Source organism: Nocardia sp. alder85J (genome assembly GCF_020176955.2).
Lineage (GTDB): Bacteria > Actinomycetota > Actinomycetes > Mycobacteriales > Mycobacteriaceae > Nocardia.
The window spans coordinates 633,345-1,094,717 of sequence record NZ_JAIUCZ020000002.1 but is presented as its reverse complement, the minus strand read 5'-3'; the positions used below and the strand labels follow the sequence as shown (position 1 = coordinate 1,094,717).

Genomic DNA, 461,373 nt, shown 5'->3' with positions numbered 1-461,373 from the left:
CCCACCGACGGCAGCCGCGCCGCGCTGATCGTCGCCACCGCAGCGCTGCTGCTCGGCCTGCTGCTGTCCGTGGGATTCATCGGACGGACCGCACGATCGGCGTAGGTCGGGCGGTTGCGCACGATCAGAGCGTCTCGACGCCGCCGAACGAACCGCTGCGGCCGGCCCTCGACCAGGCAGCCGTGGGCCACGAGCCGGGGCGCGCACCACTGTGAGACCGGCGTCGAGATTCGCTCCGGCACTGTATGTTCGGGCTGACAATCGGACCGGTGACGAGGAGGGGCGGGGCGAATGCCCGTGAAAGCACTGGTGCGGAAAGCGGTTTGCTATATCGTCCGCGACGATCGGCTGCTGGTTCATCGGCACCCTGGTCACTCGTGGGAGCAGGTCGGGGTTCAGGTTCCCGCCGGCACGGTCCGCGACGGCGAGTCTGCGGCGGACGCGGCGATCCGGGAAGCGGGCGAGGAGACCGGACTCACGGGCTGCACGACCGAGGCGGTGGAGCCGGTGCGGCGCAACCTCAGGCACCGGCCGCCTCGACAGAGGGGCCGAAACGAGTCAATATCGTCGACTTACATGACGTGCTAGAAACCTCCTCAGCGCGGTAGTGATATCCGCATCGATGGTGGCGCGGTTGTCGGGCTCGTCCTCCCACCGAGTGCACCACACGTGCATCGGTGTGCAGATGCCGAAGGGATCGTCGGGTTCGTACAGGCGGAACGCTCTGATCGCGGATGCAGCGAGGTAGGGCCTCTGCAAATCTTCGAGCACCGACATCGCCTGCTGCTCACAAACCAAGCCGAGACCTGCGTGTTCGTTGTCCGGCGCCCACCCGAACTCTGTCATGACCTGCGTCATCACCCGAAGGGTCGCGGCATGTTCTGCGTCGAAGTCGGTCTGCGGATCGCTGACGTAACCGGTGACATACTCACGAGCGCACCGCAGGCACAGTTCCTCGTAAGCCGAACCAGTCCGCAGTTGGCTCGCATCATCGAGCAGTGTGACCGCCTCACGCGCCAGTGAAGTCACCTTCGAGGCAGGGACTTCCAGGACGGTGTAAAACCCGCAGGCTGTGTAGAGATCGGTCAGTGATCGACGGAGCGCCCATCGCGGCTCGGCATTCCGGCGGGCCTGTTCCGTGCTCTGCGCCTGCCGAACACGTGACAGGACACCTGCCGGCCGCTCACCGCCCATTGGCACACCCCGCCCAATCGTTGTCCGGATCAGTGTAAATCGTCACGCTATCCGATGTGGCGGGGTGGTAGATCACGTAGCCCCTGCGCGAGGTTCCGTTGTACTGGTAGATCAGCGCCATGTACGGCGGTTTGGTGGCGGGGTGGGGTGGGCCGCAAGAGATGATCCTGTCCGTACAGCGAACGAACGCATCCACGTTGACGAATGGGTCATGCAGGTTCGTCTGCTCGACGTACATGTGGCGCAGAGAGTCGCACCTCCACTGGAGCGTTTGGCCTGTGGTCGGGTTCACCCACCCAGCAAGCACCTGCGCCGGAGGCATCGCATAGGCCACACATTCTTCCATGTCCCGTTCCAGCTTCGGAACGTCGAATTGAGTTCCGGGCGGCGGCGTCGCACCGGCGATACTCGACAGCCCCGCGAGCAGCGCACCGACGGCGCAGACGCCGGCCAGCGTCAGGCCGGCCCATCGTTCGGCCATGACATATCCCCCAGTTCAGCTGTGGCAGAGTTCGTCCCCGGCCCCCGTCGTACCTGTGCTTGTCTCGTATCAATCCTGGGGCACTGCTAGCGACTGGACGGTCCGCATCAGTGGAGTGCTGGGGGACTGCTGGCCGGTGTAGCGGCCGATGTCCTCGTTGGCGATGTGCCGGCCTTCGCCGGGGGTCGACCAGAGGTTCAACAGAGTGTCCATACGGATACTTGCCCGGCGGCCCGGCGGCTGCTTCATCCGGGTCAGGTGTGTCCGGACACGGATGGCTGGGGTCCTCCGCTGTCAGGCATTCCGAGATGACCGAGTGAGGTGGGCCAGCGCGGGAGCAGTCTTGGCCGGAACGAACTCGACCACTTCGTACGTTGCCGCTCCGGCCACGCCGAACGGATCTTGTTTCAGGACCGCATCGAGCGGTGCTGTCGGCGAACCGGCGTAGTGCGGCGAGGTGGTTGCGGGCGGGGCTGACGATGGTCACGCGTGCGCCGCGGCCGTCGGCGAGGACACCGGCGAAGACCTGATGGAGGGTGGTCGGGAATTCGGGCTGGTCCTCGCGGTGGAACACCCGGTCGCGGTCACCGCGGACATGTTCGGCGATCCGGCCGGACAATCGGGCCCGGTTGAGGTCGAGGTCGGGCAGCAGCAGGGTCGGCGGCCGGGCGGGCAGGTGATCGATGATCTGCCGCCCCCACCTACGAGGTGCGCACCGAGACCGGTGCGCGGCGGGTGTTCCGGCATCCGTCCCGATCCCGCGCCGGGCGGGGTGCCCGGTGCGGGATCGGCGGTGGGTCAGGCTCCGGCGGTGACCTCGGTGCCGGTGGCGGGGGTTTCCCCGACCGCGACGATGCCGTCGCCGACTCCGGCGGCCGCGTCGGCGATCAGGCCGTCGCCGGCGGCGCCGCCGGTGGTGGGGGTGCGGCCGTGGCGCATGAACAACGCGATGATCAGGCCGATGATCGTGGTGACCAGGACGAACACGAAGCTGAGGTGGTAGCCGTGGTCGGCGAAGACCTGGGGGATCACCTGGTCGCTGCGGTGGCCGGCGACGTTGAGGTGTGCCTTGACCGGGTTGGCGTTGAGCATCGCGGTCATGACCGCGACGGCGGCGGAGGTGCCGATGTTCTGGACCACGCCGAGCATGCCGGTGCTGATGCCCTGTTGTTCGGCGGGGACCGCCTCCACGATCAGGTTGGGCACCGCGGCGTAGATGAAGCCGAAGGCGATGCCGCCGAGGGCGGAGATCAGCAGGTAGACCGGCCAGCTGTAGGAGGCCACGGTGTAGCCGAGCGCGGCGACGGCCAGTAGGGCCAGGCCGATGATGGCGGGGGTGCGGGCGCCGATGCGGCGGGTCAGGGCGCCGGCCAGCGGGCCGACGATCATGCCCATGACGCCGGCCCAGATGCCGAGGTGGACGGCGTACTGCACCATCGAGAACCCGTTGCCGTAGGTGTAGCCGGGGTCGAAGGCGACCTCGACCAGGGAGGCGGGCAGATTCTGGCCGGTCATCTGGTGGGTCTGGGCGACCACGCCGTCGACGACACCCTCGCGCAGGTGGTCCTGGTCGGGGGTCTGGCTCATGTAGCCCAGGGCGACCGGTTGCACCGCGGTGAGCCCGATGCCGAAGAACGTCATCAGCAGCACGACGCTGACCTTGGGGTTCAGCAGCAGTTTCATGTCCATGATGGGCTGGGCGACCCGCAGTTCGACCACGAAGAAGCCGACCAGCAGTGCCACGCCGCCGATCACGTAGGCCAGCGCCGAGGGCCGCAGCCAGCCCCAGGTCTGCCCGTTGTCCAGGTACAGCAGGATCAGCAGGGCGCCGCCGGAGAGCATGACCGCGCCGAAGGGGTCGATGCGCTGTTTGACCCGCAGCGGGCTCTCTGGCACCACCAGGATCACCAGCGGGGTCAGGACCAGGGTGAACGCGGCCAGGAACCAGAACATGGCGGGCCAGTCGTAGTGGTCGATGAGCACGCCGCTGATGAACGGCGCGATCACGCCGGAGAAGCCGAGGCCGGCGCCGACGATGCCGAGGCTCAGCGGAATGTACTTGCGCGGCAACAGGTCCCGGATCAGACCGTAGGAGATGAACTGGCTGGCGATGGCCAGCGCCTGCAGGCCGCGGCCGACCAGGAACAGGGTCCAGTTCGTGGTCGTGGCGTCGAGGACGCAGCCGGCCAGGAACAGCACCCCGCACAGCAGGAACAGCTTCTTCTTGCCCCAGATGTCGCTGGCCTTGCCCAGCAGCGGGGTGGCCGAGGCGCCGATGAGGCCGAGGATGATGACGGCCCAGTTGATGTTGGCGCCGACGGTGGGGAACGACTTCGCCATCTTCTGCAGCGCGGCGCCGACCATCGTGAACTGCAGCGGTGCGATCTCGGTGTAGAGGACGATCACGGCGAGGACGGTGAAGACGCGCACCCGCGAGGCGCCGTCGAGGCGGCCGGTGTCGACGTCGACACCGGCCGGGCCCGAAAGTGAAGCAGACATGGTTAGAGCTCCCGGATCGAGACATATGTGTCGAAAGAGAACCGTCACCGTCGGTGATCAAGATCTCATTCTCGCGAAATGGTAACGGCATTCTCCCCAAATGTGACCCATCATCTTGACCGGTCGGTCCATGACAATCCCACATGCCGCCACACGGCTGCGACATAGTCCGCCTTCCGCGCACGATGCGGCCAACCCTTTCGCCGCGGCGCGCGGATGGTAGGAACAAGGGCGTGTCCGTCTCCGGCGAAGAACTCCGACCCCAGTCCCCGTCGCGCGCGGTGTCGGAGGTGGTGGAACTGGTCAGCACGCTGATCCGGTTCGACACCTCCAACACCGGCGAACTGTCCACCACCAAGGGCGAGCGGGAATGCGCGCAGTGGGTGGCCGCGCAGTTGCACGATGCCGGCTACACCACCGAGTACGTGGAGTCCGGCGCGCCGGGCCGCGGGAATGTGTTCGCGCGGCTGCCCGGCGCCGACTCCTCGCGGGGCGCGCTGATGATCCACGGTCATCTGGACGTGGTGCCCGCGGAGGCCGCGGACTGGAGTGTGCACCCGTTCTCCGGTGCGGTGCAGGATGGTTACGTGTGGGGCCGCGGCGCCATCGACATGAAGGACATGGTCGGGATGATGCTGGCGGTGGCCCGCCAGTTCAAGCTCGAGGGCACGGTGCCGCCGCGGGATCTGGTGTTCGCGTTCCTCGCCGACGAGGAGAACGGCGGCCGCTGGGGTTCGCAGTGGCTGGCCGACAATCGCCCGGACCTGTTCGAGGGCATCACCGAGGCCGTCGGCGAGGTCGGTGGTTTCTCGCTGACGGTGCCGCGCCCGGACGGCAGCCAGCGGCGGCTGTATCTGGTGGAGACCGCGGAGAAGGGCCTGGGCTGGATGCGGTTGCGCGCCAAGGCCCGCGCCGGTCACGGGTCGTTCCTGCACGACGACAACGCGGTGACGATCCTGGCGAAGGCGGTGGCGCGGCTGGGCAGCCACACCTTCCCGCTGGTGCTGTCGGATTCGGTGGCCGAATTCCTGGCGGCGGTCAGCGAGGAGACCGGGCTGGCGTTCGATCCGGCCGGTCCCGATATCGAGGGGCAGCTGGCGAAGCTGGGCACCCTCTCCCGCATCATCGGCGCCACGCTGCGCGACACCGCGAATCCGACGATGCTGCAGGCCGGATACAAGGCCAACGTGATCCCGCAGACCGCGGAGGCGGTGGTGGACTGCCGGGTGGTGCCTGGCCGGCAGGCGGCGTTCGAACGGGAGGTGGACGAGCTGATCGGGCCCGATGTGGAGCGGGAGTGGATCACCAAACTCGATTCGTACGAGACCACCTTCGACGGGCATCTGGTCGACGCGATGAACGACGCGATCCTGGCCCACGATCCGCAGGGCCGCACGGTGCCGTACATGCTCTCCGGGGGCACCGACGCGAAGGCGTTCGCCCGCTTGGGGATCCGCTGTTTCGGTTTCGCGCCGTTGCAGTTGCCCCCGGAGCTGGACTTCTCCGCGCTGTTCCACGGTGTCGACGAACGAGTGCCGGTGCCGGCCTTGGAATTCGGTACCCGCGTGCTCGAACATTTCCTCCTGCACAGCTGATTCCACGAAAGGACGGTGCCCTCGTGCCCGACTACTCCTACAACCCCTACGCGGCCCTGCCGCAGGTGCCGGTGTTCACCGTCACCTCCACCGACGCCGCCGACGGGCAGCCGTTCGCGATCGAGCAGGCCAGCAAGGCGTTCGGAGTGCCCGGCGGCCAGGATGTCTCGCCGCAGCTGTCCTGGTCCGGATTCCCCGCGGAGACCAAGAGTTTCGTGGTCACCGTCTACGATCCGGACGCCCCGACGGCGTCGGGGTTCTGGCACTGGGCGGTGCTGGACATCCCCGGCGAGGTCACCGCGCTGGACACCGGCGCCGGTAGTGCGGGCGGCACGCTGCCGGCGGCGGCGGTCACTCTGCGCAACGACGCCGGATTCCCCGGTTACGTCGGCGCCGCCCCGCCGGCCGGGCACGGGTATCACCGGTATTTCGTGACCGTGCACGCCGTCGACGTGCAGACCCTGGAGCTGGGCGCGGACACCAGCGCGGCGGTGCTCGGGTTCAACCTGTTCTTCCACACCCTCGCGCGGGCGCAGTTCGTGGCGACGTTCGAGGTGAAGGAGTAGGACCGGCCCGGCACGGCGCGCCCGCGTCGTGCCGGACACCCGGATCCCAAGCAGCACAGGCAGACTCGACGTCGCGGCGCACCGATTGTGCGGAACCGGTGGCATCGCAGGCGATTCGGGTGCGGTTACACCGAATGCACTTCCGCCGGTTGCGGATCGGTGTAGAGTGCGTCGATCTCGGTGGCGTATTCCGCGGCGATGGGGGTGCGTCTGAGTTTCAGGGTGGGGGTCAGTTCGATGCCTCCGGGTTCCCAGATCCGCGGCAGGATGGTGAACCGTTTGATCTGTTCGACGCGGGCCAGGCGGGTGTTGCCGGAGCGGATCGCGGCGCGCACCTCCTCGACGATCCGCGGGTGTTCGGCGAGGAGGGCGACGTCGGCGCCGGGCATGCCGAGGGCTTTGGCGCGCAGCACCGCCACGTCCGCGTCGAGCACGATCAAGGCGGTGAGGTAGGCGCGGCCGTCCCCGACCGCGACGACGACCCCGGGCAGCGACGACGCGGCCTTCACCGCGTTCTCGACATTGGCCGGTGAGATGTTCTTGCCCGCGGCGGTGATCAGCAGTTCCTTCTTGCGGTCGACGATGGTGACGTAACCGTCGTCGGCGAGGGTGGCGACGTCGCCGGTGTGCAGCCAGCCGTCGGCGTCGATGGCCTCGGCGGTCTGCTCGGGCATGCCGCGGTAGCCGTGGGTGACCGAGGCGCCGCGCACCAGCAGTTCGCCGTCATCGCCGAGACGTAATTGCAGGTCGCCGAGGGCGCGGCCGACCGATCCCGGCCGCGGTGCGCTCAGGTCGGTGAAGGTGCCCACGCCGGTGGTTTCCGACATGCCCCACACCTCGGTGACGGTGAAGCCGAGGCCGAGCAGGAATTCCAGGGTTTCCGGCGGGATGGCGGCCGCGCCGGAGGCTGCGACCCTCAGTTCGTCCAGACCCAGTGCGGCGCGCAGCTTTCCGAGGACCAGGGCGTCGGCGAGGCGGCGTTGCGCGGCCGGCAGCGGTCCCGGCCGGGCGCCGGCGGCGCTGATCTTCGCCGCGGTGGTCCCGGCCCCGATCGCCCATTGCGCCAGCGCCTGCTGCACCGGGCCGGCCTCGGCCAGGCGCGCCTCGATCCCGGCCTTGATCTTCTGCCACACCCGTGGCACCCCGAAGAAGGTGGTGGGCCGGGCGTCGGGCAGGGCGGCGGCGATCTCGCGGGCGTCGGGCACACAGGTGATGGTCATGCCGGTGAGCAGGTTGGTGCAGTGCCCGGAGATCCGGTCGGCGACGTGCGCGGCGGGCAGGTAAGACACGCCGCGGTCGTCGAATCCGGCGCGCATGATGTCGCGTTGCTGCGCGGCGACCTGGGCGATGATGTTGGCGTGGGTGATCTCCACCCCCTTCGACGGCCCGGTGGTGCCGGAGGTGTAGATGAGGGTGGCCAGGTCCTCCGGCCGCACCGCCTGCCAGGCGGCGTCGAAGTCGAAACCGTCGGCGGGATCCTCCTCCAGGTCGTGCAGCGACACCACCTCGGCGGTGGCGGGCCCGTCGACGAGCACGAGGTGCTCGAGCGGCACCCCCGATCCCCGCACGGCCGTCAGGAACGCCTGCTCGGTGACGACGACCCGGTTGCCGGCGTTGCCGAACACGTGCGCGATCTGCTCGGGGGAACTGGTGTTGTACACCGAGAACGGGGTGCCGCCCAGGTGCAGGACGGCGGTGTCGACGAGGTTGAACTCCGGCCGGTTGGTGAGCATCAGCCCGACGGTGTCCCCGTGGCGCACACCGAGTTTCGCCAGTCCCGCCGCGATCGCCCGGACCCGCTGGGCGTATTCGCGCCAGGTGATCTGCTGGGTGCCGCCGACGGTCCGCAGCGCCACCTGATGCGGCCGCAGCACCGCGGTCTGCTGGAAGGCCGCGGGCACGGTGTGCACCGTGGCGCCGGACCGATGGGTGAAACCGATGTGTGTGCTCATACGTCCCTGGTTCCTGTGCCGTGCCGCGCCTCGGGCACTCGGAACGCTGCGCCGGCCCGCTCACCCGCGAGGGGCCGCACCGCCGGCGTCGCGCCACCGAGTGACGCGGTGCACCCATCCTATCGGCGGCGCGCCGGATGTGATGCGTCTTACACCGGGTGGATCACCGCGATCGTCCCGGCTCGGCGCGAACGTCCTGGGTTTGTGGTGCGGCAACGATCGCGGCCATTTCCGGCGTTTCCTGGGGACCTGTCCATGTTGCGATTGTGGGTGGGGCCAGCGGTGTCGCGCCTCGGCAGGCCGCTGTTTCAGCGAGTCGCGGCGCGCCGTCTGGCCAGCGGGGCAGCGCCGGGGATCCCGGCGAGGATCTCCCGCATCGGCAGTGCGTGGGTCGAGTCGCGCAGGCGCATCACCGTTGCCGCGGCTGCCACGGCGGCGGCGGCCATCGATGCCGGCCCGTGGCCGGTCGCTGTCAGGGCGACGGTCACGATCATCGCCACCAGGGAGACGATGTCGACCGCCGAACGCAGCCGCGGGATCATGTGCCGCCGGCGCAGCCGCTTGGCCTGGAGGTAGTTGCGGGCGTTGCGGCTGAGGCCGGGAATGTGCAGATACTCGACGGCGACGGCGATGCCGCCGTCACGGACGGCGGCGACCTTCTGCGGATTGTTGGTCAGCAACCGCACTTTCGAGAATCCCAGCGCGCGCAGGCTGTCGACGGCATGGTCGTAGGTGCGGGCGTCGGCGGGATACCCGAGTTCCTCGTAGGCGGTGAAGGTGTCGACGCCGTGCTGCTGGCAGTAGCGATAGCCGCGAGCCTTCGCCGACAGACCCAGGCCGCGGCCTTCCTGCTCCAGATAGATGAGCACACCCGCGCCGGCTTCGCTGATCAGGTCCAGCGACAGGTCCAGTTCCGGACCGCAGTCGCAGTCGTCGGAACGCAGCATCTCGCCGTACAGGCACCGGGAATGGATACGCACGAGGCAGTCACCGTCGAGTTCCGGGTCCCCGAACACCAGGATGTGTCCCGGTCCGGCCTCGCCGCTGATCTCCGCCACCCGTAACGACAACGTTGCTCCGTTGCGGCTGAGCTCGTGACGAGTGTCGTCGGACAGCAGCGAGGCCGGGTGGCCGTCCATTCGGTGTTCCCTTTCCATGTCCGAGAACTGTGCGGCGGCCAGTCGGCAATGCCCGCACGGAGCCTACTGGTGCGGATCGTTGTTTCAAGTCGGTGACCGCGCGTCGTGCGACACGATCATCTTCCGCCGCGGGCGCGGGAATCCCGCGGCTGTTGCTCAGAGTTCGCCAACTGGGCCGAATCGGACCACCTGATCGACCTGGTCGACGGTCGGCAACGGGTCGGGGACCGCGGACAGCGACAGTGGGGCGATGTCCATCGCGGCTGTGGCCCAGGCGAAGTCGGCCTTGTCGGCGTGGCCGCCGGAGTGCAGCACGCGGTAGGCCAGCGCGGCCGAGAACACGGCGTTGGCACCGGGTTTGCTGCGGAAGACCGCGGGATACGGTGCGACGTCGTAGCTTTCGTCGCGGGTGCGGACCGCGCAGCCGAATTCCCGGATGGTGCAGACGGTTCGGGCGCCCATGACCTGGAGCCACTGGGCGGGGTCCATGGTGGTCGAGCCGGAACCCAGCAGCAGACTGCCGAGTTCGGCGGCGGTGCCGATGAGGTAATCGACGGTGTGCAGGAACGGATACAGCGTCTGGGGGTCCTTGAGCCTCGGGGAGGCGTGCACGATCACCGTCGGCCGGCTCGGCAGGGTGTGCACGTGGGCCAGGACCCAGGCGAGGACCGGTTCGGGCTGTTCGAAGGTGAGCAGCAGCACCTTGGCGCGGCCGATCGCGTTCTGCACGGCGGGGCCGGCGAGATCGTCGGTGTCGAGCGCCATCTGGTCGTTCTTGTCGACGAAGGTCACCGGCTCGCCGGGGCCGGCGATCACCACGACGATCGGGGTCGATGCTCCGACAACGGTTTTCACCAGCGAGGTGTCGACTCCGTGGTCGCCGAGGTAGCTCAGCAGCAGCCGACCGGCCTCGTCGCCGCCGACGGCGCCGACCAGCCCGGCCGACGCACCGAAGCCGGCGACGACGACCGCGCGGCCGAGTCCCTTGCCACCGGGGTGGGCGCTACGGTGGCCGTCGACGGATCTGCCCGCCGCCGGGATGTGGTCGACGTGGTACACGTGGTCGTGCACCGCATCTCCGACCACCAGGATCTGGACGGGGTCGGCGATCGACGGTTCCACCAGCCGCCGGGCCAGGGCGTGGAAGGCGCGGTCTTCGTGGGCTCCGCGCAGGGAGCGGACGGTCGGGGCGGGTGGGATGCGGTCGGCGGACAGGGCGTGGTGCAAGGCTTCCCACTGCTCGCAGAGATAGGTGCGGCGGGGGCCGAGGTCGTCGCCGTACAGCCGGGCCAGGTCGACGTCGGGGACCGAAAGATCTTGTAGCAGTTCCAGATTGAGTTCGGAGTCGACGATCAGCCGATCGGTGGGTGACAGCCCGCGGGCGAGTTCCCGGACGACCGGCAGCACCGCCTGCTGCGGGGTCCGCCCGAAGCGGTCGGCGTAGCGCTGGATCACCGGGAGGTCCAGGAGGATGCCGGCGTCGATCTCGGTGCGGTGCAGGCGGTCCGGTTGCAGGCCGGCGCGTTTGCGCAGGCTGGTGAGTACGCTGCGGACCGCGGCGATCGCGGCTTCGTCTCCGGTCATGGAGCCCGTCACCTCCGTGTCACTATCGTTGCAGACGATAGACGGAATCGCGGCATAGTACCGTTCATCTTCGGGTTTATCCTGGTCTCACTCGGGGAAATTTTATCAGTAAGGCGGCATTTGCCGGACACCTGACGGGAAATGCCGCACTGTGGAACGGCATTCGTACGCCGAGTGCCTCGGGAGGTCCTGATGTCGGGAGCAACCCTGTCGCGACGGCGTAGTCACCGGTGGGCTCGCCGCGAGACCACCGACGGTGAGACCGACGCGGCCGCGATCGTGGCCGCCTGACCTGCGCCCTGCTCCGTGCCGCCCCTGCGCGGCCACCCCGCCCGGCCCTCGGTAGCGCCGCGCGGGGCCTTCGTCATCCCCGCACGACCATGTCGCGCCGCGACCCGCCCCAGTTGGAGGCAGCCGTGACCCTCTACGAGACCAGCCGCACGATCATCGGCGCCCGCAGTGGCGAATGGGCCACGCGGGCCACCCGTGGCGGCTCGACCTGGCGGCTCAGTTGGCTGCCCGAGACGAATCTGACCGTGGAGCAGGCCCGTGCGGGGGTCCTGCTCGCCGAAATCCTGGCCACGCCACGGACATTGACCGATCCGGCGGTGTGGGACGAGCTGGGGCGGCTGGCGCGGCAGGTGAACACCACCGTGCCGCAGGCGTTCTCGGCGCTGTTGCAGCGCGCGCAGGTGCGGCGGTCGTCGTGATCGCCGGGCCCGCGAACCGGTCCGCCGTGACCGGCCACCCGGTTTGCGACTTTTCGGCAACCCACAGCGATGTAGCGGGTGCCCGTCCGGCGAATGCAGCGCCGCGCTGCACCGGGTGCGCCCGCGAGAGGAGGCAGTCGTGACCATCCACACGACAGACGCGACGATGACCAGCGACCGTTCTCCGGAGTACGCCTACCGCGCCGCGGGGGTCTGGCGGCTGAGCTGGCTGCCGCAGCAGCTGACCCACGACCAGGCCCTGGCCGGGATGCGGCTGGACGAACTGCTCAGCGATCCGGACATGGTCCACGACGCCACCGCCGCGGACCGCATCGCCGCGCACGCCGCAGACCTCGGGGTCCGCTACGAGCACGCGGTGATCCTGTTGTCGCGGCGGATGGCCGCCCGCACGCATCGGCCGCCGCGACCGGCGCCACCGGAGCGGGGGGAACCGGCGCCCGGCGCGGGGCGTTCGGCACCGCGGTCGCTGCATCTGCTCGGCTGAGCGTCACGCCGCACGGCCCCCACCGCGCGGCGGCTGCGGCGGGGCTGCGGTGACGCCTCGCCGCCGACCGGGCGGGGCCCCTGGTGTCTGCCCGCGCAGGGCCGGGCCGGACCGCGGCGCGTAGGTGCGGCGCGGTGCGTGGCTCGGTGATCTCAGGCGCGGCTGGCGCCGTGGGCGGCGCCGACGGCGTCGGCGAGGCTGTGGTAGCCACCGTCACGCAACCGCTGTGCCAGCCCGCGATGGATGTGCCGGGCCCAGCCGGGTCCGCCGTAGATGAAGCCGGTGAAGCCCTGGAGCAGGGTGGCGCCGGCGAGGATACGTTCGAAGGCCTGGTCGGCGGTCTCGATGCCGCCGACGGAGATCAGCACCAGCCGGTCCCCGGCGCGGGCGTACAGCCGCCGCAGCACCTCCAGCGACCGGTCCGCGACCGGCGGGCCGGACAGGCCGCCGGAGCCCATCGCGTCGACCTCGGCGGCGGGGGTGGCCAGGCCGTCGCGGCGGATGGTGGTGTTGGTGGCGACGATGCCGGCCAGGCCGAGTTCGACGGCGAGGTCGGCGACGGCGTCGACATCCTCGTCGGACAGGTCGGGGGCGATCTTCACCAGCACCGGCTTGTCGGTTTCGGCGAGGACCGCGGCCAGGATCGGGCGCAGCGACTGGACCGCTTGCAGATCCCGCAGGCCGGGGGTGTTCGGGGAGGACACGTTGACGACGACGAAATCGGCCTGCGGGCCCAGCAGGCGGGCGCAGTGGGCGTAGTCGGCGGCCGCGTGTTCCGGTGCGGTGACCTTGTTCTTGCCGATGTTGGCGCCCAGCGGCGGCCCGCCGGGCAGCCGCCGGCGCATCCGGTCCGCGGCCGCGTCGGCGCCGTGGTTGTTGAAGCCCATCCGGTTGATCAGCGCGCGGTCGGCGGGCAGCCGGAACAGCCGCGGCGCGGGGTTGCCGGGCTGGGCCGCGGCGGTGACGGTGCCGATCTCGGCGAAACCGAAGCCCAGCGGGCCCCAGGTGTCGACGCCCTCGGCGTTCTTGTCGAATCCGGCGGCCATGCCCAGCGGGGCGGGGAACCGCACCCCGAACGCGTCGACGGCCAGGATCGGGTCGTCGACGGCGAACAGGGCCGCGGTCAGCCGCCGGCCGGCGCCGAAGCGGGTGGCCCACCGCATCGCGACGAACGCGAGGTGGTGGATGCGTTCCGGGGGCAGCAGGAACATCAGGCGCAGCAGTAGGGAGTACATGCTCCGCCTCACATTCCCGGTTCCGGGACCGGGTGGCTGGTCTTGCGGCGGCGCAGCAGCACCCGCCGGCTGCCGTCGGTGTACGCGCGCACCCGCGACAGCTCCCATCCGCCGTACTCGGCCTGGATCGCCAGGCGCATCGACGCGGTCACCCGGTTGACATCCGGTGGCAGTCGTAACGGCACGTACTCGTATTCTCCCTCGTCACTGGTGGTTTCCCAGCCTGCTGGAACCGTGTTTCGGCGCTGCGAACGGTGCGGCTGGTGCGAACCGGTTGCCGGGGACGGAGCCATCACTGCCCTCTCTTCCTCTCGTCCGCGCCGATCCGCTGCAGACCGTCGCCGGTCGCGGACCCTACGAACATGTCCCCGGTGCGATCGTCGATCGTCACCGAGTCCGGTTGACGCACCGTCGCGAAGCGTCCCACTTCCTCCGGTATACCCGTCGACAGATCGAATCCGACGACTTCGTTACTGCCGGTCATGGTGACCCAGACGGTCTCGGACCGCTGATCGTAGGCGAGTGCGTAGGGCGAAGAGCCTACCGGGAAACGCTGCCGCAGCACGAGTGGATCGGCAGTGTACACCAGCAACGTGCCCCCAGCGGTGTCGGTGACCAGCAGCCGCTGGTAGTGGTCGGCGATCAGGCCGGTGGCGCCGGTACCGGCGCGCAGGGCCAGGGCGGGCTTGCCGTGGGCGAGGTCGAGTTCGGTGAGGCTGGTCTGCGCGAGGTCGAGCACCGCGACGGTGTCCCCGGCGGCGGCGACGGTGTCGGCGCCGGTGAGGCCGGTGACGGTGTGCACGACGTGCCCGTCGTCGCCGACGATCAGCACCCGGTGGTCGGCCAGCGCGACGGCGAGGGTGCCGTCGTCGCGGCGGGCCACCGCGCGGGTGTCGGCGCCGACGGGGGTGGTGCGGGTCGCGCCGGTGGCGGTGTCGATGTGCACGATCTGCGCTCCGGCGGCGGCGAGCACCTCGCCGGGACCGCCGGGGGCCAGGGTCGCGGCGCGGGCGGGCAGGGTGACCGCGCGCGGGGACGGGCCGGATCCGGCCGCCGGGCCGTTCGCGGCGGGGGATGCACTCGGTGCGGCGGGTGCGGGATTGCCCGCGGTGCCGGGTCCGGTGAGGTCGGTGAGGGTGACGGTGACGCCGTCGGCGGCCAGTTCGGCCAGTCGCCCGCCGCCGGGCGCGGCCACCAGCGCGGCGATCGCGGGGGCGGTGGTGACGCTACCGGCGGGGGCGGTGGTGACCGGCGGGGACACCGCGGCCGAGGCGGGGGCGGCGGCGGGGGTCTTGCCGCCGGACTGCTGCGAGGAGCATCCGGTCAGCACACCCACGGCGGCGACGGCGGCGAGCACGCCGCCGGTCCAGCGGGACCGGGTCGCGGTGCCACCGGATCGGGGCCGCGGCGAGGTGGCCGCTGCGCTGTGGCGGGGGCCGAGGGCGGCACCGGGCCGATCCGCCGGGGTGGCGCTGCCGGGGCCGGGACGTGCCGGGGTCGGGCGGTCTGCTGCGCCGAGCGGAGCGAGGCCGTTGACACCACGCATGCACCGAACTCCTTCGCCACCGTCACGCCTGCTCACCGGGCCGCCCCGGCGATCGCCTTCCCTATCATCTGACCACGGTGCCGGTGCGGGCCGACGCGCCGGGGTCGCAGCGCCCGCCTGGCGTGTCGCGGCCGGTGGCCGGGGCGGGGTGCAGGCGCGGTGAACCAGTGGCGGGAAATCGGCAGGTGGATACCGGCGTTCGTGCCAGACTGTAGGAGACTTACCGGTAACTTCTCGAAACGGGCACAGGGACGGCAGATGGTGGTGCGACGATCGGTGCGGAATGTGCCGATGTGGGGGCTGTGCGCGGCGGGCCTGGTGGCGGTGACCGGGTGTTCGACCGGCCCGGACGAGGCGGCGGTGGCCGCGGCCCGGTCCTCGGCGTACGCGGCGCTGTCGTCCTCGGCGCAGGCGGCCCCGGTGTCCGGCGCCGCCGGGGTGGCGCAGCCGCCGATTCCGACCGCCGCGCAGCTGGACGCGCAGATCAAACAAGCGCTGGATCCGTCGCTGCCCGACAGCGACCGGACCGCGCTGATCGAGGACGGTGACGCGTTCACCGGGGCGATCCCGGACATGTACCAGGCGATGCGGGACAATCCGCACGCGATCTACGGGGTCACCGATCCGGTGTTCGACAATCACGACGGCACGCTGACGGCGACGCTGCGGCTGGACAAGGACGGCACCGGCAGCAATATCCGCACCACGATCGTGCATTTCGTCGCCGCGGGCGGGCGGTGGAGGTTGTCGCGCACGGATCTGTGCGGGATTCTGCGCACCGCCGACTACAAGACCCCGGCCTGCGGCTAGCGGCATGATCGATCGGCAGTTGTCGCGGTGGGGCCGGTTCGTCCACCGCCATCGGTACCTGGTGTGTGGGGTGTTCCTGCTCGCGGTGGCGGTATCGGGTCTGTACGGCCGTGATCTGGGGTCGCGGCTGACCCAGGGCGGCTGGTTCGACGACGACAGTCAGTCGGTGGCGGCGTCGAAGCTGGCCGACGACACCTTCGGGCGCGACACCGACGCGGACGTGATCGTGGTCTACACCGCCGCGGCCGGCGGCACCGTCGACGATCCGCCGGTGCGGGACGCGGTGACCGCGTCGCTGGCCGGGTTACGGGCCCGCTACCCGGATCGGATCCAGAAGATCGACTCGTATTTCGACGGTTCGATGATGGGCCGGTTCGCCGACGCCACCCGTACCCACGCGTTCGCGAGTATCGGGTTGCGCGGCGCGGACACCGCGTCGGTGAACAACTATCTGGCCATCGAGACCGCGTTGCGCAGCGGGTGCGCGCCGACCCCGGCGCCCGGTTGCGGTCCCGGTGGGGTGACGGTGCAGCTGGCGGGCCTGCAACCGGTGGTGGAGGGCATCAACACCGGGATGCAGCGGGATATCCATCGCGCCGAGGTGATCGCGTTGCCGCTGGTGGCGATTCTGTTGTATTTCGTGTTCGGCGGGCTGGTGGCCGCGGCGTTGCCGGTGGTCGTGGGCGGGATGACGATTCTGGGCAGTCAGGGCATCATGCGGGCGCTGACCACGGTCATCGATGTCAACGTGTTCGCGTCGGCGGTGGTGACGCTGGTGAGCCTGGGGCTGGCGATCGACTACGGACTGTTCGCGGTGACCCGGTTCCGGGAGGAGCTGGCCGCGGGGCGCAGCGTGGAGGAGGCGACCGCGGCGACGGTGGCCACGGCGGGGCGGACGGTGCTGTTCTCGGCGGCGATCATCGCGGTGAGCCTGGGGGCGTTGTTCATCTACCCGAACGGGGTGCTGCGGTCGGTGCCGTGCGGCGGGATCAGTTCGGTGCTGCTGGCGGCGGTGCTGTCGGTGACGGCGTTGCCGGCGATGCTGAGCATCGCCGGGCACCGGATCGACCTGCTGAACTGGCGGACGCTGCGGGCGCGCCGCCGGGAACCGGTGGCCGCGCACTCCCATTCGGTGCCACCGGCTGCGGTGCGATCGGCTGCGGTGCGATCGGATGCGGACAGCCGGGAGCAGCGGTTCTTCGCGGGGCTGGCGGAGTTCGCGATGCGGCGGCCGGCGCTGGTGATCGCGCCGGTGGTGCTGGGGCTGCTGCTGTTGCTGATCCCGTTCCGGCACATCGAATTCGGTGGCCTGTCCGAACGGTATCTGGCCGCCGGCAATCCGGCCCGGGTGGCGCAGGAGCAGTTCGACGCGCTGTTCCCCGGTTTCCGCACCGAACCGCTGAAACTGGTGGTGGTGGGCGCGAATTCGCAGCAACTGTCCGATATCCGGTTCCAGGCCGATTTCACCCCCGGTCTCACCGGCCGGTTCGAAGCGGCGGCGGCCACCAAGGACGGGGTGAACGTGCTGTCGGCGGGGCTGGTCGACGACCGGGCCGCCGACACCGCGATCGCGACGCTGCGCGCGATCCCGTCCCCGCCGGGGGTGTCGATCATGGTGGCCGGGGTGCCGGCGCTGGAACGCGACAGTATCCATCGGCTGATCGCGGGCCTGCCGGAGCTGGGCGCGATCCTGGTGGCCGCGGCGATCGCGCTGATGTACGCGGCGTTCCGGTCGCTGGTGCTGGCGATCAAGGCGGTGCTGCTGAGCGCGTTGTCGCTGGCGGCGACGCTGGGCGTCCTGACCTGGATCTTCGTGGAGGGGCACGGGGCGGGCCTGCTGAACTTCACGCCGGGGCCGCTGATGTTCGCGGTGCTGGTGCTGATCGTGACGGTGTTGTTCGGGTTGTCGACCGATTACGAGGTGTTCCTGCAATCGCGGATGGCCGAGGCGCGGGCGGCCGGCGCCGAGCCGGCGGCGGCGATCCGGTTCGGGGTCGCGCACACCGGTCGGGTGATCACCTCGGCGGCGGCGATCCTGATCGTGGTGACCGGCGCGTTCGGGTTCTCGGATCTGGTGCTGATGAAGTACATCGCCTACGGCATGATCGCGGCGCTGGTGCTGGACGCCACGGTGATCCGGTTGTTGCTGACCCCGGCGATCCTGAAACTGGTGTGGCGGTGACCGGTCAGGGCCGCGGGTGGTGCGGGTCGATCCACGGCACCGGTTGCGGGTCGGCCTCCACCTCGGGGATGTCGAGGTTGACCACGATCGGTTCCTGATCGCTGCGCACGACCACGCAGCGCAGGGTGTGGTCGTCCTCGGCGTTGATCTCCTGGTGCGGTACGAACGGCGGCACGTAGATGAAGTCGCCGGGCCCGGCCTCGGCGACGTATTCCAGCCGTTCGCCCCACCGCATCCGGGCCCGGCCCGCGACGACGAAGATCACGCTCTCGAGGCTGCCGTGGTGGTGGGCACCGGTTCTGGCACCGGGATCGATGGCGACGGTGCCCGCCCAGATCTGCCGCGCCCCGACCATGGCCGCGCTGATCGCAGCCTCCCGGTGCATGCCGGGTGTCTGTGCCGTATTGGGGTCGAGCCGGTCACCGGGCACCACCTGCACCCCGTGCCGCCGCCAGTCCGCACCGGAATCTGCCACGCCTCGAGACCCTACGCGCCGGGCCGGACACCCGCCTCCGCGCACACCCGGCATCGGCGCACCCACCGGCGGGAACCAGGAATCCCTGGTGCCGTGGTGGTTTCAGTGCCGGACGGGGAGGACGAGCTGGGTGCCGGTGACGGGGTGGTCGAGGACTTCGACGGGGTGGCGGTAGACGTCGGTGAGCAGGCCGGTGGTGAGGACCGCCCGGGGTGGCCCGGCGGCGAGGAGGCGGCCCTCGGCGAGGACGGCGACGCGGTCGGCGTAGGCGGCGGCGACGCCGAGGTCGTGCAGGACCACCACGACCGCGGCGCCGGCGTGGGCGCGGCGGCGGGCCAGGTGCAGGACCTGCTCCTGGTGGCCGAGATCCAGTGCGGCGGTGGGTTCGTCGAGCATCATCGTGGCGGTGTCCTGGGCCAGGACACGGGCCAGTGCGACGCGGGCGCGTTCACCGCCGGACAGGGCGGGGAACGGGCGGTCGGCCAGGTGGGTGACGTCGGTGGCGGCCATGGCGGCGGTGATCGCGGTGTCGTCGGCGTCCTGGCGGGGGGTGCGGGCCCAGGGCGCGCGGCCCATGGTGACGACTTCGCGGGCGGTGAACGGGAAGCCGACGCTGTGGCTCTGCGGCAGGACCGCGCGCCGGCGGGCCATGTCGGTGTGGGTCCAGTGGGTCAGCCGGTGGCCGTCGAGTTCGACGGTGCCCGAGGCCGGGTGCAGTTCCCCGGCCAGGGCCGCGAGCAGGGTGGATTTCCCGGCGCCGTTGGGGCCGACCAGGGCGAGGATCTGCCCGGCGACCACGTCGAGGTCGACGCCGTCGAGGACCGGGCGGCCGCCGCGGCTGATCGTGACACCGCGGGCGCGCAGCGTGACCGCTCCGGGTGCCGGTGCCGGCGGGATGTCGTGTGTCCGGCGCACGAGGCGCTGCCACACCCGCGTGACCCGCCCGCCGCCGGGCCGCGTGCCGATGCCGTGGCGGCTCATGTGCTGCTGACGGCCGGAGGCGGCCGGCGTCGTCGGTGCGGCGGCCGCGCCCGGCGGTGGGGTGGGGTCGGTCATGCCCAGCCTCCGGAGCGGGCGCGGGTGCGGCGCAGCAGCCAGAAGAAGAACGGGCCGCCGACCAGGGAGGTGAGCATGCCCAGGGGGAGGTCGGCGTTGGCGACGAGGGTGCGGGCGCCGACGTCGGCGGCGAGCAGCACGATCGCGCCGGCCAGCGCCGACAGCGGGATCAGGACCCGATGCGCGGGTCCGAGGAGCATCCGGACCAGGTGCGGGACGATCAGGCCGACGAACAGGATCACGCCGGTGAACGCGACGCCGGCGGTCGCCAGGATCGCGACCACGACGATCACGTTGCGCCGCAGCCGTTCCACGTCGACGCCGAGGTGGCCGGCGGCGGATTCGCCGAGGGCCAGCAGGTCCAGCCGGGGTGCGAGCAGGATCGCGGCGGCCAGTCCGGCGGCGGTCAGGGGTGCGACGACGGCCACCGATTGCCAGGTGGCGCCGTTGAGGCTGCCCAGTTGCCAGAACACGATCTGGTCGCGGGCGGCCGGGGAGGCGGTGAACATGAGAAACGCCATCAGCCCCCCGGCGAACGCGTTGACGGCGACACCGGTCAGCACCAGTGTCACCGTTTCGGTGCGGCCCCCGGAGCGCGACAGCAGATACACCAGCAGCGTGGTGCCCAGCCCGGCGACGAACGCACCCGCGGCGACCGACCAGGCGGCGGCGAACGCGCCGCCGGTGACGATGACGACGCTCGCGCCGACCGCCGCTCCCGACGACACCCCGATCACGCCGGGCTCGGCGAGCGGGTTGGCGAACACGCCCTGCAACAAGGCACCCGCTGTCGCCAGCGCGGCCCCGACCAGCATGGCCAGCACCACGCGCGGGAACCGCACCTGCCACAGCGTGACCTCCCCGGCGGGGTGGTGCGGCATCGGCCCCCAGTCCAGCCCGATTCTGTGCGCGACACTGCCCGCGACCTCGAGTGGCGTGGTGGGCACCTGCCCGACCGCCGCGGAGAACAGTGCCAGTGCCACCAGCGCGACGACGGCCACCGCGAACGCGATCGCCACCTTCGACCATCGCCTGCTCCTGCCGGGGGTCGCAGCGACACCGCCCGGCGGGTCGCTATCGGCTGCGCCACTCGCTGCACGCTGTGCCTGGTCGTCCGCCGGGCCGGTTCGCGGCGACCCGGGTGCGATGCCATCCGGCGGTGCCGGCACGCTCCGGCCGCCGGTCGGCGTCCTGGCATCCGGGTCGGCGGCGGCCACCGCGCCGGGTGGTGTGTCGGTTACTGCGGCGGGTTCGGTGGCGCGGGCGGATCCGTGCACGAGATGCACGACAGCATCCGCTGCATCCGCGATGTCGCCGATGCCGGAGCCGCCGGCCGATGTGCCGGTGATTCCGGTCACGGCCACATTCTCAGCGGTGTGGCCGGGGCCGCTCGGTCTTGCGGTCCCGGCGGCGTTCGGCCGGCCGGGATGGGATATCGAGCCGGCCGAAGGGCCGGCGTCCGGTGCGCCGCCGCGGGCCGATGCCGCCGGGCCGGGCCGTTCGGGGGCGGTGGAGGTCGAGCCGTTACCGGTGCGGGCCGGGTGGGGGCCGGTGGGGGCCGGGCCGGGGGTGGTCATGCGGGGGTGGTGCCGTAGAGGGCTTCGGCGAGGGCGGTGACGACGCGGCCGGTGTTGGGGCCGAAGCTGAGGATGACCGAGTCGGACATGTCGACGACGCGTTTGCCGCGGCCGGCGGGGGTCTGGGCGATGCCGGGGACTTTCAGCAGGCCGTCGATGCCGCCGACGGACGCCAGGCCGTCGGACATGACCAGCAGGATGTCGGGGGCGGCGGCGATCATCGCTTCGCTGGTGAGGGGGGTGAACGGTTCCTTCAGGCCCGAGGCGGTGCCGGCGTCGGTGCCGCCGAGGGCGGTGATCAGGGCGTCGGCGCCGGAATTGGGGCCGGCGAGCATGGTGATGGCGGTGCTGCGCAGGTAGACGAAGGCGATCTTGGGGGGCGGGTTCTGTTTCGGGACCGCGGCGGTGGCGGCGGCGATCTCGTCGTGGGTGCGCGCGGCGAGGGTGTGGCCGGCGGCGGGGACGCCGAGGGCGGCGGCGACGGCTTCGATCTGCGGGGCGACGGTGTCCATCGCGCGGTTCGGGTCGAAGTAGACGACGGTGATGCCCAGGGCGCGCAGCTGGTCGCGGATGGCGGGGGTGGCGCTGGTGGTGTCGGTGAGGAACACCGTCGGGCGTTGCGCGGCGACGGCCTCGACGTTGATGCTGCCGCTGCCGCCGGCGACGTCGGGGACGTCGTGCACCGCGGGGAACGCCGCGGAGGTGGAGCGGCCGACCAGGTGGGAGCCCAGGCCCAGTGCGTACACCGTCTGGGTGAGGGTGCCGTAGCGGTCGACGGCGATGATGCGGGAGGAGTCGGTGACGGTGACGGTGGCGCCGTCGAAGGAGTGCACTGTGGCCGGCAGGACGGGGACCGGGGCGGGGGTGATCGGGGTGGGGTCGAGGTCGGTGAGGGTGGCCGTGGCCGGTCCGTGCGCGGCGGCGGGGCCGGTGGCGCCGGTGGTCGGCCCGCAGGCGGTGGCGGCGGCGAGCAGGGCGGCGCCGAGGACTGCGAGCAGCAACCGCGGCGGGCGGGGACGGGTCGGACACCTCATGTAGGGAAGCCTAAGTCGTGGCCTGCGGCGGGTTCAGACCCGGGTGACGGTGAGGCGGCTGACGTCGTCGAGGGCGGCGGCGATCGCGCGGGGCAGTTCCAGGGTTTCCGCGGCGAGGATGCCGGTGAGCTGGGCGATGTCGCGGGCGCCGACGATCATGGAGGCCACCGCGGGCCGGTCGCGGATCCAGGCCAGCGCGACGGCCAGCGGGGAGGTGGCCAGGCCGTCGGCGGCGGTGACCAGCGCGTCGACGACGCGGGTGGCGTTCTCGTCGAGGCGGTCGGTGATCTCGGCGGCGGTGGCCTCGTCGGCGCCGCGGGAGTCGGCGGGGACACCGTCGCGGTATTTGCCGGTGAGGATGCCCCCGGCCAGCGGGCTGGCGGCGATCAGGCCGACGCCGTGGTGGCTGGCGGCGGGCACGATGTCGCGTTCGGCGGCGCGTGACAGCAGCGAGTAGGGGGTCTGGGCGGCGGTGATCGGGGCGACGGCGGCGAGGGTGGCCAGTTGCCAGGCGGTGAAGCCGCGGACCCCGGCGTAGCGGACGCGCCCGGAGCGGACGGCGAATTCGACGGTCGCGGCGATCTCCTCGAGGGGGGTGTAGGGGTCCCAGGCGGCGACGCTCCAGATGTCGAGGTAGTCGGTGCCCAGGGCGGTGAGGGTGTGGTCGAGTTGCCGCATGAGGGTGCGGCGGGAGGCGTCGACGGTCCACGGGGTCCAGGCGGCGTCGTGGACGGGCACGCCGTCGGGGTCGGTGGCGGTGGGGACGGGGACCAGGCCCGCGCTGCCGCTGAGGACCAGTTCGTCGCGGGCGACGACCTCCCCCATCAGGTTGCCGAGGATGTGCTGGGCGGCGCCGCCGTGGTAGGCCGGTGAGGTGTCGACGAGGGTGCCGCCGGCGTCGACGAAGGCCACCAGCTGGACTGCGGCGGCGTCGGCGGCGGTCTCCTTGCCCCACGTGTGCGTGGCCAGACCGATCCGGGACACGCGCAGCCCGCTGCGTCCCACCGCCCGCTGCTCCATCACAACGCTCGCACTTCCGTCACGTACCGAAGCGTAAAGCGTGGGCGGCGTGAGACCGCTCGGCGACACCGCGGCCGGGCGTGTGGCGATACCGCGATTCAGCGTTCAGCGATATCGCGGTCCCGGCACATCCCGGGCACACTCGCGGCGTGGCGGCGGTGACCCGCTGCGGCACAACCGTTCCCGCCGCCGTGGCGTCAGTGCCGTTGGCCTGGTACGGGATTGCCGTTCACCGGGGCGTCGGGCGACGACGGTGGTGAACTTCCCGTGATCGCCTAGGCTGGGCGGCATGACAGTGATCCTGCTGCGGCACGGGGTGTCGACGTCCAACGTCGCCGGCACGCTGGCCGGCCGCAGCCCCGGCGTCGACCTGACCGATCGCGGCCGGGAGCAGGCGCAGGCGGTGGCCGATCGGCTGGCGGCGCTGCCGATCGAGCATGTGGTGCATTCGCCGCTGCAACGGTGTGCGCAGACGGTGGCGCCGCTGGCGGGCAAACTCGGCCTGGAGCCGGAGCCCGACGAGGCGTTGCTGGAGGTCGACTACGGGCAGTGGACCGGGCGCCCGATCCGGGAGCTGGTCGGTGAGCCGTTGTGGCGGGTGGTGCAGCAGCACGCCTCGGGGGCGGTGTTCCCCGAGGGGGAGGGCCTGGCGCAGGTGCAGTTCCGGGCGGTGGCGGCGGTGCGGGCCCACGATCGGCGGTTCGCCGCGGCCGCGGGGCGGGATGTGCTGTGGGTGGCGTGCACCCACGGTGACGTGATCAAGTCGATCCTGGCGGACGCGTTCGGTATCCACCTGGACGGTTTCCAGCGCCTGGCGGTGGAGCCGGCGTCGCTGAGTGTGGTCCGTTACGCCCCGACCGCCCCGTCCGTGTGGCGGGTAAACGACACCGGCACCGATCTGTCGGCCTTGATGGCTAAACCGGAGCAACATTCGGGTCAGGCGGCTGCACCGATCCCCGGTGGCGAAGTGACCCCCGGTGACGACGCGACCGGATCCGGTCCTGATACGGATAATGGGGATGCGGATCGCCCCGATTCTCCTCGCCCCGATTCACCGTCGTGAGGACGTGTCGACCAATGGATGCAGTGCAGTCGGTTTCAGGAGGTGCAGATGGCCCGAGCAATCCATGTGTTTCGCACCCCCGATCGTTTCGTCGCCGGAACCGTCGGTGAGCCTGGCGATCGTTCGTTCTATCTACAGGCCGTGCAGGAGCCGCGGGTGGTGAGCGTGCTGCTGGAGAAGCAACAGGTGAAGGTGCTCGCGGACCGGATGGGCCTGCTGCTGGACGAGGTCGCGCGCCGGTTCGGCGCGGAGGTGCCGCCGCAGGCCGACGATGTCAGCGACACCGCGCCGTTGCAGACGCCGATCGACGCGGAGTTCCGGGTCGGCACGATGGGCCTGGGCTGGGACGCCGACGCGGGAGCGGTGGTGGTGGAGTTGCTGGCGATCACCGAGACCGAGGTGGACGAGTCGGTGGTGCTCGACGACACCGAGGAGGGCCCGGACGCGGTGCGGGTGTTCCTGACGCCGATCCAGGCGCGGGAGTTCGCGTTGCGGTCGACGCGGGTGATCGCGGCGGGCCGCCCGCCGTGCCCGTTGTGCGGGGAGCCGCTGTCGACGAAGGGCCACATGTGTGTGCGCACCAACGGGTACAAGCGCGGCGACATCTTCGGCGCCACCGATCTCGAGGACTGACCGGCGATCATGAACGCAGTCACGGTCCTGGGCGGTGACGGTGCCGCGGACCCCTTCTACACCGGAGATCTGTCGGTGCTGGGGCAGGTGTCCACGGCCAGCAATCTGACCCTGGTGTGCGAGATCACCGCCGACGGGACCGTTCGTGACGCCGGGCGGCGGGCGCGGGCGGATCGGGCGCGGGCGGGCCGGGTGTACCGGGCCGCGGCGGGTGAGTCGATGGTGCGGGTGGTGTACAAGCCGGTGCGGGGGGAGCGGCCGTTGTGGGATTTCCCCGACGGCACCCTCGCCGGCCGGGAGGTGGCGTCGTATCTGGTGTCGCAGGCGCTGGGGTGGCCGGTGATCCCGGAGACGATCCTGCGCGACGGCCCGTACGGGGTCGGCATGGTGCAGCGGTGGATCCAGTCCCCGGAGGTCGCCGGGGATCCGGACGACGCGCAGGTCACGCAGCCGCGGCCGGATCTGGTGGATCTGGTGCCGGCGGGTGCGGTGCCCGAGGGGTTCCTGGAGGTGCTGCGCGCCGTCGACGGCACCGGTGCCGAGGTGTCGCTGGTGCATGCCGACGATCCGCGGCTGTATCGGATGGCGGTGCTGGATGTGCTGATCAACAATGCCGACCGCAAGGGCGGGCATGCGCTGGCCGGTGTCGACGGCGGCGTGTACGGCGTCGATCACGGGATCTGCCTGCACGCGGAGCCGAAGTTGCGGACGGTGTTGTGGGGCTGGGCGGGGTCGCCGGTGGACGCGGACCTGCTCGACGACATTGCCGGGTTGTTGCCGAAACTGTCCGGTGGGGTGGGTGACGCGCTGGCCGAGCACATCACCGACGAGGAGATCCAGGCGCTGGCCGCGCGGACCCGGCGGCTGCTGGCCGATCCGGTGATGCCGTTGCCACGGTCGTCACGGCCGATCCCCTGGCCCGCGTTCTGAGTCGCGCGCGGCCGGGTCTCCGAGTCGCCCGCGGCTGAGTCCTGGCCGCCTGTGGCCGGGCCGGCGAACCGGTGGCGATCGCACCGACCGGATTGCAACGGTTGACTTTTCCAGCCGGCGGCGTCGGCGCAGGTGGGATGTGGTGGTTGCGCCGGGGCGGGGCACGGTTGTGGCGGGGGTGGCGGTGACCGGCGGCGATCACACCTTTACCCTCGATTCATGCAGTCCTGGTCCGAAATCGCTGTCCCGACCGTCCCCGGATCAGGACCGCCGTTGCGGTTGTTCGACACCGCCGACCGGCAGGTGCGCCCGGTGACCCCGGGGGCGACCGCCGGCATGTACGTGTGCGGCATCACTCCCTACGACGCCACCCATCTCGGGCACGCCGCCACCTATCTGGCATTCGATCTGGTCAACCGGGTGTTGCGCGACGGCGGGCATCGGGTGCACTACGTGCAGAACGTCACCGATGTCGACGATCCGTTGTTCGAGCGCGCCGCCCGCGACGGGGTGGACTGGCGGGATCTGGGCGCCGGGGAGGTGGAGCTGTTCCGGGAGGACATGTCGGCGTTGCGGGTGCTGCCGCCGGCGGATTACATCGGCGCGGTGGAGTCCGTCGGTGAGGTGGTGGAGCTGGTCGACAAGCTGCTGGCGTCGGGGGCGGCGTATGTGGTCGACGACGCGCAGTTCCCGGATGTGTATTTCCGTCACGACGCGACCGAGCAGTTCGGGTACGAGTCGGGCTACGACCGGGCGACGATGGACCGGTTGTTCGCCGAGCGGGGCGGTGATCCGCAGCGGCCGGGCAAACGTGATCCGCTGGATGCCTTGTTGTGGCGGGCCGCGCGTGCGGGTGAGCCGTCGTGGCCGGCGCCGTTCGGGGCGGGGCGGCCGGGCTGGCACATCGAGTGTGCGGCGATCGCGCTGAACCGGATCGGGCCGGGGTTCGACATCCAGGGCGGCGGGTCGGATCTGATCTTCCCGCATCACGAGTTCTCCGCCGCGCATGCCGAGGCGCTGGTGGCGCATCGGCGGTTCGCGCGGCATTACGTGCATGCCGGGCTGATCGGTTTGGCGGGGGAGAAGATGTCGAAGTCGCGCGGCAATCTGGTGTTCGTGTCGCGGTTGCGCCGCGGCGGCACCGATCCCGCGGCGATCCGGCTGGGTTTGTTCGCCGGGCACTACCGGCAGGACCGGGAGTGGACCGACGCGACGCTGACCGAGGCGCTGACGCGGCTGGCGCGGTGGCGGCAGGCGGCGGCGCTGCCGTCGGCGCCGGCCGGTGAGCAGACGGTGGCGCGGTTGCGGCAGCATCTGGCCGACGATCTGGACACCCCGAAAGCGCTTGCGGCCGTGGATGCCTGGGTGCATCAGGCGCTGACCTACGGTGGCCCGGACGCGTCCGCGCCGGGGCTGGTCGCGGACGCGGTGGACGCGCTGCTGGGTATCGGCTTGTAGGTCAGGCCGCCGCGGCGGCGGCGCGGGCGTAGTCGTCGTGGATCATGGGCCAGCCGCCGGGGGAGGCGACGGAGTCGCGCATGGTTTCCCAGCCGTCGCCGTGCTGGTCCAGTCCGGAGTGCACGAGGGTGACGGTGGTGTGGGTGTCGTCGACGGGTGTGAAGGTGACGTCGACGCGGCTGGTCAGTGCGTGGTCGGGCTGGTGCTGCCAGTTCAGGGAGATGTCCCAGCTGAACGCGAAGTGCGCGGGCCGGTCCCAGGCCAGGACCCGGCCCCAGGGGCATGGGGTGCCGTCGTCCTCGCGGCCGTAGAGCCGGCCGCCGACACGGGGTTCGACGACGACTTCGGCCAGGGGGCCCGCGCCGAGGTGGTGGCTGCGCGGCCACCAGGTGTCCATGCCGGTGGTGAAGACGTCGAAGGCGGTGCCGGCGGGGGCGTCGACGGTGAGTTCGATCCGGACGACGGAGCCCTCCGGTGCGCCGGTCTCGGTGCTCGCGCGGGTGCCGTCGAGCCCGGCGGTGCCGTCGCTACCGGCGAGCCCGGCGGTGCCCGCGCCGGCGGTGTCGCCGGTGGGTTCTGTTGTGCCGGTGGGGTCTTCGGTGGTGCCGGTGTGTGAGGTCATGGTTGCTCCTGTTCGGGGGGTGGATCGGTGGCGGCCTGCCGGTTGACCTGGTCGCGGTAGGCCGTCATGGCCGTGGACCAGAAGTGGGTGAAGTACGCGCGGAGGGCGTCGATGCCGCGGGGGTCGAGGCGGTAGACACGGCGGGTGCCGTGCGCGGTGTGAGTCACCAGCCCGGCGTGTTCGAGCACTTTGAGGTGCTGGGACACCGCGGGCCTGCTGACCGGTAGTTCCGCGGCGAGTTCCCCGACCGCGCACGGTCCGCGGCCCAGGCGTTCGAAGATCGCGCGCCGGGTCGCGTCGCCGAGCGCGTCGAGCGCCTGCGCTTGGTAAGCCACCACGAACCGTAAGTGTAGACTTACGCAGCAGGGTAGGCGTGCGGAAACCGAATTCCCTGGACACCGAATTCCGGACACCGAATCCCGTATCGATGTCCCGGCGGCGCGCCGGTGGTGCCCGCGCGCGGGCCGATCACCGGCAGCCGGGTACGACGACGGGTGCGAGCGGGGAGCACGGCCGCCCGGCGGACCCGGGCGGCCGGGGGTCAGCTGTCGACGTGGATGTGCGGCCGGTCGGCGAGGGCGGGGACGGCGCGGCGGAGGATCTCGCGGGTCACCGGCGCGACCTCGCCTTCGCCGACGAACAGGAATTTCAGCAGATTCGCCAGCGGATTGCCTTCGGTCCATTCGAAGTACACGTGCGGGATCAGGCCGGTGCGGTCGCGGATGGCGAGCAGGATCGCGGCGATCGAGTTGGGGATGGCGGCGGCCTCGACCGACAGGATCTTGTAGCAGTCCAGTTCGACGGCGGTCACGTGCAGGTCGGTGGAGAATTCGGAGGCGTCCTTGACCACCACTTCCAGGAACAGGATCGGTTCCTTGGCGGGGATGTGGGATTCCAGCCGCTGCGCGGCCTCCTTGTCGGCGTACTCCTCCGGGCGCCGCAGTTCCTCGAGGTCGTGGGTGACGATGCGGATGGTGCCGTGCGCGGCGATCTTGTCGATCAGGAAGGCGGCCTTGTCGTCGAAGGTGACCTCGATCGCGCGCAGTTCGAACGCCCGCCGCGCCCGCGACACCAGCGACACCACGATGATCGCCAGGATGAAGAGCGACGCCAGCTGCACGCCCTCGGGCCGTTCGAAGATGTTGAGGATGGTGGTGTACACGAACACCGCCGACACCAGCCCGAAGCCGATCACCTTGGCGCGCTGCCGTTTCCGCGCCGCCGACAGGGTGACCGCGACCGCGGCGGAGGTGATCAGCACCAGCACGCCGGTGGCGTAGGCGCCGCCCTGGGCGTCGACGTCGGCCTTGAAGTACCAGGTGATGCCGAAGGAGATGACCGCGAACACCAGCACCAGCGGCCGGGTGGTGCGCGCCCATTCCGGCGCCATCCCGTAGCGGGGCAGATACCGCGGCACCAGGTTCAGCAGCCCGGCCATCGCCGAGGCCCCGGCGAACCACAGGATCGCGATGGTCGACACGTCGTACACGGTGCCGAAACCGTCGCCGAGGTAGCGGTGGGCGAGGTAGGCCAGGGCGCGCCCGTTGGCCTGCCCGCCGGTGTCGAATTCCTTCTCCGGGATCAGCACGACGGTGATGAAGCTGGTGATCAGCAGGAATACGCTCATGATGACCGCGGCGGTGGTGAGCAGCATGCGGGTGCCGGCGATGCGGGTGACCGGGTCGGCCTCGGATTCGCCGGGGGCGCTGCGGATCTGCGGCATCACCGCCACCCCGGTCTCGAATCCGGACAGGCCCAGCGCCAGTTTCGGGAACACCAGCAGCGACACCCCGATCATCGCGAACACGCTGCCGTGCTGGGCGGTCATGGCGTGGGTCCAGTCCACCACCAGGTGCCCGGCGGTGAACACCTGCCACAGCCCGACGATCGCGACCACGACGTTCAACGCCAGGTACAGGCCGACCAGCACGACCGCGACACCGATGGCCTCGGCGAAGCCCTTGAGGAAGATCGCCGCCAGCAACGCCAGCAGCACCAGGGTGATCAGGATCGCGTGGTCGGTCAGAACGTGGGGCACGTACGGGTTCTCGACGATGTGCGCGGCGCCGTCGGCGGCGGACAGGGTCATGGTGATGACGAAGTCGGTGGCGGCGAAGCCGAGCAGCACCAGGATGAACAGTTTCCCGGTCCAGTGGCCGAGGATGTCGGTGAACATGGCCAGCGACCCGCCGCCGTGCGGGCTCTCCCCGGCGACGCGCCGGTACACCGGCAGCGCGCCGAGCAGGGTCAATGCCACCAGCACCAGCGTCGCCAGCGGCGACAGCACCCCGGCGGCCAGCGCGGCGATACCGGGCTGGTAGCCGAGGGTGGAGAAGTAGTCGACACCGGTCAGGCACATCACCTGCCACCAGGACCGCTGGTGCGGGGAGTGACCGGTTTTCACCATCGGCCCCGGATGCGGTGAGTAGCGATCGTCCTCGGCGCCCTGCAACAGCCATTCGGAGAAACGGGAGCGGCGACGCCTGTCGGCGGTCGTGGTCACGTGCTCAATCCCCCTCGGGGCCCAGTGGTTCCGGCACGGCCGGCAGTCGGTGGTACCGGGCCAATGTAGCGCCCGGGACCGCACCCGATTTCACGGGACGTTGACGCCCAACCCCCTGATCCTGACGGTTTCCGCACGTCCACGGGCGCGGCGGCCCCAGTTTCCTGACGGTTTCTTTACACCCCGGTAGCAACCCCCGATTCCGGTGAACACGGCATTCCTGCACAATCAGCGCGTGCGGTTGGCGGTGGTCGAGGATGACGACGGGGTGGGCGATGCTCTGGTGGAGGCGCTGTCGGTGCGTGGTCACCATGCCGATCGGATGCGCCGCGGCGCGGATCTCTTGACCTCCCATCGCGGGTACGACGCGGTGATCCTGGATCTGGGGCTGCCCGACGCCGACGGTCAGCAGGTGCTGCGGCGGCTGCGGGAGGTCAGCGACATTCCGGTGATCGTGCTGACCGCCCGCAGCGACGAGCGATCCATCGTGCGCGGATTGCGCGGCGGCGCCGACGACTATCTGATCAAGCCGCCGCGCATCGCCGAACTGCTGGCCCGGCTGGACACGGTGACCCGCCGCGCGGCCGCCGCCGCCGATCCGCCGCCGCAACTGGTGTGCACCGGGGATGTGCGGGTGGATCTGGCGGCCCGGCGGGTGGAGGTGGCCGGGACCGCGATCGCGCTGACCGCCAAGGAGTTCGACATCGTCGCCGCGCTGGTGGAGCGGCCGGGGGCGGCGGTGTCGCGGCAGCAGTTGATGGACCGGATCTGGGGTGACGCGTTCGTGGCGGTGTCGCGCAGCCTGGATGTGCACATGACCGGGCTGCGGCACAAACTGGACCGGCCGGGGCTGATCACCACCATCCGCGGCTACGGCTACCGGTGGGGTCAGTGACCGGATGCGGCGACGCCTGCTGGCGGCTCTGTCCGTCTTCGCCACCATCGCGGTACTGGCCTTCGCGGTGCCGTTGTGCCTGATCGCGGCGACCAGCCGCACCCAGCAGCTGGTCCTGGGCCGCTCCGGTGACGCGGACTGGTTCGCCACCCTCGCCGGGGCGGCGACCACCACCGGCGACAATCGCGCGCTGGCGATGGAGATCGACCGCTACCACCAGCTCTACGGGGAGGATGTGCTGGTCGTCGACGCCCGCGGCGCCCCGATCGCCGATGCCGGGGTCGATCCCGACGCCGACGCGGTGCAGGCGGTGCTGGCGGCGGTGCGCCGCAACCAGCCGCCGGCGCCGGTGGCGCAGTTGATGCCGTGGAGTCCGGCGACAGTGGTGATCGCGCGCCCGATGGGCAGCGGGGTGCAGGTCGACGGGGCGGTGGTGATCGAGGCGTCCACCGCCGACGCCCGCGGTGACATCGTCCGCACCTGGGGGATCGTGACGGCGGGGGCGCTGGCGGCGATGGTGTTGTTCACGACGCTGGCGCTGGGCCTGTCGCGGTGGGTGCTGCGGCCGCTGGCCGAGTTGTCGACCGCGGTGGCGGCGCTGACGGCGACGCTGCCCAGTCCGCGGGGCAGTGCCCGCACCGCGATCACCCGCCGCCACGGCGGCCCGGCGGAGATCCGGGCGGTGGCGGTGGCGTTCGACGCGATGGCCGTCGCGGTCGCCGACGCCACCGCCGCACAACGCCAGCTGGTCGCCGACACCGCACATGCGATGCGTAATCCACTGGCCGCGTTGATCATTCGCCTGGATTCGCTGGAACCGGCGGTGCCGGCGGGGTCGGCGGCGACCTTCCGGGGCGCCACCGCCGAAGCCGAACGGCTCACCGGCCTGCTCGACGGGCTGCTCACTCTCGCCGTCGCCGAGGGCGACACCGATTTCGATCCCGCCGCACCGGTGACCGCCAGCGCCTGCGACGCGGCCGCGGTGGCCGCGGACCGTATCGACGCCTGGCACACCGCCTTCGAGCACGCCGGTCTCACCCTCACCGCCGAGATCGGGGCCACGCCGATGGAGACCGCGGTCCCCGCCGACATCCTCGCCCAGATCCTCGATGTCGCCCTCAGCAACGCCTGCCGGTACGCCGGTGCGGGCGCGGCGGCCGTGCTGCGGGTGCGCCGCGACGGTGACCGGGTGGCGCTGGCGGTCACCGACACCGGCGCCGGGGTGCCCGCCGGGGAACTGCACCGGCTGACCACCCGCTTCTATCGGGGTTCCGCGGCCGGCACCGGCGGATCCGGGCTGGGCCTGCCGATCGCGGCGGCCCTGGTCAACGCCCGCCGCGGGACACTGCGGGTGGAACATGTCGTACCACACGGTTTGTCGATGGTCGTCGAATTCCCCGCCGCGCCCGGACCCGCGCTGTGATCGGCCGCCGGGTCTTCCTCGGGCTGGCCGCCGCGGCCGCCGCCAGCGCCGCCGGATGCGGCGGGACCGGTCCGCCGGTGGTGCGGGTGGCCGCCGGGGAGGTCGGGGGCTTCTATCACGCGTTCAGCCTGCTACTGGCCGCCGCGGCCGCCGAGGCGGGCACCCTGCACGTGCAGCCGGTCACCACGACCGGATCGATGGCCAACCTGGATCTGCTGGCCCGCGGTGAGGTGGAGGCCGCGCTGACCCTCACCGACGCCGTCGCCGACGACCCCGCGCGACTGCTGGCGATCGGCCGGGTCTACGAGAACTATCTGCAACTGGCGGTGGGCTCGAGGTCGGGCCTGCACACCGTGGAAGACCTGCGCGGCACGCGGATCAGTCTCGGCGCGCCCGGGTCCGGGGCCGCGTTCACCGGCGAACGGATCCTGCGCCTGGCCGGACTGGAACCGGGCACCGACCTGACCGTCACCCACCTGCCGTTGCAGGACGCGGTCACCGCGATCGCCACCGGCGCCGCCGACGCGCTGCTGTGGGCCGGCGGCGTCCCCACCACGGTCCTGGACGTGCCCCGCACGCTGCGGCTACTGGATCTCGGTGAATTCGCCGGCGCCCTGCATGACCGCTACGGCTACTTCTACGACCTGGTGGTGATCCCCGGCGACACCTATCCCGGCGCCCCCTCGGTCCGCACGATCGGCGTCGCGAACCTGCTGGTCACCACCGCGGCCCTGCCCTGGGCGACCGCCGCGGCGCTGACCGAGCTACTGCTGACCCACGCCGCCCACCTGGTCCCCGCCGAGGCCACCGGCACCCAGTTCCTCGACATCCGCACCCTGATCGGCACCGGCGACCTGGCCCTGCACCCCGGCTCCGCCGACGTCTACCGCCGCCACCACGGCTGACCCCCGATCACCACCGCGGCGCCTCCCGCGCCGGGAACCCCGGTTGCGGCGGCACGGGCAGCAGCGAGGTCACCGCGGGCAACGGCACCATCGGCTGCTCCCCGGGCGCCGGTCGCGCCGCATGCGGCACCCGCACGACCAGCAGCGCCGTCGTCACGACCAGGGCGCGCGGTTCCGGCATGCGGGGGTCAGTGGGTGGCGGGCTGAGCGGGGGTGGGGTGCAGCAGGCGGCGGCGGGCGGGGTTGCCGAAGCTCCAGGTGAAGGTGCCGGGGTCGCGGGCTTCGTCGGCCAGTTCGCGGACCACGCCGCGGCAGGCGCGTTCCTTGATGCCCGCGGCGAGGCGGCCGCCGAGGGAGAACCGGGTGGCGGTGTCGGCGCGGGTGGCCAGCTGGACGGTGGCCGCGTGGCGGCCCAGGCCGATGCATTGACCGAAGTAGCCGATGTCGAGGGTGGGGGCGGGGGTGCCGGCGAGATGAGCCAGCACGGTGTCGGCGGCGTGGGCGCCCAGGGGGCGGGCGGTCTGGCAGCTCATCCGCAGCGGCTGCCCGGAGGGGGCCGCGGCGTCACCGGCGGCGACGATGTGCGGGTCGTCGACGCTGGTGAGGGTTTCGTCGGTGCACAACCGGCCCGCGGCGTCGGTGGTCAGGCCACTGCGGGCGGCCAGGTCGGGGACACCGAAGCCGGCGGTCCACACGGTGAGGGTGTTGCGGAGGGTGTGGCCGCCGGACAGGTGCACGGTGTCGCCGGTCACCGCGGTCACGACGGCGTCGGGGCCGTCGAGGACGATGACGCCGAGGGCGGTCAGGCGGGCGGTGATCGAGCGGCGCACACGCGGGTGCAGGGCGGGGCCGAGGACCCGGCCGCAGACCAGGGTGACCCGGTGGCCGCGTTCGGCGAGTTCGGCGGCGATCTCGATCCCGGTGGCGCCGGCGCCGACCACGACGACCGGAGCGCCGGGACCGGCCGCGTCCAGGGCCGCGTGCAGGCGCTGGGCCTGTTCGTAGGTGGCCAGCGGGTGGGTGTGGTCGGCGGCGCCGGGCACGGTGACGGTGGCGCTGGTACTGCCGACGGCGTAGACGAGGTGGTCGTAGCCGACGGTGGCGCCGGCGCCGAGGGTGACGTGGCGGGCGGCGGCGTCGATGCCGGTGGCGGTACCGACGACCAGCCGGACCCGGTCGGCGAGGATGTCGTGGTAACCGGTGACCGCGTCGTGGGTGCCGCCGGCGAGCTGGTGCAACCGGACCCGTTGCACGAACATCGGGCGGGGGTTGATCAGGGTCACCGTCACGTCGGCGCGGGCGGTGAGGCGGTTGGCGGCCAGTACTCCGGCGTATCCGCCGCCGAGGACTGCCACGTCGATGGTTGTGCTCATGATCGTCTCCTTCGCTGGGGTGTCGGGCATGGGACACCGGCCGGCGCCGGGATGTGACAGGGGTGTGGCGTGGATCACCACCAGGGGCCGGTGTTGCATTCCGTGCGGACCGCCCGATGTTCCCGGTGCCGGGTCCGCACCGAAACGGAAGTCGTGGCAGCGGTTTTCACCGGGTTGCGCAGTGCGGGGCGACTCGTGTGGGATCACTGGCAGGCGGTGACGCCGATCGTGTGACATCGGAAGGACCAACACCTATGCGGCCGCTGGAATCCGACGATCCGGCCGTTATCGGCGCGTACCGGCTGCTGGGGGTGCTCGGGGTCGGCGGGATGGGCCGGGTGTATCTCGGGCGCACCGCCGGGGGCCGGACGGTGGCGGTGAAGGTGGTGCGGCCGGATCTGTCCGGCGACGGCGAGTTCCGCACGCGGTTCCGGCGGGAGGTGGCCGCGGCGCGGCGGGTGCAGGGCCGCTACACGGTCCCGGTGCTGGATGCCGACGTGGACGCGGCCCGCCCGTGGCTGGCGACGGGGTTCGTGGCGGGATTGTCGCTGCGGGAGGCGGTGGACAATTACGGGCCGCTGCCGGAATCGTCGCTGCTGCCGCTGGCGGCGGGGCTGGCGCGGGCGCTGGTCGACATCCATGCCACGGGGCTGGTGCATCGGGACCTGAAACCGTCGAACGTGCTGCTGGCCGTCGACGGTCCGAAGGTGATCGATTTCGGGATCGCCCGCGCCGCCGACGACAGTGCGCTGACCACCACGGGGAAGGTGATCGGTTCCCCGGGATACATGTCGCCGGAGCAGATCACCGGCACCACGCCGGTGGGGCCGGCGGCGGACGTGTTCGCCCTCGGGGGTGCGCTGGTGTACGCCGCGGGCGGGACCGGGCCCTTCGGGGACGGTGATTCGATCTCGATGCTGTGGCGGGTGGTGCAGGAGCAGCCGCAGCTGGATGCGTTGCCGGACAGTCTGCGGCCGCTGGTCCAGGCGTGCCTGGACAAGGATCCCGCCCGGCGCCCGGACGCGGCGGCGCTCGCGGCGCGGTTCACCGTGCCCGAGGGTGGGGGCAGTTCGGGCTGGCTGCCGTCACCGGTGCTGGAGGACATCAGCCGGCGGGTGGTGGCGCTGCTGGATCTGGAGGCGGTGCAACTGCCGGTGGACGCGACGGTGACCGGGCCGCAGCAGGCCGGATCCCGGTCCGGTTCCGTGCCGTCGGGCCCGCATTCGGGCATCGGGTATCCCGGGACCGCAGCGGGGTATCCCGGGGGCGGTTTCGCCGGGGGCGCGCAGTATCCGCCGATGCCGTATCCGGATCCGTCGCGGGTCGCGCAGACGATGCGTCACGACCGGCCGGTGACGCCGCCGCGGCGGCGGCTGCTGGTGCCGATCGCGGTCGCGGCGGGTCTGCTGGCGGTCGCGGTGGCCGCGGCTGCGGTGACGGTGGCGCTGCGCGGCGGCGGCACCCCCGCACCGGCGACGACCACCATCGCGGCCACGGCCACCGGGAGTACCGGCGCGGCACGGACCTCGAGCGCCGCCACGGGTTCGCAGGTGGCGCTGCCCGCGGCGTATGTGGGGACCTGGACCGGTAACGCCAGCGACGGACTGGCCACGTTCGCGATCCGCCTGGAACTGAAGCCCGGTCGCGTCGGGGACGAGCTGGGCAGCTCCACCAACACCGGCCAGGTCAGCAGGTCCAGTTGCGCGCGGGCGGAAACACTGACCGCCGTCGCCGACACCGGCATCACCTTGCGTGCGCGGCTGACGGCGGGGGCCGGATGCGACGACGACGGCACACCGTCCACGGTCCGGGTCAACGCCGACGGCACCGCCTCCTACACGATGGACGGCATGCTCGGCGACATCACCGGCACCCTGCGCCGCGGCTGATTCCCGGTACCGAGCCCGGCCCCCGGATAGTCATGACCCTCCGTGCCGCTGCGCGGGCATCGAGGTGCCCGGCACCAGCGAACCCGGTGGCGGTCCACTGGCCACCGGTTGCGAGAACCTGTCTGACATGTTTGGCTGAACCTGTCAGCAGCTTCGTCTCTCGCCCGGGAGGACACCGTGGACCCCACCCTCGACATCGCCGAAATACCCTGCGCCACACTGACACCGGAAGCCTTCGCACCGTTCGGGGTGGTCGTCGCCACCACTCCCGACGGCACCCCGTTCACCCCCGCCGACGACGCACTCGACCTCACCGCCGGCACGCCACGGTTCTACATCATGCAACTGGCCGACCGGCCGGCCACCTTCACCGGCATCACCCGCCACCGCCGCAGCACCCAGACCCTGATGAGCGCCGACGCCCACGACTGGTACCTCGCCGTCGCACCCGCCGACCGCGACATCCCCGCCGTCACCGACATCCGGGCCTTCCGGATCCCCGCCGCGGTCGCGGTCACCCTCGCCAAGGGCACCTGGCACGCCGGACCGTTCTTCACCACCGCCACCATGGCCTTCGCCAACCTGGAACTGGCCGACACCAACATCACCGACCACGACACCTACCGCTTCGACCGCACCCACAGGCTCCGCTGTGTCCTCGACCTCCGCGACCTCCGCTGAACCCCGGCCACACCCCGACGCCGTCCGCCGACTGGCCGACCTGACCGCCACCGTCCACGCCCACACCCCGCCACCGCGCCCGTGGGCACACCACCGGCCCGGCACCGCCGGCCCGAACTGGCCCACCTCGCCGCCGACATCGCCCTGTGGCGGCACCGCTTCACCCCACCGGAACCGGTCACCCACCCCGACCTGCTCGACTACCCCTACCTCGACGACCACTTCGGACTGCGACCCCACCACGACGACCCCGGCCACCCCCTGCACCGCATCCACCTGTTCAACCACGGCGCCCGCCTGAGCCTGGGCATCCTCGGCCACCAGATCTCCGGCCTCGCCGGCGGCGTCGAACGACTCGTCGGCGGCCTGGTCGCCGCCCTGGTCGCCGCCCTGGTCGCCGACCGCTCCGCCGACCTGCTGCACCAGTTCCGCCACTACCGCGAACCCGCCGCCATCCACCTCGGCGCCATACCCGACCCCACCGCAGCGGAGACCCTGCCATGACCGACCCCGCACCCCGACCGGCCACCCGCGACGAAACCCTCGAAGCGATCTGGCTCCAGGCCGCCACCGCCGGCCGCCCGATGCCCGGCGAATCCACCCTCGCCGCCGACCTGTCGATGAGCCGCGCCGCCGTCCGCGAAGCCCTGGTCCGCCTCGAGGAACGCGGCTACCTGCGCCGCCGCAAAGGCGCCGGCACCGTCGTCAACCCCTCCCTGCTCGACATCCCCGCCCGCTTCGACCTCCAGGTCGACAAGTCCGACCTCATCGCCGCCACCGGCCGCACTCCCGCGGTGGAGATCCTCGGCAGCGAACTGTCACCGATCACCGTCGACGAAGCCGTCCAGTTCCGCATCGCCCCCGGCACCCCCGTTTTCCGCATCCGCAAACTCTGGCGCGCCGACGGCGACCCGGTGATGCTCGCCCGCGACGCCGTCCCCGTCCGCCGCCGCCCCCCGATCCCACCCGCGGCCGACCACACCATCTTCACCCTCGCCACCGAACTCGCCGACGAACACCCCGAATGGGAAATCGCCTGGCCCGCCGCCGAAGCCCTCGACGAACCCGACGCCCGCCTACTCGGCCGCCACCCCGGCGACCCGATGCTGTCGGTGGAACTCACCGGCATCGGCCGCTCCGGCCAGGTCGCCTACTGGTCCTCCGAACTCCACATCCCCGGCGCCCTCCGCTACGCCCTGGTCCGCAGCATCCGCCACCCCTGACACCGGCGGCCCGATCAATCCCCGCACCCCGACCGGGAGCCCAACCCCATGACCCACTCGCCTGCGGTGACCATCAACGTCATGCCGCACGACGCCCGGCACGTCGTCGCCCGCGCCACCGACGCCGACCGGCGTGGCCTGGGCCGGCTCGTCCTTCCCGACGCCGGGGCCGCCACCCGTGACCCGTGGACCGTCCTGGGCGCCGCCGCGGTCGGCACCACCGCGATCCGGCTCGGCATGATCACCAATCCGCTGACCCGCCGTCCCGAGGTCACCGCCGGCGCGCTGGGCACCCTCGACGAACTCAGCGGCGGCCGCGGCTTCGCCGTGCTGTCCGTCGGCGGTGCGTTCCAACTGGCCGGGCTGGGCGTACCACACCCGGCACGCATCGCCGACCTCACCACCGCCCTGCGCACCGTCCGCGACCGTCACCGCAGCGCCGAACTCTGGGTCGCCACCAAAGGACCCGCCACCCTGCGCGCCGTCGCGGGGCTCGCCGACACCGTGCTGCTGTCCGGCGTGCCGTTCCCGCTGCTGCCCGATCTGGCCCGCCGCGTCCGCAGCACCACCGGCGCACGGGTCGCGCTGACCCTGCATCACTGGTTCGATCCCGAGTCCCGGCTGCATTCCGGTGAACGGCTGGTCTACGAGATCACCAACATGCGACCGGAATACGCCGACGCCGGCGGGGTCCACGATTCCCTGCGCACCGACGTCCTCAGCGCCCTCGCCCGTTCGGGCCCGGTGGAGGCGGGGCGGCTGATCCCCGACACCGTGCTGCGCCGCTTCTACCTCGACGCTCCCGCCACCGGCATCACCGACAGCGCCGTCACTCTCGCCACCGGCCTCGGCGTCGACGAGATCGTGCTGCCCGAATACACCTTCTACCCGAACGGCTGATCTCCGTGCCGCTGTCCGCCGCCTGGTTGCACGCCAACAGCATCGACGCGTGGTGGGCCCGCGCCCACGACCTCGCCCGCGCCGCCGCGCAACGCCACTTCGGCGCCGCCGTCACCACCACGACCACCGCCGACCTCGGCGAAGGCGAGGACTGGCTCGCTCGCGCCCGCACCCTCGCCGCCGACGGTACCGACGTGATCTTCGTCTGCGACACCGCCGTCGCACCCCTGACCCGGACCGTCGCGGCCGAATTCCCGGCCACCCGTTTCGTCCACTGCCAGGGCGAGTCCACCGGCCCCAACCTCACCGTCTACCGCGCCGCCCGCGATCAGCACGCCTACCTGTCGGGCATGCTCGCCGCGGCCGCCACCGCCACCGGCGTCCTCGGCGCCGTCGAGGGCATCCGCTCACCCCACGACCTGCTGTACACCAACGCCTGGGCTCTCGGCGCCCGCACCGTCCGCCCCGATGTCCGGATCCTGCTGCACTGGGCCGGTTCCTACCGCGACCCCCGCCAGGCCGACAAGGAACACGCCGCCGTCACCACCCTCATCGGGCACGGCGCCGACGTCATCGGCGGCAATCTCACCGAGAACCCGGCCACCGTCCATGCCGCCCTCGCCGCCGGGCCCGCGTCAGCGCCCACGACGATCGCCACGCCGCCCTCGACGGCGTCCTCGACGCGGCCTACCTCGATTGGACCCCGTTCTACCTCGACACCCTCACCCGCCTGCTCACCGGCCGCACGCTCCCGTCCCGCCGCTACCTGCGCACCAGCGACGGCGTCGTCCGCAACACCGCACCGGCCCCCTGGCTGCCGCCGGCCGTCCTCGCCGCCACCGACACCGTCCGTATCGCCTTCGCCGCCGGGCACAGCTCCGTGTGGACGGGCCCACTGCACGACAATCAGGGCCGCGAACGCATCCCGGCGGGTTCCGTCCTCGCCGGTGGCTATGCCGAACCGGCAGCAGGCCTCGCACCGCAGGAGACCTACCTGAACAGCCCGCGATTCGACTGGCTGGTCGACGGCATCACCGAAATCTGAACCCCTCCAACATCTCCCACCTTTTCCGTCACCGTGACGATTCGCCGCATCGAAAGGGAAGTGGCGCAGGGGAGAGACGACCGACGACTTACTATCCTGCACGAAAGCCAGCTCGGGCCAACGCATTCCGTTCGGAGCACAAGCGCCTACAAGTCCATTCGGAGTACATGCGAGACATGCGCACCCTGCCGCGCGCACACGCAGTCGCGGCCGATCCGCACGGCCGGGGAGACCGGGCCGGACCGGCGGCGCCGAACCACCATGCCGCACAACACAGTTCACCCCTTCCCCGCCACCCACCCCAACTACCGATAATTGACATTATGTCAACTCGCGCCGGTGGAGACCCTCCCCGCCACCGGACGACAACCGCCTCCTCGGCACCCACAACACCCGCCTCATCGGCCTGCAACTCGGCGCCGACGGCTCGGAGGTGTCCCGGGACCGCGTCTCGACTCAGCGGCCGCCGTCAGGACTGGCCGGGCGCCGGAACGACACGCTGCGGGTCACGCTCAGCGCCCGAACGCCTGCGCCTCCGCCCGCTCCAGCAAACCGGCCAACTCCGCACCGTCCTCGCCCAGCACCGCGAACGCCGGCGCGATCAACGCATCGGTCACCGCCTCCGCCGACTCCCACCGCGCCCGCGTCGCCGCGGTGATCTCCTCGAACGGCTCCGCCCAGCCGAACGCCCGCGCCTGAATCGGCCCCGGACTCAACGGCGAACCCGAGATCAACACCGCCTGCAACGGGGTCAGCCCGGCCGCGAGCACCGCCATCAGATGCAACCCGCCCCGCAACTCCCGCAGCACATGCGCATACTGCAACACCCGCGCCGGCGCATCCGCCGCCGCCGGCAACACCCGCCACCCCGCGAACAACGGCACCCCCGGCACCTCCGCCGCCGCGGCCACCGCCTGCAACAACTCCGCCAGCCGCTCGGACTCCGCGAACCCGGCCAGCTTGCGCCGCCCGAAATCCTGGCACACCCCCAGATACGCCTCCGCCGCCTCCGCCGACGGCACCGTCACCGAATCCCACGCCGCCCGCAACGTTTCCGGCTCCAGGAAACCGAACGCCGCGACCACCACGCCCGCATCCACATCACCGAGCACCCCACCGCGCCCCCGCGCGTACGGGCCGATGAACCCGGGCACCCCCGTCGACTCCCCGTACTTCCGCGCCTCACGGGAGAACATGAACGCGCCCCCGATACGCTGAATCGAGTCCTTCACCGCGGCCGCCACCGACACGACAGGCTCCCTTCCACGCCTCGCCAACGGCCGAAGCATAGCTCGCTATCTCCAGGTAATGCCAGCCAGTGACCGGCACGAGATCGGCCAACACCCGATACCCGGCACCCCGAGCGCCTATCCTCGGACCGGGCCCGGGAAACTTCCGTACCGAATCATGTCGAGGCACCGACCATGGACGACGACCACGCCGCGGCCGCACCCCACGGCGCCGACCGGGCCACAGCCACCCGCACCATGCTCACGGCCCTCGTCGCCGACTTCGCCGCCCGCTGGCACTCCCACGACACCCCACCGGACCTGTCCGCGCACCTGCCCGCCGAACCAGCCCTGCGCCGCTCCGCCCTCATCGAACTCATCAAGATCGACCTGCACGAACGCTGGCAGCGCAGCGACGACGCCCCCCGCCTCGCCGACTACCGCAACCGCTTCCCCGAACTCGCCACCGCACCCCTGCCCCCGGACCTGATCTACGAGGAGATCACCGCCCGCAGCCGCCACACCCAGGTCGACCTGCACGAATACCACGCCGACTATCCCACCCAGATGGCCCGCATCCACCACGCCATCACCCCCGGCGACCACCCGCCCAGCACCCTCGCACCCGGCCCACGCACCACCGCACTGGCCGACCCCACCGCACTCGACGCCCTCGACACCATCAACCCCGGCGCCACCATCGACGACTTCGACCTGCTGCTACCCCTGGGCCAAGGCGCCTTCGCCCGCGTCTTCCTCGCCCGCCAGCGCACCATGAGCCGCCTGGTCGCCGTCAAGATCTCCCACGACCGCGGCATCGAACCGGAAACCCTCGCCCAACTCGACCACGACCACATCGTCCGCGTCTTCGACCAGCGCCACCTCACCGACCGGCACCTCAAACTCATGTACATGCAATACATTCCGGGCGGCACCCTGCTCGGCGTACTGCGACTGCTGCGCCACGTCCCCCCGGCCCACCGCGGCGGCGGCACCCTCCTCGAAGCCGTCGACGCCGCCACCGCCACCGGCGGCGTCCTCGAACCCCACCCCTCGGCCACCCGCACCGAACTCGGCACCCTCAGCTGGCCGGAAACCGTTGCGTGGCTGGGCAGCCGACTCGCCGCCGCCCTGGACTACGCCGGCCGCCACGGCGTCCTGCACCGCGACATCAAACCCGCCAACGTCCTGCTCACCGCCGACGGCCACCCCAAACTCGCCGACTTCAACATCAGCTTCAACCGCCACCTGCCCGGCGCCAACCCGGTCGCCTACTTCGGCGGCTCGCTGCCCTACATGTCACCGGAACAACTGCTCGCCTGCCACCCCGCCCGCGTCGCCTCCGCCGCCGACCTCGACACCCGCAGCGACCTCTACGCCCTCGCCGTCGTCCTCTGGGAATTGCTCACCGGCAGAGTCCCGTTCGACGACGACATCGGCGACGGCGAAACCGAGCACACCCTCCAGGCCATGATCGAACGCCGCAGCCGGCCCGTCGACCCGCGCTTCCACGCCGAACTCCCCACCGACACCCCCGCCCTGCTCCGCCACGCCCTGCTCACCTGCCTCGCCCCCGACCCCGCCGACCGCTACGCCAGCGGCGCCGACCTCGCCCAGCAACTCGAACTCAGCCAGGACCGCGCCGCCCGCGACCTCGTCGACCCACCCGCCCACAGCCTGCGCGCCCGGCTGCGCATGCGGCCCATGCCCGTCGTCACCGTCTCCAGCATGTTCGGGCAATTGCTGGCCGGGCTCTACCTCGGCGCCCACAACACCCGCCTCATCGGCCTGCAACTCGGCGCCGCGGCCGCCGCCCACATCACCCACCTCGGCCTGCTCCTCGCCGCCGTCGGCGTCCCGGTCGCCATCACCGGACTGCTGTACCGATGCCGGCACGTCTTCCTGGTACCCGACGGACTGCGCCGCGGCCGCGTCTTCGACGCCGCCACCCTCGCCCGCGCCCGCGCCGACACCCTCGCCTGCGGCGACCGCATCGCCGCCGTCGCCTTCGCCTGCTGGATCGCCACCCTGCCGATCCTGCTCGCCCGGCTGCTCACCCTCGGCTCCCTGCCACCGGGACTGCTCGTCGACATCATCGCCTCCAACCTCGTCGCCGCCGCGGTCGCGGTGGCCTACACCTACTTCCCGGTCACCTTCTTCGTGATGCGCTGGTACTACCCGCCATTGATCGCCGCAGGCCCCACCACCGACGCCGACCGCATCGGCCTGCAACGGCTGCTGCGCCGCGGCCGCCGCTATCTCGGTGTGGCAGCGTCGGTTCCGCTGATCGGTGTCCCCGCCGGTCTGATGTACCTCACCGCCGACCAGCAGCAGGCCGTCATCGGCGCCATCATCGCGCTGTGCGTCGGCGGGCTGTTCGGCTTCGCGATCGCCCTGCGCGCCTTCTACTCCCTGGACTCGGATCTGCGTGCGCTGGAACGTATCCTGGTTCCACGCCCACATCCCTGACCAACTCCCACGGCCGACCGACCAAGATCGGCTAGGCTCGTCGGCGATGTTAGGACATTCGCACGCAACGAGTGGCGCGCTGGCCTGGTCCGGAGCCGCTGCCGCACTGCCACTTTCGTTTCTCACCTACCCCGTCGTCTCGGGTGGTCACCTCGGCACCGTCGATCTGGTGATGGGCACGTTCCTCACCGCCGGCGCCGCCCTGTTACCCGACGCCGATCACCCCAGCGGCACCATTTCCCATGTGCTGGGACCGGTTTCGCACTACGCCTGCAAGGCGATCAGCTGGGCCTCCGGCGGCCATCGGCATGCCACCCACTCCTTCGCCTTCGTCGCCCTCGTCACGTACGGCACCTGGGCCGGGGTGCACTGGCTCGGCCGCTGGTTCACCCTCGCCCTGGTCTTCTTCCTGCTGGCGCTGGCGGTCCGGGCCCTTAACCTGTGCCCGCCCGGCGAAGGGTTCCGCTCCTATGCGACGGTGGCGATCATCGCGGCCGCCGGAACCTTCGTGATGGACCACTGGATCGCCGACAAACCGACCTGGTTACCGTTCTCCGTCGGTCTCGGCTCGTTCATCCACCTGTTCGGCGACTGCCTCACCGATCACGGCTGCCGCCTGTTCTGGCCGCTGAAGATCCGGACCGCCGTCCCGATCATCAGCCGCACCGGCAACAAGCTCGAAACCTGGGTGCTGTCACCGCTGTTCGTGGCCGGTACGCTCGCGGTGCTCTGGTACTCGATCACCGTCCATCCCTGAGCCCGCGACCACAAGGGAGCCCGCATGGCCGACCGTGAAGAACTGACCTGGGACCTGTTCGGCACGGCCAGCCGGGAATTGGCCGAGCAGGTCGCCGCGGACGACTTCGAGCCGGACCTGATCCTCTCGATCGCCCGCGGCGGCCTGTTCGTCGCGGGCGCGCTCGGCTACGCCCTCGACGTGAAGAACCTGCACGTCATGAACGTCGAGTTCTACACCGGCGTCGACCAGCGGCTGGACATGCCGGTCGTGCTGCCGCCGGTGCCCAGCGCCGTCGACCTGGCCGGCGCCCGCGTCCTGGTCGCCGACGACGTCGCCGACACCGGCGCCACCCTGAAACTGGTGCGCGACTTCTGTAGTGACAAGGTCGCCGAGGTCCGCTGCGCGGTGGTCTACCAGAAGCCGCGCTCGGAGGTCGACTGCGAATACGTCTGGAAGCACACCGACCGCTGGATCAACTTCCCCTGGTCGGTGCTGCCGCCCGTGGTGAACCGCGAACCCCGCGTCCTCGACGCCTGAAACGCCGTTCGGCGCCCGGCCTGTGGCCGGGCGCCGAACCGATCAACGGATACCGAACCGGATCAGATCACCTGTGCCGCAACGATGGTGATCGGCTCCTTCGGCACATCCTGATGACCGGCCTTCGAACCGGTCGCCACACCCTCGATCGAATCCACCACGGCTACGCCGTCGGCGACCCGGCCGAACACCGCATAGCCCCAGCCGTCCTGACCCGGGTAGTTCAGGAAGTCGTTGGCCGAGGTGTTGATGAAGAACTGGGCACTGGCCGAATGCGGATCCGACGTCCGGGCCATGGCCACGGTGTACTTGTCGTTGCGCAGCCCGTTGCTCGCCTCGTTCTCCACCCGGTTCGGCGCCGGCTTCTGCTGCATGTCGGCGGTCAGGCCGCCGCCCTGGATCATGAAGTTCGGGATCACCCGGTGGAAGACGGTCCCGGCGTAGTGGCCGGAACGCACGTAGTCGAGGAAGTTGGCGACGGTCTTCGGCGCCTTCTCCTCATCGAGCTCCAGGGTGATGTCCCCGGCGGAAGTATTCAGCAGCACTTTGGTCATTCGGCCATCGTATGGGACCGGGAACCGGCTCCGGACAACCGTTCTTGGCCTGCGGCGATGAGAATCCGGCCCCCGACCGGGCCCTCCCCTCCCCCTCGATGCTCTCTTTCGAATCGGTGCGTTGTGTCCGCATCGACACACTTCATGTCGAGACATGCGTTGATGCGCATATCTACATCTCCCAATTGCCAATATCTAGGCTCACGCCTCGTACAGCTCCAGTGGCAGCCCGTCGGGGTCGGCGAAGAAAGCGAACCGCTTGCCCGTGTACTCGTCGACGCGGACGTCCTCGGTCGCGATTCCCCGCGCCCGCAGTTCGGCCAGGGCCGCGGCCACATCCGGCACCACGAAGGCCAGGTGCCGCAGCCCCTGCGCCTCCGGCCGCGAGGGCCGCGCCGGCGGGTCCGGGAACGAGAACAGCTCCAGCTGGGCGCCGTCGGGCAATGCCAGATCCAGCTTGTACGAATCACGTTCGGCCCGATAGTTCTCGGCGAGCACCCGCAGGCCCAGCACCTCGGTATAGAACGCCTTCGACCGCCCGTAGTCCGAGGCGATGATCGCCACGTGATGGATGCGCCGCAACTGCATGCCCCGACCGTAGTCGGCGACGCACCCACCACCGGGCGACACTCTCCCCCCCTCCCTGCTTTTCTTCGATCTTCCGCATTCCGTGCGCCGATTCCGACATGGACAGCTTCTAATGCGTAGATGCGCATATCTAGATAGTATTATTTTTTAGTCAGGTCCGCTCCGATGGCCCGGTCCGGGGCAGGTCTGCCACGACGACGATCCGAGGTTGCCGCGCACGGCGTTTCGATGCGACCGGCACCGGGGCGCTACTCCCCCAGGACCGCCTCGGCCGCGGCGACGGTCCGGGCGGCGTACGAACCGCCGAACAGCACCACGTGCACCAGCAGCGGATACAGCTGGTGCAGCGGCACGCGCCGCTGCCAGCCGTCCGCGAGCGGAGCGACCTCCCGATAGGCGGCGAGGATCCGGTCCAGCCGAGGCGCGCCGAACAGGGCCAGCATGGCCAGATCGGTTTCGCGATGGCCGCCGTGCGCGGCCGGATCGACCAGCCGCACACCGGATTCGGTCCAGAGCACATTGCCCGACCACAGATCGCCGTGGATACGACCGGGCGGCTCCGGCGGTCCGGCCAACCGGTCGATCTCGGCCACGACCCGATCGAGCAGCGCGACTCCGCGCGCACCCAGCCGCGGCGCTGCGGCCGGCAGCAGCGGCGCCAGCCGCCGCCGGGCGTACCAGTCGCCCCACTCCCCCGGGTCGATCGTATTGTCCTGCGGCACAGTCGCGATCCAGCCCGGCCAGCCGCCGCCGAAGCGGCCCGGCGACGCGGTGTGCAGGGCCGCCAGCTCCCGGCCGAAACGGTCTGCGGCCGCGGCGGTGGGGGCCGTCTCGGTGAGCCAGGGCAGCACCAGCAGGCCGTGACCGTCGGACCACACCTCCGGGATCAGACCCGCGGGCGCCACCTGCCCGAGCCAGCGCAGGCCGGCCACCTCCGCGGTCAGCGCACCGCCGGAATCCCGATGTGCAGTGGCCGCTTTCACGAAATACTCGGCGCCGGTGGCCGAGCGGGCGCGGGACAGCGTCCCGGTGGGCCCGCGGCCCACTTCCCCAACGGCGACGATCGGGACGCCCAGCAGCGCTTCCAGACGTGCGGTCGGGGCGGTCACCGGCGGCTGTGCAGGTACTCGGCGGTCGCGGCGTCGGCGGGGAAGAACGACTCGATGGCCAGTTCGGCGACGGTGATGTTCATCGGGGTGCCGAAGACCGAGGTCACGCTGAGGAAGGACAGGTCCCGGCCGTCGTGGCGCAGGCGCAGCGGGACGACCGCCTGATCCGGCTCGGGCAGGCCGGTGTGGTCGGTGCCGCCCGGATAGGCGCTCAGTTCGGCGTGCAGCGCCGCGGCGTCGGCGGAGCCGGTGACATCGACCTGCCGCTGCAAGCGGTCGAGCACGTGCCCGCGCCATTCGGCCAGGTTGGTGAGGCGGGGAGCGAGGCCGCGCGGGTGCAGGCTCAGGCGCAGCGCGTTGACCGGCGGGGTCAGCAGTTCGTCGGGGATGCCGTCGAGGAACAGGCCGGCCCCGGCGTTGGCGTCGACCATCGTCCAGTGCATGTCCACGGCGAGCGCGGGATACGGCTCGTGTCCGGTGAGGATCTGCCGGACGGCGGTGCGCACCGGTGCCATGGCGGTGGTGTCGAGCGCGGGTTCGGCGTACACGGGGGCGTAGCCGGCGGCCAGCAGCAGTCGATTGCGTTCGCGCAGTGGGATGTCCAGGTTGTCGGACAGATGCAGGATCATCTGCCGGCTGGGGGTGGCGCGACCGGTTTCGATGAAACTCAGATGCCGCGACGAAGTGTCGGCGCGGCCGGCGAGTTCCAGTTGGCTGAGGCGGCGGGTGGTACGCCAGTGGCGGAGCAGGTCTCCCGCGGTCGGGCTGTGCATTCCGTCGATGGTAGGAACCACCCGGACCCGGAACAATGACCTGGGAGGTAATGCCGCCGACAGGGTGCCGGGTCGGCCGGTGACGGCTAGGGTGGGGGCGTGTCGCTGGTACAGCCTGTGCTCGATCGACTTCCCGCCGGTTATCGCGCCGCCCTGGTCCGGCATCAGGAGCTGATGAAGTTCGCGGTCGTGGGGGCCGTCACCTGGTTCGTCGATACCGGGATGGTCTACACCCTGAAATTCACGGTCTTGCAGGACAAGCCGTTGACGGCTCGCGCACTCGGCGTGCTGTTCGCGACGATCGTGTCGTATGTGCTGAACCGGGAGTGGTCGTTCAGCAGCCGGGGCGGGCGGCAGCGGCATCACGAGGCGGCGCTGTTCTTCGCGGTGAGTGCGCTGGCGATCGTGGTGACGCTGATTCCGCAGGCGATCGCGCTGTACCTGTTCCACATCCGCGTGCCGCACGTGACCGCCACGACGCAGGCGGTGTCGAACTTCGTGAGCGGACAGATCCTGGGTGTGCTGCTGGCGATGGCGTTCCGGTTCTGGGCGCTGCGGCGGTTCGTGTTCCCGGAGCAGTTGCGCGTGGAGGATATCGACGTGCTCTGAGCACGCCGCGGCACCCACTCGAGGCGACCCGTCCGGTACCGTCCGCTCGGTGCTGTCGCCGATCTCGCGCTCGGCACCGCAGGCGCCCTGTCCTCCGCGCTCAGAGCGGCGGCCCGTGCAGGGCAGCAAGCCCCGCGGGCGTGGCGCTGTGGTGATGCGTGGTCGTGGTGGTGTCGGGCCGGATCGGGAACAGTCCGGTGGCCCGGTAGCGCTCGGGGTCGGCGGCGATCGCGCAGGCGGCGGCGGTGACGGCGGCGAGCATCCAGCCGTGCAGAGCGGAGGCGAGCGGGACTCCGGTGGCGGCGGTTTCGACGAGGTCGGCGCGAGTGCGTTCGAGATGACGCAGGGCGGTGTGCAGCCGGAACCGGGCTGCGGGGCGCGTTCCGGCGGCCGGTGCGGGAAGTTGGCCGAGCAGATCGGCGAGCAGGGGGTGCAGACGCCGGTCGACAGCGGGGGCCGGCAGCCGGGCGGCAAGTGCCGCGGCGGCGCGCAGCGGCGTGGGGACCGTCCGGGCACCGGTCGCCGCGAGCAGGGCCGCCATCGGATCACCGGAGGTCACCGACGGCCGGAGGTCACCTGGGCACACCGACGGCCGAGGGTCGCCGGAGCTCACCGACGGCGGGAGGTCACGGGAGTCCGCCACTGGTCGACCGTCACCGGGATCCACCGAGGGGCCGAGGTCGCGCGGTTTCGTCAGGGGCCGGAGATGGGGCGGGGCGGGCGGTGGGACGGACAGCAGGGCTTGGGCCGAGAGACCGATGCGGAGGGTGTGGATGAGGTCGGTGTGGCCGAGCCGGTGCCGTTGACGTTCGTCGAGCCGCCACCACAGCCAGGTGGCCAGGAGCCAGATGCGTTGTCCGGGGCGGGTGTCGAGGTCGAGAAAGGCCGGGTCGGCGGCGAGGCCGCCGGTGGCGGGGAGGGGGTGCGAGGGTGGTGCGAATGGCCGGGCATGGGGGTGGGCCGGTGAGCCCGAACCGCCGGGGGCCGAGGGCAGGTCATTGTCACCGCCGGACATCGTTGTCCCCCATCAGCTTTCGCCGATATGCCGGTCCGGTCGGCCGGGATGGGCGGCGTCCCCGGATCCTGTGACGAGTGTGCGGCACATCGCTTCCGATGTCAATGCGCTATGAATGCTGCACGCCCGCACGGGTTCTCGGGGACGCCGCCGGCGGGAGCGGGGGCTCAGTGCCAGAGCACGGCGACGAAGACGTTGGTGATGGCGAGCAGGCCGGCGGCGTGGGTCATCCACGGCAGGGACTTGTCGCGCTTGGCGTCGGCGTGGCCGATTTCGGCGAATGCGGCGACGGCGACCGCGATCACGAGCTTGGTGATGATCTTCGCCATGTCGAGATGTTTGTCCAGGGAGTGGACGGAGTCGGCGAGGCCGACGAGGACGAGGCCGGTGACGATCTGCGCCCGGGCGCCCCACACCATGACGGCGGAGACCTTGGGCTGTCCGGCCGCGTAGCCGCCGATGACGGCGGCGAGACCGAGGAGGTGGGTCACGACCACCAGGTTGTAGACGACTGTCATGGGTGCACAGCGTAGTGGATCGCGTGGCGAAAACTACGCCGAGTAGTAGAAAAGCCGCCGCCGTATCGGCGGCGGCTCGACGATCCGCGAGCGGACCGTGTTACTCCACGATCAGCAGGCTGCCGTTCGGCACCATGGTGATACCGGCCGGATCGACCGTACCCACGACCGGACCGGTGCAGTGCCGGCCGGCGTGGACCTCGACGACCTTGTCGGTGGTGTTGCCGACGATGGTCTGGAACGAATTGCCGGTGTCGATGCAGCCGGTCGGGTTGTCGTAGACCTTGCCGTTGATGCTGACCGTGCCGTCGGCGGCCTGCGCCGGTCCGGCGACGAGCACGCCCATGGCGCCGGCCGCGACGACCGCCGCGGCGAACCCAGCGGTACGAAACATCTGTGCCTCCAATTTCTTTGGATCCCGACCCGTGCACACCAGGCTAGCGAACCGGCGGGGCGGGGGCGGCAGGAAGGCCGTTCCCCGCGGATTGCGGTCGGATATCACAAACGTGATATCACAGATGAAATATCACGGATCGGTTCGCGTTTCGGCCGCGTGCCCGTCGGGTAGTCATGTCCAAGTGGCTTCCGGCGGCCGGGCCGTCCGGCGGGAGTCGAGACGTTGTCACTGTTGTGGATGGCTAGGAGAGCTGCGGTGGCGGTTGTACTCGTGCTGCGTGCGCGCGGGCTCGGTGATCTCCTCACCGCGGTGCCCGCGCTGCGGGCGTTGCGCAGGGCCCGGCCGCACGATCACCTCGTCCTGGCCGCGCCACAACGACTCAAGCCGATCGTCGACCTGATCACGTCGGTGGACGAGCTGACGCCGACCGCCGATGCCAGGAGTCTGCGCTGGGAGGGCGAACCACCCGAGCTGGCGGTGAATCTGCACAGCGGTGGCGCCGAGGGCATCGTCGAACTGGCCCGGACCTCGCCGGGGCGCATCCTCACCTATCGTCACCCGGGCGTGCCCGAGGTCGGCGGGCCGGAGTGGCAGCCGGAGATGCACGAGGTCGATCGCTGGTGCCATCTGCTGGAGACCGACGGCATGAACGCCGATCGGCGCAATCTCGGCCTGGTGCCGCCGGTTTCGACGACCAGCCATCGGGATTGCGTGGTGGTGCACGCCGGTGCGGGCGCCGCGGCCCGGCAGTGGCCGGCGGATCGGTTCGCCGCGGTGGTCGCCCATCTACTGGTGACCGGTCGCGAGGTGGTGCTCACCGGCGACGAGTTCGACCGGCCCGCGGCGCTGGAGATCGCCGCGCGCGCGGGCCTGCCGCAGCGGCAGGTGCTGGCGGGTAAGCAGAATCTGATCGAACTCGCCGCGACGGTCGCGGAGGCCGGGCTGATGGTGTGCGGCGATACCGGAGTGGCGCATCTGGCGACCGCGTTCGGGACCAGGACGGTGGTGCTGTTCGGGCCGACCTCGCCGAGCCGGGGCGGCCCGCCGCCGCATCTGCTGGGGCGGCACGCGGTGCTGTGGTCGGGCCGGATCGGCGAACCCGACGGCGATCTGCCCGATCCGGGGTTGCTGGAGATCACCACCGGACAGGTGATCGAGGCGGTCGACGGGCAGTTGCACCGGCGGGCGCTGGCGAGTGCGGCGACCGAGCGCCGACGGGCCGGATTCCGCCGGGTCGGTTGATACCCGCAATCGATCGGCGAATTTCATCACCGCGCCGAGTGTCACGACAGAACCAGTTCTGATCTGCGTGTCGTTATCTCGCCGTGACGGCGTGGCTGGTACTTTGCCGCGCTGTGATGTTCACACGAAGTTTGCGGAACTCGCCGCCGGGTGTGCGCGGAACCCGATGCCGGTGCTGAGATCGGCGCGGCCGCGGCGCAGCCGGCGCGCGGCCGCCCAGGCGGTGGCGATCACGGCGGTGGTCGGCGCGTCGGCGGTGACCGCGCTGGTGGCGGCGGACCGCCACGGGGCCGGGCATGCCGGCGGCCCAGGCACGCTCGGGCACACCCTGGCCGCGGCGACCCGGCCGCTGGACCCGCACGCCGTATCGGCCCCGCCGGACCCGATTCTCGAAGTGGCCCAGGACTTCCGGCCGCGCACGGTGCGACCGGTGGCCGGCGAGCTGACCTCCGGATTCGGGATGCGGTGGGGAATGCTGCACGCGGGCATCGACTTCGGCGAGGCGCTGGGCACACCGATCGCGGCGGTCACCGACGGCGTGGTGGTCGAGGCCGGTCCGGTGTCCGGATTCGGGCTGTGGGTGCGGATGCGGCAGGACGACGGGACCATCGGTGTCTACGGGCACGTCGACCGGATCCTGGTATCCGTGGGCGAGGCGGTGCGGGCCGGGGACCTCATCGCGACCGTCGGCAATCGTGGCTTCTCCACCGGCCCGCATCTGCACTACGAGGTGTGGACCGGTGAGTCCGGCGCCAAGATCGACCCGGTGCCGTGGCTGGCCGCCCGGGGTGTCGACGTCGACGACCCGGTACCGACGACACCATGGGATCGCCTGCGCGACAAGGACCTGCATCGCGGTATGACCGGTCCACGCTGACCGGACCGACCATGGCGGCCCGCCGGGCACGGACACGCTTCGGCACTCGCCGCCGCAGGGCACCCGGCGCCACCGGCCCACGGCATCGACAGCGTGTGTCTCCGGCGCGGAGCGGACCTCGCCCGGGGAAGCACGGAATTCACAGTGGGATGGTGTCGAGCACCTCGCGGACCACGGCGAGGACCTCCGGTAGCTCCGCCGGACCCGGGGAGCCGACGGCCAGCCGCAGGCCGTGCGGGACGTGCGCGGTGGTGGCGAAGAGGTGGGCGGTGCAGACGCGGATGCCGCGGCGGGACAGTTCGGCGGCGATGCGGTCCATCCGCTGGCCGGGATCCACCGGGAGCCAGGCGAAATAGGAGCGCGGGTGGGCGCGGATCGGCAGGCCCGCGAGCTCCCGGGCCAGGATGCGCTGGTGTTGTTCGGCGGCGGTGCGGGCGGCGGCCTCCAGGGCGGTGACGGTGCCGTCGCGCAGCCAGCGGGTGGCCAGGGCGGTGATCAGGCCCGGTGGTCCGGCCATGGTGATGCGGGCGGCTCGGGTCACGGCCGGGATCGCCGGTGCGGGGGCGACGATCAGCCCGAAACGCAGGCCCGCCGCGACGCTTTTGGACAGGCTCGACACCCGGTAGGTGCGTTCGGGGGCGAGGGTGACCAGCGCGGGTGGGGCGGGGTCGGCGAGGAAGGCGTAGGCGGCGTCCTCGATCAGCAGCAGATCGTGTTCGCGGGCCAGCGCGACCAGGCGGCTGCGGGTGCCGGCGTCGAGCACCCAGCCCAGCGGGTTGTGCAGGGTTGGCATGGTGTAGACCGCGCGGATCCGGTGCAGGCGGCAGGCGGCGGCCAGGGCGGTGAGGTCGGTGCCCGTCTCCCCCGCCGGGATCGGCAGCAGGCGCAGGCGATGCGCGGCGGCGAGGGTCTTGAATCCGGGATAGGTCAGTTCGTCCACGGCGACGGCGTCGCCGGGTGCCAGCGCGGCGTGCAGCACCAGATCCAGGCCGTGCTGGACACCGGCGGTGAGGACGACGCGGTCCGGGTCGGCGCTGATCGCGTGCCCGGCCAGGTGGTCCGCCGCGGCCTGCCGGTCGGTGTGGCGGCCGCCGGGCGGCTGCTGGCGCAGCAGCGCGTCCACGTCGCCGGTGGCGGCCAGCTCGCGTAACGCGGTGCGGAGCAGGTGCGCGCGGTGCGGCGAGAACGGCTGGGTCAGCGACAGATCCGCCCACACGGCGTCGGGGCCGTTACCCGGGGCGGTCAGCCGGACCGGGCGGTCGCGCACGAAGGTGCCCCGGCCGGGTTCGCCGACGACCAGCCCGGCGCGTTCGAGTTCGGCGTAGGCGCGGGTGGCGGTGGCGACCGCGATTCCCCAGTCGGCGGCCAGTTCCCGATGGGTGGGCAGCCGGGAGCCGGGCGGGCGGCTGCCGTCGCCGATCTGCGCCGCCAGGGCCCGCGCCACCGTCCGATAGGTCGACACGCCGCCACTGTACGCAGGACAATTGATTGATCGTCCTACCCGGCGCTGCCTACCGTCACGGCCGTGACCTCGATATCGCGTACCACCTCGACCGAACTACCCCCGCTGGACTATCTGCGGCGCCTGCTGGACGGCACCCTCGGTGCCGGTGACAGCTGCCGGTTCGCCGCGCCCACCGCGATCGCGCGCACGCTCGGGTTCCGGCTGGTCGAGGTCGGGCCCGGGACGGCGGCGATGGAGGTGGACGCCGACGCGGACCGGCACGGCAACCAGCAGGGCACCGTGCACGGCGGGCTGATCACGGAGCTGGCCGATGCCGCGATCGGCACCGCGCATTCCACGCTGGTGGCCGCGGGCGAGAGTTTCACCAGTGTGGAGTTGCGGGTGGTGTTCCTGCGGCCGGTGTGGCGGGAGACGTTGCGCGCCACCGCGCGTGCGGTCGAGCACGGCCGCACGCTGACCCATTGGGAGTGCGTGGTGACCCGTGCGGACGGTAAGGCGGTGGCGCGGGTCAGCAGTGTGGTGACCACCCTGCGCGGGCAGCGGTCGGCGGGGCGCTGACGGTCAGCGCAATCGCTCCGCATCCTTGGTCAGCGACACCAGGGTGGTGGTGAGCCGGCCCAGCTCCCGGGCATCGGCGCCCTCGGCGACAGCGATGGCGACGTCCTCGGCGGCACAGCGGGCGGCGAACCAGCGGTCGGCCAGATCGGCGGCCTCCTGGGCGCTGAGGACCACGGCATCGTCGGGAATTCCGGTGCCCTCCAGCCCTTTCCGATGCTCGTAGGCACGTTGCCGGCAGGACTGACGGCAGTATCGGCGGCGACGACCGACGTCGGATTCGGCGATCTCCCGCCCACACCACAGGCAGGACAGCAGCAGACGGCGCGGCATGGTCCGACACCTTAACCGGAACGCAACCGTTACGCTGGCGGCACGCCGACCCGATCCGGGAATGGGGTCGCCGCAATCGCACGGTGACACCACCACTAAAATGTCGGGGTTGACCATCGCCGGGAACTGTTTTATAGCAGGGCTCGTTCATACTTGTGTAGAGCGTTGCCGAACAGGCTAGAGAGGACCGCACACCATGGCAGATCGCGTACTCCGAGGCAGCCGGCTCGGAGCGGTGAGCTACGAGACCGACCGCGACCACGACCTGGCGCCGCGTCGGATGGCGCGGTACCGGACCGACAACGGCGAAGAGTTCGATGTGCCCTTCGCCGACGACGCCGAGATCCCCGCGACCTGGCTGTGCCGTAACGGCCAGGAGGGCGTGCTGCTCGAGGGTTCCAGCCAGGAGCCCAAGAAGGTCAAGCCGCCGCGCACGCACTGGGACATGCTGCTCGAGCGTCGCTCCAAGGAGGAGCTCGAGGAGCTGCTCCAGGAGCGTCTGGAACTGCTCAAGACCCGCCGCGGGCGGATCTAGACCGACATGACGAAGCCGCGCTCACCCTCTCCGGGTGAGCGCGGCTTCGTCGTTACCGCGGTCCGTCGTCACAGTGCGGCCCGGTCGGCACAGCGCCGCTCGTCGCGGCGGGGCCCGGTGGTTACCGCGCGACGCGGCGATACTGCAACAGCGACAACGGGATCGCGACGGCGAGGATCGCCAGCGAGCAGCCGACCGAGTACGCCACACAGTGCTCGGCCGCCCAGCCCCGCGGCGGCGTGAACGACGGCGGCGCGCCGTTGCCGAACAACGTCCGGCCCGACGCCGCGACCGCGGTGATCGGATTCCATTCCGCCACCGCGCGCAGCGGGCCCGGCAACGTCTCGGCGGAGATGAACGCCGACGACACGAACGTCACCGGGAACAACCAGATCAGGCCCGCACTCTGGGCCACCTCCACGCTCGGCGACAGCAGCCCGGTGAGCGCGCCCACCCAGGACATCGCGAACGCGAACAGCAGGATCACCCCGAAAGCCAGTGCGGCATCACCGAATCCGTCGTTGATCCGCCAGCCGACCACGTAGCCGCAGCCGGCCATGACCGCCAGCGCCAGCATGTTCACCAGCAGATCCGACAGGGTGCGCCCGGCCAGCACCGCCAGCCGCGACATCGGCAGCGTCCGCATCCGGTCGATGATGCCCTGTTGCAGGTCGTTGGCCAGGCCGACGGTGGTGAAGGCCGCGTTGAACGCCACGGTCTGGGTGAAGATGCCGGCCAGCAGGAACTCCCGGTACTGGCTGCCGCCCAGCGAGGCGCCGAAGATGTACGCGAACAGGAACACGAACATCAGCGGCTGGATGGTGGCCGTCACCAGCAGCGTCGGCACCCGCAGGATGGTCAGCAGATTGCGGTGGGCGACGATCGCACTGTCGCGGAACAGCCGCATCGACGGGGCCGGTGGATGCCGATACACCGGCGCGGCAGCCCCGGGAACCTCGGTGGTCTCCGGGGCGGCGGGGGCGTCCACCGTCGCTTCAGCGGACTTCACGACATGATCTCCTCTGCAAGGTCGTCGATCTCGGATTCGTCGGCGGTGTGGTCGCCGGTGTCGCCGGTGTCCGCGGCGGGGGCACCGGTCAGCGACAGGAAGACATCGTCGAGGCTGGGCCGGTGCACGGTGGCGTCGACCACCACCACATCGGCGTCGTCCAGCCGGCGCAGCGCCTCGACCATGGTGCGGGTGCCGTCGCCGACGACGATCGACACCTCGTCGGTCTCGCCGTCGTGGCCGGCCTCGCCGATGCCGACCTGGGCCAGCACCTGCATCGCCCGCGCCGGATCCTGGCCGGCGGCCAGGGTCACGGTGAGCCGGTCGCCGCCGATGGAGGTCTTCAGCTCGTCGGCCGAACCGCGCGCGATCACCCGGCCGCGGTCGATCACCGTGATCCGGTCGGCCAGCAGATCGGCCTCCTCCAGGTACTGCGTGGTCAGCAGCACGGTCGTGCCGTCGTCGACCAGTTCGCCGATCACCCGCCACATGTCCAGTCGGCCACGGGGATCCAGGCCGGTGGTCGGCTCGTCCAGCACCACCACCGGCGGCCGGGCCACCAGCGCCCCGGCCAGATCGAGCCGGCGGGCCATACCGCCGGAGTAGGTTCCGGCCCGCCGCCCGGCCGCGTGGTCCAGGCCCAGCGCGGACAGCAGTTCGGTCGCCCGGTCCGTCGCCTGCCGCGGGCCCATCCCGTACAGCCGGGCCACCATGCGCAGATTCTCGAAACCGGTCAGGTTCGCGTCGACCGCGGCGTATTGCCCCGACAGTCCGATCCGGGTGCGGGCCCGCGACGGATCGCGCAGCACGTCCACCCCCGCGACTCTGACCGCGCCGGCTGTGGGTTTGAGCAGGGTGGTGACGATGCGCACGGTGGTCGTCTTACCGGCGCCGTTGGGCCCGAGCAGGCCCATCACCGTTCCCGACGGGATCTCCAGATCGATCCCGTTCAGGACCCGTACCCGGCCGTAGGCCTTCACCAGGCCCGCGACCTCCACGGCCAAACTCACTGTTCGAGCTCCTTCGCGTCGACGTTGTCGTGCAGGTGGTCTCGCAGAACCGGGCCGATCACCGCCAGCGCCTCGGGCGTTGTCATGCCGGAGTGGCGGCAGCGCACCAGCTGGTCGTGGATGGTCCCGGTCACGTAGGGCGCCCAGGCCTGCGCGCAGCGCTCCGGGTCGGCCCGGTTGATCTCGTCGTCGGCGGCGGTGAAGAACAGCAGGTCGCCGTCGAAGACGTGGGGCCGGAAGCGGTGCGCGAGCGCCGCTCCGTTGGTGTAGCCGGTGTAGAGCCGCTGCAGGTGGTCGACCGTCAGCGCGGTGAACGGGCCGGGCCGGTTGTGCAGCAGTTCCGCGGCGTCCTGCAGGGTCAGCCGCGGGTCCAGATCGGTGTCGCCGCCGAGCAGATCGCTGCCGAATTCGCCGATGATGTCGGCGATGCCGGGCACGGCATGGTCGAGCCAGCGGTCGGTGAGCTCGAAGCTGTCCATCATGGCCAGCAGCGCCACCCGCTCGCCGGCCCGCTGCAACTGCACCGCCATCTCGTGCGCGATGAGACCGCCCAGCGACCAGCCCAGCAGATGGTACGGGCCGTGCGGCTGGACGGACCGGATCTGCGCCACGTACTCGCGCGCGGCGTCGGCCATCGTGGCGGGTTCCGCGGCGCCGGTCACGTGCGGGGCCTGCAGGCCGTACACGGGCCGGTCGGCGGGCAGGTGCGCCAGCAGGCCGGAGTAGCACCACGACAGCCCGATCGCGGGATGGACGCAGAACAGCGGCGGGGTCGCCGAGCCGGCGGCCGTCCGGATCGCCAGCAGCGGCTGCAACGCCACGGCCAGCGCGTCACCAGCGGCGGCGTCGAGGCGGGCCGCGATCGCCGCCGGGGTGGAGTCGCCGAACATCGCCTGCACCGGCAGGTCGATCCCCGCCGACCGCAGCTGCGACACCACCTTGGTGGCCAGCAGCGAGTTACCGCCCAGATCGAAGAAGCCGTCGTCGACACCGACCTTGTCCACGCCCAGCACCTGCTCGAACGCGGTGCACAGCGCCTTCTCCACCGGTGTGCCCGGGGCCCGGTAGTCGTGACCGCCGCCGAACGACGGCGCCGGCAGCGCCGCCCGGTCCAGCTTGCCGACCGGGTTCAGCGGCACCCGGTCCAGCAGCACGATCGCCTGCGGGACCATGTAGTTCGGCGCCCGGTCGGCGACGTGCGCGGTCAGTGCCGCGGTGGTGACCGCGGCACCCGGACGCGGTTTGACGTACGCGACCAGGGCGGTGGCGCCCGCGGGGGTGCGGTGGCCGACGGTGAGGACGAACTCCACCGCCGGATGTGCGGCCAGCACCGCGTCGATCTCGCCGAGTTCGATGCGGAAGCCGCGGATCTTCACCTGGTGGTCGGTGCGGCCCACGTACTCCAGATCGTGGCGGCCGGTGTGGCCGGACCAGCGGACCAGGTCGCCGGTGCGGTACATCCGGTCCCCCGGCTTGCCGAACGGGTTGGCCACGAAGCGGGTCGCGGTCAGCCCCGGCCGGTGCAGATAGCCGCGGGCCAGCGCCGGACCGGACAGGTGCAGTTCACCGGTGACGCCCACCGGGGTCGGATGCAGGCGCGGATCCAGCACCACCGACTGCACCCCGCGGATCGGGCCGCCGATGGTGATCGGCCCGCCCGGCCGCATCGGCGGCGACATCACCGTGACGATCGTGGTCTCCGTCGGGCCGTACACGTTGTAGAGGGTGCGGCCCGGGGTGGCCCAGCGGGTCACCAGATCCGGCGGCAGCGCCTCGCCGCCGACGAGGATGTGCCGCATGTCGGTCACCTCGGCGGCGTCGACGGTGCCCAGCGCCGAGGTGGTGATGAAGGCGTGGGTGATGCGTTCCTCCACCAGCACCCGCGACAGATCCGCGCCGCCGTACACCCCGGCCGGGGCGATCACCAGCGTGGCGCCGCCGCCGAGCGCGTACAGCAGATCCAGCAGCGCCGCATCGAAACTCGGGGTGGCGAAGTGCAGCACCCGGTCGCCGGGCCGGACCTCGAAGCGCTGCGCGGTCTCGGCCGCGAAGTTCGACAGGCCGCCGTGGGTGACCGCCACGCCCTTGGGCACCCCGGTCGAGCCGGAGGTGTAGATGACGTACGCCAGATCCGCGGTGCGCACCACGCCGCGCAGTTCGGAAGGGGCGATCGGCGCGTCGGAGGTGCGCAGCACCCGCCGCCGGAACGACGGCGCGTCCAGGACCGTCCAGCTCGCGCCCGCGGGCATCCGCTCGCGGTAGGCCGACAGCGTGATGCCCAGCGCCGCACCGGAATCGGTGAGCATGTGGGCGATGCGATGCTCCGGGTAGTTCGGGTCCACCGGCACGAACGCGCCACCGGCCTTGGCCACCGCCAGCGTCACCGCCACCGATTCGGCCGAACGCGGAATGCCCAGTGCCACCATGGTTTCCGGGCCGACGCCGAGTGAGATCAGTACCCGGGCCAGCCGGTTGGTCCAGCGGTCCAGCGCGTCGTAGGTGACCTGGGTGCCGTCGCAGCGCAGCGCGACCGACTCCGGTCCGGTCGCCACCGCCTTCGCGAACACCTCGGCGAGGGTGACCGGGCGGTCCGCGGTGGCGCCGCGCACCGGCGCCAGGCTCGACCATTCGGCGGAGTCCAGCAGTTCCAGATCACCCACCGGCAGCATCGGATTCGCCGCCGCCGCGGTGAGCAGCCGGACCAGCCGGTGGCCCAGCCCGGCCGCGGTGGACTCCTCGAACAGGTCGCGGGCGTAATCCACCGACACCGTGATGCCGGCGGGCTCCCGCTCGCTGCCGCCGCCGGTCCACTCCTCGGTGAGGGTGAACTGGAGGTCGAATTTCGCGATCCCCGGATCGGCGTCGGCGGCCTCGATGCGCAACCCGTCCAGCTCCAGCGCCCGCGCCGGCTGATTGCGCACCGACAGCATCACCTGGAACAGCGGGTGATGGGCCTGGGAACGCGCCGGATTGAGCACCTCCACCAGCCGCTCGAACGGCACGTCCGCGTGGGCGAACGCCTCCAGGTCGGTCTCCCACACCGCGCGCAGCAACTCGGCGAACGAGGCGCTGGCGTCGAGGCGGGTCCGCAGCACCAGGGTGCCGACGAACATCCCGACCAGCGGATCCAGCGCCGGCTGCCCGCGCCCGGCGATCGGCGTGCCGACGGCGATGTCGTCGACGGCGGTGAGCCGGTGCAGCAGGGTGGTCAGCGCCGCGTGCAGCACCATGAACATGGTGACGCCGTGCTGCTTCGCCACCGCCTGCAACTCGCGGTGGGTGTGCGCGTCCAGCCGGCACGCCACGGTGCCGCCCCGATAGCTCGGGGCCGGCGGGCGCGGCCGGTCGGCGGGCACCGTGAGCAGTTCCGGCAGCCCGGCCAGCGATTCCTTCCAGTAGTCGAGCTGGCGGCTGATCGTCGAGTCGGGATCGTCCTCGCCGCCGAGCAGTTCCTCCTGCCACATCGTGTAGTCCGCGTACTGCACCGGCAGCTCCGCCCACTGCGGTGCGGCGCCGGACAACTGGGCGCGGTAGGCGACGGCCAGGTCCGCGGCCAGCGGATCCAGCGACCAGCCGTCCATCGCGATGTGGTGCAGCACCAGCACCAGCACGTGTTCCTCCGGCGCCAGCCGCAGCAGCCGCGCCCGGATCGGGGCCGTGGTCGCCAGGTCGAAACCGGGACTCGCGAACCGCCGCACCTCCGCGTCGACCTCGCTCTCGTCCACCTCCGCGACCTCGAGGCCGATCGCGGCCGCGGCCGGATCCAGCACCCGCTGATACGGGCTGCCCTCCAGCTCCGGGAACACCGTGCGCAGCGTCTCGTGCCGGGTCTGCACCGCCCGCAGCGCCGCCTCCAGCGCCGCGTGGTCGAGCGGGCCGCGCAGTCGCAGCGCCGCCGGGACGTTGTAGATGCCGGCGATCTCCGCCGCCGACCCGGAGGCGTTGAACCGCTCCAGGAACCACAACCGGCGCTGCGCCGCCGACAGCGGCACCCGCTGCGGGCGGGTGCGGCGGCGCAGCTGCGGCCCGGTGTCGGCGGGACCGGAGCCGTTGTCCAGCAGTTTCGCCAGCCCGGCGACGGTCGGGGTGGCGAACACCGTCCGCACCTCCAGCCGGGTGCCGGTGGCGGCGGTCAGGCGGGCCACCAGCTGGGTGGCCAGCAGCGAGTTGCCGCCGACGTCGAAGAAGCTGTCGTCGGCGCCCAGCGCCTCGGCGCCGACCAGTTCGGCGATCACCTGGGCCACCAGCCGCTCGGCCTCGGTCTCCGGTTCCCGGGCCACCGCGACGGTCAGCTGCGGCTGCGGCAGCGCGGCGAGGTCCAGTTTGCCGACCGGGGTCAGCGGGATCCGGTCCAGCACCGTGACGCTGCTCGGAACCATATGTGCCGGAAGGTGTTTCGCGACGTGACCGCGGACCTGCTCGAGGTCCAGCGCGGCCGCCTCGATCGGCTGCACGAACGACACGATGCGCGCGGCGCCGGCGATGCTGCGCACCTCCGTGTGCGCGAACCGGATCTCCGGATGCCCGGTCAGCACGCCGGAGATCTCCCCGAGTTCGATGCGGAAACCGCGCACCTTCACCTGATGGTCGCTGCGGCCCAGATACACCAGCTCACCGTCGGCGTTCCAGCGCGCCACGTCCCCGGTGCGGTACAGCCGCCCGCCCGCGGGACCGTACGGATCGGCCACGAACCGGGTCGCGCTGAGCGCGAGCCGATCCAGATAACCGCGGGCCACACCCTGCCCGCCCAGGTACAGCTCGCCGGGCACGCCGACCGGCACCGACCGCAGCCGCTCGTCGAGCACCACCGCGCGGGCGCCCCGGACCAGGGTGCCGATGGTGACCGGCGTCCCGGGGGTCAGCGGGCCGGCGATGGATCCGGCCACGGTGACCTCGGTGGGCCCGTAGGCGTTGAACATCGCCCGGTCCTTCGCCCAGCGCGCCACCAGTTCCGGGCCCAGCGCCTCGCCGCCGACGGCCAGCGCCCGCAACCGCGGCAGCGGCCAGCGGTCGGCGTCGACGGTGGCCAGCGCGGCCGGGGTGATGAAGGTGTGGGTGATACCCTCGGCCTCCAGCAGCGCGCCCAGTTCGTCGCCGCCGTAGATCGTCGTCGGGCAGATCACCATGGTCGCGCCCGAGCCGATGGCCAGCAGCAGATCCAGCACCGCCGCGTCGAAGCTCGGCGTCGAGAAGTGCAGCGTGCGCGATTCGCGCTCGACCCGCATCCGATCACGCAGTTCGTCACCGAAATTGGACAGTCCGGCGTGGGTGACCGCGACGCCCTTGGGCTTACCGGTGGACCCGGAGGTGTAGATGACATAGGCCAGGTCCGTGGTCCGCAGCGGGCGCACCCGCAGGCCGTCGGTGACCGCGCCGCCGTCGAGGGCGTCCAGTTCCGCGCGCAGGTCCGCGTCGTCGAGCAGCAGCCACGCGGTGTCCGCGCCGGCCGCCGCGGCCAGCCTCTCGGCGTCGGCGGTGATCGCCAGGCCGACCCGGCACCCGGCGTCGCCGAGCATGTGCCGCACCCGGTCGGCGGGATAGTTCGGGTCGACCGGCACGAACGCGCCACCGGCCTTGGCCACCGCCAGCACGGCCAGCACCGAGTGCAGCGAGCGGGCCAGGCCCAGCGCGACCCGGTCCCCCGGGCCGACGCCGGCGGCGATCAGCTTGCGGGCCAGCCGGTTCGAGTACGCGTCGGCCTCGGCGTAGGTCATGTCGGTGTCGCCGGAACGCAGCGCGACCCGGTCCGCATGCAGATGCGCGGTGGCGGTGAAATAGCTCGCCAGCGTGCACGACGGCGTCGGCACCGGGCCGTAGGCCGGGCTGAACCGTGTCCGTTCGAGCTCGGTGCGGGCGTCGATGTCGTACACCCGCGCCCGCGGCGCCGCGGCCACCGCGGCCAGCACCAGGGTCAGCCGCTGGGCCAGGGTGCGGACCGTCTCCACCTCGAAAAGCTCTGTGGCGTAGACGAATTCGAAGGTCAGATCACCGGCGGCGCCGCGGCCGCGGGCGGCGGGCAGCACCCGCAACTCCAGATCGAACTTCGCCAGCGCGATGTCGAGCTCGTCGGCGCGCAGTCGCAGCCCCGGCAGCTCCAGCGCCGGGACCGGGCCCTCCTGCACGGTCAGCGCCACCTGCAACAGCGGCGAGCCGGGCCCGGCCGTGCGGCCGTTGGCCCGCGACAACTCCTCCACCACCCGCTCGAACGGCAGTTCGGCGTGCGACATCGCGGCCAGTTCCCCGTCCCGGTCGGCGAGCAACTGCTCGACGAAGGTGCGGTCCGGATCCACCACCGACCGCAGCGCCAGCGTGTTGACGAACATGCCGACCAGATCGTCGAGGCGGGTGTCACCGCGCCCCGCGATCGGCGTGCCGACGACCACGTCCCGGCCGCCGGTGACCGCCCGCAGCAGCACCGCCAGCGCCGAGCGCAGCACCATGAACATGCTGACGCCCTCGGCGCGGGCCAGCTCCCGCAACCGGTGCTGCACCGTCGCCGACACCTCGAACCGCAGACCGGCCGAACGGTGACTCTGCTCCGCGGGCCGGGGCCGATCGTAGGGCAGCGGCAGTTCCTCCGGCAGCGTCGCCAGCGTCTCGCGCCAGAACCGCAACTGCACCGCGGCCGGGCTCGCCGGATCGTTCTCGTCGCCGAGGCATTCCCGTTGCCACAGACTGAAATCCGCGTACTGCACCGGCAGCGGCTCCCAGGTGGGCGCCGCGCCGCCGCGGCGGGCCACGTAGGCGGTGGCCAGGTCGCGGGTCAGCGGCGCCAGCGACCAGCCGTCGGCGGCGATGTGATGCAACACGATGCCCAGCACGTGCCGCTCCAGCCCGATGCGCAGCAACCGCAGCCGCAGCGGGATCTCGCGGGTCAGGTCGAAACCGCGCTGCGCCAGCGTGCGCAGCGCCAGCCGCGCGCCCTCCTCGTCGGCGGCGATCGGCTCCACCACCGGCATGCACCGGCGGGTGTCCAGTACCAGCTGATACGCGCCGGAACGATCCTCCGGGAACAGGGTGCGCAGTACCTCGTGCCGGTCGACCAGGTCGGTCAGCGCCGCCCGCAGCGCGGCCGTGTCCAGATCACCGTCGATGCGGATCGCGAACGCGATGTTGTAGGCGCTGGATTCGGGTGCGTACCGGTTGAGGAACCACACCCGCTGCTGCGGCAGCGACAACGGGATGCGGGCCGGGCGCGGGTGGTGGGCCGCCAGCGCCGCGCGCCGGGCCCGCGGGGCCTCGGTGAGCCGGGCGGCGATCCCGGCCACCGTCGGCGCCTCGAAGATCACCCGCACCGGCAGGTCGACCCCGAACTCGTCCTGCAACACCGCCGTCAGCCGGGTCGCCAGCAGCGAGTTGCCGCCGGCGTCGAAGAAACTGTCCTCGGCACCGGGCACGGCCTGGCCGAGCACCGTCTCGAACACCGCGGCGACCCGCTGTTCCCACTCCGTCTCCGGCGCCCGCGTGGGACCGGCCGCGGTGAACACCGGCGCCGGCAGTGCCTTGCGGTCGACCTTGCCCGCCGGGGTGGTCGGCACCGCGTCGAGCACCGTGATCGCGGCGGGCACCATGTACGCGGGCAGGTGCTGCCGGGCCGCGGCCAGCAGTTCCGCCGGATCGGCCTCGCCCTCGGCGGTCACGTACGACGCCAGCTGCGGATGCCCGCCGGCGCCGGTGTGCACCACGGTCAGCGCGAACCGGACCGTCGGCTGCGCCCGCAGCACATGGTCGATCTCGCGCAGTTCGATCCGGAAGCCGCGGATCTTCACCTGATCGTCGGCGCGGCCCACGAAACGCAGCTGCCCGGTGGTCGCGGCGACCACCACGTCGCCGGTGCGGTACATCCGCTCCCCGCGACGACCGTGCGGATTGGCCGGGAAACGCTGCCCGGTCAGGCCCGACCGGCCCAGATAGCCGCGGGCCAGGCCCGGACCGGACAGGTACAGCTCACCGGCCACCCCCGGCGGCACCGGTTGCAGCCGGCCGTCCAGGACGAACAGCCGCATCCCGCGCACCGGCAGGCCGATCGGCACCGGCCGTCCGGCGGCCATCGGACCGGTGGCGGTGGCGGCCACCGTCGCCTCCGACGGGCCGTACATGTTGTGCATCCGGCGGCCGGGGTGCGCGGTCCAGATCGCCACCAGTTCCTCGGGGCAGGAATCGCCGCCGACGATGACGGCCTCCAGCTCGTCGAGACCGTCGGTGGGCACGGTGGCCAGCGCGGCCGGGGTGACGAAGGCGTGCGTGACCCGCTCGTCGCGCAGCAGCCGCGCCAGCTCCACACCGCCGTAGAGGCCCGCCGGCGCCACCACGATGGTGGCCCCGGCCGCGAAGCCGAGCAGCAGTTCCAGCACCGACGCGTCGAACGACGGCGACGAGAAGTGCAGTGTCCGTGCCGAATCGGTCACCCCGAACAGATGCATCTGCTCCTGCGCCAGCGATGCCACACCGGCGTGGGTGACCACCACCGCCTTCGGGGTGCCGGTCGAACCGGAGGTGTAGATCAGATAGCCGGGGTGCGCGACCCGCAGCGGGTGGTGCCGCTCGGCATCGGCGATCGGGGTGGTGGCGAACCGGTCCATCGCGGCGGCCAGCATCGGCGACCCCAGCAGCAGCCAGTCGACATAGTGCTTGCGGTGCCGGCCGCGGCGCACCGGCCAGTCCGGCATCGCGGCATGGCAGCGGGCATTGGTCAGGCCCAGCATCGCACCGGAATCCGACAGCATGTGCGCGATCCGGTCGGCCGGATAGTCCGGGTCGATCGGCACGTAGGCGGCGCCGGACTTGGCCACCGCCCAGATCGCGGTGATGGCGTCCAGCCCGCGCGGCAGCGCGATCGCCACCACCACCTCCGGGCCGGCGCCGTGCTCGATGAGCACCCGGGCCAGCCGGTTCGAATTGTCGTCCAGCTCCCGATAGGTGGTGTCGTGGCCGAGGAAGCGCACCGCGACCGCGTCCGGCCCCCGCTGCGCGGTCTCGGTGAACAGCCGCGCCAGCGTCAGCGCCGCCTCGGCGGGGGCGCCGATGATCGGCACCAGATTGCCGGTCTCCCGGGCGTCCAGCAGCGGCAGATCCCCGACCGGGGTGTCCGGCGCGGTCACCGCCGCGGCCAGCAGCCGCACGAACCGCTGCGCCGCCGCGATCACCGTGGATTCATCGAAAACATCGGCGGCATAACCGAATTCACAACTCAACGCGGCATCGACGGTGGCCGGCTCGTGCACGGTCAACTGCAGGTCGAACTTGGTGACGCCCGCCTCCAGCGGCAGCACCCGCGCCGACACCCCGGGCAGCGCGATCTGCGGATCCGGGGCGCGGTCGTAGGACAGCACCACCTGGAACAACGGATGCCGGCCCGCGTCACGGACCGGATTGACCACCTCGACCAGCCGCTCGAACGGCACGTCCGCATTGGCGAAGGCATCCAGATCGATCTCCCGGACCCGATCCAGCATCCGCGCGAACCCGGCCGCCGGATCGACCCCGGTGCGCAGCACCAGCGTGTTGACGAACATGCCGACGACCTCGTCCAGCGCCGGATCGGACCGACCCGCGATCGGGGTGCCGATGACCACGTCACCGGTGTGGCACAACCGGGCCAGCAGGGTCGCCAGCGCCGCGTGCAACACCATGAAGGTGCTCACGCCGCGGTCGGCGGCCAGCGCCGCCATCGCGCGGCGGGTGCCGGCGGGCACGGTGAACTCCACCCGCCCCGCGGCGCCGTCGCGCTGCAACGGGCGCGGGCGGTCCAGCGGCAGATCCAGCTGATCCGGCAGGCCCGCCAGCGCCGTGCGCCAATAGGTCAGCTGCCGGGCCAGCGCCGAACCGGAATCGGTCTCGTCGCCGAGCAGTTCCCGTTGCCACAGCGCGAAATCCGCGTACTGCACCGGCAGCGGCGTCCACTGCGGCGGCTGCCCGCCGGCGCGGGCGGCGACCGCGACGGTCAGATCGCGCACCAGCGGCGCCACCGACCAGCCGTCACCGCTGATGTGGTGCAGCACGACCAGGAACACGTGCCGGTCGGGACCGGTGGCGTACAGCGCCACCCGGATCGGCGCCTGACTGCGCAGATCGAATCCGTACCCGGCGTATTCGCCGGCCAGCGCCAGCACGTCGGCGTCGGTGGCGTCGATCGGATCGAGGGTCAGCGGGATCTCGGTGGCCGGATGCACCCGCTGCTGCGGGCCCTGCGGGCTGTCCGGAAAGGTGGTGCGCAGGCTCTCGTGCCGATCCAGCACGTCGACGAGCCCGGCACGCAGCGCCGCCACATCCAGCGGACCGGTCAGCTCCACCGCCAGCGGCATGTTGTAGGCCGCGACCTGATCGGCGAACCGGTTCAGGATCCACAACCGCTGCTGGGCCAGCGACAGCGGGATCCGCTCCGGGCGCGGCCCGGCGACCAGCCGCGGCGAACCGGTGTCCGGATTCTGCGCCTCGAACCGCGCGGCCAGCGCCCGCACCGTCGGCGACTCGAACAGGTCCCGGATGGTGAGCCCCGCGCCGAGCGCGGCGTTGACCCGGCCCACCGCGCGGGCCGCGGACAGCGAATTACCCCCGAGATCGAAGAAGTTGTCGTCGATGCCGAGCGCGGTGACATCCAGCACGTCGGCGACGATGCCGGCCAGTTGCCGCTGCACCTCGGTGCCGGGCGCGGCGCCGGTACTCGATGCGCGCCGGGCCTGCGGAGCCGGCAGCGCCGCCCGGTCCACCTTGCCGTTGGCGCTCAGCGGTAGCTCCGCCAGCACCATCAGATGGGCGGGCACCATGTAGCCGGGCAGGACGCGGCCCAGTGCCGCGGTCAGCTCGTCGACGGCAGCGGCGTCGAGGGCGGCGCCGGGCGCGGCGACCAGATACCCGACCAGCTCCGCGTCCTCCCCGCTGCCGCGGGCGACGCAGACCGCGCGGGCCACCCGGGCGTCGGCCAGCAGCGCGGCCTCGATCTCGCCGAGTTCGATCCGCAGGCCGCGCAGCTTCACCTGGAAGTCGCTGCGGCCCAGGTATTCCAGCGCTCCCGCGGCGGCGCCGACCCGCCAGCGCACCAGATCGCCGGTGCGGTAGAGCCGCGCGCCGGACCGGTACGGATCGGCCACGAACCGGTCCGCGGTCAGGGCCGGGCGGCCCAGATAGCCCCGCGCCAGCTGCACTCCGGCCAGATACAGTTCGCCGACCACCCCCGGCGGCACCGGCCGCAACCGCCCGTCCAGCACGTACACCCGGGTGTTCCAGACCGGCGCGCCGATCGGCACGCTGTCGTGGGCCGGATCGCACACCCACGCGGTCACGTCGACCGCGGCCTCGGTGGGGCCGTACAGATTGTGCAGCTCCGGAGCCGAATCACCCAGGGCCGCATGGAAATCGCGCACCGTCGCGGCGGGCAGCGCCTCCCCGCTGCAGAACACCCGGCGCAGCCCGGTGCACCCGCTGACATCGGTGTCGGTGACGAACACCGACAGCATCGACGGCACGAAATGCGCTGTGGTGACCGCCTTCTCGGCGATCACCCGGGCCAGATAAACGGGGTCGCGGTGCCCGTCGGGCACCGCGATGACCAGTCGTGCGCCGATCTGCAAGGGCCAGAAGAACTCCCAGACCGACACGTCGAAGGTGGCCGGTGTCTTCTGCAACACCACGTCGGTCTCGTCGAGTGGGTAGGCGTGTTGCATCCAGTGCAATCGGTTCACGATCGCGGCGTGGGCGACGCCGACCCCCTTCGGGCGGCCGGTCGAGCCGGAGGTGAAGATCACATACGCCAGCTGGTCCGGGCGCAGCGGACCCCGCCGCTGCGCGTCGGTGAGCGGCGAGCCGTCACCGGCGGACAGGTCGAGGGTGTCGACCTCCAGCCGCGCGGCGCCCGCGGGCAGGTCGATCCCGTCGCGGGCGGCGGTCAGCACGCACACCGGCCGGGCCTGCTCCAGGATCGCGCCCAGGCGCTCGGCGGGATGATCCGGATCCAGCGGCAGATACGCCGCCCCGGCCGCGACGATCGCGTACATGCCGACGACCAGGTCGAGGCTGCGCCGGATCGCCAGGCCCACCACCGTGTCCGGGCCGGCGCCGCGGGCGATCAGCTCCCGGGCCAGCCGGTTGGCCCGCGCGTCCAGTTCGGCGTAGGTGAGCGTGTCCTCGCCGAACTCCAGCGCGATCGCCGCCGACGCGGCCGCGACCCGGGCCGCGAACAGTCCGGCCAGGGTGCCGCCCGCGTGGTCGGCCGCGGTCGAATTCCATTCCCGCAGTACCAGTTCGCGTTCGGCGGCGGTGATCACCGGCACCGAGGTCACCACGGTGTCGGGCGTGTTGGACAGCAGCCGCGGCACGTAGTCCAGGAACCGGCCGTGGTGCGCGGCCAGATCGGCGTCGCCGTACAGCTGCGGATTGGCCTCGAAATCGAGGTGGATGCCCTCGCCGGTGCCGTTGTAGAGGTTCACCGACAGGTCCTCCACCGGACCGGTGGACAACACCCGCAGCGATCCGAGCAACTCACCGAAGCGCAGCTCCTTGTGGAACAGCATGATGTTGACCATCGGCCCGAAGAAGCCACGGGTCTCACGCGAATAGCCGCCGTCGCGGCGGATGTCGTCGTGCCGGTACCGCTGATGCGCCAGCGCCCCGATGATCTGCTGCTCCACCGCGGCCACCACGTCGCCGACGGTGGTGGCCGGGTCGACCCGCACCCGGATCGGCACCACATTGGACACCACACCCGCCGAGCGGCGCAGCGTCACCGAGGTCCGCGCCGACACCGGAAGACTCAGCACCACATCGGGATTGCCGGTCACCGCGTGTACATAGCAGGCCAGCGCCGCCACGAACAGCACCGCGCTCTTCTGCACCTGGAAGGCGGCGGCGGCCTGCAACAGCTGCGCCTGCGCGGCCTCGTCGACCATGCCGGCGGCGATGCGGCGGTCTGCCGTCGGCGCCGCCGACGCCACCGGCGACATCGACAGGCTCACCGGCGCACCCGCACCCGCCACCTGCTCGACCCAGTAGTCGCGATCGGCCTCGAACTCCGGCGAATCCCGGTACCGCGCCTCCCCGGCGTAGATCTCGGCCAGCCCGTCGGCACGCGACACCGACGGCTCCGTCTGATTCGCCAGCGCCGTGTAGATCTCGGCGGTGCGGTTCGTCGCGTTCATCGCGCCGTAGCCGTCGATGACGATGTGATGCGCCCGCGAGTACCAGATGTAGTCCTGCTCGCCGAGGCGCAGCACGGCGTGGAAGATCAGCGGATCACGCTCGAGATCCATCGAGGCGCCGGCGTGGGCGGTCATCCAGCGCCGCGCCGCCGCCCGGGGATCGCTCTCGTGCCGCAGATCCAGGCGGGCCCAGCCCGATCGCCGCGCCGGATCGATCAGCTGATGCGGCACCCCGTCGATCTCCAGCAACCGGACCAGGCCGACCTGTGCCTCCGCACCGAAACGCTCGACGGCGTACAACAACCGGCCGACATCCAGATCGCCGTGGATCTCCACGTATTGGGCGATCGTCAGCGGCACCTCGGGATGGATCCGCTGCGCGTACCACAGGGCCGTCTGGGCGGGAGACAGGGCGAAGGGCTGTGCCGAGAGTTCGCCCGCAGAGCATTGGTCGACACGATCGGTGGCCAATGAGCTCATCTATCACTCCGTTCTGCCGCTGTTGACGCACAATCCCCGAGCCGGCGAATCGGACACCGCGGTGCGCATGCATGCGCGAACCGCAGGGCGTCGATCCACGCCCTATGATTCGGAGCCTCGAGTCGACCGGATCGGTAGTGATCCCGAGTTGTTTCACCTCGAACGCCATTGGCGGCGAGTGCATTTAGACGGCTATCTCAGTGCAACTTGGCTTTTGAGAGGTAACAAACGCTGGTACTGCGGTAACACCCAGTGCGGTATACGGAAACGCGCTCAGAGCAGGGGTCCATCGCTACACGCTGGCGAACAGTACACGACCTTACCGGGCGATGCACATATTTACAGGTGCGGTTTGATCACGAACATGTCCGGACACCGATCGCCCCGAACCGGCCTCGCGCGGCCACCGCCGGGACGGGGTGCGGCGGGCCGCGGCACGGCCCGGATCAGGAAGAAATTCGCCGACGAATTGCTGTGGCCCCGACGATGATCACGGCAAACGCCGACGCCGCCCACTCCGGCCGGGAACCCAGGCGGGTGGCGAGCGTCGTCGTACTGCGCAGCGGGACACGGGCCTCCAGCGCGGCGGGCACGAGTTTCGGCGTCTGCTGCCGCACCACCCCGTCGGCGGTGATGATCGCGCTCACCCCGGTGGTGGCCGACACCACCACCGCGCGGCCGTGCTCGACGGCACGGATCCGCGACATGGCCAACTGCTGGTAGGTCATATCGCTGTCGCCGAAGGTGGCGTTGTTGGTGGGCACGGTCAGCAGTTGCGCGCCCGCGTGCAGGGAATCCTCGAACGCCCGGTCGAAGGCCACCTCGTAACAGGTCGCCACGCCGATCGCGATCGGCGCGCCACCGCCGGCCGGCCGCGCGTGCACCACACCGTCACCGTGCCCGGGCACGAAATATCCGGCCCGATCCGCATACTGCGAGAAGTGCCGGAAGAAGCCGCGATACGGCAGATACTCGCCGAACGGCTGGATGATCTTCTTGTCGTGCCGCTCCCCGGGCCCGGCGTCGCCGTCCCACACGATCACCGAATTCGAGGTGGTGTCGTCGGCGTTCACCAGCACCGCACCGACCAGGATCGGCGCGTGGATCGCCCGCGACGCCGCCGTGATCTCCTCGGCGGCATCGGCATTGCGCAGCGGATCGATGTCCGACGAGTTCTCCGGCCAGATCACCACATCCGGCACCGGCGCCCGGCCGGCGTCCACCTCGCGGGCCAGTTCCAGGGTGCGGCGGACATGGTTGTCCAGCACCGCACGGCGCTGCGCGTTGAAGTCCAGCCCCAGCCGCGGCACGCTGCCCTGGATGGCGGCGACCGTGATCGGCCGGTCACCGGCGTCCGGGGCGGGCAGCGCGGACCGGAGGATCACTCCGGCGATCGGAATGATAGCCACAACCAGCGCGGTGAGACCAATTCCGAGACCCCACCGCGACTTTCGCCGATCGGCCGCGGCACCGTCCCGGATCCGCAGCGCCAGCGCCGCGGCGGCGGTACCGGTCAGCGCCACCGCGAAACTCACCCCCGGCGCGCCCGCCAGCTGCGCCAGCGGCAGATACCAGCCGTCGCCCTGACCGAAAGCCAAACGCCCCCAAGGAAATCCACCGAACGGGAAGACCGACCGCAGCCATTCGGTGAGCGTCCACATCAGCGCCGCCCACAGCGGCCACCCCGGCAGCCCGCCGATCAACCGCACCAGCAGCCCGAACAACCCGACGTACACCGCGCAGGCCGCCGACAACGCCAGCCACGGCGCCGGCCCCACATAGATACCCGTCCACGGCAGCAACGGCAGGAAGAACGCCAGCCCGGCGACCAGACCGAGCCCGAACCCGCCCCGCAACCGGCCCGGCCCACGCACCACCAACGTCAGCAGCGCCACCCCGACCGGCGCGAGATACCAGCACGTCCGCGGCGGGAAACTCACGTAGAGCAGCAGTCCCGCGAGGATCGCCCCCGCGAGCCGCCACCACACCGGACGCCGCCACCGGACGACCGGGACCGACGCCTCCGGCGAGTCCCCGACCGGATCCACGGCGGCCCGCTGCTGCGTCACGACACTCCCTCACCTGTCCCGGTCCCGTGCCGCCGCCCGCGCTCGCCCACTGCGGGTCGCGACGACCGGCACCTCCGGCTCACCATCGGCTCGATGCTACCGAGCCCACCCGTGCCACCCGCGGCCCCACTCCCGACATTTCACCCTCACTTCACGCGGACCGGCATCGCATCGGGTTACCGGCACCCGCAGCCGCGGCGGTCACGCCACACATCCATCGCTGCGGCTCCAGGCGGCTTCGCCGGAGGCGATATCACCGAGACGGTGCACTGCCGAGGCTCTCGGCGGTATGTGTTGCGGCGGGGGTCAGGCTTCGTGGATGGTGACGCCGCGGTGGACGGTGCGCAGGCAGCGGGGCAACGGGGAGCCGGGGTCCAGCCGCGGCAGGCCCGGGACTCGGGAGCGCGGGTCGGTGGACCAGCGCTGCACCGAGTCGGAGGCGGCGGCGACCACCAGATCACCGGCCTCCCACAGCGCGTAGGAGGCGGGTGCGCCGGGGACGAGGGTGCCCGCGATGCCGTCGCGGACGCCACCGGCGCGCCAGGCGCCACGGGTGGCGGCGGCGAAGGCCGCGCGGGGCGAGAGATGATGGCCGGTGGTGCGGTGGTGCACCGCCGCGCGGATCGCCTCCCACGGATTCAGCGCGGTCACCGGGGCATCCGAGCCGATCGCGAGGGCGACACCGGCGGCGGCCAGCGCCGCGAACGGGTTCAGCGCCGCGGCGCGCTCGGCACCGAGGCGGGTGGCGTACATGCCGTCCGGGCCACCCCAGGCGGCGTCGAACCCCGGTTGCACGCTGGCGATGACGCCGCACGCGGCCAGGGCCGCGATCTGCCCGGCGTCCAGCAGTTCGGCGTGCTCCACGCGGTGACCGCGCCCGGCCACCGCGGGCGCGCCCAGATCGGCGGCGACGCGCGAGAATCCGTCCACGACCGCGTCGACGGCGGCATCGCCGATGGCGTGGAAACCGGCCTGCACACCGGCCTCGGTGCAGGCCCGCACGTGCGCGGCGACGGCCTCGGCGTCCAGGTAGTGCACGCCCTGGGTGTCGCAGTCGGCGTAGGGCGCGCGCAGCCAGGCGGTGTGCGAACCGAGCGAGCCGTCCACGAACAGATCACCGGCGAGCCCGTGTACCCCCAGCTCCCGCACCAGGTCCCGGGCCTCGTCGGCGCTGCGCACCGCCTCACCCCAGTACGCCCGCACCTCCACGCCGTGCTCGAACGCGAGCAGTTCGGTCACGTCGGCCCGGCCGCTGATCTCGGGGCCCGCGCATTCGTGCACGGCGACCACGCCCTGTGCGGCGGCCCGATCCAGCGCGACGCGGCGGGCGCGGTCACGCTGCGCCGGATCCAGCCCGCCGAGCGCGGCGGCGCGGACCAGGTGATGCGCCTCGGCGCGCAGCGGTGCGCCCGCGGTGTAGCCGTTCGCCGCCGTCACCGCGGGCACCGCGTCCAGCAAGGCCGAGGAGGCGATCGCCGAATGCGCGTCCACCCGGGACAGATACACCGCGCGGCCGGGTCCGGCGGCGGCGTCGATCTCGGCCACGGACGGGGGACGCCGCTCGGGCCAGCGGGTTTCGTCCCAGCCGTCGCCGAGCACCGCGCCCGGATGCGCCGCGGCGTGGTCGCGGACCAGCTCCAGGCAGTGCGCGAGCGACGTGGCCCCCGACAGGTCCAGGCCGGTCAGCTGGAGACCCAGTCCCGTCACATGGACGTGCGGGTCGACGAAGGCGGGGGCGACGAACGCGCCCCCGACATCGATGATCTCGGCATCCGGGTACAGGGCCCGGCCCGGCCGCTCGGCCCCGAGCCAGACGACGGTCCCGTCGGTGACGGCCATCGTCGTGGCGTCCGGGGAACTCGAACTGTGGATGCGACCGCCGACCAGCAACTGGGTACTCACGGCAGTCCATCCTGCCCCACCGGCCCGGCGGCGCCCGCCGGGGACCGGCGGTCAGCGATCGCCGAGCATCGGGTGCGCGCCGCCCTGGCCGTCGTCGTAGTACTCGTGCACGACCACGCCGTCGACGACCTCGCCACTCGGGTCGACCACGGTGCCGCGATAACCGGTGGCCATGACCAGCCGGTCGATGCGGCGGACCGCGAAGGCCGAGACCAGCGGCCGCACCAGCACCCGGGTCGGCAGCAGCAACAGCAGACCCGCCACCGAGGTGAGCAGGCCGGGCACGAACATCAGCACCGCGCCGAGCGCGACCAGCGCACCGTCGGCGACCGCGGTACCGGGCGTGATCTCGCCCCGGCGGGCCCGCCGGAAGCCCTCGGCCACCCGGCGGCCCTGCGAGCGCACCAGGATCAGGCCGAGAGCGGACCCGGCGATCAGCAGCAGAATGGTCGGGAACACACCGAGGAAGTGGCCGACGACGACGAGCGCGGCGATCTCCGCGACCAGGTAGAGGGCGAACAACACGGCGGGCATGACGATCCTTTCGACGATCCACCCCGTTCAACGCGCGGCCCGGCCGATTTTCTCCCGGGATCCGAAGTTCACAGCAGAATCTGCGAATCCGGCCGGTGATCCGGATCACCCCGGTCGCGGGCCGATTTGCCGGAATCGCCACCTGCCTGATTGTCTCGCCCGGTGAGTGTCGCAGACTGGGCCGCGCTGCTGGCGGCCGCCACCGCGGCGGGCTGGGTGGACGCGGTGGTCGGGGGCGGCGGGCTCATCATCCTGCCGACCCTGTTGCTGGTCGCGCCCACGCTGGCGCCACAGACCGCGCTCGGCACGAACAAGATCGCCGCACTGTCCGGGACCAGCGCCGCCACCGTCACCTTCGCCCGCCGGGTCCCGTTGCGACTGCCGCTGCTGCTCCCGGCGGCGGCGCTGGCCGCGGCGGCCGCGGCGGCGGGTTCGGCGGCGGTCGGGCTGATCGATCGCCGCTGGTTCATCCCGATCGTGATGGTGGTGCTGATCGGGGTGGCGATCTTCGTCACGCTGCGGCCGTCGATCGGCCGCGCCGTCACCGCCACCAAGCCGCCGACGCGGCGCCGGGTGGCGCTGGTCGTCGGCCTGGCCGCGGGGCTGATCGGCTGTTACGACGGGCTGCTCGGTCCGGGCACCGGCACCTTCCTGATCATCACCTTCGCCACGCTGCTGGGCACGGAGTTCGTGCGCGCCGCGGCGATGGCGAAGGTGATCAACTGCGGCTCCAATCTGGGAGCGCTGCTGTATCTCGCGGCGACCGGGCATGTGCTGTGGGGGCTCGGCCTGGCCATGGGGATGGCCAATATCGCGGGCGCGGTGGTCGGCTCGCGGATGGCGCTGGCACGCGGTGCGGGTTTCGTGCGGACGGTGCTGCTGGTCGTGGTGACCGGCATGGTGCTGCGGCTGGGATGGCAGCAGTTCCTCTGACCGTCAGCAGGCCGCTTCGGCCATCAGCCGCTGCTGCCGGCCGTGCGCCGACAGCCAGGGCGCCAGCACCCGCGAGGTGGTCTCGCGGATCTTGTGGTGCAGCCGCTCCCCGTCCTCGATGCCCTGCCGGGCGGCGAACAACACCGTCAGCGCCCCCGACACCGCGCCGACCACGGCGCCGACCAGGGCCGCGGCGCTGACGTCGTCGAGTTCCTCGGGGAACGCCACGCGCAGCTGCCGGGCGATCTCCTGCTGCGCGGCCAGCTGGGCGTGCGCGGCGCGGCCGCTCACGGCCGGCACCGTGCGCGAGACCTGCGCGCGCAGCACGGCGATCCGCGCGGACAGATCGTCGCCGAGATGTTCGCCCGGATTGTCCCCGGCGGCGCGCAGCGCGCGCAACAGCACCTCCACCGGGCGCTCGTCCGGACGGCGGGTGGCAATGGCGCGGACCGCGGACTGCACCCGCTCGTCGGGTTCGGGGAAGAGTAGTTCCTCTTTGCTCTCGAAGTAGTTGAAGAAGGTGCGGGTACCCACCTCGGCGGCCGCGGCGATGTCCGCGACGGTGGTGGCGTCATAGCCACGCGTCTCGAACAGTTCGACGGCGGCCTCGAGGAGGGAGCGGCGGGTACGTTCCCGCTTGCGGTCACGGAGAGCGGATGGCGGCACGCGGCGACACGGTACGGCATTCATCTCGAAACACCCGGTAAGCAGCGTGTCGTTGCGCGTATTTCGGGCAGCGCCACAGCGCATTTCGTGCATGTTTGCAGTCGATGCAGCTTTGCACGGCGTGTCGCGGTGGAAGGGGTGCGGGATCGGCCGCCGTGTTGTCGCCGCAGCCGACGAGCAATTAGCGTAGTCGCCGTGAACAACGGACACCGGGTCGTGGACGAGCAGTTCCGTGCGCTGCCGCTGGCCGAGCTGGCCGAGGCCGCACTCAGCGCCGCGCGGGCCGCGGGCGCCCAGCATGCCGATCTGCGTGTGCACCGGCTGGTGAGCCAGTCCATCCGGCTGCGCGACGGACGGGTCGAGGCCATCGGCAATGCCACCGACGTCGGCTTCGCTGTCCGCGTCATCGTCGACGGCACCTGGGGTTTCGCCTCGCACGCCGACCTGTCCCCCGCCACCGCCGCCGAGGTCGCGCGCACCGCCGTCACGGTCGCCACCACGCTGCGCGCGCTCAACCGGGAGCAGGTGGCGCTGGCGCCGGAACCGGTCTACGCCGGCGCCGACTGGGTGTCGCCGTACCGGGTCGACCCGTTCACCGTCCCCACGCCGGACAAAGTGGCGCTGCTCCAGGACTATTCGGAGCGGCTGTCCGCCGCCGACGGCGTCGACCACGTCAGCGCCTCGGTGCTCCAGGTCAAGGAGCAGACTTTCTACGCCGACACCGCCGGCTCCACCATCACCCAGCAGCGGGTCCGGCTGCATCCGGTCCTGGAGGCCATCACCGTCGACCCGTCCGCCGGCGTCTTCGAGACGATGCGGACACTGGCCGCACCGGCCGGCCGCGGCTGGGAGTACGTCACCGGCGCCGACGGCGTCTGGGACTGGACCGGCGAACTGGCCCGCATCCCGGAATGGCTGGCGGAGAAGGTGAAGGCGCCCACGGTCACCCCCGGCCCCACCGATCTGGTCGTCGACCCGACCAACCTGTGGCTGACCATCCACGAGTCGATCGGCCACGCCACCGAGTACGACCGCGCCATCGGCTACGAATCCGCCTACGCCGGTACCTCGTTCGCCACCCCCGACAAGCTCGGCACCCTGCGCTACGGCACGCCCGTCATGCACGTCACCGGCGACCGCACCCAGGAGCACGGCCTGGCCTCGATCGGCTACGACGACGAGGGCGTCGCCGGGCAGCGCTGGGATCTGGTCCGCGACGGCGTGCTGGTCGGCTACCAGCTGGACCGGGTCTTCGCGCCACGACTGGGCCTGGAGCGGTCCAACGGCTGCTCCTATGCCGATTCGCCGCACCACGTGCCCATCCAGCGCATGGCCAACGTCTCACTGCAACCGGATCCGCAGCGCGACACCACCACCGCCGACCTCATCTCCCGGGTCGAGGACGGCATCTACATCGTCGGCGACAAGTCCTGGTCGATCGATATGCAGCGGTACAACTTCCAGTTCACCGGACAGCGCTTCTTCCGGATCCGCAACGGTGAGTTGGCCGGTCAGCTGCGCGATGTCGCCTACCAGGCGACCACCACCGACTTCTGGGGTTCGATGGAGGCCGTCGGTGGCCCGTCCACCTGGGTACTCGGCGGCGCGTTCAACTGCGGCAAGGCCCAGCCCGGGCAGGTGGCGGCGGTCAGCCACGGCTGCCCGTCGGTGCTGGTGCGCGGGGTCAACATTCTCAACACGAAGTCGGAGGGGGCGTAGTGAGCGTGGTACACGGCGGCGAGGTCGTCGAACGGGCGCTGGCGGCAGCGCGACTCGACGAGACCATCGTGATCGTCACCGACGCCTCCGAGGCGTCGCTGCGCTGGGCCGGCAATTCGATGACCACCAACGGCGCGTCGGTGTCCCGGACCTGGGCGGTGGTCTCGATCGTGCGCGACGCCGACGGCACCGCTCATGTCGGCAGCGTCACCTCCACCAGCGTCGGCGAATCCGAGATCGAGGCCGTGGTGCGCGCCGCCGAGGAGGCCGCCCGCACCGCCGCCCCCGCCCGCGACGCGATGCCGCTGATCGGCGCCGAAGACGGCGCCGGCCGCGGCGATCCGGATTGGGCCGCCGCCGTCCCGGTCACCGACATCGAGGTGTTCACCGGCATCACCGGCGATCTGGCCACCGGATTCGACGGCGCCGACCGCCTCTACGGCTTCGCCCACCACCAACTGCACACCGTCTGGCTGGGCACCTCCACCGGCGTCCGCCGGCGCTGGACCCAGCCCACCGGCTCGCTCGAGATCAACGGCAAACGCGGCGAGCACGATCCGGCCAGCGCCTGGACCGGCGTCGGCACCACCGATTTCCGCGATGTCGACGTGCCCGCCCTGCTCGCCGACCTGAGCCGCCGCCTGGACTGGTTCAAGCGCCGCGTCGACCTCCCCGCCGGCCGCTACGAAACCCTGCTGCCGCCGTCCGCGGTCGCCGACCTGATGATCTACCTGTACTGGACCATGGAGGGCCGCGGCGCGCACGAGGGTCACAACGCCTTCGCCCGCGCCGGCGGCACCCGCATCGGCGAGCGCCTCACCGACATCCCGCTGACCCTCTCCTCCGACCCCCGCGCCACCGGCCTCGAATACCAGCCCTTCGTCGCGACCCCCTCCTCCACGGAGATCCTCTCGGTCTTCGACAACGGCCTGCCCGCCCGCCGAGTCGACTGGATCCGCGACGGCGCCGTCGAGAACCTGGTGTACCCCCGCGCCACCGCGGCCGAATTCGATGCCACGGTCACGGTTCCGGTCCCCAACCTCCTGCTGACCGGCGGCTCCCAGGCCGACCTGTCCGACATGATCGCCCGCACCGAACGCGGCCTGCTGCTCACCTGCCTCTGGTACATCCGCGAGGTCGACCCCGCCACCCTGCTACTGACCGGCCTCACCCGCGACGGCGTCTACCTGATCGAGGACGGCGAAGTCACCGCCGCAGTCAACAACTTCCGCTTCAACGACAGCCCCCTGGACCTGCTCCGCCGCGTCACCGAAGCCGGCGCCACCGAATCCACCCTCCCCCGCGAATGGAAGGACTGGTTCACCCGCGCCGCCATGCCCCCACTGCGCATCCCCGACTTCCACATGTCCTCGGTCAGCCAGGCGACCTGAGCGGCTCCGCCATTGCGGAAGCACACCGGCCGCGCGCAACGGCTCGACGGCCGGACATGCGGCCGCGGCGCAGTTGGCCGGCGCGGCAACAGGTTTCAGCGGCAGCGATCACCGGCGGCAGCGCACAGCCAGTAGCTGCACCGGCGCGCCCCGAGCCGGGACCGGTCCCGGACTTTCGGATCACTCGGCGCGGGGGCGTAGCCGCAGCACCACGACACCGCGGTCCATGGCGGCGCGAAGTTCTGCGCGATCGACGCTGCCGTCAGGCTCGAGACTCACCTTGACGAACCGGCCGTGGGTGGCGTTCTTCACCAGGATCACCCGATACAGGTCGGCGATCTGGTCCTCGTCGGTGACGACATCCCAGTCCGCCCAGACGGTACGGCCACGCAGGATCACCTCGACCGGGGTCTCCGGTTTCAGGTTGCGGCGCCAGGCGGCGGGGGTGCCGATGAGGAGGACGCCGTCGTCCTCGGCGTAGGCGACCGGGACGGGGATGCGGCGGCCGGTCTTGCGCCCGATCACGACGACAGTCAGCAACTTTCCGCTGAGCAGGCCGTGCAGCGGAGAGCGCAGCAGGGTGCGGATGACGGTATCGATCGCGCGCTGGGTGCGCGAGGCCCGTACCGGGCGAGCGGGAGCGGGAGTGGACATGGTGAGCACCTCCGGGTCACCTAATTACTGAGTCGATACTCAGAAAATACGTCGCCCTGTGGCAACCTGCAACAATCGGAGAGCACGATCGGCATCGAGGCAGGTAGGAGACGTGGTGACGGCGGATCCGGGCAAGCGCACCCGAGGGCGTCCGCGCACGGGGGTGCGGGAGGCACTCGTCGCGGGAGCGCAGGAGGTGCTCACCGAGTCGGGGGTGGCGCGGCTGTCCACCAAGGAGGTCGCCGCGCGGGCCGGTGTCGCCGAATCCAGCATCTTCTACCATTTCGGCGATCGAATGGGGTTGCTGCAAGCAGTGATTCAGCACCATCTGCAACCGCTGAAGGACATGGTCGCGGAACGGGACCGGCCCCGCGACGCGGATCTGCGCGCCGAATTGCGCACCCTGCTCGAGGCGTTCGAGGAGTTCTTCCACCTCGCGCTGCCGGTCCTGGCGGCCGTGGGCTCCGATGCCGGGTTGCGCGCGGTGTATCAGCAGCGCAGCCAGGATCTGGACCTGGGCCCGCACCGCGCGATCGAAGTCGTGCAGGCCCGCCTGTCCGGCCACGCCGCACCGGACGCCGATCTACGTCCCTTCGCACTGCTGCTGATAGGCGCCGCACACCAGCGCGCACTGCAACGTCAACTCAGCCCGCCCAGCGCCCTGATCACCCTGCCCTCCTCCGCCGCACTCGCCGACGCCCTGCTACCGGCCTTCCCGCGCTGAGCTTCCGCATCCCCCCGCTGCGGCTCCGCACCGAACCGAGGTGCGTCACAGAACGCCGTGCCTGCGTCACCCGAGCACCGTACGGCACCGAATCCTGGACGCGAGGTGGCGAGGATGGTGCCGCCGAAGCTGCCATGGGCGTCACGGAACGAGACGCGCCACCGGAGCAGCGTCGGGCACCAGAACAATGCGCTCCACCGGAACCGTCTGCGTCACCACAGCGATGCACGTCACCAGAACCATGCGTGCGCCAGAGCCATGCGTGCCACCGGAACGATACGTATCACCGGAACAATGCGCGCCGCGGAAATGTGCGCGTCCCCAGGACGGCGTGCGCGTCCCCGAGACGGTGTGCGCCGCGCGAACGAGGTGTGTCATCGGACGGCCGGGCACCGGCGGAACGGAACCGAACCCGGGGATGCGCTGTGGGCGAACGGGATCGCCGGGGCGGTGATCTCGGCGCATGCTGGTGGGATAACACTGTAATCGTGTAATCCAGGTGGGTGGTCGCGGTGACCGACAGCGTCGAATTCCCGGCGGGTCAGACCGAGGCACGGGATGCGGCTGCGCTGGACGCGTATTCGCGGACCGTGATTGCGGTCGCGCAGGCGGTGACACCGCATGTCGTGAGCGTGCAGACGCGGCGTGGCGGGGGGTCGGCCGTGGTGTTCACCGGGGACGGCTTCCTGCTCACCAATGCGCACGTGGTCGGCTCGGAAACGACCGGCACGGCCGTCTTCGCCGACGGTACGGAGACCCGGTTCGATACCGTCGGCGCGGATCCGCTCTCGGATCTCGCGGTGCTGCGGGCGCGCGGCGGCGCTCCGGCCGCGGTGACCCTCGGCGATGCCGATGCCCTGGTGGTGGGGCAGTTGGTGGTGGCGGTCGGCAGCCCGCTGGGGCTCGCGGGCTCGGTCACGGCGGGGGTGGTGAGTGCGCTGGGCCGTTCGGTGCCGGTCGGCAGCCGGCGCAGCACCCGGGTCATCGAGGATGTCATCCAGACCGATGCGGCCCTCAACCCCGGCAATTCCGGTGGCGCGCTGGCAGATTCGGCGGGCCGAGTGGTCGGCGTCAACACGGCGGTGGCGGGCATCGGGCTCGGCCTGGCGATTCCGATCAATGCCACGACCCGGCGCATCGTCAGCACGCTGCTGTCCGAGGGCCGGGTGCGGCGGGCCTATCTGGGCGTGGTCGGGGTACCGGCGCCGCTGCCCGACGCCGTGGCCGCGCGCACCGGGCAGCGGGCGGCGCTGCGGGTGATGGAGGTGGTCGGCGGCGGTCCGGCCGATCGGGCCGGGATCCGCCGGGGCGATCTGGTGCTCAGTGTGGATCGCGCGGAAATCCATGACGCCCAAGGCATTCAGCGCCGCCTGTTCGCCGACGCGATCGGCCGCGCGCTGCCGGTGACGGTCCTGCGCAACGGCGCGATGGTCGATGTGATCGCGGTGCCGGTCGAATTGAGCGCGCAGTGACGGACTTTCAGGCGGATTCGGCGAGTGCCGCGGCCTGCCAGACATCCGCCAGATCCTGTAGCGGCACCCCGAGAGCGCGGCTCAGGCCGACGACGGTGCCGAAGGCGGGGCTGGGCAGCCGGCCGGATTCGATCTTGCGCAACGTCTCCGGCGAGATCCCCGCGGCAATGGCGACGGCACCGAGATCGCGGTCGGCGCGCAGGGTGCGCAGACAGGCACCGAGCCGGCGGCCGGCCTCGACCTGCGCGGGAGTGAGCGGAACTCGGACCATGCAGCCAGCATACGAATGGTATTAAAATACCGCAAGCACTATGGTGGTATTTAAATACCGAAGGTGGAGGTGTGCAGTGGTGGAGTTGAAGACGCCCGCGGAGATCGAGCGCATGCGGGTGACCGGGCAGTTCGTCGCCGACGTCCTGGCCGATCTGCGCGGGCGGGCGCGGGTGGGGGTCAACCTGCTGGAACTGGAACAGCAGGTGCGCGACCGCATCCGTGACCGGGGTGCGGTCTCCTGCTACTGGGACTACGCCCCCTCCTTCGGCAGCGGCCCGTTCCGCAACACCGTCTGCCTGTCGGTGAACGACGCGGTGCTGCACGGACTTCCGTTCGACTACACCCTGCGCGACGGCGATGTGCTGAGCATGGATCTGGCGGTCTCGATCGACGGCTGGGTCGCCGACTCCGCCACCACGGTGATCGTCGGCACCCCCGACGCCGAGGATCTGCGCCTGGTCCGGGCCACCGAGGAGGCGCTGGCGGCGGCGGTCACGGCCGCCCGGCCCGGCGGCCGCATCGGCGACATCTCCGCCGCGATCGCCGCCGTCGCGCACGGGCACGGTTATCCGGTGAACACCCAGTTCGGCGGGCACGGCCTCGGCCGCACCATGCACGAGGACCCGCACGTCCCCAACGACGGCCGGGCCGGCCGCGGTTTCCCGCTGCGGCCGGGCCTGACCATCGCCATCGAGCCCTGGTTCGCCCGCACCACCGACCGCATCGTCACCGACCCCGACGGCTGGACGATCCGCTCCGCCGACGGCTCCCGCACCGCCCACAGCGAACACACCGTCGCGATCACCGAGGACGGGCCGCGCATTCTCACCCTCGCCGCCTGAACCGGATAGGCTGCGCGGGTGGACAACCCCTTCGGCACCGCCGGTACCGCGAAATACGTGCTGCTCACCACCTTCCGCAAGGACGGCACCCCGGTCGGCACGCCGATCTGGGCCGCACTCGACGACGGCAAACTGTACGTCTGGACCGTCGCCGACAGCTGGAAGGTGAAGCGGATCCGCCGCAACCCCGCGGTCACGGTGCAGGCCTGCAACGCCTCCGGCAAACCCCAGGGCGACGAGGTGGTCGAGGCCACCGCCCACATCCTCGACGAGGCCGGTGGCGACCGCACCCGCACGCTGATCAAGAAGCGCTACTCGCTGCCCGGCTGGCTCGTCGTGACCGCCAGCACCCTGCGCCGCGGCCGCAACGGCACCGTCGGCATCGAGATCACCGCGGGCCGCCCGGAGTAGGAGGGCGGGGGCGCCTACTCCAGCTCGCCCTCGGTCTCCAGGTAGACCTGCCGCAGCCGGTCCAGCGTCTCCGGCTGCGGGTGCTGCCACAGCTTGCGTTCGGCGGCCTCCAGCAGCCGTTCGGCGATGCCGTGCAGCGCCCACGGATTCGACTGCTCCATGAACTTCCGGTTGGTCTCGTCGAAAACGTAACTCTCGGAGAGCTTCTCGTACATCCAGTCGGCGACCACATTGGTGGTGGCGTCGTAGCCGAACAGGTAGTCGACAGTCGCCGCCATCTCGAACGCGCCCTTGTAGCCGTGCCGGCGCATGGCCTCCAGCCAGCGCGGATTCACCACCCGGGCGCGGAAGACCCGCGTGGTCTCCTCCGACAGCGTGCGGGTGCGCACCGCGTCCGGCCGGGTGCTGTCGCCGATGTACGCCTCGGGGTTGCGCCCGGTCAGCGCGCGCACCGCGGCGACCATGCCGCCGTGGTACTGGAAATAGTCGTCGGAGTCCGCGATGTCGTGCTCACGGGTGTCGGTGTTCTTGGCGGCCACCGCGATTCGCCGATAGGCGGTCCGCATGTCGTCGGCCGCCGGGGCGCCGTCGAGGTCGCGGCCGTAGGCGTAACCGCCCCACGCGGTGTAGACCTGCGCGAGATCGTCGTCGGTGCGCCAGCTGCGCGAGTCGATCAGTTGCAGCAACCCCGCACCGTAGGTCCCGGGCTTGGAACCGAAGATCCGGGTGGTGGCCCGGCGCTCGTCGCCGTGCCCGGCCAGATCCGCCTGGCTGTGTGCCCGTACGTAATTCGACTCGGCCGGCTCGTCCAGCCCCGCGACAAGCCGCACCGCATCGTCCAGCAGCGCCAGCACGTGCGGGAACGCGTCCCGGAAGAATCCGGAGATGCGGACGGTGACATCGACGCGGGGGCGGCCCAGTTCGGCGAGGGGGATCGCCTCCAGTGTGGTCACCCGCCGGCTGGCCTCGTCCCACACCGGCCGGACGCCCAGCAGCGCGAGCACTTCCGCGATGTCGTCGCCGGAGGTCCGCATCGCGGAGGTGCCCCACACCGACAGGCCCACCGAACGCGGATACTCGCCGTGATCGGCGCGGTAGCGGTCCAGCAGCGAATCCGCCATCGCCTGACCGGTTTCCCAGGCCAGTCGCGACGGCACCGCCTTCGGGTCCACGGAATAGAAATTGCGCCCGGTGGGCAGCACGTTGATCAGGCCACGCAGCGGTGATCCGCTCGGCCCGGACGGGATGAATCCACCGTTCAGCGCGTGCAGCACCCGATCGATCTCCACCCCGGTCTGCCGCAGCCGCGGCACGACTTCGGTTGCGGCGAAACGCAACACGGCCCGCAACGTCTCGATCCGGTTCGTGGGCACCAGAATCGCCGCCGGATCACCGGCCACCGCCGGATCATCAACCGGCACAGGGTCGCCGACGACCACGTACCGGCCCAGCAGGTCGTCCACCGCATCCGCCGACCACTCGGCCGCCTGCAACCCGGCCAGCAGCGCCCGCGCCCGCGCCTCGACCGCGTCCACCCGCTCACGCGACTCGCCGCCGGATTCGTCCAGCCCCAATGCCTCCCGCAGGCCGGGCACCGCGATCTCACCACCCCACAGTTGCCGTGCGCGCAGCATCGCCAGCACCAGATCCAGCTCGGTCTCGCCCATCGGCGCCTGACCGAGCACGTGCAGGCCGTCGCGGATCTGCACGTCCTTGATCTCGCACAGCCAGCCGTCGACGTGCAGCAGCATGTCGTCGAAGGCGTCCTCGTCGGGCCGGTCGGACAGTCCGAGATCGTGGTCCATCTCGGCCGCCCGCATCAGCGTCCAGATCTGCTGCCGGATCGCCGGCAGTTTCGCCGGATCGAGCGCGGAGATGTTGGCGTGCTCGTCGAGCAGTTGCTCCAGCCGGGCGATGTCACCGTAGGTCTCGGCCCGCGCCATGGGCGGGATCAGGTGATCGACCAGGGTGGCGTGCGCGCGGCGCTTGGCCTGGGTGCCCTCGCCCGGATCGTTGACCAGGAACGGGTAGATCAGCGGCAGATCACCCAGCGCCGCATCGGTACCGCAGGCCGCGGACATGCCGACGGTCTTGCCCGGCAGCCATTCCAGATTGCCGTGCTTGCCGAGATGCACCAGCGCGTGCGCCCCGAAGCCGCCGTCCGCGTCCGGCATCGACAGCCACCGGTAGGCCGCCAGATAGTGGTGGCTCGGCGGCAGATCCGGATCGTGGTAGATCGCCACCGGATTCTCGCCGAAGCCGCGCGGCGGCTGCACCATCAGCACCAGATTGCCGAAACGCAGCGCGGCGATGACGATCTCACCCGCCGGATCGGCGGACCGGTCCACGTACAGTTCACCCGGCGGCGGCCCCCACGCCGCGACGACCGCTTCGCGCAGCTCCGCCGGCAGCGTGCCGAACCAGCTCGCATAGCGCGCCGCGGAGATGCGAATCGGGTTGCCCTCCAACTGTTCCGCGGTCAGCCAGTCCGGATCCTGGCCGCCCGCGGCGATGATCGCGTGGATCAGCGCGTCGCCGTCGCGCTCCTCGAGGCCGGGCACCGCGCCGGCCGGGCCCAGGTCGTACCCCGCCTCCCGCATGGCGGCCAGCAGCCGGATCGCGCTGGCCGGGGTGTCCAGGCCGACCGCGTTGCCGATCCGCGCGTGCTTGGTCGGATACGCCGACAGCATCAGCGCGATCCGGCGCCCCGCGGGCGGGATGTGCCGCAACCGGGCGTGCCGCACCGCGATTCCGGCCACCCGGGCCGCCCGCTCCGGATCGGGCACATAGCTCGACAGCCCGTCCGCGTCGAACTCCTTGAACGAGAACGGCACCGTGATGAGCCGCCCGTCGAATTCGGGCACCGCCACCTGGGTGGCGACGTCCAGCGGCGAGAGGCCGTCGTCGTTGCCGGCCCACTGCGCCCGGCTGCCGGTGAGGCACAGGCCCTGCAGGATCGGCACGTCCAGGTCGGCGAGCGCGCCGATGTCCCAGGCCGCGTCGTCGCCGCCGGCGGACACCGCGGCGGGGGTGCTGCCGCCGGCCGCGAGCACCGTCACCACCAGTGTGTCGGCGGCGCGCAGGGTGTCGATCAGCGCGGGTTCGGCGGTGCGCAGCGACGCGCAGTACAGCGGCAGCGGGCGCCCGCCCGCATCCTCGATCGCCGCGCACAACGCCTCGATGTAGGCGGTGTTCCCGGCCAGATGCTGGGCACGGTAGTAGAGCACCGCGACGGTGGGACCGTCCACCTCGCGCGCGGCGCGTTCCAGCGCACCCCAGGCGGGCAGTTGCACCGGCGGCTCGAATCCGTGCCCGGTGAGCAGCACGGTGTCGGACAGGAAGTGGTGCAGTTGCCGCAGATTGGCCGGACCGCCCGCGGCGAGGTAGTTGTGCGCGTCGGCGGCGACGCCGCCGGGCACCGTCGAACATTCCATCAGCTCGGCGTCGGGCGCCATCTCACCGCCGAGGGCCACCAGCGGAATTCCGCTCGCGCGCAGCGCGTCCAGGCCCTCTTCCCAGGCCCGGCGACCGCCGAGCAACCGGACCACCACCAGATCGACGCCGTCGAGCAGCCCCGGCAGATCGTCGGGCAGCAACCGGGCCGGATTCCCCAGCCGGTAGTCGGCGCCACCGGCCCGCGCGGACAACAGGTCGGTATCGGACGTGGACAGCAGCAGTATCACGGCGAGCCTTTCCTCGGGTCATGCGCCCATCGGTGGTCTGCCCGCCTGGAGGGTCTGACTGTCACAGTGGCGCGACCGCCCGGAATCACACCGGTTTCCTCGTTCCGGCAAGCCCCCGGATGCTACCGCGAACCGACCGGCCCACCCCCGCACCGGGTCCCGGTGCCCACCGCCGCGAACGCTCGGCGACACAGAACGACCAGTCCGTTTCCTCTCCCCGAATTCGATCCACAGGCGTACGCTCAAAGTATGCCGAACTCGCCCGGGTGGGCCAGGCGGAACCGCTTTGCTGCCTGGTCAGGGATAACAAGCATGATGGTTGCTGTTGCTTTGCTAGCAATGGCGCTGGCGGCTGCTGCCGGTGATCGGCCCCACCTCGCGGTGGTCGCTGCCGTGCTGTGCGCGGTGGTCGCGATCACCGGTCTGGTGGTCTTCGAATCCACGGTGCGCCGCGATCACTCCGACCACCACACCACCCCACGATTGCTGTCCGACAGCTGGCAACGGGCTCCCCGGCTCCGCCGCCGCGGCTGACCGCCCCGGCGACTTCGCTCACCGACGACCCCATTCACCGACCACGGAAGGACGCATCCATGCGCGCCACTCCGATCTGGGCTCGCCGCAACCGGTTCGTCGCCTGGACGAGCTATCTGGCCGTGCTGATCGGCTTCGCCACGCTGGCGATGGCGTTGACCGCCGCCGCCAGCGGCCACACCCGCTGGGCGATGGTCGCGGGCGGCCTGTGCGCCGCGGTCGTGATCGTCAGCATCGGGGTACTCGCCGCGACCGTGCACCGCGACCACACCCACCACCACGGCGGGCCGAATCTGCTCACCGACGAATGGGACCAGGCCAGCGCCGCCCGGGCGCGCCGGCGTGCGGCCGCCCGAGCCGCCGCGCCGCGCACCTGGCCCGGCATCTGACCGCACTCACCCCCGGGGCCCGGCGTCTCCGACCGCCGGCCTCGGGGCCCTCGCCGGAGCGCTGTGCGTTTCTCCACCCCGCCGGACCCCGGACCGCGTCCCGGCACCGCACCGCCGGTCCACGCCTCGTAGGCTGGTGGATCGTGACCCGCTCCCGGCCCGATTCCTGCCCCGGCGTGCTGCGGCTGCACGAGGCGGCCGACGGCCCGCTGGCGCGCATCCGGCTGCCGGGCGGGCGGCTGCGCCCGGATCAGTTGCAGGCCCTCGCCGAGGCGGCCCGTGCGCTGGGCAACGACGCCATCGAGTTGACCTCGCGCGGCAACGTGCAGTTGCGGCAGGTGCACGATGCGGCGGCGCTGGCCGAGCGGCTGGCCGCCGCCGAGCTGCTGCCCAGCCCGACCCACGAGCGGGTGCGCAATATCGTGGCGTCCCCGTTGTCCGGCCGGGTCGGCGGCTGGGCCGATGTGCACCCCCTGATCCCGGCACTGGACGCGGCCTTGCAGGCCGCGCCGGAACTGTCCGAACTGCCCGGCCGGGTGCTGTTCACCCTCGACGACGGCCGCGGCGACATCAGCGGGCTCGGCGGCGACATCGGCCTGCACGCCACCGGCGGCGACGAGTACGCGCTGCTGCTCGGCGGTCGCGACACCGGCGTCCGGGTGCCCGCGGATCGGGCCGTCGACACGATGCTGGCCGCCGCACACGGTTTCCAGCGGGTGCGCGGTGACCGGTGGCGGCTGCACGAGGTACCCGGCGGCATCGCCTGGGTGATCGCGGACCTCGGCCTCACCGCGACCACCGAACCGCTGGAATTCGGTGCCCACCACGACATTCCGATCGGCTGGCTCACCCAGGACGACGGCCGGGTGGCGCTCGGAGCGGGTGTGCCGCTGGGCAGCCTGCCGACCCGGACCGCCGAATTCCTCGCCGCCGTCGAACGCCCGCTCGTGGTGACGCCGTGGCGCAGCCTGGTCCTCACCGACCTGGACGAAGGGGTGGCCGAAACCGCCGTCCGGGTGCTCGCGCCGATGGGCCTGATCTTCGACGCCGGCTCCCCGTGGCTGCTCGTCAGCGCGTGCGCCGGACAGCCCGGCTGCGCCAAGTCCCGCACCGACGTCCGGGCCGACGCCGCCACCGCCGTCGCGGACGGCCGGATCCACGACGGCCCGCCCGCCGCCGCCGAGCACGGACTCACCGCCGACGCGCTCGAGGTGCCGGGACGGCAGCACTGGTCGGGCTGCGAACGCCGCTGCGGCCGCCCCCGCGGCGCCGCCACCGACGTGGTGGCCGAGCCGGACGGCTACCGCATCACCCCGCCCGGGCACTGACCTCGGCAGCGCACCAGGCGTTCCGGGGTCGCCCGGCCGTCCGCTGCGCGCGGCCGTCCACCGCCGCCGGCACCGGCCGCCCGCTCGAATTGCGCCGGGCGTCAACGGGTATCAGCGCAGGACGCCACCGACCACGGTCGTGACGGCCCGGCTCACGGCGACGGAGTCCGGACGGTCGCCGGTCCGGTCGGCGAACAGCAGGTGCGCGGTGCCGATCAGCAGGGGAGCCAGGGCGTCGACCTCGGCGTCGGGCGCCAGGCGGCCGAGTTCGCGTTCCGCGGTGAGGTATTCGGTCACCATGATCGCGCCCTCGGTCAGGATCGGCACTCCCGCGGGCCAGGTCTCCCGCAACCGGTGGCGCAGTTCGTCACGGAAGACGATGAGCGCCACCACGGCGACCGCGACCGATTCGAACAGGGCGGTCAGCGCCGCGGTCAGATTGGCGACCACCGTGCCGGCGCCCGCGGCGTCGCGCAGCGCGGCGGCCTGAGTGTCCATCCGCCCGGCCCGGTCGAGCACGAGTTCGGCCAGGAAGGCGTCGAAATCCTCGAAATGCCGGTGCAGCACGCCTTTCGCGACACCCGCCTCCGCGGTGACCGCGCGGCTGGTGAGCCCGCTGGGCCCGTCGCGCAGCAGCACCCGCTCGGCGGCGTCGAACAACTGTCGGCGCACATCGCGAATCGCTACTCCGGTCGGCATCGCTCGATGGTATCGCTCGCAGCGAACACGGATTGTTGAGTGGGCATTGGCCCACTACTGTGGGCGCATGCCCACTCCAGAAGCTCCACCGCCGGTCGCACCCCATCAGCACCGTGGGATCGCCGAATCCTTCGGCGTCGACGCCGCACGCTACGACCGTGCCCGCCCCGGCTATCCCGAGGCCCTGATCCAGCGAATCGTCGCCGCGAGCCGGGAACCGGACGTGCTCGATGTCGGGTGCGGCACCGGCATCGCGACACGCCAGTTCGCGGCGGCGGGCGCCCGGGTGCTGGGTGTCGAACCCGATGCCCGGATGGCCGACTTCGCCCGGCAGACCGGACTCGAGGTCGAGATCGCCACCTTCGAGACCTGGGAATCCGCGGGGCGGCGCTTCGATGCCGTGGTCGCGGGGACGGCCTGGCACTGGGTCGATCCGGTCGCCGGGGCCGCGAAGGCCGCCGAGGTGCTGCGTCCCGGCGGCCGGCTGGCGCCGTTCTGGCACGTGTTCGAACTGCCCGAGCCGGTGCGACTGGCCTTCGCCGAGGTGTACCACCGGGTGGTCCCCGACTCCCCCTTCGACTTCCAGGCCCAGCGCACCGGCCTGGAGGTGTACCGGCCGCTGTTCGACAAGGTGGCCGAGAGCATCGCGGCCTCGGGTGCGTTCGAGCAGCCCGAGCAGTGGCGATTCGACTGGGAGCCCACCTACACCCGCGACGAGTGGCTGGACCAGATGCCCACCCAGGGCCCGATGACCCGGCTGCCCGCCGACCGGCAGCAGGCGGTGCTGACCGAGGTCGGCGCGGCCATCGACGCGCTCGGCGGCAGCTTCACCGCCGCCTACACCACGATGGTGGTCACCGCGCCGCGACGGGACTGACGGTACCCGTGCCACTCCAGCGTGCAGCACTTCACGCTGCCGCCGGACTTCAGCAGTTCCGACAGGTCGACGCCGACCGGGTGGTAGCCGCGCTCGCGCAACTGCTCGGCCAGGCGGACCGCCCGATCGGAGAGGAAGACGTGGTAGCCGTCGCAGACCCCGTTGAGCCCCAGCACCTGCGCGTCGCCGGCGTCGGCCAGCACCGCGTCGGGATACAACCGGGCCAGTAGCCGCACGCTGTCCGGGGAGAACGCCGCCGGGTAGTACGCGACGGTGTCACCGAGCGCCATCAACGCGGTGTCCAGATGGTAGAACCGCGGGTCGACCAGTTCCAGCGACACCACCTGCCGCCCGAAGAAGCGTTCCACCTCGCGATGGGCCGCCCGCGAACTGCGGAACCCGGTCCCGGCCAGGATCCGGTCGCCGGCGATCGCGAAATCGCCCTCGCCCTCGTTGAATTCGGCCGCCGCGGCCACCCGGGCCGGGCCGCGCTCGCTCATCCAGCGGTGGTACGCCGGGCCTTCCGCGGCCCGCTCGGGCGTGGCGAACCGCGCCGACAGCGCCCGATCGCCGATCACCAGCCCGCCGTTGGCGGCGAACACCATGTCCGGCAGACCGGGCACACCGTCGATCAGATCCACCTCGTGCCCGTGCTGCCGATAGACCGCGCACAACGCCTCCCACTGCGCGACCGCCTTGCCGCGGTCCACCGGCGTGCCGGTGTCCATCCAGGGATTGATCGCGTAGGTGACGTCGAAGTGCTCCGGGCGGCACATGAGGAAGCGTCGCGGAACCGGGCCGCGCACGGTGGCCGGCTCGGGAGCGCCGAGGGCGGCGGACGGGACCGGCGAGGTCGAGAGCGTCAACGGGACTCCCTGCAAGTCGGCGCGACAAGGATTTCTCGACGGTAATGGGCGTAGTGTTGCGCTCGGAACAGGTATCTGTTGCGCAGATGATCTCTTCAACGGCGAATTGTTGCGTCCCAGCGGAGGAACCGGCATGGACGACATCGATCGGCGAATCCTCGCCCACCTGCTGCGGCAGGCCCGTGCCTCCTTCCAGGACATCGGCGCCGGGGTCGGGCTGTCGGCGCCGGCGGTGAAACGGCGGGTCGACAAGATGGTGGCCGCCGGGCAGATCACCGGATTCACGGCGCTGGTCAACCCGGTCGCCCTGGGCTGGCGCACCGAGGCGTACGTGGAGGTCTACTACCGCGACAACATCACCCCCGCCGAACTGCGCCGCAGCCTGGAACCGATCCCGCAGGTGGTGGGTGTGTGGACGATCGCGGGCGAGGCCGACGCGCTGGTCCACGTGATGGCCACCGACATGGCCGAGATCGAGTCCACGGTCGAGCGCATCCGGGAGAACGCCCGGGTCGGGCGCACCCGCAGCAGCATCGTGATGTCACGGCTGCTGGAGCGTCCGCGCACCTGACCGCGACCCGCTACCGGATCGTGAGAATCGCACTTCTACTGTGGATCCCATGCCCGACGCTTCCCGGACACGTACCAGCTATCTCACCGACGGCGCCGAGATCTATCGGCGATCGTTCGCGACCATCCGGGCCGAGGCCGATCTGGCCCGGTTCCCGGCCGACGTCGCCCAGGTGGTGGTGCGGATGATCCACGCCTGCGGGCAGGTGGATCTGGCGGCGGACGTGGACCACAGCGCCGCGGTGGTGGCGCGGGCCCGGGCCGCGCTGCGCGCCGGAGCGCCGATCCTCTGCGACGCCACCATGGTCGCCTCCGGGGTGACCCGCGCGCGGCTGCCCGCGGACAACGAGGTGCTCTGCCTGCTCGCCGATCCACGGGTGCCCGAACTGGCCCGATCGCTGGGCAACACCCGGTCCGCCGCGGCGCTGGAACTGTGGCGCGACCGCCTCGACGGCGCAGTGGTGGCCGTCGGCAACGCGCCCACGGCGCTGTTCCACCTGCTCGACATGCTCGACGCCGGGGCGCCGCGACCGGCGGCGGTGCTGGGCATCCCGGTCGGCTTCATCGGCGCGGCCGAGTCCAAGCAGGCGCTGGCCGACCACGGCGGCGTCGAATTCCTGACGGTGCACGGGCGGCGCGGCGGCAGCGCGATCACCGCGGCGGCCCTCAACGCGATCGCGAGCGAGCGGGAATGAGCGCGCAGCACGGCAACGGCCCGGTGGCGGGCAAACTCTGGGGAATCGGCCTGGGCCCCGGCGATCCGGAACTGGTGACGGTCAAGGCCGCGCGGATCATCGGCGCGGCCGACGTCGTGGCCTTCCACAGCGCCCGGCACGGCCGCAGCATCTCCCGCGGCATCGCGGCGCCGTACATGCGGCCCGGCCAGCTGGAGGAACACCTGGTCTACCCGGTGACCACCGAGACCACCGACCACCCCGGCGGCTATCAGGGCGCGATGGACGAGTTCTACGAGCAGGCCGCCGAACGCCTGGCGACCCATCTGGCCGCCGGCCGCTCGGTCGCCCTGCTGGCCGCGGGCGACCCGCTGTTCTACAGCTCCTACATGCACATGCACCGACGGCTGGCCGGCCGATTCGAGGCGGAGATCATCCCCGGCGTGACCTCGGTGAGCGCGGCCTCGGCGGCGCTGGCCACCCCGCTGGTCGAGGGTGAGCAGGTACTCACCGTCCTGCCCGGCACCCTGCCCGCCGACGAACTCGCCCGCCGCCTCGCCGCCACCGACGCGGCCGCCGTCATGAAACTGGGCCGCACCTATCCGACCGTGCGGCAAGCACTCTCGGACTCCGGCCGGCTGGACGACGCCTACTACGTGGAACGCGCCAGCACCGGCCGCCAGAAAGTACTGCGCGCCGCCGACGTCGACGACGCGGACGTGCCGTACTTCGCCATCACGCTGCTGCCCGGCCCGCGCCCGACCACCCCGATCCCCCTCACCCGGGAGCCCAGCGGATCCGTGGCGCAGGCGACCGCGACCGCACCGGCGAGCACGGCAGCTACCACAGCGCCACCGGTCGCGGCACACCCCGGCACCGACGACACGGTGCCGCGCTACGGCGCGGGCCGGACAGCCGAATCGGTACCGGTCCGGCATTTCCCCGAGGGCGGCGGCGTGGTCGTCATCGGGCTCGGCCCCGGCGCCACGGCATGGACCACGCCGGAGGTGACGGAGGTGCTCGCCGAGGCGACCGATCTGGTCGGCTACACCACCTATGTGAACCGGGTGCCGCAACGGCCGGGGCAGCGGCGGCACGCCAGCGACAACAAGGTCGAATCCGAGCGGGCCGCCATGGCATTGGACCTGGCCCGCCAGGGCGCCCGGGTGGCGGTCGTGTCCTCCGGCGATCCGGGCGTGTTCGCGATGGCGGCCGCGGTGGTCGAGGAGTCGGCGGACCCGCAGTGGCGGGACGTGCCGGTGCGGGTGCTGCCCGGTGTGACCGCCGCCGGCGCGGTCGCGAGCCGGGTGGGCGCGCCGCTCGGGCACGATTTCGCGATGATCTCGCTGTCGGATCGGCTCAAGCCGTGGGAGACCGTCGCCCAGCGCATCTCGGCCGTGGCCGCCGCCGACATGGCCCTGGCCGTCTACAATCCGGCCTCGTCCCAGCGCACCTGGCAGGTGGCCGCGCTGAAGGATCTGCTGCTGGAACACCGCAAGCCCGGCACCCCGGTGGTCCTGGGCCGCGACGTGGGCGGGCCTGCCGAATCGGTACGGGTGATCACCCTCGCCGAGCTGGATCCCGCCGACGTCGACATGCGCACCCTGCTCATCGTCGGCGCCTCGACCACCGCCGCGTTCGACACCCCCGGCGGCACCCGGGTCTACACTTCCCGGCGCTACCACGGAGGCGTAGCGTACGACATTCCAAAGTAGAATGTAGGTGACGGAAGGGAGCGGTGGTGGCCGACGATCCGGCCGCGCGCGGGCTGAACTCGACCGCGGCGTCGCTGCTGGGGTTCCTGCACGAGGGACCGATGTCCGGCTGGGACCTGGTGACCCTGGCCCAGATTCGCATCGGCGACTTCTGGACCATCACCCAGAGCCAGGTGTATCGCGAACTCGCCGCGATGGACCGCTCCGGACTGGTGACCAAGGGCGAGACCGGGGCCCGCGAGCGCACGCCCTACCGCATCACCGAGGCGGGCCGGGAAGCGTTCGCGCAGTGGATCGCTCGCGATCCCGGCGCCGAGACCATCCGGGTGCCGCTGCTGCTGACGCTGTCGTTCGGGCAGTTCGTCGATCCGGAACGGCTGCGGCGCATCATCGCCGCCAACCGGGCCGTGCACGAGCAGCGGCTCAGCGGCTACCTGATCGGCCTGGCCCAACCGGCCGACCCGGGCTCCCGATTCGACCGCGCCACTGTCGAATTCGGCGTGCGCTACGAGCGGGCGGTGCTGGACTGGTTCGATCAGCTACCCGCGCTGCTGGCCGAGGAGTCCGGCGAACCGGCCTGAGCCAGCAACCAGTCCCGGGCGGCGCCGACGGTATCGGCGACCGGTGCGCCGGGCGGCAGCGGCGGCCGGTCGACCAGCACCACCGGCACCGCGCGCTCCCGGGCCGCGGTCAGCTTGGCCTCGGTCAGCTCGCCGCCGCTGTCCTTGGTGACCAGGACGTCGATGTGACGCTCGGCCAGCAGCCGCAGCTCCTCCGCCACGGTGAACGGCCCACGCGCCAGCAGGATCTCGTGCCGGGGCGGCAGCGCGGCGGTGGGCGGATCGATCGCGCGGATCAGGAACCACGGCCGGGTCAGGTGTGCGAAAGCACCGACGCCCTGCCGGCCGATGGTGAGGAAGATGCGGTCGCCCAGGTCCGCGGCGGCGCCGGCCGCCGCGGCGAGATCCGGCACCCGCAGCCAGCGGTCACCGGTCCGGGCGGGCCAGCCGGGCCGCCGCAGGTGCAGCAGCGGCAGTCCCAGGTCCCCGGCCGCCGCCGCGGCGTGCGCGGACATGGTGCCCGCGAACGGGTGGGTGGCGTCGACGATCGCCTCGATGTCGTTGCCCGCCAGCCATTCCCGCAGTCCGGCGAGGCCGCCGAAACCGCCGACGCGCACCTCGCCGACCGGCAGCACCGGGTCGCGCACCCGACCGGCGAGCGAGGACACGATCTCGAATCCTCGCTCGCCGGTCAGGGTTACGGCGAGTTCCCGGGCCTCCCGGGTACCGCCGAGCAGCAGAATTCTCAGGGCTGGCCGCCGAAATACGCGGAGCCCGCGTCCAGCAGCGCAGGACCACCGGCCACCAGCAGGCCGATCACGCCGCCGAGCAGCGCGGCCGGGATCAGGCCGACACCGAAGAACCACACGCCGATCAGCGCGCCGATGAGCGCACCGACCGCGGCGCCCAGCGACGCGTGCTGCAACTCCGAGAAGAACCAGTCCTGCGCCGAGATGTCCTTCGCCGTGACGACGTGATCGACACGCGGGGTCAGGGTCAGCTGCGAGCCGTCGGCGGAGATGTCCGCGGCCACCTCGCCCTTGCGGTCCTTGGACTCGACGACCAGCGGGTACTGCATGACGATCTGGCCCGCGTCGTTGGTCAGCGTGACCGACTTGCCGGTGGTGTCCAGCGCGAACCTGCCGCCGGTGACCGCGGTGACGATCGACTTCCCGGCGTCGGCGAGCGTGGTGGAGTAGGCGACGCCCTGATCCTCACCGTGCACCGCGGGAGTCACGGTCTGGGTCTGCACCTGGTCGGGGGCCGGCACCGTCGGATCGGCGGCGGCGGTGCCGGCGGCGATGCCGGTCGCGGCGATGGCCACCAGGGCCGTGGCGGTGAACGTGCTGATTCTCATCTGAGTCCCATCGAGTTCGAGCAAGTCCGATATAACAATCGGATTACGACGAACGACCATACCCGGTGACTCGTGTCCGTTTCATCTCGAATCGCGAGGTTTCCCATCGAAGCAAGCATTCTTCACCGCCACCCACTGCGTCACCGGCAGCTGCGGACGCCAGGCGGTGAAGCCACCCAACGGTTCCGCGCGGTACACCTGCATCTTGCCGAGCCGGCCCCCGTGCGCCGCGGCCCAGGTCAGCAGCAGCGCTTCGGATTCGGCGGTGACCGCGTTCGCGACCAGCCGCCCGCCCGGCCGCAACCGCTCCCAGCAGAGGTCGAACAGGTCCGGCTGGGTCAGCCCGCCGCCGAGGAAGATCGCGTCCGGCACCGGCGGTTCCGTCGCCCGCAACACCGCCAGCACCTCACCGCGCACCTCGATGCCGGGCACCCCCAGCGCGGCCGCGTTCGCCACGATCTGCCGCCGGCGCGCCTCGCTGCGCTCGAAGGTGAGCGCGCGGCAATCCGGATGGGTGCGGCACCATTCGATGGCGATCGTGCCGGAGCCACCGCCGACATCCCACAGCAGTTCCCCCGGCGCGGGCGCGAGCGCGGCGATCGACAGCGCCCGCACCTCCGCCTTCGTCATCTGCCCGTCGCCGCCGTACCTGTCGTCGGGCAGGCCGGGCAGCCGGGTCGACCGTGGCGCCTCCGGATCGGCCCGGCACTCGATCGCCACCACCGCCAGCGGATCCCCCGGCGGCAGTGACCAGTTCGCCGCGACCCCGGTCGCGATCCGTTCCGCCGGCCCGCCCAGTTGTTCCAGCACGGTGACCGCCGAACCGCCGAATCCGTTGCGCGCCAGCAGGTCCGCCACCTCGGCCGGTCCGTTCGCGTCCGGCGCCAGCACCAGCACCCGGCGTCCGTCGCCCAGCTCCGGCAGCACCGTCTCCAGCCGTCGCCCGACGATGCTCACCACCGGCGTCCGGTCCAGCGCCCAGCCCAGCCGCGCACACGCCAGCGACGCCGACGACGGCTGCGGCAACACCCGCAATGCCTGCGGCCCGACCAGTTTGGCGAGCGTCACCCCGATCCCGTAGAACATCGGATCCCCGCTGGCGAGCACGCACACCCGGGAATCGGCATGCGCGGCAAGCAGTTCCGGCAGGGCAGGCACCAGCGGCGACGGCCACGGCGCCCGGCGCGGCCCCCGCACCGCCGCGGGCACCAGCCCCAACTGCCGCGCCGACCCGAACACCACCTCCGCCCCCTCGATCGCCGACCGGGCCGCACCGCCGAGCCCGTCCCACCCGTCGGCCCCGATGCCGACCACCGTGATCACTTGTCGCACAGTACTTTTCACCTCACGTACCCTGACCGGGCCGCCCCGTGGCGCCCGGCTGCGGCCGACAGCCCGGACCGGATCACCGCTGCCCGGTTCGCCGTTCCCTGTCGGCCTCCAGCCGCGGCGGGCCGCACCACCCCCGCAGACCCCTGCCCTCGCAACCGGTCCCGGACCCGCGATCCGAACCACGACACCGGCGATCCCGCGCACCCGCCGGACCGGTCCCGGGCACACCGTTGCGGCCGCGCCACCGCTGTGCCCGATGCGCTGTGCAGGATTCGGGCCGTCGCGGCGGGTGATCCCGGCGTCGCGCCCGGCCCGCGGCGCCGGTCACCGGCACTCGATCCGGGTCGCGCCGTAGCAGCCCGCCTCACCGGGGCATCCGGCGCCACACGGACTGCGGGAGGACGCGTGCGACGGCGAACACCAGCCGCAGGATTCCCGGCACCCAGACCCGGTCGGCGCGGCGGTGCAGGGCCGCCACGACCGCGGCGGCCACCTGGTCCGGGGTGCTGGAGAACGGGGCCGGATCCATACCCTCGGTCATCCGGCCGATCACGAAACCGGGGCGGACCAGCAGCAGGTGCACGCCGCTGCCGTGCAGGGCATCGCCGAGTCCCGAGGTGAACCCGTCGAGACCGGCCTTGGCCGAACCGTACACGTAGTTGGCACGCCGCACCCGCACACCCGCGACCGACCCGAACACCACCAGATGCCCGGAACCCTGGGCGCGCAGCAGATTCGCCGCAACCGTGAGCACACTGATCTGCGCGACGTAATCGGTCTGCACCACCGCCACCGCCGCGGCCGGATCGAGTTCGGCCCGAGCCTGATCACCGAGCACCCCGAAGGCCAGCACCACCGCGCCCAACCGGCCGTACTCGGCGGCGAGCTTCTCCAGCAGCGGCTGATGGGCCGCCAGATCGTCGGCATCGAATTCGACCCGATGCACGGCCGCCGCACCCGCCTGCTCGACGGCGGCCTGCTCGGCGTCCAGCTCGCCGCTGCGCCGCGCGGCCAGGATCACCGTCCGGCCCGCCGCGATCCGGCGCACCAGCTCGAGACCCATCTCACTGCGGCCGCCCAGCAGCAGAATCGCACCTTCGTCCAGTTCCCGCACAGCCATGGACAACAGTGTGCCATTGCGGCAGGTCCGCCCGTCCCGGGTACTCGGCCACCCTGTCGGACCCGCTTGGTAGCGTCTGCGCATGACCAGCACGGGCACCCGCATCGAACTGTCCCCCGCCGCCCTCGAGTTCGTGACCGAACGACACCTGGCCACGCTCACCACCCTGCGCGCCGACGGCACCCCGCACGTGGTCGCCGTCGGCTTCACCTGGGACCAGGCGGCCGGGATCGCTCGCGTCATCACCTCCGGCGACTCGGTGAAGGCCCGCAACGCGCAGCGCGGCGGCTACGCGGCGGTCAGCCAGGTCGACGGAGCCCGCTGGCTGACCCTGGAAGGCCCCGCCGAAGTCCTCACCGCCCCCGCCGACGTCACCGACGCCGAACAGCGCTACGCCCACCGCTACCGCACCCCCCGGGAGAACCCGGCCCGCGTGGTACTCGCCATCCGAGTCGGCCGGGTACTGGCCGGCAGCCAGTTGCGCTGAGCCACCGAGGCACCGAGGTTACTGGAGTGCCGGGTGCGGGTTGTGGATTATCCTGGGCCGCAGGTGATTCAGAGCACGGTGAGATCGTGGGGGCGGTGGTTGACCGCTTCGCCGCCGTCCTCGGTGACGATCACGATGTCCTCGATGCGGGCGCCCCACTCGCCGCCGAAGTAGATCCCCGGCTCCACACTGAACGCCATGCCCGGCTCCAGCACCAGGTCGTTGCCCGCCACGATGTAGGGCTCCTCGTGCACCGACAGCCCGATGCCGTGCCCGGTCCGGTGGATGAACGCATCCCCGAAACCGGCCTCGGCCAACAGGTTTCGCGCCACCGCGTCGATCGATTCGGCGGTGACCCCGGGCCGCACCGCCGCCACCGCGGCCGCCTGCGCCGCCGCCAGCACCGCCACCCGCTCGGCGATCTCGGCATCCGGCTCACCCAGCACGTAGGTGCGGGTGGAGTCGGAGAAATAGCCGGGCTCGACCGGTCCGCCGATATCGATCACCACCACGTCACCGGCCTCGATGCGCCGCGCGGACACCTCGTGATGCGGATCGGCGCCGTGGGGCCCGCTGCCGACGATCACGAACTCCGCACCGGTGTGTCCCTCCGCCACGATGGCCGCGGCGATGTCGGCGGCCACCTCGGCCTCGGTGCGCCCGGGACGCAGCCACTCACCCATCCGCGCGTGCACCCGGTCGATGGCCGCACCCGCCCGCCGCAACGCCTCGATCTCCGCCGCGTCCTTGGTCATCCGCAGCCGCCGCAGCACCGGCGTCGCCGAAACCGGCAGAGCGGTCAGCGAATTCGCGATCGGCAGCAGATGCAGTGCGGGCATCGAATCGGCGACGGCCACCCGCGCCCCGGCGTTGACCGCCGACTTCACGACCCGGTACGGGTCGACACCGTCGGTCCAGTCCAGCACCTGCAAGCCCAGCTCACCCGCCGCCGAACCGCCCAGCGCGGCCAGCTCCATCTTCGGGATCACCACCGAGGCCGTCTCCCCGCTCGACGGGATCACCAGGCAGGTCAGCCGCTCGAAGGACTGCGCGCGGGAACCGATCAGGTACAACAGGTCCGGCCCCGGCGTGATCAGCAGCGCGTCCAGATGCGCCGCGCGCGTCAGTTCCGCCGCCCGCTCCAGCCGATTACCGTACACATCCGCCGAAAATCGAGACTCCGTGTGCGCACTCATACCCACCGACACTACAAGCCGGACGGTTCGCTCGCCGGTCGCAGCGCCCGGCGTGCTGCACCGCACCCACACCGGCCAGCGCACCCCGATCCGCCCGGCTAGGCTGCTGATGCTCCGTTCACCGAGGATTCGCCGCGATTCGCGCACCGGCACACCGTGCCCCGCCCGCCCGATTCCACGCCCTCGACGAGCGGGTGGTGAGACCGCACACGCGGAAGGCGACATGGGATGACGGAACCGGACATCGGCGCGCACGCCGACCAGCCCCGGCCGGCACCGGCCCCCGAGCCCGCACCGGCAGACCCGCCCACCGACCGGGAACTCCGCCCGGTACCGCCCCTCGCACCGAATCCGCCCTCCCCCGACCACGCCGGGGCGGCGCCTGCACATGAGCTCACACCGGATCTGCCGACCGCCGAACTGCCACCGATACGACCGGAACCCGGATGGGAACCCGCCGGGCCGCCCGCCGCCGGGCCGCCCTATCCGCCACCTGCTCCGAGTGTGTCGAATCATGTTCTGCCACAACCATATCGATGGCTACTCCACCCCGACCGGAGCTACCGGCCCCGGCACGCCTATCGCCGGGAAGAAGTGCTCCCGCACGAACCGGGCTACGGAACGGATCTCACCCGATTCCACCGACCGGGCTCGGGCATGCCGCTCCCGGTACAGGCCGCCCGAACCCTCGCCTGGGTTCATGCCGCCGGCGGCGTGCTGCTGATCTTCGTCACCGCCCTCTCCTCCGGCGCGATATCGGCCGCGGAGACGCTGGCGACCTACTGCTGTGCCCTGATCCTGGGAGCATCGGCGTTCTTCTTCGAACACGGCGGCAACGGGATACGCACCACGGCCGTCGTGGTCACCGCCGTCTCGGTACTGATCGGCCTCATCGGCCTCGGCCACCCGTACCCCACGGGCCTGCTCGGCCTGGCAGCGAGCATCGCGATCCTGGCGCTGCTGTTCCATCCCGGCGCGGTCACCTGGTTCCGTCGCCCCGCCGCCGATCGCACCCACCCCGAACCGGCCCCGAACCGCTGGTTGCACACCATCGGAGACCTGGCGCCGGAGTTTCCCCGCCGGCTGCGGGACACGCGGCTACCGCAGCCGGCCCATCGCCGGCGATCGCAAGCCGGCCGGGTCGTACCGGCCGCCCGAAGGCGCTGGGAAGCCCGGCGCCGCCACTGATCCGGCGCCGACGCCGCCGGCCGGTCGGCCACGCGTGGATAGACTGCGTTGTGCCCCTGACCTTTCCGTCGCACGCGTTGGCGGTGCTCCCGCTGAAGATCCGCTGGCCGCGACGAGGCGCAGGCGCCGACCTTGTCGGGCCTCCCCTGTAGCGTGAGCAGCCATGAGCTCACCTGCTGCGGGTCCGTTGCTGCTGCTCGACGGGGCCAGTCTGTGGTTCCGGGCCTTCTACGCCATCCCGGACAAGATCACCGCGCCGGACGGCCGGCCGGTGAACGCGCTACGGGGTTTCACCGACATGGTGGCGGCGCTGATCACCCAGCACCGGCCCAGCCGGTTGGCGGTGTGCCTCGATCTCGACTGGCGGCCACGGTTCCGGGTCGACCTGCTGCCCTCGTACAAGGCGCACCGGGTGGCCGAGGAGAGCGGGAGCGGCAGTGTCGAGGAGGTGCCCGATATCCTCACCCCGCAGGTGGACATGATCCTGGAGGTGCTCGGTGCGGCCGGGATCGCCACCGCCGGCGCGGACGGGCTGGAGGCCGACGATGTCATCGGGACCCTCGCCGATCGGGAACGGGACACGCCGGTGATCGTTGTCAGCGGCGACCGCGATCTGCTGCAACTGGTCCGCGACGAGCCCGCTCCGCCGGTGCGGGTGTTCTACGTGGGCCGCGGGCTGGCCAAGGCCGAGTTGTTCGGCCCCGCCGAGGTCTCCGCGAAATACGGTGTGCCGCAGGGTAATGCCGGTCCGGCATACGCCGACATGGCGACCCTGCGCGGCGACGCCTCCGACGGTCTGCCGGGCGTGGCCGGGATCGGCGACAAGTCCGCCGCCGTCCTCATCTCCCGCTTCGGCACCCTGGAGAATCTGGTGGCGGCCGTCCAGGATCCGGCCGCCGACCTGGCCAAGGGGGTGCGGGCGAAACTCGCTGTGGCCGACGACTATCTGAAGGCCGCGGCGCCGGTGGTGCGGGTGGTACGCGACGCGGAGGTCGCGCTCTCCGGCCCGGATCTGCTGCCCGCCACCCCCGCCGATCCCGATCGGCTGCTCGCGCTGGCCGCCGGTTACAACGCCGAGAGCCCGGTGCAGCGGTTGATCAAGGCACTCGGAAAGCGTTGAGGCACAACGAGCCACGGTTACCGGCCGTGGCTCGCCCGCCGGACGGCCGGTCCGCTCGTCAGTTCGGGCGGCCGACCTCGTAGGTGCCGTCGGTCTTGGTGACCTTGACCGTGACGTGCTTCGCCTCGCCGCTGACCTTCAAATCGCAGTTGAAGGTCTTGCCGACCTCGACCTTCTGGCCCGACGGGCAGCTCACACCCTGGACGTCATCGATGCCGTAGGAATCCTTCAGCACCTTCGACACGCCGTCCTGGACGGCCTTGTTGTCCAGCTTGTCGCTGCTGCCCAGGACGAACGCCAGCACCGCGACCACCACCACGATCAGGGCGACGACCGCGCCGAGGACCGCGTAGAGGCCCTTACGGGACTTCTTGCGCGTGGTGGTCAGCGAATCCAGCGACGGCGCCTGGCTGGGCGCCTGCCCCCACTGCGGCTGCTGCCCCCACGGCTGCTGCGGCTGCTGCCCCCATTGCTGTTGCGGCTGCTGGCCCCACTGCGGCGTCTGCTGCTGGGTGGGCTCCCACTGGTGCTGCGTCGTCGGCTGAGCCCACGCGGGCTGGCTCGGCTGATTCCCCCACTGCTGTTGTGGCTGCTGCGACCACTGCGGCTGGGACTGGCCCCAGGGCTGGGCGGCGGGCGGCTGCTGCTGGCCGCTCCAGTTCTGCTGGGTGGGGGCCGCCTGACCACCGGACTGCTGACCGCCCCAGACCTGGGTCGGATCGTTGCTACGCCCCTCCCCTGGACCAGGGGTCTCGTTCGGGCCGAACGGGCCGCTCATCTGCCTGCCTCCACTCGCACTCGTCCTACAACATGTTGCCCCCGCAATGAGAACTCCCGCTCACTACGGCCGGTACACGAAGCCATCCAATCACAGTCCAGCCATGTTGGATGCCTCCCACCACGTTCGGCGGGTCCGGCGCTCGGCGGCCCTGTCACGGCCCTCCTACGCCGCGTCCACCGCGACCACGCCACGGCGGATGGCCCGCACCGCCTTGGCGGCGGTGGCGGCGACCTCCACATCGTCGGCGGTGTTGTGGATCTGGTCCAGCAGGTCGATGACCTGCCGGCACCAGCGCACGAAATCACCCGCCGACAGCGCGTTGCCCTGGTCCCCGCTGGCCAGCAGGGATTCGGCCAGACCGTCGCCGCGCGCCCACTTGTGGATGCCGGTCACGAAGCCCAGATCCGGCTCACGCGTCGGATCCAGCTTGAACCGCGCTTCGTCGGTGCGCAACTCCCCCCACACGGCAATGGTGTCGGCGACCGCCCGGCGGATCGGCGCGGTGGGCCCGGCGGCGCCCAGCACGCCGCCCTCCGAACGGGATTCATACACCAGAATCGACACCACCGCGGCCAGTTCGGCCGGGCCCAGCCCCCGCCAGCGCCACTGCCGCAGGCATTCGGCCACCACCAGATCGGCCTCGGTGTAGATGCGGGCCAGCCGGCGGCCGTCGGCGGTGACCTCGCCGTCGGCGACATAGCCGCGGTCCACCAGCAGCGCCACGATCCGGTCGAAGGTGCGGGCCAGCGAGTTGGTCGTGGTGGCGACCTGCCGGCGCATCGACTCGGTCTCACGCTCCAGCCGGGCGAACCGCTCGCCCGTTCGCGCCAGCTGTTCCCGATCGGGACGGTTGTGCGCCGGATGCGACCGCAGCGCCCGCCGCAACGTCATCAACTCCCGGTCGTCGGCGGCCCGCGCGCGGGCGCCCCGCCGCTGCCGGCCGGGCGGGACCAGTCCGGTGCCGCGCAGCGCGGAGGCCAGGTCGCTGCGGGTGCGGGCGGTGCGGTGGTCGACGTGCCGCGGCAGCCGCATCCGGCCCAGCGGCTGGGCCGGAGTCGGGAAATCAGCGGCGGAGATCCGCCCGGCCCACTTGTCCGCGGTGAGCACCAGCGGGCGGGGGTCGCCCGGCGTCGCATCCGGTTCCAGGATCACCGCCAGGCCCTGCCGACGACCGGCCGGGATCGCGACCACGTCGCCGCGGCGCAGCGCGGTCAGCGAGGCCACCGACTCACCCCGGCGGTCCGCGCGGCCCTGCCGCTCCAGATCGCGTTCGCGCTGCTTCAGCCGATCGCGCAGCGACAGGTACTCCAGCACCGAATCGTCACCGATCTGCGACCGCAGCTTGCGCAACTGCCCCTCGTTGCGCTCGATGCCGCGGATCAGGCCGACCACCGACCGGTCCGCCTGGAACTGCGCGAACGACCGCTCCAGCAGTTCCCGCGACTGCTCGGCCCCCATCCGGTCGATCAGGTTGATCGACATGTTGTAGCCGGGCCGGAACGAACTGCGCAGCGGGTAGGTCCGGGTGGAGGCGAGGCCGGCGACGGCGCTGGTGTCGACGTCGGGATGCCACACCACCACCGCATGCCCCTCGACGTCGATGCCACGGCGACCGGCCCGGCCGGTCAGCTGGGTGTATTCGCCGGGAGTGAGTTCGGCGTGCGATTCACCGTTGAACTTGACCAGCCGCTCCAGCACCACTGTCCGGGCGGGCATGTTGATGCCCAGCGCCAGCGTCTCGGTCGCGAACACCGCCCGCACCAGACCGCGGACGAACAGCTCCTCCACGGTGTGCCGGAACGCCGGCAGCATCCCGGCGTGGTGTGCGGCCAGGCCGCGATGCAGCGCCTCCCGCCAATCCCAGTAGCCGAGCACCTCCAGATCCGCGCGCGGCAGATCGCCGGTGTGCTTCTCGATGATGGCGTCGACCTCGTCGAACTCCTCGGTCCGCGACAGATCCAGCCGCGACCGCAGGCACTGCGCCAGCGCGCCGTCGCACCCGGCCCGGCTGAAGATGAAGGTGATCGCGGGCAGCAGGCCCTCGTCGTCGAGCCGCGCCAGCATCTCCGGGCGCGGGACCGACCGGCCGTCGCGGCGCGGACCGCCACCGCGGTACCGGGGGCCGCTGCCCCAGCCGTTCACCCGGTCGGCGGTCTCGCGGTGCTCGATGTAGCGCACCAGTTCCTTGTCGACGACCACCTTCTGATCGCTCGAGTTCTGGTCGAACAGATCGAACAGCCGCCGCCCGACCAGTACGTGCTGCCACAGCGGGACCGGGCGCGTCTCGTCGACGATGACGGCGGTGTCGCCGCGCACGGTCTCCATCCAGGCGCCGAACTCCTCGGCGTTGCTCACCGTCGCCGACAGGCTGACCAGCCGGACATCGGGCGGCAGATGCAGGATGACCTCCTCCCACACCGCGCCGCGGAAGCGATCGGCCAGATAGTGCACCTCGTCCATGACCACGAACGCCAGCGCGGTGAGCGTGTCGGAACTCGCGTACAGCATGTTGCGCAGCACCTCGGTGGTCATCACCACCACCGGCGCCGTCGGGTTCACCGACTGGTCGCCGGTGAGCAGGCCGACGGTGTCGCGGCCGTACCGCTCGACCAGGTCGGCGTATTTCTGGTTGGACAGCGCCTTGATCGGCGTGGTGTAGAAGCATTTGCCGCCCGCCGCGAGCGCCAGATGCACCGCGAACTCACCGACCACCGTTTTCCCGGCTCCCGTGGGAGCGCAGACCAGCACGCTGTGCCCGCCCTGCAGCGACTCACACGCCTGCTGCTGGAACGGATCGAGAGTGAAGGACAGTTCGGCGGCGAATGCCGCGAGTTCGCCAGTCAGCGACCGTTGTGCCACTCCTCAGAGCGTATCGGACCAGTCCGACACGGGTCGCGTCGTTTTCTCGGACTGCAAGGAAGCGGCCGAGGCGATCGGCTGTGTGGACGCGACGGGATCGGCCGCGCCGATCGCCTCCGACGACCCCGGCAACGGCGACGCCTCGTCGTCGGACAGCGCACCCCAGGTGTCGCCACGACGCCGGCGACGGCGGTCGTTGATCCGCGATATCTGCACCGCGACCTCGAACAACAGGGTCAGCGCGGCGGCCAGCGAGAGCATCGAGATCGGGTCCTGCGGGGTCACGATCGCCGCGAACAAGAACATGCCGAAGATCAGCCCGCGCCGCCATTTCTTCAGCCGCTCGTAGCTGAGGATGCCGATCATGTTGAGGCCCACGACCAGCAGCGGCGTCTCGAAACTCACCCCGAAGATGATCAGCAGCTGAATGATGAAGCCGAAGTATTGCGAGCCGGACAGCGCGGTGATCTGGACGTTGCTGCCGATACCCATCAGGAAGCCGAGGGCGTGCGCGACGACCCAGTACGCCAGCACCGCACCGGCCACGAACAGCAGCGCGCCGGTGCCGACGAACGACAGCGCGTACCGGCGCTCCTTCGCGTACAGCCCGGGTGTGATGAACGCCCACAGCTGGTACAGCCAGACCGGGCAGGCCATGACCACACCGGCGGTCAGCCCGACCTTCAGGCGCAGCATGAACTGCTCGAACGGCGCGGTAGCGAGCAGCCGGCAGGCGCCGTCGGGGCTCAGCGCCGCGCGATGCGAGGCCGGCAGCGAACAGTACGGGCCGCGCAGGATGTCACCGAGACTCTCGATCCCCAGGAACGAGTGCGAATACCAGAGGAACCCGAGAGCCGTCGTGATCGCGACCGCCGCCAGCGCCTTCAGCACCCGGGAGCGCAGCTCCTGCAAGTGCTCGACCAACGACATGGTGCCGTCGGGGTTGACCTTGCGCCGGCTGCGCCGGGGGTCGAACGGGATGCGGATTCGCATGGATGTCTCTGCCTCGTGATCGGCGGCCGGACTCGAACAGTCTCATCGGGCGCTGCCCGGCGCGCCGATCCGGCGCGGGACAACGCCCATCACGGACGGGCACTCGCCCGTCCGGTCGTGCTCGGCCCGGTCAGGCCTTGTGCAGATCCGGGTTGGCCTGTGCCGCCGGGTTCACGGTCGGCTGCGCGGACGGCAGTTCGGCCGGGGCCGGGGTGCTCGCCGCCGGGGTACCGGCCGCGGGCGCGGACTTACCGCCCTCGGTCTGCATCTCCTGCATCTCGCTCTTGAAGATGCGCAGCGACCTGCCCAGGCCACGGGCCGCGTCCGGCAGCCGCTTGGCGCCGAACAGCAGCACGAACACCAGCGCGATCAACAGCCAGTGCGTGGCGCTCAGAGAACCCATCGAAACCTCCAGAAGACGTGGTCCATTCGATGCTACCGGACCGAAGAACAGCCAACTCGCCCGTCAGCTCCCGTTGGCCCGGCGTTTTCCCACCCCGGCCGGACCACCCGCACGGGCCTCGTGCAGCGCCGCCAGCAGTTCGGAACCCGTCCAGGTGCGGGTGTCGCCGCGTTCGGCGGCACCGATCAGCTCCACCAGCCGGCCGTTCACCGGGGTGGGCACCCCGACCATACCGCCCAGATTCACGATCTCCCCGGACAGCCAGGCGATCTCCGTGGGCCGGCCCAGCGCCAGATCGTCGGCCATCGAGGACCGGGCCATCGGGTCCACCGCCAGCACCGATCCGGCCACTCGCCGGAACAGCCCGTCCGGCGCCGTCAGCAGGCGGGCGAGCAGCCGCGGCGGCAACACCGTGAGCCGCGCCGGGCGGATGTGGGCCGCCCGCATCACCGTCAGCGCCTCCGACTGGGCCAGGGCCAGGCAGCGGCGGTAGTCCCGGTGCTGGAGTTCCTCCCGCAAAGACCGCCCGGACAGTGCGTTGATCGGGTTGTTGAGGTTCAGCAGCAGCTTCGCCCACTGCACCGGCAGCAGATCGGCGTGCCTGTCCAGGGGCAGACCGGCCCGGCGGAACAGCGGCCCGAACCGTTGCAGCGCCGGATCGTCGGCAACGGCCAGCCCGCCGTCGGTACCGCGATGAAAGTGCCCGTGCCCGTGATGCACGACATTGAACATCACCACGCCCGCCAGCGTCACGCACGTCGGCAACAGCTCGCGCAGCACCGCGTCGTTGCCGATCCCGTTCTGCAGGCTCAGCACGACCGTGTCCGGCCCGATCCGCTCGGCCAGGGCGCGGGCCGCGTCGGCGGTCTGCCCGGATTTCACCGTGACCAGCACCAGATCCGCGGGGACCGCCGCCGGCGACTGCGCGGTCGCGGGCGATTCCGAGATCGCTGCCGCAGGCGGCTCCGGCTTTGCCGCAAGCGGCTCCGGCGTTGCCGCAGGCGATTCCGGTGTTGCCGCTGCGAGCGGCTCCGGGGCGATGGCCGCGGACGGCGTCGCGGGAACGGTGTCCAGCGCGGTCACCACCCGGAACGCCGCCGACGCCACCCGGTCGTCGCCGCCGTCGAGGTCCGACAGTCGCAATCCGGCCACGGTGATCTCGTCCAGCAGCCGCGGCCGCCCGACGAAGGTGATCTCCGCACCCGCGGCCGCCAGTTTCCCGCCCACGAAGATGCCGATGCTGCCGGCGCCGAACACCGTCACCCGGAACGTCAAGCGGGACCGACCTCCTCGATGGCGGGCCGGTCGAGGTCGGTCTCGGCCAGCGTCCGGTAGGCGTCCAGGGCGGCGCCCGATCGCTCACGCACCGCGGCGACCAGATCGGCCGGACCCAGCACCGTGACGCTCGCGCCGAATCCCAGCAGCAGCCGGGCCATCCAGTCCAGGGTCGCGAATCGCATGGTGGCGTCCACACTGCCGTCCGGGTGGACCGCGACCCGCTGCATCGGGTACTGGTCCAGCACCCAGTCGAAATCGGGGTGGATGCGCAAGTGCGCCAACGGCACCGCCGGAGCACCGGAGAACAGGTCGAGCGCGGCCGACTCGTCGATGGCGTGGCTCGGCGGGCGCGCGGGCTCGGCGAGTTCCACGGCCTCCTCGATGCGGTCGAGCCGGAACAATCGCACGCCCTCGGCCTGCCGGCACCACGCCTGCAAGTAGGAGTTGTTGTCCACCAACACGATCCGGATCGGGTCGACCACCCGCTCGGAGACCACGTCCCGGCTGGCCGAATAGTAGACCAGCCGCAAGGCGCTGCTGCCCGCCAGCGCGGACCGGACCGCGGTGACCGCGGGCGCCTCCACGCGGGTCACCGGAGCGGCCGGGGCGTGCGCGGTGACACCGGCGATGGCCGACTCGATCTTCGCCATCGCCGACTGCGCGGCCGACGGGTCCACCATGCCGGGCAGGTCGGCCAGCGACCGCAGCGCCACCAGCAGCGCGGTCGCCTCGGTCGAGGTCAGCCGCAGCGGGCGATCCATCCCAGCGGAGAAGGTGACCTCGATGCTCTCCTCGGAGAACGACAGATCGATCAGATCACCGGGACCGTAGCCGGGCAGACCGCACATCCACAGCTGGTTCAGATCGCTCATCAGCTGTTTGGTGGTCACGCCGAGATCGTCGGCGGCCTCCGCGGCGCTGATGCCGGGGTGGGCGAGGAAATACGGGACCATGTTCAGCAGCCGCGACAGCCGCGTGGACAACCGACCGCTCAACTGAGCCGAACCTCCTGCAGCACCGATTCCAGCCTTGCGATCACATCGGCCCGCAGATCGGCGGGCGCCAGCACCAGCGCGTCCGCCCCGAGGCCGGTGATCAGCCGGGCCAGCCAGCCCCGCGACCGCACCGGCACCTCGACGATCGCGCCCGGCCGGCCGCCGAGAACACGTTCCTCCACCAACACGCCCAGCCGGCGGATCTCCTGGGCGCGGCCGTCGGCGATCCATACGGTGGCGCTACCGATCACCGGCGCGGCGCCGGTCACCTCGGTGACGATCCGGCGCAGGTCGACGCCCTCCGGCTTGTGCACGGCGTTCTCCGGACCGTACGCGGTGACATCCTCCCCGATCCGGGACAGCCGGAAGGTGCGTGGCGCGGCCCGGACCCGGTCGTAGCCGACCAGGTACCAGCGGCCGTGGTGGGTCACCACACCCCACGGCTCCACATCACGCATCACATACGGTTCCCGCTGCGAGACCCGATGTTCGAAGCGCACCGCGCGGCCCGCGTCGACGGCCGCCAGCAGTTTGCCCAGCGCGGCGTCCGAACCTCGGGTGCGGGCCGGGACCGACGGCACCGAGGCCACCGCCGCGTCCGGCTCCACATGGATGCCGGCCGCCCGGAGCTTCAGCAGCGCGCTCTCGGCCGCGGCCGCCAGCTCCGGCGACTCCCACAACTGCACGGCCACCGCGACCGCGGCGGCCTCCTCGCTGGTCAGATCGATGTCGGGCAGCTCGTACGCATCGCGATTGATGCGGTACCCCTCCTGCGCGGTGTACCGGCTGACCGGCCCGACCTCCAGCGGAATGCCCAGGTCACGCAGCTCGGCCTTGTCGCGCTCGAACATGCGGCTGAACGCCTCGTCGCTGGCGGAGTCGTCGTATCCGGCCACGCTGTCGCGAATCCGCTCCGCGGTCAGGAACTGCCGGGTCGACAGCAGCGCGATGACCAGATTCATCAGCCGCTCGACCTTGGATATCGCCACCCGATAGAGAGTAATCGGCAGACGTGCGCCCCGTCGTCCCGGTCTGGGTGTCCGGGACGGCGGGGCGTGTCGCACCGCGGCGGTGCGGGCCGAACTACATCGAGGCGATCAGCCGGTCGACGCGCTCGTCGACCGAACGGAACGGGTCCTTGCAGAGCACCGTGCGCTGGGCCTGATCGTTGAGCTTCAGGTGCACCCAGTCGACGGTGAAATCGCGACCGGCCTCCTGAGCGGCGGTGATGAAGTCGCCGCGCAGCTTGGCCCGGGTGGTCTGCGGCGGCGTGGTGACCGCCGCGTCGACCGCCTCGTCCTCGGTGACCCGCTTGGCCAGGCCCTTGCGCTGCAACAGGTCGAACACGCCGCGACCACGCTTGATGTCGTGGTAGGCCAGATCCAGCTGGGCGATCTTGGGATCGGACAGCTCCATGTTGTAGCGGTCCTGGTAGCGCTGGAACAGCTTGCGCTTGATCACCCAGTCGATCTCGGTGTCGACCTTGGCGAAATCCTGCGCCTCGACGGCGTCGAGGGTGCGGCCCCACAGGTCCACCACCGCGTCGACCTGCGGATCCCGCTCGCGGTTGCGCAGATGCTCGACGGCGCGGGTGTAGTACTCGCGCTGGATGTCGAGGGCGCTGGCCTGCCGCCCGCCGGCCAGCCGCACCGGGCGACGGCCGGTCAGGTCGTGGCTGACCTCGCGGATGGCCCGGATCGGATTGTCGAGCGCGAAGTCGCGGAAGGAGACGCCGGCCTCGATCATCTCCAGCACCAGCGACGCGGTGCCCACCTTCAGCATCGTGGTGGATTCGGCCATGTTCGAATCGCCGACGATGACGTGCAGGCGCCGGTACTTCTCCGCGTCGGCGTGCGGCTCGTCGCGGGTGTTGATGATCGGCCGCGACCGGGTGGTGGCCGACGACACACCCTCCCAGATGTGCTCCGCCCGCTGCGAGAGGCAGAAGGTCGCCGCCTTCGGCGTCTGGAGCACCTTGCCGGCGCCGCAGATCAGCTGGCGGGTGACCAGGAACGGCAACAACACGTCGGAGATCCGGGAGAATTCCCCGGCCCGCACCACGAGGAAGTTCTCGTGGCAGCCGTAGGAGTTGCCCGCGGAGTCGGTGTTGTTCTTGAACAGATAGATGTCCCCGCCGATGCCCTCCTCTGCCAGCCGCTGCTCGGCGTCGATCAACAGCTCCTCGAGTACCCGCTCACCGGCCCGATCGTGCGTGACCAGCTGCACGAGCGAGTCACATTCGGCCGTGGCGTACTCCGGATGGGAGCCGACGTCGAGGTAGAGGCGGGCACCGTTGCGGAGGAATACGTTCGAGCTACGGCCCCAGGAAACCACCCGGCGGAAAAGATACCGGGCCACCTCGTCAGGGCTCAACCGACGGTGGCCGTGGAACGTACACGTCACCCCGAATTCGGTCTCGATCCCCATGATTCGTCGCTGCACCCTATCGACATTACAGCGCTCGAATGCCGGTACGGGGCTGTCGGCGGGACCCGTTATATATGGGTTCACAACGATCGGGTATGGCGGGGGGTGGAACCAGACCCCGCACCTGCGTAAACACCCGCTACGCCCACATGAACGAGTCCGGCCCCTCGGCACTCGGTGGTAACGAGTGCCAGGGGCCGGACCCGAGGTGCGGAACGGGCTACGGGTTGGAAGGGTCTCCCGCCGAAGGGGTTTCGGACTCTTCCGGCGCACCGTCGGCCGCGGGCTGCTTCGCGCCCTCGGTCGCGGTGCTCAGCAACTCCTCCAGGGTGGGCCCGCCGATGCGCCGGAAGGACCGGCGCGGACGGGACTGCTCCAGCGTGGCGACCTCCAGCGAGCCTACGCCGATGGCGCGCTTCTCCTTGTCGGCCTCCGGGCTGCCCTTCTGCAACGCCTGCACGGCGACGCCGATCGCCTCGGCCAGATCCAGGCCGGACCGATACGACGACTTCAGCGCGGTGACGATGGGGTCGGTGTTACCGCCCATCACCACGTACTGCCGCTCGTCGACGATGGAACCGTCGAAGTTGATCCGGTACAGCACCGAATTCTCCGACTGCCCCGGATAGCCGACCTCACCGATGCAGATCTCCACCTCGAACGGCTTCAACTGATCGGTGAAGATGGTGCCCAGCGTGGACGCGTACATGTTCGCCAGCGCCCGGCCGGTGACATCGCGCCGGTCGTACTGGTAACCACGCAGGTCGGCCTGCAGAATGCCGCCCCGCCGCAGATTCTCGAATTCGTTGTACTTGCCCACGGCCGCGAACCCGATGCGGTCGTACAACTCACTCACCTTGTGCAGCGTCGCCGAGGGATTCTCCGCGACGAACAGCACACCCTTGTCGTACACCAGCACCACGACACTGCGGCCCCGGGCGATGCCTTTGCGCGCAAGTTCCGTCTTGTCGCGCATGATCTGTTCGGCCGACGCGTAGTACGGCAGTGTCATGCTGTGACGCTCCCTTCCGAAGACGAGGCGGCCGCACCGGCCGACCGCTCGTCGACGATCGACCGGGCGATCTCCGCCAGCCGCTCGTCCGACACTTCCTCCGCACCCTCGGCGTCGATCACGATCGCCGTGGGATAGATGTTGCGCAGCAGGTCCGGCCCGCCGGTGGCGGTGTCGTCGTCGGAGGCGTCCAGCAGTGCCTCGACCGCGATCCGCAGGGCGCGGGACTGGTCGATGCCGCGGCGGTACGTCTTCTTGAGCGACGACTTGGCGAACAACGAACCCGAACCGACCGCGGTGTAGCCGAAGCGCTCCTCGCTGCGACCGCCGACCACGTCGTAGGACACCATGCGGCCGGACCGATCGGGATCGGTCGCGGCCGGGTCGTAGCCGACCAGGATCGGCACCACGGCCAGGCCCTGCATGGCGGCCGGCAGGTTGTCTCGGACCATCTTCGACAGCTTGTTGGCCTTACCGTCGAAGGTGAGGGACACGCCCTCGATCTTCTCGTAGTACTCCAGCTCCACCGCGAACAGCCGGATCATCTCGACCGCCACCCCCGCCGTGCCGGCGATGCCCGCCGCGGAATAGGTGTCGGTGATGTAGACCTTCTCCATGTCGCGGCTGGCGAGCAGGTTGCCCTGGGTCGCGCGGCGGTCACCGGCGATCAGGACGCCGCCGCGGTAGGCGACCGCGACGATCGTGGTGCCGTGCGGGGCGATGTCCGGCGACGCCGCCCCACGGGGGGCGGCGTCGGCTACGGCAGCGAAACGGTTGGAAGGCAACAGTTCCGGCGCGTGCTCTCGCAGGTGTTCGGAGAAGGATGACAAGGCGTACCCCGGGTGGAGACGCATGGGGTCACCGGATGTCACTGGCCGCCTTTCTGAACGTATGCGCGCACGAAGTCCTCGGCGTTCTCCTCGAGCACGTCATCGATCTCGTCGAGCAGGTCGTCGGTCTCCTCCGCCAGCTTCTCGCGACGCTCCTGTCCGGCCGCACCGTCCCCGCTCGGGCCCTCGTCCTCGTCGCCGCCACCGGCGCGCTTGGTCTGCTCTTGTGCCATAGCAGCCGACCTCCTCGTGTACTGATCTTCGGCGAGCACCGGAGAAGATCCGGCGCTCGTACCCCAACACTACCCATCAGCGGTGACAACATGCAGTATCTTTGGCCTCCGCTTCGCTCCGGCGGGTTCGCCGGCCTTGAGTCTCGATCCTTCCCTCCTCCGCTCCTCCGCTCCGTCGGTCCAGGATCGAGACGGGCGGCGAACAACTTTGTGAGGCTTTGCTGTCCGGCCGGGGCGGGCGGCGCGAGCTCAGTGGGTCAGCTGTTCCACCAGTTCCGCTGCGGTGTCCACGCCGTCGAGCAGCTTTCCGACATGCGATTTCGTACCCCGGCGCGGCTCCAGGGTGGGGATGCGGACCAGGGAGTCGCCACCCAGGTCGAAGATCACCGAATCCCAGCTGGCGGCCGCGATGTCGGCGCCGAAGCGGCGCAGGCACTCGCCGCGGAAGTAGGCCCGGGTGTCGGTGGGCGGGTTGGTCATCGCGTCGACCACCTGCTGCTCGGTGACCAGACGTTGCATCGAGCCGCGCGCCACCAGGCGGTTGTAGAGGCCCTTGTCGAGGCGGACGTCCGAGTACTGCAGGTCGACCATGTGCAGTTTGGGGGCGGCCCAGCCGAGGCCCTCGCGGTTGCGCATGCCTTCCAGCAGACGCAGTTTCGCGGGCCAGTCCAGCAGGTCGGCGCATTCCAGCGGATCGCGCTCGAGCAGGTCCAGGACGTGCGCCCACTTCTCCAGGACGTCGATGACGCGGGCGTCGTCGGTGCCCTGGCGGGAGTGGAACTTCGCGGCCCGGTCCAGGTAGATGCGTTGCAGCGCAAGGGCGGTCAGTTCGCGGCCATCGGACAGGGCTACCACCGCGCGCAGCGTCGGATCGTGGCTGATCTGGTGCACGGCCGTGACCGGGCGGGCCAGTTGCAGATCCGAGAGATCCTCGCCGGCCTCGATCAGATCCAGCACCAGGGCGCTGGTGCCGACCTTCAGATAGGTGGACCACTCGGCCAGGTTGGCATCGCCGATGATCACGTGCAGGCGGCGGTACTTGTCGGCGTCGGCGTGCGGCTCGTCGCGGGTGTTGATGATGCCGCGCTTGAGGGTGGTCTCCAGGCCGACCTCGACCTCGATGTAGTCGGCGCGCTGCGACAGCTGGAAACCGGCCTGGTCACCGGACTGCCCCATGCCGACCCGGCCGGAGCCGCAGACCACCTGGCGGGACACGAAGAACGGGGTGAGCCCCACGATGATCTGGTTGAACGGCGTCTCCCGGCTCATCAGGTAGTTCTCGTGGGTGCCGTACGAGGCACCCTTGCCGTCGACGTTGTTCTTGTACAGCTGCATCCGGGGCGCGCCGGGCACACTCGAGGCGTAGCGGGCGGCGGCCTCCATGACGCGTTCACCGGCCTTGTCCCAGATCACCGCGTCCAGCGGATCGGTGACCTCGGGCGCGGAGTACTCCGGGTGCGCGTGGTCGACGTAGAGGCGAGCGCCGTTGGTGAGGATCATGTTGGCCGCGCCGACCTCGTCGGCGTCGATCACCGGCGCCGGGCCGTTGAGCCGGCCGAGATCGAATCCGCGCGCGTCCCGCAGCGGCGACTCGACCTCGTAGTCCCAGCGCGTGCGCTTGGCCCGCGGCACGCCCTCGGCCGCCGCATAGGCCAGCACGGCCTGGGTGGACGTGAGAATCGGGTTGGCCGACGGCTCGGAGGGCGTCGAGATGCCGTACTCGACCTCGATTCCGATGATGCGCTGCATATGTCGAGACTAGGCGACGACCGGCGAAACTCGCAGATACCCCCGCGCGGTTCGCCGGTACGAGGACAACGCCACCCATGCGGTTTCGGCTATGTTTGTCGGACCGGACCCGTACCGTCGGCGGCGTTCGCTTCCCGGCGAGCGCAGTGCCGGTGGCTCGCCTGGCCGCCGAAGTCGTCACCATAGTCAGCGTCATAGTCAGCGTCGTCACCGTCCTCGCCGTTCCGTTCGCTCACCGTGCATCGCATTCGATTCCGCAGACCGTCCACCGAGTCGTCCACTCCCCGCTGCACCCCGGGAGTCGCCGACTACCGAAAAGTGTTCGCTGTCGCACAGATTGGGGTAGGCGTCATGTCGTTTCCACAGTCCGGCCCCGGCCCGGTGGTACCCGCCGATCCGATTCCGGAGAGGTTGCCGGTATTCGAGCCCGAGTCCTCGACTTCGGAGCTCGACACCCGGTCGGCAGCGGCCGGTAACAGGCCACCGGCACCGATCGCCCACACGGAATCATCGGCACTTCGGCCCGACGCGAGACCATCGGCGCCCCGATCCGACCTCGAGTCGCCGAAGGCTCGGTCCGGCACCGGACCGCCCCCGGCCGGGCTCGACACCGAACTACCCGCCACTCGATCCGGCGCCGAACCGTCCGCGACCCGGTCGGGCACCGGACCGCCCACGGCCCGATCCGACACCCAGTCGTGTGCGGCCTTGTCCGGCACCGGACCGCCCGCGGCTCGGCCCGACCGCGACCCGGCCGCGGCCCGGGTCGGCAGCGAGCTACCGGTGGCCCGGTTCGACACGGAGTTGCCGGCAGCAAGGCCCGGCCGCCGGATGTCCGAGGCTTCGACCGGCGCCGGGGTGCCGACGGAACGGTCGGGCGGCAGGGCTTCACGGTGGCACGGGTCGTCGGCATCGGTGCTCGCCGGACTGCTGGTGCTCGGGCTCGTGTGCGGGCCGATGGTGTCGCGGTGGATGGCGGGCGTGCCGCGGGTGCAGACGGCGGTCACCATCTTCACCGGCGTGTTCGTGCAAGCGGTGCCGTTCCTGGTACTCGGGGTGCTGATCAGCGGGGCGATCGCGGCTTTCGTCTCGCCCGAGCTGTTGCGGAAGTTGTTGCCGCGCAACGAGTCCGCCGCCGTGGTGGTGGCCGGGGCGGCGGGCATCGCGTTGCCGGGCTGCGAATGCGGGGTGGTGCCGGTGGCGCGGCGGCTGATGGATCAGGGGGCGCCCGGCGCGGCGGCGTTCGCCTTCCTGTTGTCGGCCCCGGCGGTGAATCCGGTGGTGCTGGTGGCGACGGCGGTGGCCTTTCCGGGGCAGCCGGGCATGGTGGCGGGCCGGTTCGCCGGATCACTGGCGACCGCGTTCGTGATGGGGTGGTTGTGGGCGCGATTCGGCCGGCCCGAATGGTTCACCGCACGGCCGCATGGACACGAGCATCATGTGCCGGGGCGATCGCGGTGGGTGGTCTTCACCGAGGCGGCGCGGCACGATTTTCTCCAGGCCGCGGCATTTCTCGTGATCGGCGCGGCGGCCGCTGCCGCACTGCACGTCCTGGTCCCGGCCGAATGGTTCCGGTCGCTCGCCGGGCAGCCGGTGGCATCGGTGCTGGTGCTGGCCGCGCTGGCGGTGGTGCTGGCGCTCTGTTCGGAGGCAGACGCGTTCGTGGCGTCGAGCATGTCGAGCCTGCCGTTGCTGCCGCGGCTGGTGTTCCTGGTGGTCGGCCCCGCGGTCGACGTGAAGTTGTTCGCGATGCAGGCCGGGACGTTCGGGCGGCGCTTCGCGCTGCGCTTCGCCCCGGCGACGTTCGTCGTCGCCACCGTCTGCGGCAGCGTGGCCGGTGTGATCTTCCTGGGAGGGGTGCGATGACCCGCATCGCGCAGAATTTCGTCCTGTTGCTCATCGGCACCGCGGTGCTGAAGACCGCCGCCGACGGCACCTACCTACGTTATGTCAAGCCCGCACTGGGCCCGTTCCTGCTGGCCAGCGGCACGATCCTGGTGCTGCTCGCCCTCGTGGCGCTGGGCCGCGACCTGCGCCGGACGCGCGCCGATCCCGGTCACGATCCCGAACCCGGCCACGACCACCCCGGGCGCCCGCACTGGTTGCTGCTGGCCCCGATCGCCGCGCTGCTGATCGTGGTGCCGCCCGCGCTGGGCGCCGGCTCGGTGCAGTCCGGCAGTACCGCGCAGGCCAGTGTGGGCAAGCCGGGCAACACCGTCGACGGCAAATACGACTTCCCACCGCTGCCGGCGGGCCCGGCACCCACGGTCGGGATGTTCGACCTGATCGACCGCGCCTCCTACGACTCCAGCGGCGAACTGGACCGCCGTGACGTGACGGTGATCGGCTTCATCGTGCGCACGGCCGCCGACGGCGCACCCCGCACCGACGGCACCCGTACCGGCGTCGACCTGGCCCGCCTGGTGATCACATGCTGCGTGGCCGACGCCCAGACCATGCGCATCCACCTCGCCGGCACGTTCCCGCCACCCACCGACGACACCTGGGTGACCGTCCGCGGACGGATCCAGCCCGACTCGGCCGTCCCGAATACCCAGATGACCCCGACACTCGTCGTCACCGATCTGCACACCATGCCGACACCAGCCCGCGTCTACGGCTGATCGGCCCGCCCCACTTCGTCCACCGGCCCATACGGCCGGAACACGCACTTACACCGCGTGCGGGCCGGTCGCGCACATCGCGCACGAGTCCAGCCCGACCGCACCGCGCACGAGTCCGGTCGAGCACCTCACGCATGCTCCCGGTCCAGCACATCGCCCACGCGCCCGGTCCAGCACATCACGCACGAGTCCGGCCGACCGCACCGCGCACGGGTCCAGCCGACCGCACCACGCACGAGTCCGGCCGAGCGCCTCGTGCACGAGTCCGGCCGAACGCCTCGCGCGCGCCCGGCCGAGCACATCGCGGACAAGTCCCGGCAAAGTGCACCGCGTTCGGGCACGTGTATCACGTACGAGCAGTCGACACGCACGTACACGCGCCAGGTCGAGTGCACGGCGCATGCACCTGAGGCACCCGATATGCCTGGCAGGCCAGGCGCACCGCACAGGCGCCCACGCGGCGCCGGAGCGGTCAGGCCGGGTGGGGTACGGCGGCCGGGGGTGTCAGCAGGTCGGCGACGGGGGTGTCGCGGCCGAGAGGGACGCCGAGGCTGCGGGCGTTGCCCTCGAACAGGGCCAGGATGGATTCGGTGAGCATGCCCACGACCTGTTCGGAGGTCAGGGTGGCCGGGGCGCTGCGCCAGCTGTTCACCACGCCGTCGACGAGGCCGATGACGCCGAAGGCCATCGGGCGGGCGCGGTGCGGATCGATGTCGTAGACCGACAGCGCGGCGGCGAACAGGTCGGCCAGACGGCCGCCGATGCGGTCGCGGGCGCCGCCGAGGCCGTGTGAGCCGTCGCCGTCGGCGGCATCGCCGGTGAGGAAGCGGTGCAGGTTGCGGTGCCGCTCCACCCAGCCGACGTAGGTGCCGACCGCGCCGCGCACGGCGTCGCGCACCGAGCCGTCGGTGCGCAGTGTCGGCATCACCTCGGCCAGCAGGGATTCCTGGATGCGGTGGCGGATCTGTTCGTCCAGGTCGGCGCGGCCGTCGAAGTGGCGGTACACCACCGGGCGCGGCAGTCCGAGGTGGTCGGCGATCTGCTGCACCGAGATCTCCGCGCCGCTGTCGGCGATGACCGCGAGGGCGGCGTCGAGCACCTCGGCGCGGCGTTGCCGCTTGTGGTCTTGCCAGCGAGTGGATCGACCATCGACGGCCGTCTGGGTCTTCCCGCCGGTCTCGGACACACCGCAACGATACTCCGCACCGCTATTGACCGATACAAGACGTCACACTAATCTGACTGTTACACCTTGTAGCATTAACTGGAGAGCCGTCATGGGCAATGAAGCCGCGCTGGCGCCCCGCGATCGTTTCGCGGACCGCCTGTTGACCGGATCGGTCAAGAAGTCCTACGACCCCGTGGTCGATGTCGACTGGGACGCGCCGCTGGATCCGGAGAAGATGTTCCTGCCCCCGGAGGTGGTGTCGCTGTACGGCACCGCGCTCTGGGAGGCCATGACACCGGAGCAGCGCCGCGAACTGTCCCGGCAGGAGCTGTCGAACCTGCTGTCCACCGGCATCTGGTTCGAGAATCTGCTGAACCGGATTCTGTTGCGGGAGTTGATGAACGACACCCCGACCAGCGCGTGGTCGCACTACACGCTCACCGAGATGGGCGACGAGTGCCGGCACATGATGATGTTCGGCAAGCTGATCGACCGCATCGAGGCCCGCCCCTACTGGCCGAAACCGCCTGCGCGACTGCTCATCTCGGCTCTGGAGCAGCTGTTGCGCGGCTCCATGACCTGGGTGGGGGCCCTGGTCGGTGAGGAGATCTTCGACGCCCAGCAGCGCCGCACCCTCGACGACCCGGACCTGCAACCGCTGGTGTCGCGGGTGATGCGCATCCACGTCACCGAGGAGGCGCGGCACATCGGCTTCGCCCGCGACGCGCTGACCCGCCGGGTCCAGGAGATGTCGGCAGCAGAACGGCTGTTCACCCAGGCCTGCGTCGCGGTGGCGGCGCCACTGTTCGCCTCGCTGCTGGCCAATCGCCACATGTACCGCCGGGCCGGACTGGACGACGGCCGCGCCGCGCGGCGAACGGCGTTGCGCAATCCGCATTTCCGGGCCAATCTCGCGCTGGGCGCCGCCGACCTGGCCGCGGTGCTGGACCGCAACGGGTTGTTCGGTCCCGTCGGCAAGGCGATCTGGCGCGTCGCGGGAATGCTGCCGCGATGATCGACCTACCCGCGGAACTCGTTCCGGCGCCGGACTATTCGGGCCCAGCGGTCTTGGATGTGCCAGGCGCGGAACTGCCGGTGCAGGTGGCCCTCGCCGGGCACCTCGACCCGATCGACGGCCGCTTCCACTGGTACGGCCGCATCGCCGCCGCGGCCGGTGTCGACCTTCCCGACCCCGGCCGCGGCCAGGTGACGCTGATCCTGCCGGACGGCTCCGCGGCCGCCGGCCGGATCCAGGAACGCGACCCGTGGGGCCACCTCCGCATCGTCGGCGTCGGCGCCCCGCCGTTCACTTCGGCACCCGGAAACGATAGCGGCACAACGGATCAGCCCTGAGCCGAGCGCTGGATCAGCCGGGCACCTTGTCCAGGAATCCGTGCACGCGGGCGATCCGGCCCTCGTCGAGGACGATCACGTCGAAGCCCACGACCAGGGGTTCCGCGCCGGGCACGCCGAGCTCCCAGGTGAAGCGGGCCAGGTCGTGGTGCCCGTCGACCGGGCCCAGGCCGAAGCGCAGACCGGCGAACTGCTGCTGGGCGCCGCCGACCACCCCGTCGATCGCGGCGGTGCCGGCGGCGTCGGCCAGCGGGTCGGTGTAGGTGGCGTCGGCGGTGTACAACTCGTCGATCAGCGCCCGGCGCTTGTCCGGGTCCTGCTCGTTCCAGGAGTCGATGTACCGGCGGGCAATTGTCTCGTATTCGCTCATGGCACAAGCATCTTCGAGTTCCGCGCGGGAGTCGATTACCCGCGAGGTAACCGGATCCGCCGACCGGGCTACAGCACCGAACGCAACGCCTCGTCGTCGCGGGCGACCACGGCCCGGCCGTCGGCGGTGGCGACGATGGGCCGCTGGATCAGCTTGGGATGCGCGGCCAGCGCCTCGATCCAGCGCGCCCGTTCGGCGTCGGTGCGCGCCCAGCCCGACAGGCCGAGCTGCTCGGCCTCGCCCTCACCGGTGCGGGTGATGTCCCACGGCTCCAGCCCCAGGCGCTCCAGCATCGCCCGCAGTTCGTCGGCGGTCGGCGGATCCTCCAGGTATCGGCGCTCGGTGTAGTCGATGCCGGCGTCGTCGAGGAACGCCTTGGCGGTGCGGCTCTTGGAGCATCGCGGGTTGTGCCAGATCTCGATCCGCTCGGAAGTCATGTTTCGTACCCTAACGCGCGGTCACTTCGGCGAGCCGTCGACGACCAGCCCGCGCAGCCCGCGCCGGTCCAGCTTGCCGGAGGGCAGTGTGGGAATCCGCTCGGCGGTGGTGACGATCCAGCGGGACGGCACCTTGTAACCGGACAACTGGTCGCGGGCCCGCGCCGCCACCGCCTCGAGATCGAGTTCGCCGGTGGCCGGCACCACCACGGCGCACACCTCCTCGCCGCGCGCCGGATGCTCGAGTCCGACGATCACGCACTGCGCGATCTCGTCGAAGGTCTCCAGCACCGATTCCACTTCCAGCGGTGACACATTCGCCCCCGCGACCTTGATCAGATCGCCGGTGCGGCCGACGTAGAACAGCCGCGGATCGCCCGGATTGCGGTAGACCCGGTCGCCGGTGCGGTACCAGCCGTCGGCGTCGAAGACCTCCTGGCGTTCCCGCTTGTTGTATCCGGCCATCACGCCGACGCCACGGATGTGCAGTTCACCGACGGTGCCCTCCGGCACCGGCCGATCGTCCGCGTCGACGATCCGGACCTCGGTGTGCGCGAAACTGCCGCCGGACTCGGTCAGGCTGCGGTGCACCGGAAAGCCGTCGGGCACCCCGATCATCGCGAGATCCAGCGGCCCGGACAGCGTGGGCGCACTGCTGAGATCACGGCCGGGGAAGCTCGGATGGGCGCGCAGGCGCTGGGTGAACGCGGGCCAGCCGACCACCCCCTGCCCCCGCTCGCGTTCGAGGAGATCCAGTGCGGCACCGGCTTCCAGCCGCGGCAGCACCAGCAGGGTGACCGCTTCGTGCAGCGCGCCCATCGCGGCCAGCACGCCGCCGATCCAGAAGAACGGCATCGCGCACAGGATGCGGGACCCGGTCTCGGCCCCGGTGATATGGCGGATCGCGGCAGGCCAGGTCGCGGTCTGCCGAACCAGCGTGCCGTGTGTGTGCAGCACCCCCTTCGGGTCGGCCGTGGATCCCGAGGTGTGGATCATGATCGCCGGATCGGCCGGGCTGACCTCGGCCTCCACCGCCGCGAGCAGTTCCGCGGGCACGCCGTCGGTCACGTCCGGCGAAGTGGCCCAGGGCCGATCGCTGTCGCCGGTGAGCACGATGCCGCGCAGATAGGGCGCGGCGGGCAGTTGCAGCGTCGGCGACTGCTGGGCGGCCAGATCCGGCAGCGCCGTCTCCAGCGTCCCCGCGGTGTCGGTGGCGAGCACCCGAGTCGGCGCGATCAGCAGCGCGACATCGGCCAGCCGCAGCACCTTCGCCAGTTCGGCCGGCGCGTACAGGGTGCTCAACGGGACCGCGACCGCGCCGATCCGGGACACCGCCAGCCACCACACGGCCCATTCGACGCTGTTCGGGAAGTACAGCCCCACCCGCGCGCCCTTCCCGATCCCCCGGTGCAGCAGCCAGCGCGCGAGCCGCGCCGACCGCCGATCGGCCTCGGCGTAGTCGAGCCGTTCCTCCGGGGAGATCAGATAGTGCCGGTCACCGAACTCACGCACACTGCGAGCCAGCAGCGCACCGATGGTCGGGCGGATTTCCGGGGTCGTCGGCGACATCCGCCCAGAATAGATGATCATTCTCTGAAACCGAGAGGCTTACTCTCATACGCGCACCACCGCAGCCACATTCCCGGTCCCCTGCCGCGACCCCGGGCAGTTCGCCCGGGAACAGTCCCGTGAGCACCCGCCGGTCCGGGTTGGCACGGGAAGGCGGCAGCCCACCGCGGTAGCGCCGACGTGGTGCGCCGATGGCTCCGGCACGCCGAGATGTGCTGGACGACGCGCCCTATCCCCGGCTACCGCGACCCGAATGCCGTGCGGCGCTTCCCGCCACCACGGGAACATCCGGAACCACCCCCGCGAGCACCTCCTCCGGGGCCGCGGCGATCACCGTGTCGAGCATCTCGCGTGAGTTCTGGAGTTCGGCGATGGCGGCGGTGATCCGCTCACGCTCGCGGTTCAGGTCCGCGATCAGGGCCGAGCAGGTCGGCACCAGCCGCTGTTCGTCCTCGCGCAGGCAGGGCAGCACGGTCGCGATGGTGGCGGTGTTGAGCCCCGCTGCCAGCAGACTGCGGATGCGCCGCACGATCGCGATTTCGCTCTCACCGTATTCGCGGTACCCGCTGGCACGGCGGACCGGCCGCAGCAACCCCTGCTGCTCGTAGTAGCGCAACAGGCGCTCGTGCACGCCGGTGCGACGCGACAACTCTCCGATCCGCATGTGACCTCGCTCGTCCGCACTCGACTCCGACACGGATGTCAAAGTTTAGCGTCCGGGCATGAGCAACAGTCGAATGATCGTGCCGGCCTTGTGCGCAGGGGTATTCGTGGTCGGGACATCGGAGTATCCGGTCGCGGGGTTGCTGCCGCAGGTGGGCACGTCGCTGCACCTGTCGGTTGGGACCGCCGGACAGGCGGTGACCGTGTACGCGCTGGACGTGGTGATCGGCGGCCCGCGCTGACCCGCGTCACGGGCTTCTCCGCCGCCGTGGTGTCCCGGCAGTTCCGGCGCGGAGGTGAACCCGATCAGCAATCCGGTTGCATCGGATAACAGGGCTTGATGGGCGGATCGAACACCGACATCTCGCGCGCCGGGACCTCGACCGGCGGCGCCACCGGCGACCCGCCCGGCAGTTGCGCGACCGGGAACACCGGCACGATGCTGGTCGCGACCACGGGCACGTTCGCCGTACCCGAATGTGCCTGTGCGTGATGCGTGCTCACCAGCGTCCACACCCCCGCGATCAGCACCGCGAAGGCCGCCGCGGCGCGGAGCATGGCGCCGATGTCCCGGCTCTTCCGGGACGGCATCGGACGGCGGGGCACCCCGGGCAACCGGCGCGGCGCGGGGATCGCGCCGGGTACAACCACTCTCGCGCCGGGAATACCGGGCCGACCGGCAGCAACCGTCCCGTCCGGAGCCGGGGCATCCGCGTCCCGAGCCGCGCCGGCAGACCGCTCGGCGAACCCGGTGTCCGAGACAGGCAGGCCCGGCGCGACATTCGCATCCGCCTCCGGCTGGACCACCGGAACCTCCTGCGTACCAGGCACATCCACCACCGGACGCGGCTGGGCCCTCGGCGTCCGCGCGGCCGGTTCCGCCACCGCCGCAGGCTGCGCCGCTGGTGTATGCACGGTCGGTTCCGCCGGTACAGCCCGTTGGGCTGGTTCCGCCATCACGGGAGACTGCGCGGCCGGCACATCCGCCTTCGGTTCCGCCGCTGCGGGAGGTTGCGCGACCGGCGCGGACACGACCGGTTCCGCCGGTGCCGCGGGCTGCGCGGGCGAGCGCGACGAAACCGGTTCTCCGGCGGGCTCGTCCGCGTTCCCGAGGTGGCCGCCAATGGAATCCTCCGGCTCGCTCCCGATCCGATCGCCCGGCGGCTCCGATGCCGGATCCGCATCCACGATCGCATCGTTCGCGACAGGCGCGACCGGTGACCGGTCGGCGAAATCCCTGTCACCCGGCGAATTGCCGGTCGGCGCAACCGCAGCGGGCTCGTTGCTCGTCGGCGCATCCGCGGGCGCGCCGACAGGAATCTCCGCGATCGGCCCGGTCGCCGCCGATTCCCCGGCGGCGTCCGCCACCGGCGTGGCGGACCGCGGCGGCGGTACGACGGGAGCCCACACCACGGGCGGCCGGGGCGGCTGCCACTGCGCGGGTGCGGTCCGGCCCGCCTCCGCGGCGGGGAATCCGACGGCGATCAGGTCGGCGCGGGTGATCTCCGTGATCTCCAGCGCGGTGAGGACGACCAGTACCCGTTCGGCCGTCCACGGGGTCCACTCGCCGTGGCTGTTCGCGCGCAGCCAGTCGTAGAGGGCGCCGGAGTTGTTGCCGAGCAACACCTCACCACCGACCGGCCTGGACGTGGTCACCAGTTCGACGGGATACCCGTACTGCGGCACCACCATCACCACGACGTCCACCGGCAGGCCGGATCCCGCGCGGGCGAACTTCTGCTCCAGCATCCCGCGCAGATCGTCGCGGCTGTCGGTGGTCGGTTGCAGCGGGTTCGAATCACCCTTGCGGCGCAACAGGATCGGATCACCGGTCACCCCGGGCAGGGTCCACGGCCCGTCCGCCGGACAGGACAGTATCCCCGCCACCCGGAATCGGATGCTCTCGACGGCCATGACCACGCACACGTGCGGTGTGAAGACCAGCAGATCCACCTCGGAACCACTGCGCCGGGAACGTCGCCGTCCCGGTATGTGGACACCCGGAACGACGAGACCCACTCCTGGAAATGCTTCCAGCCATGCGGTAACCCTGCGCTCGGCGCCTGGTCTCCGGTTACCGGCGTTGATGACCAGCATGACCGTTCCCCTGAACATCCAGTTTTCGACAACCCCTCAACGATACCCCGAGTCGTGCACACAACCGAAACGGAAGCGATTGGCGTGCACGGACTTTGGCCGGTAAAATCATTGCCGGGCGGTCGGAACCTTCTGCCGGAACCGATCAACGGAATCGCCTGCGGGCGCAGCGGATCCCCTGCTCACACCACGAATCCCACTGACTGGGACAGATATCCGGATTCGTCGTACCCTGATTCAGGCCGGGACCACGGCCGCCAACTCCCGCTCGATCAGCGACCACGTCAGCCCGGCCGCCTCGGCCGAATAGCTCGGCGTCCCTTCACTGAGGAACGCCCGGAACCACCACCACCTCGTGCGACACCCCCGCCGCGGCGAGCCGATCGGCGATCCGGTCCCGATCCGCCGCCGGCACCACATGGTCCCGCTCCCCGACCACGTACACCACCCGCCCGGTGATCCCGCCGGTCAGGTCGAGCGTCGGTTCCGGTGTGCTGACCGGGATCTCGGTACCGGTCAGCCAGCCCGCGTACAGCACCAGCGTCACCGGGACGGCGAGCCGGGTGGCCGCCAGATAGGCCAGGTGCCCGCCCAGACTGACTCCCAGCACACCCGTCACCGTGCGCACCTCGGCACGTCCGCCCAGATGGGCCGCCGCCGCACGCATGTCGGCGAGCACCCCGTCCCGGGTCATCTCCTTCATCAACGCGAACCCCCGCTCGCGCCCCTCGTCGGTGGTCGGCAGTTCGACCCCGGATGCGCTGCGGTGATAGAAGTCCGGCGCGAGCGCCACATATCCGAGCCCCGCCAGCCGATCGGCGAACCCCCGGATATCGGCGGTCACCCCGAACAACTGATGCGCCAGCAGCACTCCCGGATACCGGCCCGGTGCGCTCGGACGAGCCAGATATCCACCCATGACCCCCGTGCCGACCGCGATCCGCACCTGTTCACTCTCGTATTCGTCTGTCATCGGCCGACCGGGCGGCAGCGCACACCACGCCGCCACCCGTCCTCCTCCCGCTCGGATGCCCACTGTCGTTGCGGCCATCTGGATTGCCTTGTTGCACCTGCGAGCATGTCCCCCGCCGGAGCATAAGGCGAATACCATGTTCCGATCGAATCCATCGTGTTTGATTATGATGTGGAGCTCCGCCAACTGATCTACTTCGACACCATCGTCCGCGCGGGCGGTTTCACCCGGGCGGCCCAGCGACTACATGTGGCCCAACCGGCGATCTCGGCCCAGATCAAGCTGCTGGAAACCGAATTGGGCGTGGTTCTGCTGGACCGCACCACCCGTCCACCCACCCTCACACACGCGGGCGAGCTGCTCCGGATCCGGGCCCGGCAGATCCTGGACCAGATCGATGCCGTCCGCGCCGAGATGAACGAGGTGTCCGCCGTCGTCCGCGGCGCCATCCGGATCGGCGCCACCGCGGCGCTCGGCCCGATCGACCTCGTCGCCGTCATGGCGACCTTCCGCCGCGCCCACCCCGGCGTCACCCTGACCTACCGCTCCGGCCTGCTGGACCCGCTGGTCGCGATCCTCGACGCCGGCGCACTGGATCTGGTCATCGGCCCCGAACACCCGGGCATCGACGTCGACCACCACGTCGAGCGGCTGGCCGAGGAGCACTTCGTCCTGGCCCTCCCCCCGCACCACCCCCTGGCCGGCGCCGACCGCATCGATCTCGCCGACACCCGCGACGACCTGTTCGTCTGCCTGCCACCCGGCAGCGGCATGCACACCCTGCTGCACGCGGCGGCGGCCCGGGCAGGTTTCGCACCGCGCATCGACTTCGTCACCGACACCGCCGACGCCGTCCGCGCCTTCGTGGCGGCCGGCCTCGGCATCGCCCTCATGGCCGCCTCCACCACCACCTCCCCCGGCCCCGCCGTCGCCACTCGTCTCCTCACCGACGCGCCCGCACATCCCCCGGCCGCGATCATCACCCCGCGACACCCCCTCACCCCGGCCACCCGGGCCTTCGTGGAGCACCTGCGCGCGGCACTCGAGAGCTGATCCGAATCACGGTGCGCTCCAATATCATTCAAATCTCACAGATGCATCCAGATCGGCCACATCTCATCCCACGAATGGCGCGGTGCGGTGCAGCGCCACAGCGTCACCTGCTGGGTGTTGCCGGGGAAGCCGAGCCGGGTGTCGACCCGGCCGACCGGGTCCACCTCGTGGAACTGGTTGCGCAGCACCGCTTCGTAGCCACCCACCATCAGGTAGACGGTGGCATCGTCCGGCGGGGCGCCGAAATAGCCCCAGCCCCGGCTCGGGCTGTAGATCGGCGGCAGCCGGTCGCGTCCCAGCTGGTCCAGAGCGCTTGCCTGCCAATAGGTATCGGCGATGATCACGGCGCCCGCCCGCTCGGCCTCGGGCAGTTCCCGGTAGGCGTCGACCACCGCCGCGGCCAGCTCCGGCCAGCCGAACTTGCCGTACACGCTGATCGCGATGGCGGCCTCGGCATCGCTGCGCGGCGGCTGCACCCGGTCGGCGGGCAGCCACGGCGTGGAGCGCAGCACATACGCGGCGGCCCAGACCCCGAGCCCCACCACCGACAGCGAGACCAGCCGCCGCCACACCGTCGGCTCCAGGGCCAGCACCGCCGTCACCGCGACCGCGCCGGCGGCGATGGCGACCGCGTCCAGTCCGGCCGAATAGTAGATGCGGCCGCCGGTGATCATGAACACCAGCTCCAGCAGGATCCAGGCCACGCCGAGAAAACGATACGGCCGCAACGGCTTCCGGAACAGAAAGGCCACCAGACCGCAGATCAGCAGCGGTCCGGCCAGCCAGCCGGCCAGTTCCAGGGTCATCGGCACGAACATCAACCGGCCGCCGAGCAGACCCTGTTCCCCGCCGATCAGCTGGGTCATCAGGATCTCCGGCCAGCCCCGATGGTGCTGCCACAGCAGTTCCGGCACCGTCAGCAGCACCGCCAGCGCCCCGCCCGCCCACAGCGCCGGCCGCAGCACCAGCCCGCGCGGGCCGCACAGCACCGCCGCCACCGCCAGCGCGATCCACAGGAACGGAACCAGCCATTTCACCTGGATATCGATCGCGGTGATCACCGCGGCCACCACCAGCAGCCGATCATCACGGGTGCGCACCCACCGGGCCACCAGCCAGGAGATGATCACCCACAACACCGTGTCCACCGCGTTGGTGGTCAGCAGCGCGCCCTGCAACAGCAGGAACGGAGAGGTCGCATAACCGGCCGCGGCCAGCGCCTGCGCCATCGCACCCCCGCCGAATTCGCGAGTCAGCATGGCGCACACCACGATCGCCGCCACGGTGAGCGCCACCGCCGGTAGTCGCAGCACCAGATACGAACCGGGCGCGAGGGTGTCCATCAGCCGCGCCAGCAACGGCAGCACCGGCCCCTGATCGGCATACCCCCACGACGGCCGCCGACCGGCCGCCAGGAAGTACAACTCGTCGCCGAAGTACCCGTACCGCGACGCGGAGAACAGCAGCACCGCCGCCGCCAGTGTCGCGACGAGAGCGACCGGCTTCACCGCCAGCGGCGGACGCGGGGTGGATACGGTCTCGCGCGCACGATCCACCACGTCGGTCACCGGCACACTCCTGCGCACATCGGATCAGCGGACAGTGCCGAATCTATCCGCTGCGACGCCGTGACCAGCGCATTCAGTGGGCGCGTCGCGTGATCGGAGTGGTCGGCCCAACCCACCCCCGGCACCACCGGTCACTGCCTGTGCCGAACCGACCCCGCGGCGAACCGCCCCACTCCACGGCTCGAATTGCCGTGATCGACCCCGACCCATCAGGCCCGGTGGACGACCGACCATGTCAGGCCCGGTGCGCGGCCCGACCCGGTCGGTTACCCGGAGTCGGTCAAGCCTGGTGTGCCTCGAGGTAGTCCGGCGCGGATACGACGCCGAGGACCTGCCGCACGCCGATCGGCGCCCAGCTCGCCGCCGCGTCGTGCTCGACGGACGGATCGGTGAGGGTCACCGTGTGCCCGGCGGTCTCGAGTTCGAAACGCCCGGCGGACAACACATTACGCACCCAATCCGATCCGGGTCCGTAGGTGAGTGCGATGCGGTAGGTGCCGTCGTGCTCGAACACGTTCACCGGGGTCCGATAGACCCGGCCGGACTTGCGCCCGGTGTGCACGACGATCCCGAATCCGGGCAGCCGACCGGCGACCCGTCCCGCGATCTGATTGGTCACCCGTCGATTGAACTTCGCCAGCCCCTGTGGCAGCGGCATGTGCTTCCCCTCTCGATGGCGCGAGCCTCGGTGGTCACAGCGCCTCTCACGGTACGCGCACCACCGGGTCGACGGGCCCCGGTTGCCGGTCACAGCGGAATCGCACCAGCTGTCCGGGCCGTACCTGCGCGAGCCGGTCGATGTCCGCGTCGACGACCGTGCCGACGACCGGATACCCGCCGGTGATCGGATGGTCGGCGAGGAACACCACCGGCTGCCCCGAGGGCGGCACCTGGACGGCCCCCAACGGCATGCCCTCGGTGGGCAGTTCGGCCTGGTCGCGGCGGATCAGCGGCGGCCCGTCGGCCCGGTCCAGCCGCACCCCGATCCGGTCGATGTCGGTGGACACCCGCCAGGTCCCGGCGTATAGATCGCCGGGCCGGGTGAACCAGTCGTCGCGCGGTCCCGGCCACACCCGGACCGTGACCGGATCGGCGGTCATCGCCGGAACCGGGGCGAACGACACCTCGGGCCAGCGCCGCGGCGCCGGGCCCACCGGCAGCTCGTCCCCCGCCCGCAACGGCTCCGGCCCGATCCCGGCGAGGGTGTCCCGGCTGCGGGATCCCAGCACCGCAGCCACCTGGACCCCGCCGCGCACCGCCAGATAACACCGCAGTCCGGCCGCCGCCGTACCGAGCCGCACCCGCTGGCCCGGCCGCAGATACAGCACCGAGGCCAGCGCCTCGCCCCGCGTGCCGACGGTGATCGGCACCGGCGCGCCCGTCACCGCCACCACCGCGGGCTCGCAGACCTCCACACACAGCCCGCCGAGCACACATTCGATCGCGGCGGCGGACTCGTCGTTCCCGACCAGCCGATTCGCCAGCGCGAACGACGCCCGATCGGCCGCCCCGGACACCCCCACCCCGGCATGGAACCACCCGGCCCGCCCCCGGTCCTGGACCGTACTGAAGAACCCCGGGGCCACCACCCGCAACCGACCGCTCACCACACCTCCACCGGACACCCCGCGAACCCTGTCACCACCCTGTCCGACCCCGGCCACCCCCACCCCGACCGTGTCGTTGCGAGTCCGGAAAGCATTGTGGCCGTGCGCATCACCGACCGGCCACGGCGAATCGGATTCGGCTGCCGGGGCGTAGCAGGGCCGGTTCCGGGCGGTCGAGGTCCCAGAGCACGGTGTCGGTGCGGCCGATCAGCTGCCAGCCGCCGGGGGAACGGCGGGGGTAGACGGCGCTGTAGCCGCCGGCGAGGGCGACCGAGCCGGCGGGCACGGCGGTGCGGGACTGGGTGCGGCGCGGTACGCGCAGATTCGCTTCGGGGGCTTCGAGATAGCCGAATCCGGGTGCGAAACCTACGAAGGCACAGCGCCATTCGTGGCCGGTGTGCCGGGCGATCAGCTCCGATTCCGAAATGTCCAGCAGCCGTGCGGCATCGGAGAGGTCCGAGCCGTCGTAGTGCACCGGAATCACGATCGCGGGCGCCTCGTCGACGCCGTCGGCGGGAGCCGCGCCGGTCGCCAGCGCGCGCAGCCGGGTCGCCAGCGCCGCCGGGGTCGCGCCGGGCAGCAGCGTCACCAGGACCGTGCGCGCGGCGGGCAGGATGTCGGCGACGCCGTCGACCGGTTGCGCCCGCAACCGGTCGACCAGGCCCGCGAGGGCGTCCCGGTCCGGCGGTTCGAGCAGCAGCGCCCGATCGCCGGCCGGCCGGATCCGCAGTTCCGTCACGCGAACGCCCGCAGTTCGACACCCTCGGCGGTCAGGGCGTCCCGGATGGACCGGGCCATCGACACCGCCCCCGGTGAATCGCCGTGCACGCAGAGACTGCGGACGGCGACGGGCACCGCGGCGCCCGTCGCGTCCCGGGCGGTGCCGTCGACGGCGATCGAGAGGGCTTGCCCGACAGCCGCTTCCGGGTCGAGGATCGCCCCCGGAGTGCCGCGCGCCACCAGTTCCCCGGCCGGGGTGTAGCCGCGGTCGGCGAAACCCTCGGCGTGGAAGACGATTCCGGCGTCGGCGGCGGCGCGTTCGAGGGCCGAGCCGGGCGGGCCGAGCAACGCCGGGACCCCGAAGGCGGTGAGCGCCGACACCACCGCGGCCGCGATCTCCGGGTCGGCGGACGCCGTATGATACAGCGCCCCATGCGGTTTCACGTAGCGGACGCGATCCCCGGCCGCCCGTGCGCAGGCGTCCAGCGCGCCGATCTGGTACAGGCATTCGTCGGCCAGTTCCCGCGGCGGCACCGCGATCGCGCGGCGGCCGAATCCGGCGAGGTCCCGGTAGGAGAGGTGCGCACCGATGCGCACCCCTCGCTCGGCGGCCGCCGCGCAGGTCCGCCGCATGATCGACGGATCACCGGCGTGGAATCCACAGGCGATGTTGGCACTGGTGACGATGTCCAGCAGGGCGGTGTCGTCGCCCATCGACCAGGCGCCGAAGCCCTCACCGAGGTCACTGTTCAGATCGATCATCACCGTTGCCGCCTTTCCACGCCGTCTCGCGTCATTCCAGTTCGCGCCCGCGCGTCTCGGGCAGGCCGAACAGGGCCAGCACCGCGACCGCGTATCCGACCGCTCCGAACAGCATGGCACCCGCCAGCCCCAGTGCGGTCGAGGCCAGGTATCCGACCACGGTCGGGAACACCGCGCCGACGGCCCGGCCGACGTTGTAGGTGAAGCCCTGCCCGGTGCCGCGGTAGCGGGTGGGGTACAGCTCCGACAGGTACGACCCGAATCCCGAGAAGATCGCCGAGGCGGAGAATCCGAGCGGGAAGCCCAGCACCAGCACGAGGGTGTGATCGGCGCCGGCGGGCAATTGGGTGTACGCGATCATGAACAGGATCGACAGCCCGGCGAACACCTGGATGTTGCGTTTGCGACCGAATCGGTCGGTGAGCACCCCGCCGGTGACATATCCCAGGAACGCCCCCGCGATCAGGAAGAACAGGTACCCGCCGGTGCCGACCACACTCAGGTGGCGGCTCTTCTTCAGATAGGTCGGCAGCCAGGTGGCCAGCGTGTAGTACCCGCCCTGCACACCGGTGGCCAGCAGCGACGCGAACACGGTGGTGCGCAGCAGCGGCGTGGTCACGATGCCGGTGAAGCGGCCGCGCTCGACCGAATGCCGTCGCACGGCCTTCGCGATGGGGGCGTCGGTGACGTTGCGCCGCACCCACCAGATCATCAGGGCCGGTAACGCACCGGTGAAGAACAGCACCCGCCAGGCGATGTCGGGAGAGAAGAGCTGGAAGATCACGGTGTAGACGATCACCGCCAGACCCCAGCCGACCGCCCACGCGCTCTGCACATAGGACACCGCGCGGCCCCGGAACTCCGGCTTCGCGTATTCGGCCAGCAGGATGGCGCCGGTGGCCCATTCACCACCGAAACCCAGCCCCTGGAGCGCGCGGAACACCAGCAGCGACGGGAAGTTCCACGCACAGCCGGACAACACCGTGAACAGCGCGTACAGGCCGATGGTCCACCACAGCAGGCGGGCCCGGCCGAACCGATCGGCGAGGACGCCCGCCAGCGCGCCGCCGACCGCCGAGACCACCAGGGTGACGGTGGTGAGCAGGCCGGATTGCCCGGTGCCGATCGCGAAATAGGAGGCGATCGCACCCAGCGCCAGCGGTAGCACCTGGAAGTCGTAGGAATCCAGGCCGTATCCGCCGAACGCACCCGCGAAGGCGCGCCGGCCGACCGGGGGCAGGCTGCGGAACCATTCGAACGGCACCCGGTGCGCACTTGCCCGGGCAGGCACGGGCGCAGTGGACCGGGCGCGAGCGGCTGCGCCGGATCCGGTTGCGGGGCGGCCGATCCCATCGGATCCGGAGGCAGAGGGAACGGCCCGATCCGGTCCGGAGGCGGAGGGGGTAGCCCGACCGAATTCGGAGGCAGAGCCAGCGGCCCGGTCGAGGTCGGAGTCGGAGCGAGCGGCCCGATCGGACCCGGGCACGGAGCGGGCGGCCCGATCGGATCCGAACACGGGGCGGGCGATCCGATCGGACTCGGAGGCGGAGGGAGAATCCGGTGCGGGCGCACGGAATCCGGCCTGATCGGACGCGGCACCGGGCGCGGGCGAAAGAGGAAGGGGCGCAGCGGAACCGGTCCCGTCGGGACCGGGCTCGGCACGATGCGCCGCCATGATCCGGCGGGTGATGGCGCTCCCCAGCGCCTGAACGGGATTCGACGTGGTCGTCGTGGGCGATTGATCCGTGGCTTTCGAGGTTTCGGTCATGATGAGCCCTCCGGCTATCGGTAACCAAGATGTGGTACCCGTCTCAGCGTAAGGATCGTTCAACGATCCAGCAATACCACGACAGGATTGTTCCGTTAACTTTCGATTTCCGGGTAGCCTCGATGCGGAGCTGTCCGATCGGCGAGCGATCGGCGAGGAACAGGAGACTGCGATGACGACGTCGTCCGGCGCGGCGACCGAGAGCTACGCGGCACTGGCCGCCCACCGCGACCGGCTCGACCGGGCCAGCCGGGCCGCCCGGGTGGCCGACATCGTCCGCGACGGCATCCTGGACGGCACCTTCCGGCCGCGGGACCGGCTCTCGGAGCCGGATATCTGTGCGGCCCTGGGGGTTTCACGCAACACCCTGCGCGAGGCGTTCCGCACCCTGATCGAGGAGCGGCTGGTCGAGCACGAGATGAATCGCGGCGTGTTCGTGCGCCTGCCCTCGGCGGCGGACATCGCGGAGGTGTACAAATGCCGCCGCGTCGTGGAATGTACTGCGCTGCGCGAATATTCGCGCAGCGGTACGGACACCGCGGCGGTCGCGGCGGCGCTGCGGCGGGCCGACGACTGTGCCGCGCGGGCGGACTGGACCGGCGTCGGCACCGCGGACGTCGACTTCCACCGTGCCATCACCGCACTCAACGACAGCCGACTGCTGGATTCGCTGATGGCCAACGTGTGGAACGAATTACGGCTGATCTTCCACGTCGTCGCCGACGCGCACGCGTTCCACCAGCCGTACCTGGAACGCAATCACGAGGTGTTCGACACGCTCGCGCGCGGCGAATCCGCCGCCGCGGCGGAACTGCTCGACGCCTATCTGCGCGACGCCGAGGCGCAGATCCAGGCGGCCTATGCCGAGATCGTGGCGCGGGGCGACCGATGAGCGAGGTGATCGCGGTCTACGACGCCGCGGGGCGGCGCACCGGGGCCGCCGAGCGCGCCACCGTCTACGAGCGGGGGCTGTGGCACGCCAGCGCCGGGGTACTCGTGCGCTCGCGCGACGGCGAGCGGATCTACGTGCATCGCCGCACCGAGACCAAGGCCGTGTTCGCGGGCATGCACGACTGCCTCGCCGGCGGGGTGCTCGGCCCCGAGGAGGACCCGGCCGAGGCCGCGGTCCGGGAACTGTCGGAGGAACTGGGCGTCACGCTCGGGCCCGGCGACGAGCCGCCGGCGCCGCTGGGCCACGTCGCCTGGGACGGCCGCTGGGCGGGCCGGCCCATGCGCTGCCACGTGTTCGCCTACGAGGTACGCCACGACGGCCCCTTCCGGCATCAACCGGAAGAGGTCGCCGACGGCTGGTGGTGGACCGACGCGGAACTGCTGGCACATCTGGCGGATCCGAAGTGGCCGTTCGTCCCCGACACCCGGGTGCTCATCCCCGAGATGCTCCGCGCGGCGCACTGAACCCACGACCCGGATCGTCCCGGGGCGGGCGGTCCGCACCGCCGACCGCCCGCCCCGGACCCCTGCGGACCTACTTGCCGCCCTCGGTCAGCGTCACCGGCTGCGCCTGGAAACCGGCGCCGGTGACGTCCACGTTCTCACTCTTCAGCAGGGTGAGCGCCTTGGTCACGTAGTCGTTGGTGTAGGCGTCGGCATCGGGCGCCTTGGTCAGCACCGTGTGACCTTCCTGGTTCTTCGTCTTCTCCGCGATCGCGACGGTGCGGTCCCAGGCGGCCTTGTCGATCGTGCCCACGCCCTCCGGCGACGGCCAGATCAGCTTGTTCACCTCGTTGATCTGCCACTGCTGGTGGCTGGCGCCGAGGGTGGAGCCGGCGGCGACGGTGATGTCACGGCACTTGTCGACGTGGTCCCGGCAGAACGCCCAGCCCTTCAGCGAGGCGGCGATGAACTTGACCGTCTGGTCCTGGTACTTGCTGTCCTTCAGCTTCCCGGTGTTGGCCCAGATCGCGTCCTGCAACATCGCCACGCCCTGGTCGTTCCAGTCGATGGTGGTGAAATCGTCGGCGGTGTAGAGCTTTCCGGTGGCCGGATTCTTCACCTCCAGCAGCTGCGCGTACTCGTTGTACGACATCGCCTGGGCCGCATCGATATCGTGCGCGAGGAAGGCGTTCATGTCGAACTGCTGCTGCACCAGCGTGACGTCCTTGGCCGGATCCAGACCAGCCTTGGTCATCCCGGCGAACAGCTCGAATTCGTTGCCGTAGCCCCAGTTTCCGACCTTCTTGCCCTTCAGGTCGGAGACGTTGTGGATGTTCGCGGTCTTGAACGCCACCTGTTTGGTGCCCGAGCGCTGGTAGATCTGCGCCACGTCGGTGATCCCGGCCCCGGCCTCCCGCGAGGCCAGCGCCTTCGGCACCCACGCGATCGCGTAATCGGCCTGGCCCTGCGCCAGGACGGTCTGCGGCACGATGTCGGTGCCGCCCTCCAGGATCTGCACGTCCAGGCCCTGCTCCTTGTAGAAGCCCTGGTCGACGGCCGCCAGATAGCCCGCGAACTGGCCCTGTTTGAACCACTGGAGTTGCAGTTTGACCTTGGTGAGACCGGTCTGCGAGGACGCGTTCGTGCTGCTGGTGGTACTACAGCCGGTCAGCGTAGCCAGGCCTATCGCCGCCGCAGCCAGACAGGCGCCCAGAGTGCGTGTGCGGGTTTTCATTTCGTTCTCCATCCGGTGATGCGGGGCCGACGGGTCAGTCGTTCGAGGAGCAGCACGGCGGCCAGGAACACCAGGCCGAGTACCATGGCCGCGGTCACGTAGGCCCACGCCCGTGGGTACGCGGTATTCGCCGCCGCCGAGGTGATCCGGCTGCCCAGGCCGTGCTGCAGGCCGCCGAAGTACTCGGCGATGAGGGCGGCGATGACCGCCCCGGGCGCGGCGATCCGCAGTCCCGTGAACAGGTGCGGCAGCGCCGCCGGCAGCCGCACGGTCCGGGTGATCTGCCAGCCGGTGGCCGCGTAGGCGGTCATCAGGTCGGCGTGCACCCGCGGCACCTGCCGCAGCCCCTTCAGCGTGCTCACGTAGACGGGGAAGAACACCACGATGGTCGCGACCAGCCGCCGCGGCAGATCGGTGGTGGTGGAATACATCGAGTTCAGCAGCGGCGCGAGCGCCACGATCGGCACCGCGGCCGCCGCGGCCGACAGCGGGCCCAGCAGCCCGTCCACCGGCGCGAACCGCACCGCCAGCGCCGCCGCGACGATGCCGAGCACCGCCCCCGCCACCAGCCCGACCAGCGCGTTACCGCCGGTCGCGAGCGCGGCCTCGACGATACTGTGCCCGTTGTCGCCGATCGCCGCGGCGATGGCGCTGGGGGCGGGCAGCAGGAACGACGGCAACCCGGCGGCCACCGTCAGCAGCTGCCACAACGCCAGCGCCACCACACCCACCACGATCGGCGGGACCCAGACCTTCATCGAACATCCCTGCCCGACGCGGTGTTTCGCACGGAGGACGGGACGGCCTGCGCCGCCGGGGCAGTCGGCACCGGCTCCGCCGCCGGGTCGTGCCCGCGGTGCAGCGCTTCGCGGACCGCCGCGACGGCCTCGAAGAACGTTTCGTCGGCGCGGATGTCGACATCGGCGGCGGCCGTGCGGCCCGGACTGCCGGTGTCGATGATCGCGGTGATCCGGCCCGGCCGCGGCGACATCACCACCACGCGGTCGGACAGGAACACCGCCTCCGGGATCGAGTGGGTCACGAAAACGACGGCCGCGCCGGTCTCCCCGGTGATCCGCAGCAGTTCGCCCTGCATACGTTCCCGGGTCATCTCGTCCAGGGCGCCGAAGGGCTCGTCCATCAGCAGCAGCGGTGGTCTGCGGGCCAGCGCGCGGGCGATCGCCACGCGCTGTTGCATACCGCCGGACAGTTCACCCGGAAACCGGCGGGCGAAGTCGGCCAGCCCGGTCATCTCCAGCAATTCCGCACTGCGGGAACGCCGTTCGCGCTTGGGTACCTTGTGCAGCTCCAGCGGCAGTTCGACGTTCTCCTGCACCGTCCGCCAGTCCAGCAGCCCGGCCTGCTGGAAGGCGATGCCGTAATCCTGGTCCAGTCGCGCTCGATGCGGCGACTTGCCGTGCACCGCAACGGTTCCCGAGGTCGGCTGCTCCAGGTCGGCGACGATCCGCAGCAGCGTGGACTTGCCGCAGCCGGACGGCCCGATCAGCGAGACGAATTCGCCCGCCGCCACGGTCAGGGTGATGTCGCGCAACGCCGTCACCGCACCGGCGGGGTACACCTTCCCCACGCCGCTGAGCTCGACGGCCGCGACCCCGGCCGGGTCCGTATTCACTTCCATGACAGCACTTTCCGTGACGAGCGACTTCACCGGGCGGCACCGGCCGGGCGGCTGTAGCGGCGCAGGGCAAGTTCGGCGAGCGAGACCAGCCCGGTCAGCAGCACCCCCAGCAACGCGGCGGCCAGCACCGCCGCGTACAGCCGGGCGGCGTTACCGGTGGACTGCTGGGAGAAGACGATGATCTGCCGGCCGATACCGCCCGCGGTACCGGTGGAGATCTCCGCGACCACCGCGCCGATCACGGAGGCCGCGGCCGCCAGCCGCAGCGCGGGCAGCAGATACGGCACCGCCGCGGGCAGCCGCAGCCGCAGCAGCGTCGCCCACCAGCCCGCCGCGAAACTGTGCAGCAGTTCCACCGACGCCTGCGACGGCGACTGCAACCCGCGCAGCGTGCCGATGGCGACCGGGAAGAACACCAGGTAGGCGGCGATCACCACGATGCTCATCCAGGGCTGCCACGGCTGCCCGCCGATCGCGATCCGCCCGCCCCAGCCCGCGACCAGCGGCGCCAGCGCGATCAATGGAACCGTCTGCGACACCACGACATACGGCAGCAGCCCGCGCTCCACCCAGGCGAACCGCTGCATCACCACCGCCAGCGCCACCCCGACCACGGTGCCCAGCACCAGCGCGAGCAGTGCCAGCCCGAAGGTGAAACCGGCGGTGTGCAGCAGTGTCGCACCGACGGTCCGATGCCCGTCCCGCTCCCCCAGCACGGTCAGCACCGCCCACACGTGCGGCAACGCCCCGTCGGTGGTCCGCGGCAGCACCCGCTGCCCGCCGATGCTCACCCCCTGCGCGGGCACGAGATTCTTGATCAGTTCCCAGACCACCGCCACCAGCACCAACGCGGCCACCGGATACAGCCACCGCGCGACCCGCCGCCCGCCGCGACTCCGCTCACCGGCCGATTCCTGCTGCGCCACAACGATATCGACGACATCGTCCACCACGGTCACCGCGCGCCCCCGATACCGCATACCGCCGCCACACCGGATCGGCGCCCGCCCACGCGCCCCAGCGCCGCCCGATCTGCTCGGGACCGCCCCGGCACCCGGCTCGCGACGCGCTGGACCACCGCCGTCGCGCCGTGCTGCCCGCGACGCGCAGATCGACCGGACTCGGACTGCGACCACCCCGGCGGCGATTCGCGATACGAGCAGACCACGGGTTCGGCGAAATGCCCGCGGCCGCGGACCCCAGTTCCGGTGGGGCCGCCCGCACCCATCGGCATCATCGCTCGAGTGTCGTGCCCCGCGCCCCGCAGCAGCCGACGGCCGAACCCCTCGTCCCCGCTCATGACGCGCTCTCGGTGGCGGTGACCGGCGCGGGCAGGCGGGGCAGGATCTGTTCGCCGTAGGCCTCCAGGGTGGCGGTCTTGGCGTCGTGCTGGAGGTAGACGGCGAACTGGTCGACGCCGAGGGCTTCCAGTTCGCGCAGCCGGGCCAGGTGGTCGTCGGGGGCGCCGAGCAGGCAGAACCGGTCCACGATGGCATCGGGCACGAAGTCGGCGTGGGTGTTGCCGGCCCGGCCGTGCTGGTTGTAGTCGTAACCGGTACGGCCCGCGATGTATTCGGTGAGCGCGGCCGGAACATCGCTGTCGGCGCCGTATTTCGCGACGATGTCGGCGACGTGGTTGCCGACCATGCCGCCGAACCAGCGGCACTGTTCCCGGGCGTGTTTCAGCGCGGCGACCGAACCGTCGGTCACGTAGGCGGGGGCCGCCACGCAGATCGACACCGCCGCCGGGTCGCGACCGGCGCGTTCGGCGGCGGCCCGCACCCGGGCGATCGTCCACGCGGTGATGTCCGGATCGGCCAGTTGCAGGATGAAGCCGTCGGCGACCTCACCGGTGAGATCCAGTGCGCGCGGGCCGTATCCGGCCGCCCACACCTCGAGCCGGGAGTCCGCGGCCCACGGGAACCGGATGGTGGTGTCGCCGACCCGGGCGCTGCGGCCGTTGCCCAGTTCCCGGATCACCTCGATGGATTCGCGCAGCGTCGCCAGGTTCGCCGGCCGCCCGCCGAGGGTGCGGACCGCCGAATCGCCGCGGCCGATACCGCAGATGGTGCGATTGCCGTACATCTCGTTGAGGGTGGCGAACGTCGACGCGGTGACCGTCCAGTCCCGCGTCGCCGGATTGGTCACCATCGGCCCGACCATCACCTTGCGGGTGACGTCGAGGATCCGGCTGTAGATGACGTACGGCTCCTGCCACAGCAGATGCGAGTCGAATGTCCACACGTGCGAGAAGCCGTGTGTCTCCGCCACTCTCGCGAGCTCGACCACCCGCGACGACGGCGGCGTGCACTGCAACACCACCCCGATGTCCATGGGGCGCCCTCCTTCTCGGTTCCGGTGGTTGCTCAGAGGAGGTTCTGGGACAGCTCGCGGCGCACGAAGCGGCCGTGCCCGGCATTGCCGAGATAGGCGCCGCCGTCGACGATCACCCGGCCGCGCGACAGCACGGTGTCCACGTGACCGTCGATCTCGAAACCCTCGTAGGCCGAGTAGTCCATGTTCATGTGGTGGGTCTTGCCGAGCCCGATGCCGGTGTGCCCGTTCGGGTCGTACACGACCAGATCGGCATCGGCGCCGGGCGAGACGACACCCTTGCGCGGATACATGCCGAACATCCGCGCCGGGGTGGTACAGCAGACGTCCACCCAGCGCTCCAGGCTGATCCGGCCGTCCTTGACGCCCTGGAACATCAGGTCCATCCGGTGCTCCACGCTGCCGATCCCGTTGGGGATCTTGCTGAAATCGCCGATCCCCATCTCCTTCTGATCCTTCATGCAGAAGGGGCAGTGATCGGTGGCCACGCTGGTGACGTCGCCGGTGCGGATGTAGCGCCACAGTTCGTCCTGATGCCCCTCGGCGCGGGCCCGCAACGGCGTCGAGCACACCCACTTGGCGCCCTCGAAACCCGGTGCGCCCAACTGTTCCTCGAGCGACAGGTACAGGTACTGCGGGCAGGTCTCGCCGAAGACGTTCTGCCCGTTGCCGCGTGCCACCGCGATCTGCTCCAGGGCCTGTTTCGCCGACACGTGCACCACGTACAGCGGCGCCCCGGTGACGTGCGCGAGCATGATCGCCCGGTGCGTCGCCTCCTCCTCCAGCTGCCACGGCCGCGAGGTGCCGTGGAAGTACGGCGCGGTGTCACCGCGCTGCAACGACTGCGCCACCAGCACGTCGATGGCGATCCCGTTCTCGGCGTGCATCATCAGCAGCGCGCCCAGATCGGCGGCGGTCTGCATCGCGCGCAGGATCTTGCCGTCGTCGGAGTAGAACACCCCCGGATAGGCCATGAACAGTTTGAAGCTGGTGACGCCCTCGCTCACCAGTTCGGCCATGCCCTTCAGGGATTCGTCGGTGACGTCGCCGACGATCTGGTGGAAGCCGTAGTCGATCGCGCACTTCCCGTCGGCCTTCTCGTGCCAGGCGGCCAGCGAATCCTGCACCCGGATGCCCGGCGTCTGCACCGCGAAGTCGACGATGGTGGTGGTGCCACCGAAAGCCGCTGCGCGGGTGCCGGTTTCGAAGGTGTCGGACGCCTCGGTACCACCGAAGGGCATCTGCATGTGGGTGTGCCCGTCGACGCCGCCGGGGATCACGTACTTCCCGGTGGCGTCGATCACCGTGTCCGCCACCGCGGCCGGGTCGGCGCCGAGCACGGTGGCGCCCGGTCGCAGCACCGCGGCGATGGTCTCGCCGTCGATCAGGACGTCGAGAAGCTGGGATCCCGTGGCGGACACCACCGTTCCGCCACGGATCAGGGTCGTGCTCATCAGGGCTCCACCAGTGGTCCGTAGGCGTCGGGGCGGCGATCGCGGTAGAAGGCCCAGCGGTCGCGCACCACCTTGATCAGATCCAGGTCCAGATCCCGGATCACCAGTTCCGGATCGGTGCCGGAGGCCACGTCACCGACGAACTTGCCCTCCGGATCGACGAAATAACTGGTGCCGTAGAAATCGTCGTCGCCGTACTCGCCCTCGATGCCGACCCGGTTGATCGCGCCGATGTAGTACTCGTTCGCGACGGCCGCCGCCGGCTGCTCCAGCTTCCACAGGTACGACGACAACCCGCGGGAGGTCGCCGACGGGTTGAACACGATCTCCGCGCCCGCCAGCCCGAGTGCCCGCCAGCCCTCCGGGAAGTGCCGGTCGTAGCAGATGTACACCCCGACCCGGCCCACCGCGGTGTCGAAGACGGGCCAGCCCAGATTGCCGGGCCGGAAATAGAACTTCTCCCAGAACCCCTGCACGTGCGGAATGTGATGCTTCCGGTACTTCCCGAGATATCGGCCGTCGGCATCGATCACCGCGGCGGTGTTGTAGAGCAGTCCGGGCTGCTCCTGCTCGTACACCGGCACGATCATCACCATGCCGAGTTCGGCCGCCAGCGCGGCCATCCGGTCCACGGTGGGCCCGGGGACCGATTCCGCGTACTCGTAGTACTTCGTGTCCTGTAGCTGGCAGAAATACGGCCCGTAGAACAACTCCTGGAAGCAGATCACACGGGCACCCTGCGCGGCGGCCTGCCGAGCGTAGTCCTCGTGCGCTGTGATCATGGACTCTTTGTCGCCGGTCCAGTTCGTCTGGACGAGCGCTGCTCGAACGATCGCCATGGTTTGTGATAGTGCACCCTGAAGCGCGTTCCTTGTGTAACAATCTGACGGAAACAGTTTCGCCACCGTTAAACCTGCCGCCGGTCCTGGTCACGCCCGGACCGAGATCGCAGAATTACGCTGTGACAACCGAACTCGGGTCACCGGAAACCGGCCGCGGGACCGGCGCCGCAGCGGTTTCCGGGGTGTCCGCCGGTTTCACCGCCGGTCTGACCGATCGCACCGCCGCCGGTATCGCCGCGGCCGTGCACCGGGGCATCCGCTCCGGCGCGCTGCCACCGGGCTCGCGACTGCCCACCGTGCGTGATGTGGCGCGCGAGCTACGGGTGTCCCCGGCGACGGTCACCCAGGCCTGGCGGGCGCTGGCGGCCACCGGCGCGATCGTGGCCCGCGGCCGGGCCGGCACCTTCGTCGGCCAGCCGCCCCCGGAGCCACCGCCCGGCGGCCGGTACCAGCGCCTGCATCCGCCCTCCGACGACGCCTTCCCGATCGACCTGTCGCGCGGCGTACCGGATCCGGCGCTGCTGCCGGACCTCACTGCCGCGCTGCGGGTGCTGGCCGACGATCCGAGCATCGACCATCTGTCGGCGACCTATCTCGGCGAGGCCATCCTGCCCGAGCTGGAGGCGCTGGTGCGCGCCGACTGGCCTTGGCGCACAGAACGTTTCACCGTCGTGGACGGGGCCATCGACGCCGTCGACCGGCTGCTGGCCGCGCACGTCCGCTTCGGCGATGCCGTGCTGGTCGAAAACCCTTGCTTCCCACCGTTTCTCGACCTGCTCGCGCAGATCGGGGCGCGGGCGGTCCCGGTCGGCATGGACGAATCCGGGCTGCTGCCCGCCGAACTCGCCGCCGCCCTCGCCGCCCACGCCCCCGCGGCGCTGCTGCTGCAACCGCGCGCCCACAATCCCACCGGCGCGGCGCTGACCGGCCGCCGCGCCCGCGAACTCGCCGCCATCCTCGGCGGCGCCGCGGTGGTGGTGATCGAGGACGACCACAGCGCGGGCATCGCCGCGACGCCGCTGCGCTCACTGGGCGCCCGGCTGCCCCGGCAGACGGTGCACATCCGCTCCTATTCCAAATCGCACGGCGCGGATCTGCGGCTGGCGGTGGCGGGCGGCCCGGCCGCCCTGCTGGATCCGGTGATCGAGCGGCGCATGCTCGGCCCCGGCTGGACCAGCCGGCTGCTGCAACGGGTGCTGGTGCACATGCTCACCGATCCGGACGCCTGCCGGGCCGTCACCACCGCGCGGACGGTGTACCGGGCGCGCGGCGACGCGTTGCGCAAGGCGCTGGCCCGGCACGGCCGCAGCCTCCCCCGCACCGACGGCATCAACCTCTGGCTGCCGGTCGCCGACGAGAACGCCGCGCTGATCGCGCTGGCCGCGGCCGGGATCAAGGCCGCCCCGGGCGGCCCGTTCGAGGTCACCGACCGCGCCACCGCCGCGCATCTGCGCCTCACCGTCGCCGCTGTCGACGATCTCGACGTGGACCGGCTGGCCGCGCAACTGGCCGCGGCGGCCGCCGCCACCCCGGTCTACCGCCGCGCCCGCCGCGCCTGATCGGCCGGGCCCGAACATCCGATCGCCGGGCCCGCAGCTTCGGATCCATATCCGCCCCACCCACCTCCGGGTCCGCCACGTCTCCTCGGCCGAGCCCCGCGCGGCTCCTCGGCCGAGCCCCGCGCGTCTCATCGGCCGCGTCCGGCGCATCCCAACGGCCGCGTCCGGCGCGCCCGATCAGCCGATTGCGAGCACCTGCTCAGCCGATCGCGACCGCGACCGGCGCCGAAAACGGCAAATCGCCTGTGCGGGCATCGATCCGGGTCTTCGCTACACACGATTGCAGGCGACCTGGAATGATGCCGGGCATCAATCAACCGTTCCGCGACAGGATGCAAGGAGACCTCCCCAGGTGAGCACCGATTCGCAGGCGCCGCACGTCGACGTCCAGCCGGCCCGTACCCGCCGACTCCGCCCGCCGCGCCGCGCCCTGTGGCGGCTCGGCCTGGCGACGGCCGGTGTCTCGATCGCGGTGCTGGCAGCCGGGTACGACGCCCTGGCCGCCCCGGCGCCGCTGCACCAGGCGGTCGCGGGCTGTTCCGCGCCCGCCGACGGCCAGCCCAACGGCAAGCAGTTCCCGGGCGAACCGCCGCTGTCGATCGATCCGGGCGCCGGTTACTCCGCGACCCTCCAGACCAACTGCGGGCCGATCACCGTCTCGCTGGACGCCGCGGCCGCGCCGCACACGGTGAACTCGTTCGTCTTCCTCGCCGGGCAGCAGTACTTCGATCACACCCGCTGCCACCGGCTCACCACCCAGGGCATCTTCGTGTTGCAGTGCGGCGATCCCACCGGCAGCGGCAAGGGCGGGCCGGGCTACCGCTTCCAGGACGAGAATCTGGCCGGAGCGGTCTATCCCGCGGGCACCGTGGCCATGGCGAACTCCGGCCCGAACACCAACGGCAGCCAGTTCTTCCTGGTGTACAAGGACACCCAGTTACCGGCCAACTACACCCCGTTCGGCCGCATCACCGCCGGCCTGGACGTCTTACAGAACATCGCCGGCGCCGGCACCGCCGACGGCTCGCCCGACGGCGCCCCCGCCGCCGGGGTGGTGCTGGATTCGGTTGCCGCCGAACAGAACTGAGCAACCGGCCCACCGACGACCAACGGCCGCGCCCCTCTCGGAGCGCGGCCGTTGATTTCCCGGTTTACAGGTACTGGCCGGTGTTGGACTCGGTGTCGATCGCCCGGCTGGCCGAGGCGTTCTTACCGGTGACCAGGGTGCGGATGTACACGATCCGCTCGCCCTTCTTACCCGAGATGCGAGCCCAGTCATCGGGATTCGTGGTGTTGGGCAGGTCCTCGTTCTCCGAGAACTCGTCCTGGATCGAATCGTAGAGATGCTGGATGCGCAGGCCCGGGTTACCGGTCTCGAGCACCGACTTGATCGCGTACTTCTTGGAGCGGTCCACGATGTTCTGGATCATGGCGCCGGAGTTGAAGTCCTTGAAGTACAGGACCTCCTTGTCACCGTTGGCGTAGGTGACCTCCAGGAAGCGGTTGTCCTCGCTCTCGGCGTACATCCGCTCGACGACCCGCTCGATCATGGCCTGCACGCACTTGGCCCGATCGTTGCCGAACTCGTCGAGGTCGTCGACGTGCAGCGGCAGGGTCTCCGTCAGGTACTTGGAGAAGATGTCCTGCGCCGCTTCGGCATCCGGCCGCTCGATCTTGATCTTCACGTCCAGGCGGCCGGGCCGCAGGATGGCCGGGTCGATCATGTCCTCGCGGTTGGAGGCGCCGATGACGATGACGTTCTCCAGGCCCTCGACGCCGTCGATCTCCGACAGCAGCTGCGGCACGACCGTGGTCTCCACGTCGGAGGAGACGCCCGAGCCACGGGTCCGGAAGATCGAGTCCATCTCGTCGAAGAACACGATCACCGGGGTGCCCTCGGAGGCCTTCTCCCGCGCCCGCTGGAAGATGATCCGGATGTGCCGCTCGGTCTCGCCCACGAACTTGTTCAGCAGCTCGGGACCCTTGATGTTGAGGAAGAACGACTTGGCTTCCTTGGCGTCCTCGCCACGGGCCTCGGCGATCTTCTTCGCCAGCGAATTGGCGACCGCCTTGGCGATCAGCGTCTTACCGCAACCGGGCGGGCCGTACAGCAGCACGCCCTTCGGCGGCCGCAGCGCGTACTCACGGAACAGATCCTTGTGCAGGAACGGCAGTTCCACCGCGTCGCGGATCTGCTCGATCTGCCGTGTCAGGCCGCCGATGTCCTCGTAGTTCACATCCGGCACCTCCTCCAGCACGAGGTCCTCGACCTCGGCCTTGGGGATGCGCTCGAACGCGAAACCGGCCTTCGTGTCCACCAGCAGCGAGTCGCCCGGACGAAGCTTGCGGACCGGGCGGTCCGGGTCGTCCACATCGTCGACGTCGACCAGCCGGCTCAGCGGGCCGGACAGCCACACCACGCGCTCCTCGTCGGCATGGCCGACGACCAGGGCGCGGCGACCGTCGTCGAGGATCTCGCGCAGCGTGCCGATCTCACCGGTGCGGTCGAAGGCGCCGGCCTCGACCACCGTGAGGGCCTCGTTCAGCCGGACCGTCTGCCCGTAGTGCAGGGTCGCGGTGTCGATGTTCGGCGAGCACGTCAGCCGCATCTTGCGCCCCGAGGTGAACACGTCGACCGTTTGATCCTCGTAGACATCCAGCAGGATGCCGTAGCCACTGGGTGGCTGCCCCAGCCGGTCGACCTCCTCGCGGAGCGCGACCAGTTGCTGGCGGGCTTCCTTCAGGGTGTCCATGAGTTTGGTGTTGCGAATGGTCAGCGAATCGATGCGGGCTTCCAATTCCCTTGCGCGATCCGGTGAGTCGGCGAGTTGCCTTCGGAGTGCAGCCAACTCCGCGCGCGTCGCCTCGAGTTCCCGCCAGGCCGCCGAATCGGAATGTTCGTTGGGGCTCATGATGCTGCTCCTCCCAGTCCCGGTCTATCAACGCTACCGGGCGCGAACCGTTCTCGCTTTCCGACATGGTTTCGTCGTGATCACATCTAGGCTGCGGTCGGCGACCGGACCACCATGTTAGCTTCACCTAACCCGTTTCCGGCGAGTTAATTTCGCCGCCTCGAGTGGAAAGCGCTCTCGACAACGCTCCTTCCTGGTTCTTTTCCCGGTTCTACCTGTTGTACAGGTAATCGGCGGTCCCGCGCTCGCGTTTCAGCGGCAACCATCGCCGGAGCACCGTCCGGCGCGCCCGGGAGACGGCCGAATCCGGCCCGTTTCGGCGATTTCGGGATGGATACGACGCAACAGTGATATGCCTCCGAACCACCAGCCCCAGGAGCCTCAGGAGCATCGGTGCTGGACCGGCGCCGGATCGATCCGCGATCGACCGGATGACCGTCCCCCACACCCCCGGCGAGCGCCGCGCAACCGGCGCGTACGTTACATGGCGGAAAGCAGCCGGTCACGAACGGATCGACGCTGCGATACCGGCATCGTGACCTACGTCACCATCCTCGGCTCGACCGTCGCGGACCTGCGCAATCGCCCGTTCCCGCGGCGGACCCCCTCCCGGATACCGGCCCCCGACCGGTGTTAGGGTCACCTAACCAACTGCGGTGGGCGGCCGCCCGGCCGCCCTGCTCGATCGAAAGGCGTGCCGACCCATGTTCAACCCCACCCACCGTATCGCCCGTGCCGCACGGTTCGCCCTGGCCGCCGCGGGCGTCGCCGTCGCGCTGACCGCCGGTGGAACCTCCGCCGCCGCCGACACCCCGGCGCCCGCCCCGGAGGAGTTGCAGGCCACCCTCGACAAGTTCGTGGATCCGGGCATCTCCACCGCGGACAAGGAGAAACTGGTCGTCAGCGGCGACCAGCGCGCGGCCAACATCGACACCATGACCGGCAAGCTGGCCGGTTACGGCCACATCGGCTTCGTCGTCACCAATGTGCAGGCCACCGGCGACGACGCCGCGGCCTCCGTCGCGATCGCCTCGCCGCACGGCACCATCCCGGGCTTCCAGATGTCCTGGCAGCACAGCGACGCCGCCGGCTGGCAGCTCACCGACGGCAGCGCGTGCACCATCCTGGCGCTCGGCCGCGCCGCCTGCTGATCGTCACGCTCCCCCGGCGGCACCGCACCTCCTCCGGAGTGCGGTGCCGCTGCCGGATCAGCCCTTCGACGGCCGCCGCTGCGGCTTCGGCGCCACCACGCCGTCGGCGAGGCGCCGTGCGCTCACCAGGAAGGCCGTGTGGCCCTGCATGCGGTGCTCCGGCCGCACGGCCAGCCCCACCACGTGCCACGGCCGCACCAGCGACTCCCAGGCCCGCGGCTCGGTCCAGCACTGCTGCTGCCGCAGCGCCTCCACCACCTCCGACAGCTGCGTCACGGTCGCCACGTAGACCAGCAGCACGCCGCCGGGGATCAGCGCCTTGGACACCGCCGGCAGCGCGTCCCACGGCTTGAGCATGTCCAGCACGGCCCGGTCCACCTGCTCACCGGTGTAGTCGGCGACATCGCCGAGGGTCAGCTCCCAGTTCGCCGGACGCTCACCGAAGAACCGCTCCACATTGCGCACGGCGTGTTCGGCGTGGTCGTCGCGGATCTCGTAGGACAGCACCCGGCCCTCCGGGCCGACCGCCCGCAGCAACGAGCAGGTCAGCGCGCCGGATCCGGCTCCCGCCTCCAGCACCCGCGCCCCCGGGAACACGTCGCCCTCGTGCACGATCTGCGCGGCGTCCTTGGGATAGATCACCGCCGCACCCCGCGGCATCGACAGCACATAGTCCACCAACAGCGGACGCAGCGCCAGATACGGTGTGCCGTTGGCGGATTGGACCACACTGCCCTCGTCGCAGCCGATCAGGTCGTCGTGCCGGATCTGACCCTTGTGGGTGTGGAAGTCCTTGCCCGGGTCCAGCACGACCGTGTGCTGGCGGCCCTTGGCGTCGGTCAACTGCACCCGGTCACCGGCGGCGAAGGGGCCGGTCCGTCTGGCCGTCATGAATCTCCTGTTCTGCTGGGCGTCCGCGGTCGGCGGCGATCGGTGATACGGGTGTACCGGATTTGTCGGTGCCCCCGTTTAGCCTGCCAGGTATGACAGCGGACTCGACGCCGACCCCGCCCGCCTCCCGCACCGACCCGGCCGTCGACGTTGCGCGCGGCCCCGCCCTCTCACCGTCGCGGGCAAAAGATTTCACGCTCTGTCCGCTGAAATACCGATTACGCGCGATCGATCGGATTCCGGAATCACCGGATCGCTACCTGGTACGCGGCACACTTGTCCACGCGGTGCTGGAATCGCTGTACGGGCTACCGAGCGGCGAACGGGTACCCGAACGCGCGGCGGCCCTGGTGGAACCCGCCTGGCAGCACTTGCTGGCCGATCGCCCGGAGCTGAGCGGCCTGCTGGACCCGGCCGGACTGCCCGGATTCCTCGACGAGGCCCGGCAGCTGCTGCGGGTCTACTACCGGCTCGAGGATCCGACGGCCTTCGACCCCGAATCCTGTGAGCATCTGGTCGAGACCAGGCTGCCCGACGGCTCCCCGCTGCGCGGGTACATCGACCGCGTCGACATCGACCCCACCGGCCGGCTGCGCGTGGTCGACTACAAGACCGGGCCCGCTCCCGTGCCCGGCCGGGAGAACCGGGCGCTGTTCCAGCTCAAGTTCTACGCCGCCATCATGCTGCACACCCGCGGCCGCGCCCCGGCCCAGCTGCGCCTGCTGTACCTGGCCGACGGGCAGATCCTCACCTACACCCCGGACGAGCCGGAGCTGCTGCGTTTCGAGCGCATCCTGTCGGCCCTGTGGACGGCGATCAGCGCCGCCGGCCGGTCGGGTGAATTCCCGCCCAGTCCGGGGCCGTGGTGCCGATATTGCGACTACCGCCCGCTGTGCCCCGCCCACGGTGGCGCGGCCCCGCCCTATCCGGGCTGGCCGGTCGCCGCCTGAGCAGGCTCGACCGCAACCGGGCCACAGTGCCGAACCCGGGTGCGGCCGGGCCGGAGCGCCTGCCGGTCAGAAGGCGCGGCAGGTGCGGATATCGGTGGCCAGAATCGCCTTGGCGCCGAGGTCGGCGAGCTGATCCATCACGTCGTTGCCCTGTTTGCGGGGCACCAGCGCACGCACCGCCACCCAGGCCGGATCGGCCAGCGGCGACACCGTCGGCGATTCCAGGCCGGGAGTGATCTGCACCGCGCTGTCCAGCAGATCCTTCGGGCAGTCGTAGTCCAGCATCAGGTACTGCTGTGCGAAGACGACACCCCGGATGCGCGCGACGAGCTGATTGCGAGCCTTGTCGCGGGGGTCGGAGCCGGCTCGCTCCACCAGCACCGCCTCCGAATCGCACAGGGTGTCGCCGAACGGCTCCAAGCCGTGCTGGCGTAGCGTGCGGCCGGATTCGACGATGTCGGCGATGGCGTCGGCGACGCCGAGCTGGATGGAGATCTCCACCGCGCCGTCGAGCCGGATCACCTCGGCCTCGATGCCGCGGCGTTGCAAATCCTGCAACACCAGATTCGGGTAGGCGGTCGCGATGCGCTTGTCGTAGAGGTCCTCCACCTTCCAGTCCCGGCCCGCGGGGGCGGCGTAGCGGAAGGTGGATCGGCCGAAGCCCAGGCCCAGGCGCTCGTGCACCTGCGCGCCGGAGTCCAGGGCCAGATCGCGGCCGGTGATGCCCAGATCCAGCTCGCCGGATCCGACGTAGATGGCGATGTCCTTGGGCCGGAGGAAGTAGAACTCGACGTGGTTGGCGGAATCGAGGACGGTCAGGTCGCGGGAGTCGACCCGCTTGCGGTAGCCGGCCTCGGCGAGGATCTCGGTCGCGGCCTGGGACAACGCGCCCTTGTTGGGTACGGCGACGCGGAGCATGCGGTGGTGTCCTTTCGGGACGAGTGACGGAGGCGGTGTCGGGCCCGCCGGGCATCGGCCCGCCGGGTTGTCCGTCACAGATGTCGGTACACGTCCTCGAGCCGCAGACCGCGGCCGACCATCAGCACCTGCACCCAGTACAGCAGCTGCGAGATCTCCTCGGCCAGCTGCTCGTCACCCTCGTGTTCGGCGGCCAGCCACACCTCACCGGCCTCCTCCAGCACCTTCTTCCCCTGCGCATGTACACCGGCGTCCAACGCTGCCACGGTGCCCGACCCCTCCGGCCGGTTGACCGCACGATCCTGGAGCTCGGCGAACAGGGTTTCGAAAGTCTTCACGGCTGGAGATTCTCTCAGACACGGGCGCACCGCCCGCAACCGAGTATCAGGCCGAACGATTTTCCGTGTCCGGCTCGGTACCGGGCGGCATCGGCAGGTTGGCGATGCGGTCGGCGAGGGTGTCGACGGCATCGGCGTCCATATATGCCTCGAGGGTGAGCTCCAGCATGCTGGCCCAGCGATCGACGCGGGGCTTCCAGCGTTTGACGTACGCGCGCGCGTAGGCGGCCTCCGCCTCCTCGCCGCGGTCGCGCGCGGCCCGTTCGGCGCCCAGCGCCGCCGCGACGGCGCTCTCGGCCAGCGCCAGCTGCTCCCGGCAGTGGTCCGGGGTGAAGATCTCGTCCCGGATACCGTCGGCCTCCGTCCGCAGGGCGGCGACCACCTGCCGCAGCCCGGAGTCCACCGACACCGCCTTCGGGCCCGGCGACTGCCGGGCCGAGGCACGGGCCCGCCGGGAGCGGCGCGCGGTGTCGCGGCGCTCCCATTCGGCCAGTTGCTCCCGATAGTGGTCCAGCGCTTCGCCGGTGACCGGCCGGTACGTCAGATCCGCTGCCATGGAGACCTTTTCGGCGCCGGAGCCGTCCCGTACCAGTAACGCCACCCGCCGCATCGGCAGCTCCGGGTCCGGCCGCCCCTCGATCCGGGCATCGAGCACGTCGTAGTAGTGGCCCTCGGTCACCTCGTCGCACTGGAGGTCGAACAACGCGGTGGCGACCTCGACGAACGTGCGGCAGACGCGCCCGGTCAGGGCGTCGGTCCGGCCGAATCGGCCGGTGCCGGAATCGATCCGGGTGGCGCCGTCGGCCTCGGTGTAGGTCGTCTCCCAGCGATACGAGTCGTCGAGTTCGGCAGCGTTCATCGTGTCCTCGTCGAGTGTGTTCCGACTGCGGTGCGAATCCCTTCAGGGCAGAGTAGCCGGTCGTCTCGGTCAGCCCACCCGAACCGGCCGCCGAAACCGCCCATCGGGCAGCATCATCGGCCCGGAACCAGCTCCGTTCCGCCGGGCAGGCGGTAGCCCAGGGCGTGCAGGCGGCGGGCCGCCTCGTGCGGCGGGATGCCGAGCTGTCCCGCCGCGTCCAGAACGGTGATGGCGGGCAACGGAAATCGAGGATCGGGCCAGTCCGGGACGCCGGTGGCGCGTTTGCCGAGCAGTGCGAGATCCCGTGCGGCATGCTCGGTCACCGGCGCACCGGAGCTCCACTCATGGTGCGGCACAGCGACTCCGAGTTCGGCCAGGCGCTCGGTCACCGCGGCCGCGGACTGCCGGGTGGCCACCGCGGCGGCGATGATCTGCCCGGCCGGCAGCACCGCGGCGACATCGTGGAACGGATACTCGCCGTCCGCCTTCCGGCTCAGCAGGATCCGGTCCTCCGGGCGCGGCTCGGGCCACGACGGCGGTGCGGCGATCCGGATGCCGACCGCCCGCAGCCGGTCCGCCACCTCCGCCGGCGTCCGGCGCAGCGCGGCCGCGGCCAGCATGATCCTCACCGCCGGGACCGGATCCGCGCCGAGCAGCCAGACGGTGTGATCGACGCGCAGCCCGTCGGTCTCGTCGAACGGATCGGCGCCGGCGGGATGGAATCCGAACAGCAGCAGATCCGGGCTCCGGATGCCCGCGAGCACCGAATCCAGTGTCCGCCATCGCAACGACGGCACCCGCAGGCCCAGCCGGGCCAGCCGCCGCGCGGCCTCCGCCGGTGCGACGCGCACCGCGTACGCCATCGCGAACAGCTGGGGCAGCAGCACCGGCCGCGCCGCGCCGCCACCGTTTCCCGGCTCCTCCCAGTGGAATTCGGCCATCGAGCGGTCGACGTCGTCCAGCTCCGGCCAGCCGCCGTCGGGTGTCCGCACGTCGAAACCCAGTTCCCGGTATCGATCCGCGACCTCCCCGCAGGACTGCCGCGCCGGGGAGAGCGCGGCGGCGCCCACCACCTGCGCCGGGGGGACCGGGTGCAGCGGGCTCAGCCAGGGCGCCTCGCCGTCGAGGTCGCGGCTGAGCAGTGTGGTGTCGGAGCGCACCGGATCGGGCCACGGGCCCGCGGGCACCCGATAGCCGAGCGCCGCGAGCGCGGCGGCAGCCTCCGCGCAGGTCGTCTCGTGCTCGAGCGCGGCGCGCACGATCCAGGCGACCGGCGCCACCGCGGCCGGATCCAGCCAGGCGCCGGGGCCGCCGTCGCGCAGCAGACGCACATCGAACAGCCGCGGCAGCGCCTCGGCCCGTGGCCACGGGTGGTCCGGGACCCGGTAACCCAGCGTCCGCAGCCGCTCGGCGACCCTGCCGCCGCCGATCCCGAGTTGCATCGCCACCCCGATGACGTGTCCGGCGGGCACCGGCCGGACCGGATCGAGCCAGGGCCCGCCGGCTCGCGACTCGGCGCTGAGCAGCATCCGGACATCGATCGCGGCCGGACGATCGCCGGGCGGCCACCGATGATCGGGCACCCGGTACCCGGCCGCCGTCAGCAGTCCGGCGATCTCGGCCGCGGACCGGCCGAAGCGGTCCGCGGCCACCAGCACGTGCCCCACCGCGACCGGCGCGCCGGGAGCCAGCCACGGCGACTCGTCGTCCAGTTCGGTGCGCAGCGCCGTGAGCAGCCGGTCGAGTTGCGCCGGCGCCAGCGCGTCCAGCGCGGGCCACTCGGCCGCCGGCGCCGGCAGGCCCAGCACGGCCAGCCGGTCCGCGATGTCGCCGGGGCGGCAGCCCAGGGCCCGGGCGGCGGCCAGCACCCGGGCGATCCGCGGTGTGGCCCCGGTGAACGAGACGCTCTCCGGATCCTCCCGGCTGGTCATCCGGAAGTCCGTCGGCATGGCCGGCACCGGCACATCGTCCGCGGACCAGCGGAAACCGTCGACCAGGCCGGCCGCGACCCAGGCGGAGAAGCGCCAGTCGACGATCCGGTCGTCGAGGCGCTGCCGCAGTTCGGCGACGGCGCCGGGCAGCGCCCGGCTCTTGCGGGCCCATTCCGTGCAGGCACGCATCAGCAGTTCGTCCGCGGTGAAACAGCCGATCTCCGACATCGGCACCACCGTCCCGGCCACCGTCCAGCGGGCATCCGGTTCCGCGATCACCGCGGCGCCGATCAGGTCCGCCAGCCGGGGATCGTGGCCGACGAGGGTCTCCAGCCAGGCCAGGGTGTCGCCGGCGAATCCGCGCAGCACCAGCGCGGGCAGCGCGCGCCGCACCAGGGCATCGATGTGCCGGTCGTCGGCGGCGTCCAGGGTCATCGAGCGGCGGTCGACGCTGAGCCGGGGAACGTCGGGGCCGGTCAGGTTCACCACCGTGCCGAATCGACTGTGCCCCGCCCACATCCCGTCGGCCAGCACCGCGCCCGTCGCCCGGCACCACCACATCCCGGACCCGCCGAAGCGTTCCACCTCCGGGGCCTCCCCGACCCCCGCGCCGAAGACGTCGGCGCTGCCCAGCGGTACGCTGTCCGCCAGTTCGCCTGCGGTCCATCGCAATTCACCCCACTCGTCGCGCGCGGTGACGTCGAATTCGGAGACCCACAGCACCCGGCGCAGCAGATCGGTGCACCCGATATCGGCGCGATCGCGGCGCAGGATCAGCCGGACCCGGGTACCGGACTCCCATTCCCACGGCTTGGCCCGCCGGCGCCGGATGCGGGCCAGCGCGTCCGGGCCGCCGATGATCACCTCGAGCGGGTCCTCCACCCGGCCATCGGCATTCATCCGGCGCGTGGTGACGACGAGTTCGTCGGCGAGCATGAAATAACTCAGCACGCCGATGCCGAAGCGGGAGTTCGGATACACGACGATGCCGTATCTCGCCCACTCGTGCTGCTCCTCGAGATAGCCCGGCAGATCGGTGAACCGGACCCCGGCGCGGGCGAACGAGTTCACGATCTCGTTGCGGCCCATACCCACTCCGTTGTCGGCGCACTCCAGATACGGCCGGCCGTCGGCGCCGACACCCCGGTGGAAGTGGATGCCGCCGCGCCACGGCGGCGGGGTCTCGCCCTGCGCGTGCAGGCAGCGCAGCCGGGCATCGCGATAGCGGCAGGCGTCCAGGGCGTTCTGGTACAGCTCGCGGATCGCCAGCGCCGGATCGCCGTACAGGCTGGTGCCCATGAGCAGTTCGCGGACCCGCTCGTCGGCCAGGCGGAACTGGAAATAGCCGCCCTCGTCGTAGGCCGGGCCGTCGGACAGTGCGCCCGCGGTGACCGAATCCGCCGAAAGATCCACCGGCAGACCGGAGAGCAGGTGCAGCGCCCCCTCCACCCGGCCGTTGGGCGCGGCGGCCCGATGGCAGCCGTGCAGCAGCTCCGCCGCATCCTCCACCCGATAGTGCAAGGCCAATTCCAGTGCGGGATGGGCACATTCGGCGACCAGCACCCGCCGACCGCCGCCCTCGGCGCGCCAGCCCGCGGCCCGCACGGTGGTCAGGACGGCGGCGGGATCGATCGGGTCGGCGGTCCCGACGTGGTCCGCCACGATCTCGGGCATCCCGACCGGATCCAGCGCCATCCGATCGGCGAGGGTCAGCACCAGGCCGATCAGCCGGATCCGCACGTCGAACTCGCCGGACTCCCCCGCATCGAAACGCCAGAGCTCACCGACCGGATACCGGACCTCGAAATCGGTGGCCTGGTCGCCGCTGTACCGATGCAGCCGCAGCAACCCCGCCAGTTGCCCGGCCACCGCCGCGGCGGGCAGCCCCAGCACCGTCCCGGTCAGGTCCAGCCCGAGCGCCCGCGCGATCTGCCGCGGGTCGTAGATGTCGGGCTGCCGGGCCAGCCAGCGATGGAACAACCACCACCGGATCGCCGTCGCCGCCGCTTCCGGCCGCGGCGCCGCGGTCACCTCGTCCCAGCCCCGCCGGTACAGCCGCGGGAAGGTCCGCGCGAAATCACGGAAATCGCGGGCGGCGGCGATAGCTTCCGGCACCCTCACCGTCTCCGGCCCTGCCTCGTATCCCGGCCACGGCCCCCGTCCCGGCACCGCCTCATGTCCCGGCAGCGCCTCGCGCCCGGGCGGCACACCATGTCCCGGCCACGCCTCGCGCCCCGGCCACGCCTCGTGTCCGGGCAGCACATCACGTCCGGACCGCGCAGTCGTGTCCGGCTCCGGCCCGGGATCCGGGTGTGCCCCGTAGCTCTGCCGGACCGCTGGATCCGCAATGCCCGGCCCCGCGCCGGAATCCTGTTGTCGCACTGCATGATCGAACGGGATGGCAGCCGCCACCGCTGCGGCGGGGGCCGGGCCGTCGTCGAGGACCGGGCGGCAGGCGGCGACCCAGTACAGCCAGAAGGCTCGGTGGACGAACGGGAAGGCGGCGAGCAGGGCGGCCTCCAGGTGGGTGGGGCGGTCGTCGGGGGCCCTGCCGGCGAAGATGGTGTCGGTCAGGAGGCCGACGCGCTTGGCGACGCGTTCCGGAACCTCGGTGTCCCACCACGGGTCCGCGGCGACCTGCTGCTCTCGGATCGCGGCGACCACGGCGAGGGCGGCGACGAAATCCACCGTCGCGGCGTCGGCGACACCCGTGGCGGTCGCGGCCCAGATCCGGTGGTCGAGAACGTGTCTGCGCCAGCGGCCGGTCGGGCCCGGCGGGTCCACGGGCAGGCCGGTGATCGGCGCCGCCGGACCGGGGGCCGCCAGGACGTGGAAGTAGTTGTACAGGTTGATGATTCCGGCCCGGTCCGCCGCGACGGAGCCGGGCGCGGACGCGGTGATCGTGCGGGCCGGCGGCACCGATGCCGCACCGGAGCCGGTCGCCGGCTGCTCCGCTCCGGTCAGCGAGGGCCCGATGGTGGCATGGTGACGGTGATGTCACCGATGGTCACATCGCTCACGGTGACGCCCGCGACCGCCCCCGGGCCCGAGGCGGTCACGGTGTTGGTGACCGTGACCGGCTGCGGGAGGTCCGGTCGCTGCCTCGCGAGTTCCGCTGTGCGGCCGAGGATTTCCCGCAGCGCCGCGGCGAATTCCGGATCGCGCGCCGCGGCCCGCTCCACGGCCGACCGGACCCGCTCGCGGGCGCCGGATTCGTCGGCGCCGGACCAGGCTTCGTCCTGCACGCGGGTCAGGTCCTCGTCGTCGTCCAGTTCGCCGGCGACGAGGTCGACCAGTTCGCGCAGCGGTAGCCGACCGGCCACCGCTCCGGCGACGGCGCCGATGCCCTTCGACAGGCTCGCCTTGTGCCGCCACATCCAGACCAGATACATCACTGCCATCGCACCGATTTCGATGCCCGTCATCGCTACCACCCCGTAAAATGCGATCGACCGAGGCACTTCAGGTTATCACCCGGCTGCGAGCAGGGCAGACACCTCCGTCACCGCGTCGCGCAGCCGATCGGCGAAATCGTGCATCCGGTCGGCCACCGAGGTGGGAGTGGCCAGGTAGAGATTCCAGCGATCGGGCAGCAGGACGTAGGCGACGCCGATGCATTTCGCGCTGGTGCAGCCGAATCCGAAGAACTGGATGTTCACCGACGGGGCGGAGCTGGTGCTCAGGTAGTCGTCGCGGGTGATCCGCCAGCCGGGGCCGTCGAAGAACGGCATCGGCTCGGTGGCGCCCAGCTCGGCGCCGCGGCGGCGCTGGATCCATTGCAGTTCCCACAGATGCTGTTCCGGCGCCTCGCCGCGCTGGCACTGCTGGGCGCGGGCGACGTGGGCGGCGGCGGCCGCGTCCAGGGCGGCCCGCCTGGCCGCCGCGTCCGCGGCCGGATCGTCCATGGCGGCAACGAATTCCAGGATCTGCGGGGTCACCACCCGCATCGCCTCGGTGCGGCCGCCGCGGTACTGCCGGGTGGCGATCGACTCGTAGGTGGCCCCGATCAGGCCCTTGCTGCGCTGGTGGGCGAGCTGGTAGCACAGCTGCGCGAAGGCATCCGGGGAGATGCCCAGCGCCTTGGCGCGGTCGGTGCCGAAATCCTCGAAGGACACCACGGTGGTGGCGTTGTCCGCCGCGTACTGCGCGAAATCGGCTCCGGCGGCGGCGATCCGAGCCCGCAGCGCCGCGTCGAGGGTGAACTCCAGTGCGGCCGTGGCGGGCAGGCCCTGCACGGTGGCGCCGGAGCCGGCCTCGTGTTCGGTCACCGGCGCCCGCAACAGCGTGCCGACGAAGGACAGGATGGTGGTGCCGTCCAGACCGCAGTGCTCGACGTTGATGCCGGCGCTGCCGTCGGCGAACACGATGAACGACACCGACTTGTCGAACCAGCGGTTGGCGCTGTCGCCGTGCAGCAGTTGATCGCAGGCGTGCAGTTGGTCCGCGGGCGCGACATCCTCGAGGCAGACGCAGAACAGCGCGTCCTCCAGCGCCTCCAGGGTGGCGCGGTTGCCCGGGTCGGCGATCAGCTCGGGGCGCAGCGGCGCCCAGTCCGCGCGGGCCAGGGTGGTGAGATGGCCGACCGAGGCGTCCGCCGGCGCCCGGACCGCCCCGGCCTTCAGCACCGCGCGCAGCCCGTCCACCAGATCGCGATGCGCGTGCGGCACCCCGTCCGGACCGATGACGTCGAGCCGGAAGATGTTGCCGCGGAACAGGACCGCGATGTGGCGCGCCTGCGACGGACCCGGCAGCTCGGCGCTGTAGGGCACCCGCACGGTGTCCTGCCCCACCCCCGGAATCCTGGTCTCGGAGAACAGGAATCGGTTCTGCGCCATCGACAGCGGGCGGCCGCGCTGCACCGCCGGCGGCACGGCCTCGGCATCGAGGAGCAGTTTGTAGTGCACCGCCGCGGTCACGATCGCCGCCGCGCGCTCGGCCTGATCGGCGGCGGTCGACCGGGCCAGCGGGGTGTCGTCGCGGAACAGGAAGAAGAAGTTGGCGTTCAACGCGATCCGATCGCGGCGGCCGAGATAGCGCGACGGCCAGAATTCGTCGAGCCAGCTGTCCGCCCCGGACCGATCGAAGCGCTCCAGATCGGCGTGCAGGACCCGGGCCGGGCCGTCGGCGCGGAGCAGATCGGCCACCGCGCGTTCGGTCTCGGCGAATTCGTCCGGCGTCAGCAGCGGCGCGCTCCACTCCAGGAATCGGGAGCAGCTGTCCTCGAGCGTGGGCAGCGGAACACGCGGCAGGTCGGCGTCGTGGGCGAAGGTCCGGTCGGTCACTGGCGATCCTCGGCGGTCGGAGTGGGCGTGGGTGTCGGTGTCGGTGTCGAGATGGGTACGGAGACGAACAGTTCGGCGTGCAACCACCCGTCGGCCTCGTGGCCCGACGGGTCGATACCGTTGGCGGACAAGGTGCTCACGATCTGCGCCTGCTCGGCTTCCGAGGCGAACCGGCGCTGCCGGAAGGTGCCGGGCAGCCGCTCGGTGCGATACCCCAGTTGCCGCAGGCACAGCTCGATCGGGGCGAAGTCGAACATCCGCAACACGAAGTGTGCCATCCACGGCAGCCGGTGACCATCGGCCGCGGCCACCCGCGCCAGCGTGCGCTCGGTGATGTATCCGACGCAGCCGGTCGAGATCACCAGATCCGCGCCGGCCAGGATCCGGCGCTGCGATTCCGTCGGCGCCGCCGTCTCCAGGTCGGCGTGCACGATCCCGGCCAGCAGCCCGGTCGACGCCGCGTAGCCGAGCGCGGGTCCCGAGGCGTCCATGCCGAGGAAGCGGACGTCGGGCATGCTGTCGGCGGCCGCCAGCCAGGCGCGATCACGGTCCGCGCGGGCGGCGGTGTCCCCGCAGCGGTAATGCTCGGCGAGCGCGCCGACGGTGGTGTCCAGCCGCAGCACGGCCGCGTTCACCCCGTAGGAGCAGCCGAGATCCAGCACCGTGGGCGCGACCCCGGTCGCCGTCCGGTAGTCGTCGATCAACCGGCGGAAATGCGGTTTCGCGACATCCGGTATGCAGTAGTCCAATTCGGACATCCGCCGGTAGTAGTCGCTCGGATCGGCACGCTCGTAGATATCGTCGAAGGAGGCTTTTCCGGTGTTGTGCAACGAGACCGGCACGTAGTGATCCTTGTCAGTCGAGGAGTCGGTCGCCGCGCGCGGAGCGTCCGGCAGCGGCCAGATGCTCCGGTAGCACCCGCCCGAACAGCTGCCGGGTGCGTTCCACGCTGCCGATGACACCGGGATGCTCGCTGTAGGCGAAGATCGCGGTGTGCCGCTCGGCCGTTCCCTCGACCGGAGATACCCGATGCAGGGAGAAGCGGCCCCGGAACAGCTGTAGATCGCCGGGGCGCAGGACCAGGCGGCGGACGAGGTGATCGCCGCCGCCGGTGAGAACCGCCCGCACGTGGTCGAAGTGCTCCGCATGGGGGGTCCGGATGTTCGGGCAGTATTCGAAGGTCCCGCCGCCCTCGGACGGCTGGGTCAGCATGCTGACGGTGAACTCGTTGGTGTCGAAATGCCACGGATGCGACAACCCCGGCCCGACCACGTTGAGGCACAGGCCCGCCAGCGGATCCGCATACTCGTACAACGCCGGGCGGCCGAAGCAGTCGGCCACGAAGCGCCGGAACCGGGAATCGGTGTACAGCAGGTGAATCGAGGCGTCCGCCGGAATCCGATCGCGGGCCACGAAGGCATTGCCGCGTTCCATCACGATCCGGCCGGGATGTCCCACCGGCAGATCCGTGTCCAGTGGAATGTTGTAGGCGTTGACCCGCTCCACGGTGTGATACGCCGACGGCGCCAGTTCGATTCCCTCGGTGCGCAATTGCGCGCACCGGCTCGGGCGCACGAAGCCGCGCAGCACGCTGCATCCGTCCGCCGCCAGCTCGGCGCGCACCCGCTCGACCACTGATTCCCCTGGGGCGCTGCCGTATTCGTCTATCGGATAGCGATCCAGGTCGATGAGCTGTTCCAGGCCGGACGAGTCCGGCTCTCCCCCACGGCCTTCAGCCATGCACCGCCACCTCCGCAGACCGCCCCATTTCCCCATTCTCACCGGATGTGGCGGCGGCCGCGCGAGATTCGGACAATCATCATGAACTGTCACAAACCGACGGGTTGTCCGGTGTCACGATGATGCATGCCGGACCGGTACGGCAATACGGCGTTCAGCTGTACAGCATGAACAGTATTCCGCGGCAATCCTTGACACGGCCGACTGCGCCGTGGCACAGGCCAATTCAGGCCACCGGGGTGGCGAGCACGGCGTGCAGCTCCGGGACGGTCAGTCCGACCAGCGATTCGCGGAACACCCGGCCCGGGGCGGGCGGGACGGCGATCTCGCACGGGACCACCAGGACCCGGCAGCCCGCGGCACCGGCCGATTGCGCGCCGGTCGGCGAATCCTCCACGGCCACACAGTGTTCCGGGTCGGCGCCGAGCAGTTCAGCGGCGCGCAGATAGGGGTCCGGGGCGGGTTTGCCCTCCGGGACCTCGTCACCGCAGACGGTCACCCGGAACCAGTCGCGGCCGACGGTGTCCAGACACAGCTCCGCCAGTGAGCGTTTGGTGTTGGTGACCAATGCCGCCGGAATACCCGCCGCCGCCACCGCGGCGAGCGCGTCCCGGGCGCCCGGCCGCCAGGGCACCGGACCCGCGAACAGTTCGGTGACGCGCTGTTCCAGCCAGCGGCCGGCCGCGGCGACGGCCTCGGGGTCCCGGTCCAGGCCGAGTCCGTCGAAGACGATCCGCAGGGCGTTCGGCCCGGAGGCGCCGATCAGAGAGTGACGGAGTTCGTCGGTCATCCGGCCGCCCAGTTCGGTGGCCAGCTCCCGCACCCCGATATCCCAGAGCTTCTCCGAATCCAGCAGTGTCCCGTCCATGTCCCACAGGACACCGGCCAGCGTCACCGAACACACCCTTCCGTCACGATCGCGGGCCGGACCTGCCCGCCGGCCGCACGACGAGCCGGTGGTCCGAAAGGAACGGCCCCCGGCCAGCATATCGGCCGCGCCGGCACGCTGCCGCACCGAGCCGCCGTCAGCTCGGCCGGGGCAGTTTGATGGCCGACATGTACATTTCGAGGACGGGCCGGTAGAGGTCGATGTCGTCGAGTCGGCTGCCCAGTTCGACGGCGTCGGTGGTGGCGATGAGTACGTGCGCGAAGGTCAGCGCGGGAACGAGCAGGGTGGCGCCGATTCGGTCGCAGCCTTCGACGACGAACTGCGCCAACGCTCGCACGACCTCCGTCCGTTTGGCAGCCACCCGGTCGCGGGCCTCCGGGTTGCGCAGGAGGTACAGCGTGAATTCGTGTCCCAGCGCGGCGTGTTCGCCGCCACCGCGGCCCTCGCTGAGCTCGCGCCAGCGCCGGGCGACCTCGTCGATCTCGTGTGCGCCGACCTCGGTGGCCGCGGACAGCACCTCGGCGAACGTGTCGAAGTAGCGCCGCCAGTACCGGTCGCCGACTTCGAGGAAGAGGTCTTCCTTCGTCCCGAAGTGCTTGTAGATCGCGCCCTTGGTGTAGCCGGCCGTATAGGCGATGTCGTCGAGAGTCGCCGACATGAAGCCCTTTTCGGCGAAGACCTGCTCCGCGGCATCCAGGAGCAGCGAGCGGGTCTGCTCCACGCGCCGTTCCCGGGTCCAGCGTTCGATCATGATCGCCATTATGCCATCGGAATCCCAGAGACCTATTGCCCTCTCAGATACTAGTGAGTATCTTGATGGGACGTCGGCTACCGCAGGGGGTTCCGCTCGATGACCACTTCGCCGAGAAGGCCCCCACCGCGCCGGCGTTCTCCAGTCCAGCGCCGATCCGGCTGCCGTGTCCGAGGTGGCCGGGTGGGGTGCTGTGGTGCCGCAATCCGGAAGGAGACAGTGTCGTGACCTACCTGTCGGAGCAGACCGACGCGCCTGCCGTTACCGAATCATTGAGTGCCGCAACCTCTCTGGGAGTCCCGGCCCGGTCCGGGGTGACGCCGGTCCGGCTCTGGGCCGCCCTCGGCGGGCTGATCCTGGCCTTTCAGCTGTACGTGTGGATCCGATGGATTACCGGCCCGAATTTCGTTCGCGTACCCAAGGGTCCGAGTGATCCACCGACGCTGATGAAGGCGATCCTGCTGACCTGGACCATCGTGATCCTGGTCGGCCTGCCGGTCGGCCTCTACTGGTTCATCGTCCGGCCGTGGCGGCGGGAGCGGCGCATCACCACCGACGGCATGCTGCTGGTGGCCTGTGGCCTGCTGTTCTTCCAGGATCCGCTGCTGAACTACGTCAACACCTGGAGCACCTACAACACCTGGATGTGGAACCGCGGCTCCTGGGTGCTCGACATCCCGGGCTGGCGGTCGTTCGGCGAACCGGGCCACATGATGGCCGAGCCGTTGCTGATGAATGCGCCGGGGTATTCCTACGGTGTACTGCTGTGCACGATCCTCGGTTGCTGGGTCATGCGCCGCACCAAGAAACAGTGGCCGAATATCGGCAATGCCGGGCTGATCGGCGTCCTGATCGTGTGGTCGATCTTCTTCGATCTGGTGATCGAGGGTTTGTTCCTGATGCCGATGGGACTGTTCACCTATCCCGGTGCGATCAAATCGCTGTCGATCAACGCCGGCCATTACTACCAGTGGCCGGTCTACGAGGGGCTGATGTGGGGGGCGGTGCAGGCGGGGCTGTGCGCGCTGCGTTATTTCACCGACGACCGCGGGCGGACCTTCGTCGAGCGTGGCCTCGAACGGGTCCGGGGCCGGACGGTGACCCAGCAGTTCACCCGATTCCTGGCGATCTTCGCCGCCTGTTCGACGTTCTTCTTCGTCTTCTACAACCTGCCCGCGCAGTGGTTCGGGATGCACGCCGAGTCCTGGCCCGCCGATATCCAGAAGCGCTCGTATTTCATGATGGGCATCTGCGGTGACGGCACCGGCCGGTTGTGCCCCGATCCCGCGCTGCCGATCCCGGCGAGGAATTCCATCACCATCGGGCCCGACGGCAAGGTCGTCGTCCCGCCCGGTGTCACGCTGCCGACCATCGTCCCCTTCGTGCACGGGCACTGAAATTTCGACGGAAAGAGTTGGGATGTCGATCGATATGGCTACTGCCGTGCTGTCCGATCCGAGGGCGCCGTTCTATCGCGCGGTCGGTGACGAGGTGCAGGTCTTCCGCGCCGCGGCCGGCCGGGGTCTGCCGGTACTGCTGAAGGGACCCACCGGATGCGGCAAGACTCGTTTCGTGCAGGCAATGGCCCATGAACTGGGCCGCGAGCTGATCACCGTCGCCGGCCACGAGGACATGACCTCGGCGGATCTGGTGGGCCGGTTCCTGCTCCGCGGCGGCGAGACGGTCTGGGTGGACGGGCCGCTGACCCGCGCGGTGCGGGAGGGCGCGATCTTCTATCTGGACGAGGTGGTGGAGGCACGCCAGGACACCACCGTGGTGATCCATCCGCTGGCGGATCACCGTCGGGAGTTGCCCGTCGATCGGCTCGGCGTCATCGTGCCCGCGGCGCCGGGGTTTCAGCTGGTGATCTCCTACAACCCCGGCTATCAGAGCGTGCTGAAGAACCTCAAGGAATCGACCCGCCAGCGTTTCGTCGCCATCGCCCTCGACTTCCCGCCGCCGGAGACCGAGACCCAGATCGTCGCGCACGAAGCCGGAATCGACACCGGCACAGCACAATCCCTGGTCACCCTCGCGCAGGCCATCCGGACACTGGACGGCTCCCCCCTGCGTGAGGTGTCCTCCACCCGGATGCTGATCCTCGCCGGCGGACTCGTCGCGGAAGGACTGAGTCTGCGCAGCGCCGCGCAGGCGGCCGTCGTGCAGACCCTCTCCGACGACGCGGATATCGTGCGGGCGCTCGGCGAGCTCGTCGACGCCGTCCTCCCGCGACCATGACCGGCTCCGAACCCGTCGGTCCCGAACGGTTCCGGTTGCTGGCCGGATTCCTCGCCGGCCGGTCCGTGCAGGTCACCGAGGCGGCGCCCGGGGCGGCGGCGCACACCGACGGCCGGGTCGTATTCGTCTCGGCCGGCCGTCCGCTGACCGAACAGCGCCGCGAGATGCTGGTGCAGAGCGCCCTGCTGGGAATGGGGAGCCTGGAGCCGCGAATCGTCGGGGCGCTGTGGGCACGTCCCGGGGTGGCTCGGCGCTATCTGGCGCTGGAAGGTCGGCGGGTGCTCGCCGACCTGGCCCAACGGCTTCCACTCGCCGCGGACCTCGCCTGCCACGAGGCGCCGAGCACGGCGACCGCGGACGAATCGCTCGCGCTGGCCAGAAGCCGGGCGGCGGTCGCCGGCCCGCCGCCGTGGTTCGGCGTGATCAAGCCGTCCAGACTGCTCGCCTCCGGCGGACCCGGCACCCGCGCCACCGACGCCGAACTGCGCGTGAACTTCGATCCCACCGGCACTCCCGACGCCGACGACGACGGCGACACCGAGCAGTCCGAGCCGAGCAGGATCGCGAAACTGTTCGAGAATCCGCTCGGTTCACGGACTTTGGCGGACTACATCCGAAAATTGCTCGGCAGTACGCGCTCGGCGGGGGACAGCGCGGCCGGCGCCGAGACGCCGGTTCGTGCCCTGCGGCGCGCCGCCGTCGGCGCGCACGGCCGCCCGCTGCCCACGCGAATCCGCTTCACCGACAACGGAAAACCCGCCGCCGCGATCGGGGTCGGTGGTGCCCTGCATCCGGAGTGGGACGTCCACCGCCACCGGTATCGGCCCGAATGGTGCCGGGTCGTCGACTTCCCGCTGACCGTGGCCGCCGACGTCACCGGCGCCGGTGTGCCGCGCGACGAGGTGCTGCGCGCACGCCTGGCCCGCGTCGGTCTCGGGCCGAAGGTCCTGCGTGGCCGTCCCGATGGCGACGAACTCGATCTCGAAGCGCTCGTCGATCTGTTCGTCGACGTGCGCAGCGGCTACTCGCCCTCGGAACACGTCCACCTCGAACGACGGAAACTCGCCCGCGATCTCGGTGTGCTCATCCTGCTCGACGCGTCGGGGTCGGCCACCGACGCCGACATCGGCGGCCGGTCGGTACACGACCATCAACGACGAGCCGCGGCGGTACTGGCCGCGACCCTGGAGGAACTCGGCGACCGAGTTGCCCTCTACGCCTTCCGATCACAGGGCAGGCATGCTGTGCACCTGCCCGCGATCAAGACCTTCGGTCAGCGGTTCGACGCGGCGGCCCGAGCCCGGCTCGAGCGGTTGCAGCCCTCCGGTTACACCCGGCTCGGCGCTGCCATCCGCGGTGCGGGCGACATCCTCGCCACCGCGGCCGGTACCCCGAACCGGCTCCTGGTCGTCCTGTCCGACGGCCTGCCCTACGACGACGGCTACGAGGGCCGCTACGCCGAAGCCGATGCCACGAAGGCCCTCGAGGAACTCCGCATCGACGGAATCGCCTGCCTGTGCCTGTCCATCGGCGCCACCACCACCGCCGACACCCTCGACCGGGTCTTCGGCTCCGCCGGCCACGCCGGCGCTCCGGTGCTGGCGGAGCTGAGCCCACGCATGGACGAGCTGTTCCTGTCCGCGCTGCGGCAACTGGCCGCACCGAGACGGTAGCGGGCCCGGGGCCGGGACGACAGCCGCCCGCACATCGGATCGTCTGCCGCACAACCACATCCACCCGATGTCACGGTGCATCGGAACCGACAGGAGCCGAACAGGCCATGCCCACCCCGGATTCCACAGACCCGCGCTCGGCGCGAACCGGCCCGATACTGGTGACCGGCGCATTCGGTCTGGTCGGCACGGCGACCCTGCGCCGGCTGCTCGGCCAGGGGTACGAGGTCGTGGCCACCGACCTCGATCTGCCCGCCAACCGGCGAGCCGCACAGCGGCTGGCCGACCCGAACCTCCGGATCCATTGGGCGGATCTGACCGACCCCGGTCAGGTGGACGCCGTGATCGGGACGGTCGCACCCACCCACATCGTGCACCTGGCCGCGATCATCCCGCCCCAGTGTTACCGCAACCCACGCCTGGCACGAGCGGTCAACGTCGATGCCACCGCCGCACTGCTGCGCGCCGCCGCGGCGCAACCGGCCCCACCGCGATTCGTCCAGGCTTCCAGCATCGCGGTCCACGGCACCCGCAACCCCCACCGCGCCGACGGACCCCTGCGACCGGATACCCCGATCCGGCCGGTGGACGTCTACGGCGCCCACAAGGCCGAAGCCGAACATCTGATCCGGTCGTCCTCGCTGGAATGGGTCATCCTCCGCCTCGCGGCGGTGCTGAGCGTCGACCTCGACATCGCCGTCAACGCCGATATGCTCCACTTCCAGGCCGCACTCCCCGGAGACGGCCGGATCCAGACCGTCGACGTCCGCGATATCGCCACCGCCATCGACGCCGCCCTCACCACACCGGCCACCGGTGAGGCATTCCTCATCGGCGGCGACTCCACCCACCGGCAACGCCACCAGGACGTCACCGTCGCCATGGCCACCGCGATCGGGCTGACCAATGCCTTCCCCCCGGCCAGACCCGGCAACCCGGACAGGGACGACGACTGGTTCACCACCGACTGGGTCGACACCCAACGCTCCCAGCAGATCCTCGCGTTCCAGCACCACTCCTGGCCCGCCATGCTCGACGAGATCCGGGCCACAGCGGGGCCCCTGCGCTACCTGGCCCGGCCCGTGGCACCCCTGGTACGACTGTGGCTCCGGCGACTGTCGCCCTACCGCGGCAACCGGCAACCGTTCGCCGACCCCTGGAACGCCATCCGGCCCCGGCTCGGCAACCCCTATCCCGAGGATCCGGTGCAAACCTCCCGATAGATTTCACGGGCGGGTCGAATCCCGGACCCGCGGCCGCTGGGTCAGAGCCCGGAGTCGGCGATCAGCATGTGCCCGGTGGACGAGTCGACCCGGAACCAGCGGCTCTCGCTGGAGGTGGAACCGTTGCGCATGGTGTAGGTCAGGGTCGCGACCACTCGGTCCGGGCCGCTCTGGGTCACCGATCCCACCCGCACCGACGAGATGGTCGACCAGAAGTTCGCATACGTCTGGTAGCCGCCGGTCTGGCCCTGGTAGCCCGAGGACAGCATCGACCAGGCGCCGCTGGTGTTGCCGGGGAGCATGCCGTAGTAGCCGGAGATGAACGAGGTCAGGTTCGCGGGCTGGGCCGCGGGGGCCGGTGTGGTCGCGGCGGGTGACGGCGTGGGGGTGGCGGGCGACGGCGTGGGTGCCGCGGGTGACGGCGTGGCCGGTGGTGGCGTGGCCGCGGCCGGTGGTGGCGCGGCGGCGGCCGGTGACGGCGTGGGCGCGGCGGCGGCCGTGGTCGGCGGCACGGTGGCCGGTGGGGCCCCGGCCGCCGTGCCGGGAGCGGCCGACGGCGGTTGCGAGGCGGTGGGCGCCGGCGCGTCCGGGGCCGCCGAGACGGTGGTCAGCGGGGCCGGGATGGCGGCCGTGCCGGAATGCTTGCCACCGGAGGCGAGCGCGACCGCGGCGATGATCACCAGCACCAGCGTGACACCGGCGGCGACCAGGACCAGCAACCGCTGCCGGGCGGCCCGATCCCGCTTCGGGCGGGGGGCGGGCGGCCCCATCGCGACGGGTGTGGCCGCGACCACCGCGGCCACCTCCTGCGGCGGCAGCACCGTGGTCGGCGCGGTGGTAGGGGGTTCGGGGGCGGGCGGCGGCAGCACCTTCGTCGGCGATTCCGGTACGACGGGCTCGCGGCCCTCGGCCACCGCGGCCAGCGCCTGCTGGACCTCGCGCATCGCGGGACGTTCGTCGGGTTCGGAGGCCAGCAGGCGCATCAGCACCGGGCCCAGCGCACCGGCGCGGGCGGGGGTCGGCACGTCGGCGCGGGCCACCGCGTGCAGCGTCGCCAGCGGATTCTCCCCCTCGCCGAACGGCGGCGCGCCCTCGACCGCGGCGTACAGGGTGGAACCGAGGGCGAACACGTCCGAACTCGGCGAGGAATCCTCGCCGCGGGCGATCTCCGGCGCCAGATAGGCCGGGGTCCCGGCCAGGAATCCGGTGGAGGTGACGGTCACGTCGCCGACCGCGCGGGAGATGCCGAAATCGGTGATCTTGGCCGTGCCGTTGTCGGTGACGAGGATGTTCGCGGGCTTCACATCGCGGTGCACGATGCCCGCGTCGTGCGCGGCGGCCAGCGCGTCGGCGACCTGGGCCCCGATCCGGGCCACCCGCCGGGCGTCCAGGGGGCCGCTGTCGCGCATGATCGCGGCCAGGCTCGGCGCGTCGACGAATTCCATCACCAGCCAGGGCTGGCCGTCCTCCTCGGCGACGTCGAAGACGGTGACGGCGTTCGGATGATGCAGCCGGGCCGCGATCCGGCCCTCGCGCATCGCGCGCTGTTTCGCCTCCATGGCCTGTAGTCGCGTCAGGCCGGGATTGAGCAGCAACTGCTTCACCGCGACGGTGCGCCGCAACCGGACGTCGTCGGCCCGCCAGACGACACCCATGGCGCCGGTGCCGATGGGGTCGCCCAGGCGATACCGTCCCGAGATCAGCCGGTCTGCCGTCATGCTGTTGTACCCCTCCTGGCCTCACACGCCGAGCCACCTACCACTGCTGCGTGAAAGCCCGGAAACACGTGGAAAATCTTACGCGGTACGTCCGATGATCACATTACCGACCCGCCGCGCGGGTATCCGACAATGATTGTCGCCGTGGGGAATTCGTGGCTCCTACCACATTTTCCGGGCAGCGCGGAGTCGCTGTTCACACAGCGAATTCGCAGTCGGGCCGTCGCCATTGCGCCGCATGCGGATTCGGGACGCCGGTACCGGCGTGGCGCGCAGACCCCCGCCGGTGACCCGCCGCGACGCCGGGCGGGCCACCGAACCGGACGGCCACGGAAATCAGGCGCTGAAATACTTCGCTTCCGGGTGCAGCAGGACGAATGCGTCGGTGGACTGTTCCGGATGCAGTTGCAGTTCCTCGGAGAGGGTCACGCCGATACGCTCGGCACCCAGCAGTTCGACCAGTTTGGCGCGGTCGTCCAGATCGGGACAGGCGCCGTAGCCGAACGAGAAACGGGCGCCGCGATATCCGAGCTTGAAGTACTCCTGGACGTCGGCGGGATCGTCCTCGGCGATCGCGTGACCCTCCAGCACCAGTTCTTCGCGGATGCGGCGATGCCAATATTCCGCCAGCGCCTCGGTGAGCTGGACACCGATACCGTGTACTTCCAGATAGTCGCGATAATTGTTGTCCGCGAACAACTGGTTGGCGAAATCGGCGATCGGCTGCCCCATGGTGACCAGCTGGAACGGCCAGACATCCACCTGACCGGTCTCGACCGCGTGCTCCCGGGAGCGCAGGAAATCCGCGATGCACAGGAACCGGTCCCGCTGCTGGCGCGGGAAGGTGAACCGGAATCGTTGCGGCGCCTCGGGATTCGGCTCGGACAGCACGATCACGTCGTCACCCTCGGAGACGGCGGGGAAATAGCCGTAGACCAGCGCGGCATGCTGCAACACGCCCTCGGTGGACAGCCGGTCCAGCCAGTACCGCAACCGCGGCCGGCCCTCCGTCTCGACCAGTTCCTCGTAGCTCGGGCCCTCGCCGCCGCGCTGCCCGCGCAGACCCCACTGCCCGAGGAACAGCGCGCGCTCGTCCAGCAGACCGGAGTACTCCGGCACGGCCAGCCCCTTCACCACGCGGGTGCCCCAGAACGGCGGCACCGGCACCGGCAGGTCGGCGGCCACATCGGAGCGGGCCGGAACCTCCACCGGCACCTCGGTGGCCCGGCGCTCCGCGGCGATGCGCTGGGAACGCTCGTGCCGGGCCTTCCGCTCGGCGGCCTTGGCCTGCGCCGCGAGCGCCTCCGGGCTGTCCGGGTCGAGGCCGCCGCCGCGCTTGCGGGTCATGATCTCGTCCATCAGGCGCAGCCCCTCGAACGCGTCGCGGGCGTAGCTGACCTCGCCCGCGTACACCGCGGTGAGATCGTTCTCGACGTAGGCGCGGGTCAGCGCGGCGCCGCCGAGCAGCACCGGGAACTGGTCGGCGACCCCGCGGGTGTTCATCTCCTCGAGGTTCTCCTTCATCACCACCGTCGATTTGACCAGCAGGCCGGACATGCCGATGACATCGGCCTTCTTGTCGTTGGCGGCGTCCAGGATGGCCGAGATCGGTTGCTTGATACCGAGATTCACGACCTCGTAGCCGTTGTTGGACAGGATGATGTCGACCAGGTTCTTGCCGATGTCGTGCACGTCGCCCTTGACGGTCGCCAGCACGATGCGGCCCTTGCCGGAATCGTCGGTGGCCTCCATGTGCGGTTCCAGGTAGGCGACCGCCGTCTTCATCACCTCGGCGGACTGCAATACGAACGGCAGCTGCATCTGGCCGGAGCCGAACAGCTCACCGACGGTCTTCATCCCCGACAGCAGGGTCTCGTTGATGATCTGCAACGGCGGCACCGTCTGCATCGCCACCTCGAGGTCGGCGTCGAGACCGTTGCGCTCGCCGTCGACGATGCGCCGCTCCAGCCGCTCGAACAGCGGCAGCGCCGCCAGCTCGTCGGCGCGCGACGCCTTGGCCGACGCCGCGGACACGCCCTCGAACAGGGCCATCAGCTGCTGCAACGGGTCGTACCCCTCGCGGCGGCGGTCGTACACCAAATCCAGCGCCGTCTCCCGCTGCTCCTCGGGGATGCGGCTGATCGGCACGATCTTCGAGGCGTGCACGATGGCCGAATCCAGCCCGGCCTGCACGCACTCGTGCATGAACACCGAGTTCAGCACCTGCCGGGCCGCCGGGTTCAGGCCGAAGGAGATGTTCGACAGGCCGAGGGTGGTCTGCACCTCCGGATGCCGGCGCTTGAGTTCGCGGATGCCCTCGATGGTTTCGATGCCGTCGCGGCGGGACTCCTCCTGGCCGGTGCCCAGGGTGAAGGTGAGGCAGTCGATGATGATGTCGGATTCGGCCAGGCCCCAGTTCCCGGTGATGTCGGCGATCAGCCGCTCGGCGATCTCCACCTTCTTCGTGGCGGTGCGGGCCTGCCCCTCCTCGTCGATGGTGAGCGCGACCACCGCGGCGCCGTGCTCGGCGACCAGCTCCATGGTCTGCTGGAAGCGGGACTCCGGGCCGTCGCCGTCCTCGTAGTTGACCGAGTTGATCGCGCACCGTCCGCCCAGATGCTCCAGCCCGGCCCGCAGCACCGGGGCCTCGGTGGAGTCGAGCATGATCGGCAGGGTGGACGCGGTGGCCAGCCGCGAGGCCAGCTCCGCCATGTCGGCGGTGCCGTCGCGGCCGACGTAGTCGACGCACAGGTCGAGCATGTGGGCGCCGTCGCGGGTCTGGTCCTTGGCGATGTCGAGGCAGCGCTGCCAGTCGCCGGCGAGCATCGCCTCGCGGAAGGCCTTGGAGCCGTTGGCATTCGTGCGCTCGCCGATCATCATGATCGACGCGTCCTGCTCGAACGGGACCGCGGTGTAGATGGAGGACACGCTGGGCTCGCGCCGCGGCGTGCGCTCGCCGGAGCGCACCTCGGCCACCGCCGCGGCGACCTGCCGGATGTGCTCGGGGGTGGTACCACAACAGCCGCCGACCATCGCCAGCCCGAATTCGCTGACGAAACCGCGCAGCGCCGTGGCCAGGCCCTCCGGGCTCAGCGGGTACTCGGCGCCGTGCGGGCCGAGCACCGGCAGGCCCGCGTTCGGCATGACCGACACCGGCAGCTGCGCGTGCTTGGACAGATGCCGCAGATGTTCGCTCATCTCCTCCGGACCGGTGGCGCAGTTGAGCCCGATCATGTCGATGCCCAGCGGTTCGACGGCGGTGAGCGCGGCGCCGATCTCGCTGCCGATCAGCATGGTGCCGGTGGTCTCGACGGTGACGTGGGTGATGATCGGGATGCGGCGACCGGCCCGCTGCATGGCCCGGCGGCTGCCGATCACCGCGGCCTTCAGCTGCAACAGGTCCTGGCAGGTCTCGATGAGGATGGCGTCGGCGCCGCCCTCGAGCATGCCGAGCGCGGACTCGGCGTACGCGTCGCGCAGCGCCGCGAAGGGAGCGTGGCCGAGGGTGGGCAGCTTGGTGCCGGGGCCCATCGACCCCAGCACGTAGCGCGGGTGGCCGTAGGCGGTGGGGCCCATCTCGTCGGCCACCTCGCGGGCCAGCCGGGTGCCCCGCTCGGACAGATCGCGGATGCGATCGGCGATGTCGTAATCGGCGAGATTGGGCAGATTGCAGCCGAAGGTGTTGGTCTCGACCGCATCGGCGCCGGCCTCGAAATAGGCGCGGTGGATACCGCGCAACACATCCGGACGGGTCTCGTTGAGGATCTCGTTGCAACCCTCCAGACCGAGGAAATCGTCGAGGCTGAGGTCTGCCGCCTGCAACATGGTGCCCATCGCACCGTCACCGATCAGCACACGCCGGGTGAGCGTGTCGAGCAGCGTGGTGTCGAACGACTGCGGCGTACCGGGCGCGGCATGAGAGGACACAGACATACATAAAGAGTAAAGGGACCCGCCGACAATCCGTCGCCGCGCACGGGGTCCCGCCGCCGACGGTGAGGTGCGCCACAACTGCCGGTCGTTCCCGGGGTCCCGGACACGCCGAGTGGAACGACGCAATCGGAGCAGCACACGGCGTGCATCGGCGATATGCAGTGAAAGGGTGCGGGGCTACACCGTAGGCTGACCGGGTGAACGCCAGTGCATCACCCGACCCGGATCTGCCGACGCTGCGTGATCCCGTCCTGGTCGCTGCCTTCGAGGGCTGGAACGATGCCGCCGACGCCGCCAGCGGCGCCGTCGAGCATCTGGAGCTGATCTGGGACGCCGAGCCGCTCGCCGAGCTGGACTCCGAGGACTACTACGACTACCAGGTGAACCGGCCGACGGTCCGTCAGGTCGACGGCGTCACCCGTGAGATCCAGTGGCCGTCGACGACCTTGTCGGTCTGCTCGCCTCCGGGCAGCAACCGCGACGTGGTGCTGCTGCACGGCATCGAGCCCAACATGCGGTGGCGCAGCTTCTGCAACGACATCCTGGAGCTGGTGGACCAACTGGGCGTCACCACGGTCGTCATCCTCGGCGCACTGCTCGCCGACACCCCGCACACCCGGCCGGTCCCGGTCACCGGCACCGCCTACAACAAGGAGGCGGCCGAGCAGTTCAGCATCGAGCAGACCAGATACGAGGGGCCGACCGGGATCACCGGGGTCCTGCAGGACGCGTGCGTACGCGCGGGCGTGCCGTCGATCTCGTTCTGGGCCGCGGTGCCGCACTACGTCTCGCAGCCGCCGAATCCCAAGGCCACCATCGCTTTACTGCACAAGGTCGAGGACGTGCTCGACATCGAGGTCCCGCTCGGCGAACTGCCCAGCCAGGCCGAGGAGTGGGAGAAGGCGGTCGACGAGATGACCGCGGGCGACGAGGAGGTCACCGAATACGTGCGCTCCCTGGAGGAGCGCGGCGACCAGGTCGACCTGAACGAGGCGATGGCGAAGATCGACGGTGACGCGATCGCCGCCGAATTCGAGAAATACCTGCGCCGCCGCGGCGGACCGGGCGGATACGCCCTCTGAACCGATAGATCCGCGCACCCGCCCGGCGGATCGCATTCCGGCCGGGCCGGGTTCGCATGCCTGCCGGGCGGGTTCGCACCTCGGACACCGCCGGTGCGCACCCGGGCACAAAGCCCGCACACCGTTCGCCGGCCGCTCGCCGGGCCGGGCGCGGCGCAGCCGGGCGGCGAGGTGTGGCGCCGCTACACTCCCGCGGGTGACCTCGCCCGCGATCGTCGCGCATCTTCGTCGTTACGGCGATCGGACGGCGGTGGTCCACAGCGGGGACCGAAAAGTCGGGTATCTGCAACTGGCCGGGCTGGTCGGCGAGTTCGCCGCGCGGCTCGGCGGCGAGCGGCGGCTGATCGCGCTCACGCCCGGCAACGATCTCGGTTCGCTGGTGGCCTATCTCGGGGCGCTCGCCGCGGGGTGTGTGGTGCTGCTGACCGGGCCGGGCGCCGACGGCCCGATCGCCGCCTACGATCCGGACATCGTGATCGAGGCGTCGCCGGACGGCGGTATCCCCGTGCCGGACGTGCGGCGCGAGCAGTCGGCGCACGTGCTGCATCCGGATCTGGCTCTGCTGCTGAGCACTTCGGGCTCCACCGGATCGCCGAAGCTGGTCCGGCTGTCGTACCGCAACCTGTTCGCCAATGCGGCCGCGATCGCCCGGTACCTCGGCATCGGCCCCACCGACCGGGCGGCGACCACGCTGCCGATGTTCTATTGCTACGGCCTGTCGGTGCTGCACAGCCACCTGCTGCGTGGGGCGAGCCTGCTGCTGACCGACCGATCCGTGCTCGACACCGAGTTCTGGGCACAGTTCACCCGGCACGAGGCCACCTCCTTCGCGGCCGTGCCGTACACGATCGATCTGCTGGACCGCCTCGGCTTCGAGCGAATGTCGCTGCCGCGCTTGCGCTACCTCACCCAGGCCGGCGGCCGCCTGGATCCGGAGCGGGTGCGCCACTACGCCGCACTGGGGGCCGCCCGCGGCTGGACGTTCGTGGTCATGTACGGCCAGACCGAGGCCACCGCCCGCATGGCCTATCTGCCCGCGGAACTGGCCGCCGAGCATCCGGACTGCATCGGAATCCCGATCCCGGGCGGCCGATTCCACCTGGAATCAGACGAAAGCGACGAAACATCCGAGGGCACAGGAGAACTGGTCTATCGCGGCCCGAATGTCATGCTCGGCTACGCGCATTCGGCCGCAGACCTGGCGCTGGGCCGCACCGTCACCGCATTGCGCACCGGCGACCTGGCCGTGCGCACCGAGACCGGCCTGTACCGGGTGGTCGGCCGCCGCGCCCGATTCGCGAAGATCTTCGGGCTGCGAATCGACCTGCAACGCATCGAATCCGGCCTCGCCGCCGCCGGATACCGAGCCTGCTGCGCCGATCTCGGCGACGCCCTGGCGGTGGTGATCGCCGCCCCCGAACCGGCCCGGACACCGCTGTCCGAGCCGATCCCGCTGATCCGCACCCTGTCCGGACTGCCCGCCACCGCGGTCCTCGTCCGCACGGTCACCGAACTACCCCGGCTGCCCAGCGGAAAACCCGACTACCCGGCCGTCCGCGACCTGGCCCGGCCACCGCGCACCCCGCCCGGACCGACCGGATCCGGCGAGCCGGAGCCCGCCGGCGACGGGCCCGGCCGATCCGCGGGAGTCCGGCTGCCGCGCATCCTCCCGATCGGCCGGGCGATCGGCGGCCGGACCGCGAATCGCGGCGGCATCGGCCATACCACCGGAACCGGGGATGTGCGCGGGTTGTTCGCAGCCGCGCTCGGGGTGGACCGGGCGCGGATCGAGGAGCATCGGACCTTCACCGAACTCGGCGGTGATTCGCTGTCGTACGTGGGGCTGTCGGTGCGGCTGGACCGGATGCTGGGCCGGTTGCCCGTCGACTGGCCGAATCGGACCGTCGCCGAACTGGAGTCGCTCCCCCGCACCCGGCGGCGGGCCGGTTTCGGAGGCCGGGTCGAGACCACGACGGCGCTGCGCGCGATCGGGATCGTGCTGATCGTCGGGTCACATGTGGGGTTGTACGAGGTGTGGGGTGGTGCGCATGTGCTGCTGGCGGCGGCGGGATTCAACTTCGCGCGGTTCGCGCTGACCGAGGCGCCGGCGGCGCAGCGGTGCCGCCGCGCACTGCGCACGGCCGCGTCGATAGCGGTGCCCACCGTGCTGTGGGTGGCGCTGACCATGCTGTTCTGGGACGACTACGGCTGGCAGAACCTGGTGCTGCTCAGCAAGATTCTCGGTCCGCCCGACAGTCCCACCGCGGGCCATCTGTGGTTCGTCGAGGTGCTGGTGTGGTGCCTGGTCGCGGCGGGGCTGCTGGTGCGCGTCCCGGTCGTGGACGCGGCGGCGCGGCGGGCGCCGTTCTGGTTCCCGCTGGCGCTGCTGGCCGCGGCGCTGGTGGTCCGGTTCCACAGCTTCGGGCTGTATTCGGTGCGGGACGCGCCGTTCTCACCGCTGGCCGGCTGGCTGTTCCTGCTGGGCTGGGCGGCGGCGAAGGCCCGCGCCGCCTGGCAGCGCGTGCTGCTCGGCGCGATCGTGCTGGTGGCGATCCGAGGCTGGTTCCCGGGCGAGTTCGACCGGGAACGCCTGATCTTCCTCGGTGTGCTGCTGCTGATCTGGCTGCCCGCGGTGCGGGTGCCCGCGCTGGTGGCGGCCGCCGCCGCGGTGCTCGCCGACGCCTCGCTGTTCACGTATCTGCTGCACTGGCAGGTGTATCCACACCTGAGGCAGCATCCGGCGGTGGCGCTGCCGGTCTCGCTCGCGATCGGTATCGCGGCCGCGCAACTGATCGCGCTGTTGCGGTGGTGGCGTCCGGTTGCGCGCCGGGCGGCGCCGGAACGCCGCCCGGACCCGGCGCCGCACGGTCCGGCGGACTCAGCACTGCACGGTCCAGACCTGGGCGGCGGCCTCCTGGGCCAGTTTCGCGATGAGCAGGTCGCGGGGGATCGTCTGACCGGCAAGGTGTTCCAGTGACGGCACCACCACGTGGTGGGCCTCGGCGCGCTTGAGCTCGGCGGTCAGCTCCGCGAACGCGGTGCCGTCGCCGGGCTCGGACTCGTGGAACGTGACGGCGAAGCACAATCCGGCCGCGCGGGCCAGATCGCACATGGCGTCCTCGAGCTCGGTGACCCGGCCGTCGGCCAGGTCGTCACGCAAGTATCCATAGATCAACGCTTCCACCCGAACCTCCATGCGATTGGGGAGACAGCATCTGTCACGGCACAGCACGGTGATCCGCCGGGAGTTCCGCAGCGCTCACCCGGCAAACCGTCCATCTCGAGGATCCTCTGTCCGGGAATGCAATTGCAGATGTCATTCCGGTGACATCCGATTGCCCTATCCCGGACCATCTCGCGTTAGCTGATGGGATACTAGAAGACGTGGCCGCTGGTGACGAACGACCCGTCTGGGCTGTGCGGATGCGATCCGAACGCGAAGCCCGCGGATGGTCACAAGCCGAAGCCGTCCGCGCCATGCGCGCCAAGTCCTCGCACAACCTACCGGCAGACAGTACGCTGCTGCGGAATTGGCGCCGCTGGGAGTCCGGCGAATCGCGGCCGGACGAGTTCTACGCCCCGATCATCGCCGCCGCGTTCGACACCGTGACCGCCGCGTTCTTCCCGAAGGCCCGGCTCAACCGGGACGACGAACTGCTGTCCTCCACCGGTATGGACACCCTGGAATTCGTCGGCCGCCTGCGCATGTCGGATGTCTGCGGCGCCACCCTGGACGCGCTGCGGATCACCGCCGAACGACTGTGCTGCGAATACCCGTTCGGCGACGCGGCGGCGCTGCACGCCGAGGGCACCGCCTGGCTGCGCCGCATCACCTCGCTGCTGGACGGGCGGCTCACGCTGGCCCAGCATCGCGAGGTGCTGGTGCTGGCCGGCTGGGTGGCGCTGCTGGTCGGCTGCCTGGACCACGACCTGGGCCGCCGGGCCGCCGCCGAGGCCGCCCGGCGGGCCGCGCTGTCGCTGGGACATGAGGCCGAGCATGTCGAAATCGTCGGCTGGAGTGCGGAGATGGCCGCGTGGTTCGCCCTCACCCAGGGCAACTACCGCGGCGCGATCGAGGCCGTCGACGGGGTCGCGGCAAGCACCCAGCGCCTCGGGGTCGCGGTGCAACTGTCCGCGCAGCAGGCGAAAGCCTGGGCGCGGCTGGGCGATCGCGGCCGGATGGCGGCGACGCTGGCCGAAAGCCGGGCAATTCTGGAGCGATTGGACCATCCGGCCAATCTGGACAATCACTTCGTCGTCGATCCACAGAAGCTCGACTTCTACGCGATGGACTGCTTCCGGGTGGCGGGCGACGATCGGCTCGCCGAAACGTATGCGCGCCAGGTGATCCAGGACTCGACCGGTCCGGACGGCGCGATCAACAGTCCGATGCGGGTGGCCGAGGCGCAGCTGACGCTCGCGGTGGTCGCCGTGCGCGAACGCGATCTGGAACGCGCGCTGCACGAGGCATTGCGGGCCTTCACCGGACGGCGGCGTTCCCTGCCCTCGCTGCTGTGGATCGCCGGGGAGACGGCCCGGGAGATGATCGGGCGGTATCCGGGCGATCCGCGGACCCGCGCCTATCTGGATCGGCTGCGGTCGCTGGCCCCGTCCTGAGCGCCGGACCATTATTGTGCGACGAATGGATTTCAGTCTGCGTACCTGCTCGTGGCGGGGGCACGCCACGTACGCGCCCGACGAGACGGAACTGGCCGCGCGCCTGCACGTCTCGACACCCGCCGGCGAGGCGTGGCGCTGCCTGCGCTGCGGTGACTTCGTCGTCGGCGAGCCCCGGCAGCACGGCCCGGCCGACGCCGCCCCGGAGGTGCCGCGCGGGCGGCTGCTGCGGGACCGGTTCATCATGCGGCTGCTGGCCGTGGAACGGGTGCTGCGCGGACTGGTGTTCATCGCGCTCGCCTTCGGCGTCTACAAGGTCCGTCACTCGCAGTCGCAGCTGCGGTCGGCCTTCGATCGCGAGATGCCGCTGATCCGCCCGCTGGCCGACCAGATCGGCTGGAACCCGGACAATTCGAAGATCGTGCACTTCATCGAGAAGGGCTGGCAACTGTCGCCGACGACCCTCACGCTGATCGCGGCGGGGTTGCTCGGCTACGCGGCGATCGAACTCGTGGAAGCGGTCGGGCTGTGGCTGGTGCAGCGCTGGGGTGAGTATTTCGCGGTCGTGGCCACGGCGGTGTTCCTGCCGTTCGAGATCTACGAGCTGACCGAGAAGATCACCGTGGTGCGCGCGGGCGCGCTGCTGATCAACGTGGTCGCGGTGGTGTGGCTGCTGTGGTCCAAGCGGCTGTTCGGGATCAACGGCGGCGGCCGGGCCTATCACGCCGAGCACAGCGAGGAGAGTCTGCTCACCGTCGAGCGCGCGGCGCTGACCGACCCCGGCCGGGTGGCGCAGCCGGATCCGGCCTGAGCGACCGCCGTCCGGCACGCCGATCCCGGGTACGGCGTCGGCGCTCGTGGTGACGCGACTAGTCTCGTGCCGGTGACCGAGTCCGCTGGAGGATTGCTGCCCGAGGCGCCCGGCCTGTTCGACGCTGCTGCCGTCGCGGGTCGTGGCGTCGCCGCCGCGATCGATGGCGGGGATCGGCTGCGGCTGTTCTCCTTCACGGTCGCGGAGAAGCGCGGGGAGTATCTGTGGGTGCTGCGGGCGTTCGACCATGCCCGCGCCGCCTACGTGGTGCTACTGCACGCCAGCGATGTCGCCGAGACGCTGGCGCGGCTCCCGGAGGCGCCGCGGCTCACCGCGACCGAGGTCGGCCCGCTGCTGGAGCAGTTGCACCAGTGGGGGGTGCTGGAGCGCAGCTACGACGGCACGCGCGCGGCCACGCTGGCCGAATATCGCAACCGGCACTACGTCTATCAGTTCTCTCAGACCGGATATCAGGCGTATCGGGCGGTCGCCGAGGTACTCGGCGCGCGGGCGGACGAGGCGGCGCTGTCGCGGCTGGTGCTGCCGGAACTGCTGGCCGATCTGGTGGCCCTGGCCGAGGCCAATCGCACCGGCGACGCCGAGCGGGTGTACCGGATCCTGAACCGGCTCGACACCGCGCTGTCGGAGCTGGCCGACCGGGCCGCGCACTTCTACCTCATCCTCGGCGATCTGGTCCGGACCACCGAGGCGACCCCGGAATCCTTTCTCGCGCACAAGGATGCGCTGCTGGCGCACATGCGCGAGTTCAGCATGGACCTGGCCCGCTACGCGCCGCGGCTGGCCGCGGCGATCGCCGAGGTCGAGGCGACCGGGGTGGCGGAGCTGATCGCCCGCGCGGGCGCCACCGACGAGCGGGTACTGCTGAGTGTGGCCGAGCGCGAACAGGATTGGCGGGCCCGATGGCAGGGCCTGCGGGCCTGGTTCGTCGCCGCGGCCGCCGAGGCGGGGTCCGGCGACACGCACACCGGCACCGAGGCGGAGCGGCTACGGGAGGCGACGATGAGCGCGATCGCGGCGGTGCTGTCGCTGCTGCGGCGCGTCACCGAGACCCGCAAGGGCGGCGTGAGCCGCGAGTCGGCGCTGCGGCACCTGGCGGGCTGGTTCACCGCCGCACCCACCGTGGACAGCGCACACGCCCTGTTCGACGCGGTGTTCGGCCTGGGCCGGCCCCGGCACCTGGCGATGGAACATCCGGATGCCGATGTCATCCCGCCGATCCGATCCTGGTGGGACGCACCGCCGTTGGAGATCGCCCGCACCCTCGCCGAGACCGGGCGTCCGCCCTCGCCCGGCGCGCCCTCGCGGATCCAGCGCAACGACGCCGGGGTGCGGCGACTGCGGCAGGCCCAGCTGGAGGCGCAGCGTGAACGCGCCGCCGCCGCCCGGTCGCTGGCCGCCGCCGACGTCCACGACCGTGCGCTCGACGAGCGCGAGACCGAGGTGCTGCTGCGCCTGCTCGACGCGGCGTCCACGGCGTGGGTCCCGGTCAGCGGCCGGGTCGGCACCACCGGCTCCGAGAGCGGGGTCACCCTCACCGTCTCCGAACATCCCGGCTCCACCGTGGTCCACACCGCCCGGGGCCGGCTGTACCTGAACAACCGCCGCCTCGAGGTCCGCGAGAACACCCGCGCGGCACGGGATTCCGCCGCGCACGGGGACCGGCGCGGCACGGCCGCGGCACAGCCGACTCCGCAGCGGACACCGGCCGCACACCGAACCGGAACAGCGACGCCGGGCGCGGCCGAATCGCGGGCGGTGCCGACGCCGGATCGACGGCGGGCAGCAACACCGGGGCGGCAGGCGCCGGGGGTGGATTCGTGATACATGCCCGCGGCATCGCGCCGCTGGCGCTGGACTCGTATCAGCGGGCGGCGCGGGTGGTGCTGGCCAATCATCTGGTGACCCGCACCTATCCGGATCGGATTGCGCTGCCGTTGATCCGGCGCTGGGCGACCGAATTGCGGGAGGATCTGGCCGAGCTGTTCGGATATCGGCTGGAGGTCACCGAGACCACCGCGCGGCTGTTCCCGGTGACGGACCGGCTGGATCCCGGGCGGCCCGCGCGGACTCCGGCGGAGCGGGTGTTCGACCGGCGGCGGTACGCCTATCTGGCGCTGGCCCTGGCCGCACTGGGACGCGCGGGGGATCAGATCACGTTGTCGGAGTTGGCCGATCAGGTAGCCGCCTACGCGACGCGGGTGGACGGGCTGGAGCTGGCCACCGACCGCGCCGCCGATCGGGATGCCTTCGTGGACGCGGTGGCGTGGTTGTCGGCCCGGGGCGCGGTCACCCTCGCCGACGGCGACGCCGGGGGCTGGGCGGCGGATCCGGAGGCCGGGGAGGCGCTCTACGACATCGACCGGTCGGTGGTGCTGGCGATCTTCCGGCCGCCACGGGCCCTCCAGCATCTCCAGAGCGTGACGGGGCTGCTGGCCGAGGGCGGAACCGATGCGGGAGCGCCGGTTTCGCAGGTGCGAGCGGCCGCCGCGCGACGGGTGCGGCGGGCCCTGGTGGAGCTGCCGGTGGTGTACGGCGAGGAGCTCGCCGCCGACGAGCAGGTGTTGCTGGGGTCGGAGAAACTGGTCGCCGAGGTCGAACTGCTCACCGGGCTGCGGGCCGAGCGCCGCGCGGAGGGGGTCGCGTTGATCGACACCTCCGGGCGGCTGTCCGATCTGCGCTTCCCGAGCACCGGCACGCTCGCGCAGGTGGCGTTGCTGCTGATCGGTGAGATCGCCGATCGGGTACTCGACATCGACGATCCGGTCGAGCGGCGGCCCCGGCCCGCGATCGGGTCCGGGCTCGCCGAACGGCTGGATGCGGCGATCCCACTGGCCACCGTGTTCGAGCCGCTGGCCGTCGATTCCGCTGCGGAGGAGGAGGATTCGGAGGCGGAGCGTCCACCGGTCGCGGAGCATCCGTTCCTCGGCTGGGCCTGGATCCGGGAGACCGTGCAGGCGTTGACCGACCGCTACGGTTCCACCTTCGCCGCGCAGTGGCAGGCCGACGTGCCCGCGCTGACCACCGAGGCGGTCGCATTGCTGCGGCGGCTGCGACTGGTCCAGGTCGTCGAGCCCCCGGCCACCGGACTCACGACCGGCAGGCCCACGACCACCGGACCCGGGACCGGTGGGTCAACGACCATCGGGCCTACGACCGGCGAACAGACGGACGGCGGCCCTGCCGACGAGGGCGGGCTCCTGATCCTGCCCGCGCTGGCCCGCTACCGCGGCGCGATCGTGACGGTGCGCACCCGTGCCGAGACCGAATTATTCGCCTCCGCAACGAAACTCGGCGAGAACACGGCCGCGGGCGGCGCCTCGTGACCGCCGACCGTCGACACTGCCACCGACTCCGCACCGGCAGCGTCACACTACCGGCCGGCTGCGCTGCTCAGCCGACCGCCGGAGCTACCCGGCCGACCGGCGGCGTCACCACGTCGACCGGCGGCGTCACCGCATCGGGCGGCGCGCGGCCGCCGATCGGCCGGAACCACAGACCGAGTACGGAAGGGACGGCGAACAGGTGAGCCTCATCCATGGCGGTGTGCGGTTCGTCCCGACCCGGGCGGGGATCGTCAACCTCTGGGACTATCGCGACCAGGAGTTCTGCTTCGCCGACGGGCGGCTGGTGCTGCGCGGGCCGAACGGGTCCGGCAAGACCAAGGGGCTGGAGGTGCTGTTCCCGTTCGTGTTCGACGGGCGGATCGAGCCGCGCCGGCTGAACCCGTTCGCCGGTGAGGAACGCACGATGAAGTCGAATCTGCTGTACCGCAAACAGGATTCGGCGTATTCGTACGTGTGGATGGAGTTCGCGCGCGGCGACTGGGACGACCCCGAGGTGGTCACCGTCGGCATCGGGATGCGGGCCACCAAGTCCTCGGACAAGGTGACGCGCTGGTACTTCGTCGCCGACGGCCGGGTGGGCGTGGACTTCTCGCTGATCGGCGCCGACGATCGGCCGCTGACGCGTAAACAGCTCGCCGAGCAGATCGGCACCGATGCCATCCTGGACCGGCCGCTGGAATACCGCGCCGCCATCGATGCCCGGATGTTCGGGCTCGGCCTGCAACGCTACGACCAGCTGATCAATCTCATCCTGACGTTGCGGCGGCCGCAGCTGGCCAAGAACCTCGACCCGCGCGGACTGTCACAGGCGCTCACCGACGGCCTGCGACCGCTCGACGATCAGCTGATCCTCGACGCCGCACGCTCGTTCAGCGATATGGAGGAGGTGGGCCGTACCCTGGAGGGGCTGGTGCAGGCCGACACCGCCACCCGCGCCTTCGTCGGCGTCTACCGTAAATACCTTGCTGTGCAGGCGAAGTCGGACGTCGACCAGGTGCAGGCGCGGCAGGAGGCGGTGACCCACGCGAGCACCGCACTGTTCGCGGCCACCGTCCTGCGGGAGCGCCGCGACACCGAACGCACCACCGCGGAGACCCGCGCCGAGGAGGCCGATCGCGGCTACGAACAGGCCCTCGCCGATCGCGAGACATTGCAGCGTTCCGGCGCCTACGAGGGCAAACAGCAGCTCGACGACCTCGCCGACGCGGTCCGGCGGCTGGAGACCTCGGCCGCGGTGCACCGGGACAAGGCCACCAAGGCCGGGCAGGTGGTGGACCAGCGCGCCGGTGAGGCCGACCATGCCCGCGCCGCCGAGGAGGCGGCGGTGGCGGCGCTGACCCGCGGCGAGGACGAGTTGCGGACCGCCGCCGAGGAGGCGGGCCTCGACTGGTCCACGCTGCCGGAAACCGCACGCGCGGAACAACTCACGGTCACCGTGCGCAGTCACGCCGAGGAACGCGACGCCGATGTGCGGGCGGTCCGGCAGGCCCTGACGCTGGTCGACACCGCCGAGGCCGACCGGGCCCGCGCCGAGCGCGCCGCGCAGCGCGCCACCGACCAGCGCGACACCGCGACCGCCGCCCTGGCGGAGGCCGAGGCGGGGGTCACCCTGGCCCGCACGAACACCGCCGCGGCACTGCGTGACTGGTGGAAGACCCACCGAGAGGTGTTCGGCCACAGCGACCTGCTCCCGGCATCGGACGCCACGCAGACCGACCTGCTCCCGGCCCTGGAGGCCGCGCAGTTCGAGGGCCACGACGGCCCCGCACCCGCCGAGATCCTCGCCGAGCGCACCGAATCGCTCACCGACGCCATTCGCGGCCGCCGCGAGCAGTTCCGCACCGCCGCCGCGCAGGCGGCCGCCCGGCTGACCGGACTCCGCACCGAACAACAGCAGGTGGCCGCCGAAAAAGACGATGCCCCATCGCCTTTCGCCACTCGCGGCACTCGCACCGGCCGCCCCGGCGCGCCGCTGTGGCAACTGGTCCGCTTCGCCGACCACGTCACCGCCGACCAGGCCGCCGGAATCGAGGCGGCCCTCCAGGCCGCCAACCTGCTCGACGCCTGGTTGTGCGCCGACACCCCGCTGCCCGCCCACGACTCCGACCAGTTCCTGCTGCCCCTCCCCGCACACCTGCGCCCCGTCGGCCGCACCCTCGCCGACGTCCTGGTGGCCGAGGACGGGATGTCCGCGGCCCACGACGTCGCGACCACCGACCCCGTTGCGTACGAGACAGATTCGCCGATACCCGCGGTACCTCGGGAATTCGTTGCCGCCGTGTTGTCATCGATCGCGCTGCACGACGAGATCCCCTCGGCCGCATCGGGTCCGATCGCCACGGCATCGACGTCCACGCCGGCGGAAGCCACGTCGGTGGCCGGACTTCTCGACGACCCGGACGCGGGCCGCGGCGTGGACCGGGTGGCGGTCGCGCTCGACGGGAGTTATCAGCAGGGCGTGCAGGTGGGCAGGCATGCCAAGGCGCATGCCGAGTTCATCGGGGCGACCGCGCGGGCCCGGCGGCGGGCCTTGCGGCTCGCCGAGCTGGAGGCGGCGATCGGGAACGCGGCCGAGGAGGAGCGGGCGGCCCGGGACGCGGAGCGGCGGGAGACCGCCGAGCTGACCCGGATCTCGGCCGCCGCCAAGGCATTACCGCGCAGTACGGCGGTGCTCGCGGCGCAGCGGGCGGTGGCGGAGGCGGCGGGGGTGCTGCGATCGCGGACCGAGACGGCGGCCCAGGCCGAGCGGGATCTCGATCAGGCCGTGGCCGAGCGCACCGCCGCCGACAAGAAGGTGCGCGCAGTGGCCGTGGCGCATCGGGCGCCGCGCGATCCGGCCGAACTGGATGCGCTGGCCGCGGCGATCCGGCATTTCGAGCACACCGGCACCGCGCTGCTGCGGCTGCGCGGGGATCAGCAGCGCGAGGGTGAGCGGCGCCGGGAGGCCGAGGACCGGCTGGCCGAATCGCGGGATCTGGCCGAGGCTTTCGCCGAGGAGGCCGAGGCCGCGCGCAGCGGATATCAGGAGCAGTCGCGCAAGCTGGAGACGCTGCGGGAGGCGCTGGGCGCCGGCGCCGCCGATATCGACCGGGAGCTGACACTGGCCCGGGAGCGCATCGATGCCGCACGCGCGGAACAGAAGTCGGCCCGCAAGGCGGCCGCCGAGGCGATCGAGGGGGTCGGCACCGCCGAGGGGGCCTATCGGGCCGCGCACGACGCGCTGCGGGCCGCGCTCACCGAACTGCTCGCCGATGTGCGGGCGCTGGCGCCGTACGCGCGCCCGGATCTGCTGTCGCTGCTGGGCGCCGCGCCCGCGCGGTGGCCGGCGGCCGACGGCGCCTGGTCCACCCCGGAGCAGTTGCTGTACCGGATCGAGACCGGTGGCCCGGACGCGGAACCGCGGGTACTGCCCGAGGAGGTGCAGCAGCTGTTCGACGGGCTGTGTGCCGCAACGGCTTCGGTGCGGGCCGGGGAGGCGGTGCGCAAGTCCACCCGCAGCACGGTGACCGCCGCACTCCAGGAGTTCGACGCCGCGCTCGCCACCGCCGGGCAGGACTACCGCCTGCACTGGGATGCCGCCGACGGGCTGACCGTGGTGCAGGTGCACGACGAGCAGGGGGTGGCGGCCCTCGCCGATTTCGCCGACCGCATCGCCGCCGCCCGCGCCGATCAGGAGTTGCTGCTCACCGATGCCGAGCGTCGCATCCTGGAGGACGCGCTGCTGTCCGGCCTGGCCCAGCAGATCCACGAGCGCACCGGCGACGCCAGGGAACTCATCACCCGGATGGGTGCGGAGATGAAGCAGCGCCGGATGTCCTCGGGCAACACCATCGGCGTGCACTGGGTGCTGGCCGACACGCTGTCGGAGTCCGCGCGGGCGGTGTGCAAGATGCTCGACCGGGACGCCTCCGAACTCTCCCCCGGCGATCTGGCCACCGTCCGCGCCCATTTCGCGGCGGAGATCCGGACTGCCCGCGCCGCGCACCCGGAACGGTCCTATCCCGAAATCCTGGCCACCACACTGGATTACCGCACCTGGCGGGTGTTCGCGTTCACCCTGGTCACCGCGGACGGCGCCGAGGATCGGCTGACCGTGGCGCGGCACAGCGCGCTGTCCGGCGGCGAGCAGTCGGTGTCGCTGCACCTGCCGCTGTTCGCGGCCGCGCACGTGATGCTGGACTCCGCGGACCCGCAGGCGCCGCGGCTGCTGGCGCTGGACGAGGCGTTCGCGGGGGTCGACGACAACGGCCGCAGCGAATTGCTGGGCCTGTCGGTCGATTTCGATCTCGACCTGTTCATGACCGGCTACGACCTGTGGATCACCTACGACCACGTCCCCGCCTGCGCTCACTACGACCTGGCCCACTCGGCGGCGGAGAACACCGTCAGCGCGACCCTGCTGGTCTGGGACTCGAGGGATCTGCTCGCCGAACACGACGGCTCCGATCTGACCACGGCGCTCGGCTCGCCCGGCCGCAGGCGGGTCGCGCACACCGTGGAGGGCGGCATCACCTTCGACGAGGCGCTGGAACTCGCGCCCTGACGAAACGGCGAACGGGGCGGGGCCGGATGTCCGGCCCCGCCCCGTCGCGTCTTTCCCGGTGTCAGCAGATGCCGGCGAAGACCGTGTCCAGCGCGTTCGACGGGATGCGCCCGGCGGCGTCACGGATCTGGTCGGCGCTGGGCTCGTCGATCAGCATCCCGTCCGGTCCGATGAAGCCCGCGAGCATCTGGCGGTCGGACGGCGAGGCCTGGTTCAGCAGCGGATCGTACTTGGCCTTGACCGTCGGCCAGTTCTGCTGGACGCACTGCACCTTCGCGTCCGTGGCCCACTCGGCGTCGGCCGACGCGACGCCGACCGAGGTCAGCGCCAGGCTCGCCGCGGTGAACGCCAGCAGGTGAATCGCCCTTTTTACGAACATGTCTTGCTCCCTTCGGGGGTACAGCACGAGGTCTGTGTGGATCCGGTGAAGCACGGCGGTAAGTTCTACCCTGTCCGGCGAGCGTTTCCGGTGACCTCGCCCCGGCAAGTCCGAGAATCACGCCCGGCTACGGCGTGTCACCCCCGCACGCCGGTGAGTTTCTCCGAGAGTTCCCACAGCTGTCCGGCGTGGCCCGGGTCGGTGAGGTAGGGCAGATAGTGGCCGGTGGGCGGGACGTCGTCGGCCGTCCACGGCTGCCCGACGGCACAGTTGTCGAGGTAGAGGCCACCGCGCCCGGCCAGTTCCGGGGCCACCGCCGCCCACACCGAGGTGGCCGCGCCCTGGGCGGCGGTCTTCCAGCCGGGCATGTCGGTGCGCAGCGCCCCCTGTTCGTCGGCCCAGCCCAGTTCCCGGTAGTCGGCGGCGGACAGGTGCCGTTGCAGGTCGGTCATGATCGCGCCCGGCATCACGGCGTTGGCGGTGATCCCCGACGCGCCGTACCGGGCGGTGAACCCGACCGCGAACAGGCCGTTGGCGGTCTTGGACTGTCCGTAGGCCCGCCACGGGTCGTACGGGCGGTCCTCGTAGTTCGGATCGGTGAAATCGACATCGCTGCGCCGGTGCGCCCGGGAGGACAACGCCACCACCCGCGCCCGGTCGGCCGCGCGCAGCGCCGGCAGCAACTCGACCGTCAGCGCGAAGTGACCCAGATGGTTGACCCCGAACTGGGATTCGAAGCCGTCCGCGGTGCGGGTGAACGGGGTGGCCATGATTCCGGCGTTGTTCACCAGCAGGTCCAGCCGCCGGCCCGTGGCCAGATACTCGGCGCCGAAGGCGTGCACCGAGTCCAGCGCGTCCAGTCGCAGGGTGCGGAATTCGACGGCGGGATTGCCGGTCGCGGCGCGCATCGCGGCGGCGGCCCGCTCGCCCCGCTCACGGTCGCGGGCGGCGAGGACGACGCGGGCGCCGGCCGCGGCCAGTGCCCGCGCGGTCTCGGCGCCGATGCCCGCGGCCCCGCCGGTGACGATCACCTCCGTGCCGGTCAGATCGTGGCCCCGCAGCACCTCGTCCGCGGTGCTGTGCTCGTCGAAAGTCATGGCGCGCTCCTGTGTTCCGTTCTTGTTCCGGCTCCAGCGTGCCGCCGCCGCGCGCGGTGACCAAGGCCCGGCGACACCTGGCAGCGGCGCTGCCACCCACGGACGATTTGCCACACTGGTGCGGTGGTGGACGTGGACAACGGTCTCGGGGAATTCCTGCGCGCCCGGCGCGCCCGGCTGCGGCCGGAGGATGTCGGCCTGCCCGCCGGCACGACCCGCCGCCGCACACCCGGCCTGCGCCGGGAGGAACTGGCCGCGCTGACGGGCATCGGCATCGACTATCTCAACCGCCTCGAGCAGGGCCGCGAGACCAACCCGGGCACCGGCGTGCTCGACGCGATCGCGCGGGCGTTGCGGTTCAACGAGGAGGAGCACGCGCACCTGTACACGCTGGCGCGGCACGCGGCCGGGCGCAGCGCCCCCGCACGCAGTCCCGATCACACCCTCCGGCCGGGAATCCACCTGCTGTTGCACAACATTCGTCCCTGCCCGGCCTATGTGCTGTCCCGCTACAGCGATGTGCTGGCCGCCAATCCCGAGGGCCTGGCCCTGCACACCGGACTGGAGAAATGGCCGCCGGGACAACGGAATACGGTCCGGTACCTGTTCCGCGACCCGATCACCCATGTGCTGTTCCCGGACCGGGACCGGCTCGCCCGGGTCACCGTCGCCCGGGTGCACCGCCTGTTCGCCGAGGATCCCGCCCCCGCACTACGCCTGCTGATCGACGAACTGCACGAGCACAGCCCCGAATTCGCGCGCCTGTGGGAGCGGCACGAGATCGCCACGCGCACCGGCGATCTCCGGCAGTTCCACCACCCCGTGGCCGGTGATTTCAGCCTGGGCGCGGAAACCCTCCAGCTCGGCGACACCGGCCTCCGGATGACCGTCTACCAGGCCACACCCGGCACACCCGGCGAGCAGGCCGTGCTGACGCTGGCCCGCCATGTCGCGGCGGGTGAGGCGGCGGCGACACCCGACTCCGAGTCTTCGGCTGTCCGAACCACTTCCGGCCAGTAGCTGCGCCGGCACACCACCCGGGTCTAGTGCGCCGCCATCGCGGCGATACGCAGGTCGCGGGTGCGGATCTGGTGGGCGATCATGGCGGTGCGGGCTCGTTCGGCGTCGGCGGCGAGTACGGCGGCCAAGATCTCGCGGTGTTCGATCTCGATCTGCGCCAGGTTGTCCGGCGCGCGGACCTGGTCGGCCTCGAAGGGGGCCATCTGGGCGTCGAGGCGGTCCATCAGTTCGCCGATGGTGCCGTTGTGCGCGGCCTCGCGCAGGGCGTGGTGCCAGTCGCGGTGCAGGCTCAGCGCCGTCTCGGGGTCGGCGCTCGCGACGGCGTTGTCGAACATCCGTGACAGCCGGGCCAGGTCGATCTCGGAGCGGCGGGTGGCCGCGGAGAACGCCACGGCCGATTCCAGGGCGATGCGGGCGTCGTAGATCTCCAGCAGTTCCTCGTTCGTGCGTGCGCGGACCCGGTATCCGCGCGACGCCTGGCTCACCAGGCCCTCGTATTCCAAGCGCTGCAACGCTTCCCGGACCGGCGTGCGCGAGACGCCGAGTTCCGCGCCGACGGCCGCCGGAATCAGCAGCGACCCGGGCGGATACGCCCGGCCGGTGATCCGGTCACGCAACTGTTTGTACGGCGACGACTGCTGGTGCATCGACCCATCTTCCTCTCCTGCGCGTCCGGGCACCGGGCAACGACTACCAGGCCGCGCGGAGCTCCGCCAAGGGTTCGAATCTCTGTGTATACAAATGACGACATTTGCGTGCAGTGATGTCAGTGTTCCTCTCGCAAACCAGCGAACGAGGAGAATCATGCGAACACCACCTCGGCCGATGTGGGTCGGACGCCGTGTCTGACACGCTCGCCACCACCGCCCGGCGATCCGCCGGCACCCGGCGGCGGACCGGCTCGCTGCGCGCGCTGCTGCCGTGGGCCGTGCCCGTCCTGCTGGTCCTGGCCTGGCAGTGGGCCGCCACCACCGGCGCCGTCGACGCGACGATCCTGCCGCCGCCGAGCAAGGTGCTCGGCACCGCGCGCTCGCTGTGGGACGACGGTGAACTGCCGCGCTATCTGCTGGCCAGCGTGCGGCGGGTGGCGATCGGATTCGGGATCGGCGCCGCGATCGGGCTGGTGCTGGGTTTCGCGGTCGGGTTGTCCGGGATCGCCGAGGCGCTGGTGGACCGGACGGTGCAGATGCTGCGCGCCGTGCCGCACCTGGCGGTGGTGCCGCTGCTGATCGCCGCGTTCGGGATCGGCGAACTGCCCAAGATCGTGCTGGTCGCCCTCGGCGTGCTGTTCCCCGTCTATCTCAACACCGTCGCGGGGATCCGGGCCGTCGACCCGAAACTGGTGCAGCTCGGCCGTTCCTACGGGCTGCGCACTCCCGGATTGATCCGCGAGATCGTGGTGCCCGGCGCGATGCCGATGATCCTCACCGGAATCCGGTACGCGCTCGGGGTGGCGTGGCTGACCCTGGTGGTCGGCGAGACCATCGCCACCAGCGACGGCATCGGCTATCTGGCCCAGAACGGCCGCGATCTGCTGCGCAACGACCGCATCGTGCTCGCGATCCTGCTCTACGCGCTGGCCGGGCTGATCGCCGATCAGCTGGTCCGGCTGCTGGAGCGGCGGGTGCTGCGCTGGAATGTCAACTACCGGAAGGACTCCCGCCGATGACCGGCGCACGCCAGGTCGGGCTCGAGCTGTCCGGGGTCGGCCACCGGTACCGGGACGCCACCATCCTGCACGGACTCGACCTCACCATCGAGCCGGGCGAATTCGTCACCGTGCTGGGACCCAGCGGCGTCGGCAAATCCACGCTGCTGCGGCTGCTGGCCGGTCTGGAACAGCCCGGCACCGGGCGGGTCCGGTCCATCGGCGACCGGACGGCGCTGTGCCGCATGATGTTCCAGGAGGACCGGCTGTTGCCGTGGAAGTCCGTGCTGGACAACGTCCGGCTCGGCGTGCGTGGCCGCCGCGACCGCGCGGTGGAGCTGCTGGACGCGGTGGGACTGGCCGGGCGGGAACGGGATCGGCCGCTGGAACTGTCCGGCGGGCAGCGCCAGCGGGTGGCGCTGGCCCGCGCGCTGCTGCACCAGCCGGACGTGCTGCTGCTCGACGAACCGTTCGGCGCGCTCGACGCCATCACCCGGGTCACCATGCAGCAGTTGCTGGAACGGCTGCTCGCCGAAGCGCCCCGCACCGTCGTGCTGGTCACCCACGACGTCGAGGAGGCCCTGATCCTCTCCGACCGCGTGCTGCTGCTCACCGGCGACGGCATCACCCGCGACCTGCGCATCGACGGCCCCCGGCCGCGCTCGCGCGGCGACGCCGGACTCGCCGCGCGCAAGGCCGAACTCCTCGACGGGCTGCTGGCCGCCGACCGCGCGGTGCACACCTGAGCGGATCGCTCACACCGGTCCGCACACCACCCGGGCACACCCTCGGTACCCGGGCTCCGCTCCCGTCCCACCCCAACGGAAAGGTTTCCCACGATGTCACCCACCCTCAGCAGGCGCGGATTCGTCAGTGCCGGCGCCGGATTGCTCGGGCTGTCCGCCCTGGCGCTCGCGGCCTGCGGTAAGGGCTCGAGTTCCGGCGGCAAGGACGACGCACCGCTGACCCGCGTGCGGTACGCGCTGATCGGCGACGGCCGCGCCGAACCGGGCACGGTGCTGCGGAACAAGCTCAGCGGGGTCGATATCGGCGCGGAACTCGGTGGCGTGCAATTGGAATGGCCGACCGGCTTCCCCGCCTCGCTGCCGGTGATGGAGGCGATCAAGGCGCACAGCGTCGACTTCTCGTTCGCGACCGCCACCGCGGTCATCTACGCCATCGGCGGCGGGGTGCCGATCGTGCCGCTGGTGGCATATCCGTTGCCCGCCAGCGAGGTCGAGATCCTGGTGCCACAGGGGTCGCCGATCCGGTCGGCCGCCGACCTGAAGGGCCGCCGGGTCGCCGACCAGCGGGGCACCACCGGAACCTACAGCCTGATCAAATATCTCGACTCCGCCGGCCTGACCATCGGCGACATCCAGTACGCGAATCTCACCGCCGCCGACGCCGAATCCGCGTTCGCACAGGGCAAGGTCGACGCCTGGATCACCTGGCAGCCCACCGCCGAACTGGCCCGCCGCCGGCACAACGCCGCGACCCTGCCGAACGTGCGTACCTACGACTACGCCTTCTTCGTCGCGAGCGAGTCGTTCGCGAACAACCATCCGCGGCAGGCCGCCACGCTGGTCCGGGCCGTCCGCGACGCGCAGCGCTGGATCGAGGCCGATCCGGACGCGTCGGTCGCCGCGTTCACGAAGCTCGGCGGCTTCGGCGACAACCAGCTGGAGGCCGACGTGTACCGGGATCTGGTGAAGACCCGGCGGCTGTCGTATTCCGGTGCGGGACAGTTCACCTCGGTCGGGCACGACGCCATCGCGGGCACCCAGGACCTCGCCGACAACTTCCACCGGCTCGGCGTCTACCCCGACAAGGTGGACGTCACCACCTGGTTGCAGGATTCCCGATTCGATTCCATCAAGCGCGTCGTCGACGCCGAACTGGCGAAATAGGTTGCGATCCATCATGTCCGACACACAGATGCATCTCGCCGCCTTCGTCACCGCCGGTCCGGGCCGCCCGGGTGGCTGGCGCTACCCCGGTTCGGTGCCCGGCTGGCTGCACCAGGGCTACTACCAGAACATCGCCCGCACCCTGGAGGAGGGCCGTTTCGACCTGGCCTTCTTCGCCGACATCCTGTCGGTGCCGCACCGTTTCGGCGGCAGCACCGACAGCCAGTTGCGCAACGGGGCGCTGGGCTCGCTGCGCCTGGATCCACTGCACGTGCTGGCCTCGATGGGTGCGGTCACCGAGCGGCTCGGGCTGGCCGCCACGGTCTCGACCACCTACGCGCAGCCCTATACCGTGGCCCGCTCCTTCGCCACCCTGGACCATCTCACCGGCGGCCGCGCGGCCTGGAACATCGTCACCTCGTTCCAGGAGGCCGAGGCCCGGAACTTCGACCGCGACAGCCAGTTCCCGCGCGCGCTGCGCTACGAACGGGCCGACGAATTCCTCGAGGTGGCCGGGAAGCTCTGGGACAGCTGGGACGACGGCGCGCTGGTGCTGGACCCGGCGGCACCGCTGTTCGCCGATCCCGAGCGGGTCCGCGCCGTCGACCACGCCGGCGAATTCTTCACCGTCCGTGGGCCGTTGAACGTGCCGCGCCCGCCGCAGGGCTATCCGGTGCTGATCCAGGCCGGGGCCTCGGCGAAGGGCAAGGATTTCGCCGCCCGCTGGTCGGACGTGATCTTCTGTAGCCACGCGTCGCTGGAGTCGGCCCAGGCGTTCTACACCGAGATCAAGGAGCGCGCGGCCGCGCACGGCCGCGATCCGCGCACGGTGAAGATCCTGCCCTCGATCACCCCGATCATCGGCCCCACCACCGCGATCGCCCGGCAGCTGCACGACGAGCTGTTCGATCTGGTGCCGCCGCTGGGCGGCCTGTCGACCCTCGCCTACCACCTCGACGTGGACCTCTCGACGTTCCCGCTGGACGAGCGACTCCCGGAGGTGGAAGTGCCCGGCGTCGAGGGTCACTACCGCGAGGTCCGGGAGATCACCGAACGCGACGGACTGACCCTGCGCCAGCTCGGCAAGCAGTACGGCGGCCGGGTGGAGGGCGGTTTCGTCGGCACCGCCGCGGAGGTCGCCGACGGTCTGGAACAGTGGTTCACCGGCGGGGCCTGCGACGGGTTCACCGTGCAGGCCCCCTACCAGCCCGGCGGATTCGAGGACTTCACCCGCCAGGTGGTCCCGGAGTTGCAGCGGCGCGGCCTGTTCCGCACCGAGTACACCGGCCACACCCTGCGCGACCACCTCGACCTGCCCCGCGTCGAGTCCGGCGAATGGACCCGGCGCATCCCCGCGGCCCGGAAGGCGCTGTCGTGAGCGCCGATCCGGCATCGGGTTCCGGCACTGGGGCCGCCGTGGCCCGCGACGACTCGGCGTCCCCGGCCCATGTGACGAGCGGCGCCCCGGCACCGGCGGCGAACAATGCCGCCGCAGAGGACAACTCGGCCTCGGTGTCCGCGCACACGATCGCGGGGACACCGGGCCGGTACGTGCTCGATGCCCGCGCGAACCACCTGATCACCGATTCCCGTTTCGGCTCCGGCGAAGCCGTCCGCGCGGGCGAACTGCTGCTCGGCGCACTGGTGTCGTGCGCCCTGGCGAATATCGAGAACAACGCCGCCACAGCGGAACTCCCGATCACCGGGGTCCGGGCCGAGGCGACGCACGCCCGCGATCCCGAGGACCCGACTCGCTACGTGTACACCCGGATGACGGTGCGCGTCGGCGGCGTCGACCAGCCCACCGCCGAGGCGCTGGCGGCGAAGTACGCGGCCACCTGCCCGATCTACAACACCGTATTGCGCGGCAGCGGAATCGAACTGGCGGTATTCGCCGACCGAGCGCGGTGATTCCCCCGGCAGGTCCCCGCCGGGGGAATCACCACTTCACACGTCCAGGATCTTGCCCGGGTTCAGGATTCCGAGGGGGTCCAGGGCGCGCTTCACCGTCGCCATGATGTCGGCGGCGGCGCCGTGCTCCTCGCGCAGGTACTGCTTCTTGGCCAGGCCGATGCCGTGCTCGCCGGTGGCGGTGCCGCCCACGGCCAGCGCGTGCCGGACCACCCGATCGGAGAACTCCTTCGCGGCCGGATAGGTGGCGTCGGTGTGCGGCACGATCACGTGGACGTTGCCGTCGCCGATATGTCCCGCGACGCTGACCGGGAGACCCAGTTCCGCGCCCAGGGCGGTGGCGGTGGCGACCGCGCCGGCGATCTTCGAGAACGGGACGGCGGTGTCCGTGATCAGGAAGCGGTGCCCCGGGAACATCAGCTTGACCGCGAAGAACAGCGTGTGCCGGTCCTCCCAGAGCGCGTGCCGATCGGTGTGGCTGTGCGCCGCCGCGATCTGCTGCGCCCGGTTCGTCTCGCACACCCGCCGTATCTCGGCCTCGTCGGCGGCCGCGGCCGGAGCCGAGGCCGCCTCCAGGTCGATGAACAGCGCGGGCGTCTCCGGATGGCCGGTACCGCGATAGGCGTTCATCGCGACGACGCTGGGCCCGTCGACCAGCTCCAACCGGCTCACCGGCAGCGCCAGGCCCAGCATGTCCACCGCCGCGGCCACCGCGTCCTCGATCGTGGGGAACGAGATCCGCAGGGAGCGCAGGAATTCCGGGATCGGATGCAGCCGCACGGTCAGCTCGGTGATGATGCCGAGCGTGCCCGCCGACCCGATCAGCAGATCCTTCAGGCCGTATCCGCTGGAGGTCTTGCGCACCGCCCGCCCCAGCCGAGCCGCCGTGCCGTCGGCGAAGACGGCTTGCAGCGCAAGCACATTCGCTCGCATTCCGCCGTAGCGGACGCTGGTGGTGCCGCTGGCGTTGGTGGCGGCCATGCCACCCAGCGAGGCGTCCGCGCCCGGATCGACGGTGAACTGCACACCGAATTCGGCCGTGGCGGCGTTGAGCCGGGTGCGGGTGACACCCGGCTGCACCGTCGCCGTGAAATCCTCCGGATCGACCTTCAGGATCGAATCCGCCTGCGACAGATCGAGAACCAGCTCCGCACCGTCGGCCAGCAGATGCCCTTCCAGGCTGGTCCCGGCGCCGTGCGCGATGACCGGCGTCCGGGTGTCACGGGCCCAGGTGACGACGTCGAGCACGTCCTGGTGGGATTTCGCGTACACCACTCCCCGCGGGCGCCGCCCGAGGCGCCCGGTCTCGTCGGTGGTGAACTGGTCCAGTACTGCGGCGCGGGTATCGACGTCGAAAGGCGGCCGGGCGGGCGATGATTCGGTGAGAGTGGTCATTCGCGCTCCAGGATCGTGGTCACGAGCATGGTGTGGTCCTCCATCCGGCGTGCGATGGTCCAGCCCAGCTCCGCGAAGGCCGACTCGTACGCCTGACGAGACCACAACTGCACCCCGGTGAGTGCATGGTAGATCTCGTAGGTCGGCGAAAACCATGGCTGCTGGTTCCAGATCGGGGCCTCCACCAGGTAGCCGTCACCGATCACCAGCCGGCGCAGATTCGGGAACCACTCCATCCAGCCGCGCAGCACCGACTCGATGCCGCCGCCGTCGCTGGCCAGCTGATGCAGCAGGAAGAACGACATCGCGGTGGTCACCGCCTCGCGGTCGACCGCGCCCAGCCAGGCCGGCAGTTCCGGCTCCGGCTGTACCGAACCGGCCAGCAGCGTGATCCGATCCGACAGTCCGCGCGCGGCGGTCGCCGCGGTGGCGTCGGCGATCACGCCGGTCTCGATGTCGACGCCGAGGAACCGTTCCCGCGGCGCGAGGGTGGCCAGCGCGGTGACCCGGCCCGCGTCGGCGCAGCCGAGATCGATCGTGCAGCCGGGGGTGCCGGTGGCGATGGCCTGCCCGATGGCGGCGAAGAACTCCGGCCGCCGCCGCGCGATGTCCGAGCAGCCCAGCGCCACCGCGCCGGGATCGGTTGCGGCCGAGATGTATTCCTCGTGCGCGTTGGTCGACACCTGGCGGAAGGTGGGCTCCCAGCCGCGCACCGCCACCCGCACGAAGCCGCGGTTCTTGCCGACGTCGTGCCCGGTGTGGGTGAGCTGGTAGCGATGGCCGCGGCGGGCCAGGAATCCGGCCCGCATCAGGCCGTCGGCCACGGTCTGCTGGATGCCGGTGGTGGGCACGATGCTGTCGCCACCGAGCAGGGCCGTCCACCAGCCCCAGTCGTCCGCGGCGACGATGAGGAACCCGGCGGTCTGGCCCTCGATGACGTCACGGATGGTGAATTCACCGGCGGAGGTGGCGGAATGCTGGACGAGTGGGGTCACTGCGGTCATGATCGAACTTCCTCAGAATGCGGCGACGGCGATCGCCTGGATTTCGATGAGCAGCCCGGCGATGGGCAGGGTGGTGACGGTGGTGGTCCGCGCCGGTGCGGCCGTCGGGAAGTACGCGGCGAAGGCGGCGTTCCACGCGGGGAACCACTGCCGATCCGCCAGATAGCAATCGAGTTTCAGAATCTGTTCGCGGGTGCTGCCCGCGTCGGCGAGCGCGACGTCCAACTGCCGGAGCACGTCGGCGGCCTGCTCGTCGAATCCGGTGGCCGACGGCGTCATGGTGGCGGTGTCGACCGCGGCCAGCCCGGAGGTGAACAACAGTCCACCGCCGCGGCGGGCCGCCGGGAATCGCGGCGCGCTCACGAAACCCCCACCGAGACACCGGGTCCCCTCACGACCCGCTGCCGGAGGCGAGCCGCCGCGACACGCACGGCACCGCCTGCTCCGGTCAGGACACCGCGTGCGGTCACGACACCGCGTGCGCCGGTCACGACACCGCGTGCGGTCACGGCACCGCCTGCTCCGGTCACGACACCGCGTGCGCCCCTCGGGCCTCCGCCTGCGGCGCTCGTGTCGCCGCCCGACGCCCTCACGACTCCGCCCGCAGCACGCGCGCGCGGCCGATGTCGGCCACGGTCGCGGTCCCGGCCAGGATCATCAGGGTGCGCAACTCCTCGGTGAGTAGCTCCAGCACCCGATCCACACCGGATTCGCCCGCGGCGGCCAGCCCGTAGAGCGCGGCCCGGCCGATCACCACCGCGTCCGCGCCCAGCGCCAGCGCGACGAAGATGTCCGCGCCGGTGCGGACGCCGCTGTCCAGCAGGATCGGCACGTCCGGACCGGCGGCGGCGCGGATGCGCGGCAACATGTCCAGACTGGCCGGCGCCGGATCCACTTGGCGGCCACCGTGATTCGACACCACCAGACCGGTGGCGCCGATCTCCAGCGCCCGCTCGGCGGCGGCCGGGGTGAGAATGCCCTTGGCGATCCAGGGCAGCCCGAATGCGGTCGCGGCCTCCGCCAGCTGCGTCCAGTTCCACACGGTGGCACCGCGTTTCAGCAGCTGACCGAAGACCTCGGCCACCCCGGGGGCGCCGTCGGCCCCGGTGAGGTTACCGGCGAAGAAGCGCTGGTCCGGGTCGAACCGGTTGCCCATGTTGCGGGTGCGGAAGCCACCGACGGGGCAGTCGACCGTGACGCACAGCGCCTGGTAGCCCAGCCGCCGCACCTGCGCGGCGACGTCGCCCGCGTGGGCGAACGGATGCACCTGCGCGATCCGGGCCGCCTCGGGCGCGGTTTCCCGCACCCGCCGGTACGAGTAGCTGCCCGCCTCCGGCACGATCGCCAGCGCCCCGCGCCCCGCCGCGGCCCGTGCCACCGCGAGATGCCCCTCGGGGTGGAACAGGCCGTCCCCGCCGAACGGCGCGGTCAGAATCGGTGTCGCCAGCGGCATCCCGAGCAGTTCGGTGGCCGTCGACGGCGCACCCACCCCGCTCATCGGCTCCGGCAGGATCCGCCACTTCTCGAACGCGGTGCGGTTGGCCCGCAACGTGACCTCCTGGCCCGCACCGCCTTCCACGAAGTCGAAGACCTCTGCGGGCAGCGCGGCGGCCGCGGCCCGATGGATCTCCTCGAGCGTCCCGAAGGCCACCCCGGTCGGATAGAAACTGTCCAGCTGCGCGGTCACGAGGCCACCGCCGCGGTGCGGCCGATCACCGAATTGCGGCGGCCGTAGCCGAGATAGAGCGCGATCCCGACGGCACTCCAGATCACGAAGCGCAGCCAGGTCAGCGCCTCGAAGGTGGTGGCCAGCCAGATGCAGCCCGCGATCGCCAGCAGGGGCACCAGCGGCATCAGCGGGGTGCGGAACGGCCGCGGCCGGTCCGGATCGGTGCGGCGCAGGATGACCACGCCGATCGAGACGATGACGAAGGCGAACAGCGCACCGATGTTCACCAGTTCGGCGACCGTGCCGATCGGCAGCAGCCCGGCCACCGCCGCGATCACGATGCCCAGCACGATCGACAGGCGCACCGGGACGCCCCGGGCGCTGGTGCGGCACAGCGCCTTCGGCACCAGTCCGTCGCGGGCCATGGCGAACACCAGCCGGGTCTGGCCGTAGAACACCATGAGCAGGCCCTTGGTCAGCGCGATCACCGAGGCCACCAGGATGACCTTGCCGATCCAGCCGGCGCCGATGGCGGCCAGCGCGGTCGCGACCGGGGCGGAGTTGTTCAGGCTCTGATACGGCGCCACGCCGGTCAGCACCGCGCACACCGCGATGTACAGCACGGTGGCGATCACCACCGAGCCGATGATGGCCCAGGGCAGGTTGCGGCGCGGATCGCGGGTCTCCTCGGCGGTGGTGGCGACCACGTCGAAGCCGAGGTAGGCGAAGAACGCCAGGGCCGCGCCGGCGGCGATACCGTGCACGCCGAAGGGCATGAACGGAGTCCAGTTGCCGCCGTGCAGATGCGGCACGCCGATGGCCACCACCAGCACCAGCACCGCGATCGTCAGTGCCACCAGGGCTTTCACCACCGCGGCGGCCACCTTCACCTCGAACACCAGCACCGCGACCAGGATCGCCACGATGATCACCGCCGGGAGGTTGACCACGCCGCCGTCGCTCGGCCCCGCCGATATCGCCTTCGGCAGGCTGACATCGAACAGCGATTTCAGTGTGGCGCCGAACAATCCGGACCAGCCGATGGCGATGGCCGCGGCCGCCACCGCATATTCCAACAGCAGATTCCAGCCGACCAGAAAGGCCGGCACCTCACCCATCGTCGAATAGGTGTAGGTATAGGCGCTGCCGGAAACCGGTGTCATCGAGGCCAATTCGCTGTAGCACAGCGCGACGAGAACACAGATCACCCCGGCCAGGACGAACGACAGCATGATCGCCGGGCCCGCCTTGGTCGCGGCCGCGATTCCGGTGGTGACGAAGATGCCCGCGCCGACGATCGTGCCCACCCCCATCGCGATGAGGTCCACCCTGCCCAGGCTGCGTTTGAGGCCGCTGCCCGGGTCGGCGGAAGCGTTCGAGGCTTCGGTGCTGCGCACGCGGAAGGAGGTCGTACGGCGCAGCGCTGCGGTGCCGACCCGGGTCGATGTAGCCATGGTGGAAATCCGTTCCCGAAATGTATTTCCGAATACGTATCCCAGTGAATCAACCCGATTTTTTCGGCCGGTGAACCCGTGTAACGAACCGGTTTCCATTTTTCATGGGATCTATTGTGCCACAACATATTTCGCGCACGACGAGGGCGCACGGCGTGGTGTTCCGTGCGCAATTCCGGGCATGCCGAATATCGACTCCGGGCCGGAATAAAGACCCGAATTCTCCGGGAAAAAGAATTATGCGATTGTGCTGTCGGTAGTGACGAACGGGGAATCCGGCGTGCGCTGCGCCGCGCGCCGCCGGAGAACGGCCGTGGCCGCGGCGATGACGATCAGGATGGCCGCCCCGGCCGGCACCGCGTCACGCATCGAGGCGACGGAGGCGACCGCGCCCAGGGCGACGGTGCCGACCGCCGCGCACAGGTACGCGACGGCGGCGAAACGGGAGGACAGGCGGGCGTGATGCTCCGGCGGCGTCGCCGCGCTCACGATCCGCAGCCCGCTGCGGTAGGCGATGCCCTGTCCGCAGCCGGCGATCGCGCCGCCGCACAACAGCAGCGGCAGGCTGGGCAGCCATGCCACCGCCGCCGCGACGAGCACCCCGGCGACGATGATCACCTGAGCGGTGATCGGTTCGGCGGGAAGACGATTCGGCGGCAGCAGGCGTTGCGCCAGCCAGGCCGCCACCAGATACAGCACCACGGGCAGGGCCAGCAGCGCGAGATTGCCGGTGCCCAGCAGTTCGGCGCCGTAGCTGGGCAGCAACGCCACCACCAGCCCGGCCGAGACCCACGCGGAGATGCCGACCAGATACCCCGCCACCGCCGGCTCGGCCGCCATCGACGCTGTGCCCGTGGCGATCTCGACCGGCGCGGGCCGCACCGCGCGATCGGACCCGGCCGCCACCGCGACCGCGGCCAGCAGCACCGCATGCCCGGCGTAGACCGCGACGCCCGGCGCCGGCAGATACTGCGCGACCGCCGCGGCCGCGAATGTGCCCAGCGCCGAACCGAATACGGTGGCGCTGGCCATCGCGGTGCGGCCGCGCTCCCCGCGGCGCTCCAGGATCAGGCCCGCCAGCGATCCGGTCACCAGCCCCACCGACAACCCGGCCAGCACCCGCGCCACACAGGCCACCCAGGCCGAATGCGCCAGTGCCATCGCACAGTCCGCGGCGACCCCGCAGGCGCTGCCCGCGCCGATCCGCCACCACCAGGCCGCCCGCGACGAGGGGGTGCCCAGCCACAGCAGGGTGGGGGTCAGCGCGATCAGGTACGCGGCGAAGATGACGGTGATGAGCAGCGGCGCCAACGCCCAGGCATGGCGGTAGTACGGCATCATCCCGGTCGCGAGATTGGGTTGTGCCATGATGAGCACCAACAGTGCCCCCGGAGCCGCTACCCTCATCAAGCCTCCGAATCGAGGAGATCTTCTCGATTCGAGAATAGAGAAGTGAGAAGAACTTCTCTATAGCTCAGCGAATGCGCGCGCTGTGTCACCCGTCACACCGAGACCGGGCCCCGGCCGACGACCCCACACCGCCCGCAACCCGCCCGAACCACCCGAGCGGGACGGCGAAATCGCCACCCCCGCAACACATTCCAATTCACCCCGGCCCGCACCCGGGCCCGCGGCCACACCGCGGTGGCTACGACGCCGCCACCGGACCGCCACCGGACCGCCCGCCGCGCCACACCACCCCTCGTGGCGCGGCGGCACGAGGCTCGCGCAGGATGGTGGGGTGCCAGTGAACACCCGCAGCGACGCGCAACGCAGCCGAATACTGCTGGTCGGCGCGGTCGGCAGCCTGCTGACCACCGGCCGGGTCGGCTTCTCCATCCCCGAGCTGGCCGCCGAGGCAGGCGTGGGCGTGGCGACGGCCTACCGCCACTTCCCCAATCCACAGGACGCGATGCAGGCGTTCCATCGACGGGCGATCGAACAACTACTGGAGGCATTCGGCGCGATCGGCGAGGGCCACGAACCCGCCGAACGTTTCCGCCGGGTCTGCCGCACCTGGGTGGAGCAGGCCACGCAGTGGGGCGCGGCCATCCGCTACATCCGCAGCAGCCAGGGTTTCGTGGAGCGCCTGGCCGCCGGCGACGAATCGATCGTCGCCCTGCACGACACTCTGGCCGGAGTACTGGACGCCCTGGCCCGCGACGGCCGCTCCGCCGAACCCGACATCGGCTACGCGGTCCTGCTGTGGATCACCATCTTCGACGAACGCGTGGTCTACGACCTCACCGAACATCGGCACTGGTCGGTCGGCGAAGTCACCGACCGCCTGACCCGCGCGGTAGCGGGCGCCCTCGGCCTGGCAGTCTGACCGCCGCCGCACCGGCGGTGCCCCCACCCCCACGGTGTAACCGCGAATTCGCTACGGCGGCCCGATGATCCGGGTCCAGGCGTCGGGCCGGTCGGTGGGGCTGACCACCGTCGGCGCCGGCGCGGACGGCTGATCGTGACGCGCGTATCCCAGCCAGCCGGTGCCCACGAACACGGCGAGCAGCAGCGCACTGGGCATTTCGACCAGTAACCAGCCGCGGGGCCACTGCGCGCCGCGGCGAGCCGCTGACGCGCCCTGACCCGCCCGGCCGTGCTCGGATCCCACAGCGTCCGCCACCCGAACCCTCCGTCCCTCACCGATCCGGCCGCCCGGCCGGGTGCCGGCACGCCCACCACACTCCAGGATGCCGAATCACCACGCCCACCGCAGCGATTCGACCCAGAATAAGCCCACCGCCACGATAACCGTCAGCCGAGAGCCAGACAGTTGCTCAGCGCTCCCCCGCATCCCCCAGCATCGGCGGACAGGACGCACCCGGCACGGTAGCCACCTCGAAATGCCACCACTCGTTCTGATACGTCCGGCACAACCCCCACCGATTCCCGTTGGCCTCCAGCCACTGCGCCCCCTCCCGCGGCGCGACATCCACCGCCCGCCCCTGCACATGCGTGGACTCCTCCGGCGGCAACACCCACCGCCGCGCCGCCTCCGGACTGCCGTACGTGGCAATCCCGTCCTCCCACAACTGTTCCTGCTCCGCGGGAGTCCGATACCCCGAGTTGATCCACAGCGGCACCCCCTCGGCATGCGCCTGCTGCTCCGCCAGCGTATAGGCCCCCGCCAGCACCGGATCCAGCCCGCCGGTCCCGTCCGCAGCCCCCGCAACCCCCTGGAGCAACCCCACCGCGACCACCGACCCGGCCACCGCCACCACACCCACACTCTGTCGCAACATGCGCAGATGGTATCGGCAAAGCGACAATCCGGACCGAACGAAGCGTTTCCCCCCGGCCCGACCCACCCGAACAGTTACCGTGACACCCGGACACGGCATACGTACCCCACGACCGAGGAGGCGTCATGGCGGTACCGATGACAGCGAACATAGCGCTGGCCCTGGCAGGCGTCCTGGGCCCCGCCACCCTCATCGCCCTCACCGCCCTGTCCCCCACCCGCCACCCACACCTCCCCGCCCCCACCCCCGCACTCCACACCCCCGCACACCCCGAATCCGCCACCAATCCCCCGGCCTAGCAAACCTCCCCGCACCCCGCTCCGCCCCGGCCACACCCCGCAGCCCCAACCCCGGGCCCACCCCGGCCACACCCCGCAGGCCCAACACTCCAGTTCACTGCCCACCTCCCCCTCAACTTGCCGCACCAACAAGCAGCCCAACACCCGCAACTCCCCGCTTCGCGATCACCAATTCGCAGGCCGAACACCCCCAGTTCGCTGCCCGCCTCACCCCCAGTAACGGTCACCGTTCCACAGGCTCACCCCGACCCGCCTTCTTTTCCCGCCGCACCCTCCACCCCGGTCACCCCCAAGCAGCCCCGGCACCCCCGAGTTCTTTTCCCACCTCACCCTCCAACGCGGTCACCCCCGAATAGGCCCGACATCCGGCCCGCCCGCTGAGGGCCCGGTCACCACCAAGTAGGCCCAACGTTAATGTTCTCGGCCCGTCTCGATTCTGGACTGACGGAGCGGGGGAGCGAAGCGGAGGAGCGGAGGAGGGAAGAATCGAGACTGAGGGGCCGAGAACCCGCCGGAGCGAAGCGGAGGCCAAAAACACAGCCGGTCACCACCAAGAAGGCAAAACCCTCAGTGTCCCCACCCCGACTCCGTCCCGAACCCACAAACCACCCCCCACCCCAAAAACTCAAACCCGCTCAGCCGACCGAGTCCGCACCGTCAACGCAATAGGCTTCTGAGTCTCCGCAAAGAAGTCGTTCCCCTTGTCATCCACCACGATGAACGCCGGAAAGTCCTCCACCTCGATTTTCCACACAGCTTCCATGCCGAGCTCCGGATACTCCAACACCTCGACACTCTTGATGCAGTCCAGCGCCAACCGAGCCGCCGGCCCCCCGATCGACCCCAGATAAAACCCCCCGTGCTCCTTGCAAGCCCGAGTCACCTGCGCCGACCGATTCCCCTTGGCCAGCATCACATACGACCCACCCGCAGCCTGGAACTGATCGACATAAGAATCCATCCGCCCCGCAGTGGTAGGCCCGAACGACCCCGAAGCATACCCCTCCGGAGTCTTGGCAGGCCCCGCATAGTAAACAGCCATCTCCCGCAAATACTCCGGCATACCCTCCCCCGAGTCCAGCCGCTGCTTGATCTTCGCATGCGCGATATCCCGCGCCACCACCAGCGGCCCGGTCAACGACAACCGAGTCTTCACCGGATACTTCGACAACTCCGCCCGAATCTCCGCCATCGGCCGATTCAAATCGACCCGAACCACGTCACCACCGAGGATGGCGTCCGTCTGCTCCGGAAGATACTGCGCCGGTTCACGTTCCAACTGCTCCAGGAACACCCCCTCGGCAGTGATCTTCGCCAGCGCCTGCCGATCCGCCGAACACGACACCGCCAGCGCCACCGGACAACTGGCCCCGTGCCGCGGCAACCGGATCACCCGCACATCGTGGCAGAAGTACTTCCCGCCGAACTGCGCCCCGATCCCGAAGGACTGGGTCAGCGTGAAGACCTCCTCCTCCAGCTCCAGATCCCGGAACCCGTGCGCGGCCATGGACCCCTCGGTGGGCAGGTTGTCCAAATAGTGCGCCGACGCATACTTCGCGGTCTTCAACGCGAATTCCGCACTGGTACCACCGATCACGACGGCCAAGTGGTAGGGCGGGCAAGCCGCCGTCCCCAGCGAGCGGATCTTCTCGTCCAGGAACTTCAGCATCCCGGCCGGATTCAGCACGGCCTTGGTCTCCTGGTACAGGAACGACTTGTTGGCCGACCCGCCCCCCTTGGCCATGTACAGGAACTTGTACGCCGGATGCCCCGGATCCCCCGGCGCAGAATACAATTCGACCTGAGCAGGCAGATTGTTCCCGGTGTTCTTCTCGTCCCACATGGTGATCGGCGCCAGCTGCGAATACCGCAGGTTCAGCTTCGTATAAGCATCGAACACCCCCCGCGAGATCCACTCCGCGTCGTCGACTCCGGTGAGCACCCCCTCGGACTTCTTGCCCATCACGATCGCGGTGCCGGTGTCCTGGCACATCGGCAGGATGCCACCGGCGGAGATGTTCACGTTCTTCAGCAGGTCCAGCGCCACGAAGCGGTCGTTGCCCGAGGACTCCGGATCGTCGATGATCTTGCGCAGCTGAGCCAGATGCGCCGGCCGCAGGTAATGGCTGATGTCGTGCATGGCCTCGGCGGTGAGCAACCGCAGCGCCTCCGGCTCCACCTGGAGGAACGTGCGCCCACCGGCGGTGAACGTGCTGACCCCCTCGGTGGTGATCAGGCGGTAGGGGGTGTCGTCGGCCCCGATCGGCAACAGATCCGAATACAGGAAGTCGGGCGCTGACACTGTTCGCACTCCTCGCACTGTGGGCTGTGGAGGGGCCCGCGGCAATTCGGCGCCGGGCTCACATCAGCCGGGTGAATCCAAGCATCCGAACTCTAGCCAGCGCCCGCCGCCGCCCGGTGGTCAGGCAAGCCTAATCTTCATGCGCGCCAACCAAAAAGGTTGCACCTTCAACGCTGAGCGTGTACCTGTCGAGTGACCCGCGATGCAGGGGCGCATCGCCGTGGTCGACCGCCCCGACAGCGACCTGGAGAGGAACCGTGACCGAACCCCGATGGCTCGACGAGGTCGAGGAGCGCGCCTGGCTCGGGTTCGTGTTCACCCGCGACCTGATCGCGGCCGCCGTGGGGCGGGACTCCCTGCGCCGCTCGAACTTGACCTACGTCGAGTACATCGTGCTGGCACGGCTCGCCGACGCGCCCGACCATCGGCGCAGTTTCGCCGATCTCGCGGCGGTGCTGGAGTGGTCGCAGAGCCGGCTCTCGCACCAGATCACCCGAATGGAGAAGCGCGGACTCGTTGCCCGCGAGTCGATCCCGGACGACGCCCGGCGCACCGCGGCGGTACTCACCGCCAAGGGCGCGGAGGTCCTGGCCACGGCCGCCCCCGCACACGTGGCGAGCGTGCGCCGGCACATGATCGACGTGCTCGACCGGGAACAGCTCACCGCGCTGGCGGCGATCTACGACTCACTGCTCGCACACCATCGACGGCCCGCCGATCGGTACAACCCGCGCATCGATCTGCGGGGCCAGCACAACGGCAGCATCGGGTGAGCCGACCACCGAGGGTGGCATGATCTCCGTCGGTCGACGTTTGGTTTGTGCCCCATCGGGTACCGAGTAAGACTAGGCTCGCTGCTGTCGGTGACAGCAGCCGCCCGTCCGAGCAAACTTGACGAGTACCACCAGACCTACCCTTACGAAAGGGGCAGGAGTTTCCATGTCCGACGTGTCCATCGGCCTCTCGGCGGATTCGTTGTCGACCGTTCCGGTCGAGAACCTGCTTCCGCAGCTGGTCGAGCACCTGCGTCAGAATCGTACCGAGCTGCGCGAGGAATGGGCCCGCCGCATCACCGACGTCCAGCTGCTGACCGCCATGACGCCGGAGGAGATCTTCTCCGAGGCCACCTCGATCTACGACAACTACGTCGAGGTGCTGGAAACCGGTAGCGTCGAGGCCCTCCAGGCCTACGCCCGCGACCTGTCCGAACGCATCATCCCCCGCGGCGTCGAGACCGAAGAGGTCATCGGCATCGTGCTGTTGCTGCGAGATGTGCTGGCCCGCAGCCTGTTCGAGAAATACCAGTCCAGCTTCGATCTGCTGAAGCGAGTCCTCGACGCCTACGAACCGGCCGCCAACCGCATCGCCAACACCGTGGCCGTGTCCTTCGTGCAGGAGCGCGAGCGCGTCATCCGGCAACAGCAGGAAGCCATCCGCGAGCTGTCCACCCCGGTACTCCAGGTGCGCGAGCAGCTGCTGATCCTCCCGATCATCGGCGTGCTGGACAGCCAGCGGGCCCGCCAGCTCACCGAACAGCTGCTGCGCGCGATCCGGGCCAATCGCGCCAAGGTGGTCGTCATCGACATCACCGGTGTCCCGGCGATCGACTCCACCGTCGCCAACCACCTGGTGCAGACCGTGGACGCGTCGGGGCTGATGGGCGCCAGCGTCATCATCACCGGGCTGTCCTCGGAGATCGCGCTGACCCTGGTGACGATCGGACTCGACCTGTCCAAGATGAACGCGGTCGGCGACCTGCAGGGAGGCATCGAGGAAGCGGAGCGGCTGCTCGGATACGACGTCACCCGCGTCACCGAGCGCGACGGACGGTAACGCGAGTCGAGCCTATGCCGGTACCCATTCTGAAGCAGGGCACATTCCTCATCGCATCCGTCCAGTCGGCGCTGACGGATGCGGACACCGAGCGGTTGCAGGACGACCTGATGAAGTACGTCAGCAAGTACCGTGCACAGGGGATCATCGTCGATGTCACGGCGATCGACGTGATGGACTCCTTCGCGGCCCGCTCCATCCGCACCATCGCGCACATGACCAAGCTGCGCGGCGCCGAGACGGTCATCGTCGGGCTGCAACCCGAGGTGGCCTTCGCCATGGTCCAGCTCGGCCTCACCTTCGAGGACATGCACACCGCACTGGATCTGGAGGAAGGCCTGGCCTGGCTGAACAGACAGCTGCGCCGCCGCGATCGAGACGGTCGTGACCGTGGCCGCTGACAACATGGTGATCGCGGTGAAGGTGTCCAACGACATCGTGACCGCACGTCAGGCCGGGCGAGAACTGGCAGCCAAGCTCGGTTTCTCGCTCACCGACATCACCATGATCTCGACGGCGATCTCGGAGGTGGCCCGCAACATCACCAGTTATGCGGGCACCGGCGAGATCAGGATCGTCGTGGCGGATCGGGACGGCAGACGTGCACTGGTCATCCAGGCCCAGGACAGCGGGCCCGGCATCCCCGACATCACCCGCGCCCTGGAGGACGGCTACTCCACCGGCCGCGGGCTGGGCCTCGGATTGCCCGGAGCCAAGCGCCTGATGGATCGGCTCGACATCGACTCGGCCCCGGGCCAGGGGACGCTGGTGGAGATGTGGAAGTGGGTGCCCTCCGGTGCATGAGGACGGATTCATCGGCACCGTGGAATGGGCCGTGACCGGCCGGGCACTGCCGGGCCAGCGCGACTCCGGTGACCGTGCCGCGGTGCTCGACGCCGGCGGCGGCTCGGTGCTGTTCGCGGTGCTGGACGGACTCGGCCACGGCAATGCCGCCGCCGACGCGGCCGCGCGGGCGGTGCAGGTGCTCGCGGAAAATCGCGGCGAACCACTGGATGTGCTGATGCTGCTGTGCCACCGTGCGATGTCCGATACCCGCGGGGCCGCGGTCTCGCTGGCGATGTTCACCGCCGGCGACCGGCTGCAATGGCTGGGCGTGGGCAATGTGGAGTCCCGGGTGGTGGCCGCGGGGCCGGGTAAACCGGTGGTCCGGGCGACCGCCCTGTTGACCCGCGGCATCGTCGGCTATCTGCTGCCGCCGAACCTCCAGACCCAGACGGTCGCGGTCCGGCCCGGCGACCTGCTGCTGATGTGCACCGACGGCATCGTCGACGACTACGTCGAACAGATCGATATGGCCGCCTCGACGGCCGACATCACCGATGCCATCGTGTCCGTGCACGCCAAGGACACGGACGACGCGCTGGCCCTGGCCGCGCGGCACCGCGGGCACACGGTGGCGATCTCGTGAGCTCCGTCCTGGCGGCCTTCCGCACCGACTACGCGAGCGCGCTGCGGCTGCACCTGGACGCGCCGAGCCAGAACACCCTCGCCGAGGGCTACGAGCTGGGGCGACGGGCGCTGGTGGAGGGGGTCAGCATCCTCGACCTGACCGAGCACCACTTCCGGTTGCTCGACCGCGAGGGCCTGAAATCCGAAGCGGCACTGGAATTCCTGTTGCAGACCCTCGCCGCGCTGGACGTGGCCACCCGCGGATTCCTGGACAGCACCCGCAGCTACGAACAGCAGCGGCTGCGGGTGGAGGATCTGGAGGGCCGCGACGCCTTCCGCACCGCGCTGGTGGAGTCGTTGCAGGACGGTTTCTTCGTCGCCGACGCGCAGGGCGCGATCACCGAGGTGAACAGGGCGTTCGGCGCGCTGACCGGGTATGGCCCGGACGGGGTGCCGTATCCGCGGCCGCACCCCTGGTCGGACGAGGATCCGCGCTATCCGGATCTGGGTGCGACGCTGACCACCAGTGATACCGCCCGGTTTGTGCTGCCGGTGCGGCATCGCGACGGGCGGCGGTTGTGGCTCGCGGTCAGCACCTCCTCGCTGGTGCGGCCGGAGCACGACGCGCAGATCTACGTCGGGACCATCCGCGACGTCACCGCCGAACAGGACGCCCAGGCCCGTGACCAGGCGGTCTCGCAGCTGGCCACCGCCGTGGGCGCGGCCACCAGCGTGGTCGAGGTGCTCACGGTGGGGCTGGAGGAGCTGCGCCGCATCACCGGCGCGGAGGCGGCGGTGGTGTCGGTGTGGCCGAACCGGCACACCGGACCGGAGCTGTACGTGTCCGGCGGCGAGGGCGCGCCGGCCCGTCAGGTGCTCGACGCCCAGGCCCGGGTGCTGCTGGACCGGGCCCGGCTGCGGCCCGGCCGTACCATGTTCGCGATCCCGGAGGGCGCGGCCAGCTCGGAGGGTATCGTCGCGCCGCTCGGCGAGACCGCCGACGCCGCATTGTGGCTGCGCTTCGCCGCGCCGCGGGTGATCACCCCCGGCGACTGGGTGCTGTACTCGCTGCTCGTCGGTCAGGCCGGCCTGGCGGTGCAGCGGGCCCGCAACTTCGATCAGGCCCGCTCCACCTCGCTGACCCTGCAACGGGCGATGCTGGGCCCGATCGAGCTGCCGCCGCGGTTCTCGGTGCACTACGAACCCGCGCTGCCGCCGCTGGAGATCGGCGGCGACTGGTACGACCTGGTGCCGTTGCGCGACGGCACCATCGGCATCGTGGTCGGCGACTGCGTCGGCCGAGGACTGTCGGCCGCCGTGGTGATGGGCCAATTGCGCACCGCCGCAAGGGCTCTGCTGCTGCGTGGGGCGGGCCCCGCGCAGCTGCTGGCGGAACTGGACACGGTGGCCGCCCGGATCCCGGGCGCGATGTGCACCACGGCGTGCGCGGCCATCCTGGATCCGGCGCGCGGCGTGGTCCGGTACTCCAGCGCCGGGCACATGCCGCTGGTGCTGGCCGAGCCGGGCGACAAGGGCCGGCTGCTGGAGGGCGGCCGCTCGGTGCCGCTGGCCACCTTCGATCCGCCGCAACGTCCGGAGACCACCACCGCGCTCGGGCCGGGGTCGACGCTGGTGTTGTTCACCGACGGCCTGGTGGAGCAGCGCGGTATCGACATCGACGACCGATTCGATCAGCTGGCCGACGAATTGTCCGGCGCGGCAACGTTGTTGCCGCGCGAGGTGGCCGACGCGGTACTGTCCCGGCTGCGCCCGGCCATCGGCTACGACGACGACGTGGCGATGGTGGTGTACCGGCAGCCGCCGCGCGCGCTGCATCTGGACCTGCCCGCCGAGGCGAACCGGCTGTCGGCGATCCGCCGCGCGCTGGCGACCTGGCTGACCGGCGCCGCGGTGCCGCACGAACTGGCCCTGGACCTGGTCGCGGCGGCCAACGAGGCGTGCAGCAACAGCATCGAGCACGCCTATCTCGACGGCGCACTGGGCCGGATGACCATCGACGCCGACTGCACCATGGAACAGGTGACCATCGAGGTCACCGACACCGGGGTCTGGCGGCCGCTGCCGGAGGATCCGGGCCATCGGGGCCGCGGCATCGCGATGATGCGGGCACTGACCGACCAGCTGATCATCGACAACGGCGGGGTCGGCACGCGCGTTCGGCTGATAGCGAAACTACCCGCCGTCGCGGTGACCGCCGCCGGGCGAGTATAGCTCCGGCAAACTGGGTAACCACGGCTCTGACGCAGTTGTGACAGCCGACACCCATTTGCCAGCTACTTGGCAGTAATAATCGGAAAAAACGCCGTACCAGGGCTTTTCACATTTCCGACGGCGGAAAATCGCCGACCAAAGTGCCCGACGATGCAGCGGGAAGCCCGGGTTCATGGCAGATTGTTCTGTTGTGACCAACACTTCCGGAGACGCGTATCCCCTCGCCGATGCGATGACCACCTCGGTCTCCGTGCAGGACGAGGCGACCGTATTGACGGTGGCCGGCGAGGTCGACCTGGCAACTGCCCCCGCCCTGGAGACCGCGATCGAGACCACCCTCGCCGCCGCCCCCACGGCGCTGATCATCGACCTGTCACAGGTGAGCTTCCTGGCCTCGGCCGGAATGGCCGCCCTCGTCGCCGCGCATCAGCGCGCCGGCGGATCGACCCGCATCGCGGTGGTCGCCGACGGACCGGCCACCAGCCGCCAGCTCCGCATGACCAATCTGGATCAGGTCTTCGCCGTGCACAGCACCCTGGCCGAGGCCGTCGCGGCGTTGCGCGCGCACTGACCGGGGTCTCGGTCCGGTACCTCGGAACCCGTCACCCGGCACCGGCAGGTTCGCAGCCGAACCGTTTCCGTTCCGAATTCGCGAATTCCGCGGCAGCACAAGCAGATTCGCCACCTCTCGCACAGTTTCCGGGACCGCTCGCGCAGCGATGCGCGGATCGGCGAGTTGACCTCGTCGCGCTGCTGCGCTGAAGTAGATGTCCGGGCAGGCCGCGGATTTCCCGGCCGTACAGGGGGTTCGCCGTGACTTCGGGTGCGGTGAACGATGTCGCCGAGGGGAGCGTGATCGGTCGTGGCGGATCGGGTGAACGTCGATCCGGCGGTGCTACAGCAGGCCGCGGACGGGATCAACGCGATCATCGGCGAGCTGGCGGATATCGGGACGACAGAGGCCGCGACCACCGGCCGTGGTTTCGCCCTGCTCCGGTTGTCCGGCATGCAGGCCGGTGAACAGTCTGTACACCAAGAGTTTTCGACATTCACCAGCCGCTGGTCGTGGGGTATCCGGACGCTGGTGCAGGCCGGGAACACGATCGCGGAGATCCTGGGTCTGGCGGCGGGCCGATTCCACGACACCGAACAGGCCAATTCGACGGCGTTGAAGGAATCCGTCACCGATCTGATGGGCAACCCGTACCTGTCCAAGGACCAGATCGACGCCCGCACCTGGTCGGGCACCGTCGCCGACAACGGTGTGGACGACATCCTGCACCCCGACTACCGCGCACAATCGTTCGACAACGCGGCCGCGCGCATCGGCCGCGACGGGCAGGCGATCGCCGCGGTCGCCCCGGACGCCGCGGAGAACGTCGGCCTCCCGTCGCACTGGCACTCCGGCGACGCGGCCCGAGCAGCCCAGATCGTCGCCGGTCCGGGAGGACACCAGTAGTGGGCCTGTTCGACAGCATCGGCGCGGCGATCGACAAAGCGAACGACACGATCACCCGCGTCGAGGGAAAGGCCGAAGGCGCGACCTACGACGCAGCCGCCTCGGCGGCACGGGCCTTCGGCGCGAACGGTGTTGCCGCCCAACTCCAGCACGCCGCGGAACAGGTGGTGGACGCGTCCGGGGGCACGGTCACCGAACGGGAACTGGGCGAAACCGACGATCCCACCGAGCTGATCCACGGCGATCCCGCCGCCATCGCCCACGTCCACGATCTGTTGCAGCAGCTGGGTGACTCGCTGGAGAAGACCGGCGACGCCCTGCGCAAGATCGACGTCTCCGACTGGATCGGCGCAGCGGCACAATCGTTCCACACCGAGTTCGAGAAGCAGCCGAAGCTGTGGTGGACCGGTGCGGACGCCCTGCACAAGGCCGCCGGCATCCTCGATACCTGGTACCACGGGATCACCGCCGCCCAAGGCCGGGCCGCCGACGCGATCACGAAGTGGAAACAAGCAGCGGCCGAAGAGCTTTCGAAGAAAACGGCCTGGAACGCCCTGTCCGCCGAACAGCGGAAGTCCACCCCGCTCGCGGACACCTGGACCGCGATGCGCAACGACGCCCGCGAAATCCTCCGGGGCGCCCGCGCCGACCGCGACAGCGCCGCCGCCACCGCCGCGGCCGGACTACGCGCCGCCACCGCCACCGCGCCCGACACTCCCCCACTGTCACAGCGCCTGCTGGACGACTTCAACGACGCGAACACAGCGGTCAACGACGCCGCCGCCCATTTCACCAAGGGCCTGACCACCAGTTTCGCCGAGATCGCCCAGTTCACCCGCCAACTCGACCCGTACGACACCTACAACCTGACCCACCCCGCGCAATACCTCCAGAACACAGCCGACCTGGCCACCGGCCTGGTCACCGCGGCCGCCGACCCCGGTGCCACCGTGGACGCGTTCCTGAAGGACACCAGGAAGAACCCCTCCGAGTTCCTCGGCTCCCTGACCGGCAACACCCTCATGACCATCGGCACCGGTGGAGCCGGCGCGGCGAAACCGGCTCTGACAGCGATGAAGGACGCCACCGAAGCCTCCGACGCCACGCGAGCCGCCCGGGCAGCGGAGGATGCCGCCGACCACCCACTCCCACCTGCCGCCCCCGAACCGCCGAAACCTGGGTTGCCAGGGGACCACGCCCCAGCCCCGAAACCCGAGCCGCTCGGACCCCACACCCCCGACGTGCCCGCAGTACCACCCCAATCCGCCACACCCGACACACGCCCGGCACCATCGCAACCCGCAGCCCAGGTCACCGACGCACTGGCACCGGCCCAACCCACTGCCCACGTTCCCGACCCGCCTCCGGCATCGGACCAACCCACTGCGCACGTTGCCGACGCGCCGACGACGCCGGCCCAACCCGCCACCCACATCACCGAACCACCCAGCGCGCCAGCCCAACCCGCAGCCGGTATATCCGACGCGCCCACGGCAACGGCCCAATCGACCACGCACATCTCCGATGTGCCCACCTCACCAGCCCAACCCGCCGCGCACATCTCCGACTCACCCAGCGCGCCGGCCCAACCCGCCACCCGTATTTCCGACGCGCCCACTGCATCCGCCCCGCCGACCGCGCACATCTCCGATGCGTCCACCACGCCGGCCCCTGCCGCCCGCGTGTACGACGCGCCGACGACATCACCTCAACCCGCCGGGCACGTCTCCGATGCGCCGACCACGCCAGCCCAGCCGGCCGCCCGCGCCTACGAGGCGCCTACGACACCAGCCCAGCCTGGCGGGCAACCATCCGGCATCGAAACAGTGCAGCCACGTACGGCGAGCCCTTACGACGGATCGCCGGCAACTGTCGGTACCGGCGGAACGCAGCCCTATGCGGCCGGGCCGAATCCGGTTGCCGCACATGGTCCTACGCCCGACCCCGCGGTACCGCGCCCAGCGGATCCCGTGGTGCCGAATCCCGATACCGGTACGCCCGGTCACGGATCCGGCAGACCCACTGCGTCCGCGCAACCGGCGCCGGTGCGGCAGGCACGCGAGGTGACGCCACGCACCGACGATCCGTGGCGTCGCAATTCGTCCTCGGGGGCGAGCCGGAGTCCGCACCCGGATTCGACCGTGCCGGAAGCCGGTCGGTCGGAGAGGATTCGTCCCGAACAGGTTTCACCGACCGGCCGCAATCCGGGCTGGTGGAATCGCCAGGGATCGCCCCATCGTGTGGAGCCTGCCGATCCATACCGGCCGGTCGAATCCACCCCGCGTCCGGGTGAACACCCCCCACCTCCGGCCGAATCCATCGCGCGGCCAAGCGAATCCACGACGCATCGGGTATCCGATCGGTCCGCGACGCAGAGTCCAGATCACAACACACGTCCGGCCGAGCCATACCGGCCGGATCGTGCTCCCGATCCGCGGGCCGAGTACCGGCCACCGGCCGATCGGACGGACGCTCCCCCGCAGGACCACGCAGGACGCCCGGAGGAACCACACCGTCGAGTTGATGGTTCGCCCGCCACTTCGAGCGCACATGCCCCTGCCTGGGACAGGCCGTCCGACCATCCCGCGACCCGGCCGGGGGCCGAACACGCTCCGCTCGACACACCCGGGACCGGGGCCAAGCCGGAGCCTCCCATGCGCCGTGCCGAGTGGGACCGTGCGCCGGATCCCCGCGACCTGGTCGACGCTCGCCCCGATCACCCCGCCATCGAGCACCCCGGTGGCGAACATCCGGAACCAGGCGGCGAGCCACCGAATCGGCCCACCGAGCCCAAACCGAGTCTCGGTGATTTGTTCCCACCGGATAATGTACGGGTCGACGAGGCCAGGCTGCTCCCGCAATTACAGCGGGCCATCGATGGCGAGTACGCCGGAGTGCGCGTCCATGTATACGAAGTCAACGGCCACTCCCAAGCCCTGCATATCAGACTGAAAATGTACGACACTGACGGTGTGCAGGTCGGAAAAGCCAGCCGGTCTTTCAGCTATATGGAAGGTCGACTGACCGTTGAACACACATCGTTTTCGCTGGCAAAGCACATGCAAGGTCAGGGCTGCGCAACTGCCTGGAACAAGGCGATGTTCCAATGGTACAAAGATTCGGGAGTCGACACGGTCACTCTCAAGGCCAATATCGATGTGGGCAGCTACGCTTGGGCACGACAAGGATTCGAATTCTTGTATGAAGATCAGGCCGTTCAATACATTCGCCCGCGCCTGCGCGAGGAAATTACTACCGAGCGAGGCAATCTCAGCCAGTTGATGCGGGAGTCCAAGTCCCTCCCGGCCGGACCCGAGAAATCGGCACTCAACAAGGGGATCGAAGATCTCACGAAGGTTATCACGAAATCGGAGGCATTGCTGAAGAATTTCCAGGTCGGCTCCCCCCGCTTCCCGACAGCCAAGGAGATCAGCGAACTAGGCCGACCGAACGGGTTTTCCTCCGAACAGTTGCGCGAATTGACCTGGCTGGGTAAACGCGTACTGATGCGACCCGGCGGAGAGGTCCATTGGCATGGGGTCAAGAAGTTCGATGTCGAGTAAGGAGCAGGCACAGTGCGGGATCCGCGGATCAAGCCCAAGGGCTGGCCGTCCAATGAGAGAGCCCGGCGGGGCCTGAAACATGGAAATTGGCACAGCGACTGGTCGGATCGATGGCGGAATCAAGTTGATTTCCGGCCCGACAGCCGCACAGTCGAGGACAGTGACTACAACCAGCATTACGTCGACATAGAGGCGCCGATCCGGGCTGAACTGGAATACAGCGCCCGCTCGGACGAGATCGCGGGATACAACAGCGACTTCGAACATCTGATAATTCCGACAGGGTCGGAAAAATTACGCGGAGCGATAGTGGGCGCCGGCGTAGGCGATGCATTTGCGGATGATTTCGGCGGCTTGACCACATATCCCTGGTATTCCGGCGGCGCAGTCGACGTCGAGGAGAAGCTGATCGACTATCTACCGAACGATCGAATGCTTTCATCTTGGGTCGGTAAATTGATGGCATACAGCGCCGAAGGACTGATTCGAGCCCTGGGGGTTCGACGGTTCGCCAACCATGCCGATCCCGTGTCGACGGTTCAACACGCCTATCAGCGCTGGCTGTACCACATGCAGAAAGACTGGGACCCCGATAAATCGGGTGAGTGGCGGAAGTACGGCGGCCCCTATGCGCGCAACGCCGGTGACAGAGACGAACCCGGCGGCACATTGTCGGAGGAAGCCCAGTTCCGTATCTTTGTCAACCTGCCGGACGCAATCATCGACGCCCTGACCGGATTCGCAACTTCCGGAATCATGTCCACCCCCACCGCCCCACGCAGCGCGGCCCGAGGCCCCGACGTCCTGATCCGCGGCGCCCTCGCGGCCGTCTGGTCGGAGGATCTGTCACAGACTTTCGACCTCGCGGTCTCCATCGCCGCACTGACCCATCCCCACCCCGACGACTTCCTGCCCGCAGGCGTACTCGCCGTCATCCTGCACCAGCAGATCCGTGGCCACCCGTTCATGGACTGCCTGACCGCCGGCTACCTCCAGCTCACGGCCCGCCCCGGTCACCAACGCACCCGCTCGATGATCGACACCACGGTCGCCCTGGTCCGCAACGAATGGACACCGACACAGGCCGACAATCTCCGAAAACACTTCCCGCACGGCGGCATCGACGGAGCCGAGGGGCTCGGCATCGCCCTGTACTGCGCCATGGTCAGCGACTATCTCCGCGAGGCACTGGTGTTGGCCTTGAATTACGCACCCGAGGAGCATCGCTGCCAGGTCGCCGCCACGACCGGAATGCTCATCGGCGCCGAATACGGAATCCAGGCCATACCAGCAGTCTTCCGCGACCCGGTGCAAACCGTGCACACCCTGGACCGCCTCGGCCAGGATCTCGCCACCGAACTCCGCGACGTCCTCGATCAGAGCGAGTGGCAACGCCGCTATCCCCCGAACTGACGACCATGCGACAGGAACGAGGACCGGTGCCGGAGCACGGTGAGCACACGCCGGAGGAGCGCGCCGCCCGCGACCACGGCGCGCACGAGCAGGCCAGTGGGTCCGGTTCGGTCCACGACCGTTTCGAGGATCAGAAGACCCTGGCCGACGGGCAGATCGACATCGCGACCGGCGAATTCCTCTGCCCGGGGACCGATGTCGACCTGCCGGGCATCCTCCCGCTGGTGCTGCGTCGCACCCACCTGTCGGGCTATTGCTTCGGCCGCTGGTTCGGCCCGTCGTGGTCCTCGACGCTGGATGTCCGGCTGGTGGTCGAGGACGCCGGAGTGACCTTTCTCGGCGAGGACGGGGTCATGCTCGCCTATCCCCACGCCCGGGCCGACGTGCCGGTCGAGCCGACCCGTGGGCGCCAGCGCTGGACGCTGACCCGCGTCGGCTCCGGTTACCGCGTCTGGGACCCGTACCGCGAAAGGATCTGGCATTTCACGGCGGAACCCGAATCGGACGGCATCGAAGCGCGGCTCGGCAACTACGCGATCTCCGCGATCACCGACCGGCATCGCAACCGGATCCGGTTCCGCTACGACACCACCGGCACTCCCGTGGCGGTCGTTCATTCCGGCGGCTACCACGTGATCGTCGACAGCGCCGACGGCCGCGTCACCGGCCTGTCGGTCCGCGATCGTGGCGTTGCCGTACCCGTCCGCGGATTCGCTTACACCGCAGGCATATTGACCACGATCGTGGATGCCGCCGGTGCAGCTGTGAAGCTCACCTACGACGAGTTGCGGCGCATGGTCTCCCGGACGGATTCGCGCGGGAATCGGCTGGTGAACACCTACGACGAGTCCGGAAGGGTGGTGTCCCGGCGCAGTGACAGCGGAATTCTCGACACCGATTTCGAGTACGTCGAATTCCCGGACGGCACAGGCAGTCTCACGGCCGTCACCGACGCCTGCGGCGCGGTCACCAAGTACGGCTTCGACCGCGACTACCGGCTGCGTGACCGGATCGACGCGGTGGGCGGTCGCACCCATATCGAATACAACGTCGATCGGCGGCCGGTGACCGTGACCACGCCCGGTGGCGTGACCACCCGATACCGGTACACCGGCGACGGCGACATCCTCGAGCACACCCGCCCCGACGGCGCGACGCTGACCGCCGACTACCCGTTCCGGCACCGAGCCACGCGGATGACCGACGCCGACGGCACTGTGTACCACCAGGAATGGACCGAAGAGGGCGATCTCGCGGCCACCGTCGACGCGAGCGGAGCCCGCACCCGCTACACCTGGCACCGAGGTGGCGCCCTCGCGACCGTCACCGACCCGTCCGGTATCCGCACCACCGTCGAGGTCGATCCGGCCGGGCTACCGGTCACCCTGACGGAGTCGTCGGGCGCGATCACCGTCGTCCATCGTGACGGATTCGGCCGGCCGATCGAGCTGATCGATCCTCGTGGCGGGCACACACTCTACGAATGGACATCTGCCGGGAAACCGAGAAGCCGACGAGACCCCGACGGCAACAGCGAGTCCCGGTCCTACGACGACACGGGAAACCTGGTGGCCCACACCGATCGTGCGGGCGGCGTCACCCACTACACCTACGGCGTGTCCGGCCTCCCGGCCACCCGTACCGACCCCGGTGGCGACACCACCGGCTACCTGTGGGACCGGCAGGGCCGTCCGGTCGCCGTCGTGGATCCCGAAGGCCGCCGCTGGAGTTACGTATACGACGCCCTCGGCCGCACAGTTTCCGAAACCGACTTCACCGGTGCCACAACCCATTACACCCACGACCACGCGGGCCGCATCGCCACCGTCACCGCCGCCACGGGTGTCACCCGCCGCTGTACCTACGACGTACTCGGCCGGATCATCGAGATCGCCGCCGACACCGGCGAATTCCGGCGCTACACCCGCGACCGGTCCGGCCGGATCGTCACCGCGGTCGCCGGCGGCGAGGGGACCACCCACACCGTCACCGTCACGTACACACCGACCGGGCAACCGATCTCGGAACAGGTCGACGATCGCCCGCCCACTCGATACGAGTACGACGCGCACCGGCGTCTTGTCCGCCGCACCACGCCCGGTGGTTCGACCACCACCTGGCAATTCGACCACAACAGCCGCATCACCGGCCTCGAAACCGACGGCCACCCCGTCGGTTTCACCTGCGATGCGCTCGGGCAACCAACCGGATGGTGGGTCGGCGAGATCGAACTCATCCGGACAACGGACAACAGCGGGCAGGTCACCGCGCGAACCGTGACCGCTTTCCCCGCCACCACGCTGAACCTGGGCTCCACCGGCCGCCCCGCACCGCAACGCCTGTTCCACGACGAGTACACCTATCGCGCCGACGGTCACCTCACCGGTCACACGGTGCACCGCGCGAACCCCGACCCCGTCCGCGAGCACCGTCGGCTGGACCCGATCGGCCGGATCACCGAGATGTACCGCAACGACGCCCTCGCCGAGAGCTATCGATACGATCCGCTCGGCAACCTCACCGATATCTACCGTCACATCACCGATTCCGAAGCCGAGCCGTCGAATCCCGAAACGACACAGGCGAATTCCACACCTGGCGAACCCGAGACCGGGCGTCCCGAGCATCACGGCGATCCACTCCCCCACGCCGCCCACACGCACCACCGCTACGACCCGGCCGGACGACCGGCCGAGAAGACCGTCACCCACGAGCACGGCGAGCCCGACATCTGGCACTACCGTTTCGACGCCTTCGACCAGCTGATCGAGGTGCGGACGCCGGACCGGCACCGATGGCGCCACACCTACGACGGCTACGGACGTCGCGTCACCGCGCAGCGCCTGGATCCCAGCGGCGAGGTCCTCGAACGCACCGACTTCACCTGGGACGCTTCATATCTCATCGAGGAATCGACCGGATCGTCGAACACCTGCTGGAACCACGAGCCCGGCACCGCGACCGCCATCACCCGGACCGTCGACCGGCGGCTCACAGCGGTTGTCACCGGCCCGGACGGCACCCCGACGGCATTGCTGGACCCCGAATCCGGGCAGGTCACGGCCCTCGCCGGCACAGACCCGGGCCGGGACGACGGCCCGGAACCGGCGAGTCGCGCAGCGGACCCGGACGCTCAGACCAGGTCGCGCAACTGCTCGATCAGCTTCACCCGGTCCGCCGAGGTCGCCGCCATCGGCACCACGTTCAGCACCGTGACACCGGCCGCCGCGAACGCCGCCACCCGTTCCTTCACGAATCCGGCCGGGCCGATCAGCGAGACGGCGCGGACCAGTTCGTCGGGCACCGCCCGGGTGGCCTCCTCCTTCTTCCCGGCCAGGTACAGCTCCTGGATCCGGTCGGCGGCGGCGCCGTAGCCGTACTTGGTGGCCAGGGCGTGGTAGAAGTTCTTGCCCTTGGCACCCATACCGCCGATGTACAGCGCCAGATGGGGTTTGACGAATTCGAGCAGCGGTTCCACGTCCTCGCCGATGGCCAGGGCCGGACCGGCGAACACCTCGAGGTCGCCGAGCGCCGGATCGCGCCGGGCCCGGCCCGCCGCCAGCGCGTCGCCCCAGACGTCCTGGGCCCGCTCCGGCAGGAAGAAGATCGGCTGCCAGCCCTCGGCGATCTCCGCGGCCAGCTCCACGTTCTTCGGGCCGAGCGCGGCCAGCAGCACCGGAATGCGTTCGCGCACGGGATGATTGATCAACTTGAGCGGTTTGCCGAGGCCGGTGCCCCGCTCCGCGGGCAACGGCACCCGGTAGTACTTGCCCTCGAACTCGAGCCGCTCGCGCCGCCACACCCGGCGGCAGATCTCGACGACCTCACGGGTGCGGCCGATCGGCGCGTCGTAGGGCACACCGTGGAACCCCTCGATCACCTGCGGACCGGAGGCGCCCAGGCCGAGGATGAACCGGCCGTCGGAGACGTAGTCCAGGCCGGCGGCGGTCATGGCCGTCAGCGTGGGGGTGCGGGTGTACAGCTGGAGGATGCCGGAGGCGAGCTGGACGCGCTCGGTCCGGGCGGCCAGGTAGCCGAGCGCACTCACCGCATCGAACGAGTACGCCTCGGGCACGAAGGCGATGTCCAGGCCGGCTCGCTCCAGGTCGGCGACCTCGGCGGCGACTTCCTTGAAACCACCCGCATAGTTGATGCCCAGTCCGATACGCATGGACCGACCATACCCACGCGGCGGCGCAGCCCCCGGGCAACCCCCGCTCACTCGAGGTGAACCTCGAGTTGGGGGCCGGGGCTTCGGCGGACGGCCCGGTGGGGCGCGGTACGGTAGTGCTCGGACGCGCATCATCGGGGTGCGCACCGCCCGTTCGCAGAGAAAGGCCGTCCATGTCTGCCGAAACCGTGTCACCGCAGTCGATTTCGACGTTCGCGGAAGCCTCGGTGGGCGGCTATCTGGACGATCTGGCGGCCAAGCTCCCCGCACCCGGCGGCGGCGCGGTGGCGGCGCTGCACGCCGCGCAGGGCGCCGCCCTGGTCGCGATGGTGGCGCGCTACACCACCCGTGCCAAGGATGCGGCGCATCGCGAGACGATCGACCGCATCATCGCCGCCGCCGACGCCGCCCGCACCCGGTCGCTGGCGCTGGCCGACGCCGACGCGGCCGCGTTCACCGCGGTCGGCGCCGCCTACAAGCTGCCCAAGGACACCGCCGAACAGGCCACCGCCCGCGCCGCCGCGGTCACCACGGCGTTGCTGGAGGCCGCGCGGGTGCCCGCCGCGGTGGTGGCCGAGGCCGACGAGGTGCTCAGCCTCGCCGCCGATCTGCTGCCCATCGGCAACCCCAACGTGATCACCGACATCGGCGCCGCCGCCGGTGCGGCCCGCGCCGCGGCCACGGCCTCGCAGCTCAACATCGTGATCAACGTGGTGTCGCTGGCCGACGGCGAGGGCGCCGAGTTCGCCGGAGCGTTGCGGACCATCGAGCAGATCGTGGCGCGCGCCGATGCCCTGCACACCGAGGTCGTCACCGCGGTTACGACGCGGTAACCGGTGGTCATTTCCCGGTAATCGGGTGCGCCGAAAGTCCTTGCGAAAGCGGCATTTTGGTCACGATAGACGCCTCACGAGGCGCGCGGCATGATCATCGGACTCTAGACTGAGCCTCTGATAATCAAGCCCTCGGAGGAGTGGAAGCCATGCGGAACACGATGCAGAATCTGTTCCTGGCGACCGTGGTCACAGCGTTCGCAATCTTCTTGCCCGGCACGGCGACAGGCGCCATGACGACACCGTCGTCACCCGCATATCCCGTGGAATCCGTCGCCCCGGCCGACGGCAGTATCGTCGGTGTCGCCGCGCCGGTGACCGTCCGGTTCGCCGCCGCGGTCGGCGACCGGGCACGCGCCGAGCAATCGGTCTCGGTGACCGCCGGTGCCGCCCTGCCCGGCACCTTCGCCTGGAACAGCGATCGCGAAGTGGTCTGGACCCCCAGCGGCGGATTGCCCGCCGCCAGCCGGGTCACGGTCCAGGTGGGCACCACGCAGACCCGGTTGGAGACCGACGGCGGGATCACCGCCGACGCCGACCTGTCCGCGCACACCTTCACGGTGTTCGTCCCCGGCGAGCCGCCGCGGGTGATGCCCGCCTCGATGGGACGGCCGGGCCGGGAGACGCCGACCGGCAGCTTCCCGGTGCTGGAGAAGTTCCGCTCGATCATCTTCGACTCGCGGACCATCGGCATTCCACTCGATGATCCGGACGGTTACCTGCTCACCGGCGAATACGCCGAGCGGCTGACCTGGAGCGGCGTCTTCGTGCACTCGGCCCCGTGGTCGGTGGACCAGCAGGGCAACTCCAACGTCAGCCACGGGTGCATCAACCTCGCGCCCGACGATGCCGCCTGGTACTACGAGAACGTCAATGTCGGCGATGTGGTGACCAGCCACTGGTGACCGATCCCTGACACCGCACGGCCCGGGCCCCTCGGGTGCCCGGGCCGTCGTGTGCCGGATCCGGGCACATTCGGACGTGGCCGGTCGACCAGCGCGGCGGCTACGAGCCTGCCCAGCGGTGGTCTCGGCCCCGGGCACACTCGGCGGTGATCACAGCCCCGGGGCCCGCACGGCGACGCTCAATTCCGCGCGCGCTCGGCGGCCTCGACCACGTGCCGCATCAGCAGAGCGGTGGTGACCGGGCCGACCCCGCCCGGCACCGGGCTCAGCGCCGCGGCCCGGCCCTGGACCGAGGCCGCGTCGGCGTCGCCGACGATGCTGCCGTCCGGGCCCTCGTTGGTGCCCACATCGATCACGACGGCCCCCTCCCGGACGTGCGCGCCGGTGATCAGCCCGGCCCGGCCGGCCGCGGCCACCACGACATCGGCGGCCGCGGTCACCGCGGGCAGGTCGGTGGTGCGGGAGTGACAGATGGTGACGGTCGCGTTCTCGGCCAGCAGCAGTTGCGCCAGCGGCTTGCCCACCACGTTGGACCGGCCCACGACCGCGACATGCCGTCCGGCCAGCGGGATGTCGTGGAATTTCGCCAGCTCCACCACCGCCTGGGCGGTGGCCGGGGGGAAACCGGGCAGGCCGGTGGCCAGCAGGCCCAGCGACAGCGGGCTGACCCCGTCGACGTCCTTCCCGGCGGGGATCTCGGAACTCACCTCGTCGAGGGTGACCCCGCTGGGCAGCGGCGTCTGGAGCATGACCGCATCGACCGCCGGATCGGCACCGAGTGCACGCAGCGCCTCGCGGATGTCCGCCGCGCTCGCGGTGACACTGAGATCGGTTGTGGTGCTGTCGATTCCGAGCCGACCGGCGGCACGCTCCAGCGATTTCACGTACCAGCCGCTGGCCGGATCGTCGTTGGCCACCACCAGCGCCAGCCGCGGCGCGGCGCCCCGCTCGGTCAGCGCGGCGGCGCGCTGCTTCGTGTCCGCGTTGAGGGCAGCGGCGAGTTCCTTGCCGGAGAGCGAAGTCGTGTCCACGCCCGAAACCTTATCCGGCGCCCGGGCCCGGCCGGCACGCACCGCACCGGGTTTGCGCAGTGAGTGCAAGTTTGCAGTGAATCTCCGCATTCGAATGCCGGACGGCCCGGCTGCCGCGCCGTATCGTGGTCCGGTCGGTGCGCCAGACAACCGGCAGCAACAGACCCGTTCGTCAGAAAGGTGTCGACAGCTGTGATCCCCGTAAGGCGTGTTACGAAAACGGCCGCGGCGGCGTTGACCGCCCTCCTCCTCGCGCTGTCCGGCCCGGCGCTGTTCGGCACCGCCGTCGCCGTCGCCGACCCGGCCGATCTGTACAACTCCGCGCAATCCCACTTCATGAACGGCCAGGACGCCGCCGGCCTCGACGACCTGCACCGGCTGCTCGACGAAGCACCCGACGACGCACAGGCCTTGGCGTTGCAGGCGATCTGGTCCGACTACACCGGCGACGTGATCACCCGGGAGGTCGCCCTGCACCGGCTCGACGGCGTCGATCCGGGCGAGGCGGCACAGACCCGCACTATGATCGGCGCCGTCGCCTCCGCCGTCGCCACCGTGCCGATGCCGCTGCCGACGCTGGTCGGCGAGCACACCGGGATCGTGGTGCTCGGCTACGGGCTGCTGCCCGACGGCAGCATGCGCGACGAACTGGTGGACCGGCTGGAGGCCGCCTGGTTCCAGGCCATGGCCGCGCCCTGGGCCCCGGTGGTGGTGACCGGCGGCAATCCGCAGAACGGCGTCGCCGAGGCGGCGGCCATGGCGGGCTGGCTGATCGGCCGCGGCATTCCGGCGGACCGGGTGCTGGTCGAGGACCGGGCCGGGTCGACGGTGCAGAACGCGCTGTTCAGCTCGCAGTTGCTGCGCGGCGCCGGGGCGGACAACGCCGTCCTGGTCACCTCCCCCAACCACATCCGCCGCGCGGTGGCCGACTTCATCACCGCTGGCATCCACATCACCGGGGCGATGACCTCCACCGATCAGTGGGTGAACCAGCTGATGCCGCCCGGCCGGCCCGCCCAGCGCGGCATCTACATCGATGCCAGCCGGGTCATGATGCTGCCGCCCGCCCGATAATCCACTGGACACGGCCCCCGAGAATGGGTGGGTGACCGTGACGGATCTGGAAACGCTCACCGCGCGGCTGCGCGCGGCCGGCTGCGTCTTCGCCGAGGAGGAGGCGGCGCTGCTGGCCGCCGCGGCCGCCTCACCCGGTGAATTGGAAGTACTGGTGGCGCAACGGATTTCCGGTCGGCCACTGGAACATCTGCTGGGCTGGGCGGAGTTCCGCGGGTTACGGGTGGCGGTCACCCCGGGGGTGTTCGTGCCGCGGCAGCGCACCGGATACCTGGTCGAGCGGGCCGTCGCGCTGGGCCGGATGCGACGATCCTGTGTGGTGCTCGACATATGTTGCGGCTGTGGGGCATTGGGGCTCGCCGTGGCGACCGAACTGCGCGCCGCCGGCATCGGTGTCGAACTCACCGCCACCGACCTCGAGCCCGCGGCCGCCGCCTGCGCCCGCACCAATCTGGCGCCGCTGGGCGCCGAGGTCTACTGCGGCGACCTGTTCGCGCCGCTGCCACCCGAGCTCGCCGGGCGGGTCGACCTGCTGCTGGCGAACACGCCCTACGTCCCGACCGACATGATCGCCCGCATGCCGCCCGAGGCCCGCGACCACGAGCCCCGCACCGCCCTCGACGGCGGCGGCGACGGGCTCGACGTCATCCGCCGGGTCGCCGCCGCGGCGGGCGCCTGGCTGGCGCCCGGCGGCGCGGTCTTCGTCGAGACCGGCGCCGCGCAGGCGCCGGTCGCGGCGGAGATCTTCGCCGCCGCCGGGCTCACCCCGGCGGTACTCGAGTCCGAGGAACTCGGCGCCACCGTGGTGCGTGCCCTGCGATCGTGAGATCCCTTCTCCTGGTGTTCAGGCGTGGTCCAGGGTGCGGCGGATCTCCGTGACCGCATCCAGTTTCGACTGCACCGCGCTCAGGTCCGCCTCCAGCGCGCTGAGGTCGGGTTTCGTGGTCGCCAGGGTGTAGTCGGCCACGCCCGCCTCGATCGTCTCGACCGCGCGGGTCAGTTCCGGTAGCTGCTGGTCGCGGTGTGACCGCGGCAGCCCGGCCACGGCCACCAGGTGGTGGTCCACCGCCAGCGCCGACTGCTCCAGCCCCGAGCGCATCGACAGGCTCGCCGCCGTGTCGTAGGCGGCGACGGCGTGCAGGGCCGTCATCGCGTCGCGCAGCCGGCGGTGCAGCCGGGCCTCCGGATCGTGGGAGCGGGCCCACGACACCGGCGCCCGGGTCGGGGTGCCCGGAATCACCTGGTTGTCGTGCGCCGCCTCCCGCCGCTGGTGGTTGCCGACCACCAGCAGCACCCCGGCCACGCCGCCGATGATCACCACCAACGCCAGCAACAGCACAATCACGATGATCACGAACTACCTCCTGGTGGTCGGCCGGACCGGATGACTGACATGGTGGCCGCTGTGCGCGTGGATCTTCGAGTACACCACCAGCGCGATCACCGCGACGAGCACCACGACCACGATCGCGACCGCGATCTTGACCTTGCTCCACGGCCGCTGGCCGGACACCTGACCGGTCAGGCCGTTGATGTACACCCGGAACGGCTGATTGGCGTACATCACCGTGAGCAGCCAGATCGGCAGCAGCAGATGTTTGTAGGCCAAGGCATTCCAGGTCGACTGCAACGAATGGATGCGCTGCCGGTCGCCGCCGATGTCGGCGTTGACGGATTGCTCGATCAGGCCCTCCATCTCGCCGCGCACCTCCGGGAACGTCTCCTCGGCGTCCCGATCGTAGGTGCGGGCCAGATGCCCGGCGAGATACTCCGGCGAATATCCGGTGGCCTCCTGAATCGGCCACGGCTCCAACGCCTTCACCTTGCCGTGGTCCAGATCGATGTTGGCCAGCGCCGGCATGTCGGCGAACTGGTTGGCCACCTCACCGGACACCGGGTACCACTCGGTGCGGGTCTCGGTTTGCAGATCCCCGTCGCTGTCCCGGTATTCGACCACGTAGTCGATACCGCGCTCACCGGTGTACCAGCTGTAGGTGTCGGCGTCGTAGGTGAAATACGCGTGGTAGACGCTGGCCAGCGAGCCGAGCCGGCGGTACTTCTTGAACGCCGACGGCGCGAACCACCGCTTCGACACCCACCGCTCGACCAGGTCCCGGGCCTGCTTCTCGTTCACCCGGAACGGCACCACCCCGTCCACCGGCAACCGGGCCGGCGCATCGTGCACGTCGTCGCGCTGGATCGGCGTGGCACAGTACGGACATTTGGTCGCCGTCAAACTGCCCACGAAAGTGGTGGTGCCACCACAACTCTGGCACTTCACCTCGCGCTCGCCGGTGACCTGCGGCCCGGCGACGGCAGTCTGCGCCTCGCGCAGTTCCGCCATCGCCTCCTGGAGATCCCGCGCCACCACCGGTTCCCGGGGCACACTGATCTCGTTGTAGTTGCCACAACTGGGGCAGCGCAGCTTCTGGCTGTCGATGTCGAACATCAACTGGCCGCCACACGCCGAACACGGATAGGTCCGGGTCCCCTCGGTCCGATGCAGCATCGCCCGATCCGGCTGCGCCGGAACGTTTTCGGCCACCCGCTCCGGCGCGGGCGGCGCCTCGGCCGCCTGCGGCGGCAGATTCAACACCACCCCGACACCCCCGAACTGCGGCGGCATCCCACCCCCGGGCATCGGCGGCGGCATCAGCCCCCCGGGGGCTCCGAATGCCACCCCACCTCCCGGCAACGGCGGCGGAGCCATACCGGGCCCACCCGGCAGCGGTGGCGGCCCGCCAGAACCACCGGGCAACGGCGGCGGGCCGCCCGGTCCGCCGGGCAACGGCGGCGGCCCACCCTGACCACCGGGAAGAGAAGGCGGCCCGCCCGGAATACCCCTGCCCGGCAACGGGGGCGGCGCAGCGTGCGGCGTGCCCGGACCGCCGCTGCCGGGCAGCGGTGGCGGAAGAGCCGACCCGGCAGCGGGCGGCACACCGGTGCCCGGCAATGGCGGCGGAACGGAAGCACCCGTTGTCGGCGCACCCGCGCCGCCGACCGGACCACCCGCATCTTGCGGTGACATAGATTGTCCCTCAACGAATTCAGAGTCGTGTGCCGACGGTGCAACATCACCGCTCGGTAGTGGAGGCGGACCCGAGGCAGCGGCCGGACCGCCCGCTCCCGCACCTCCGGTGCGAGCCGACGGCGGAGTACCTCCCAACCCCAGCAGCGAACTCGCCTGCGCAGGAGCCGATTCGGAGTCGGCCACGGCCGAGTGCACCGTCTCCTCCGCGTGCTGTGGCGAATCCGGCTGCGGCGCGCTGCTGCCGGAAAGCTGTGACGACACCGCCGGACCGCTGCCCGGCAACGATGGCGGAAGCGAACCGGGAGTATCCGGTACCCCGTGCGGCCGTGGTTCGGCGCCGGGAGAATACGGGCGGCCGTCGGGCATATTCGAAGGATTGTGCTGCGGCGAAACAGATCCGGGCAGATATGCCGGTGCGCCCGGCAACGGCGGAGGGCCGCCTGGATGGCCAGGTGGATTGCCGCCCGGGTACGGCTGATATCCGGGCGGGTAGGCCGACTGCGGGGCTACACCGCCGGGCAGTGGGTTCGGAGGTCCGCCGGGATATCCGGGTGGCGGGCCCGCGTTGCCGCCCGAGTACTGCCGGCCATCGGGTGACCGGGGCGCAACGCCGGGTGGCGGCATCATTCCGGGCCCCTGCGCGGGTGGATATCCCCGCCCGGCAGGGTGATTTCCCGGATACGGCGGAGGCGGCATCGGGGCGGAAGCAGGTGGCATCGGGGTGCCGCGGCCGGGCGGCGGTGGCACCGGACCCGGGAATCCGGAGGCGGGCGGATGGTTTCCCGGCAGTGGGGGCGGCGCGACCGGGTTCGGCCAGGACCCGCCCCCCGGCGTCGGCGGAGGGCCGCCCTGATACGGCGGCATCGGCGCGCCGGGGCGTTGCGGCGGGAACGGCGGCGGCGTGTCGGGGCCACCGGGCCGCGGGCCGGGCTGCTGGTACGGGGGCCGGCCAGGCTGCCGGGGTGCGCCGCCCGGCGGTGGTACAGGTCCGGGACCACCCTGATAGGGCGGCATGGGCGCGCCGGGACCGGGCCCCATCGGCGGGCCCGGACGCTGCGGCGGGAACGGCGGCGTGTGGGGACCGCCGGACCGCGGGCCCGCGCCCTCGGGTGGAGGCTGCCCGGGTTGCCATTGCCCGACCGCAGGGTGCGGCGGTGGTCCCGGCAGCGGAGGGATCGGTCCTGGGGCGGACGGCCCGAAACCGGGCCCCGGAGCGGGCGGTTGCCCCGAGTGCCCGGACGCGGGGTTCGGGAAAGGTGGCCGGTCCGCACCCCCGGGCGAGGAGGATTCGCCCGGGGGTGCGGGGTCCGGTTGCGGGCCGGTGTATTTCACCGTTTCCGGGGCGGGTGGACGGCCCGGTGGCGGGGCGCCGGCGCCGGGTGGGTCGGTGGCGGGGGGTGGTTGGTCTTGCTGATTCACGTGTGGCCCCGAAAGTCTTGCTGTCGCTTCCCTCTACGACGGACGGTGCTACTGCGGTGGCAGCGGCGGTGGGGTGCCCGGCAGCGGCGGCGGGGCGGCGAAGAGGGGTTGCAGGGCCTGGACGGTGTCGGCGGCGGCCCAGGCGGCCATGCCGGTGGTCCAGACGTTCGTCTGGGGAGTGAGCTGGCCGGAGGCGACGAACTGGCGCAGTTGGTCCAGCGGGTAGGGGCCCGCGGCCTGGCCGTTCAGCTCGATGTGGAAGGGCTGCTGGCTGGGCAGCGGCGGCGGGGCGTAACCGGGCTGGGGTTGCTGGGCCTGCTGGGGCTGCTGCGCGTACTGCTGCTGGGGCTGGGGGGCGAAGCCGCCCTGCATGGCGCCGGCCATCTGGCCGCCGAGGACCACGCCCATGCCGGCCTGCATGGCCGCGCCCATCGCGCCGCCGCCGCTGGGGTTCTCGGCCGCGGCGAGCATCGCGTCGGCGGCCTGGGCCTGCTGGTAGCGGTTCAGGTCGACGTTGTTGAGGAAGCCGCTGGCCTCGACGCCGCGGGCGACGCCGCGGGTCATCGCCTGCTGGATCTCCTCCGGCAGCGAGATGATCATGGTGACCTGGTCGACGCCCAGGCCGAACGGCTGCATCCGCTGCGCGACGAATTCCCGGAGCTTGTCCGACAATTCGACCTGGCGGCCCTGGAGGTCGATGGCGCCCAGGCCGGTTGCCAGCACCATGTCGGAGAAGGCCAGCGAGATGTTGCGGCGCAGCAGGTCGGTGATCTGCTCGGTGTCCACGACACTCTCGGTGCCGATCACCTGGCGCAGGAACACCTCCGCATCGGTCACCTTCACCGTGCTGGTGCCGTTGGCGCGCACCTGCACCATCCGGAAGTCGGGGTCGCGCACCGTCACCGGCTGGGGTGTGCCCCAGCGGAAGTCGGTCACCGGGCGGGTGTTGATGTAGTACACCTCGGACCGGAAGGGGCTGTTGAAGCCGTACTTCCACCCTTGCAGCGTCGACATGATCGGCATGTTCTCGCTGGTGAGGGCGTAATGGCCGGGCACGTACCGGTCGGCGAGCTGGCCGCGGTACACGAACAGGGCCTGCTGGCCCTCGCGCACGATCAGCTGTGCGCCGTTCTTGATCTCGTTGTCGTAACGCGGAAATCGCCACGCCAGCGTGGTGTTGCCGTCATCGAGCCATTCGATGAGATCGATGAACTCGCCGCGAATCATGTCCCTGAGGCCCATGTGCCCTCGTCTCCCTCCGGTCGGGCCGCGCCCGTCCGCTCAGCGTATCGGCTGTTCGGCGCGGCGTGTTAATGCCCGGAAGGATTACACCGCACGGCCGGTGAATTCGTCCATCGAGTGGTAGACCCCGACCGCGTTGAGATAGAAATCGCGCAGCCGCAACGGCAGCAACCCGGAGATTGCCCGATTGAGCCGGGATGTCCACGGCAGCACCACCAGTGGCGCGCCCTTCTTCATCTCCCGCCAGGAGGTGTCCACCACCTCGTCCTGCCGCAGCACCGGGGTGAACAGGAAACCCTTGGCGCCCTGGAACATTCCGGTGTCGATGTAGGTGGGGCAGACGGTGGTGACCCGGACGTGACGGTGCCCGGCCTGGTCCAGTTCGAGTCGCACCGAATCCGACCAGCCCAGCGCCGCCCATTTGGAGGCGGCGTACACGCTCATCCGCGGATTGGCCACCAGGCCCGCCGAGGAGGCGATGTTCAGCAGCCGGGCCGGGCGGCCGGCGGCCACCATCGTGGGCAGGAATTCCAGGGCCACGTACATCGGCGCGAGGGCGTTGATCGCCATGGTGCGCTCGATGTCGCCGCGGTCGCCGGTCTCCCAGAAGTACCCGTTGCCGCGCACGACACCCGCGTTGTTGACCAGGATGTCGACATCACCGACCGCGGCGCGCACCGCCGCGGCGGTATCGGCGATCGCCTGCCGGTCGGAGAGGTCGACCACGTACCGGTGGATCCGGCTCACCCCGGCGGCGGTCAGCGCCGCGGCGGCCTCGGCCAGCGCCGCCGCGTCGATGTCCCACAGCACCACGTGCGCGGCCCGCTCGGCCACCGCGCGGGCGGCGAACGATCTGCCCAAACCCCGTGCGGCGCCGGTGATCAGCACCGTCGTCCCGGCCACCGTGTCCATGCTCGTCCCGCTCCGTTCCCTGTCGATCCGCGGAATTCACTGCTGCCGCAACGCCTTCATGACGCCGAAGTACGCCGTCATGGTCTTCGCCCACAACGCCTGCGACATCCCGGGCAGCGGCGCGATCGGCACCGCACGCTGCACCGCGATGGTCTGGGTGTCGACATAGCCGAGCAGCCCCTCCGGCCCGTGCCGCCGCCCGGTGCCCGAATCGCCGAGCCCGCCCGAGGGTGCGGCCACACTCCCCCACGCCGCGAGGAAACCCTCGTTGACATTGACCGATCCGGCGCGCACCCGGGCCGCGACCGCCCGCGCGTGCGCGACGTCGCGACCGCACACGCTGGCATTGAGGCCGTAGGGGGTGTCGTTGGCCTGCTCGACGGCCTCGTCGTCGCTGCTCACCCGGTAGATCGACACCACCGGGCCGAAGGTCTCCTCCCGGTAGGCCGTCATGCCGGGCCGCACCCCGGTCAGCACGGTCGGCTCATAGAAGTACGGGCCCAGGTCCGGGCGGGCCCGCCCGCCGGCGAGTACGGTCGCCCCCTTCGCGACCGCGTCGCCGACGTGCGCGGTGACCGTGTCCAGCTGCCGCGGGAAGGTCAGCGAGCCGATCTCGTACGAATAGTCCAGCGCCGAGCCGAGGGTGAGCGCCCTGGTCGCCTCGGTGAATTCGGCGACGAACCGGTCGTGGACCGCGTCGTGCACGTAGATGCGCTCGATCGACTCGCACAGCTGCCCGGCGGAGGCGAAGCAGGCCCGCACCGCGATCCGGGCGGCGGCGCGCGGATCCGCGTCGGCCAGGACCAGCATGGGATTCTTGCCGCCCAGTTCCAGGGAACAGCCGATCAGCCGCTCGCCGGCCTGCCTGGCGATGATGCGGCCGGTGGCGGTGGAACCGGTGTAGTCGACGTGGTCGGCGCGCGCGACGACCTCGCCGCCGATGGCCGCGCCCCGGCCGAGCACCGCCTGCCACAACCCCTCCGGCAGACCCGCGCGGCGCGCGACATCGATGGCCCACAGCGCGGTCTGGTTGTCCGGTCGGGCGATCACCGCGTTCCCGGCGACCAGGGCGGGCAGCGCGTCGGAGGCGGCCAGCGCGAGCGGATAGTTCCACGGGGAGATCACCGCGACCACCCCCTTCGGGCGGTAGCGCACCTCCACCCGGGTGAGCAGCGGCAGCACGCCGCGCGGGGTGCGCGGGGTCAGCAGCCGCTCGGCGCGGGCGGCGTAGTAGCGGGCGTTCACGGCCACGTCGCCGACCTCGTCGAAGGCGTGCACCCGGGATTTGCCGCTCTCCCGCTGCACCAGGTCGAGTACCGCCGACTGTTCGGCCAGCACCAGGTCGTGGAACCTGCGCAGGATCGAAACCCGTTCCCGCACCGGCACTTCGGCCCAGTCCCGCTGCGCCTGCCGGGCCACCGCGAAGGCCCGGTCGAGATCCGCGGGCGAGGACTGCGGCAGGTCGACGAGGAACTGTCCGGTGGCCGGGGCGTGGATCGCCACCGTACCGGCGCCACCGGCCACGGCGTGCGCGAGCAGACGGCGGACCAGCGGCTGCGGCAGTGCCGCGGCGGCGGTCGGCGAGGCGGTCGTCATGGTCGGCCCTCTCGGTCGAGCAGGGTGCCCACCGGACCGGGCCGGATTTATCTGAACACACCTGTTACGTTAACAGTGGTGTTAGATTAATGCCCGGCCCAGTGGCGTTGTCAACCCCGCACCCGGGTTTGCAAGGATGACGGACATGACCGAGGCGGTCGTATGACGAACAAGGCAGTCGCGGCAGAACGAGCAGCACGATGAGCACAGGACGAACGCGGTGACGACCACCGGACGAGCACGGCGGTGACCACCCCCCCAGCGCGGCGCGGCCGCCCACCGCAGACCGCCGAACAGGCCGACGAGGTCCGCGCCCGGATCGTCGCCGCCACCGGCGCGGTGTTCACCGAACACGGTTCACGCGGCCTGCACGTCGCCCGCATCATCGAGGCGGCGGGCATCTCGCGTCCCACCTTCTACCGCTATTTCGGCAATGCGGAACAACCCCTGCACGTGCTGCTGGCGGCCTCCAACGACGGGCTGGTCGGCGGTATCCGGGCCGCGCTCGCACAATCCACCGAGCCGGTGCAGCTGGGCATCGCCCTCATCGACGCCTACCTGGAATGGGCGGCGGGGCACGGGCCGATGCTGCGCCCGGTCTTCGCCGAACTGCACGACCCCGGCTCCCCCGTCTCGGGCTATCGCGAGGACGCCTTCGACGACATCCGGGCGCTGGTCCGCGCCACGTTCGCGGCGCTGGGCCGCCGCCCGCCCGGCCCGCTGGAACTCGACACCGCGTTGCAGGTCTGCGAATACGTGGTGTTCCGGCTGTCGGCGGCCCCGCCCGCGCCGGAGGCCCTCGCGGCCGCGCGGATCATCATGATCCGCAGCGTGCTGGTCACCCTCGGCACCCGCGCCGACATCGAATCCGCGCTGACGCTGCCCGGACTGTTCGAATCCGGTGCGGCTCAGTCGGACGTGGGCACCCAGTCCTCCAGATAGGCGCGGTAGGTGCCCATCGGCAGCGCCGCGTCGTAGACCAGGTCACCGGCCGGCGAGAACTCCGAGATGTGCGGCGCCATCCCCCAGCCGACGAACGTGTCGCCGTTGTCCAGGCCCTGGGCATCGCCCATCGCGAACGCCACCAGCCCGTCGGGATGAGGCTGGTTGCGCACCAGCGTCGCCCGATGTTCCCGCGGATCCACCCGGATCCACTCCACGCTGGAATGCCCGAGGGTGTGTGAGCCGCTGGAGTTGTTGTCGAACAGCCGCACGGTGTCGGCGTCGGCGAATTCCGCGTCGTGCTGGTAGGCGAATTCGATACCGGGCCCGAGATCCAGGGTGGAATGCTTCCCGCCCAGTTGCCAGTCGATCGCCCCGGAACGGATGTCGACGTCGTACACCGCGGAGGTGTTGCGCAGTGAGATCAGCAGATTCCCGCGCGGGTCCAGGCTGATCGAATTCATGTGGTACGGATCGTAATCGCCGCCGCCGGACAGGGTGTCGGGCTCGGTGGTGTCGGCGAGCGGCACGTGTTCGGCCGCGCTCCACCGGAACAGCACCCGCCCGGTGGCCACGTCCACCACCGAGGCGATCGCGTCGAGCATGGTGCCGTTCGCCGGGCCCCCGATCGCGGTGAGATCGGCGGTCTGCCGCCGGTAGGAGGTGATCAGCGCCCGCCCGTCCGGGGTGAGCCGGAATTCGTGCACGTCCGCGTCCAGACCGTCGCCGGGGGTCAGCGTCCGGATCACGTGACCGTGCTCGTCGGCGATGTAGTCGACCCCGGCGCCGTGGCCACTCTGGCTGGTGCCCTGCCACCAGGTCAGCACCCGTTCACCCTGATAGGTCTGGGCCCGGAAGTTGGACACGTCCTGGCCGGCGGGCGGGTCGTAGCGCCACAGTTCGCGGCCCGACTTGTCCAGCACCACGTTCGCGGGCCTGGCCACCGGGACGTCGGACAGGATGCGGGACAGGCCCGGAACCACCGCGGCCGCGCTGAGGCCGGTGGTGTAGTAGATGTAGCCCGGGCCGCCCTCGGGCTTGTTCACCCGCACCGTGTAGGTGAGCGCCCCGATGGGCGAGCTGGGCAGCAACGGTTCCGCGGCGGCCGTCGCGGGCAGCGCCGTCACCGCGCTCAGCGCCGCCGCCATCATCGCCGTCCGCAGACTTCCGCGCACCCCGACCATCGCACTACCTCCTCCGTACCCGGCCGTCCCGGCCGACCGGGCAAAACGCATCCCAGGGTATCGGACCACTCGCCCTGTTGCGGGAGCGGGATCGGTCCGTTTCGAGCCGATCGCCGCACCGGCGGGGGTGCGGAACCGGACCGCTCACGCGCGCAGCCCGCTCGCGCGCAGCACCCGGCGCCCGATGCCGGCCCGGACCGCCTCCTCGGTGCCGATGATCCGGACATGGGTTCGGGCGCGAGTGATGGCGGTGTACAACAGCTCCCGGGTCAGCAGCGTGGACTCGGGGCCGGGCAGCACCACCGAGACGGTGCCGTACTGGCTGCCCTGGCTGCGGTGGATGGTCATCGCGTACACCGTGGTGACGCCGGGGAACTGGGTGGGATGGACGAGATAGGGTTCGTTACCGCGTTGCAGGGCCGCGCGCAGCGTGCCGTCGGGGCCCCGGACGATGACGCCGGTGTCGCCGTTGTAGATGCGGGCCTCGTGATCGTTGGCGGTGACCAGCAGCGGCTGGCCCGGAAACCAGTGCCCGCCACCGTGATCCGCGCCGAGCCCGGCCGCGGCGACCCAGTCGGCGGCCAGCCGGTCCCAGTGCTCGACGCCGAACCGGCCCTGGCGGTGCGCACACAGCAGCCGATGCGATTCCATCGCCGCGAGAGCCGTTGCGGCGTCACCGTGTTCGGCCGCCGCGGTGGCCTCGCGGGCGGCGCGGACCACATCGGCGCGGACCTCGGCGACCGCGTCGGGGGCGCACAGCGAGATCTCGCTGCCACCGGCGGCCAGCAGCGCCAGCGCGTCGTCGGCGGCCCCGGCGCGCACGGCCACCGCCAGTTCCGCGATCCGGCCGCCGAACCGGCGGCCGCGGGTGAGCCGGACGATGCCGCCGCGCAGCCGATCTCGTTCCCGCGCGCTCAGCGAATCCGGATGTCCGGCGACGCCGGCATCCGGGCCCAGGATCTCGTCCAGCACCGGATTCGGCTGGGCGGCAACGGGTCCGGCGACCAGGTCGGCCAGTACCGCGCCGGCGTCGACGGAGGCCAGCTGGTCGGGGTCGCCGACGAGCACCAGGCGGGCGTCGGGCCGCACCGCCGGCAGCAGGCAGCTCATCATGGTCAGCGACACCATCGAGGTCTCGTCCACCACGATCACGTCGTAGGGCAGCCGGTTGAACGCGTGGTGCCGGAACCGGGTGGCCCCGCCGCGCTGCCAGCCCAGCAGCCGGTGCAGGGTGGCGGCGGTCAGCTCCGGCAGGTCCAGGCCCCGGGCCTGTTCCCGCACCGACTCCTGGAGGCGGGCGGCGGCTTTGCCGGTGGGGGCGGCCAGCGCGATCCGCAGCGCGGGCGCGCCCGGGATCGCGGCCTGGTGCGCGGTCAGCAGCGCCAGGATCCGGGCGATGGTGTGGGTCTTGCCGGTGCCGGGCCCGCCGGCGACCACGGTGGTCCAGTGCGTGGCGGCCAGTGCGGCGGCGACCCGCTGCCGATCCGGCGGATCGCCCGGACCGCCGGTCTCGGGGAACAGCCGATCCAATTGCCGCCGAACGGTTTCCGGATCGACCAGGGGATGGGTGCCGGACCGGTCGACGAGCGCCGCGCGGATGGTCTGTTCCTGCCGGTAGTACCGGTCCAGATACAGCAGCGGACCGGATTCGTGGTCGACCAGCCGCAGCGGGCGCAACGGCCCGGCCGCGCTGCCGCAGACCAGCGGGCTGATCCGCAGCGCGGCCACCACCGCCTCGGCCGCGGGCCACGGCAGGGTCGCGGGATCGATCGCGTCCGGATCTATCTCGGCGTCGAAACCCTCACCGTCGATACCGATCTCGTGCATCCGGGCCAGCTCCAGGCAGACCGAGCCGGACCGCACCGCGCGCACCGCCAGCGCGGCCGCCAGCAGCACCGGCTCCGACTCCTCGCGGCCCAACCGGCCCAGCCGCAGCGCGACGTGCACATCCGCGGCGGACAGCACCCCGGCGACGTTGAAGATCCGCAGCAGACCGGTGGCCCGCTGCGCCAGCTGGATCGCCGTCACGGCGCCACCTCGCCGGCCAGCAGCGCGGACAGCTCGATGATCAGCGCCGGGGACGGATCCCATTCCGAGACACCGCAACCCGGTGGCGTCTCGGGGCCGATCATGCCGCGCACGAACAGGTACCGGATGCCACCGAGATGGAGCGCGGGATCGTAACCGGGCAACCGCCAGCGCAGATAGCGGTGCAGGGCGACCGAATACAGGATGGCCTGCAACGGATAGTGCGAGCGCATCATCTCCGCGGCCATGTGCTCGGGGGTGTAGTGGGCGACGGTGAGATCGCCGGTGCCCAGGCGGTTGGTCTTGTAGTCCACGACCACGAAACGCGGCCCCGGCAGCCGCAGCACCGCGTCGATACTGCCGGTGAGATAGCCCCGCAGGGGCGTGTCGTCGAGGGCGTCGAGCAGATCCGGATATGCCGCGAACGGGTCGCCGGCGGGCAGGTGCCGCCGCAGCAGCGCGGCGATCCGGTGCAGGGTCGCGTATTCCGCCGCCGGGGTCTCGCCACCGGCCAGCGGCAGTTCGAAGGCCAACTCGTTCAACCGATCCCGGCACGCGACCGCGGCCAGCGAACCCATCGGCGCGGCGGGCGACGGGCCGTCCAGCGGGGTGCGCAGCACCGCGAGCAGGGCCGTGGCCAGGGCGTCGACATCGACCTCGGCCATCAGCTCCGCGACCGCGTCGGCACAGCGGCGGTGCACCTCCGCGGCGAGGTCCGCGGCGTCGGTGTCGACCAGTTCCAGCACACCGTGCACGAGGACGCCGAATTCCGCGCCGTAGGGCAGCGCGTTCATCAGAGAGGCCGCGGCCGTGGCGGTTTCTGCCGGCCCGGCCAGCTCGACCGGGGTGTCGGGCTCGTCGGAGACGCCGGGGGCCTCCTCCGGCTGCCCGTGGGTGTCGTGGGCCCCCGCGGTCAGCGCGGAATAGGAGGTGCGGCGCCAGTCCTGATCCACCTCGCGGTCGAACACCGCCGCCGCCAGCTCGCCCGTGGCCGCCGCGGCCCGCTCCCAGCGCGGCCGTGCGGTCGGCACCGTGCCGACCGGCTCCACCTCGATCAGCCCCGGGCCCGCGTCCGCGGCCCACTGGGTCAGCAGTTCGGCCACCGCCGGATCCGCGGGGACCTCGGCCCGGGCCGCGACCTCGGCGGTCTCGGGCCGGCGGCCGAGGATCATCCGGTGCAGCGGCGCGTACATGGTGCCGTAGGCGGGCGCCCACCAGGCCACCACCCGGGACTGCGCGCGGGTCAGCGCCACGTACAGCAGGCGCAGTTCCTCCCCCGCGTCCTCGGCCTCGGTGAGCTTCTTGCGCTCGGTGTAGCCGGGCGCCTCCGGGCCGCCGACATCCAGCACCCGGTCGCCGTCCTCGTGGAACAGCAGGGTGACCGGATTCGGATTCTTGGCGCTGTCCCAGGCGAACGGCAGGTACACGACCGGGAATTCGAGGCCCTTGCTGGCGTGCACGGTGGCGATCTGCACGGCCGCGTCGTCGCGGTCCAGGCGGCGGCTGCGGTCGGACACCGCACCGGAGGCGGGATCGCGGATGCGGTCGGCCAGCCAGCGGGTGAGCGCGGTGAGCCCCAGCGATTCCCGCAGCGCGGCCTGATCCAGCAGCTGTGCGATGTGCCGCAGGTCGGTGAGCTGCCGTTCGCCACCCGCGACCGCGAGCAGCCGGGGCGCCAGCCGGGTCTCCGCGGCGAGCTTCTCGAACACCGCGGCGAATCCGGCGCGCGCGAACAACCGCGCGCCCTCCCGCAGCTGGGTGGACAGCCGGCCCACCAGATCCGCACCGCCGGCGTCGATCTCGGCCGCGGTCAGCCCGAGCAACGGGGTACCGGCCGCCAGCCGCACCCGGTCGCCGCGGTGCGGCTGCTCCAGCGCTCGCAGCAGCCACAGCCAGTCGTCGGCCGCGTCGGTGCCGAAGACGCTCGCACCGCCGGCCAGCACCGACGCCACCCCCACCCGATCCAGCGCGGCCCGCACCAGATCGATCTGCGCGCGGGTGCGGACCAGCACCGCGATATCGCCGGGCCCCAGCGGCCGGTCACCGAAGTGCGCCCCGGCGTCCAGCAGTGCCACCACGTCCGCGGCCAGATCCTCGGCGACCCGGGCGCGCTGTGTGCCGACGGCCGGAAATCCGGACTTGTTCTTCGGCCCCGCGCCGTCGCGGGGGAACACCCGCAGCCGCAGCGGCGCGCCCGCCGCACCCGTCAGCCGGGTGCGCGGCTGCACCGCCGACACCGGATGCACGGTGATGTCGTGGTGGCCCAGCGCCGCACCGCCCATCAGATGGGACAGGGCGCCGAGCAGTCCCGCGTCACTGCGCCGGTTGGTGGTCAGCTCCCGCCGCCCGTCGGCATGTGCGACGGCGTCGAGGTAGCTCAGCACCTCCGCCCCGCGGAAGGCGTAGATGGCCTGCTTCGGATCGCCGACCAGCACCAGCGCCGCGTGCCCGTGGAAACAGCGCCGCAGGATGTCCCACTGCAACGGATCGGTGTCCTGGAACTCGTCGACCAGCACCACCCGATACCGCGCCCGGATCCGGCGGCAGGCGCCCTCGCCGTGCGCCGGATCGGCCAGCACCTCGTGCAGCAGCACCAGCAGGTCGTCGAAGTCGCGGATACTCGAGAGCCGTTTGCGCCGTTCGACTTCCGCTCGCACCGCGGCGGCGAAGGCGACCCGCTCGGCGGCCGGGTGATCCCCGATCTCCGGCCCCGGCGCCAGGCGCGCGTGCCGATCCTGCACCGCCGCCCGCGCCAGCGTGTACGCCTCCTTCACCGGGAACGGCGCCCCACCGCGCGCATACCGCGACAGATAGAGATCGTCGGCCACGGTGACGACCAGATCGTCCACATTGTCGACCAGCCGGGCTCCCGGATCCTGCTCCCCCGCCAGCCCGAGCTCGTCCAGCATCCGCTGGCAGAAACTGTGCGTGGTCGCGATGGTCCCGGCGTCGAAATCCGACAGCGCCGCCAGCAACCGCCCCCGCCGCAGCGCCACCTCCGCCGAATCCGCCTGCGCCAGATGCCGGATCAGCTCGTCCCCACTACCCCGCGCCGCCTCCGGATCGACCAGCCCCGCCGCCACCGCGACGAACCGGTCCCGGGTCCGTTCCCGCAACTCCTGGGTCGCCGCCCGGCTGAACGTCACCAGCAGCAACTGCGACACGTCCACCCCGGCCTCGGCCACGAACCGCACCGCCAGCCCGACGATCGCATACGTCTTCCCGGTCCCCGCGCTGGCCTCCAGCACGGTCGTCCCCCACGGCAGCTCCCCGCACAACTCGAACCGCTGCCCCACCGGGCCGGTCGCGTGTTCCCACCCGGAGAATCCCTGCTCGCGATCGGAATCCGGCACACCGCCATCGGCCGCATCCGCGAATTCCGCGGTCCGCGAGAGAAACTCCTGCATCGGATCGGCAGCGACCTCCGCCGCACCCACACCGTTCACCGCCACCCGCACCGAACCCTCCGCCTCCTCGCTCGCCACACCCCCGGAAATCGAATCCCCGACCTCCCCCGCCGCCGGATACTCCCGATCGATATCTCCGAGCGCCGCCTGATCGGTTGCGGCAGTATCGGATTCGAGCGAATCCGGCAGCGTCCGCTGGTCCGCTACCGGCGGCTTCGACCCGGAGGGCGCGTCAGAGGTGGGCCGCTCACCGGGGTCACCGACCGATCCCGGTCCTGCCGCAGCCGCCGATGCGTCGACATCCCCGGCCGACACCGGCAACTCCCGGTCCGAATCGCTCTGCGCGGATTGCCGTCTCGCGGCAGCGCCGGAATCGACAGGCGACAGCGACGCGGCAGCAGAATCACCCGACGATGCGGGAGAGCCCGGATCCGGGGCAGACTGCGGCGTTATGGCCGTTGCGGATTCGGCCGAGTGCGCGGGCGCGCTCGACGACGCCGAGGAGACAGCCGGATCGGCTTCGGTAGCGGCGGCCGAATCGGGGGGCTCGCGGGTCGCGTCGCCGGGAGCGGGCTGCGACGCGGCGGGCGCGGGGCGGGGTCGCTCGGGTGCGGGGTGGTCCGCGGTCGGGCCGGGTTCGGGGGTGGGGAGGAGGTCGAGGGTGAAGAGATCCGAGGTGGGGGGCGGGGTGTCGTGGCGGTGGGGGACGGACTGTTTGGTGCGGCGGCGACGTGGGGGTGGGGGCTGGTCCAGGTCGGTGAGGGAGAACAGTTCGTCGGTCATGGCTGGCCCTGGGATTCGCAGGCCAGCAGGGGGTGCCAGAGGCGGCGGGCGGTGGCGGCGAAGCGGGTGGGTTCGCCGTGCTGGTCGGGGTCGGTGAGCGGGGTTTCCAGGTTGTCCAGGCGGACCGCGGGGCCCCAGACGTAGCGGAGGTAGCGGTCGGTGTGGTCGCCGAAGGCCTTGGGACCGCCGGGGCCGCCGAGGAATTCCTGGCCGGCGGCGAGGCGGGCGTCGGCGACGGTCGCGCCCTGGGCGCGGCGTTCGGCGTAGAGGGGGGAGGCGGTGGGGGCCACCGGCAGCGGCTCGGCCAGGCCGAGGTCGCGCAGGTCGGCCAGGTCGCGCAGGATCTGCTGGGCCACTGCGGCATTGGGGGCGGTCAGGGTGGAACGCCACGCGGGGCGGCCGAATTTGCCGCGGCCCATGGTGACCGCGCGCCAGCCGCGGTTGCGTTCGGTGGCCGCCAGTGCCAGCACCCGGACCCACGCGGCCATCCGGTGTTTCGGGGCCAGGCGGGAGAAGGTGGTGCGGACCACCGCGTCGTCGTGCACGTCGGGAACGGTGCCGGACAGCAGCCGGCCGTCGCCGAGGTCCACCGCGACATCGATGGTGCGGGCGGGGATCTCGTGCATCGGCCGTGCGACCCGGACCAGGCGGTCCACGGTGTCCTCGACCTCGTCGAGCACCGCCGCGCCGAGGCCGAACGGCGGCAGGGTGCCGCGGCGCCACTCCGCCGCGCGCAGGGTGGCGGGATCGACGCCGGTCAGGCGGGCCGAGAGCATACGTTCGCCCACATTCCACTTGGACAGGCCGTCCATCTCGATCGGCAGGCGCTGATCGATCTCCTCGTCCTCCTCCGGCACCCGGATGCCCAGCCGCTGCCACAGGAAGGCCCGGACCGGATGCTCCACGAACGAGATCAGTTCGGCCAGTTCGACATCCGTGACCGCGGCGGCGGGCAGCGGGCCGGGCAGGAATTCCGGCGGAATCTGCACGGGGTGCGCGGCGGCCCGCGCGCCGGCCAGCGCCACGGTGTCGAAGCTGATCGGTTGTGCGGCAACGAAATTGCGGCGGTCGAACGCCTGCAACGGATGCCTTGTCACCAGGGTGGCGGCCGCGGCGGCGGTGAGGTGGCCGCGGACGGCGTCGAGCAGTTCGGCCAGCGGGATCGCGGGCGGACGGTAGGCACCGGTCACCGGGTCGGCCCCGGTGTACAGCACGATCAATTGCCGCTCGGCCGCCATGATCGCGTCCAGCAGCAGTTGCCGGTCCTCGCTGCGCGCGTCGCGATCGCCGATGCGGGGTTCGCGGGCCGGGATGTCGTCACCGTCGACGCCGCCGGTCCGGGGGAAGACGTCGTCGTCGAGGCCGAGCAGCACCACCACCGGATGCGGCACCGAGCGCAGCGGCGCGAGACCGCACACGGTCAGCTCGCCGGTACGGAAATTGGCCCGCACCGACCGCGCCGACAGCCGCGACCGCAGCAGCGCCGCGATATCCGGCAGCCGCAGCGCGATGTCACCGGCGTGTTCCAGGGCGGCGACCAGGTCACGGCGCACCTCCGCCGCCTGCCAGGCCTGGGCCCGCGGCACCTCGGTCAGCAGTTCCAGGATCCGGATCAGCACCTGCTGCCATTCGGCGGCCGGGCGCGCCGAGCCGGCGGGTTCGGCGGGGGTCGGCCCGCGCAGGTCGCGGACGCATACCGCCAGCCGGTCGACGAATTCGGCGAACCGCCCGGCCAGATCCACGTCACCGGAGTCCACATCGTCCAGCGGCAGCGCGAGATCGAGCCAGTCCTCGGAGGATTCGCCCGCGGCCACGCCCAGCAGGATGCGGTCGACGGCGGCGTTGAGGGTGTTCTGCGCGAAATCACCGAGGCCGAACGCCTGCCGCTGCCGCTGCCCGATCCCCCAGCGCGCGCCGGTCTCGGCGGCCCATTCGCGCAACCGCTCGATATCGTCGTCGTCGAATCCGCAGCGCACCCGGACCGGTTCGGACGCGGCGAGATCCAGCACCTCGGTGACGGTGACCCGGCCGTCGGCCAGCGCCAGCACCTGTTCCAGCACGGTGAACACCGGATTGGCCGAGCCCTGCGACCGATCCGCCGGCCGCACCCGCAACCGGTGCCCGGGATGCGCGGCGGCGTCGTCGGCCGCGGACTGACCGAACGCGGCCCGCAACAGCGGCGCGTAACTGTCGACATCGGGGCACAGCACCACCACATCGCGCGGTTGCAGCGCCGGATCGGCGGCGAACAGCCCCAGCAGCACATCCCGCAGCACCTCGACCTGCCGGGCCGGGCCGTGACACGAGTGCACCTGCACGCTCGCATCGGCGGGCAACTGCCGCGCCGGCGGCCACACGTCCTCGCGCAACCCGGCCTGCACGGCGGAAAGCACCGTACCCGAAGCGCTGTCGCCACCGGCATGATGACTGCCCACCACCGGCCCCAGCACCGCCAGCCGCTGCTGCAACTCCCGCGCATCACGTCCGAGCGCCGCCAGCAACGGGTGCGCCACCGCCGGCGCACTGCGATCCGCCGCCCGGACCGGCCCCGCCGGCCCGAGCCCACCCAGCGCGGCATCGGAAACCGCTGTGGCCGAACCGGTTCCCAGCGCCGACCACATCGCCGGACTCGGATGGGTCAACCACAGGTGGACGTCGCGGTGCTCGCCGAGGGCCGACAGCACGGCCAGTTGGTCGGCGCCGAGGCGGGTCACGCCGAACAGGGACAGCCGGTGCGGCAGGTCGATCGCCGCCGGTTCGGCGCGCAGCCGGGCGCAGGCCCCGGCGAGGCGCTCGGCGGGGCTGGGGGTGCCCAGTTCGGCGCGCAGCCGCTGCCACAACAGGAATTGCCAGTGCAGGTCCTCGGGCAGGTCCGCACCCGGCGCGCCGGCGGCCCAGTCGAGCAGCAGCGCCGGACGCTGACCGGCGTAGCCCTCGTACAGCGCGGCGATGCGGGCGGCGGTGGCGAAGCGGCGGCCGGCCCGGTGCGAACGGGTGTCGCCGGCGCCGAGGTGCCGGGCGGGCACCGCGCACCACGGTTCGTGCAGCGCGGTGTCCAGCACGCGCAGCAGCGCCCACACCGCGCGCTCGGGCGCCCAGGGGTCGTCGGCGACGGCGATGCCGGTGACCTCCGCCAGCACGCCGGTGATCAGTGCCGCGGGGGTGGGGAAGGCGATGTTGGCGCTGATGCCGTCGCCGCCGGCCGCGCCGAGCGACCGGGACAGCCGCTGGGTCAGCCAGCGCTCGACCCCCTTGGCCGGTACCGCGACCACCTCGACCGCGAACGGGTCGGGCAGCGGCTGCGACACCATCGACGCGAGCAGGTCGGCGAGCGTGTCCGCCCGTTCGGCTCGGTGGATGTGCAGCGCCATCAGCCGCCTCTCTGCGCTCGCGGTGGATCCGACGGCCGCTGGGGGCCGGATGCCCCGCGGTTGCCTGTCGACCGGCCGATCCTACAAACTCCCGGACGCCACACCGGTGTGCGACTCGGCTTCCGTGAAACAAACCACTCGGAATATTGCTGGCAAATATTTGGCATTAGCTATGCGCTGCAATTACTCCGAATTGACCGTTTGAACCAAATTTCCAGCAACACTTGGGATTCCGTGGCGTTCGTCACAAAACCGTTTTGGCCCGAATTCACCGCCGCGTGTCACGCCGGTGGCCATGACGCGGTGTGCCACAGTGCTCCGCGGGGAGGATGTGGTTCACGGGGCAAGCGTCATTCGAAAGGCTGGTTCGGTTCATGTCTGCGAACGTGATTCCCTTGGTCCCCAGATCCGGGTTCACGGTCCGCCGCGTCGGCGAACGATGGGAGCTCGTCAATTCCCGGCACTACGGTCGTGCCGTGGTGCTCAACGCGTGGCCGCGCGACCGGCACACCGAGGCTTTCGCGCACTGTTATCGGCTCAACGGGCGCAAGGTGGAGGACCTGTTGGCCGCTTTCCGCTGACCGGTTGGCCGGTTTCCGGGGCCGCGTCTAGTGTGGTGCACCGTGCGTTATCCCCGCGCCGCCTCGCGCGCCACCCGATCCTCGCGACTGGCCTTCGGTGCCTGCGCCGTAGCCGCCGCCCTCGTCACGGGCCTGCCCGCGGCCCAGGCCGCGCCGGCCACCGCGCTGCCGCTGCACACCCAAGGTTGCGTGGGTGGTTTCGACTGCGATATGAGCAACCGGATCGCGGCGGCCGACGCGTACGTCGCGGGGCGGCCCGGCATGGTCGGGTATGTGCTGCGTGACCGGGTCACCGGTGCGGTGTACCGCAACGGCAACGCCGACACCATGTTCTGGACCGCGTCCACCATCAAGCTGGCGATCGCGGAGGATCTGCTCAACCGGGCCCGGGTCGGCGCGATCGTGCTGACGCCGGAGGACCGGACGCTGCTGGAGTCGATGCTGGCCACCTCCAACGACAATGCCGCCGACGTGCTGTGGCAGAAGTACATCGGGCCGGACCGGATGGCCTACAACAACGCCTTCCGGGCCAACGGCATGACCGGGCTGGCGCCGCAGCCCACCGCCGGACATCCGTTTCCCGACTGGGGATTTCAGCAGTGCTCGCCGGCCGATCTGGATCGGCTGATGAACAATGTGCTCGACACCATGCATCCGGACGATCGGGCCTATCTGCTGGATCGGATGCGCAATGTCGACACCAATCAGCATTGGGGGGTCTGGGGTGCGGGGCCGTCCATGCGGCCGGGATTGAAGAACGGCTGGTCCGACGAGCAGGGGGGCTGGGTGGTCAACTCGGTCGGGTTCGCCGGGCCGGGTGAGCGCTACACGCTGGCGATCATGAACGATCTCGGTGATCAGGGCGGGTACACCGAGGGTGAGGAGACCACCACCCATGTCGCTCAGCTGTTGCTGGGCGGGCGGGGTTAGGTTCCGGGCGGGCCGGGGCCTCGTTGATCAAGCGGGTCAGTGCGGCGACCACGTCGTTCAGGGCTGGGGTCGGGGGGCCGGCGGGTTCGGTCAGGTAGATGTCCCGGCGGATCTCGATCATCAGCGCGGTGACGTCGGGGTTCGTGTTGTAATGGTGCAGTGGCACATAGCATCCCGCGAACGGGGTGTTCAGGGAGAGGTCGCCGCAGGGTGCGAGGGCTGCTTGCGCGGCGGCCAGCAGGTGGGGCGGTGTGTGTGCCGGGTCCGTGCCCAGGCAGATCGCGGGACGTGTTCCGCTGGGGTGCAATTCGTACGGTAGCGGCAGGCGTGGGTAGGAGTGCACGTCGAGCAGTACGGCGGTGCCGGTTGCGGCGAGGCGGTCGGTCACTACGCGTGACACAGTGTCGGCGTAGGGGTGGAAGTAGTCGTTCAGGAGTGCTTGTTCGGTCGCTGGGTCGGGGTGCCGCAGGGGGGTGCCGTGTGAGGTTCTGGTGTAGACGGCGCCCATGCCGACCTTGCGCATCTCCTCGCGCTCGTCCGGGAATCGCTCCGGGTCGACCACCAGGCGTGAGACGGTGTTCTGGACGATCCAGGGTCTTGTTGCCGCGTGGTGTGCTGCTTGCTCGGCGAGCAGGTCGGTGGCAGTGTCGGTCATGCGGTCCAGTTCGGTCGCCAGGTCGGGATCGGTGAGCAGGATTGTCCGGCGGACTGCTGCGGGGATGTGGCGTGAGGCGTGGGGCACGTGCAGGATTACGGGGCTGGAGGTCGAACCGGGAATCACTCGGGCGGTGGGCATTCGGTCACGGTAATCGTGGTGGGGGTGGAGGGGTGGTGGCGGTGGTGTGGTGGGGCGGTGGTGAGGTGGGGCGGTGGTGATGATGTGGCGGTGGTGAGGTGGTGTGGTGGTGGTGATGATGATGTGGCGGTGGTGATGTGGTGGCGTGTGCGATGGCGGCCGTGTGGTCTGGGTTTGATTTGGCTGTTGCGTGTTTCGGGGTGCGGATACTGAGGGTTGGGCCTTCTTGGGGGGTGACCGGCTGTATTTTTGGCCTCCGCTTCGCTCCGGCGGGTTCTCGGCCCCTCAGTCTCGATTCTTCCCTCCTCCGCTCCTCCGCTTCGCTCCCCCGCTCCGTCAGTCCAGAATCGAGACGGGCCGAGAACATTAACGTTGGGCCTACTTGGTGGTGACCGGGCCCTCAGCGGGCGGGCCGAATGCCGGGCCTGCTTGTTGGTGACCGCGTTGGAGGGTGAGGCGGGAAGAGAACTCGAGGGTCCCGGCCTGCTCGGTGGTGACCGGGGCTGGAGGTGAGGCCGGCAATGCACAGGCGGGGTGGGCCTGCTCGGGTGGTGACCGTTGTCGAGGGTTGGGCCATGAAAAGACTTGTCGGGCCTGCGGATCGGTGACCCGGGGGTTGGAGGTGGGGCGGGCAACGCTCAGGGGGCAGGGCCTACAGGTTGGTGGCCGGGTTGGCGGTGGAGCGGGCGACGCACGGGCGGGGTGGGGCTGCTTGGTGGTGATGGGGGTGGGGGTGGGGGTGGGGCTTGGAAAGGCTTGTCGGGCTTGGGGGTGGTGACGGGTTACAGTCGGCGCAGGTGCATGGGGGCGCCGTCGCGGGGGAAGGGGATCGTGGTGAAACCCCAGGGCATCACGTAGTCGGCGGGGATGCGCCATTCGTGGTCTCGGACCATGGCGGCGATGATCGCTTTCACCTCGAAGATGCCGAAGTGCATGCCTATGCACTTGTGGGCGCCTGCGCCGAAGGGCATCCAGGCCAGGCGGTGGTTGCGGTCCTCGCGGCGGGGGTCGTCGAAGCGGTCCGGGTCGAAACGCAGGGGGTCGGTCCACAGGTCCGGGGACAGGTGGTTGACGATGTAGGCGAGGTCGACGTTGGTTCCGGCGGGGATGAAGCGGCCGGCCACCTCGGTGTCGCGTACCGCTCGTCTGACCAGGCCGGGTACCGGGGGGACCAGTCGGAGGCTTTCCTTGACCACCAGGTCCAGGTTGTGCAGGCGGTCCAGGTCGGTGATGGTGGGTGGGGCGCCGTTCAGGTCGGCGTGGAGGGCTCGTGCCTCCTCCCGCACTCGCTGCTGCCAGTCCGGGTGGTGGCCCAGGTAGTAGGCGACCGTGGTGGCGGTGGTGGTCGTGGTGTCGTGGGCGGCCATGATCAGGAAGATCATGTGGTTCACCACGTCCTCGTCGGAGAACTGCTCGCCGTCCTCGGTGCGGGCGTGGCACAGGGCGGAGAAGAAGTCCTCGGCGGTCGTGCGGCGTTTCTCCGGGATCATGTGGGTGAAGTACTCTTCCAGCACTTTCCGGCCGCGCAGGCCGGCCCACCAGGCGCCGCCGGGGACCGGCCGGCGCACGATCGCCAGCGCGGCGTGGGTGCAGTCGATGAACGCCTTGCCCAGGCGCTCGCGCTGGGGGCCGGCGTCGGCGGCCATGAAGACGGCGGTGGCGATCTCCAGGGTCAGGTCCTTCACCGTGGGGTACAGCTCGACGTCGCGGGCGCCGCCCGGGCCGCCGGGTACCCAGCGCGCGATCGCCGCGTCGACCACCGGCGTCACCTCGGCCAGGTGCGCCTCCAGCCGTTGCCGGGTGAACGCCTGCTGCATGATCCGGCGGTGGTACATGTGCTCGGAGAACTCCAGCAGCAGCAGTCCGCGCCGGAAGAACGGGCCGATGAAATAGTCCCAGCCCTGGCCGAAGTCGTTGCGGCGCTTGCCCAGTACCTCGTCCACCGCGTCGGGGCCGGCCACCAGGACCCGGTCCACCCCGAGCGAGCGGTTGTAGCTGACCGGCCCGTACTTCTCGTAGCGGCCGAGCACCTCCGCCGGTCCCCAGCGCAGATAGTGCAGGGCGCGGCCCAGATACGGCAGTCCGATGTCGCCGCGGATCGGGAGTTGCGCCGGATCCGGCGGTGTGGCCAGTACCCGTTCCCGCACCGGCAGCCGGCGCAGCATCCGATCGATGGTGTGCTGCTCCGGAATCCGGAACAGGTCGATGTTCTCGCGCTCCAGCGCGTCCGCGTCGATGCCGACCATGACTCCGCCTCCGCAAAAAGTACGCTCCGTACATTAGTAGCACGGATCACTCCCGCGCGGATGCGGAATCGGCGAGCGGCGCCGGATCGCGTACTCCGGCACCGGATCGGCCCGCCCCGGGGACCGGGGCGGGCCGACGTCATCCGTTCCGGGTGGGCCGGTGACCGGTGACCGACCGGCGCGTCAGTGCGACACCGCCCGGTGGTGGCGCTGCTGCGGCACCGTGGTGCCACGGCCGCGCCGCATCAGGCCGATCAGCGCGGTCAGCACCGCGCCGACCGCACCGCCGCCACCGATCTGTCCGATGATCTGCCCGAGGTCCAGACCGCTGCTGGTCGCCGCCTCGATGATCGCGCCGGTGATACCGCCACCGACCGCGCCGGCCACGCTGTTGGCGCCCACTCCCACGCCGGTCCGGGCGCCGGCGAGATTCCCGCCGACCAGCCCGCCGAGCAATCCGAGCAGCCACTCCATGCGAGGGTCTCCTTTCGATCGCCTTGTGCCGCGGGTTACCGAACGAACTCCGCGGCAACGGAATTCGTGTCACACCTGCCGCGTGTCACCACCGTGCGGATCACTCTTGTCGGTGTGGCTGCGCTGGTTCGCGCCCACGGCGTTGTTCTCGTAGACCACTTCGATACCGCCGGCCTCCGCGTCCGGCCGCTGGTGCACCACCGGTTCGACGGCGCCGCGGCGGGTCTGCGGTGAGGGCGGCGCCTCGCCGTGCACCGGTACCGCAGGGCCGCGCATCGCTTGACCGGCCGGTATCGGCCCGGTTCGGGGCATCTCGAAACCCGTTCGCGGAGTGTCGAATTCGGTACGCCGCTGGGCGAAGCCGGGGCCGCGCTGTTCGAAGCCGGGGCCGCGCTGTTCGAAGCCGGGACGGGGCGCCTCCCGCGGTGGCCGGGGCGCGCGCGGCGTCTCGAAGGCGGAGCGCGCCGGCGGCGCGGTCCGTACCGTGGGCGCCGTCGCGGTGCGCAGCGGCGGTTCCACCGGCCGCGGCGCGGGACGGCGGCCGAGCAGCCCCAGCAGACCACCCACGACCGCGGCGATGGCCAGGCCGATCGGCACACCCCACCACCGGTTGATTCCGGAACTGCTGGTGCCGGTCGCGGCAATCGGCGGGGCCGCCTGCGGCGCGCCGGCCGGCGGTTGCGCACCCAGTGACGCCGCGAGATTCGCGGGCACCGTGCTGAGACCGTCGGGCTGCGACCAGCGGATCTCGGTACCGGTGGGGCCGGCGAAGCCGTTCGCCTCCACCCCCGATTCGGCGGTCATGTCCGTGGTCGGATAGCCGAAGGGCCCGGTCACCGCGCCGCTGGCGCGGTAGGCGTCGAGCACCTTGTCACGGACCAGGTGGGCGCCCGTCGTCGGGCTCCAATAGATCGCGGCACCACCGGCTTCCGCGAAATTCTCGACCCGGCCGGCACCGTCACCGGCATCGGTCTCGTCCGCGACCGGGAAGCCCAGATCGCCGGTCGGACCGCCCAGATCTCGGTAGCGGCCCAGGATGTCGCCATAGACGGCCCTGGCGCCGGTGCCCGGCGAATAGAAGATGGCGCCGCCCCGATAGTTCTGCACCGCACCGCTGTCGCCGATCTGGTTGGCCTGGCCGTCGGCCGGGCCCAGCGCCGAACCGGCGCCACCGAGATCGTTGTAGTGGGAGGTGATCGCGCCGGTCGCCTCCGGCGAGGGGCCCGGTTCCGGCAGGCCGGGGCCCGCCAGCGCCGTACCGCCGAGCACGCCGACACTCAGCACACCAGCGGCCAAGCCGGACAACGCTTTTCGTGACAGTGACGACATCACCACTCCTCTCAGCGGCGCAGCCAGTGCCGCCCACGCGGGCGGTCCCGGTCACGGTCGCGTTCGGATTCCGGTTCACGAGACTCGATCCTGGTCAGCTCCTCGTTCGGGAGGACGTCGGACTGCTTGCCGACGATCCGGTCCAGCGGGTGCCGGCCGGTGGAGCGTTCGATGAATTCCACGTCGGCGGAAGCACTTTCGTGCATCACCGGCTCCACGTCGGTGGCCTCGCCGGCCAGCCTGCGGACGTTGGTGGACAACGTCTCCTGGGTCCGCACCACCTGCTCGACCGGCTTCTCCACCACCCGCTGCACGAAGACCGGCTTCTCGACGACGACCTCGACGACCTTCTCCACCTCCTTGTAGACCGGGCGCTCGACGATTTTCTCCACGACCTTCTCCACCGGCCGCTCGACGATGCGCTCGTGCACCATCTCGACCTCCCGCTCCACGGTCTGCTCGACCAGGACCGGAGTCTCGACCATCTTCTCGAGCACCTTCTCCACCGGCTTCTCGACGACCTTCTCGATGATCTGCGGCATCTCCACGATCGCCTCGACCACCCGCTCCACCGGGCGTTCGATCCGGTTCTCGACGATGTTCGGCTTCTCCACGATCAGGTCGACGGTGTGCTCGACCGGTCGTTCGACCACATTCTCGGTGACGTTCGGGACCTCGACCGTCTTCTGCACGGTCCGGGCCACCGGCCGCTCCACCACCTGCTCGGTGATCTCGGGCTTCTCGACCACCTTCTCCACCACGCGATCGACCGGCTTCTCCACCACCCGCTCGATCAGGTTGGGGACCTCGACGACCCGCTCCACGGTGTGGTCGATCGGCCGCTCGACGACCTGCTCCACCACGTTCGGCCGCTCGACCACGCGTTCGACGGGCCGGTCGACGGGCTTCTCCACCACCTTCTCGACGATGTTGGGCCGCTCGACGATCTTCTCCACCACGCGGTCGACCGGCTTCTCCACCGGTGTGACGACGAGGTTCTCCACGATGATCTCCCGCGGCACCTCACGCGTGCGGATCACCGGCTGCTCGACGACCAGGTCGATCACCTTCTCCACCGGCTTCTCCACGGTGCGGTAGACGATCTTCTCCACCGGGACCTCGATGACCTTCTCGACGATCTTCTCCACCGGCTTCTCGACGACCCGTTCGACGATCTTCTCCACCGGCTTCTCGACCACGCGCTCCACGATGCGCTGGACCGGGACCTCGACCACCTTGTCGACGATCTCGACCACGGGCTGCTCGATCCGGCGCTCGATCCGCACCGGCCGGTCGACCACGTTGTCGTGGATGTCGACGATCAGGTTCTCCACCAGGCGCTGCACCTGCGTGGGCTTGTCCTGCACCCTGTCGACGACGGCGACGACCAGTTTCTCCACCAGCCGCTGGATCTCGACCGGCTTGTTCTGCACCTTGTCGACGATGTTCACGATCGGCTGCTCGATGCGCCGTTCCACCGTCACCGGCTTGTCGACGACCTTGTCGGTCACGGTCACCGTCGGCTGCTCGATGCGCCGCTCGATCGTCACCGGCTTGTCCACGACATTGTCGGTGATCTGCACGGCCGCCCGCTCCACCAGCCGGGACACGGCGACGGGCTTCTCCCGTACCTCGTCCACCACGGTGACCTCGGGCTTCTCCACCGTGCGGGCGACCCGGACGGGCTTGTCGACCACCTGGTCCACGGTGTCGACCACGAGCCGCTCGACGACGCGTTCCATGGTCACGGGCTTGTCCACGACCGTCTCGATCGGGCGCTCCACCAGTCGCTGCACGGTGTAGGGGTGATCCCGGACGTCGTCGGCGACGTGCATCGGCTGCCTGGGCTGCGAGTGTGCGGACTTCGGATCGTTGTGCTCGGGATTCGGCATGGGTGCCTCCATTGAGACGATCGGTGATCTCGAGAAAAATTTAATTCCTTTTTCCGCGCGGTGCAGCAACTCACCACAATTACACCCCGAAAGTCGGGTCGGTCAATCATGGCCGTGAATTCATCCGACAACATTCACGGGGTATCCCGGCGACGGCGGACGAATTTCCGGTGAATGCGGACCGGCGGAGCACGGAAACGAGCTGCGCAAGTATCGGAATCATCCCCGTGAGCGGCATCGAGCACCGTCACGCGACCTGCCGCCATTGTATTACCGGCCGAAATTGGCGCGGCGATTCGTTTCTGCTTCGAAACCCGGGCGGCGTCCCGGAAATCTCATCAATTTCTCACGGAATGCGACGGGCGGCCCGGACCGGCGGCACGCGATACCGTGAGGACCATGAGCGCAGAGCCGGACACCGTGCGAGCGGCGAGCCGCACCCGCGGCCGGCCGCCGGGCCCACCCCGCGACCCGGCCGCCCGCCGGGAGGAACTGCTCGACGCCGCCGAGCGGGTGGTGGCCGCCGACGGCGCGGCGCTCACCGTCGCCCGGGTCGCGGCCGCGGCGGGCTACGCGCGCACCGCGGTGTACGCGGTGTTCCCGGATCTGCCCGCCCTGGTCGACGCGCTGGCCGAGCGGCACATGGAGGCAGTGATCGCGGCCGCGGACACCATCCTGGCGCAGCCGCTGCCCGGGCGGCGGCTGCTGCGCGCGCTGGTGCAGTTGATGTGCGATTTCGTCGACGGCAATCCGAACCTGCACCACCTGCTGATGCAGCGGATGCAGTCCGACGATCCGCGCCCGCCGGCCACCCGGCCCTTCTTCACCCGGGCCGCCGACTGGGCGGCCTCGGTGTTCGACGCGCTGCTGCGCGCTGTCGACGCCGATCCGGCGCCCGCCCGGGTGTGGGCCACCGCGACCGTGGGCGCGGTCCTGATGTCGGCGGAGGACTGGGGCCGCGACCCCGGCCGCCGCCGGGACGAGTTCGTCGACGGGCTCACCGCGTTCCTCTGGCCCGCACTGGAATCCGCCGGTGCGGGCCGGTTCACCGGACCGCTGATCGTGGCGCCGTCCGTCACGGAAGCGGCACGAAACGTTCACACCGACACTCCGCCGTCACCGTGACTGCCGCCCGGTTGCCGACTACGGTTGTGTCCGTCGAGCGTCGAATTGTCGGGCTTGGAGGGAGCACCAGATGAGCATCGCAACCACCGGTGGCCCACGCCACCGCGTCGTGGTCGTCGGATCGGGGTTCGGCGGGCTGTTCGCGGCCCGGCACCTGCGCCGCGCCGATGTGGACGTGGTGCTGATCTCCAAGACCTCCACCCACCTGTTCCAGCCGCTGCTGTACCAGGTCGCCACCGGCATCCTGTCCACCGGCGAGATCGCGCCCGCCACCCGCCTGGTGGTACGCAAGTACCAGAACACCCAGGTGCTGCTGGGCGAGGTGCACCAGATCGATCTGGTCAATCGCACGGTCACCTCGCGATTGCTCGAACAGGACACCGTCACCGGCTTCGACAGCCTGATCGTCGCCACCGGCGCCCAGCAGTCGTATTTCGGCAACGATCAGTTCGCCACCTACGCCCCCGGCATGAAGACCATCGACGACGCACTGGAACTGCGCGCGCGCATCCTCGGCTCGTTCGAGGAGGCCGAGCTGGCCACCACCCAGGAGGCCAAGGACCGGTTCACCACCTTCGTGGTCGTCGGCGCCGGCCCCACCGGGGTCGAGCTGGCCGGCCAGATCTCCGAGCTGGCCACCCGCACCCTGTCCGGGGCGTTCCGGGCCATCGACACCCGGGAGTCCCGGGTGATCCTGGTCGAGGGCGCCAACGCGGTGCTCGCGCCGATGGGCCCCAAACTGGGCGGCAAGGCGCACGCCCGGCTGGAGAAGATGGGCGTCGAGGTGCAGCTCAACTCGATGGTCACCGGCGTCGACGCGCGCGGGGTCACCATCAAGGACAGCCAGACCGGCGATGTGCGGCGCATCGAGGCCGCGTGCAAGGTGTGGTCGGCCGGGGTGCAGGCCAGCCCGCTGGGCAAGATGCTGGCCGAGCGGTCCAAGGGCACCGAGACCGATCGCGCGGGCCGGGTGGTGGTGGAACCCGATCTGACCGTCAAGGGTTATCCGAACGTCTTCGTCGTGGGCGATCTGATGTCCGTGCCCGGGGTGCCCGGCATGGCCCAGGGCGCGATCCAGGGCGCCACCTACGCCGCCAAACAGATCCGGGCCGAACTCGCGGGCAAGCAGACCCCGGCCGATCGCAAGCCCTTCGCCTATTTCGACAAGGGCAGTATGGCGACCATCTCCCGGTTCAACGCGGTCTGCCAGATCGGCAAGTTCGAGTTCAGCGGATTCCTGGCCTGGCTGGCCTGGCTGGGGCTGCACCTCTATTACCTCATCGGCTATCGCAGCCGGGTGGTCACGGTCTTCCAATGGTTCGTGTCGTTCGCGGGACGCACGCGCGGGCAGATGGCCGCCACCGAGCAATGGGTTTTCGCCCGGCTCGCGCTGGAGGCCATGAACGGAAATGAAGAGGACGCGCGCGAGCTGCGCGCGGAAATCGGCACGGACAGCGAAGAATCCGCCGGCTGAACCCGCCGCGCCGCGGGCCGCGGTAGCCGCGGACACGGCCGGAACGGCCGATCCCCTGGACCAATCCGGAACGCCGGACGGATCCGAATGTGTAGTTCGGAAAACGTTCGCATTCACGAGAAAGGTCACCATGGGCACACGCCAGCAGGTCGATCCGGCGCCGCGGAGGCGGCAGCTCGGCTCGATCATCATCGCCGGAGCGATTCCGGTCGCCGCATGTCTCGGGGCCGGTGCGGCCTTCGCGGACTCCCCGGCCGGGACGCCTCCGGTGGTGGCGGCCGAGAATCCCGGCGATGCGGTCCCCGCCGAGAAGACGCCTGCCGAAGCCACTCCCGCCGATCCGGCCGAGGTCGACACGTCCGCCGACAGTGCCACCAATCCGGAGGCCGCCCCGATCCCGCCGGTGTCGGAGGCCACGCGGGCGCAGCACCCGGGCGAGGAGTCGGAGGCCGCCGCGGCGACCGACGAGGAGCAGGTGGCCGCCGAGGTCCCGGCGCCGAAGGTGTACGTCGGCCGCAACTCCAGCACGGGGATGCGGGCCGAACCCGAGAACGCGGGCCTGGCGGCGGTCGACACCGGGCGCCTGCACCTGCCGAACCCGGACGCGGTGCCCGGCGTGGCGCCGATCCAGGCCCCGGCCGGCAAGCTGCGCTGCGGCGATGCGAAGGTCGACATCCCGGCCTGGCTGCCCGCCTTCCAGGCCGGTCAGGTGAACGAGGCGTCGGCACGCACCGAGGCCCAGCTGGCCCGGACCCTGGACTCCGCCGGATTCGCGCCGAGCCGTTCGGATCGGATCGCGGCCGGGACCCTCGGCGGCTTCGCGACCGGCGCCGTGGTCGGCGCCATCGCGGGCCTGCCGCCGGTCCTGCCGGGTCTGGTGGTGGGCAGTGTGGCCGGAGCGATCATCGGTGGCGTGAATGCGTACAACGCTCCGGCGGTCGAGCCGCCCGTGGTGGACCAGCCGTCCGTGGAGTCCCCGGCCGCCGGCGCGGCCGCTGCCGACACGCCCGCCGCAGCCGAGTCGCCCGCTGCGGCGACCGAGGCCGCCGACGCCTGAGCGTCCGGGAGAGCATCGCGCGGCCGGGACCCCTCCGGGGGTTCCGGCCGCTGTCCGTCCGGCCCGGATCCGATCACGTCCGTACGGAATCGGCGCGGGCCGGTGCGGCCCGGCATTCCCGGTGACCGCCGCCTGACGGCGCGGTTCGCGGCGAGTCGTGAGCTGCACCAATCCAGTGGGCGACCTGGTCCGAATGTCGAGCGTCGACATTCCCCCGAACGAAAGGTCGTGTATGGCCGCAGGTAAACACAGGGCGCCCAACCCGCATCGCAATCGGGTGGGCACGGTGGTGGCGGCGGGTGCCGTCCCACTAGTCCTGGCGGTCGTCGGAGCCGGCACTGCGAACGCAGCCGCCGGTACTCTGCCGATCGCGCAACAAGAAGATGCGCCGCAGTGGCCGGCCGCCGACTCGCCGAACGAGCAGCCCTACGAGGGCATGCACATTCCGCACAACGAGCTCAGCTCGTTGCAGACGGCCCGGGCGCTGCCGAATCATCACTACCTGGCTCCGATCGGGACGCTGCACACTCCGGTGTCGGTCGCGCCGGTGCCGCCGATCGCGCCGCCGCCGGGCAAGTTCCGCTTCGGTGACGTGCAGGTCGACGCGCCCGAGTGGATCAACCGTGATCAGGCGATCATGGTCAACGACACGTCGGCGCAGGCGGAAGCCGGCATCGCCACCTTCCTGGACTCGATCGGCATGGAACGCAGCCGCTCGGATCGCATCGCCGGTCAGACCGTGGGCACCGCCGCCATGGGCGCGGTGGTGGGCGCGAGCGCGGCGACACCGCTGACGCTGAGCGCGGCGGCGATGGGCGGGCTGTGCGGGCTGATCGCGGGTGTGCCGTTCCTGCCGATCGGCCTGGTCGCCGGTCCGCTGCTCGGTGCGGCCGTGGGCGCCGCGGTGATCACCATCCCCGCCGCCGCACTGGGCGCGGGTGTCGGTGCCGCGGTCGGCGCGGTGGGCGGTCTCACCGCCCCCTCCCGCGTGCTCGGGGATATCTGACCCGATCACCCAGGGTGCTCGACCGGGGCGGGAGGCCGTAATCCGGCCTCCCGCCCCTTGCTGTCCCAGGCGGACTTCCAGCCGGCTGTGCCTCTGCTGCACAACGGCATTCAGGGCAAACCGGCAGATACCGCAGAGTTGCGCGCGGGGAATCGCGTCGCGCTCGCCGCCGACGGCGTCTCATCGAGAGGGACGGCACGGTACTCGGCGAGCGACCCTCCTGTCCAGGTGAACAGGGTGCCGCCAGCGGCCAGGGGGAGCAGGGCGGCCGATCCGCCGGTCCGGGCGGCGGTGTCGTCGGGAACTCTCAGGATGCTCACCAGTGCGCGGGGGGCGGTGAGCAGGTCGTCGGTGGTCGCGCCCGCACCCAGTTCCAGGCGGTGCCGGAGCAGCGGCAGACCGCCGCGGTCGGCGATCAGATCGCCACGCCAGCGGCCCTCGTCCTCGCCGGTGCGGCCGATCTGCACGTGCTCGGCCAGGTGCAGCCGGGCATCGGCGGCCAGGTCCACCGTGGTGCGGGCGTGGTGTTCGGCGCCGTCGGCGACCACCGTCGGTTCCGGGGCGAAGTCCAGATACCCGCCGGGTCCCACCGTCAGCCGCCAGTGTGCCCGCGACAGCGACGTCTCGCGGCCGGGCAGGGCGACGGTCGCGGCGACCGTGCGCAGCCGCAGCCGGGCCCCGGCGGCCACCCGGATCTCGATATCCAGTTCGTCCCCGCCCACCGGGGTGGCCGCGGTGCCGACCAGATGGACGGTGTCGAGTGCGGTGGCCCGCGCCGACATCGCACCCGTCGCACGGATATCCGGCCAAGCGCCCGGCCGTGCGAGAATCCGCAGCTCAGTGCGCAATCGCGGCATCCGCGTCGGCGACGGCCCGCACCTGGGCCCGGACCCATGCCAGCACCGCGGTGGCGGCCGGATCCCCGGTCAGCGACGTGAACACGAACGGCCGGCCCTCCCGCACGGCGGTCGAATCCCGTTCCATCACACCGAGATCCGCGCCGACCAGCGGAGCCAGATCGGTCTTGTTGATCACCAGCAGATCGGAGTACGTCACGCCGGGACCACCCTTGCGCGGCACCTTGTCGCCACCGGCCACGTCGACGACGAAGATCTGCACGTCGATCAGGCCGGAGGAGAAGGTCGCGGTGAGATTGTCGCCGCCGGATTCCACCAGGATCAGGTCCAGCGGCGGATTGGTCTCGATCAGATCGTCGATGGCGTCCAGATTGGCGGTGATGTCGTCGCGGATCGCGGTGTGCGGGCAGCCGCCGGTCTGCACGGCGGCGATCCGCTGGTCCGGCAGCACCGCGTGCCGCCGCAGGAAGTCGGCGTCCTCCGTGGTGTAGATGTCGTTGGTCAGCACCGCCAGCGACAGTTCGTCGCGCAATTCCCGGCACAGCGCGGCCACCAGCGCGGTCTTCCCCGATCCGACCGGCCCGCCGATACCGATCCGCACCGGCTCGCCCGCGGTGCGTTCCCGTTTCGGGCGGTCGTGGCCGTGGTCGTGCGGTTCGCCGTCGATCAGATGTGGTGGCATATCGCTCTCCTTCGCTTCCGCGCCCATCCTGGCGCACCCACGTAAATGCTGTGTTACTCCGGCTACTACGAGGCGAACAGCGGCATCGCCCGCTGTCCGTGGCGCTGGGCGAGCACGTCCTGCAACGGATCGGACAGGGCGGCGAGGCCGGTGACCGCCTCGGCCGCGGTCCGATCACACAGCTCGGTGAGCCGCACGGTACAGGCGGCGACGGCGGCCGGATCCAGTGCCAGCAACCGCTGCGCGGCGGTCGCGGCCCCGGTCATGGTCGTGTAGACGACGACCCCGGCGATCTGCCCCGGCGTGAGGTCCGCCGCGCCCGCGACCACCCCGAACACCGTCGACAGGTGCGGCCGGGCCTCAAGCCCGCGCCAATCCTGTTGCGGCCACACCTGTTTCGCCAGCCGCAACAATCCGCGCCCCTGTGCCCGCGACGCGGTCCGCGCCGCCGGCGCGGGCGTCCGGGCGTCCGCCTCGGCCTCGGCCCGCTCCGGATCCAGCGTGCCCGCCCGCACCGCGGCCGCCAGCGACGCCGCCACCAGCCCCGAGGTCCGGACCCGCCGCCGCAGATACGCCTCCACCGACGCCACATCCCGCACCAGGCCGGAGACCACCGCCTCCTCGACACCCCCGGAATGCACATGCCCGCCGATCGGCAACCGCGAATCCGCCAGCGTCATCACCATCGCCACGCTCATCGCCACACCTCCGGATCCCGCACCGCCCGATCCTAGGCCCGAACGGCCCCCTGCGCGCACCGCCGGCCCGCGACCCCGAGCCCGGCCCACCCGGGCCGGCCGCATCATCGCACCGGCCGCCCATACCCTCGAGTCCGAAGCGCACCCGCGGCCCGCCGGCTCACCAGCAGCGCGGTCACCGCCATCACCGCCAGCAGCGTCGCGGCCACCACGATCGCGATGTGCACACCGCTGACGTAGGCGGCGCGGGCGGCGTGGACGAGCCCGGAGTCACCGTGCTCGAGCGTCTCACCGAGCGTGGATCCGAAGGCGCCCTTCGAGCGGAACACCAGCGTCACCAGCGATCCCAGCAGCGACAGCCCCAGCCCGTTGCCGAGTTCGAAACTGGTCTCCGAGACGCCGGCCGCGGCGCCCGCCCGATCCGGCGGCACCGCCGAGATGGCGACCTCCGACACCAGGGTGAAGCACAGCCCGTAGCCGAATCCGGCGATCGTCGATCCGGCCACGTACCAGCCGACGCCGCCGTCCACGCCGATGCCGAGCAGCAGCAGGTTGCCCACCGCGGCGGTGCCCAGGGCCAGGACGAACGAGGCGCCCGCACCCAACCGGCGGCCGATCCGGCTGCCGCTCATCGAGACGGTGAACACCACCACGGCCGCCGGGATGCCGAGCACCGCCGCGGCGAGCGGGTCGCGGCCGGTGACCGATTGCAGATAGATGCTGGTCAGGTAGCTGATTCCGGCCAGCGCCAGCATGCCGGCGGTACTGGAGGCGACGGCGACGGTGAAACTCGCCCGCCGGAACAGGCTCAGATCCAGCAGCGGGTCGTCGAGGTGCCGCTGCCGCCGCAGAAACAGCAGCAGCAGGCCCGCGCCGAGCACCGCGAGCAGCCCGTCCGCGAGCACGAACCCCTCGGCGGCGGCATGTTTGAGGGCATAGATCAGCGGCAGGATGCCGCCCACCGACAGCACCACGCTGATCGGATCGAGCGGGCCGCGGCCGGCGCGATGCTCGGGCAGCAGCAGCGGGCCCAGCGCCAGGAACACCACCAGCACCGGCAGATTGACCAGGAACGCCGAACCCCACCAGAAGTGGTTCAGCAGCAGTCCGCCGAGGATCGGCCCGAGCGCGGACCCACCGGCGAAGAACGCCGTCCAGATGCCGACGGCGGTGGCCCGCGACCGCCGGTCGGCGAACAGCGCGGTGATCAGCGCCAGGCTCGACGGCAGCAGGGTGGCGCCGCCGATACCCATCAGTGTCCGGGCCGCGATCAGCACGGCGGCGCTCGGCGCGAACGCACCCAGCACCGATCCGAGGCCGAACACCGCCGCCCCGCCGAGCAGGATCCGGCGGCGGCCGAACCGGTCGCCCAGATTACCCATGGTGATCAGCAACCCGGCCAGCACGAACCCGTAGACGTCGAGAATCCACAGCTGCTGGACCGCGGACGGATCCAGCGCCGCGCTCAATGTCGGCATCGCGAGGAACAGCACCGACACATCCATCGACACCAGCAGCACGGGCAGCAGCAGCATCGCCAGGCCCAGCCAGGCACGCCGCTGCCGCGCGGCAGTGGGCGCCCGCCGCTGCGCGGCATCGGGCACGCCGATATCGGTCGCGGTCATCTCTTCCCTTCCGGCGATGCGTACGTCGTACGCGAGGCAAAACTGAGTACAGTGTACGCAAAGGGTTCCAGAAACGAAAGCGAAACATCCCATGACCGAGCCGAAGCTCACCCGCGCCGCCATCGTCGACGCCGCGGTCGCCATGGCCGACGACACCGGGCTGGACGCGTTGTCCATGCGCCGGATCGCCGATCGCATGGGGGTGGGGGCCATGTCGCTGTATCGGCACATCCCGAACAAGGACGCACTGCTCGCCGCGATGACCGACGAGGTCGCGCGGCGGCACCCCTACCCGGAACCGGCGCCGGACTGGACGTGGCGCGACCGCGTCCGGGTCGCCGGTGAGATCGATTGGCAGCTGTACCAACAGCATCCGTGGGTGCTGTTCACCTTCGCGGTGCCGCGCTACAACTTCGGCCCGCACAGTCTGGCCTGCCTGGACTGGCTGGTCGCCGGATTCGGCGAGCTCACCGCCGACCCCCGCGCGGCCACCCGGATGACGCTGTCGCTGTGGAGCTATCTGGCCGGGATCGCGGTACAGCAGGTCAGCGTCGGTTTCCTCGCCGAACACGACAGCGACAAGGAGGAACCGTCCGGCCTGGCCGCCCTGCTCGACGGCGAACCGCGCTGGCCGGTCCCCGCCGCCCTGGAGCCGCTGGTCGGCTCCGGCCGCGGCGACCTGCTCGACCCGTACCGGCTGCTGTGCGCGGGCCTCGACGCCCTCTGCGACGGCTTCGCCGCCCAGGCGGGCGCGGGCGCCTCGGCGTTCGACACCACCGGCGCCTGAGGCCGGGCGTCACGCACGTGGCGGGCGGTGATCGGGGACTCCCCCGCACCACCCGCCACGGCCTGCCGCACACCCACGCTGCGGCTCCGCACCGCGAGCAGATCGGCCCCCTGCGGTATGCCCGGCGCGGTCGCGACCGGGCAGGCAGCTCAGAACAGGAAGTAGCGCTGCGCCATCGGCAGTTCGGTGGCGGGCTGCTCCTCCCAGACCTCACCGTCGATGCGGACGGTGAACGTGTCCGGGTCGACCTCGATGCGGGGCAGGGCGTCGTTGTTCGGCATGTCCGCCTTGGTCCGCCGGCGGACGTTCGCGACCGGCACGAGCGCGCGCTGCACCCGCAGCCGCTCGGCCAGGCCGTCCTCGATCGCCTGCTCGGAGACGAAGTGCAGCGAGGTGCCCGCGACCACGCCGGGCGCGGCCCCGAACATCGGGCGCGGCAGCACCGGCTGCGGGGTCGGGATGGAGGCGTTCGCGTCGCCCATCGCCGCCCAGGCGATGGTGCCGCCCTTGAGCACCAGATCCGGCCGCACCCCGAAGAACTTGGTGTCCCACAGCACCAGATCGGCCAGCTTCCCGACCTCCACCGACCCGATCTCGTGGTCGAGACCGTGCGCGACCGCCGGGCAGATGGTGTATTTCGCCACGTACCGCCGCACCCGGTTGTTGTCGGCGCGCCCGTCGCCGGCCAGCGCGCCGCGACGGCGTTTCATCACGTGCGCGGTCTGCCAGGTGCGCATCACCACCTCGCCGATGCGGCCCATCGCCTGCGAGTCGGAGCTCATCATCGAGATCGCGCCCAGGTCGTGCAGCAGATCCTCGGCCGCGATGGTGGACGGCCGGATCCGGCTCTCCGCGAAGGCCAGATCCTCCGGGACCGCCGGGTTCAGGTGATGGCACACCATGAGCATGTCCAGATGCTCGTCGATGGTGTTGATCGTGTGCGGCCGGGTCGGATTGGTCGAGCCGGGCAGCACATTCGCGACGCCGGCGAGGGTGATGATGTCCGGCGCGTGCCCGCCGCCGGCCCCCTCCACGTGATACGCGTTGATGGCCCGGCCCCGGATCGCGGCGATGGTGTCCTCGACGAATCCGGCCTCGTTGAGCGTGTCCGAGTGCAGCGCCACCTGCACCCCCGAGGCGTCGGCGACGGTCAGGCTGGCATCGATCGCCGCCGGGGTCGACCCCCAGTCCTCGTGCAGCTTGAAACCGCCCGCGCCGCCGCGCAACTGCTCCCACAGCGCCTCCTGGCGCACGGTGTTGCCCTTGCCGAGCAGCAGCACGTTCACCGGCCACAGATCCATCGCCTCCAGCATCCGGCCCAGATGCCAGGCGCCGGGGGTGACGGTGGTGGCCTTGCTGCCCTCGGCCGGGCCGGTGCCGCCACCGGCCAGTGTGGTGATGCCCGCGCCGAGCGCCTCCGGCACCAGTTGCGGGCAGATGAAGTGCACGTGGGTGTCCAGCGCCCCGGCGGTGAGGATCTTCCCGTTCCCGGCGATGATCTCGGTGGACGGGCCCACCACCAGTTCCGGATGCACGCCGTCCATCGTGTCGGGATTACCCGCCTTGCCGATGCCGACGATGCGACCGTCGCGAATACCGATGTCGGCCTTGACGATTCCCCAGTAGTCGATGATCACCGCACCGGTGATCACGGTGTCCGGGGCGCCCTCGGCGCGAGTGGCGCGGCCCTGGCCCATCGATTCGCGCAGCACCTTGCCGCCACCGAAGACGGCCTCGTCACCGGCGATTCCCGGTCCGCCACTGCGGTCCTCGGTGATCTCGACCAGAAGATCGGTGTCGGCCAAGCGGATCCGGTCCCCGGTGGTCGGGCCGAACAGCGCCGCGTAGCGGGCGCGGGAGATCGATGCCATCAGTGGTCCAGCTTTCCGGGAGCGTGCAGGCCGATACCGTGGACCTCCCGGGTCCCGCGCAGCGGGACCAGCGAAACCCGTTGCCCCAGACCGGGTTCGAAGCGCACCGCGGTACCGGCGGGAATATCGAGCCGCCGGCCGTGGGCGGCTTCGCGGTCGAATTCCAGCGCCGTGTTGGCCTGCGGGAAGTGCACGTGGCTGCCGATCTGGATCGGCCGGTCGCCGGTGTTGAGCACGTCCAGCTCGATCCGCTCGGCGCCCGGGTTGATCTCGATGTCGTCGTCGGCGAAGAGGTATTCGCCGGGAATCAGGCCCGAGCGCACGGCGCCCGAGTCCGGAAGGTCGTGTGCCATGCGCGCCCTAGCCGATGGGATGGTGAACGGTGACGAGTTTGGTGCCGTCCGGGAAGGTCGCCTCGACCTGGACGTCGTCGATCATCTCCGGGATGCCGTCCATGACATCGTCGCGGCCGAGCACCGTGCGGCCGGAGGCCATCAGTTCCGCCACGGTCCGGCCGTCGCGCGCACCCTCGAGGACATGGTCGGTGATGACCGCGACCGCCTCGGGATAGTTGAGCTTCAGTCCGCGCGCCTGCCGGCGACGAGCCAGTTCGGCCGCGTAGCTGAGCATGAGCCGTTCCTGCTCGTGCGGCGACAATCGCATGCGTGCTCCTCGGAAAGTATGTGCGCGACATTGTGGCACGCGCGCGGCACCTCGTCGCGCCGACCGATTGCCGGGAATGCCCGGCCGCGGCATACCGCCGCGCGGGCCGACCGGCCCGTTCTCAGGCCGTGAGGTTCTGCAACCGCACCTGACCGCGGGCCACCACCCGGTCCTGGTCGTCGGTCAGCACCACCAGCCACAGCTGCTGCGAACGCCCGCGATGCACCGGCGTCGCGACGCCACGCAGCGTGCCCTCGGTGGTCGCGCGCAGGAAGTCGGTGTTGTTGTTGACCCCGACGACGCGGCCGCGCTCCCCGAACCAGGTCGCGGCGGCCACGCTGGCCAGCGTCTCGATGACGGCGCAGTACACGCCGCCGTGCACGATCCCGTGCGGCTGGAACAGCCGCGGGGTCACCACCAGCTCACCGGCGGCCCGATCGGGGCTCAGCTCGGTGAACTTCAGGCCGATCTGATCGCTGAAGCTGTCGCCGCTGAGGGCGTTCAGCGCCTCGGGCGAGATGTCGGCCAGGGACACGGGATGATCTTGCTCGGTCATGAATCCAGCGTTACACACCGCGGAGAAGCAGAAACGGCGGGTCCCATCCGGGAGATGGGACCCGCCGCGGCTCGAATCGGGGAGTCGACCGCAGCCCTCGGGACTCGCGCTCGATCCGGACGCCGAATTCGATTGTAGGACAGCCTTACCTAACAAGGCAAGCGCGACGCACCGGAAGTCCGCGCTCCTCGAGCGCCGCGACGAAGCCCTGCCCACGCGCGCTGCCCCGGGCCGACGAGGTGCGGGCCAGATCCGGAACGTAGGTCGCCGCACCCCGCACGCACTCCCCGACCAGCGCCCAGAACCGCCGCGGGCTCAGCCCGGCACAGCGGAACATGGTGTGCTGCACCAGCCGCAATGCCGGCTCGCAGCGATGCGCCAGCCAGACGAACAGCGCCTGCTCGCACGGCAGCGTGACCACGCCGGGCGCGCCGGCCAGCCGATCGCCGGCCGACACCCGCAGCGTGGTGTCGTCCAGACCGGCCCAGTCCAGGCCGCCGTCGCTGTCGGTGTGCATCCAGAGGTTCTCCAGCCCCGGATCCCAGGCCCGCCCGTCGGCCACCAGCAGCGCGGTGACGCGGCCGATCACGCCGTGGATCAGCGCCGTCGCCACCACCTCGGCGGCGATCTCGGGACTGGTCATCTCGGCGACGTGGCGCCGGTACATCAGCTCGATCCGGCCCTCGCGAATGCCGTCGGCGAGCCGCCACCAGCGACGTCTGCCCAGGTCGGCCATATCGGCGACGGCGTAGACGCGAGGGTGGTCCGGTTGCAGTGCGCGCAGCCTGGCGCAGATCTGCCCGAACGCGGGCTCGTGGTGCGGTGCGGGGCACGCGGGCATCGGTGCGGACATCGAACCTCCTTCAGGTGCGGGGTCGTCCGAAGTCGGCGCTGCGGCCGAGAACGAAAGATAGGTTAGGCTTACCAGACTTACCCGGCAATGGTTGGAACCGTCAGGAGTTATTCGTCACCGTGACCGCTGTAGTCACTCGCCGAGGGCATGGAAAGCCGTCGCTCGCCGCGGGATTGGCCGGCCTCACCGTGCTCGTGCTGTGCGCCGCGGTGCTGGGCATCGCGGTGGGCGCCCGGGCATTGTCGCCGGACACCGTCTATCACGCCCTCACCTGCCCCGGCGACTGGCCGCTGCACTGCCCGGCCCGCACCTCCGCGGACCAGATCGTGCGCGAACTGCGGCTGCCCCGTACCGGTCTCGCGATCGTGTGCGGGCTGGCGCTGGGCATCGCGGGCGCGCTGATCCAGGGCTACACCCGCAATCCGCTCGCCGATGCCGGGCTGCTGGGCCTCAACGCCGGCGCCGCGTTCGCGGCCGTCCTCGGCATCCACCTGTTCGCGCTGACCGCGCCGCGGCAGTACATCTGGTTCGCCTTCGCCGGCGCGCTGCTGGCCGGACTGGTGGTGTTCGCCGCCTCGGCCGCGGGCGGCGCCCTCGCGAGTCCGCTGAGCCTGGTGCTGGCCGGGGCCGCGGTCACCGCCCTGCTGCAAGCCCTGACCAACGCGGTGATCCTGCTCGATCACACCGCCCTGGACAGTTACCGATTCTGGGTCGTGGGCTCGGTCGCCGGGCACGACGCGGGGGTGTTACGCCAGGTGACCCCGTTCATCGCACTCGGCGCGGTGCTGGCCGTCGCGGCCGCCCCCGGCCTGAACGCCCTCACCCTCGGCGACGACGTGGCCCGCGGCCTGGGCGTGCACATCGGCCGCAATCGCGCGCTCGGACTGGTGGCGGTGGTGCTGCTCACCGGCGCGGCGACCGCGGCGGTGGGCCCGATCGCCTTCCTCGGCCTGGTGGTCCCGCACCTGGCCCGCATGATCACCGGACCGGATCACCGCTGGCTGCTGCCCTATTCGGGCCTGCTGGGCGCCCTCATGCTGCTGCTGGCCGACGTCGCCGGCCGGGTCGTCGCCCGCCCCGGCGAGGTGCAGGCCGCCGTCGTCCTGGCAGCCGTCGGCGCCCCCGGCTTCGTCTTCCTGGTCCGCCGCCGCCGGACGCTCGGCCTGTGAACGGACATGGTGGCGTGGAACGCAATTCGGCAGTGGGTGCAACAGTGACGACAGATCGGAGCTCGACAGCGACGAGCCCGGTGGCGGCGACCACCACGGCAGGAACCGCTGCGACGGCGACCACGTCGGCTGCGGTCGATGCGCTGTCACGGGTGCGCCCCGCGATCCGGATCGGCCCGTTCTCCACGGTCCGGCGGATGTTCGTGCTGTCGCTGGTGATCGCGCTGGCGGCGGCGGTGTTCGTGCTGTTCGCCGTCGACATCTCGGTGGGCGAGTATCAGATTCCGCTGGGCCGGGTGCTGGATGTGCTCGGCGGTGGCGGAACCCACGGGCAGCGGTTCGTGATCCTGGAGTCGCGGCTGCCGCGCGCGGCCACCGCGGTGATCGCCGGGGCCGGGCTCGGGCTCGCGGGCGCGGTCACCCAGTCGATCCTGCGCAATCCGCTGGCCAGCCCGGACGTACTGGGCATCGGGACGGGTGCGAGTTTCGCGGCGGTCGCGGTGATCGGCAGCGGCGCGGCGAGTTCGGGACTGGCCGTAACCGTCGGCGTACCGCTGGCCGCGCTGGCGGGCGGGCTGGTCACGGCCGTCGTCATCTATCTGCTGGCCTGGCGGCGCGACGGCGCCGGTTCGGCCGGGGTCTCCGGAATCCGCTTGGTACTCATCGGCATCGGGATCAACACCATGCTGACCGCCGGGGTGAGCTGGCTGCTGACCCTGACCTCACCCGCCGACGCGGGCCGCGCGCAGCTGTGGCTGACCGGTTCGCTCGCCGGCGCGGACTGGGGCCGGACCGTCCCGGCCGCGATCGGGCTGGCGCTGGTACTCGCGGGCGCCGCCGCCTCGGTCCGCACCCTGGCGGCGCTGCGGTTCGGCGAGGAGACCGTGCGAATCCTCGGGGTGCGGGTGCAGACCGCGCAGGCGCTGCTGATCGGCACCGCCGTGATCGCCGCCGCCCTGGCCACCGCGGCGGTCGGCCCGCTGACGTTCGTCGGCCTGGCCGCCCCGCAGATCGCCCGGCGGCTGCTGCGCCTGCCCGGCGAACCGATCCTCGGCTCCGCCCTCTGCGGAGCGCTGATCGTCCTGGCCGGTGACGTGGCCGCCCGCACGGTGGTACCGGTGGACCTGCCCGTCGGCATCGTCACCGCCGCCTGCGGCGCTCCCCTCCTGCTGTTCCTGCTCGTTCGTATCAACCGGAAGGCCGCGCGCCCATGACCGACACCACTTGCGGCACACCGGCCCCCGATGCCACGGCCATCGCACCGGGCACCGGCGCCACGCGCGACCGACTCGCCGAATCCACGGCAACGGGCGGCAACTCCGCATCCGCCGACGTCCCGGCGACCGGCGGCGATCCGGCCACCGCCGACCGCCACGCGACAGCCGAAAGCCACGGCCCGGCGGCCGGTTCCGGCGCGGCAGCAGTCGGTCGATCGAACAGTATTGTCGCACAGGATGTTTCGGCGGCCCCGCGGTTGGCGGCGGACGGGATCAGTGTCGGATACGGCGGGCGGGTGGTGATCGACGGGCTCACCCTCGACATCGAACCCGGGCTGGTCACCACGATCATCGGCCCCAACGGATGCGGCAAATCGACCCTGCTGCGCACACTGGGACGGCTGCTGCGGCCGCGGGCGGGCCGGGTGCTGCTCGACGGCCGGGCGATCGCGACCATGAACACCCGCGAGGTCGCCCGCCTCATCGGCATGCTGCCGCAGACGCCGGTGGCGCCGGAGGGGCTGACCGTCGCCGATCTGGTCGCGCGCGGACGGCATCCGCATCAGTCCTGGCTGCGGCAGTGGTCCTCCGACGACCATCAGAAGGTGGCGGACGCGCTGGCCCGCACCGGCGTCGCCGACCTGGCCGATCGCACCCTCGACGAACTGTCCGGCGGGCAGCGGCAGCGGGCCTGGATCTCGATGGCGCTGGCGCAGGGCACCGACATCCTGCTGCTCGACGAGCCGACCACCTACCTGGATCTGGCGCATTCGCTGGAGGTGCTCGACCTGGTGGACCAGCTGCACGCCGATCTGGGCCGCACGGTGGTGATGGTGCTGCACGACCTCAATCTGGCCGCGCGCTACAGCGACCGGCTGATCGTCATGCACGCGGGCCGGGTGGTGGCCCAGGGCGCCCCCGGCACGGTGATCGACGAGCAACTGCTGCGCGACGTGTTCGGACTGCGGGCCGAGGTGCACTCCGACCCGGTGTCCGGGCGACCGCTGATCATTCCGATCGGCACTCGGCACGTGGTCGGTACCATCGGCGGACCCGACGTGGGGACGGTCGAACTATGAAAAATACCACATGGCTGTCGACTGGTTACGACGACCTGTAGTACGCATTCGCGTCGTTGCCTCCGTAAACTCGGAGGAATGGCAGGTCTTGGTGAACTCGAGAAAGCGGTCATGGACCAGTTGTGGTCGGCCGACGAACCGCAGACGGTCCGGCAGGTCCACGAGGCCCTGGCGGCGCGCCGTGAGCTCGCCTACACCACGGTGATGACCGTGCTCCAGCGACTGGCGAAGAAAAACCTGGTCGTGCAGCAGCGCGACGATCGGGCCCATCGGTACGCACCCGTGCACACCCGCGACGAACTCGTGGCCAGCCTCATGGTCGACGCGTTGCAGCAGGCCGACGAGGTCGGCAGCCGCCGGGCGGCGCTGGTGCACTTCGTGGAACAGGTCGGCAAGGACGAGGCTGCCGCACTGCGGGAGGCACTCGCTAAGCTCGAAGCAGCCGAGGCCGCAGGCACCGCGACCGACGACGAGGACACCGGAGTCGCCCCGCCGCAGTAGCGTGTGCCCGCGAACTCGGCCGCCAGGAGCCCCCACAACGCAGTGAGCTGAGCATGAATGCAACCGCGCCGATCTTCGCCGGTCTCGCCTTGCTGCTCGCAGGACCGGTGCCGGCGCTGCTCGGTCGAGCCGCGTGGCCGTACCGCAGTCCGCGAGCGGCTCTGGTGCTGTGGCAGTCGGTGGCCCTGGCAGCCGTGCTCAGCGCCTTCGGTTCGGGGCTGGCCATCGCGAGCCTGCTGCTGGTCCCCGGACAGAACGGCCGTCCCACCACCTCGCCGACCCGGGAGATCGCGGCGCTCGGCCTGCCGCTGTGGCTGAGCTACGTCGTCGTCTTCGCCCTCACCCTGCTCGTCGGCGCGCGGCTGATCTACGCGGTGATCCGCGTCGGCGTGCACACCCGCCGCCGCCGAGCCCGCCACCGCATGCTGGTCGACCTGCTGGACCAGGGCAGCGCGGATCAGCATCGCGCCGCCGACATCCGGGTGCTGGCCGCCGCCGAGCCGATCGCCTACTGCCTGCCCGGCCTGCGCCGCCGCGTGGTGCTCAGCCAGGGCACCTTCACCAATTTGTCCGAGTCCGAACTGACCGCCATCGTCAGCCACGAGCGTTCCCACCTGCGCGCCCGGCACGATCTGGTGCTGGAGGCGTTCACCGCCGCGCACGAGGCGTTCCCCCGGGTGGTCCGCAGCAAATCGGCCCTGGATTCGGTGAAGCTGCTGATCGAACTGCTGGCCGACGACACAGCGGTGAAGGCCACCGGTCCCACCCCGCTGGCCCGCGCCCTGGTCGCCTGCTCGAATTCCACCGCACCCCAGGGCGCGATGGCCGTCGGCGGCCCCACCACCCTGATCCGCATCCAGCGCCTCGCCGGACCGCTCGGCGACCCCCGCATCGCCACGGCGGCCTATCTGGCAGCGGCGGCACTGCTGGTCGTGCCCACCCTCGCGGTGGCCATCCCGTGGCTGGTCGAGCTGAGCCGGTTGTTCCGTGTCTGACCGCGGAGGTGTCCGTGCCTGACGCAGAGGCGTCGCTGCCCGGCAGCGGAGGTGTCCGTGCCTGACGCAGGGATGTCCGGAAACGGCGGCGGGGCCGTCGCGGCTCCGGTCCGGTTCGCCGACCTCGGCCTACCGGCCGTCCTGGTGCAGGCCCTGCGCCGCGACGGCCTGGAGACCGCCTTCCCGATCCAGGCCGCCGTCATCCCCGACATCCTCGCCGGGCACGACGTACTCGGCCGCGCCGCCACCGGTTCCGGCAAAACCCTCGCCTTCGGCCTGCCGATGCTGGTCCGCCTCACCCGCGGCGCCTCCGCCCCGAAGAAACCCCGCGGCCTGATCCTGGCCCCCACCCGCGAACTGGCCCTCCAGATCGAACGCGCCCTCGACGAACCGGCCCTCGCCCTCGGCCTGCGGCTGGCCACCGCCGTCGGCGGCGTGCCGATCAAACGCCAGATCGACCGACTGGCCCGCGGCGCCGACCTGCTCGTCGCCACCCCCGGCCGCCTCGCCGACCTGATCGCCCACGGCGCCGCCCGCCTCGAAGCGGTCCGCGTGGTCACCATCGACGAGGCCGACCACATGTCCGAACTCGGCTTCCTCGACCAGGTCACCACCCTGCTCGACCACATCCCCCCCGACGCCCAGCACCTCCTCTTCTCCGCCACCCTGGACGCCGCCGTCGACACCCTCACCACCCGCTACCTCCGCACCCCCATCCACCACACCATCCCCACCGCTCGAGACAAATCTCTTGCTACACAGTCGAATTCCGGAGACATCGACGCGGCCGATCGCGACGACGATGCGGCAGCCACCGGCACCGTCCCACCGGCGGGCGACGCCGATCCGGCAGCGAGCAGCATCGGTCCGGCGGCAAGCGACGCCGATCCGGTTGCAGGCGCCACGAATTCGACCCGGGACCGCACCGGGACGCCGGCGGACCGTCCCGCCGAGACCGGCAGCAACACCCCGAGCGACGTCAGTCCACTTGCCGGACAACGGGATTCGAACCGGCTCGGGCAGACCGGCCGCGAAGCAGGCCCGTCCGGACCCGGCACGTCCCGGGCCGACATCGGTCACCGGACACCGGAACATCCTGCGGGCGGGCCGAATCGACCGTCGGCATCGCACTACCTGCTGCTGGTCCGCAAGGCCGACAAGCGCACCGTCGTCACCGAGATCGCGGCCCGCCCCGGCCGCACCCTGCTGTTCGCCCGCACCCAGTTCGCCGCCGACAAACTCGCCCGGCAGCTGCGCGAAGCCGGTATCGCGGCGGTGGCCCTGCACGGCGGCATGACCCAGAACCAGCGGACCCGCGCCCTGGCCGCCTTCACCGGCGGCGCCGCATCGGCCCTGGTGGCGACCGATATCGCCGCCCGCGGCATTCACGTCGACGACATCTCCCTGGTCCTGCACGTCGACCCGCCCCAGGACGCCAAGGACTACATCCACCGCGCGGGCCGCACCGCCCGCGCGGGCGCCACCGGAACAGTGGCGACCCTGGTCACCCCCGACGACCACGACGCGGTGACGGCCCTGCTCGCCGAAGCACCCATCACGTACACCGAATTACGCTCCAGCCCAGGCGATTCCGCGATCGCGGCGCTCATCGGCGCTCGCCCGCCCTCCGGCAACCCGGTCCCCGATCCGGCCGCCGCCCAGGACGATGCCACCGACCGCCGGACCGTCCCGGACACCCGACCCGGCACCCGTTTCCGCAAGGCCACCGGCAGCCGGCACAACCGCAGCAACCGCGGCCGCTGACCCTGCGCACGAGCGAGACCGCCTGGTATGCGGAAGCAGGCGTCGGACGGCTGCCGATCCTCGATCCTCGAGACAGCTCCTGGACCTGCTACGGCCAGCTGCGGGACAGCGCATACCAGGGCACGTTGCACGGCAAGTACGGCGATCCGATCCTATTGCCCGATCCGCTCGGATTCGAGCTGGACACAGCGGGATTGCCGATCTCCGGCCGGTGACCGCCAGCGGCCGGTTGCTCCGGTCGGCACGGCGGGGTCGCTGTGCGGAGCTCGCCGGAACCGCCGGAGAACGTCGGTGTGGTCCAGTACCATCGCGGGGGTGCAATTCCTTCCCGGTCACACGCCCCCGTACGACCTCACCTACGACGACATCTTCCTGGTGCCGAATCACACGGATGTGGCGTCGCGCTTCGACGTCGATCTGTCGACCGGTGACGGGACGGGCACCACGATTCCGATCGTGGTCGCCAATATGACCGCGGTGGCGGGGCGGCGCATGGCGGAGACGGTCGCGCGGCGCGGCGGCATCGTGGTGCTGCCGCAGGATCTGCCGATCAGTGCGGCGTCGGACACCATCTCCTATGTCAAGAGCCGGTCGCTGGTCGCCGAGACGCCGGTGGCGCTGGGGCCCGATCATTCGGTGTCCGAGGCGCTGGCGCTGATCCACAAGCGGGCGCACGGCGCGGTGGTGGTGGTCGACGGTGGGAAGCCGGTCGGCGTGGTCACCGAGGCCGGGTGTGCGGACGTCGACCGGTTCGCGCGGGTGGGTGATGTCGCGATCACCGATTTCGTCAGCGCCGCCGCCGATACGAGTCCGCGCGACATCTTCGAACTGCTGGAGGCCCGGCACGCGAAACTGGCGGTGCTGCACGCGGAGGACGGCACCCTCGCGGGCGTGCTGACCCGCACCGGCGCGGTGCGCACCGGCATCTACAGTCCGGCCGTCGACGCGCATGGGCGGTTGCGGATCGCCGCGGCGGTCGGCATCAACGGCGATATTCCGGCGAAGGCGAAGGCGCTGGTCGATGCCGGCGCGGATGTGCTGGTCATCGACACCGCGCACGGGCATCAGGCGAGGATGCTGGAGGCACTGCGGTCGGTGGCCGATCTGCGGCTGGGAGTGCCGCTGGTGGCGGGCAATGTGGTGTCCGCGGCCGGAACTCGTGATCTGGTGGCGGCCGGGGCCGATATCGTCAAGGTCGGAGTCGGGCCGGGCGCGATGTGCACCACCCGCATGATGACCGGCGTCGGGCGGCCGCAGTTCTCCGCGGTCGCGGAGTGCGCCGACGAGGCGAAGAAGCTGGGCGTGCACATCTGGGCCGACGGCGGCGTGCGGCATCCGCGCGATGTGGCGCTCGCGCTGGCCGCCGGCGCCGCCAACGTGATGATCGGGTCCTGGTTCGCCGGCACCTACGAGTCGCCGGGCGACCTGCGCGTCGACCGCGACGGCAACGCCTACAAGGAGAGCTTCGGCATGGCGTCCAAGCGGGCCGTCGCCGCCCGCACCGCCACCGACTCCGGCTTCGACCGGGCCCGCAAGGCGCTGTTCGAGGAGGGCATCTCGTCCTCCCGGATGCGCCTGGACCCGGAGCGGCCGGGTGTCGAGGACCTCATCGACCACATCTGCTCCGGAGTGCGCAGCGCCTGCACCTACGCCGGTGCGCGAACCGTCGCCGAACTACACGAGAAGGCAGTGCTCGGCATCCAGTCCGCCGCCGGCTTCGCCGAAGGACGCCCACTGCCGTCCGGCTGGTGAACCGGCTCACCTCACAACAGCGCCCCACCGGTGACCGCCCACTGCCGTCGGACCGATGAACCGGATCACCGCGCACCGACACATTACGGTGGCCGCCCACAGCCGTCGGACCGATGAACCGAATTGCCGCGCGCCGACACACAGTGGTGGGCCGCCCACAGCCGTCGGACCGATGAACCGAATTGCCGCGCGCCGACACACAGTGGTGGGCCGCCCACAGCCGTCGGACCGACGATCCGGATCACCGCGCACCGGCGCCGACCGGTGACCGGCTCGCGGCCGTCGGACCGGTGAGCCGGGTCTCACCACGCGCCGCGCGACTCCGGCCTCCCGGCAGCGGCCGACCGCTGCCACACGGCGCTTGTGAACCGGTTCGCCCCCGGGGTGACTGCCGCCCCCGGCGACGACCTGCGGCCGTCGGTGCCGGTGAGCTGCGTCACCGGCACCGGTGCGGCGTGGAAGAGAAGGTGTCGGCCGGTGCCGGTAACATGAGTGGCGCCGGGCGCGGTACGAGATCTCTTCGCGAGGTCGCCCACTGCTCGGCGCATCCCTGAACTCAGCGTGCGAAAGGAACAAGTTGTCACCCGCGTCCGAGGGCGCCACACAGGAGGGCTCCTCTACCGAGCCGGGTGACAAACCCGGCGTCCCCGTCACCGCATCGTCCCCGCCCGATCTCCGGCGGTGTTGATCATGTCGGTCCTGATCACTCTGCTCAGCCTGGTCGGCTTCGTCGCGCTCACCGCGGGCACCGCGCTGTTCGTCACCGCGGAATTCTCGCTGACCACACTCGAACGCAGCACCGTCGAAGCGCACGCCCGGGACGGCGACCGGCGCGCCCGACAGGTGCGCCACGCGCATCACACCCTCTCCTTCCAGTTGTCCGGCGCGCAGTTGGGGATCACCATCACCACGCTGGTCACCGGTTATATCGCCGAACCGGTGCTGGCCCGGCTGTTCGCACCGATCTGCACCGCCCTGGGCCTGAGTTCCGTTGCCGCCCAGGGTATTTCGATCGCACTGGCGCTGGTGCTGGCCACCTCGCTGTCGATGATCTACGGCGAGCTGGTGCCGAAGAACATCGCGATCGCGGCCCCGCTGGCCGCGGCCCGCACCTCCGCCGCCCCGATGATCGCCTTCTCCACCGCGTTCTCCTGGCTGATCAAACTGCTCAACGGCGCCGCCAACTGGGTGGTACGCCGGATGGGCATCGAGCCCGCGGAGGAGTTGCGCTCGGCCCGTTCCGCGGAGGAGCTCGGCTCGCTGGTCCGCACCTCCGCGCAACGCGGCGTGCTCGACCAGCGCACCGCCCAGGTCGTGAACCGGTCACTGGAGTTCGGCGACCGCAGCGCCGAGGAGTTGATGACCCCGCGGGTGAAGATCGAGTCGCTGGATCGCGACGACACCATCTCCGATCTGATCACCGCCGCCGCGCGCACCGGCTATTCCCGGTTCCCGGTCGTCGAGGGCGATCTGGACAACACCCTGGGCATCGTGCACATCAAACAGGCGTTCCGCTATCCGATCACGCAACGCGGCACCATCCGCCTGCAAACCCTGGCCCGGCCGGTGCCGATCGTGCCCGCCAGCCTGGACGGCGACGAGGTGCTGGAGCGGGTCCGCGCCGACGGTATGCAGGTCGCGCTCGTCGTCGACGAGTACGGCGGCACCGCGGGCCTGGTGACGATGGAGGACATCATCGAGGAGATCCTCGGCGACGTCCGCGACGAGCACGACGAGGAGGAACTCGACGTCCGCCGCACCGCCGCCGGCTGGAACTGCTCCGGCCTGCTGCGCATCGACGAGGTGGCCCGGACCACCGGCTACGACGCCCCCGAGGGCGAATACGAAACCTTGGGCGGCCTGGTACTGACCCGGCTCGGCCGGATCCCGGTGGTCGGCGACGAGGTACTTCTACCCAGCCCCACCGGCCAGAACCAACCGCTGGAACCGCGCACCGACGGTGGCTGGCTGGCCACCGTCGAGCGCATGGACGGCCGCCGCATCGACCGGGTGCTGCTGTCCCCGATCGACGCCGGCGCGCTGGCGCTGTGGGAGCTCAGCCATGAGTGATCTGTTTCCCGTCCTGCTGACGCTGGTGCTGGTCGCCGGCAACGCGCTGTTCGTCGGCGCGGAGTTCGCCCTGATCTCCGCCCGCCGCGATCGGCTGGAGGCGCTGGCCGCCCAGGGCAAGCGCGGCGCCACCACGGTGATCCGGGCCGGTGAGCAGCTGTCGATGATGCTGGCGGCGGCCCAGCTCGGCGTCACCATCTGCTCGCTGCTGCTGGGCCGGATCGGCGAGCCGGTCGCCGGGCGGCTGCTGCATCCGGTGTTCGACCTGCTCCAGGTGCCGGATCAGCTGGTGCAGCCGATTTCGTTCGCGTGTGCGCTGGTGCTGGTGGTGGTCCTGCACATGCTGCTCGGCGAGATGATCCCGAAGAACATCGCCCTGGCCGGTCCGGAACGCGTCGCGCTGCTGCTGGTGCCGGTGTTGCTGTGGTGGCTGCGGGTGGCCAAGCCGCTGATCACGCTGTACAACATGGCGGCGAACCTGTCGCTGCGGGCGCTGCGGATCGAACCGAAGGACGAACTCGACGCCACGGTGTCGTCGGTGGAGCTGGCCGAGATGATCGGCGAGTCCCGCTCGGAGGGCCTGCTCGACGAGGAGGAGCACCGCCGCCTCACCCAGGCGCTGGGCACCACCGACCGGATCGTCGCCGACGTGATGGTGGAGCTGGCCAGGGCCCGGTCGGTGCCGTTGCGCGGCGACGGCACCACCCTCGGCGACATCGAATCCGCCGTCGCCGAGACCGGCTTCTCCCGGTACCCGGTCCGCGCCGACGACGGTTCGCTGGTCGGCTATCTGCACGTCAAGGACGTGCTGGACAAGGTCGCCGACGACGCCGCCGGGCCCGCGACGCCGATCCCGCGCGCCGACATCCGGCCGCTGCCGACGCTGAGCATGGGCACCACCCTCTACGAGGCGCTGGCGCGGCTGCGCCGCACCAACAGTCACCTCGGCCGGGTGGTCGACAGCCGCGGCACCACCGTCGGCATCGTCGCCCTCGAGGATCTGGTGGAGGAATTCGTCGGCACCGTCCGCGACGCCACCCATCGGATCGCGGAATGAGCGTGCCGCCTGCGGAGGTGCTGCCCGAGCCCGCCTGGCGGGCCCGGGCGGCCGCGCACCGGTTACGGGTCGACGCGCTGATCGGCGCCTATCTCGACCGGCGCGCGACCGGCGCGACACATCCGGTGATCGACTTCCTGTTCACCTACTACGGGCACACACCGGCCCAGTTGCGGCGCTGGCATCCCGGCTACGGGATCGCGCTGGCGAACGCGGGCGAGTTCGCGAACACCCGCGGCTACCACGAGATGCCGCCGCGGCACCCGGACGGCGATCCCGCCCGGACCGCGGATCCGGACTTCCTGCTGGCCCGCCGCGGCACCGTCGAATTCGTGGTGGACCTGCTGCGCGCCACGGCGGCCCGGCCGGCGCAGCTGTCCTGCTTCGGCCTGCACGAGTGGGCGATGGTGTACCGCACCGACGAGGTACGGCACCGGCAGCTGCCGCTGCGGCTGGGCAGCACCGGCACCGATGCGGTGGTGGACTCGATGCCGTTGCGCTGCACGCATTTCGACGCCTTCCGCTTCTTCACCCCGGCGGCCGCGCCGCGCAACGCCGAGGCGCTGACCCGGGCCGATCAGGTGCACCGCGAGCAGCCGGGCTGCCTGCACGCGACCATGGACCTGTACAAGTGGGGATTCAAGCTGGTCCCGTTGATCGACTCCGACCTGCTGCTGGACTGCTTCGAACTGGCCTGCGCCGCACGCGATCTGGATATGCGGGCCAGCCCGTACGACCTGTCGGAGCTGGGCTACACCGCGGTCCCGATCGAAACGCCCTCGGGGCGAGCACAATACGTGCGCGAGCAGTCCCGGCTGGCGGAGCGGGCCGGTCCGCTGCGGGACCGGCTGCTGGCCGCCGCGGAGATCCTGCTCGACGCCGCACGGGCCCTCGACGGACAGTGAGCCAGGCCACGACCGCACCTGTTTCGGGAATGTATATGGTCACAGGCCCTGCCGACCCACAACTACTGCCGGGTAACATGACAGGCGTACTAAATCCATCCGGCTTTCTCGAAATGAGGCAGTAGATGACAGAGCGGATTCAGGTCGGCGGGCTTCAGGTGGCCAGCGTTCTCCACGACTTCGTCGAGAACCATGCGCTCCCCGGGACCGGCGTAGATTCCGCCGCGTTCTGGGCCGGTGCCGAGGCGATCGTGACCGAACTCGCCCCGCGCAACCGCGCACTGCTCGCCGAGCGCGACGCGATCCAGGCCAAGCTCGACGCCTGGCACGCCGAGAACCCGGGTACCGGCTACGACAAGGCCGCGTACAAGAAGTTCCTGGTCGAGACCGGCTATCTGACCGAGGAGCCGGCCGACTTCACCATCGGCACCGAGAACGTCGACGACGAGATCGCCACCACGGCCGGCCCGCAGCTGGTGGTGCCGGTGATGAACGCCCGGTTCGCGATCAACGCCGCCAATGCCCGCTGGGGCTCGCTCTACGACGCGCTGTACGGCACCGACGCCATCCCGGAGACCGGCGGGGCGGAGAAGGGTTCGGGCTACAACAAGGTCCGCGGCGACAAGGTCATCGAATGGGCCCGCAACTTCCTCGACGACGCCGTGCCGCTGATCACCGGCTCGCACATCGGCTCGCAGGCGTACAAGATCGTCGACGGTGAGCTCGAGGTCACCCTCGAGGACGGCACCGACATCGGCCTGGCCGACGCCTCGGCGCTGGTCGGCTACCTGGGCGACCCGGCAGCGCCGCGTTCGGTGCTGCTGAAGCACAACGGCCTGCACATCGAGATCCAGATCGACCCGTCCTCGCCGATCGGCGCCACCGACACCGCCGGAGTGAAGGACGTGGCGCTGGAGTCCGCGGTCACCACGATCATGGACTTCGAGGATTCGGTGGCCGCCGTCGACGCCGAGGACAAGGTGCTCGGCTACCACAACTGGCTGGGCCTGATGAAGGGCGATCTGGCCGAGGAGGTCAGCAAGGGCGGCAAGACCTTCACCCGGACCATGAACCCGGATCGGGTCTACACCGCGGTCGACGGCTCCGAGCTCACGTTGCACGGCCGCTCGCTGCTGTTCGTCCGCAACGTCGGCCACCTGATGACCTCCGACGCCATCCTGGACGCCGAGGGCAACGAGATCCCCGAGGGCATCCTCGACGGCCTGCTCACCTCGCTGATCGCGGTGCACTCGCTGCGCGGCGAGGCCCGGGTGAGCAACTCCCGCACCGGCAGCGTGTACATCGTGAAGCCGAAGATGCACGGCCCGGACGAGGTGGCCTTCGCCAACGACCTGTTCGACCGCATCGAGGATGTGCTGGGCCTGCCGCGGCACACCCTCAAGGTCGGCATCATGGACGAGGAGCGTCGCACCACGGTGAACCTGAAGGCGTGCATCGCCGCCGCCCGCGACCGCGTGGTGTTCATCAACACCGGCTTCCTGGACCGCACCGGCGACGAGATCCACACCTCCATGGTGGCCGGGCCGATGGTCCGCAAGGCCGAGATGAAGAAGCAGCAGTGGATCGCCTCCTACGAGGACTGGAACGTCGACAAGGGCCTGGAGGCGGGCCTGCCGCACAAGGCCCAGATCGGTAAGGGCATGTGGGCCATGCCGGATCTGATGGCCGACATGCTGAAGCAGAAGATCGGCCACCCGCGCGCCGGCGCCACCACCGCGTGGGTGCCGTCGCCGACCGCCGCCACCCTGCACGCCACCCACTACCACCTGGTGGACGTGTTCAAGCGGCAGGCCGAGATCGCCAAGGGCGGCCCGCGCGCCACCGTCGACCAGATCCTGGAGATCCCGCTGGCGGCGGACCCGAACTGGACCGCCGAGGAGATCCGCACCGAGCTGGACAACAACGCGCAGTCCATCCTCGGCTACGTGGTGCGCTGGATCGACCAGGGCGTCGGCTGCTCCAAGGTGCCCGACATCGAGGACATCGCGCTCATGGAAGACCGTGCGACACTGCGTATCTCGAGCCAGCTGATGGCGAACTGGCTGCGCCACGGCATCATCACCACCGACGAGGTGGTGGCGAGCCTGGAGCGGATGGCCCCTGTGGTGGACCGGCAGAACGCGGGCGACGCGCTGTACCGGCCGATGGCCCCCGACTTCGCCGGCAGCGTCGCGTTCCAGGCCGCCAAGGAGCTGATCCTGGAGGGCGGCACGCAGCCCAACGGCTACACCGAGCCGATCCTGCACCGCCGCCGCCGCGAGGCGAAGGCGCTGGCCGCGAAGAACTGAGACGCGGCGGGTGGGCTCCCGGCCGGACCGGCCGGGAGCCCACCCCCTGCCGTCACCCCCTCGGTGATCCCGCGACAGCACTCGATCATCCGCCTACGATGGCGATCCGGTGAGAACAGCGGCGATTCGCAACAGTGACCGACTGGGAACCGGTCGCGGTGACGGCCGCCGCCGACGACCTGGACGACGACGGGATTCCCGGACTGCTGCGCCGGGGGGTGCCACGAGCTGTCCGAGCTGGATCTCGCTGCGGTGGAGCAGCTCTCGGCAGCCGAGGTACCCCCGGGCGCAATCCGTCGGCGCCACGATCTCCGCGATCGGAATGACACTCGGTGGCGCGGCACCGAAATCGGCCGTGGCGAACATTCGCGACCGGGCCTCGCGCAACGGTGGTCCGCTCTCAGTCCGCCCCCGGCCCCGGCCAGCTGTCGTCGACCGGCCACCCGCCGGAGACCAGGCGGGCGCGGACCCGGCCGAGATCGGATTCCTGGGGCATATCGTGGGTGACCCTGGTCACCTGGGCCCCCGCGTCGGCCTTGTCGGCCGGCAGCCGGCCGTCCAGCACCAGGGTGTCGACCACCTGCTGCACCTCCTCGGTGCTCAGCCGGCGCGACAGCAGCGCGTACAGCGGGAGGTGGTCGGTATCGGGAACACCGTGCGGGTAGCCTGCCCGCAGCCAATCGACGATCTTGGCCAGTAACGCGGGCAGGTCCATCACACTCCAGTTCTTCGGCCGTACAACGCGGTCAGAGTACCGGGCTTCTCACAGTTGCGCAGGGTGTGCCAGTGGCCAGCCGCCGGCGGCCAGCTTCGAGGCCACCCGGGCCACATCGTCGTCGCCGGGCTGTTCGTGCGCCAGCTTGACGATGGCGGCCTCGATCGCGGCGTCGTCGATCTGCTCCGGATCGCCCGCGGTCAGCTGCGCGACGATCTCCTCCACCTCCGTCTCGGTGAGCCGGCGGTGCAGGATGGCGAACAGCGCGACGTAGTCCTCCGACGGCACGCCGTGCGGATAGCCCGCCCGAAGCCAGCGCAGGATCGAATCGAGCAGGGATACGTTCTCGGTCATGCGTATGAGCTCACTTCTTGGAGGGCTTGGCGCCGAACAGCTGGATGTCGAAGGTGTGGCTGATGAAATCCTTGGCGATGTACAGGATTCCGAGCACGACCGCGATGATCACGACGGCGAAGCAGATGTAGGCGATGATCTGGGCGACCGGGTTGGCACGGCGGGCGGTGACGGTGCCGGACGCGGAGTCCGGGCCCGCCGCCGCCGGCTCCAGCGCCCAGAACCGCACGCCGAGCGCGAAGATCAGCGGGATGCCGGCGCCGAGCACCAGGCCGATGAGCGTCACTTCGCCCAGGGATTTCACAATGGCAGTGAAGGTGTGCATGGTGTGGAATCCCCTCAGGCGTTCGCGGGCTCGGCCGGGGCGGGCGCGGTGCTGCCCTCCCATTCGGCGTTGACATTGCTGGTGTCGACCGGATCGCGCCGCGAGCGCAGGTAGATGTAGACCGACAGCGCCAGCAGGATGACCAGGTCGACCAGGGCGCCGGCGACGCCGCCGATCAGATCCTCGACCCACCAGCAGAAGGCGCCGACGAGGGCGGCCAGCGGCAGGGTGAACACCCAGGCCAGGGCCATCCGGCCCATCACGCCCCAGCGCACCTCCGCGCCGGGCTTACCGAGGCCGGTGCCGAGGATGGAACCGGTGGCCGCCTGCGTGGTGGACAGCGGCAGGCCGAACTGCGCCGAGGTCAGAATGATTGCCGCCGAGGAGGATTCGGCCGCGAAACCCTGCGGCGAGTCGATCTCGACCAGCCCCTTGCCCAGGGTGCGGATGATCCGCCAGCCGCCGAGGTAGGTGCCCGAGGCGATCGCCAGTGCGCAGCACAGCTTCACCCACAGCGGGATGTCGTCCTTGTTGGTGAAGGTGCCGTGCGCGACCAGCGCCATGAAGATGACACCCATCGTCTTCTGCGCGTCGTTGGTGCCGTGCGCCAGCGAGACCAGCGCCGCCGAACCGATCTGGCCGATCCGGAAACCCTTGCGCACCTTGGTCTCGTCCGAGTTGCGGGTGAACCGGTAGACGAGGTAGGTCCCCAGCGCGGCGACCAGGGCCGCGACGAACGGGGCCAGCAGAGCCGGCAGGATGACCTTGTTGATCAGGCCGGTCTTCTGATCGCCGGTCCAGATCACGCCGCTGGCGCCGAGCGCCGCCATCGCCGCACCGATCAGGCCGCCGAACAGCGCGTGCGACGAGCTCGACGGAATACCGAACAGCCAGGTGATCAGGTTCCACAGAATGGCGCCGACGAGACCCGCGAAGACTATGTGCAACAACGCCATATGGTGCACGTCGTTGATCTTCAGCAGGCCGCCGGACACCGTCTTGGCGACCTCGACCGAGAGGAAGGCGCCGACCAGGTTCAGCACCGCGGACATCGCCACCGCCGTACGCGGACCCAGCGCCCCGGTGGCGATCGAGGTCGCCATCGCGTTGGCCGTGTCATGGAAGCCGTTCGTGAAGTCGAACGCCAGCGCAGTGACTATTACGATGAGTAGTACAAGCAATTCTGAGCTCACGCGATCAGTGTCGTACCGTACGGGATCAGCGGCAGTCCACGCGCACAATAGTTCATACGACGTTCAACGAGACAACGTCTCCGGTCGCACCGCCGCCACCGGACCGAGATCGGCCGGTCATCAGCCTCCCAGGGTCGCCGCCAGCGCGGCCCGGCGCACCTTCCCCGCGTCGTCGCGCAGCGCCGCTTCGGTGTAGGTGAATTCGCGCGGCACCTTGTACCGGGCCAGCCGGGCGCCGACGAAGGCACGTAACTCGCTGTCGGCCAACGGTTCCGAGGTCTCGATCACAGCGTGCACGCGGTGTCCCAGATCGTCGTCGGGCAGCCCGAGCACGACCACACCGCGCACCCCGGGATGTTCGGTGAGCACGGCCTCGACCTCGGCCGGGTACACGTTCGCCCCGCCGGTGACGATGAGATCGGCCCGGCGGTCGTCGATGTACAGATAGCCCTCGGCGTCGACGCGGCCCAGATCACCGACGGAGTCCCAGCCGTCCACCCGGCGCGGGGTGGCGCCCACGTAGCGGTAGGTCGCCGCGGCGCCCTCGTCGGGACGGACGAAGATCTCGCCGTTCACCCCGGCGGGCGCCTCCCGGCCCGCGTCGTCGAGGATGCGGACCCGGCCGAACAGCGGCCGGCCCACCGAGCCCGGATGCGCCAGCCATTCGGTGCCGGTGATCAGCGTCATCATCGTCGATTCGGTGGTCGCGTACATCTCGAACAGGCGGTCCGCGCCGACCAGGTCGATCCAGGCGCGTTTGAGCCAGGGCGGGCACGCCGCGGCGCCGTGCCACACCGAACGCAGCGAACCGATATCGTAATCGCCCGGCCGCGTGGACAATTCGCGATGCATCCGGCTCATCATGGTGGGCACCAGGCTGATCCACTGCACCCGGTGCCGCGCGATCGTGGTCAGCGCCGCCACCGTGTCGAACTTCGGCAGCACCACCAGCTGCTGGCCCGCGAGCAGCCCGTACATCGAGAAGTTGAACGGCGCATTGTGATACAGCGGCCCGCAGACCAGCTGCACCTGGCCGTCGTGCTGGCGCAGGGTCGCGGCGATCGGCGCCACGTCCAGTTCACCGCGCTGCCCGGCGACGATGAGTTTCGGCCGGCCGGTACTGCCGCCGGAGGTCGGCGCCTTCCAGGCGGGCGCCACCGGGCTGTCCGGCAGCGGCGTCCCGTCCAGCGCCGGATCGGCGAGCAGATCGTCCGGCGCACAACGGAATTCGCCGGGCACCCGGTCCGGATCCACGCCCACCACCAGCACCGGCCGGGCCAGCCGCAGGATCGCGTCCCGTTCCGGAGCGGGCAGCGCGGGCGAGATCAGCTGCGGCACCGCGCCGAGCTTCCACAACGCGAAAACCGTGGTGTAGAACGGGATCCCGTTGGACAGCCCGACGGTGACCAGATCACCCTCGGTCACCCCCAGGCCCCGGTAGGCGCGTGCGAGCCGGTTGGCGCCGGCCTCCAGTTCGCCGCGGCTCACCGTCCGCTGGTCGTCGGTGACCGCGGGCCGGTCCGGATCGCGGGCGGCCAGCTCGGTCAGCAAGCGCCCCAGCGGAATCGGCTCACCCACGGCGGAACCGCTCCATGAAGCCCGGCTCCACCACCATGCCGTGCACCTGCATGTTGTGACTGTGCGCCAGCTGGTGCAGGGCGAACGCGGTGCGGATCGCCTCCGGGCGGCCCGCGGCGTCCTGGGCGGCGTTCACCGACTGCTTGGCCAGTTTCAGGGCGAACGGCGGCTGTTCGGCGATGCGCGCCGCCAGCGCCATCGTCGCCACCGACAGCTGTGCCCGCGGCACCACCAGGTTGACCATGCCCAGCCGCTCGGCCTCGGCCGCGCTCAGCGCGCCGGAGGTGAACAGCAGCTCCTTGGCCTTGCGATAGCCGAATTCATAAGGGTGGTTGAAGAATTCGACCGCGTTCACGCCCATGGCCACGACGTTGTCGATGAATTCGGCATCCTCGGCCGCCACGATCAGATCGCACGGCCAGGCCAGCATCAGCCCACCGGCGATGACCTTGCCGTGCACCTCGGCGATGGTCGGCTTCGGGATGTTGCGCCAGCGTTCGCTGAAGCCGAGGTAGATCTCCTCCTCGCGGGCCACCACCCCCGCGGCGCCGGGTTCGGTGAATCCGGCGGCGGTGCCGACCGTGCGGTACCGCGCGTGCGCGTGCAGCGGATCGGGTTCGCGCAGATCGTGACCGGCGGAGAAGTGCGGCCCCGCGGCGGCCAGCACGATCACCACGATGTCGTCGTCGTGCGCGGCCCGGTCGAACGCGTCGTTGAGCGCGTACAGCAGTTCGGTGTCCTGAGCGTTGCGCCGATCGGGCCGGTTCAGGGTGATCCGCGCGATCTTCGGCACCGGGACCTCGTACCGTACCGGATCACTCATCGCCGGCCCTCCCACAGCACCCGCTCGTGCCCGGCCGGATCGGATACGACGGTCAGCGTGTCGGTGATCAGAGCCGTTGCGCGCGTGGCGGTGTCGTAGCGGGGCCAGCCCGGGTCGCCGGTGGTCGCGAAGTCGACCCAGATGCGGTGGTCGGTATCGGCCACCGCCTGCGGCGGCGCGTCGCCCAGCCGCGGCGCCAGTCCGGGCGCGTGCAGGGTGTCGAAGGCGAACGGGATGTCGACGGCGTGACCGGAACCCAATGTCGGTGACGCCCAGTCGAATCGGTACATCCAGGTGTCGCCGCCGCGGGCCTCGGCGACCCGGATCGAGGGGATCCGGAAGTACCAGTCCGACACCACCGCCGACAGCACCTCCCCCGGCCGCGCCGCGGGCCGGTCCCGGCGATAGACCGGCAGCGCCTCGTCGGCGGGCAGGCCGTACGCCGCCACCGAGGCGGTCAGCAACTCCTCGTCGACGGCGTCGAGCGCCCCGGAGGCGACCAGGATGGTCCGCGCCTCGTCGGCGGTGGTGCCGATCAGCAGGCGCACCTCCGCGCCGGCGCCGGCGGCGATGGCCTCGAGGGTGGGTCGCGGCAGCACCCGCCCGTCGACGGTGGGTACGTACGGCTGCTGGGTCAGCGCCAGCGTGCCCCATTTCGCCGGATCGGGGGCGGTCTGCAATTCGGTGATCACCTCCCGGCAGGCCAGCGCCAGCTTGTCGGGGTCGACGGTGGCGAAGGCCGCCCGGGTCGGCTCGATGCCGAGGTTCCGGGCCAGTTCGGCGGCGACCTGCCGGGCCTGCTCCGGCGCCAGGTGGTGGTGCGCCCCGCCGCTCTGCGAGATCGCCTGCTGGAACAGCCCTTTCGCAGCCGGTGTGGCCAGCAGGGTGTTCACGCTCCAGGCGCCGGCGGATTCGCCCGCGACGGTGACCCGGCCGGGATCGCCGCCGAAGGCCGCGATGTTGTCCCGCACCCACCGCAGCGCGGCGATCTGGTCCTGGATACCGACGTTGGCCACCTCGTCGCCGACGTAGAGGAAACCCTCCGCCGCGAGCCGGTAGTTGATCACCACCGTGACGACACCGTCGCGGGCGAAGGCCGAACCGTCGTATTCCGGCACCGAATTCGAGCCGTTGGTGAAGGCGCCGCCGTGGATCCACACCAGCACCGGCGCACCGGCGGCGTCGGGCCGGGTGTAGACGTTCAGGTTCAGGCAGTCCTCCCCCGCGATCGTCACCTCGGGGAAGTAGGGCACATACATCGCCACGTAGTCGGCCTTCGGCACGGTGGCCCCGAACCGGTCGGCGGCCCGCACCCCCGGCCACGGTTCCGGTGGCGCCGGCGGCCGCAACCGCCGCGGCCCGAACGGCGCCGCCGCGTACGGGATGCCGAGAAAGGCCAGCACCTCCCCCTGCCGCACCCCGCGCAGCGTTCCCTGCCGCACCGTCACCGTCTCGGACACCGTCGCACCCATTGCGGCCTCCTCGCCACCAGGTTCACCCGAACGCCGCGATGTAACACATCGGATCAGACTTTCAGGAATGAAACATTCTCGGTTTGTGTATCAGGAGCGTAGACCCTGATGAAACATCCAGGCAAGATGTAACATTCCGCAATATCGGGTCGACTATGCTGCACTCGTGCCCTCGACACCGCTACAGCGCCAGCTCGCCGCGGACGCGGACCCCCGCCGCCCCACCGCGCTGGACGCGCTCGCCCTGGCCCGCGCCGACTTCCTGGCCGGTCGGCGCATCGACCTGGGGTCGATCGCCACCCGGCTCGGCATCAGCCGGGTCACCCTCTACCGCTGGGTCGGCACCCGCGAACAATTGATCGTCGAGGCGATCTGGTGGCTGACCAGCCGCACCCTCGACGCCGGCTGGGCCGAACTCGAGGACCGGCCGGGGCCGCGGGTACCCGCCCTGGTCGGGCACCTGCTGCACGCGATCTGGGATCAGCCCGGCTCCCGGCGCTCGATCGAACGCGACAACGCCATGTACATGAACCTGCTGACGATGACCGTCCACGGCTTCCAGCCCCGCATGCTGGCCTATCTGCGCGACAAGCTCGCCGACGACATCGACACCGGCCGGGTGCGCACCACGCTCCCGCTGGACGATCTGGCCTACACCGTGCTGCGGGTGGCCGAGTCCTTCCACTACCTGCCCACCATCTCCGGCGAGCCCGCCGACCCCGATCGCGCGGTCCGGGTCCTCACCGCCATCCTCGGCGGTCCCGGCGACTGACACCGAGCACTGTGCCGGAGATAACGTCTCGGTTACGCTGCCGGGGTTCGTTGTCAACCGAGTGTGAGGAAATACGATGGGCAGCACCGCCATCGACGTCGTGGCCCTGATCGTGCAACGCGTCGCCACCTGGTTCTCCTGGGCGTCGACCGGATCGTACGGGCCGATGCCGCTGTGACCGTGCCGCCGAAGTCCCCGTGACGTCGGCGCCGTACGCGGAACAAAATCCGGAGCCCCCTCGTTGCTTGTACTGCGCGGCGAGGGGGCTCACCTGTGCGTACGGCAGGCCGGACGGACAGCGAAAAATGACCCGACAGCGGCCGTACCGCTGTGCCACCATGAAGACGACCATGCGGCCGCGGCCGGCCGCACACCGAGTTTGCGAAGGGAGGTGGCCGATGCCTTCGAAGTACCACGTGACCGCGACAGATATTGCCGGACAGCACCTTTCGGGACTCCGGCGGCAATCGCCGGAGCATCCGGTAGTCGGCCGCCTCGCCCCCCGGGCCTGAGAAGTACCAGCGCCCTTCCCTTTTCCTTCGAATCTCGCTCATCCTTCACGAAACCCGGTGGCACCCATGTCCTTGCAACGCGCTGCGGCGAACCCGACTCCCGACAACTGGATACACACGGCCGTGCTCGTCCTGAACGCCTCCTACGAGGCGCTCACCGAGATCGGCGCCGAGCGCGCGGTGGTGCTGCTGGTCAGCGGCGCGGCCGAAGCGATCGCGAACCGGGAGCCGTACTTCCCGATCCGCTCCAAGCATCTGGAGATCGCGCTGCCGGAGGCGATCCGGCTGCTGCGCTACGTCCACCTGGAGCATCCGGTCCTGGTCCACGACGAGAGCCGCGCCACCCTGGCGGGCGTGCTGCGCCGCGACCGCCACCGCTGCGGCTACTGCTCCGGCTGGGCCCGCACCGTGGACCACATCCGACCGCGCAGCCGCGGCGGCCCCAACACCTGGGGCAACCTGATCGCCGCCTGTGCTCCGTGCAATACCCGCAAGGCCGATCGCACCCCCGAGGAAGCGGGTATGCGACTGCTGTGGGAGCCGAAAGCCCCCAACGAGATCGAGAAGAAGCAACGGCGGATCTGGAAGCACCTGTCCGCCACCCCCGTGGACACCGAGAAAGGAGGGATCCGAACATGACCGACACGCTGCAGGACCTCACCCTGGTGGATCTGCTCCCGCTCTCGGATTCGCAGAGCTGGGAGGAGGCCGCCTGCAAGGGTGACCCGAACCACGAGGCGTGGTTCCCCTACCCGTCGCAGGACTTCGCCTACGCCCGCGAAGTCTGCGCCATCTGCCCGATCCGCCGCCAGTGCGGCGATTTCGCGGCCAACACCGGCCAGTCCGGCGTCTGGGGCGGCCACGAGTACGACCGCGGCCGCCTCATCCGCCCCTGACCAGCCCGCCGAGGGGGCGCCCGATGTCCCCTCGGCGTACCGCGTTGCCCGCGGCGGAAATCCAGCGCCTGCGCTGACAGTCGACTCCCCCGGCTGCCGCCACCGCGTCGCGGTGCCGAAATCGCGAGGCTGCCGCAGCCACTCCCCGGCAGTTGCGCAAGCAACTCGGGACGGCCGACGCCACCGTTCCCAGCGCGGCGGCGGTGGTCCGGGACCGGGCGTCCCGAGTGACGAAAGTGGCCTGAACAGGACGTGTGGCGCGCCGAAGATCGTGCCGACCTAGACTCATCCGTCGTGGGTACACATCGCAATCGCATGGCCGGGTCTCGAGGCGTCAGCAAGGGGCTGGTGGGCGTAGTGGTGGCGGTGGTGCTGCTGGTGGCCGTGGTCGGTGGCTGGTTCTGGTTGCGGCAGCGAGCCGATTCGCAGGTCGCCAGTGCTCACGACGGTTGTGTGGAGGGCGCGTCCGGTCTCGCCGTCACCGTCGATCCCGATATCGCGGTCGAGGTGAAGGCCGCTGCCGATCGGTACAACGCCACCAAGCCGATAGTGCGCGATCACTGCGTCACCGTGACGGTGACGTCGCAGCCGTCGGCCGCGGTGGTGGCCGCGTTCACCTCCGGCGGCTGGGATCAGAAGCTCGGCACCCAGCCCGCGCTGTGGATTCCCGATTCGTCTCGTTCCATCGAGATGATGCGGGTCCCCGGTCTGGTGCAGGGCAGCCCACTGCCGGTCGCGGTCAGCCCGATCGTGCTGGCGGTGCCGGACCAGCTGCGCCAGGCGCTGGATGCGGCGAAGATCAGCTGGTCGGATCTGCCACGCCTGCAACAGGGTTCGCTGTCCGAGATCGGACTGTCCGGGTGGGGCGGGCTGCGGATGGCGATGCCCGCGGGGGACGGCAGCCTGGCCGCGGCGCTCGCGGTCGGCTCCGCGGTGTCCGGCTCGGATCCACTCACCGACGACACCGCGCACGCGGGTCAGGTCACCTCCGCGATCTCCCGGCTGGCGGCCGGCGCCCCGCAGGTCGCCGACAGTTCCTCCGCGCTGACCACCCCGGTCGGCGTGACCGCGGCCAATGCCGCCGTGCACGCCACGGCCGCCACCGAACAGGCGGTGCAGTCGGGCACCGGCCTGACCGCCTACCACCCGATCGGCGCGGCTCCCGTCGCCGACCATCCGGCCGCACTGCTGACCGGCGCCTGGGTCGACAAGACCCAGAACCTGGTCGCGGGCCTGTTCGCCGATTACCTCCGCGCACCCGACCAGCAGAAACTGTTCACCGACGCCGGATTCGCCGCGCTACCCGCCGCGCCGCCGCCGGTCACCGCGAAATCGGTGCTGGACCAGGTGCATTCCGTACTCGCCAAGCCGGTGCTCGGCGTGCAGGCGACCGTCCTGGTCGACACCTCCGCCGCCATGGCCGTCAAGGACGGCACTCTCACCCGGCTCGGCAACACCCTCGGCGCCCTGCAATCGACCATGGACGTGATGCCCGCCGATTTCGGACTGGGTGTGTGGACCTACTCCGATCTCGCCGCCGACGACGGCGACAGCTCGGCCACCGCCTATCAGGTGCAGGGCGCGACCGGCCCGCTGACCCCGGCGCACCGCACCGAACTGGCGAAGTCGCTGAGCACGGTCAGCCCGGACGAGGTCAAGACCGACCGGGCCTACACCACCCTCGAGGCCGCGTACAAGAACGCCGTGAAGAACTACGCCGACGGCCACACCAATACGATCCTGCTGATCACCGGCGGGCCGAACGACGATTCCACGGTGTCCGGCACCCAGTTGCTCTCCGACATCGCCGGTCTCACCGACCCCGCCCACCCGGTCCGGATCGACGTCATCGTCGTCGGTGGCAAGGGCTCCCCCACCCTGCAAACCCTCGCCCAGCAGTCCAACGGCTCCTACACCCGCCTGACCACCTCCGACGACCTGAAATTCGGCTCGGCGATCTCGCAGGCCCTGACCACCTCGTAGCGGCCGGGCGAGGTCGGCGCGCACACCCGGTGCCGGCCCCTCGCAGGCGTACGCCCGCAACAACATTCGGCGGGCGCACGCCAACGGCGGGCTCAGTCGGCGTACGCCTCCAGCGGCGGGCAACTGCACACCAGGTTGCGGTCGCCGTAGGCGCCGTCGATGCGGCGCACCGGCGGCCACACCTTGGCCCGGGCACTGTGCAGGCCGCGCGGATACACCGCGACCTCGCGGGAGTAGGGGTGGTTCCATTCCCCGACCAGGCACTGCGCGGTGTGCGGGGCGCCGCGCAGCGGACTGTCGCCGACCGGCCAGACCCCGGCGGCCACCTGGTCGATCTCCGCCTTGATCGCGATCATGGCGTCGGCGAAAGCGTCCAGCTCGTCCAGGTTCTCGCTCTCGGTGGGCTCCACCATCAGCGTGCCCGCCACCGGGAAACTCATGGTGGGAGCGTGGAAACCGTAGTCCGCCAAGCGTTTCGCCACATCGTCGACGGTCACGCCGGTGCGCTTGGTGATCTCGCGCAGATCCAGGATGCACTCGTGCGCGACCATCCCCTGCTCACCGGTGTACAGCACCGGGAAGTGCGGATCCAGCCGTCGCGCAAGGTAATTCGCGGACGCGATGGCGGTCGTGGTGGCGCGGCGCAAGCCGTCCGGGCCCATCATCCGGATGTAGGCCCAGGTGATCGGCAGAATCGAGGCGGAACCGTACGCGGCGGCCGACACCGCGTGCGAACCCGCCTCCAGCGGATCACCCGGCAGGTACTTCGCGAGGTGCTCGCGCACCGCGACCGGCCCGACCCCGGGCCCGCCGCCGCCGTGCGGGATGCAGAAGGTCTTGTGCAGGTTCAGATGTGACACGTCACCGCCGAACCGGCCCGGCCGGGCGAGGCCGACCAGCGCGTTCAGGTTGGCGCCGTCGACGTACACCTGACCACCGGCCTCGTGCACCAGTGCGCACAGGTCCGCGATCTCGTGCTCGTACACCCCGTGCGTGGACGGGTAGGTGATCATGATGCAGGCCAGCCGGTCCGCGTGGTCGGCGATCTTGGCGCGCAGGTCGTCGAGGTCGACATCGCCGTTGTCACGGCACTTCACGACCTCCACCCGCAGCCCGGCCATGGCCGCCGAGGCCGCGTTGGTGCCGTGCGCGCTGGACGGGATCAGGCAGGTGTCGCGGTGGGCGTCGCCGCGGTCCAGGTGATAGCGCCGGATGGCCAGCAGCCCCGCGTACTCGCCCTGGCTGCCGGCGTTGGGCTGGAGGCTGACCCGGTCGTATCCGGTGATCGCGGCCAGCCAGCCCTCCAGATCGGCGATCAGGCGCAGCAGGCCGGGCACGTCCTCGACCGGCGCGTACGGGTGGAGGCGGGAGAAGCCGGGCCAGGTGATCGGCTCCATCTCGGCGGTCGCGTTCAGCTTCATGGTGCACGAGCCGAGCGGGATCATGCTGCGGTCGAGCGCGATGTCCTTGTCCGAGAGCTGCCGCAGGTAGCGCAGCATCGCGGTCTCGGTGTGATAGCGGGTGAAGGCGGGGTGGGTCAGGAACTCCGAGGTCCTGTTCTCCACGTGCGGGCGGCGATGGCTGCCCGGCCGACCGGGATGCCCGTGCGCCACCGCGCCTTCCGGCCCCACCGGGATCTCGGCGCCGAAGCAGTCCAGCACCGTGACCACGTGTACGTCGGTGGTCGCCTCGTCACAGGCGATCGCGACGTGGTCGGCGTCGATCAGCCGCAGGTTGATACCCTGGCCCTTCGCCTTCGCGACCACGGACTCCGCCTCGCCGGGCACCCGCACCAGCACGGTGTCGAAGAAGGTCTCGTGCACCACCGCGTCACCGAGTCCGGCGGCCAGCCACTGCGCGTGCCCGTGCACCCGCCGGGCGATCTCGCGCAGCCCGTCGGCGCCGTGGTAGCTCGCGTACATGGCGGCCACGACCGCCAGCAGTACCTGGGCGGTGCAGATGTTGCTGGTCGCCTTCTCGCGGCGGATGTGCTGCTCCCGGGTCTGCAACGCCAGCCGATAGGCGAGATCGCCGTCGGCGTCGACGGAGACGCCGACCAACCGGCCGGGCAGCTGCCGGGCGTGTGCGGTGCGTACCGCGAGATAACCCGCGTGCGGACCGCCGAAGCCCAGCGGCACACCGAAGCGCTGGGTGGTGCCGTAACAGACGTCGGCGCCCTGTTCCCCGGGCGGGACTATCAGCGTCATGGCCAGCAGATCCGCGCCGACGGCCACCAGCGCGCCGCGCTCGTGCGCGGCGGCGATCAGGGCGGTCCGGTCGACCACGCGGCCGGAGGCGCCCGGGGTCTGCGCCAGCACCCCGAAGAAGTCCCCGGCGGGCAGTTCACCCCCGCTCAGGTCGGCCTCGACCAGTTCGATGCCCAGCGGCTCGGCCCGGGTGGCCAGCACGGTCCGGGTCTGCGGGAACAGATCGGTGTCGATCAGCAGCCGGTGCGAGCGGTTGCCGCGGTTGGCGCGCTGCAACAGCGTCATCGCCTCCGCGGCCGCGGTGGCCTCGTCCAGCATGGACGCGTTGGCGACCGCCATCCCGGTCAGGTCGCACACCATGGTCTGGAAATTGAGCAGGGCCTCCAGCCGGCCCTGACTGATCTCCGGCTGATACGGCGTGTACGCGGTGTACCAGGCCGGATTCTCGAGCAGATTGCGGACCAGCACCGGCGGGGTGAGGGTGTCGTAGTAGCCGAGGCCGATCATCGAGGCGGCCACGGTGTTGGAGTGCGCCAGCGCGGCCAGTTCGGTGAGCACCTCGTGCTCGGAGGCGGCGGGCGGCAGCACCGCCAGCCCGTCCTCGCCGACGGCGTCGAGGATGCCGGCGGGCACGGCCCGCGCGGCCAGGTCGTCCAGTGAGGCGACGCCGATGGTTCCGAGAATCCGCGTGAGAGCGTCGGCGTCGGGTCCGATGTGGCGGTCGGCGAAGAGTCGGGTCACGGCAGCTCCTGCGCAGAGGGACGGGCGGGTCACCCTGTGCAGGGCGACGGCGGTTCGGCCCTCCCCCTCTGTCGCGGCGCCTGAGAGATTCGGGACCGCCGCACCCGCGGGTGCGGCGGACATCCCTTTCCCCATGGGCGGATGGCCCGCATTGTGTGCGGCCATCACTTTCCAGAGGCGCCGATACTCCGTACGGTCCCTTGTGCCTGAGAGATTGACGGGGAGGTGCTGCTCCTTCGGCGCCCGGAAACTACCGGGGCTCTCCCGCACGGCGGCGACGCACCCTCAGTGTAGACATCCGCGCGTGTCGATCATGTTTCCGACTCTCGCGCCGGTCCTACCCGGTCTTGCGACTCAATCGTGCCTTGCGACGGAAGGCCAGCTCGTCCTCGGGACGCTCGCTGGCGGTGTGTTCCTCGGCACGTTCGCCCGGGAACGCGGCGATGGCGCCGGTGAGCTCCCGCATGGCGCCGTTGACCGCGATGCCGAACACACCCTGGCCACCCTGTAGTAAATCGACGACCTCTTCCGGCGAGGCGCATTCGTACACGCTGGTGCCGTCGGAGAACAGGGTGATACCGGCCAGATCCTGCACACCCCGGCTGCGCAGATGATCGACGGCGATGCGGATGTTCTGCAACGAGATGCCCGCGTCCAGCAACCGCTTCACGATCTTCAGGACCAGGATGTCCTTGAAGGAGTAGAGCCGCTGGCTACCCGAGCCGGAAGCGCCGCGGATCGAGGGGACCACCAGCCCGGTGCGGGCCCAGTAGTCGAGTTGCCGGTAGGTGATCCCGGCCACCTGGCAGGCGCTGGGCACCCGGTAACCGACCAGTTCGTCGGGCACGGTGTCGTCCGGGAACAGACCCGGCTGGATCGCGGTGGAACGCGACTCGGATACCCCGGCGGAACGCGTCTCAGACACTGCTGCGGGCCGCGCCTCGGATGCAGTCGTCTGCTGCGGTTGGTCTCCCACTGGCCACTCCCTCACTGCATACCGTAGAACAAACAACGGCGATTGGCGGCTCGGCCACCAACGTCGATTCAGCGGCCCGGCCGTCGCGGCCTAACCATCGAGGCTACTCCCTCGATTGTCCGCGCAGCACAGGCGGCGGCCAAACTCCGCACACGGCGAGTTTTTCGACCTCAACTTGAGGGTTCGACTTTGTCCGAGAACCGGTCCCGCGCCTCCGCTCAGGTCCGGACGGCTCAGCTGTCGGTGGCCTTGAAGTCGTCGGGCGAGACGGACTCGAGGAACTCCTTGAACTTCTCCACCTCGTCCTCCTTCTCGTCCGGCATCACCAGACCGGCCTCCTCCAGCACCGGCTCCTCGGCATGGATCGGGCAACCGACCCGCAACGCGATGGCTACCGAATCCGAGGGCCGCGCCGAGATCCGCAGGCCGTTCTCGAACACCAGGTCCGCATAGAAGGTACCCTCGCGCAGATCCACGATCCGGACCTCCTTGAGCGTATGCCCCAGGTCCTTGATCAGGATCTTGATCAGATCGTGGGTGAGCGGACGGATGGGCGTGACGCCCTCCTGCTCGAGGACGATCGCCGTCGCCTCCGCCTGGCCGATCCAGATCGGCAGATAGCGATCACCGGCAACCTCACGGAGCAACAGCACGGGCTGATTCTGGGGCTGCTCGACCCGAATGCCGATAACACGCATCTCACTCATGCTGTCTCGCCTCCCAATGACTCCGCCGACCGCCGAGCAGTGCCGGCCGTATCACCGAGTCTAGGCGAAGATTTCAGCCGCCGAGGGCGGCCCGCACCGACGTCTTCACCAGGCTCGTGTGCAGCGTCAGCGACAGCGCCGCCAACTCGCGTGCCGTCTCCTCGGCGCGGGCGCGGGCCCCGGCGTCGCGGCTCTTGGCAATGGGTGCGGCGATCTGGGCGACCATGGCCGCCTCCCGATCCGCCGCCAGCTTGAAGGCGCGCAGATGCCTTGCCTCCAAACCGAATTCGCTCATCGCGCGGGCGGTCCGGGCCAGCGTCACGGCCTCGGTGTCGAAGTAGCCCGCCGGGCCCGCGGTGATCAATCCCGCGCGCACGAGTTCGGTGAGAAATTTCTCGTCGATCCCGGCCCGGGCGAGCAGATCGCCTCTGGTGACCCGGATCTCGTGGTCGAAGCGCAGTTCCTCCGGTGAGACCTCACCGGGTACCACGCCCAGCCGGCGCGGAGCCAGGGGCGTGACCTGCGCGTCCGCGGCGCCGGGCGCACGCCCCGGACCGCTCGCGCCGGCGCCGGTGGCCCGGGCGCGCGCTTCGCGCACCCCGACCGTCGCGGCGCCACTGTCGATCGCTTCGAGTTGTTCCTTGATCACCTTCAACGGCAGATATTGATCCCGTTGCGCCGTCAACACGAACCGGAGCCGTTCGACGTCGGTCACGGAAAATCTGCGATAACCCGAGGGCGTGCGCTCCGGGCTGATCAGCCCCTCGGATTCGAGGAAGCGGATCTTCGAAATCGTGATGTCCGGAAAGTCCGGACGCAGCAAGTCCAACACGGAGCCGATCGACATGCCTCCGCGCGTCCATTGCGCCGCTGCGCCAGTCATCTGGGCCGGCCCGTTACAGAGCGCCCGCCGCCGAATCGCTCGCGGCGGCACGCGGACCGGTCAGGAACACGAGACGGAACTTACCGATCTGCACTTCGTCGCCGTTCTGCAATTCGGAGGAATCGACCGGTTCCCGATTCACATAGGTACCGTTCAGACTGCCCACGTCCACCACCTGGAAAGTATCGTCGTCCTGGCGGAATTCGGCATGACGACGGCTGACGGTGACATCGTCGAGGAAGATGTCACTGTCGGGGTGGCGCCCAGCCGACGTGGTGGGCTGATCCAACAGGAATCGCGAGCCCGCATTCGGCCCGCGCTTGACCACCAGCAGGGCGGCACCCGCAGGCAGGCCCTCCACCCCTTGGACCGGCTGCTCGCCGGTCTGCTCACCGGAGCGCGACGCGTCGACCTCGTTGAGGAAGTCAGCACGGAATACCGATGTCGTCTCGGCCGCGCTCTCCCCGTAACCCGGGTCTTTGTTCTCGCTCACCCTTGCTCTCCTCCTCGAACCGTTATCCGTACAAGCATCCCGAAGCCGTCACCCAACGCGACCGGCTGTCGCGCCCATGAAGATTCCGGCACGGCCGCCGGCACATCTGTTGGCATTGACCGTACCCTGCCACGGCGTACCCGTGCAGGTAGAACTGTGAAGGCGGCTTCAGCCCCCAATAACTACTTGATAACCTGCGGCATCGAGCAACTTCGAGAGCGCATCGTCCAGTGTGGAAGCGTCCGCGAACTCCAGCTCGAACATCCAGCCGTCACTGTACGGTTCGGTGTTGACCGTCTCCGGTTCCGCATCCAGAAGTTCGTTCACCGCAACGACTTTCCCGTTCAGCGGGGCGTAGATGTCGGAAACGCTCTTGGTGGATTCGACCTCGGCGATGCTCTCTCCCGCGGTGACGTTCGTGTCGACCGCCGGCAGCTGCACGAAGACGACGTCACCGAGCTGTGACTGTGCGTAATCGGTGATACCCACGCGAACCCGTATCGGACCGATGCGCGCGACCCACTCGTGCTCCTCGGTGTACCGCAGATCCTCGGGAAGGTCGGTCACAGGTGATGTCCTTTCGGGGCATGCTGTCGACGGCGTCGTGCACACTGTATCGGCTCGCTGCGACAACCTCGCCCCCGCACACCCCCGTCGGCCGGGCAGTCGTCGCCGATCAGATGTGGTGGGCCTGTTCACCGCTCGGCACGGTGCGCGCCACCGCCACTGCCTTGCCGAGATAGAGCAATCCGGTCCACACGTACACCACCGCACCCCACCACAGCAGCGCCCAGCCGAAGGCGTGCCCGACACCGCGCAGCGGCCAGTCCATGTCCCCGGCCAGCAGCCACGGCAGCGCGGACATCAGCGCGAAGGTGGCCGCCTTGCCGAGGTAGATCACCTCCGGCGGGGCCAGCCCGCGGCGCCGGTAGATCGGCAGGGTCGCGGTCAGCACCAGATCCCGGCCGATCAGCACGACCACCACCGGCCAGGGCAGGATGTCGCGCAGCAGCAGCCCGAGCACCGTCGCCACCAGGTACAACCGGTCCACGAACGGGTCCAGCAACGCACCCAGCCGCGACGACTGGTCGAGCAGCCGTGCCAGCTTCCCGTCCAGGAAATCGGTGAAGCCGCTGACGATCAGCAGGGCGAACGCCCAGCCGTCGGCATGCCGCACCAGCAGCAACCAGAGCAGCACCGGAACGCCGATCAGTCGCAGCACGCTCAACGCGTTCGGCACGGTGAGGATCCGGTCGGCGCCGGCCTGCTCGACCGCCGCGTCCGGGGGTTCACTCGTCACAGCCAGTTGCATACCCTAAACCTGCGGTGGCCGCCATTTCCCCACGCCGCGGCGGGGGTGCGGGACCATCCGGCGGCGGCACCCGAGGATGCTGACACAATGACGCAAGATTCATTTCAGGCAGGGGTGAGAGGACGACAATGCCCTACTTCGACTACGACGTCGTGGTGATCGGCTCCGGATTCGGCGGGAGCGTGAGCGCCCTGCGACTCACCGAGAAGGGCTACCGCGTGGCCGTCCTGGAATCCGGCCGCCGGTGGGAGGCCGAGGACATCCCGAACACCAACTGGAACGTCCGCAAGTCCCTATGGGCGCCGCGGCTGGGCCTGACCGGACCGCAGCGGATCAGCGTGCTGGGCAAGTGCGCGGTCTTCTCGGCCGCGGGGGTGGGCGGCGGCTCGCTGATCTACGGGAACACGCTCTACGAGCCGCTGCCGAACTTCTACCGCGACCCGCAGTGGGCGCACATCACCGACTGGCAGTCCGAGCTCGCCCCCTATTACGACCAGGCCAAACGCATGCTCGGCGTCGCCCCGAACCCCCGGATGACCCCCGCCGACGAGGTGATCCGCGACATCGCCGAGGACCTGGGCGTGCTGAACACGTTCCACACCACCAATGTCGGTGTCTTCTTCAACGAGGGCAATCGCGGCGTCGAGGTCGACGACCCCTACTTCGGCGGCGCCGGACCGCGGCGCAGCGGCTGCATCCACTGCGCGCGCTGCTTCACCGGCTGCCCGCACAACGCCAAGAACACCACCCCGACCAACTACCTGTATCTGGCCGAGGCCGGCGGCGCCAAGGTGTTCCAGCTGACCACCGCCACCCGGGTGCGGCCGATGGTCGGCGGCGGCTACGCCATCGAGACGCAGCGCTCGGATCGCTGGGTTCGCAAGCAGCGCAGGACGTTCACCGCCGAGCAGGTGGTGTTCGCGGCGGCCGCGCTGGGCACCCAGAAGCTGCTGCACAAGATGCGCGACGAGAAGGTGCTGCCCCGGCTGTCGCCGCGGCTGGGCGAGCTCACCCGGAGCAATTCCGAGGCCATCCTCAACGTGTTCAGCCGCACCCGGCGCGATTTCGCCGACGGCATCGCCATCACCTCCTCGATCCACCCCGAGCCCGACACCCACATCGAGGTCTGCCACTACGGCAAGGGGCAGAACGCGCTGTTCCCGCTGTCGACGCCGATGGTCGACGGCGGCGCGTTCCGGTTCCTGCGGTTCCTGCTGGCGATGTTCACCCACCCGCGGGTGTACCTGCGCAGCCTCAACGCGCGGCACGCCTCGGAGAAGTCGGTGATCCTGCTGGTGATGCAGTCGCTGGACAACTCGCTCACCTCGTTCCGCCGCTGGGGCGGGCTGCGCACGAAACAGGGTACGGGACAACCGAATCCGACCTGGATCCCGGCCGCGCACGATATCGCGCGGCGGTTCGCGGAGAAGGTCGACGGCGATGCGCAGGGCCTGGTCACCGACGTGTTCAACATTCCCGCGACCGCGCACTACATCGGCGGCTGTGTGATCGGCGAGACCCCGGACACCGGCGTGGTCGATCCGTATCAGCGGGTGTTCGGCCATCCCGGCCTGCACATCGCCGACGGCTCCGCGGTCACCGCCAACCTGGGCGTGAACCCGTCGCTGACCATCACCGCGCAGGCCGAACGCGCAATGGCGTTCTGGCCCAACAAGGGTGAGCCGGATCGGCGTCCCGCACTGGGCGCCCGGTACCGCCGGATCCCGCCCGTCGCCCCGGCGGAACCGGCCGTGCCGGACTTCGCGCCGGGCGCGCTGCGGCTGCCGATCACCCCGCTGCGCTGAACTCCCGCGGCGCGCCACGCCCGCCCCGCCGCGGGTGAGGCGCGCCGATTCGGCCGGATCGTGTGGCGAACCCGCGCGGGCACTTATGCTTTCGGATGACGAATGTCTCCAGGAAGGCGGGTCGCGAATGCTCGTACGCGTGCAGAATGCCGCCGGCACCCAGGCCGAGCGGGTGCTGATCGAGTGGCTGCGGCAGTGGAAGGAGCCGGACGACCCGCACGGCGTCGCCATCGTGAATTGCAGTCTCTTCTACCAGGATCGGCTGCATCAGTTCGACGCCGTGGTGTGGACGCCGACCACCTGTGTGGTGATCGAGGCGGAGACGTTGGTGGAGCGGATCTCCGGCGAGCTCGAGGTGCCGCCGCACGGCCCGTGGCGGGTCGGCGGCCAGGTGGTCACGCTGGAGGGTGAGGACCGGCGCGGCCCCACCGAGGTGTCGCGCGAGCACACCTTCGCCCTGCAGAGCTGGCTGGCCGAGCGCGGTCTCGGCCAGCGGGTGGTGTTCGGCGTGGTGCTGGTCGTCCCGCCCAACGGCAGCCATCTGCGGATCCGGCAGTTGTGGAACGACAACAGTCTCCAGGTGCTGCTCGGCGACGATCCGAACCGGCTGCGCGACTATCTGGAGGCGCAGGCCTCGCTGGGCCGCGCCGAGTGGACCGCCAACGATGTGGCGCTGTCGTTCCGCGGTCTCGGCATCCTGCCCTTCCTGCCGGCGCCGCAGGACCTCGTCGTCGAGGGTTTCGTCGGGCCGGTCGACACCACGCTGTGGCGCGGTGGCCCGCAGCAGGCGCAGGCGGAACTGTACGACGAGGAGCAGTCGATGTCCGCGGCCGAGGCCGCCGGCGCGCTGCCGTTCACGATGCCCTGGTACTCCCCCTGGGAGTTGTACCCGCGGCGGTCCGAGGGCGTCGACCTGGGCCAGACGCTGATGCGGGTGATGCTGGCGCTGGGCATGCTGGTGGCCGTGGCGTGGGTGATCTGGTTCGTCCTGGCCGTGGTGCTGCACGCGGTGACCTGAGCCGGGTCACCGCCGGCGCCGCGCCGGCCATCGGTCCGCGCCGAGGTACATCGCGGTCACCAGCGCGACGCCGGCCGCGGCGCCGCCGAGAATGTCGGTGGGATGGTGGTATCCGAGACCCACCATCCCCGCCGCCACCGGCGCCAGCACCACCACGGCCACCACCGTCACCGCGATCCGGGCCCGGCGGCCGGGCGCGACCAGCACGAAACCCGTTGCGATGGCCACGAATTGCACGGTGTGGCCGCTGGGGTAGGCCAGGTAGTGGTGAAGGTGCCGGTGCCACAACGGCTTCAGTGCCCAGGTGTTGATCGCCACCGCCAGTTCCGGTGCCAGCAGCAGGAATCCGGCGGCGAACCGGTCGCCGCGGCGGGCGTACCAGAGCACGCCGAGCACCAGCAGCGGGATCAGCACGTAGCCGTTGCTCGGGATCACCAGCGCCCGGAACAGGTCGGGATGCCGCTCGCAGGCGCGGTGCAGACCGCCCTCCAGGACGCGATCGACACCGGCCGGGCCGCCGTCGGCCGGGACGGCGAGCGGTACCGCGACGGTCACCAGCACACTCACGGCTACGACGGCGGGCAGGCGGAGGTCCGGGATCGCTCGATTCACGGCCCGACGATAGCCGGTGCGGGCCGCCGACCGGCGACCGTGGCGCACATTCCCGGCAACCACCAGCGGAAAAGGTTGCGGCCCATGGTCACCGGCGGTCGGTCGTGGCACCATGTGCTGGTGGTGATCGAGCAGGCGGAGCTGGCCGATGTGCTGGTGCTGACGCCGCAGCCGTTTCGCGACGAACGCGGGGTGTTCACCCGCACGTTCGACGCCGACGAACTCGACGCGCACCTGGGGGTACCGGGAGTGGCGGCCGGGTTCGTCCAGGATTTCCAATCCCGATCGGTGCAGGGCGTGGTCCGGGGGTTGCACGGCCGGTCCCGGCGCAGCGAGGCGAAACTGGTGCGGTGCGCGCGGGGCTGCGTGTACGACGTCCTGGTCGACATCCGCCCGGACTCGCCCACCTTCGGCGCTCACGAGGCATTCCTGCTGGACGACAACGACTTCCGGCATCTGTACATACCACCGGGCTTCCTGCACGGCTTCCAGGCGGTCTCCGACGTGGCGGACGTGTGCTTCCGCACCGACCGCCCGCACGATCCGCGCGAGGGGCTGGCCGTGGCCTACGACGATCCGCAGCTGGGCATCGCCTGGCCCGCACCGGTCACGGTGGTGTCGGCCGACGACCGGGCGGCCGGGAGCTGGTCGGATCTGCTTGCCGCACTGGCGGTCACGGCGCCGCGTCCGGTGGCCGGCCAAGAAAGTTAACGATATTTATTAATACCTGTTCACAAATACTTGCCGGTGTGGTTCACTAGCCCGAACGTGTTCCACATCGCGGTGAAGTGACGGTTCGCGGGCGATTGTCCGCGCACTCCGGGAGGGCCCCGCTGCGCCGCCGGCCAGGCAGGAGACGCCGTGTCCACACCGTCCATCTCGCACGATTTCGACTTCACCGATCCCGATCTGCTCGCCGGCCGGCTGCCCGTCGCGGAGTGGGCCGAACTGCGGCGCACCGCCCCGGTGTGGTGGGTGGATCAGCCCGACGGTGTCTCCGGTTTCGACGACGGCGGCTACTGGGTGGTCAGCAGGCTCGACGACATCAAGGAGATCTCCAAGAACGCGGAGGTGTTCTCCACCAACGTCAATACGGCGGTGATCCGGTTCTCCGGTGAGATCAGCCGCGAGGAGATCGACATCCAGCGGCACATGCTGGTCAACACCGACCCGCCCGCGCACGACAAGTTGCGCCGCATCATCTCCCGCGGCTTCACCCCGCGCGCGGTGCAGGGCCTGCGCGCGGCGTTGCAGGAGCGCGCCGAGCGTATCGTGCACGAGGCCAAGCGTTCCGGCGGCGGCGACTTCGTCCAGCAGGTCGCCTGCGAACTGCCCCTGCAGGCCATCGCCGAACTGCTCGGCGTGCCACAGGCCGACCGCGGCAAGCTGTTCGAGTGGTCCAACCAGATGATGAGCTACGACGATCCGAGTGTCGGCGGCAACCACGTGATGGCCACCGCCGAGGTCATGGGCTACGCCTGGAATCTCGCCGAGGAGCGCCGCCGGAATCCGGCCGACGACATCGTCAGCCAACTCGTCACCGCCGACATCGACGGCGAGGCGCTGGGCTCCGAGGAGTTCGCCTGGTTCGTCATCCTGCTGGCCGTGGCCGGCAACGAGACCACCCGCAACGCCACCACGCACGGGATGAAGGCGTTCCTGGACTTCCCGGAGCAGTGGGAGCTGTACAAGCGGCAGCGGCCGGCCACCGCGCCCGACGAGATCGTGCGCTGGGCCACCCCGGTCATCGTGTTCCAGCGAACCGCGTTGTCCGACACCGAGATCGGCGGCCAGGCCATCCGCAAGGGGCAGCGGGTCGGGCTGTTCTACGGCTCCGCCAACTTCGACGAGGAGCGTTTCGACCAGCCGTTCCGGTTCGACGTGCTGCGAAACCCGAACCCGCACGTGGGATTCGGTGGCACCGGCACGCACTACTGCGTCGGCGCCAACCTGGCGCGGCTGCAACTGGACCTCATCTTCAACGCGATCGCCGATGTGATGCCGAACCTGCGGCAGCTGTCCGATCCGGTCCGGCTACGCTCGGGATGGTTGAACGGAATCAAGAGCTGGCAGGTGGCGTATGAATGAGATGCGTACCCATGAGTAGGGCATGACGACACCCTCGCGCCGCGGCCGGATGCCCGCGGTCAGTGATGCGGACATCCGGCGGGTGGCGCGCGCGCTGCTGGTGGAACAGGGGCCGGAGGCGGTGACCCTGCGCGCGATCGCGCGCACGCTCGGCATCACCGCCCCGGCGCTGTACCGGTACTACGCCTCCCGCGACGAGCTGGTCGGCACGCTGCGCAGCGATATCTGCGCCGACCTGGCCACCGAACTGGCGGCCGAACTCGACGCGCTGCCCGACGACGGCGTGGTGCAGCTGTTCGCCATCTGCAAGGGTTTCCGGCAGTGGGCCCTGCGGCATGCCCGCGAGTTCACCCTGGTGTTCGCCTCCCCGACCGGCGACAACCCCAGCGCAATGCGGCAATTCGACGAGCCGTTCGGCCGGGTCTTCCTCGGTGCGGCCGGCCGGCTGCTCGCCACCTACGACATCGTCACCCCCGCCCCCGAGGCGATCCCCCAGGGCCTGCGCGAGGATCTGGTGAAGTTCCAGTCCGAACTGCTCGCGGTGCTCGGCGAGGACGGCCCGGACTTCCCGGCGGAGAAGCTGGATCTCGGCGTCACCTATCTGATGATCCAGTTCTGGGCCCGGCTGTACGGGCACGTCACCCTCGAGGTGTTCGGCAACTACCCGATGCCCCTGGGCGATCCGGACGCGTTGTTCAACGCCACCCTGGTCGACCTGGCCCGCAGCATCGGTCTCGTCGAGGACTGAGCGCCGGATCGCTCAGAGCAGGGCGGTGTTGCGGGTGACCGGCAGTGCCAGCGCCACCGGGATCGCCAGCGCGGCCAGCGCGATCAGGCCCCACGTGGTCTGGTGCAACGCGGCGACCGGGCCGTGGTGCACCATCGCGCTCGCGTACCAGCTCGCGATGCCGCCGACGCCGAACGATCCGGCGATGCGCTGCCAGATGCTGAACACCGTATTGGCATCGGCCAGCCGCTGCGGCGGCAACGGCTGCAACAGCACCGCCAGCAGCGGCGTGATCACCAGGCCCACCGAGACCGAGCGCGCGGCCAGCACGGTGGCCGTCACCGCGATCGGGGTGTGCGCGCCGATCGCCAGCATGCCCGCGCCGGCCACGGCGAGCACCGCGAATCCGGCCAGCACCGTGGTGCGCACCGAGACCCGGGTCAGCACCCGCTGCCCGGCCACCGTGCCGAGCCCGGTGAGAATGCCCTGCGGCAGCATCGCCAGCCCGGTCACCAGCGCCGAATGTCCCTGCACCGTCTGGAGGAACACCGGTAGCAGGAAGACCGCCGCGAAGGTGACGATCGAGGCGGCCGCGCAGAGCAGCAGCGCCAGGATCGAACTGCGATACCGGGCCACGGTCAGGTCCAGCGCCGGATGCTCCCGGCGGCTCGCCCAGCCGACATAACCGGCCAGCAGCGCCGCGCCGACGGCGATCGGCGCCCAGGTGCCCGGCGCCGCCCAGCCGTGCGCGCCGCCGCGGCCGGTGCCGTACAACAGCGCGGTGAGCCCCGCGGCCAGCGTCACCAGCCCGACCGGATCGAACCGCACCCCGGCGCTGCGACCGGGCGCCAGCGCCGCCGGAATCCGCAGTGCCGCAAGCAGTGCCAGCACTCCCAGCGGCGCGTTGATCAGGAAGATCGCCCGCCAGCCCACACTGCCGATCAGCGCCCCGCCGACGCTGGGTCCCAGCGCCGGGCCCAGGAACAGCAGCACCCCGCCGACCGGTGACATCGACCGGGTGGCGCCACTGCCGCCGAGCAGCATGCTCATCGCCAGCGGCACCAGTGGCGCGCCCGAAAGCCCTTGGCACACTCGGGCTCCCACCAGGAATCCGATCGACGGGGCGAAGGCGCAGGCGATCGAGGCGAGGGTGAACAGCAGCAGCGCGCTGCGATACACGGGCAACGTCCCGAAGCGCCGGGCCAGGTACGAGGTGGCCGCCAGTCCCGCGCCCAGGGCCAGCAGATATCCGCTGACCGTCCAGCCGACGGTGGTCAGATCCGCGTGCAGCCGCGCCGCGATCGGCGCCACCGCCACGTTCACGATGCTGGAATCCAGCATCGACAGCAGCGGCCCGGCCAGCAGCGCGTACTGCACCACCGGCCCGAGTCGTGGCGTGGCCGCCGCGGTCACCGTCTCGGTCATGATTCCCCTTCCGGCAGTACGGGTTCGGTCCGGGCCCAGCGCCGCAGTTCGGCCAGCCAGAGCAGTTCGGCCTCGCCGCGGCGGACCATCTCCGCGGCGATCCGGCGGCCCCATTCCGCGGGTGCGGTCCGGGCCTCCTGGCCGCGCACCTGATCCAGCTGCCGCCGCACCGCGACCTCGCGGGCCGCCAGCACCCGCAGCCGTTCCGGCACCGTCAGCATCGCGAAATGGGCTGCGCGGGTGAGGAATTCCGCCTCCTGCCCGGCCTGATCGGGAGGCAGTTCGGCCAGCAGGTCCTGCAACAGCTCCCGGCCGATCGGGGTGAGGGTGTAGACGTGCCGGACCGGGCGGCCGGGCTGCTGCTCGGACTCCTTGGTGACGGCGCCGGCCTCCTCGAACCGCCGCAGCGCCGGATACAGCGCGTTGTTGTTCAGCACCACGCCGGTGTTCTCCTCGACGTGCTTGCGCAGGTCGTACCCGTGGGCCGGGGCGCGCATGAGGTGCCGCAGGATCAGCACTTCCACATAGGACACATAGTCCACCTTAACCTAGGTTCCACTGGAATAGTAAGGTCCGCACCGTATTTCCCGGCGGCCTCCGGATTCCGCCCGCCACGCCACACGGACTCGCCGCACAACGCGATACCACCCGGCCGGTCGCGGTACGGTTGCGCCCTGATATCGCGGCAGCCGGAACTCCGCGGGAGAGGACGACAACGGGTGGATGCGCCGAAGGTCGTGCACGCCGTCGACATCGCGAGCCTGCCGGAGCTGGTCTGGGTGGCGCTCACCGATGCCGATCTGACCGCGCGGTACCGGGATCGCCGCACGGTCGCCGAGTGGGAGCGCGGCGGAATCTGGCGCCAGGTGCGCCGCGACGGCACCGCCGACTTCCTCGGCACCCTCCTCGAGGTCGACCCGCCGCGGCGCTTCGTGCACACCTGGGCACGCCCGTCCGAGGCCGGCACCGCCGAGCGCACCTCGGTGGTCGCCGTCGACATCGCCTTCAGCGGCCCTCGGGTCCGGGTCACCATCACCCATCGCGACCTGCCCGACGACCAGGTCGACGAGGCCGCCCGCATCTGGACCGGGCTGCTCGCCTCCTTGCAGACCTATCTGGAGTCCGGTAGTTCCCTGGTGTGAACCGGATGGTCCGATCGTCCGAAAGTTGGATGACCGCCAACCGGGTGGGCCCGTATCGTCGGATGTGAAGTTAGGTGACCCATACTCACAACCGTGCGAGGCGAGAGCGACCATGACCGACACCATCGAGCCCGTGCCGTTCTCCGCGCAGATCCGCACGGCCACCGCGGCGCAGCATGCCGACGCCGAGAACTCCTCGTTCATGAGCGATCTGCTCGGCGGCGCGCTGGACGTGGCCGCCTTCTACCGCTACACCGGCCAGTTGTGGCACGTCTACCGGGCGCTGGAGGCGCACTGGGACACCCTCGCCGATGATCCGGTCGCGGGCCGGTTCGTGCGGCCCGAACTGGCCCGGCTGGGCGCGCTCGAAGAGGATCTGGCCCATCTCGGCGGGCCCGGCTGGCGGTCGGAGATCGAGCCGCTGCCGTCCACCGCCACGTACGCCGCCCGGATCGAGGAGTGCGCGCGGACCTGGCCCGCCGGTTACGTCGCCCACCATTACACCCGCTACCTCGGCGATCTGTCCGGCGGGCAGGTCATCCGGGGCACCGCGGAGAAGCTGTGGCAGCTGCCCAAGCGCGGCGACGGCGTGCGGTTCTACGTCTTCGACCACATCCCGAATCCGGCCGCGTTCAAGCGGGAGTACCGCATCCTGCTCGACGAACTGCCGGTCGACGACCTGGAGAAGCAGCGGGTGCTCGGCGAGTGCCGCAACGCCTTCGCGCTGAACACCGCGCTGTTCCGGGAGCTGGCCGCCGAGTTCCCGGTGCGCCGCGAGGGGTGAGCACCGGAGCTCGGACCGGCTGTGCCGGTGCGGAGTTCACCTGTCCGTAGCGCGCGGGCCAACGCGGTCTGCCAGAGTCTGTAGACATGAACGTTCGCTGTCGTCTAATCGCCGCGGGTGCCGCGGTGGTGGGGCTGCTGCTGGTCGCCGGGTGCGGCGGATCCGGGGGGACGGGCGCGCCCGCCACCACGGCGCCGCCGGGGACGGTGCCGCTGATCTCGACGAACGACCTGCCCGCCGCCAGATCCGGTGAGGTGCACCTGTTCGGGATCAACGACCTGCACGGCAACCTGCAACCGCCCACCGGCACCAATGGGCATGTGGGCACCTACGCCGCGGGCGGCGCGTCCTACCTCGCCGCGCATCTGGCCAAGCTGAAGGTGAAATATCCCGACAGCGCGGTCCTTTCGGCCGGCGACAACGTCAGCGCCAGCCCGCTGGTGTCGGCGCTGTTCCACGACGAGCCGGCCATCGACTTCCTCGATTCGATCGGCACCGCCGCCTCCTCGGTCGGCAATCACGAATTCGACCACGGGGTACCGGAATTGACCCGGCTGCAACGCGGGGGCTGCGCGGCCGACGGCTGCTCCCCCGGCGAACCGTTCCGCGGCGCCACCTTCCCGTACCTGGCCGCCAACGTCACCGACGGCAACGGGCAACTGCCGCCGGGGCTGAAGGCGTGGACCATGCTCACCGTCGGCGGCCACAAGATCGGCGTCGTCGGCGTGGTCACCCCCGACACGGTGAACATCGTGATGCCGCAGGGCATTCAGGGCTACCGTTTCGGCGACGAGGTCGACGCGATCGACAAGACCGTGCCGGAGATGCGCGCCGCGGGCGCGGAGACGGTGGTGGCGCTGCTGCACGACGGCGGCTCCCAGCAGACCCACGGCGGGCCGGTCGACTACAACGCCTGCGCGGACATCACCGGCAACGTCACCACGCTGGCGCAGCGGGTGGATCCGGCGGTGAAGGTGCTGATCACCGGCCACACCCACCAGGCCTACAACTGCACCATCGCCGGCAAGGTGGTCACCCAGGCCTCCTCCTACGGCCGCCTGATCAGCGATATCACGCTGCGCTTCCACGACGGCACGGTCGACGCCTCGGCGGTGAACCGCGTGGTCACCCACGACATCACCCCCGACCCGGCCGCGGCGAAACTGGTGGACTTCTTCGCCGCCCAGGCCGAACCGCGCGCGAAACGGGTGATCGGCGATTCGACCGGGCCGCTGCCGATGGAACCGGCGCCGGCCGGTGACTCCCCGCTCGGCGACGTGATCGCGGACGCGATGCTGTCGGCGATGGCCCCGGCCCAGGCGGTGGCCGCGTTCATGAATCCCGGTGGGGTGCGGGCGGATCTGTCCGGCGGCGCCATCACCTACGAACAGGCGTACACGGTGCAGCCGTTCGGCAACGAGGTCGTCACCGTCCGGCTCACCGGCGACCAGATCGTGAATCTGCTGGAACAGCAATGGAACAACGTCAGCAAGCCGGGTGTGCTGTCGGTCGCCGGGATCAGCTATGCCTACGACGACAACGCGCCCACCGGGCACAAGGTGGTCCCCGGCAGTGTGCAGATCGGCGGGCAGCCGTTGAATCCCACTGCCGCGTACCAGGTCTCGACGAACAACTTCCTCGCCGCCGGCGGCGACGGGTTCACCGTCTTCACCCAGGGCAGCCAGACCGCGGTCGGCCCGACGGACCTGGACGCCCTCGAGTCCTACCTCCGGACCCGAGGGTCGGTCCAGCCCCCGCCGGCCCGCATCGAACGCCGCTGACCGGATCCGGCCGCCGTCGAGCCGGATCGGGCGTCCCTGCCCGGCCGGCCGCCGCAGATGTCCGGCCGGGCAGATCGCCGAGGCCGCTCACAGGCGGTCGGCGGTGAAATTCGCCGCCGCGCCCATGTCGTCGGCGTAGGCGACCACGTGCGCCTGCGGGTCGAGACCACCGGCGCACACCGGATCACCCGGGGCACACCAGTTTCCGGTCCGGCCCAGATACGGGCCGGGCACGCTCCAGCCGACCAGCCGCATCGGATCGCCGAACAACAACACCGCCGTCACCCGGGCGCCCAGTTCCCCGGGCAGCCGGACCGCACCGGGAATGTCGTCGGTCAGGCCGGTGCCCAGCGCGGTGTGCACCACCGCCGCACCCTGCGAATAACCGGCCAGCACGAACCGCTGCGCCGGGCAGGCCGCCGCCTGGGACACCATGTGCGCCACCAGATCCGCGCTGCCGTCACCCACTGAGGCGGGGTCGGTCAGATCGGCCGGATAGTTCACCCGGTACCCGTCGACGTCGACGGGTAATCGCTCGCGCAGCGCGGCGAACAGTGGATCGCCCACCGCGCTGCCGAGGTAACCCGGCTCCTGAGTTCCCCTGGCCACCACCACCTCCACGGCCGCGCAACTCTGCGCCTGAGCCCGTGGAGCGGGGTACAGCAGACCGGCCGTGACCACGGCCGCCGCAACCCCGGCGATACGCCATTTTCCGGACAGCAACACCTTTCGGTCGCCCATTGTTCTCACCTACTCACGCCGTTGTGAGCGGCTCGACTATTGTCAGTGACGCTAGTCGGAAGCCGACAAGACCCAAGGTAGGCGCGGTTCCGGACACCGGCAACGTGGCGCACTGGAGAGATACCCAATTGCGGCACAACCGTATCCGGATCCAGCGATCCGCCTTCCGGCAAATATCCGGCGAGCGCGGCCGCACCACCCGGGCCGCAGCCGGATCGCTTGCGGCACGACCGAATCGTCTGCGGCCGAGCCGAATCGCTCGTTGCCCCGCCGGATCGCCGACCACCGAATCGGATCACCCGGCCGGGCCGAACGCTCGCGGCGGGCCGAACCGGCCCGGCGCCGGGTACTCAGGAACAGGTCGGCGCGGCGGCGGTGGTCGCCGCCGGTTTCGGCGCGGGGTCCGGGGCGGCCGGTTCCGGAGGCGGGTCGTAGAGCTGAATTCCGGTGTGCTGCACCCGGCCCGGCGAGACGGCGACCCCGGGCACCCGGACGCGGTGGCCGTCGGTGTCGGTGACCAGGGCGATGAACGGGCCCGGTCCGGCGCCGGAGATCGTCCAGTAGTTGTCGGAGCCGTGGCTGAGGAGGTAGCCGGTACCGCCGGCGGTGGCGCGAATCTCCACCCGGCTCACCGGATTTCCGGTCTCGGCGAACAGCAGGCCCAGCCAGTCCCCCGAGGAGCCGTTCTGGATGCGATACATCAGGTCCGGCGCGGGCGTCGGATTGTGCACGCGCGCCACCCGGATGTCGGCGATCCCCGTGGCGCGGTTGGCGATCCGGGCGAACGCCGCGGTGCTGACGTCGTATTGGTTCGGGAGACAGCCCGGACAGCGGTCCACCACCAGTGCGCGCACCGAACCCAGCGGCCCGTCGAGCTCGACCGAGGCGCCGCAGAGGGCGCCGCCGTCGAACTCCTCGGAGGGCACCCCGACGTAGAAGCCGTCGGCCGGCAGGTCCGGATACGAGCACGCCACCTCGCTGCCACCGAGCGCGAAATACCGGGCCTGGCGCGGGATCGGCGCGTCCACATGCTCCTCGTCGGCGATCGCCGCCGCCACCGGGGTTCGCACCGCGCCGACGACGCTCGCCGGCGGCGGCCCCGAGGCCGTGTGACAGGCGGTCGGTTCCGGCCACAGCACCCACACCGCGGCCACCGCGGCGGCCAGGACCAGAGCCGTCCACAGCCACGGTCGTACCGCCCGCACATGCTCGTTCCCCGTCACCCGATGCATAGGCCCACCTCCGTCGCTCCACCCGCCACTGTCCGCCGGACGGCCTCCGCCACGCGGCACCCGTCCGGCGCTGTTCCGTTCCGCCCGTTGCCCGTTCGGCACATCGTCGAGCGGTACACCGTCCGGCGCTCTCGCCTTGCGCCTGTTGTTCGTTCGGCGGACCGGCGTGCGGCAACACGATCCGGCGCTGTTCCGTTCCGCCTGTTGTTCGTACGGCGCACCGGCATGCGGCGATACGGGTCGTTCTGCTCCGTACGGCACTTTTTCCGCTGCTGATTTCCTTCCAGCAAAGCAGGAGAACGCCGGACGTATGGGGTGAACCGACAGTTCAGAGCGGTTGACTCGGCGTGTCGACGGCGTGTCAGGGCACCAGAACCGCTGCCCCGGCAAACTTCCCGTGTGCCAGATCGGACAGGGCACGGTCCGCCGTGTCGAGCGGATACGGGTGCACAGTCACCTCGAGCCGGTGCTCCCCCGCGAAGTCCAGGAATTCCCGGGCGTCGGCCCGGGTGTTGGCGGTGACCGATCGAATCTCCCGCTCCTGGAACAGGTGTCGCTGATAGTTCAGTGGCGGGATGTCGCTGAGGTGGATGCCGGCGATCGACAGCACCCCGCCGCGATCCAGCGCGGCCAGCGCGGGCAGCACCAGATCACCCACCGGAGCGAACAGGATCGCCGAGTCCAGGGCCACCGGCGGCGGATCGGCGGCGCCCTGCGCGGAGGCCGCGCCGAGGGCCAGCGCCAGTTCCCGTGCGTCCCGGTCCCGCGTCATCACGTGCACCTCGGCGCCGCGCGCCAGCGCCACCTGCGCTGCCAGGTGCGCGCTGCCGCCGAAACCGTAGATGCCCAGCCGTCCACCGGCCGGCAACGCGGCCCGCTGCAACGCCCGGTAGCCGATGATGCCGGCGCACAGCAGCGGCGCCAGTTCGGCATCGCTGTACCCGGCCGGCAGCGGATGCACGTAATCCTCGGGCGCCACCGCGAATTCGGCGTAGCCGCCGTCGGCGTCCCAGCCCGTGTAGGCGGAGTCCGGGCACAGGTTCTCGGCGCCGCGCTTGCAGTATCGGCACTGCCCGCAGGTGTGCCGCAGCCAGGCCACCCCGACCCGGGCCCCGATCGCGGTACGGGTCGCGGGCCCGGCCGCCACCACCTCGCCGACCACCTCGTGCCCCGGCACCACTGCCGGCCGGTGCACCGGCAGATCCCCTTCGGACACATGCAGATCGGTGCGGCAGACCCCGCAGGCCCGGACCCGCACCAGCAACTCACCCGCCGCCGGTGCGGGCACCGGCACCCGTGCCCGCTCCAGCGGCCCGGAGTCGATCGGCCCGGGCCGTCGCACCCGCCAAGCCGTCATCTCCGCGGGAATCTCCGAAAAGTCCACCACCACACCCCTTTCTGCCGGAGCCCGACCATATCCGAGCACCCGGCGGAGGATCGCCGGAACCGGGCCGCACCCGAGCATCCGGCGGACGACAGCCGACCGGCGGGATCAGTCCGCCGGCAGCTCCAGGCCCGTGGCTGCGGCCTTGGCCGCCACCTCGTCGGGGAAGATGTTGCGGAACAGGTAGAGGTCCTGTCCCAGGCGCCAGCCCGGGGCCAGCGCCTTGGCGTAGCGCTCGAAATAGGCCAGCTGCTTACCCATCAGCATCAGCTGCTCGGGCCCGGAAGCGTTGCGGCGCTTGCCGAATTCCACCAGCCGCCCGGCCACCTTGCCCATGTCGAGATTGGCCAGCTGCCCGGCCAGCACCGGGGCCAGCGCGGTGGCCAGCTGCCGGCCGACGGTGGCGTCGTCACCGGCCTCGGCGTCGACCATGTCCAGTTCGCGCAGCGACCGCGCGACCGGGCGGAAATCGCCGTCGATGGCGCTGGCGTGGAACAGGGCGGCCACGAAATCCCGCCACGGCCCGGCCATCCGGCCCACGATGCCGAAGTCGAGCATCGCCGCCCGACCGTCCTCCAGCAGCCACAGATTGCCGGCGTGCACGTCACCGTGGAACAGGCCGTGCGTGATCAGGCTCTCCAGCCACACCTTCACCAGCCGCCGGATCAGCAGCTCCGGATCCGGGTGCACCAGCCGGATGTCGTCGAACCGGTCCAGCGGCATCCCGCGCATGCGTTCCATGCACAGCACCCGCGGACCGCAGTACTCCCAGAACACCTCGGGCACGGTGACATGCGAATTGTCGCCGAAGGCACCGAGATTCGCGCGAGCACGGGCCTGGTTCTCCGCCTCGTTGCGGAAATCCAGCTCGGCGACCGTGGTTTCGTACAGATCGCGCACCACGCCCTGTGCGTTGGCCACCCGCGCGTTCTCCGACCGCTTCTCCAGCAGCCCGGCCAGCCGGTAGGCGGCGCGCAGGTCGACGATCATGCGGCGGGCGATATCGGGGCGCTGCACCTTCACCACGGCCTCGCGGCCGTCGAGCAGCACGCAGGCGTGCACCTGGGCCACCGAGGCCGCCGACAGCGGCCGATCGTCGAACTCCCGGAACAGCTCCGTCATCGGCCGGCCCAGATCGGCCTCGACGGTGGCGCGGGCGGCGGCGGCCGGGAACGGCGGCACGTCGTCCAGGCAGCGCAGGCAGGCGTCGGCCAGCTCCTTCGGGAACGCCCCCGGCGAGGAGGCGATGAGCTGCCCCAGCTTGACGAACATCGGGCCGAGGATCTCGAAGCCGTCGACGGTGCCGTCGGCCATCGCCAGGCGGCGCCTACGACCGGCGAAGCCGCCGCGCGACACCATCCGCTTGGTGATGTTGCCGCCCAGCACACCCGCGATCGTCGCGGTGCGCCACCGCTCGGCGAAACCGAACTTCTCCAGCGCCGGGCGCAGCACGGCCGGCACGGATCCCGCCTCGACCGCCGCCGCCGTCACCGGCCACCCGCCCGGCTGCCGGTCCCTGTTCCCGCCTCTGTCCGAATCCGACTCTGCACCGCTGACAACCGCCTTGTCCTCGTTGTTCGACGTGCCCGCTGTTCGAAAGCCCGTGTTCGAAAGCCCGCTCACTCGAGCACGTCCGGCATATCACCCACCGGCCCGAAGCACAGAGTGTACGACGAGATCGCCGCAGATCGCGGTGCCGCGACCGATCCGCGTGCCGCAGTTCCGGCCGCGGCCGCGATCAGAGCGAACCGCCGCCGCCCAGCAACCAGGGGTTGAAGGTGCAGACCAGATCCGGGTGCTGCGCGGGGTCCAGGGTGTTCAGGATGATCGAGAGCACCCGCGGCGAGTACATCAGCGTGAGGTGATCGGACAGATCGTGGTCACACCCGTCCTGGAGGGTGATGTTGCGGACCGTCGCACCCGGCCCGGCCTGTAGGAAGGTCAGATCGTACGGCGTGGTGATCTCGTCGTAGCGGGTGCCGACCACCGTGTAGTCCACGCCGGGCACCGTATCGCCACCGTCGTTGAGCTGATTGATGAAATCCGACCCGACGGTCTGCTGGATGCCGGAGTGGCCCACGAAGATCTCCACCAGCCCGAGCACGTCGATGCCGAAGTTGTTGATCGCGCGGCCCAGCGCCCCGATGCCGACCAGCGTGGTGCCGTGGTTGGTGGCGCCGAAGGTGAGTTCGCGGTGCACCTTGGCCGCGCCGCCGTCGAACTTCAGGTACCACCGCGACATCGGCCCGCCCTGCGAGTGCGCGACCAGATCCACCTTGGCGGCGCCGGTGGCTCCCAGTACCTTGTCCACGAAGGTCGACAGCTCCTGCGCCGACTCCTGGATGTACTCGGTGCCGTTCGCACCCGGCAGCACCGAGCCGAGGCCGCCGCCCTGCAACAGGTTCGACTGGCCGTAGTTGAAGGTGAAGACGCAGAATCCGGCCGCGGCGATCGGCGCGCTCACATACGCGAAGTTGTCGTAGGCGTTCTCCCAGGTGCCGTGGACCAGCACCACCGGTTCGGGATGCTCCGCCGAGGGCTTGCAGTGCCAGTCGTTGGCGCCGGGCGGCGCGACGTCCGGGTGGAACAGGCCGTAACCGAACGCGGCGAGGAACGCGGTCTGGGCCGGGCCGGCGCCGACGGTGTCGGTGGAGTGCCCGCCCGCCGAACCGGAACTGGAACCGGAGCCGCCGTAGCAGTTGCCCGAGCCGTTGCCGGAACCGGCGCCGCTGCCCGAGGTGCAGGCCGAACCGGTGCCGGCGATCGGATGCGCGGCCGGATCCTTCAGCCCCTTCGCGATGTAGTCGACGAGTTGCTGCTGCTGATCGCCGCCCGCGGTGGTACCCGCTGCGCCGCCCGGAGCGGTCACCGGATCCGCGCCGGCGCCGACCCCGCCGAAACCGGCGGCCAGTACCGCGGCCCCGGCCAGGACGGCGGCCCGCAACGGCCGGCGGGGGATTGTACGTGTCATTCTCGAGCCTCCCTGCAGAACCACGATGTTCTCGTTCCGGGACCGGTACTCCGGCGTTCCGGGACGGGCTCACGGTAGGTCGGCAACGAACCGGTCACGAGTGGTCTCGATCGAGCTCCGAAAAACTCACGAGCGGCGCGGAATGCCGCGGTGAGAATGCACAACGAATCCAATTCCGGCCGCAATTCCGGAAACAATCGCAGGCGGCCGAGTTCGCGGACGCGGAACCGCGGCCCGTGAATCACGAGCCGCGGCAGTTGATCACACCCGAATCACGAACGCACGGAATCACCGGGTGATTATTCGGCCCGGGTCCGCGCGGATCGGTCAGACGCGCGCGCCGACCTTTCTCCGCTCACTGCGATCGCGGCGGCCCAGCACCCGCTCGCGCTGTTCCTCGAAGCGCCGTGCCCTGGCCTCCAGCTCGTCGAGGTAGGCGGACAGCCGGTCGCGGGCGGCCTCGCCGGGCCCGGACAGGTCGGTGCGCTCGAAGACGTTCCAGCTGCGCAGCACCGGCCGGATCACGACGTCCAGATGCTGGCGCAGGTCGTAGATGCCGTGCTTGGCCAGGATGACGGCGTTGCGCCGGAAGTTCGGCTGGGTCAGGCCCGGCATCTGGAATCTGGTCACGACGTCGGTGATCGCCTGCATCATCGGATCCGGTTGCAGGTCCAGCGCCGCCGCGGTCAGGCTGCGGTAGAAGATCATGTGCAGGTTCTCGTCCGCGGCGATGCGCTGCAACATCCGCTCGGCGATCGGCTCACCGCAGGCGGCGCCCGTGTTGCGGTGGCTGATCCGGGTGGCCAGCTCCTGGAACGTCACGTACGCCACGCCTTTGAGCAGTTGCGGGCCGTCGGGGCTGGCGATGCCGGTGGTCATGTGGGCCATCCGGGCCTGCTCGAGCGCCACCGGATCCACCGCGCGGGTGACCACCAGGTAGTCGCGCATGGCGATGGAGTGCCGGTTCTCCTCGGCGGTCCAGCGGCCCACCCAGGTGCCGAAAGCGCCGTCGAACCCGAAGTTCCCGGCGATCTCGCGATGATAGGAGGGCAGATTGTCCTCGGTGAGCAGGTTGGTGACCATCGCCACCCGGGCCACCTCCGACAGTCGCGACTGCCCGGGTTCCCAGTCGACGCCGCCCATCGCGGCGAAGTTGCGGCCGTCGTCCCACGGGACGTAGTCGTGCGGATTCCACGGTTTCGCCTTCTCGAGATGCTCGTCGAGGAAGCGGCCGGCGACGGGTTCCAGCTCTCGGAGCAGGTCCCCGTCGGTCATGCCAGAAGTCACGCGAACTCCTTTGTGCGAGAGTCGGTTAGCAGATCATTGGCAAGAAGCGCCAAACTGGCGCGCGAGATCCCGGCCGGGTGGCTCAAATCCACCCCGGCCAGCCGTTCCACGCGCCGCACCCGATGCGAAACACTGTTCGGGTGGATGTTCAGCCGGCGCGCGGCCACCTTGCGGTCCAAACCGGAATCGAGATAGATCCTCAGGGTTTCCAGCAGGTCGGGGTGGGGTGCCAGCGGCCCGAGCAGAGCCGCGAGATGTTCGCGGGCGGGCCCGGGTCTGGTGAGCTGATACTCCATCGCCACGTCGGCCAGCCGGTACAGCCCCGGCGGACGGCCCAGGGAGCGTACCAGGTCCAGCAATTCCCTGGCCTGCCTGGCGAGTTCGGGAATACGGTCGGTATCACCGGCCACGACGACCGCGGTCAGCGGCACCGAGGCCGCCTCCGACAGCACCTCGACGGTGTCGGCGGTCATGGTCTGCGCGCCCAGCCTGCCGGAGGCGCCGTGCTCGCCCGGATCCAGCGGGACCAGCACGATCCCGCCGTCGACCGACAGCAGCGACAGTGCCCGCGAGCCCAGCGCCGGGGCCAGCGCACTCTGCAACCGGCGCAATTTCCGCCGCGCCGCCGACTCCGCGCCGACGCCGCCGTTGCGTTCGGTCGGAAGCGGCGGGATCGCCAGTGCCACCACCTGATACGCGGGCGCGACGCTGATCCCCGCGTGCCGTGCCATGGTGACCCGGCCGTGCCCGCTGAGCAGCGCCGTCACCAGGGCCTGCGCGGCGGTCTGATGATGCCGGGCGGCCTGCCGGTGCTCGTCCAGATAGGCCGCCGTGGTCGCGACGGTGACGGTTTCCAGCAGGCGCAGCGCGGCATCGGTAACGGCGGGCAGTTCCTCCGGGCGGCGTCGCTCGGCCGCGATCGCGGCCAGTTCCCGTCGCACGGTTTCGTGCAGCGTGCGCAGCACGATATCCAGGTCGATGCCCTCGCGCGCCCATTCCGCGGCCCGGCCGACCAGTTCCACCGCGACGGCGGGATCGGGATCGTCGGCGGGGCTCGCGGCCAGCACGAGGCATTCCCGCAGCCCCGTGCGCAACCCGGCGGGCAGGCCCGCGGGCTCCCGGCGGCCGGTCTCCTCACCCGGCCGGAACCGCTCGGCGAAGGCGGCCGTGAGGGCGTGTGCGGCGGTCGTACGGCCCGTGCCCTGGCCGGCGGTACGCGATGGCCGGGCGTGGCCCAGTACCGGTGCGGATCGTGTCATCGCAATCACCCCAGACTCTGTCCCAGCGCGGTGCGCGAATCGGCCGGAGGAGGTGACGAAGATCTGGGGCCCGGCGGGCGGGCCCGCCTCCTTTATCCGGCACGTGCGATGTGCCGATGAGCGTGGCGCCGACCGCGCATCCACCGGCGCCACGCTCGAATATCACGCTACGGAGCCGGAAAGGGCACGTCACTCGATCCGGACATAACGATGAGAATTCTCAAACCGGATGCGCACCGATTCGGGGCCGCCCACAAAATCATCCAGGAGCGAAAAACCGCTCGTTTCGGCGCGAATTCCGCGGGGAATTCCGTAACGAACCCGGTGGTCGCCGACGATGACTGGTTGCACAAGCCACGAACCGGTAACGTACGGAGGTGGTGTCGACCCTGGCACCCGCGGCCGGACGGTAGGCCACGGCAGTACGGAAAGGCATCAGCAAGTATGACGGGCACGGCCGAGAAGCTGCAGGAACTGCGGAAGCTCCTCGAGGTCGCAGAAGAACCGGCGGGACAGGCCGGGATCGACAAGCGGCGGAGCAAAGGCATCCCCAGCGCTCGTGAACGAGTCCGGATGCTGTTGGACCAGGGCACCTTCGTCGAGACGGGCGCGCTGATGCGCCAGCCCGGCGCGGAGAACGCCTACTACGGCGACGGTGTGGTCACCGGCCGTGGGTACATCGACGGCCGCCCGGTGGTGGTGATCGCGCACGACCAGACCGTCTACGGCGGCTCGGTCGGCGAGATGTTCGGCCGCAAGGTCGCCGCCGCGATGGAATTCGCCTATCAGAACGCCTGCCCGGTGGTCTGCATCAACGATTCCGGCGGCGCCCGCATCCAGGACGCGGTCACCTCGCTGGCCTGGTACGCGCTGATGTGCCGCTGGCAGGGCGAGTTGTCCGGTTTCGTACCGATGGTCGCCGTCATGCTCGGCAAATGCGCGGCCGGTTCCGTCTACGGCCCGGTGAATATGGACATCCTGGTTGCGACGGACAATTCGTACATGTTCGTGACCGGCCCGGACGTCATCAAGGCCGTCACCGGTGAGGACATCAGCGCCGAGGAATTGGGCGGCGCGGCCGTGCAGGCCCGCGACGGGCTGCTGCACCACGTCACCCAGACCGAGGAGCAGGCGTTCGACTGGGTGCGCAAGTACCTGAGCTACCTGCCGTCGAGCTGCCTGGAGCGGCCGCCGGTGATCAATCCCGGCCTGGAGCCCGAGCTCACCGCGCACGACCTGGAACTCGACACGATCATGCCGGACGCCGACAAGTCCGGCTACGACATGCACGAGATCCTGCTGCGGATCTTCGACGACGGCGATTTCCACGAGATCGGCGCGGGCAGCTCCCAGAACCTGATCACCGGCTTCGCCCGGGTCGACGGCCGGCCCGTCGGCGTGCTCGCCAACCAGCCGCTGGTGCTCGGCGGCGCCCTGGACGCGCAGTCCGGCGACAAGGCCGCGCACTTCATCCACATCTGCGACGCCTACGACATCCCGCTGGTCTTCGTGGTCGACACCCCGGGCGTGCTGCCCGGCGTCGAGGAGGAGCGCAACGGCGTCATCAAGAAGGGCGGCCGGTTCTTCCGGGCCCTGATCGACGCCACCACGCCGATCGTCACGCTGGTGGTCCGCAAGGCGTACGGCGGCGGCTACGCGGTGATGGGCTGCAAGCAGCTCGGCGCCGACATCAGCCTGGCCTGGCCGACCGCGCGCATCGCGGTGATGGGTGCCGAGGGCATGGTCAGCATCGTCGGCCGCCGGCAGCTGGCGGCGGTGCCCGCCGATCAGCGCGAGACGGTGCGCAACCAGATGATCGACTTCTACAACGCCACCGTCGCCACCCCGTGGATCGCGGCCGAGCGCGGTTACATCGATGCCGTCATCGAGCCGTCGCAGACCCGGCTGGAGCTGCGCAAGGCCCTCCAGGTGCTGCGCGACAAGCAGTCCTCCCGCCGTCAGAACCCGCGCAAGCACAGCATCGTCCCGCTCTGATCGCGAGCCGTCCGGTCCGGCGCGGCAGGCATTCGTTCGGCGTGTTCAGCATTCGTTCGGTGCGGACACTCCCTGCAAGCGCTGGTCGAGCCAGTCCATCGCCCCCGGATAGCCGGTGATCATCCCGATGATGTGTTCGCCGGGCACACTGCGATATTCCGCCGCGGCGCCCATCGCGCACTGCTGCGAGTACAGGTTGCGCGCGCCCGCCGACGGGATCCAGAATTCCTGCTCGCCGTTGTAGATGTACAGCGGCACCGCGGATTTCATGTCGGCCATGGCGGTGATCCGGTAGATCTCGGTGGCCACCTCGCCGTGCAGCGGATCGGGGACGTCCGCGGCCACGTCGATGGGCAGCATCAGCAGGCCCGGTAGCACGAAGACGCTCGTGCAGGTGTCCTTCAGCGGCGAGGTGGCCGCCCACTGCGCGAGATTGTTCATCTCGCCCAGGATCTCCGGGCGCTCCCGGCCGATGCCGAAGACGGCGGCCATGAACACCCCCGACGCCAGATTGGCATTCATGCTGCGGCTCAGCAGTTCGTAGTCGGCGGGCACGCCGCCGAGCGCGGCCCCGACCACCACGCCGGCCAATTCCGGTGCGTACGAACCGATCAGCGCGACCGCGCCGCGCGTCGCGATGGCGCCACCGGAGTATCCGGTCATGCCGAAGCGGCTGTCGGCGAACTCCCCCGAGGGCAGTTGCCGCACCGCGCGCACCGCGTCCAGCACCGCGTGCCCGGCCACATACGGTTCGGCATAGGCCATCCGCGGACCCTCGTGATCGGGGACCAGCACCGCGTAGCCGCGCAGCACCGCCAGTTGCGTGGTCGGCGGCAGATAATCGGTGAAGTTCGTGTGGTCGGCCGAAAATCCGTGCGCCAGCGAGTAACTCGGCGTGCAGGCGCGGCCGAGCGCATCGATGGGCAGGTTGTTGACCACCACCGGCCGGGCCCCGGCGCCGGTCCACGGCGCGGCCGGGACCACCAGCGAGGCGGTGGCGAAGGACGGCCCGTCGTGGGCATCGGTGGTGCGGAACTTCAGTTGCAGCACCTGCCGCACGGGCACGGTGAGCAGCGGGGCCGCGGTCCCGGTCACATCCCGTACCTCGATCACCGCGCCGGGCGCCTGGTCGGCCAGGCCGTCCGGCCACGCGTCGAAGAAGGGATCGCCGACGGCGGCGGGCAGCACCGCTTCCTGCAACCGGGCCAGCTCCGGTGACAGGCCCGGCAGCGACGCCACCGGTGCCGGCGGCGCCACGATCGGCGGCGGCGGGATCACCTGATCGATCCACCGCTGCACATCGGGCAGATTCGGCGCCTGTGGCAGCGGCAGTTGCCCCAGCGCGGGCAGTTCCGGCGCCGGATCCGAATTCGGCCCGGCGGCAACGGGATCCGGCGGTGGATCCGGTGGCGGCGGACCCGGCAACCCGGGCAGGCCCGCAATCGCCGGTAGCGCCGGTAGCGCCGGGATTGCGGGCAACGGCGGTTGCGCGACCGCGGTCGCCGGAGCCGACAGGATCAGAATCGCCGCAGCGGGAATCCACCAATTCCGCACGGTTCACCCCCAACAGGCGAGATCACTTCGTTGTGAGCCGTTCCGATGCGGTCCGTTTCCGGGGTCGTGGGAGCCGTAGTACCGACCGCATCGGACAATTCGAGGGTAGCGACGCCGAACTCCCTGCTCGGCCGCCGTTTTCGTTTCGTACGCCGGTAGCGGCCGCATCGCAATCGGCCGTGCCCGGATGACTCGATGCGGACACGGCACACCCGGCCCGGACCGGGATCTCGATATGCTGGGCGACGATCCGATCACCGTCCCCGACCTGAGGAGACCAGTTGCGCATCGTCATCGCGGGCGGGCACGGCAAGATCGCGCTGCTGCTGGCCCGGTTGCTCACCGCGCGCGGCGACGAGGTCGCCGGCTTCGTCCGCAATCCGGCCCACTTCGGCGACGTCGAGGCGACCGGGGCCCGGCCGCTGCGGCTGAGCCTCGAGCACACCACCGTCGACGAGGTCGCCGCCCTGCTCGACAGCGCCGACGCCACCGTCTTCGCCGCGGGCGCCGGCCCCGGCAGCGGAGCGGCCCGCAAGTACACCGTCGACCGGGACGGCTCGGTACTGCTCGCCGATGCCGCCGAAGCCGCGAAAGTGCCTCGCTTCGTACAGATCTCGTCGGCCGGGGCCGGTCAGCCGGTCACCCGCGGCGACGAGGTGTGGGCCGCCTACATCGATGCCAAGACCCAGGCCGAGGACGATCTGCGCACCCGCCCCTTCGACTGGACGATCGTCCGCCCCGGCAGCCTCACCGACGACCCCGCCACCGGACTGGTCGCCCTGCGCGAGCCGCCGGGCCCCCGCGGCGCCATCCCCCGTGCCGACGTGGCCGCGGTCCTCGCCACCGTCCTGTCCGCCCCCAACACGATCGGCAAAACCCTCGAACTCATCGCGGGCCCCACGCCGATCGAAGCGGCCGTCGCCGCGATCTAGGCCCCGACACCACCCACCGGGCCGCCGTGTCCTGGGCCGCGGGATCGTCGGGACACCGACATTTCGCGCAGGCACCCCGCCGTGGGCCCGAACCTCTCGGCGCGGAAAACACCGTGCTCACGAAACCGACCGCGCCCCTGGAGGATGGGGCGCCCGCGCAGATAGCACACATCTGCACGTTCACCTGCACATACAGTATGAAAGTTCTCGTTCACTCCGCGCGTTGTCCTTGTGCACCGGGTCGTTTAGCGGTAGATGTCGAGGGTGACAGTCGATCGGGCGCAGACTTCGGCGCACCGGCGCAGTTGGGAAGATCTTCCGGACGAGGCGCGAACCGCGGTCGAGGCGGTGACCGGCCGGATCCGCTGTTCCACACCGGTGATCGCCGGATTCTCCGCCCACCTGGCCGAGATCATCGATGTCGGCGCCGAGCGGCTGTTCGTGAAGGGGCTACGCGCCGGCGATCCGGAGGTCTGGTCGCAGCAGCGCGAGGCCGAGCTCGGCCGATACGTGCATCCGATCGGGCCGCAGGTCCGCTGGCATCTCACCGCGGGCGGCTGGGATCTGGTCGTATTCGATTACATACCAGGGCATTTCGCGGACTACCGCAGCGATGCCGACCTCGCCGAGACGGCCGCCGCGATGACCGCGCTGGGCCGGTTGCGCTGCCCGCAGCAGCAGCGGCTCCAGGACGCGGTCCACCGCTGGGGCAGTTACCTCACCGACACCGACGACGTGCTGCGCTTCGGCGGCGACGCACTGCTGCACACCGACTGGAACTACAGCAACGTCCTCATCACCGACGGCGACGCCCGGCTGGTCGACTGGCCCTGGGCCACCCGGGGCGCGCCCTGGATCGACCCGTGCTGCTGGATCGTCTGGCTCGTCTTCGCCGGCCGCACCCCCGCCGAGGCCGAGCAGTGGGCCGCGCGGGTCCCCGCCTGGCACGCCGCGACGGACCGCGATCTGGAGGTGTTCGCCACGGCCCTCGCCGCGGAATGGACCTCGACCGCACATCGCAACCCGAACGAGTGGACCTACAGCCTGCGCGATGCCGCCCGGCAGTGGATGACCTACCGCTGGGCCCCGGAATCGGACCGGCCGCTCAACCCCGCCGCCCACCGTTGGCATTACTGAACTTGCGGTCCAGCCGCCCGACGCTGATCTGCCGCCCGGCATTGGCGAGCGCCGTCACCATCGAACTGCCGAACGCGCCCTCGCGATCGAACAGCGTGGCGGTGCCCACGGCCACGCCGTCGCGGCTGAGGTGATTGTCGGCCTCCGCGCCGATCTCCGTACCGACCGGCATCCGGGCCAGGGCCAGCGTCACGTCGGTATTGATGAAGCCGATCCCGGCGTCACTCCAGTTGGTCACCATACTGGTCTGCTCACCGACCAGCGTCGCGCGCACGAACGGGGACAGCTCCTCACCGGCCAGCACGTTCATCGGGTGCTGCCAGGTGCGCTTGCGCGAGGAGTTCTCGTGCACACCGAACACCTGCGCCCACGGACCCCCGGCATCGCTGCCGAACCACGGCACCTCCGGGCCGTCGCTGGGCGGGGCGAGCTCCAGCGGCGGCGGCGCCGGCTGCCGCTCCCGGGTCCAGATCTCCCCGGGCGGCTGCTCGGACGGCCGCAGGAAGACCACCGTGGCGCGGGCCACCGGCGTCTGCTCGTTGCGCAGCACCGCGTCGGCGACCCGGATCCGGTTACCATCGCGGACCCGGGTGGAAACGACCGACAGCGGACGCATTCGGGCGGGCGCGAACATGTCCACGGTGAGGCGGACCGGAGCAAAACCGTCGCCACCGTGGTCGACCTCGAGCATGCGGGCCAGCAGCCCGCACACCGCGGGCCCCACGACCTGGTCAGATGACCATTGACTCACTGCGAGCGGTTCCGGGACGAACCCGTCACCGTCCACGCGGAAGTACCCGGGTGACGTGCGCACTGTGCCATCCTGCCTGGTCGGGCCGTATCCGGCCGCCGATCTTGATTGCATTCCGACAGATAGCACGATCACCGGCGAACAGCCAACAAACATTGAAAGTCCAAGACATGCGCTCGGGAGCACCTCGGAGCAACCCTCCAGCAGCCGAAATGGGCTCTGCGAGTGCGTATTCGAAGTTGCAGATGTACTTGCATTTGTGCGCTACGTCGCCCTAAACTCGTTCTGCAAGCCAAAACAGGGGAATACCAGGGAGCCGTCGAGTGAACCCGGTGCCAATTCTCGATATCGGGTGACTCACGGCCTGGCACTCAGGGGCGTTCACATGAACCAACCATTGGACCTCGGCCGAATCGGAATCATGAGCCGAACCGACAGACACGACAGTTCGCGGGAATCCGCGACCCGATTCGTCATCGATGCCGTCGAATCCACCGGCGCGGCCAGCCGCGACGACTTCGACATCGACCGCATCGTCACCACCGCACACAGCCTGGTCAACGACTGGGACATCCAGATCATGCCGCCGGAAGCGTTCTGGCGCATCGCATCCACCTGCATCAAGCAGTAGGCCCGCCGCCGTGGGTGGCACCCCCCGACCGGCCGCTGCCACCCCCCGCAGATTCACCACGCGCACAACGCATTTCACTGCGCCGGGAGCCCACTCCCCCGGCGCGCCGACGGTGGGCCGCTCCGGGCCCGGGCCACACACCCGGACCCGCCGAATCTCAGCCCAGCTCGTCGAGCGTCTTCTGCAACAGCCGCCGCGACCGTTCCGGCGCCTCGGCCTGGACGCTCAGCCGGTCCATGACCTGCCGGTACAGCTCCAGCTCCGACTGCTTGTCGAGATACAGCGCGCTGGTGAGCTGCTCCAGATACACGATGTCCGGCAGTTCGGGCTCCGCGAAACGCAGCATGGTGAACGAACTGCCCACTGCCGCATGGCCACCCGCGGCGAACGGCAGCACCTGGATGGTGATGTTCGACCGGTGCGACATGTCGATCAGATGCTGCAACTGCGCCCGCAGCACCTCGGTACCGCCGGTCGGCCGGTGCAGCACCGCCTCGTCGACGACGGCCCACAGCGTGGGGGCGCCGGGCCGGTCCAGGATCTCCTGCCGCCGTTTGCGCAACTCCACCCGGCGGGTGGTCTCCACGTTCTCGTGCCCGAGGGCGACGACGGCGCGGGCATAGTCCTCGGTCTGCAACAGCCCGGGGACCACCTGACCCTCGAAGGTACGAATGGACTTGGCGGCGTGCTCCAGTCCGAGATAGGTCTCGAACCAGGGTGGCAGCAGATCGCTGTAGCGATGCCACCACCCTGGCTGATTCGCCTTGCGAACCAACTCCAGGAACGTCTCGCGCTCGTCGGCGTCCGCGACGCCGTACAGCGTCAGCAGATCGCGGATGTCGCGCTCCTTGAAACCGGTCCGCCCGAGTTCGAGCCGGCTGATCTTGGCATGGGAACCACGGATGTGGTCACCCGCTCGTTCGCGTGTGATACCCGCCTGCTCGCGCAACTTGCGCAGTTGCCCGCCGACCGCGATACGCAATGCGGTCGGACCGCGGTCCGCGACAAGCGATTCCACACGGCCGATCCGGACGGGTTCTGCGATCATGAGGTTCTACTCCGATGCTCGACTGATCATCGGCAGTGAGGGCCACAACCGCCTCGTCGCGAACCACACCGCGCCGAATGCCAATGTTACCGCCCCCTAGGCGAGATCGTCGAATTCCCCACTCTTTGCTCCGCGCAGAAACGCATCGATCTCCGGACGGGTGTAGACCAGCACCGCACCTTCGGGGTCCCGCGAATTCCGCATGGCCACCAGACCGTTCGCCAGATCGGCGACTTCCACGCAGTTTCCGCTCGGATTGCTGAAGGTGCTCTTGCGCCACTTCATTTCGGACGTACGACCGATCCCAGCCGCTGCCTTCTCCGACATCAGAGTCTCCATCCTCTCGGACCCCGGGCTGTCCGCCTGCTGCGGAACCTCGGGTTTTTGCATCTGTTCTCGCAACTGTTCTTGCATTTGAGCGGAACGACATCACGATAGCACGGTGATCGGCCCGGGATCGAGCCCTCGATCAGACGAAAACTGATGTGCGGCAAGCAGTTTGATCTTGGTCTCGGATACCCGCTTCCGGTTTGCCGCAAACCTACCGTACCGAGACGCACTGTGCAGATGTACTTGCATTTGCACAATGCAGCTCCCTAGACTCGAGGACGACGCGACCGGCCGACACGTCAACGGCTTCCGGATCGGCCGGCGTCGGCGTCGGCACCGTCACCCATCTCGCACAGGTCAGAGGTTTCCGGTGAACCAGCGTCTGTATCAGCCCGGTCCATCCGAATCGAACAGCGGCGTCGAGGGATTCGACGACTGCGGGACAGAGCCGGGCAATCTCACCTTCCGCAGAGCGCGGAACATCCTGCACGCCCACGATCGTCATCTCGGTTGCCGGCAGTGGATCGCCGCGGCCGCATATCTCTCGGCCGGCCTCGACGACGAGTGACCGGCCGCCGGACCGGCGCCGTCCGCGCTGCGCGGGCGGCGGCGTCCGCGCGCGCGTGTGTTCCCTATATAGGAGCCGGCATTTCGCGCCGATCCGGGCGCGCGCGGGTGCGGCGGCTGCTGCGCAATTGCAGCGACCGGCCGGACGAGCAGTGGGAAATCACAATGAGGACACGGCGATTTGCACCGTTCCGGCGATTGCCGCGGCCGGTGCATCGAATTTGCCCCATTACCGGATCACCTCGATTGCGCGGCGGCCGCATTCATCGGCGGCGCCACGGCGGGCGCGCCGGAATACGCCGATCGAATCCCGGACATCGCCGCGCCGGATCAGGATCGGATCGCGGTCACCAAACTGATCAGCGAAGTCACCAGGGCCGCCGACGGATCCGGTGACGGCGGCGTCCGGCCCAGTGCGCGGATGTACGCGTCGACCTCGGTGCGCTCGGCGACCCAGGCGTGGTCGGCGAACCATGCCGCGGCCTCGCTGCGCGGCTCGTTGTAGATCAGCTGCACCCATTCCGCGCGGCCGTGATCGGTCTGGTCGGCGTACGACCGCATCTCCTCGATCGCCGCCGGGGTCAGCATCGCGGTCTGCTCGACCGCCACCCGGCTGCCGGGCGCGCTGAGCGCGTCGATCGACTCGAACAACCGGTCCTGGGCGGCGGCGGGCAGGTACGGCAGCAGCCCCTCGGCCAGCCAGGCCGTCGGGCGGGACCGGTCGAAGCCGCCGTCGCGCAGCGCGCGCGGCCAGTCCTCGCGCAGATCGACGGCCACCTCCCGGCGCCGCGCCCGCGACATCCCACCGGCGGCGGCCAGGGCCTTCGCCTTGAAGTCCAGTACCGGGGCCCGGTCCAGCTCGTACACCACGGCATCGTCCGGCCAGGACAGCCGGTAGGAGCGGGCGTCCAGCCCCGCGGCCAGGATCACGACCTGCCGGATCCCCGCCGCCACCGCGACATCGCAGAAGTCGTCGAAGTACCGGGTCCGGGCCGCCAGATACAACCGGAATCCCGCGCCGAATCCGGGATCGATGAGCGGATGCTCGGCGACCAGGCCGTCGAGCAGGTCCTCCCACTCGCGCCCGGCGGCCCGCACGAAGGCCTCGGCGAACGGATCGGTGATCAGCGGATCCGGCTCGCGGGAGGCAAACGCGCGGCCGGCCGCCACGAACAGCGCGGTGGAGCCGACACCGGAGGTGATGTCCCAGGAGTCTCCCTCGGTACGCATGATCTTGAAAGTACCGGCGATCCGGGCCGGCGCGCCGCGACACTCTCCGCCCGTCACCAAGCCGGTATCCGAAACTTCTCCGGCCTCGGCCGGACTTCACCGGCATTCCTCGCATGCCGATGTCCGGACCTGTTCCCGATCGGCCTAGGCTCACCCTCGTGGTTTCACCGATCGATGTCGCCAAGCGCCTGGTCCTCGGGCGGCCGTTCCGCAGTGACCGACTCGGTGAGACGTTGCTGTCCAAGCGGATCGCCCTGCCGATCTTCGCCAGCGATCCGTTGTCCTCGGTGGCCTACGCGACCCAGGAGATCCTGCTCATCCTGACGCTGGCCGGGGTCGCCTACCTGAACCTCACCTGGTGGGTGGCCGCCGGCGTGGTGGTGCTGCTGGCGGTGGTGGTGCTGTCCTACCGGCAGGTGGTGCAGGCGTATCCGTCCGGCGGCGGATCGTACGAGGTCGTCGCGGAGAATCTCGGGCCGACCGCGGGCCTGGTGGTGGCCGCGGCCCTGATGGTCGACTACATCATGACGGTCGCGGTGTCGGTGGCCTCCGGCGTCGACAACATCATCTCGGCCGCGCCGGGCCTCAACCACTACCGGGTCGTCATCAATCTCGGCGTCGTCGTCTTCCTCACCGCGATGAATCTGCGCGGGGTGCGGGAGTCCGGGCGGCTGTTCGCGATCCCCACCTACGCCTTCGTGGCCGGAGTGCTGGTCATGACCGCGCTCGGGCTGGGCAGCACCGCGTTCGGGCACGCGCCGGTCGCCGAGAGCGCGAACTACCAGATCCAGCCGCAGCAACTCGGGCTGTCCACGGCCGCGGTGGCGTTCCTGCTGCTGCGGGCCTTCTCCTCCGGCTGTACCGCGCTGACCGGCGCCGAGGCCATCTCCAACGGCGTGCCGGCGTTCCGGAAACCGAAGGCGCTGAACGCCGCGCGGACCATGACCGCGATGGGCGTGCTGGCCATCACCATGTTCGCGGGCGTCACCGCGCTGGCGATGATCTCCAAGACCAAGGTCACCGAGAACACCTGCGACCTGATCGGCTTCCACGGCAACTGCGAGACCGACGCGCAGAAGACCGTCATCGCGCAGATCTCGGCGGCGGTGTTCGGCGGGCACAGCGTGGCCTTCTACTACCTGATGGTGTGCACCGCGCTGATCCTGATCCTGGCGGCCAACACCGCCTACAACGGCTTCCCGCTGCTGAACTCGATCCTGGCGCAGCGCCGCTACATGCCGCGGCAGTTGCACACCCGCGGCGACCGGCTGGCGCTGTCCAACGGCATCATGATGCTGTCGCTGGTCGCGGCGGGGCTGCTCTACGCCTTCCACGGGTCCACCACCCGGCTGATCCAGCTCTACATCGTGGGCGTGTTCACCTCGTTCACGCTCTGCCAGGCCGGCATGGTCCGGCACTGGAACCGCGAGCTGCGGACCCTCCGGTCCGAGGGGAACTCCGCCGGGCCGGAACGAGCGCGCATCCATCGGGCCCGGATCATCAACGCGTTCGGGTCGTGTTTCACCGGCGTCGTCCTGGTCGTCGTGATGATCACCAAATTCACGCACGGCGCCTATCTGGTGGTGTTCGCGATCCCGGTGCTGGTGCTGATCATGTACGCCATCCACCGGCACTACTCCCGTGTCCGCGACGAACTGACCATCGCACCCGACGACGAGGAGACGCTGCCGACCCGGGTGCACGCGGTGGTGCTGGTGTCGGGCTGGCACAAGGCGACCCGCCGCGCGGTGCAGTTCGCCCGCGCCACCCGGCCGGACGTGCTCACCGCCATCACCGTGAACGTCGACGACTCCGACACCCGCGAGCTGACCCGGGACTGGGAGCGCGCCGGGGTGCAGATCCCGCTGAAGGTGGTGGAATCGCCCTACCGCGAGATCACCCGCCCGGTGGTCGACTACATCAAGCGGGTGCGGCAGGCCCGGCCGCGCGATGTGGTCGCGGTCTACATCCCCGAATACGTGGTGGGCCGCTGGTGGGAGAACCTGCTGCACAACCAGAGTTCGCTGCGGCTGAAGGCGCGGCTGCTGTTCGTGCCGGGCGTGATGGTGACCAGCGTGCCCTACCAGCTGCATTCGTCCGACGGGCACAGCGACGAGCGGGTGCAGCACACGCCGGGCGAGGTCCGGCGCGGCATCACCGGCTGAGCATCCGGGCCAGCGGGGCCAGGCGGTCGCGCTCGCCGGGGGTGAGCGCCGACAGCCGGGCGGTGATCGCGGTGTCGAGGGCGTCGCGGATGCGGGTGCGTAGTTCGTCACCGGCGGTGGTGAGCCGGATCCGGGTGATCCGGCGGTCGTGCCGGTCGGGGGCGCGGTCGAGCACTCCGCGCTGCTGCAACCGGTCGACCATGCCGGTGACATTGGTCTTGTCGCAGCCGAGCCGGGCGGCCACCTCGCCGAAGGACGGTTCCTGCCGGCTGAGCAGGCACAGTAGCTGGGTCTGCTGGCTGGTCAGGCCGAACTGCCGCGCGACCTCGGCGTAGAGCACCGCGGTCTCGCGGTGCAGGGTCATCGCCGCGGTGACCAGGTCCGCGGCGGCCTCGTCACCACTCATGCCGCACAGTCTACGTGCTCGACTGTTGACATCCTCCTCTTTATTGGTTGATGATCTCGACTATCGAGAAGCTCTACTTCAGGGAGGACACCATGACGGTCGCACTGATCACCGGGGGTTCGCGCGGGATCGGGGCCGCGATCGCCCGCCGGCTCGGCGCCGACGGCGTGCGGGTGGTGGTCAACTACCGCGAGAATGCCTCCGCCGCAACGGATGTGGTGGCCGATATCGAGGCCGCCGGTGGCGCCGCGGTGGCCGCGCGCGGCGATGTGGCCGATCCGGCGCAACTGCTCGGCCTGTTCGATCTCACCGAAGGCACCTTCGGTGGGCTCGACATCCTGGTGGTCAATGCGGGCACGGCCCGGTTCGCGCCGATCGCCGACACCACCGACGCGGATTTCGACACGATGTTCGCGATCAACACCCGCGCGACCTTCGTCGCGCTCCGAGAGGCCGCGCGGCGCATCCGTGACAACGGCCGGATCGTGGTGGTCTCCAGCGGTTCGACGGTTACCGGGCGGCCCGGGGCCGGCGCGTACGCCGCCAGCAAGGCCGCCGTCGAGCAGTTGGTGCGCGCGGCCGCCGCCGAGCTCGGCCCGCGCGGGGTCACGGTCAACAGCGTGCGACCCGGCGCCACCCGCACCGATGCGCTGCGGGTGGACGCGGCGGCGCTCGCACGACTGGCCGCCGAGGTGCCGCTGCGGCGGATCGGCGAGCCGGAGGACATCGCCGCCGTCGTCGCCTTCCTGGCGTCCGCCGACGGCGGCTGGATCACCGGTCAGCACCTGCACGCGGGCGGCGGCTTGTTCTGAGCTATCAAGCGCCACAGGTGATTTCGGTCACCGGCTTTCCTTCAAAGCATGATTCGCGGGTACTCCGGTTGCATGACCGACGGGGCAACTCGAGAATCTGCCCTGAGGAGGGCAGCAGGTGCACAATCCCGATACACCCATCGTGCTGTCGGTCGTCGTCCCCGCTCTCGACGAAGCGACGGCGATCGTGGCCACCCTGGATCGGCTGGTCGCCCAGCAGGCCGTCGACGAGGTGATCGTCGTCGACAACGGCAGCACCGACGGCACCCAGCGGATCGTCCGCGACTATCAGGCCGGGCAGCCGAAGGTGGTGCTGGTCGAGGAGAGCCGGCGCGGCGTCGCGCAGGCCCGCAACACCGGATTGGACGCGGCGCGTGGCGATTTCATCGCCCGCACCGACGCCGACACCCGCGTGGCCGAGAACTGGGGTGCGGTGATCCGCGGCTATTTCACCGAACATCCCGACACTGCCGCGCTCACCGGCCTCACCACCTATTACGACTCACCGGTGGGATTCCTGCTGAAACTGGGCTACCGCATCCAGATCCGGCGCGGGAAGCTGGGCGGGCAGGTCGGCAACATGCACGGCCCCAACATGGCCGTCCGCCGCACCGCGTGGCAGCAGGTCCGCGAGGACACCTCCACCAGACCGGACGTGATCGACGACCTGGATCTGGCGCTGTGCCTGTGCAAACGGGGCCTGCGCATCGATCAACTGCTGGACATGCTGGCCGAGACCTCGGCCCGCCGCCGCCACACCAGTCCGCGGCGCTGGTGGGACTTCCAGCTCAGCGGCCTGCGGACCATCCAGGAGCAGGGCTTGCAGGTGCTGCCCTACCACCGATTCTTCGTCGTGATGGCCTGGTTCGCGCACACCGTGCAATGGCCGCTGTACCGGTGCTGGGATTTCGACCGCCGCCGGTTCACGCTGCGCCGCCGGGCCGCCCGGGCCTTCCCGCTCGCCCGGCCGAGCTGACCTCCGGTTCCGCTTGCCGCGCAGAGCGATTCACGATCGGATAGCCCGCGCACAGCAGCGCCGCCCAGATCGCCCCGACGATCAGGGCGGTGCGCCCGCCGTCGGTGCGGAACAGCAGCACGACCACCAGCGCCAGGAAGGCCAGCGCGACGACAGTGGTGACGGGGGCGCCCGGTAGCCGGTAGTCCGCGGCCGGCAGCGCGCCGCGGCGCACCCGGCCGCGATAGATCCAGTGGCACACCAGGATCACCGCCCACACCACGATGATGCCGACCGTGCTCACCGAAGTGATGTAGGTGAAGGCCCGATCCGGGGAGAGCACGTTGACGATCACGCCGATCACCATCACCGCCGCCGACACCGTGATGCCCGCCCACGGCACCTGCCGCCGGCTCAGCCCGCCGAGCGCGGCCGGCGCCTCACCGCGCGACGCCAGGCTGCGCAGCATCCGGCCGGTGGAGTACAGCCCCGAATTGCAGGACGACAGCGCGGCGGTGAGCAGGACGAAGTTGATGATGCCCGCCGCACCCGGAATGCCGATCTCGGCGAACACCTCCACGAACGGGCTGCGACCGGCGTGGAAACTGCGCCAGCTCGCCACCGACATGATCACCACCAGCGCGCCGACGTAGAACAGGCCGATGCGCAGCGGCAGCGAGTTGATCGCCTTGCGCAGCGTGCGTTTCGGATCGTGCGCCTCCCCCGCGGTGACCCCGACCAGTTCCACGCCGACATACGCGAAGACCACGATCTGCAAGGCCAGCAGCGCCTGCCCGAACCCGTGCGGGAACACCCCGCCGTCGGCCCACAGATTGCGGACCGTCGGATTCGGCGCGTGGCCGACGTGGAACGCCAGCACCGCGATACCGATCGCGATCATCGCCAGGATCGCGGTGACCTTGATGGTGGAGAACCAGAACTCGCCCTCGCCGAACAGCCGCACCGAGATCAGATTGGCCACGAACAGCACGCCGAGCACCACCAGCGCGGTGATCCACTCCGGAATCGCGAACCAGTAGCGCACATACTTCCCCGCCACCGTGATCTCGGCCATGCAGGTGGACGCCCACACCGCCCAGTAGGTCCAGCCGGTGGCGAAACCCGCGAAGCGGCCGAGGAATTCGTTGGCGTACTCGGCGAAGCTGCCCGACACCGGGCGGTAGGTGAGCAGCTCCCCCAGCGCTCGCATGATCACGAAGATGACCAGCCCGGCCGCCAGATAGCAGAGGATCAGCGCCGGGCCGGCCTGCTCGATGGCCCCACCGGAACCGTAGAACAGCCCGGTCCCGATCGCGCCGCCGATGGCGATCATCTGGATGGTCCGCGGGGTCAGCCCGCGCCGATAGCCCTCGCCGCCCGCACCCGGCACGGCGGCCGCGACCGCGCCGCCTCCTGCCTCCCGGTTCATGGTCATGGTCGGCACGCTACCGCCCGGCTACGACAGAATCGCGTCCGGCTCGCAGCGCCCCTTCCCGATTAAGACAGGCAAACTTGCAAGTTTTCCTGCCCTTCCCTACGCTGGGCCCGTGCCCGAATCAACTCCGGCGAACCCGCCGGAATCCGCTCCGCACACCCCCGAGCAGGTCGCGGCCGCCGCCACCGAGCTGCGGGTGGTGGCCGGTCGGCTGCTGCGGCAATTGCGCGCGGCGCGCGCCGATTCGGAGCTCACCATGTCGCAGGCGGTGGTCGTCGGCAGGCTCGCGGAGGGTCCGTCCAGCGTCGCCGATCTCGCCCGCGCCGAACGGGTACGGCCGCAATCCATGCGGGCCACCCTGGCCGTGCTGGAAGAACTCGGCCTGATCACGCGCACACCGCACCCGACCGACCAGCGCAGCGTGCTGATCTCGCTCACCGAATCCGGTCACCGGCTGCGGCGCGCGACCGAGGACGCCAAACAGAGCTGGCTCACCCGGACCATGTCCGAGCGGCTGACCCCCGGCGAACTGGACCGCCTCACCAAGGCGGTCGACCTGTTGCGCCGGCTCGTCGAGCCCTGATCCGCGCGTTCGGATCGGGCTCGGCCCCAACACCTTTCACCCATATCAACACGCAGCACCGATACCGGAGGATTCCACCGTGACCGCACCCCTGCTCGACCCTGCCACCGCCCTGGTCGTCATCGATCTCCAGCGCGGCATCGTCGGCGCCCCCACCGTGCCGAATCCGATCGAGGACGTCATCGCCCGCAACGTCGAACTGACCACGGCCTTCCGCGCCCGCCGGCTGCCGGTCGTACTGGTCCGGGTCAGCTTCGCCGCCGACGGCGGCGACGTCCCGCCCGGTCGCACCGCCGGCCCGAGCCGCGGCGGCGCCCTGCCCGCCGACTTCGACGTGCTGATCGACGAACTCGACGTCCAGCCCACCGACATCATCGTCACCAAGCGCAACTGGGGCGCCTTCTACGGCACCGACCTGGACCTGCAACTGCGCCGCCGCGGCGTCACCGGCATCGTGCTGACCGGCGTCGCCACCACCTACGGCGTCGAATCCACCGCCCGCTCCGCCCACGAGCACGGCTACCACGTGGTCGTCGCCACCGACGCGATCGCCGACCGCACCGCCGAAGGCCACGAACACGCCGTCACCCGTATCTTCCCCGCGCTGGGCCGCACCGCCACCACCTCCGAGATCCTGGCCGGCCTGCCCGCGACCGTCGACGCCTGACGCACGGCCCGATCCGGACAGCCGAGGCCCGGTCCGCCCCGGCACAGCCGAATAAAATTCATCTCGGTAACGTTCGACCCGACGTGCGAACGGGCTGCGAGTACCGCCGGGCGGAGACCGTTCCGGTCCACCTCCGGGCCGGGATCCACGGGGCCGAGGCCGGTGGCCGTCCCCGGAACCCTCGAGCGCGAACAGGCCCTGCCACACCGTGGTGGCGGCCGAATCATCCTGTCAGAGAGGCGGATCCAGTCGTGCCGAAGAATCCTCTCCGCGCGCTGGGGCGGGCGATCGCCAATCGCCCCGCGGCGATGCGGGCGGCCCCGCTGATCATCCGGGTCGAGCGGTTCGTGCGGCGGCTGACCGGCGGCAAGCACGGCGTGCTCGACGTGGCCGGGCTGCCGTCGATGGAGTTGACCGTCACCGGCCGCAAGTCCGGTGTACCGCGCACGGTGTCGCTGCTGTACGTGCCAGACGGCCCCGGCGCCTACCTGCTGGTGGGCTCCAACTGGGGCAGGCCCGGCCACCCCTCCTGGTCGGCCAACCTCAACGCCGCCGACCGCGCCGAGATGCACAGCGGCGGTGACCGTTTCGAGGTCAAGGTGCGGCGGCTGACCGGCGACGAGCGGGACCGGGCCTGGCACCGGGCCACCACCTACTGGCCCGGCTACCTGATGGAGCAGCGCCTCGCCGGCGACCGCCGTTTCCGGCTCTACGAGCTGACCCGGATCTGAACCGGCTCACGGCACGACGGTGACCGGCCAGCGGCCCGCCTTCACCAGGCGGACCGCCACCGAGCCGACGAAGCGGTGGCCGGCGTGCTCGGACGCGCCGACCATCACCGCGTCGGCCTTGAGTTCGTCCGCGGCGCGGGCCAATTCGGCGTACGGGTCGCCGCGGCGGGTGAGGAACGTCCACGGCACCGTGAACACGTCCCGGACCTCGTCGGTGCGCCGGCGCAGCTCCTGGGCCAGGTCCTGCGCCACGTCCGCGGTGACGCTGCGGACGTCGACGCCGTAGGCGCCGGCCATCGTCAGCAGCGGTTGCACGTAGACCAGCGCCAGTTGCGCGCGCTGCCGGCGGGCGGCCCCGGCGGCATAGGCGGCGGCCCGCCACGAGGAGTCCGAACCGTCCAGGCCGACCATGATCACACGGGGGCCGTCGGTGCCCAGTTCGAAACCGGATTCGGCGATGGGCGCCCACTCCGGCGTCCGCTCCTCGGTCATGATCCGAGCTTAGAACAGACCGCCGGTTCCGGATCGCGGCGGTATGCCCGATTCACCGACGGGCACCGGGTCAGCCGAGATACTTGCCGTACCAGTCCCCGACCCGCCGCCACGCCTCCGCGGCGCCCGCCGGGTTGTAGCGTGCGCCGGTGTCGTTGAAGAAGGCGTGATCGGCGCCCTCGGCGACGAAGACGTCGTGCGGCAGGCCCGCCTTCTCCAAGGCGGCGATCGCGGCCGGGCGGGTGGCGCCGACACGCTGGTCGAGCCCGCCGTAGATCGCCAGTACCGCCGCCTCGGCCTGGGACAGATCACCGCCGTCGGGGAACGGGCCGTAGAACGGGGTCGCCGCGGCCAACTCCGGGGTGCCGTGCGCCAGCAGCAACCAGACCAGCCCGCCGCCGAAGCAGAATCCGGTGGCGCCCAGCTTCTTTCCCGGCAGCCGCCGCCCGAGTTCGGCCACGCCCGCCTGCAGGTCCGCGACGAAGCGGTCCTGCGGGATCTTGCCCAGCGCCGCGGTGGCGGCCGCGGTGTCGGTGAAACTCGCGGTGCCGCCCTCCTCCGACAGCAGGTCGACCGCGAGCGCGGAGTACCCGGCGCCCGCGAACCGTCCGGTCACCGAGCGGATGTGGTCGGTGAGCCCGGTGTTCTCGTGGATGACGAGGACACCGCCGCGCGGCTGCTTCGCCTCCGCCCACGCCCCCTGTACCGTCCGGCCGTCGGGGCCGGGGAAGGTGACCGGCGCGGTGGGCAGCGCGGCGGCGGATCCGGGCGGCGCCGAGGTGGCGGCGGAGGTCGGTGCGGCAGTGGATGTTCCGGTCACGGCGGTATCGGAGTTGTTCGAACAGGCGGCCAGCAGCGCGACGGCGGCGGGTGCGCTCAGGCCGAGCAGGCCCAACCGGCGCAACGCCTCCCGGCGTCCGACCAGACCGTCGGCGTGATCGTGGGCGATTTCCTCGGCGATATAGCGCTGCAAGGGCTCCATGCCCCACACCCTAGGAGCCGGGCCCGGCCCGGTCGAGGGACGCGCCGTGGCGCCGCTGTGATCGACAGCGACCTCACAGGTGATCTTGCCGCACAGCGGAATTCACAACGGCGCGCCGGAGAGACACCCAGACTTTACGGCGGCTAACATCCCCGAAACCTGCCCTGTCCAGACTTTAGCTCACCGTTTGTGATCCGTCCCACGTCCGATCCGTCCCACGTCCAGGGCCACAGACGTCGAGCTCCATCCAAGGGGGCGGCCCCGCGCGACGAGCCCGCCCGAGTGTCGGCAGAGAGGGCGCCGATCATGAATCCCTATCCCGATTGGCTCAACCCGGGCGACAACGCCTGGCAGTTGGTGGCCGCCACGCTCGTCGGGCTGATGAGCATCCCCGGTATCGCCATCCTGTACGGCGGTCTGGTGCAACGGAAATGGGCCGTCAACACCATGCTCATGGCCTTCACCGGGTTCTCCCTGGTGCTGGTGGTCTGGGTGCTGTGGGTGTTCAAGATGGGCTTCGGTGAACCGCTGAAGCTCGGGCCGGGCATCCTGCGCGCGGCCGTCGGCGTCCCGCACACGATACTCGGCACCAGCAATCAGAATCAGGCGTCGATTCCGCTGGTCCAGGGCCTGATGCCGAACTTCAGGTTCAGTGAGACGACACTCGCCTACTTCCAGTTCGTGTTCGCCGGGATCACCCCGTTGTTGTTCCTGGGCAGCGTGATCGGGCGGATCAACTTCAAGGTCTGGCTGCTGTTCGTGCCGCTGTGGTCGACCTTCGCCTACGCCGTCAACGCCATGCTGATCTGGGGCGGCGGCTGGTGGGCGCAGATGGGTGCGCTGGACTACTCCGGTGGTTACGTGATCCATTTGGCCGCAGGCACTTCCGGCTTCGTCGCCGCCGCGGTGATCGGCCCCCGGCTGGCCCGGGACCGGCAGCACGCGGCACCCAACAACCTGCCGATGGCCGCCGCCGGGGCCGGCATCCTGTGGCTGGGCTGGAACGGCTTCAACGGCGGCGACATGTACTTCTCCGGCGCCAATGCCTCACTGGCCGTGATCAACACCAACCTGGCCACCGCCGTCGCGCTGCTCACCTGGGTGGTCTGGGACATGCTCGCCGGGCCGCAGCGCAAGCCGACCTTCCTCGGCGCGGTCAACGGCATGATCACCGGCCTGGTGGCGATCACCCCGGCCGCCGGCTTCGTGAACAGCTTCGGCGCCCTGATCATCGGCGTGGTCGGCGCGACCCTGGTGTGGTTCTCCTGGAACAAGCTGGGCCGCACCAAACTGTTCAGCAAGGTGGACGACGCGCTCGGTGTGGTGCACACCCACGGCGTGGCCGGTCTGGCCGGCGGTCTGCTGGTCGGCGTGCTGGCCGATCCGAAGGTGACGGTGTACTTCGGCAACGGAAAGGACGTGCAGGACTTCACGACCAGCGGCTGGCTCTACGGTCATCACCCGAAACAGCTGCTGTGGCAGGCGGGTGCGGCGCTCACCGTCATCGTGTGGGATGCCTTCGTCACCTTCGTACTGCTGCGTTTCCTCGGCCTGTTCATGAAGTTGCGGATGGACGACGCGACACTGGAATCCGGCGATCTGGCGGTGCACGACGAGGAGGCGTACCCGGACGAGAGCCTGATCTCCGCGCACAGTGTCCCGGCCGCCGCGCCACCGACGGCCGCCACCGACGGGAAAGCCGCTGCGGCGGAACCTGTTTCGGGCTGACGCCGAACCCGCCCCGGGCCGGCCGAGTGGAATCGGCCACAGCCCCGGGCGGAATCGGTCACGGGCCGAGGCGGATTCGTCTCGGCCCGGCCGACGGCACGAGCACAGGCGGTGACCGGTCGCGGACCGGTCACCGCCTGTTCCCGCCTCCGAAGCGCTTGCACCGCTTCAGCTCTCGATCCTGCGCAGCAGATCGCGCAGGGTGCGCAACTCCGCCGGGGACAGTCGCGCCAGCGCCGCCGGTGGCGGGTCCGGGGTGGCGAGCGCCTCGGCCAGCACCAGCTGCCCGGCGGTGGTGATGGACACCAGCTTCGAGCGCCGATTGCCCGGATCGATCTCGCGCACCACCAGTCCGCGCTCCTCCAGATCGTTGACGGTGACCGTCGCCGCGGGCGGATCCATCGCCGCCGCGCGGGCCAGATCCTTGACCGTCATCGGCCCCTGCGCGATCCGGCGCAGCACGCGGATCCGGCTGAACGCCATGCCCGTTCGATCGACCACCGCTCGCTTCCACTGATCCCGGCTGTCGGCGACGGCATGGGTGAGCAGCGCCCAGACCTCCTCGCCGAGTTCCGGATCGGAGTCCGGCGCCGCGGGCTCATACGGCATGGCTGGGAACCTTCTGTTCGAGCAGTGGGGCGACGCGTTCGCGGGAGCGCAGCGCCCAGTCGGTGCTCGCGGCGACACCCAGTGCGACGATACCGGCGGCGAGCGCGCCCAGCACCCACCACAGCCCGGTATCGGAGAGCACCCCGGCCAGCGCCACCCCGATGCTGACCCCGACCTGACGGCTGGTGGACGCCACCGCCGAGGCCGCCCCGGACCGATCGGCGGGCATCCCGCTCACCGCCGCCGTGGTGATCGGCGCGTTCACCAGGCCGAATCCGGCGCCGAGCACCGCGAACACGATCAGCAGCCACCACACCGGGGTGGTGGGGTCCAGCCGGGTCAGCGCCAGGGCGGCGGCCGCCATCAGCACGCCCGCGGCCACCAGCGACGGCCGGGTGCCGTAACGCCCCACCAACCGGCCCGACAACGGCGAGCAGACCAGCATCCCGAGCCCCATCGGCAGATACAGCAGCCCGGTGTGCACGGCCGAGAAGTGCCGTGTGCCTTGCAGATACATCGAGGCGGTGAACAGGAATCCGCCCAGTCCGGCGAAGGCGAACACGGCCGTCACGGTGGCCGCGGTGAACGGGAAACTGCGGAAGAACCGGGGGTCGATGAACGGCGAGGCGTGCCGCCGCTCGGCCCAGAGGAAGGCGGCGAGCGCGAGCGCGGTCACCACGAAGATCAGCGGCTTGCGCTCGATGAGCCCGAACACCAGGGTGAACATCACCACCATCGCCAGCAGCTGACCGGCCGGATCCACCCCGCGCCGGCGCGCGGACTTCGATTCCGGCACGAACACGGTGGTGAGCACGAAGGCCAGCAGGCAGATCGGCAGATTGATCCAGAACACCGACCGCCAGCCGAACGCCCCGATCAGGACGCCGCCCACCATCGGACCCATCGCGGTGGAGATACCGACCACCGCACCCCACACCCCGATCGCGCGGGCCCGCTCGACCCGCCCGGTGAACACCGTGGTGATGATCGACATCGCCACCGGATTGAGCATCGACCCGCCCACGGCCTGCGCGAACCGCGCGCCGATCAGCACCTCCACAGTGGGCGCGAGGCTGCACAGCAGCGAGCCCAGCGCGAACACGGCCAGGCCGATGCGGAACACCAGTTTCCGGCCGAAGCGATCGGCGGTGGCGCCGGACAGCAGCAGCAGGCTGGCCAGGGTGAGGGTGTAGGCGTCGATGATCCACTGCAACCGCGACAGCGGGGCATGCATCTCGGTGCGGATCGTGGGGATCGCGACGTTCACGATCGTCGCGTCCATCGACACGATCAGCAGGCTGAGGCAGCACGTCAGCAGGACGACGGCCTTGCCGCGGGCACTCAGGTCCGAAACAGTTGTATGCACACAACTATTGTGAGTAGACAACTATCCGAAGGCAAGACCCCGGGCCCGCTGTGCCGCAGATCACCGGCGAGCCCGGACGCCGCGAGTCCGCTGTTTGTCACTTCACCGCCCGGGTATTGGCTGAAGAGAGCGTTCCAGGACAACGTTGGAGTGAACAATGATTATTCTCATCGGATTGATTCTGCTGATCGCGGCGATCGTGGTCGGGGCCTCGGCCATCGCCGCCAACAACGATCAGGCCCACATGCTGACCGGCCATTTCACCATCTTCGACCACGCGTTCAGCGGCTCCCAGGGCCAGCTGTTCGCGGCGGGTGCGGGGGTGGGCGCGGTCGCGATGCTGGGCCTGGTGCTGCTGCTCGGCGGCGCGTTCGGCACCTCGCGCAAGCACGCGCAGACCCGCCGGGAGCTGCGCAAGTCGCGGCGGGAGATGACCGCCGCGCAGCGCGATGTGAGCAAGCCGGTCGCCAAGCCCGCCAAGTCCGCCGCGCCCGCGGCGAGCTGACCCCTACCGATCGATCGTGAATTCCGGTGAGGCGCCGGTGAATCGAGTCACCGCGCCACCGGAATCACGGCTGTCTCCGGTGTATTCGATCCGATAGCGGCCGGCGGCCGTGCCCGCGGGAACCGTCCACCTGATCTCGATCAGCGAGGCGGCGGGCTGGCCGTCCGGCCGCGACCAGTGCAGTTCGGTACACCAGTCGTTGTCGTCGAACACCCGGGCCCAGTCGCCGCCTGCCTGCTGCTGTACCTCGAAATACGTTCCGCCGGTGTGCAGATCGTTGTTCGGATGAGCGCCGGCGAAGGTGACCGACACGGTCTGCCCGGCCGCCGCGGACGGCGGCGGCGCGGCCACCACATCCCCGAATCCGTGCCCGGCGGCGGGCACGTCCGGCGGCACCGCCGGCAGCAGATCCGGTTGCGGGCCCGAGGTCCAGTCCAGCGGCGCCGGGCCCCGGCCCGGATCCACCCGGGCGGCCAATGCCCGTGCCAGCCGGTCGAATTCCTGCATGTAGGCCGACAGCGTCCAGCGGCCGAACAGCGTCTCCCCGCCCTCGTACTGCTGCGACGCGTACTCCTCCGGCGTGGTCACGTAGCCGCAGTAGCCGTTGGCGTAGCCCTGCATCAGCACATTGCCCAGCGGCACACCCAGCGCGCGGGCCACCAGCCGCCGGATCCGCAGCCCGGACACCACCGTGTACTCGGCCGGCCCGGAGGCCAGCACCAGATCACCGATCCGCACGATCTGGATCGGCACCACCAGCGGCACCCACGGCCGCGGCGGCAGGATACCCAGCGGGACCGCGATCAGCTTGGGCGCCTGGGCATCTCGCATCCACTGCTCGATCGGCGCGGACACGCCGCCGAGCGCGGACACCACCGGGTTCGTCTCTCCCTCGAACAGGAAGGGCAACTGGGTGTTCCAGTTGTCCTCCGAACTGGTGGCCGCGGCGGCCGCGCCCATCATCGCCGGGGTGGTGCGGGCCGGTTTGCCATCGGGGGTGTAGTCGCCGTCGATCGCGGTGTCGCCCATGTTCACATAGCGCAGGACCGCGTCCACCCCGCCGACGGCCATCGCCCGCGCGCCCGCGAACGCCGCCCGACCGGCCTGATACTGCCGCTCCCCGATCAGCGCGCAGTTGACGCGGTCGTCCTCCGTCGGCCCGGTCGGATGCCACGGGCGCACATCCAGATTGGGGGTGATGTCGCCCGCGTTGGTCTGCGCGAAGGCGGCCACGAAGGCCGCCGGGCCGGCGCCGGGCCGCATGCCCCTCTCGTCGTGCTCCCAGCGATAGCTGGCGTAGCCCTTGTTGTCCGCCGAGATCAGGGTGTTGTGGTCGGTGAGCGAGGTGCCGTGGGTGGCGAACCAGGTGATCGCGCCGACGTCCCGGCCACCCTGGCGCAGCCGCAGCACCGTGACCGCCGGGTCGACGGCGTCGGGGAATTCGGCCTTGTCCTCCGGCGGGTTCAGTTCGAACGCCACCCGGGACCGGTTGGCGCCGGCGTCGTGCAGTTCGCCGTGCCCGAGCAGCACGGTGCCCGGTGCCAGCCGGTCGTGCGCGGCCACGACGGCGGCGACGATCCCGCTCACCTCGGCCTCGTGCGAATTGCGCCGGAATCCGTAGGCGGCCAGCGAATAGGCGTACTCCCGGGCCGTGCCGCCGCAGGAGTTGTGATTGTGGGTGGCGTTGAGATTGACGTTGCGCTCGGTGTACAGATCACCGAAACGCTGTGCGAGCCGCTGCAACACCGCCAGATGCACGGACTGGAACAGGCACGCGATGTCGGCGTTGACGAACACCACCCGCCCGCCGGTGATCCGGTCCACGATCACGTACGCGCGCGCCCAGCAGCGGCTGAGCAGACCGGTGGCGACCTGGTCCAGCTCCGAGTAGCCCATCATGCCCTGCCCGGCGACGGCGCCGGTGACGTCGGCCATGCCACAGCCGATCAGATAGTCCTGGCCGTCACCGGTCGCCGGTGCGGCCGGGGCGGCGCCGGCGGCGGCGATGCCGGCCACGCCCAGGGCAGCGGTGGTACCGGCCAGCACGGATCGCCGGGAAACCGTCACGGGGCAGCTCCTTCGGGTGGGATTGGAACCTGTTCCGGCCGAAATCTCTGCACGCACCATACTGGTCGTCTGACCAGTACGCCACTTTTCCACCGCGGACCCCCGCATCCCCACTGTCCGAGACAGCTGTTCACCGATTCGCCCTTGTATCGAAACCTGCCGCGGCGGCATGATCGGTGCCGGTCCCCCGATAAAGACAAGCGCCCGGCAGGATCGGTCCCCTTGATCCTGCCGAGCGCTCGGCGTTCGATCGTTCCCCGGGCAAGCCCCCGACCCGTCGTCCGGCGGTCGCGTGACCCGGTGAATCACGAACGATCAAAAGTTAACGCCCACCGAACCCATACACAATTGCCGAGTCCGAACTCTAGGCCAGTTCGAGGTCGATTGGCAGTTGTCTCCCAGTCTGCGTACAGAACTGACAGACGTTTCCCAGGTGCGCCACGCCAATGAGCGTGCTAGATCATCAGCGAGTCGCGCGGGGCGGGTCGATCCGGGTGATCACCGTGGTCCCGTCGCGCAGACCGACACTGACCAGCTGCCGATAGGTCCGGCTGGTGTGGTCCGGGCGCGATTCGGTGATGACGACATCGAACCGGCCGTCCGGCAACGGGGTGATCTGCACACAGTGATGGGTGCCCACCGGGACGGTCGCGATGCCGGCGTCGATGGTCTGCGCGGTCGACACCCAGGCATCGGGGGCGGTCGCCGCGCGCGCCACGGCGCCGGACCGGTCCACGTAGTAGGCGTGCTGGAAGGCCAGGATCGCATCCGCCCCGGAGCCGGTGGACCCGATACCGTTGCCCCGCACCACTTCCGGCGAGCGCACCGGCTCACAGCCGGGGCCGCCGCCCAGCGCGAGATCGGCGGTGCTGGCCATGGTCGCCGGCGCCGCCTGCTGCATGCGGATCTCGAGCGACAGCACCACCCCGCCGACCACGGCGGCCGTCCCGACCACCGCGGCCGAGCCGACCAGCATCCGGCGGCGCCGTCCCGGCCGCGCCTGCGGCTGGGACGCGGGAATCATCCCGGGCCAGATCACCTGTGGCGCATCGTCGACGCGCCCCCGGCGCCGCCGACGGCGTCCGCCACGCGCCACCGACGCCAATGGTCCCCCGGACCTCGCCCCCCTGCGCTGCCCTGTCATGGCCCCACCGAACCCCTCTCCGATGTGTGACCGGTCGGTATCCACCGTCAAACATGTTGTCCTGGAACAACATTTTCACATTTGCGCCGTTCGCGCGCGGCAAATGGGCAGGCCGACGCCGATTTCCGCGCGCGACCAGCGGCTCAGCGCACCCGCAGCGGACCCGGCCGGGCGGCGCCGGAGACCGATTCCAGGAATTCCTCGAGTTCGGCGTTGAACGACAGCGGGCGCTCCAGGCTGGGCGTGTGACCGGAGTCGGCGACCACGGCCAGGCGGCTGCCCGGCACGAGGCCGGCCAGCTCCGCGGCGAGTTCGCCCCGGTCGAAGGAGTCCTCCGCACCCACCACGACCAGGCTCGGCACGGTCAGCGCGCGAGCGACGGCGGTGTAGTCGCCGCGCTCGGCGCGCCCGCGCAGGACCGCCGCCGCGCCTTCGGGATCCGCGGCCGCCATCATGGTGAGGGCGTGCTCCACCACCGACGGACGGTCGCGGATCGTGCGCGCGCCGAGCAGGTGCGGCAGGAACTCCTCGGCGTACTCGTCGACCCCCTCGGACTCCAGCCGATCGGCCAGCGCCAGGCGCTCGGCGCGGACCACCGGGCTGTCGACTCCAGCCGAGGTGCCCGACAGCACCAGGGCGGTGAGCCGATCCGGATGCGAGCCCGCGAAATCCAGGGCCACCTGACCGCCGATCGAATATCCGGTCACCGTCGCCGTCTCGGCACCCACGGCGTCGAGCACCGCGGTCAGCGCGACCGCGTGGGCGGTGAGGGGAATGGTGCCCGGGACCGGTTCGCTGTCGCCGAAGCCCAGCAGATCCACGCACAGCACCCGGTAGCCGAGCGGCACGAAGTGCACGATCTGCGGTAGCCACATGCTCTTGTCGAGCAGGAAGCCGTGGACGAACAGCAGCACCGGTCCGGCGCCGTGGTCGGTGTAGCCGACCGTTCCGTGGGGGGTGGCAACTGCTCGCATCGTTTCTCCGCTGACGCTGCGAAGGGGGGCATTTCGCCCCGCACGTTAACACCCGAACGGCGCTCGCGCGATCGATGACGGGAAATCGGTAGCGGAGAATCGCCATCGCCCGCGGCGAGTCAGTGCAGCCGGAAACCGCGCTCGCCCAGCGCCTCCCGCAATCGGTGCCGGCCGCTGAGGCTCGCCCCGGAGGCCAGCCGGGCCAGTACCCGGGCGGTCCAGGAGTGCTGTTGCCGCTGATCGGCGTAATATTCCGCCAGGCGCGGCTCGTAATCGGTGATGGCATCCAGTTGTGGTGCGGCGTCGTAGGTTTCGTGATGGAGCACCGCCCGCTGCGGCAGTCGCGGCTTCACCCCCGCCCCCTCGGCCGGATCCGGATGCCCCACCACCAGGCCGAAGACGGCGAACACCTGCTGCGGCAGGTGCAGCAGGGCGGCTACCTCTTCCGGCCTGTTGCGCAGCGCACCCACGAAAACCGTGCCCAGGCCCAGTGATTCCGCCGCGACGACGGCATTCTGCGCGGCCAGCGCGGCATCCACGAAGCCCACGTAGCTGGATTCCAGATAGTCGGCGCCCTCCAGCGGCACCCCGCGCGCATCGGCGAGCTGCCGCAGCCGCCCGAAATCCGCGGTCCACACCAGCAGCACCGGGGCCTGCGCGATATGCGCCTGCCCGCCGGCCAGCTCCGCCAGCCGCGCCCGCCGCTGCGGATCCCGGACGGCGATCACGCTCCAGACCTGGAGATTGGACGAGGTCGGCGCCGACTGCGCCGCGGACACCAGCAACCGCAGGGTCGCGTCGGAGACCGGCTCGTCCAGGTACTGCCGCACCGAGTGATGGCTGTGCAGCAGGTGCAACACGGGATTCCACTGGTCCGGCTCGCCGATCGCGGGATCGCGGTAGCGCTGCCGGAGAACGTCACGGGCGGACGGCACGGTCTGGGTCATGTATCGATCCTCGCGCGGTGGCTGCCCTCCGGTCGGCGGTTGGGGTCATCATGATCGAAACGCCGAATCCCGGCCGGCTGACAGGAGTGTGGTCGACGATGACTGCCGAGACGTCCGTGCTGACCCGGGCACTGGGCCTGCTGGCCGCCTTCGACACCGGGCATCCGGTGCTGAAACTGGCGGATCTGGCCGATCGCGCGGAGCTGCCGCAGACGACCGCGTACCGGTACGCGACCGACCTGGTGCAGTGGGGCGCGCTGGACCGGGCGCCCGGCGGCGGATATCAGATCGGGCTGCGGATGCTGGAGGTCGCCGCGCACTGCCCGCGCGGGCGGCCGCTGCGCGATGTGGCGCTGCCGTACATGGAGGACCTCTACGAGGCCACCCACCAGAACGTGCAACTGGCGGTGCGCGACGGCGACGAGGTGATGTACGTGGAATTCCTGGCCGCCCGCAACGCCGTCGCGGTGAAGACCCGGATCGGGGCGCGCTGGCCGCTGCACGCGACCGGGGTGGGCCTGGCGATCCTCGCCCACTCCCCCGCCGAGGTGCTCGACGAGGTGCTGGCCCGGCCGTTCGCGGTGTTCACGCCGAAGACGATCGATGATCCGGACCGGCTGCGCCGCGCGCTGGCCGAGGTGCGCCACACCGGCGTGGCGATCAGCGACGGGCAGGTCACCCTGGACGGGTACTCGGTGGCCGCGCCCGTGTTCGGCCCGGACGGCCGGGTACTGGCGGCGGTGTCGATCGTGGTGCCCGCCGGGGACGCGAAGCGGTCGGCCTGGGCCCCGGCGGTCCGCACCGCCGCCAACGGCATCAGCCGCGAACTCGGCGCGCCGACCACGCCGGCCCGGCGGCGGCCCGTGCACACCGCCCCCGGACGCTGAACCCCCGCTCACCGCGGCGTCCGGCCCTGGTGACCCGGCCGGCGCCGACTTCCGTCCACCGGAAGTGTGTCTTGGCTCACGCCGGGGGGCGGTCGCAGGCTGAAGGCATGAGTCCTTCCACCACCATCATTCGCGACCAGTGGTACGTGGCCGCCTACGCCGCCGAGATCGGGACGGAGTTGTTCGCCCGGACCATCTGCGACGAGCCGCTGGTGTTCTTCCGCGCCGAGGACGGCGAGGTGGTCGCGCTCGCCGACCGCTGCGTCCACCGGCGCTACCCGCTGTCGAAGTCGCGCCGGGCCGAGGGCGACCGGATCGTCTGCGGCTATCACGGCTTCACCTACGACCGCACCGGCGCGTGCGTCGCGGTGCCGGCGCAGACCCGCATTCCGCGCAGCGCGCGGGTCGCCGCTTATCCGGTGGTGGAACAGGATTCGTTCGTCTGGGTGTGGATCGGCGATCCGGAATCGGCCGACGCCACCGCGATTCCGCGGGCACCGTGGCTGGTCGCCGACGGCTGGACCACCCTCCGCGGCTTGCAGACCATCCAGGGCCGGCACGCCCTGCTGATGGACAATCTGATGGATCTGTCGCACGAGACCTACCTGCACGGCGGACACATCGGCACCCCGGAGGTGGCGGAGACGCCGATCGTCACCGAGGTCGACGAGACCGCGGGCGTGGTACGGGTGTCGCGGCACATGGACGACGCGCAGTGCCCGCCCTTCTACGCCGAGTCGACCGGCCTCACCGGCCGCATCACCCGCTGGCAGGACATCGAGTTCCAGCCGCCGTGCCTGTACCGGCTGCACTCCCGCATCGCGCCGCAGGGCCAGTATCCGCCCGCGGGCTATCGCCCCGGGGTGGACCACGACCGCGATCCCGGCGCCTTCCACACCGAGATCGTCTACGCCCTGACCCCGGAGACCGAGCATTCGGTGCACGACTTCTGGATGGTGGCAAGGGATTTCGCGATCGACGACCCGAAGGTCACCGACTATCTGCACGACAGCAACCACACCGTGGTGATGCAGGACGTGGTGGCGCTGAACCTGGTCGAACAGACCGTCGCCGAGGACGAGCGGCGGCTCGGCGGCGTGCGCGAGCTGACGATCAACATCGACACCGGCGCACTGGCCGCCCGCAAGCTGATGACCCGGCTGGCCCGCGCGCAGGCGGACGCCGACGCCGAGGCCGCGGCGGCGCGGGCATGACCGAACCGGGCCGCCACCGGATCGAATGGTTTCCGGGCACCGATCAGCTGCTCGGCGTATGCCATTGCGGCGCAACGATCATCGCCGACGATCCGATCGAGGCGTGGCAGTGGCTGCTGGGCCACCCGGACGGCCACCACGACACGGTGCCGAACCGGCCCGAGGCAGTGGGTGACCGACTCGAACCGGCACCAGCCGGCACAGTGCCCGACCGGACCATCGCGATCCCCGGCCACGCCGACCCGGCACGTCGCTGACGGGAACCATCGGCACGACGAAGCGCCCGCACCCGTGCGCCGCGCCCGGTGCACCACGCCGCGACGGCCGACGCCTCGGATCGCGGCGGCCGATGCCCCGCGTCACGACGGTCAGTGCGCCAGGTCGTACCAGACGTGCGGGATCGACCAATCCCATTCCTCGACCGGCAGCACCGGATCGGTGATGCCGTCGACGTGGATGTAATCGGTGTAGAGCTGAATGGCACCGGAGCTGCCCGCGCCGAGCAGCACCAAGCCGCGCAGGAAATAGCGCCATGCCACGGATGTCGTGATGCGTCGTCGCATCTGAACCCTCCTCGTCGGCGAAGGTTGCGCCAGTGTGGTTGCAGCGGTCGACCGATGCCGCCTGTGAGGCACGGCATCGTCGCCAGGTTCGATCTTCGCTCGCGGGGACGGTTCCGGTGTACGATTTGTCGAAATTCGCGCCGGTACTGTGACATCCGCGCCGTCCCGTGACATCCGCGCGGCCTACCCGCCGCTCGCCTGACGCGCGACCTTGGTGGCGAGCAGGTGTTCCACCTCGTCGGCGGAGAAGCCCAATTCGGTCAGCACCTCCGCACTGTGCTCGCCGACCCCGGGCAGCATCGGCCGCGGCCCGTGCGCGGCGGTGGCCGGGCCGTAGCGCAGCAGCGGCCCGATCTGCTCGAAGAATCCCCAGTCGGCGGTGTGATAGGCCAGCACCCGGCCCTGCTGCCGATTCACCGGATCGTCGAGCACCGCGCGCCGGAAGCCGTCCCGATCCAGATCCTCCACCGGCTCGGCCAGCAGACCCGGCCCGCGCAACCGCTCGACCCACGCCGCGGCGGACGCGGTGGCGAAGGCCCGCTCCAGGATCGGCTCGGCGGCCCGCGCCTCGGCATCGGCGGCGCCGCCGCGCAGCGGCGCGTACCGCTGCGGCAGCCCCGAGACCTCGGGCAGTTCCGCCAGCCGCCGCCAGCCCCGCGGATCCGGCACCACCAGCGCGAACCACTCCCCGTCCGAGCCTTGATAGAGCCGGTAGCCCGGACCGTACCCGGTCTGCGCCGCGTCCAGTTCCGGGCCGCGCACCGGTTCGCCGTCGGCCAGATAGACGCCGCTGTGCGGCAGCATCCCCGCGGCCAGCAGGCTGGTCACCACGCCGTAGCCGTGCCCGTGCGCGGCCCGGCCGTACAGCCCCGCGAGCATTCCGGCCGCGGCCAGCCAGCCCCCGGACATGTCCAGCGGAATCCAGGTCGCCGCGGTCGGATCGTTGCCCGCGCCCCCGATGGCCCGCTCGAATCCCGTCACCGCCTGCATCAGCGCGTCGTTGCCGGGCGCCTTCGCGCGCGGCCCGCTCGCCCCGAACGCACTGGCATGGCAGTACACCGCCCGCGGATTGAGCCGCGCCACGGTCTCCTCCCCGATACCCAGCCGCTCGGCGACCCCGACCCGGAAGTTGTGCACCACCACATCCGCCCCGGCCAGCAGCCGCCGCACCACCGGTTCCGCCCCGGGCGCGTTGATATCCAGCGCCAGACTGCGCTTTCCGCGCTGACAGGCCGCCACCGCATAGGCCGCGGCCCGCATCGCCTCCCCGTCCGGCGGCTCCACCTTGATCACGTCGGCCCCCAGATCCGCGAGGATCTCCGCCGCCAGCGGGCCCGCCACGAACGCCGAGAAGTCCACCACCTTCAGCCCGGCGAGCAGATCACCCTCGGCAGCAGGCGAAACCACGTGCGCGGCAGCGGCATCCACCGCCGTGCCGGGGCGGGCCCGGACCACCATCGGGGTGCCCATCGTCACGATCCGCCGACCGGCGACCGATTCCGTTGCGGCCAGGCCGATCTCGGTCAGGTGGGGGTCGGCGAGCACCTCGCCGGGGCCGAGGACCGGTTCGCAGGCGACGCCGGCGGCGCGCAGCCGCTCGACCCAGTCGGCGCGGGGGCGGGTGGCGAAGAATTCGGTCCAGCGGCGGGCGCGGTCCCCGAGCTTCCCGGTCATCTGGTCGGTGTAGTAGCCCTCGGCGCTCGGCTCGTCGCCGAGCACCCGGATCACGGCCTCGTACATGCCTTTTCCGCCGAACCACACCTGGAGCAGTTCGCCGTCGGCGCAGCGGTACAGGAAGTTCGGGAAGGTGGACCCGTGCTCCCAGTAGTACTCGACATCGGCGGCGGCGCGTTCGGAGCGGCCGATCATGCAGCCCAGGGTGGCCAGCAGCCCGTCGTAGAGCGAGGTTTCGGCCCAGCCGCCCGCGCCGGTGCGGGCGCGGCGGCCCAGCAGGGCGAATACCGAGGTCAGCAGGAGCGAGGCCGCACCCACCCCGGAGGCGTGCGCGTCGACGAAGATCGGCCCCGGCCGATGCCCGGCCAGCTGGGTGCAGAATCCCGCCCGCGCCTCGACGGCGAGCCCGTAGTCCGCGACCGCGCCGGCCGCGGTGTGGCTGGGCCGGCAGCGGGCGTAGACCAGTCCGGCGTTGTGCGCCACCAGATCCCGATAGCCGAGGCCGCGCGCCTCGACGGTGTCCTCCGGCCCGTACACCAGCGCGACGTCGGCGGCGCGCAGCAGCGCGATCGTCTCGTCGTGGTCCGCGCGCAGGATCCGCTTGCGCCGGTGCCAGACCCGGCCCCACGGCACGTCCGCGTCGATCGGCGCCGGCTCCCCGGTCACCCGGACCACGTCGGCGCCGAGTTCGGCGAGGATCATCCCGGGGATCCCACCGGCGACACCGAGCCCGAGGTCACTGGCCCCGGCCGCGACCTCCACCACCGACAGGCCCGCGCACAGCGGTTCGGTCGCGCTGCTCACCGGATCGTCCCGGCCAGCGGGGTGGTGGGCAGCTTCAGCCGGGGCAGCACCTCTTCGGCGGCCAGTCGCACGATGCCGAGGGTGTCCTCGTGCGCGGCCGGCGAGATGACGAAGTGCCGCACGCCGGCGTCCACGTATTCCTGGAGCCGGGCCGCCACCTGTTCCGGGGTGCCGGAGGGGGCGATGCGGTCGAGCATCGACGAGGGCTTGTCACCGTAGGCGCTGCCGAGGAATCCGGCCACATCCCGCCGGGCCCGGTCGCCGTCGCTGCGGACCGAGCAGTACAGGTACATCATCCACTCGAAGCCGCCGAGGTCGCGGCCGAGGGCGGCGGCCTCGGTGTGGATGGTCTGCACCGAGCGCGCGTACGCCGCCGGTGAGATCAGGTACGGCAGCCACCCGTCGCCGAGCCGGGCCGCGCGGCGCATGGCCGGTTCCTTGCGGCCGGACACGAGCAGCGGCGGCCCGCCCGGCCGCATCGCGGAGCCGGGCGCGCCCGGCGGCTGCACCGGGCGCAGCTGGAGGTTCTCGAAGGCGAAGAAGCGGCCGTCGTGGTCGACCGGATCGCCGCGCCACAGCGCGCGCAGGATGGACATGGCCTCGTCGGTGCGCGGGCCGCGCTCCTTCAGCGGCACACCCACGGCCTCGAATTCATGAGGGAACTCGCCGCCGATGCCGACCCCGACCGAGACCCGGCCGCCGGAGCGGGAGTCCAGGTCGGCCAGCTGTTTCGCCACGGTCACCGGGTGATACAGCGGCAGCACCAGCACCGCGGTACCGATCCTGACCCGTTCGGTCCACGCGGTCATCAGGGCGAGGCGGGTGATCGCCTCGCCGGTGTGGGTCGGCGGCAGCAGATGCCCGCCCTGCCAGATCGAGGTGATCGGCAACCGTTCAGCGGCCGCCAACCAGTCACGATCCGGCTCGGGGATCGCTGCGGCTCCGAAAACGATGCTGTCGCTGGACAACTCGGCTCCTTCGGCGAATGACGCTCCGATCGGCGCCCTGCGCCCTAAGATAGCAAATGCTCACTTAGAAAGAGGCTGGATTGATGGATGCGTTCGACGCGACGATCGGGATACCCCCGGCCGTGACCGAGGAGACCGAGCCGTTCTGGGCGGCGGCCGCCGAGGGACGGCTCGTGGTCGAGCGCTGCGGGGCCTGCGGCGCGGACACCTTCCCGCCGCGCGGCATCTGCCACCACTGCCGTAGCCGCGAACTCGCCGTCACCGAGATCACCGGCCGGGGCGAGGTGTACAGCCTCACGGTCAACCACCAGCGCTGGCTACCGGACCTGGCGGTCCCCTACGCGATGGTACTGGTGGAATTCCCCGAACATCCGGGTGTTCGCGTAGCCGGACGGTTGCGCGGCTGCTCCCCGGACCAGGCCGCGATCGGCATGCCGGTCGAGATCGGCTTCGAACCCGGCCCCGGCGGCCACCACATCCCGAGCTTCGTCGCCGTCGATCCGAACGGCACCGGCAACGACCCCCGGGCGGCCGCCCACTCGACCACCGGGTCCGGCCCGCTCACCCCCGCCGATGCCGTGAGCGCTGCCGCCGCGGCTCCGGCCCGAGACGCTGCCGATGCCGTGGCCGGCGGGCCGGCCGACCACAGCGTGCGGCGCGCGCCCGGCACCGGCACCGAGCTGTTCGAGCGCAAGGTGGTGATCTCCGGGGTCGGGCAGTCGGCGATCGGACGGCAGCTCGATCGGTCCGGGTTCCAGCTGACGCTGGACGCGATCCTCGCGGCGGTCGCCGATGCCGGGCTGACGCTCGACGACATCGACGGGCTGGCGATGTATCCCGGTGGCGGCGTGGCGAATCTGCCCGGCTACTCCAACGGCAGCCTGTACGAGGTGCAGGACGCGCTGCGGCTGCGCACCACCTGGCGCCAGGGGCTGGTCGAGGGCATGTCGCTGCCGTTCTACGGTCCCGCGCAGGCGATCGCCACCGGACAGGCCCGGCACGTGGTCATCTGGCGCACGGTGAAGGAGGGCAGCGCGGCCCGCAACGCCGGTGGCCGGCCCGCCTACGGGTCCACCAAACCGGTCGCGGAGGGACCGATGTCCTGGCTGCTGCCGATCGGGATGTTGTCGCCGGTCTGCCAGATCGCCCCCTACGCGACCCGCTACATGCACGAATACGGCGTCACCCGCGAACAATTGGCGTGGCTGCCGGTGACCCAGCGCGCCCATGCCGCGCTCAATCCGGATGCGGTGTACCGCAAGCCACTGTCCGTCGAGGAGTATCTGGCGGCCCGCCTGATCTCCTCGCCGATCTGCCTGTTCGACTGCGACGTGCCCGCCGACGGGGCGACCGCGATCGTGGTGTCGGCGGCGGAGACGGCCCGGGACCTGCGGGCCCCGGTGCGGATCGAGGCGATGGCCGGGGTGGTCGACGGGCGGCCGTCCTGGGAGCAGTGGGAGGACATGGGCCGGGTCGGGCACGGCACCGCCGCCGCGCTGTGGGCGCGTACCGACCTGCGACCCGGCGATGTGGATGTGGCCCAGCTCTACGACGGCTTCACCATCGAGGCGGTGTGGTGGCTGGAGGCGATGGGCTTCTGCGGCGTCGGCGAGGCGGGCGCCTTCGTCGACGGCGGCAAGCGGATCGCGCTGGACGGCGAGCTGCCGTTGAACACCTGGGGCGGGCAGTTGTCCGGCGGGCGGCTGCACGCCGGATTCGGGCACACCGCGGAGGCGGTGCGGCAGTTGCGTGGCGAGGCCGGGGAACGGCAGGTGCGCGCGGCCCGGGTGGCCGCGGTCACCAATGTCGGGGGGATCGAGGCCGGGGCGGCGTTGCTCACCGCCTGGTGAGCGGAAGTTCGGATCGGAAGATGGAGCGGGACATGACATATCGGACAGGCCGGGTCGAGGGCAAGGTGGCGATCGTGACCGGCGCCGGATCGACGCCCGGCCCGGGTGTCGGCACCGGCAAGGCGGCGGCGGTGACGCTGGCCCGGGAGGGCGCGAGCGTGCTGCTGGTGGACGTGGCGCCGGAGCGCGCCGAGCTGACCCGGCAGATGATCGAGGAATCCGGCGGCAAGGCGGCGGTCTTCGCCGGCGATCTGACCAGGGCCGCCGACGCGGAGGCGATGGTCCGCACCGCCGTCGACACCTTCGGCACCCTCGACGTGCTGGTCAACAACATCGGCCGGGCGGCGCTGGGCACCGTCGTCGACACCACCGAGGAGGACTGGGACCGCACCTTCGACATCAATCTGCGCACCGCGTTCCTGGCCAGCAAGTACGCCGTTCCGGTGATGGCGGAGAAGGGTTCCGGGTCGATCGTCAACATCTCCTCGATCTCGGCGCTGCGCGGCGACGGCACCCTCGCCTATTCCGCCGCCAAGGGCGCGTTGCAGGCGATGACCGTGGACATGGCGTATTCGCACGGCCGCCAGGGCATCCGGGTCAACGCCATCGCGCCGGGGCACATCACCACGCCGATGGTGCAGTCGGTGAGCGCGCCGGGCGCCCGCGCGAATTTCATGGACACCATGCGCGCCGAGGCCGGGCTGCTCGGCACCCCCGGCGACGGCTGGGACGTGGCCGCGGCGGTGGCGTTCCTGGCCAGCGACGAGGCCCGCTGGATCACCGGCGCGACGCTGCCGGTGGAGTCCGGTGTGCTGACCGTGACCCCGCTGATGATGGCCCCGCACCTGCGCGGAGTGCCGGATCCGGCGGAATGAGCCCGGTTGTGCAGACCCGGACGTATCATTAAAGTAAGTAAGTAGATACTTTCATCTGGCCCGCACGGCCCGACCGTCCGGTCCGAATTGCCCAATTCATCGAATCGGTCAGTGACCCTTGCGTTCCCGCCTCGCGCGGGGGCGCCCGATCCAGGAGTACAGCGTGGACGACCGGCTGATGTACCGCCGGGAATTCTTCATCGGCGGACGCTGGGTGGCGCCCGCCGGTACGGAACGACTGCCCGTCATCTCCCCGTCGACGGAGGAGGTCGTCGGCGAGGTTCCGCTCGCGACCACCGCCGACATCGACCGGGCGGTGGCCGCGGCGCGCGCGGCGTTCGACGACGGCCCGTGGCCCCGGATGACGCCGCAGGAGCGCGCCGAGGTGCTGGCCCGCGCCGCCGAACTGCTGCGCAAGCGCGAATCCGATATCGCCGGCATCACCGTCGACGAGATGGGGTGCGCCATCAGCCAGGCCAAGCAGGCTCAGACCGGCCTGGTGGCCGCGCTGTTCGACTACTACGCCGGGCTGATCCCCACCTTCGAGTTCCGCCGCACCGTCACCGTCGGCGAACGCCGCGGCCTGGTCACCAACGAGCCGATCGGGGTGGTCGCGGCGATCACGCCGTGGAACGCGCCGGTGACCCTCGCGGCCTGGAAAGTGGCCCCCGCGCTGGCGGCCGGCTGCCCGGTGATCCTCAAGCCCGCCCCCGAATCCCCGTTGAGCACCTTCGTGCTCGCGGAGGCGCTGGACGAGGCCGGGGTGCCTCCCGGCGTGGTGAACGTGGTGCCCGGCGGCCGCGAGGTCGGCGAACATCTGGTGACCCATCCGGGCGTGGACAAGATCGCCTTCACCGGATCGACCGCGGCGGGCAAGCGGATCATGAGCCTGTGCGGCGACCAGGTGAAGCGGGTGTCGCTGGAACTCGGCGGCAAATCCGCGGCGCTGGTGCTCGACGATGCCGACCTGGCCGCGGTGCTGCCGCCGCTGGTGAAGGGCGGGATGCACCTGTCCGGGCAGGTCTGCGGCGCGCACACCCGGGTGCTGATCCCCCGGGCCCGCTACGCCGAGGCGGTCGAATACGCCGCCGCGGCAGCCGATTCGGTCGTCGTCGGCGATCCGCACGATCCGGCCACCCTGGTCGGGCCGCTGGTGGCCGAACGGCAGCGGGATCGGGTGGAGAGCTACGTCGCCTCCGCCCTGGCCGACGGCGCCCGCATCGCCGCCGGCGGCCGGCGGCCCGAGCATCTGCCCAGGGGCTGGTACTACGCGCCGACCATCGTCGCCGACGCGGACAACACCATGCGGGTGGCCCGCGAGGAGATCTTCGGCCCGGTGCTGTGCCTGATCGCCTACGACGGCGACGACGAGGCGGTCAGCATCGCCAACGACTCGCCGTACGGCCTGTCCGGCGGCGTGTGGACCGCCGACGCGCAGCGCGGTCTCGAGGTCGCCCTGCGGATCCGCACCGGCAGCATCGCGATCAACGGCACCTATCCGCCGTTCCCGGCGGTGCCGTTCGGTGGGTTCAAACAGTCCGGCATCGGGCGCGAACTCGGACCGGAAGGGTTGCGAAGTTTCCTGGAACCCCGGAGCATCGGAATACCAGCCTCACTACCCTGACCCTCACTCATCGGTCCCGGTGTGCCGCAACGGCATACCGGGACCTACACGGACGGTGCACCATGACGACTGTCTCGGCCGACAACGCCTTCCTGCCCGCCAGCCTGGAATCCACCGGCCCGTGCCCGGCCCGTGCGGACTATCTGGAGTTACGGTTCGCCACCTCCGTCGGCCACTGGACCTGGTGTGTCCCGCAGCCCGGCAGCGAACCACCGGACCCGGAGGAGGAACCGGTGGACCGGCTGGCGATCGCCATGGGCCGCTACGGTATCCAGGCGTATCGGCACACCGGCGAGGGCACCGGCACGGCACTGCCCAGCGCGGCGGCGATCCCGCTGATCCTCGACGGCATCCCGGTGCGGGTCGCCCGTACGCTGATCGAATCGGGCCGCTCGGGATGACCCCCGGACCACTGCACGGGGTGCGGGTGGTCGAGGTGGCCTCGCACGTCTTCGTGCCGATGGCCGCCGCGGTGCTCGCGGAGTGGGGCGCGGACGTCGTCAAGATCGAACATCCGGGCACCGGCGACCCGTATCGGGGGCTGGTGACCAGCGGCCTGCACAAACTCCATCACGGCGCGGACGTGCAGTTCCAGGCGGCCAACCGCGGCAAACGGTCGGTCGCGGTGGACCTGAAGCGGCCCGAGGGCCGGCGGCTGCTGACCCGGCTGCTCGCCGGGGCCGACGTCTTCCTCACCAGCGTGCGTCCGGCCGGGCGGCGAGTACTGCGCATCGACCTCGACGGAATCCGGGCCGACAATCCCGCGATCGTCTACGCCTCCGGCACCGCGTTCGGTGCCGACGGCCCGGAGGCCGATCGCGGCGGCTACGACGCGGGCGCCTACTGGGCCCGCAGCGGTATGCAGCACCTGCACCGGCATCCGGCCGAGGAATATCCCGCCGCACCCCGCACCGCGTTCGGCGACGTCACCGCGGCACTGTCGATCGCCGGAGCGGTCGGCGCCGCACTGTACCGGCGGGCCACCACCGGCGTGACATCCATGGTGGACGCCTCGCTGCTGGCCTCCGGAATGTGGCAGATCCAGGCCGATCTGGTGAATTCCGTGATCGACGGCCGCAGCCCGGAACCGGCGCGGCCGGACCGCCACCGGGCCGCCAACCCGCTGATGCTGCCCTACCGCACCGCCGACGGTCGCTTCATCCTGTTGCAGTTGCTCGCCCCGGACCGGCGCTGGCCCGAATTGTGCCGGGCCCTCGGCGAACCGGCCGCGGCGGCCGATCCGCGCTTCGCGGACCTCGCCGCCCGCACCCGCAACGCCGCCGCCTGCGTGGACTGGCTGGACACGGTCTTCGCCCGCCGCACCTTCGACGAATGGCGCACGGCCCTGGCCGATTTCGAGGGCGAATGGGCGCCCGCGCAACAACCGCACGAACTGGCCGCCGACCCGCAGGTCGAGGCGAACGGCTATCTCGCCGACGTGGATCTGGGCAACGGCCACACCCTCCCCATGGTCACCATCCCCGCCCGATTCGACGGCCGCCCCGGACAACCGACCCGAGCCCCCGAGACCGGCGAACATACCGAGACGGTGCTGCTGGAACTGGGACTGACCTGGGACGACATCGCAGAACTCAAGGACCGCAAGACGATCGGCTGAACTCCCGGCCGATACCGCCGCCACCCCGTTTCCCGATTGCCCGATTCGTCCTGCGGTAACCTCGATTCGATCCGCGGGCGGGCAGCGACAGAGGTCCGGGCAGGGGCGGAGGAGGGGACCTGATGTTGAAAGCCGACGCCGACCAGCTCGAGACGCTGGCGCGCGTACTGGATGCACTCGGCGACACCGTCGACGGTATCAAGGTGCGGGGCAAGGACAACGATGTCGCGGCGAGCATGCCGGGTTCGTCGATACCCGCCGCCTGCGAACAGCTGGGTCTGCACATCGAGGGCGCCTACCTCCGGGTCGGCACGCGAATGAGGGTGCTGGCGGGCAAGATTCGCGACTGCGCCGGAAATCTGCGGATGACCGACGACGAATTCGCGCAGCAGATGCATGCTCTCGACTTCCACCCCACCGGGAGCCGCTGATGCCCTCGCGCTCGGAACTGGAACGCTGGAACCTGCGGGCGCTCGACGATTGGGCCGCCGTCCTGCGCACCGGAAATCAGCAGTTCCTGCAAGAAATCGACGACAGCCGTAAGTATTTCACCGATATCGGACAGGTCTGGTCCGGGGCGGCTTACCACGCCGCTTACGACCGAGTCGGCCAGGACCACGACGAAGCCCGTAAGATCTACGGCGACATCGAGGATTTCCTCGACGCGCTCACCGGCGCCACCGGCAACGTCTCCGCCCACCGAGATGTGCTGCGCACCAAAGCCGCCGACGCCGAGGCCGCAACGCTGACCGTCGCCGACGACTGGGCCGTCTCGGGGCACGACGCCGACGCTGTCCGCGCCCACCAGGATGCCGTCGACACCGCCCGCCGCGAACTCGCCCAGGCCGAAACCGAACTCGGCCGCCTGCTCGCCGCACGCGGTGAGCTCATCCGCGCCGCAGGTGATCTGTTCGGTTCCTCGATAGCGGTCGACGAGGCCGCCTCGCAGGGCGCCCGGCTCGGCGCCGAGGACGGGAAACGACTCGCCGACGCCGCCAAGACCGGAGACAAGACCGCCCTCGACGCGGTGGCCGCGGACATGCCGCAGTACTACCTCACGCCACAGGACCTGCGCGACCTCGCCGACGGCAAGCATGTCGCCACGATTCCCGCCGACGTCCAGGACTACTACCGGGAATTCTTCGACAAGTCCGGCAAGGACGGCCTGTTCGCGCTGTCGGACCAGCTCACCCAGGAAGAGACGCTCGCCCGCGGTGCCGGCTCACCGAATCCGCTCGCGGCAGGCCAGCGCGACAATCTCGCCAACGCGATCATGATGCTGTCGAACGAGCAGGTCGGCAGCACCGGCCCCGACGGCGCCTTCCGGCCCGGCGGCTACGATCAACTCCCCGACTACATGCGGCAGCTGGTCTCCGACCGGCTGGAATCCAACCCACCGACCGGACCGCTGGAGATGCGCAACCGATTCGGCGATCAGGCGAGGTTCGCGAAACTTCTCGGCGAGGCCAACCCCGGCTTCGTTCCCGGCGCCGTGACGGCCGCGCAGATGCAGATCACCGCCGCCAGCATGAGCGGATACCTCGACGGCAACAATCACGCCGCCACCGACCTCGTCGATCGTTTCCGCAACGTCGGCGCCGTCGGAATGAGCAGCGAGTACTTCGACCGGGACAAACCCCAGATCGCCGACACCGCCCGCACCTTCCTCGACCTCGGCACGCGAAACCACACCGTCGACTACGGCATGCTCAGCGACTCGACCGGCGCGGTCCACACTCCCGGTGACGTCTACGCCGACCCGAAGACCTTCCGCGAGCAGATCTTCCACCACGACTGGGGCGACAAGGGCAAGGTCGCCTCCCAGCTGTACAGCTGGGCCGGTGACCATGCCCACGACCAGACCCCCGACGGTGATCTGTCCCGCAAGACGATCGCTGCGTTGCCACACGTTCTCGCGCCTGTCGAATCCGGCAGCGGATCCGCCCTGACCGCCGGGACGGGCGGCCACACGGTATTCGAGAACAATGCCGACCTGTTCCGGAAGAACCCCGAACTGGCCTCCGGACTGTCGAAGGTGCTGTCGTCCAACCTGGATGCGCTGGCCGACCCGAACCAGATGACCTCCCTGGCCCTTCCCACCTCCGCGGATCCACACCAGTACCCCCCGCCGATCTCCAGCGAGGTGCGACTCGGCGTCGACGACGGCGACCGGCTGCTGTTCCTGGCCAACCAGTCCGAGGACGGCCGCAACCTCCTGGAGACCGGTCGCGCACTCCGCGAGGCCACCATCTACGACCAGGCGATGCGCGAGGGCGGAAACAACGTCGGGCAGTGGCTCACCGAGAACGACGCCTACACCCATCTCCGAGATCTGAACGCCCGCATGACGGCCCAGCACTACAACGCACTGTTCTATCAGGACGACACGAACGCCACCGACACCGCCAAGCATCTACAAGAGGTGTACGACAGCAAGCAGCAGGCCGCGGAGGTCGCCAAGGAGATCATCAGCGACGTCCTCCCGACGGACAAGGTCACCTCGCCGATCACCGATCTGCTGCCCAGCGTGGCACAGGGCGGCGCCAAGGGTTATCTCAACGGTTTGCCCGGGGACGCGATGGATAGAATCATCTCGGCGTGGAATCCGGCACCGGATCCTGTGCACGTGCAGGATCCGAGCGATAGTCGGATATCTTCCGAGATCCGAGCAGAGGCGACCAACAAGCTCATCGACGCAAGTTACCGAAATGGCCAGATCCCAACAGAAATCCTGGCCACCGATCACAGCGGACCCATGCACTACAACGAGGGCAATTTACAGCTTTCGAATAACGCGATAAGGGCCTATCTCACGAGCCGCGGCCTGGCCGGCTATCTGGACACAATCGGCACCACAGGTGACATCGCAGTTGTCAAGGACCTGATCGGAGATCGCCGAAAACTCCAGGGCTTTCTCGACGGCGGATCCGAGACGATCGAGGTGAAATGACAAAACTTTGGACCTCCGATCACCTACGCCGCGCATTATCCATTACGATTGGTTGCGCTGTCGCTGGCGCCCTCGTCGGCGGATGTTCGACAGGGCAACACGAATCAGCGAACCCGTCACCATCGTCCTCTTCGACCGATCCGGCCGGGCCTACGACTCGGTATCCGGCCGCGACCTCGGCCTGGATCATGGATGCAACACTCACGGGACAGCCACGGGAGGCCGCGCAGTTCGCAGCCGAAACCAAAGTAGCGAATGACCTCTATATGAATTCGAACGACTACAATCCCACCCTGATGCAGGCGTACAACGAACGCGTGGTCAAGACATATTTTTGGCCCGAGGCCCTTTGGAAAGATCTCAGAACCAAATGGCATACCACCGGTGGCACACAATGGAGTGCGATAGGATCCGAACAGATAGATTCCGGCTACCGTGTAACACTTTGCGAATTCGACACACCGGGCCTGTACTCGATCGTGGACAGCAAACCGGTCCATGATCAGCATTTCGGAAAGTCTTTGTCCGCCGAATGGGTTACGGTTTCTTGGACGACCGAGCCTTCCGCCCTGGAGTCACGCAGCACACCGGCACCGCGCCCGTTGGTCACCTCGATCGTGAGCGCGGTCGGCAACCAGAATCCTGGCACGCTGTGCGACAAATACGCTCCAGAACCTTTCGTCCAGCAACCCCCCGACCCCATTCAGCCCGGGCAGAAGTGACAATTCCCATCTCTCATCGCCATTTCCCTTCACCGGTCTGCATCGGACCTTGGAACGGAGAATTTCCGATCGAACTCGGCGGCATGTTCGCCATCAGCTCATTGTATCGAGCAGCGAATACCTGATCGGCCTCGATATACCGCTGAGCGATCACTCGATGCAGTTCCTGCAGGCTGTCGACTATCCGATAGTGCTGGTCCAGTATGTCATAAACGTTGTTGCCCGAATCCCGGCCGGAATCTACGATGGCCGCCTTCGCGCGAAATCGGTGAACCAAGACCTCGGCGGATGTCAGGATCGATCGATCCTCACCTAGCCCCCACTTCTCCTGCGCCGCAATCTCTCCGGCAACGCGCTGCAGATTCTGGATCGACTCCTTGAAGGCCCGGCAATCGCGCTCGAGGTAAGCGAACTCCTCAGCGTTGATCCTCATATCGGAATTGAAACCGACTGTCAACCGGCCCTCTTCGGCCGCCGCGATAAGATCTGCCAGCGCCGACTGCGGCGGTTTTTCGGGCTGCCCCATCGGATTTCAACTCCTACCCTCGAGACCGCATATCCGTTCATACCGAATCGGGAATCAACGACACAACTTTGGCCGCGAGACTCTTCGCAATCTCGCAGGTGTCCGTTCCCCCGCTCAGCCGCCGGGACGCCGGATTGTCCAGGAAGAACTCGAGACTCCCACCTTTGATCTCGACATCGAGAATACAACCGTGCCGAGGATCGGTCGTATCACTGTCGTGATACGAAATCGCCGCCCGCCCACCGATCGTCAGCTCCTCGGCAATCTTGAAGCCGGCATTCGCCCGAACCATCGCCAAGGTGATGTTGGTGGTCCGGATCGACACCGAGTACCCGTCGGTTTGCACCCACCCGCATCCGCGCCACTGCGTCCCCCCGTTCCCGTTCGAATCGTCTCGTTCCTTGCCGTGCAACTGCTCCGAATCCAGCGCAGGCTTCAGCACATCCGAACACGGGTCGAACGCAGTGGGCGCAGCCGGCAATGCCGTGGTCGACACCGCCGTCCCGGTCCCGGCAGATAATCCGCCACCGCCGTTCCCGCACCCGGCCGATCCGAGCCCGGCCATGACGATCACGCAGATACCCGAGAGAGCCCGTCGCCAACAGTTCATGCGAATCCCCCTCGACATCGGCTCGGCCCACCCTTTGATCGAATCGGCAGGCTTCACGCCCCCGCAGCTCAGCTGCGGCCGACCCTACTCGCCCGCGCTGCTGGGCTGCAACCCAGCTCACCGGCATTCGATCCCCCCACATTCGGATCCGATGTCCTCGAGCGGACCGCGCCGGAAAGCCGATCAGGCTGCGTGCCGGACCCTATGCTAGTCGGGTAAGTACTCACTCTGCTGGACCGCACTCCTCGGGTCGATCACGACCGATACCGGCCGGAGGTGTGCCCCGGACGTCACCGGAAGATCACATGACCGAACTGCCCGCCGCCGACCGCTTCGGCGAAGGCCGCGACGACAATCCGTACTGGAACGAGAGCGTCTGGTTCTCCTTCTCGATTCCGCAGCGGCGGCTGCACGGGATGATCCAGTACTACTTCCGCCCCAATATGGGCATGCTCAACGGCGGTCCCGTGATGTGGGATCCGTCCGGCACCTCGCAGTGGGATTGCCTGTACTACAACTGGAGTCATCTCCAGGCGATGCCGGCCGGGGCGCAGAAGTTCGCGATGACGGCCCGCAATTCGCTGTCCGTCGAGGTGCTGGAACCGCTGACCCGCTACCGGATCGGTTACGACCACGACGATTTCCGGATGGACCTGGTGTGGGAGGCCGTCGGCCCGATCCACGAACTGCGCACCGGCGATCCCGGCCAGCAGTCGACCGCGAAATTCCATCTGGAGCAGCCCGGCCGGATGACCGGCACCGTCCACCGGCACGGTGAGCGCTACCCGATCGACTGCTTCTCGATGCGCGACACCTCGTACGGCGCACGCGATTACGAGTCGCTGGCCTGCGGCGGCTACTTCTGGGGGATCGCCGACGGCACCGCCTTCCACGCCCTGTGCATGGGCGAGGGCCGCACCGCGAAGTGCGTGGGCGGATTCCTCTGGCGCGACGGCGAACTCGGCAGCCTGGTCGACGGCGGCCGAGAAGTGCTGGAGTACGGCCGTTTCGGGCCGACCGAGGTGGTGTTCGACGGCACCGACCAGCTCGGCCGCACCGTACACGCCACCGGCATCATCGATCCCGGCCTGGTCTTCACCGGCTACACCGACCACACCGTGGTCTGGTCGCTGGCCGAATGGGACGTCGCGGGTGTCACCCATTGGGGCGACAACCAGGAGTTCTCCCCCGCCGAACGGTTCCGCCGGGTGGCCCGCGGCGAAATCGTGCTGGGGGCATGATGTCCGGGCAGATCGTGATCGTCAACGGCACCTCCGGCTCCGGCAAGTCGACCGCCTGCCGGCTGTTCCAGCAACGCGCCCAGGACTATTGGCTGTCCTACGGCATCGACGACTTCCTCGCCAACACCCTGCCCGCCCGCTACGGTCACCACGGACCGCAGGCCGCCGAGGGCATCCAGGCGGTTCCGGTCGACCCGGCCGACCCCGACGGCCCGCTGCGCTGGACCTTCGGCCCGCACGGCGTACGCGCCTTCGAGATCCTGCACGAATGGATCGCCACCGCCGCCCGCAACGACCGCAACATCGTCGTCGACCACCTGCTGATGACCGACACTCCCGTCCTCGTGGACTGCCTGCACCGCCTGGACGGCCTCCCGGTCCTGCTGGTGACCCTGAAACCCCCCTTCGAGGTCCTGGAACGCCGCGTCGCCGAACGGCAGATGGACAAGAAACTCCCTGTCGAGATCCTCGGCGAGGACGCGGCCCGCCGCATCGTCGACCGCCTCACCCGCCTGCGCCCCTGGTTCTACGACTCGGTCTACGCCAACGACATCGCCGACCTGACCATCGACACCGCACAGCACGGCCCGGAAGATGTCTGCGACATGATCGCCACCCGTCTGGCCGAAGGCCCCGGCACCGCCTTCTCCCGCCTGCGATCGGCATATGCGTCCCGGTGACCCCGTGCCCCCGGCGTCCTGGGGTCACCTGTGCCGCCGACGCTTCGCGGCGTTGCCTGCCGGGCATCCCGGCGCACCCGGGCCGTCCACCCGGTGGACCCCACTCGGTGAACCGATGACCCGGTTACCGAGTGACCTCGGCGATCCGAAGGCGCGGCACCTCGACAGGTACGGCCGCCCGACGAACGCAGCGACTCGCGGCTCATCGACCCAGCTGCTCCCTGCCCGCGACCGCTCGACGGCTCGACGGCTCGGCGGCTCGGCGGCTCGGCGGCTCGGCGGCTCGGCGGCTCGGCGGCTCGGCGGCTCGGCGGCTCGGCGGCTCGGCGGCTCGGCGGCTCGGCGGCTCGGCGGCTCGGCGCGAGAGCGTACCCGGGCGGTTATAGGCTCGATGGTGGTGACCACACGATCGGCGGTCGTCGCGGAGTCGGTGCCGACCGGTTCGGTGCGACCGGGATCCGGGAGTCGTGGCACACCGCCGAGCCCGTAGCGAAAGGATCCCGATGGACGACACTTTCACACCGGTGGCGACGCTGCGGGATGTCACCCTGCGCGACGGGCTGCAACTGACCCGGGGCCTGCTGCCGACGGAGACCAAGGTGGAGCTGGTCCGGCGGTTGCTGCGGCTGGGGGTGCCGGAGCTCGAGATCGGCTCGCTGGCCCGCGCGGATCTGGTACCGCCGCTGGCCAATTCGCTGGAGGTGGTCGCGCAGCTGACCCCGGAGGAACTCGAGCGGTGCTGGCTGTGGGTGGCCACGCCCCGGCACGTGGAGAAGGCGCTGGCCGCCGGCGCCCGCAACTTCCAGTACTGCCTGTCGGTGTCGGACACCCACAACCAGGCGAACATCGGCCGCACCGCCGAGGACAGCGTCGCCGCGATGCCCGCCGCCGTCGAACTCGCGCACGCGGCGGGCGGCCGCATCCAGCTGACCCTGGCCACCTCGTTCACCTGCCCGTTCGACGGCCCGGTCGACCCGGACCGGGTGCTGGCCATCGCCGCCGATCCGCGCACCGACGGGGCCGACGACGTGGTCCTCTGCGACACCCTCGGTCAAGCGGTACCCGCGCAGGTCACGCGCCTGATCAGCCGCGTGGCCGCCGAGACCCCGCAGCGGCGCATCGGCTACCACGGCCACGACACCTGGGGCCTCGGCGTCGCCAACACGCTCGCGGCGATCTCGGCCGGGGCAGCCTTCGTCGACGGATCGCTGGGTGGCCTCGGCGGCTGCCCGTTCGCACCCGGCGCCAGCGGCAACACCTCCACCGAGGACATCCTGTTCGCCATCCGTCCGGACTGGTTCACCCCGGCGATCCTGGCCGAACTGGTCGGCGTCACCGAGAAACTGCTCTCCGATCTCGGCGAGCCGAACCGGTCCAAGACCGCCCAGGGCGCGCGCTCGAAGGCCGACGCCTTCGAGTGGGTCATCCGCTCCTGACCGCCGGACCGGTGAAATACCGAGCCGGACAACCACACTCACCTCGCGGAGGTTCACCGTGCGCATCGACCGCCTCGATCATCTGGTGCTGACCGTCGCCGACCTCGACGCGACGGTGCGCTTCTACACCGAGGTGCTCGGCATGCGCGCCGAGACCTTCGGCAACGGCCGCCTGGCATTGCGATTCGGCGACAGCAAGATCAACCTGCATCCGCACGGCGGCGAATTCGACCCGAAGGCGGACCGGCCCACCCCCGGCAGCGCCGACCTCTGCCTGATCGTCGCGGAGCCGCTGGACCAGGTGATCGCCGAACTCACCGCATACGGCGTCCCGATCCTCGAAGGCCCGGTGCGGCGGACCGGAGCACTCGGCCCGATCACCAGTGTGTATTTCCGCGACCCCGACCGCAATCTCATCGAATTGTCCTGCTACACAGAATAATTCGCGCAGCGCGACGATGCGCCGGATGCCGCGCCGCCGAACATCCCCACCCTAGCGATTGCCGGCGGGCTGCGCCGGTGCACCGCCCGGGCGCCATGGCGTGCCACCTCGGGTTCGGCCTCCTCGACCCGGCCGGTCTGTCGCGAAACCCTCAGCGCCGCCCCGCTTCCCGCGCGGCCCACCACTGCGGCGCGTCGACCAGATGATTGTCGTAGGTGTCCTGGGCGGCCTCCAGTTCGCTGTACTCCGCCTCACCGGCGAGCACCCGGCCCAGCACGCGGAACCACCCGAAGCGCTCCAGACCGGGGGTGAGCGCGATGAGGATACGCGTCGGGGCGCCGGGCGCGGCACCGAACGCGTGCGGCATGAAGCGCGGCACCACCAGGGCCCCACCGGCGCCGACGGTGACGATCTCGTCGCCGGTCAGCACCTGCAATTCGCCCTCGGCGACATAGAACAGCTCCTCGGAACGGGTGTGGTAGTGCGGCGTGGCGCCGTCGGCGCCGGCCACCAGGGTCACCTCCAGGGTGCTCACGCTGCCGCCGGTCTCGTTTCCGTCGATCAGCAGGCGCGCGGTGGCCTGGGCGCTGCCGCCGGTCTCGGCGTCGGCGCGGTGGCGGATCGCGGCGGGCAGGGCGGGGGCCGGGATGCTCATGATCACTCCAGAAGATTCGATGACTGATAATTCGATAACTAACTATATTCCATCGAATAGGCTGCTGTCCATGACAGAACGGACACCCGATGCGATCGACGCGATCGTGGCGCAGTGGCAGCGGGAACGACCCGACCTCGAACTGGAGGCGATGGCGATCCTCGGGCGGCTCGGGCGGCTGTATCAGCTGGGTGAGCGCGCGATCGAGGCGGTATTCACCGCACACGGGCTGGGCCGCGGCGAATTCGACGTCCTGGCGGCGCTGCGCCGGGCCGGGGAGCCGTTCGAGCTCAACCCGTCCGTGCTGGCCGACACGCTGATGTTGTCGCGGGCCGGGATGACCAGCCGGCTGGACCGGCTGGAATCCGCGGGCCTGGTGCGGCGGGTCGCCGACGCGAACGACCGCCGCGCGGTCCGGGTCGCCCTCACCGCGGCCGGGCGCGAGCGCATCGACACCGTGGTCGCCGCCCACACCGCGAACGAAACCCGGCTGCTGGCGGGACTTTCCGCCACGGACCGCCGGGAACTGGACCGGATCGCGCGAATCCTGTTGCGCAGCATGGAGGAACAGGGCTGACCACGGCCCGGTACCGGTCTTCCCACGGGCGGGGACACGACGACCGAGAAGCCTTGCGGCGCAGCCGGAACTACACTCGATCGGTGCGACCAGACCTCGAGCGTGAACCAGTCCCCGGCAGCGCCGTCCTGCCCGCGGTCACTGTCATCTGCCCGACGTATCAGCGGCCGAACTACCTGCGCCGGCAGGTCGAGAACTTTCTCGCCCAGACCTATTCCGGTGAGCTCGAGATGCTCATCCTCGACGACAGCCCCGAACCCAGCGCCTACCTGCTCGGTGCGGAATACCGGGAACGTGGTGTCCGATATCTCCACATGCCGGCCGAGCGCCTCACCATCGGTTACAAGTTGCGCACCATGGCCTCGCTGGCCCGGGGCGGGCTCATCGCCGTGTTCGACGACGACGACTACTACGCGCCCCGGTACCTGGAGCGCATGGTGGAATTCCTCGGCGACGCCGACTTCTGCACGCTGAGCCGCTGGTTCGCCTACAGCCCCGAGCAGCGGACCTTCGCCTACTGGGCCACCGACACCCTGTCACCGGCGCACCACGTCTTCTCCCCCTGGGAGCCGATCACCGGGGTGCCGATCCCCACCCAGGGCTGGAATCCGGACTGGGTCACCTCCAAACTGTGGGGCTACGGCTTCTCCTACATCTGGCGCACATCCATCTCCGCGCGGGCGCAGATCGGCGACATCACCTTCGACGAGGTGTGCTGGGACTGGGATTTCTATCAGCAGGTGCAGAATGCGGGCCTGAAGACCGTCTGCGCCCCCGACAACGAGGGCCTGATCATGCACATCCTGCATCCCGGCGCCACGTCGAAGATGTTCCCGCAGTACATCCTCCCCGAGTTCATGCTCGGCGATTACTTCCCGCTGTACACCCCGGTCGAGAGCTAGTCCTCGATCAGTTCGTACACGGTGACGATCGGGGGCGGATCGCTGCTGAGCAGTTCCGCGCCCGCGGCCCGGTCGGCCCCGTTGCGTTCGCGCAGCGCCACCAGCGGTGCGGTCAGATCGTCGGCCTCGAGTTCGTAGACCGCCAGATACGAGTGCCGGCCCGCGGCGCCCGGCCGGTGCACGCGGAAGCGCCGGGCGCTCACGAAACCGGGCACCGACAGCAGTTCTGGCAGATGCGCGGTGGCGTACCACTCGTTGAACTCCGCGTCCTTCGCGGGATCGGCGGGACTGGACTGCACCACCATGATGCCTTTCGGCACGGACTCACCTCCGGATACTGTCCCGGCGCCGGATGCGCCGGGACTCAGCGGCTGTACACGATCTCCTCGCGCACGGCCAGGAACCAGGACTGCGCGAACGTCGCGTCCCCGGCGCCGATGTCGTTGTCCCGGAACCATTCCACCCGGGCGCGCAGCCCGGCGGGGTCGTCGAACCAGACCTCGTTGACCGCATCATAGGGACGTTCCTCGGTCAGCGGGTGGTTCTGGACGTAGGCGAGCCCCCGGACGTGATCCGGAATGATGGTGGCCGCCACCGGAGTCGGGCCCGGCGCGGTACCGGCGTGGCCGCGCCACCGATCGGCGAAATCGGCCGCGGTCAGCGACGGCGCACGCACCGCCAGCGCCATGTGCTTGAGCTTCACGCCACCCTGGTGCCAGCGGCCGGACAGCCAGTCCGCGCCGCGCAGCACGGCCTCGTCGGCGCACACCACCGGATCGCCGCCGACCGCGGTCACCCCGGCCGCCACCGCCCGGCCGCCCGCGGTGGTCAGCCACCGCTCGTACTGCGCCAACTGCCCCGCGTCCCGGAACCATTCGATGCCCACACCGTCGTGCCGGGGCCGCAACTCACCGATGTTCGGCGCGGTCGTGCACACCGCTATCCGCAGCGGCCGCACCTCGGCCGGGGCCTCCGCCGCGGCGCCGACCGCACTGCGCCACAACAGCGGAAAGTCCTGCGTACGCAGGCTGCCCGGCCGAGTGGCGAACCGGATTCTTTTGATCACCTCGTCATACTCCCGCCCACCTGCGGATGCCGCAACGGCACGGTCGCAACCACCCGATACCGGCGCGGCGCCACACCGGCGGACTCCGGCCGACCGGCGCCTGCCGACGCGCGGCCGCTCGCCCGGGAGCGTCCGAGGCGGGTCACACAGGCGCTCCGGCACCGGCCTGCCGCAGTTCGGTCACCCGCTCCCGCCAGCGCTCGATGGACCGATCCTTGATTCCGGCGTAGCCCTTCACGTCGAGCACCGAGGCCGCGAGTTCGACCCGATGCGCATAGTCGGCGGCGGGCTCGCCGAGCACCGCCTCGTCGAGCAGGCGCTCGTACTCGCCGATCAGCCGCCGCTCGGCGCCACGATCCGGATGCAGGCCCCAGAAGTCCAGCGCGGTGCCGCGTAACCCCTTCATCCGGCGCAGTGCCCGGAAGCTCCACTCGTACGGCTTGCCCATGGGCAGTTTGGATTCCCGGCCGAACAGCCGCAGCATCGGCGGATGTAGTTGGTACTTCACCGAATACGCGCCCTCGATGCCGAGATCGCGGGCGATGCGGTCGTAGTCGGCGGCCAGGTGCAGCCGCGCCACCTCGTACTCGTCCTTGTAGGCGAGCACCCGGAAGTACGATTCGGCGACCGCGCGGGTCAGTTCCCAGTCGTGCCCGGCGTCGTCGGCCGCGGCGGTCCGCGCCACCAGGTCGAGGTAGCGCTCGGCGCGGCTCGCGTTCTGGTAGTCGATCGCCTGGGCCGCGCGGCGGGTCAGCAACGGCCGCAACGGCTCCGGGAGCGAGCGCGCGCCGACCAGTGCCGCCGCGGTGACCGCCGCGGCCGCGGTCGGATCGTTGATGTCCCGGACACCCTGTGCCGCATCGTGTTCGGCCAGGGTGGCGGCGACGGCCGCCGGATCGTGCACGGCCCAGCGGCCCCATTCGAAGGCGGCCCGGTTGGATTTCGCGGCCCGGCCCTGCCGCGCGATGGCGGCCTCCAGGTCCGCGGCCGACAGCGGCAGCGCACCGGCCTGGAACGCGGCGCCGAGCAGGATCACGTTCGCCAGCAGGTTGTCGGCGAAGACCCGCGCGGCCAGATCGTCGGTGTCGAGCAGCACCGTGCGCTCGGCCCCGACCTGCGCGACGATCGCCGCCTCCAGACTCGCGAGATCCGGTGCGGCCGTACCGGCCTGCAACATCGTCGGGGTCGGGGTGACGGCCCGGTCCACCACCGCGCGGGTGCGGCCGGGGCCGACCTTGCCGAGATGGCTGGGCGAGGCTGCCTGCAGGATGTCGCCGGACAGATAGAGATCCGCGCCGGCCACGCCGACCGCACTGGCCCGCAACGCGTCCCGGTTCTTCGCCAGCCGCAGATGCGAGACCACCGGACCGGCCTTCTGCGACAGCCCGGTCTGGTCCAGGCCGCCGATCACCAGTCCCCCGGCCTCGGCCGCATGCGCGAGGATCCGCGCCGCGGTGACCACGCCGGTGCCGCCGATACCGGTGAAGTAGATGCCGAAGACGGTGTCCAGCTCCGCGATTCGGGGATCCGGCAGGTCACCGGCCGGCAGTGCGGGCCGTGCCGGCGCGGTGCGCCGCTGCCGCGACGGCCACCACGACGGCCATCGCGAGGCGCGCGGGGTGATCGTCACGAACGACGGGCAGTCGCCCTCCAGGCAGGTGTAGTCCCGGTTGCAGGACGGATCGTGGATCTGCCGCTTGATGCCGAATTCGGTCTCCACCGGCAGCACCGACAGGCAGTTGCTCTTGGTCGCGCAGTCGCCACAGCCCTCGCACACCGCCTGGTTGATCACCACGCGCTGTGGCGGCGTGGGCAGTTCACCGCGTTTGCGCAGGCGGCGGGCCTCGGCGGCGCAGCGCTGGTCGTAGATGACCACCGTGACGCCGGGCACCTCGCGCAGCTGTTCCTGCACCTGCGGCAGTTTCGACCGGTGCAGCACCTCGACCCCGGGGGCCCAGCGGGCGCGGCGGCCGTAGCGGTGCGGTTCCTCCGCGCACACCACGACCTTGCGCACACCCTCGGCCTGTAGGGCTCGCGTCATCGCGGGCACGTCCAGCAGGCCGGTGACGTCCTGGCCGCCGGTCATCGCGACCGCGGCGTTGTAGAGGATCTTGAAGGTCAGGTTCGCGTTCGCGGCGACCGCGGCGCGGATGGCGAGGGTGCCGGAGTGCGACAGGGTGCCGTCGCCGAGGTTCTGGATCAGATGCGGCTCGGACACGAACGGCGACAACCCGATCCAGGGCACCCCCTCCGCACCCATCGGCGTCGGCGGCAGTGCGCGCGTATCCTGGTGCCGCGCTTCGAAATACACCATGCCGTGGCAGCCCACGCCGCCGCCGACCAGCGCACCGTCGGGCGCCACCGTGGAGCGGTTGTGCGGGCAGCCGCTACAGAACGCCGGGGCCCGCGGCGGAATCGCCAGCAGCGGCAGGTCGATCCGGAGACCGGAGGTGCCCGGGGCCGCCGCAGGCGCCAGATCGGGCAGCAGGCGGGTGAGCGCCTTCCCGATCGCCGCCGGATCCAGCTCCCCCACCGCCGAGATCAGCGGGCGCCGGGACGCGTCACGCTTGCCCGCGACCGGTACCGAACTGCCCGCCTCGTGCAGCAGGGCGCGCAGTTGCTGCTCGACGAACGGCCGCTTCTCCTCGATCACCACGATCCGGTCGACCGAGGCGGCGAATTCCACCGCGGTCTCCTCGACCAGCGGGAAGGTCATGGCGAGTTTCAGCACCCGCACCCCAGCGTCCGCCGGATCGTCATAGCCGAGATCCGAGAACGCTTGCAGCACATCGAAATATGTCTTGCCCGCGCAGACCACACCGAGGCGGGCGCCGGGCGCGGCGCCGCTCACCCGGTCCAGCTCGTGCTGCCGCGCGTACGCCTGCGCGGCCCGCAGCCGGCGATCGGTCACCAGCACTTCCTGATCGGGCACCGCATGCGGCCCGATCTTCGCCAGCGGCTGATGCGTCCAGGGCTGCCCGTCGACGAAAAGCGGTCCGGTGAGCCCGGATTCGTGCCGTCCCGCGTCGAGGTCGACGGTGCCGACACCGTCGGCGACCGCGGTGACCATCTTCAGCCCGACCCAGCTGCCCGCCAGCCGGGACATCCGGAACGCGTGCACCCCGAGGTCCAGCACCTCCTGCTGGTCACCGGGATACAGCACCGGCATGCAGGCATCGGCGAAGGTGTACTGACTGTCGCAGGCCAGCGTCGAGGATTTCGAGCCCGGATCGTCGCCACAGAACATCACCACGCCGCCGTTGGGCCCGGCGCCCATCGCGTTGGCGTGCTTCATCGCGTCACCGCAGCGATCCAGGCCCGGCCCCTTGCCGTACCAGGCGCCCGCGACACCGTCGATGTCCTCGTAGGGCACCACCGCACCCATCTGACTGCCCCACACCGTGGCCGCCGCCAGTTCCTCGTTCAGCCCGGGGCGATGGACGATGCGATGTTCGGCCAGTTCGGCCGGGCGCTGCTCCAGCGCGAGATCCACACCGCCCAAAGGAGATCCGGGATAGCCGGAGACCATGGTGGCGGTGGTGAGCCCGTCCAGCTCGTCCAGGCGGTGCCGCAGGATCAGCAGGCGCACCAGGGTTTCCGCCCCCGACAGGATGACCTCGGTGGTGGTCCGCTCGGTGATCGTCACGGATAGACCTCGGGGTTGACGTAGGCGAAGACGCCGTCCTTGAGGACCGCCCGGCGCAACCGCGGCTGTTGCAGCACGGTCACGTCGACGCTCGGATCACCGTCCACCACCAGCAGATCCGCGAGATATCCGGCCCGCACCTGACCGATCCGCATACCCGTGACCGCACCCATGTTGCGGGTCGCGGTGTGGATCGCCTCCACCGGCGTCATGTCCACCAACTCCACGTATCGTTGCAGTTCCGCGGCATAGGTACCGTGCCGGGTCCATTGATGTCCGAAGTCCCCACCGGCCAGGATGGGTACCCCGGCGGCCTTCAGCTTGTGCAATCCGTCGACCTGGGCACGGAATTCGTCGTGGTACCCGGACGCCTCGACCTTCTCGTCGGAGATGCCCCAGGGCCCGGCGTGCCCGCTGACCATGGCGTAGAGGTAGTGCAGTCCGGGGCAGACCCACACGTCGCCGTGCCGGGCCTCCAGCGCGCTCAGCGCCTCGTCGTCGAGGAAGCAGGCGTGGTGCACGATCCGCACGCCGGTGCGCGCGGCCATCGCCACGCTGGCCGCGCCGCGGGCGTGCGTGGTCACGAACGCGCCGTGCCGGTCCGCCTCTTCGACTGCGGCCGTGAGCATCTCGTCGTTCATGTAGATGTCCTCGGACGGGTACTGCGGCACCACCCCGTCCCCGGAGATGAACAGTTTCAGCGACCGCACCCCGCGCTCGCACTGCCGGCGTACCACCTCGCGCAGATCGTCGGCGGTGGTGACGACGTCCATCATGCCGCCGTCGGCGCCGAGCCCACCGGCCTCCGCGATCATCGGCCCGCACGGGATCATCCGCGGGCCGGGCAGTGCGCCACGATCGATCGCGTCCTTGACCAGCAGATCGTCGTCCGGCTGGGTGGCGCCCGCGCCGATGATCAGCGTATAGCCGCTCTCCAGATAGGTTTTCGCAACCGCCGCGACATCCAGCAGGTGCTTGCCCTCCGGCGTCGCGGCCACCGCACCGTGATCGAACACGAAATCCAGCGGCCAGCTGATGTGGGTGTGGGCGTCACCGAGGCCCGGCAGTACCGTGGCCCCGTGCAGGTCGACCACCCGCACCGCGGCGGGGTCCACCTCCGGTTCGGCCCCCAACCGCACCTCGGCGATGTGATCGCCGTCGATCAGAACAGATCCCGCCGCCGGTTTCTCGGCCGGATCACCGTTACAGGTGAGGATGCGCGCGTTGGTCAGCAGCGTCCGCTCGCCCATCGTCAACCTCCTGATTGAGCGAATACTCACTTATCTTAGCCACGCGGCGGGACCCCGCGCCGCCCAACCGGAGAATTCGTCCGGAATTCTCGGCGCTCCGGACGGGCGCACCGGCCCGGATCCACGCAGGTCACCGCGTGCCATCGTGCGCACGATAGTTCCGTGGCGCGCATTTCGGCCGGAAAGTGCCGATCTCGCCGCACGACGTATCGCCGCGGCCGCCGGAGCCCCCTGCGACTCCGCGACCGTCCCGCCGCGACCCGGGTCGCGGCGGGCGCACTCCCGCTCGCGGCGGGACGGCGGGTTCACCCGAGCCGCTTGCCCGGGGTGAAGCTGATCGGCAGGTGCAGCGGGGTGCGGGTCAGGCCCGCGTGGTACCGGATGGCGTCCTCGTCCACCAGCGCGATATCGCCGAGCCGGGTGAGGATCTCCTCCAGCGCGATGCGAATGTTCAGGCGCGCCAGGTTGGATCCGGCGCAGCGGTGCGGGCCCGCGCCGAAGGCGAAGTGCCGGTTACGGCTTCGCTCCAGATCGAAGCGGTCCGGGCCCGGGAACTCGGCGGCGTCGCGGTTGGCCGACGCCCAGTGGATGAGCACCTTCTCGCCGCTGGTGATCGTGTGCCCGCTCACCTCGGCGTCCTGCACCGCGGTCCGGCCCACCGACACGAACGAGGTGTCCAGCCGCAGCAGTTCCTCGACCGCCTTGGGGATCAGGCTCGGCCGCTCCCGCAGCAGCGCCGGGATCTCCGGCTCGCGGCAGAACCGCACCAGCATCTGGCCCATCGCCCCGGCGGTGGTCTCCAGCCCGCCGAGGATCAGCAGCTGGACGGTGCCGATGGCCTCGTCCTCGGTGATCGGCCGGTCCCCGATCTGCGCGTTGATGACCGCGTCCACCACATCGCCCTTCGGTGCCTGCTCGCGGCGGGCGGCGAGGAAGCCGCGCACCCACGCGTACAGGCCGGCCCAGCTCTCGCGGGCGTTGGGGGCGGTCGGGTTCGAGGAGGTGGAGGCCAGTTTCGCGACCGCCTCCATCTCCTCGGCCGGGGCGTTGATGGCCAGCTGGAAGAAGCCCAGGCTGGGGAACGGCCGGGCGAAGGCATCCATGAAATCGCAGGTGCCGTCCTCGATGAACTCATCGATCAGCCGGGTCACCAGCTCGCGGGTCGGCTGTTCCCAGTCGGCCACCGCCGCCGGGGTGAAGTACGGGTTGATCAGGCTCTTGAAGATGCGCTGCACCGGCGGATCGGCCTCCACCGGCAGGTTGCGCACCGAACCGCCGCCGGAGGTCACCGACAGGCCGTGCGCGGAGCTGAACGCCTGCCAGTTCTGCGCGACCGACAGGGCGTCGTCGTAGCGGGAGACGACCCAGAAGCCGTCGTAGGAATCGCTGTGTGCGACCGGGGCCAGCTCGCGCATCCGGGCCATGGTGGGGTGCAGGTCGGCCGCCAGTTCCGGGGACAGGTGGTCGAAATGGTGTTCGCACCAGTCGTCGGACAAGCGCGTCGCGTCGGTCGAGGTCATAAGCGAATCACTTTCTCGTGATGGTCTGGATCAGCTGCGGACCAGGCGGCCGCCGGCGGCGCCGGCCAGATCGGCGCCGGACTCCCGGGTCGGCACCCCGTTGACCCACATGTGCTCGACGCCGGTGCTGCGCACGATCAGCCGATCCGCGCCACCGGGCTGGTCGTCGACGCGCTCGATGGGCAGGGTGCCGATGGTGTCGGGATCGAAGGCCACCAGATCGGCGTAGTAGCCCGCGGCGATCAGGCCGCGCTCGGCGATCCGGAAGGCCTTGGCGGGCTGGCCGGTCAGCCGCCACACCGCGTCCTCGAGCCCGAGGGCCTTGCGCTCGCGGACCCAGTAGCCGAGCAGGTGGGTGGAGTAGCAGGCGTCGCAGAGCTGGCTGGCGTGCGCCCCCGCGTCGGACAGCCCGAGCAGGGTTCGCTTGTCCGCCAGCAGATCTCCGATCTCGTCCTCCGCGTCGTTCTCCAGCACCACCCGGAACCGGGTGGTGGCGGTGTCGGACAGCACCAGATCCAGCATCACGTCGAAGGGCGTGGTGCCGCGCTCGGCGGCGAGCCGGTCCAGCGGGATGCCGACGGCGTCCTGATGCGCGCCGGTCTCGTCGACGTCGACCTTCGGCCAGCGGTGCGCCCACTTCGCCAGCGTCGCCGGGCGGGCCCGGTCCCGCCATCCGGCGTCGCGGTACAGCGCGAATCGCTCGGCGCGCGGCAGGCTCAGCACTTCCTTCCACTCGTCGATCTCGCCCAGGGTGGTGGGATCGGCGAGGGTGAACTGCATGACGATGGGCCGGCAGGCGATCTGCGGATACACCTCACCGGGCAGCGCACCGCCGCGGGCGACCGTGCGCAGCGCCGCGCCGGGCTTGTCGGTGCGGGTGACCAGCGCCGTCCAGGTGACCGGAATACCGTGGCGCACAGACAGTTCGGAGAACTCGTTGACGAACATGCCGGGCCCGATGGACACCTGGAGCACGCCCTTGCCGCTCTCGCCCAATACCGCTGCGAGCCGGTCGACCTCGTCCACCTCCGCGAAGCGGCTGGGCACCGGGCGGCCGAACGCACCCTGATGGGCCGGCTGCCGCGAGGTGGACAGCCCGATCGCCCCGGCCGCCAAGGCTTCCCGGACCAGCTCCCGCATCCGCTCCAGTTCGTCCGCGGTGGCCGCGCGTTCCTCACCGCCGAGCACGAACAGCCGCAGCGGCGTGTGGCCGAGGAACGCACCCACGTTCAGCCGCTTGCGCCGGGCGTCCAGCGCGGTCAGGTACTGCGGGAAAGTCTCGAAGCACCAGTCGATTCCGGCGTTCAGCGCCTCCATCGACATACCCTCGACGTTCTCCAGGGTGCGGACGATGATCTCGCGGTGCGGCGGCAGCGTGGGCGCCACCCCGAACCCGCAGTTGCCCATGATCGCGGTGGTCACCCCGTGCCAGCTGGACGGGGTGAGGTCGCCGTCCCAGAGGATCTGGGCATCGTAGTGCGTGTGCACGTCGATGAATCCGGGCGCGAGCACCAGGCCGTCGAGGTCGACCACCCGGGTGCCCGGCTCCGGGGTGAGCTCGCCGGGGGCGGCGACGGCGGTGATGCGGTCGCCGGTCACCGCGACGTCGGCGGCCCGTGCGGGCTCACCGGTGCCGTCGATGACGCGGGCCCCGCGCAGCAGCAGATCCATCGGTCTTCTCACCTTCCTCGGGGGACGCCCGCTTCGCGGGCGGACTCCAGCGCCGCCTCGAACCCGCGGTGCAGGTGCTGCGGCGCGGGTTCGTTGCGGCCGAACAGGATCGTGTCGAGGGCACCGGCGCGGATCCCCGGCTCGGTGCGGCCCGCGACCCAGAAATCCTCACCGTCGACGACGGTTTCGCAGATCCACGGCGCCATCTCGGCGAACTTCTCCCGCTCCGCGTCGGACAGGCCCGGCCGCAGGTACGCGGTGTGCACCACCTCGCAGGACTTCTCGTCGATCGGCACGATCTGCCACAGCTCGACGTGCCGGCTGTCGAAGGTGATGTTCGTGTTCGGGAACAGCGCGTATTGCAGGCTGATGTGCTGGCTGACGTCGCCCCACTGCTCCTCGGGCAGTTCGTGCAGCGCGTCGATCGACTTCAGCGCCGAGCAGTTGCGCAGGTGCGGGCCGAAGGAGTCGAAGGTCAGCACGCCGCCGTGCGCGTAGGTGGCCAGGGTGCGGCGGTGCAGGAACCGGAAGTGGTAGTTCTCCCGGAAGGTGTCCAGGGTGACCTTCCAGTTCGCCGCCACCGGATGCACGTGCGGCTCGCTGTAGGGCTGCCAGTCCGCGAAATCGAGCATCGCCAGCTCGTCCACCAGGCCGGGGCCCAGGTAGTCGTCGATGTCGATCGGGTCGCCGGGACGCAGCCGGCCGACGATCAGGCCGTAGCCCTCCGCGACCGGCAACTCCACCAAACCCTTGTCCTCCATGCACAATCCGGTGAAGAACTCACTGGAGGTGACCGCGACCAGACTGCCCTCGAGGTCGTAGGTCCAGGCGTGGAAGGGGCAGGTGAACCGCTTCGCCGCGCCGGCGCCGTCGGCCACCCGCACGCCGCGGTGCCGGCAGGCGTTGGCCAGCGCGCGCACCTTCCCGTTCTCGTCGCGGGTCAGCAGCAGCGGGGTGCCGGCCAGATCCACGGTGCGGTAGGTGCCCGGCCCGGGCAGCGCGCCCGACAAGCACAGCACCAGCGGCCGGCCGTGGAAGAGCACCTCGAGCTCGTCGCGATACCGCTGCTCGGAGTAGATGTCCGTCGGCAATTCCAGCATGCTGTCGGCGAGATCGGTGGTCCGATGCTCGAGGTGATCCAGCAATCGATGCGCGAGTTCGTGTTCCAGCGCTTGTCTGTCCATGACTTATCCTGATCGGCCTCGTCCGGCGGCGGAGTGGCGGTGACGCACCAACCGGTGCGCCTGATGCGCGTGGTGCGCGCCGTCACACCACCGAAGATCACGGTGACCGGAGTCACGGTCACTACGGCAGTTTAGACAGTAATCACTTACTCAGCAAGCCTGCCCCGAGAACGCGCTCACCGGGCAAAACGGGTGACAGACACCACGACAACACGACCATGGGCGGCAGCACTTTACGATAGAGTGGGTACCCACTCACCAGCGTTCCGCCGCCGGTGGAAACCCCCGCGACACGAGGAGGCCCTGTGGCCAGGACCGGCACGGTTCCGGCGTCCGGCAGCGAGATCCCGCCGGTGCGCCGGCGCATGACCGCCGAGGCACGCAAGAGCTCCATCCTCGCAGCCGCCCGGCGCGCGTTCACCGAGACCGGCGATATGAACGGCACCACCGTCAAGATGATCGCCGAGCACAGCGGGATCAGCGAAGGCATCATCTACCGCCACTTCGAGAGCAAGGATCAGCTGTTCTTCGAGGCGGTGGTGGAGCCGCTGGAATCGGCCATCGACGAATTGGTCGCCGCCACCGCCCTGGTCGACAAGGACGCCCCACTCACCGCGGCGCGCCAGCTGGAGACCATGAAAGGTCTCTACAAGCAGCTGATCTCGACGCTGGAGGAGGTGCTGCCGCTGCTGGGCCTGGTGCTGTTCGGAGATCCGCAGGTGGCCAAGCGGTTCTACCGCGACACCTTCGCCACCGCGATGGACCGGCTGGCCGAGGCGTGGCGCGAGGTCGAAGATCGCTACGGCTTCCCGTTCGAATCCCCGGATGTGTCCGCCCGCGCGGTGATGGGCATCGCGCTCATGCAGGCGCTGGAGAACCGGCACGGCAAGAAGGCCAATCGCGGCCGGTCGGTCGCGCTGCTGTCGGAGGGCACCATCAGGGGCTTCTTCCCGACCCTGGAAGCCATCGAGGAGCTGAAATGAGCGGCGAGCCGGACGGTGTCGCGGTGGTCACCGAGCTGAACCGGCGCTTCTCCGCCGGCGACGGCGCGGGCGCGATGCGGCTGTTCCACCCGGAGATCCGGATCGAGCAGCCCGCCTCGCTACCGCACGGCGGCTGGTACACCGGGCACGCGGGCGTCGCCGCGATGGGCGCGGCCTTCGCCCGCTACTGGGAGCGAACCATCCTGGCCCCGAGGATATTCGGCGACGGCGGCGCGGTCGTCCAGCTCACCACCCAGACCTGGACGGCCAAGGAGTCCGGCCGGGCGGCCACCGTCGACGTGGTGGAACTGTTCCGCGTCAGCGCCGGACAGGTCGTCGAAATCCGTGTGTTCCAACAGGATACGCATCTACTGCTCGGCACCCTCGCCGAAACGGTCGTCGTGCCGAGCGTGTGATCGAAGCCCGCCGGTACGCCCGCCGCGGTGGCGAACGTACCGGCGCCGGAGCCGATCTCGTGGACAGCGCGGCCTACCGGACCTCGATCACCACGGCGCTGCCCATGCCGCCACCGGCGCACATCGCGGCCACGCCGAGACCGCCACCGCGGCGGCGCAATTCGTGCGCCAGGGTGAGGATCATCCGGGTGCCGGTGGTGGCGATCGGGTGCCCCAGGCTGCATCCGCTGCCCAGCACGTTCACCGTCTCGTCGTCGAGCCCGAGTTCCTTGGTGGCGGCCACCGCCACCGAGGCGAACGCCTCGTTGATCTCCCAGAGCTTGATGTCACCCACCGACAGGCCGGCCCGGCTCAGCGCCTTGCGGATGGCCGGAGAGGGAGCCAGTCCGGTCTCCACCGGCGGCACGCCGACCGACGCCCAGGACCGCACCACGGCCAGCGGCCGCAAGCCGCGCTCCCGGGCCAGCTCACCGTCGGTGACGACCACCGCGGCCGCGGCGTCGTTGACCCCGGAGGCGTTGCCCGCGGTGATGCTGAACCCCTCGATCTCCGGGTGCAGCGGCTTGAGCGACGCCAGCTTCTCCAATGTCGTTGTGCGCCGGGGATGCTCGTCGACAGCGAAGGTGACGGTGCTGCCGTCGCGGCGCTTCACCTCGATCGGCACGATCTCGTCGGTGAACGACCCGTTGTCGATTCCGGCCACGGCGCGCAGGTGCGACCGCAGCGCCCACTCGTCCATCTCCTCGCGGGTCAGGCCCGCGCGGACCGCGGTGTTCCAGCCCACGGTGATGCCCATGTCGTCGATCGGGGCATCGGGGGTGCCGCGATGGCTGGGCGACAGCCAGCGCTCGTCCACCTCGTCGGTGCCGGGAATCCGGCGCACCGACTTCGGCGAGGTCGAACTCGACTGCGCGCCACCGGCGACCACGACCCGGTCCATCCCGGCCAGCACGGTGGCCGACGCGGTCTGCACCGCCGACAGGCCCGAGGCGCAGTGCCGGTTGTGCGCGATGCCCGGCGCGTTCACCAGCCCCGCCTCGATCGCGACGTAGCGGGCGATCGCGCCGCCACCGTAGAGCGATTCGCCGATCACCACGTCGTCGACGAGTTCCGGCTCCAGCCCCGAGCGCCGGACCGCCTCCGAGACGGCCGCGGTGCCGAGCTCGAACGCGTCCGTGTCGACCAGAGTGCCCTTGAACGCCGTCCCGATCGCGGTCCGAGCGCCTGCGACGATCACCGCTTCCCGGCTCATCCGGCTCACCTCATTTCCTTCTCGTCGTGCTGCCGAATTGTCTGCCCCGGCACCCGCAACTAGTTACGGTTACCAAGTACGGTAAGTACTACCGTATGTGCTGGCAAGCCACCCCCGTCAGGCAGCGGTCACCAGCCGCCCCGGCAACTGCCCGGTGAGCTCGTCGTGATCGACCAGCACCACACCGTTGACCAGGGTGTAGTCGTAACCGCGGGCCCGCTGCACGAACCGGTTGGCGCCCAGCGGGAAATCGGACGCCATCTCGGGCGTGAACAGATCCAGCCGCGCCAGGTCCAGCACGTTCACGTCGGCGTACGCGCCGACGGCCAGCACCCCGCGATCCGGGATGCCGAACAGGTCCGCGCCCTCGTAGGTGAGTTTGCGGATCGCCGTCCCGAGGTCGAGCAGGCCGCGCTCGCGCACCCAGTGCTTGAGGAAGAAGGTGGAATTGCCGGCGTCCATGGTCAGCGCGACGTGCGCGCCCGCGTCGGCCACCCCGATCACCACATCGGGATTGGTGATCATCGCGGCGACCGCGTCCAGATCCTGGTTGAGCACCGGGTAGTACAGCAGACCGGTGCCACCGGTGTCCACGGTGTAGTCGAGGAAGGCCGCCGCCGCGCTCACCCCGCGCCGCTGTGCCTCGGCCGCCAGGCTGTTGCCCGCGCTGACATCGTATTCGGCGGATCCGGGCGGCATCAGATACATCTTCGACGGATCCTTCGGCGCCAGCGGCCCGGACAGTTCCACCGGCCGCTCGGCCGCGTCGGCCAGCCGCTTGCGCACCGTCTCGTCGGCCAGCGCGGCCAGCCGCTGCGGATACGGTCGCGCCATCAGCTCGGCCCATTCCGGCAGGGTGTCCCACGGTGTGCGGCCCACCAGGCCGTACAGGATGGCGCTGCCGCGCACCGCGGTCATCGGCCGCAGATCCGCGGCGCGACCGCGCGCGGCGGCCACCTCGTCCATGACCCAGGACCACAGTCCGGGCCGCCGATCGCTCTGCATGATCGAGAAGGCCAGCGGCCGGCCGGATTCCCGGCTCACCCGTTCCATCCAGGCCATCTCGGCCCGTGAGTTCGCGCGCTCGGTGCCGTCGCGCTCGCCGATGCGGGGCACCACCTGGAAGGTGCCGCGCCCGCGCTCGGCCAGGACCGCGCCGATGGCGGCCAGTTCGTCCTCGGCGGCGAAGGTCCCCGGCACCGGCCGCCCGTCCGGCACCGTGTGCATATAGGTGCGCGAGGTCGAGAACCCCAGGGCCCCACCGTCGATCGCCTCGCCGACCAGCGCCGCCATGGCCGCGATGTCGGCCGCCGTGGCCGGCTGCTCGTCCAGCCCCCGGTCCCCCATCACGTGGTATCGGACCGCGCTGTGCCCGACCAGCCCGCCCACATTGAGCCCGAACTGCCGGTCGCCCAGCTGTTTCAGGTACTCCCCGTAGGTCTGCCAGCCCCAGTCCAGCCCCGCCATGATGGTGTCGGCCGGAATGTCCTCCACCGACTCCATCATCCGGGCCAGATACTCCTCCTGCCCGCTGCGCACCGGCGCGAAGGTGACGCCGCAGTTACCCATCACCACGGTGGTGATGCCGTGGTAGCAGGACGGCGTGGCCAGCGGATCCCAGAACAACTGGGCATCCAGATGCGTGTGCACATCGATGAAACCGGGTGTGACACAACGCCCTTCGGCATCGATCTCACGCCGTCCACGGTCGGGCACCGCACCCACCGCGGTGATCCGGTCGCCGTCGATGGCGATATCGGCGCGCCGCGGGGCCGCACCGGTCCCGTCGACCACCTCACCGTCACGGATCACGACGTCGTGCATACTTCACGTCCTTCCGGGCACAGACCACTACTGAGCAGGTACTTACTCAAGATAGCCGGGGACGGTGGCCGATATCTAGAGAAAGTGGGTACTCACTTTGCTACGATGGGCCCCGATCCGGCGGAGGGCGCCGGAGGAACGTCGTTGCGGGGAGCAGTTGTGGGATCGATGGACGGCCGCGTGGCCATAGTCACCGGCGCCAGCCGCGGCATCGGCCAGCGGATCGCCGAACGCCTGGCGGCCGCCGGAGCCGCGGTCGCGGTGGTGGCCCGCACCACGGGCCCCGGCGAATCGCGCCTGCCCGGCTCGATCGAGGAAGTGATGGAGACGATCCGTGCCGGCGGCGGCCGCGCGGCGGCCATCCCCGCCGACCTCACCGACCCCGAGCAGGTCGATACGATCCTCGCCCGCGCCGAGGAGGCGCTCGGCCCGGTCGACACCCTGGTCAACAACGCCGGCGTCAATTTCTACGGCCCGATGCTGGACGTCGCGCCCCGCCGCAACGCCGTCATGCAACAGATCATGGTCACCGCCCCCTTCCGCCTGTGCCAGCTCACCGCACCCGGCATGGTCGACCGCGGCCGCGGCTGGATCCTCAACATCACCTCCAAACAGGCCCGCCACCCCCTCGGCCCCCCGTACCCCGAATGGGCCAAGGACGGCTGCGTCCCCTACGGCATGTACAAATCGTCCCTGGACCGCCTCACCACCGGCCTGGCCGCGGAACTGTACGGCACCGGCGTGAGCGTGAACGCCCTGGGCACGTCGGGTCTGGTGATGACCCCCGGCGTCGCCGTGGTCTCCCCCCACACCCCCGACAACGCCCCCGTCGAACCCGACGACGCCATGCCCGAAGCCGCCCTGGTGCTGTGCACCTCCGATCCGGCCACGGTCACCGGCCGTATCGTCTACAGCATGGAAGTGCTGGGCCGTCCCTTCACCGATGGCCCCTGGGCCGTGTCCGCCACCTTCTGACCTCGCCGAATCTGCTGTCACGCCAAGGAGATACCGTTCATGCACGTCGAAATCGATGCCGACCGCTGCCAGGGCCACGCCCGCTGCTGGGAAATCTGCCCTGAGGTCTTCGATCTCGATGCCGAAGGCCACGGCACCGCCCTGCTCCCCGACGTCCCCACCGAACTCCAGGCCAAGGCCCGCGAAGCCGCCGACAACTGCCCCGAACGGGCCATCCTGCTCACCTGACCCGGTCCCGGCGGGCACCGTGGCCGCCCGGCCCCCGGCAACGAGGAACTGGATGCGGTAGGCACAGACGATCCTCGGACGGAGGCGACGCGGCCGTGCCCCGCATCGATCAGTACACGCCTTCGATCACCCGTTGCCCGCCGAACACGGCAACAGGCTCGATGTCGGCGACCGAGCAGCCGACAGTGCCGGGCGGGGGTTCGATCCGGTAGGCGGTGTCACGTTCGAGATTGTTCGGCAGGAGCAGGTATTTGGTGATGTGGTTCATCACCACCCGGCCGCGTTCGCCGAACTCGACATCGGTCCCGTCGGCCGGATTCACCACCCGGTAGAAGAAGTAGGGCGAGAAAGCGTCGTAAATGCTTGCCCCATCGCAGTTTTCGTTCAGGCGTTCTTTGCCGGCACCGAGAATCGTGGTGCTGCCGTACATTCCCCGCACAACGATGCCGGGAAAGAGCTCGGCGCGGTAGAACTCGAGATTCGCGGGATTCATTCTCGCACCGCCGTGCCGGATGACGCGCACCGTCTTGTTGATCAGCTGGACCAATTCGGTACGTGCGGCGAGCACGGTCAGCAAGGGCGGGGTGATGAACAGCATGTCCACCCGCTGGCTGGCCAGGATGTGGGCCGCCTGCGCCAGGATGTGCTCGATATAGTCGGCTACCTCGCCGGTTTTATTCTGCGAGACAAGGAGTTTCACCCATCTCGGGTCCAGGTCGATGGCGAACTTCACCCCACCGGTGCGCCGGGCTCCTCGAGTGGCACATTCCCCGATGATGTGGGGGCCGGAGGGTGTGACAGCGAGAATGTTGACCGGACCACCCGCGGGCAGCCCGGCCGCCCAGTCCTCCCACCGCACCTCGGCGTCGAGCCAATCCTCGAACAGGGGAAGGCGTTTGGGTGCACCGGTGGTGCCGCCGGATTCGTAGACGCCGGCGATCTCCGGATTCGGCCCGAGGCCGCGTGGGATCAGATCCTGCACGGGGACGTCGCGTAGTTCGTCGGCCACGTTGGGAAACCGGGCGAGGTCGTCGATTCCGCGGATGTCGGTCAACGGATCGAAATCCAGCGCGGCCCTGCGGCGCAACCAGTACGGGGTCCCGGTCTCGGGACGGAAATGCCATTGCATCAGTTCTCGCACATACGCGTCCGCGTCGATGTGCGATGTGTCGAGACCAACATCGAGAATCGATGCCGTCAAGGTGACCTCCCATTACGGGTCCAGTATCTCCGGTGAGGCTATCCGGCCCGCCGAGGCATGTCGATCCGACGGCGAGTAGGTCATAATTCGTTCGGCGACAATATGTTTCGAATCAATGTGCGCGACATGACCGTGTCGATCCGACCGTCACCGGCTACTCCGATCCGATCGGCGGGTCCAGTCGGCCGCTCGGACCTCGGGCGCGGCGGCGACTCCTTGGCGCATACCCGCAAGGAACGCTTCGGGCCAGACCGAGTGGTCCGACAGCGTGGTGCCCAGGGCCTGCCTGGCCGCAGCGTCGGGGGCGATGCGGACGAGGTGTGCCGCCTCGATCGGATCGATGGTGGGTACCGTATGAGCCATCGGTTCGACGAGTACGACGGTCGTGGCCCCGTCGGCGAGATCGGCATTGGCGCGATTGCGGAAGGCGCCGTCGATGTAACGGTGCCCATCGATCGTCACAGGGGCCGTCATGCCCGGCATCGTCGTGCCTGCCGCGACCACCAGCGGCAGCGGCATGCCGTCGCCGGCCCGCCACACCACCGGCTCACCGGATTCCGCGTCGACGACCGGGAGCACGAGACCCGGGTGCCAGGCGCTGTCGCCGAGTAGTTGATACATGTCACCCACATGGTCGGTCTCGGACGGCACGGCTGCGTCCAGAGCGAGCCGGCCGAGGCGGGACCGCACCGGGAGATCGAGAACACCCACCTCCATGATGGCCGCCACCTGTTCCAGCACGGACCAATCGAAGTCCTTCGTGGCCTCCGCATACGAACGCGGCCGGGGCATTCGCACCGCGCCGAGGTCTTTCGCACCGCCGAGGAGCGCGCCGGCGATCGCACCGGCAGATGTGCCGACGATCGTATCGGCGTCGGCCAGATCGATACCCGCCCGGCGCAGCCCGGTGATCAGGCCGAACAACCACGCCGTGCCGGGCACACCACCGGGCCCGAGCACAACCACCCGGCTCATCGCCGACCTGCCCACGCGGCGCGGACTGCCGGTGCTGTCATGGAAAAATCAGCCTTCATCGAGTGCGGACCCCTCCGGCCGAGATTATGCCGTACCCGTCCTGCTCGCGCGACCGCGACTACATCGCCTGATAGGTTCTGCGGCGGAAGGGCTTTCGGGCGAGCATCGCGGGCACGAACGGCCAGCTCGGCGAGGCCACCACACTACTCCACGACACCATCGCCGGCAGTGAGCGGGTCGCGACCGGACGCGGTGACGCGAACTGCCAAGTCCTCGCGAGTTCAGATCAATACCGAAGCCGCCGGCCAGCATTGGACAGTCGTGCTGTCCGACAACGGAACAGCGTTCTTCACCGACAACGACGTCGTCTCGACGCCGACGGGAATCAATGAGACCCACCCGAATCCGGTGGTCCACGGCACCACGGAGGTGATGTCCCCGCACGCGGTCCGCCACGATACCGGCGAGGTCATCGACGGCTCGGTCACCCTCCCGCCGGGCGAAGAACGCTGTTATCCCGAAGTTTTCGTGCACCGGTATCGGGTTCGCCCGCCACCAGTCCGGGGCCGTCGTCGTCGTACATCGACTTCAGCGTCCACGGGGTGCCCAACGTGCCCGCCCCCGACTTCATCACCGGATCCCCGCAGGGCCGGCCCTTCGCATTGGCGACGGCCGAGCCGGTGACCGCACCGGTCGTCAGCGCCACCGCGCTCGCGGCCAGGACCGCCGTCATCAATCGCATCTTCATGAATTCCCCTGTGTTCGTGCATATTTCGACTTCGAATACAGGTATGGGCAGGCAGGCGGGGGCGATCGTGGCGGATCTACTGTCGGCAGGCGCGCTCCGGGGCGAGCGGTATCCGGGCGCCTGCTGCCGACATGCCGGGTGAGGTGGACGGTGGATGCGCGACCGACGGCGTCGTCGGGCGCACCGCTTTCGGGGACTCGGTCGTCTGCGGCGGCGAGGTGGTTGTACACCGCCTCGATGGGACCGGCGGAGACGCGGGTGTCGTGGACACCACCGGTGCGGTGGGTGTCGTGGTCGACCGTGCCGGAATCGTGGTCGTCGTGGCGTTCGCGGGCGTCGTCGTGGCGTTCGCGGGCGTCGTCGTGCCGGTAGCGCCGACGGTCATGGGTGCAGCGCTCGCCGGCGCCGTCACGGTGCCGGGCGGTGTCGTCGATGGGGTGATGACCAGCGTCGTCGTGACCAGCGTCGTCGTGATCGGCGTCGTCGTGGTGATCGGCACCGTGGTGGTCGGTGTCGTCGTCGTGATCGGCGTCGTAGCGATCGGCATTGTCGCGGTGGCGGACACCGTCGCCGGGGACGCCGTCGTAACGGTGGTGGTCACCGCGCCGGGGGCGACCGTGACGATCGGCGGATCGGCCGACACTGTCACCGTGCTCGGATCGGCGGTCACCGTCACCGTCGACGCGCCCGCCGGAGCCGCGGAGACCGTGACCGTGGATATCGACGGCACGGTGCCCGGGTCCGGCACACTGGGCACGGCCTGGACCGAAAGGCTGGCCGTGGCCTCGACACTCGCGCTCATCGGGGCAGGCGCGGGGCCGACGGCCGGGGCATCCGGCGTCGTGGCTGCCGGGGTTTCCGTCGCGGTGGCCGGGTCGGTGCCGGGGTCGGTGGATTCGGCAGCGGGCTCGGTGGTTCCGGCGTCGGCGGCGACGCCGGTATCCGAGACATCGCCCGCGGCAGGGGCAGTGCTCGATGCGTCCGATGTCATGCCGGTGTCCGCGGTGCTCGGAGTGGCCCCGTAGCCGAAGGTCTGCACGACGGACCCGCGCGGAAGCGCACCGGCGGTGCTCGTCTGCATCGATGTGCTCGAATCCGCCCGCACCGCAAGCGTTATCCCGATCACGGCGGTCGCCAGGGCGGTCACCACGCCCGCACGCGGCGCATGCCGTCGCAACCTTCCGGCCGACGGGCCTCCGGTCACCCGGTCACACCACCGCGGCGGCCGCGGCCCCACGGCGGCATCGCCGATCGGATCGTCGATGGATTCCGTTGCCGTATCCGGTGATTCGACCGGCTTCGTGGCCCGGTCCCCGCCGGCGATACCCTCGCCGGCCGATGTGTCGGCGCCCTCGCAGGCGTCCGCGGTATCCGTCCGTTCGGACGACTCTGTCATGTCAGGATCCGATTCGCTGTCGAAAAAGGCAGCGCGCGAACACATCCGAGCCGCCACGACGATCGAATATCAGGGTCTCGGGTACGGCTCCACGTCGCGCAGCCGCTGCTGGTGGATTCGTTGCAGTTCGCCCGCGCGGGTGAGAAAGCCGGCGATGATTTCGAGTTCGTCGGGGTCGTACCAGCTGAGCAGCATCTTGTAGCTCTCGACGATCACCGGTGCGACGAGTTCCTGGGCGCGCCGGGCCGCGAGTTCGGTGGCCACCACGATGACGCGCCGCCGATCGGTCGGGTGCAGCGAGCGGGCGATATAGCCCTGTTTCTCCAGCCGGTTGAGCATGATCGTGACGCCCGACGCCGTGAGGCCGAGCCGTTCGGCCAGCATGCTCGGCGTCGTGGACTTCTCATCCTCGAGCAGGACGATCTCCAGCGCACGCCGATCGGTCTCGTTCACGCCCAGCACTCTGATCACTTCGCGGACCAGATCCTCGACGGTTCCGTGATAGAACTCCAGGGCCTTTCTGAGCTCGTCCGAGATCCGGGCGGGTTCGATTGACCTCGGACACACAGGCTTTCCCCTCGATCGATCGGCCGGCAGCCGATGCGATACTCTGTATCGTGAGTGGCTGACACTACACCAAACCCGAAGCGGGCCAACCACTATCGGGAACAGTGCGCACCCGGCCCGACTCGGGCGGGACCTGGACCGGCCTGCTCGCACAAGCCGGTCCAGGCATGTTCACCACCGTCCGCCGGAGCGGACCGTGGCGCCCGTCCCCGGGCTCAGCTGACCGTGGTGGTGGTCAGGGTCGGGGACGGATTCGGGTAGCACGAGGTCGCCACATTGCCGACCAGGGCGACATTGGTCGTCATGGTCATACCGGGGCTGGTGTAGCTGGTGCCCGCGTACTTGCTGGTGATCGATGTCCCGGAGGCACCGGCGGTGACATTGATGGTCACCGCCGGCGGGGTGAAGCTGGTGCCGCCGGAGATCGGGCCCGGCACGGTGAGAACGACGTTCCCACCCGAGGTGGACACGGTGCCGGACACGGTACCTCCGGAGGCGGAGGCCGAGACCAGCGTCGAATTCGCCGGGGTCGGGAAGGTCATCTTCAGATTGCTGATGTTGTTCACGGTGAGGCCGGACGCCGAGCTGGGAACCGACGAGGAACCCGGCGTGAGGGTGATGGCCACCGCGCCACCCGACGCCGCCGAACTCGGCGCGGTGCCGGTGACCGAGGTGGTCATGCTCGAGGTCTGGCTGATCCCGAACACCGTGCCCTGGCAACTCCAGTTCACGGTGGTGGCGGTGGCATTCGCCGGGGTGGCCAGACAAAAGACGGTGGCGACCGCGACCGGCATCAGAACGCCGGCCCGGAGCAGGGCAGAATGGATCGATCGCATAGCTGTCTCCAGAAAAGGTGAGCAACGGCGTCGGCGGGAATGTCGAGCCGCATCGAAACGTGTTTGAAATATAACCTGTTCTCATCTTGGCGCAGCCACGATATTTAATAACAGTTGGGTAACGAAACCATTCATACCTGCGCTGTAGTCATTGTCGGATATTGATTTTTCACTTCGGAAAGTTAACCAGAGAAAGCTTTTCTGAATGGATTGATCGAGCCCTGACCGCACCCCCGGAACACCTACTTCCGGATCGTTGAACCCGAAATTCGACGAAATATCGCCCGCCATCCGAGATTATGTCCGAGGCAAGTGCAGGTGCAAAATCAGGAAGTCGTTGCATCGGTGATCGCGACCGGCGGTGTGCCGGGCCTCGGGCAAGGCCCGCCGTGGCGGCGTCGCGATGGCGACGGCGCCGCCGTAACCGGCCCACCAGCAGCTGCGTGCGGGCGCGCTCGAACGGCATCGGCACCCGATCGTGTTCGGCGATGGCGAGTTCGGCGGCCGCGGTGGCCGCCTCGAGATCACCGCGAGCGGCGAACAGCATTGCCCGGCACCGTAGCCCGGCGGCGAGCATCCGGGCGCGATCGACGCGACGGCCGTCGCGCTCCAGCGCATCGATCGGCGGTTCGGCCTCGCCGAGACGATCGAGCCCGATCAGCGCCTCCACCGCATCGGGCAGGAACAACGCGAACATCAGGTGGCGTCCGGCGCCGCGCGAAACGCGTCCAGCAGCGGTCGCAGGACGCTCAGCGCCGCTTCGTGATCGCCGAGCGAAACCTCCAGGAATACAGATCGAGCCACACCTGAGCCGTGCGGGATGCGATGAGCGCGAGTTCATTGCCCAGCTGCCGGGCGATCTCGGTGAGATGTGCGGCGAACGCGGCGGGATCACCGAGCCAGAATCCGACCAGAAAGCTGTGGAAGGCAACGAAAATCAATTCGCCTTCCTCCCCGCGTCGACGGCGTCGCGCGTGATGGCCGCCAGTTCCGCGCGGGCTCGCTCGAGCCGGCCGGTGAACGCCGGCAACAGCGCGTTCTGCACCCGCGGCGCATCCCATTTCGCCGGGCGGCCCCTGGGGCCACCAGTGGACCGTCGACCTGGGCGCGCACCGACGAGCCACCGGCACGCGGGCGGCGCGGATCACCTTTCGCCCGGCCGCGCCGGCCCGGTCAGCCGGCTGTGCCGCGCACCAGTTGCGCGGGGATGTCCAGCAATTCGACGAGCACGTCGACGTGGGTGATCAATCGGCGGCACACGTCGTCGATGCGGCCGGGCAGGGCGAGGACCTCGGAGGCGGACAGCAGGTCGTGGGCCAGGTACCAACCGTCGTGCGCCGCAACCTCTTCCAGGCAGGACAGTTGATACAGGTCGGCCAGTACCGTGCGGTGTGCGGGCGGCGCGGCGGGGCCGTGCCATTGCTCGTGCAGGGCTTCGGCGGTGAGGCGGGCGGCGTGGGCTTCGCCGAGGCGCTGGGCCAGTTCGGTGTGGCGGTTCCAGGTGGCGAAGGTGAGGCCGTCCGGGGTGTCCAGGCCCTGTTCGAGTTCGGTGTAGAGCAGGCGTTCCCGGTGGCCGAACAGTTCGGCCCAGTGGTCCTGCACCGAATCCGGTTCGGGCGCCGGGTAATCCGGGTCGTGGACGAGGGACCAGGCGGCGTCCAGCAGGATCAGGCGGTTGTCGCCGCCCGCGGAGCGGAATGCGGTGGTGAGTCCCTGGTACTCCAGATAGCCGTTGCCGGAGAAGAATCCGGACGCGCCGGCGCTCGACCGGGCCAGGGTGACGGCGGTGTCGGCCAGTACCCCGGTCGCGACCTTGCGGATCGAGAGGTTGCGCATGGTGGTCGGCGCCGGGCCGTCGCCGTCCGGTGCGAGGCGCCAGGAGTCCGCGGTGGTGCGGTGGGCGACGACGGTGGCGGCCAGCGCGGCCGCCGTGGCGGTGCACAGCAGGCGCTGCTGGTTGAGGTGGTCCAGGGCCGCGCATTCGCCCGCGAGGCGGTCCAGGGTGCGGCGGCCGCGGGCGTGCGCGAGCGCGCGGACGACGGCGGCGCGGGCCACCGCGCCGAGGCCCGCGGTGACCGCGCCCCAGGCGAAGCGGCTCATGCTCACACTGCGGCGGCTGCGGGTCCCGGGGCCGTCCAGCGGGTCGTGATGTGTTCCGGCGGCGGTGATCTCGGCGCCGTCGCGCAGCCAGCGGGCATACGGGACGCGGGCACCGGCGAAACGCACGGTGGCGTAGTCGACCGGCAGCAGCGCGGTGCGCGGGCGCGGTTCGATGACGACGCCGGGGCACGGGCCGTGTTCGTCGCGCAGCGCCACCAGGAACAGGTTCGTGCCCCGGTCGACGCCGCCGACCCGCAGCCGGGCGCTGACCACACCCATCCGGGCCACACCGCCGCGGCCGACGTTCACCGGATGTTTGGCCGCGTCCGCGTCCGGGGTGTGAAGGACGAATTCTCCGGTGGCGGAGTCGTATTCGGCTTCGGTGCGGATTCCGGAGCTGCTGTTGCCGCGACCGGCCTCGGTCATCAGCGCGGCGCCGATCCAGCGGCCGGACGCCAGCGCGGCGACATCCGCGTCGGCCGCGCCTTGATCGATCGCATTGCCGATGGCCATGCAGTGGTGCAGGAACAGCGTGTGGAACAGGCGCGGGTCGGTCACGGCGGCCAGTTCCAGCACGGTCCGCAGGGTGTCCGGATCGGTCAGCAGCGGCCGGTCACCGAGCCGGTCGGTCAGCCGGCGCAGCGCCGCGTACGGCGAGGGTTCTCCGGTGTCGGGGTCCGGTGCCACCAGCGCTGGGTCGGTGAACAGTGCGGTGAGGTCGAGCGTGCTGGTCATGGTCGGTCGGTCGCTCCCTGATCGGCGGTCGGTCGGCGCTCGGCCACGACGGCCGACCACCACTGGTCGATCGCGGCGGCCAACGCCGGGGCATGGGCGCTGAGCATCGTGAAGTGATCACCCGGAACCGCGACGGCGGTGTGCGGCAGCTGCCATCGGGTCGGGACGATCGCGTCCGCGCCCGGGATCGGTTCCCGCGCGGTCAGCACCAGCGTCGGCGTCCGGACGGCCGGCGGCCGCCCAGCGGCGAGCACGCGCAGATATCCGCCCGCGGCGGTCAGCCGATCCATGCCCGGGTCGAAACCACCGTCGGCGAGCACCCGGGCCAGGACCAGGGGCAGCAGGTCGGCGTGCAGCACCCGGTCGGGCCAATAGCTGTCCAGCAGAACCAGTCCGGCGGCAGGCCGTCCCGATTCCTCGAGCCGCTCGGCGACCGCGTGCGCGACCACGCCACCGGCGGAATGCCCGCACAGCACCAGCGGCGACGACCCCGGATCCCGGGTGAGCGCGACGGCGTGCGCGGCGGCGAGGGCGGCCATATCGGCGGGTAGCGGTCCGGGCGTGGCGAATCCGGGCTGCGGTAGCGCCAGTACCGTGTACGCATCCCCGAATGCCGCAGCGAGCCCGGCATATTCGTGCGGTCCCCCACCGGGCAGCACCGACGGAAAGCAGACCAGCGTGTGGTCACCGCCGCTCCCGCCCAGCCGCACCGGCGTGGTCGCCTGCGCCGCAGCGCTGTCGGCGTCGAAGGTCGGCCGCAACCGTGACGCCACCGCCATCAGGTCGAGCGCCACCTCCGCCCGCCCGTCTCGGCACGCCTGCCGGACCAGTGCGCCGAGACCGTCCGAGGCGACAGGCGGGGCCACGACACCCAGCAGCCGATGCAGGTGAGTGCCCAGCGCCCGCGGTGTGCCGTGATCGAATACGACGGAGGCGGGCAAGGCCACGTCGAACGCCCGGGACAGCCGGCCGCGCAACTCCACCGCGGCCAGTGAACTCGCACCCAGCGCGGTGAACGCGTCGTCCGGCCCCACCTCCGCGACATCGGCGTACCCGAGGACGACGGCGGCATGACGACGCACCGACTCCACCGACTCGGCCTCCGTCGGTGCGGCAGGTCCCGGCAGCGAGTCGCCGCGCGCCGACGGCGGTTGGGTACGCACAGATCTCGGCGGCGAACGGAGAACCGCAGTCCCCGAGGACGAGTCGATGCCCGCCGCCGCCGGACGCCCGGACGGGTGGTCGAGCCAATACCGTTGCCGCTGAAACGGATAGGTCGGCAACTCGACGTGCGGGCCGGACTGCCCGGCGAACAGGGCCGACCAGTCGACCGGTGTGCCGTGCACGTACGCCTCGGCGGCGGAGAGCAGCATCCGCTGCAGATCACCGGCCCCGCGATGCAGGGTCCCGACCGCGGTGACGGTGTGCCCCGCCGTCCCGGCGGTGTCCAGAATCGACTGGGTCAGCACCGGATGCGGGCTGACCTCGACGAAGTCGGTGTAGCCCGCCGCCAGCAGACATTCGACGGCACGGCGGAATTCGACCCGGTGGCGCAGGTTGCGATACCAGTACGACGCGGTGAGCTCGGCGGTGTCCAGAGGCCCGGCCACCACCGAGGAATAGAACGGCACGGATGCGGATCGCGGTGCGAGAGTGCCGAGTTCACGCGTCAGCTCCGGCTCGATCGACGCCACCTCGGCACAGTGCGAGGCATAATCGACCGGCAGCACCGTGGCCCGGACACCCCGCTCGACGAGCGAGGCGACCAGTTCGGTCACCGCCGCGGCCGGCCCGGAGACCACCGTCGCGTGCGGCCCGTTGTCGGCGGCCACCGACAGCGCGCCACGGTCATCGGACAGCAGACCGGCGAGTTCGCCGGCGGACAGCGCCACCGCCGCCATCGCCCCCGCGAGCCGCGCGACCGCCGCCGCCCGGCGCGCCACCAGCGCCGCGGCGTCGTCGAGCGACAGCGCGCCACACACCACGGCGGCGGCGATCTCGCCCTGGCTGTGCCCGATCACCGCCGCGGGCCGCACACCCAGTGCCTCCCACACCTCGGCGAGACCGATCATCACCGCGAACAGCGACGTCTGCGCGACCTCCACCCGATCCAACGACGGTGCGCCCGAAGCGCCTTCGAGCACCGCCCGCACCGACCAGTCGACGTGCGGCGCCAGCGCGCGGTCGCAGGCGTCCACCGCGCGAGCGAAAACCGGGGATTCGGCGAGCAGTTCCGCACCCATTCGTTCCCATTGCGACCCCTGCCCCGGAAAGACGAACACCGGGCGCACATCCGGGCGGGCCACACCGACCACCGCGTGCGGCGACACCGCCACCCCGCTCACCTCGCCGAGCCCCGCGAGCAGTTCGGCCCGGTCGCGGGCGACCACCACCGCCCGCCGGTCGAACTCGGCCCGCGCGCCCACCAGCGCCCGGCCGACCGCACCCCGGTCGCCGGCCACCGGTACAAGCCGAGCAGCCAACTCCCGCAACGCGTTCGAATCCCGCGCCGACAACACCCACGGCACCGCCACCCCGTCCGGCGTCGGCACCGGCTCGGCCGCCACCGCAGGCGGCTCCGCGAGGATCACGTGCGCGTTGGTACCGCCGATACCGAAGGCCGACACACCCGCCCGGCGCACCCGGCCGGTCCCAGGCCACGCCTCGGCGGCCTGCACCAGCCGCAGCCCTCGCCCGGGGCCGGACGGAAGTCCGGGCCGCTCCGGACCGGTGTGCAGCGTCGCGGGCAGCACGCTGTGCCGTAGCGCCAGCACGGTTTTCACGACACCCACCAGCCCCGCGGCCGCCTGGGTGTGCCCCACATTCGATTTGGCCGAGCCCACCCGCAACGGCCCCCCGGCATCGGCGCCCCCGTACACGGCGGCCAGCGCCTCGGCCTCGATGCGGTCGCCGAGCGGAGTGCCGGTGCCGTGCGCCTCCACCACGTCGACGCCCTCGGCGCCCACCCCCGCATCGGCCAGCGCGGCCCGCAGAACCCGTTGCTGGGCTTGGCCGTTCGGTGCGGTCAACCCGTTGCTCGCGCCGTCGGAGTTCACCGCCGACCCCGCCACCACCGCCAGCACCGGATGCCCGGCGGCGACCGCCCGCGACAGTCGTTCCAGCACCAGCGTGACGACCCCCTCACCCCACGCCGCCCCGTCCGCCCCCGGCCCGAACGCCTTGCACCGCCCATCGGCGGCCATCGCACCCTGCCGCGTGAAGTCCACGAAGGACGCGGGCGTCGCCATCACCGTCGTCCCCGCGACCACCGCCGACCCGCATTCACCGCGACGCAGCGACTGTGCGGCCAGGTGCAATGCCACCAGCGACGACGAACATGCGGTGTCCACCGCGAGCGCCGGCCCGTTGAGGCCCAGCGTGTACGAGATCCGGCCCGCCGCGACAGCACCGGAGTTACCGGTCAGCACCAGCCCGTCGAACTGCTCGGGCGCCTCGAACACCCGTGGCGCATAGTCCGACGCCATCTGACCCACGAAAACGCCCGTGTCCGAACCCCGCAGCGCCGACGGATCGATACCGGCCCGCTCCAACGCCTCCCAACCGGTCTCCAGCAACAATCGCTGCTGCGGATCCATCGCGGCGGCCTCGCGCGGCGAGATCCCGAAGAAGCGCGCATCGAACTCCGCTGCGGCGGTGAGGAAGTGCCCCGCGCCGGCGGCGGACCGCCCGGGCGTCGCCGGATCCGGATCGGTGAGCCGGGCCAGATCCCAACCCCGATCGGCAGGAAACGGTCCGACCGTCTCACCACCGGCCACCAGCAGCCGCCACAACTGTTCGGGCGACGCGATGCCGCCGGGCAACCGGCAGGCCATACCGACGATGACGACGGGATCACCGTCCGCCGCGCTGCCTTCACCCGCGGCTCCGCCCGGCCCGGCGGTCCGCGGCTGCGCGGCGGCCAGGTCCACCAGGTGCCGGGCCAGCGTGTCCGGGTCGGGGTGGTCGAACGCCACGGTGGTGGATACGGGCAGGCCGGTGGCCTCGGACAGCGCCACCGCCAGCCGCACCGCCCGCAGCGAATCGACGCCCAGGTCGCGGAAGGGACGACGGCCACCGAACTCGGCTGCCGGAACCAGCGCCGCCACACATTCGCGCACCAGCGCTGCCGCCGCGCGCACCCGATCGGCCGGCGGCCCGGACGCCCACGGGTGCGGACGAGCCGGGCGCGCCGCCGCGCCGGCCAGCACCTGCGCCAGCCGCCCGCGCGCGACCTTTCCGGTGGGTGTGACCGGTACCGTGTCGACGAGCAGCAACTCCAGCGGAAGTTGGTATTCCGCAGCGCCTTTGGCCAGCAGGTGGGCGCGGACCGTCGCCAGGTCCAGGGTGTGCCCGGGACGGGTCGCGACGATCAGGCAGGGATACTGGCCGAGCCGGGGGTCCGGTTTGGCCGCGATCGCCGCGGTCGCCACCTGCGGCAGGTCGCTGAGCAGCGACTCGATATCGGAGGCGGCGAATTTGACGCCGCCGACATTGATCACCTCGGCGTCGCGGCCCCGGTAGGCCACCGTGCCGTCGGGGTGGATCGAGGCCAGGTCGCCGGTGCGCAGCCAGCCGTCGGCGGTCAAGGCCGCCGCGGTGCCCGCGGGATCGCCCAGGTAGCCACGGAACATGTGCGGGCCGCGGTACTGCAATTCGCCGGTCGCGCCGACCGGGCAGGGCGCGCCGGACGCGTCGACCACTCGGACGCTGCTGCCGGTCAGCGGACGGCCGATACTGCCGGTCGCGACGTGCGGCGGATCGTCCGGGCGGGTAACCGTGCCCGCGCCGAGCTCGGACATGCCCCACTGCACGATCGTCGTCGCCCCGGTCCGCTGCCGGATGTCGGCGACCAGGCTGCCCGGCACGGCCGCGCCGCCGGTACGGACCTCGCGCAGCCGCAGCGGCCCGGTGTCCGGGTCGGCGAGGCCGGTCACCACGTCGCGCAACTGGGTGGGGACCGCGAACAGCACTGTGGCGCCGGACCGTTGGGCCAGGCGGTGGAAGGCGGCGGCGTCCCAGCCGCGCAGCAGCGCCTGCCGGCCGCCGGTCAGCAGCGACAGGTGGATCGACAGCAGCCCGAACAGGTGGGTGAACGGGCCGGCGCTGACGAGGATGTCGGCGCCGGAGGCCGCGCCGTCGCGCGCGACGGCCGCCGCGTTGGACAGCAGGGTCCCGTGGCTGTGCAGGCACAGTTTGGGCCGGCCGGAGACGGTGCCCGAGGAGGGCAGCACCACGAACGGCAGTTCCGGATGCAACGGCACGGGCGCGGGGCCGCGGCCCCGAAAGTCGTGCAGCAGCGCCGCGAACGAGACGACGCCGCGCGCCTCGGTGTCACCGACGACCACCACCTGCCGCACCGCCGCGATCACCTCCGCCGACAGCGCGCGACCGGCGGGCCGGACCAGCGCCCGCGCCTCGGCGCGCCGCAGCAGGGCCAGCAGATCGCGGTCGCCGTAGGCGGCGTGCACCGGCATCATCACGGCGCCGAGTTCGGCGACGGCCACATGCGTCAGCAGGAACTCCCACGAGTTCGGCAACTGCACCGCGACCACATCACCGAGGCCGACCCCGAGCTGGGCCAATCCCGCTGCGAGTGCGCGGGATTCGTCGCGCCACCGGGTCCAGCTGTACGAGGTGACGCCGTCGAGCACGGCGGTGCTGTCGCCGGATCGGTCGACGGCCGCGGCGAAGACGTCCGCCAGCGTCCGATGCCGGGTGCGGTCCGCGAGTTCCGGCGGGCCGACCAGATAGTCGTCGACCGACACCGCCATCAGCACATACCTCGTTCATCGTCGTTCATCGGGTCGGCCGATCAGGCCGGAATCGCGCGCCGCCGGGCGATCAGCAGATTACCGTCCAGCGGCAGCGCACTCACCGAGGTCACGTCGAAACCGCTGTCCGCCAGCAGTTCCGCGTAATGCGCGGCGGTCCGTTCCCGGCCGCCTACATTGCACAGCATGTGCAGATCCCACGGCACCGCCAGCGACCGGGCGCCGGCCTCGGGCAGCAGCCGTTCCACGATCAGCAACCGCGCGCCGGGCCGGACGGATTCGGCGCAGCGCCGCAGGATGTCCCGGCACTGCACGTCGTCCCAGTCGTGCAGCACCCGCGACAGCAGGTAGACGTCCCCGCCCGCGGGCACTCCGACGGTGAAATCGCCTGCCACGAAGTCACATCGATCGGCGACACCGCCGGCGGCCAGCTTCGGCCGGGCCCGTTCCAGCACGTGCCCGCGCTCGAACAGGACCCCGCGCAGATGCGGCGCGTGCCGCAGGATCCGGCCCAGCAGTTCGCCGTTGCCGCCGGCGATGTCCACGACCACGGCCGCGTCGGTGAAGTCGACCAGTCCGGGGATCGGCTCGAACATCGGCGCCGACGCCGCCATCGCCGCGTCGAACAGCGCAGCCAGCGACGGGTTCTCCGCGAAATGATCGAAATGCGCGCGGCCGAAGACTGTTTCGTACCCTTCGCGGCCGGTGCGCACCGCATGCGGCAGGGCGGCGAAGGATCGGTAGAACGGCCCGCCGTACAGCAAGGCCAACGGCCGCATCGAATGCCGGGCGTCCGCGCGCAGCAGCTCACCCAGTTCGGTCGGCACCCAGGTCCGCCCGATCCGGCCGACCACGCCGAGCGACTCCAGGTAGCGCAGCAGCCGGGCCAGCCCGTCCGGGTCGACGGCCAGCCGGTCCGCGAGTTCGTCGATCGAGCCGCCGGCGCCGTCGGCCAGCGCGTCCGCCACACCGAGTTCCGCCGCCGTCGCGAGGGCGCTGGTGGCCCAGGCTCCGGTCATCAACTCCAGCAACCGGATCGCCCGATCCTCCGGTGCGGCGGTCCGGTGCGCTCGCAGCGCCGCATCGTATCGCCCGTGGATGCGCAACTCGAGCCGCCGGTAGCCGTGCGCGGACGCCGCGCCGCGGAAGTACAGCACCGTGCAGTCCTCGACCGCGTTGTAGCCGCTGCCGTCGGCGGTCAGGCCGCCCTCCTCGATCAGCAACGATCGCAGTCCGGCCACCACCACGTCGTCCGGCGCGGCGACCTCCAGCGCCACATGGAACTCGTTGCGCTCCAGCCGCTCCCGGCCGGCCAGCGTGCCGAGATCCGGTCCGGCCGCCAGCGCGAACAGCTCCACCGCCCGGAGTTCGCCGTCGACGGCGGGCACCCGGATGTTCACGATCGAGACGTCCAGGTGGGCAGGGTCCACCCCGTAGCGCCGTCCGAGCCGTTCGCGCACGACCACACTGGGGATCGCGCCGTCGACCGCGAGCCCGTCCGCCCGCAGGTCCTCGATCAGCTCGGCGGTCGAGGCGGGGAAGACCAGCACGGCGGCATGCGCGAGCGTGCAGTGGGCCACCACCTGCGCGCGCCGGTACTCGGACAGGCCCGGCGCCAGGCCCGCCAGCACGCTGTCCGCGTCGGTGTCGCGCACGAACGACAGGGATTGTTCGACAACTTCGGAATCGGCTCGGTCGAGTTTCCCGGCCCACCGGCGTCGCACCAGCATCGCACTCCTTGACCACGCCACCGCCGGTCCTCGGACCGGGCACACGTCGATATTCGAAAGGGCACTCGCGCGACGCTGCGACAGTACCTGGCGTGCCAATGTTAAAGGCGGCGAGCGAATCTCGTACTGTGGCCTGCCTCACCTCGCGCGACATTCACGACGTATTCACGAAATACCGTCGGCCATATCGAAATTGCCGAACAGCGTCCGCCGGGTTATCGCGGCGTGTCCATCCGGACAGGTGAATTCGACACGCCGGGGCCACGGACCGACAGCCCGGGGCCGGGCCGCCGAAACCCGGTATCCCACTTTCACAGTCGGCAGATGTCCACCGAAATCGAGGTAGCCCCAGTCCGATCCGAGCGAATGTCACCGCGATCGGCCGCGCCCGGGGTTACGAGCCCGGCGAGCCGGCCCGGCACCGCGAACCGCGCGGCGGGCCGACCGGTGGCCGAGCGGGCCGCCATCCTGCGGTCGGCCATTGATGTGCTGGTGGCCCGGCGCGAGGAGATCATGGCGACCGTGCGGTCGGAGACCGGCAAGCCGCAGACCGAGGCACTGGCGGCCGCACCGGCAGCCACTGCACGGCTACCTGAAGCCGATGAAGAAGCTGTACATCCACTATCAGCCGCTGGGCGTGGTCGGCGTGATCACCCCGCGCTCGGGCGAGTGGGTGGTGAAGATCCTGCACGAGGCAGGCGTGCCCCCCGACGTCGTGCAGGTGGTGCACGGTGACGGCGAGACCGGCGCGGCCCTGGTCGCCGCCGAGGTCGACAAGGTGTGCTTCACCGGCAGCGTGGCCACCGGCCGCAAGATCGCCGCGGCCTGCGCCGAACGGCTGCTGCCCTGCACGCTGGAACTCGGCGGCAAGGACGCGATGATCGTCTGCGCCGACGCCGATCTGGAGCGCGCCGCCGCGGGCGCGGTGTACCTGTCGATGTTCAACACCGGGCAGGTGTGCATGAGCGTCCGTATCCGGAGTGGGCCAAGGACGGCTGCGTGCCCTACGGCATGTACAAGTCGGCCCTGGACCGCCTGACCACCGGCCTGGCCGCCGAGCTATACGGCACCGGCGTGAGCGTGAACTCGCTCGGCACCTCGGGTCTGGTGATGACCCCGGGCGTGGCCGTGGTCTCGCCGCACACCCCCGACAACGCCCCCGTCGAACCGGACGACGCCATGCCCGAGGCCGCCCACATGTTGTGCACGTCCGACCCTGCGACCGCCACCGACCGTATCGTCGTCAGCATGGAAGTACTCGGCCGCCCGTTCACCGAGGGCCCCTGGGCCGTGTCCGCTACCTTCTGATCCGAATCCCGCACCACGCCAAGGACATACCGTTCATGCACATCGCCGTCGATCCGGATCGCTGCCAGGGCCACGCCCGCTGCTGGGAGATCTGCCCGGAGGTCTTCGACCTCGACGCCGAGAGCCACGGCACCGCCCTGGTCACCGACGTCCCCGACGAACTCGCCGACAAGGCCCGCGAGGCCGCCGACAACTGCCCCGAACGGGCCATCGTCCCGAGCTGACGCAATCCGCGATTCCGGCAGGTCGATGTCAACCCACTCGAATGAAATGTTTGGTAGCGCCGTACCTTCCGCCCACCCACTTCAGCCCGGCACCCTCGAGGCTGACCGAGACGGTCAGACTGTCACCGTTACTGCAAAATGACACCGTGCCGCCGGCACCGGAATCATCGCCGGTGAGTTCGGCACCCGAACCGATGTCGGCGCAGAATCCCGCCCACACGTGATATACGTACGAGCCCTGTTTCGTCATGGTAATAGTGATGAAATCCCCGCCGTCCTGCCATTGTCCGGCGATACCGGTATTTCGCGACGCGGCGCTCGTCGGCCGCACGGTGTCATCGGGAACCGCCGGCCGAGCGAGTAACGGCGTGCGAATGGTGGTCGGGGGTTGCGTCGCGGTCATCGTCGGCCGAATACTCACCGTCGTGCGAGTCGCCGTCGATGCGGAATCCGAGCGAATATGCTGGGTGTCATGGAACAGAGCGAATTCTCCCATCGCAAGGATTCCCACAGCAACCGCGAGGATCCCGAAAGCCGCGGCAACCCCGATCATATCGGACCGACGGCGCGGCACGGGTTCCGCTTCGAGCCGCCCGCTACCGGGCGGATCGACCGGCGGCGGTATCAGTGACAATCTTTCGGTCGCACCGCATTTCCCGCAACTCAACGAACGCGGCGCGTTCACCGTCCCGCAATGACCACAGTGGACGGGCGCGCGCTCGGACTGGGAACGCAGCCAGTCGATATGGCTTTCGCGCTGCCGCTGCTCGAATGCCACATGTTGCGCGGCGATAAATTTCGTATATGCTCGCCATGCTTCCACGGCGGCCCGTTCGACCCGATTCACGGCCGATTCCGCCGACCGGCGTCGCGGCTACCGATTCCACCTGCGGCAACCGGGGCGGCAAAGCTCGTATCGATAACTAACAATTTTCTTCATTCCCATCCCGGCGGCGAAACCGAACCCGCTCGCATGCTACACGTGCCCAGCGAAGTCCCGGTGCGGCCGATGCCTCGAAACGAGGCCACGCGTAGAGCCTTTCACAAATCCGGGGATTGACAGCGCGCAAGCACGATGAAACGATGCGAAATCGCAGAGCCACCAGCACTGTCGGATGACCGATATGGGGGAATTCCGCGTTGATCACGACCTTTCAGGCGCTCGTGGTGGCATTGCTGACGCTATTGCCGGGAGCGTCGTACAGCTTGACCTACGAGCGCAATGCGGGAAGCTATACGGGCGGCTCCCCAGACCGACTGGTACGTCTGTTCGCAGCCTCGTCGATATTTCTGGCGGTGTATTCGGGCCCGGCCCTGCTGCTGTATCGGCACTTCGTGGTCAGCGGTGACCTGCGGCGGGGCCTGGTGAACTGGCTGATGTTCGAGGCCGTTTCCGTGGGCTATGTTCTCGTCCCGGCGGCGATCGGAGCCGCGATGGGCCTGGCCACGAATCGAGATTGGCCGATCGCGCGCTGGCTCTACGGGCGGGCGCCCCATCCACGCGCCTGGGATCATGTGTGGTCGCGAGAGAACAGATATATCGTCCGGATCAAGCTGAAATCCGGAACCTGGCTGGCGGGCCGCTACGGCGGAACCGACGACGACATGTCGTATGCATCCGGATATCCGGAGGCCGGGGAACTGTATCTGAGTACGCAACTGGCGGTGCATCCGAAAACCGGCGAGTTCGTCGTCCGCGACGGCACTGCGCCGGTGCAATTGCCCAGTGGTGTGCTCGTGCGGTGGGAAGAGATCGAATACCTGGATCTGCAACGAATGGACGAACCCGATGAACAACTCGCAGAATCGCCAGGAGGGCAACCGGTTCCGGAAAAAGGGTGGACATCGTGGCGCCCGCATCGCCACCCGATTGCCGCCGGTCCCGCCGGGTCCGGCGCCGGGCGCGGAGCCGGCACAGCTCCCGGAAACAGCGCCCCTCCCGGAAACAGCGGCGACGGAACCGAAACTACCATCGAAAAACATTGAGCAGCAACAACAATGAATCATCATGAGCGCTGTGGACCTGACGCTGACCGTCACTGACACCACGGTCCGGCTGTGCGGTGCGGGCATCGACGTCGGCGCCGCGCATGCGGGATTGAGTCCTGGCCTGTCCTTCGCCCTGGCCGAGACACGCAACAGCCGCGATCGCGACAGCGGCGCCGACCTCCTTCCGGGTGAGGAAACCGACGCGCCGCCGGGTTGCGAACCGCTGCGCCGCGCTGCGGCCCTGATCGCAACGTCGTTCCTCCCCGACACCGTGGCGCAAACATTGTGGGCGACCATCGCCACCGCCGAATCCACCGGTGCGCCACTACGTCTGGGAATCGAGCCGGGTCCGTTCGGGGAGCTGCCCTGGGAAGCGGCCATCGAGCCGGCCCGGCATCGCCCGCTCGCCCTGCACCCGAATGTGACGGTGTACCGCAAGGCGGGCGCCGCGCCGGCGTGGCCGGAGATCCCGGGTCCCCTGCGAATTCTGGTGGCCGTCGCCGCGCCCGACACCGGCGGGGATGTCACGCTCAACTACGAGAACGAGTTGCTCAATGTGCTTGCGGCCGTTCGGAATGCGCGCCGCAGCGACGCCGATATCCGGATCGTGGAATTCGCGACGACCGATGCGATCCGGGCGGCGCTCGAACAATCGCCGGCCCATATCCTGCACATATCCGGGCACGGCGAGCCCGGATATCTGGTCCTCGAAGACGAGCAGGGCGCGCAACGCCCGGTCACCGCCGCCGAATTCGCCGCGGAGGCCATCCCCGCCGGGCTGATGCCCCCGGTGATCGCCCTGTCCGCGTGCTACACCTCGGTCGCCGGCACCGATATCGAATCCGTGGCCGCCGGTCTGGTCGCCCGCGGCGCGAACGTGGTGATCGGCACCGAGGCATCGGTATCCGATCGCTACGCCACCGCCGTATTCGCCGACGCCTATCGGCAACTGGCCCAGTCTGGCGCGCCCGACGTCGTCGCTGCCGTGTCCGGGGCCCGCCGGGCCGCGCACGATCGGCTGGCCACCTCCACCGTCCCCGACGAGAGACAACTCGCCGCACTGGACGAATGGAGCGTGGTGACAATCCTCGCGGCCACGGCGGAATGCCGGCTGTACTCCGGCGAGGGCCACCCCCCGACACCACCGCCGCCGGGTCCACCCGGCCCGGCGGCACGCGCGAGGGGCGAATTCTTCGGACGCCGCCGCGAACAACGCCTGCTGCCCGCTCAGCTCGCCAGCGATCGATATCCCGGAATCGTGTTGCACGGCATCGGCGGAATCGGCAAGACCGCGCTCGCCACCGAACTCGTCGCCCGCCAGCGCACCTTGGTGCCGGTCACGATCGTCCCCGGACACTTCGACGTGGACAGCTTCTTCCGCCGGATCGCCACCGCCGTCGGCCGGCACACCCGCACCGCCGGGCCGGATCGGCACCGAACGGCGATCGCGGCAGCCACCTCGCGAGTGCTCGACGTGCGGTTGCCGTGGAACACACGACTGAAGATCCTGCGTGAGCAGGTTTTTCCCCTTGCTCCCGTCGTGGTGCTGCTCGACGACTTCGAGGAGAACCTCGACACCGATCACCGCGTGGCCGACGACACCATGGCCCATGTCCTCGCGGCGTGGATCGGCACGCCGGGGCCGGGCCGATTGCTGATCACCACCCGATATCGGTTCACCCTGCCCGATTGTGCCGAGGCCGCACTGCTGTGGCGGCAGCTCGGCCCGCTCACACTCGCCGAAACCTACAAGGTGATCTGGTCGCTACCGACCCTCGACCGGCTCGCAACCGGCCAGTTCGATCAGGTGTGGCGACTGCTCGGCGGACATCCCCGCAGCCTGGAATATCTCGATGCCCTGCTCGCCCAGGGCCGAGCGCGCTACGCAGACACCACCGCACGGCTTGCCGCCACCTTGGCGGCACATCCGGAAACCCACGCCGCGCTGGACGCCACCGCCGACCTCGACACCCACATCGCGGCCACCATAACCCTCATCTCCAACGAGATACTGCTGGCCGATCTGCTCATCGGGCTCAGTCCCGCGGCCCGGCACCTGCTGTTGGGCATGTCCGTCTACCGCGAACCCGTCGACAACGCCGCCGCGCTCTGCCAGATCGGTGACCTCGACGAGTCCGCGCAAAGTGCCGAATGCCGAGCGGCCGCCGACCGGATCACCGCGATCCTCACCGGCCACAACATCAGACTGCCCGACGGCGTGCTGGACATGGCGACCCTGCCCGCGGCCGTGCAGGTCGAATTGGCACCTGCCGTCGCCACCTACCAGGAGCATGTGACACCTCCGTACGCCACCGGGCAGGTCCTCGGTGCGCTGATCGCCGAGTGCACCGCGAGCAGTCTCATCTCGGTGGACCCCGAGACCGGGCACATGCTCGTACACCGCGGGACCGCAGCCGAATTGGCCGATCACAGCACCGACGCCGAGCTGCGCCGCGCCCACCACCGAGCCGGCGAATACTGGCGATGGCGGGCGCGAATGTGGCGGCAGGACCGCGACGCCCTGCTCCACGACCAGCTCGAAGCGCGCCATCATTACCTGCACGCGGACGATCTGGACACGGCCATGCACATCACCGAGGTGGCCTGCGGTCGTCTGAGCACCATCGGTGCGCAGGACCGGGCGGCCCGCCTGGCCCGCGACGCGCTGGAACGACTGGCCCCCGACGCACGGCGCCGCGGGAACTTCTACTACCAACTCGGTACGCTCGCACAAGCCCGGATGGACTACGACGACGCCGAACACTTCTACACCCGGGCCCTCGCCGTCGAGGAAAAATTCGGAAATCGGGCCACCCAGGCCATCTGTCACCGTCATCTGGGCGAACTCGCTCAGGAGCGGGGTGATGTCGACGAAGCGGTACGCCGCTACATCCGAGCCCTGGCGATCGCGGACGAACGCGGCCTGCACTCGATCCGGGCCAGTGTCTTCCATCGGCTCGGCCTCCTCGCGGAGGATCGCCGCGATTATCGAGAGGCGCGCCACCGCTATTCCCAGGCGCTCAGCATTTTCGAGGGGCTCGGCGACCATGCCGGTATGGCCAATGCGCACGGTCAACTCGGCACGCTCGCGACGATCGGCCGGGACTACGACGAGGCCGAACGCCGCTATACCCGGGCTCTCGCCATCGCGGAGGAAATCGGCGATCGTCGCAGTACGGACGTGGCGCTCCATCAACTCGGCGTGCTCGCGCAGCAGCGCGGCCGCGATGCCGAGACCGTGGACTTCACCACCCGCGCTCTCGCGATCGCCGAAGAAGGCGGGGACCGCCACAGCATGGCCCTCGGCCACCACAATCTCGGCATTCTGGCGCGGGATCGAGGTGACCATCCCGAGGCCGAACGCCGCCTCACGCTTGCACTTGCACTGCACGAGGGAGTCGGTGACCGGGCCGCGGCCGCGTCCACCCGCAGTGCTCTGGCAGATGTCGCCCGCGCGCGAGGACAACTTCAGTCGGCCGTCAGCCGGTACGCCGTGGCGTTTCGAAACTGCCTGAGCATGAACCTTCCCCACGCGGCGCACAATCTCGGGGCGCTGGTCGAATTGCATGCCACGATCGGGTGCGGGCAGTTCGTCGCGATCACCTCCTCGGTACTGCGCGAGGCGGAGGTCGACGATATCCACCGCCGCGTTCACCACAACCTCGGAACACCGATGTGAAACAGGTGTCATTTTTCTGCGCCCGATGTACAGATCCGCCCAGCCGGATCGGCTACCTTACAAAGAGAACCAGTTGCAGTCACGGCACTGGGTGAGGAGCAGATCATGGCCATCGTTCAATCCGCCCCCGCGGCCGCCGGTGACCGGCGGCGGCTCGTCCTGGACAGTCCGGTGGACCGCCACCGTATCGACGAGGTGGAGGTGAGCACCGCCGAGGATGTGGCGGCAGCGGTGGCGCGGGCGCGGGCGGCCCAACCCACTTGGGCGGCACGGCCGGTGGCCGAGCGGGCCGCCATCCTGCGGTCGGCGATCGATGTGCTGGTGGCCCGGCGCGACGAGATCATCGCGACCGTCCGCGCGGAGACCGGCAAGCCGCAGACCGAGGCGATGGCGGTGGAGATCGTGCCGTCGTGCGATTTCCTCGCCTTCTGGACCCACCGCGCCCCGCGCGACCTGAAGCCGCATCGGCAGCCACTGCACGGCTACCTGAAGCCGATGAAGAAGCTGTACATCCACTATCAGCCGCTGGGCGTGGTCGGCGTGATCACCCCGTGGAACGGGCCGTTCGTGCTGTCGCTCAACCCTGTTGTACAAGCGCTGCTGGCCGGCAACACCGCCGTGCTCAAGCCCTCGGAGGTCACCCCGCGCTCGGGCGAGTGGGTGGTGAAGATCCTGCACGAGGCAGGCGTGCCCCCCGACGTCGTGCAGGTGGTGCACGGTGACGGCGAGACCGGCGCGGCCCTGGTCGCCGCCGAGGTCGACAAGGTGTGCTTCACCGGCAGCGTGGCCACCGGCCGCAAGATCGCCGCGGCCTGCGCCGAACGGCTGCTGCCCTGCACGCTGGAACTCGGCGGCAAGGACGCGATGATCGTCTGCGCCGACGCCGATCTGGAGCGCGCCGCCGCGGGCGCGGTGTACCTGTCGATGTTCAACACCGGGCAGGTGTGCATGAGCGTCGAGCGGATCTACGTGGTGGACAGCGTCGCCGACGAGTTCATCCGGCTGGTGTCGAAGCGGGCCGCCGAGGTCACCTACGGTCCCGGCGACACCGATATGGGCCCGCTGTTCTACGACCGGCAGCTGGATATCGTGTCCCGGCACGTCGACGACGCCAAGGCCAAGGGCGCCGACATCGTGGTCGGCGGCGCGCCCGCGGCCGGCAACGGCCTGTTCTTCCAGCCCACCGTGGTCGTCGACGCGACCCACGAGATGGAGTTGATGACCGAGGAGACCTTCGGCCCGATCGCGGCGATCATGCGGGTGCGCGACGAGGAGGAGGCGATCCGGATGGCCAACGACTCGCAGTACGGTCTCAGCGGTTCGGTGTTCACCAAGGACGCGGTCAAGGCCCGGCGCATCGCCGCCCGGCTCACCACCGGCTCGGTGGTGCACAACGACGCGGCCGTCATCTACGGCGTGCCCGAGGCGCCGTTCGGCGGGCGCAAGAACAGCGGTCTCGGTCACGTCAACGGCCTGGACGCGCTGCGCGGCTTCACCCACGCGCTGCCGATCCTGATCGACCGGTGGCAGCCGAAGCAGGAGAGCATCTGGTATCCGTACTCGGAGAAGACGATTCGCAGCCTGGAGATGGTGGTCAAGCACGGCTTCGGTAACAAGGTGCTGCGCCGGCTGCTCTCGTGAACAAGAAACTTGTCCGGTTGGTAGAGTTGTTTTCGTGCAGAAGCGGCGCAGCTACGATCAGAACTGCCCGGTCGCGAAAGGTCTCGACACCCTCGGCGAGCGGTGGACGCTGCTGATCTTCCGCGAATTGCTCGGCGGCGCACGGCGTTACAGCGACCTGCGCGCCGAGTTGCCGGGCATCGCCAGCAACCTGCTCGCCGACCGGCTGCGGGAGCTCGAGCAGTCCGGCCTGATCGAGCGCACCGAACTGCCGCCGCCGGTGGCCCGCACGGTCTACTCGATGAGCGAGACCGGCTGGCGGCGGGTCTTTCCCGTGTTGCAGTCGCTGGCCTGGTTCGGGCTGCCCATGGTGGCCCCGCCGGACGACGGCGAGGAGGCCACGCCGCTCAACGGATTCCTCGCCGGGGTGCTGCTCGCCTTCGATCCGTCGCGTGCCGGGGGCGTCGACGCCACCTACCGGGTGACCATCGGCGGCCGTGATTTCGAGTTCTCGGTCCGGGACGCGACTCTGGGCCCGCGCCGCGGTGAACCGGTCCTGCGGATCACCGCCGACCCGGCGGACCTGGTCCGCTTCCGTTCCGGTGATGCCGACCTGCGGCGGGAACTGCTGCCGCGCATAGCGTTCAGCGGGGACCCCGCGATGGTGGACCGGTTCCGCGACATCTTCGTGCTGTCCGCCGGATAGCCGAGGCTCCCGGGCCGGAACCTCACCCACACTGCCGGCGCCACCCTGCGCTGGCCACCCAGCCATCCGGTAGTACCACGTGCCGCCCGGCCGCGCGGGACAGTCGACTGTCACCGTGCCGCCGGGCGAGGCTGCACCGGAACGACCTCAGGCGGCGACCGGAACCGCCGTAACCGGCTGCGCGGCACGCGAATTCGCCAACGACAGCACGTGCAGCGTGAACAGCACCGGCACCGCGGCGGTCGGCACGAGCACCAGCGGCAGCAGCGAGACATGTTCCGTGGACGGCGTCAGATGCAGCGCCCGGGTGGGCCCCGGCGCCGCCAGGATGGCGACCGCGAACGCGTAGACGAAGTCGGCGATGCCGAAGATGTTGAGCCACAACGCACTCCGATCACCGTCACCGGCCCGCAACCGGCGGATCACCCGCGTCGCGGACAAGCCGATCGTGATATCGCCGAGCGCGGCGGGCCAGGCGAACGCCGGCGGCAGATCGCCCATGGCCAGCGCGAGCAGGAAGGCGACGCCCATGATCCGGACCTGATGCGGGCGGATCAGCTGCACCCGGGCCGCGGGATGCGCCAGCGCGCGGGCCACCACCGGCACCCGCGACAGCGCCAGCAGCGCCACCAGCGGCACCGCGAATCCCACCGCGAGCCAAGGTTTCACCGCATCGGCCTGGAACCGGTAGACGTGCGCGGCCGCCAGCGCCGTGGTCACGGCGGCCCACACCACCCAGACCAGGCCGAAGCCGCCGGCGGTCCACAGCGCGGCGCGGCGGCCCGCACCCGCGCCGAACACCGCCGCGTACAGGGCGTTCGCGGTCGCGAGCGCCACCGCGGCGACGCCGAGGACCAGGAGAAACCAGAGAAGGGACAGGGCGGTGAACATGACGCGCTCCGTTTCGAGATGCCGGACGGCGGATCGGGCCCGGCCCCGGGGGACCGGCTGCCCGTACACACGAAACCGTAACGCATGGACAAGTATTTAAACAAGTAACTTTACTTTTTTGTCCCACTTTCGACCGGCGGCTACCGGCGAGCCGTGCTGATCCCGGTTCAGAAACCTTGCCAGGCAGGCTTGTTGGCGATCGCGAAGCGGTAGTAGTCGATCGCCTTCAGATAGGCGGCCGCCGCCGGGTCCACGATCACCGTGACGTGCGGATGCAGTTGCAGGATCGAGGCCGGGCAGAACGCCGAGACCGGCCCCTCCACCGCGGCCGCCACCGCCTCCGCCTTGGCCGGGCCGGTGGCGATCAGCAGCAGATGTCCGGCGTCGCCGATGGTGCCCAGGCCCTGGGTGAGGACGTGGGTCGGCACCCGGCCCAGATCACCGTCGAAGAAGCGGGCATTGTCGGCCCGGGTCTTCGGCGTCAGCGTCTTCACCCGGGTACGGGACCGCAGCGAGGAGCCCGGCTCGTTGAAGCCGAGGTGCCCGTTGCCGCCGATGCCGAGGATCTGCACCGCGATCGGGCCGCGGGTGACGATCATCTGCTCGTATTCGGCGGCGGCGGTGGGGATGTCGGCGGCGTTGCCGTCCGGGCTGTGCACCGCGGTATCGGCGATGTCGACGTGCGAGGTGAACTCGTCGCGGATGAACCGCGCATACGACTGCGGATGACCGGCCGGCAGCCCGATGTACTCGTCCAGCAGAAACGCCTGCACGCGTGCGAAACTCAGGCCCTCGTCCCGGTGCTGCCGGACCAGTTCGCGATAGGCGCCCAGCGGCGACGAGCCGGTGGCCAGGCCGATCGCCTGCGCCCCGCGGCGGAGGTGGTCGGCCATGATGCCTCCCGCGAGCCTGCCCGCGGCCCCGGCGTCGGCGGCGATCACGAGTTCCACAGTGCCCCTTCCTTGTACACCCGCACCGGCCGCAGCCCGGTGTCGGTCACCAGCACATCGGCGACGGCGCCCGCGCGCAGCGCGCCGATCCGCCCGGCGCGGCCCAGCAGCCGCGCGCCGGTGCCCGCCGCCGCCGTCACCGCCGCGCCCAGTTCCACCGCCGCACAGCACACGGTGCGCCGCAACACCTCCGAGGCGGTCGCGGTGCCACCGGCGATGGCGCCCGGGCCGTCCGGGTCGTACAACCGCGAAACCCCGTCGGTCACCACCACATCGAGGCTACCGAGCCGATACCGCCCGTCCGGCTGCCCCGCCGCGGCCATGGCGTCGGTGACCAGCGCGATGTGCCGGGCGCCGAGGGTGTCGAACAACATCCGCACCGTCCCGTAGGCCAGATGCACACCGTCGCCGATCACCTCGGCCACCGCCACCCCGTGCGCGGCCGCCGACAGCGCCGCGGTCAGGAAGTTCGGATGCCGATGTTCCAGCGGCGGCATCCCGTTGCACAGGTGGGTCACCGAGATCCGCCCGCCCCGCCACAGCGCATGTGAGGACCGCGCGTAGTCGGCGACGGTGTGCCCCAGCGACAACACCGTACCCGCCTCGGCGATCAGGGTCGCGAGCTCGTCGAAATTGTCGGTCTCCGGCGCGATCGTCACCGCCGCCACCCGTCCGCCCGCCCGCTCCAGCAATCGCCGCAGCATCGCCGGATCCCCGGGCACGATCCGATCCAGCGCGTGGGCCCCCGGCCGCTGCACACTGATGAACGGCCCCTCCAGATGGATCCCCGCCAGCATCCCGCCGTCCACGGCCCCCGCCAGCACCCCGATCCGCTCGGCGAGTTCGGCCTCGGTCGCCGACACCAGCGACCCCACCAGCGTCGTGGTCCCCCGCCCCCGATGAAACGCGGCCGCCGCCAGCACCCCCGCGGCATCCGCATCCGGAAACCCGTACCCCCCACCCCCGTGACAGTGCACATCCACCAGCCCCGGCAACACCAGCCCCGGCCGCTCCACCGCGGCAGGCGCCTCCCCCTCGAATTCCGCCGCCGGCCCGACGAATTCGAGCACCGGCCCGTCGAACGCCACCACCCCGTCGGCGATCACCGCCTCCTCCCCGACCACCCGCCCCCGCAACACCGTCCTCACCTCCCACCCCCACCGGACGCATCCCGAAACCCGTTGCGGCGCAACCGCCACCACCCGGACACCTGCGCACACCGCAGATACCAGCGCCGGCGAATCCGCCTGCCCCGCCGCGATCGCCGCGCCCCTGCGGCATCCGGCAGCCGCCGACCGGAACCGCGGCCACCCGGCCTCACCCCGGACACCGGCACTGCCGTGACGGCACGAACGACGCACCCCGCCGGACCGGTGGACCAACCGTCTCGGCCGTGCTCACTGCACCGGCCCCAGCTCCGCGCGGGCCGCGCGGGCGGCGTCGGCGGCGGTGGGCTCGGTGAGGACGGCGACGGCGGCGGCGCGGCAGGCGTCGAGGGTGACCGCGGCCAGAGCCGCCCGGACCGCCGGCAGCGAGCGCGGCGCCATCGACAGCGTGGTGACGCCGAGACCGGCCAGGACGCAGGCGAATTCGGGATGGGAGGCGGCCTCGCCGCAGACGCCGACCGGGACGGCGTCGGCGCGGGCGCCCGCCACCACGGCGGCGATGGTGGCGGCCAGGGCCGGCTGCCACGGGTCGTGCAGGGCCGCCAGCGCCGAGGACATGCGGTCGGCGCCGAACAGGTACTGCGACAGGTCGTTGGTGCCGACGGAGAAGAAATCCACTTCGGCGCCGAGGTATTCGGCGCGGGCGGCGGCGGCGGGGACCTCGATCATGATGCCGCACTCGGACAGTCCCGCGCCGCGGGCGGCGGCGGCGAAGCGGCGCGCCTCCTCCACGGTGGCCACCATCGGCGCCATCACCTTCACCGGGGTGCCGGTGGCGGCGCGGGCGGAGGCGATGGCGGCCAGTTGTTCGTAGAGGGTGCCCTCGTCGACCTCGCGCAGCCGGATGCCCCGGATGCCCAGCGCCGGATTGGGTTCCGCGGGCAGATGCAGGAACGGCAGCGGTTTGTCGGAGCCGGCGTCGAGGGTGCGCACGGTGACCGGGCGCTCGCCGAGGACCTCCAGGATCTCCCGGTAGTGCGCGGTCTGCTCGGCGATCGTCGGCGCGGATTGCCGGTCCAGGAACAGGAATTCGGTGCGCAGCAGGCCGACGCCCTCGGCCCCGAATTCGACGGCCAGCCGGGCGTCGGTGGCGTTGCCGACATTCGCCAGCAGCGGTATCGAATACCCGTCGGCGGTGCGGCCGGGACCGGTGGCCGCGCGGGCCCGCCGGTCGCGCAGCGCGGAAACCGTTGCGCGCCGGGCCGGATCGGGGGCCACCTCGACCAGGCCGGTGGTGCCGTCGAGCAGTACCTCGGTGTCCTCGGCCACCTCGACCGCGCGCGGGCAGGCCACCACCGCCGGAATGCCCAGGGCCTTGGCCAGGATCGCGGTGTGCGAGGTGGGTCCACCGGCGACGGTCAGCAGCCCGACCACCCGCTGCGGATTGAGGGTGGCGGTGTCGGCGGGTGCCAGGTCGGCGGCGGCCAGCACGAAAGGCACCGTGCCGTCCGGGATTCCGGGCGGGTCGACGCCGAGGATCTCGGCCACCACCCGCTGCCCGACGTCGTGCAGATCGGTCACCCGCTCGGCCATCAGGCCGCCCAGGGCCGCCAGCTGCCCGGCGAAGTGCGCGACGGCCCCGGTCACCGCGTGCGCGGTCGGTTCGCCGGCGCGGATGCCGGCGTGCACCTCCTCGCGGAGCGCCGGATCGGCGGCCAGGGCCGCGGTCATGGTGAGGATGTCGGCGGCGGCGCCCTCGGCCCGTTCGGCCATCGTGGCGTAGCGGCCGGAGACCGTCTCCAGTGCGGCGTCGGCCCGGGCGATCTCGGCGTCCAGGTCGTCGCCGCGCGGGTCGCCGGCGCTGGTCACCGGCGCGGCGGCCAGCCATTTCACCGGGGCGACCACGAGGCCGGGGGCGGCGGCCACGCCGTGCAGTTCAGTGGTCAAGGTCGGTCTCCAGTACGGTGACCAGCCGGTCCAGCACCTCGTCGGCGCCGTCGGGAGCGTGCAGGGTGACGGTGTCACCGCATCCGACGCCGAGGGTCATCAGCTGCAACAGGCTGCCGGCGGCCACGGGCGCCTTCTCGCCGACCGAAATGGTCACCGGCACCGGGGATTCGGCGGCGGCCTTGGCGAACAGCGCGGCGGGACGGGCGTGCAGGCCGGTCTCGGCCGCCACCACGGCGGTGCGGGTGATCATTGCGCGATGTTCTCCTTCTCGATCTGGTCCTCGTCCGGTTCCCGGCCGGGGGTCTGGAGATTCCAGCGCCGGATGATGAAGCCGAAGACGGTGTAATAGAGCGCCCCGTAGCCCAGCCCGATCGGGATCAGCAGCCATGCCCGCCGGGCCTTCCCGAAATTCAGCAGATAGTCGATGGCGCCCGCGGAGAAGGTGAAGCCGTCGTGGATGCCCAGCGCGTTGGTCAGCGCCAGCGAGGACGCGGTGAACAGGGCGTGCAGCACCAGCAGCGGCCACGCCACGAAGATGAACGAGAACTCCAGCGGCTCGGTGATACCGGTGACGAAGGAGGTCAGCCCGGCCGAGAGCATGATGCCGCCGACGGCCTTGCGGTGTTTCGGATGCGCGTTGCGCCAGATCGCCAGCGCCGCGGCGGGCAGGCCGAACATCATGATCGGGAAGAAGCCGGTCATGAAGGTGCCCGCCTCCGGATCACCGGCCAGGAAGCGCGCGATATCGCCGTGGGCGCCGTGATAGTCGCCGAGGACGAACCAGACCACCGAGTTGAGGATGTGGTGCAGGCCCAGCGGCAACAGCAGCCGGTTGGCCAGCCCGAACAGACCGCCACCGGCAACGGTGTTGTGCGACACCGTATTTCCCAGCCAGGTCAGTGCCCAGTTGAAGGCCGGGTAGACATACGACAGCAGCACGCCCAATATCACCGCCGCACAGGCGGTCAGGATCGGCACCAGCCGGCGGCCGGAGAAGAAGCCGAGATAGTCCGGCAATTGCACACGGTGATAGCGCTGCCAGAGGATGGCCGCGGTCAGGCCCATGACGATGCCACCGAGCACGCCGAAGTTCACCAGCGCCTGACCGCCCTTGGTATCGGACTTCCCGGCCAGTACCACCGGCGACATCGCCTTCAGCACGCCCTCGAACGCCAGGTAGCCGACCACCGCGGCCAGCGCGGTGGAGCCGTCGGCCTTCTTGGCCCAGCCGATCGCGATGCCGAGAGCGAACAGCAGCGGCAGATGGTCGATCAGCGCACCGCCCGCCCCGGCCAGCACGTCGGCGACGCCCTTGGTCGCGGTCCAGCGGCCGAGCATGTCCGCCTGCCCGAGCCGCAGCAGCAGACCGGCCGCCGGCAGCGTGGCGATCGGCAGCATCAGGCTGCGGCCCAGTTTCTGCAAGCCGGACAGGTCGAGCTTCTTGCGGACGCCGGGGTCGGCAGTGGCCATGGAGGTCCTCGCGGGTGCCGGGGGTCGCCGAGCAGGTATGGTAGCTGGATATTAACTGCATACCTGTGGCGCTGACCAGTCCCGTCCCCCCGACACGCATGGAGGAGCCATGTCCAAGGTCGACCAGATCGTCGCCGGGCTCGGCGGCACCGGCAACATCGTGGAGGTCGAGGGGTGTATCACCCGGCTGCGGGTGGAGGTCAAGGACCCGCAACAGGTGAATCAGCCCGCCCTGAAATCCGCCGGGGCGCACGGCGTGGTGGTGGCCGGTAACGCGGTGCAGGTGGTGGTCGGCCCGACCGCCGACGCCCTCGCCGAAGACATCAACGATCTGCTGTGAGCACCGAGGTCCTGGCGCCGCTGGCCGGGCGCGCGCTGCCGCTGGCCGAGGTCCCCGATCCGGTGTTCGCCGCGGAGATGGTCGGCGCCGGAGTCGCGATCGAACCCGCCGACACCGACGATCCGACCACCGTCGCCGCGCCGATCGCGGGCACCCTGGTGAAACTGCACCCGCACGCGGCGGTGATCGTCGCCGACTCCGGGGCCGGGGTGCTGGTGCATGTGGGCATCGATACCGTGGGCAAGCCGGAACTGTTCACCGTGCACGCCGCCGAGGGCGCGCGAGTGGCCGCCGGTGATCCGCTGATCACCTTCTCCCCCAACGCGATTCGCCGCGAGGGCCACAGCGCCGCGGTGCCGGTGGTGGTCATGGACACCGCGCCGGGCTCGGCGCGCGACACCGCCGTCGGGCCGATCACCGCCGGCGCGGTGCTGTTCACCGCCTGAGCCCCGGCGCCCGTCCGCGCGCCGGGGCCGCGACCCCGGCGCGCGGCGCTCACGCGGTGATGGTCGACGCGTCGGCGGGGGTGAAGTTGTAGACGCGCGAGGCATTGCCGATCGCGATCTTGTGCTGCACGTCGTCGGGCAGGTGATCGAGCCACTTGGTGGCCAGCTGGATGGTGTCCGGCCACGTGGAATCCGAATGCGGGTAATCGCATTCGAGCATCACGTTGTCCTCGCCGATGATGTCCAGCAGCCGGATGCCGGCCTGATCCTCGATGAAGGTGCCGAACACGTGATCCTTGAACAGCCGGCGGATGTCGGTGTCGAGATCGAAACTGGCCGAACCCTTCTCCTCACCGCGCTCGTGGCTGGCGTTCATGTCGATGTCGAACCGCGAGGCCCAGAACCGCTGCTTGTCGACGACCTGCTCAGCCCGCTCCAGGAAGTAGGGGATCCAGCCGATCGAGCCCTCGGACAGCGCGATCTTCAGCTCCGGGAACTTCACGAAGTTGCCGCTGAACAACCAATCCAGCAGCGTCCCGGCCTGATTCGCGGCCGCGGAGTACGCCATGAAGGCCAGCGTCGGCATGTCCGGGGAGGTACGGATCAGGTTCGAGGACGAACCCACGTGCATCGACACCACGTAGCCGGTGTCGTTGCAGGCCTGGAACAGCGGATCCCAGTGGTCGTTGTGGATCGAGGGCAGGCCCAGCTTGGTCGGGTTCTCCGAGAAGGCGATCGACTTGCCGCCCAGGGCCGCGGTGCGCTCGACCTCGGCGGCGGCGGCCACCGGATCCCACAGCGGGATGATCATCATCGGGATGAACCGGCCCGGGTAGGCCTGCGCGAACTCCTCCAGAATGAAGTCGTTCCACGCCTGCACGCACAGCAGGCCCAGTTCCTTGTCCTTGGCCTCGTGGAAGACCTGGCCGCAGTAGCGGGGGAAGGACGGGAACAGCATCGACGACAGCACGTGGCCCTGGTTCATGTCGGCGACGCGGTCGGCCGGCTCGTAGCAACCGGGACGCATGTCCTCATAGGTGATCGGCTCGGGAGAGAACTCCTCGCGCGACTTGCCCGCGACGGCGTTCAGCCCGGTGGTGACGATCTGCCGGTCCTCGTAGACCCAGAACTCGGACGTGCCCTCACGCACGATGCGAGGACCGGTGTCCCGCCACCGCTGTGGCAGCCTTTCCTGCCACAGCCTGGCCGGCTCGATCAAGTGGTCGTCGACCGAAATGAACCAGCTGAACGACATCGGGATCTCCCAACTTACTCGTCTTAGTTAAGCGAATACTCACATACTAAGCCAGCGCCCGGCGCGGACGCCAGCGCGGATCAGCGGTAACGTCGCGCCAGTCTGCGGCGGTGGGCGGTGGGGGTGCCGAACAGGACGCGGTTCAACGTCGCGCGCTTGAGGTAGCGGTGGATACCGCTCTCCCACGTGTAACCGATACCGCCGTGCAACTGCATGGCCGCACCGGCCACCTCGACCGCCGCCGTACCGGTATAGGACTTCGCCATCGCCACCGCGGTCCCGTCACCGTCGAGCGCCACACCGACCAGCTTGCGGGCGACGGTGGCCTGCACGAACATGTCCGCACATGCGTGCTTGACCGCCTGGAACGAACCGATCGGCCGATCGAACTGCTCCCGCACCTTCGCGTACTCCACCGTCGCGGTGAGCATCGCCTCCGCGACACCGAGACTGTCACACGCGACCGCCAGCGCGGCACGGTCGTGCAGACCCCGGGCGGCGGCGAGCGGGTCACCGGAGAACCGCAGCAGGTCGTCGCCGGTGACGGTGAGATCGCCGGCGACAACCGTGCCCAGCGTGCGTGACTCGTCGACGACCGGGGTCGCGGTCACGACCAGCCCGGCCGTGGGCTCGACCGCTGAGGCCGCGGTCACCGCGACCCCGGTCGAGGGCGCGACCACCGGGGCCGGGACCGCCGCGAGCCCGGTGGCAGGTGCGACGCACACGACCACCGGGGTGTCCGACGGGTCCGCCGCGATCACCAGCAGCCGATCCGCGGTGGCCGCGTCGGGCACGAATTCCGCACGACCGGACAGGATCCAGCCCGCACCGCTGGGGCGCAGCCGGAACCTGGTGGTGTACTCGGCGTCCGCACCGCACAGCGCTACAGCCACCGAGGACTCACCCGCGGCCACCGCCGCCAGCAGTTCGTCCCGGCGCGGGCCGGTCGAGGCCGTCAACGCGGCGACACCCAGCACGGTGCCGAGGTATCCACTCGCGGCCGCGGCCCGGCCCAACTCCTCCAGCACCACCGCGGTCTCGGCGAAGGTCACACCCGCACCACCGAGATCCTCCGCAACCTCCAGCCCGGACCAGCCGTGCGCGGACAGCGCCCGCCGATCCGGCCCAGCGGCACCGGCTTTCGCCAGCACCGCGCGAGCGACCACACGCAACTCCTCCCGGATCTCGTCCAGATCGTCGGTCGCCGTGACTGTTTCGCTGCTCATGAACTCTGCCTCCACCGACCGGCCGGCTGCCGCCGAACCCGGTCCTCACTGTGTGGTCCATCCCCGACGGGATGAGTTCCGCCGACCGGCCCACCGCCGGTCACCGGATGCCCGGCTACCGGGCCTGCCCAGGCCACCCGCGCTCCCCTCCACCCCGAAACTCGTGACTTCACTGGGGTTCCCGGGGGAGCCCCAGCCCGCGTTCCCCGATGATCGTCCGCTGGATCTCACTACTACCCCCCGGAATCGTCCACTCCCACGACCCCACGAAATCCAGCACCCACGCCCCCGACTCCCACCCACCCGAAGAAGGCTTCCGCAACACCGACTGCGCCGACAAACCACCCACCTCCGCACCGAAACCGGTCAACCGCTGCAACAACTCGCTGTAGAACAACTTCACCACCGACGCATCCGCCGCACCCACCCTCCCCGCCTCATACCGCTGCACCACATCCCGGCACAACACCCGCAAACCCTCGATCTCCGTCTCGAACTGCGCCAGCCGATCCGCGATCACCGCATCATCGACCGGACGACTCCCATCCGGACCCGGCCGCGCACACTCCTCCACCAGCCACCGCAACCCCGCATTACCCAACCGCTCCGCCAACTCCAGCATCGTCAAACCACGCTCGGCCCCCAACGTGGACTGCGCCACCTGCCAGCCCGCGTTCTCCGCACCCACCAACTGCGACACCGGAATCCGCACCTCATCCAGAAACAACTCACAAAAATGCGACTCCCCCGTCGCCTGCCGGATCGGCCGCACATCAATCCCCCGCGACCGCATATCCATCAACAAATACGAAATCCCCTTCCGCTTCGGCGCAACCGGATCGGTACGCGCCAGCAACAGGCACCAATCCGCATACTGCGCACCACTGGCCCACACCTTCTGCCCCGACACCACGAAATCATCGCCCTCACGCCGCGCCACCGTCCGCAACGACGCCAGATCCGACCCCGCCCCCGGCTCCGAAAACCCCTGACACCACACCTCACCCTCCAGAATCGCCGGAAGATGCCGCACCCGCTGCGCCTGGCTCCCCGCCGCCAGCAACGTCGACGCCGCATGATGCACCGCCACGAACGCCAGCACCAGACGCGGCGCATCCGCCGCCGCCAACTCCTGATACAACACCACCTGCTCCGCAACAGTCAGCCCCCCACCGAACTCCCTCGGCCAATGCGGCACCGCGAACCCACCCGACCGCAACGTCTGAAACCACTCCCGCTGAAACCCCACGAACTCCGCATCCGACACACCCGTCTGCCCCACCCGCCACCCCACCGGAACATGCACACGACACCAATCCCGCACCCCCACACGGAAATCCTCGAGCACCACCCCGCTCATTTGCTGCTGGTCTTCCGCCGCAACGCCAGCAACCGTTCCCGGTGCTCCGGCGTCTGCATCGACACCACCTCCGCCGCGAATCCCGCCTGCAACGGACCCGCCAGCGCCTGCGACAGATACATGTTCACCACCCGTTTCGTGGCCCGCAGCGCCTCCACCGGCTGCCCCGCCAGCCGATGCGCCAGGGTCCGGGCCTCCTCCAGCAGGCTGTCCGCCGCCACCACCCGCGACGCCAACCCGAATTCCACCGCCGTCCGGGCATCGATGCGATCGCCGGTGAACAGGAACTCCCGCGACCGCATGATCGGGGTCAGCAACGGCCACAACGCCGCTCCGCCGTCACCGGCGACCAGCCCCACCGCCACATGCGGATCCGTCAGCGAGCCGCGCTCCGAGATCAGCACCACGTCACTGAGAACCGCGACGCTGCAACCCAATCCGACCGCGGCGCCGTTCACCGCCGCGATCACCGGCAGCGGGAACCGCAGCATCTCCTCGACGATCTGCGCGCCCTCCCGCACGCTCTCGTCCCGCGCGATCGGATCCTCCAGGAACGAGGTGATCCAATCCAGATCACCGCCGGCCGAGAACGCGCGGCCGGCGCCGGTCACCACCACCACCCGCGCCTCGGGGTCCATGGACAGCTGCCGCCACACATTCGCCAGACCCCAGTGCAGCCGCTCGTTGACAGCGTTCAACTCCTCCGGGCGGTTCAGGATCAGCGTCCGCACCGGGCCGTCGGACTCGACGATCAATTCGTCCGGCAGGTCATATTTCACGCGGCAACCTCCGTCGCGGGGACAGCTCCCGGCGTGGGCCGGGCGACTGGTACTGGTGGATCATGTTTCGGCCGGCCGTCCGCTCGACGCCGGTTCGGGCGGCCGCTCGGCTTCGACGTCATCATGACCCATGCACTCTCGTCCACTCGCGCCGACGTACCGCCACGCACGACGGTCGCGGCGCGGGCGGACCGATACCCGGCCCGAGGGCAGCCCGGTCGCCGAACACCGCGGGGACTCCGAAGTCCCTCCGTTGCGGCACATCCGGCGCCTCGGGCACCGTCCGCGGCGCCGCGCGGCCGAGCGATCATGCGAAACTTCCCGGCGCCGCCGCGCTGAACAGCCCGGTCAGGCCGCGGCGGCCGAGGCGGCGGGACAGTGCGTCGCGGGTCTCCGACAGGCCGGTGGGCAGTCGGCGCAGCGGGCGACTGTAGCGGGACAGCCACGACAGCGGGGACTCGTCGCAGAAGCCGAGCGCCCCGTGCACCTGGTGGGTGACCCGGAAGACGGTGTCGGCGGCCTCGATCGCGGCCAGCCGCAACGCCAGCGCGTCGTCGATCGCGTCGGCGCTGCCGGTCTGGAGGCTCCACAGCGCGTACCGGGCGAGCATCTCCACGCCGCGGTGTTCCACTTCGCCATCGGTCAATTGGAACTGCACACCCTGGAACTGGGCCAGCGGCCGGCCGAACTGCTCGCGCACCGTCACGTGCGCGCGGGCGAGATCGATGGCGCGGTCCAGCATTCCGAGCAGGGTCCAGCACGGCAGGGTCAGGGCCAGGGCCACATCCGCCACCGGATCCGACGCGGTCCAGGCGGCCGGATGGATGTCCAGCGCGGTGAGGAACGCCGAATCCCGGGGCGACGCCGCGCTGGGCAGGGCCACCCCGGATCCGGGCTCGCCCGCCAATGTCACCGTGGCCCAGCGCAAGTCGAGCCCGGCGACCGCACCGGCGGGTTCCCGCCCGGAGATCACGATCAGCCCGTCCGCCCCGGCGGGCCGGGCCAGTCGCTCGGCCACCGGATACGGCAGGGCCCAGTATCCGGCCGAACGGCACAGCGCCGCCGCGGCTTCCAGCTCGGTGGCATCCTCGCGCGGCGCCAGATCCCAGGCGCCCAACCGGCTCAGCACGGTGTCGACGAGTTCGGCGCGAGCCTTGGGCTCCCGCTCGGCCTGCTGCACCAGGTCGTCGCCACCGGCGGCCGCCAGCGCGCGGCGGGCCTCCTGACCGAATTCCGTGGCTTCGGTGGACAATTCGATGTTCACAGGGTCTCCGCCCTCGGGTCATTCGGGTGGTCGGATGCCCGCGCGTGTGACGTCGGCGCCCCGCCGGCCCGGAGACGGTCCGCGGCGCGCCGCGCAACCTTCCGATCGCCGGGGGAAGCGGCCCGCCGGAGTGCACCGCCGGTGGCCGGCGACGTACCGGGATTCGGTCCGGTGCGCGACGAGTGCCGGTGCGGGAAGCGGTATCTCATGCCGACGCCAGCAACGACCGGGCCAGCAGGATGCGCTGCATCTCGATGCTGCCGGAGGCGACGGTGGCGGCGTGCGCGTACTTCCAGTGGTCCTCCACCGCGCGCCGGAAGCGCCGGTCGGCGTCGTCGTCCGCGGTCGCGTAGCTCGCGATCTCGGCGAGCGCGGCCGCGCTGTCCTGATCGAGTTTGGTCACCGCGATCCGGTAGACCGCCGCGTCGGCGGGGGTGACCCGGCCACTGCTCTGCAACGACAGCACCTGGTAGGCCAGCAGCCGGGCCCGGCGGCAATGCGTGAGCAGATGCGCCCACCGGCCGCGCAGTTCCTCCGGCAGGGTCTCCCAGCGGTCGCCGAGCACCTCGGGGGCGGCGTGCAGCAGCCGGTCGCAACGGGCGTACCGGGCGATGCCGACCCGTTCGAAGGCCAGCACCTCCTGCACCACCCGCCAGCCCTCGCCGACGGTGCCCAGCACATCGGCCTCGGTGGCCCGGACCCCGTCGAAGAACACCTCGTTGAGGTGGTGCGGGCCGAGCATGGCGCGGATCGGCCGCACCTCGATGCCGGGATCGGACATGGGGAGCAGGAAGATGGTGAGCCCCTGCTGTTTCCGGTCCTCGCGCGAGGTGCGCGCGAGCAGGAAGCACCACTGCGCCATGGTCGCGTACGAGGTCCAGATCTTCTGCCCGGAGATCAGCCAGCCGTCGCCGTCGGGGCGGGCGGTGGTACGCAGCGACGCCAGGTCGGAGCCGGCGTCGGGCTCGCTGAAGCCCTGGCACCAGATCACCTCGCCGCGCGCGATCGGCGGCAGATGCTTGCGCTGCTGCTCCTCGGTGCCGTGCCGCATGATCGTCGGGCCGACCCAGTTCACACCCATGTACTGGGCGCCGCGCGGCTCGTGATGCGCCCACATCTCCTCGCGCACCACGGTCTGCTCCCAGACCGAGGTGCCCCGGCCGCCGAATTCCGGCGGCCAGGCCGCGCAGAGCAATCCCCGGTCGGCAAGGAGACGCGAAAAGCCTTGGGCCACTTCCAGATCTGCCGGATCGTCGGTGAATGCACCGAGAAAATCGGGGGAGATCCGCTCCTTCACCAGACGGCGCAGCTCACCGCGGAGCACGGTGGCGGCCTCACCCATCGTGAAGTCCATGGGCCGCACATTACGTCAATCATTGTAAGGATGGCAATATTTGTAACCCTCGTTCGGGGATGGTTAGACTCTCACGCATGACTGACAGGCGGCCTGCGTGACCACGGCCCGTCGCGGCCGCATTCCGCAGCGCCGCATCGCGGAAACGGTCGCGGCCGAGTTGCGCGCGCGCATTCTCGCCGGCAACGACGATTACCGCCTGCCCACCCAGGACCAACTGGTCAAGGAGTTCGGCGTCAGCTATCCCTCGATCCGGGAGGCGTTGCGCATCCTGGAGACCGAGGGGCTGGTGACCGTCCGGCGCGGGAACGTCGGCGGCGCCGAGGTGCACCGGCCCGACGAATCCTCGGCCGCGTACCACCTGGGCCTGGCACTCCAGGGCGCACGCGTCACCCTCGGCGATCTGGCCGGCGGGCTCCAGGAGCTGGAGCCGATGTGCGCGGCCGAATGCGCGCGGCGCGCGGACCGGCTGGAGGTGGTGGTGCCGGCCCTGGAGGCCGCCATCGACTGCTCGGTCGAACTCGTCGGCGACGGAACGCAATTCACGCACTCCGCGCGCGACTATCACGATCTGCTCATCTCGTTCATGCCGAATGCGACGGTCCGGTACGTGGTGTCGAGCCTGGCCCGGCTGTGGTCGGCACAGGAGGAGGCGTGGGCCGAGGTGCTGACCCGCCGCGGCGAGTACCCCTCGGCCACCGAGGCGGACGAGGCCGTGCACGCGCATCGGCGGATCACCCGGGCCATCGCGAACGGGAATGCCCAGGAGGCGGCGCGGCTGGCGCGGGCCCATCTGGCGGCCACGCAGGCGATCGTGCTGGAGCGCTTCGACGACGGTGTTGTCAATGCCTCCGCCGCGATGGCGCGACAGGCCGTGTCGACCGGACTGCGGCCCCGAATCTAGCGCTGCCGCAACATCTTCGACACCCCGTCGCCGTCCGGTGGCGGGGTGTTGCCGTTCGCGGGGCAGTCTAGACACCGAGTCGCCAGCTTTTCAAGTATTGCTATCCTTGTGAGGATTGAAGTAGCCTGACCCATCGATAGTGGCCTGGGTCACGAAAAAACCCCCGCGACTCATGTCGTCACTTCGCGGACACCGACGTTCTTTCTTCAGCATGGGAGGCCCCGCTTTGGCACCAGGGGCGCGTTACGCCAGCACAACTTCGATCGACCTCGCCGAGGGCTGGAGCGTGGAGCGGCTCACCCCGCCCAGCCGCCTCTTCGGCGCGAACGGCCTGAGAACAGGTCCGGACGGCCGTATCTACGTGGCCCAGGTCAGCGGCAGCACGATCAGTGCGCTCGACACCGACACCGGAGACATCGAGACCATCAGCGCCAAGGGCGGCGACATCATCGCCCCGGACGACCTGGCCTTCGATCCCGCCGGCAACCTCTACGCCACCGAGTACTACGACGGCCGCGTCAGCGTGCGCGGCGCGGACGGCAGCACCCGGCTGCTGCGTGACGACCTGCCCGGCGCCAACGGCATCACCGTGTTCCAGGGCCGGCTGTTCGTCAACGAATGCCGGGTCGGCGGCCGCCTGATGGAGCTGCCACTCGACGGCGGCGCGCCCCGCGTCCTGGTGGACAACCTGCCGCTGCCCAACGCCATGGAGGTCGGCCCGGACGGCTGGCTCTACTACCCGGTGATGGGCACCAACGACATCTGGCGCATCAATCCCGAAGGGGGCGAACCGGAACGGGTGGTCGGCGACCTCGGGGTGCCGGACTCGGTGAAGTTCGATCCGCAGGGCAACATCGTCTCCACCCAGGCGCACACCGGTCAGGTGCTGCGGATCGATCCGCGCACCGGCGACCGTCGCGTGCTCGCGAATCTCACTCCGGGCCTGGACAATTGCACGTTCATCGGGGACCGGCTGTTCGTCTCGAACTTCACCGGTGAGATCACCGAGATCCAGGCCGACGGGGAAACCCGCACCACCCTGCCCGGTGGCCTGAGCTGGCCGCTGGACCTCACCGTCGGCCCCGACGGCGTCCTGTACGTCGCCGACGGCACCCACTTCTACGCTCTGCGTTCCGGTTCGCTGGAGACGTTGGGAATGTTGTTCAGCGCCAACTACCCCGGCCCGATCCGTGGCGTAACCGCCATCGGCGCAGACGAATTCCTCGTCACCACCGCCGCGGGCACGGTCGCCGTGTACCGCCCGGCGAAGGAGGAGACCGAGGTCCTCGCCGAGGGCATCGACCAGCCGTACGGCATCGTGACCGGCTCGGACGGCCGGATCGCGGTCACCGAGTTCGGTGCCGCGGGCCGGGTGCTGCTGCTGCGCGGCGGACAGGTCGAGACGCTGGCCTCCGGCCTGAACAGCCCGGTCGGCGTGGCCTTCGGCCCCGACGACACCGTGCTGGTCGCCGAGTCCGGGGCCGGACGGGTCGTGAGCATCTCCGGTTCCACGGTCGACACCCTGGTCGACGGTTTGCAGACCCCGCACGGTCTGCTGGTCCGCGACGGGCAGTTGCTCATCGCCGACGCCGGACTGAAAGCCCTGATCAGCGTGGATCTCGGCACCAAGACCCGGCAGACGCTGGCGGCCAACCTGCCCGTCGGCGCGCCGCCGGGAGTGACCGCGAAGCCGCTGCTCGGCGTGCAGCCGTTCTCCGGCCCGCAGGGTCCGTTCACCGGCCTCACCGCCGGCCCGGACGGCACCGTGTACCTGTCCGCCGACGCCGAGGGCAGCGTACTCGCCCTGACCCAGATCACCCGCTGAACAAGCCACCGGGAGAAGCCATGACCGAAACCATCGAAAACGTTTCCGCGGCAGAGCCGCTGTCGAGCCCGATGACGATCGGCGTGGAAGCGTACATCTCCGAGGAGTACGCCCGCGCCGAGCGGGACAAGCTGTGGGCCAAGGTGTGGCAGCAGGTCTGCCGGGTGGAGGAACTGCCCCGGGTCGGGGATTTCCTCACCTACGAGATCCAGAACGAATCCTTCATTCTGGTGCGGACCGACGCCGACACCATCCGGGCCTATTACAACGTCTGCGCACACCGCGGACGCCGGCTGGTCGACACCCCGCCCGGCGCGCACGATGCCCGGGGCCAGCGCAAGCAGTTCGTCTGCAATTTCCACGGCTGGCGCTACAACCTGGAGGGCCAGAACACCTTCGTGCCGGAGCGCGAGGACTGGACCTGCGGGCTGACCGATCGCAACGACGGTCTGAACAGCGTCCAGGTGGACACCTGGGGCGGCTGGGTCTGGCTGAACATGGATCCCGACTGCGTACCGCTGCGGGAATATCTGGAGCCGGCCGCCTCACTGCTCGATCCGTTCCAGTTGGAGAACATGCGCTACCGCTGGCGGCGGTGGCTCACCTTCGAATGCAACTGGAAGGTCGCCTTCGAGGCGTTCATGGAGACGTATCACGTCCCCTACACCCATCCGGAATTCATGAATTTCGGCAATTTCCTCGGCTGGGGTCGCGCCCAGGGCCTGCACAGCAACATCGGCTACGACGCGCCGAAGGGCATGGAGGAGAACCAGGGCAAGCTGCGCATCGGCAGCGGGGCCGACGCCCGGCTGTCGACCGCGCAATTGCAGAATTTCACCTGGGAGAACGCCAACACCAACACCACCGAGACGATGGTGGAGGTGGCCAATCGGCTCGCCGACGAACTGCCCGAGGGCACGCCGCCGGGTGAGGTACTGCGCTACTGGCTCGACACCTGCCGCAAGGAGGATGCCGAGCGCGGCGTCGTCTGGCCGACCGTCGATCCGGAAACGGTCGCCAAGAGCGGCACCTCCTGGCAGATCTTCCCCAATTTCCAGATCGGCCACGCGGTCAACAACATGCTCTGCTACCGGTTCCGGCCCTACGGCTACGACCCGGACATGTGCATCTTCGAGGCCGCCGTGTTCGAACTGTTCCCGCCCGGCGAGGAGCCGGAGACGGAATGGATCTACACCCCGGTCGGCGACCCGGGCTGGCGCACGGTGCTGCCGCAGGATTTCGACAACATGGCCGCGGTGCAGCAGGGCATGAAATCGCGCGGATTCTCCGGCCCGAAGCCCAATCCCTATCGCGAGCGGACCGTGGTGAATCTGCACCACAACCTCGCCTCCTACCTGGGCACCGGCGAGCCGAGCGACCTCGCCTGACCGCGAACTTTATTGAGCAACAGAGGATTTCGAATGCAGAACTGCGAAGCCACGCAGACCCCCGAGGTCGACATCCCCGCGCTGCGGGCGAAGTACCTCGCCGAGCGCGACAAGCGGCTGCGCCCCGAGGGCGGCGAACAGTACCGCGAGGCCGACGGCCAGTTCGCCGAGTACTACGAGGGCGATCCGCATCAGCCGGTGCAGCCGCGCGAGGCCATCGACGAGGACATCGAGGTCGTCATCCTCGGTGGCGGTTTCGCGGGCCTGATCGCCGCGCACCGGTTGTTGAAGCAGGACGTCTCCGATTTCCGGATCATCGAACTCGGCGGTGATTTCGGTGGTGTCTGGTACTGGAACCGCTACCCCGGTATCCAGATCGACTCGGACGCCTACTGCTATCTCCCGCTGCTCGAGGAGACCGGCTACATCCCGTCGGAGAAGTACACCCACGGCGACGAGTGCTACGAGCACGCGCAGCGCATCGGCAAGCAGTTCGGGCTGTACGAGAAGGCGATCTTCCACACCCTGATCCGCGGGCTGGAATGGGACGACACGATTGCGCGGTGGCGCATCACCACCAATCGCGGTGACGACATCCGCGCGCGTTTCATCGTCATGTGCCAGGGCCCGTACAACCGGCCGAAACTGCCGGGCATCCCGGGAATCACCGATTTCCAGGGCCATATGTTCCACACCGCGCGGTGGGACTACGAATACACCGGCGGCACCCTGCACGGCGGGCTGGACAAGCTCGCCGACAAGCGGGTCGCGGTGATCGGCACCGGCGCCAGCGGCGTGCAGGTGATTCCGCACCTGGGCCGGGACGCGCAGCACCTCACCGTATTCCAGCGGACCCCGTCGTACATCTTCGAGCGCGGCGACGTGGCCACCGATCCGGAATGGGCCGCCGGATTGCAGCCCGGCTGGCGGGCCGCCCGGCAGCGCAATTTCCACAATGCCGCCTTCGCGTTCTACTCCCCCGGCGAGCCGGACCTCATCTGCGACGCGTGGACCGAGGTCAGCCGCAACATGGCCCGCAAGCTCGACGAAACGAACGGCTGGGCCGCACTGGCCGATCCGCTGAAGTTCATGGAGCTCAAGGAGATCGAGGACTACCGCGCGATGCAGCGGGTCCGCAACCGGGTCGACGCCATCGTCGAGGATTCGGCGACCGCCGAGGCACTGAAGCCGTACTACCGGCATCTGTGCAAGCGGCCGTGCTTCAGCGACGAATATCTGCCGACCTACAACCGGCCCAACGTCACCCTCGTGGACGTGTCGGAGGAGAAGGGCGTCGAGCGGATCACCGAGAAGGGCGTGGTCGCCGGCGGCGTCGAATACGAGGTCGACTGCATCATCTTCGCCAGCGGTTTCGAGATCACCACCGCGCTGGAGCGGCAGTTCGACATCAAGCCGTTCGCCGGGCGGGGCGGGAAATCGCTGTACGAGCACTGGGGCCAGGGTGCTCGCACCCTGCACGGCATCATGTCGCACGGCTTCCCGAACCATTTCGCCACCGGCTACGTGCAGGGCGGCGTGACCGCGGCCACCACGCTGATCTTCGAGCAGCAGGCCGATCACATCGCCTACATCATCGGCGCGGCGCAGCGTCAGGGCATCAAGGTGCTCGAGCCCACCCAGGAGGCCGAGGACGGCTGGGTGGCCACCATCCGCGCCAACGCGATCGACAACTCCGAATTCGTCGAGACCTGCACGCCCGGTTACTACAACGCCGAAGGCGCGCCGAACGGCCGTGGCTTCCTGGGTGATCCGTTCTGGGGCGGGTTCTACGTGCTGGAGGAACTGCTACAGGCGTGGCGGGACACCGGCACGCTCGAGGGCCTCGCGCAGACCAAGTGACCGCATGCGGTCCGCGATACACACCGTGAGAGGAATTTTCGTTGCCTGAACTCAGATTCGACGACCGCGTCGCCGTGATCACCGGCGCCGGACGGGGGTTGGGGCGCTCGTACGCCGAACTGCTGGCCTCGCGTGGCGCCAAGGTGGTCGTCAACGACGCCGGCGGCACCATGCGCGGCGACGTCGTCGAGAAGAATGTCGCCACCGAGGTCGTCGAGGCCATCGAGGCCGCCGGCGGCAGCGCGATCGCCGCCACCGATTCGGTGGCGACCGCCGCCGGCGGACAGGCGATCATCGATGCCGCGCTGGATGCGTACGGCCGCATCGACATCCTGATCCACAACGCCGGCAACGTGCGCTACGGGTCGCTGACCGAGCTCAGCTACGAGGATTTCGACGCGGTGCTGGACGTGCACCTGCGCGGCGCCTTCCACGTATCGCGGGCCGCGTTCCCACACATGGCGAAAGCCGGCTACGGCCGGGTGGTGCTGACCTCCTCCATCGGCGGCATCTACGGCGCGCAGGCGTGCGCCAACTACGCGGCGTCCAAGGCCGGCGCGATCGGGCTGTCGAACATCATCGCGCTGGAGGGCGCGGCGGTGGGGGTCACCTCCAACGTCATCCTGCCCTCGGCGCTGACCCGGATGGCCGAGGGCATCGACACCTCGGCCTACCCGGACATGCGGGCGGAACTCGTCGCCCCCACGGTGGCGTATCTGGCGCACGAATCCTGCACTCTCACCGGCGAAATGCTGATCGCCATCGCGGGCCGGGTGGCCCGCGCCTACATCGCGGAGACCCCGGGCGTGTATCAGCCGTCCTGGACGGTCGACGAGGTCGCCGCGCGCATCGACGAAATCCGCAATACCGACGACTCGTGGCTACTGCCGCCGGTGCCCTCGGGGCAGGCCGACCACATCGGTCGCAGCTTCGCGATGGCGATCGCGGCGAACAACGCAGGCACGGAAGGGAAGTGAGCATGGCGACCATCAAGGTTTACGAACGCATTCTGGAACTGTTCGAGGCCGAGGGCATCAACACGATCTTCGGTATCCCCGATCCGAACTTCGTGCACCTGTTCCTGCGCGCCGAGGAGCGCGGCTGGAATGTCGTCGCGCCGCACCACGAGGAGTCCGCGGGCTTCATGGCGGAGGGCCTGTCCCGGCTGACCGGCAAACCGGCCGTCGCCATCGGCACCCTCGGCCCCGGCATCGCCAACCTGGCCGGCTCGATCATGTGCGCCAAGGTGGAGAACTCGCCGATCATCTTCCTCGGCGGCCAGCGCGCCCGGATCACCGAGCAGCGCGTGCGCCGCGGCCGGATCCAGTTCGTGCAGCAGGCCGGACTGATCGAGAACTCCGTGAAGTACAGCGCCAGTATCGAATACGCGGATCAGGTCGACGAGATCATCCGTGAGGGCATCCGCACGGCGGTGTCCGGCCGGCCCGGCCCGGTGTACATCGAGTACCCGCAGCACGTGATCAACGAGGAGCTCGACCTCCCGCCGGTGCTGCCGCCGCATCGGTACCGGCTCGTCGGCCAGACCGCCGGTGCGGACAAGATCGCCGAAGCGGTGCAGTACATCCGGGCCGCGAAGCAGCCGGTGCTGCTGATCGGGCACGGCGTGCACACCGCGCGGGCCGGCGCCTCGGTGCGCGAGCTCGCGGAGCTCATGGCGGCCCCGGTGATCCAGACCTCCGGTGGCACTTCGTACATCGAGGGCCTCGAGGATCGCACCTTCCCGTACGGGTTCTCGCCGTCCTCGATCGACGCGGTCGTGAATTCGGATCTGTGCCTCGCGATCGGCACCGAACTCGGCGAGCCGGTGCACTTCGGCCGCTGGCGGCACTGGGTGGCCAACGAGGACATCCGCAAATGGGTTCTGGTGGAACAGGATCCGTCGGCGATCGGCGTGAACCGGCCGATCGACGTGCCGCTGGTCGGCGATCTGCGCGCGGTCGTGCCGCAGCTGGTCGAGGCGCTGCGCGACACCCCGCGCACGGCGACGCCGGACTTGCAGCGCTGGATCGACGAGGACGCCGCGCGTCTGGCCGAACTGGCCGAGACCGCGCCGTCGGGCCAGACCCCGGTGCATCCGGCGCGCCTGATCGTGGAGGCCACCAAGGCATTTCCCGCCGAGGGCATCATGGCCCGCGACGGCGGCGCCACCACGATCTTCGGCTGGACCTACTCGCAGGCCAAGCCGCACGACGTCGTCTGGAACCAGAACTTCGGGCACCTCGGCACCGGCCTGCCCTACGCGATCGGCGCCTCGGTCGCCGACGGCGGTAAGCGGCCGGTCATGCTGATCACCGGCGACTCGTCGTTCCAGTTCCAGATCGCCGAGCTGGAGACCGCCGCGCGGCTGAACCTGCCGCTGGTCTGCGTCGTCGGCGTCGACTATGCCTGGGGCCTCGAAGTCGGCGTCTACAAGCGGACTTTCGGCCACGACTCGCTCGAGACCGGCGTGCACTGGAGCAAGGAAGTGCGGCTGGACAAGGTCGCCGAGGGCTTCGGCTGCTACGGCGAATACGTCGAGCGCGACGAGGACATCGCCCCCGCCATCAAGCGGGCCTACGCCAGCGGCCGGCCGGGTGTCATCCACGTGGCCGTGGACCCGAAGGCGAACTCGGAGGAGATGCCGAGCTACGACGAATTCCGTACCTGGTACGCAGAAGGACAGCAGTGATGCGCGAATACCTGAAGTTCTACATCGGCGGCGAGTGGGTCGATCCCGCGCAGTCCGATACCTTCGACGTCGTCAATCCGGCCACCGAGGAACTCGCCGGGCGGGTGGCGCAGGGGTCGGCGGCCGATGTCGATCGCGCGGTCGCCGCGGCTCGCAAGGCTTTTCCGGCCTGGGCGGAGACCGATCGGAGCGTGCGGCTGGAGTTGCTGCGCAGCATCGAGGATGCCTTCGGCAAGCGCCGCGACGATATGGCCGCCGCGCTGACCGAGGAGATGGGCGCACCGTCCGCGCTGGCCGGCGGCTTCCAGCTGGATCTGGTGGTCGGGCATCTGGGCAAGGCGATCGAGGTGCTCACCGACTTCCCGTTCACCGAGCAGCGCGGCGATCTGCTGGTCGTCCGCGAGCCGATCGGGGTCTGCGGCCTGATCACCCCGTGGAACTGGCCGCTGGATCTCATTGCGGTCAAGCTGTTCCCGGCGCTGGCGACCGGATGCACGGTGGTGCTCAAGCCTTCCGAGCGTTCGCCGTTCACCGGCCAGGTGTTCACCGAGGTGCTGGCGTCGGCGGGTGTGCCCGCCGGTGTCTACAACATGATCCAGGGTGACGGGCCGAGTGTCGGGGTGCCGCTGTCCGCGCACGCCGGCATCGACATGGTCTCCTTCACCGGTTCCACCCGGGCCGGCATCGAGATCGCCCGCAACGCGGCGCCGTCGGTGAAGCGGGTCACCCAGGAGCTCGGCGGCAAGAGCCCCAACGTCATCCTCGACGATGCGGATCTCGCCGAGAACGTCGTCAAGGGCGTCGCGGCGGTCATGATGAACTCCGGCCAGACCTGTAGCGCCACCACGCGAATGCTGGTGCCCGCCAACCGGATCACCGATGTGATCGAGGCCGCGCGCGGCGCCGCCGAGGCGACCACCGTCGGCGATCCGACCGGTGACGCCGCCCTCGGCCCGGTGGTGTCGGCCTCGCAGTTCGACAAGATCCAGTCGCTGATCCAGCAGGGCATCGACGAGGGCGCCACGCTGGTCGCCGGCGGTCCCGGTCGCCCGGACGGACTGACCAAGGGCTACTACGTGAAGCCCACGGTCTTCGCGGACGTCAAGAACGACATGGCCATCGCGCGCGAGGAGATCTTCGGGCCGGTGCTGGTGATCATCAGCTACGACAGCGTCGATCACGCTGTCGAACTGGCCAACGACACCGAGTACGGCCTGGCCGCGAACGTGGCCGGGGCGGACCTGGATCAGGTCCGTGCGATCGCCAAGCGCATCCGCGCCGGCTATGTGTCCATCAACGACGGATTCGACTTCGGCAGCCCGTTCGGCGGGTACAAGAAGAGCGGAAACGGCCGCGAGTGGGGTGAATACGGTTTCCAGGAGTACCTGGAGATCAAGGGCATCCTCGGCTACGGCCAGGAGTAACCGGTGACCTCCGAGATGAGCACCACGGCAACCGATATCCGGAGCTTCGTCGCGCACGAACAGATCCGGCAGGTCGTCGCTCGTGTCGCACGCGGTGAGGACCGGCGGGACGCGACGCTGATCGGCGCCGCGTTCTGGCCGGACGCCACGGTCGATTTCGGGATCTTCGCCGGATCGTTCGCGGAGTACCTCGCCTGGGTGGTTCCGGGGTCGCCCGCGGTCCCGGTCACCCAGCACGTGCTGGGCCAGACCGCGATCGAGTTGAAAGGTGAGGTGGCGCTGGCGGAAACGCACGTCAACGCCTATCACCGGGTCGACTACGGCACCGAGCACCACGATGTGATGCTCGGCGGCCGCTACCTGGACCGGCTCGAGGAACGCGACGGTGAGTGGCGGATCGCGCAGCGCACCATGCTGTACGACTGGACGCAGGACTTCGGCGTCTCGGCCGACTGGTCGCAGGGTCTGATGGGCGAGCCGTTCTCCGGTGCGCACTTCACCGGCCGATCCACCGGTGACCACAGCGCAACCTTCTTCGGGCAGTGAGCGATTCGATGGGCACACTGTCGGAACAGGTGGCCGTGGTCACCGGCGCCAGCCGGGGCATCGGCAAGGGGATCGCGCTCGCGCTGGCCGAGCAGGGCGCCACGGTGTACGTCACCGGCCGCACGGTGACGCCGGGCTCCTATCCCCTGCCCGGCACCGTCGGCGAGACGGCCGCCGACTGTGATCGCCGCGGCGGCAAGGGTATTGCCGTCGCGGTCGACCACAACAACGACGACCAGGTGGCGGCGCTGTTCGAGCGGGTCGGCCGGGAGCAGGGCCGGTTGGACATCCTGGTCAACAACGCTTTCCAGCTACCCGAGGATCTCACCGATCCGGACCCGTTCTGGGACAAGCCCCTGTCGAACTGGGAGATGATCGACGTCGGGGTCCGCTCGAATTTCGTCGCCGCCTGGCATGCCGCGAAGCTCATGACACCGCGGAAATCCGGTCTGATCGTGGCGATCTCCGGCTACACCGGCGTCAGCTACACCTACGGCGTCGTGTTCGGCACCGCCAAATCGGCGGCCGACCGGATGGCCCGCGATATGGCCGTCGAGCTGAAACCCTATGGCGTGTCCTCGATCTCGCTGTGGCAGGGCCTCACCTGGACCGAACGCGCCGAACGCAATCTCGCCACCATCGAGGGCCTGTCGGAACAGGCGTCCACCCGGCCCGAGAACGGCTGCTCCCCGGAGTATCCGGGCCGGGTCATCGCGGCCCTGGCCGGCGACCCGGACCTGATCCGGCATTCCGGCGGCACCTTCATCACCGCCGAACTCGGCCGGGATTACGGCATCACCGACATCGACGGCAAGGTGATCCCCTCGCTGCGGGCCACCCGCGGTGAGCCGATCTGGGCGCCGGTCTGAACTGCCGCCCGGCGCACCACTTTTCAGTACACGCTCGTTCGCCGCATGATTTCGGCACATGATTCTTCGGAGACAACCATGACGACTTCGGTCACCGACGACCAGCTCGCAAAGCTCGCGCGACTGCTGGACCGGCAGGAGATCCAGGACGCGCTGACCCGTTTCAGCCGCGGTATGGACCGTTTCGACCGCGACCTGTTCCTGTCCGCGTTCCACGACGACGCCACCATCGCCGCGGGCGATTTCGTCGGCGGACCGGCCGAGCTGTTCACCTGGGCACGGGCCATGCACGAGGCCGGTCAGTACGCCACCCAGCACAACCTGCTGAACCTCACCGTCGACATCGATGGCGACACCGCGCACACCGAGCTGTACTACCAGTTCGTCGGCCGCAACCGCGACGACAGCAACTGGATCGCCGGCGGCCGGTACATCGACCGCCTGGAACGGCGCGACGGGCAATGGCGGATCGCGCTGCGCACCAATGCCATCGAATGGTCCGGACTGCTGCCGACCATGCCGATCCCGTTCGCGGACGTGCCCGACATCCAGGTCAACGGCGTCCCCTCGCGCAGCACCGCCGATCCCTCCTACACCCGGCCGCTGCTCAACAAACGCGAGCCGAACATCCCGGGCTGAACCCGGTTCCGATCCCCGAGGCAGGAAGGCAGAAGCGAGATGCCCGCGATCACCACGAAGAAACTGAGCGAGAAGGTCGGTGTCGAGGTCCTCGACGTCGACGTCGCGCGCCTGCTCGACGACGAGGACCTCCCCGGCGCGGTGCTGGATCTGCTGGAACAGCGCGGTGTGGTGCTGTTCCGCCAGTTGCACGCCGGTGACGAGGCCCAGGTGGCGTTCTCCCGGAAACTCGGTGAGCTGGTGCAGTTCCCGAACTATCCGAACCCGAACGTCATGGAGATCAGCTTCGATCCGGCCAACCCGAACGCGAAGTACTTCCCCAGCAACGACTACTGGCACATCGACGGCGCCATGGACGAAGTGCCCGCGAAGATCTCGATCATGAGTGCGCACGTCGTCACCCCGGTCGGCGGCGAAACCGCCTTCGCCAGCACCTACGCCGCCTACGACGACCTGACCGACGCGGAGAAGCAGGAATTCGAGGACATCCGGGTGGTGCACCGGATGGAGCGGATCCAGCGGCTGGCCTACCTGGACCCGACCCCGGAGCAGCTCGCCGACTGGGCGCGCTGGGTGGATCGCGAGCACCCGCTGGTGTGGACCCACGAAACCGGCCGCAAGTCACTGGTTTTCGGCGCCACCGCCTCCCATCTGGCCGGTGACGACAACCGCAGCCGGGACCTGCTCGACGAGCTGGAAGCACGCGCCACCACCTCGGACCGGGTGTTGCAGCACACCTGGGCCATCGGCGATCTGGTGTTCTGGGACAACACCGGACTCGTGCACCGGGCCTGCGATTTCGACAAATCCGAACCGCGCCGCATGCACCGTTCGACCGTCTTCGGAACGGAGTCCATCAAATGACCGGCCGCACAGCCATTGTCACCGGGGGCGCCGCCGGTATCGGCGGCGCCGTCAGCCGCCGCCTCGCCGCGGACGGCGCGCTGGTGGCGATCTTCGACCTCAACGGCGACGCGGCCCGCGCCGCCGCGGAATCCATCGAGGACGCCGGCGGCAAGGCCATCGGCCTTGCCGTCGACGTGTCCGACCGGGCGGCGCTGGACGCGGCCGTCACCGAGGTGCGGGCCCGGCTGGGCCGGCCCGCCATCCTGGTCACCAGCGCCGGGATCACCGTGAGCGGCCCGTTCCTGGACATCTCCGCCGACACCTGGAACAAGGTGCAGGACATCAACTTCGGCGGCACCTTCCACAGCTGCCAGGCCGTGCTGCCGGACATGATCGAGCAGGGCTGGGGCCGCATCGTCACCATCTCCTCGTCGAGCATCCACACCTGCAATCCCGGTCTGGCGGCCTATGTTTCGTCCAAGTGGGGCGTCGTCGGCCTGACCAAGGTGCTGGCCCTGGAATTCGCGAAGCACGGCATCACCGTGAACACCGTCCCACCCGGTTTCATCGAGACCCAGATGATGCGCGACACCGTGGAGCGCGGCTTCATCGATCTCCAGCAGCAGATCGACGCCACCCCGGTCGGCCGTGTGGGCCAGCCCGAGGATGTGGCCAACGCCTGTGCCTTCCTGATCAGCGACGAGGCGAGTTACATCACCGGCCAGGTGATCGATGTCGCCGGTGGACGCACGATCTGAATCCGGGACCGAGACATGACGAAGATGAGAAAGCTCGCCACGATCGCCGGCGCGCTGGCACTGGCGGTCGTCGCGGGCTGCTCCTCCACCGCATCGAAGAGCGCCGGCGGCGACACCGTCAGCGTGGGCGTGATCTGTAGCTGCTCCGGCGGCAGCATGACCGGATTCGATGTGCCCGTACAGGATGCGGTGCGGGCCTGGGCCGATACCGCCAATGCCGCCGGTGGCATCAACGGCCACAAGGTCGAACTGGTGCTGAAGGACGACGGCATGAACCCGGGCAGCGCGCTGTCCGCGGCCAAGAGCCTGATCACCGCGAAAGTGGCGGCGGTGGTGGACATCTCGATCCTCGACCAGTCCTGGTCCAGCGCCGTGGAGGCGGCGAAGATCCCGGTCGTCGGGGTGCTGAGCAACAACAAGCCGTTCGAGACCAGCCCGTACTTCTTCCCCGAGGGCCAGACCGGCGACAAGATCCACCAGGCGATCGTCGGCGTCGCGAAACAGGCGGGCGCCGCCAACCTCGGCTTCCTGTACTGCGCCGAGGCGCCGGTCTGCGCCGAGTCGGCGACGAAATTGACCGACGCCGGTAAGGAACACGGGCTGCCGGTCACCTACAACACGAAGATCTCCGCCACCGCACCGAATTACACCGCGCAGTGCGTGGCCGCCCAGCAGCAGGGCGTGAGCGCGCTGTACATCGGCAGCACCCCGGCGGTGATCGCGCACGTGGCCGAGGATTGCGCGCGGCAGAACTACCACCCGATCTACGTCATCCAGGGCGCCGCGTACGCGTCGAATCTGGCTGCGGCGCCGGGCCTGTCGGAGAACACCTGGATCCAGTTCTCCTCGCTGCCGTTCTTCGCCGACAGCCCCGCCGTGCAGCGCTTCAACACCGCGATGGATGCGAAATTCCCGGGTGTACGCCAGGATTCGAACATCTTCATCCACAACGCGATCATGGGCTGGGTCTCGGGACAGGTGCTGGAACAGGCCGTCCGCAACGGCGCACCCGCGGGTACCGCGGTGACCAGCGACACGGTGGTCAAGGGCCTGGAATCGTTGCGGGACTTCACCGCCGACGGTCTCGCGCCACCGCTGACCTTCACCGCCGGGCAGCCGCACCACATCGACTGCTGGTTCACCGCGCGGGTGCAGGGCGGCACCCCGCAGGTACTGAACGACGGCAAGACCACGTGCGCCTGAACGGATCCGCGTGAACGCCTTCCTCCCCTTTCTCGTCGCGGGCCTGGCCACCGGTGCGGTATACGGACTGGCCGGGCTCGGCGTCGTGCTCACCTACAAGACCTCGGGCATCTTCAACTTCGGCTACGGTGCGGTGGCGACGCTCAGCGCCTACCTGTTCTATTTCCTGCACGTCGACCACGGCCTGCCGTGGCCGGTCGCGGCGGCGGTGTGCCTGCTGATCCTCGCTCCCGCAACGGGTCTGGCGCTGGAGCTGCTGGCGCGGTCGCTGGCCGGGGCGAGCGGGATGCTGCGGGTGGTGGCCACGGTCGGGCTGATCCTCATCGTGGCGGCCCTCGGCGCGCTGTGGCATCCCGGAAATCCGCCCACCTTCGGGCATTTCCTGCCGCAGTCGACGGTGCGGCTGGCGGGGGTGAACGTCACCTGGGAGCAGGTCATCCTGTTCGCCGTCTCGCTGGCCGCGTCGGCGGGGCTGTTCTGGTTCTTCCGCGCCGTGCGGCTGGGCATCGTGATGCGGGCCGTGGTCGACGATCCGGATCTGGTCGCGATGAGCGGCGACGATCCGGTGCGGGTGCGGCGCTGGGCCTGGATTCTCGGCACCGTGTTCGCTTGCGTCGCAGGGCTGTTGCTGGCCCCCAGCCAGCCGCTGGACGGGATCACGCTGTCGACGGTGGTGTTCGCGGCATTCGGCGCGGCGGCGGTCGGCTATTTCACCAATCTGCCGCTGACCTTCGCCGGTGGGCTGGTGATCGGCGTCGCGGCCGCCTTCATCGACAAGTACGCGGCCACCATCGGCTGGATCGGCGGCCTGTCCCCCGCGCTGCCGTTCCTGGTGCTGTTCGTGGTGCTCATCGTGACGCCACGCGGCAGACTGGTTGCCCGGCAGTCGGTGTCGCGGCTGGCGGTGCGCCGCGAGTACCACGCGCCGGCACGGGTGCGGCTCACCGCCGGCGCCCTGGTGATCGTCGCGCTGGCGCTGGTGCCGAGTCTGCAAGGTGACCATCTGGCGGTCTGGTCGGCGGCCTTGATCGACATCATGCTGTTCCTGTCGCTGGGCCTGCTGGTCCGGCAGTCCGGGCAGATCTCGTTGTGCCACCAGGCTTTCGCGGCCGTGGGCGCGGCGGCGTTCGCGCACTTCTCGGCGGTGGCGGGGATGCCGTGGCTGGTGGCCCTGTTGCTGGCGGCGCTGGTGGCGGTGCCGGTCGGCGCGATCATCGCCATTCCCGCCGTGCGAGTGTCGGGGGTGTTCCTGGCGCTGGCCACCCTGGGTTTCGGCATCCTGGCCCAACAGGTGTTCTACACCAGGGATTTCATGTTCGGCCCGTCGACGATGGGGATCGCCGAACGCCGCCCGTCCTTCTCGATCGGCGCCCTGGATCTGTCCTCGGACAGCGGGTTCTACTATCTGCTGCTGGTCGTGACCGTGGCGGTGGTGGCGCTGGTGACCGCGATCGGCCGGGGCCGGTTGGGACGACTGCTTGCCGCGCTGTCGGATTCACCGCTGGCGCTGGAGACCCACGGCGCGAACGCCGCCGTGCTCAAGGTGATCGTGTTCTGCGTCTCGGCAGCACTCGCCGCGCTGGCCGGCGCGTTCACCGGGATGCTCTACCAGTTCGGTGTCGGAACGTATTTCGACTGGTTCAACTCGATCGTGATCGTGGCCGTGGTCGTGATCATGACGATCGGCAGCCCCTGGTACGGTGTGCTCGCCGCGGTGCTCTACGCCGTGGTGCCCGATTACATCCAGGGCGCCACCACCAACAGCGTGCTGCAACTGCTGTTCGGCATCGGCGCGGTGACCGCGGTGTACGGCACACGTACCGCCGCCACCCCGGCGACGATGCGCCGGTTCCTGGATCGGCTCGGGGGCCGGTCCGCAGCCGAACCGGCTGTCGCGCATTCTGTTCCCGCCGAGCCACCGGCCACCGCGCCTGTGACCCCGGCCCGCGCGGGCCTCGAGGTCCGGGACCTGTCCGTGCGCTTCGGCGGGGTCACCGCCGTCGACCACGTCACCCTCACCGCCCGGCCCGGTGCCATCACCGGCCTGATCGGCCCCAACGGCGCCGGGAAGTCCACCACCTTCAACGCGTGCAGCGGTCTGACCCGGCCCGGCTCCGGCGCAATCCGGCTGCACGACACCGACATCGGCCGCCTGGGCACCGCCCGGCGGGCCCGGCACGGCCTCGGCCGCACCTTCCAGCGCACCGAACTGTTCGACAGCCTGTCCGTGCGCCGCAACGTCGAGATGGGCCGCGAGGCCGCCCTCGCCGGCGCCAATCCCATTGCGCACCTGACCGGTTCCCGCCGGGCGGCCCGCGAACTGGCCACCGCCACCGACGAGGCCCTGGCGCTCACCGGCATCGAACACCTCGCCGACACCCAGGCGGGACTGCTGCCGATCGGCCAGCGCCGGCTGGTGGAACTGGCCCGCGTGCTGGCCGGTCGATTCGATCTGCTGCTGCTGGACGAACCGTCCTCCGGCCTGGACGCCCACGAGACCGCGGCCTTCGGCCGGGTGCTGCGATCGGTGGTGCGGGCCCGCGGCACCGGAATCCTGTTGGTGGAGCACGATATGACGCTGGTGCGCGAGATCTGCGACCAGGTGTACGTCCTCGACTTCGGCGCGCTGATCTTCGCGGGCTCCCCCGCCGACATGCACACCTCACCGCAGGTCCGCGCCGCCTACCTCGGCGACGCCACCGACCCCGTCCCGGCCGGAGAGTAGCCGATGCTGACCCTGCACTCGGTGACCGCCGGATACGGTACGACAACGGTGCTACGCGAGGTGTCCCTCACGGTGGGCCCCGGCGAGGTGGTCGCCCTGCTCGGCCCCAACGGCGCCGGGAAGACCACCCTGCTGCGCACCGCCACCGGTTTCGTCCGCCCTCGTTCCGGCCGAATCGAATTCGACGGCGCCGATCTCACCGGCCGACCGCCGCACCGCTTCACCCGGCACGGCATCTGCCACCTCCCGGAGGGCCGCGGTGTCTTCGCCTCGCTGACCGTCCGCGAGAACCTGATCGTCCAGGCCCGCGGCCGTGATCGCGACGCGGCGATCGCGACGGCCACCGACCTGTTCCCCATTCTCGGTGCGCGCCTGCACCAGACCGCGGGCAGCCTCTCCGGCGGCGAACAGCAGATGCTCGCCCTCTCCCGCGCCTACCTGACCCAGCCGAAGGCGGTGGTCGTCGACGAGGCGTCGTTCGGCCTCGCCCCCCTGATCGTCGACCAGATCTATCAGGCCCTCGAACGCCTGGTGGCCGAGGGCATGTCGCTGATCCTGGTGGAACAATACGTCCAGAAGGCCCTGGACCTGGCGACGACGGTATACATCCTCGGCCGCGGCGAGATCGTCCACACCGCCCCCGCCGCCGAGATCGACCCGGCCGAGATCTACGAACGCTACCTGGGCATCGACTGACCGAACGCCCACCGACGGAAGGAATCCCGATGGCACGCATCAACCCCGTGGCCCCCGAGGACTGGTCCGAGGAGATGACCACGTTCATCACCGAGTTCCGCACCGCCGTACTCGGCGAGGAACTGGTCCAGTCCCGTCCCGGCGGCGCCAACCTGCTCGGCACCCTGGCCGGCTACCCGAAACTGGCGAAGGCCTTCCTGGCTTTCAACGGCCACTTCCTCTACGGCTGCTCGCTGTCGGACCGCCAGCGCGAACTGATCATCCTCCGCGTGGCCCACCGCCGCCGCTGCCGCTACGAATGGGCCCAGCACGTCCTGCTCGCCGACGACGCCGGCATCACCGCCGAGGAGATCGCCCGAGTCACCACCGGCCCCAAGGCCGCCGAATGGAAACCCCTGGAAAGCGCCCTGCTGCAAGCCACCGACGACCTCCTCTCCCGCGGCACCATCGCCCGCGACACCTGGAGCCTGCTGGCCGCCGAACTCGACGAACATCAACTCATGGACGTCGTCTTCACCGTGGGCACCTACGCCACCGTCGCCATGGCCCTGCGCGCCTTCGACATCGAACCCGAACCCGACCTCACCCCCTACCTCCCCACCCGCCGCTGAGCTGATCCTCACTGCGGGTGTCAGCCCCGGCGAACACGGGCGGTATCTGCCGCCCGAAACCGAGGCCGGCGGCGCCAACCTGCGTGAACTGCACATGCGGGGCGTCGGCGCGTTGACGACCGTTCTGGACGACCCGTTCGAGCAGGCGTTGGCCTACTTCCTGTTCGCCGCGTTGCAGCAGTTCTATTTCGACGGCAACAAGCGCACCGGCCGGGCGATGGTGAACGGGCACCTGATGACGCATGGCATGGACGCCATCAGCGTTCCCGCCGCGCGGCGCCTGGAATTCAACACCAGGATGGTCGACTTCTACCGCACTCGGAACGCCGACGGGATGTTCGCGTTCCCGGCGTCCTGCCACCCCGATCGGCAGACCGGAATGCACTGAGGCTCAGCGCATTCCGGTGTGCCGAGGCTCAGCGGGTACGGGACTCCCGGAGGGCTTGCAGTTCGTCGCCGCGGAGGTCGGGAACCTCACCGGCGGCCGGGTGGTCGAAGATCCGGACCGGGCGGCCGGTGGTGTCGTAGCGAGACCAGCCCGGGTCGCCGTGGGTGGCGAAACGGACCCAGGCGCTGTGCATGTCGTCGGCCAGCGGCTGGGGTGGGGTCGGGCCGGTGAGGCGGTGGGCGTCGTCGAGGCGGTCGAAGACGAACGGGATCTCCATGGCGTGGCTCGCGCCCAGGCGGGCCACCTCGGAGCGCCAGGCGAATTCGTAGACGTAGGCCGGTTCGCCTTGTGCCACCACGTAATCGGCGATGCGGGTGGCGTCGTCGCGGAAGACGAGGTCGGAGGCGATCGCGGCGAACAGGTCCGCGGCGGAGGCGCCGGGGCGGTGGGCCGCGTAGAGGTCGGCCACCGCCGGATCGATACCGTAGCGCGGGAGCATCAAAGGCAGTGTGGCGTCGGTGATTCCGGCGTCGAGACCGGCGGGGAAGGTGAAGAAGCGGAATTCCTCGCGGTTCCAGCCGATCACCAGCGGCACGGCCCGGTCCGGCTGGGAGGTGATCAGATCGAGGGGGCGGGCGGGCAGCAGGTCGCCGTCGATCACCGGGAAGAAGCTCATGATGCCGAGGCCGCCGGTGATGACGGTGGCGCCCCAGCGGTCCGGGTCCGGCTTCGTCATCAGGTCGAGCGCGATCGCGTCCTGGGCCGCCTGCAAGCGCTCCGGCGGTACCGCGCCGAAAGCCGTTGGGGTGGGCTCGATGTCGAGTTTCTCAGCCAGCCGGATCGCGGTCAGCCGGGCATCGCCGGCCGCGGCGACGCCGGAGGCGTTGCCGCTCTGCACGATCGCGCGGCGGAACAGTCCACGGGCCGCGGGCGAGGCGATCAGGTTCACCACGCTCATGGCCCCCGCCGACTCACCGAACACGGTGACATTGCCGGGATCACCGCCGAATGCGGTGATGTTCTCCTGCACCCAGCGCAGTGCGGCGATCTGGTCGTGGATCCCCCGGTTCAGCGGCGCGCCCGGCACCGCGGCGAAGCCGGACAGCCCGAGGCGGTAGTTGATCGACACCGTGACCACCCCGTCGCGGGCGAAGGTGCCGCCGTCGTAGATCGGCAGCGCGTTCGAGCCGCGCACGAAGGCCCCGCCGTGGATCCACACCAGCACCGGCAGGCCCGACCCGCCCGGGTCCGGGGTCCACACGTTCACGTTCAGGTATTCGTCACCGGCGATCAGCTCGTGCCCGATCAGCGCCTCGATCGGGGGCGGATACGGCGATTGCAGGCATCCGGCCCCGAAGGAGAGGACGTCACGCACCCCGGACCACTCGGTGACCGGCCGCGGCAGGTCGAACCGCGCCGGACCCACCGGCGCCGCCGCGTACGGGATGCCCAGGAACGAGCTCACCCCGCCCTCGGTGACACCCCGAACCTTGCCGCCGGTGACGGAGACGATCGTTTCCATGTGAACTCCTCGTGAACTCCACCCGATTGTGCACCATCGATAACCCGCCTCACATCGGACCTGCGCGATACGTTCCCGGCGTGTGCCCGAGGACGCGCCGATACACGTCGATGAACGCGCTCGGCGTCGCCCACCCGCACCGGTGCGCCACCACGGTGACCGGCAGCCCCTCGGCCAGCAGTTGGGTCGCGCGATGCAGCCGCAATCCGGTGCGCCACCGCGGATAGGTCATCGCCGTCTCGGCCTGGAACAGCCGGCTCAGCGTGCGTTCGGCCGCGCCGACTCGCCGCCCCAGCTCCGCGAGTGTCCACGCCACCGTCAGATCCGCCTCGACCAGCTCGCAGGCGTGCCGCAGCCGCGCGTCGCGCGCGGCGGGCAACCGCAGCGCCTGCTCCGGGCTGCGCCGCAGCCGATCGAGCAGCACCCGCCGCAACCGCCCGGCCTCCGCCGCGGGCAGCGCATCCGCCCCCGAACAGGCGACGATCAGCCCCCGGATCAGCGGCGTGACGGTGAGCACGATCGGCGTCGGCCGATCCGGAATCAGGTCGGAATCGAAAGCGACACAATGGAATCGAGCCGGACCGTAGAACCGGTGCTCGTGCCGGCAACCGGCCGGTATCCAGATCGCCCGATCACCGGGCGCGATCCAGTCGCCCGCGTCGGTGCGCACCTCGACCGCCCCGGAACTCGAGTACACCAGCTGCGGCCCGGGATGGCTGTGCCGGTCGATGTGCGCGCCCTCGGCCAGGTCGTAGGTCACCGTGGGGGTCGGCGAACTGTGGCGGGTCATCGACACATTTTGTCAGATTATCGGAAGCCCGCCCCCCGCCGGGATTCCTACGCTGATCCAGAACCTTCCGAACAGAGCGGAGCCCGCGATGAGCGTGATCGACGAACAAGCACCGGCACAAGCGAATTCGGCCTGGCAGCGGATGCGCTACTGGGTGATCGCGCACGCCGTGGACGACTTCTACCAGGGCCTGGTCCCCGCGGCCATCCCGTTCTTCGTCCTCGAACGTCACTACAGCTACACCGCGGCCTCCGGCCTCGCCCTCGCCGCGACCCTGGGAAGCGCACTGCCCCAACCGTTCCTGGGCCTGCTCGCCGACCACCGCAAGCTCTTGTGGATGGCCCCGGCCGGATTGGCCACCGCCGGCATCGGCGCCGGACTGGCCGGACTGGCCCCCGGATACGCCGTGGTGTGGATCCTGTTGCTGCTGTCGGGAATCGGCGTCGCCGCATTCCATCCCGCCGCCGGCCGCGACGCCCGCCGCGACGCCGGCGACAGCGCCACCGCCATGAGCCTGTTCGCCGTCGGCGGCAATCTCGGTTTCTTCCTCGCCCCCGCGCTGGCCACCCCGGCCCTGGTCGCCCTCGGCGTCGGCGCGACCGCCTGCTTCGTCCCGCCCGCGATTCTGATGGGCGTGGTGCTGTGGCGCTACCAGCAACGCCGCGCGGAATTCCACGCGAGCACCGCCCGCACCGGCGGACGCGACCGCTGGACCCCGTTCCTGCTGCTCACCGCCATCGCCGTGGTGCGCTCGGTCATCGCGTTCGGCATGAACACCTTCATCGCCCTGTACTGGATCAACCACCTGAACGCCTCCCGCACCCTCGGCGGCATGGCCCTGACCGCGTTCCTGGTCGGCGGCGTCCTGGGCACCCTGCTCGGCGGCCGCATCGCCGACCGCGCCGGAATGCTGCGCACGATCCACATCGGCAGCATCGCCGCCCTGCCCGCCCTGATCCTGCTGCGCGTGGTCCCCGAACAACACCTGGCCCCGGCCGCCGCCGTCCTGGCCGGTCTGGCGGTGAACATCCCGTTCGCCGTGCTGGTCACACTGGGCCAGGACTACCTGCCCGGCCGTCCCGGCACCGCCAGCGGCGTCACCCTCGGCCTGGCCGTCAGCGCGGGCGGCCTGTTCGTCCCGGTCCTCGGCATGCTCGCCGACCACCACGGCCCCCAATCCGTCCTGACAATCCTCTGCATCGTCCCCGTGGCCGCGGTGATCCCCGGCTTCCTGCTCCCCGCCCCCAGCCACGACTGAGCATCCCCGGCTCTGAGTACCCTCGACTCATGAGGTCCAGGCCGTTGACACTGATCCAGGACGAGCTCGTCGACTACGACAAGGCGATGGAGCGCATGGCCGAGATGGTGGAACAACGGCAACGCGGCGAACGCCCCGACACCCTCTGGCTGCTCAGCCACCCGCAGGTGTACACGATCGGCCGCCGCACCCCCGCCGACCACCTCCCCGACCCCACCCACGGCATCCCGGTCCTGGAAACCACCCGCGGCGGCCAGCTCACCTACCACGGCCCCGGCCAGCTGGTCGGCTACCTGATCGTCCAGCTGGCTCCCGGCGAGGGCGTGGTCGACTACATCCGCGAGGTGGAACACCGCCTGATCGACGCCCTCTCCCACCTGGACGTCCCCGCCGAACGCCGCGACACCCCACCCGGCGCGGAACTCCTGACCGGCGTCTGGACCACCACCACCGCCCGCAAGATCGTCTCCATCGGCATGCGCGCCAGCCGCAATGTCACCAGCCACGGCTTCGCCCTCAACGTCGACGGCGACCTGCAACCCTGGGCCTGGGCCGTGGCCTGCGGCCTCCCCGAGGTCGACATGACCTCGGTCCTCCGCGAGGCCGGCCGCACCGACATGGACGAGGTCCGCAACGTGGTCGCCACCGCCTTCGAAGCCCACCCGTAGCCGCTTCCAAGATCGCCACTCCGAGCCCGAAAACCAGCCATGACCAGGCGATTTGGATCCTCGGATAAGACGTGTGTAATGTTGTGTTCACCCGACGCGGGGTGGAGCAGCTCGGTAGCTCGCTGGGCTCATAACCCAGAGGTCGCAGGTTCAAATCCTGTCCCCGCTACTAGTACGGCCTTACCTGAACCAGTGTCCGAAAGGACATCGGCAAGGGTAGGGCCGTTTTCTTCTTGTCTGGTTCCCCCGTCTCCATCTTGGACGAGGGACGCCGCCGACGCTTCCTCGATCGTTCGGCCCTGTCCCCAGGTTCATGCTCGGCTCGGTCGACAGCCAGTTGGACACCACTCGGTGCGGTGGCTGTTCGATGCCGGTAGGCCCGATGCGCATCGTGGAGTTCAGTGAACAACGGTGTCTTGTCATCGTCGGCCACCTCCGGGTCATCCAGGTAGAACCGTTCGAAGAACGTCTCGTTCAGCAGGCGACGGATCACATCCGTGCCGTCTTCATACAGCTGACGTGGGTTGGACAGCAGCCGGAGGGCATTACGGAGCATGTCGACGCCGAGGCTCAGTTCCGCCGCCGTGTTGGTGAGTCCGGCCTGGATGCGAGCACGCTGGATGGCGATCTCCTGCAACTTGGCCTTGATCTTGCCCGTCGGCATCGTGTCATCGGCGAGTGCGGACACCAGTCGGTCTTCCTGCTGATCGAGCTTCTTCAGCTGCCGCTGGAGGGCAGCGTGCCGTTCCTTCACACTGGCGGATTCGTCGGCCAGCGTCTCGTCCAGAAGGCCACGAAGCTCGCTCAAGAAGTTCTCTGGCAAGCCAAGGGTTTGGTAGTGATCAACGATCGCCTGTTCGACCATTTCCACCCGCAGATGCGGCAGATCGCAGAGTGCGAAAGTTCCTGGGAATGATGGCCGAGCGTTGAGCCGAGGACGACCGGCCAGCGTGCTCTACCGTCTGCGTTCGGCCGCAGTCCTGATCAATGCGCGGGCCTCATCACCGTAAGCGGCCTGTTCAGCCAGGACAGCGAAGGTCTTCTCGTGCAGCGCGATCTCGGACGGCCGGGTGATGGTCAGTTCGGCGCTGACAGTCTCGGTAAGTACCTGGGTCCGGTCGTAGATGACGAAATTTGCTGCGGGCAAACGGTATTCGGCGGTTAGCGGCAGTATGCCAAGACGGATCCGTGGGTGGGTGGTGGTGTCGTACAGCCGATCGAGCTGGCCGAGCATCACCGCGTCGTCACCGACGGTCCTGTGCAGTGCCCACTCGCCGACGATCATGTGGAAGCGATGGTTGCCGTGCTCCAGAACCCGCTGGCGCTGCATACGAGCGGCCAACGCCTCGTCGAGGTCGTCCCGACCGCCGGTGACGGCGATACAGGCAGTGAGGACTGCGCGGGCATAGGGTTCGGTTTGCAGCAGGCCGGGGGTGACGTCGGGTGACCACCAGCGGATGAGTTTGGTGTGTCCTTCGAGCTGGATGGATTGCCGTTGCCGGTGCGCGTGCCCTGCGGCAACGGTGCGTTGCCATTCGAGGTACATGGCGCGCAGGTTGCGCAGCGATGCCACCAGATCGTCCAACACGGCAGGGTTGTCGACCGCATCGCACCACTGAGCAAGATCATCCTCGGTAGGGCTCTGCTTTCCATGTTCGATGCGAGAGACCTTGGATGAGTGCCAGCCGCACGCGGTCGCGAGGGCGATGCCGGACATGCGGGCACCTCGGCGCAACTCCCGAAGGCGTGCGCCGAGTGCCTCGCGTGCCTGATCGACATTCGTCACATCCGCACGCGTTCGCTATCCAGGTAGACGGCATGGTCGATGCCACGGGGCCACAGGGTCTCTCGTACTTCGACAGCCCAACCGACAAGCCGCGGGTCGGTGGTGATCGACAGGCCCATGAACGCACCATCCTCCGCGAAGGTGGTGTAGGCGACCGTCGTCCGATCGAACAGCCAGTAGTCGTCAGCTGGAACCTCGGCCGGCTGGACCAGATTCCTGGGCAGCCAGCGCACTTCCTCTCCGGTTTCGACGTTGTCGGCGGTGTTTTCGAGCAGCCACCGCACATAGTCGGAATGCGGGACCGTGATGACGCGCAGTCGTTCGAGCGCGACGTCACGCCCGGCGGTTTCGATCATCAGCTCGTCCCATGCACGCCACGAGTCGGGCTGTTCCTCGCGTTCGTAGGGTTCACCAGCCGCCCACCGCCGCAGCGCTTCGGCTTCGTCGGCGACGGCGTAGCTGTCCCTGACTTCGAGGTGGAAGGCGCTGCTGTGGGTAGCGCGAAACAGGGGCGCCCAGATGTCGTCTCCGCTGACATGCAGCATCAGCGGACCTCGACGGCGGTTTCGTAGTCTTCGAGGGTCAGTTGCCCGAGCACTTCCGCATCGGTGACCGGGGTACCCGGGACGAGAATGACGCCTGGGGTATCGGTGGCCTCGACGGGCAGCGTCATACCCGGTTCCAGCCAGTCGAGCAGTTGATGGGGCACGGCCACAGCATGCCCGTCAGCGATGCGATCGCCTTGGACGATGAGACCGAAGTCAGTGACGTAGACGGCCGGGCACGCACCGTGGTCAGAGCCGGAGCCGAGCAGGCGAAGGGTTGTCATGAGAGGACTTCCTTTGCAGTACGCGGAAGGAGATGACCTGCAAATCGTCACTCTTCCACCACCATACGGTCAAGGTTACGCGCAAAGGCTCGCAAAGATGTAGCCCGGCAACACGCCTCGCTCGTAGCGTCCGAGTTCAGGCACCCGAGACCGGGTGACGCCGCAGCCTCAGTCGGCCCGCTGACTACTCGCAGAGAGGGCCGGTCGGCGGCGGGTGGGGCAGTTACAGGTCTCGGGTCGCCGCACCCTAAACCTCGATCCACCGAAGGTTTTGTGTTCGTTGGTGCCTGATGAACGAGAAAAGTGCCCTTCGAGCTGGGATGATCGCTGTTGTCTAGGCAGTGATCGTCCGGTTTCAGAAGGGCACTTCGGGTGCAAGTTTCGCATAGATTCGCCGCGGAGTCAGCGGTGTTCGATGATCAGAATCTCGTGTCGCTGGCAGGTCTGGTGCCGGTGATGCGGCTGGCCGAACAGACCGGGCTGGGTGAGTTGCTGACCGCGAAGGTGGCGATCGCCGAGCCTCGGATCAAGTCCGGGTCGGCGAACCCTGGTCCGAAACTGGTGACACTGATCGCCGGGATGTGTGCGGGCGCGGACAGCATCGACGATGTCGATGTGCTGCGCAGCGGCGGCATGAGCGCGGTGTTCGACCGGGTGTATGCGCCGTCGACGGTCGGAACCCTGTTGCGGGAGTTCAGCTTCGGGCATGCGCGTCAGCTCGAATCGGTGCTGCGCACGCACCTGTCGCGGTTGTGTGCGCGGGCCGATCTGCTGCCCGGCGCCAGCCAGCGGGCGTTCGTCGATATCGATTCGTTGCTGCGGCCGGTGTATGGGTATGCCAAGCAAGGCGCGTCCTATGGGTTCACCAAGATTTCGGGCAAACAGGTTCTGCGCAAAGGGCTTTCACCATTGGCGACCACGATCAGCACTGACCTGGCTGCGCCGCTGATCGCGGGAATGCGGTTGCGCGCCGGGAAGGCGGGATCGGCCAAAGGGGCCGGGCGGATGGTCGCCCAAGCCGTCACCACCGCCCGCGCGGCCGGGGTGACCGGTGAGATCCTGGTGCGCGGGGATTCTGCTTTCGGTGGTCGTGCCGTGATCAGCGCGTGTCACCGCCTCGGAGCCCGGTTCTCGCTGGTGCTGGCGAAGAACCGCGCCGTGGCGCGCGCGATCGCGTCGATCCCCGGCGATGCGTGGACACCAGTGAAATACCCGGGCGCGGTCCGCGACCCCGACAGCGGTGAATGGATCTCCGACGCCGAGGTCGCCGAAATCCCGTATACCGCTTTCGCTTCCAAGCCCGACCGGGTCACCGCCCGGCTGATCGTGCGCCGCGTCAAAGACGCCGCCCGCCAGGACGAACTGTTCCCGGTCTGGCGGTATCACCCGTTCTTCACCGATTCGACCGAACCCACCGTCGACGCCGACCTCACCCATCGCCGCCACGCCGTCATCGAGACCGTGTTCGCCGACCTGACAGACGGCCCACTGGCGCACATGCCGTCCGGGCGCTTCGGCGCGAACTCGGCCTGGGTGCTGTGCGCGGCGATCGCGCACAACCTGCTGCGCGCCGCCGGCGCACTCGCCGACCCGCGACTGGGCAGAGCACGCGGAACCACGTTGCGCCGCAAGATCATCGCCGTTCCCCCTCGTTTCACCCGCCCTCAGCGAAAACCTGTCCTGCACCTGCCCGCTCACTGGCCCTGGGCCAGGGCCTGGCACCAGCTCTGGCACGCCACCACCGCCACACTCTCGACCGCCTGAACACCCGCCCAACCGCCCCTGCGACCAGGAACAACAGTGGAAAGGCTGGGCAGACCAGCAGCTACCGGCCACCCAAAACCCCGCTGTCCGCTCGCCGCCGGCGCACAGACAGCGCAGAAACCTCGTCGGTGGATCGAGGCTAAACGACTGAGGGAGCCACCATGACTGCGGCCCAATCGAATCCGCTGACGCCAACACCGATCAGCACCTTCCGAACGTCCCCAGGGGTGGGGTGCCGCGTCCCCCACCCCTGGGGATCGCCAATGAGCCGCACCGCTCACCGAGGGAATAGCGAGTAATGCGCCAGTACCTGGTGAAGGTTCATTGCTGCGGCAGCCGCTGGCTGATCCATGTGCCGGCGGTGGAGCGCTGGACACCGGTCGATGACAAGAAGGCCATCGAGTCGACCGCCCGG

Annotated in this window: 403 protein-coding genes, 1 tRNA gene, 1 pseudogene and 1 riboswitch (2 of these 406 running past the window's edge); of the genes and pseudogenes, 190 read left to right on the top strand and 215 right to left on the bottom strand. The window is 70.4% G+C overall.

The features are described from left to right. Nucleotides 1-105, top strand: partial view of an MFS transporter gene (locus LBW94_RS11085; protein ID WP_225053678.1) — the final stretch only. 1,314 nt of this gene lie to the left of the window's left edge; the window shows 105 of its 1,419 coding nt (coding positions 1,315-1,419); its start codon lies off the left edge, out of view; the stop codon is at nt 103-105. Nucleotides 106-291: 186 nt separating this feature from the next. Then, nucleotides 292-588: an NUDIX hydrolase gene (locus tag LBW94_RS44390; protein WP_225053676.1), complete on the top strand. Its 297-nt coding sequence runs from the start codon at nt 292-294 to the stop codon at nt 586-588. Here LBW94_RS44390 and LBW94_RS11080 read toward each other — a convergent pair. From LBW94_RS11080 to LBW94_RS11065, 4 genes are all read right to left on the bottom strand, one after another. Next, a complete protein-coding gene (locus LBW94_RS11080; protein ID WP_225053675.1) occupies nt 559-1,194 on the bottom strand; it encodes a hypothetical protein in 636 nt (211 codons plus the stop codon). The two genes, LBW94_RS44390 and LBW94_RS11080, sit on opposite strands and share 30 nt — an antisense overlap. Further along, on the bottom strand, nt 1,184-1,675 hold the full coding sequence (locus LBW94_RS11075) for a hypothetical protein (RefSeq protein WP_225053673.1): 492 nt from the start codon (nt 1,673-1,675) through the stop codon (nt 1,184-1,186). The genes LBW94_RS11080 and LBW94_RS11075 overlap by 11 nt, the downstream gene beginning before the upstream one ends. Before the next feature lie 69 nt (nt 1,676-1,744). After that, complete coding sequence (locus LBW94_RS11070; RefSeq protein ID WP_225053672.1) at nt 1,745-1,888, bottom strand: hypothetical protein; 144 nt, start codon at nt 1,886-1,888, stop codon at nt 1,745-1,747. Nucleotides 1,889-2,473: 585 nt separating this feature from the next. After that, nucleotides 2,474-4,174: an MFS transporter gene (locus tag LBW94_RS11065; RefSeq protein WP_225053670.1), complete on the bottom strand. Its 1,701-nt coding sequence runs from the start codon at nt 4,172-4,174 to the stop codon at nt 2,474-2,476. 233 nt (nt 4,175-4,407) lie between these two features. Between LBW94_RS11065 and LBW94_RS11060 the strand changes: the two genes are divergently transcribed. Continuing rightward, nucleotides 4,408-5,769: a M20/M25/M40 family metallo-hydrolase gene (locus tag LBW94_RS11060; protein ID WP_225053668.1), complete on the top strand. Its 1,362-nt coding sequence runs from the start codon at nt 4,408-4,410 to the stop codon at nt 5,767-5,769. Between the two features lie 23 nt (nt 5,770-5,792). Next, complete coding sequence (locus tag LBW94_RS11055; RefSeq protein WP_225053666.1) at nt 5,793-6,335, top strand: YbhB/YbcL family Raf kinase inhibitor-like protein; 543 nt, start codon at nt 5,793-5,795, stop codon at nt 6,333-6,335. A 125-nt stretch (nt 6,336-6,460) separates the two neighbouring features. Here LBW94_RS11055 and LBW94_RS11050 read toward each other — a convergent pair whose 3' ends face one another. From LBW94_RS11050 to LBW94_RS11040, 3 genes are all read right to left on the bottom strand, one after another. Continuing rightward, on the bottom strand, nt 6,461-8,287 hold the full coding sequence (locus tag LBW94_RS11050; RefSeq protein WP_225053664.1) for an AMP-dependent synthetase/ligase: 1,827 nt from the start codon (nt 8,285-8,287) through the stop codon (nt 6,461-6,463). 308 nt (nt 8,288-8,595) lie between these two features. Next, entirely contained in the window at nt 8,596-9,426 is an 831-nt protein-coding gene (locus tag LBW94_RS11045) for a GTP cyclohydrolase II (protein ID WP_225053662.1), read from the bottom strand. A 156-nt stretch (nt 9,427-9,582) separates the two neighbouring features. Next, nucleotides 9,583-11,010: a PfkB family carbohydrate kinase gene (locus LBW94_RS11040; RefSeq protein ID WP_225053660.1), complete on the bottom strand. Its 1,428-nt coding sequence runs from the start codon at nt 11,008-11,010 to the stop codon at nt 9,583-9,585. A gap of 416 nt (nt 11,011-11,426) precedes the next feature. Here LBW94_RS11040 and LBW94_RS11035 point away from each other — a divergent pair, with 416 nt between their 5' ends. Continuing rightward, complete coding sequence (locus tag LBW94_RS11035; RefSeq protein WP_225053658.1) at nt 11,427-11,720, top strand: hypothetical protein; 294 nt, start codon at nt 11,427-11,429, stop codon at nt 11,718-11,720. Between the two features lie 139 nt (nt 11,721-11,859). Then, a complete protein-coding gene (locus LBW94_RS11030; protein ID WP_225053657.1) occupies nt 11,860-12,225 on the top strand; it encodes a hypothetical protein in 366 nt (121 codons plus the stop codon). Nucleotides 12,226-12,377: 152 nt separating this feature from the next. Here LBW94_RS11030 and LBW94_RS11025 read toward each other — a convergent pair whose 3' ends face one another. The 3 genes from LBW94_RS11025 to LBW94_RS11015 are packed head-to-tail and all read right to left on the bottom strand — an operon-like array spanning nt 12,378 to nt 15,006. Then, nucleotides 12,378-13,460, bottom strand: a complete 1,083-nt coding sequence (locus tag LBW94_RS11025; RefSeq protein WP_225053655.1) for a quinone-dependent dihydroorotate dehydrogenase — start codon at nt 13,458-13,460, stop codon at nt 12,378-12,380. Between the two features lie 8 nt (nt 13,461-13,468). Further along, nucleotides 13,469-13,753, bottom strand: a complete 285-nt coding sequence (locus LBW94_RS11020; RefSeq protein ID WP_225053653.1) for a DUF5703 family protein — start codon at nt 13,751-13,753, stop codon at nt 13,469-13,471. Further along, nucleotides 13,753-15,006: a YncE family protein gene (locus LBW94_RS11015; protein WP_225053652.1), complete on the bottom strand. Its 1,254-nt coding sequence runs from the start codon at nt 15,004-15,006 to the stop codon at nt 13,753-13,755. Before LBW94_RS11015 ends, LBW94_RS11020 begins: the two co-directional genes overlap by 1 nt. Before the next feature lie 258 nt (nt 15,007-15,264). Between LBW94_RS11015 and LBW94_RS11010 the strand changes: the two genes are divergently transcribed. Both LBW94_RS11010 and LBW94_RS11005 read left to right on the top strand, forming a co-directional pair. Further along, nucleotides 15,265-15,816: a hypothetical protein gene (locus LBW94_RS11010; RefSeq protein WP_225053650.1), complete on the top strand. Its 552-nt coding sequence runs from the start codon at nt 15,265-15,267 to the stop codon at nt 15,814-15,816. A gap of 4 nt (nt 15,817-15,820) precedes the next feature. Then, nucleotides 15,821-17,998 (top strand): MMPL family transporter, encoded by a 2,178-nt coding sequence (locus tag LBW94_RS11005; protein WP_225053648.1) that lies wholly within the window; start codon nt 15,821-15,823, stop codon nt 17,996-17,998. A 4-nt stretch (nt 17,999-18,002) separates the two neighbouring features. Here the strand turns inward: LBW94_RS11005 and LBW94_RS11000 are convergent, their stop codons facing one another. From LBW94_RS11000 to LBW94_RS10980, 5 genes are all read right to left on the bottom strand, one after another. After that, entirely contained in the window at nt 18,003-18,473 is a 471-nt protein-coding gene (locus LBW94_RS11000; RefSeq protein WP_225053646.1) for a cupin domain-containing protein, read from the bottom strand. Nucleotides 18,474-18,575: 102 nt separating this feature from the next. After that, complete coding sequence (locus LBW94_RS10995) at nt 18,576-19,454, bottom strand: heme ABC transporter ATP-binding protein (protein ID WP_225053866.1); 879 nt, start codon at nt 19,452-19,454, stop codon at nt 18,576-18,578. Between the two features lie 71 nt (nt 19,455-19,525). After that, nucleotides 19,526-20,542 carry a FecCD family ABC transporter permease gene (locus tag LBW94_RS10990; RefSeq protein ID WP_225053864.1) on the bottom strand — a complete coding sequence of 339 codons (1,017 nt, stop codon included), beginning with the start codon at nt 20,540-20,542 and terminating at the stop codon, nt 19,526-19,528. A gap of 560 nt (nt 20,543-21,102) precedes the next feature. Then, nucleotides 21,103-22,140: a heme/hemin ABC transporter substrate-binding protein gene (locus tag LBW94_RS10985; RefSeq protein ID WP_225053644.1), complete on the bottom strand. Its 1,038-nt coding sequence runs from the start codon at nt 22,138-22,140 to the stop codon at nt 21,103-21,105. Nucleotides 22,141-22,173: 33 nt separating this feature from the next. Further along, a complete protein-coding gene (locus LBW94_RS10980) occupies nt 22,174-23,160 on the bottom strand; it encodes an aldo/keto reductase (RefSeq protein WP_225053863.1) in 987 nt (328 codons plus the stop codon). Between the two features lie 289 nt (nt 23,161-23,449). Here LBW94_RS10980 and LBW94_RS10975 point away from each other — a divergent pair, with 289 nt between their 5' ends. The 4 genes from LBW94_RS10975 to mshC all read left to right on the top strand — a co-directional run bounded on the left by LBW94_RS10975 (nt 23,450) and on the right by mshC (nt 27,244). Continuing rightward, nucleotides 23,450-24,223 (top strand): histidine phosphatase family protein, encoded by a 774-nt coding sequence (locus LBW94_RS10975; RefSeq protein ID WP_225053643.1) that lies wholly within the window; start codon nt 23,450-23,452, stop codon nt 24,221-24,223. A 48-nt stretch (nt 24,224-24,271) separates the two neighbouring features. Continuing rightward, nucleotides 24,272-24,856, top strand: coding sequence for a DUF3090 domain-containing protein (locus LBW94_RS10970; RefSeq protein ID WP_225053641.1), 585 nt, complete (start codon nt 24,272-24,274; stop codon nt 24,854-24,856). A 9-nt stretch (nt 24,857-24,865) separates the two neighbouring features. Further along, complete coding sequence (locus LBW94_RS10965) at nt 24,866-25,786, top strand: SCO1664 family protein (RefSeq protein WP_225053640.1); 921 nt, start codon at nt 24,866-24,868, stop codon at nt 25,784-25,786. A 219-nt stretch (nt 25,787-26,005) separates the two neighbouring features. Beyond that, nucleotides 26,006-27,244, top strand: a complete 1,239-nt coding sequence (gene mshC / locus LBW94_RS10960; protein ID WP_225053638.1) for a cysteine--1-D-myo-inosityl 2-amino-2-deoxy-alpha-D-glucopyranoside ligase — start codon at nt 26,006-26,008, stop codon at nt 27,242-27,244. Between the two features lies 1 nt (nt 27,245). Here the strand turns inward: mshC and LBW94_RS10955 are convergent, their stop codons facing one another. The 3 genes from LBW94_RS10955 to LBW94_RS10945 form a co-directional block, all read right to left on the bottom strand. Further along, the gene (locus LBW94_RS10955) at nt 27,246-27,866 is read right to left on the bottom strand and encodes an SRPBCC family protein (RefSeq protein ID WP_225053637.1); all 621 of its coding nucleotides are present in this window, start codon (nt 27,864-27,866) and stop codon (nt 27,246-27,248) included. After that, nucleotides 27,863-28,204: an ArsR/SmtB family transcription factor gene (locus tag LBW94_RS10950; protein ID WP_225053635.1), complete on the bottom strand. Its 342-nt coding sequence runs from the start codon at nt 28,202-28,204 to the stop codon at nt 27,863-27,865. The genes LBW94_RS10955 and LBW94_RS10950 overlap by 4 nt, the downstream gene beginning before the upstream one ends. A 203-nt stretch (nt 28,205-28,407) precedes the next feature. After that, the gene (locus LBW94_RS10945) at nt 28,408-30,369 is read right to left on the bottom strand and encodes an amino acid transporter (RefSeq protein WP_416276862.1); all 1,962 of its coding nucleotides are present in this window, start codon (nt 30,367-30,369) and stop codon (nt 28,408-28,410) included. A 235-nt stretch (nt 30,370-30,604) separates the two neighbouring features. Here LBW94_RS10945 and LBW94_RS10940 point away from each other — a divergent pair, with 235 nt between their 5' ends. The 3 genes from LBW94_RS10940 to LBW94_RS10930 are packed head-to-tail and all read left to right on the top strand — an operon-like array spanning nt 30,605 to nt 33,592. Beyond that, the gene (locus LBW94_RS10940; protein WP_225053634.1) at nt 30,605-31,264 is read left to right on the top strand and encodes a response regulator transcription factor; all 660 of its coding nucleotides are present in this window, start codon (nt 30,605-30,607) and stop codon (nt 31,262-31,264) included. 4 nt (nt 31,265-31,268) lie between these two features. Then, entirely contained in the window at nt 31,269-32,687 is a 1,419-nt protein-coding gene (locus LBW94_RS10935; protein ID WP_225053632.1) for a sensor histidine kinase, read from the top strand. Beyond that, nucleotides 32,684-33,592, top strand: coding sequence for a TAXI family TRAP transporter solute-binding subunit (locus tag LBW94_RS10930; protein ID WP_225053631.1), 909 nt, complete (start codon nt 32,684-32,686; stop codon nt 33,590-33,592). Before LBW94_RS10935 ends, LBW94_RS10930 begins: the two co-directional genes overlap by 4 nt. Before the next feature lie 7 nt (nt 33,593-33,599). On the opposite strand, the gene LBW94_RS10925 is transcribed toward LBW94_RS10930, so the two are convergent. Together LBW94_RS10925 and LBW94_RS10920 are read right to left on the bottom strand one after the other, a co-directional pair. Beyond that, on the bottom strand, nt 33,600-33,773 hold the full coding sequence (locus tag LBW94_RS10925) for a hypothetical protein (protein ID WP_225053629.1): 174 nt from the start codon (nt 33,771-33,773) through the stop codon (nt 33,600-33,602). Nucleotides 33,774-33,780: 7 nt separating this feature from the next. Next, a complete protein-coding gene (locus LBW94_RS10920; RefSeq protein ID WP_225053627.1) occupies nt 33,781-34,965 on the bottom strand; it encodes an NAD(P)/FAD-dependent oxidoreductase in 1,185 nt (394 codons plus the stop codon). A gap of 254 nt (nt 34,966-35,219) precedes the next feature. Here LBW94_RS10920 and LBW94_RS10915 point away from each other — a divergent pair, with 254 nt between their 5' ends. From LBW94_RS10915 to LBW94_RS10890, 6 genes are all read left to right on the top strand, one after another. Beyond that, nucleotides 35,220-36,854 (top strand): serine/threonine-protein kinase, encoded by a 1,635-nt coding sequence (locus tag LBW94_RS10915; protein WP_266270549.1) that lies wholly within the window; start codon nt 35,220-35,222, stop codon nt 36,852-36,854. 177 nt (nt 36,855-37,031) lie between these two features. Beyond that, the gene (locus LBW94_RS10910) at nt 37,032-37,535 is read left to right on the top strand and encodes an ureidoglycolate lyase (RefSeq protein WP_225053626.1); all 504 of its coding nucleotides are present in this window, start codon (nt 37,032-37,034) and stop codon (nt 37,533-37,535) included. An 81-nt stretch (nt 37,536-37,616) separates the two neighbouring features. Further along, nucleotides 37,617-38,039 (top strand): hypothetical protein, encoded by a 423-nt coding sequence (locus LBW94_RS10905; RefSeq protein ID WP_225053624.1) that lies wholly within the window; start codon nt 37,617-37,619, stop codon nt 38,037-38,039. Then, complete coding sequence (locus LBW94_RS10900) at nt 38,036-38,758, top strand: GntR family transcriptional regulator (RefSeq protein WP_225053622.1); 723 nt, start codon at nt 38,036-38,038, stop codon at nt 38,756-38,758. Before LBW94_RS10905 ends, LBW94_RS10900 begins: the two co-directional genes overlap by 4 nt. Before the next feature lie 48 nt (nt 38,759-38,806). Further along, entirely contained in the window at nt 38,807-39,658 is an 852-nt protein-coding gene (locus LBW94_RS10895; protein ID WP_225053621.1) for an LLM class flavin-dependent oxidoreductase, read from the top strand. A 5-nt stretch (nt 39,659-39,663) separates the two neighbouring features. Further along, a complete protein-coding gene (locus LBW94_RS10890; protein WP_225053619.1) occupies nt 39,664-40,656 on the top strand; it encodes a BMP family lipoprotein in 993 nt (330 codons plus the stop codon). A 559-nt stretch (nt 40,657-41,215) separates the two neighbouring features. On the opposite strand, the gene LBW94_RS10885 is transcribed toward LBW94_RS10890, so the two are convergent. Beyond that, nucleotides 41,216-41,953, bottom strand: a complete 738-nt coding sequence (locus LBW94_RS10885) for an SCO6745 family protein (RefSeq protein ID WP_225053618.1) — start codon at nt 41,951-41,953, stop codon at nt 41,216-41,218. Nucleotides 41,954-42,127: 174 nt separating this feature from the next. Between LBW94_RS10885 and LBW94_RS10880 the strand changes: the two genes are divergently transcribed. The 3 genes from LBW94_RS10880 to LBW94_RS10870 are packed head-to-tail and all read left to right on the top strand — an operon-like array spanning nt 42,128 to nt 45,677. Next, on the top strand, nt 42,128-44,401 hold the full coding sequence (locus LBW94_RS10880; protein ID WP_225053616.1) for a serine/threonine-protein kinase: 2,274 nt from the start codon (nt 42,128-42,130) through the stop codon (nt 44,399-44,401). Between the two features lie 46 nt (nt 44,402-44,447). Beyond that, entirely contained in the window at nt 44,448-45,158 is a 711-nt protein-coding gene (locus LBW94_RS10875) for a metal-dependent hydrolase (protein WP_225053615.1), read from the top strand. 24 nt (nt 45,159-45,182) lie between these two features. Then, nucleotides 45,183-45,677 carry a phosphoribosyltransferase gene (locus LBW94_RS10870; protein WP_225053613.1) on the top strand — a complete coding sequence of 165 codons (495 nt, stop codon included), beginning with the start codon at nt 45,183-45,185 and terminating at the stop codon, nt 45,675-45,677. A 62-nt stretch (nt 45,678-45,739) separates the two neighbouring features. On the opposite strand, the gene LBW94_RS10865 is transcribed toward LBW94_RS10870, so the two are convergent. From LBW94_RS10865 to LBW94_RS10850, 4 genes are all read right to left on the bottom strand, one after another. Beyond that, the gene (locus LBW94_RS10865) at nt 45,740-46,231 is read right to left on the bottom strand and encodes a peptidylprolyl isomerase (RefSeq protein WP_225053610.1); all 492 of its coding nucleotides are present in this window, start codon (nt 46,229-46,231) and stop codon (nt 45,740-45,742) included. A 201-nt stretch (nt 46,232-46,432) separates the two neighbouring features. After that, the gene (locus tag LBW94_RS10860) at nt 46,433-46,819 is read right to left on the bottom strand and encodes a VOC family protein (RefSeq protein WP_225053609.1); all 387 of its coding nucleotides are present in this window, start codon (nt 46,817-46,819) and stop codon (nt 46,433-46,435) included. 248 nt (nt 46,820-47,067) lie between these two features. After that, on the bottom strand, nt 47,068-47,928 hold the full coding sequence (locus tag LBW94_RS10855; RefSeq protein ID WP_225053607.1) for a fructosamine kinase family protein: 861 nt from the start codon (nt 47,926-47,928) through the stop codon (nt 47,068-47,070). Next, nucleotides 47,925-48,701, bottom strand: coding sequence for a helix-turn-helix domain-containing protein (locus tag LBW94_RS10850; RefSeq protein ID WP_225053605.1), 777 nt, complete (start codon nt 48,699-48,701; stop codon nt 47,925-47,927). The genes LBW94_RS10855 and LBW94_RS10850 overlap by 4 nt, the downstream gene beginning before the upstream one ends. Before the next feature lie 99 nt (nt 48,702-48,800). Between LBW94_RS10850 and LBW94_RS10845 the strand changes: the two genes are divergently transcribed. Next, complete coding sequence (locus LBW94_RS10845) at nt 48,801-49,310, top strand: GtrA family protein (RefSeq protein WP_225053604.1); 510 nt, start codon at nt 48,801-48,803, stop codon at nt 49,308-49,310. Nucleotides 49,311-49,410: 100 nt separating this feature from the next. Here the strand turns inward: LBW94_RS10845 and LBW94_RS10840 are convergent, their stop codons facing one another. From LBW94_RS10840 to LBW94_RS10830, 3 genes are all read right to left on the bottom strand, one after another. Beyond that, the gene (locus LBW94_RS10840) at nt 49,411-50,325 is read right to left on the bottom strand and encodes a hypothetical protein (protein WP_225053602.1); all 915 of its coding nucleotides are present in this window, start codon (nt 50,323-50,325) and stop codon (nt 49,411-49,413) included. Nucleotides 50,326-50,492: 167 nt separating this feature from the next. Then, complete coding sequence (locus LBW94_RS10835; protein WP_225053601.1) at nt 50,493-50,843, bottom strand: hypothetical protein; 351 nt, start codon at nt 50,841-50,843, stop codon at nt 50,493-50,495. 100 nt (nt 50,844-50,943) lie between these two features. Next, nucleotides 50,944-51,237: a hypothetical protein gene (locus LBW94_RS10830; RefSeq protein ID WP_225053599.1), complete on the bottom strand. Its 294-nt coding sequence runs from the start codon at nt 51,235-51,237 to the stop codon at nt 50,944-50,946. Nucleotides 51,238-51,495: 258 nt separating this feature from the next. Between LBW94_RS10830 and LBW94_RS10825 the strand changes: the two genes are divergently transcribed. Together LBW94_RS10825 and LBW94_RS10820 are read left to right on the top strand one after the other, a co-directional pair. Further along, nucleotides 51,496-52,482: a glycosyltransferase family 9 protein gene (locus LBW94_RS10825; protein ID WP_225053598.1), complete on the top strand. Its 987-nt coding sequence runs from the start codon at nt 51,496-51,498 to the stop codon at nt 52,480-52,482. 172 nt (nt 52,483-52,654) lie between these two features. Further along, nucleotides 52,655-53,359, top strand: a complete 705-nt coding sequence (locus LBW94_RS10820; RefSeq protein WP_225053860.1) for a M23 family metallopeptidase — start codon at nt 52,655-52,657, stop codon at nt 53,357-53,359. 139 nt (nt 53,360-53,498) lie between these two features. Here the strand turns inward: LBW94_RS10820 and LBW94_RS10815 are convergent, their stop codons facing one another. After that, nucleotides 53,499-54,821 (bottom strand): PLP-dependent aminotransferase family protein, encoded by a 1,323-nt coding sequence (locus tag LBW94_RS10815; protein ID WP_225053596.1) that lies wholly within the window; start codon nt 54,819-54,821, stop codon nt 53,499-53,501. A gap of 123 nt (nt 54,822-54,944) precedes the next feature. Here LBW94_RS10815 and LBW94_RS10810 point away from each other — a divergent pair, with 123 nt between their 5' ends. Next, entirely contained in the window at nt 54,945-55,382 is a 438-nt protein-coding gene (locus LBW94_RS10810; protein WP_416276870.1) for a PaaI family thioesterase, read from the top strand. A gap of 3 nt (nt 55,383-55,385) precedes the next feature. Here the strand turns inward: LBW94_RS10810 and LBW94_RS10805 are convergent, their stop codons facing one another. Continuing rightward, on the bottom strand, nt 55,386-55,712 hold the full coding sequence (locus tag LBW94_RS10805; protein WP_225053593.1) for a hypothetical protein: 327 nt from the start codon (nt 55,710-55,712) through the stop codon (nt 55,386-55,388). A gap of 196 nt (nt 55,713-55,908) precedes the next feature. Between LBW94_RS10805 and LBW94_RS10800 the strand changes: the two genes are divergently transcribed. Further along, nucleotides 55,909-56,247, top strand: a complete 339-nt coding sequence (locus LBW94_RS10800) for an RNA polymerase-binding protein RbpA (protein WP_225053592.1) — start codon at nt 55,909-55,911, stop codon at nt 56,245-56,247. Between the two features lie 121 nt (nt 56,248-56,368). On the opposite strand, the gene LBW94_RS10795 is transcribed toward LBW94_RS10800, so the two are convergent. From LBW94_RS10795 to LBW94_RS10770, 6 genes are all read right to left on the bottom strand, one after another. Next, a complete protein-coding gene (locus LBW94_RS10795) occupies nt 56,369-57,148 on the bottom strand; it encodes an ABC transporter permease (RefSeq protein WP_225053858.1) in 780 nt (259 codons plus the stop codon). Nucleotides 57,149-57,252: 104 nt separating this feature from the next. After that, on the bottom strand, nt 57,253-58,266 hold the full coding sequence (locus tag LBW94_RS10790; RefSeq protein WP_225053591.1) for an ATP-binding cassette domain-containing protein: 1,014 nt from the start codon (nt 58,264-58,266) through the stop codon (nt 57,253-57,255). Then, on the bottom strand, nt 58,263-71,879 hold the full coding sequence (locus tag LBW94_RS10785) for a non-ribosomal peptide synthetase (RefSeq protein ID WP_225053589.1): 13,617 nt from the start codon (nt 71,877-71,879) through the stop codon (nt 58,263-58,265). Before LBW94_RS10785 ends, LBW94_RS10790 begins: the two co-directional genes overlap by 4 nt. 446 nt (nt 71,880-72,325) lie before the next feature. Continuing rightward, nucleotides 72,326-73,867, bottom strand: a complete 1,542-nt coding sequence (gene lnt, locus LBW94_RS10780) for an apolipoprotein N-acyltransferase (protein ID WP_225053857.1) — start codon at nt 73,865-73,867, stop codon at nt 72,326-72,328. A 387-nt stretch (nt 73,868-74,254) separates the two neighbouring features. Further along, nucleotides 74,255-75,850 (bottom strand): amidohydrolase, encoded by a 1,596-nt coding sequence (locus LBW94_RS10775; protein ID WP_225053588.1) that lies wholly within the window; start codon nt 75,848-75,850, stop codon nt 74,255-74,257. A 51-nt stretch (nt 75,851-75,901) separates the two neighbouring features. Further along, the gene (locus LBW94_RS10770; RefSeq protein WP_225053586.1) at nt 75,902-76,384 is read right to left on the bottom strand and encodes an FxsA family protein; all 483 of its coding nucleotides are present in this window, start codon (nt 76,382-76,384) and stop codon (nt 75,902-75,904) included. A 162-nt stretch (nt 76,385-76,546) separates the two neighbouring features. Here LBW94_RS10770 and LBW94_RS10765 point away from each other — a divergent pair, with 162 nt between their 5' ends. After that, the gene (locus tag LBW94_RS10765) at nt 76,547-77,317 is read left to right on the top strand and encodes a TSUP family transporter (RefSeq protein WP_225053584.1); all 771 of its coding nucleotides are present in this window, start codon (nt 76,547-76,549) and stop codon (nt 77,315-77,317) included. 3 nt (nt 77,318-77,320) lie between these two features. Here the strand turns inward: LBW94_RS10765 and LBW94_RS10760 are convergent, their stop codons facing one another. Beyond that, nucleotides 77,321-77,983, bottom strand: coding sequence for a TetR/AcrR family transcriptional regulator (locus tag LBW94_RS10760; RefSeq protein ID WP_225053583.1), 663 nt, complete (start codon nt 77,981-77,983; stop codon nt 77,321-77,323). A gap of 195 nt (nt 77,984-78,178) precedes the next feature. On the opposite strand from LBW94_RS10760, the gene LBW94_RS10755 reads away from it, so the two are divergent. Together LBW94_RS10755 and LBW94_RS10750 are read left to right on the top strand one after the other, a co-directional pair. Then, complete coding sequence (locus tag LBW94_RS10755; RefSeq protein ID WP_225053582.1) at nt 78,179-79,702, top strand: TldD/PmbA family protein; 1,524 nt, start codon at nt 78,179-78,181, stop codon at nt 79,700-79,702. Beyond that, entirely contained in the window at nt 79,702-81,093 is a 1,392-nt protein-coding gene (locus LBW94_RS10750; RefSeq protein WP_416276861.1) for a metallopeptidase TldD-related protein, read from the top strand. Before LBW94_RS10755 ends, LBW94_RS10750 begins: the two co-directional genes overlap by 1 nt. A gap of 180 nt (nt 81,094-81,273) precedes the next feature. Here the strand turns inward: LBW94_RS10750 and LBW94_RS10745 are convergent, their stop codons facing one another. Further along, complete coding sequence (locus LBW94_RS10745; protein ID WP_225053580.1) at nt 81,274-81,747, bottom strand: hypothetical protein; 474 nt, start codon at nt 81,745-81,747, stop codon at nt 81,274-81,276. Nucleotides 81,748-81,862: 115 nt separating this feature from the next. Here LBW94_RS10745 and LBW94_RS10740 point away from each other — a divergent pair, with 115 nt between their 5' ends. Then, complete coding sequence (locus tag LBW94_RS10740; protein ID WP_225053578.1) at nt 81,863-82,471, top strand: TetR/AcrR family transcriptional regulator; 609 nt, start codon at nt 81,863-81,865, stop codon at nt 82,469-82,471. A 512-nt stretch (nt 82,472-82,983) separates the two neighbouring features. Next, nucleotides 82,984-83,943: a S1C family serine protease gene (locus LBW94_RS10735; protein WP_225053576.1), complete on the top strand. Its 960-nt coding sequence runs from the start codon at nt 82,984-82,986 to the stop codon at nt 83,941-83,943. 7 nt (nt 83,944-83,950) lie between these two features. On the opposite strand, the gene LBW94_RS10730 is transcribed toward LBW94_RS10735, so the two are convergent. Further along, nucleotides 83,951-84,214, bottom strand: coding sequence for a helix-turn-helix transcriptional regulator (locus LBW94_RS10730; RefSeq protein WP_225053574.1), 264 nt, complete (start codon nt 84,212-84,214; stop codon nt 83,951-83,953). 76 nt (nt 84,215-84,290) lie between these two features. Here LBW94_RS10730 and map point away from each other — a divergent pair, with 76 nt between their 5' ends. Together map and LBW94_RS10720 are read left to right on the top strand one after the other, a co-directional pair. Beyond that, nucleotides 84,291-85,058, top strand: coding sequence for a type I methionyl aminopeptidase (gene map / locus LBW94_RS10725; protein ID WP_225053573.1), 768 nt, complete (start codon nt 84,291-84,293; stop codon nt 85,056-85,058). An 18-nt stretch (nt 85,059-85,076) separates the two neighbouring features. After that, complete coding sequence (locus LBW94_RS10720; protein ID WP_225053571.1) at nt 85,077-85,469, top strand: PPOX class F420-dependent oxidoreductase; 393 nt, start codon at nt 85,077-85,079, stop codon at nt 85,467-85,469. A 14-nt stretch (nt 85,470-85,483) separates the two neighbouring features. On the opposite strand, the gene cobN is transcribed toward LBW94_RS10720, so the two are convergent. Then, the gene (gene cobN, locus LBW94_RS10715) at nt 85,484-89,152 is read right to left on the bottom strand and encodes a cobaltochelatase subunit CobN (protein WP_225053569.1); all 3,669 of its coding nucleotides are present in this window, start codon (nt 89,150-89,152) and stop codon (nt 85,484-85,486) included. Between the two features lie 312 nt (nt 89,153-89,464). Between cobN and LBW94_RS10710 the strand changes: the two genes are divergently transcribed. The 3 genes from LBW94_RS10710 (at nt 89,465) to cobG (ending at nt 91,403) form a co-directional block, all read left to right on the top strand. After that, nucleotides 89,465-89,686 (top strand): hypothetical protein, encoded by a 222-nt coding sequence (locus LBW94_RS10710; RefSeq protein WP_225053567.1) that lies wholly within the window; start codon nt 89,465-89,467, stop codon nt 89,684-89,686. Between the two features lie 59 nt (nt 89,687-89,745). Next, nucleotides 89,746-90,075 (top strand): hypothetical protein, encoded by a 330-nt coding sequence (locus LBW94_RS10705; RefSeq protein WP_225053566.1) that lies wholly within the window; start codon nt 89,746-89,748, stop codon nt 90,073-90,075. A 143-nt stretch (nt 90,076-90,218) separates the two neighbouring features. After that, a complete protein-coding gene (cobG, locus tag LBW94_RS10700) occupies nt 90,219-91,403 on the top strand; it encodes a precorrin-3B synthase (RefSeq protein ID WP_225053564.1) in 1,185 nt (394 codons plus the stop codon). A gap of 111 nt (nt 91,404-91,514) precedes the next feature. Here cobG and LBW94_RS10695 read toward each other — a convergent pair whose 3' ends face one another. Beyond that, entirely contained in the window at nt 91,515-92,102 is a 588-nt protein-coding gene (locus tag LBW94_RS10695; protein WP_225053563.1) for a TetR/AcrR family transcriptional regulator, read from the bottom strand. Between the two features lie 67 nt (nt 92,103-92,169). On the opposite strand from LBW94_RS10695, the gene LBW94_RS10690 reads away from it, so the two are divergent. After that, entirely contained in the window at nt 92,170-92,979 is an 810-nt protein-coding gene (locus LBW94_RS10690) for a class I SAM-dependent methyltransferase (protein ID WP_225053561.1), read from the top strand. Here the strand turns inward: LBW94_RS10690 and ddaH are convergent. Then, nucleotides 92,940-93,845 carry a dimethylargininase gene (gene ddaH / locus LBW94_RS10685; protein WP_225053559.1) on the bottom strand — a complete coding sequence of 302 codons (906 nt, stop codon included), beginning with the start codon at nt 93,843-93,845 and terminating at the stop codon, nt 92,940-92,942. The two genes, LBW94_RS10690 and ddaH, sit on opposite strands and share 40 nt — an antisense overlap. Before the next feature lie 133 nt (nt 93,846-93,978). On the opposite strand from ddaH, the gene LBW94_RS10680 reads away from it, so the two are divergent. From LBW94_RS10680 to LBW94_RS10665, 4 genes are read left to right on the top strand one after another with little or no spacing between them, the layout of a single operon-like run. Next, nucleotides 93,979-94,416, top strand: coding sequence for an Lrp/AsnC family transcriptional regulator (locus LBW94_RS10680; RefSeq protein ID WP_225053558.1), 438 nt, complete (start codon nt 93,979-93,981; stop codon nt 94,414-94,416). Nucleotides 94,417-94,465: 49 nt separating this feature from the next. Further along, nucleotides 94,466-95,110, top strand: a complete 645-nt coding sequence (locus LBW94_RS10675; RefSeq protein WP_225053556.1) for a precorrin-8X methylmutase — start codon at nt 94,466-94,468, stop codon at nt 95,108-95,110. Further along, complete coding sequence (cobJ, locus tag LBW94_RS10670) at nt 95,107-96,804, top strand: precorrin-3B C(17)-methyltransferase (protein WP_225053555.1); 1,698 nt, start codon at nt 95,107-95,109, stop codon at nt 96,802-96,804. Before LBW94_RS10675 ends, cobJ begins: the two co-directional genes overlap by 4 nt. Before the next feature lie 23 nt (nt 96,805-96,827). Then, the gene (locus LBW94_RS10665) at nt 96,828-97,385 is read left to right on the top strand and encodes a PadR family transcriptional regulator (RefSeq protein ID WP_225053553.1); all 558 of its coding nucleotides are present in this window, start codon (nt 96,828-96,830) and stop codon (nt 97,383-97,385) included. On the opposite strand, the gene LBW94_RS10660 is transcribed toward LBW94_RS10665, so the two are convergent. The 4 genes from LBW94_RS10660 to LBW94_RS10645 form a co-directional block, all read right to left on the bottom strand. Beyond that, nucleotides 97,340-98,113 (bottom strand): cobalt-precorrin-6A reductase, encoded by a 774-nt coding sequence (locus LBW94_RS10660; protein ID WP_225053854.1) that lies wholly within the window; start codon nt 98,111-98,113, stop codon nt 97,340-97,342. The two genes, LBW94_RS10665 and LBW94_RS10660, sit on opposite strands and share 46 nt — an antisense overlap. Continuing rightward, nucleotides 98,110-98,721, bottom strand: a complete 612-nt coding sequence (locus LBW94_RS10655; RefSeq protein ID WP_225053551.1) for a hypothetical protein — start codon at nt 98,719-98,721, stop codon at nt 98,110-98,112. The genes LBW94_RS10660 and LBW94_RS10655 overlap by 4 nt, the downstream gene beginning before the upstream one ends. Before the next feature lie 81 nt (nt 98,722-98,802). Next, complete coding sequence (cbiE, locus tag LBW94_RS10650) at nt 98,803-100,053, bottom strand: precorrin-6y C5,15-methyltransferase (decarboxylating) subunit CbiE (RefSeq protein ID WP_225053550.1); 1,251 nt, start codon at nt 100,051-100,053, stop codon at nt 98,803-98,805. Nucleotides 100,054-100,417: 364 nt separating this feature from the next. Beyond that, nucleotides 100,418-101,173: an SDR family NAD(P)-dependent oxidoreductase gene (locus LBW94_RS10645; protein ID WP_225053548.1), complete on the bottom strand. Its 756-nt coding sequence runs from the start codon at nt 101,171-101,173 to the stop codon at nt 100,418-100,420. Between the two features lie 82 nt (nt 101,174-101,255). On the opposite strand from LBW94_RS10645, the gene LBW94_RS10640 reads away from it, so the two are divergent. Further along, nucleotides 101,256-101,660 (top strand): PPOX class F420-dependent oxidoreductase, encoded by a 405-nt coding sequence (locus LBW94_RS10640; protein WP_323137825.1) that lies wholly within the window; start codon nt 101,256-101,258, stop codon nt 101,658-101,660. Nucleotides 101,661-101,728: 68 nt separating this feature from the next. Here LBW94_RS10640 and LBW94_RS10635 read toward each other — a convergent pair whose 3' ends face one another. Further along, the gene (locus LBW94_RS10635) at nt 101,729-102,856 is read right to left on the bottom strand and encodes a M24 family metallopeptidase (protein ID WP_225053546.1); all 1,128 of its coding nucleotides are present in this window, start codon (nt 102,854-102,856) and stop codon (nt 101,729-101,731) included. Nucleotides 102,857-103,513: 657 nt separating this feature from the next. On the opposite strand from LBW94_RS10635, the gene LBW94_RS10630 reads away from it, so the two are divergent. Beyond that, nucleotides 103,514-104,044 carry a hypothetical protein gene (locus LBW94_RS10630; RefSeq protein ID WP_225053545.1) on the top strand — a complete coding sequence of 177 codons (531 nt, stop codon included), beginning with the start codon at nt 103,514-103,516 and terminating at the stop codon, nt 104,042-104,044. A gap of 163 nt (nt 104,045-104,207) precedes the next feature. Then, nucleotides 104,208-105,164 (top strand): 5'-3' exonuclease, encoded by a 957-nt coding sequence (locus LBW94_RS10625; protein ID WP_225053543.1) that lies wholly within the window; start codon nt 104,208-104,210, stop codon nt 105,162-105,164. A 58-nt stretch (nt 105,165-105,222) separates the two neighbouring features. On the opposite strand, the gene LBW94_RS10620 is transcribed toward LBW94_RS10625, so the two are convergent. The 12 genes from LBW94_RS10620 to dop all read right to left on the bottom strand — a co-directional run bounded on the left by LBW94_RS10620 (nt 105,223) and on the right by dop (nt 118,724). Beyond that, on the bottom strand, nt 105,223-105,942 hold the full coding sequence (locus LBW94_RS10620; RefSeq protein WP_225053541.1) for a DUF4333 domain-containing protein: 720 nt from the start codon (nt 105,940-105,942) through the stop codon (nt 105,223-105,225). A gap of 165 nt (nt 105,943-106,107) precedes the next feature. Next, nucleotides 106,108-108,804 carry a DEAD/DEAH box helicase gene (locus tag LBW94_RS10615; protein WP_225053539.1) on the bottom strand — a complete coding sequence of 899 codons (2,697 nt, stop codon included), beginning with the start codon at nt 108,802-108,804 and terminating at the stop codon, nt 106,108-106,110. Nucleotides 108,805-108,807: 3 nt separating this feature from the next. Next, the gene (gene tatC, locus LBW94_RS10610) at nt 108,808-109,791 is read right to left on the bottom strand and encodes a twin-arginine translocase subunit TatC (RefSeq protein WP_225053850.1); all 984 of its coding nucleotides are present in this window, start codon (nt 109,789-109,791) and stop codon (nt 108,808-108,810) included. Between the two features lie 136 nt (nt 109,792-109,927). After that, entirely contained in the window at nt 109,928-110,200 is a 273-nt protein-coding gene (gene tatA / locus LBW94_RS10605; protein ID WP_225053537.1) for a Sec-independent protein translocase subunit TatA, read from the bottom strand. A 63-nt stretch (nt 110,201-110,263) separates the two neighbouring features. Beyond that, nucleotides 110,264-111,475 (bottom strand): 2-dehydropantoate 2-reductase, encoded by a 1,212-nt coding sequence (locus tag LBW94_RS10600; RefSeq protein ID WP_225053536.1) that lies wholly within the window; start codon nt 111,473-111,475, stop codon nt 110,264-110,266. Next, nucleotides 111,472-112,473, bottom strand: a complete 1,002-nt coding sequence (locus LBW94_RS10595) for a helix-turn-helix transcriptional regulator (RefSeq protein ID WP_225053534.1) — start codon at nt 112,471-112,473, stop codon at nt 111,472-111,474. The genes LBW94_RS10600 and LBW94_RS10595 overlap by 4 nt, the downstream gene beginning before the upstream one ends. Next, complete coding sequence (locus LBW94_RS10590) at nt 112,470-113,462, bottom strand: helix-turn-helix transcriptional regulator (RefSeq protein ID WP_225053532.1); 993 nt, start codon at nt 113,460-113,462, stop codon at nt 112,470-112,472. The genes LBW94_RS10595 and LBW94_RS10590 overlap by 4 nt, the downstream gene beginning before the upstream one ends. A 94-nt stretch (nt 113,463-113,556) precedes the next feature. After that, the gene (gene pafA, locus LBW94_RS10585; RefSeq protein ID WP_225053531.1) at nt 113,557-114,915 is read right to left on the bottom strand and encodes a Pup--protein ligase; all 1,359 of its coding nucleotides are present in this window, start codon (nt 114,913-114,915) and stop codon (nt 113,557-113,559) included. Nucleotides 114,916-115,120: 205 nt separating this feature from the next. Next, nucleotides 115,121-115,912: a proteasome subunit alpha gene (gene prcA, locus LBW94_RS10580; RefSeq protein WP_225053529.1), complete on the bottom strand. Its 792-nt coding sequence runs from the start codon at nt 115,910-115,912 to the stop codon at nt 115,121-115,123. Beyond that, on the bottom strand, nt 115,909-116,766 hold the full coding sequence (gene prcB / locus LBW94_RS10575) for a proteasome subunit beta (protein WP_255633572.1): 858 nt from the start codon (nt 116,764-116,766) through the stop codon (nt 115,909-115,911). Before prcB ends, prcA begins: the two co-directional genes overlap by 4 nt. Before the next feature lie 14 nt (nt 116,767-116,780). After that, nucleotides 116,781-116,975 (bottom strand): ubiquitin-like protein Pup, encoded by a 195-nt coding sequence (locus LBW94_RS10570; RefSeq protein ID WP_225053527.1) that lies wholly within the window; start codon nt 116,973-116,975, stop codon nt 116,781-116,783. Nucleotides 116,976-117,224: 249 nt separating this feature from the next. Next, a complete protein-coding gene (gene dop / locus LBW94_RS10565; protein WP_225053525.1) occupies nt 117,225-118,724 on the bottom strand; it encodes a depupylase/deamidase Dop in 1,500 nt (499 codons plus the stop codon). Nucleotides 118,725-119,555: 831 nt separating this feature from the next. Here dop and LBW94_RS10560 point away from each other — a divergent pair. Then, entirely contained in the window at nt 119,556-120,590 is a 1,035-nt protein-coding gene (locus tag LBW94_RS10560; protein WP_225053523.1) for a permease, read from the top strand. After that, nucleotides 120,587-121,348 carry a TIGR03943 family putative permease subunit gene (locus LBW94_RS10555; RefSeq protein ID WP_225053521.1) on the top strand — a complete coding sequence of 254 codons (762 nt, stop codon included), beginning with the start codon at nt 120,587-120,589 and terminating at the stop codon, nt 121,346-121,348. The genes LBW94_RS10560 and LBW94_RS10555 overlap by 4 nt, the downstream gene beginning before the upstream one ends. A gap of 472 nt (nt 121,349-121,820) precedes the next feature. On the opposite strand, the gene LBW94_RS10550 is transcribed toward LBW94_RS10555, so the two are convergent. Further along, a complete protein-coding gene (locus LBW94_RS10550) occupies nt 121,821-122,534 on the bottom strand; it encodes a TetR/AcrR family transcriptional regulator (protein WP_225053519.1) in 714 nt (237 codons plus the stop codon). 91 nt (nt 122,535-122,625) lie between these two features. On the opposite strand from LBW94_RS10550, the gene LBW94_RS10545 reads away from it, so the two are divergent. Together LBW94_RS10545 and LBW94_RS10540 are read left to right on the top strand one after the other, a co-directional pair. Next, a complete protein-coding gene (locus LBW94_RS10545) occupies nt 122,626-123,531 on the top strand; it encodes an AurF N-oxygenase family protein (RefSeq protein ID WP_225053518.1) in 906 nt (301 codons plus the stop codon). Further along, on the top strand, nt 123,528-123,869 hold the full coding sequence (locus LBW94_RS10540) for a DUF4873 domain-containing protein (RefSeq protein WP_225053516.1): 342 nt from the start codon (nt 123,528-123,530) through the stop codon (nt 123,867-123,869). The genes LBW94_RS10545 and LBW94_RS10540 overlap by 4 nt, the downstream gene beginning before the upstream one ends. Before the next feature lie 13 nt (nt 123,870-123,882). Here LBW94_RS10540 and LBW94_RS10535 read toward each other — a convergent pair whose 3' ends face one another. The 4 genes from LBW94_RS10535 to LBW94_RS10520 all read right to left on the bottom strand — a co-directional run bounded on the left by LBW94_RS10535 (nt 123,883) and on the right by LBW94_RS10520 (nt 126,909). Next, nucleotides 123,883-124,239 (bottom strand): nuclear transport factor 2 family protein, encoded by a 357-nt coding sequence (locus LBW94_RS10535; RefSeq protein WP_225053514.1) that lies wholly within the window; start codon nt 124,237-124,239, stop codon nt 123,883-123,885. A gap of 68 nt (nt 124,240-124,307) precedes the next feature. After that, on the bottom strand, nt 124,308-124,676 hold the full coding sequence (locus tag LBW94_RS10530) for an arsenate reductase family protein (RefSeq protein WP_225053512.1): 369 nt from the start codon (nt 124,674-124,676) through the stop codon (nt 124,308-124,310). A 21-nt stretch (nt 124,677-124,697) separates the two neighbouring features. Continuing rightward, nucleotides 124,698-126,245 carry a class I adenylate-forming enzyme family protein gene (locus LBW94_RS10525; protein WP_225053510.1) on the bottom strand — a complete coding sequence of 516 codons (1,548 nt, stop codon included), beginning with the start codon at nt 126,243-126,245 and terminating at the stop codon, nt 124,698-124,700. 229 nt (nt 126,246-126,474) lie between these two features. After that, nucleotides 126,475-126,909: a MerR family transcriptional regulator gene (locus LBW94_RS10520; protein WP_225053509.1), complete on the bottom strand. Its 435-nt coding sequence runs from the start codon at nt 126,907-126,909 to the stop codon at nt 126,475-126,477. Between the two features lie 58 nt (nt 126,910-126,967). Here LBW94_RS10520 and LBW94_RS10515 point away from each other — a divergent pair, with 58 nt between their 5' ends. Beyond that, complete coding sequence (locus tag LBW94_RS10515; protein ID WP_225053507.1) at nt 126,968-127,150, top strand: hypothetical protein; 183 nt, start codon at nt 126,968-126,970, stop codon at nt 127,148-127,150. A gap of 64 nt (nt 127,151-127,214) precedes the next feature. Here LBW94_RS10515 and LBW94_RS10510 read toward each other — a convergent pair whose 3' ends face one another. Together LBW94_RS10510 and LBW94_RS10505 are read right to left on the bottom strand one after the other, a co-directional pair. Beyond that, nucleotides 127,215-128,861 carry a hypothetical protein gene (locus LBW94_RS10510; RefSeq protein ID WP_225053506.1) on the bottom strand — a complete coding sequence of 549 codons (1,647 nt, stop codon included), beginning with the start codon at nt 128,859-128,861 and terminating at the stop codon, nt 127,215-127,217. 466 nt (nt 128,862-129,327) lie between these two features. Further along, nucleotides 129,328-129,978, bottom strand: coding sequence for a dienelactone hydrolase family protein (locus LBW94_RS10505; protein ID WP_225053504.1), 651 nt, complete (start codon nt 129,976-129,978; stop codon nt 129,328-129,330). Between the two features lie 156 nt (nt 129,979-130,134). Here LBW94_RS10505 and LBW94_RS10500 point away from each other — a divergent pair, with 156 nt between their 5' ends. Next, a complete protein-coding gene (locus tag LBW94_RS10500; protein WP_225053502.1) occupies nt 130,135-131,031 on the top strand; it encodes a LysR family transcriptional regulator in 897 nt (298 codons plus the stop codon). Between the two features lie 35 nt (nt 131,032-131,066). Here LBW94_RS10500 and LBW94_RS10495 read toward each other — a convergent pair whose 3' ends face one another. The 6 genes from LBW94_RS10495 to LBW94_RS10470 all read right to left on the bottom strand — a co-directional run bounded on the left by LBW94_RS10495 (nt 131,067) and on the right by LBW94_RS10470 (nt 136,979). Continuing rightward, nucleotides 131,067-132,599: a glycosyltransferase family 39 protein gene (locus LBW94_RS10495; protein ID WP_225053501.1), complete on the bottom strand. Its 1,533-nt coding sequence runs from the start codon at nt 132,597-132,599 to the stop codon at nt 131,067-131,069. 280 nt (nt 132,600-132,879) lie between these two features. After that, nucleotides 132,880-133,257 carry a nitroreductase family deazaflavin-dependent oxidoreductase gene (locus LBW94_RS10490; protein WP_225053499.1) on the bottom strand — a complete coding sequence of 126 codons (378 nt, stop codon included), beginning with the start codon at nt 133,255-133,257 and terminating at the stop codon, nt 132,880-132,882. A 46-nt stretch (nt 133,258-133,303) separates the two neighbouring features. Beyond that, complete coding sequence (locus LBW94_RS10485; RefSeq protein ID WP_225053497.1) at nt 133,304-134,206, bottom strand: biotin-dependent carboxyltransferase family protein; 903 nt, start codon at nt 134,204-134,206, stop codon at nt 133,304-133,306. 109 nt (nt 134,207-134,315) lie between these two features. After that, on the bottom strand, nt 134,316-134,945 hold the full coding sequence (locus LBW94_RS10480; protein ID WP_225053495.1) for a 5-oxoprolinase subunit B family protein: 630 nt from the start codon (nt 134,943-134,945) through the stop codon (nt 134,316-134,318). Continuing rightward, nucleotides 134,942-135,691 (bottom strand): LamB/YcsF family protein, encoded by a 750-nt coding sequence (locus tag LBW94_RS10475; protein ID WP_225053493.1) that lies wholly within the window; start codon nt 135,689-135,691, stop codon nt 134,942-134,944. Before LBW94_RS10475 ends, LBW94_RS10480 begins: the two co-directional genes overlap by 4 nt. A gap of 28 nt (nt 135,692-135,719) precedes the next feature. Next, nucleotides 135,720-136,979: an MFS transporter gene (locus LBW94_RS10470; protein ID WP_225053491.1), complete on the bottom strand. Its 1,260-nt coding sequence runs from the start codon at nt 136,977-136,979 to the stop codon at nt 135,720-135,722. Nucleotides 136,980-137,628: 649 nt separating this feature from the next. Here LBW94_RS10470 and LBW94_RS10465 point away from each other — a divergent pair. Beyond that, nucleotides 137,629-138,348, top strand: coding sequence for a GntR family transcriptional regulator (locus tag LBW94_RS10465; protein ID WP_225053489.1), 720 nt, complete (start codon nt 137,629-137,631; stop codon nt 138,346-138,348). Further along, the gene (locus tag LBW94_RS10460) at nt 138,345-138,872 is read left to right on the top strand and encodes an NUDIX hydrolase (RefSeq protein WP_225053488.1); all 528 of its coding nucleotides are present in this window, start codon (nt 138,345-138,347) and stop codon (nt 138,870-138,872) included. The genes LBW94_RS10465 and LBW94_RS10460 overlap by 4 nt, the downstream gene beginning before the upstream one ends. A 70-nt stretch (nt 138,873-138,942) precedes the next feature. Here the strand turns inward: LBW94_RS10460 and LBW94_RS10455 are convergent, their stop codons facing one another. The 7 genes from LBW94_RS10455 to LBW94_RS10425 all read right to left on the bottom strand — a co-directional run bounded on the left by LBW94_RS10455 (nt 138,943) and on the right by LBW94_RS10425 (nt 146,351). Beyond that, the gene (locus LBW94_RS10455) at nt 138,943-140,085 is read right to left on the bottom strand and encodes an ABC transporter substrate-binding protein (RefSeq protein ID WP_225053486.1); all 1,143 of its coding nucleotides are present in this window, start codon (nt 140,083-140,085) and stop codon (nt 138,943-138,945) included. After that, the gene (locus LBW94_RS10450; RefSeq protein ID WP_225053484.1) at nt 140,082-140,843 is read right to left on the bottom strand and encodes an ABC transporter permease; all 762 of its coding nucleotides are present in this window, start codon (nt 140,841-140,843) and stop codon (nt 140,082-140,084) included. The genes LBW94_RS10455 and LBW94_RS10450 overlap by 4 nt, the downstream gene beginning before the upstream one ends. Then, on the bottom strand, nt 140,840-141,724 hold the full coding sequence (locus LBW94_RS10445; RefSeq protein ID WP_225053482.1) for an ABC transporter ATP-binding protein: 885 nt from the start codon (nt 141,722-141,724) through the stop codon (nt 140,840-140,842). The genes LBW94_RS10450 and LBW94_RS10445 overlap by 4 nt, the downstream gene beginning before the upstream one ends. A gap of 26 nt (nt 141,725-141,750) precedes the next feature. Further along, entirely contained in the window at nt 141,751-142,704 is a 954-nt protein-coding gene (locus tag LBW94_RS10440) for an ABC transporter permease (RefSeq protein ID WP_225053481.1), read from the bottom strand. Between the two features lie 316 nt (nt 142,705-143,020). Next, entirely contained in the window at nt 143,021-144,058 is a 1,038-nt protein-coding gene (locus LBW94_RS10435) for a TIGR03842 family LLM class F420-dependent oxidoreductase (RefSeq protein ID WP_225053479.1), read from the bottom strand. 32 nt (nt 144,059-144,090) lie between these two features. Continuing rightward, on the bottom strand, nt 144,091-145,512 hold the full coding sequence (gene hydA, locus LBW94_RS10430; RefSeq protein ID WP_225053477.1) for a dihydropyrimidinase: 1,422 nt from the start codon (nt 145,510-145,512) through the stop codon (nt 144,091-144,093). After that, a complete protein-coding gene (locus tag LBW94_RS10425; protein ID WP_225053475.1) occupies nt 145,512-146,351 on the bottom strand; it encodes a nitrilase-related carbon-nitrogen hydrolase in 840 nt (279 codons plus the stop codon). Before LBW94_RS10425 ends, hydA begins: the two co-directional genes overlap by 1 nt. A gap of 122 nt (nt 146,352-146,473) precedes the next feature. Here LBW94_RS10425 and LBW94_RS10420 point away from each other — a divergent pair, with 122 nt between their 5' ends. After that, nucleotides 146,474-147,913, top strand: a complete 1,440-nt coding sequence (locus LBW94_RS10420; protein ID WP_225053473.1) for an aminotransferase class I/II-fold pyridoxal phosphate-dependent enzyme — start codon at nt 146,474-146,476, stop codon at nt 147,911-147,913. A gap of 352 nt (nt 147,914-148,265) precedes the next feature. Next, a complete protein-coding gene (locus tag LBW94_RS10415) occupies nt 148,266-149,000 on the top strand; it encodes a peptidylprolyl isomerase (RefSeq protein WP_225053471.1) in 735 nt (244 codons plus the stop codon). Nucleotides 149,001-149,064: 64 nt separating this feature from the next. Here LBW94_RS10415 and arc read toward each other — a convergent pair whose 3' ends face one another. After that, complete coding sequence (arc, locus tag LBW94_RS10410; RefSeq protein WP_225053469.1) at nt 149,065-150,825, bottom strand: proteasome ATPase; 1,761 nt, start codon at nt 150,823-150,825, stop codon at nt 149,065-149,067. A 704-nt stretch (nt 150,826-151,529) separates the two neighbouring features. Between arc and LBW94_RS10405 the strand changes: the two genes are divergently transcribed. Further along, entirely contained in the window at nt 151,530-151,976 is a 447-nt protein-coding gene (locus LBW94_RS10405; protein WP_225053468.1) for a hypothetical protein, read from the top strand. A gap of 57 nt (nt 151,977-152,033) precedes the next feature. Here the strand turns inward: LBW94_RS10405 and LBW94_RS10400 are convergent, their stop codons facing one another. After that, nucleotides 152,034-152,867, bottom strand: coding sequence for a tRNA (adenine-N1)-methyltransferase (locus LBW94_RS10400; protein WP_225053466.1), 834 nt, complete (start codon nt 152,865-152,867; stop codon nt 152,034-152,036). A gap of 92 nt (nt 152,868-152,959) precedes the next feature. Between LBW94_RS10400 and LBW94_RS10395 the strand changes: the two genes are divergently transcribed. Further along, nucleotides 152,960-153,817 carry a PD-(D/E)XK nuclease family protein gene (locus tag LBW94_RS10395; protein ID WP_225053464.1) on the top strand — a complete coding sequence of 286 codons (858 nt, stop codon included), beginning with the start codon at nt 152,960-152,962 and terminating at the stop codon, nt 153,815-153,817. Between the two features lie 66 nt (nt 153,818-153,883). Here LBW94_RS10395 and hisG read toward each other — a convergent pair whose 3' ends face one another. The 10 genes from hisG to LBW94_RS10345 form a co-directional block, all read right to left on the bottom strand. Then, a complete protein-coding gene (gene hisG, locus LBW94_RS10390; protein WP_225053462.1) occupies nt 153,884-154,735 on the bottom strand; it encodes an ATP phosphoribosyltransferase in 852 nt (283 codons plus the stop codon). A 74-nt stretch (nt 154,736-154,809) separates the two neighbouring features. Next, on the bottom strand, nt 154,810-155,073 hold the full coding sequence (locus LBW94_RS10385) for a phosphoribosyl-ATP diphosphatase (RefSeq protein WP_416276859.1): 264 nt from the start codon (nt 155,071-155,073) through the stop codon (nt 154,810-154,812). Between the two features lie 46 nt (nt 155,074-155,119). Then, on the bottom strand, nt 155,120-155,932 hold the full coding sequence (locus tag LBW94_RS10380; RefSeq protein WP_225053461.1) for a hypothetical protein: 813 nt from the start codon (nt 155,930-155,932) through the stop codon (nt 155,120-155,122). A gap of 113 nt (nt 155,933-156,045) precedes the next feature. Further along, a complete protein-coding gene (locus LBW94_RS10375) occupies nt 156,046-160,782 on the bottom strand; it encodes a hypothetical protein (protein ID WP_225053459.1) in 4,737 nt (1,578 codons plus the stop codon). A 41-nt stretch (nt 160,783-160,823) separates the two neighbouring features. Further along, nucleotides 160,824-161,288 (bottom strand): hypothetical protein, encoded by a 465-nt coding sequence (locus tag LBW94_RS10370; RefSeq protein ID WP_225053457.1) that lies wholly within the window; start codon nt 161,286-161,288, stop codon nt 160,824-160,826. Nucleotides 161,289-161,333: 45 nt separating this feature from the next. Beyond that, entirely contained in the window at nt 161,334-163,145 is a 1,812-nt protein-coding gene (locus tag LBW94_RS10365) for a choline/carnitine O-acyltransferase (protein WP_225053455.1), read from the bottom strand. Beyond that, nucleotides 163,142-163,987, bottom strand: coding sequence for a class I SAM-dependent methyltransferase (locus tag LBW94_RS10360; protein ID WP_225053454.1), 846 nt, complete (start codon nt 163,985-163,987; stop codon nt 163,142-163,144). Before LBW94_RS10360 ends, LBW94_RS10365 begins: the two co-directional genes overlap by 4 nt. A 13-nt stretch (nt 163,988-164,000) precedes the next feature. Then, entirely contained in the window at nt 164,001-164,885 is an 885-nt protein-coding gene (locus LBW94_RS10355; protein WP_225053453.1) for an arpA protein, read from the bottom strand. Nucleotides 164,886-165,111: 226 nt separating this feature from the next. Beyond that, entirely contained in the window at nt 165,112-165,789 is a 678-nt protein-coding gene (locus tag LBW94_RS10350) for an HAD family phosphatase (protein WP_323137821.1), read from the bottom strand. A 121-nt stretch (nt 165,790-165,910) separates the two neighbouring features. Further along, nucleotides 165,911-166,525, bottom strand: coding sequence for a TetR/AcrR family transcriptional regulator (locus tag LBW94_RS10345; RefSeq protein ID WP_225053452.1), 615 nt, complete (start codon nt 166,523-166,525; stop codon nt 165,911-165,913). 224 nt (nt 166,526-166,749) lie between these two features. Here LBW94_RS10345 and LBW94_RS10340 point away from each other — a divergent pair, with 224 nt between their 5' ends. The 4 genes from LBW94_RS10340 (at nt 166,750) to LBW94_RS10325 (ending at nt 171,659) form a co-directional block, all read left to right on the top strand. Beyond that, nucleotides 166,750-167,922: a spirocyclase AveC family protein gene (locus LBW94_RS10340; protein WP_225053451.1), complete on the top strand. Its 1,173-nt coding sequence runs from the start codon at nt 166,750-166,752 to the stop codon at nt 167,920-167,922. Nucleotides 167,923-167,944: 22 nt separating this feature from the next. Further along, on the top strand, nt 167,945-168,763 hold the full coding sequence (locus LBW94_RS10335; protein WP_225053450.1) for a CbbQ/NirQ/NorQ/GpvN family protein: 819 nt from the start codon (nt 167,945-167,947) through the stop codon (nt 168,761-168,763). Then, the gene (locus LBW94_RS10330; protein ID WP_225053449.1) at nt 168,760-170,436 is read left to right on the top strand and encodes a nitric oxide reductase activation protein NorD; all 1,677 of its coding nucleotides are present in this window, start codon (nt 168,760-168,762) and stop codon (nt 170,434-170,436) included. Before LBW94_RS10335 ends, LBW94_RS10330 begins: the two co-directional genes overlap by 4 nt. A 107-nt stretch (nt 170,437-170,543) precedes the next feature. Further along, nucleotides 170,544-171,659, top strand: a complete 1,116-nt coding sequence (locus LBW94_RS10325; protein WP_225053448.1) for an NAD-dependent epimerase/dehydratase family protein — start codon at nt 170,544-170,546, stop codon at nt 171,657-171,659. Nucleotides 171,660-171,700: 41 nt separating this feature from the next. Here the strand turns inward: LBW94_RS10325 and LBW94_RS10320 are convergent, their stop codons facing one another. Both LBW94_RS10320 and metH read right to left on the bottom strand, forming a co-directional pair. After that, entirely contained in the window at nt 171,701-173,377 is a 1,677-nt protein-coding gene (locus LBW94_RS10320; RefSeq protein ID WP_225053447.1) for a serine/threonine-protein kinase, read from the bottom strand. Between the two features lie 336 nt (nt 173,378-173,713). After that, the gene (metH, locus tag LBW94_RS10315) at nt 173,714-177,310 is read right to left on the bottom strand and encodes a methionine synthase (protein ID WP_225053445.1); all 3,597 of its coding nucleotides are present in this window, start codon (nt 177,308-177,310) and stop codon (nt 173,714-173,716) included. 197 nt (nt 177,311-177,507) lie between these two features. Between metH and LBW94_RS10310 the strand changes: the two genes are divergently transcribed. After that, nucleotides 177,508-178,392, top strand: coding sequence for a PAC2 family protein (locus tag LBW94_RS10310; RefSeq protein ID WP_225053444.1), 885 nt, complete (start codon nt 177,508-177,510; stop codon nt 178,390-178,392). 196 nt (nt 178,393-178,588) lie between these two features. Further along, a complete protein-coding gene (locus LBW94_RS10305) occupies nt 178,589-181,369 on the top strand; it encodes an AMP-binding protein (protein WP_225053443.1) in 2,781 nt (926 codons plus the stop codon). Here LBW94_RS10305 and LBW94_RS10300 read toward each other — a convergent pair. Next, entirely contained in the window at nt 181,271-181,576 is a 306-nt protein-coding gene (locus LBW94_RS10300) for a hypothetical protein (RefSeq protein ID WP_225053442.1), read from the bottom strand. The two genes, LBW94_RS10305 and LBW94_RS10300, sit on opposite strands and share 99 nt — an antisense overlap. A 200-nt stretch (nt 181,577-181,776) precedes the next feature. Here LBW94_RS10300 and LBW94_RS10295 point away from each other — a divergent pair, with 200 nt between their 5' ends. The 4 genes from LBW94_RS10295 to LBW94_RS10280 all read left to right on the top strand — a co-directional run bounded on the left by LBW94_RS10295 (nt 181,777) and on the right by LBW94_RS10280 (nt 187,164). Then, nucleotides 181,777-183,009 (top strand): helix-turn-helix domain-containing protein, encoded by a 1,233-nt coding sequence (locus LBW94_RS10295; RefSeq protein ID WP_266270500.1) that lies wholly within the window; start codon nt 181,777-181,779, stop codon nt 183,007-183,009. A gap of 25 nt (nt 183,010-183,034) precedes the next feature. Beyond that, nucleotides 183,035-183,820 (top strand): DUF2127 domain-containing protein, encoded by a 786-nt coding sequence (locus LBW94_RS10290; protein ID WP_225053440.1) that lies wholly within the window; start codon nt 183,035-183,037, stop codon nt 183,818-183,820. 177 nt (nt 183,821-183,997) lie between these two features. Beyond that, entirely contained in the window at nt 183,998-185,662 is a 1,665-nt protein-coding gene (locus LBW94_RS10285) for a TIGR02677 family protein (protein WP_323137838.1), read from the top strand. Further along, nucleotides 185,662-187,164, top strand: coding sequence for a TIGR02678 family protein (locus LBW94_RS10280; protein WP_225053842.1), 1,503 nt, complete (start codon nt 185,662-185,664; stop codon nt 187,162-187,164). Before LBW94_RS10285 ends, LBW94_RS10280 begins: the two co-directional genes overlap by 1 nt. A 67-nt stretch (nt 187,165-187,231) precedes the next feature. Here the strand turns inward: LBW94_RS10280 and LBW94_RS10275 are convergent, their stop codons facing one another. Then, nucleotides 187,232-187,378, bottom strand: coding sequence for a hypothetical protein (locus LBW94_RS10275; RefSeq protein WP_225053439.1), 147 nt, complete (start codon nt 187,376-187,378; stop codon nt 187,232-187,234). On the opposite strand from LBW94_RS10275, the gene LBW94_RS10270 reads away from it, so the two are divergent. Beyond that, complete coding sequence (locus LBW94_RS10270; RefSeq protein WP_225053438.1) at nt 187,364-191,728, top strand: SbcC/MukB-like Walker B domain-containing protein; 4,365 nt, start codon at nt 187,364-187,366, stop codon at nt 191,726-191,728. The two genes, LBW94_RS10275 and LBW94_RS10270, sit on opposite strands and share 15 nt — an antisense overlap. Nucleotides 191,729-191,789: 61 nt before the next feature. On the opposite strand, the gene LBW94_RS10265 is transcribed toward LBW94_RS10270, so the two are convergent. After that, nucleotides 191,790-192,107, bottom strand: coding sequence for a hypothetical protein (locus LBW94_RS10265; protein ID WP_225053436.1), 318 nt, complete (start codon nt 192,105-192,107; stop codon nt 191,790-191,792). Between the two features lie 137 nt (nt 192,108-192,244). Next, nucleotides 192,245-193,204, bottom strand: coding sequence for an SDR family NAD(P)-dependent oxidoreductase (locus LBW94_RS10260; protein ID WP_225053434.1), 960 nt, complete (start codon nt 193,202-193,204; stop codon nt 192,245-192,247). Between the two features lie 123 nt (nt 193,205-193,327). Here LBW94_RS10260 and LBW94_RS10255 point away from each other — a divergent pair, with 123 nt between their 5' ends. Further along, nucleotides 193,328-194,224 (top strand): helix-turn-helix transcriptional regulator, encoded by an 897-nt coding sequence (locus tag LBW94_RS10255; protein WP_225053432.1) that lies wholly within the window; start codon nt 193,328-193,330, stop codon nt 194,222-194,224. 23 nt (nt 194,225-194,247) lie between these two features. Here LBW94_RS10255 and LBW94_RS10250 read toward each other — a convergent pair whose 3' ends face one another. Further along, nucleotides 194,248-194,871, bottom strand: coding sequence for a GntR family transcriptional regulator (locus LBW94_RS10250; protein ID WP_225053431.1), 624 nt, complete (start codon nt 194,869-194,871; stop codon nt 194,248-194,250). Nucleotides 194,872-195,065: 194 nt separating this feature from the next. Between LBW94_RS10250 and LBW94_RS10245 the strand changes: the two genes are divergently transcribed. The 5 genes from LBW94_RS10245 (at nt 195,066) to LBW94_RS10225 (ending at nt 199,693) form a co-directional block, all read left to right on the top strand. Beyond that, a complete protein-coding gene (locus LBW94_RS10245) occupies nt 195,066-195,893 on the top strand; it encodes an ABC transporter permease (protein ID WP_225053430.1) in 828 nt (275 codons plus the stop codon). After that, nucleotides 195,890-196,618 (top strand): ABC transporter ATP-binding protein, encoded by a 729-nt coding sequence (locus tag LBW94_RS10240; RefSeq protein WP_225053429.1) that lies wholly within the window; start codon nt 195,890-195,892, stop codon nt 196,616-196,618. The genes LBW94_RS10245 and LBW94_RS10240 overlap by 4 nt, the downstream gene beginning before the upstream one ends. A 93-nt stretch (nt 196,619-196,711) precedes the next feature. Further along, nucleotides 196,712-197,782 carry an ABC transporter substrate-binding protein gene (locus tag LBW94_RS10235; protein ID WP_225053428.1) on the top strand — a complete coding sequence of 357 codons (1,071 nt, stop codon included), beginning with the start codon at nt 196,712-196,714 and terminating at the stop codon, nt 197,780-197,782. Nucleotides 197,783-197,795: 13 nt separating this feature from the next. Beyond that, nucleotides 197,796-199,160, top strand: coding sequence for an LLM class flavin-dependent oxidoreductase (locus LBW94_RS10230; RefSeq protein ID WP_225053427.1), 1,365 nt, complete (start codon nt 197,796-197,798; stop codon nt 199,158-199,160). Continuing rightward, nucleotides 199,157-199,693 (top strand): OsmC family protein, encoded by a 537-nt coding sequence (locus LBW94_RS10225; RefSeq protein ID WP_225053426.1) that lies wholly within the window; start codon nt 199,157-199,159, stop codon nt 199,691-199,693. Before LBW94_RS10230 ends, LBW94_RS10225 begins: the two co-directional genes overlap by 4 nt. A gap of 36 nt (nt 199,694-199,729) precedes the next feature. Here the strand turns inward: LBW94_RS10225 and LBW94_RS10220 are convergent, their stop codons facing one another. The 6 genes from LBW94_RS10220 to LBW94_RS10195 form a co-directional block, all read right to left on the bottom strand. After that, nucleotides 199,730-201,088 carry an FAD-binding oxidoreductase gene (locus LBW94_RS10220; RefSeq protein ID WP_225053425.1) on the bottom strand — a complete coding sequence of 453 codons (1,359 nt, stop codon included), beginning with the start codon at nt 201,086-201,088 and terminating at the stop codon, nt 199,730-199,732. Further along, complete coding sequence (locus LBW94_RS10215; RefSeq protein WP_225053424.1) at nt 201,085-202,092, bottom strand: hypothetical protein; 1,008 nt, start codon at nt 202,090-202,092, stop codon at nt 201,085-201,087. The genes LBW94_RS10220 and LBW94_RS10215 overlap by 4 nt, the downstream gene beginning before the upstream one ends. A 12-nt stretch (nt 202,093-202,104) precedes the next feature. Further along, a complete protein-coding gene (locus LBW94_RS10210; protein ID WP_225053423.1) occupies nt 202,105-202,455 on the bottom strand; it encodes a RidA family protein in 351 nt (116 codons plus the stop codon). A 226-nt stretch (nt 202,456-202,681) separates the two neighbouring features. Beyond that, nucleotides 202,682-203,779, bottom strand: coding sequence for an alpha-hydroxy acid oxidase (locus LBW94_RS10205; protein ID WP_225053422.1), 1,098 nt, complete (start codon nt 203,777-203,779; stop codon nt 202,682-202,684). Beyond that, on the bottom strand, nt 203,776-205,314 hold the full coding sequence (locus LBW94_RS10200) for an amino acid permease (protein WP_266270492.1): 1,539 nt from the start codon (nt 205,312-205,314) through the stop codon (nt 203,776-203,778). Before LBW94_RS10200 ends, LBW94_RS10205 begins: the two co-directional genes overlap by 4 nt. A 138-nt stretch (nt 205,315-205,452) precedes the next feature. Continuing rightward, nucleotides 205,453-206,583 carry a hypothetical protein gene (locus tag LBW94_RS10195; protein WP_225053419.1) on the bottom strand — a complete coding sequence of 377 codons (1,131 nt, stop codon included), beginning with the start codon at nt 206,581-206,583 and terminating at the stop codon, nt 205,453-205,455. A 373-nt stretch (nt 206,584-206,956) separates the two neighbouring features. On the opposite strand from LBW94_RS10195, the gene LBW94_RS10190 reads away from it, so the two are divergent. After that, on the top strand, nt 206,957-207,544 hold the full coding sequence (locus tag LBW94_RS10190; RefSeq protein WP_225053417.1) for a TetR/AcrR family transcriptional regulator: 588 nt from the start codon (nt 206,957-206,959) through the stop codon (nt 207,542-207,544). 51 nt (nt 207,545-207,595) lie between these two features. Here the strand turns inward: LBW94_RS10190 and LBW94_RS10185 are convergent, their stop codons facing one another. Then, entirely contained in the window at nt 207,596-207,841 is a 246-nt protein-coding gene (locus tag LBW94_RS10185) for a hypothetical protein (RefSeq protein ID WP_225053415.1), read from the bottom strand. A 154-nt stretch (nt 207,842-207,995) separates the two neighbouring features. Beyond that, nucleotides 207,996-208,460, bottom strand: coding sequence for a M15 family metallopeptidase (locus tag LBW94_RS10180; protein WP_225053414.1), 465 nt, complete (start codon nt 208,458-208,460; stop codon nt 207,996-207,998). 125 nt (nt 208,461-208,585) lie between these two features. On the opposite strand from LBW94_RS10180, the gene LBW94_RS10175 reads away from it, so the two are divergent. Then, complete coding sequence (locus LBW94_RS10175; RefSeq protein WP_266270489.1) at nt 208,586-208,759, top strand: hypothetical protein; 174 nt, start codon at nt 208,586-208,588, stop codon at nt 208,757-208,759. Nucleotides 208,760-209,384: 625 nt separating this feature from the next. On the opposite strand, the gene LBW94_RS10170 is transcribed toward LBW94_RS10175, so the two are convergent. After that, entirely contained in the window at nt 209,385-211,061 is a 1,677-nt protein-coding gene (locus tag LBW94_RS10170; protein WP_225053410.1) for a fumarate hydratase, read from the bottom strand. 257 nt (nt 211,062-211,318) lie between these two features. Here LBW94_RS10170 and LBW94_RS10165 point away from each other — a divergent pair, with 257 nt between their 5' ends. From LBW94_RS10165 to LBW94_RS44385, 11 genes and pseudogenes are all read left to right on the top strand, one after another. Beyond that, nucleotides 211,319-211,834, top strand: a complete 516-nt coding sequence (locus LBW94_RS10165; RefSeq protein ID WP_225053408.1) for a MarR family winged helix-turn-helix transcriptional regulator — start codon at nt 211,319-211,321, stop codon at nt 211,832-211,834. Between the two features lie 166 nt (nt 211,835-212,000). Continuing rightward, nucleotides 212,001-212,894, top strand: a complete 894-nt coding sequence (locus LBW94_RS10160) for an STAS domain-containing protein (protein ID WP_225053406.1) — start codon at nt 212,001-212,003, stop codon at nt 212,892-212,894. 14 nt (nt 212,895-212,908) lie between these two features. Beyond that, nucleotides 212,909-213,295 carry an STAS domain-containing protein gene (locus tag LBW94_RS10155; RefSeq protein WP_019925798.1) on the top strand — a complete coding sequence of 129 codons (387 nt, stop codon included), beginning with the start codon at nt 212,909-212,911 and terminating at the stop codon, nt 213,293-213,295. 4 nt (nt 213,296-213,299) lie between these two features. Further along, nucleotides 213,300-213,698 (top strand): anti-sigma regulatory factor, encoded by a 399-nt coding sequence (locus LBW94_RS10150; protein ID WP_225053840.1) that lies wholly within the window; start codon nt 213,300-213,302, stop codon nt 213,696-213,698. Further along, complete coding sequence (locus tag LBW94_RS10145) at nt 213,691-214,323, top strand: SpoIIE family protein phosphatase (protein WP_225053404.1); 633 nt, start codon at nt 213,691-213,693, stop codon at nt 214,321-214,323. The genes LBW94_RS10150 and LBW94_RS10145 overlap by 8 nt, the downstream gene beginning before the upstream one ends. Beyond that, a complete protein-coding gene (locus LBW94_RS10140; protein ID WP_225053402.1) occupies nt 214,320-216,536 on the top strand; it encodes a SpoIIE family protein phosphatase in 2,217 nt (738 codons plus the stop codon). Before LBW94_RS10145 ends, LBW94_RS10140 begins: the two co-directional genes overlap by 4 nt. Before the next feature lie 232 nt (nt 216,537-216,768). Further along, entirely contained in the window at nt 216,769-217,107 is a 339-nt protein-coding gene (locus LBW94_RS10135; protein ID WP_225053839.1) for an STAS domain-containing protein, read from the top strand. A gap of 291 nt (nt 217,108-217,398) precedes the next feature. Then, a complete protein-coding gene (locus tag LBW94_RS10130) occupies nt 217,399-217,995 on the top strand; it encodes a type VII secretion target (protein ID WP_225053400.1) in 597 nt (198 codons plus the stop codon). After that, nucleotides 217,995-221,558, top strand: coding sequence for a putative T7SS-secreted protein (locus LBW94_RS10125; RefSeq protein WP_225053398.1), 3,564 nt, complete (start codon nt 217,995-217,997; stop codon nt 221,556-221,558). The genes LBW94_RS10130 and LBW94_RS10125 overlap by 1 nt, the downstream gene beginning before the upstream one ends. Nucleotides 221,559-221,570: 12 nt before the next feature. After that, nucleotides 221,571-222,971 (top strand): ADP-ribosylglycohydrolase family protein, encoded by a 1,401-nt coding sequence (locus LBW94_RS10120; protein ID WP_225053397.1) that lies wholly within the window; start codon nt 221,571-221,573, stop codon nt 222,969-222,971. A 5-nt stretch (nt 222,972-222,976) separates the two neighbouring features. Beyond that, a pseudogene (locus LBW94_RS44385) lies at nt 222,977-223,321 on the top strand (DUF6531 domain-containing protein); the annotation flags it as partial. A gap of 2,783 nt (nt 223,322-226,104) precedes the next feature. Here LBW94_RS44385 and LBW94_RS10110 read toward each other — a convergent pair. Further along, entirely contained in the window at nt 226,105-227,142 is a 1,038-nt protein-coding gene (locus tag LBW94_RS10110; protein ID WP_225053395.1) for an LLM class F420-dependent oxidoreductase, read from the bottom strand. A 173-nt stretch (nt 227,143-227,315) separates the two neighbouring features. Here LBW94_RS10110 and LBW94_RS10105 point away from each other — a divergent pair, with 173 nt between their 5' ends. Continuing rightward, nucleotides 227,316-227,975 carry a cyclodeaminase/cyclohydrolase family protein gene (locus tag LBW94_RS10105; protein ID WP_225053394.1) on the top strand — a complete coding sequence of 220 codons (660 nt, stop codon included), beginning with the start codon at nt 227,316-227,318 and terminating at the stop codon, nt 227,973-227,975. Between the two features lie 149 nt (nt 227,976-228,124). After that, nucleotides 228,125-228,880, top strand: coding sequence for a L,D-transpeptidase (locus LBW94_RS10100; protein WP_225053392.1), 756 nt, complete (start codon nt 228,125-228,127; stop codon nt 228,878-228,880). A 179-nt stretch (nt 228,881-229,059) separates the two neighbouring features. On the opposite strand, the gene LBW94_RS10095 is transcribed toward LBW94_RS10100, so the two are convergent. Beyond that, nucleotides 229,060-229,911 carry a bifunctional 5,10-methylenetetrahydrofolate dehydrogenase/5,10-methenyltetrahydrofolate cyclohydrolase gene (locus LBW94_RS10095; RefSeq protein WP_225053390.1) on the bottom strand — a complete coding sequence of 284 codons (852 nt, stop codon included), beginning with the start codon at nt 229,909-229,911 and terminating at the stop codon, nt 229,060-229,062. 234 nt (nt 229,912-230,145) lie between these two features. On the opposite strand from LBW94_RS10095, the gene LBW94_RS10090 reads away from it, so the two are divergent. Then, nucleotides 230,146-230,985, top strand: coding sequence for a YdcF family protein (locus LBW94_RS10090; protein ID WP_225053389.1), 840 nt, complete (start codon nt 230,146-230,148; stop codon nt 230,983-230,985). Between the two features lie 31 nt (nt 230,986-231,016). Beyond that, nucleotides 231,017-231,811: a putative protein N(5)-glutamine methyltransferase gene (locus tag LBW94_RS10085; RefSeq protein WP_225053387.1), complete on the top strand. Its 795-nt coding sequence runs from the start codon at nt 231,017-231,019 to the stop codon at nt 231,809-231,811. 18 nt (nt 231,812-231,829) lie between these two features. Here LBW94_RS10085 and LBW94_RS10080 read toward each other — a convergent pair whose 3' ends face one another. From LBW94_RS10080 to LBW94_RS10055, 5 genes are all read right to left on the bottom strand, one after another. Continuing rightward, nucleotides 231,830-232,339 carry a hypothetical protein gene (locus LBW94_RS10080; RefSeq protein WP_225053386.1) on the bottom strand — a complete coding sequence of 170 codons (510 nt, stop codon included), beginning with the start codon at nt 232,337-232,339 and terminating at the stop codon, nt 231,830-231,832. A 3-nt stretch (nt 232,340-232,342) separates the two neighbouring features. After that, complete coding sequence (locus LBW94_RS10075; RefSeq protein ID WP_225053837.1) at nt 232,343-233,665, bottom strand: hypothetical protein; 1,323 nt, start codon at nt 233,663-233,665, stop codon at nt 232,343-232,345. A 1,818-nt stretch (nt 233,666-235,483) separates the two neighbouring features. Further along, nucleotides 235,484-236,677, bottom strand: coding sequence for an SPFH domain-containing protein (locus tag LBW94_RS10065; protein ID WP_225053384.1), 1,194 nt, complete (start codon nt 236,675-236,677; stop codon nt 235,484-235,486). 84 nt (nt 236,678-236,761) lie between these two features. Beyond that, complete coding sequence (locus LBW94_RS10060; RefSeq protein WP_225053383.1) at nt 236,762-237,589, bottom strand: SDR family NAD(P)-dependent oxidoreductase; 828 nt, start codon at nt 237,587-237,589, stop codon at nt 236,762-236,764. Between the two features lie 36 nt (nt 237,590-237,625). After that, nucleotides 237,626-239,185, bottom strand: coding sequence for a succinic semialdehyde dehydrogenase (locus LBW94_RS10055; RefSeq protein ID WP_225053381.1), 1,560 nt, complete (start codon nt 239,183-239,185; stop codon nt 237,626-237,628). 246 nt (nt 239,186-239,431) lie between these two features. Here LBW94_RS10055 and LBW94_RS10050 point away from each other — a divergent pair, with 246 nt between their 5' ends. Continuing rightward, complete coding sequence (locus LBW94_RS10050; protein WP_225053379.1) at nt 239,432-240,127, top strand: TetR/AcrR family transcriptional regulator; 696 nt, start codon at nt 239,432-239,434, stop codon at nt 240,125-240,127. Here the strand turns inward: LBW94_RS10050 and LBW94_RS10045 are convergent. The 4 genes from LBW94_RS10045 to recC all read right to left on the bottom strand — a co-directional run bounded on the left by LBW94_RS10045 (nt 240,094) and on the right by recC (nt 250,900). Next, complete coding sequence (locus LBW94_RS10045; protein ID WP_225053377.1) at nt 240,094-241,311, bottom strand: arylsulfotransferase family protein; 1,218 nt, start codon at nt 241,309-241,311, stop codon at nt 240,094-240,096. The two genes, LBW94_RS10050 and LBW94_RS10045, sit on opposite strands and share 34 nt — an antisense overlap. Nucleotides 241,312-241,455: 144 nt before the next feature. Then, on the bottom strand, nt 241,456-243,339 hold the full coding sequence (gene recD / locus LBW94_RS10040) for an exodeoxyribonuclease V subunit alpha (RefSeq protein WP_225053375.1): 1,884 nt from the start codon (nt 243,337-243,339) through the stop codon (nt 241,456-241,458). Then, entirely contained in the window at nt 243,336-246,746 is a 3,411-nt protein-coding gene (locus LBW94_RS10035; RefSeq protein ID WP_416276869.1) for a UvrD-helicase domain-containing protein, read from the bottom strand. The genes recD and LBW94_RS10035 overlap by 4 nt, the downstream gene beginning before the upstream one ends. 779 nt (nt 246,747-247,525) lie before the next feature. Beyond that, a complete protein-coding gene (recC, locus tag LBW94_RS10030) occupies nt 247,526-250,900 on the bottom strand; it encodes an exodeoxyribonuclease V subunit gamma (protein WP_225053373.1) in 3,375 nt (1,124 codons plus the stop codon). Between the two features lie 374 nt (nt 250,901-251,274). On the opposite strand from recC, the gene LBW94_RS10025 reads away from it, so the two are divergent. Further along, nucleotides 251,275-251,481, top strand: coding sequence for a hypothetical protein (locus LBW94_RS10025; RefSeq protein ID WP_225053371.1), 207 nt, complete (start codon nt 251,275-251,277; stop codon nt 251,479-251,481). A gap of 42 nt (nt 251,482-251,523) precedes the next feature. Next, complete coding sequence (locus tag LBW94_RS10020; protein WP_225053369.1) at nt 251,524-252,411, top strand: class A beta-lactamase-related serine hydrolase; 888 nt, start codon at nt 251,524-251,526, stop codon at nt 252,409-252,411. Here LBW94_RS10020 and LBW94_RS10015 read toward each other — a convergent pair. The 5 genes from LBW94_RS10015 to LBW94_RS09995 all read right to left on the bottom strand — a co-directional run bounded on the left by LBW94_RS10015 (nt 252,320) and on the right by LBW94_RS09995 (nt 259,217). Beyond that, nucleotides 252,320-253,207, bottom strand: coding sequence for an N-formylglutamate amidohydrolase (locus tag LBW94_RS10015; RefSeq protein WP_225053367.1), 888 nt, complete (start codon nt 253,205-253,207; stop codon nt 252,320-252,322). The two genes, LBW94_RS10020 and LBW94_RS10015, sit on opposite strands and share 92 nt — an antisense overlap. Nucleotides 253,208-253,989: 782 nt before the next feature. Next, the gene (locus tag LBW94_RS10010) at nt 253,990-255,453 is read right to left on the bottom strand and encodes a cytochrome P450 (RefSeq protein WP_225053365.1); all 1,464 of its coding nucleotides are present in this window, start codon (nt 255,451-255,453) and stop codon (nt 253,990-253,992) included. A gap of 183 nt (nt 255,454-255,636) precedes the next feature. Next, the gene (locus LBW94_RS10005) at nt 255,637-255,927 is read right to left on the bottom strand and encodes a hypothetical protein (protein ID WP_225053363.1); all 291 of its coding nucleotides are present in this window, start codon (nt 255,925-255,927) and stop codon (nt 255,637-255,639) included. A 69-nt stretch (nt 255,928-255,996) separates the two neighbouring features. Continuing rightward, complete coding sequence (locus LBW94_RS10000) at nt 255,997-257,256, bottom strand: LGFP repeat-containing protein (protein ID WP_225053361.1); 1,260 nt, start codon at nt 257,254-257,256, stop codon at nt 255,997-255,999. 11 nt (nt 257,257-257,267) lie between these two features. Beyond that, nucleotides 257,268-259,217: a hypothetical protein gene (locus tag LBW94_RS09995; RefSeq protein WP_225053359.1), complete on the bottom strand. Its 1,950-nt coding sequence runs from the start codon at nt 259,215-259,217 to the stop codon at nt 257,268-257,270. A 330-nt stretch (nt 259,218-259,547) separates the two neighbouring features. Here LBW94_RS09995 and LBW94_RS09990 point away from each other — a divergent pair, with 330 nt between their 5' ends. From LBW94_RS09990 to LBW94_RS09975, 4 genes are all read left to right on the top strand, one after another. Further along, nucleotides 259,548-260,273, top strand: coding sequence for a TetR/AcrR family transcriptional regulator (locus LBW94_RS09990; RefSeq protein ID WP_225053357.1), 726 nt, complete (start codon nt 259,548-259,550; stop codon nt 260,271-260,273). 70 nt (nt 260,274-260,343) lie between these two features. Further along, the gene (locus LBW94_RS09985; RefSeq protein ID WP_225053355.1) at nt 260,344-261,747 is read left to right on the top strand and encodes an NAD(P)/FAD-dependent oxidoreductase; all 1,404 of its coding nucleotides are present in this window, start codon (nt 260,344-260,346) and stop codon (nt 261,745-261,747) included. Nucleotides 261,748-261,877: 130 nt separating this feature from the next. Continuing rightward, nucleotides 261,878-262,804, top strand: coding sequence for a hypothetical protein (locus tag LBW94_RS09980; RefSeq protein ID WP_225053353.1), 927 nt, complete (start codon nt 261,878-261,880; stop codon nt 262,802-262,804). Nucleotides 262,805-263,036: 232 nt separating this feature from the next. After that, nucleotides 263,037-263,810, top strand: coding sequence for a hypothetical protein (locus LBW94_RS09975; RefSeq protein ID WP_225053351.1), 774 nt, complete (start codon nt 263,037-263,039; stop codon nt 263,808-263,810). A gap of 110 nt (nt 263,811-263,920) precedes the next feature. Here the strand turns inward: LBW94_RS09975 and LBW94_RS09970 are convergent, their stop codons facing one another. The 4 genes from LBW94_RS09970 to LBW94_RS09955 form a co-directional block, all read right to left on the bottom strand. Continuing rightward, nucleotides 263,921-264,658 (bottom strand): urease accessory protein UreD, encoded by a 738-nt coding sequence (locus LBW94_RS09970; RefSeq protein WP_225053350.1) that lies wholly within the window; start codon nt 264,656-264,658, stop codon nt 263,921-263,923. Further along, nucleotides 264,648-265,349, bottom strand: a complete 702-nt coding sequence (gene ureG, locus LBW94_RS09965; RefSeq protein ID WP_225053348.1) for an urease accessory protein UreG — start codon at nt 265,347-265,349, stop codon at nt 264,648-264,650. The genes LBW94_RS09970 and ureG overlap by 11 nt, the downstream gene beginning before the upstream one ends. Before the next feature lie 65 nt (nt 265,350-265,414). Next, complete coding sequence (locus LBW94_RS09960) at nt 265,415-266,047, bottom strand: urease accessory protein UreF (protein WP_225053347.1); 633 nt, start codon at nt 266,045-266,047, stop codon at nt 265,415-265,417. 104 nt (nt 266,048-266,151) lie between these two features. Beyond that, entirely contained in the window at nt 266,152-267,672 is a 1,521-nt protein-coding gene (locus LBW94_RS09955; protein ID WP_225053345.1) for an MFS transporter, read from the bottom strand. Nucleotides 267,673-267,763: 91 nt separating this feature from the next. On the opposite strand from LBW94_RS09955, the gene LBW94_RS09950 reads away from it, so the two are divergent. Then, nucleotides 267,764-268,459 carry a TetR/AcrR family transcriptional regulator gene (locus LBW94_RS09950; protein ID WP_225053343.1) on the top strand — a complete coding sequence of 232 codons (696 nt, stop codon included), beginning with the start codon at nt 267,764-267,766 and terminating at the stop codon, nt 268,457-268,459. A 149-nt stretch (nt 268,460-268,608) separates the two neighbouring features. Here LBW94_RS09950 and LBW94_RS09945 read toward each other — a convergent pair whose 3' ends face one another. From LBW94_RS09945 to LBW94_RS09925, 5 genes are all read right to left on the bottom strand, one after another. Beyond that, nucleotides 268,609-270,330, bottom strand: coding sequence for an urease subunit alpha (locus LBW94_RS09945; protein WP_225053342.1), 1,722 nt, complete (start codon nt 270,328-270,330; stop codon nt 268,609-268,611). Continuing rightward, a complete protein-coding gene (locus tag LBW94_RS09940) occupies nt 270,330-270,641 on the bottom strand; it encodes an urease subunit beta (protein WP_225053833.1) in 312 nt (103 codons plus the stop codon). The genes LBW94_RS09945 and LBW94_RS09940 overlap by 1 nt, the downstream gene beginning before the upstream one ends. Before the next feature lie 49 nt (nt 270,642-270,690). Then, nucleotides 270,691-270,993 (bottom strand): urease subunit gamma, encoded by a 303-nt coding sequence (locus LBW94_RS09935; RefSeq protein ID WP_225053340.1) that lies wholly within the window; start codon nt 270,991-270,993, stop codon nt 270,691-270,693. Nucleotides 270,994-271,114: 121 nt separating this feature from the next. Further along, the gene (locus tag LBW94_RS09930) at nt 271,115-271,549 is read right to left on the bottom strand and encodes a PaaI family thioesterase (protein WP_225053338.1); all 435 of its coding nucleotides are present in this window, start codon (nt 271,547-271,549) and stop codon (nt 271,115-271,117) included. Nucleotides 271,550-271,694: 145 nt separating this feature from the next. Next, nucleotides 271,695-272,402 (bottom strand): hypothetical protein, encoded by a 708-nt coding sequence (locus tag LBW94_RS09925; protein ID WP_225053336.1) that lies wholly within the window; start codon nt 272,400-272,402, stop codon nt 271,695-271,697. A 119-nt stretch (nt 272,403-272,521) separates the two neighbouring features. Between LBW94_RS09925 and LBW94_RS09920 the strand changes: the two genes are divergently transcribed. The 11 genes from LBW94_RS09920 to LBW94_RS09870 all read left to right on the top strand — a co-directional run bounded on the left by LBW94_RS09920 (nt 272,522) and on the right by LBW94_RS09870 (nt 287,220). Beyond that, complete coding sequence (locus LBW94_RS09920; protein WP_225053334.1) at nt 272,522-273,571, top strand: FecCD family ABC transporter permease; 1,050 nt, start codon at nt 272,522-272,524, stop codon at nt 273,569-273,571. Nucleotides 273,572-273,768: 197 nt separating this feature from the next. After that, a complete protein-coding gene (locus tag LBW94_RS09915) occupies nt 273,769-274,785 on the top strand; it encodes a FecCD family ABC transporter permease (RefSeq protein ID WP_225053832.1) in 1,017 nt (338 codons plus the stop codon). 227 nt (nt 274,786-275,012) lie between these two features. Continuing rightward, on the top strand, nt 275,013-275,867 hold the full coding sequence (locus LBW94_RS09910; protein ID WP_225053830.1) for an ABC transporter ATP-binding protein: 855 nt from the start codon (nt 275,013-275,015) through the stop codon (nt 275,865-275,867). A 78-nt stretch (nt 275,868-275,945) separates the two neighbouring features. After that, entirely contained in the window at nt 275,946-276,368 is a 423-nt protein-coding gene (locus tag LBW94_RS09905) for a BlaI/MecI/CopY family transcriptional regulator (RefSeq protein ID WP_225053332.1), read from the top strand. Between the two features lie 53 nt (nt 276,369-276,421). Beyond that, the gene (locus LBW94_RS09900) at nt 276,422-277,363 is read left to right on the top strand and encodes a M56 family metallopeptidase (protein WP_225053331.1); all 942 of its coding nucleotides are present in this window, start codon (nt 276,422-276,424) and stop codon (nt 277,361-277,363) included. A 72-nt stretch (nt 277,364-277,435) separates the two neighbouring features. Beyond that, nucleotides 277,436-279,127: a DEAD/DEAH box helicase gene (locus tag LBW94_RS09895; protein ID WP_225053829.1), complete on the top strand. Its 1,692-nt coding sequence runs from the start codon at nt 277,436-277,438 to the stop codon at nt 279,125-279,127. A gap of 315 nt (nt 279,128-279,442) precedes the next feature. Continuing rightward, a complete protein-coding gene (locus LBW94_RS09890; RefSeq protein WP_225053329.1) occupies nt 279,443-280,879 on the top strand; it encodes a GuaB1 family IMP dehydrogenase-related protein in 1,437 nt (478 codons plus the stop codon). Between the two features lie 690 nt (nt 280,880-281,569). After that, nucleotides 281,570-282,949 (top strand): hemolysin family protein, encoded by a 1,380-nt coding sequence (locus LBW94_RS09885; RefSeq protein WP_225053327.1) that lies wholly within the window; start codon nt 281,570-281,572, stop codon nt 282,947-282,949. Continuing rightward, nucleotides 282,942-284,006, top strand: a complete 1,065-nt coding sequence (locus LBW94_RS09880) for a hemolysin family protein (RefSeq protein ID WP_225053325.1) — start codon at nt 282,942-282,944, stop codon at nt 284,004-284,006. Before LBW94_RS09885 ends, LBW94_RS09880 begins: the two co-directional genes overlap by 8 nt. Then, nucleotides 284,003-284,911 (top strand): 3-methyladenine DNA glycosylase, encoded by a 909-nt coding sequence (locus LBW94_RS09875; RefSeq protein ID WP_225053323.1) that lies wholly within the window; start codon nt 284,003-284,005, stop codon nt 284,909-284,911. The genes LBW94_RS09880 and LBW94_RS09875 overlap by 4 nt, the downstream gene beginning before the upstream one ends. Before the next feature lie 125 nt (nt 284,912-285,036). Beyond that, nucleotides 285,037-287,220, top strand: a complete 2,184-nt coding sequence (locus LBW94_RS09870) for a malate synthase G (RefSeq protein WP_225053322.1) — start codon at nt 285,037-285,039, stop codon at nt 287,218-287,220. Nucleotides 287,221-287,620: 400 nt separating this feature from the next. On the opposite strand, the gene LBW94_RS09865 is transcribed toward LBW94_RS09870, so the two are convergent. From LBW94_RS09865 to LBW94_RS09835, 7 genes are all read right to left on the bottom strand, one after another. Continuing rightward, nucleotides 287,621-287,935, bottom strand: coding sequence for a DUF3349 domain-containing protein (locus LBW94_RS09865; RefSeq protein WP_225053828.1), 315 nt, complete (start codon nt 287,933-287,935; stop codon nt 287,621-287,623). Between the two features lie 48 nt (nt 287,936-287,983). Next, entirely contained in the window at nt 287,984-288,289 is a 306-nt protein-coding gene (locus LBW94_RS09860) for a DUF3349 domain-containing protein (protein WP_225053320.1), read from the bottom strand. Between the two features lie 10 nt (nt 288,290-288,299). Further along, the gene (locus LBW94_RS09855) at nt 288,300-288,614 is read right to left on the bottom strand and encodes a hypothetical protein (protein WP_225053318.1); all 315 of its coding nucleotides are present in this window, start codon (nt 288,612-288,614) and stop codon (nt 288,300-288,302) included. A gap of 14 nt (nt 288,615-288,628) precedes the next feature. Continuing rightward, nucleotides 288,629-289,807: an inorganic phosphate transporter gene (locus LBW94_RS09850; protein WP_225053317.1), complete on the bottom strand. Its 1,179-nt coding sequence runs from the start codon at nt 289,805-289,807 to the stop codon at nt 288,629-288,631. Nucleotides 289,808-289,927: 120 nt separating this feature from the next. Then, the gene (locus tag LBW94_RS09845) at nt 289,928-291,385 is read right to left on the bottom strand and encodes an AMP-binding protein (protein WP_225053315.1); all 1,458 of its coding nucleotides are present in this window, start codon (nt 291,383-291,385) and stop codon (nt 289,928-289,930) included. After that, complete coding sequence (locus tag LBW94_RS09840; RefSeq protein ID WP_225053314.1) at nt 291,378-292,208, bottom strand: enoyl-CoA hydratase; 831 nt, start codon at nt 292,206-292,208, stop codon at nt 291,378-291,380. Before LBW94_RS09840 ends, LBW94_RS09845 begins: the two co-directional genes overlap by 8 nt. Continuing rightward, entirely contained in the window at nt 292,205-293,680 is a 1,476-nt protein-coding gene (locus LBW94_RS09835; RefSeq protein WP_225053313.1) for a carboxylesterase/lipase family protein, read from the bottom strand. Before LBW94_RS09835 ends, LBW94_RS09840 begins: the two co-directional genes overlap by 4 nt. A 166-nt stretch (nt 293,681-293,846) precedes the next feature. On the opposite strand from LBW94_RS09835, the gene LBW94_RS09830 reads away from it, so the two are divergent. The 4 genes from LBW94_RS09830 to LBW94_RS09815 all read left to right on the top strand — a co-directional run bounded on the left by LBW94_RS09830 (nt 293,847) and on the right by LBW94_RS09815 (nt 297,843). Beyond that, nucleotides 293,847-294,452, top strand: coding sequence for a QsdR family transcriptional regulator (locus LBW94_RS09830; protein ID WP_225053312.1), 606 nt, complete (start codon nt 293,847-293,849; stop codon nt 294,450-294,452). 578 nt (nt 294,453-295,030) lie between these two features. Next, entirely contained in the window at nt 295,031-295,603 is a 573-nt protein-coding gene (locus LBW94_RS09825; RefSeq protein WP_225053311.1) for an HNH endonuclease, read from the top strand. After that, complete coding sequence (locus LBW94_RS09820) at nt 295,600-295,860, top strand: WhiB family transcriptional regulator (RefSeq protein WP_225053310.1); 261 nt, start codon at nt 295,600-295,602, stop codon at nt 295,858-295,860. Before LBW94_RS09825 ends, LBW94_RS09820 begins: the two co-directional genes overlap by 4 nt. A gap of 315 nt (nt 295,861-296,175) precedes the next feature. Then, nucleotides 296,176-297,843 (top strand): substrate-binding domain-containing protein, encoded by a 1,668-nt coding sequence (locus LBW94_RS09815; RefSeq protein WP_225053309.1) that lies wholly within the window; start codon nt 296,176-296,178, stop codon nt 297,841-297,843. Between the two features lie 92 nt (nt 297,844-297,935). Here the strand turns inward: LBW94_RS09815 and gcvP are convergent, their stop codons facing one another. The 7 genes from gcvP to LBW94_RS09780 form a co-directional block, all read right to left on the bottom strand. Beyond that, entirely contained in the window at nt 297,936-300,791 is a 2,856-nt protein-coding gene (gene gcvP / locus LBW94_RS09810; RefSeq protein WP_225053308.1) for an aminomethyl-transferring glycine dehydrogenase, read from the bottom strand. A gap of 183 nt (nt 300,792-300,974) precedes the next feature. Next, nucleotides 300,975-301,068, bottom strand: a riboswitch (glycine riboswitch). Nucleotides 301,069-301,128: 60 nt separating this feature from the next. Next, nucleotides 301,129-301,716, bottom strand: a complete 588-nt coding sequence (locus tag LBW94_RS09805; protein WP_323137816.1) for a MerR family transcriptional regulator — start codon at nt 301,714-301,716, stop codon at nt 301,129-301,131. A 284-nt stretch (nt 301,717-302,000) separates the two neighbouring features. Beyond that, a complete protein-coding gene (locus tag LBW94_RS09800) occupies nt 302,001-302,474 on the bottom strand; it encodes a bifunctional nuclease family protein (protein WP_225053307.1) in 474 nt (157 codons plus the stop codon). Nucleotides 302,475-302,547: 73 nt separating this feature from the next. Beyond that, on the bottom strand, nt 302,548-303,357 hold the full coding sequence (locus LBW94_RS09795) for a MerR family transcriptional regulator (protein ID WP_225053306.1): 810 nt from the start codon (nt 303,355-303,357) through the stop codon (nt 302,548-302,550). Between the two features lie 13 nt (nt 303,358-303,370). Then, nucleotides 303,371-303,850 (bottom strand): FHA domain-containing protein, encoded by a 480-nt coding sequence (locus tag LBW94_RS09790; protein ID WP_019925733.1) that lies wholly within the window; start codon nt 303,848-303,850, stop codon nt 303,371-303,373. 168 nt (nt 303,851-304,018) lie between these two features. After that, on the bottom strand, nt 304,019-304,417 hold the full coding sequence (gene gcvH, locus LBW94_RS09785) for a glycine cleavage system protein GcvH (protein WP_225053305.1): 399 nt from the start codon (nt 304,415-304,417) through the stop codon (nt 304,019-304,021). A gap of 109 nt (nt 304,418-304,526) precedes the next feature. After that, the gene (locus tag LBW94_RS09780) at nt 304,527-305,162 is read right to left on the bottom strand and encodes a CDP-alcohol phosphatidyltransferase family protein (protein WP_225053304.1); all 636 of its coding nucleotides are present in this window, start codon (nt 305,160-305,162) and stop codon (nt 304,527-304,529) included. A 128-nt stretch (nt 305,163-305,290) separates the two neighbouring features. On the opposite strand from LBW94_RS09780, the gene LBW94_RS09775 reads away from it, so the two are divergent. Both LBW94_RS09775 and LBW94_RS09770 read left to right on the top strand, forming a co-directional pair. Continuing rightward, on the top strand, nt 305,291-306,967 hold the full coding sequence (locus LBW94_RS09775) for a GMC oxidoreductase (protein ID WP_225053303.1): 1,677 nt from the start codon (nt 305,291-305,293) through the stop codon (nt 306,965-306,967). 127 nt (nt 306,968-307,094) lie between these two features. After that, on the top strand, nt 307,095-307,985 hold the full coding sequence (locus tag LBW94_RS09770; protein WP_225053302.1) for a nuclease-related domain-containing protein: 891 nt from the start codon (nt 307,095-307,097) through the stop codon (nt 307,983-307,985). A gap of 6 nt (nt 307,986-307,991) precedes the next feature. Here LBW94_RS09770 and LBW94_RS09765 read toward each other — a convergent pair whose 3' ends face one another. Then, nucleotides 307,992-308,597 carry a phosphatase PAP2 family protein gene (locus LBW94_RS09765; RefSeq protein ID WP_225053301.1) on the bottom strand — a complete coding sequence of 202 codons (606 nt, stop codon included), beginning with the start codon at nt 308,595-308,597 and terminating at the stop codon, nt 307,992-307,994. A gap of 84 nt (nt 308,598-308,681) precedes the next feature. On the opposite strand from LBW94_RS09765, the gene rfbC reads away from it, so the two are divergent. From rfbC to LBW94_RS09750, 3 genes are all read left to right on the top strand, one after another. Further along, entirely contained in the window at nt 308,682-309,308 is a 627-nt protein-coding gene (gene rfbC / locus LBW94_RS09760; protein ID WP_255633567.1) for a dTDP-4-dehydrorhamnose 3,5-epimerase, read from the top strand. Nucleotides 309,309-309,458: 150 nt separating this feature from the next. Continuing rightward, nucleotides 309,459-310,685 (top strand): cytochrome P450, encoded by a 1,227-nt coding sequence (locus tag LBW94_RS09755; RefSeq protein ID WP_225053300.1) that lies wholly within the window; start codon nt 309,459-309,461, stop codon nt 310,683-310,685. Nucleotides 310,686-310,707: 22 nt separating this feature from the next. Then, nucleotides 310,708-311,433 (top strand): TetR/AcrR family transcriptional regulator, encoded by a 726-nt coding sequence (locus LBW94_RS09750; RefSeq protein ID WP_225053299.1) that lies wholly within the window; start codon nt 310,708-310,710, stop codon nt 311,431-311,433. 12 nt (nt 311,434-311,445) lie between these two features. Here the strand turns inward: LBW94_RS09750 and LBW94_RS09745 are convergent, their stop codons facing one another. Further along, nucleotides 311,446-312,837: a DHA2 family efflux MFS transporter permease subunit gene (locus LBW94_RS09745; protein WP_225053298.1), complete on the bottom strand. Its 1,392-nt coding sequence runs from the start codon at nt 312,835-312,837 to the stop codon at nt 311,446-311,448. Further along, nucleotides 312,834-313,370, bottom strand: coding sequence for a PadR family transcriptional regulator (locus tag LBW94_RS09740; RefSeq protein WP_225053296.1), 537 nt, complete (start codon nt 313,368-313,370; stop codon nt 312,834-312,836). Before LBW94_RS09740 ends, LBW94_RS09745 begins: the two co-directional genes overlap by 4 nt. Nucleotides 313,371-313,556: 186 nt before the next feature. Between LBW94_RS09740 and LBW94_RS09735 the strand changes: the two genes are divergently transcribed. From LBW94_RS09735 to LBW94_RS09725, 3 genes are all read left to right on the top strand, one after another. Then, a complete protein-coding gene (locus LBW94_RS09735) occupies nt 313,557-313,979 on the top strand; it encodes an SRPBCC domain-containing protein (RefSeq protein WP_266270442.1) in 423 nt (140 codons plus the stop codon). Nucleotides 313,980-314,091: 112 nt separating this feature from the next. Beyond that, a complete protein-coding gene (locus LBW94_RS09730; protein WP_225059685.1) occupies nt 314,092-314,763 on the top strand; it encodes a heme oxygenase (biliverdin-producing) in 672 nt (223 codons plus the stop codon). A gap of 86 nt (nt 314,764-314,849) precedes the next feature. Further along, nucleotides 314,850-316,544 carry a bifunctional metallophosphatase/5'-nucleotidase gene (locus LBW94_RS09725; protein ID WP_225059684.1) on the top strand — a complete coding sequence of 565 codons (1,695 nt, stop codon included), beginning with the start codon at nt 314,850-314,852 and terminating at the stop codon, nt 316,542-316,544. A gap of 87 nt (nt 316,545-316,631) precedes the next feature. Here LBW94_RS09725 and LBW94_RS09720 read toward each other — a convergent pair whose 3' ends face one another. The 7 genes from LBW94_RS09720 to LBW94_RS09690 all read right to left on the bottom strand — a co-directional run bounded on the left by LBW94_RS09720 (nt 316,632) and on the right by LBW94_RS09690 (nt 325,418). Continuing rightward, entirely contained in the window at nt 316,632-317,285 is a 654-nt protein-coding gene (locus tag LBW94_RS09720) for a cutinase family protein (RefSeq protein WP_225059683.1), read from the bottom strand. Between the two features lie 350 nt (nt 317,286-317,635). After that, nucleotides 317,636-318,517 (bottom strand): expansin EXLX1 family cellulose-binding protein, encoded by an 882-nt coding sequence (locus tag LBW94_RS09715; RefSeq protein WP_225059682.1) that lies wholly within the window; start codon nt 318,515-318,517, stop codon nt 317,636-317,638. A 361-nt stretch (nt 318,518-318,878) separates the two neighbouring features. Continuing rightward, nucleotides 318,879-319,874: a zinc-binding alcohol dehydrogenase family protein gene (locus LBW94_RS09710; protein ID WP_225059690.1), complete on the bottom strand. Its 996-nt coding sequence runs from the start codon at nt 319,872-319,874 to the stop codon at nt 318,879-318,881. 135 nt (nt 319,875-320,009) lie between these two features. Next, nucleotides 320,010-321,392 carry an ABC1 kinase family protein gene (locus tag LBW94_RS09705; RefSeq protein WP_225059681.1) on the bottom strand — a complete coding sequence of 461 codons (1,383 nt, stop codon included), beginning with the start codon at nt 321,390-321,392 and terminating at the stop codon, nt 320,010-320,012. A gap of 247 nt (nt 321,393-321,639) precedes the next feature. Further along, nucleotides 321,640-322,872, bottom strand: a complete 1,233-nt coding sequence (locus tag LBW94_RS09700; protein ID WP_225059680.1) for an esterase/lipase family protein — start codon at nt 322,870-322,872, stop codon at nt 321,640-321,642. Between the two features lie 327 nt (nt 322,873-323,199). Further along, the gene (locus LBW94_RS09695; protein WP_225059679.1) at nt 323,200-324,159 is read right to left on the bottom strand and encodes an acyl-ACP desaturase; all 960 of its coding nucleotides are present in this window, start codon (nt 324,157-324,159) and stop codon (nt 323,200-323,202) included. Beyond that, a complete protein-coding gene (locus LBW94_RS09690) occupies nt 324,156-325,418 on the bottom strand; it encodes a PucR family transcriptional regulator (RefSeq protein WP_225059678.1) in 1,263 nt (420 codons plus the stop codon). The genes LBW94_RS09695 and LBW94_RS09690 overlap by 4 nt, the downstream gene beginning before the upstream one ends. Nucleotides 325,419-325,862: 444 nt before the next feature. Between LBW94_RS09690 and LBW94_RS09685 the strand changes: the two genes are divergently transcribed. After that, nucleotides 325,863-327,413: an acyl-CoA carboxylase subunit beta gene (locus LBW94_RS09685; protein ID WP_225059677.1), complete on the top strand. Its 1,551-nt coding sequence runs from the start codon at nt 325,863-325,865 to the stop codon at nt 327,411-327,413. Between the two features lie 45 nt (nt 327,414-327,458). On the opposite strand, the gene LBW94_RS09680 is transcribed toward LBW94_RS09685, so the two are convergent. Further along, nucleotides 327,459-328,967 carry a lipase family protein gene (locus LBW94_RS09680; RefSeq protein WP_225059676.1) on the bottom strand — a complete coding sequence of 503 codons (1,509 nt, stop codon included), beginning with the start codon at nt 328,965-328,967 and terminating at the stop codon, nt 327,459-327,461. Between the two features lie 281 nt (nt 328,968-329,248). On the opposite strand from LBW94_RS09680, the gene LBW94_RS09675 reads away from it, so the two are divergent. Both LBW94_RS09675 and LBW94_RS09670 read left to right on the top strand, forming a co-directional pair. Next, nucleotides 329,249-329,899 carry an NAD(P)H-binding protein gene (locus LBW94_RS09675; RefSeq protein ID WP_225059675.1) on the top strand — a complete coding sequence of 217 codons (651 nt, stop codon included), beginning with the start codon at nt 329,249-329,251 and terminating at the stop codon, nt 329,897-329,899. 264 nt (nt 329,900-330,163) lie between these two features. Continuing rightward, complete coding sequence (locus tag LBW94_RS09670) at nt 330,164-331,036, top strand: hypothetical protein (protein WP_225059674.1); 873 nt, start codon at nt 330,164-330,166, stop codon at nt 331,034-331,036. On the opposite strand, the gene LBW94_RS09665 is transcribed toward LBW94_RS09670, so the two are convergent. Beyond that, complete coding sequence (locus LBW94_RS09665; protein ID WP_225059673.1) at nt 331,005-331,850, bottom strand: acyl-CoA thioesterase domain-containing protein; 846 nt, start codon at nt 331,848-331,850, stop codon at nt 331,005-331,007. The genes LBW94_RS09670 and LBW94_RS09665 overlap by 32 nt on opposite strands. A gap of 358 nt (nt 331,851-332,208) precedes the next feature. On the opposite strand from LBW94_RS09665, the gene LBW94_RS09660 reads away from it, so the two are divergent. Further along, nucleotides 332,209-332,418, top strand: coding sequence for a hypothetical protein (locus tag LBW94_RS09660; protein WP_225059672.1), 210 nt, complete (start codon nt 332,209-332,211; stop codon nt 332,416-332,418). 157 nt (nt 332,419-332,575) lie between these two features. Here the strand turns inward: LBW94_RS09660 and LBW94_RS09655 are convergent, their stop codons facing one another. Beyond that, the gene (locus LBW94_RS09655; protein WP_225059671.1) at nt 332,576-333,466 is read right to left on the bottom strand and encodes a helix-turn-helix domain-containing protein; all 891 of its coding nucleotides are present in this window, start codon (nt 333,464-333,466) and stop codon (nt 332,576-332,578) included. Nucleotides 333,467-333,562: 96 nt separating this feature from the next. Further along, a complete protein-coding gene (locus LBW94_RS09650) occupies nt 333,563-333,793 on the bottom strand; it encodes a DUF397 domain-containing protein (protein ID WP_225059670.1) in 231 nt (76 codons plus the stop codon). A 373-nt stretch (nt 333,794-334,166) separates the two neighbouring features. Here LBW94_RS09650 and LBW94_RS09645 point away from each other — a divergent pair, with 373 nt between their 5' ends. Further along, nucleotides 334,167-334,364: a hypothetical protein gene (locus tag LBW94_RS09645; protein WP_225059669.1), complete on the top strand. Its 198-nt coding sequence runs from the start codon at nt 334,167-334,169 to the stop codon at nt 334,362-334,364. Between the two features lie 329 nt (nt 334,365-334,693). Here the strand turns inward: LBW94_RS09645 and LBW94_RS09640 are convergent, their stop codons facing one another. After that, the gene (locus LBW94_RS09640; protein ID WP_225059668.1) at nt 334,694-335,593 is read right to left on the bottom strand and encodes an SAM-dependent methyltransferase; all 900 of its coding nucleotides are present in this window, start codon (nt 335,591-335,593) and stop codon (nt 334,694-334,696) included. Nucleotides 335,594-335,751: 158 nt separating this feature from the next. Between LBW94_RS09640 and LBW94_RS09635 the strand changes: the two genes are divergently transcribed. After that, nucleotides 335,752-337,758: an APC family permease gene (locus LBW94_RS09635; RefSeq protein WP_225059667.1), complete on the top strand. Its 2,007-nt coding sequence runs from the start codon at nt 335,752-335,754 to the stop codon at nt 337,756-337,758. Here LBW94_RS09635 and LBW94_RS09630 read toward each other — a convergent pair. After that, on the bottom strand, nt 337,748-338,164 hold the full coding sequence (locus tag LBW94_RS09630) for a MarR family winged helix-turn-helix transcriptional regulator (protein ID WP_225059666.1): 417 nt from the start codon (nt 338,162-338,164) through the stop codon (nt 337,748-337,750). The two genes, LBW94_RS09635 and LBW94_RS09630, sit on opposite strands and share 11 nt — an antisense overlap. Nucleotides 338,165-338,214: 50 nt before the next feature. Between LBW94_RS09630 and LBW94_RS09625 the strand changes: the two genes are divergently transcribed. Continuing rightward, nucleotides 338,215-338,976 (top strand): SDR family oxidoreductase, encoded by a 762-nt coding sequence (locus tag LBW94_RS09625; RefSeq protein WP_225059665.1) that lies wholly within the window; start codon nt 338,215-338,217, stop codon nt 338,974-338,976. Between the two features lie 118 nt (nt 338,977-339,094). Next, entirely contained in the window at nt 339,095-339,952 is an 858-nt protein-coding gene (locus tag LBW94_RS09620) for a glycosyltransferase (RefSeq protein ID WP_225059664.1), read from the top strand. Here LBW94_RS09620 and LBW94_RS09615 read toward each other — a convergent pair. Next, nucleotides 339,900-341,360 carry an amino acid permease gene (locus LBW94_RS09615; protein ID WP_225059689.1) on the bottom strand — a complete coding sequence of 487 codons (1,461 nt, stop codon included), beginning with the start codon at nt 341,358-341,360 and terminating at the stop codon, nt 339,900-339,902. The two genes, LBW94_RS09620 and LBW94_RS09615, sit on opposite strands and share 53 nt — an antisense overlap. Nucleotides 341,361-341,478: 118 nt before the next feature. On the opposite strand from LBW94_RS09615, the gene LBW94_RS09610 reads away from it, so the two are divergent. From LBW94_RS09610 to LBW94_RS09600, 3 genes are all read left to right on the top strand, one after another. Further along, entirely contained in the window at nt 341,479-341,949 is a 471-nt protein-coding gene (locus tag LBW94_RS09610) for a MarR family winged helix-turn-helix transcriptional regulator (RefSeq protein WP_225059663.1), read from the top strand. A 79-nt stretch (nt 341,950-342,028) separates the two neighbouring features. Continuing rightward, nucleotides 342,029-342,616 (top strand): isochorismatase family protein, encoded by a 588-nt coding sequence (locus LBW94_RS09605; RefSeq protein ID WP_225059662.1) that lies wholly within the window; start codon nt 342,029-342,031, stop codon nt 342,614-342,616. A 251-nt stretch (nt 342,617-342,867) separates the two neighbouring features. Continuing rightward, nucleotides 342,868-343,347 carry a nitroreductase family deazaflavin-dependent oxidoreductase gene (locus LBW94_RS09600; RefSeq protein ID WP_225059661.1) on the top strand — a complete coding sequence of 160 codons (480 nt, stop codon included), beginning with the start codon at nt 342,868-342,870 and terminating at the stop codon, nt 343,345-343,347. A 6-nt stretch (nt 343,348-343,353) separates the two neighbouring features. Here LBW94_RS09600 and LBW94_RS09595 read toward each other — a convergent pair whose 3' ends face one another. Together LBW94_RS09595 and LBW94_RS09590 are read right to left on the bottom strand one after the other, a co-directional pair. Then, nucleotides 343,354-343,839 carry a universal stress protein gene (locus LBW94_RS09595; protein WP_225059660.1) on the bottom strand — a complete coding sequence of 162 codons (486 nt, stop codon included), beginning with the start codon at nt 343,837-343,839 and terminating at the stop codon, nt 343,354-343,356. A gap of 70 nt (nt 343,840-343,909) precedes the next feature. After that, entirely contained in the window at nt 343,910-344,821 is a 912-nt protein-coding gene (locus tag LBW94_RS09590; protein WP_225059659.1) for a dienelactone hydrolase family protein, read from the bottom strand. Nucleotides 344,822-345,127: 306 nt separating this feature from the next. Here LBW94_RS09590 and LBW94_RS09585 point away from each other — a divergent pair, with 306 nt between their 5' ends. Next, the gene (locus LBW94_RS09585) at nt 345,128-346,549 is read left to right on the top strand and encodes an ammonium transporter (RefSeq protein WP_225059658.1); all 1,422 of its coding nucleotides are present in this window, start codon (nt 345,128-345,130) and stop codon (nt 346,547-346,549) included. 168 nt (nt 346,550-346,717) lie between these two features. Here the strand turns inward: LBW94_RS09585 and LBW94_RS09580 are convergent, their stop codons facing one another. Together LBW94_RS09580 and LBW94_RS09575 are read right to left on the bottom strand one after the other, a co-directional pair. Continuing rightward, nucleotides 346,718-347,158 (bottom strand): MarR family winged helix-turn-helix transcriptional regulator, encoded by a 441-nt coding sequence (locus LBW94_RS09580; RefSeq protein ID WP_225059657.1) that lies wholly within the window; start codon nt 347,156-347,158, stop codon nt 346,718-346,720. Further along, nucleotides 347,148-348,524, bottom strand: a complete 1,377-nt coding sequence (locus LBW94_RS09575) for an MFS transporter (RefSeq protein ID WP_225059656.1) — start codon at nt 348,522-348,524, stop codon at nt 347,148-347,150. Before LBW94_RS09575 ends, LBW94_RS09580 begins: the two co-directional genes overlap by 11 nt. 157 nt (nt 348,525-348,681) lie before the next feature. Between LBW94_RS09575 and LBW94_RS09570 the strand changes: the two genes are divergently transcribed. Further along, on the top strand, nt 348,682-349,029 hold the full coding sequence (locus LBW94_RS09570; protein ID WP_225059655.1) for a hypothetical protein: 348 nt from the start codon (nt 348,682-348,684) through the stop codon (nt 349,027-349,029). A 3-nt stretch (nt 349,030-349,032) separates the two neighbouring features. On the opposite strand, the gene LBW94_RS09565 is transcribed toward LBW94_RS09570, so the two are convergent. From LBW94_RS09565 to LBW94_RS09550, 4 genes are all read right to left on the bottom strand, one after another. After that, nucleotides 349,033-351,096: a neutral/alkaline ceramidase gene (locus LBW94_RS09565; protein WP_225059654.1), complete on the bottom strand. Its 2,064-nt coding sequence runs from the start codon at nt 351,094-351,096 to the stop codon at nt 349,033-349,035. A 463-nt stretch (nt 351,097-351,559) separates the two neighbouring features. Continuing rightward, complete coding sequence (locus LBW94_RS09560) at nt 351,560-352,120, bottom strand: hypothetical protein (RefSeq protein WP_225059653.1); 561 nt, start codon at nt 352,118-352,120, stop codon at nt 351,560-351,562. A 263-nt stretch (nt 352,121-352,383) separates the two neighbouring features. Further along, on the bottom strand, nt 352,384-353,214 hold the full coding sequence (locus LBW94_RS09555; RefSeq protein ID WP_225059652.1) for an alpha/beta fold hydrolase: 831 nt from the start codon (nt 353,212-353,214) through the stop codon (nt 352,384-352,386). A 119-nt stretch (nt 353,215-353,333) separates the two neighbouring features. Then, nucleotides 353,334-354,161, bottom strand: coding sequence for an NADPH-dependent oxidoreductase (locus LBW94_RS09550; protein WP_225059651.1), 828 nt, complete (start codon nt 354,159-354,161; stop codon nt 353,334-353,336). A 98-nt stretch (nt 354,162-354,259) separates the two neighbouring features. On the opposite strand from LBW94_RS09550, the gene LBW94_RS09545 reads away from it, so the two are divergent. The 3 genes from LBW94_RS09545 (at nt 354,260) to LBW94_RS09535 (ending at nt 356,519) form a co-directional block, all read left to right on the top strand. Continuing rightward, nucleotides 354,260-355,048, top strand: coding sequence for an IclR family transcriptional regulator (locus LBW94_RS09545; RefSeq protein ID WP_225059650.1), 789 nt, complete (start codon nt 354,260-354,262; stop codon nt 355,046-355,048). A 107-nt stretch (nt 355,049-355,155) separates the two neighbouring features. After that, nucleotides 355,156-356,262, top strand: a complete 1,107-nt coding sequence (locus LBW94_RS09540) for an aromatic ring-hydroxylating dioxygenase subunit alpha (protein ID WP_225059649.1) — start codon at nt 355,156-355,158, stop codon at nt 356,260-356,262. Next, nucleotides 356,259-356,519, top strand: coding sequence for a hypothetical protein (locus LBW94_RS09535; protein ID WP_225059648.1), 261 nt, complete (start codon nt 356,259-356,261; stop codon nt 356,517-356,519). Before LBW94_RS09540 ends, LBW94_RS09535 begins: the two co-directional genes overlap by 4 nt. 111 nt (nt 356,520-356,630) lie before the next feature. Here LBW94_RS09535 and LBW94_RS09530 read toward each other — a convergent pair whose 3' ends face one another. From LBW94_RS09530 to LBW94_RS09520, 3 genes are all read right to left on the bottom strand, one after another. Then, on the bottom strand, nt 356,631-356,825 hold the full coding sequence (locus tag LBW94_RS09530; RefSeq protein ID WP_225059647.1) for a hypothetical protein: 195 nt from the start codon (nt 356,823-356,825) through the stop codon (nt 356,631-356,633). 183 nt (nt 356,826-357,008) lie between these two features. After that, nucleotides 357,009-359,303 carry a CaiB/BaiF CoA-transferase family protein gene (locus LBW94_RS09525; RefSeq protein ID WP_225059646.1) on the bottom strand — a complete coding sequence of 765 codons (2,295 nt, stop codon included), beginning with the start codon at nt 359,301-359,303 and terminating at the stop codon, nt 357,009-357,011. Next, a complete protein-coding gene (locus LBW94_RS09520) occupies nt 359,300-360,271 on the bottom strand; it encodes an LLM class flavin-dependent oxidoreductase (protein WP_225059645.1) in 972 nt (323 codons plus the stop codon). The genes LBW94_RS09525 and LBW94_RS09520 overlap by 4 nt, the downstream gene beginning before the upstream one ends. Before the next feature lie 83 nt (nt 360,272-360,354). Between LBW94_RS09520 and LBW94_RS09515 the strand changes: the two genes are divergently transcribed. The 8 genes from LBW94_RS09515 (at nt 360,355) to LBW94_RS09480 (ending at nt 369,910) form a co-directional block, all read left to right on the top strand. Beyond that, nucleotides 360,355-362,121, top strand: a complete 1,767-nt coding sequence (locus LBW94_RS09515; protein ID WP_225059644.1) for a thiolase C-terminal domain-containing protein — start codon at nt 360,355-360,357, stop codon at nt 362,119-362,121. A gap of 32 nt (nt 362,122-362,153) precedes the next feature. After that, nucleotides 362,154-362,996, top strand: a complete 843-nt coding sequence (locus LBW94_RS09510; RefSeq protein ID WP_225059643.1) for an SDR family NAD(P)-dependent oxidoreductase — start codon at nt 362,154-362,156, stop codon at nt 362,994-362,996. A gap of 178 nt (nt 362,997-363,174) precedes the next feature. Further along, complete coding sequence (locus LBW94_RS09505; protein ID WP_225059688.1) at nt 363,175-364,620, top strand: aldehyde dehydrogenase; 1,446 nt, start codon at nt 363,175-363,177, stop codon at nt 364,618-364,620. A 62-nt stretch (nt 364,621-364,682) separates the two neighbouring features. Next, nucleotides 364,683-365,021: a hypothetical protein gene (locus LBW94_RS09500; RefSeq protein WP_225059642.1), complete on the top strand. Its 339-nt coding sequence runs from the start codon at nt 364,683-364,685 to the stop codon at nt 365,019-365,021. Then, a complete protein-coding gene (locus LBW94_RS09495; RefSeq protein ID WP_225059641.1) occupies nt 365,018-366,238 on the top strand; it encodes a CaiB/BaiF CoA transferase family protein in 1,221 nt (406 codons plus the stop codon). The genes LBW94_RS09500 and LBW94_RS09495 overlap by 4 nt, the downstream gene beginning before the upstream one ends. Nucleotides 366,239-366,360: 122 nt before the next feature. Next, nucleotides 366,361-366,669 (top strand): hypothetical protein, encoded by a 309-nt coding sequence (locus tag LBW94_RS09490; protein WP_225059640.1) that lies wholly within the window; start codon nt 366,361-366,363, stop codon nt 366,667-366,669. Further along, nucleotides 366,669-369,188, top strand: coding sequence for a hypothetical protein (locus LBW94_RS09485; protein ID WP_225059639.1), 2,520 nt, complete (start codon nt 366,669-366,671; stop codon nt 369,186-369,188). The genes LBW94_RS09490 and LBW94_RS09485 overlap by 1 nt, the downstream gene beginning before the upstream one ends. Before the next feature lie 188 nt (nt 369,189-369,376). Further along, the gene (locus LBW94_RS09480) at nt 369,377-369,910 is read left to right on the top strand and encodes a hypothetical protein (RefSeq protein ID WP_225059638.1); all 534 of its coding nucleotides are present in this window, start codon (nt 369,377-369,379) and stop codon (nt 369,908-369,910) included. A 13-nt stretch (nt 369,911-369,923) separates the two neighbouring features. On the opposite strand, the gene LBW94_RS09475 is transcribed toward LBW94_RS09480, so the two are convergent. Together LBW94_RS09475 and LBW94_RS09470 are read right to left on the bottom strand one after the other, a co-directional pair. Continuing rightward, the gene (locus LBW94_RS09475) at nt 369,924-370,436 is read right to left on the bottom strand and encodes a hypothetical protein (RefSeq protein ID WP_225059637.1); all 513 of its coding nucleotides are present in this window, start codon (nt 370,434-370,436) and stop codon (nt 369,924-369,926) included. Nucleotides 370,437-370,473: 37 nt separating this feature from the next. Continuing rightward, on the bottom strand, nt 370,474-371,103 hold the full coding sequence (locus LBW94_RS09470) for a DUF3558 domain-containing protein (RefSeq protein WP_266270422.1): 630 nt from the start codon (nt 371,101-371,103) through the stop codon (nt 370,474-370,476). A 248-nt stretch (nt 371,104-371,351) separates the two neighbouring features. On the opposite strand from LBW94_RS09470, the gene LBW94_RS09465 reads away from it, so the two are divergent. The 4 genes from LBW94_RS09465 to LBW94_RS09450 all read left to right on the top strand — a co-directional run bounded on the left by LBW94_RS09465 (nt 371,352) and on the right by LBW94_RS09450 (nt 374,845). After that, nucleotides 371,352-372,287 carry a hypothetical protein gene (locus tag LBW94_RS09465; RefSeq protein ID WP_225059636.1) on the top strand — a complete coding sequence of 312 codons (936 nt, stop codon included), beginning with the start codon at nt 371,352-371,354 and terminating at the stop codon, nt 372,285-372,287. Beyond that, nucleotides 372,284-372,967, top strand: coding sequence for a chloramphenicol phosphotransferase CPT family protein (locus tag LBW94_RS09460; RefSeq protein WP_225059635.1), 684 nt, complete (start codon nt 372,284-372,286; stop codon nt 372,965-372,967). Before LBW94_RS09465 ends, LBW94_RS09460 begins: the two co-directional genes overlap by 4 nt. Nucleotides 372,968-373,470: 503 nt before the next feature. Further along, the gene (locus tag LBW94_RS09455) at nt 373,471-374,403 is read left to right on the top strand and encodes a hydroxymethylglutaryl-CoA lyase (protein WP_225059634.1); all 933 of its coding nucleotides are present in this window, start codon (nt 373,471-373,473) and stop codon (nt 374,401-374,403) included. Nucleotides 374,404-374,461: 58 nt separating this feature from the next. Continuing rightward, a complete protein-coding gene (locus tag LBW94_RS09450) occupies nt 374,462-374,845 on the top strand; it encodes a VOC family protein (RefSeq protein ID WP_225059633.1) in 384 nt (127 codons plus the stop codon). Nucleotides 374,846-374,996: 151 nt separating this feature from the next. On the opposite strand, the gene LBW94_RS09445 is transcribed toward LBW94_RS09450, so the two are convergent. After that, nucleotides 374,997-375,500 carry a cupin domain-containing protein gene (locus LBW94_RS09445; RefSeq protein ID WP_225059632.1) on the bottom strand — a complete coding sequence of 168 codons (504 nt, stop codon included), beginning with the start codon at nt 375,498-375,500 and terminating at the stop codon, nt 374,997-374,999. 70 nt (nt 375,501-375,570) lie between these two features. On the opposite strand from LBW94_RS09445, the gene LBW94_RS09440 reads away from it, so the two are divergent. After that, complete coding sequence (locus LBW94_RS09440; protein ID WP_225059631.1) at nt 375,571-376,077, top strand: MarR family winged helix-turn-helix transcriptional regulator; 507 nt, start codon at nt 375,571-375,573, stop codon at nt 376,075-376,077. Between the two features lie 83 nt (nt 376,078-376,160). Then, nucleotides 376,161-376,979, top strand: a complete 819-nt coding sequence (locus LBW94_RS09435) for a glycosyltransferase family 2 protein (RefSeq protein ID WP_225059630.1) — start codon at nt 376,161-376,163, stop codon at nt 376,977-376,979. Here LBW94_RS09435 and LBW94_RS09430 read toward each other — a convergent pair. The 7 genes from LBW94_RS09430 to LBW94_RS09400 form a co-directional block, all read right to left on the bottom strand. Beyond that, on the bottom strand, nt 376,976-377,299 hold the full coding sequence (locus LBW94_RS09430; protein ID WP_225059629.1) for a DUF4286 family protein: 324 nt from the start codon (nt 377,297-377,299) through the stop codon (nt 376,976-376,978). The two genes, LBW94_RS09435 and LBW94_RS09430, sit on opposite strands and share 4 nt — an antisense overlap. A 44-nt stretch (nt 377,300-377,343) precedes the next feature. Beyond that, nucleotides 377,344-378,045, bottom strand: a complete 702-nt coding sequence (locus tag LBW94_RS09425; protein WP_225059628.1) for an EthD domain-containing protein — start codon at nt 378,043-378,045, stop codon at nt 377,344-377,346. 142 nt (nt 378,046-378,187) lie between these two features. Continuing rightward, on the bottom strand, nt 378,188-381,691 hold the full coding sequence (locus LBW94_RS09420; protein ID WP_225059627.1) for an indolepyruvate ferredoxin oxidoreductase family protein: 3,504 nt from the start codon (nt 381,689-381,691) through the stop codon (nt 378,188-378,190). Continuing rightward, nucleotides 381,688-382,941, bottom strand: a complete 1,254-nt coding sequence (locus tag LBW94_RS09415) for a metal-dependent hydrolase family protein (RefSeq protein ID WP_225059626.1) — start codon at nt 382,939-382,941, stop codon at nt 381,688-381,690. Before LBW94_RS09415 ends, LBW94_RS09420 begins: the two co-directional genes overlap by 4 nt. A gap of 305 nt (nt 382,942-383,246) precedes the next feature. Further along, nucleotides 383,247-384,461, bottom strand: coding sequence for a cytochrome P450 (locus tag LBW94_RS09410; RefSeq protein ID WP_225059625.1), 1,215 nt, complete (start codon nt 384,459-384,461; stop codon nt 383,247-383,249). Nucleotides 384,462-384,491: 30 nt separating this feature from the next. Then, the gene (locus LBW94_RS09405; RefSeq protein ID WP_225059624.1) at nt 384,492-386,132 is read right to left on the bottom strand and encodes an N-acyl-D-amino-acid deacylase family protein; all 1,641 of its coding nucleotides are present in this window, start codon (nt 386,130-386,132) and stop codon (nt 384,492-384,494) included. An 8-nt stretch (nt 386,133-386,140) separates the two neighbouring features. After that, on the bottom strand, nt 386,141-387,316 hold the full coding sequence (locus LBW94_RS09400; protein ID WP_225059623.1) for an aromatic ring-hydroxylating oxygenase subunit alpha: 1,176 nt from the start codon (nt 387,314-387,316) through the stop codon (nt 386,141-386,143). A gap of 305 nt (nt 387,317-387,621) precedes the next feature. On the opposite strand from LBW94_RS09400, the gene LBW94_RS09395 reads away from it, so the two are divergent. Both LBW94_RS09395 and LBW94_RS09390 read left to right on the top strand, forming a co-directional pair. After that, on the top strand, nt 387,622-388,299 hold the full coding sequence (locus tag LBW94_RS09395) for a TetR/AcrR family transcriptional regulator (protein WP_225059622.1): 678 nt from the start codon (nt 387,622-387,624) through the stop codon (nt 388,297-388,299). Then, a complete protein-coding gene (locus tag LBW94_RS09390) occupies nt 388,296-388,715 on the top strand; it encodes a nuclear transport factor 2 family protein (protein ID WP_225059621.1) in 420 nt (139 codons plus the stop codon). The genes LBW94_RS09395 and LBW94_RS09390 overlap by 4 nt, the downstream gene beginning before the upstream one ends. A gap of 73 nt (nt 388,716-388,788) precedes the next feature. Here the strand turns inward: LBW94_RS09390 and LBW94_RS09385 are convergent, their stop codons facing one another. Further along, nucleotides 388,789-389,967: a thiolase family protein gene (locus LBW94_RS09385; protein WP_225059620.1), complete on the bottom strand. Its 1,179-nt coding sequence runs from the start codon at nt 389,965-389,967 to the stop codon at nt 388,789-388,791. A gap of 117 nt (nt 389,968-390,084) precedes the next feature. After that, entirely contained in the window at nt 390,085-391,791 is a 1,707-nt protein-coding gene (locus LBW94_RS09380; RefSeq protein ID WP_225059619.1) for an N-acyl-D-amino-acid deacylase family protein, read from the bottom strand. Nucleotides 391,792-391,959: 168 nt separating this feature from the next. Here LBW94_RS09380 and LBW94_RS09375 point away from each other — a divergent pair, with 168 nt between their 5' ends. Together LBW94_RS09375 and LBW94_RS09370 are read left to right on the top strand one after the other, a co-directional pair. Beyond that, a complete protein-coding gene (locus LBW94_RS09375) occupies nt 391,960-392,766 on the top strand; it encodes an SDR family NAD(P)-dependent oxidoreductase (protein WP_225059686.1) in 807 nt (268 codons plus the stop codon). A gap of 39 nt (nt 392,767-392,805) precedes the next feature. Beyond that, on the top strand, nt 392,806-392,994 hold the full coding sequence (locus LBW94_RS09370) for a ferredoxin (protein WP_225059618.1): 189 nt from the start codon (nt 392,806-392,808) through the stop codon (nt 392,992-392,994). A 109-nt stretch (nt 392,995-393,103) separates the two neighbouring features. Here the strand turns inward: LBW94_RS09370 and LBW94_RS09365 are convergent, their stop codons facing one another. The 3 genes from LBW94_RS09365 to LBW94_RS09355 all read right to left on the bottom strand — a co-directional run bounded on the left by LBW94_RS09365 (nt 393,104) and on the right by LBW94_RS09355 (nt 395,918). Continuing rightward, nucleotides 393,104-394,135: a phenazine antibiotic biosynthesis protein gene (locus tag LBW94_RS09365; protein ID WP_266270412.1), complete on the bottom strand. Its 1,032-nt coding sequence runs from the start codon at nt 394,133-394,135 to the stop codon at nt 393,104-393,106. Between the two features lie 207 nt (nt 394,136-394,342). Continuing rightward, a complete protein-coding gene (locus LBW94_RS09360) occupies nt 394,343-395,170 on the bottom strand; it encodes a patatin-like phospholipase family protein (RefSeq protein ID WP_225059616.1) in 828 nt (275 codons plus the stop codon). Between the two features lie 484 nt (nt 395,171-395,654). Further along, on the bottom strand, nt 395,655-395,918 hold the full coding sequence (locus LBW94_RS09355; protein WP_225059615.1) for a hypothetical protein: 264 nt from the start codon (nt 395,916-395,918) through the stop codon (nt 395,655-395,657). 263 nt (nt 395,919-396,181) lie between these two features. Here LBW94_RS09355 and LBW94_RS09350 point away from each other — a divergent pair, with 263 nt between their 5' ends. Next, the gene (locus tag LBW94_RS09350) at nt 396,182-396,943 is read left to right on the top strand and encodes a hypothetical protein (RefSeq protein WP_225059614.1); all 762 of its coding nucleotides are present in this window, start codon (nt 396,182-396,184) and stop codon (nt 396,941-396,943) included. 440 nt (nt 396,944-397,383) lie between these two features. On the opposite strand, the gene LBW94_RS09345 is transcribed toward LBW94_RS09350, so the two are convergent. From LBW94_RS09345 to LBW94_RS09315, 7 genes are all read right to left on the bottom strand, one after another. Continuing rightward, on the bottom strand, nt 397,384-397,767 hold the full coding sequence (locus LBW94_RS09345) for a MarR family winged helix-turn-helix transcriptional regulator (protein WP_225059613.1): 384 nt from the start codon (nt 397,765-397,767) through the stop codon (nt 397,384-397,386). 329 nt (nt 397,768-398,096) lie between these two features. After that, the gene (locus LBW94_RS09340) at nt 398,097-398,717 is read right to left on the bottom strand and encodes a hypothetical protein (protein ID WP_225059612.1); all 621 of its coding nucleotides are present in this window, start codon (nt 398,715-398,717) and stop codon (nt 398,097-398,099) included. Nucleotides 398,718-398,886: 169 nt separating this feature from the next. Then, nucleotides 398,887-399,414, bottom strand: a complete 528-nt coding sequence (locus LBW94_RS09335; protein WP_225059611.1) for a hypothetical protein — start codon at nt 399,412-399,414, stop codon at nt 398,887-398,889. A gap of 52 nt (nt 399,415-399,466) precedes the next feature. Further along, the gene (locus tag LBW94_RS09330; protein ID WP_225059610.1) at nt 399,467-399,658 is read right to left on the bottom strand and encodes a hypothetical protein; all 192 of its coding nucleotides are present in this window, start codon (nt 399,656-399,658) and stop codon (nt 399,467-399,469) included. Between the two features lie 232 nt (nt 399,659-399,890). Continuing rightward, nucleotides 399,891-401,552 carry an acyl-CoA dehydrogenase gene (locus LBW94_RS09325; protein WP_225059609.1) on the bottom strand — a complete coding sequence of 554 codons (1,662 nt, stop codon included), beginning with the start codon at nt 401,550-401,552 and terminating at the stop codon, nt 399,891-399,893. Next, nucleotides 401,549-407,323, bottom strand: coding sequence for a type I polyketide synthase (locus tag LBW94_RS09320; protein WP_225059608.1), 5,775 nt, complete (start codon nt 407,321-407,323; stop codon nt 401,549-401,551). The genes LBW94_RS09325 and LBW94_RS09320 overlap by 4 nt, the downstream gene beginning before the upstream one ends. 41 nt (nt 407,324-407,364) lie before the next feature. Beyond that, nucleotides 407,365-409,053, bottom strand: coding sequence for an acetylserotonin O-methyltransferase (locus LBW94_RS09315; RefSeq protein ID WP_225059607.1), 1,689 nt, complete (start codon nt 409,051-409,053; stop codon nt 407,365-407,367). A gap of 601 nt (nt 409,054-409,654) precedes the next feature. Here LBW94_RS09315 and LBW94_RS09310 point away from each other — a divergent pair. Genes LBW94_RS09310 through LBW94_RS09300 form a run of 3 tightly spaced genes read left to right on the top strand, consistent with a single transcriptional unit; the run spans nt 409,655 to nt 410,585 of the window. After that, entirely contained in the window at nt 409,655-410,092 is a 438-nt protein-coding gene (locus LBW94_RS09310) for an aldehyde dehydrogenase family protein (RefSeq protein ID WP_225059606.1), read from the top strand. Then, nucleotides 410,053-410,361, top strand: coding sequence for a hypothetical protein (locus tag LBW94_RS09305; RefSeq protein ID WP_225059605.1), 309 nt, complete (start codon nt 410,053-410,055; stop codon nt 410,359-410,361). Before LBW94_RS09310 ends, LBW94_RS09305 begins: the two co-directional genes overlap by 40 nt. Nucleotides 410,362-410,396: 35 nt before the next feature. After that, nucleotides 410,397-410,585 carry a ferredoxin gene (locus LBW94_RS09300; RefSeq protein ID WP_225059604.1) on the top strand — a complete coding sequence of 63 codons (189 nt, stop codon included), beginning with the start codon at nt 410,397-410,399 and terminating at the stop codon, nt 410,583-410,585. A gap of 28 nt (nt 410,586-410,613) precedes the next feature. On the opposite strand, the gene LBW94_RS09295 is transcribed toward LBW94_RS09300, so the two are convergent. Further along, nucleotides 410,614-411,432, bottom strand: coding sequence for a hypothetical protein (locus LBW94_RS09295; RefSeq protein ID WP_225059603.1), 819 nt, complete (start codon nt 411,430-411,432; stop codon nt 410,614-410,616). A gap of 293 nt (nt 411,433-411,725) precedes the next feature. On the opposite strand from LBW94_RS09295, the gene LBW94_RS09290 reads away from it, so the two are divergent. The 4 genes from LBW94_RS09290 (at nt 411,726) to LBW94_RS09275 (ending at nt 418,579) form a co-directional block, all read left to right on the top strand. Then, the gene (locus LBW94_RS09290) at nt 411,726-412,571 is read left to right on the top strand and encodes a DUF6338 family protein (RefSeq protein ID WP_225059602.1); all 846 of its coding nucleotides are present in this window, start codon (nt 411,726-411,728) and stop codon (nt 412,569-412,571) included. A 22-nt stretch (nt 412,572-412,593) separates the two neighbouring features. Next, nucleotides 412,594-416,253, top strand: coding sequence for a tetratricopeptide repeat protein (locus LBW94_RS09285; protein WP_225059601.1), 3,660 nt, complete (start codon nt 412,594-412,596; stop codon nt 416,251-416,253). A gap of 105 nt (nt 416,254-416,358) precedes the next feature. Then, entirely contained in the window at nt 416,359-417,894 is a 1,536-nt protein-coding gene (locus LBW94_RS09280; RefSeq protein ID WP_225059600.1) for an aldehyde dehydrogenase family protein, read from the top strand. 34 nt (nt 417,895-417,928) lie between these two features. Then, a complete protein-coding gene (locus tag LBW94_RS09275; protein WP_225059599.1) occupies nt 417,929-418,579 on the top strand; it encodes a winged helix-turn-helix transcriptional regulator in 651 nt (216 codons plus the stop codon). Between the two features lie 147 nt (nt 418,580-418,726). On the opposite strand, the gene LBW94_RS09270 is transcribed toward LBW94_RS09275, so the two are convergent. From LBW94_RS09270 to LBW94_RS09245, 6 genes are all read right to left on the bottom strand, one after another. Continuing rightward, a complete protein-coding gene (locus LBW94_RS09270) occupies nt 418,727-419,470 on the bottom strand; it encodes a hypothetical protein (RefSeq protein WP_225059598.1) in 744 nt (247 codons plus the stop codon). A 167-nt stretch (nt 419,471-419,637) separates the two neighbouring features. Continuing rightward, on the bottom strand, nt 419,638-420,420 hold the full coding sequence (gene nagB / locus LBW94_RS09265) for a glucosamine-6-phosphate deaminase (protein WP_225059597.1): 783 nt from the start codon (nt 420,418-420,420) through the stop codon (nt 419,638-419,640). Further along, entirely contained in the window at nt 420,408-421,568 is a 1,161-nt protein-coding gene (locus LBW94_RS09260; protein ID WP_416276858.1) for an N-acetylglucosamine-6-phosphate deacetylase, read from the bottom strand. Before LBW94_RS09260 ends, nagB begins: the two co-directional genes overlap by 13 nt. A gap of 249 nt (nt 421,569-421,817) precedes the next feature. Beyond that, nucleotides 421,818-423,473 carry a phosphoenolpyruvate--protein phosphotransferase gene (ptsP, locus tag LBW94_RS09255; protein ID WP_225059595.1) on the bottom strand — a complete coding sequence of 552 codons (1,656 nt, stop codon included), beginning with the start codon at nt 423,471-423,473 and terminating at the stop codon, nt 421,818-421,820. Then, nucleotides 423,463-423,726, bottom strand: coding sequence for an HPr family phosphocarrier protein (locus LBW94_RS09250; RefSeq protein ID WP_225059594.1), 264 nt, complete (start codon nt 423,724-423,726; stop codon nt 423,463-423,465). Before LBW94_RS09250 ends, ptsP begins: the two co-directional genes overlap by 11 nt. After that, on the bottom strand, nt 423,723-424,946 hold the full coding sequence (locus tag LBW94_RS09245) for a PTS transporter subunit EIIC (RefSeq protein ID WP_225059593.1): 1,224 nt from the start codon (nt 424,944-424,946) through the stop codon (nt 423,723-423,725). The genes LBW94_RS09250 and LBW94_RS09245 overlap by 4 nt, the downstream gene beginning before the upstream one ends. Before the next feature lie 109 nt (nt 424,947-425,055). On the opposite strand from LBW94_RS09245, the gene LBW94_RS09240 reads away from it, so the two are divergent. Continuing rightward, nucleotides 425,056-425,286 (top strand): glucose PTS transporter subunit EIIB, encoded by a 231-nt coding sequence (locus tag LBW94_RS09240; protein WP_225059592.1) that lies wholly within the window; start codon nt 425,056-425,058, stop codon nt 425,284-425,286. Beyond that, nucleotides 425,283-425,732: a PTS sugar transporter subunit IIA gene (locus LBW94_RS09235; RefSeq protein ID WP_225059591.1), complete on the top strand. Its 450-nt coding sequence runs from the start codon at nt 425,283-425,285 to the stop codon at nt 425,730-425,732. The genes LBW94_RS09240 and LBW94_RS09235 overlap by 4 nt, the downstream gene beginning before the upstream one ends. A gap of 49 nt (nt 425,733-425,781) precedes the next feature. Here LBW94_RS09235 and LBW94_RS09230 read toward each other — a convergent pair whose 3' ends face one another. The 6 genes from LBW94_RS09230 to LBW94_RS09205 form a co-directional block, all read right to left on the bottom strand. Further along, complete coding sequence (locus LBW94_RS09230) at nt 425,782-426,987, bottom strand: amidohydrolase family protein (RefSeq protein WP_225059590.1); 1,206 nt, start codon at nt 426,985-426,987, stop codon at nt 425,782-425,784. A gap of 80 nt (nt 426,988-427,067) precedes the next feature. Beyond that, nucleotides 427,068-428,213 carry an acyl-CoA dehydrogenase family protein gene (locus LBW94_RS09225; protein WP_266270395.1) on the bottom strand — a complete coding sequence of 382 codons (1,146 nt, stop codon included), beginning with the start codon at nt 428,211-428,213 and terminating at the stop codon, nt 427,068-427,070. A 169-nt stretch (nt 428,214-428,382) separates the two neighbouring features. Continuing rightward, nucleotides 428,383-429,573, bottom strand: coding sequence for an acyl-CoA dehydrogenase family protein (locus LBW94_RS09220; RefSeq protein WP_266270393.1), 1,191 nt, complete (start codon nt 429,571-429,573; stop codon nt 428,383-428,385). After that, nucleotides 429,570-430,352, bottom strand: a complete 783-nt coding sequence (locus tag LBW94_RS09215; protein ID WP_225062258.1) for an enoyl-CoA hydratase/isomerase family protein — start codon at nt 430,350-430,352, stop codon at nt 429,570-429,572. Before LBW94_RS09215 ends, LBW94_RS09220 begins: the two co-directional genes overlap by 4 nt. Nucleotides 430,353-430,659: 307 nt before the next feature. Next, nucleotides 430,660-431,616, bottom strand: coding sequence for an acyl-CoA dehydrogenase family protein (locus tag LBW94_RS09210; protein ID WP_225062259.1), 957 nt, complete (start codon nt 431,614-431,616; stop codon nt 430,660-430,662). 205 nt (nt 431,617-431,821) lie between these two features. Next, nucleotides 431,822-432,970 carry an acyl-CoA dehydrogenase family protein gene (locus tag LBW94_RS09205; protein ID WP_225062260.1) on the bottom strand — a complete coding sequence of 383 codons (1,149 nt, stop codon included), beginning with the start codon at nt 432,968-432,970 and terminating at the stop codon, nt 431,822-431,824. 97 nt (nt 432,971-433,067) lie between these two features. Between LBW94_RS09205 and LBW94_RS09200 the strand changes: the two genes are divergently transcribed. The 17 genes from LBW94_RS09200 (at nt 433,068) to LBW94_RS09120 (ending at nt 452,341) form a co-directional block, all read left to right on the top strand. Then, the gene (locus LBW94_RS09200; protein ID WP_225062261.1) at nt 433,068-433,874 is read left to right on the top strand and encodes a FadR/GntR family transcriptional regulator; all 807 of its coding nucleotides are present in this window, start codon (nt 433,068-433,070) and stop codon (nt 433,872-433,874) included. Between the two features lie 211 nt (nt 433,875-434,085). Continuing rightward, a complete protein-coding gene (locus LBW94_RS09195) occupies nt 434,086-435,699 on the top strand; it encodes an SMP-30/gluconolactonase/LRE family protein (protein ID WP_225062262.1) in 1,614 nt (537 codons plus the stop codon). A gap of 20 nt (nt 435,700-435,719) precedes the next feature. Continuing rightward, nucleotides 435,720-437,087, top strand: coding sequence for an aromatic ring-hydroxylating oxygenase subunit alpha (locus tag LBW94_RS09190; RefSeq protein WP_225062263.1), 1,368 nt, complete (start codon nt 435,720-435,722; stop codon nt 437,085-437,087). 33 nt (nt 437,088-437,120) lie between these two features. Continuing rightward, nucleotides 437,121-438,947, top strand: a complete 1,827-nt coding sequence (locus LBW94_RS09185; protein ID WP_225062264.1) for a flavin-containing monooxygenase — start codon at nt 437,121-437,123, stop codon at nt 438,945-438,947. Between the two features lie 41 nt (nt 438,948-438,988). Beyond that, a complete protein-coding gene (locus tag LBW94_RS09180) occupies nt 438,989-439,924 on the top strand; it encodes an SDR family NAD(P)-dependent oxidoreductase (RefSeq protein ID WP_225062265.1) in 936 nt (311 codons plus the stop codon). A gap of 2 nt (nt 439,925-439,926) precedes the next feature. Continuing rightward, nucleotides 439,927-441,636: a thiamine pyrophosphate-binding protein gene (locus LBW94_RS09175; protein ID WP_225062266.1), complete on the top strand. Its 1,710-nt coding sequence runs from the start codon at nt 439,927-439,929 to the stop codon at nt 441,634-441,636. Next, a complete protein-coding gene (locus tag LBW94_RS09170) occupies nt 441,636-443,060 on the top strand; it encodes an aldehyde dehydrogenase family protein (protein ID WP_225062267.1) in 1,425 nt (474 codons plus the stop codon). Before LBW94_RS09175 ends, LBW94_RS09170 begins: the two co-directional genes overlap by 1 nt. Nucleotides 443,061-443,063: 3 nt before the next feature. Continuing rightward, on the top strand, nt 443,064-443,606 hold the full coding sequence (locus LBW94_RS09165; RefSeq protein ID WP_225062268.1) for a nuclear transport factor 2 family protein: 543 nt from the start codon (nt 443,064-443,066) through the stop codon (nt 443,604-443,606). A gap of 8 nt (nt 443,607-443,614) precedes the next feature. After that, nucleotides 443,615-444,475: an SDR family NAD(P)-dependent oxidoreductase gene (locus LBW94_RS09160; protein WP_225062269.1), complete on the top strand. Its 861-nt coding sequence runs from the start codon at nt 443,615-443,617 to the stop codon at nt 444,473-444,475. Nucleotides 444,476-444,553: 78 nt separating this feature from the next. Continuing rightward, entirely contained in the window at nt 444,554-445,114 is a 561-nt protein-coding gene (locus LBW94_RS09155) for a nuclear transport factor 2 family protein (RefSeq protein ID WP_225062270.1), read from the top strand. A 39-nt stretch (nt 445,115-445,153) separates the two neighbouring features. Beyond that, nucleotides 445,154-445,978, top strand: a complete 825-nt coding sequence (locus tag LBW94_RS09150) for a TauD/TfdA dioxygenase family protein (RefSeq protein WP_225062271.1) — start codon at nt 445,154-445,156, stop codon at nt 445,976-445,978. Next, a complete protein-coding gene (locus LBW94_RS09145; RefSeq protein ID WP_225062272.1) occupies nt 445,975-446,718 on the top strand; it encodes an SDR family NAD(P)-dependent oxidoreductase in 744 nt (247 codons plus the stop codon). Before LBW94_RS09150 ends, LBW94_RS09145 begins: the two co-directional genes overlap by 4 nt. A gap of 15 nt (nt 446,719-446,733) precedes the next feature. After that, nucleotides 446,734-447,921, top strand: a complete 1,188-nt coding sequence (locus LBW94_RS09140) for an ABC transporter substrate-binding protein (protein ID WP_225062273.1) — start codon at nt 446,734-446,736, stop codon at nt 447,919-447,921. A gap of 10 nt (nt 447,922-447,931) precedes the next feature. Beyond that, a complete protein-coding gene (locus tag LBW94_RS09135; RefSeq protein WP_225062274.1) occupies nt 447,932-450,646 on the top strand; it encodes a branched-chain amino acid ABC transporter permease/ATP-binding protein in 2,715 nt (904 codons plus the stop codon). Between the two features lie 3 nt (nt 450,647-450,649). Then, the gene (locus LBW94_RS09130) at nt 450,650-451,342 is read left to right on the top strand and encodes an ABC transporter ATP-binding protein (RefSeq protein WP_225062275.1); all 693 of its coding nucleotides are present in this window, start codon (nt 450,650-450,652) and stop codon (nt 451,340-451,342) included. 29 nt (nt 451,343-451,371) lie between these two features. Further along, nucleotides 451,372-451,953: a carboxymuconolactone decarboxylase family protein gene (locus LBW94_RS09125; RefSeq protein WP_225062276.1), complete on the top strand. Its 582-nt coding sequence runs from the start codon at nt 451,372-451,374 to the stop codon at nt 451,951-451,953. 112 nt (nt 451,954-452,065) lie between these two features. Beyond that, nucleotides 452,066-452,341 (top strand): hypothetical protein, encoded by a 276-nt coding sequence (locus tag LBW94_RS09120; RefSeq protein WP_225062277.1) that lies wholly within the window; start codon nt 452,066-452,068, stop codon nt 452,339-452,341. A gap of 28 nt (nt 452,342-452,369) precedes the next feature. Here LBW94_RS09120 and LBW94_RS09115 read toward each other — a convergent pair whose 3' ends face one another. Together LBW94_RS09115 and LBW94_RS09110 are read right to left on the bottom strand one after the other, a co-directional pair. Next, entirely contained in the window at nt 452,370-453,863 is a 1,494-nt protein-coding gene (locus tag LBW94_RS09115) for a carboxylesterase/lipase family protein (protein ID WP_225062278.1), read from the bottom strand. A 49-nt stretch (nt 453,864-453,912) separates the two neighbouring features. After that, the gene (locus LBW94_RS09110; RefSeq protein ID WP_225062279.1) at nt 453,913-454,653 is read right to left on the bottom strand and encodes an AraC family transcriptional regulator; all 741 of its coding nucleotides are present in this window, start codon (nt 454,651-454,653) and stop codon (nt 453,913-453,915) included. Nucleotides 454,654-454,741: 88 nt separating this feature from the next. On the opposite strand from LBW94_RS09110, the gene LBW94_RS09105 reads away from it, so the two are divergent. The 3 genes from LBW94_RS09105 (at nt 454,742) to LBW94_RS09095 (ending at nt 456,748) form a co-directional block, all read left to right on the top strand. Continuing rightward, nucleotides 454,742-455,911: an MFS transporter gene (locus LBW94_RS09105; protein WP_225062280.1), complete on the top strand. Its 1,170-nt coding sequence runs from the start codon at nt 454,742-454,744 to the stop codon at nt 455,909-455,911. Nucleotides 455,912-455,940: 29 nt separating this feature from the next. Beyond that, on the top strand, nt 455,941-456,579 hold the full coding sequence (gene lipB, locus LBW94_RS09100; protein ID WP_225062281.1) for a lipoyl(octanoyl) transferase LipB: 639 nt from the start codon (nt 455,941-455,943) through the stop codon (nt 456,577-456,579). Between the two features lie 95 nt (nt 456,580-456,674). Next, nucleotides 456,675-456,748 (top strand) — tRNA-Met (locus tag LBW94_RS09095). Here the strand turns inward: LBW94_RS09095 and LBW94_RS09090 are convergent. The 4 genes from LBW94_RS09090 to LBW94_RS09075 form a co-directional block, all read right to left on the bottom strand. Beyond that, on the bottom strand, nt 456,749-457,450 hold the full coding sequence (locus LBW94_RS09090) for a hypothetical protein (RefSeq protein WP_225062282.1): 702 nt from the start codon (nt 457,448-457,450) through the stop codon (nt 456,749-456,751). A gap of 84 nt (nt 457,451-457,534) precedes the next feature. Next, nucleotides 457,535-458,365: a helix-turn-helix domain-containing protein gene (locus LBW94_RS09085; RefSeq protein ID WP_225062283.1), complete on the bottom strand. Its 831-nt coding sequence runs from the start codon at nt 458,363-458,365 to the stop codon at nt 457,535-457,537. Beyond that, nucleotides 458,362-458,910, bottom strand: coding sequence for a DUF6879 family protein (locus tag LBW94_RS09080; RefSeq protein ID WP_225062284.1), 549 nt, complete (start codon nt 458,908-458,910; stop codon nt 458,362-458,364). The genes LBW94_RS09085 and LBW94_RS09080 overlap by 4 nt, the downstream gene beginning before the upstream one ends. Next, complete coding sequence (locus tag LBW94_RS09075) at nt 458,910-459,194, bottom strand: hypothetical protein (protein ID WP_225062285.1); 285 nt, start codon at nt 459,192-459,194, stop codon at nt 458,910-458,912. Before LBW94_RS09075 ends, LBW94_RS09080 begins: the two co-directional genes overlap by 1 nt. A 372-nt stretch (nt 459,195-459,566) precedes the next feature. Between LBW94_RS09075 and LBW94_RS09070 the strand changes: the two genes are divergently transcribed. Both LBW94_RS09070 and LBW94_RS09065 read left to right on the top strand, forming a co-directional pair. Then, nucleotides 459,567-460,958, top strand: coding sequence for an IS1380 family transposase (locus LBW94_RS09070; RefSeq protein ID WP_225062286.1), 1,392 nt, complete (start codon nt 459,567-459,569; stop codon nt 460,956-460,958). Nucleotides 460,959-461,256: 298 nt separating this feature from the next. Next, on the top strand, nt 461,257-461,373 hold the 5' portion of the coding sequence (locus LBW94_RS09065; RefSeq protein WP_225062287.1) for a hypothetical protein. Its footprint extends 138 nt past the window's final position; only the first 117 of its 255 coding nucleotides appear in the window; its start codon is at nt 461,257-461,259; its stop codon lies beyond the right edge, outside the window.

Bases quoted from the DNA above. Each gene is read 5' to 3' on its own strand.
- LBW94_RS44390 (WP_225053676.1), top strand. From the start codon at position 292: ATGCCCGTGAAAGCACTGGTGCGGAAAGCGGTTTGCTATATCGTCCGC.
- LBW94_RS11080 (WP_225053675.1), bottom strand. From the start codon at position 1,194: ATGGGCGGTGAGCGGCCGGCAGGTGTCCTGTCACGTGTTCGGCAGGCG.
- LBW94_RS11075 (WP_225053673.1), bottom strand. From the start codon at position 1,675: ATGGCCGAACGATGGGCCGGCCTGACGCTGGCCGGCGTCTGCGCCGTC.
- LBW94_RS11070 (WP_225053672.1), bottom strand. From the start codon at position 1,888: ATGGACACTCTGTTGAACCTCTGGTCGACCCCCGGCGAAGGCCGGCAC.
- LBW94_RS11065 (WP_225053670.1), bottom strand. From the start codon at position 4,174: ATGTCTGCTTCACTTTCGGGCCCGGCCGGTGTCGACGTCGACACCGGC.
- LBW94_RS11050 (WP_225053664.1), bottom strand. From the start codon at position 8,287: ATGAGCACACACATCGGTTTCACCCATCGGTCCGGCGCCACGGTGCAC.
- LBW94_RS11045 (WP_225053662.1), bottom strand. From the start codon at position 9,426: ATGGACGGCCACCCGGCCTCGCTGCTGTCCGACGACACTCGTCACGAG.
- LBW94_RS11040 (WP_225053660.1), bottom strand. From the start codon at position 11,010: ATGACCGGAGACGAAGCCGCGATCGCCGCGGTCCGCAGCGTACTCACC.
- LBW94_RS11025 (WP_225053655.1), bottom strand. From the start codon at position 13,460: ATGTACTCCCTACTGCTGCGCCTGATGTTCCTGCTGCCCCCGGAACGC.
- LBW94_RS11020 (WP_225053653.1), bottom strand. From the start codon at position 13,753: ATGGCTCCGTCCCCGGCAACCGGTTCGCACCAGCCGCACCGTTCGCAG.
- LBW94_RS11015 (WP_225053652.1), bottom strand. From the start codon at position 15,006: ATGCGTGGTGTCAACGGCCTCGCTCCGCTCGGCGCAGCAGACCGCCCG.
- LBW94_RS11010 (WP_225053650.1), top strand. From the start codon at position 15,265: ATGGTGGTGCGACGATCGGTGCGGAATGTGCCGATGTGGGGGCTGTGC.
- LBW94_RS11005 (WP_225053648.1), top strand. From the start codon at position 15,821: ATGATCGATCGGCAGTTGTCGCGGTGGGGCCGGTTCGTCCACCGCCAT.
- LBW94_RS10995 (WP_225053866.1), bottom strand. From the start codon at position 19,454: ATGAGCCGCCACGGCATCGGCACGCGGCCCGGCGGCGGGCGGGTCACG.
- LBW94_RS10985 (WP_225053644.1), bottom strand. From the start codon at position 22,140: ATGAGGTGTCCGACCCGTCCCCGCCCGCCGCGGTTGCTGCTCGCAGTC.
- LBW94_RS10980 (WP_225053863.1), bottom strand. From the start codon at position 23,160: ATGGAGCAGCGGGCGGTGGGACGCAGCGGGCTGCGCGTGTCCCGGATC.
- LBW94_RS10975 (WP_225053643.1), top strand. From the start codon at position 23,450: ATGACAGTGATCCTGCTGCGGCACGGGGTGTCGACGTCCAACGTCGCC.
- LBW94_RS10970 (WP_225053641.1), top strand. From the start codon at position 24,272: ATGGCCCGAGCAATCCATGTGTTTCGCACCCCCGATCGTTTCGTCGCC.
- LBW94_RS10965 (WP_225053640.1), top strand. From the start codon at position 24,866: ATGAACGCAGTCACGGTCCTGGGCGGTGACGGTGCCGCGGACCCCTTC.
- mshC (WP_225053638.1), top strand. From the start codon at position 26,006: ATGCAGTCCTGGTCCGAAATCGCTGTCCCGACCGTCCCCGGATCAGGA.
- LBW94_RS10955 (WP_225053637.1), bottom strand. From the start codon at position 27,866: ATGACCTCACACACCGGCACCACCGAAGACCCCACCGGCACAACAGAA.
- LBW94_RS10935 (WP_225053632.1), top strand. From the start codon at position 31,269: ATGCGGCGACGCCTGCTGGCGGCTCTGTCCGTCTTCGCCACCATCGCG.
- LBW94_RS10925 (WP_225053629.1), bottom strand. From the start codon at position 33,773: ATGCCGGAACCGCGCGCCCTGGTCGTGACGACGGCGCTGCTGGTCGTG.
- LBW94_RS10920 (WP_225053627.1), bottom strand. From the start codon at position 34,965: ATGAGCACAACCATCGACGTGGCAGTCCTCGGCGGCGGATACGCCGGA.
- LBW94_RS10915 (WP_266270549.1), top strand. From the start codon at position 35,220: ATGCGGCCGCTGGAATCCGACGATCCGGCCGTTATCGGCGCGTACCGG.
- LBW94_RS10900 (WP_225053622.1), top strand. From the start codon at position 38,036: ATGACCGACCCCGCACCCCGACCGGCCACCCGCGACGAAACCCTCGAA.
- LBW94_RS10895 (WP_225053621.1), top strand. From the start codon at position 38,807: ATGACCCACTCGCCTGCGGTGACCATCAACGTCATGCCGCACGACGCC.
- LBW94_RS10880 (WP_225053616.1), top strand. From the start codon at position 42,128: ATGGACGACGACCACGCCGCGGCCGCACCCCACGGCGCCGACCGGGCC.
- LBW94_RS10875 (WP_225053615.1), top strand. From the start codon at position 44,448: ATGTTAGGACATTCGCACGCAACGAGTGGCGCGCTGGCCTGGTCCGGA.
- LBW94_RS10870 (WP_225053613.1), top strand. From the start codon at position 45,183: ATGGCCGACCGTGAAGAACTGACCTGGGACCTGTTCGGCACGGCCAGC.
- LBW94_RS10865 (WP_225053610.1), bottom strand. From the start codon at position 46,231: ATGACCAAAGTGCTGCTGAATACTTCCGCCGGGGACATCACCCTGGAG.
- LBW94_RS10860 (WP_225053609.1), bottom strand. From the start codon at position 46,819: ATGCAGTTGCGGCGCATCCATCACGTGGCGATCATCGCCTCGGACTAC.
- LBW94_RS10850 (WP_225053605.1), bottom strand. From the start codon at position 48,701: ATGCACAGCCCGACCGCGGGAGACCTGCTCCGCCACTGGCGTACCACC.
- LBW94_RS10840 (WP_225053602.1), bottom strand. From the start codon at position 50,325: ATGTCCGGCGGTGACAATGACCTGCCCTCGGCCCCCGGCGGTTCGGGC.
- LBW94_RS10835 (WP_225053601.1), bottom strand. From the start codon at position 50,843: ATGACAGTCGTCTACAACCTGGTGGTCGTGACCCACCTCCTCGGTCTC.
- LBW94_RS10830 (WP_225053599.1), bottom strand. From the start codon at position 51,237: ATGTTTCGTACCGCTGGGTTCGCCGCGGCGGTCGTCGCGGCCGGCGCC.
- LBW94_RS10805 (WP_225053593.1), bottom strand. From the start codon at position 55,712: ATGCCGCGCCGTCTGCTGCTGTCCTGCCTGTGGTGTGGGCGGGAGATC.
- LBW94_RS10800 (WP_225053592.1), top strand. From the start codon at position 55,909: ATGGCAGATCGCGTACTCCGAGGCAGCCGGCTCGGAGCGGTGAGCTAC.
- LBW94_RS10785 (WP_225053589.1), bottom strand. From the start codon at position 71,879: ATGAGCTCATTGGCCACCGATCGTGTCGACCAATGCTCTGCGGGCGAA.
- LBW94_RS10770 (WP_225053586.1), bottom strand. From the start codon at position 76,384: ATGCCCGCCGTGTTGTTCGCCCTCTACCTGGTCGCGGAGATCGCCGCG.
- LBW94_RS10745 (WP_225053580.1), bottom strand. From the start codon at position 81,747: ATGTCCACTCCCGCTCCCGCTCGCCCGGTACGGGCCTCGCGCACCCAG.
- LBW94_RS10730 (WP_225053574.1), bottom strand. From the start codon at position 84,214: ATGGTCCGAGTTCCGCTCACTCCCGCGCAGGTCGAGGCCGGCCGCCGG.
- LBW94_RS10710 (WP_225053567.1), top strand. From the start codon at position 89,465: ATGATGGTTGCTGTTGCTTTGCTAGCAATGGCGCTGGCGGCTGCTGCC.
- LBW94_RS10705 (WP_225053566.1), top strand. From the start codon at position 89,746: ATGCGCGCCACTCCGATCTGGGCTCGCCGCAACCGGTTCGTCGCCTGG.
- LBW94_RS10695 (WP_225053563.1), bottom strand. From the start codon at position 92,102: ATGCCGACCGGAGTAGCGATTCGCGATGTGCGCCGACAGTTGTTCGAC.
- LBW94_RS10690 (WP_225053561.1), top strand. From the start codon at position 92,170: ATGCCCACTCCAGAAGCTCCACCGCCGGTCGCACCCCATCAGCACCGT.
- LBW94_RS10680 (WP_225053558.1), top strand. From the start codon at position 93,979: ATGGACGACATCGATCGGCGAATCCTCGCCCACCTGCTGCGGCAGGCC.
- LBW94_RS10675 (WP_225053556.1), top strand. From the start codon at position 94,466: ATGCCCGACGCTTCCCGGACACGTACCAGCTATCTCACCGACGGCGCC.
- cobJ (WP_225053555.1), top strand. From the start codon at position 95,107: ATGAGCGCGCAGCACGGCAACGGCCCGGTGGCGGGCAAACTCTGGGGA.
- LBW94_RS10655 (WP_225053551.1), bottom strand. From the start codon at position 98,721: ATGAGAATCAGCACGTTCACCGCCACGGCCCTGGTGGCCATCGCCGCG.
- LBW94_RS10645 (WP_225053548.1), bottom strand. From the start codon at position 101,173: ATGGCTGTGCGGGAACTGGACGAAGGTGCGATTCTGCTGCTGGGCGGC.
- LBW94_RS10640 (WP_323137825.1), top strand. From the start codon at position 101,256: ATGACCAGCACGGGCACCCGCATCGAACTGTCCCCCGCCGCCCTCGAG.
- LBW94_RS10635 (WP_225053546.1), bottom strand. From the start codon at position 102,856: ATGAGTGCGCACACGGAGTCTCGATTTTCGGCGGATGTGTACGGTAAT.
- LBW94_RS10630 (WP_225053545.1), top strand. From the start codon at position 103,514: ATGCCGCTCCCGGTACAGGCCGCCCGAACCCTCGCCTGGGTTCATGCC.
- LBW94_RS10625 (WP_225053543.1), top strand. From the start codon at position 104,208: ATGAGCTCACCTGCTGCGGGTCCGTTGCTGCTGCTCGACGGGGCCAGT.
- LBW94_RS10620 (WP_225053541.1), bottom strand. From the start codon at position 105,942: ATGAGCGGCCCGTTCGGCCCGAACGAGACCCCTGGTCCAGGGGAGGGG.
- tatA (WP_225053537.1), bottom strand. From the start codon at position 110,200: ATGGGTTCTCTGAGCGCCACGCACTGGCTGTTGATCGCGCTGGTGTTC.
- prcA (WP_225053529.1), bottom strand. From the start codon at position 115,912: ATGACACTGCCGTACTACGCGTCGGCCGAACAGATCATGCGCGACAAG.
- prcB (WP_255633572.1), bottom strand. From the start codon at position 116,766: ATGCGTCTCCACCCGGGGTACGCCTTGTCATCCTTCTCCGAACACCTG.
- LBW94_RS10570 (WP_225053527.1), bottom strand. From the start codon at position 116,975: ATGGCACAAGAGCAGACCAAGCGCGCCGGTGGCGGCGACGAGGACGAG.
- dop (WP_225053525.1), bottom strand. From the start codon at position 118,724: ATGCAGCGCATCATCGGAATCGAGGTCGAGTACGGCATCTCGACGCCC.
- LBW94_RS10560 (WP_225053523.1), top strand. From the start codon at position 119,556: ATGTCCGAGGCTTCGACCGGCGCCGGGGTGCCGACGGAACGGTCGGGC.
- LBW94_RS10555 (WP_225053521.1), top strand. From the start codon at position 120,587: ATGACCCGCATCGCGCAGAATTTCGTCCTGTTGCTCATCGGCACCGCG.
- LBW94_RS10545 (WP_225053518.1), top strand. From the start codon at position 122,626: ATGGGCAATGAAGCCGCGCTGGCGCCCCGCGATCGTTTCGCGGACCGC.
- LBW94_RS10540 (WP_225053516.1), top strand. From the start codon at position 123,528: ATGATCGACCTACCCGCGGAACTCGTTCCGGCGCCGGACTATTCGGGC.
- LBW94_RS10535 (WP_225053514.1), bottom strand. From the start codon at position 124,239: ATGAGCGAATACGAGACAATTGCCCGCCGGTACATCGACTCCTGGAAC.
- LBW94_RS10530 (WP_225053512.1), bottom strand. From the start codon at position 124,676: ATGACTTCCGAGCGGATCGAGATCTGGCACAACCCGCGATGCTCCAAG.
- LBW94_RS10525 (WP_225053510.1), bottom strand. From the start codon at position 126,245: ATGTCGCCGACGACCCCGGAAATCCGCCCGACCATCGGTGCGCTGCTG.
- LBW94_RS10520 (WP_225053509.1), bottom strand. From the start codon at position 126,909: ATGCGGATCGGAGAGTTGTCGCGTCGCACCGGCGTGCACGAGCGCCTG.
- LBW94_RS10515 (WP_225053507.1), top strand. From the start codon at position 126,968: ATGAGCAACAGTCGAATGATCGTGCCGGCCTTGTGCGCAGGGGTATTC.
- LBW94_RS10505 (WP_225053504.1), bottom strand. From the start codon at position 129,978: ATGACAGACGAATACGAGAGTGAACAGGTGCGGATCGCGGTCGGCACG.
- LBW94_RS10490 (WP_225053499.1), bottom strand. From the start codon at position 133,257: ATGCCGCTGCCACAGGGGCTGGCGAAGTTCAATCGACGGGTGACCAAT.
- LBW94_RS10465 (WP_225053489.1), top strand. From the start codon at position 137,629: ATGACGACGTCGTCCGGCGCGGCGACCGAGAGCTACGCGGCACTGGCC.
- LBW94_RS10460 (WP_225053488.1), top strand. From the start codon at position 138,345: ATGAGCGAGGTGATCGCGGTCTACGACGCCGCGGGGCGGCGCACCGGG.
- LBW94_RS10455 (WP_225053486.1), bottom strand. From the start codon at position 140,085: ATGAAAACCCGCACACGCACTCTGGGCGCCTGTCTGGCTGCGGCGGCG.
- LBW94_RS10450 (WP_225053484.1), bottom strand. From the start codon at position 140,843: ATGAAGGTCTGGGTCCCGCCGATCGTGGTGGGTGTGGTGGCGCTGGCG.
- LBW94_RS10445 (WP_225053482.1), bottom strand. From the start codon at position 141,724: ATGGAAGTGAATACGGACCCGGCCGGGGTCGCGGCCGTCGAGCTCAGC.
- LBW94_RS10440 (WP_225053481.1), bottom strand. From the start codon at position 142,704: ATGCGGTATCGGGGGCGCGCGGTGACCGTGGTGGACGATGTCGTCGAT.
- LBW94_RS10435 (WP_225053479.1), bottom strand. From the start codon at position 144,058: ATGGACATCGGGGTGGTGTTGCAGTGCACGCCGCCGTCGTCGCGGGTG.
- hydA (WP_225053477.1), bottom strand. From the start codon at position 145,512: ATGAGCACGACCCTGATCCGTGGCGGAACGGTGGTGTCCGCCACGGGA.
- LBW94_RS10425 (WP_225053475.1), bottom strand. From the start codon at position 146,351: ATGGCGATCGTTCGAGCAGCGCTCGTCCAGACGAACTGGACCGGCGAC.
- arc (WP_225053469.1), bottom strand. From the start codon at position 150,825: ATGAGCCCCAACGAACATTCCGATTCGGCGGCCTGGCGGGAACTCGAG.
- LBW94_RS10405 (WP_225053468.1), top strand. From the start codon at position 151,530: ATGTTCAACCCCACCCACCGTATCGCCCGTGCCGCACGGTTCGCCCTG.
- LBW94_RS10400 (WP_225053466.1), bottom strand. From the start codon at position 152,867: ATGACGGCCAGACGGACCGGCCCCTTCGCCGCCGGTGACCGGGTGCAG.
- LBW94_RS10395 (WP_225053464.1), top strand. From the start codon at position 152,960: ATGACAGCGGACTCGACGCCGACCCCGCCCGCCTCCCGCACCGACCCG.
- hisG (WP_225053462.1), bottom strand. From the start codon at position 154,735: ATGCTCCGCGTCGCCGTACCCAACAAGGGCGCGTTGTCCCAGGCCGCG.
- LBW94_RS10380 (WP_225053461.1), bottom strand. From the start codon at position 155,932: ATGAACGCTGCCGAACTCGACGACTCGTATCGCTGGGAGACGACCTAC.
- LBW94_RS10370 (WP_225053457.1), bottom strand. From the start codon at position 161,288: ATGACGGGCATCGAAATCGGTGCGATGGCAGTGATGTATCTGGTCTGG.
- LBW94_RS10355 (WP_225053453.1), bottom strand. From the start codon at position 164,885: ATGGCTGAAGGCCGTGGGGGAGAGCCGGACTCGTCCGGCCTGGAACAG.
- LBW94_RS10345 (WP_225053452.1), bottom strand. From the start codon at position 166,525: ATGATCGAACGCTGGACCCGGGAACGGCGCGTGGAGCAGACCCGCTCG.
- LBW94_RS10335 (WP_225053450.1), top strand. From the start codon at position 167,945: ATGTCGATCGATATGGCTACTGCCGTGCTGTCCGATCCGAGGGCGCCG.
- LBW94_RS10330 (WP_225053449.1), top strand. From the start codon at position 168,760: ATGACCGGCTCCGAACCCGTCGGTCCCGAACGGTTCCGGTTGCTGGCC.
- LBW94_RS10325 (WP_225053448.1), top strand. From the start codon at position 170,544: ATGCCCACCCCGGATTCCACAGACCCGCGCTCGGCGCGAACCGGCCCG.
- LBW94_RS10320 (WP_225053447.1), bottom strand. From the start codon at position 173,377: ATGACGGCAGACCGGCTGATCTCGGGACGGTATCGCCTGGGCGACCCC.
- metH (WP_225053445.1), bottom strand. From the start codon at position 177,310: ATGTCTGTGTCCTCTCATGCCGCGCCCGGTACGCCGCAGTCGTTCGAC.
- LBW94_RS10290 (WP_225053440.1), top strand. From the start codon at position 183,035: ATGGATTTCAGTCTGCGTACCTGCTCGTGGCGGGGGCACGCCACGTAC.
- LBW94_RS10275 (WP_225053439.1), bottom strand. From the start codon at position 187,378: ATGGATGAGGCTCACCTGTTCGCCGTCCCTTCCGTACTCGGTCTGTGG.
- LBW94_RS10265 (WP_225053436.1), bottom strand. From the start codon at position 192,107: ATGTTCGTAAAAAGGGCGATTCACCTGCTGGCGTTCACCGCGGCGAGC.
- LBW94_RS10260 (WP_225053434.1), bottom strand. From the start codon at position 193,204: ATGACTTTCGACGAGCACAGCACCGCGGACGAGGTGCTGCGGGGCCAC.
- LBW94_RS10250 (WP_225053431.1), bottom strand. From the start codon at position 194,871: ATGCACCAGCAGTCGTCGCCGTACAAACAGTTGCGTGACCGGATCACC.
- LBW94_RS10240 (WP_225053429.1), top strand. From the start codon at position 195,890: ATGACCGGCGCACGCCAGGTCGGGCTCGAGCTGTCCGGGGTCGGCCAC.
- LBW94_RS10235 (WP_225053428.1), top strand. From the start codon at position 196,712: ATGTCACCCACCCTCAGCAGGCGCGGATTCGTCAGTGCCGGCGCCGGA.
- LBW94_RS10230 (WP_225053427.1), top strand. From the start codon at position 197,796: ATGTCCGACACACAGATGCATCTCGCCGCCTTCGTCACCGCCGGTCCG.
- LBW94_RS10220 (WP_225053425.1), bottom strand. From the start codon at position 201,088: ATGACCACTCTCACCGAATCATCGCCCGCCCGGCCGCCTTTCGACGTC.
- LBW94_RS10215 (WP_225053424.1), bottom strand. From the start codon at position 202,092: ATGACCGCAGTGACCCCACTCGTCCAGCATTCCGCCACCTCCGCCGGT.
- LBW94_RS10200 (WP_266270492.1), bottom strand. From the start codon at position 205,314: ATGGAAACCGGTTCGTTACACGGGTTCACCGGCCGAAAAAATCGGGTT.
- LBW94_RS10195 (WP_225053419.1), bottom strand. From the start codon at position 206,583: ATGGCACAACCCAATCTCGCGACCGGGATGATGCCGTACTACCGCCAT.
- LBW94_RS10180 (WP_225053414.1), bottom strand. From the start codon at position 208,460: ATGTTGCGACAGAGTGTGGGTGTGGTGGCGGTGGCCGGGTCGGTGGTC.
- LBW94_RS10175 (WP_266270489.1), top strand. From the start codon at position 208,586: ATGGCGGTACCGATGACAGCGAACATAGCGCTGGCCCTGGCAGGCGTC.
- LBW94_RS10160 (WP_225053406.1), top strand. From the start codon at position 212,001: ATGTCCGACGTGTCCATCGGCCTCTCGGCGGATTCGTTGTCGACCGTT.
- LBW94_RS10155 (WP_019925798.1), top strand. From the start codon at position 212,909: ATGCCGGTACCCATTCTGAAGCAGGGCACATTCCTCATCGCATCCGTC.
- LBW94_RS10150 (WP_225053840.1), top strand. From the start codon at position 213,300: ATGGTGATCGCGGTGAAGGTGTCCAACGACATCGTGACCGCACGTCAG.
- LBW94_RS10135 (WP_225053839.1), top strand. From the start codon at position 216,769: ATGACCACCTCGGTCTCCGTGCAGGACGAGGCGACCGTATTGACGGTG.
- LBW94_RS10110 (WP_225053395.1), bottom strand. From the start codon at position 227,142: ATGCGTATCGGACTGGGCATCAACTATGCGGGTGGTTTCAAGGAAGTC.
- LBW94_RS10105 (WP_225053394.1), top strand. From the start codon at position 227,316: ATGTCTGCCGAAACCGTGTCACCGCAGTCGATTTCGACGTTCGCGGAA.
- LBW94_RS10100 (WP_225053392.1), top strand. From the start codon at position 228,125: ATGCGGAACACGATGCAGAATCTGTTCCTGGCGACCGTGGTCACAGCG.
- LBW94_RS10065 (WP_225053384.1), bottom strand. From the start codon at position 236,677: ATGGGCCTCAGGGACATGATTCGCGGCGAGTTCATCGATCTCATCGAA.
- LBW94_RS10060 (WP_225053383.1), bottom strand. From the start codon at position 237,589: ATGGACACGGTGGCCGGGACGACGGTGCTGATCACCGGCGCCGCACGG.
- LBW94_RS10055 (WP_225053381.1), bottom strand. From the start codon at position 239,185: ATGACGACCGCCTCGCCGACCGCCGCCGCGGCACTGCCGCAGCCGCTG.
- LBW94_RS10045 (WP_225053377.1), bottom strand. From the start codon at position 241,311: ATGGTCGGGGTGCGCGGAAGTCTGCGGACGGCGATGATGGCGGCGGCG.
- LBW94_RS10035 (WP_416276869.1), bottom strand. From the start codon at position 246,746: ATGCAGGAGTTTCTCTCGCGGACCGCGGAATTCGCGGATGCGGCCGAT.
- recC (WP_225053373.1), bottom strand. From the start codon at position 250,900: ATGGCGCTGCACATCCACCGAGCCGAACGGGCGGACACGCTCGCCGAC.
- LBW94_RS10025 (WP_225053371.1), top strand. From the start codon at position 251,275: ATGTCTGCGAACGTGATTCCCTTGGTCCCCAGATCCGGGTTCACGGTC.
- LBW94_RS10015 (WP_225053367.1), bottom strand. From the start codon at position 253,207: ATGCCCACCGCCCGAGTGATTCCCGGTTCGACCTCCAGCCCCGTAATC.
- LBW94_RS10010 (WP_225053365.1), bottom strand. From the start codon at position 255,453: ATGGTCGGCATCGACGCGGACGCGCTGGAGCGCGAGAACATCGACCTG.
- LBW94_RS10005 (WP_225053363.1), bottom strand. From the start codon at position 255,927: ATGGAGTGGCTGCTCGGATTGCTCGGCGGGCTGGTCGGCGGGAATCTC.
- LBW94_RS10000 (WP_225053361.1), bottom strand. From the start codon at position 257,256: ATGTCGTCACTGTCACGAAAAGCGTTGTCCGGCTTGGCCGCTGGTGTG.
- LBW94_RS09990 (WP_225053357.1), top strand. From the start codon at position 259,548: ATGAGCGCAGAGCCGGACACCGTGCGAGCGGCGAGCCGCACCCGCGGC.
- LBW94_RS09985 (WP_225053355.1), top strand. From the start codon at position 260,344: ATGAGCATCGCAACCACCGGTGGCCCACGCCACCGCGTCGTGGTCGTC.
- LBW94_RS09980 (WP_225053353.1), top strand. From the start codon at position 261,878: ATGGGCACACGCCAGCAGGTCGATCCGGCGCCGCGGAGGCGGCAGCTC.
- LBW94_RS09975 (WP_225053351.1), top strand. From the start codon at position 263,037: ATGGCCGCAGGTAAACACAGGGCGCCCAACCCGCATCGCAATCGGGTG.
- ureG (WP_225053348.1), bottom strand. From the start codon at position 265,349: ATGCCACCACATCTGATCGACGGCGAACCGCACGACCACGGCCACGAC.
- LBW94_RS09960 (WP_225053347.1), bottom strand. From the start codon at position 266,047: ATGAGCGTGGCGATGGTGATGACGCTGGCGGATTCGCGGTTGCCGATC.
- LBW94_RS09955 (WP_225053345.1), bottom strand. From the start codon at position 267,672: ATGACCGCGACCGATATCGGCGTGCCCGATGCCGCGCAGCGGCGGGCG.
- LBW94_RS09950 (WP_225053343.1), top strand. From the start codon at position 267,764: ATGACCGAGCCGAAGCTCACCCGCGCCGCCATCGTCGACGCCGCGGTC.
- LBW94_RS09945 (WP_225053342.1), bottom strand. From the start codon at position 270,330: ATGGCATCGATCTCCCGCGCCCGCTACGCGGCGCTGTTCGGCCCGACC.
- LBW94_RS09935 (WP_225053340.1), bottom strand. From the start codon at position 270,993: ATGCGATTGTCGCCGCACGAGCAGGAACGGCTCATGCTCAGCTACGCG.
- LBW94_RS09930 (WP_225053338.1), bottom strand. From the start codon at position 271,549: ATGACCGAGCAAGATCATCCCGTGTCCCTGGCCGACATCTCGCCCGAG.
- LBW94_RS09925 (WP_225053336.1), bottom strand. From the start codon at position 272,402: ATGTCCGCACCGATGCCCGCGTGCCCCGCACCGCACCACGAGCCCGCG.
- LBW94_RS09915 (WP_225053832.1), top strand. From the start codon at position 273,769: ATGTTCGTGCTGTCGCTGGTGATCGCGCTGGCGGCGGCGGTGTTCGTG.
- LBW94_RS09905 (WP_225053332.1), top strand. From the start codon at position 275,946: ATGGCAGGTCTTGGTGAACTCGAGAAAGCGGTCATGGACCAGTTGTGG.
- LBW94_RS09900 (WP_225053331.1), top strand. From the start codon at position 276,422: ATGAATGCAACCGCGCCGATCTTCGCCGGTCTCGCCTTGCTGCTCGCA.
- LBW94_RS09895 (WP_225053829.1), top strand. From the start codon at position 277,436: ATGTCCGGAAACGGCGGCGGGGCCGTCGCGGCTCCGGTCCGGTTCGCC.
- LBW94_RS09885 (WP_225053327.1), top strand. From the start codon at position 281,570: ATGTCGGTCCTGATCACTCTGCTCAGCCTGGTCGGCTTCGTCGCGCTC.
- LBW94_RS09880 (WP_225053325.1), top strand. From the start codon at position 282,942: ATGAGTGATCTGTTTCCCGTCCTGCTGACGCTGGTGCTGGTCGCCGGC.
- LBW94_RS09875 (WP_225053323.1), top strand. From the start codon at position 284,003: ATGAGCGTGCCGCCTGCGGAGGTGCTGCCCGAGCCCGCCTGGCGGGCC.
- LBW94_RS09870 (WP_225053322.1), top strand. From the start codon at position 285,037: ATGACAGAGCGGATTCAGGTCGGCGGGCTTCAGGTGGCCAGCGTTCTC.
- LBW94_RS09865 (WP_225053828.1), bottom strand. From the start codon at position 287,935: ATGGACCTGCCCGCGTTACTGGCCAAGATCGTCGATTGGCTGCGGGCA.
- LBW94_RS09860 (WP_225053320.1), bottom strand. From the start codon at position 288,289: ATGACCGAGAACGTATCCCTGCTCGATTCGATCCTGCGCTGGCTTCGG.
- LBW94_RS09855 (WP_225053318.1), bottom strand. From the start codon at position 288,614: ATGCACACCTTCACTGCCATTGTGAAATCCCTGGGCGAAGTGACGCTC.
- LBW94_RS09840 (WP_225053314.1), bottom strand. From the start codon at position 292,208: ATGAGTGATCCGGTACGGTACGAGGTCCCGGTGCCGAAGATCGCGCGG.
- LBW94_RS09835 (WP_225053313.1), bottom strand. From the start codon at position 293,680: ATGGGTGCGACGGTGTCCGAGACGGTGACGGTGCGGCAGGGAACGCTG.
- LBW94_RS09825 (WP_225053311.1), top strand. From the start codon at position 295,031: ATGTCCTTGCAACGCGCTGCGGCGAACCCGACTCCCGACAACTGGATA.
- LBW94_RS09820 (WP_225053310.1), top strand. From the start codon at position 295,600: ATGACCGACACGCTGCAGGACCTCACCCTGGTGGATCTGCTCCCGCTC.
- LBW94_RS09815 (WP_225053309.1), top strand. From the start codon at position 296,176: ATGGCCGGGTCTCGAGGCGTCAGCAAGGGGCTGGTGGGCGTAGTGGTG.
- LBW94_RS09800 (WP_225053307.1), bottom strand. From the start codon at position 302,474: ATGAGTGAGATGCGTGTTATCGGCATTCGGGTCGAGCAGCCCCAGAAT.
- LBW94_RS09795 (WP_225053306.1), bottom strand. From the start codon at position 303,357: ATGACTGGCGCAGCGGCGCAATGGACGCGCGGAGGCATGTCGATCGGC.
- LBW94_RS09780 (WP_225053304.1), bottom strand. From the start codon at position 305,162: ATGCAACTGGCTGTGACGAGTGAACCCCCGGACGCGGCGGTCGAGCAG.
- LBW94_RS09775 (WP_225053303.1), top strand. From the start codon at position 305,291: ATGCCCTACTTCGACTACGACGTCGTGGTGATCGGCTCCGGATTCGGC.
- LBW94_RS09770 (WP_225053302.1), top strand. From the start codon at position 307,095: ATGCTCGTACGCGTGCAGAATGCCGCCGGCACCCAGGCCGAGCGGGTG.
- rfbC (WP_255633567.1), top strand. From the start codon at position 308,682: ATGGTCACCGGCGGTCGGTCGTGGCACCATGTGCTGGTGGTGATCGAG.
- LBW94_RS09750 (WP_225053299.1), top strand. From the start codon at position 310,708: ATGACGACACCCTCGCGCCGCGGCCGGATGCCCGCGGTCAGTGATGCG.
- LBW94_RS09745 (WP_225053298.1), bottom strand. From the start codon at position 312,837: ATGACCGAGACGGTGACCGCGGCGGCCACGCCACGACTCGGGCCGGTG.
- LBW94_RS09730 (WP_225059685.1), top strand. From the start codon at position 314,092: ATGACCGACACCATCGAGCCCGTGCCGTTCTCCGCGCAGATCCGCACG.
- LBW94_RS09725 (WP_225059684.1), top strand. From the start codon at position 314,850: ATGAACGTTCGCTGTCGTCTAATCGCCGCGGGTGCCGCGGTGGTGGGG.
- LBW94_RS09720 (WP_225059683.1), bottom strand. From the start codon at position 317,285: ATGGGCGACCGAAAGGTGTTGCTGTCCGGAAAATGGCGTATCGCCGGG.
- LBW94_RS09715 (WP_225059682.1), bottom strand. From the start codon at position 318,517: ATGCATCGGGTGACGGGGAACGAGCATGTGCGGGCGGTACGACCGTGG.
- LBW94_RS09710 (WP_225059690.1), bottom strand. From the start codon at position 319,874: ATGACGGCTTGGCGGGTGCGACGGCCCGGGCCGATCGACTCCGGGCCG.
- LBW94_RS09700 (WP_225059680.1), bottom strand. From the start codon at position 322,872: ATGACACGTACAATCCCCCGCCGGCCGTTGCGGGCCGCCGTCCTGGCC.
- LBW94_RS09690 (WP_225059678.1), bottom strand. From the start codon at position 325,418: ATGACACGATCCGCACCGGTACTGGGCCACGCCCGGCCATCGCGTACC.
- LBW94_RS09685 (WP_225059677.1), top strand. From the start codon at position 325,863: ATGACGGGCACGGCCGAGAAGCTGCAGGAACTGCGGAAGCTCCTCGAG.
- LBW94_RS09660 (WP_225059672.1), top strand. From the start codon at position 332,209: ATGAGCCGAACCGACAGACACGACAGTTCGCGGGAATCCGCGACCCGA.
- LBW94_RS09655 (WP_225059671.1), bottom strand. From the start codon at position 333,466: ATGATCGCAGAACCCGTCCGGATCGGCCGTGTGGAATCGCTTGTCGCG.
- LBW94_RS09650 (WP_225059670.1), bottom strand. From the start codon at position 333,793: ATGTCGGAGAAGGCAGCGGCTGGGATCGGTCGTACGTCCGAAATGAAG.
- LBW94_RS09640 (WP_225059668.1), bottom strand. From the start codon at position 335,593: ATGCGTACCGAGGGAGACTCCTGGGACATCACCTCCGGTGTCGGCTCC.
- LBW94_RS09630 (WP_225059666.1), bottom strand. From the start codon at position 338,164: ATGAGTGGTGACGAGGCCGCCGCGGACCTGGTCACCGCGGCGATGACC.
- LBW94_RS09625 (WP_225059665.1), top strand. From the start codon at position 338,215: ATGATCTCGACTATCGAGAAGCTCTACTTCAGGGAGGACACCATGACG.
- LBW94_RS09615 (WP_225059689.1), bottom strand. From the start codon at position 341,360: ATGAACCGGGAGGCAGGAGGCGGCGCGGTCGCGGCCGCCGTGCCGGGT.
- LBW94_RS09595 (WP_225059660.1), bottom strand. From the start codon at position 343,839: ATGACCGAGGAGCGGACGCCGGAGTGGGCGCCCATCGCCGAATCCGGT.
- LBW94_RS09590 (WP_225059659.1), bottom strand. From the start codon at position 344,821: ATGGAGCCCTTGCAGCGCTATATCGCCGAGGAAATCGCCCACGATCAC.
- LBW94_RS09585 (WP_225059658.1), top strand. From the start codon at position 345,128: ATGAATCCCTATCCCGATTGGCTCAACCCGGGCGACAACGCCTGGCAG.
- LBW94_RS09580 (WP_225059657.1), bottom strand. From the start codon at position 347,158: ATGCCGTATGAGCCCGCGGCGCCGGACTCCGATCCGGAACTCGGCGAG.
- LBW94_RS09570 (WP_225059655.1), top strand. From the start codon at position 348,682: ATGATTATTCTCATCGGATTGATTCTGCTGATCGCGGCGATCGTGGTC.
- LBW94_RS09560 (WP_225059653.1), bottom strand. From the start codon at position 352,120: ATGATTCCCGCGTCCCAGCCGCAGGCGCGGCCGGGACGGCGCCGCCGG.
- LBW94_RS09555 (WP_225059652.1), bottom strand. From the start codon at position 353,214: ATGCGAGCAGTTGCCACCCCCCACGGAACGGTCGGCTACACCGACCAC.
- LBW94_RS09550 (WP_225059651.1), bottom strand. From the start codon at position 354,161: ATGACCCAGACCGTGCCGTCCGCCCGTGACGTTCTCCGGCAGCGCTAC.
- LBW94_RS09545 (WP_225059650.1), top strand. From the start codon at position 354,260: ATGACTGCCGAGACGTCCGTGCTGACCCGGGCACTGGGCCTGCTGGCC.
- LBW94_RS09540 (WP_225059649.1), top strand. From the start codon at position 355,156: ATGAGTCCTTCCACCACCATCATTCGCGACCAGTGGTACGTGGCCGCC.
- LBW94_RS09535 (WP_225059648.1), top strand. From the start codon at position 356,259: ATGACCGAACCGGGCCGCCACCGGATCGAATGGTTTCCGGGCACCGAT.
- LBW94_RS09530 (WP_225059647.1), bottom strand. From the start codon at position 356,825: ATGCGACGACGCATCACGACATCCGTGGCATGGCGCTATTTCCTGCGC.
- LBW94_RS09515 (WP_225059644.1), top strand. From the start codon at position 360,355: ATGGATGCGTTCGACGCGACGATCGGGATACCCCCGGCCGTGACCGAG.
- LBW94_RS09510 (WP_225059643.1), top strand. From the start codon at position 362,154: ATGACATATCGGACAGGCCGGGTCGAGGGCAAGGTGGCGATCGTGACC.
- LBW94_RS09505 (WP_225059688.1), top strand. From the start codon at position 363,175: ATGTACCGCCGGGAATTCTTCATCGGCGGACGCTGGGTGGCGCCCGCC.
- LBW94_RS09500 (WP_225059642.1), top strand. From the start codon at position 364,683: ATGACGACTGTCTCGGCCGACAACGCCTTCCTGCCCGCCAGCCTGGAA.
- LBW94_RS09495 (WP_225059641.1), top strand. From the start codon at position 365,018: ATGACCCCCGGACCACTGCACGGGGTGCGGGTGGTCGAGGTGGCCTCG.
- LBW94_RS09490 (WP_225059640.1), top strand. From the start codon at position 366,361: ATGTTGAAAGCCGACGCCGACCAGCTCGAGACGCTGGCGCGCGTACTG.
- LBW94_RS09485 (WP_225059639.1), top strand. From the start codon at position 366,669: ATGCCCTCGCGCTCGGAACTGGAACGCTGGAACCTGCGGGCGCTCGAC.
- LBW94_RS09480 (WP_225059638.1), top strand. From the start codon at position 369,377: ATGGATGCAACACTCACGGGACAGCCACGGGAGGCCGCGCAGTTCGCA.
- LBW94_RS09475 (WP_225059637.1), bottom strand. From the start codon at position 370,436: ATGGGGCAGCCCGAAAAACCGCCGCAGTCGGCGCTGGCAGATCTTATC.
- LBW94_RS09465 (WP_225059636.1), top strand. From the start codon at position 371,352: ATGACCGAACTGCCCGCCGCCGACCGCTTCGGCGAAGGCCGCGACGAC.
- LBW94_RS09460 (WP_225059635.1), top strand. From the start codon at position 372,284: ATGATGTCCGGGCAGATCGTGATCGTCAACGGCACCTCCGGCTCCGGC.
- LBW94_RS09455 (WP_225059634.1), top strand. From the start codon at position 373,471: ATGGACGACACTTTCACACCGGTGGCGACGCTGCGGGATGTCACCCTG.
- LBW94_RS09445 (WP_225059632.1), bottom strand. From the start codon at position 375,500: ATGAGCATCCCGGCCCCCGCCCTGCCCGCCGCGATCCGCCACCGCGCC.
- LBW94_RS09440 (WP_225059631.1), top strand. From the start codon at position 375,571: ATGACAGAACGGACACCCGATGCGATCGACGCGATCGTGGCGCAGTGG.
- LBW94_RS09415 (WP_225059626.1), bottom strand. From the start codon at position 382,941: ATGGGCGAGCGGACGCTGCTGACCAACGCGCGCATCCTCACCTGTAAC.
- LBW94_RS09410 (WP_225059625.1), bottom strand. From the start codon at position 384,461: ATGACCTCGACCGACGCGACGCGCTTGTCCGACGACTGGTGCGAACAC.
- LBW94_RS09405 (WP_225059624.1), bottom strand. From the start codon at position 386,132: ATGGATCTGCTGCTGCGCGGGGCCCGCGTCATCGACGGCACCGGTGAG.
- LBW94_RS09400 (WP_225059623.1), bottom strand. From the start codon at position 387,316: ATGGACAGACAAGCGCTGGAACACGAACTCGCGCATCGATTGCTGGAT.
- LBW94_RS09390 (WP_225059621.1), top strand. From the start codon at position 388,296: ATGAGCGGCGAGCCGGACGGTGTCGCGGTGGTCACCGAGCTGAACCGG.
- LBW94_RS09385 (WP_225059620.1), bottom strand. From the start codon at position 389,967: ATGAGCCGGGAAGCGGTGATCGTCGCAGGCGCTCGGACCGCGATCGGG.
- LBW94_RS09380 (WP_225059619.1), bottom strand. From the start codon at position 391,791: ATGCACGACGTCGTGATCCGTGACGGTGAGGTGGTCGACGGGACCGGT.
- LBW94_RS09375 (WP_225059686.1), top strand. From the start codon at position 391,960: ATGGACGGCCGCGTGGCCATAGTCACCGGCGCCAGCCGCGGCATCGGC.
- LBW94_RS09370 (WP_225059618.1), top strand. From the start codon at position 392,806: ATGCACGTCGAAATCGATGCCGACCGCTGCCAGGGCCACGCCCGCTGC.
- LBW94_RS09360 (WP_225059616.1), bottom strand. From the start codon at position 395,170: ATGAGCCGGGTGGTTGTGCTCGGGCCCGGTGGTGTGCCCGGCACGGCG.
- LBW94_RS09355 (WP_225059615.1), bottom strand. From the start codon at position 395,918: ATGAAGATGCGATTGATGACGGCGGTCCTGGCCGCGAGCGCGGTGGCG.
- LBW94_RS09340 (WP_225059612.1), bottom strand. From the start codon at position 398,717: ATGCGATCGATCCATTCTGCCCTGCTCCGGGCCGGCGTTCTGATGCCG.
- LBW94_RS09335 (WP_225059611.1), bottom strand. From the start codon at position 399,414: ATGTTCGCGTTGTTCCTGCCCGATGCGGTGGAGGCGCTGATCGGGCTC.
- LBW94_RS09325 (WP_225059609.1), bottom strand. From the start codon at position 401,552: ATGACCAGCACGCTCGACCTCACCGCACTGTTCACCGACCCAGCGCTG.
- LBW94_RS09320 (WP_225059608.1), bottom strand. From the start codon at position 407,323: ATGGCGGTGTCGGTCGACGACTATCTGGTCGGCCCGCCGGAACTCGCG.
- LBW94_RS09315 (WP_225059607.1), bottom strand. From the start codon at position 409,053: ATGCTGGTGCGACGCCGGTGGGCCGGGAAACTCGACCGAGCCGATTCC.
- LBW94_RS09310 (WP_225059606.1), top strand. From the start codon at position 409,655: ATGAAGAAGCTGTACATCCACTATCAGCCGCTGGGCGTGGTCGGCGTG.
- LBW94_RS09300 (WP_225059604.1), top strand. From the start codon at position 410,397: ATGCACATCGCCGTCGATCCGGATCGCTGCCAGGGCCACGCCCGCTGC.
- LBW94_RS09285 (WP_225059601.1), top strand. From the start codon at position 412,594: ATGAGCGCTGTGGACCTGACGCTGACCGTCACTGACACCACGGTCCGG.
- LBW94_RS09280 (WP_225059600.1), top strand. From the start codon at position 416,359: ATGGCCATCGTTCAATCCGCCCCCGCGGCCGCCGGTGACCGGCGGCGG.
- LBW94_RS09270 (WP_225059598.1), bottom strand. From the start codon at position 419,470: ATGTTCACCGCCCTGTCCCTTCTCTGGTTTCTCCTGGTCCTCGGCGTC.
- LBW94_RS09250 (WP_225059594.1), bottom strand. From the start codon at position 423,726: ATGATCACCCGCACCGCCGTGGTGGCGGCCGAGACCGGCCTGCACGCC.
- LBW94_RS09245 (WP_225059593.1), bottom strand. From the start codon at position 424,946: ATGGCCACTGCCGACCCCGGCGTCCGCAAGAAGCTCGACCTGTCCGGC.
- LBW94_RS09240 (WP_225059592.1), top strand. From the start codon at position 425,056: ATGTCCAAGGTCGACCAGATCGTCGCCGGGCTCGGCGGCACCGGCAAC.
- LBW94_RS09230 (WP_225059590.1), bottom strand. From the start codon at position 426,987: ATGTCGTTCAGCTGGTTCATTTCGGTCGACGACCACTTGATCGAGCCG.
- LBW94_RS09225 (WP_266270395.1), bottom strand. From the start codon at position 428,213: ATGAGCAGCGAAACAGTCACGGCGACCGACGATCTGGACGAGATCCGG.
- LBW94_RS09220 (WP_266270393.1), bottom strand. From the start codon at position 429,573: ATGAGCGGGGTGGTGCTCGAGGATTTCCGTGTGGGGGTGCGGGATTGG.
- LBW94_RS09205 (WP_225062260.1), bottom strand. From the start codon at position 432,970: ATGGACTTCACGATGGGTGAGGCCGCCACCGTGCTCCGCGGTGAGCTG.
- LBW94_RS09195 (WP_225062262.1), top strand. From the start codon at position 434,086: ATGGGAGGCCCCGCTTTGGCACCAGGGGCGCGTTACGCCAGCACAACT.
- LBW94_RS09190 (WP_225062263.1), top strand. From the start codon at position 435,720: ATGACCGAAACCATCGAAAACGTTTCCGCGGCAGAGCCGCTGTCGAGC.
- LBW94_RS09185 (WP_225062264.1), top strand. From the start codon at position 437,121: ATGCAGAACTGCGAAGCCACGCAGACCCCCGAGGTCGACATCCCCGCG.
- LBW94_RS09175 (WP_225062266.1), top strand. From the start codon at position 439,927: ATGGCGACCATCAAGGTTTACGAACGCATTCTGGAACTGTTCGAGGCC.
- LBW94_RS09170 (WP_225062267.1), top strand. From the start codon at position 441,636: ATGCGCGAATACCTGAAGTTCTACATCGGCGGCGAGTGGGTCGATCCC.
- LBW94_RS09160 (WP_225062269.1), top strand. From the start codon at position 443,615: ATGGGCACACTGTCGGAACAGGTGGCCGTGGTCACCGGCGCCAGCCGG.
- LBW94_RS09155 (WP_225062270.1), top strand. From the start codon at position 444,554: ATGACGACTTCGGTCACCGACGACCAGCTCGCAAAGCTCGCGCGACTG.
- LBW94_RS09150 (WP_225062271.1), top strand. From the start codon at position 445,154: ATGCCCGCGATCACCACGAAGAAACTGAGCGAGAAGGTCGGTGTCGAG.
- LBW94_RS09145 (WP_225062272.1), top strand. From the start codon at position 445,975: ATGACCGGCCGCACAGCCATTGTCACCGGGGGCGCCGCCGGTATCGGC.
- LBW94_RS09140 (WP_225062273.1), top strand. From the start codon at position 446,734: ATGACGAAGATGAGAAAGCTCGCCACGATCGCCGGCGCGCTGGCACTG.
- LBW94_RS09130 (WP_225062275.1), top strand. From the start codon at position 450,650: ATGCTGACCCTGCACTCGGTGACCGCCGGATACGGTACGACAACGGTG.
- LBW94_RS09125 (WP_225062276.1), top strand. From the start codon at position 451,372: ATGGCACGCATCAACCCCGTGGCCCCCGAGGACTGGTCCGAGGAGATG.
- LBW94_RS09115 (WP_225062278.1), bottom strand. From the start codon at position 453,863: ATGGAAACGATCGTCTCCGTCACCGGCGGCAAGGTTCGGGGTGTCACC.
- LBW94_RS09110 (WP_225062279.1), bottom strand. From the start codon at position 454,653: ATGACCCGCCACAGTTCGCCGACCCCCACGGTGACCTACGACCTGGCC.
- LBW94_RS09105 (WP_225062280.1), top strand. From the start codon at position 454,742: ATGAGCGTGATCGACGAACAAGCACCGGCACAAGCGAATTCGGCCTGG.
- lipB (WP_225062281.1), top strand. From the start codon at position 455,941: ATGAGGTCCAGGCCGTTGACACTGATCCAGGACGAGCTCGTCGACTAC.
- LBW94_RS09080 (WP_225062284.1), bottom strand. From the start codon at position 458,910: ATGCTGCATGTCAGCGGAGACGACATCTGGGCGCCCCTGTTTCGCGCT.
- LBW94_RS09075 (WP_225062285.1), bottom strand. From the start codon at position 459,194: ATGACAACCCTTCGCCTGCTCGGCTCCGGCTCTGACCACGGTGCGTGC.